Origin of the sequence: Citrobacter sp. RHBSTW-00599, from assembly GCF_013784065.1 — a bacterium.
In the GTDB taxonomy this organism is placed as follows: domain Bacteria; phylum Pseudomonadota; class Gammaproteobacteria; order Enterobacterales; family Enterobacteriaceae; genus Citrobacter; species Citrobacter braakii.
The window spans coordinates 1,207,105-1,668,477 of record NZ_CP056717.1 but is presented as its reverse complement, the minus strand read 5'-3'; the positions used below and the strand labels follow the sequence as shown (position 1 = coordinate 1,668,477).

The 461,373-nt window shown below is 52.1% G+C and carries 431 protein-coding genes, 9 tRNA genes, 3 rRNA genes, 1 other RNA gene, 5 pseudogenes and 1 other annotated feature (2 of these 450 cut by a window edge); of the genes and pseudogenes, 167 read left to right on the top strand and 282 right to left on the bottom strand.

Translation table 11 applies throughout. The features are described 5' to 3' along the window. From menF to HV243_RS08025, 3 genes are all read right to left on the bottom strand, one after another. On the bottom strand, nt 1-1,225 hold the 5' portion of the coding sequence (menF, locus tag HV243_RS08035) for an isochorismate synthase MenF (RefSeq protein WP_053389243.1). 74 nt of this gene lie to the left of the window's left edge; only the first 1,225 of its 1,299 coding nucleotides appear in the window; it begins with the start codon at nt 1,223-1,225; the stop codon falls past the left edge of the window. Between the two features lie 104 nt (nt 1,226-1,329). Beyond that, nucleotides 1,330-1,635: a stress response protein ElaB gene (gene elaB / locus HV243_RS08030; RefSeq protein WP_003027683.1), complete on the bottom strand. Its 306-nt coding sequence runs from the start codon at nt 1,633-1,635 to the stop codon at nt 1,330-1,332. A gap of 63 nt (nt 1,636-1,698) precedes the next feature. After that, nucleotides 1,699-2,160, bottom strand: a complete 462-nt coding sequence (locus HV243_RS08025) for a GNAT family N-acetyltransferase (RefSeq protein ID WP_016153827.1) — start codon at nt 2,158-2,160, stop codon at nt 1,699-1,701. A 67-nt stretch (nt 2,161-2,227) separates the two neighbouring features. Here HV243_RS08025 and rbn point away from each other — a divergent pair, with 67 nt between their 5' ends. Continuing rightward, nucleotides 2,228-3,145 (top strand): ribonuclease BN, encoded by a 918-nt coding sequence (rbn, locus tag HV243_RS08020; RefSeq protein ID WP_053389244.1) that lies wholly within the window; start codon nt 2,228-2,230, stop codon nt 3,143-3,145. 64 nt (nt 3,146-3,209) lie between these two features. Continuing rightward, complete coding sequence (locus tag HV243_RS08015) at nt 3,210-4,214, top strand: chemotaxis protein (protein ID WP_016157041.1); 1,005 nt, start codon at nt 3,210-3,212, stop codon at nt 4,212-4,214. 92 nt (nt 4,215-4,306) lie between these two features. Here the strand turns inward: HV243_RS08015 and nuoN are convergent, their stop codons facing one another. The 14 genes from nuoN to lrhA form a co-directional block, all read right to left on the bottom strand. Continuing rightward, on the bottom strand, nt 4,307-5,764 hold the full coding sequence (gene nuoN, locus HV243_RS08010) for an NADH-quinone oxidoreductase subunit NuoN (RefSeq protein ID WP_016153830.1): 1,458 nt from the start codon (nt 5,762-5,764) through the stop codon (nt 4,307-4,309). 6 nt (nt 5,765-5,770) lie between these two features. Then, a complete protein-coding gene (nuoM, locus tag HV243_RS08005) occupies nt 5,771-7,300 on the bottom strand; it encodes an NADH-quinone oxidoreductase subunit M (protein ID WP_016153831.1) in 1,530 nt (509 codons plus the stop codon). 76 nt (nt 7,301-7,376) lie between these two features. Then, nucleotides 7,377-9,218 (bottom strand): NADH-quinone oxidoreductase subunit L, encoded by a 1,842-nt coding sequence (gene nuoL / locus HV243_RS08000; RefSeq protein WP_016153832.1) that lies wholly within the window; start codon nt 9,216-9,218, stop codon nt 7,377-7,379. Continuing rightward, nucleotides 9,215-9,517, bottom strand: a complete 303-nt coding sequence (gene nuoK / locus HV243_RS07995) for an NADH-quinone oxidoreductase subunit NuoK (protein ID WP_006683663.1) — start codon at nt 9,515-9,517, stop codon at nt 9,215-9,217. Before nuoK ends, nuoL begins: the two co-directional genes overlap by 4 nt. After that, a complete protein-coding gene (gene nuoJ / locus HV243_RS07990; RefSeq protein WP_016153833.1) occupies nt 9,514-10,068 on the bottom strand; it encodes an NADH-quinone oxidoreductase subunit J in 555 nt (184 codons plus the stop codon). The genes nuoK and nuoJ overlap by 4 nt, the downstream gene beginning before the upstream one ends. Before the next feature lie 11 nt (nt 10,069-10,079). Next, nucleotides 10,080-10,622: an NADH-quinone oxidoreductase subunit NuoI gene (nuoI, locus tag HV243_RS07985; protein ID WP_005129470.1), complete on the bottom strand. Its 543-nt coding sequence runs from the start codon at nt 10,620-10,622 to the stop codon at nt 10,080-10,082. Nucleotides 10,623-10,636: 14 nt separating this feature from the next. After that, the gene (nuoH, locus tag HV243_RS07980; protein WP_016153834.1) at nt 10,637-11,614 is read right to left on the bottom strand and encodes an NADH-quinone oxidoreductase subunit NuoH; all 978 of its coding nucleotides are present in this window, start codon (nt 11,612-11,614) and stop codon (nt 10,637-10,639) included. Beyond that, entirely contained in the window at nt 11,611-14,337 is a 2,727-nt protein-coding gene (nuoG, locus tag HV243_RS07975) for an NADH-quinone oxidoreductase subunit NuoG (RefSeq protein ID WP_131351081.1), read from the bottom strand. Before nuoG ends, nuoH begins: the two co-directional genes overlap by 4 nt. Before the next feature lie 80 nt (nt 14,338-14,417). Continuing rightward, nucleotides 14,418-15,755, bottom strand: a complete 1,338-nt coding sequence (nuoF, locus tag HV243_RS07970) for an NADH-quinone oxidoreductase subunit NuoF (RefSeq protein WP_016153836.1) — start codon at nt 15,753-15,755, stop codon at nt 14,418-14,420. Beyond that, the gene (nuoE, locus tag HV243_RS07965) at nt 15,752-16,252 is read right to left on the bottom strand and encodes an NADH-quinone oxidoreductase subunit NuoE (protein WP_003028069.1); all 501 of its coding nucleotides are present in this window, start codon (nt 16,250-16,252) and stop codon (nt 15,752-15,754) included. Before nuoE ends, nuoF begins: the two co-directional genes overlap by 4 nt. Nucleotides 16,253-16,254: 2 nt before the next feature. After that, nucleotides 16,255-18,057, bottom strand: a complete 1,803-nt coding sequence (gene nuoC, locus HV243_RS07960) for an NADH-quinone oxidoreductase subunit C/D (protein WP_016153837.1) — start codon at nt 18,055-18,057, stop codon at nt 16,255-16,257. A gap of 85 nt (nt 18,058-18,142) precedes the next feature. Further along, a complete protein-coding gene (gene nuoB, locus HV243_RS07955; RefSeq protein WP_003028075.1) occupies nt 18,143-18,805 on the bottom strand; it encodes an NADH-quinone oxidoreductase subunit NuoB in 663 nt (220 codons plus the stop codon). A gap of 15 nt (nt 18,806-18,820) precedes the next feature. After that, the gene (nuoA, locus tag HV243_RS07950) at nt 18,821-19,264 is read right to left on the bottom strand and encodes an NADH-quinone oxidoreductase subunit NuoA (RefSeq protein ID WP_003028077.1); all 444 of its coding nucleotides are present in this window, start codon (nt 19,262-19,264) and stop codon (nt 18,821-18,823) included. Nucleotides 19,265-19,890: 626 nt separating this feature from the next. Further along, on the bottom strand, nt 19,891-20,829 hold the full coding sequence (gene lrhA / locus HV243_RS07945; RefSeq protein WP_016153838.1) for a transcriptional regulator LrhA: 939 nt from the start codon (nt 20,827-20,829) through the stop codon (nt 19,891-19,893). Between the two features lie 928 nt (nt 20,830-21,757). Here lrhA and alaA point away from each other — a divergent pair. Both alaA and yfbR read left to right on the top strand, forming a co-directional pair. Continuing rightward, complete coding sequence (gene alaA, locus HV243_RS07940; RefSeq protein ID WP_005129483.1) at nt 21,758-22,975, top strand: alanine transaminase AlaA; 1,218 nt, start codon at nt 21,758-21,760, stop codon at nt 22,973-22,975. A 95-nt stretch (nt 22,976-23,070) separates the two neighbouring features. Further along, the gene (yfbR, locus tag HV243_RS07935) at nt 23,071-23,670 is read left to right on the top strand and encodes a 5'-deoxynucleotidase (RefSeq protein WP_003028083.1); all 600 of its coding nucleotides are present in this window, start codon (nt 23,071-23,073) and stop codon (nt 23,668-23,670) included. 52 nt (nt 23,671-23,722) lie between these two features. Here yfbR and HV243_RS07930 read toward each other — a convergent pair whose 3' ends face one another. The 4 genes from HV243_RS07930 to yfbV form a co-directional block, all read right to left on the bottom strand. After that, nucleotides 23,723-25,555, bottom strand: a complete 1,833-nt coding sequence (locus tag HV243_RS07930; RefSeq protein ID WP_053389245.1) for an SLC13 family permease — start codon at nt 25,553-25,555, stop codon at nt 23,723-23,725. Between the two features lie 77 nt (nt 25,556-25,632). Beyond that, complete coding sequence (locus HV243_RS07925) at nt 25,633-26,310, bottom strand: sugar phosphatase (RefSeq protein ID WP_100250059.1); 678 nt, start codon at nt 26,308-26,310, stop codon at nt 25,633-25,635. Beyond that, nucleotides 26,303-26,797: a YfbU family protein gene (locus tag HV243_RS07920; RefSeq protein ID WP_016153841.1), complete on the bottom strand. Its 495-nt coding sequence runs from the start codon at nt 26,795-26,797 to the stop codon at nt 26,303-26,305. Before HV243_RS07920 ends, HV243_RS07925 begins: the two co-directional genes overlap by 8 nt. Before the next feature lie 83 nt (nt 26,798-26,880). Next, nucleotides 26,881-27,336 carry a terminus macrodomain insulation protein YfbV gene (yfbV, locus tag HV243_RS07915; protein WP_016153842.1) on the bottom strand — a complete coding sequence of 152 codons (456 nt, stop codon included), beginning with the start codon at nt 27,334-27,336 and terminating at the stop codon, nt 26,881-26,883. 339 nt (nt 27,337-27,675) lie between these two features. On the opposite strand from yfbV, the gene ackA reads away from it, so the two are divergent. The 3 genes from ackA (at nt 27,676) to yfcC (ending at nt 32,819) form a co-directional block, all read left to right on the top strand. Then, the gene (gene ackA / locus HV243_RS07910) at nt 27,676-28,878 is read left to right on the top strand and encodes an acetate kinase (RefSeq protein WP_016153843.1); all 1,203 of its coding nucleotides are present in this window, start codon (nt 27,676-27,678) and stop codon (nt 28,876-28,878) included. A gap of 75 nt (nt 28,879-28,953) precedes the next feature. Continuing rightward, the gene (gene pta, locus HV243_RS07905; RefSeq protein ID WP_016153844.1) at nt 28,954-31,098 is read left to right on the top strand and encodes a phosphate acetyltransferase; all 2,145 of its coding nucleotides are present in this window, start codon (nt 28,954-28,956) and stop codon (nt 31,096-31,098) included. A 200-nt stretch (nt 31,099-31,298) separates the two neighbouring features. Then, nucleotides 31,299-32,819, top strand: a complete 1,521-nt coding sequence (gene yfcC / locus HV243_RS07900) for a putative basic amino acid antiporter YfcC (RefSeq protein WP_016157044.1) — start codon at nt 31,299-31,301, stop codon at nt 32,817-32,819. Between the two features lie 56 nt (nt 32,820-32,875). Here yfcC and yfcD read toward each other — a convergent pair whose 3' ends face one another. The 3 genes from yfcD to yfcF are packed head-to-tail and all read right to left on the bottom strand — an operon-like array spanning nt 32,876 to nt 34,738. After that, complete coding sequence (yfcD, locus tag HV243_RS07895; protein WP_006683645.1) at nt 32,876-33,430, bottom strand: NUDIX hydrolase YfcD; 555 nt, start codon at nt 33,428-33,430, stop codon at nt 32,876-32,878. Nucleotides 33,431-33,486: 56 nt separating this feature from the next. Continuing rightward, complete coding sequence (gene yfcE / locus HV243_RS07890; protein WP_016153846.1) at nt 33,487-34,038, bottom strand: phosphodiesterase; 552 nt, start codon at nt 34,036-34,038, stop codon at nt 33,487-33,489. Nucleotides 34,039-34,093: 55 nt separating this feature from the next. Beyond that, nucleotides 34,094-34,738, bottom strand: a complete 645-nt coding sequence (yfcF, locus tag HV243_RS07885) for a glutathione transferase (RefSeq protein WP_016153847.1) — start codon at nt 34,736-34,738, stop codon at nt 34,094-34,096. Nucleotides 34,739-34,872: 134 nt separating this feature from the next. Here yfcF and yfcG point away from each other — a divergent pair, with 134 nt between their 5' ends. The 4 genes from yfcG to HV243_RS07865 all read left to right on the top strand — a co-directional run bounded on the left by yfcG (nt 34,873) and on the right by HV243_RS07865 (nt 37,441). Then, the gene (gene yfcG / locus HV243_RS07880; RefSeq protein ID WP_016153848.1) at nt 34,873-35,508 is read left to right on the top strand and encodes a GSH-dependent disulfide bond oxidoreductase; all 636 of its coding nucleotides are present in this window, start codon (nt 34,873-34,875) and stop codon (nt 35,506-35,508) included. A gap of 54 nt (nt 35,509-35,562) precedes the next feature. Next, nucleotides 35,563-35,925 carry a dihydroneopterin triphosphate 2'-epimerase gene (gene folX, locus HV243_RS07875; protein ID WP_016153849.1) on the top strand — a complete coding sequence of 121 codons (363 nt, stop codon included), beginning with the start codon at nt 35,563-35,565 and terminating at the stop codon, nt 35,923-35,925. Nucleotides 35,926-35,945: 20 nt separating this feature from the next. After that, the gene (locus tag HV243_RS07870; RefSeq protein WP_016153850.1) at nt 35,946-36,839 is read left to right on the top strand and encodes a TIGR01777 family oxidoreductase; all 894 of its coding nucleotides are present in this window, start codon (nt 35,946-35,948) and stop codon (nt 36,837-36,839) included. A 71-nt stretch (nt 36,840-36,910) separates the two neighbouring features. Continuing rightward, nucleotides 36,911-37,441: a GNAT family N-acetyltransferase gene (locus tag HV243_RS07865; protein WP_072161057.1), complete on the top strand. Its 531-nt coding sequence runs from the start codon at nt 36,911-36,913 to the stop codon at nt 37,439-37,441. 18 nt (nt 37,442-37,459) lie between these two features. On the opposite strand, the gene hisP is transcribed toward HV243_RS07865, so the two are convergent. The 15 genes from hisP to pdxB form a co-directional block, all read right to left on the bottom strand. Further along, the gene (gene hisP, locus HV243_RS07860; protein WP_043017062.1) at nt 37,460-38,233 is read right to left on the bottom strand and encodes a histidine ABC transporter ATP-binding protein HisP; all 774 of its coding nucleotides are present in this window, start codon (nt 38,231-38,233) and stop codon (nt 37,460-37,462) included. 13 nt (nt 38,234-38,246) lie between these two features. Next, the gene (gene hisM, locus HV243_RS07855) at nt 38,247-38,954 is read right to left on the bottom strand and encodes a histidine ABC transporter permease HisM (protein ID WP_003028116.1); all 708 of its coding nucleotides are present in this window, start codon (nt 38,952-38,954) and stop codon (nt 38,247-38,249) included. After that, on the bottom strand, nt 38,951-39,637 hold the full coding sequence (locus HV243_RS07850) for a histidine ABC transporter permease HisQ (protein WP_053389549.1): 687 nt from the start codon (nt 39,635-39,637) through the stop codon (nt 38,951-38,953). Before HV243_RS07850 ends, hisM begins: the two co-directional genes overlap by 4 nt. A 186-nt stretch (nt 39,638-39,823) precedes the next feature. Continuing rightward, complete coding sequence (gene hisJ / locus HV243_RS07845) at nt 39,824-40,606, bottom strand: histidine ABC transporter substrate-binding protein HisJ (protein WP_003028120.1); 783 nt, start codon at nt 40,604-40,606, stop codon at nt 39,824-39,826. A 247-nt stretch (nt 40,607-40,853) separates the two neighbouring features. Further along, nucleotides 40,854-41,636 (bottom strand): lysine/arginine/ornithine ABC transporter substrate-binding protein ArgT, encoded by a 783-nt coding sequence (argT, locus tag HV243_RS07840; protein ID WP_006683634.1) that lies wholly within the window; start codon nt 41,634-41,636, stop codon nt 40,854-40,856. A 288-nt stretch (nt 41,637-41,924) separates the two neighbouring features. Next, nucleotides 41,925-42,494: a UbiX family flavin prenyltransferase gene (locus tag HV243_RS07835; protein ID WP_019077299.1), complete on the bottom strand. Its 570-nt coding sequence runs from the start codon at nt 42,492-42,494 to the stop codon at nt 41,925-41,927. Nucleotides 42,495-42,589: 95 nt separating this feature from the next. Then, nucleotides 42,590-44,107, bottom strand: coding sequence for an amidophosphoribosyltransferase (gene purF, locus HV243_RS07830; RefSeq protein WP_005129677.1), 1,518 nt, complete (start codon nt 44,105-44,107; stop codon nt 42,590-42,592). A 33-nt stretch (nt 44,108-44,140) separates the two neighbouring features. Further along, the gene (gene cvpA, locus HV243_RS07825; protein ID WP_005129678.1) at nt 44,141-44,629 is read right to left on the bottom strand and encodes a colicin V production protein; all 489 of its coding nucleotides are present in this window, start codon (nt 44,627-44,629) and stop codon (nt 44,141-44,143) included. Nucleotides 44,630-44,850: 221 nt separating this feature from the next. Then, on the bottom strand, nt 44,851-45,513 hold the full coding sequence (dedD, locus tag HV243_RS07820) for a cell division protein DedD (RefSeq protein ID WP_053389550.1): 663 nt from the start codon (nt 45,511-45,513) through the stop codon (nt 44,851-44,853). Next, nucleotides 45,503-46,771, bottom strand: a complete 1,269-nt coding sequence (gene folC, locus HV243_RS07815) for a bifunctional tetrahydrofolate synthase/dihydrofolate synthase (protein ID WP_032931705.1) — start codon at nt 46,769-46,771, stop codon at nt 45,503-45,505. The genes dedD and folC overlap by 11 nt, the downstream gene beginning before the upstream one ends. Before the next feature lie 192 nt (nt 46,772-46,963). Beyond that, nucleotides 46,964-47,878: an acetyl-CoA carboxylase, carboxyltransferase subunit beta gene (accD, locus tag HV243_RS07810; protein ID WP_016153859.1), complete on the bottom strand. Its 915-nt coding sequence runs from the start codon at nt 47,876-47,878 to the stop codon at nt 46,964-46,966. Between the two features lie 149 nt (nt 47,879-48,027). Next, nucleotides 48,028-48,687 carry a DedA family protein gene (locus tag HV243_RS07805; RefSeq protein ID WP_016153860.1) on the bottom strand — a complete coding sequence of 220 codons (660 nt, stop codon included), beginning with the start codon at nt 48,685-48,687 and terminating at the stop codon, nt 48,028-48,030. A gap of 24 nt (nt 48,688-48,711) precedes the next feature. After that, complete coding sequence (gene truA / locus HV243_RS07800; protein ID WP_016157050.1) at nt 48,712-49,524, bottom strand: tRNA pseudouridine(38-40) synthase TruA; 813 nt, start codon at nt 49,522-49,524, stop codon at nt 48,712-48,714. Continuing rightward, a complete protein-coding gene (locus tag HV243_RS07795; RefSeq protein ID WP_016157051.1) occupies nt 49,524-50,537 on the bottom strand; it encodes an aspartate-semialdehyde dehydrogenase in 1,014 nt (337 codons plus the stop codon). Before HV243_RS07795 ends, truA begins: the two co-directional genes overlap by 1 nt. A gap of 67 nt (nt 50,538-50,604) precedes the next feature. Then, complete coding sequence (gene pdxB / locus HV243_RS07790) at nt 50,605-51,741, bottom strand: 4-phosphoerythronate dehydrogenase PdxB (RefSeq protein ID WP_016153863.1); 1,137 nt, start codon at nt 51,739-51,741, stop codon at nt 50,605-50,607. A gap of 108 nt (nt 51,742-51,849) precedes the next feature. Between pdxB and flk the strand changes: the two genes are divergently transcribed. Beyond that, nucleotides 51,850-52,851 (top strand): flagella biosynthesis regulator Flk, encoded by a 1,002-nt coding sequence (gene flk / locus HV243_RS07785; RefSeq protein ID WP_053389555.1) that lies wholly within the window; start codon nt 51,850-51,852, stop codon nt 52,849-52,851. Here the strand turns inward: flk and HV243_RS07780 are convergent. Continuing rightward, nucleotides 52,848-54,026, bottom strand: a complete 1,179-nt coding sequence (locus HV243_RS07780; RefSeq protein WP_016153865.1) for an MFS transporter — start codon at nt 54,024-54,026, stop codon at nt 52,848-52,850. The two genes, flk and HV243_RS07780, sit on opposite strands and share 4 nt — an antisense overlap. A gap of 179 nt (nt 54,027-54,205) precedes the next feature. Continuing rightward, on the bottom strand, nt 54,206-54,583 hold the full coding sequence (locus HV243_RS07775; protein ID WP_016157053.1) for a hypothetical protein: 378 nt from the start codon (nt 54,581-54,583) through the stop codon (nt 54,206-54,208). Nucleotides 54,584-54,756: 173 nt separating this feature from the next. Here HV243_RS07775 and HV243_RS07770 point away from each other — a divergent pair, with 173 nt between their 5' ends. From HV243_RS07770 to HV243_RS07760, 3 genes are all read left to right on the top strand, one after another. Then, nucleotides 54,757-55,008, top strand: a complete 252-nt coding sequence (locus tag HV243_RS07770) for a helix-turn-helix domain-containing protein (protein WP_016153867.1) — start codon at nt 54,757-54,759, stop codon at nt 55,006-55,008. Nucleotides 55,009-55,163: 155 nt separating this feature from the next. Beyond that, nucleotides 55,164-55,532: an NlpC/P60 family protein gene (locus HV243_RS07765; RefSeq protein ID WP_016153868.1), complete on the top strand. Its 369-nt coding sequence runs from the start codon at nt 55,164-55,166 to the stop codon at nt 55,530-55,532. Beyond that, a complete protein-coding gene (locus HV243_RS07760; RefSeq protein ID WP_047358791.1) occupies nt 55,532-56,056 on the top strand; it encodes a YbjP/YqhG family protein in 525 nt (174 codons plus the stop codon). Before HV243_RS07765 ends, HV243_RS07760 begins: the two co-directional genes overlap by 1 nt. A gap of 53 nt (nt 56,057-56,109) precedes the next feature. Here HV243_RS07760 and fabB read toward each other — a convergent pair whose 3' ends face one another. After that, a complete protein-coding gene (fabB, locus tag HV243_RS07755; protein WP_016157055.1) occupies nt 56,110-57,330 on the bottom strand; it encodes a beta-ketoacyl-ACP synthase I in 1,221 nt (406 codons plus the stop codon). 159 nt (nt 57,331-57,489) lie between these two features. Here fabB and mnmC point away from each other — a divergent pair, with 159 nt between their 5' ends. Further along, nucleotides 57,490-59,490, top strand: coding sequence for a bifunctional tRNA (5-methylaminomethyl-2-thiouridine)(34)-methyltransferase MnmD/FAD-dependent 5-carboxymethylaminomethyl-2-thiouridine(34) oxidoreductase MnmC (mnmC, locus tag HV243_RS07750; protein WP_047358770.1), 2,001 nt, complete (start codon nt 57,490-57,492; stop codon nt 59,488-59,490). Nucleotides 59,491-59,610: 120 nt separating this feature from the next. Here the strand turns inward: mnmC and HV243_RS07745 are convergent, their stop codons facing one another. The 6 genes from HV243_RS07745 to prmB are packed head-to-tail and all read right to left on the bottom strand — an operon-like array spanning nt 59,611 to nt 64,164. Then, a complete protein-coding gene (locus tag HV243_RS07745; RefSeq protein WP_016157057.1) occupies nt 59,611-59,889 on the bottom strand; it encodes a YfcL family protein in 279 nt (92 codons plus the stop codon). Between the two features lie 32 nt (nt 59,890-59,921). Further along, nucleotides 59,922-60,470, bottom strand: a complete 549-nt coding sequence (locus HV243_RS07740; RefSeq protein ID WP_016153873.1) for an elongation factor P hydroxylase — start codon at nt 60,468-60,470, stop codon at nt 59,922-59,924. Beyond that, a complete protein-coding gene (locus tag HV243_RS07735; protein WP_016153874.1) occupies nt 60,470-61,279 on the bottom strand; it encodes a sulfite exporter TauE/SafE family protein in 810 nt (269 codons plus the stop codon). Before HV243_RS07735 ends, HV243_RS07740 begins: the two co-directional genes overlap by 1 nt. Beyond that, nucleotides 61,279-62,103: a penicillin-insensitive murein endopeptidase gene (gene mepA, locus HV243_RS07730; protein WP_053389551.1), complete on the bottom strand. Its 825-nt coding sequence runs from the start codon at nt 62,101-62,103 to the stop codon at nt 61,279-61,281. The genes HV243_RS07735 and mepA overlap by 1 nt, the downstream gene beginning before the upstream one ends. A gap of 3 nt (nt 62,104-62,106) precedes the next feature. Continuing rightward, a complete protein-coding gene (gene aroC / locus HV243_RS07725) occupies nt 62,107-63,192 on the bottom strand; it encodes a chorismate synthase (protein ID WP_003028170.1) in 1,086 nt (361 codons plus the stop codon). Nucleotides 63,193-63,231: 39 nt separating this feature from the next. Continuing rightward, complete coding sequence (gene prmB, locus HV243_RS07720; RefSeq protein WP_016157058.1) at nt 63,232-64,164, bottom strand: 50S ribosomal protein L3 N(5)-glutamine methyltransferase; 933 nt, start codon at nt 64,162-64,164, stop codon at nt 63,232-63,234. 166 nt (nt 64,165-64,330) lie between these two features. Between prmB and smrB the strand changes: the two genes are divergently transcribed. After that, complete coding sequence (gene smrB, locus HV243_RS07715; RefSeq protein WP_016153877.1) at nt 64,331-64,882, top strand: endonuclease SmrB; 552 nt, start codon at nt 64,331-64,333, stop codon at nt 64,880-64,882. A gap of 80 nt (nt 64,883-64,962) precedes the next feature. On the opposite strand, the gene sixA is transcribed toward smrB, so the two are convergent. The 4 genes from sixA to HV243_RS07695 form a co-directional block, all read right to left on the bottom strand. Next, on the bottom strand, nt 64,963-65,448 hold the full coding sequence (gene sixA, locus HV243_RS07710; protein WP_003028179.1) for a phosphohistidine phosphatase SixA: 486 nt from the start codon (nt 65,446-65,448) through the stop codon (nt 64,963-64,965). A gap of 208 nt (nt 65,449-65,656) precedes the next feature. Beyond that, the gene (gene fadJ / locus HV243_RS07705; protein ID WP_053389552.1) at nt 65,657-67,804 is read right to left on the bottom strand and encodes a fatty acid oxidation complex subunit alpha FadJ; all 2,148 of its coding nucleotides are present in this window, start codon (nt 67,802-67,804) and stop codon (nt 65,657-65,659) included. After that, nucleotides 67,804-69,114 carry an acetyl-CoA C-acyltransferase FadI gene (gene fadI, locus HV243_RS07700; RefSeq protein WP_016153879.1) on the bottom strand — a complete coding sequence of 437 codons (1,311 nt, stop codon included), beginning with the start codon at nt 69,112-69,114 and terminating at the stop codon, nt 67,804-67,806. The genes fadJ and fadI overlap by 1 nt, the downstream gene beginning before the upstream one ends. A 176-nt stretch (nt 69,115-69,290) precedes the next feature. Continuing rightward, nucleotides 69,291-69,575 (bottom strand): YfcZ/YiiS family protein, encoded by a 285-nt coding sequence (locus HV243_RS07695; RefSeq protein WP_003834838.1) that lies wholly within the window; start codon nt 69,573-69,575, stop codon nt 69,291-69,293. Nucleotides 69,576-69,946: 371 nt separating this feature from the next. Between HV243_RS07695 and fadL the strand changes: the two genes are divergently transcribed. Beyond that, nucleotides 69,947-71,227 (top strand): long-chain fatty acid transporter FadL, encoded by a 1,281-nt coding sequence (gene fadL / locus HV243_RS07690; protein ID WP_053389553.1) that lies wholly within the window; start codon nt 69,947-69,949, stop codon nt 71,225-71,227. Between the two features lie 59 nt (nt 71,228-71,286). Here the strand turns inward: fadL and mlaA are convergent, their stop codons facing one another. After that, on the bottom strand, nt 71,287-72,042 hold the full coding sequence (mlaA, locus tag HV243_RS07685; RefSeq protein ID WP_003028190.1) for a phospholipid-binding lipoprotein MlaA: 756 nt from the start codon (nt 72,040-72,042) through the stop codon (nt 71,287-71,289). 288 nt (nt 72,043-72,330) lie between these two features. Between mlaA and HV243_RS07680 the strand changes: the two genes are divergently transcribed. The 6 genes and pseudogenes from HV243_RS07680 to HV243_RS07655 all read left to right on the top strand — a co-directional run bounded on the left by HV243_RS07680 (nt 72,331) and on the right by HV243_RS07655 (nt 77,651). Further along, nucleotides 72,331-73,272, top strand: coding sequence for a formate/nitrite transporter family protein (locus HV243_RS07680; protein WP_047416338.1), 942 nt, complete (start codon nt 72,331-72,333; stop codon nt 73,270-73,272). 75 nt (nt 73,273-73,347) lie between these two features. Beyond that, nucleotides 73,348-73,422, top strand: a tRNA-Arg gene (locus tag HV243_RS07675). Between the two features lie 163 nt (nt 73,423-73,585). Continuing rightward, the gene (locus tag HV243_RS07670) at nt 73,586-74,755 is read left to right on the top strand and encodes a tyrosine-type recombinase/integrase (protein ID WP_181603980.1); all 1,170 of its coding nucleotides are present in this window, start codon (nt 73,586-73,588) and stop codon (nt 74,753-74,755) included. A gap of 137 nt (nt 74,756-74,892) precedes the next feature. Beyond that, a pseudogene (locus tag HV243_RS07665) lies at nt 74,893-75,254 on the top strand (GtrA family protein). Beyond that, on the top strand, nt 75,251-76,171 hold the full coding sequence (locus tag HV243_RS07660) for a glycosyltransferase family 2 protein (protein WP_181603979.1): 921 nt from the start codon (nt 75,251-75,253) through the stop codon (nt 76,169-76,171). The pseudogene HV243_RS07665 and the gene HV243_RS07660 overlap by 4 nt, the downstream one beginning before the upstream one ends. A gap of 22 nt (nt 76,172-76,193) precedes the next feature. Further along, nucleotides 76,194-77,651, top strand: a complete 1,458-nt coding sequence (locus tag HV243_RS07655) for a glucosyltransferase domain-containing protein (protein WP_137397952.1) — start codon at nt 76,194-76,196, stop codon at nt 77,649-77,651. Between the two features lie 12 nt (nt 77,652-77,663). Here the strand turns inward: HV243_RS07655 and HV243_RS25510 are convergent, their stop codons facing one another. The 25 genes from HV243_RS25510 to HV243_RS07530 form a co-directional block, all read right to left on the bottom strand. Beyond that, complete coding sequence (locus HV243_RS25510) at nt 77,664-79,601, bottom strand: hypothetical protein (RefSeq protein WP_249415227.1); 1,938 nt, start codon at nt 79,599-79,601, stop codon at nt 77,664-77,666. Between the two features lie 57 nt (nt 79,602-79,658). After that, a complete protein-coding gene (locus HV243_RS07645; RefSeq protein WP_181603978.1) occupies nt 79,659-82,136 on the bottom strand; it encodes a host specificity factor TipJ family phage tail protein in 2,478 nt (825 codons plus the stop codon). Further along, the gene (locus HV243_RS07640) at nt 82,123-82,539 is read right to left on the bottom strand and encodes an NlpC/P60 family protein (protein ID WP_142417426.1); all 417 of its coding nucleotides are present in this window, start codon (nt 82,537-82,539) and stop codon (nt 82,123-82,125) included. The genes HV243_RS07645 and HV243_RS07640 overlap by 14 nt, the downstream gene beginning before the upstream one ends. Continuing rightward, entirely contained in the window at nt 82,502-82,972 is a 471-nt protein-coding gene (locus tag HV243_RS07635) for a hypothetical protein (protein ID WP_181603977.1), read from the bottom strand. The genes HV243_RS07640 and HV243_RS07635 overlap by 38 nt, the downstream gene beginning before the upstream one ends. Further along, on the bottom strand, nt 82,972-83,469 hold the full coding sequence (locus HV243_RS07630; protein WP_181603976.1) for a hypothetical protein: 498 nt from the start codon (nt 83,467-83,469) through the stop codon (nt 82,972-82,974). The genes HV243_RS07635 and HV243_RS07630 overlap by 1 nt, the downstream gene beginning before the upstream one ends. A gap of 37 nt (nt 83,470-83,506) precedes the next feature. After that, on the bottom strand, nt 83,507-83,737 hold the full coding sequence (locus HV243_RS07625) for a hypothetical protein (RefSeq protein WP_097759335.1): 231 nt from the start codon (nt 83,735-83,737) through the stop codon (nt 83,507-83,509). 8 nt (nt 83,738-83,745) lie between these two features. Then, nucleotides 83,746-86,676: a tail protein (tape measure) gene (locus tag HV243_RS07620; RefSeq protein ID WP_181603975.1), complete on the bottom strand. Its 2,931-nt coding sequence runs from the start codon at nt 86,674-86,676 to the stop codon at nt 83,746-83,748. Between the two features lie 12 nt (nt 86,677-86,688). Further along, on the bottom strand, nt 86,689-87,360 hold the full coding sequence (locus HV243_RS07615; RefSeq protein WP_181603974.1) for a DUF6246 family protein: 672 nt from the start codon (nt 87,358-87,360) through the stop codon (nt 86,689-86,691). Between the two features lie 57 nt (nt 87,361-87,417). Continuing rightward, nucleotides 87,418-88,161: an Ig-like domain-containing protein gene (locus tag HV243_RS07610; RefSeq protein WP_181603973.1), complete on the bottom strand. Its 744-nt coding sequence runs from the start codon at nt 88,159-88,161 to the stop codon at nt 87,418-87,420. Between the two features lie 62 nt (nt 88,162-88,223). Then, complete coding sequence (locus HV243_RS07605; RefSeq protein ID WP_181603972.1) at nt 88,224-88,607, bottom strand: hypothetical protein; 384 nt, start codon at nt 88,605-88,607, stop codon at nt 88,224-88,226. After that, entirely contained in the window at nt 88,604-89,068 is a 465-nt protein-coding gene (locus tag HV243_RS07600) for an HK97 gp10 family phage protein (protein WP_181603971.1), read from the bottom strand. The genes HV243_RS07605 and HV243_RS07600 overlap by 4 nt, the downstream gene beginning before the upstream one ends. Nucleotides 89,069-89,070: 2 nt before the next feature. Further along, nucleotides 89,071-89,421 (bottom strand): hypothetical protein, encoded by a 351-nt coding sequence (locus tag HV243_RS07595; RefSeq protein ID WP_181603970.1) that lies wholly within the window; start codon nt 89,419-89,421, stop codon nt 89,071-89,073. Beyond that, entirely contained in the window at nt 89,421-89,594 is a 174-nt protein-coding gene (locus HV243_RS07590) for a hypothetical protein (RefSeq protein WP_057060243.1), read from the bottom strand. Before HV243_RS07590 ends, HV243_RS07595 begins: the two co-directional genes overlap by 1 nt. Continuing rightward, a complete protein-coding gene (locus tag HV243_RS07585; protein ID WP_181603969.1) occupies nt 89,594-89,995 on the bottom strand; it encodes a hypothetical protein in 402 nt (133 codons plus the stop codon). Before HV243_RS07585 ends, HV243_RS07590 begins: the two co-directional genes overlap by 1 nt. Nucleotides 89,996-90,053: 58 nt before the next feature. Continuing rightward, complete coding sequence (locus tag HV243_RS07580; protein WP_023296439.1) at nt 90,054-90,347, bottom strand: hypothetical protein; 294 nt, start codon at nt 90,345-90,347, stop codon at nt 90,054-90,056. Nucleotides 90,348-90,356: 9 nt separating this feature from the next. Beyond that, nucleotides 90,357-91,433 carry a major capsid protein gene (locus HV243_RS07575; RefSeq protein ID WP_181603968.1) on the bottom strand — a complete coding sequence of 359 codons (1,077 nt, stop codon included), beginning with the start codon at nt 91,431-91,433 and terminating at the stop codon, nt 90,357-90,359. 17 nt (nt 91,434-91,450) lie between these two features. Then, on the bottom strand, nt 91,451-91,900 hold the full coding sequence (locus HV243_RS07570) for a hypothetical protein (RefSeq protein ID WP_032669780.1): 450 nt from the start codon (nt 91,898-91,900) through the stop codon (nt 91,451-91,453). Between the two features lie 12 nt (nt 91,901-91,912). Then, the gene (locus HV243_RS07565; RefSeq protein ID WP_249415226.1) at nt 91,913-93,235 is read right to left on the bottom strand and encodes a hypothetical protein; all 1,323 of its coding nucleotides are present in this window, start codon (nt 93,233-93,235) and stop codon (nt 91,913-91,915) included. Nucleotides 93,236-93,238: 3 nt separating this feature from the next. Next, complete coding sequence (locus HV243_RS07560) at nt 93,239-94,165, bottom strand: phage minor head protein (RefSeq protein WP_016245429.1); 927 nt, start codon at nt 94,163-94,165, stop codon at nt 93,239-93,241. Continuing rightward, nucleotides 94,125-95,474: a phage portal protein gene (locus HV243_RS07555; RefSeq protein ID WP_181603967.1), complete on the bottom strand. Its 1,350-nt coding sequence runs from the start codon at nt 95,472-95,474 to the stop codon at nt 94,125-94,127. Before HV243_RS07555 ends, HV243_RS07560 begins: the two co-directional genes overlap by 41 nt. 257 nt (nt 95,475-95,731) lie before the next feature. Continuing rightward, nucleotides 95,732-95,887, bottom strand: a complete 156-nt coding sequence (locus HV243_RS07550) for a hypothetical protein (protein WP_154816550.1) — start codon at nt 95,885-95,887, stop codon at nt 95,732-95,734. Between the two features lie 9 nt (nt 95,888-95,896). Then, nucleotides 95,897-96,100, bottom strand: coding sequence for a hypothetical protein (locus HV243_RS07545; protein WP_049134535.1), 204 nt, complete (start codon nt 96,098-96,100; stop codon nt 95,897-95,899). 93 nt (nt 96,101-96,193) lie between these two features. Further along, on the bottom strand, nt 96,194-97,447 hold the full coding sequence (locus HV243_RS07540) for a phage terminase large subunit (protein WP_181603966.1): 1,254 nt from the start codon (nt 97,445-97,447) through the stop codon (nt 96,194-96,196). Further along, nucleotides 97,444-97,899, bottom strand: a complete 456-nt coding sequence (locus tag HV243_RS07535) for a DUF2280 domain-containing protein (RefSeq protein ID WP_181603965.1) — start codon at nt 97,897-97,899, stop codon at nt 97,444-97,446. Before HV243_RS07535 ends, HV243_RS07540 begins: the two co-directional genes overlap by 4 nt. 32 nt (nt 97,900-97,931) lie before the next feature. Beyond that, nucleotides 97,932-98,570 (bottom strand): putative metallopeptidase, encoded by a 639-nt coding sequence (locus tag HV243_RS07530; protein WP_181603964.1) that lies wholly within the window; start codon nt 98,568-98,570, stop codon nt 97,932-97,934. A 118-nt stretch (nt 98,571-98,688) separates the two neighbouring features. Here HV243_RS07530 and HV243_RS07525 point away from each other — a divergent pair, with 118 nt between their 5' ends. Further along, nucleotides 98,689-99,027: a hypothetical protein gene (locus HV243_RS07525; protein WP_044865783.1), complete on the top strand. Its 339-nt coding sequence runs from the start codon at nt 98,689-98,691 to the stop codon at nt 99,025-99,027. 55 nt (nt 99,028-99,082) lie between these two features. Here HV243_RS07525 and HV243_RS07520 read toward each other — a convergent pair whose 3' ends face one another. The 24 genes from HV243_RS07520 to HV243_RS07395 all read right to left on the bottom strand — a co-directional run bounded on the left by HV243_RS07520 (nt 99,083) and on the right by HV243_RS07395 (nt 110,476). Next, a complete protein-coding gene (locus HV243_RS07520) occupies nt 99,083-99,292 on the bottom strand; it encodes a hypothetical protein (protein ID WP_181603963.1) in 210 nt (69 codons plus the stop codon). Between the two features lie 115 nt (nt 99,293-99,407). Next, nucleotides 99,408-99,815: a hypothetical protein gene (locus tag HV243_RS07515; protein WP_181603962.1), complete on the bottom strand. Its 408-nt coding sequence runs from the start codon at nt 99,813-99,815 to the stop codon at nt 99,408-99,410. A gap of 63 nt (nt 99,816-99,878) precedes the next feature. Further along, on the bottom strand, nt 99,879-100,361 hold the full coding sequence (locus HV243_RS07510) for a lysis protein (RefSeq protein ID WP_275943335.1): 483 nt from the start codon (nt 100,359-100,361) through the stop codon (nt 99,879-99,881). Continuing rightward, nucleotides 100,358-100,807, bottom strand: coding sequence for a lysozyme (locus HV243_RS07505; protein WP_181603961.1), 450 nt, complete (start codon nt 100,805-100,807; stop codon nt 100,358-100,360). The genes HV243_RS07510 and HV243_RS07505 overlap by 4 nt, the downstream gene beginning before the upstream one ends. Then, complete coding sequence (locus tag HV243_RS07500; protein WP_122008274.1) at nt 100,794-101,099, bottom strand: phage holin family protein; 306 nt, start codon at nt 101,097-101,099, stop codon at nt 100,794-100,796. Before HV243_RS07500 ends, HV243_RS07505 begins: the two co-directional genes overlap by 14 nt. A 187-nt stretch (nt 101,100-101,286) precedes the next feature. After that, nucleotides 101,287-101,359 (bottom strand) — tRNA-Gln (locus tag HV243_RS07495). A 145-nt stretch (nt 101,360-101,504) separates the two neighbouring features. Beyond that, a complete protein-coding gene (locus HV243_RS07490; protein WP_181603960.1) occupies nt 101,505-102,023 on the bottom strand; it encodes an antiterminator Q family protein in 519 nt (172 codons plus the stop codon). Between the two features lie 124 nt (nt 102,024-102,147). After that, a complete protein-coding gene (locus tag HV243_RS07480; RefSeq protein WP_181603825.1) occupies nt 102,148-102,759 on the bottom strand; it encodes a recombination protein NinG in 612 nt (203 codons plus the stop codon). Beyond that, the gene (locus HV243_RS07475) at nt 102,752-103,420 is read right to left on the bottom strand and encodes a metallophosphoesterase (RefSeq protein ID WP_181603826.1); all 669 of its coding nucleotides are present in this window, start codon (nt 103,418-103,420) and stop codon (nt 102,752-102,754) included. Before HV243_RS07475 ends, HV243_RS07480 begins: the two co-directional genes overlap by 8 nt. Then, complete coding sequence (locus HV243_RS07470) at nt 103,417-103,596, bottom strand: NinE family protein (protein ID WP_149330424.1); 180 nt, start codon at nt 103,594-103,596, stop codon at nt 103,417-103,419. The genes HV243_RS07475 and HV243_RS07470 overlap by 4 nt, the downstream gene beginning before the upstream one ends. Next, nucleotides 103,593-104,015 (bottom strand): hypothetical protein, encoded by a 423-nt coding sequence (locus HV243_RS07465; RefSeq protein WP_149330423.1) that lies wholly within the window; start codon nt 104,013-104,015, stop codon nt 103,593-103,595. The genes HV243_RS07470 and HV243_RS07465 overlap by 4 nt, the downstream gene beginning before the upstream one ends. 45 nt (nt 104,016-104,060) lie before the next feature. Next, nucleotides 104,061-104,456 (bottom strand): hypothetical protein, encoded by a 396-nt coding sequence (locus HV243_RS07460; protein WP_129252502.1) that lies wholly within the window; start codon nt 104,454-104,456, stop codon nt 104,061-104,063. Next, the gene (locus HV243_RS07455) at nt 104,456-105,103 is read right to left on the bottom strand and encodes a hypothetical protein (RefSeq protein ID WP_181603959.1); all 648 of its coding nucleotides are present in this window, start codon (nt 105,101-105,103) and stop codon (nt 104,456-104,458) included. The genes HV243_RS07460 and HV243_RS07455 overlap by 1 nt, the downstream gene beginning before the upstream one ends. 3 nt (nt 105,104-105,106) lie before the next feature. Continuing rightward, nucleotides 105,107-105,472 carry a hypothetical protein gene (locus tag HV243_RS07450; protein ID WP_053389143.1) on the bottom strand — a complete coding sequence of 122 codons (366 nt, stop codon included), beginning with the start codon at nt 105,470-105,472 and terminating at the stop codon, nt 105,107-105,109. Nucleotides 105,473-105,474: 2 nt separating this feature from the next. Next, nucleotides 105,475-105,993, bottom strand: a complete 519-nt coding sequence (locus HV243_RS07445; protein WP_072161041.1) for an ead/Ea22-like family protein — start codon at nt 105,991-105,993, stop codon at nt 105,475-105,477. A 217-nt stretch (nt 105,994-106,210) separates the two neighbouring features. Then, entirely contained in the window at nt 106,211-106,675 is a 465-nt protein-coding gene (locus HV243_RS07435) for a hypothetical protein (protein ID WP_181603958.1), read from the bottom strand. Between the two features lie 38 nt (nt 106,676-106,713). Next, nucleotides 106,714-106,884 carry a hypothetical protein gene (locus HV243_RS07430; RefSeq protein WP_181603957.1) on the bottom strand — a complete coding sequence of 57 codons (171 nt, stop codon included), beginning with the start codon at nt 106,882-106,884 and terminating at the stop codon, nt 106,714-106,716. 78 nt (nt 106,885-106,962) lie between these two features. Beyond that, on the bottom strand, nt 106,963-107,220 hold the full coding sequence (locus HV243_RS07425) for a hypothetical protein (RefSeq protein ID WP_181603829.1): 258 nt from the start codon (nt 107,218-107,220) through the stop codon (nt 106,963-106,965). Further along, nucleotides 107,217-107,522 (bottom strand): hypothetical protein, encoded by a 306-nt coding sequence (locus HV243_RS07420; RefSeq protein ID WP_181603956.1) that lies wholly within the window; start codon nt 107,520-107,522, stop codon nt 107,217-107,219. The genes HV243_RS07425 and HV243_RS07420 overlap by 4 nt, the downstream gene beginning before the upstream one ends. Further along, nucleotides 107,519-108,886 carry a replicative DNA helicase gene (locus tag HV243_RS07415; RefSeq protein ID WP_181603955.1) on the bottom strand — a complete coding sequence of 456 codons (1,368 nt, stop codon included), beginning with the start codon at nt 108,884-108,886 and terminating at the stop codon, nt 107,519-107,521. The genes HV243_RS07420 and HV243_RS07415 overlap by 4 nt, the downstream gene beginning before the upstream one ends. Next, the gene (locus HV243_RS07410; RefSeq protein ID WP_149330415.1) at nt 108,883-109,695 is read right to left on the bottom strand and encodes a replication protein; all 813 of its coding nucleotides are present in this window, start codon (nt 109,693-109,695) and stop codon (nt 108,883-108,885) included. The genes HV243_RS07415 and HV243_RS07410 overlap by 4 nt, the downstream gene beginning before the upstream one ends. Further along, nucleotides 109,688-109,834 carry a DUF2740 family protein gene (locus HV243_RS07405; RefSeq protein ID WP_108451101.1) on the bottom strand — a complete coding sequence of 49 codons (147 nt, stop codon included), beginning with the start codon at nt 109,832-109,834 and terminating at the stop codon, nt 109,688-109,690. Before HV243_RS07405 ends, HV243_RS07410 begins: the two co-directional genes overlap by 8 nt. Nucleotides 109,835-109,923: 89 nt before the next feature. After that, nucleotides 109,924-110,148, bottom strand: a complete 225-nt coding sequence (locus tag HV243_RS07400; RefSeq protein ID WP_149330414.1) for a CII family transcriptional regulator — start codon at nt 110,146-110,148, stop codon at nt 109,924-109,926. A 109-nt stretch (nt 110,149-110,257) separates the two neighbouring features. Beyond that, on the bottom strand, nt 110,258-110,476 hold the full coding sequence (locus tag HV243_RS07395) for a helix-turn-helix domain-containing protein (protein ID WP_071685406.1): 219 nt from the start codon (nt 110,474-110,476) through the stop codon (nt 110,258-110,260). A gap of 119 nt (nt 110,477-110,595) precedes the next feature. Here HV243_RS07395 and HV243_RS07390 point away from each other — a divergent pair, with 119 nt between their 5' ends. Beyond that, the gene (locus tag HV243_RS07390; RefSeq protein WP_149330413.1) at nt 110,596-111,306 is read left to right on the top strand and encodes a S24 family peptidase; all 711 of its coding nucleotides are present in this window, start codon (nt 110,596-110,598) and stop codon (nt 111,304-111,306) included. A 95-nt stretch (nt 111,307-111,401) separates the two neighbouring features. Continuing rightward, nucleotides 111,402-111,782, top strand: a complete 381-nt coding sequence (locus HV243_RS07385; protein WP_249360727.1) for a hypothetical protein — start codon at nt 111,402-111,404, stop codon at nt 111,780-111,782. Between the two features lie 175 nt (nt 111,783-111,957). On the opposite strand, the gene HV243_RS07380 is transcribed toward HV243_RS07385, so the two are convergent. Then, nucleotides 111,958-112,161: a hypothetical protein gene (locus tag HV243_RS07380; protein WP_149330412.1), complete on the bottom strand. Its 204-nt coding sequence runs from the start codon at nt 112,159-112,161 to the stop codon at nt 111,958-111,960. Between the two features lie 342 nt (nt 112,162-112,503). On the opposite strand from HV243_RS07380, the gene HV243_RS07375 reads away from it, so the two are divergent. The 21 genes from HV243_RS07375 (at nt 112,504) to HV243_RS07280 (ending at nt 121,345) form a co-directional block, all read left to right on the top strand. Continuing rightward, the gene (locus tag HV243_RS07375; protein ID WP_149330411.1) at nt 112,504-112,734 is read left to right on the top strand and encodes a hypothetical protein; all 231 of its coding nucleotides are present in this window, start codon (nt 112,504-112,506) and stop codon (nt 112,732-112,734) included. Nucleotides 112,735-112,763: 29 nt separating this feature from the next. Further along, nucleotides 112,764-112,961 (top strand): hypothetical protein, encoded by a 198-nt coding sequence (locus HV243_RS07370; protein ID WP_181603954.1) that lies wholly within the window; start codon nt 112,764-112,766, stop codon nt 112,959-112,961. Nucleotides 112,962-113,024: 63 nt separating this feature from the next. After that, the gene (locus HV243_RS07365) at nt 113,025-113,270 is read left to right on the top strand and encodes a hypothetical protein (RefSeq protein ID WP_181603953.1); all 246 of its coding nucleotides are present in this window, start codon (nt 113,025-113,027) and stop codon (nt 113,268-113,270) included. Nucleotides 113,271-113,356: 86 nt separating this feature from the next. Continuing rightward, on the top strand, nt 113,357-113,587 hold the full coding sequence (locus HV243_RS07360; protein WP_146037511.1) for a hypothetical protein: 231 nt from the start codon (nt 113,357-113,359) through the stop codon (nt 113,585-113,587). Further along, nucleotides 113,584-113,742, top strand: coding sequence for a hypothetical protein (locus HV243_RS07355; RefSeq protein WP_181603836.1), 159 nt, complete (start codon nt 113,584-113,586; stop codon nt 113,740-113,742). The genes HV243_RS07360 and HV243_RS07355 overlap by 4 nt, the downstream gene beginning before the upstream one ends. Then, the gene (locus tag HV243_RS25505) at nt 113,739-113,945 is read left to right on the top strand and encodes a phage encoded cell division inhibitor protein (RefSeq protein WP_047500189.1); all 207 of its coding nucleotides are present in this window, start codon (nt 113,739-113,741) and stop codon (nt 113,943-113,945) included. Before HV243_RS07355 ends, HV243_RS25505 begins: the two co-directional genes overlap by 4 nt. Before the next feature lie 21 nt (nt 113,946-113,966). Continuing rightward, nucleotides 113,967-114,230, top strand: a complete 264-nt coding sequence (locus HV243_RS07350; RefSeq protein ID WP_249415218.1) for a hypothetical protein — start codon at nt 113,967-113,969, stop codon at nt 114,228-114,230. Nucleotides 114,231-114,306: 76 nt separating this feature from the next. Next, nucleotides 114,307-115,278 carry a hypothetical protein gene (locus tag HV243_RS07345; protein WP_053389158.1) on the top strand — a complete coding sequence of 324 codons (972 nt, stop codon included), beginning with the start codon at nt 114,307-114,309 and terminating at the stop codon, nt 115,276-115,278. A gap of 7 nt (nt 115,279-115,285) precedes the next feature. Beyond that, entirely contained in the window at nt 115,286-115,483 is a 198-nt protein-coding gene (locus HV243_RS07340) for a hypothetical protein (RefSeq protein WP_048211027.1), read from the top strand. Continuing rightward, entirely contained in the window at nt 115,480-115,638 is a 159-nt protein-coding gene (locus HV243_RS07335) for a hypothetical protein (protein ID WP_181603952.1), read from the top strand. Before HV243_RS07340 ends, HV243_RS07335 begins: the two co-directional genes overlap by 4 nt. Continuing rightward, on the top strand, nt 115,635-116,360 hold the full coding sequence (locus HV243_RS07330) for a Rad52/Rad22 family DNA repair protein (RefSeq protein ID WP_053389159.1): 726 nt from the start codon (nt 115,635-115,637) through the stop codon (nt 116,358-116,360). The genes HV243_RS07335 and HV243_RS07330 overlap by 4 nt, the downstream gene beginning before the upstream one ends. 372 nt (nt 116,361-116,732) lie before the next feature. Continuing rightward, complete coding sequence (locus tag HV243_RS25500) at nt 116,733-117,134, top strand: hypothetical protein (RefSeq protein WP_249415236.1); 402 nt, start codon at nt 116,733-116,735, stop codon at nt 117,132-117,134. After that, nucleotides 117,131-118,255 carry a site-specific DNA-methyltransferase gene (locus HV243_RS07320; RefSeq protein WP_053389162.1) on the top strand — a complete coding sequence of 375 codons (1,125 nt, stop codon included), beginning with the start codon at nt 117,131-117,133 and terminating at the stop codon, nt 118,253-118,255. The genes HV243_RS25500 and HV243_RS07320 overlap by 4 nt, the downstream gene beginning before the upstream one ends. After that, entirely contained in the window at nt 118,252-118,470 is a 219-nt protein-coding gene (locus tag HV243_RS07315) for a hypothetical protein (RefSeq protein ID WP_181603951.1), read from the top strand. Before HV243_RS07320 ends, HV243_RS07315 begins: the two co-directional genes overlap by 4 nt. Before the next feature lie 2 nt (nt 118,471-118,472). Next, on the top strand, nt 118,473-119,078 hold the full coding sequence (locus HV243_RS07310) for a hypothetical protein (RefSeq protein WP_249415225.1): 606 nt from the start codon (nt 118,473-118,475) through the stop codon (nt 119,076-119,078). A gap of 267 nt (nt 119,079-119,345) precedes the next feature. Continuing rightward, the gene (locus HV243_RS07305; protein WP_181603949.1) at nt 119,346-119,561 is read left to right on the top strand and encodes a TraR/DksA family transcriptional regulator; all 216 of its coding nucleotides are present in this window, start codon (nt 119,346-119,348) and stop codon (nt 119,559-119,561) included. Then, a complete protein-coding gene (locus HV243_RS07300) occupies nt 119,561-119,818 on the top strand; it encodes a hypothetical protein (protein ID WP_181603948.1) in 258 nt (85 codons plus the stop codon). The genes HV243_RS07305 and HV243_RS07300 overlap by 1 nt, the downstream gene beginning before the upstream one ends. Before the next feature lie 4 nt (nt 119,819-119,822). After that, nucleotides 119,823-120,176, top strand: coding sequence for a phage protein NinX family protein (locus HV243_RS07295; protein WP_181603947.1), 354 nt, complete (start codon nt 119,823-119,825; stop codon nt 120,174-120,176). Then, on the top strand, nt 120,139-120,378 hold the full coding sequence (locus tag HV243_RS07290) for a DUF4222 domain-containing protein (RefSeq protein ID WP_181603946.1): 240 nt from the start codon (nt 120,139-120,141) through the stop codon (nt 120,376-120,378). The genes HV243_RS07295 and HV243_RS07290 overlap by 38 nt, the downstream gene beginning before the upstream one ends. 9 nt (nt 120,379-120,387) lie before the next feature. Continuing rightward, the gene (locus tag HV243_RS07285; RefSeq protein WP_181603945.1) at nt 120,388-121,005 is read left to right on the top strand and encodes an Eac protein; all 618 of its coding nucleotides are present in this window, start codon (nt 120,388-120,390) and stop codon (nt 121,003-121,005) included. Nucleotides 121,006-121,141: 136 nt separating this feature from the next. After that, nucleotides 121,142-121,345, top strand: coding sequence for a hypothetical protein (locus tag HV243_RS07280; protein ID WP_058106386.1), 204 nt, complete (start codon nt 121,142-121,144; stop codon nt 121,343-121,345). Nucleotides 121,346-121,500: 155 nt separating this feature from the next. Here HV243_RS07280 and HV243_RS07275 read toward each other — a convergent pair whose 3' ends face one another. Then, the gene (locus HV243_RS07275; protein WP_181603944.1) at nt 121,501-122,127 is read right to left on the bottom strand and encodes a DNA-binding protein; all 627 of its coding nucleotides are present in this window, start codon (nt 122,125-122,127) and stop codon (nt 121,501-121,503) included. A gap of 560 nt (nt 122,128-122,687) precedes the next feature. Here HV243_RS07275 and HV243_RS07265 point away from each other — a divergent pair. Continuing rightward, on the top strand, nt 122,688-123,296 hold the full coding sequence (locus HV243_RS07265; RefSeq protein ID WP_016157065.1) for a DUF1062 domain-containing protein: 609 nt from the start codon (nt 122,688-122,690) through the stop codon (nt 123,294-123,296). A 76-nt stretch (nt 123,297-123,372) separates the two neighbouring features. Here HV243_RS07265 and HV243_RS07260 read toward each other — a convergent pair whose 3' ends face one another. Then, entirely contained in the window at nt 123,373-125,271 is a 1,899-nt protein-coding gene (locus HV243_RS07260) for a methyl-accepting chemotaxis protein (protein WP_016153885.1), read from the bottom strand. Nucleotides 125,272-125,645: 374 nt separating this feature from the next. Here HV243_RS07260 and HV243_RS07255 point away from each other — a divergent pair, with 374 nt between their 5' ends. Further along, entirely contained in the window at nt 125,646-126,185 is a 540-nt protein-coding gene (locus HV243_RS07255) for a DUF2058 domain-containing protein (protein ID WP_016157066.1), read from the top strand. A gap of 103 nt (nt 126,186-126,288) precedes the next feature. On the opposite strand, the gene pgtA is transcribed toward HV243_RS07255, so the two are convergent. From pgtA to pgtC, 3 genes are read right to left on the bottom strand one after another with little or no spacing between them, the layout of a single operon-like run. Continuing rightward, a complete protein-coding gene (pgtA, locus tag HV243_RS07250) occupies nt 126,289-127,536 on the bottom strand; it encodes a two-component system response regulator PgtA (protein WP_016153887.1) in 1,248 nt (415 codons plus the stop codon). After that, entirely contained in the window at nt 127,526-129,520 is a 1,995-nt protein-coding gene (gene pgtB, locus HV243_RS07245) for a two-component system sensor histidine kinase PgtB (RefSeq protein WP_170973721.1), read from the bottom strand. Before pgtB ends, pgtA begins: the two co-directional genes overlap by 11 nt. 11 nt (nt 129,521-129,531) lie before the next feature. Beyond that, nucleotides 129,532-130,731 carry a phosphoglycerate transport regulator PgtC gene (gene pgtC, locus HV243_RS07240; RefSeq protein ID WP_104009828.1) on the bottom strand — a complete coding sequence of 400 codons (1,200 nt, stop codon included), beginning with the start codon at nt 130,729-130,731 and terminating at the stop codon, nt 129,532-129,534. Nucleotides 130,732-131,146: 415 nt separating this feature from the next. Here pgtC and pgtP point away from each other — a divergent pair, with 415 nt between their 5' ends. After that, nucleotides 131,147-132,538 carry a phosphoglycerate transporter PgtP gene (pgtP, locus tag HV243_RS07235; RefSeq protein ID WP_053389661.1) on the top strand — a complete coding sequence of 464 codons (1,392 nt, stop codon included), beginning with the start codon at nt 131,147-131,149 and terminating at the stop codon, nt 132,536-132,538. A gap of 83 nt (nt 132,539-132,621) precedes the next feature. Here pgtP and HV243_RS07230 read toward each other — a convergent pair whose 3' ends face one another. Beyond that, complete coding sequence (locus HV243_RS07230) at nt 132,622-132,864, bottom strand: DUF2545 family protein (RefSeq protein WP_016153891.1); 243 nt, start codon at nt 132,862-132,864, stop codon at nt 132,622-132,624. Nucleotides 132,865-133,306: 442 nt separating this feature from the next. On the opposite strand from HV243_RS07230, the gene lpxP reads away from it, so the two are divergent. After that, nucleotides 133,307-134,227 carry a kdo(2)-lipid IV(A) palmitoleoyltransferase gene (gene lpxP, locus HV243_RS07225; RefSeq protein WP_047358777.1) on the top strand — a complete coding sequence of 307 codons (921 nt, stop codon included), beginning with the start codon at nt 133,307-133,309 and terminating at the stop codon, nt 134,225-134,227. 41 nt (nt 134,228-134,268) lie between these two features. Here the strand turns inward: lpxP and HV243_RS07220 are convergent, their stop codons facing one another. Next, nucleotides 134,269-134,883 carry a lysozyme inhibitor LprI family protein gene (locus HV243_RS07220; RefSeq protein ID WP_053389662.1) on the bottom strand — a complete coding sequence of 205 codons (615 nt, stop codon included), beginning with the start codon at nt 134,881-134,883 and terminating at the stop codon, nt 134,269-134,271. A gap of 343 nt (nt 134,884-135,226) precedes the next feature. Between HV243_RS07220 and ypdK the strand changes: the two genes are divergently transcribed. Then, nucleotides 135,227-135,298 carry a membrane protein YpdK gene (ypdK, locus tag HV243_RS07215; protein WP_010723117.1) on the top strand — a complete coding sequence of 24 codons (72 nt, stop codon included), beginning with the start codon at nt 135,227-135,229 and terminating at the stop codon, nt 135,296-135,298. A 65-nt stretch (nt 135,299-135,363) separates the two neighbouring features. On the opposite strand, the gene alaC is transcribed toward ypdK, so the two are convergent. Further along, nucleotides 135,364-136,602 carry an alanine transaminase gene (alaC, locus tag HV243_RS07210; RefSeq protein WP_016153894.1) on the bottom strand — a complete coding sequence of 413 codons (1,239 nt, stop codon included), beginning with the start codon at nt 136,600-136,602 and terminating at the stop codon, nt 135,364-135,366. Between the two features lie 387 nt (nt 136,603-136,989). Between alaC and HV243_RS07205 the strand changes: the two genes are divergently transcribed. From HV243_RS07205 to HV243_RS07190, 4 genes are all read left to right on the top strand, one after another. Beyond that, a complete protein-coding gene (locus tag HV243_RS07205) occupies nt 136,990-138,687 on the top strand; it encodes a sensor histidine kinase (RefSeq protein ID WP_029139619.1) in 1,698 nt (565 codons plus the stop codon). A gap of 14 nt (nt 138,688-138,701) precedes the next feature. Continuing rightward, complete coding sequence (gene ypdB, locus HV243_RS07200) at nt 138,702-139,436, top strand: two-component system response regulator YpdB (protein WP_016153896.1); 735 nt, start codon at nt 138,702-138,704, stop codon at nt 139,434-139,436. A gap of 15 nt (nt 139,437-139,451) precedes the next feature. Further along, nucleotides 139,452-140,315, top strand: coding sequence for an AraC family transcriptional regulator (locus tag HV243_RS07195; protein ID WP_053389663.1), 864 nt, complete (start codon nt 139,452-139,454; stop codon nt 140,313-140,315). Between the two features lie 99 nt (nt 140,316-140,414). Continuing rightward, entirely contained in the window at nt 140,415-140,603 is a 189-nt protein-coding gene (locus HV243_RS07190; RefSeq protein WP_032931709.1) for a hypothetical protein, read from the top strand. 77 nt (nt 140,604-140,680) lie between these two features. On the opposite strand, the gene ptsP is transcribed toward HV243_RS07190, so the two are convergent. The 6 genes from ptsP to glk form a co-directional block, all read right to left on the bottom strand. After that, nucleotides 140,681-143,176: a phosphoenolpyruvate--protein phosphotransferase gene (ptsP, locus tag HV243_RS07185; protein ID WP_053389664.1), complete on the bottom strand. Its 2,496-nt coding sequence runs from the start codon at nt 143,174-143,176 to the stop codon at nt 140,681-140,683. Between the two features lie 23 nt (nt 143,177-143,199). Beyond that, entirely contained in the window at nt 143,200-144,240 is a 1,041-nt protein-coding gene (ypdE, locus tag HV243_RS07180; RefSeq protein ID WP_016153899.1) for an aminopeptidase, read from the bottom strand. Then, a complete protein-coding gene (gene ypdF / locus HV243_RS07175) occupies nt 144,240-145,325 on the bottom strand; it encodes an aminopeptidase (protein WP_053389665.1) in 1,086 nt (361 codons plus the stop codon). Before ypdF ends, ypdE begins: the two co-directional genes overlap by 1 nt. 17 nt (nt 145,326-145,342) lie before the next feature. Then, a complete protein-coding gene (locus HV243_RS07170; RefSeq protein ID WP_047416349.1) occupies nt 145,343-146,590 on the bottom strand; it encodes a PTS fructose transporter subunit IIC in 1,248 nt (415 codons plus the stop codon). Nucleotides 146,591-146,610: 20 nt separating this feature from the next. After that, nucleotides 146,611-146,937 (bottom strand): fructose PTS transporter subunit IIB, encoded by a 327-nt coding sequence (locus HV243_RS07165; protein ID WP_003028254.1) that lies wholly within the window; start codon nt 146,935-146,937, stop codon nt 146,611-146,613. A 221-nt stretch (nt 146,938-147,158) separates the two neighbouring features. After that, a complete protein-coding gene (gene glk, locus HV243_RS07160; protein WP_016153902.1) occupies nt 147,159-148,124 on the bottom strand; it encodes a glucokinase in 966 nt (321 codons plus the stop codon). 204 nt (nt 148,125-148,328) lie between these two features. On the opposite strand from glk, the gene HV243_RS07155 reads away from it, so the two are divergent. Then, nucleotides 148,329-149,564 carry an ion channel protein gene (locus HV243_RS07155; RefSeq protein ID WP_053389666.1) on the top strand — a complete coding sequence of 412 codons (1,236 nt, stop codon included), beginning with the start codon at nt 148,329-148,331 and terminating at the stop codon, nt 149,562-149,564. Here the strand turns inward: HV243_RS07155 and HV243_RS07150 are convergent, their stop codons facing one another. Continuing rightward, the gene (locus tag HV243_RS07150) at nt 149,565-151,217 is read right to left on the bottom strand and encodes a thiamine pyrophosphate-binding protein (protein ID WP_053389667.1); all 1,653 of its coding nucleotides are present in this window, start codon (nt 151,215-151,217) and stop codon (nt 149,565-149,567) included. It abuts the gene before it with no gap. Nucleotides 151,218-151,399: 182 nt separating this feature from the next. Here HV243_RS07150 and mgrA point away from each other — a divergent pair, with 182 nt between their 5' ends. From mgrA to HV243_RS07125, 5 genes are all read left to right on the top strand, one after another. After that, nucleotides 151,400-152,398, top strand: coding sequence for an L-glyceraldehyde 3-phosphate reductase (mgrA, locus tag HV243_RS07145; protein ID WP_016153905.1), 999 nt, complete (start codon nt 151,400-151,402; stop codon nt 152,396-152,398). A gap of 128 nt (nt 152,399-152,526) precedes the next feature. After that, nucleotides 152,527-152,856 carry a DUF2502 domain-containing protein YpeC gene (gene ypeC, locus HV243_RS07140; RefSeq protein WP_047416356.1) on the top strand — a complete coding sequence of 110 codons (330 nt, stop codon included), beginning with the start codon at nt 152,527-152,529 and terminating at the stop codon, nt 152,854-152,856. Nucleotides 152,857-153,258: 402 nt separating this feature from the next. Beyond that, complete coding sequence (locus HV243_RS07135; RefSeq protein WP_019077337.1) at nt 153,259-154,818, top strand: PTS transporter subunit EIIC; 1,560 nt, start codon at nt 153,259-153,261, stop codon at nt 154,816-154,818. Between the two features lie 16 nt (nt 154,819-154,834). Beyond that, nucleotides 154,835-156,187, top strand: a complete 1,353-nt coding sequence (locus tag HV243_RS07130) for an adenylosuccinate lyase family protein (RefSeq protein WP_049281513.1) — start codon at nt 154,835-154,837, stop codon at nt 156,185-156,187. After that, the gene (locus HV243_RS07125) at nt 156,180-157,391 is read left to right on the top strand and encodes an amidohydrolase family protein (RefSeq protein WP_053389668.1); all 1,212 of its coding nucleotides are present in this window, start codon (nt 156,180-156,182) and stop codon (nt 157,389-157,391) included. The genes HV243_RS07130 and HV243_RS07125 overlap by 8 nt, the downstream gene beginning before the upstream one ends. On the opposite strand, the gene HV243_RS07120 is transcribed toward HV243_RS07125, so the two are convergent. Then, entirely contained in the window at nt 157,384-158,931 is a 1,548-nt protein-coding gene (locus tag HV243_RS07120) for a hypothetical protein (RefSeq protein WP_053389669.1), read from the bottom strand. The genes HV243_RS07125 and HV243_RS07120 overlap by 8 nt on opposite strands. 83 nt (nt 158,932-159,014) lie before the next feature. Continuing rightward, a complete protein-coding gene (locus tag HV243_RS07115) occupies nt 159,015-160,253 on the bottom strand; it encodes an Nramp family divalent metal transporter (RefSeq protein WP_016153911.1) in 1,239 nt (412 codons plus the stop codon). A gap of 344 nt (nt 160,254-160,597) precedes the next feature. Between HV243_RS07115 and nupC the strand changes: the two genes are divergently transcribed. Beyond that, complete coding sequence (gene nupC / locus HV243_RS07110; protein WP_016153912.1) at nt 160,598-161,800, top strand: nucleoside permease NupC; 1,203 nt, start codon at nt 160,598-160,600, stop codon at nt 161,798-161,800. A 153-nt stretch (nt 161,801-161,953) separates the two neighbouring features. Here the strand turns inward: nupC and HV243_RS07105 are convergent. Together HV243_RS07105 and HV243_RS07100 are read right to left on the bottom strand one after the other, a co-directional pair. Then, nucleotides 161,954-162,029: transfer RNA gene (locus HV243_RS07105), tRNA-Ala, on the bottom strand. A gap of 42 nt (nt 162,030-162,071) precedes the next feature. Beyond that, a tRNA-Ala gene (locus tag HV243_RS07100) sits at nt 162,072-162,147 on the bottom strand. 221 nt (nt 162,148-162,368) lie between these two features. Here HV243_RS07100 and HV243_RS07095 point away from each other — a divergent pair. Beyond that, a complete protein-coding gene (locus HV243_RS07095) occupies nt 162,369-162,731 on the top strand; it encodes a YfeC-like transcriptional regulator (protein WP_016153913.1) in 363 nt (120 codons plus the stop codon). A gap of 1 nt (nt 162,732) precedes the next feature. Next, nucleotides 162,733-163,125: a YfeC-like transcriptional regulator gene (locus HV243_RS07090; RefSeq protein WP_016153914.1), complete on the top strand. Its 393-nt coding sequence runs from the start codon at nt 162,733-162,735 to the stop codon at nt 163,123-163,125. Between the two features lie 56 nt (nt 163,126-163,181). Here the strand turns inward: HV243_RS07090 and gltX are convergent, their stop codons facing one another. Further along, nucleotides 163,182-164,597, bottom strand: a complete 1,416-nt coding sequence (gene gltX / locus HV243_RS07085) for a glutamate--tRNA ligase (protein ID WP_005130009.1) — start codon at nt 164,595-164,597, stop codon at nt 163,182-163,184. Between the two features lie 258 nt (nt 164,598-164,855). Between gltX and HV243_RS07080 the strand changes: the two genes are divergently transcribed. From HV243_RS07080 to HV243_RS07065, 4 genes are all read left to right on the top strand, one after another. Further along, nucleotides 164,856-164,931, top strand: a tRNA-Val gene (locus tag HV243_RS07080). Between the two features lie 46 nt (nt 164,932-164,977). Continuing rightward, a tRNA-Val gene (locus HV243_RS07075) sits at nt 164,978-165,053 on the top strand. Nucleotides 165,054-165,099: 46 nt separating this feature from the next. Continuing rightward, nucleotides 165,100-165,175, top strand: a tRNA-Val gene (locus HV243_RS07070). Between the two features lie 4 nt (nt 165,176-165,179). Further along, a tRNA-Lys gene (locus tag HV243_RS07065) sits at nt 165,180-165,255 on the top strand. A gap of 234 nt (nt 165,256-165,489) precedes the next feature. On the opposite strand, the gene HV243_RS07060 is transcribed toward HV243_RS07065, so the two are convergent. Further along, nucleotides 165,490-166,416 (bottom strand): LysR family transcriptional regulator, encoded by a 927-nt coding sequence (locus HV243_RS07060; protein ID WP_016153919.1) that lies wholly within the window; start codon nt 166,414-166,416, stop codon nt 165,490-165,492. A gap of 89 nt (nt 166,417-166,505) precedes the next feature. Here HV243_RS07060 and HV243_RS07055 point away from each other — a divergent pair, with 89 nt between their 5' ends. Beyond that, on the top strand, nt 166,506-167,504 hold the full coding sequence (locus tag HV243_RS07055; RefSeq protein WP_053388611.1) for a bile acid:sodium symporter family protein: 999 nt from the start codon (nt 166,506-166,508) through the stop codon (nt 167,502-167,504). Here HV243_RS07055 and HV243_RS07050 read toward each other — a convergent pair. The 3 genes from HV243_RS07050 to zipA all read right to left on the bottom strand — a co-directional run bounded on the left by HV243_RS07050 (nt 167,501) and on the right by zipA (nt 170,803). Next, nucleotides 167,501-167,719 (bottom strand): DUF3820 family protein, encoded by a 219-nt coding sequence (locus HV243_RS07050; RefSeq protein WP_016153921.1) that lies wholly within the window; start codon nt 167,717-167,719, stop codon nt 167,501-167,503. The genes HV243_RS07055 and HV243_RS07050 overlap by 4 nt on opposite strands. Before the next feature lies 1 nt (nt 167,720). Beyond that, complete coding sequence (gene ligA / locus HV243_RS07045; RefSeq protein ID WP_049282268.1) at nt 167,721-169,736, bottom strand: NAD-dependent DNA ligase LigA; 2,016 nt, start codon at nt 169,734-169,736, stop codon at nt 167,721-167,723. Nucleotides 169,737-169,807: 71 nt separating this feature from the next. Beyond that, nucleotides 169,808-170,803: a cell division protein ZipA gene (gene zipA / locus HV243_RS07040; protein WP_047358215.1), complete on the bottom strand. Its 996-nt coding sequence runs from the start codon at nt 170,801-170,803 to the stop codon at nt 169,808-169,810. Between the two features lie 230 nt (nt 170,804-171,033). On the opposite strand from zipA, the gene cysZ reads away from it, so the two are divergent. The 5 genes from cysZ (at nt 171,034) to crr (ending at nt 175,894) form a co-directional block, all read left to right on the top strand. After that, nucleotides 171,034-171,795 (top strand): sulfate transporter CysZ, encoded by a 762-nt coding sequence (gene cysZ, locus HV243_RS07035; RefSeq protein ID WP_181603943.1) that lies wholly within the window; start codon nt 171,034-171,036, stop codon nt 171,793-171,795. Nucleotides 171,796-171,958: 163 nt separating this feature from the next. Then, nucleotides 171,959-172,930 carry a cysteine synthase A gene (gene cysK / locus HV243_RS07030; protein WP_005121957.1) on the top strand — a complete coding sequence of 324 codons (972 nt, stop codon included), beginning with the start codon at nt 171,959-171,961 and terminating at the stop codon, nt 172,928-172,930. A gap of 383 nt (nt 172,931-173,313) precedes the next feature. Next, entirely contained in the window at nt 173,314-173,571 is a 258-nt protein-coding gene (ptsH, locus tag HV243_RS07025) for a phosphocarrier protein Hpr (RefSeq protein WP_002913505.1), read from the top strand. A 45-nt stretch (nt 173,572-173,616) separates the two neighbouring features. Further along, nucleotides 173,617-175,344, top strand: a complete 1,728-nt coding sequence (gene ptsI / locus HV243_RS07020; protein ID WP_016153925.1) for a phosphoenolpyruvate-protein phosphotransferase PtsI — start codon at nt 173,617-173,619, stop codon at nt 175,342-175,344. Between the two features lie 40 nt (nt 175,345-175,384). After that, the gene (gene crr, locus HV243_RS07015) at nt 175,385-175,894 is read left to right on the top strand and encodes a PTS glucose transporter subunit IIA (RefSeq protein ID WP_000522253.1); all 510 of its coding nucleotides are present in this window, start codon (nt 175,385-175,387) and stop codon (nt 175,892-175,894) included. Between the two features lie 76 nt (nt 175,895-175,970). Here crr and HV243_RS07010 read toward each other — a convergent pair whose 3' ends face one another. Then, nucleotides 175,971-176,210 carry a hypothetical protein gene (locus tag HV243_RS07010; RefSeq protein WP_016153926.1) on the bottom strand — a complete coding sequence of 80 codons (240 nt, stop codon included), beginning with the start codon at nt 176,208-176,210 and terminating at the stop codon, nt 175,971-175,973. Beyond that, complete coding sequence (gene pdxK / locus HV243_RS07005) at nt 176,207-177,073, bottom strand: pyridoxine/pyridoxal/pyridoxamine kinase (protein WP_053388612.1); 867 nt, start codon at nt 177,071-177,073, stop codon at nt 176,207-176,209. The genes HV243_RS07010 and pdxK overlap by 4 nt, the downstream gene beginning before the upstream one ends. 82 nt (nt 177,074-177,155) lie before the next feature. Here pdxK and ptsJ point away from each other — a divergent pair, with 82 nt between their 5' ends. Then, entirely contained in the window at nt 177,156-178,448 is a 1,293-nt protein-coding gene (gene ptsJ, locus HV243_RS07000) for a transcriptional regulator PtsJ (RefSeq protein ID WP_019077349.1), read from the top strand. A 13-nt stretch (nt 178,449-178,461) separates the two neighbouring features. After that, a pseudogene (locus HV243_RS06995) lies at nt 178,462-179,157 on the top strand (type 1 glutamine amidotransferase); the annotation flags it as partial. Between the two features lie 108 nt (nt 179,158-179,265). Here HV243_RS06995 and cysM read toward each other — a convergent pair. The 7 genes from cysM to HV243_RS06960 all read right to left on the bottom strand — a co-directional run bounded on the left by cysM (nt 179,266) and on the right by HV243_RS06960 (nt 185,887). Beyond that, nucleotides 179,266-180,177, bottom strand: a complete 912-nt coding sequence (cysM, locus tag HV243_RS06990) for a cysteine synthase CysM (RefSeq protein WP_016153930.1) — start codon at nt 180,175-180,177, stop codon at nt 179,266-179,268. Nucleotides 180,178-180,295: 118 nt separating this feature from the next. Beyond that, on the bottom strand, nt 180,296-181,393 hold the full coding sequence (gene cysA, locus HV243_RS06985) for a sulfate/thiosulfate ABC transporter ATP-binding protein CysA (RefSeq protein WP_053388613.1): 1,098 nt from the start codon (nt 181,391-181,393) through the stop codon (nt 180,296-180,298). Then, nucleotides 181,383-182,258 (bottom strand): sulfate/thiosulfate ABC transporter permease CysW, encoded by an 876-nt coding sequence (gene cysW, locus HV243_RS06980; RefSeq protein ID WP_053388614.1) that lies wholly within the window; start codon nt 182,256-182,258, stop codon nt 181,383-181,385. Before cysW ends, cysA begins: the two co-directional genes overlap by 11 nt. Further along, nucleotides 182,258-183,091 (bottom strand): sulfate/thiosulfate ABC transporter permease CysT, encoded by an 834-nt coding sequence (cysT, locus tag HV243_RS06975; RefSeq protein ID WP_003038061.1) that lies wholly within the window; start codon nt 183,089-183,091, stop codon nt 182,258-182,260. Before cysT ends, cysW begins: the two co-directional genes overlap by 1 nt. Beyond that, on the bottom strand, nt 183,092-184,108 hold the full coding sequence (locus tag HV243_RS06970; protein ID WP_016153933.1) for a sulfate ABC transporter substrate-binding protein: 1,017 nt from the start codon (nt 184,106-184,108) through the stop codon (nt 183,092-183,094). 156 nt (nt 184,109-184,264) lie between these two features. Continuing rightward, nucleotides 184,265-185,056 carry an SDR family oxidoreductase UcpA gene (gene ucpA, locus HV243_RS06965; protein WP_016153934.1) on the bottom strand — a complete coding sequence of 264 codons (792 nt, stop codon included), beginning with the start codon at nt 185,054-185,056 and terminating at the stop codon, nt 184,265-184,267. Nucleotides 185,057-185,230: 174 nt separating this feature from the next. Next, complete coding sequence (locus HV243_RS06960; RefSeq protein WP_016153935.1) at nt 185,231-185,887, bottom strand: FCD domain-containing protein; 657 nt, start codon at nt 185,885-185,887, stop codon at nt 185,231-185,233. Nucleotides 185,888-186,031: 144 nt separating this feature from the next. Between HV243_RS06960 and HV243_RS06955 the strand changes: the two genes are divergently transcribed. After that, a complete protein-coding gene (locus HV243_RS06955) occupies nt 186,032-187,348 on the top strand; it encodes an anaerobic C4-dicarboxylate transporter family protein (protein ID WP_016153936.1) in 1,317 nt (438 codons plus the stop codon). Nucleotides 187,349-187,469: 121 nt separating this feature from the next. Here HV243_RS06955 and HV243_RS06950 read toward each other — a convergent pair whose 3' ends face one another. From HV243_RS06950 to HV243_RS06925, 6 genes are all read right to left on the bottom strand, one after another. Next, the gene (locus HV243_RS06950; protein WP_016153937.1) at nt 187,470-188,786 is read right to left on the bottom strand and encodes an anaerobic C4-dicarboxylate transporter family protein; all 1,317 of its coding nucleotides are present in this window, start codon (nt 188,784-188,786) and stop codon (nt 187,470-187,472) included. Nucleotides 188,787-188,848: 62 nt separating this feature from the next. Further along, nucleotides 188,849-190,225: an argininosuccinate lyase gene (argH, locus tag HV243_RS06945; protein WP_049041042.1), complete on the bottom strand. Its 1,377-nt coding sequence runs from the start codon at nt 190,223-190,225 to the stop codon at nt 188,849-188,851. Between the two features lie 456 nt (nt 190,226-190,681). Continuing rightward, complete coding sequence (gene yfeX, locus HV243_RS06940; protein ID WP_049041039.1) at nt 190,682-191,581, bottom strand: porphyrinogen peroxidase; 900 nt, start codon at nt 191,579-191,581, stop codon at nt 190,682-190,684. Between the two features lie 94 nt (nt 191,582-191,675). Beyond that, complete coding sequence (locus HV243_RS06935) at nt 191,676-192,251, bottom strand: RpoE-regulated lipoprotein (protein WP_053388615.1); 576 nt, start codon at nt 192,249-192,251, stop codon at nt 191,676-191,678. Nucleotides 192,252-192,310: 59 nt separating this feature from the next. Continuing rightward, nucleotides 192,311-192,760, bottom strand: coding sequence for a DUF2919 domain-containing protein (locus HV243_RS06930; protein WP_016157098.1), 450 nt, complete (start codon nt 192,758-192,760; stop codon nt 192,311-192,313). Then, nucleotides 192,747-193,172: a GNAT family acetyltransferase gene (locus tag HV243_RS06925; RefSeq protein ID WP_003038048.1), complete on the bottom strand. Its 426-nt coding sequence runs from the start codon at nt 193,170-193,172 to the stop codon at nt 192,747-192,749. Before HV243_RS06925 ends, HV243_RS06930 begins: the two co-directional genes overlap by 14 nt. A 211-nt stretch (nt 193,173-193,383) precedes the next feature. Here HV243_RS06925 and amiA point away from each other — a divergent pair, with 211 nt between their 5' ends. Beyond that, nucleotides 193,384-194,253, top strand: coding sequence for an N-acetylmuramoyl-L-alanine amidase AmiA (gene amiA / locus HV243_RS06920; protein WP_053388616.1), 870 nt, complete (start codon nt 193,384-193,386; stop codon nt 194,251-194,253). A gap of 2 nt (nt 194,254-194,255) precedes the next feature. Further along, complete coding sequence (hemF, locus tag HV243_RS06915) at nt 194,256-195,155, top strand: oxygen-dependent coproporphyrinogen oxidase (protein WP_181603942.1); 900 nt, start codon at nt 194,256-194,258, stop codon at nt 195,153-195,155. Nucleotides 195,156-195,222: 67 nt separating this feature from the next. Here hemF and eutR read toward each other — a convergent pair whose 3' ends face one another. The 18 genes from eutR to maeB all read right to left on the bottom strand — a co-directional run bounded on the left by eutR (nt 195,223) and on the right by maeB (nt 212,433). Then, nucleotides 195,223-196,275 (bottom strand): HTH-type transcriptional regulator EutR, encoded by a 1,053-nt coding sequence (eutR, locus tag HV243_RS06910; protein WP_019077354.1) that lies wholly within the window; start codon nt 196,273-196,275, stop codon nt 195,223-195,225. Nucleotides 196,276-196,323: 48 nt separating this feature from the next. Further along, complete coding sequence (gene eutK, locus HV243_RS06905) at nt 196,324-196,854, bottom strand: ethanolamine utilization microcompartment protein EutK (protein ID WP_016157100.1); 531 nt, start codon at nt 196,852-196,854, stop codon at nt 196,324-196,326. An 11-nt stretch (nt 196,855-196,865) separates the two neighbouring features. Next, nucleotides 196,866-197,525, bottom strand: coding sequence for an ethanolamine utilization microcompartment protein EutL (eutL, locus tag HV243_RS06900; RefSeq protein WP_016153946.1), 660 nt, complete (start codon nt 197,523-197,525; stop codon nt 196,866-196,868). Between the two features lie 9 nt (nt 197,526-197,534). Beyond that, nucleotides 197,535-198,431 carry an ethanolamine ammonia-lyase subunit EutC gene (gene eutC, locus HV243_RS06895; RefSeq protein ID WP_016153947.1) on the bottom strand — a complete coding sequence of 299 codons (897 nt, stop codon included), beginning with the start codon at nt 198,429-198,431 and terminating at the stop codon, nt 197,535-197,537. 20 nt (nt 198,432-198,451) lie between these two features. After that, a complete protein-coding gene (gene eutB, locus HV243_RS06890) occupies nt 198,452-199,813 on the bottom strand; it encodes an ethanolamine ammonia-lyase subunit alpha (RefSeq protein WP_003038029.1) in 1,362 nt (453 codons plus the stop codon). 11 nt (nt 199,814-199,824) lie between these two features. Continuing rightward, entirely contained in the window at nt 199,825-201,228 is a 1,404-nt protein-coding gene (gene eutA / locus HV243_RS06885; protein ID WP_053388618.1) for an ethanolamine ammonia-lyase reactivating factor EutA, read from the bottom strand. Continuing rightward, nucleotides 201,225-202,457, bottom strand: a complete 1,233-nt coding sequence (eutH, locus tag HV243_RS06880; protein WP_016153950.1) for an ethanolamine utilization protein EutH — start codon at nt 202,455-202,457, stop codon at nt 201,225-201,227. Before eutH ends, eutA begins: the two co-directional genes overlap by 4 nt. A gap of 27 nt (nt 202,458-202,484) precedes the next feature. Continuing rightward, entirely contained in the window at nt 202,485-203,672 is a 1,188-nt protein-coding gene (gene eutG, locus HV243_RS06875; protein WP_053388619.1) for an ethanolamine utilization ethanol dehydrogenase EutG, read from the bottom strand. Further along, nucleotides 203,662-204,501: an ethanolamine utilization protein EutJ gene (gene eutJ / locus HV243_RS06870; protein ID WP_016153952.1), complete on the bottom strand. Its 840-nt coding sequence runs from the start codon at nt 204,499-204,501 to the stop codon at nt 203,662-203,664. Before eutJ ends, eutG begins: the two co-directional genes overlap by 11 nt. 12 nt (nt 204,502-204,513) lie before the next feature. After that, nucleotides 204,514-205,917: an aldehyde dehydrogenase family protein gene (locus tag HV243_RS06865; protein WP_016153953.1), complete on the bottom strand. Its 1,404-nt coding sequence runs from the start codon at nt 205,915-205,917 to the stop codon at nt 204,514-204,516. Between the two features lie 11 nt (nt 205,918-205,928). After that, nucleotides 205,929-206,216 (bottom strand): ethanolamine utilization microcompartment protein EutN, encoded by a 288-nt coding sequence (gene eutN, locus HV243_RS06860; RefSeq protein WP_016153954.1) that lies wholly within the window; start codon nt 206,214-206,216, stop codon nt 205,929-205,931. 114 nt (nt 206,217-206,330) lie between these two features. Then, entirely contained in the window at nt 206,331-206,624 is a 294-nt protein-coding gene (gene eutM / locus HV243_RS06855; RefSeq protein WP_003835054.1) for an ethanolamine utilization microcompartment protein EutM, read from the bottom strand. Nucleotides 206,625-206,660: 36 nt separating this feature from the next. Continuing rightward, nucleotides 206,661-207,677: a phosphate acetyltransferase gene (pta, locus tag HV243_RS06850; RefSeq protein ID WP_053388620.1), complete on the bottom strand. Its 1,017-nt coding sequence runs from the start codon at nt 207,675-207,677 to the stop codon at nt 206,661-206,663. Further along, the gene (gene eutT / locus HV243_RS06845; RefSeq protein WP_019077358.1) at nt 207,674-208,477 is read right to left on the bottom strand and encodes an ethanolamine utilization cob(I)yrinic acid a,c-diamide adenosyltransferase EutT; all 804 of its coding nucleotides are present in this window, start codon (nt 208,475-208,477) and stop codon (nt 207,674-207,676) included. Before eutT ends, pta (HV243_RS06850) begins: the two co-directional genes overlap by 4 nt. 9 nt (nt 208,478-208,486) lie before the next feature. After that, entirely contained in the window at nt 208,487-209,188 is a 702-nt protein-coding gene (eutQ, locus tag HV243_RS06840; RefSeq protein WP_053388621.1) for an ethanolamine utilization acetate kinase EutQ, read from the bottom strand. After that, nucleotides 209,166-209,645, bottom strand: coding sequence for an ethanolamine utilization acetate kinase EutP (eutP, locus tag HV243_RS06835; RefSeq protein WP_016153958.1), 480 nt, complete (start codon nt 209,643-209,645; stop codon nt 209,166-209,168). Before eutP ends, eutQ begins: the two co-directional genes overlap by 23 nt. A 12-nt stretch (nt 209,646-209,657) precedes the next feature. After that, a complete protein-coding gene (gene eutS, locus HV243_RS06830; RefSeq protein ID WP_003037995.1) occupies nt 209,658-209,993 on the bottom strand; it encodes an ethanolamine utilization microcompartment protein EutS in 336 nt (111 codons plus the stop codon). Between the two features lie 160 nt (nt 209,994-210,153). Beyond that, nucleotides 210,154-212,433: an NADP-dependent oxaloacetate-decarboxylating malate dehydrogenase gene (maeB, locus tag HV243_RS06825; RefSeq protein ID WP_016153959.1), complete on the bottom strand. Its 2,280-nt coding sequence runs from the start codon at nt 212,431-212,433 to the stop codon at nt 210,154-210,156. A 280-nt stretch (nt 212,434-212,713) separates the two neighbouring features. Here maeB and tkt point away from each other — a divergent pair, with 280 nt between their 5' ends. Then, nucleotides 212,714-214,708 carry a transketolase gene (tkt, locus tag HV243_RS06820; RefSeq protein ID WP_016157105.1) on the top strand — a complete coding sequence of 665 codons (1,995 nt, stop codon included), beginning with the start codon at nt 212,714-212,716 and terminating at the stop codon, nt 214,706-214,708. On the opposite strand, the gene HV243_RS06815 is transcribed toward tkt, so the two are convergent. The 3 genes from HV243_RS06815 to aegA form a co-directional block, all read right to left on the bottom strand. After that, nucleotides 214,698-215,741, bottom strand: coding sequence for a DUF1176 domain-containing protein (locus HV243_RS06815; protein WP_016153961.1), 1,044 nt, complete (start codon nt 215,739-215,741; stop codon nt 214,698-214,700). The two genes, tkt and HV243_RS06815, sit on opposite strands and share 11 nt — an antisense overlap. 123 nt (nt 215,742-215,864) lie before the next feature. Further along, on the bottom strand, nt 215,865-216,440 hold the full coding sequence (nudK, locus tag HV243_RS06810; protein ID WP_016157107.1) for a GDP-mannose pyrophosphatase NudK: 576 nt from the start codon (nt 216,438-216,440) through the stop codon (nt 215,865-215,867). A gap of 157 nt (nt 216,441-216,597) precedes the next feature. Beyond that, nucleotides 216,598-218,577, bottom strand: coding sequence for a formate-dependent uric acid utilization protein AegA (gene aegA / locus HV243_RS06805; RefSeq protein ID WP_053388622.1), 1,980 nt, complete (start codon nt 218,575-218,577; stop codon nt 216,598-216,600). A gap of 263 nt (nt 218,578-218,840) precedes the next feature. Between aegA and narQ the strand changes: the two genes are divergently transcribed. Both narQ and acrD read left to right on the top strand, forming a co-directional pair. Further along, nucleotides 218,841-220,538 carry a nitrate/nitrite two-component system sensor histidine kinase NarQ gene (gene narQ / locus HV243_RS06800; protein ID WP_016157109.1) on the top strand — a complete coding sequence of 566 codons (1,698 nt, stop codon included), beginning with the start codon at nt 218,841-218,843 and terminating at the stop codon, nt 220,536-220,538. Nucleotides 220,539-220,722: 184 nt separating this feature from the next. Further along, entirely contained in the window at nt 220,723-223,836 is a 3,114-nt protein-coding gene (gene acrD / locus HV243_RS06795; RefSeq protein ID WP_016153965.1) for a multidrug efflux RND transporter permease AcrD, read from the top strand. A gap of 75 nt (nt 223,837-223,911) precedes the next feature. Here the strand turns inward: acrD and ypfM are convergent, their stop codons facing one another. Then, nucleotides 223,912-223,971: a protein YpfM gene (gene ypfM, locus HV243_RS06790; protein ID WP_001386977.1), complete on the bottom strand. Its 60-nt coding sequence runs from the start codon at nt 223,969-223,971 to the stop codon at nt 223,912-223,914. A 389-nt stretch (nt 223,972-224,360) separates the two neighbouring features. On the opposite strand from ypfM, the gene HV243_RS06785 reads away from it, so the two are divergent. The 3 genes from HV243_RS06785 to HV243_RS06775 are packed head-to-tail and all read left to right on the top strand — an operon-like array spanning nt 224,361 to nt 226,076. Continuing rightward, nucleotides 224,361-224,717, top strand: coding sequence for an ArsC family reductase (locus HV243_RS06785; protein ID WP_016153966.1), 357 nt, complete (start codon nt 224,361-224,363; stop codon nt 224,715-224,717). Between the two features lie 3 nt (nt 224,718-224,720). Beyond that, nucleotides 224,721-225,848, top strand: coding sequence for a succinyl-diaminopimelate desuccinylase (gene dapE / locus HV243_RS06780; RefSeq protein ID WP_016153967.1), 1,128 nt, complete (start codon nt 224,721-224,723; stop codon nt 225,846-225,848). A gap of 27 nt (nt 225,849-225,875) precedes the next feature. Further along, on the top strand, nt 225,876-226,076 hold the full coding sequence (locus HV243_RS06775; RefSeq protein ID WP_003835080.1) for a YpfN family protein: 201 nt from the start codon (nt 225,876-225,878) through the stop codon (nt 226,074-226,076). Nucleotides 226,077-226,124: 48 nt separating this feature from the next. Here the strand turns inward: HV243_RS06775 and ypfH are convergent, their stop codons facing one another. The 6 genes from ypfH to dapA form a co-directional block, all read right to left on the bottom strand. Then, nucleotides 226,125-226,823: an esterase gene (gene ypfH, locus HV243_RS06770; RefSeq protein WP_016153968.1), complete on the bottom strand. Its 699-nt coding sequence runs from the start codon at nt 226,821-226,823 to the stop codon at nt 226,125-226,127. Nucleotides 226,824-226,896: 73 nt separating this feature from the next. Continuing rightward, nucleotides 226,897-228,912, bottom strand: coding sequence for a GNAT family N-acetyltransferase (locus tag HV243_RS06765; RefSeq protein WP_053388623.1), 2,016 nt, complete (start codon nt 228,910-228,912; stop codon nt 226,897-226,899). 15 nt (nt 228,913-228,927) lie between these two features. Next, nucleotides 228,928-229,794: a neutral zinc metallopeptidase gene (locus HV243_RS06760; RefSeq protein ID WP_016153970.1), complete on the bottom strand. Its 867-nt coding sequence runs from the start codon at nt 229,792-229,794 to the stop codon at nt 228,928-228,930. A gap of 128 nt (nt 229,795-229,922) precedes the next feature. After that, the gene (purC, locus tag HV243_RS06755; protein ID WP_003835086.1) at nt 229,923-230,636 is read right to left on the bottom strand and encodes a phosphoribosylaminoimidazolesuccinocarboxamide synthase; all 714 of its coding nucleotides are present in this window, start codon (nt 230,634-230,636) and stop codon (nt 229,923-229,925) included. Between the two features lie 111 nt (nt 230,637-230,747). Further along, nucleotides 230,748-231,782 carry an outer membrane protein assembly factor BamC gene (gene bamC, locus HV243_RS06750; RefSeq protein ID WP_016153971.1) on the bottom strand — a complete coding sequence of 345 codons (1,035 nt, stop codon included), beginning with the start codon at nt 231,780-231,782 and terminating at the stop codon, nt 230,748-230,750. 16 nt (nt 231,783-231,798) lie between these two features. Further along, nucleotides 231,799-232,677, bottom strand: coding sequence for a 4-hydroxy-tetrahydrodipicolinate synthase (gene dapA / locus HV243_RS06745; protein WP_016153972.1), 879 nt, complete (start codon nt 232,675-232,677; stop codon nt 231,799-231,801). 145 nt (nt 232,678-232,822) lie between these two features. Between dapA and HV243_RS06740 the strand changes: the two genes are divergently transcribed. Further along, nucleotides 232,823-233,395, top strand: a complete 573-nt coding sequence (locus HV243_RS06740) for a glycine cleavage system transcriptional repressor (protein WP_019077363.1) — start codon at nt 232,823-232,825, stop codon at nt 233,393-233,395. Beyond that, nucleotides 233,395-233,865 carry a thioredoxin-dependent thiol peroxidase gene (gene bcp, locus HV243_RS06735; RefSeq protein WP_003835095.1) on the top strand — a complete coding sequence of 157 codons (471 nt, stop codon included), beginning with the start codon at nt 233,395-233,397 and terminating at the stop codon, nt 233,863-233,865. The genes HV243_RS06740 and bcp overlap by 1 nt, the downstream gene beginning before the upstream one ends. A gap of 115 nt (nt 233,866-233,980) precedes the next feature. On the opposite strand, the gene iadA is transcribed toward bcp, so the two are convergent. From iadA to HV243_RS06715, 4 genes are all read right to left on the bottom strand, one after another. Then, nucleotides 233,981-235,144, bottom strand: coding sequence for a beta-aspartyl-peptidase (gene iadA, locus HV243_RS06730; protein ID WP_053388624.1), 1,164 nt, complete (start codon nt 235,142-235,144; stop codon nt 233,981-233,983). 11 nt (nt 235,145-235,155) lie between these two features. After that, the gene (locus tag HV243_RS06725) at nt 235,156-235,617 is read right to left on the bottom strand and encodes a YjiG family protein (protein WP_003037948.1); all 462 of its coding nucleotides are present in this window, start codon (nt 235,615-235,617) and stop codon (nt 235,156-235,158) included. Nucleotide 235,618: 1 nt separating this feature from the next. Then, a complete protein-coding gene (locus HV243_RS06720; RefSeq protein WP_016153974.1) occupies nt 235,619-236,278 on the bottom strand; it encodes a nucleoside recognition domain-containing protein in 660 nt (219 codons plus the stop codon). Nucleotides 236,279-236,444: 166 nt separating this feature from the next. After that, complete coding sequence (locus tag HV243_RS06715; protein ID WP_016153975.1) at nt 236,445-237,509, bottom strand: AI-2E family transporter; 1,065 nt, start codon at nt 237,507-237,509, stop codon at nt 236,445-236,447. A 226-nt stretch (nt 237,510-237,735) separates the two neighbouring features. Here HV243_RS06715 and bepA point away from each other — a divergent pair, with 226 nt between their 5' ends. Together bepA and arsC are read left to right on the top strand one after the other, a co-directional pair. Continuing rightward, nucleotides 237,736-239,199 carry a beta-barrel assembly-enhancing protease gene (gene bepA / locus HV243_RS06710; protein WP_016157117.1) on the top strand — a complete coding sequence of 488 codons (1,464 nt, stop codon included), beginning with the start codon at nt 237,736-237,738 and terminating at the stop codon, nt 239,197-239,199. 86 nt (nt 239,200-239,285) lie between these two features. Further along, the gene (gene arsC, locus HV243_RS06705; protein ID WP_046275209.1) at nt 239,286-239,645 is read left to right on the top strand and encodes an arsenate reductase (glutaredoxin); all 360 of its coding nucleotides are present in this window, start codon (nt 239,286-239,288) and stop codon (nt 239,643-239,645) included. A 35-nt stretch (nt 239,646-239,680) separates the two neighbouring features. Here the strand turns inward: arsC and HV243_RS06700 are convergent, their stop codons facing one another. The 4 genes from HV243_RS06700 to HV243_RS06685 all read right to left on the bottom strand — a co-directional run bounded on the left by HV243_RS06700 (nt 239,681) and on the right by HV243_RS06685 (nt 244,103). Further along, a complete protein-coding gene (locus HV243_RS06700; protein WP_200049399.1) occupies nt 239,681-240,382 on the bottom strand; it encodes a DnaA inactivator Hda in 702 nt (233 codons plus the stop codon). A 95-nt stretch (nt 240,383-240,477) separates the two neighbouring features. Continuing rightward, nucleotides 240,478-241,767, bottom strand: coding sequence for a uracil permease (gene uraA, locus HV243_RS06695; protein WP_053388625.1), 1,290 nt, complete (start codon nt 241,765-241,767; stop codon nt 240,478-240,480). 95 nt (nt 241,768-241,862) lie between these two features. Beyond that, nucleotides 241,863-242,489 (bottom strand): uracil phosphoribosyltransferase, encoded by a 627-nt coding sequence (gene upp, locus HV243_RS06690; protein ID WP_003835110.1) that lies wholly within the window; start codon nt 242,487-242,489, stop codon nt 241,863-241,865. A 183-nt stretch (nt 242,490-242,672) separates the two neighbouring features. Next, entirely contained in the window at nt 242,673-244,103 is a 1,431-nt protein-coding gene (locus tag HV243_RS06685) for a 6-phospho-beta-glucosidase (protein WP_053388626.1), read from the bottom strand. Between the two features lie 295 nt (nt 244,104-244,398). Here HV243_RS06685 and purM point away from each other — a divergent pair, with 295 nt between their 5' ends. From purM to ppx, 4 genes are all read left to right on the top strand, one after another. After that, entirely contained in the window at nt 244,399-245,436 is a 1,038-nt protein-coding gene (gene purM / locus HV243_RS06680) for a phosphoribosylformylglycinamidine cyclo-ligase (RefSeq protein WP_019077369.1), read from the top strand. Continuing rightward, entirely contained in the window at nt 245,433-246,077 is a 645-nt protein-coding gene (gene purN, locus HV243_RS06675) for a phosphoribosylglycinamide formyltransferase (RefSeq protein WP_053388627.1), read from the top strand. Before purM ends, purN begins: the two co-directional genes overlap by 4 nt. A gap of 210 nt (nt 246,078-246,287) precedes the next feature. Then, nucleotides 246,288-248,354: a polyphosphate kinase 1 gene (ppk1, locus tag HV243_RS06670; RefSeq protein ID WP_003835119.1), complete on the top strand. Its 2,067-nt coding sequence runs from the start codon at nt 246,288-246,290 to the stop codon at nt 248,352-248,354. 4 nt (nt 248,355-248,358) lie between these two features. Then, the gene (gene ppx / locus HV243_RS06665) at nt 248,359-249,900 is read left to right on the top strand and encodes an exopolyphosphatase (protein ID WP_046275211.1); all 1,542 of its coding nucleotides are present in this window, start codon (nt 248,359-248,361) and stop codon (nt 249,898-249,900) included. Here ppx and HV243_RS06660 read toward each other — a convergent pair. Further along, complete coding sequence (locus tag HV243_RS06660) at nt 249,880-252,150, bottom strand: sensor domain-containing phosphodiesterase (protein WP_053388628.1); 2,271 nt, start codon at nt 252,148-252,150, stop codon at nt 249,880-249,882. The genes ppx and HV243_RS06660 overlap by 21 nt on opposite strands. 350 nt (nt 252,151-252,500) lie before the next feature. Between HV243_RS06660 and HV243_RS06655 the strand changes: the two genes are divergently transcribed. Then, on the top strand, nt 252,501-252,704 hold the full coding sequence (locus HV243_RS06655) for a YfgG family protein (protein WP_049041558.1): 204 nt from the start codon (nt 252,501-252,503) through the stop codon (nt 252,702-252,704). A 556-nt stretch (nt 252,705-253,260) separates the two neighbouring features. Here HV243_RS06655 and guaA read toward each other — a convergent pair. Both guaA and guaB read right to left on the bottom strand, forming a co-directional pair. After that, nucleotides 253,261-254,838 (bottom strand): glutamine-hydrolyzing GMP synthase, encoded by a 1,578-nt coding sequence (guaA, locus tag HV243_RS06650; protein WP_016153990.1) that lies wholly within the window; start codon nt 254,836-254,838, stop codon nt 253,261-253,263. A gap of 63 nt (nt 254,839-254,901) precedes the next feature. Then, nucleotides 254,902-256,368 (bottom strand): IMP dehydrogenase, encoded by a 1,467-nt coding sequence (gene guaB / locus HV243_RS06645; RefSeq protein ID WP_053388666.1) that lies wholly within the window; start codon nt 256,366-256,368, stop codon nt 254,902-254,904. Nucleotides 256,369-256,528: 160 nt separating this feature from the next. On the opposite strand from guaB, the gene xseA reads away from it, so the two are divergent. Next, nucleotides 256,529-257,902, top strand: a complete 1,374-nt coding sequence (gene xseA, locus HV243_RS06640) for an exodeoxyribonuclease VII large subunit (RefSeq protein WP_053388667.1) — start codon at nt 256,529-256,531, stop codon at nt 257,900-257,902. Here xseA and HV243_RS06635 read toward each other — a convergent pair. From HV243_RS06635 to HV243_RS06575, 13 genes are all read right to left on the bottom strand, one after another. Continuing rightward, nucleotides 257,899-258,114, bottom strand: coding sequence for a zinc ribbon domain-containing protein (locus HV243_RS06635; protein WP_016157125.1), 216 nt, complete (start codon nt 258,112-258,114; stop codon nt 257,899-257,901). The genes xseA and HV243_RS06635 overlap by 4 nt on opposite strands. Before the next feature lie 51 nt (nt 258,115-258,165). After that, nucleotides 258,166-259,248, bottom strand: a complete 1,083-nt coding sequence (locus tag HV243_RS06630; protein ID WP_053388668.1) for a Gfo/Idh/MocA family oxidoreductase — start codon at nt 259,246-259,248, stop codon at nt 258,166-258,168. 63 nt (nt 259,249-259,311) lie between these two features. Beyond that, nucleotides 259,312-260,853: a peptide MFS transporter gene (locus HV243_RS06625; RefSeq protein ID WP_047358235.1), complete on the bottom strand. Its 1,542-nt coding sequence runs from the start codon at nt 260,851-260,853 to the stop codon at nt 259,312-259,314. A 300-nt stretch (nt 260,854-261,153) separates the two neighbouring features. Continuing rightward, nucleotides 261,154-262,626: a ribosome biogenesis GTPase Der gene (gene der / locus HV243_RS06620; protein ID WP_016153996.1), complete on the bottom strand. Its 1,473-nt coding sequence runs from the start codon at nt 262,624-262,626 to the stop codon at nt 261,154-261,156. A 118-nt stretch (nt 262,627-262,744) separates the two neighbouring features. Further along, nucleotides 262,745-263,923 carry an outer membrane protein assembly factor BamB gene (gene bamB / locus HV243_RS06615; RefSeq protein ID WP_016153997.1) on the bottom strand — a complete coding sequence of 393 codons (1,179 nt, stop codon included), beginning with the start codon at nt 263,921-263,923 and terminating at the stop codon, nt 262,745-262,747. A gap of 10 nt (nt 263,924-263,933) precedes the next feature. After that, nucleotides 263,934-264,554, bottom strand: coding sequence for a YfgM family protein (locus tag HV243_RS06610; protein WP_016157128.1), 621 nt, complete (start codon nt 264,552-264,554; stop codon nt 263,934-263,936). 13 nt (nt 264,555-264,567) lie between these two features. Further along, nucleotides 264,568-265,842, bottom strand: coding sequence for a histidine--tRNA ligase (hisS, locus tag HV243_RS06605; RefSeq protein WP_019077380.1), 1,275 nt, complete (start codon nt 265,840-265,842; stop codon nt 264,568-264,570). Nucleotides 265,843-265,952: 110 nt separating this feature from the next. Then, nucleotides 265,953-267,071, bottom strand: coding sequence for a flavodoxin-dependent (E)-4-hydroxy-3-methylbut-2-enyl-diphosphate synthase (ispG, locus tag HV243_RS06600; protein WP_053388670.1), 1,119 nt, complete (start codon nt 267,069-267,071; stop codon nt 265,953-265,955). A 26-nt stretch (nt 267,072-267,097) separates the two neighbouring features. Continuing rightward, complete coding sequence (gene rodZ / locus HV243_RS06595) at nt 267,098-268,087, bottom strand: cytoskeleton protein RodZ (protein ID WP_016154001.1); 990 nt, start codon at nt 268,085-268,087, stop codon at nt 267,098-267,100. Between the two features lie 284 nt (nt 268,088-268,371). Continuing rightward, nucleotides 268,372-269,538: a bifunctional tRNA (adenosine(37)-C2)-methyltransferase TrmG/ribosomal RNA large subunit methyltransferase RlmN gene (locus tag HV243_RS06590; RefSeq protein ID WP_016154002.1), complete on the bottom strand. Its 1,167-nt coding sequence runs from the start codon at nt 269,536-269,538 to the stop codon at nt 268,372-268,374. Nucleotides 269,539-269,794: 256 nt separating this feature from the next. After that, entirely contained in the window at nt 269,795-270,226 is a 432-nt protein-coding gene (gene ndk, locus HV243_RS06585; protein WP_053388671.1) for a nucleoside-diphosphate kinase, read from the bottom strand. A 136-nt stretch (nt 270,227-270,362) separates the two neighbouring features. Beyond that, nucleotides 270,363-272,675: a peptidoglycan glycosyltransferase PbpC gene (pbpC, locus tag HV243_RS06580; RefSeq protein WP_053388672.1), complete on the bottom strand. Its 2,313-nt coding sequence runs from the start codon at nt 272,673-272,675 to the stop codon at nt 270,363-270,365. Continuing rightward, entirely contained in the window at nt 272,676-277,610 is a 4,935-nt protein-coding gene (locus tag HV243_RS06575; protein ID WP_053388673.1) for an alpha-2-macroglobulin, read from the bottom strand. It abuts the gene before it with no gap. A gap of 207 nt (nt 277,611-277,817) precedes the next feature. Here HV243_RS06575 and sseA point away from each other — a divergent pair, with 207 nt between their 5' ends. Beyond that, the gene (gene sseA, locus HV243_RS06570) at nt 277,818-278,669 is read left to right on the top strand and encodes a 3-mercaptopyruvate sulfurtransferase (RefSeq protein ID WP_016154005.1); all 852 of its coding nucleotides are present in this window, start codon (nt 277,818-277,820) and stop codon (nt 278,667-278,669) included. Between the two features lie 221 nt (nt 278,670-278,890). Here sseA and sseB read toward each other — a convergent pair whose 3' ends face one another. From sseB to trmJ, 11 genes are all read right to left on the bottom strand, one after another. Continuing rightward, nucleotides 278,891-279,667, bottom strand: a complete 777-nt coding sequence (gene sseB, locus HV243_RS06565; RefSeq protein ID WP_016157136.1) for an enhanced serine sensitivity protein SseB — start codon at nt 279,665-279,667, stop codon at nt 278,891-278,893. Nucleotides 279,668-279,737: 70 nt separating this feature from the next. Beyond that, the gene (pepB, locus tag HV243_RS06560) at nt 279,738-281,021 is read right to left on the bottom strand and encodes an aminopeptidase PepB (RefSeq protein ID WP_016157137.1); all 1,284 of its coding nucleotides are present in this window, start codon (nt 281,019-281,021) and stop codon (nt 279,738-279,740) included. Between the two features lie 60 nt (nt 281,022-281,081). Further along, the gene (gene iscX / locus HV243_RS06555) at nt 281,082-281,282 is read right to left on the bottom strand and encodes a Fe-S cluster assembly protein IscX (RefSeq protein WP_003037694.1); all 201 of its coding nucleotides are present in this window, start codon (nt 281,280-281,282) and stop codon (nt 281,082-281,084) included. An 11-nt stretch (nt 281,283-281,293) separates the two neighbouring features. Continuing rightward, nucleotides 281,294-281,629 (bottom strand): ISC system 2Fe-2S type ferredoxin, encoded by a 336-nt coding sequence (gene fdx, locus HV243_RS06550; RefSeq protein ID WP_003037690.1) that lies wholly within the window; start codon nt 281,627-281,629, stop codon nt 281,294-281,296. 1 nt (nt 281,630) lies between these two features. Continuing rightward, on the bottom strand, nt 281,631-283,481 hold the full coding sequence (hscA, locus tag HV243_RS06545) for a Fe-S protein assembly chaperone HscA (protein ID WP_016157138.1): 1,851 nt from the start codon (nt 283,479-283,481) through the stop codon (nt 281,631-281,633). A gap of 15 nt (nt 283,482-283,496) precedes the next feature. Then, nucleotides 283,497-284,012 (bottom strand): co-chaperone HscB, encoded by a 516-nt coding sequence (hscB, locus tag HV243_RS06540; protein WP_016154008.1) that lies wholly within the window; start codon nt 284,010-284,012, stop codon nt 283,497-283,499. A 108-nt stretch (nt 284,013-284,120) separates the two neighbouring features. Next, complete coding sequence (gene iscA, locus HV243_RS06535; protein ID WP_003835203.1) at nt 284,121-284,444, bottom strand: iron-sulfur cluster assembly protein IscA; 324 nt, start codon at nt 284,442-284,444, stop codon at nt 284,121-284,123. A 20-nt stretch (nt 284,445-284,464) separates the two neighbouring features. Next, nucleotides 284,465-284,851: a Fe-S cluster assembly scaffold IscU gene (gene iscU, locus HV243_RS06530; RefSeq protein WP_002913991.1), complete on the bottom strand. Its 387-nt coding sequence runs from the start codon at nt 284,849-284,851 to the stop codon at nt 284,465-284,467. Between the two features lie 26 nt (nt 284,852-284,877). Then, nucleotides 284,878-286,092, bottom strand: coding sequence for a cysteine desulfurase (iscS, locus tag HV243_RS06525; protein ID WP_016154009.1), 1,215 nt, complete (start codon nt 286,090-286,092; stop codon nt 284,878-284,880). Between the two features lie 168 nt (nt 286,093-286,260). Further along, the gene (iscR, locus tag HV243_RS06520; RefSeq protein ID WP_005120405.1) at nt 286,261-286,752 is read right to left on the bottom strand and encodes a Fe-S cluster assembly transcriptional regulator IscR; all 492 of its coding nucleotides are present in this window, start codon (nt 286,750-286,752) and stop codon (nt 286,261-286,263) included. A 217-nt stretch (nt 286,753-286,969) separates the two neighbouring features. Next, entirely contained in the window at nt 286,970-287,701 is a 732-nt protein-coding gene (gene trmJ, locus HV243_RS06515; protein WP_016157139.1) for a tRNA (cytosine(32)/uridine(32)-2'-O)-methyltransferase TrmJ, read from the bottom strand. 118 nt (nt 287,702-287,819) lie between these two features. On the opposite strand from trmJ, the gene suhB reads away from it, so the two are divergent. Next, entirely contained in the window at nt 287,820-288,623 is an 804-nt protein-coding gene (gene suhB, locus HV243_RS06510) for an inositol-1-monophosphatase (RefSeq protein ID WP_046275219.1), read from the top strand. A gap of 84 nt (nt 288,624-288,707) precedes the next feature. Here suhB and HV243_RS06505 read toward each other — a convergent pair whose 3' ends face one another. Together HV243_RS06505 and HV243_RS06500 are read right to left on the bottom strand one after the other, a co-directional pair. After that, on the bottom strand, nt 288,708-289,688 hold the full coding sequence (locus HV243_RS06505) for a nickel/cobalt transporter (protein ID WP_053388674.1): 981 nt from the start codon (nt 289,686-289,688) through the stop codon (nt 288,708-288,710). Continuing rightward, nucleotides 289,679-290,317 (bottom strand): DUF1007 family protein, encoded by a 639-nt coding sequence (locus tag HV243_RS06500; RefSeq protein WP_053388675.1) that lies wholly within the window; start codon nt 290,315-290,317, stop codon nt 289,679-289,681. The genes HV243_RS06505 and HV243_RS06500 overlap by 10 nt, the downstream gene beginning before the upstream one ends. Before the next feature lie 420 nt (nt 290,318-290,737). Between HV243_RS06500 and HV243_RS06495 the strand changes: the two genes are divergently transcribed. The 7 genes from HV243_RS06495 (at nt 290,738) to csiE (ending at nt 299,046) form a co-directional block, all read left to right on the top strand. Continuing rightward, nucleotides 290,738-291,721, top strand: coding sequence for an autoinducer 2 ABC transporter substrate-binding protein (locus tag HV243_RS06495; RefSeq protein ID WP_003037665.1), 984 nt, complete (start codon nt 290,738-290,740; stop codon nt 291,719-291,721). A 103-nt stretch (nt 291,722-291,824) separates the two neighbouring features. Then, nucleotides 291,825-293,333 carry a sugar ABC transporter ATP-binding protein gene (locus HV243_RS06490; protein WP_016154014.1) on the top strand — a complete coding sequence of 503 codons (1,509 nt, stop codon included), beginning with the start codon at nt 291,825-291,827 and terminating at the stop codon, nt 293,331-293,333. Next, nucleotides 293,326-294,315, top strand: a complete 990-nt coding sequence (locus tag HV243_RS06485; protein ID WP_053388676.1) for an ABC transporter permease — start codon at nt 293,326-293,328, stop codon at nt 294,313-294,315. Before HV243_RS06490 ends, HV243_RS06485 begins: the two co-directional genes overlap by 8 nt. Nucleotide 294,316: 1 nt before the next feature. Continuing rightward, nucleotides 294,317-295,270, top strand: a complete 954-nt coding sequence (locus HV243_RS06480; protein ID WP_053388677.1) for an ABC transporter permease — start codon at nt 294,317-294,319, stop codon at nt 295,268-295,270. 17 nt (nt 295,271-295,287) lie between these two features. Next, nucleotides 295,288-296,925, top strand: coding sequence for an FGGY-family carbohydrate kinase (locus tag HV243_RS06475; protein WP_053388678.1), 1,638 nt, complete (start codon nt 295,288-295,290; stop codon nt 296,923-296,925). Next, nucleotides 296,922-297,521 carry an SIS domain-containing protein gene (locus HV243_RS06470; RefSeq protein ID WP_047416447.1) on the top strand — a complete coding sequence of 200 codons (600 nt, stop codon included), beginning with the start codon at nt 296,922-296,924 and terminating at the stop codon, nt 297,519-297,521. Before HV243_RS06475 ends, HV243_RS06470 begins: the two co-directional genes overlap by 4 nt. 247 nt (nt 297,522-297,768) lie before the next feature. After that, nucleotides 297,769-299,046, top strand: a complete 1,278-nt coding sequence (csiE, locus tag HV243_RS06465; RefSeq protein ID WP_149330692.1) for a stationary phase inducible protein CsiE — start codon at nt 297,769-297,771, stop codon at nt 299,044-299,046. On the opposite strand, the gene HV243_RS06460 is transcribed toward csiE, so the two are convergent. The 4 genes from HV243_RS06460 to HV243_RS06445 form a co-directional block, all read right to left on the bottom strand. Continuing rightward, nucleotides 299,041-300,189: a 3-phenylpropionate MFS transporter gene (locus HV243_RS06460; protein WP_019077391.1), complete on the bottom strand. Its 1,149-nt coding sequence runs from the start codon at nt 300,187-300,189 to the stop codon at nt 299,041-299,043. The genes csiE and HV243_RS06460 overlap by 6 nt on opposite strands. An 88-nt stretch (nt 300,190-300,277) precedes the next feature. After that, complete coding sequence (locus tag HV243_RS06455) at nt 300,278-301,120, bottom strand: aldose 1-epimerase (protein ID WP_053388680.1); 843 nt, start codon at nt 301,118-301,120, stop codon at nt 300,278-300,280. After that, nucleotides 301,120-302,559 carry a sugar porter family MFS transporter gene (locus HV243_RS06450; RefSeq protein WP_053388681.1) on the bottom strand — a complete coding sequence of 480 codons (1,440 nt, stop codon included), beginning with the start codon at nt 302,557-302,559 and terminating at the stop codon, nt 301,120-301,122. Before HV243_RS06450 ends, HV243_RS06455 begins: the two co-directional genes overlap by 1 nt. Before the next feature lie 72 nt (nt 302,560-302,631). Next, nucleotides 302,632-305,898, bottom strand: coding sequence for a DUF5107 domain-containing protein (locus HV243_RS06445; protein WP_053388682.1), 3,267 nt, complete (start codon nt 305,896-305,898; stop codon nt 302,632-302,634). Between the two features lie 114 nt (nt 305,899-306,012). Between HV243_RS06445 and HV243_RS06440 the strand changes: the two genes are divergently transcribed. After that, nucleotides 306,013-307,206, top strand: a complete 1,194-nt coding sequence (locus HV243_RS06440; RefSeq protein ID WP_046275227.1) for an ROK family transcriptional regulator — start codon at nt 306,013-306,015, stop codon at nt 307,204-307,206. A 3-nt stretch (nt 307,207-307,209) separates the two neighbouring features. Here the strand turns inward: HV243_RS06440 and hcaR are convergent, their stop codons facing one another. Next, nucleotides 307,210-308,103 (bottom strand): DNA-binding transcriptional regulator HcaR, encoded by an 894-nt coding sequence (gene hcaR / locus HV243_RS06435; RefSeq protein WP_046275228.1) that lies wholly within the window; start codon nt 308,101-308,103, stop codon nt 307,210-307,212. A 135-nt stretch (nt 308,104-308,238) separates the two neighbouring features. Here hcaR and hcaE point away from each other — a divergent pair, with 135 nt between their 5' ends. The 5 genes from hcaE to hcaD are packed head-to-tail and all read left to right on the top strand — an operon-like array spanning nt 308,239 to nt 312,456. Beyond that, on the top strand, nt 308,239-309,600 hold the full coding sequence (gene hcaE / locus HV243_RS06430; protein WP_053388683.1) for a 3-phenylpropionate/cinnamic acid dioxygenase subunit alpha: 1,362 nt from the start codon (nt 308,239-308,241) through the stop codon (nt 309,598-309,600). Continuing rightward, the gene (hcaF, locus tag HV243_RS06425) at nt 309,597-310,115 is read left to right on the top strand and encodes a 3-phenylpropionate/cinnamic acid dioxygenase subunit beta (protein WP_016154024.1); all 519 of its coding nucleotides are present in this window, start codon (nt 309,597-309,599) and stop codon (nt 310,113-310,115) included. The genes hcaE and hcaF overlap by 4 nt, the downstream gene beginning before the upstream one ends. Next, on the top strand, nt 310,115-310,435 hold the full coding sequence (gene hcaC, locus HV243_RS06420) for a 3-phenylpropionate/cinnamic acid dioxygenase ferredoxin subunit (protein ID WP_016154025.1): 321 nt from the start codon (nt 310,115-310,117) through the stop codon (nt 310,433-310,435). The genes hcaF and hcaC overlap by 1 nt, the downstream gene beginning before the upstream one ends. Continuing rightward, nucleotides 310,432-311,244, top strand: coding sequence for a 3-phenylpropionate-dihydrodiol/cinnamic acid-dihydrodiol dehydrogenase (hcaB, locus tag HV243_RS06415; protein WP_019077395.1), 813 nt, complete (start codon nt 310,432-310,434; stop codon nt 311,242-311,244). The genes hcaC and hcaB overlap by 4 nt, the downstream gene beginning before the upstream one ends. A gap of 9 nt (nt 311,245-311,253) precedes the next feature. After that, entirely contained in the window at nt 311,254-312,456 is a 1,203-nt protein-coding gene (gene hcaD, locus HV243_RS06410) for a phenylpropionate dioxygenase ferredoxin reductase subunit (RefSeq protein ID WP_131351139.1), read from the top strand. Between the two features lie 78 nt (nt 312,457-312,534). Here the strand turns inward: hcaD and glyA are convergent, their stop codons facing one another. Then, entirely contained in the window at nt 312,535-313,788 is a 1,254-nt protein-coding gene (gene glyA / locus HV243_RS06405; RefSeq protein WP_003835277.1) for a serine hydroxymethyltransferase, read from the bottom strand. 326 nt (nt 313,789-314,114) lie between these two features. Between glyA and hmpA the strand changes: the two genes are divergently transcribed. After that, nucleotides 314,115-315,305 carry an NO-inducible flavohemoprotein gene (hmpA, locus tag HV243_RS06400; protein WP_053389595.1) on the top strand — a complete coding sequence of 397 codons (1,191 nt, stop codon included), beginning with the start codon at nt 314,115-314,117 and terminating at the stop codon, nt 315,303-315,305. A 95-nt stretch (nt 315,306-315,400) separates the two neighbouring features. On the opposite strand, the gene glnB is transcribed toward hmpA, so the two are convergent. The 5 genes from glnB to purL form a co-directional block, all read right to left on the bottom strand. After that, a complete protein-coding gene (glnB, locus tag HV243_RS06395; RefSeq protein WP_002914032.1) occupies nt 315,401-315,739 on the bottom strand; it encodes a nitrogen regulatory protein P-II in 339 nt (112 codons plus the stop codon). A gap of 60 nt (nt 315,740-315,799) precedes the next feature. Then, on the bottom strand, nt 315,800-317,134 hold the full coding sequence (gene glrR, locus HV243_RS06390; protein WP_304412487.1) for a two-component system response regulator GlrR: 1,335 nt from the start codon (nt 317,132-317,134) through the stop codon (nt 315,800-315,802). Further along, on the bottom strand, nt 317,134-317,877 hold the full coding sequence (gene qseG, locus HV243_RS06385) for a two-component system QseEF-associated lipoprotein QseG (RefSeq protein ID WP_053389594.1): 744 nt from the start codon (nt 317,875-317,877) through the stop codon (nt 317,134-317,136). The genes glrR and qseG overlap by 1 nt, the downstream gene beginning before the upstream one ends. Before the next feature lie 22 nt (nt 317,878-317,899). Beyond that, nucleotides 317,900-319,330, bottom strand: a complete 1,431-nt coding sequence (gene qseE / locus HV243_RS06380; RefSeq protein WP_049282310.1) for a two component system sensor histidine kinase QseE/GlrK — start codon at nt 319,328-319,330, stop codon at nt 317,900-317,902. 560 nt (nt 319,331-319,890) lie between these two features. Beyond that, nucleotides 319,891-323,778, bottom strand: a complete 3,888-nt coding sequence (gene purL / locus HV243_RS06375; protein WP_053389593.1) for a phosphoribosylformylglycinamidine synthase — start codon at nt 323,776-323,778, stop codon at nt 319,891-319,893. Nucleotides 323,779-324,035: 257 nt separating this feature from the next. Here purL and mltF point away from each other — a divergent pair, with 257 nt between their 5' ends. Continuing rightward, nucleotides 324,036-325,586 carry a membrane-bound lytic murein transglycosylase MltF gene (gene mltF, locus HV243_RS06370; RefSeq protein ID WP_016154040.1) on the top strand — a complete coding sequence of 517 codons (1,551 nt, stop codon included), beginning with the start codon at nt 324,036-324,038 and terminating at the stop codon, nt 325,584-325,586. A 48-nt stretch (nt 325,587-325,634) separates the two neighbouring features. On the opposite strand, the gene tadA is transcribed toward mltF, so the two are convergent. From tadA to murQ, 4 genes are all read right to left on the bottom strand, one after another. Beyond that, nucleotides 325,635-326,099, bottom strand: coding sequence for a tRNA adenosine(34) deaminase TadA (gene tadA / locus HV243_RS06365; RefSeq protein ID WP_230675888.1), 465 nt, complete (start codon nt 326,097-326,099; stop codon nt 325,635-325,637). Nucleotides 326,100-326,189: 90 nt separating this feature from the next. After that, complete coding sequence (gene yfhb, locus HV243_RS06360) at nt 326,190-326,825, bottom strand: phosphatidylglycerophosphatase C (RefSeq protein WP_016157167.1); 636 nt, start codon at nt 326,823-326,825, stop codon at nt 326,190-326,192. Between the two features lie 3 nt (nt 326,826-326,828). Next, nucleotides 326,829-328,193, bottom strand: coding sequence for a PTS transporter subunit EIIC (locus tag HV243_RS06355; RefSeq protein WP_053389592.1), 1,365 nt, complete (start codon nt 328,191-328,193; stop codon nt 326,829-326,831). A gap of 9 nt (nt 328,194-328,202) precedes the next feature. After that, complete coding sequence (gene murQ, locus HV243_RS06350) at nt 328,203-329,096, bottom strand: N-acetylmuramic acid 6-phosphate etherase (RefSeq protein ID WP_019077406.1); 894 nt, start codon at nt 329,094-329,096, stop codon at nt 328,203-328,205. 117 nt (nt 329,097-329,213) lie between these two features. Between murQ and HV243_RS06345 the strand changes: the two genes are divergently transcribed. Together HV243_RS06345 and HV243_RS06340 are read left to right on the top strand one after the other, a co-directional pair. Then, nucleotides 329,214-330,062, top strand: coding sequence for a MurR/RpiR family transcriptional regulator (locus HV243_RS06345; RefSeq protein ID WP_016154045.1), 849 nt, complete (start codon nt 329,214-329,216; stop codon nt 330,060-330,062). 55 nt (nt 330,063-330,117) lie between these two features. Then, nucleotides 330,118-330,378, top strand: a complete 261-nt coding sequence (locus HV243_RS06340; protein WP_003037590.1) for a YfhL family 4Fe-4S dicluster ferredoxin — start codon at nt 330,118-330,120, stop codon at nt 330,376-330,378. A gap of 40 nt (nt 330,379-330,418) precedes the next feature. Here HV243_RS06340 and acpS read toward each other — a convergent pair whose 3' ends face one another. The 12 genes from acpS to rseD all read right to left on the bottom strand — a co-directional run bounded on the left by acpS (nt 330,419) and on the right by rseD (nt 340,057). Continuing rightward, nucleotides 330,419-330,799 (bottom strand): holo-ACP synthase, encoded by a 381-nt coding sequence (acpS, locus tag HV243_RS06335; protein WP_003037588.1) that lies wholly within the window; start codon nt 330,797-330,799, stop codon nt 330,419-330,421. After that, nucleotides 330,799-331,530 (bottom strand): pyridoxine 5'-phosphate synthase, encoded by a 732-nt coding sequence (pdxJ, locus tag HV243_RS06330; RefSeq protein ID WP_016157172.1) that lies wholly within the window; start codon nt 331,528-331,530, stop codon nt 330,799-330,801. The genes acpS and pdxJ overlap by 1 nt, the downstream gene beginning before the upstream one ends. A 15-nt stretch (nt 331,531-331,545) precedes the next feature. Next, nucleotides 331,546-332,274, bottom strand: coding sequence for a DNA repair protein RecO (recO, locus tag HV243_RS06325; RefSeq protein WP_016154047.1), 729 nt, complete (start codon nt 332,272-332,274; stop codon nt 331,546-331,548). Between the two features lie 132 nt (nt 332,275-332,406). Continuing rightward, the gene (era, locus tag HV243_RS06320) at nt 332,407-333,312 is read right to left on the bottom strand and encodes a GTPase Era (protein ID WP_003037581.1); all 906 of its coding nucleotides are present in this window, start codon (nt 333,310-333,312) and stop codon (nt 332,407-332,409) included. After that, nucleotides 333,309-333,989 carry a ribonuclease III gene (gene rnc, locus HV243_RS06315; RefSeq protein WP_003037579.1) on the bottom strand — a complete coding sequence of 227 codons (681 nt, stop codon included), beginning with the start codon at nt 333,987-333,989 and terminating at the stop codon, nt 333,309-333,311. The genes era and rnc overlap by 4 nt, the downstream gene beginning before the upstream one ends. 269 nt (nt 333,990-334,258) lie before the next feature. Then, a complete protein-coding gene (lepB, locus tag HV243_RS06310) occupies nt 334,259-335,233 on the bottom strand; it encodes a signal peptidase I (protein WP_016154048.1) in 975 nt (324 codons plus the stop codon). Nucleotides 335,234-335,248: 15 nt separating this feature from the next. Continuing rightward, the gene (lepA, locus tag HV243_RS06305) at nt 335,249-337,048 is read right to left on the bottom strand and encodes a translation elongation factor 4 (protein WP_003037577.1); all 1,800 of its coding nucleotides are present in this window, start codon (nt 337,046-337,048) and stop codon (nt 335,249-335,251) included. A 215-nt stretch (nt 337,049-337,263) separates the two neighbouring features. Next, on the bottom strand, nt 337,264-337,728 hold the full coding sequence (gene rseC / locus HV243_RS06300; protein WP_053389591.1) for a SoxR-reducing system protein RseC: 465 nt from the start codon (nt 337,726-337,728) through the stop codon (nt 337,264-337,266). Next, the gene (gene rseB / locus HV243_RS06295) at nt 337,725-338,681 is read right to left on the bottom strand and encodes a sigma-E factor regulatory protein RseB (protein ID WP_016154050.1); all 957 of its coding nucleotides are present in this window, start codon (nt 338,679-338,681) and stop codon (nt 337,725-337,727) included. Before rseB ends, rseC begins: the two co-directional genes overlap by 4 nt. Then, complete coding sequence (rseA, locus tag HV243_RS06290; RefSeq protein ID WP_019077408.1) at nt 338,681-339,331, bottom strand: anti-sigma-E factor RseA; 651 nt, start codon at nt 339,329-339,331, stop codon at nt 338,681-338,683. The genes rseB and rseA overlap by 1 nt, the downstream gene beginning before the upstream one ends. A 31-nt stretch (nt 339,332-339,362) precedes the next feature. Continuing rightward, nucleotides 339,363-339,938, bottom strand: a complete 576-nt coding sequence (gene rpoE, locus HV243_RS06285) for an RNA polymerase sigma factor RpoE (RefSeq protein WP_003037573.1) — start codon at nt 339,936-339,938, stop codon at nt 339,363-339,365. After that, on the bottom strand, nt 339,935-340,057 hold the full coding sequence (rseD, locus tag HV243_RS06280) for a rpoE leader peptide RseD (protein ID WP_223306697.1): 123 nt from the start codon (nt 340,055-340,057) through the stop codon (nt 339,935-339,937). The genes rpoE and rseD overlap by 4 nt, the downstream gene beginning before the upstream one ends. Before the next feature lie 305 nt (nt 340,058-340,362). Here rseD and nadB point away from each other — a divergent pair, with 305 nt between their 5' ends. Continuing rightward, a complete protein-coding gene (gene nadB, locus HV243_RS06275; RefSeq protein WP_047358259.1) occupies nt 340,363-341,985 on the top strand; it encodes an L-aspartate oxidase in 1,623 nt (540 codons plus the stop codon). Here nadB and trmN read toward each other — a convergent pair. Beyond that, a complete protein-coding gene (gene trmN, locus HV243_RS06270) occupies nt 341,970-342,707 on the bottom strand; it encodes a tRNA(1)(Val) (adenine(37)-N(6))-methyltransferase TrmN (RefSeq protein ID WP_016154053.1) in 738 nt (245 codons plus the stop codon). The genes nadB and trmN overlap by 16 nt on opposite strands. Nucleotides 342,708-342,837: 130 nt before the next feature. On the opposite strand from trmN, the gene srmB reads away from it, so the two are divergent. Continuing rightward, nucleotides 342,838-344,166 (top strand): ATP-dependent RNA helicase SrmB, encoded by a 1,329-nt coding sequence (gene srmB / locus HV243_RS06265; RefSeq protein WP_016157176.1) that lies wholly within the window; start codon nt 342,838-342,840, stop codon nt 344,164-344,166. Nucleotides 344,167-344,278: 112 nt separating this feature from the next. Here the strand turns inward: srmB and grcA are convergent, their stop codons facing one another. Then, a complete protein-coding gene (gene grcA, locus HV243_RS06260) occupies nt 344,279-344,662 on the bottom strand; it encodes an autonomous glycyl radical cofactor GrcA (protein WP_003037563.1) in 384 nt (127 codons plus the stop codon). A gap of 317 nt (nt 344,663-344,979) precedes the next feature. Between grcA and ung the strand changes: the two genes are divergently transcribed. Beyond that, nucleotides 344,980-345,669: a uracil-DNA glycosylase gene (ung, locus tag HV243_RS06255; RefSeq protein WP_016154055.1), complete on the top strand. Its 690-nt coding sequence runs from the start codon at nt 344,980-344,982 to the stop codon at nt 345,667-345,669. A 33-nt stretch (nt 345,670-345,702) separates the two neighbouring features. Here the strand turns inward: ung and HV243_RS06250 are convergent, their stop codons facing one another. Then, nucleotides 345,703-346,782 (bottom strand): tRNA/rRNA methyltransferase, encoded by a 1,080-nt coding sequence (locus tag HV243_RS06250; protein WP_046275240.1) that lies wholly within the window; start codon nt 346,780-346,782, stop codon nt 345,703-345,705. 207 nt (nt 346,783-346,989) lie between these two features. Between HV243_RS06250 and trxC the strand changes: the two genes are divergently transcribed. The 5 genes from trxC to HV243_RS06225 all read left to right on the top strand — a co-directional run bounded on the left by trxC (nt 346,990) and on the right by HV243_RS06225 (nt 352,712). Then, entirely contained in the window at nt 346,990-347,409 is a 420-nt protein-coding gene (gene trxC / locus HV243_RS06245; protein WP_003037559.1) for a thioredoxin TrxC, read from the top strand. Between the two features lie 69 nt (nt 347,410-347,478). Beyond that, nucleotides 347,479-348,177, top strand: coding sequence for a tRNA-uridine aminocarboxypropyltransferase (tapT, locus tag HV243_RS06240; RefSeq protein WP_016154057.1), 699 nt, complete (start codon nt 347,479-347,481; stop codon nt 348,175-348,177). A gap of 36 nt (nt 348,178-348,213) precedes the next feature. Further along, complete coding sequence (pat, locus tag HV243_RS06235; RefSeq protein ID WP_016157179.1) at nt 348,214-350,874, top strand: protein lysine acetyltransferase; 2,661 nt, start codon at nt 348,214-348,216, stop codon at nt 350,872-350,874. Nucleotides 350,875-350,988: 114 nt separating this feature from the next. After that, nucleotides 350,989-352,344, top strand: coding sequence for a CDP-diacylglycerol--serine O-phosphatidyltransferase (gene pssA, locus HV243_RS06230; protein ID WP_003835350.1), 1,356 nt, complete (start codon nt 350,989-350,991; stop codon nt 352,342-352,344). A 44-nt stretch (nt 352,345-352,388) separates the two neighbouring features. After that, nucleotides 352,389-352,712: a YfiM family lipoprotein gene (locus tag HV243_RS06225; RefSeq protein WP_016157180.1), complete on the top strand. Its 324-nt coding sequence runs from the start codon at nt 352,389-352,391 to the stop codon at nt 352,710-352,712. Here the strand turns inward: HV243_RS06225 and HV243_RS06220 are convergent. The 8 genes from HV243_RS06220 to rluD form a co-directional block, all read right to left on the bottom strand. Beyond that, nucleotides 352,709-354,007 carry an MFS transporter gene (locus tag HV243_RS06220; protein ID WP_016154060.1) on the bottom strand — a complete coding sequence of 433 codons (1,299 nt, stop codon included), beginning with the start codon at nt 354,005-354,007 and terminating at the stop codon, nt 352,709-352,711. The two genes, HV243_RS06225 and HV243_RS06220, sit on opposite strands and share 4 nt — an antisense overlap. Before the next feature lie 284 nt (nt 354,008-354,291). Beyond that, a 5S ribosomal RNA gene (rrf, locus tag HV243_RS06215) occupies nt 354,292-354,407 on the bottom strand. Between the two features lie 96 nt (nt 354,408-354,503). After that, nucleotides 354,504-357,410, bottom strand: a 23S ribosomal RNA gene (locus tag HV243_RS06210). Nucleotides 357,411-357,630: 220 nt separating this feature from the next. After that, a tRNA-Glu gene (locus HV243_RS06205) sits at nt 357,631-357,706 on the bottom strand. Between the two features lie 84 nt (nt 357,707-357,790). Beyond that, nucleotides 357,791-359,332, bottom strand: a 16S ribosomal RNA gene (locus HV243_RS06200). The 16S, 23S and 5S rRNA genes sit together here with 1 tRNA gene alongside, the layout of an rRNA operon. A 416-nt stretch (nt 359,333-359,748) precedes the next feature. Further along, a complete protein-coding gene (gene clpB / locus HV243_RS06195) occupies nt 359,749-362,322 on the bottom strand; it encodes an ATP-dependent chaperone ClpB (protein WP_016154061.1) in 2,574 nt (857 codons plus the stop codon). Nucleotides 362,323-362,451: 129 nt separating this feature from the next. Beyond that, nucleotides 362,452-363,183 carry a purine nucleoside phosphorylase YfiH gene (gene yfiH / locus HV243_RS06190; RefSeq protein ID WP_016154062.1) on the bottom strand — a complete coding sequence of 244 codons (732 nt, stop codon included), beginning with the start codon at nt 363,181-363,183 and terminating at the stop codon, nt 362,452-362,454. Continuing rightward, nucleotides 363,180-364,160 carry a 23S rRNA pseudouridine(1911/1915/1917) synthase RluD gene (gene rluD, locus HV243_RS06185; RefSeq protein ID WP_016154063.1) on the bottom strand — a complete coding sequence of 327 codons (981 nt, stop codon included), beginning with the start codon at nt 364,158-364,160 and terminating at the stop codon, nt 363,180-363,182. Before rluD ends, yfiH begins: the two co-directional genes overlap by 4 nt. A gap of 131 nt (nt 364,161-364,291) precedes the next feature. On the opposite strand from rluD, the gene bamD reads away from it, so the two are divergent. The 4 genes from bamD to pheA all read left to right on the top strand — a co-directional run bounded on the left by bamD (nt 364,292) and on the right by pheA (nt 367,047). Further along, entirely contained in the window at nt 364,292-365,029 is a 738-nt protein-coding gene (bamD, locus tag HV243_RS06180; RefSeq protein ID WP_016154064.1) for an outer membrane protein assembly factor BamD, read from the top strand. A 268-nt stretch (nt 365,030-365,297) separates the two neighbouring features. After that, nucleotides 365,298-365,636, top strand: a complete 339-nt coding sequence (gene raiA / locus HV243_RS06175; protein ID WP_003031244.1) for a ribosome-associated translation inhibitor RaiA — start codon at nt 365,298-365,300, stop codon at nt 365,634-365,636. Between the two features lie 102 nt (nt 365,637-365,738). Further along, nucleotides 365,739-365,864 (top strand) — a sequence feature (Phe leader region). Further along, nucleotides 365,740-365,787 (top strand): pheA operon leader peptide PheL, encoded by a 48-nt coding sequence (gene pheL, locus HV243_RS06170; RefSeq protein ID WP_100250063.1) that lies wholly within the window; start codon nt 365,740-365,742, stop codon nt 365,785-365,787. Its footprint overlaps the feature before it by 48 nt. Nucleotides 365,865-365,886: 22 nt before the next feature. Then, a complete protein-coding gene (gene pheA, locus HV243_RS06165) occupies nt 365,887-367,047 on the top strand; it encodes a bifunctional chorismate mutase/prephenate dehydratase (protein ID WP_016154065.1) in 1,161 nt (386 codons plus the stop codon). 101 nt (nt 367,048-367,148) lie between these two features. On the opposite strand, the gene tyrA is transcribed toward pheA, so the two are convergent. Together tyrA and aroF are read right to left on the bottom strand one after the other, a co-directional pair. Beyond that, nucleotides 367,149-368,270 carry a bifunctional chorismate mutase/prephenate dehydrogenase gene (gene tyrA / locus HV243_RS06160; protein WP_181603941.1) on the bottom strand — a complete coding sequence of 374 codons (1,122 nt, stop codon included), beginning with the start codon at nt 368,268-368,270 and terminating at the stop codon, nt 367,149-367,151. A gap of 10 nt (nt 368,271-368,280) precedes the next feature. Continuing rightward, nucleotides 368,281-369,351, bottom strand: a complete 1,071-nt coding sequence (gene aroF / locus HV243_RS06155) for a 3-deoxy-7-phosphoheptulonate synthase AroF (protein ID WP_016154067.1) — start codon at nt 369,349-369,351, stop codon at nt 368,281-368,283. Between the two features lie 215 nt (nt 369,352-369,566). On the opposite strand from aroF, the gene HV243_RS06150 reads away from it, so the two are divergent. The 4 genes from HV243_RS06150 (at nt 369,567) to HV243_RS06135 (ending at nt 372,330) form a co-directional block, all read left to right on the top strand. Further along, complete coding sequence (locus HV243_RS06150) at nt 369,567-369,941, top strand: DUF2799 domain-containing protein (RefSeq protein ID WP_053389387.1); 375 nt, start codon at nt 369,567-369,569, stop codon at nt 369,939-369,941. A gap of 158 nt (nt 369,942-370,099) precedes the next feature. Further along, nucleotides 370,100-370,618 (top strand): YfiR family protein, encoded by a 519-nt coding sequence (locus tag HV243_RS06145; RefSeq protein WP_016157185.1) that lies wholly within the window; start codon nt 370,100-370,102, stop codon nt 370,616-370,618. Further along, nucleotides 370,611-371,837 carry a diguanylate cyclase DgcN gene (gene dgcN, locus HV243_RS06140; protein ID WP_047414892.1) on the top strand — a complete coding sequence of 409 codons (1,227 nt, stop codon included), beginning with the start codon at nt 370,611-370,613 and terminating at the stop codon, nt 371,835-371,837. Before HV243_RS06145 ends, dgcN begins: the two co-directional genes overlap by 8 nt. A gap of 10 nt (nt 371,838-371,847) precedes the next feature. Further along, nucleotides 371,848-372,330 (top strand): OmpA family protein, encoded by a 483-nt coding sequence (locus HV243_RS06135; protein WP_016154071.1) that lies wholly within the window; start codon nt 371,848-371,850, stop codon nt 372,328-372,330. Between the two features lie 127 nt (nt 372,331-372,457). Here the strand turns inward: HV243_RS06135 and rplS are convergent, their stop codons facing one another. The 5 genes from rplS to ffh form a co-directional block, all read right to left on the bottom strand. Continuing rightward, nucleotides 372,458-372,805: a 50S ribosomal protein L19 gene (gene rplS, locus HV243_RS06130; protein ID WP_002914145.1), complete on the bottom strand. Its 348-nt coding sequence runs from the start codon at nt 372,803-372,805 to the stop codon at nt 372,458-372,460. Nucleotides 372,806-372,846: 41 nt separating this feature from the next. Continuing rightward, nucleotides 372,847-373,614 (bottom strand): tRNA (guanosine(37)-N1)-methyltransferase TrmD, encoded by a 768-nt coding sequence (trmD, locus tag HV243_RS06125; protein WP_016157187.1) that lies wholly within the window; start codon nt 373,612-373,614, stop codon nt 372,847-372,849. 44 nt (nt 373,615-373,658) lie between these two features. Then, a complete protein-coding gene (gene rimM, locus HV243_RS06120; RefSeq protein ID WP_003031230.1) occupies nt 373,659-374,207 on the bottom strand; it encodes a ribosome maturation factor RimM in 549 nt (182 codons plus the stop codon). An 18-nt stretch (nt 374,208-374,225) separates the two neighbouring features. Next, on the bottom strand, nt 374,226-374,474 hold the full coding sequence (gene rpsP, locus HV243_RS06115; RefSeq protein ID WP_003031228.1) for a 30S ribosomal protein S16: 249 nt from the start codon (nt 374,472-374,474) through the stop codon (nt 374,226-374,228). 253 nt (nt 374,475-374,727) lie between these two features. Beyond that, nucleotides 374,728-376,089 (bottom strand): signal recognition particle protein, encoded by a 1,362-nt coding sequence (gene ffh, locus HV243_RS06110; protein ID WP_003031226.1) that lies wholly within the window; start codon nt 376,087-376,089, stop codon nt 374,728-374,730. Nucleotides 376,090-376,254: 165 nt separating this feature from the next. On the opposite strand from ffh, the gene HV243_RS06105 reads away from it, so the two are divergent. Next, entirely contained in the window at nt 376,255-377,046 is a 792-nt protein-coding gene (locus tag HV243_RS06105; RefSeq protein WP_003031224.1) for an inner membrane protein YpjD, read from the top strand. Nucleotides 377,047-377,064: 18 nt separating this feature from the next. Continuing rightward, nucleotides 377,065-378,354: an HlyC/CorC family transporter gene (locus HV243_RS06100; protein WP_008324538.1), complete on the top strand. Its 1,290-nt coding sequence runs from the start codon at nt 377,065-377,067 to the stop codon at nt 378,352-378,354. A 50-nt stretch (nt 378,355-378,404) separates the two neighbouring features. Here the strand turns inward: HV243_RS06100 and grpE are convergent, their stop codons facing one another. Continuing rightward, nucleotides 378,405-378,998 carry a nucleotide exchange factor GrpE gene (grpE, locus tag HV243_RS06095; protein WP_003031221.1) on the bottom strand — a complete coding sequence of 198 codons (594 nt, stop codon included), beginning with the start codon at nt 378,996-378,998 and terminating at the stop codon, nt 378,405-378,407. Between the two features lie 122 nt (nt 378,999-379,120). Between grpE and nadK the strand changes: the two genes are divergently transcribed. The 3 genes from nadK (at nt 379,121) to bamE (ending at nt 382,240) form a co-directional block, all read left to right on the top strand. After that, the gene (nadK, locus tag HV243_RS06090; RefSeq protein WP_016154073.1) at nt 379,121-379,999 is read left to right on the top strand and encodes an NAD(+) kinase; all 879 of its coding nucleotides are present in this window, start codon (nt 379,121-379,123) and stop codon (nt 379,997-379,999) included. 85 nt (nt 380,000-380,084) lie between these two features. After that, the gene (gene recN / locus HV243_RS06085; RefSeq protein ID WP_053389388.1) at nt 380,085-381,746 is read left to right on the top strand and encodes a DNA repair protein RecN; all 1,662 of its coding nucleotides are present in this window, start codon (nt 380,085-380,087) and stop codon (nt 381,744-381,746) included. A gap of 149 nt (nt 381,747-381,895) precedes the next feature. Then, nucleotides 381,896-382,240, top strand: coding sequence for an outer membrane protein assembly factor BamE (bamE, locus tag HV243_RS06080; protein WP_003826401.1), 345 nt, complete (start codon nt 381,896-381,898; stop codon nt 382,238-382,240). Between the two features lie 50 nt (nt 382,241-382,290). Here the strand turns inward: bamE and HV243_RS06075 are convergent, their stop codons facing one another. Together HV243_RS06075 and ratA are read right to left on the bottom strand one after the other, a co-directional pair. Continuing rightward, on the bottom strand, nt 382,291-382,587 hold the full coding sequence (locus HV243_RS06075; protein WP_003839823.1) for an RnfH family protein: 297 nt from the start codon (nt 382,585-382,587) through the stop codon (nt 382,291-382,293). Continuing rightward, complete coding sequence (ratA, locus tag HV243_RS06070) at nt 382,571-383,014, bottom strand: type II toxin-antitoxin system toxin RatA (RefSeq protein ID WP_003031213.1); 444 nt, start codon at nt 383,012-383,014, stop codon at nt 382,571-382,573. Before ratA ends, HV243_RS06075 begins: the two co-directional genes overlap by 17 nt. A gap of 154 nt (nt 383,015-383,168) precedes the next feature. Between ratA and smpB the strand changes: the two genes are divergently transcribed. From smpB to HV243_RS06035, 7 genes and pseudogenes are all read left to right on the top strand, one after another. Further along, nucleotides 383,169-383,651: an SsrA-binding protein SmpB gene (gene smpB, locus HV243_RS06065; RefSeq protein ID WP_003031211.1), complete on the top strand. Its 483-nt coding sequence runs from the start codon at nt 383,169-383,171 to the stop codon at nt 383,649-383,651. 580 nt (nt 383,652-384,231) lie between these two features. Continuing rightward, complete coding sequence (locus HV243_RS06060; protein ID WP_149330687.1) at nt 384,232-395,505, top strand: BapA/Bap/LapF family large adhesin; 11,274 nt, start codon at nt 384,232-384,234, stop codon at nt 395,503-395,505. A gap of 100 nt (nt 395,506-395,605) precedes the next feature. Further along, entirely contained in the window at nt 395,606-397,015 is a 1,410-nt protein-coding gene (locus HV243_RS06055) for a TolC family outer membrane protein (protein ID WP_181603940.1), read from the top strand. Further along, nucleotides 397,012-399,198: a type I secretion system permease/ATPase gene (locus HV243_RS06050; protein WP_053389391.1), complete on the top strand. Its 2,187-nt coding sequence runs from the start codon at nt 397,012-397,014 to the stop codon at nt 399,196-399,198. Before HV243_RS06055 ends, HV243_RS06050 begins: the two co-directional genes overlap by 4 nt. A gap of 7 nt (nt 399,199-399,205) precedes the next feature. Beyond that, nucleotides 399,206-400,369: an HlyD family efflux transporter periplasmic adaptor subunit gene (locus HV243_RS06045; protein ID WP_085951071.1), complete on the top strand. Its 1,164-nt coding sequence runs from the start codon at nt 399,206-399,208 to the stop codon at nt 400,367-400,369. Between the two features lie 72 nt (nt 400,370-400,441). Further along, nucleotides 400,442-400,805, top strand: a transfer-messenger RNA (tmRNA) gene (gene ssrA, locus HV243_RS06040). Between the two features lie 203 nt (nt 400,806-401,008). Then, nucleotides 401,009-402,250, top strand: a pseudogene (locus HV243_RS06035) (integrase). 287 nt (nt 402,251-402,537) lie between these two features. On the opposite strand, the gene HV243_RS06030 reads toward HV243_RS06035, so the two are convergent. After that, nucleotides 402,538-403,107, bottom strand: a complete 570-nt coding sequence (locus HV243_RS06030; RefSeq protein ID WP_131351259.1) for a hypothetical protein — start codon at nt 403,105-403,107, stop codon at nt 402,538-402,540. Nucleotides 403,108-403,496: 389 nt separating this feature from the next. Between HV243_RS06030 and HV243_RS06025 the strand changes: the two genes are divergently transcribed. After that, entirely contained in the window at nt 403,497-404,117 is a 621-nt protein-coding gene (locus HV243_RS06025; RefSeq protein ID WP_053389393.1) for a hypothetical protein, read from the top strand. A 450-nt stretch (nt 404,118-404,567) separates the two neighbouring features. Then, the gene (locus HV243_RS06020) at nt 404,568-404,843 is read left to right on the top strand and encodes a hypothetical protein (protein WP_131351262.1); all 276 of its coding nucleotides are present in this window, start codon (nt 404,568-404,570) and stop codon (nt 404,841-404,843) included. Nucleotides 404,844-405,043: 200 nt separating this feature from the next. Here HV243_RS06020 and HV243_RS06015 read toward each other — a convergent pair whose 3' ends face one another. The 3 genes and pseudogenes from HV243_RS06015 to HV243_RS06005 form a co-directional block, all read right to left on the bottom strand. Then, the gene (locus HV243_RS06015; protein WP_053389395.1) at nt 405,044-405,724 is read right to left on the bottom strand and encodes an inovirus Gp2 family protein; all 681 of its coding nucleotides are present in this window, start codon (nt 405,722-405,724) and stop codon (nt 405,044-405,046) included. Nucleotides 405,725-406,021: 297 nt separating this feature from the next. After that, on the bottom strand, nt 406,022-407,530 hold the full coding sequence (locus HV243_RS06010; protein WP_053389396.1) for a DUF3987 domain-containing protein: 1,509 nt from the start codon (nt 407,528-407,530) through the stop codon (nt 406,022-406,024). Between the two features lie 48 nt (nt 407,531-407,578). Continuing rightward, a pseudogene (locus HV243_RS06005) lies at nt 407,579-407,782 on the bottom strand (AlpA family phage regulatory protein); the annotation flags it as partial. Nucleotides 407,783-407,880: 98 nt separating this feature from the next. Between HV243_RS06005 and HV243_RS06000 the strand changes: the two are divergent. The 3 genes from HV243_RS06000 (at nt 407,881) to HV243_RS05990 (ending at nt 409,926) form a co-directional block, all read left to right on the top strand. After that, nucleotides 407,881-409,077: a hypothetical protein gene (locus tag HV243_RS06000; RefSeq protein ID WP_149330688.1), complete on the top strand. Its 1,197-nt coding sequence runs from the start codon at nt 407,881-407,883 to the stop codon at nt 409,075-409,077. A gap of 35 nt (nt 409,078-409,112) precedes the next feature. Then, a complete protein-coding gene (locus HV243_RS05995) occupies nt 409,113-409,631 on the top strand; it encodes a hypothetical protein (protein WP_146037516.1) in 519 nt (172 codons plus the stop codon). A gap of 127 nt (nt 409,632-409,758) precedes the next feature. Next, nucleotides 409,759-409,926: an inovirus Gp2 family protein gene (locus HV243_RS05990; protein WP_242672047.1), complete on the top strand. Its 168-nt coding sequence runs from the start codon at nt 409,759-409,761 to the stop codon at nt 409,924-409,926. Between the two features lie 358 nt (nt 409,927-410,284). On the opposite strand, the gene HV243_RS05985 is transcribed toward HV243_RS05990, so the two are convergent. The 4 genes and pseudogenes from HV243_RS05985 to HV243_RS05970 form a co-directional block, all read right to left on the bottom strand. Beyond that, nucleotides 410,285-411,163, bottom strand: a complete 879-nt coding sequence (locus HV243_RS05985; RefSeq protein ID WP_053389399.1) for a hypothetical protein — start codon at nt 411,161-411,163, stop codon at nt 410,285-410,287. Between the two features lie 243 nt (nt 411,164-411,406). Further along, nucleotides 411,407-413,173, bottom strand: coding sequence for an ATP-binding protein (locus tag HV243_RS05980; RefSeq protein WP_053389400.1), 1,767 nt, complete (start codon nt 413,171-413,173; stop codon nt 411,407-411,409). Next, a complete protein-coding gene (locus HV243_RS05975) occupies nt 413,163-414,341 on the bottom strand; it encodes a hypothetical protein (RefSeq protein WP_053389401.1) in 1,179 nt (392 codons plus the stop codon). The genes HV243_RS05980 and HV243_RS05975 overlap by 11 nt, the downstream gene beginning before the upstream one ends. 348 nt (nt 414,342-414,689) lie before the next feature. Then, nucleotides 414,690-415,801: pseudogene (locus HV243_RS05970) on the bottom strand (IS3 family transposase). Nucleotides 415,802-416,104: 303 nt separating this feature from the next. Between HV243_RS05970 and HV243_RS05965 the strand changes: the two are divergent. The 4 genes from HV243_RS05965 (at nt 416,105) to HV243_RS05950 (ending at nt 421,923) form a co-directional block, all read left to right on the top strand. Further along, a complete protein-coding gene (locus tag HV243_RS05965; protein WP_053389404.1) occupies nt 416,105-416,461 on the top strand; it encodes a hypothetical protein in 357 nt (118 codons plus the stop codon). A 314-nt stretch (nt 416,462-416,775) separates the two neighbouring features. Next, nucleotides 416,776-417,342, top strand: coding sequence for a Slp family lipoprotein (locus HV243_RS05960; protein WP_149330689.1), 567 nt, complete (start codon nt 416,776-416,778; stop codon nt 417,340-417,342). Nucleotides 417,343-417,620: 278 nt separating this feature from the next. Continuing rightward, nucleotides 417,621-418,778 carry an efflux RND transporter periplasmic adaptor subunit gene (locus HV243_RS05955; protein WP_016157251.1) on the top strand — a complete coding sequence of 386 codons (1,158 nt, stop codon included), beginning with the start codon at nt 417,621-417,623 and terminating at the stop codon, nt 418,776-418,778. 28 nt (nt 418,779-418,806) lie between these two features. After that, the gene (locus HV243_RS05950; protein WP_049040330.1) at nt 418,807-421,923 is read left to right on the top strand and encodes an efflux RND transporter permease subunit; all 3,117 of its coding nucleotides are present in this window, start codon (nt 418,807-418,809) and stop codon (nt 421,921-421,923) included. Nucleotides 421,924-422,284: 361 nt separating this feature from the next. Here the strand turns inward: HV243_RS05950 and HV243_RS05945 are convergent, their stop codons facing one another. Together HV243_RS05945 and HV243_RS05940 are read right to left on the bottom strand one after the other, a co-directional pair. Next, on the bottom strand, nt 422,285-422,575 hold the full coding sequence (locus HV243_RS05945; protein ID WP_233592848.1) for an HdeA/HdeB family chaperone: 291 nt from the start codon (nt 422,573-422,575) through the stop codon (nt 422,285-422,287). 56 nt (nt 422,576-422,631) lie between these two features. Beyond that, the gene (locus HV243_RS05940; protein WP_049040331.1) at nt 422,632-423,228 is read right to left on the bottom strand and encodes a DUF308 domain-containing protein; all 597 of its coding nucleotides are present in this window, start codon (nt 423,226-423,228) and stop codon (nt 422,632-422,634) included. A 280-nt stretch (nt 423,229-423,508) separates the two neighbouring features. Here HV243_RS05940 and HV243_RS05935 point away from each other — a divergent pair, with 280 nt between their 5' ends. Continuing rightward, complete coding sequence (locus HV243_RS05935; protein ID WP_016154099.1) at nt 423,509-424,135, top strand: YfdX family protein; 627 nt, start codon at nt 423,509-423,511, stop codon at nt 424,133-424,135. 74 nt (nt 424,136-424,209) lie between these two features. Here the strand turns inward: HV243_RS05935 and HV243_RS05930 are convergent, their stop codons facing one another. From HV243_RS05930 to HV243_RS05920, 3 genes are all read right to left on the bottom strand, one after another. Next, nucleotides 424,210-427,452 (bottom strand): transporter substrate-binding domain-containing protein, encoded by a 3,243-nt coding sequence (locus HV243_RS05930; RefSeq protein ID WP_053390166.1) that lies wholly within the window; start codon nt 427,450-427,452, stop codon nt 424,210-424,212. Nucleotides 427,453-427,456: 4 nt separating this feature from the next. Next, nucleotides 427,457-428,071 carry an acid-sensing system DNA-binding response regulator EvgA gene (gene evgA / locus HV243_RS05925; RefSeq protein WP_016157256.1) on the bottom strand — a complete coding sequence of 205 codons (615 nt, stop codon included), beginning with the start codon at nt 428,069-428,071 and terminating at the stop codon, nt 427,457-427,459. Between the two features lie 799 nt (nt 428,072-428,870). Continuing rightward, nucleotides 428,871-429,371, bottom strand: coding sequence for an anti-virulence regulator CigR family protein (locus HV243_RS05920; RefSeq protein ID WP_053389479.1), 501 nt, complete (start codon nt 429,369-429,371; stop codon nt 428,871-428,873). Between the two features lie 309 nt (nt 429,372-429,680). Here HV243_RS05920 and melR point away from each other — a divergent pair, with 309 nt between their 5' ends. The 6 genes from melR to galE all read left to right on the top strand — a co-directional run bounded on the left by melR (nt 429,681) and on the right by galE (nt 436,642). After that, nucleotides 429,681-430,619: a transcriptional regulator MelR gene (gene melR, locus HV243_RS05915; protein ID WP_053389478.1), complete on the top strand. Its 939-nt coding sequence runs from the start codon at nt 429,681-429,683 to the stop codon at nt 430,617-430,619. 193 nt (nt 430,620-430,812) lie between these two features. Then, on the top strand, nt 430,813-432,273 hold the full coding sequence (gene nhaC, locus HV243_RS05910) for a Na+/H+ antiporter NhaC (protein ID WP_046275107.1): 1,461 nt from the start codon (nt 430,813-430,815) through the stop codon (nt 432,271-432,273). A 124-nt stretch (nt 432,274-432,397) separates the two neighbouring features. Then, nucleotides 432,398-433,570, top strand: coding sequence for a PatB family C-S lyase (locus HV243_RS05905; RefSeq protein WP_046274870.1), 1,173 nt, complete (start codon nt 432,398-432,400; stop codon nt 433,568-433,570). A gap of 154 nt (nt 433,571-433,724) precedes the next feature. Continuing rightward, on the top strand, nt 433,725-434,360 hold the full coding sequence (locus HV243_RS05900; protein ID WP_016154107.1) for a carbonic anhydrase: 636 nt from the start codon (nt 433,725-433,727) through the stop codon (nt 434,358-434,360). Nucleotides 434,361-434,619: 259 nt separating this feature from the next. Further along, nucleotides 434,620-435,558, top strand: a complete 939-nt coding sequence (locus HV243_RS05895) for a hypothetical protein (protein ID WP_053389477.1) — start codon at nt 434,620-434,622, stop codon at nt 435,556-435,558. Between the two features lie 67 nt (nt 435,559-435,625). Continuing rightward, entirely contained in the window at nt 435,626-436,642 is a 1,017-nt protein-coding gene (gene galE, locus HV243_RS05890) for a UDP-glucose 4-epimerase GalE (protein ID WP_016154109.1), read from the top strand. A gap of 46 nt (nt 436,643-436,688) precedes the next feature. On the opposite strand, the gene HV243_RS05885 is transcribed toward galE, so the two are convergent. From HV243_RS05885 to HV243_RS05835, 11 genes are read right to left on the bottom strand one after another with little or no spacing between them, the layout of a single operon-like run. Continuing rightward, nucleotides 436,689-438,080: a DUF4832 domain-containing protein gene (locus HV243_RS05885; RefSeq protein ID WP_053389476.1), complete on the bottom strand. Its 1,392-nt coding sequence runs from the start codon at nt 438,078-438,080 to the stop codon at nt 436,689-436,691. A 31-nt stretch (nt 438,081-438,111) separates the two neighbouring features. Further along, nucleotides 438,112-438,519: a hypothetical protein gene (locus HV243_RS05880; protein WP_016154111.1), complete on the bottom strand. Its 408-nt coding sequence runs from the start codon at nt 438,517-438,519 to the stop codon at nt 438,112-438,114. A gap of 2 nt (nt 438,520-438,521) precedes the next feature. Beyond that, nucleotides 438,522-439,634 carry a glycosyltransferase family 4 protein gene (locus HV243_RS05875; protein WP_053389475.1) on the bottom strand — a complete coding sequence of 371 codons (1,113 nt, stop codon included), beginning with the start codon at nt 439,632-439,634 and terminating at the stop codon, nt 438,522-438,524. 1 nt (nt 439,635) lies between these two features. Continuing rightward, on the bottom strand, nt 439,636-440,847 hold the full coding sequence (locus tag HV243_RS05870; protein ID WP_053389474.1) for a glycosyltransferase family 4 protein: 1,212 nt from the start codon (nt 440,845-440,847) through the stop codon (nt 439,636-439,638). 14 nt (nt 440,848-440,861) lie between these two features. Beyond that, nucleotides 440,862-441,851 (bottom strand): glycosyltransferase, encoded by a 990-nt coding sequence (locus tag HV243_RS05865; protein WP_053389473.1) that lies wholly within the window; start codon nt 441,849-441,851, stop codon nt 440,862-440,864. A gap of 4 nt (nt 441,852-441,855) precedes the next feature. Continuing rightward, nucleotides 441,856-443,226 (bottom strand): hypothetical protein, encoded by a 1,371-nt coding sequence (locus HV243_RS05860; protein WP_053389472.1) that lies wholly within the window; start codon nt 443,224-443,226, stop codon nt 441,856-441,858. Next, nucleotides 443,223-444,434, bottom strand: a complete 1,212-nt coding sequence (locus tag HV243_RS05855; RefSeq protein ID WP_016157271.1) for an oligosaccharide flippase family protein — start codon at nt 444,432-444,434, stop codon at nt 443,223-443,225. Before HV243_RS05855 ends, HV243_RS05860 begins: the two co-directional genes overlap by 4 nt. Further along, nucleotides 444,431-446,560 carry a tyrosine-protein kinase domain-containing protein gene (locus HV243_RS05850; protein WP_053389471.1) on the bottom strand — a complete coding sequence of 710 codons (2,130 nt, stop codon included), beginning with the start codon at nt 446,558-446,560 and terminating at the stop codon, nt 444,431-444,433. The genes HV243_RS05855 and HV243_RS05850 overlap by 4 nt, the downstream gene beginning before the upstream one ends. A gap of 2 nt (nt 446,561-446,562) precedes the next feature. Next, entirely contained in the window at nt 446,563-447,120 is a 558-nt protein-coding gene (locus HV243_RS05845) for a polysaccharide biosynthesis/export family protein (RefSeq protein WP_016154118.1), read from the bottom strand. A gap of 1 nt (nt 447,121) precedes the next feature. Beyond that, nucleotides 447,122-448,408, bottom strand: a complete 1,287-nt coding sequence (locus HV243_RS05840) for an outer membrane beta-barrel protein (protein WP_053389470.1) — start codon at nt 448,406-448,408, stop codon at nt 447,122-447,124. After that, nucleotides 448,398-449,813, bottom strand: a complete 1,416-nt coding sequence (locus HV243_RS05835; protein WP_181603939.1) for an undecaprenyl-phosphate glucose phosphotransferase — start codon at nt 449,811-449,813, stop codon at nt 448,398-448,400. The genes HV243_RS05840 and HV243_RS05835 overlap by 11 nt, the downstream gene beginning before the upstream one ends. A gap of 1,048 nt (nt 449,814-450,861) precedes the next feature. On the opposite strand from HV243_RS05835, the gene HV243_RS05830 reads away from it, so the two are divergent. Genes HV243_RS05830 through HV243_RS05815 form a run of 4 tightly spaced genes read left to right on the top strand, consistent with a single transcriptional unit; the run spans nt 450,862 to nt 455,819 of the window. After that, entirely contained in the window at nt 450,862-451,434 is a 573-nt protein-coding gene (locus tag HV243_RS05830; protein WP_053389469.1) for a fimbrial protein, read from the top strand. A 54-nt stretch (nt 451,435-451,488) separates the two neighbouring features. Beyond that, nucleotides 451,489-452,160, top strand: a complete 672-nt coding sequence (locus HV243_RS05825) for a molecular chaperone (RefSeq protein WP_016157277.1) — start codon at nt 451,489-451,491, stop codon at nt 452,158-452,160. Between the two features lie 13 nt (nt 452,161-452,173). After that, nucleotides 452,174-454,726, top strand: coding sequence for a fimbria/pilus outer membrane usher protein (locus HV243_RS05820; RefSeq protein ID WP_053389468.1), 2,553 nt, complete (start codon nt 452,174-452,176; stop codon nt 454,724-454,726). A 10-nt stretch (nt 454,727-454,736) separates the two neighbouring features. Continuing rightward, a complete protein-coding gene (locus HV243_RS05815; RefSeq protein WP_053389467.1) occupies nt 454,737-455,819 on the top strand; it encodes a fimbrial protein in 1,083 nt (360 codons plus the stop codon). Here HV243_RS05815 and HV243_RS05810 read toward each other — a convergent pair. Beyond that, a complete protein-coding gene (locus tag HV243_RS05810) occupies nt 455,812-457,263 on the bottom strand; it encodes a sensor histidine kinase (RefSeq protein WP_053389466.1) in 1,452 nt (483 codons plus the stop codon). The genes HV243_RS05815 and HV243_RS05810 overlap by 8 nt on opposite strands. Next, the gene (gene tctD, locus HV243_RS05805; protein ID WP_053389465.1) at nt 457,250-457,924 is read right to left on the bottom strand and encodes a transcriptional regulator TctD; all 675 of its coding nucleotides are present in this window, start codon (nt 457,922-457,924) and stop codon (nt 457,250-457,252) included. Before tctD ends, HV243_RS05810 begins: the two co-directional genes overlap by 14 nt. Before the next feature lie 153 nt (nt 457,925-458,077). On the opposite strand from tctD, the gene HV243_RS05800 reads away from it, so the two are divergent. Genes HV243_RS05800 through HV243_RS05790 form a run of 3 tightly spaced genes read left to right on the top strand, consistent with a single transcriptional unit; the run spans nt 458,078 to nt 461,029 of the window. Then, nucleotides 458,078-459,055: a tripartite tricarboxylate transporter substrate binding protein gene (locus HV243_RS05800; RefSeq protein WP_053389464.1), complete on the top strand. Its 978-nt coding sequence runs from the start codon at nt 458,078-458,080 to the stop codon at nt 459,053-459,055. Nucleotides 459,056-459,069: 14 nt separating this feature from the next. Beyond that, nucleotides 459,070-459,504: a tripartite tricarboxylate transporter TctB family protein gene (locus HV243_RS05795; protein ID WP_016154128.1), complete on the top strand. Its 435-nt coding sequence runs from the start codon at nt 459,070-459,072 to the stop codon at nt 459,502-459,504. Nucleotides 459,505-459,514: 10 nt separating this feature from the next. Further along, entirely contained in the window at nt 459,515-461,029 is a 1,515-nt protein-coding gene (locus HV243_RS05790) for a tripartite tricarboxylate transporter permease (RefSeq protein WP_016154129.1), read from the top strand. 43 nt (nt 461,030-461,072) lie between these two features. On the opposite strand, the gene HV243_RS05785 is transcribed toward HV243_RS05790, so the two are convergent. Then, nucleotides 461,073-461,373, bottom strand: partial view of a LysR family transcriptional regulator gene (locus HV243_RS05785; RefSeq protein WP_016157283.1) — the 3' end only. 590 nt of this gene lie beyond the right edge of the window; the window shows 301 of its 891 coding nt (coding positions 591-891); its start codon lies off the right edge, out of view; the stop codon is at nt 461,073-461,075.

Sequence of the window (461,373 nt, the reverse complement as noted above, 5' to 3'; positions counted from 1 at the left end):
CTGAACCACGCACGATCCCTGCCCCGGCATACAGGCGTATCACATTTTCACTAATTTTCGCCGACCGTAATGACACGCAAAACTCGCTTTGGCGCAGAGAAAGGTAACCCGCAGAACCGGCATACCATTCGCGTTCAAACGGTTCATTTTGTTGGATAAATTCACGCGCCAGCTCACGCGGAATACCTGCGACTGCCGCCGTGGGCTGGAGTTGCATCAGACAAAGCGTATCATCAGCCTGATTCAGTTCCGTCCAGATACAGCGGCGCAGGTGCTGCACTTTGCGCAGTCTGAGCACCTGCGGCGGCAGCACATCAAGAGTTTGCGTACAGCCTTGCAGACGCTGGCAAATATCTTCGACCACCAGCATATTCTCGCGCTGGTTTTTATCATCTTTCATTAGCCATTCCCCCAACTGCCAGGCCCGATGATCCTCAGGGTGGTTGGCAACGGTTCCCGCCAGCGCCTCGGTGCGCAGCGCCGTGTCACGCCGCCGATACAGACGTTCAGGGGAAGAACCAAGAAACGCACACTTTGCGGAGAACGCCATAAAGAAATGGTAGCAGTTCAGGTTTAGACGACGACTGGAAGCCATCACGGCCGCGGCGTTAACCGACTGAGAAAACTGTAAATCGGTCGCCCGCGCCAGCACGACCTTATCGAGTTGTTCCCCATTGATCGTTTGCGTGGCGAGTTTTATCAGGTCTGTCCAGCCAGTTTTATCCGGCCAGTTCTGTTCTCCCGTCAAACGCAGACGCAATGCGGGCAGCGGCTTTACGTTAGCGAGCGATGAGATAAACGCCAGCGCCTGCGCGGCGTCTTCACGCAGCGACACGTCGCTAAAGAGATGTAAGCGTAAGCTCGCCACCCCGGCGCAACGTCGCCACTCCAGCCGTGGCAATAACAAATGGCCGCGCTGAGGCTCAAAGGCATTCAGGCCCCAGATACGCAGGTCAGGATTATCATCATGCTGGTGTAAAAAATGCTGGGCTAATTCGAGCGAGGAAAATGTAGCAACAGCGCCCAGTACGGCGGCTTCTTCATCGCCATTACGCTGTTGCCAGTAAAACTGGGGCCAGACAGGTTGACTGGCCAGCCATCCTAAAGCGTCAAACGCATCATTCAGTGGGAAAGGGATATCGTAAATACGAATTCCAGGTGCTGCTGGTATCTCTTGCGACAAATGACGCATCAGACTTTCCAGCGCAGTAGTGATTGAATGCACGCGGACCTCTCCCTGTTAAAAACCTCACATTATACGGGGTACTGAGCAGAAAAAGCAGTACCCCCAGTTAGGGAGTACGTACAAATGCGCTGACGGAATGGAATTTATCGCCGTGCTAACAATAATCCCATCACTAAACCGACCGTGGCGCCAACGCCGATTCCGCGCCAGGGTTTTTCATGCACATAATCATCCGCCCGGCAAACGGCTTTCTTTGCGCGGTAATAGTAGCTGTCAGAGGCGTGGCTGACACGATTTCTCACCTCTTCTAACGCCCGCTCTGCCCGCGCTTTTAACTCAAGGTATTTTTGATCGGCTGGATCGCCGGAAGAACGCAGCACCTCCTCCAGCGTTTCACTCAATAATTCCAGATCGTCATCGATACGTGATTCATAAGAATGAAAAGACATTTTATTCTCCCTTTCTATTGACGTACCCGCTAACTATAGACAATCAGGCGTGTTTGCGCCTGTTTACGCCTGATGTGCTTCCCGCGCCATTCCGACGTGTGGAATACCGTCTTCGTCATAGATATCCGTGACCGGCACAAAGCCAAAGCGCGCATAGAATGATTGCAAATGTGCCTGCGCCCCCAGATACAGCGCCTTGTGCGGCCAATGCTGCGTACAGGAGGCCAGCGTCTGAGTCATTAGCTGTTGCCCCAATTTTTCACCCCGCAGCGCTTCGCTTACGATCACCCGCCCAATGACGACCGGCTCAAGCTCATCATCGCTTTTCAGAATCCTCGCATACGCCACCAGTTCATCGTTATGCCAACCCAGAATGTGCCGATTTTCACCACTCAGGTCATCACCATCCACATCCTGATACGGACACCGTTGCTCAACAACAAATACCGCACAGCGAAGCTCAAGAATGGCGTACAGCTGCTGTGTATTGAGCTTTGCATGGTGGAGATCTTGCCAGTGAATCATAGTCTGCCCCTTTGTTGTGATAACCTGAACACCCTGCCTTATTGATGGCGAAAAGTGTAACGCGAAGATGGAATTACTATTTTTAGGCACGTCTGCGGGAGTCCCCACGCGCTCACGCAATGTAACGGCAATTTTACTGAATCTGCAACACCCGACTCAGGCGGGGCTGTGGCTTTTCGATTGTGGTGAAGGAACGCAGCATCAGATGCTGACCACGCCATTTAACCCAGGAAAACTCGAACGTATTTTTATCAGCCATCTACACGGCGATCACCTGTTTGGTTTACCGGGGCTGCTGTGCAGTCGCTCAATGGCCGGGAACGTCCAGCCACTGACGCTTTACGGACCAAAGGGATTGCGAGAGTTTACCGAAACGGCTTTGCGTTTGAGCGGCTCCTGGACCGATTATCCGCTGGATATTGTCGAAATCACCGCGGGTGAAATTGTTGATGACGGCCTGCGTAAAGTAACGGCGTACCCGCTGGAGCATCCGCTGGAGTGCTACGGTTTTCGTGTTGAAGAACACGACAAACCGGGGGCACTTGACGCCAGCGCCTTGAAGGCGGCTGGTGTTAAAGCGGGCCCGTGGTTCCAGGATTTGAAAGCCGGGAAAACCATCGTGCTGGAGGATGGTCGAGCGATTAACGGTGCCGATTTTCTCGCCCCTGCCACCAGAGGAAAATCTGTGGCTATTTTCGGCGACACAGGACCTTGCGCGTCCGCCATTGAACTGGCACGCGGTGTGGATGTGATGGTACATGAAACCACACTGGACTCCTCAATGGAGGAAAAAGCCAACAGCCGCGGTCACAGCTCGACCCGACAAGCCGCCCATTTGGCGCTTGAGGCCGGAGTGGGACGCCTGATCATGACCCACGTTAGTTCACGCTACGATGAAAAAGGCTGTCAGCGGTTACTCGAAGAGTGCAAAGCAATATTTCCAGACACTGAACTGGCTCACGATTTCGCCATTTTCACCGTTTAATGCTCCATTTTTCCGCCTCAGTGCCGATAACAGTGGAAAGGCTGGCTTTCACACTGAGGACAGGATGAACAATTTCCAGAAAGATATTGATGACAGGACAAACCTAACCCTGTCTAACCGTTTTGAACTGCTGCTGTTTCGCCTTGGCAAATCCGTCGAGGAGCAGAAATCAGAACTGTTTGGCATCAACGTATTCAAACTGCGTGAAATCGTACCGATGCCGACCTTTACGCGTCCCGCAGGTATGAAAGCCCCGTTGCTGGGTATGGTTAACATTCGCGATCAGGTGATCCCGGTGATTGATCTGCCTGCCGTCGCGGGCTGTAAGCCAGAGACCGGACTCAACATCCTGTTGATCACGGAATATGCCCGCAGCGTTCAGGCGTTTGCGGTGGAGTCGGTAGAAAACATTATGCGTCTGGACTGGCAACAGGTGCATACCGCCGAGAAAGCCGTCAATGGTCGCTACATTACCAGTATCGCCTGTCTGGACGACAACAAAGAGACTAACAATCTGGCGCTGGTGCTCGATGTCGAACAGATCCTGTACGACATCGTACCGTCGAACCACGACCTGCGCGCAACAGAGCTGAAAACCAATAAGTTCAACATTACGCCGGGTGCGGTGGCGATTGTGGCTGATGATTCCAAAGTGGCTCGCGCGATGCTGGAAAAAGGGCTTAACGCCATGGAGATCCCACACTTGATGCATGTGACGGGCCAGGATGCGTGGGAAAAGATACAACAGCTATCTGAAGAAGCAGAAGCGGAAGGTAAACCAATCAGCGAGAAGATTGCGCTGGTGCTCACCGATCTGGAAATGCCGGAGATGGACGGTTTTACGCTTACCCGTAAGATAAAAACCGACGAACGCCTGAAGAAGATCCCGGTCGTTATCCACTCCTCACTTTCCGGTAGCGCCAATGAAGATCACGTACGCCGAGTGAAAGCAGATGGTTACGTGGCCAAATTCGAAGTCAATGAGCTGTCTTCAGTAATTCAGGAAGTGATGGATCGCACAGCGAAAGGCATCAGCGGCCCGCTGGTGAGCCGTCAACTTTCGGCCTGACGCCCCAGCAACTTGAAGTATGACGAGTATAGACAGGTAAAAAAAAGAGTCTGGACATTGTCCAGACTCTTTTTCGATCACAGCATGATGAATTACATCAGCGGAGCCGCTAACTGCACGATGCTGATCAACGGTTGCGGGTAGATACCCAGCACCAGTACCAGCAGGGCAGAAATCAGCACCACAATACCGCCCGCGCTGTACTGCCAGTTGGACGGCGCATCGCGATTCAGCTGCTGCGGTGCGCTCAGGTACAGGCTCACGGCAACGCGCAGGTAGTAGTACAAACCAATCGCGGAACCCACCACCACGGCGGCAACCAACCACCACAGATTAGCCTGCACACCCACCGCCAGTACGTAGAACTTACCGATAAAGCCCAGCGTCATCGGAATACCCGCCAGAGACAGCATCATCACCGTCATCACCGCCGCGAGGATCGGACGATGCCAGAACAGACCACGGTAGGAGAACAGAGAGTCTGCATCCGGACCGCGGTACGGGCTGGACATCAGGCTGACCACACCGAATGCGCCGAGGCTGCTGAACAGATAACCGGCCAGGTAAACGCCAACCGCTTCCATCGACATCTCGCCGCTCTGCAGGGCAATCAGCGCCACCAGCAGGTAACCGAGGTGAGAGATAGAAGAGTAACCAAGCAGACGTTTGATGTTGGTCTGGCTCAGCGCCATCAGGTTACCGAAGATAATAGAAGCAAAGGCAATCACACCCAGCACGATACGTACCGCTTCGCTATCACCTACCGGTGCGTACAGGAACAGACGCATCACCACGCCGAAGATAGCGATTTTGCTCGCCGTCGCCAGGAAGGTGGAAACCGGAGCCGGAGCGCCCTGGTATACGTCTGGCGTCCACAGGTGGAATGGAACCAGTGAGAGTTTAAAGCCGAGGCCAACAATCATCAGACCGAAGCCCGCCAGCAGCAGCGGTTCTTGCAGCATACCGTCGCCGAGGCTCTTACCGAGCGCGACAAACGACAGGTTGCCAGACTGCGCGTACACCAGCGCCATACCAAACAGCAGGAAGGAAGACGCTGCGGCAGACAGAATGGTGTATTTGATACTGGCTTCCAGCGAACGTTTCTGACGGAACGCATAGCCAACCAGACCAAACAGCGGCAGAGAGATAAGCTCAATACCAAGGAACAGCGCCGCCAGATGGTTAGCGTTAGCCAGCAGAATACCGCCGAGCGCGGCAATCAGCACCAGCAGATAGAACTCTTCCCGGTTGTCGTCGTAGCCTTCCAGCCACGGGTAAGCGAAGGTACAGGTGGCAAGACTCGCCAGCAGCACCAGCCCGGTGTAGAGCATGGCGAAACCGTCAACCCGCATCAGCGGGGTGACGTCCATAGCGCCCGCCTGGCCAACAAACCAGAGCGAAACCAGTGCGGCGTTAAGCCCAATGACCGACAGCGTGGCATTGAGGAAGTGATTGCGTCGCCACGCAATGGAGAGCATCACAACCACCACCGTCAAGCCGACGATCAGCAGCGGTAGCAGCGCAATCAGGTGTTGTGGAGTTATTGTCATGGCGATTTACGGCCTTGTAGTAGTAACGGAATTAACAAACCACTGCTGGATGTTGCTCATCGCAGAATGCGAGGTATCCAGAATCGGCTGCGGATAGAAGCCAAGCAGTACCAGAAGCACGACCAGCAACAGGATGATAAACAGCTCACGCAGCGACATCCCTGGCAGTTCAACACTGGCAATCTGGCTCTTCGCCTTACCAAAGTAAGCGCGATGCAGCATCGCCAGCGAGTAAACAGAAGCAAACACCAGACCAAATGTCGAGATCACGGTAATAACCGGAACCACCTGGTAGCTGCCGAACAGAATCATAAATTCGCCAACGAAGTTACCTGTACCCGGCATACCCAGCGTACACACTGCAAAGAACATTGACAGTGCAGGCAACCATTTCATTTTGCCCCACAGGCCGCCCATCATACGCATATCACGCGTGTGCAGACGTTCGTACAGCTGACCACACAGGATGAACAGACCGGCTGCGGACAGGCCGTGCGCGATCATCTGAATCACCGCACCCTGGTATGCCAGCTGGCTGCCGGTGTAGATAGCAATCAGTACGAAGCCCATGTGGGATACGGAGGTGTAAGCAATCAGACGTTTGATGTCGTACTGATTAAAGGCCATCCACGCGCCGTAGAAGATGCCGATGACGCCAAGCCACATTGCGATAGGTGCAAACTCCGCTGACGCATTCGGGAACAGCGGCAGGGAGAAGCGCAGCAGACCGTAGGCTGCGGTTTTCAGCAAGATACCAGCCAGGTCAACGGAACCTGCGGTCGGTGCCTGGGAGTGAGCATCCGGCAACCAGCCGTGCAGCGGAACCACCGGCATTTTCACCGCGAAAGCGATGAAGAAGCCCAGCATCAGCAGGTATTCCACGCCGTGGGACATCGGAGTATTCAGCAATTCTTCATAGTTGAAAGTCCACACGCCGGTCGCTTTGTAGTGCACAAACACCAGCGCCAGGATGGCAATCAACATCACCAGACCACTCGCCTGGGTATAAATGAAGAACTTGGTTGCTGCCGTGATACGCGTTTTACCGTCAGAGGCTTTATGCCCCCATAGCGCGATCAGGAAGTACATCGGCACCAGCATCATTTCCCAGAAGAAGAAGAACAGGAACATGTCGATGGCAAGGAACACGCCGATTACGCCGCCTAAGATCCACATCAGGTTCAGGTGGAAAAAGCCCTGGTATTTTTCGATTTCATTCCAGGAGCAAAGTACCGCCAGAACACCGAGCAGGCCGGTCAGCACCACCATCAGCAGCGACAGACCGTCGATAGCAAGATGAATCGAGATGCCAAAGCGTGGGATCCACGGCAGGACAAACTCAGACTGCCACTGCGGAATGCCAGTGGATTGCGTCAGTGAATAGCCGCCCTGCAACCAAAGTTGCAGGCCAAGCGCCAGCGTCAGTCCCATGGTAATCAGCGCGATCCAACGCGGCACCTTCACGCCAAAGCGTTCGGTCTGCCAGCACAGGAAGCCACCGATAAAGGGAATCAATATTAGCCAGGGTAGTAACATGGCGATTTTTATTCCTTTTTAAGGCCCCTAATAGAGGCCTGATTTTCAACGAATTTGGATAAAATTCACTTTACGATCAACGCAGTACCATCAACAGAGCCAGCACAACGACGGCACCGATGCTCATTGATGCTACATACCAACGCAGATAACCGTTCTCGCTTAACAACAGGCCTTTACCTGCAAAGCGGGAAAGGATCGCCGGAATGTTCATCATTGCGTTCAGCGGATCGCGTTTCAGCAGCCATGCAACGCCCAGGAACGGCTTGACGAACACTTTGTCGTACAGCCAGTCGAAGCCCCAGGCGTTATACCACCAGGTACCCAGCAGACGGCCTGGCGCACTGTTGGCAATCGACGTCACCAGAGTACGTTTACCCAGCCACAGCCATGCAGCGATCAGAATGCCTGCAATCGCGACGATACCGGAGGTAATTTCCAGGGTCATCACGCGACCATGCTCAAGCTCGGTCGTCGCAGGCAGTACACCCTGCAGCGGTGGCACAATCAGTGCGCCAACGAAGGTGGACAGGATCATCAGCACAATCAGCGGCAGATGATGTGTAATCCCCTTCCCTGCGTGAGCGTGAATTTGCTCTTTACCGTGGAACACGATGAAAATCATACGGAAGGTGTACAGAGAGGTCATGAACGCACCGACCAGACCTGCAACCATCAGATTAATATGACCGTTCGCCATCGCACCGGCCAGAATCTCATCCTTACTGAAGAAGCCTGCGGTAATCAGCGGCAGAGCCGACAGCGCCGCGCCACCGATCAGGAAGCAGAGATACACCAGCGGAATAGACTTACGCAGACCGCCCATCTTGAAGATGTTCTGTTCGTGGTGACAGGCCAGGATAACCGAGCCGGATGCCAGGAACAGCAGCGCTTTAAAGAAGGCGTGCGTCATCAGGTGGAAAATCGCCGCGTCCCACGCCTGAACCCCGAGAGCCAGGAACATATAACCAATCTGGCTCATGGTGGAGTATGCGAGAACGCGTTTGATGTCGGTCTGTACCAGCGCGGCGAAACCAGCCAGTACCAGAGTGATAGCCCCGATAATCCCCACCAGATGCAGGATTTCCGGCGTCATCAGGAACAGGCCGTGAGTACGTGCAATCAGGTAGACACCGGCGGTAACCATCGTCGCGGCGTGGATCAGCGCGGAGACAGGCGTCGGACCTGCCATCGCGTCAGCAAGCCATGTCTGCAACGGCAGCTGCGCGGATTTACCCACCGCACCGCCCAGCAGCATCAGGGTTGCCCACATCAGCATGTTGTTACCATCTGCAAAGTGAGCAGGTGCCAGTTCCACCATTTCGCGGAAGTTCAGCGTGCCCAGCTCGTTGTAGAGGATAAACAATGCGAAGGCGAGGAACACGTCACCCACACGGGTCACCACGAAGGCTTTCATTGCCGCAGCGCCATTCTTCGGATCGGTGTAATAGAAACCGATCAGCAGATAGGAGCACAGGCCCACGCCTTCCCAGCCGAGGTACATCAGCAGCAGGTTATCCGCCAGTACCAGAACCACCATGCTGGCGATAAACAGGTTGGTGTAGGCGAAGAAACGGGAGTATCCCTCTTCACCGCGCATATACCAGGAGGCGAACATGTGGATCAGGAAACCCACACCGGTCACCACACTGAGCATGGTCAGCGACAGGCCGTCCAGCACCAGGTTAAAACCGATATTGAAGTCACCGACAGACATCCACGTCCACAGCGGCTGGCTGTAGGCCTGTTGACCATTAGCAAAGAAGTCAACGCCAACAAACGCGGTCACCAGCGCCGCCAGGCCAATCGACCCGACGCCCACGGTCGCGGACAGATTTTCTGACCAACGACCACGAGAGAACGCCAGTAATACAAAGCCAATAAATGGCAGAATAATGGTTAAGGCAAGCATGTTCATCCACGCATCTCACTTACTGAATCGATGTTCAGGTTCTGGCGACGGCGATGAAGTTGCAGCAACAGCGCAAGTCCAATGCTCGCTTCCGCAGCCGCAAGGCTGATGGCGAGAATATACATCACCTGACCATCGGTCTGGCCCCAGTAGCTTCCGGCGACCACGAAGGCCAGCGCGGAGGCGTTAATCATGATTTCCAGCCCGATCAGCATAAACAGCAGATTGCGGCGGATAACCAGACCGGTTAAGCCCAGTACGAATAAGACAGCCGCGAGGATCAGTCCATGTTGTAAGGGGATCATGCGTGCTCCTCCGTTTTTCTTTTCGCGCGGTCATCGGTGCGATTGCTCAGCACTTCACCAGAACGCTCTTCGCGCCCTACGTGGAAGGCTACAACCAGACCTGCCAGCAGCAGCATCGAAGCCAGCTCGACCGCCAGTACATACGGTCCGAACAGGGAAATACCGACAGCTTTCGCGCTAATTGGCGTCCCGTCGATGCCCTGATCGTTAACACCCAGAATGGCATAAACAATAACCGCCAGCATGATGGCCGACAGAATCGCCGGTCCAATCCACACCTGCGGTTTCAGCCACTGGCGTTCCTGTTCAATTTCAGAACCACCGAGGTTGAGCATCATGACCACGAACACGAACAACACCATGATGGCGCCCGCGTAGACGATTATTTCCAGCGCCCCCGCGAAGTAAGCACCTAACGAGAAGAACACCCCGGAAATCGCCAGCAGCGAAATAATCAGGTACAGCAGTGCGTGTACCGGATTGGTGTGGGTGATCACCCGCAAGGTTGCGAGAATGGCTATCAGGCCACAGATATAAAAAGCGAACTCCATTGCCCCTCTCCTTACGGTAACAGGCTCTTGACGTCGATAGGCTTGGCTTCGTTCTCTGCTTCGCCCTTATCTTTGCCGTCGATTGCCATACCTGCCATCCGGTAGAAGTTATATTCCGGGTATTTACCCGGACCGGAGATCAGCAGATCCTCTTTCTCGTAAACCAGGTCCTGGCGCTTGTACTCACCCAGCTCGAAATCTGGAGTCAGCTGAATAGCCGTTGTCGGACAGGCTTCTTCGCACAGGCCGCAGAAAATGCAGCGTGAGAAGTTAATGCGGAAAAACTCCGGATACCAGCGGCCGTCTTTGGTCTCTGCTTTTTGCAAAGAGATACAGCCTACCGGACACGCTACCGCACACAGGTTACAGGCAACGCAGCGCTCTTCGCCGTCCGGGTCACGGGTCAGAACGATACGACCACGAAAACGGGGCGGTAGATAGACCGGCTCTTCCGGGTACATCTGCGTTTCGCGTTTCGCGAACGCATGCAGGCCGATCATCCAGATACTGCGTACCTGGGTGCCGAAACCTACTAACAATTCTTTTAAGGTCATGGTCTTTGTGTCCCTTATTGCGCCTGCCAGAGAATGACAGCCGCCGTTACCAGCAAGTTGACGAGCGTCAGCGGCAGACAGACTTTCCAGCCGAAGGACATTACCTGGTCATAACGAGGACGCGGTAACGACGCACGAATCAAAATGAACATCATCATGAAGAACGCGGTTTTCAGCGCGAACCAGACGAATGGCGGTAAGAACGGACCATGCCAGCCACCAAAGAACAGGGTAACCATCAGTGCAGAAATGGTGACGATGCCGATGTACTCACCCACGAAGAACAGACCGAATTTCATACCGGAGTATTCAATGTGGTAACCGTCGGCCAGTTCCTGCTCGGCTTCTGGCTGGTCAAACGGGTGACGGTGACACACCGCCACGCCCGCGATGGCAAAGGTGACAAAACCAAAGAACTGCGGAATAACGTTCCAGATATCAGCCTGGTTGTTGACGATGTCGGTCATGTTAAATGAACCGGCCTGCGCCACCACGCCCATCAGGGAAAGTCCGAGGAATACTTCGTAGCTCAGCGTCTGCGCAGACGCACGCATCGCACCGAGCAGCGAGTATTTGTTGTTACTGGACCAGCCTGCGAACAGCACCGCGTATACCGCGAGGCCTGCCATCATCAGGAAGAACAGGATCCCGATGTTCAGGTCAGCAACCACCCAGTTCGGGCTCACCGGCACGATGGCGAAAGCCAGCAGCAGCGAGGTGAAGGCGATCATCGGTGCCAGGGTAAAGATGACGCGATCCGAGAATTTCGGGATCCAGTCTTCTTTAAAGAACATCTTGATCATGTCCGCAACCAGCTGGAGCGAACCGCCCCAGCCAACACGGTTCGGTCCGTAACGGTTCTGGAACAGACCGAGCAGACGACGTTCGCCAAAGCTCATGAATGCCCCGCAGGTGACCACCACCAGCAGAATCACGACCGCTTTGAGAACGCTCAGCAGGATCTCAATCAGATCGGGTGTAATCCAACTCATTGTTGTGCCTCCTGCAGATCCTCAAGACGTGCACCAGCCAGAACCGGCGCGATGCCAGGCATACCCATTGGCAAACCAACCTGCCCTGCCGTTAATCCTTCAGCGATTTCAACCGGCAGCGTAACCGTGTTGCCATCGTAGCTAAAAGATACGCGCGTACCGGCATTCACACCCAACTTCGCGGCATCAGCCGGGTTGAGTTTGATGTACGGTTGCGGCATACGGGTCTGGAAGACAGGCGCACGCTGGGACATTTCGTCACTACCAAACAGATGATAGTAAGGCGCGACACGCCACTGACCATCCTGAGCCTGGAAGCTCGCCGGAACGGTTGTGAAGTAATCCAGACCATCTGCAGAAGCTTCGATCAGACGCACGCCCGGATCGCCATGACGCAGTTTACCGCCCACTTCATCCTGGAACTTGTTCCACGCCTGTGGGGAGTTCCAGCCCGGAGCCCAGGCAAACGGAATTTGTGAACGCGGCGCAGACGGCTGGTTGTTCCCTTCCATGGAGAAAGCGAACATGGTGTCTTTGTCCTGCGGCTGACGCGGTTCGTGGACGCTGATGTTGGCGCGCATTGCGGTACGGCCACTGTAGCGGTGCGGTTCACGTGCCAGTTTCTGTCCACGGATACGGAAGCTTGCATCCGGCGCGGCATCTTTAATACCCGCCAACTGCGGTAACTTCTCAACGACCGCGTCGATAACATGGTCGAGCTGCGTCCAGTCCACTTCACGACTCTGCACGGTACTGTGCAGCGAGTGCAGCCAGCGCCAGCTTTCCAGCATTACGGTGTTGCTGTCGTAGTAGGATGGGTCATAGACCTGGAAGAAACGCTGGGCGCGCCCTTCGTTGTTAATTACCGTACCATCGCTTTCAGCGAAGCTAGCGGCGGAAAGCACCAGATGGGCGTTTTCCATAATAGCCGTGCGCTGATGGTCAACGACCAGTACCAGCGGCGCTTTCGCCAGCGCGGCGTTCACACGCGTTGCTGAAGCATGGCGATGCAGGTCATTTTCCAACACCACAACGGCGTCAGCACGACCTGTTTCCAGTTCGGTCAGCGCGTCGTCGAGGGAACCACCGCCAATCATACCCAGCCCCATACTGTTGACAGAGCGAGCAATCATGGTGATCCCGACGTCTGCGCCACGGCCTTTCAGCGCCTTCGCCACGTTGGCAGCAGCCTGAATCACGTCGGCGCTACCGGCGTTGGTACCGGAAATAATCAGTGGTTTCTTCGCCCCGGCCAGAGCCTGAACGATGACGTCAATTTTGTTCTGCAGGTCACGGTCGATACCGTCAACCGCCGGTGCGTTGTTATCCAGCGCATGGGCGATCGCGAAACCTAAACGCGCCTGATCTTCAACCGGCGCACGGTAGGTCCATGCCGCGATATCATCCAGACGGGTGTTATCGACGTTGGTAACGAACAGCGGATGCTTGGCGCGCTGGCCAATGTTGAGGATTGCCGCAATCTGCCAGTCGGCCACTTTCTGCGCCGCCGCCATTTCACGCGCTTTACCTTTCACCGCCTGACGCACTGCCAGCGCAACGCGCGCGCCGGTTTGGGTGACATCTTCGCCCAGGACCAGAACCGCATCGAATGACTCGATTTCGCGCAGTGCCGGGGTATGAATACCGCCGTCACGCAGCACGCTCAGAGCCAGTTGCAGACGTTCCTGCTCGCCCTGGGCAATACCGGTATAGAAGTTATCCGCACCGACCAGTTCACGCAGCGCGAAGTTACTTTCAACGCTGGCACGCGGGGAGCCGATACCAATCACTTTCTTCGACTGACGCAGAATATCTGCCGCGCCCTGCATCGCCTGTTCGGCGTTCAGCGTGATCAGGTCATCGCCACGACGCTGTACCGGCTGACGCGGACGGTCTTTCAGGTTCACGTAACCATAGCCAAAACGACCACGGTCGCAGAGGAAGTAGTGGTTAACGGTACCGTTGTAGCGGTTTTCGATACGACGCAGTTCACCGTAGCGCTCGCCCGGGCTGATGTTACAACCGATAGAACACTGCTGGCAGATGCTCGGCGCAAACTGCATGTCCCATTTACGGTTATAACGCTCGGAGTGCGTTTTATCGGTGAAGACGCCGGTCGGGCAAATTTCCACCAGGTTACCGGAGAATTCGCTTTCGAGCGTACCGTCTTCCGGACGACCAAAGTAGACGTTGTCATGTGCGCCATAGACGCCCAGATCCGCACCATCGGCGTAATCTTTGTAGTAACGTACGCAGCGATAGCAGGCGATGCAGCGGTTCATTTCGTGAGAGATGAACGGCCCCAGATCCTGGTTGCGGTGAGTACGCTTCGTGAAGCGGTAGCGACGGAAGCTATGACCGGTCATGACGGTCATATCCTGAAGGTGGCAGTTACCGCCCTCTTCACAGACCGGACAGTCGTGCGGGTGGTTAGTCATCAACCACTCCACTACGCTTTCGCGAAACTGCTTCGCTTCTTCGTCATCAATTGAAATAAAGGTGCCTTCGGTGGCCGGTGTCATACAAGACATCACCAGGCGACCACGCGTGTCTTCCGCGTTTTGATATTGCTTCACCGCACACTGGCGGCAAGCACCGACGCTTCCCAGCGCCGGGTGCCAGCAAAAGTACGGAATATCAAGGCCGAGAGACAGACAAGCTTCCAGCAGGTTGTCCGCTCCGTTGACCTCATATTCTTTGCCGTCTACATGAATCGTAGCCATAGTCAGCATGCTTCCAGTTGGCTCGGTCTAAAACCGAGCGTTAATCGAATTTCTGATCGCGATTCAGGGTTACCCTGCTATTACCAGCGCTCTTTCAGCAGGTTCGGCTGAATACCACCAATCTGATGGGTATTGCTGAAGGACTGCTTGATGCCAGCTTCGAATTCTTCGCGGAAATATTTAATGGCGCTCTGCAGCGGCTCCACCGCACCCGGTGCGTGTGCACAGAAGGTTTTACCCGGGCCGAGGAAACGACACAGTTGCTCAAGCGTCTCGATATCCCCAGGCTGGCCTTCGCCACGCTCCAGCGCGCGCAGAATTTTCACACTCCACGGCAGACCGTCACGGCACGGCGTACACCAGCCGCAGGACTCGCGGGCAAAGAACTCTTCCAGGTTACGCACCAGAGGAACCATGCCAATCTCGTGATCGACGGCCATTGCCAGCGCGGTGCCCAAACGGCTACCGGCTTTACCAATGCTTTCGAATTCCATCGGCAGATCGAGGTGCGCTTCAGTCAGGAAGTCAGTACCCGCGCCGCCCGGCTGCCAGGCTTTGAATTTCAGGCCATCACGCATGCCGCCCGCGTAATCTTCGAGGATCTCGCGCGCGGTAGTACCGAAAGGCAGTTCCCACAGGCCAGGGTTCTTCACGCGACCTGAGAAGCCCATCAGCTTGGTGCCCGCGTCTTTGCTCTGCGAAATGTTCTGGTACCACTCCACGCCGTTCGCGAGGATAGCTGGTACGTTACACAGGGTTTCGACGTTGTTAACGCAGGTCGGCTTACCCCAAGCGCCAGAGCTTGCCGGGAACGGCGGCTTGGAACGTGGGTTAGCACGACGACCTTCAAGGGAGTTAATTAGCGCCGTCTCTTCACCGCAGATATAGCGCCCTGCCCCGGTGTGGACAAACAGTTCGAAGTCGAAACCGGTGCCCATGATGTTTTTGCCAAGCAAGCCGGCTTCGGTTGCTTCGGCAATCGCGCGACGCAGATGCACAGCCGCTTCGATATATTCACCACGCAGGAAGATGTAACCACGGTACGCTTTCAGCGCAAACGCGGAGATCAGCATGCCTTCTACCAGCAGGTGCGGCAGCTGTTCCATCAGCAGACGGTCTTTATAGGTACCCGGCTCCATTTCATCGGCGTTACACAGCAGGTAACGGATGTTCATGGATTCGTCTTTCGGCATCAGGCTCCACTTCAGACCGGTGGAAAAGCCCGCACCGCCGCGCCCTTTCAGGCCAGCGTCTTTTACCTGATTAACGATTTCGTCCGGTGACAGCCCGGTCAGGGCCTTACGCGCACCTTCGTAGCCGTTCTTGCTACGGTATTCGTCCAGCCAGACCGGCTGTTTGTCATCACGCAGACGCCAGGTCAGCGGATGCGTTTCGGGAGTACGGATAATGTCTTTCATTTATACCGCTCCAGCAGTTCGGGAATGCCTTCCGGGGTCAGGTGAGCATGAGTATCCTCATCGATCATCATGTTCGGCCCTTTATCGCAGTTCCCCAGGCAACAGGTCGGGAGCAGCGTAAAACGACCGTCAAAGGTCGTCTGCCCCGGCTTGATGTTGAGTTTTTTCTCAAGCGCAGCCTGGATCCCCTGATAGCCGTTGATATGGCACACCACGCTGTCGCAGTAGCGGATCACGTGGCGACCTACCGGCTGGCGGAAGATCTGGCTATAGAACGTGGCAACACCTTCTACGTCGCTTGCCGGGATCCCCAGCACATCAGCGATCGCATAGATCGCCCCATCCGGCACCCAGCCACGCTGTTTCTGAACAATTTTCAGCGCTTCAATGGACGCCGCACGCGGGTCTTCGTAGTGGTGCTTCTCGTGCTCAATCGCTTCACGCTCAGCCGCACTCAGCTCAAAAGCCTCGGTTTGTGGTTGTTGATTCTCGTGCATAATTAGCGGTCCACATCTGACATAACAAAATCGATACTACCCAGGTGGACGATAAGGTCGGACACCAGGCTGCCACGTACCGCTACCGGGATCTGCTGCAGGTGCGCATAGCTCGGGGTACGGATACGGGTACGGTAACTCATGGTGCTGCCATCGCTGGTCAGGTAGTAACTGTTAATACCCTTGGTCGCTTCCACCATCTGGAAGGACTCGTTTGCCGGCATAACCGGTCCCCACGAAACTTGCAGGAAGTGGGTGATCAGGGTTTCGATATGTTGCAACGTGCGCTCTTTCGGCGGCGGCGTAGTCAGCGGGTGATCCGCTTTGAACGGGCCTTCCGGCATGTTGTTGAGGCACTGCTCAAGGATGCGCAGACTCTGGCGCAGCTCTTCAACTTTCAGCATCACGCGGGTATAGCAGTCGGACACGCCGCCGCCAACCGGGACTTCAAAGTCAAAGTTTTCGTAGCCAGAGTATGGACGCGCTTTACGCACGTCAAAATCAATACCGGTCGCACGCAGCGCAGCACCGGTACAACCCCAGTCCAGCGCTTCTTTCTTACCGTAAGCGGCAACGCCTTGCGAACGGCCTTTCAGGATGGTGTTACGCAGTGCGGCTTTCTCGTAGGAATCCAGACGTTTTGGCATCCAGTCGAGGAAGTCACGCAGCAGTTTGTCCCAACCGCGCGGCAGATCGTGTGCCACACCGCCGATACGGAACCAGGCCGGGTGCATACGGAAACCGGTGATCGCTTCCACTACGTCATAGATTTTCTGACGGTCGGTAAAGGCGAAGAAGACCGGCGTCATCGCGCCGACGTCCTGGATGAACGTGGAGATGTACAGCAGGTGGCTGTTGATACGGAACAGTTCAGACAACATAACGCGAATCACGTTGACGCGATCCGGCGTGGTGATGCCAGCCAGTTTCTCAACGGCCAGTACGTAAGGCATTTCGTTAACACAGCCGCCGAGGTACTCGATACGGTCGGTGTACGGAATGTAGCTGTGCCAGGACTGACGTTCACCCATCTTTTCAGCGCCACGGTGGTGGTAGCCGATGTCAGGCACGCAGTCGACGATTTCTTCGCCATCAAGCTGCAGCACAATACGGAACGCACCGTGAGAAGACGGGTGGTTAGGACCGAGGTTGAGGAACATGAAGTCCTCGTTTTCGGAACTACGCTTCATGCCCCATTCTTCTGGTTTGAAGGTCAGTGATTCCATTTCCAGATCCTGTTTGGCTTTAGTCAGCTCAAACGGATCGAATTCGGTCGCACGCGCCGGGTAGTCTTTACGCAGCGGATGACCTTCCCAGGTATGCGGCATCAGCAGACGCGTCAGGTGCGGGTGACCTTCGATGTCGATGCCAAACATTTCCCAGGTTTCACGCTCATACCAGTTGGCGTTCGGAAACAGTTTGGTGAACGTCGGTACACGCAGGTCGTTTTCAGACAATGCCACCTTGAGCATGATATCGCGATTGCGTTCAATGGAGATCAGGTGATAGAAAACGGAAAAATCCGCGGCAGGTAACCCTTCGCGGTGCGTACGCAGACGTTCGTCCATGCCGTGTAAGTCAAACAGCATGACGTAAGGTTTCGGCAGTCTCTTTAAGAAATCGCCAACTTCCAGTAATTGTTCACGCTTGACCCAAACAACAGGTACCCCGGTGCGAGTCGCCTGAACGGTAAAGGCATCCGGCCCAAAACGGTTGCGCAGTTCGCCAATGACCGGGTCATCAAGGTGATCCCGTGTTTGCCATACAGCGTCTTGCGCGGTTAAGTCGGTCATATTGTTCACCATTGCAAATGGTCCGTGGTGGTCGGCAGTGCTTCGCGCTATTTATGTAGTGATAAGCGAAGGAAGTGCTGCTGCCGACAGGCGCAAATTAAATCTCGTCTGGTGTACGAAGATTCGTTACAGCAATACGTTCGCCGCGTTTACGCTCGCGTTCTGACTGCATATTGGCGCGATAAACGCCCTGATCGCCAACCACCCAGGAGAGCGGACGGCGTTCTTTGCCAATGGAATCTTGCAGCAGCATCAGAGCCTGCATATACGCTTCCGGACGCGGCGGGCATCCCGGGATGTACACATCGACCGGAATAAATTTATCAACGCCCTGCACCACAGAATAGATGTCGTACATACCGCCGGAGTTGGCGCATGCGCCCATGGAAATAACCCATTTCGGTTCCAGCATCTGATCGTAGAGGCGCTGAATAACCGGCGCCATTTTAGTAAAGCAGGTTCCGGCTACGACCATCAAGTCAGCCTGACGCGGCGATGCACGCAGTACTTCCGCACCAAAACGGGCCACATCGTGCACGGCGGTAAACGAGGTCACCATCTCAACGTAGCAGCAGGAAAGGCCAAAGTTATATGGCCAAATTGAGTTTTTACGGCCCCAGTTAACCATGTCATGCAGCTTGCCCATGAACACGTTTTTGTTAACTTCTTGCTCCAGGGGGTCGGTTACGATCTCCTGTTTTTGCAGGGGGTAACGGTCGTTCTCACCGTTAGGATCTATGCGGGTGAGCGTATAATCCATCTTAATGCCTCGCGGTTAGCGTTGACGATTAGCGATACTGTTCGTTTCCGGGTTCATACGCTCGCGGCGTGAACGCGCGGGCGTCCAGTCCAGCGCGCCAATACGCACCAGATAAACCAGACCTGCCAGTAACACAAAAATAAAAATTGCAGCTTCCACAAAGCCAATCCAGCCGCTTTCACGGATAGAAGTTGACCATGCGAACAGATACAGCGCTTCAACGTCGAAGATAACGAAGAACATGGCTACCAGATAAAACTTGGCAGACAGGCGCAAGCGGGCGGTGCCGACCGAGTCGATACCTGATTCAAACGGCACGTTTTTAGATCTCGCGCGCGCGCGACCACCTAAAAACCAGCCGCCGACGAGCATCAGGCAGCACAGGCCAATGGCAACAATAAGAAAGATAGCGAATGCCCAGTGATGAGCGATGATTTCAGTGGATGTTGACATACTCATTGCTTACTCATCAAAAGTAGCGCCAAATTCTCTGCTCTTTTCGGCAGATGAACGCCACATCGATTCATGGGGAGGAATAAAAAAAACCTTACAATCACTGTGAAAAACCATTTTATACAGCTAATTGATGGGGTTTTTTACTCCTTTCTATAACCTTTTGTCAACTTTAACAAAAGTTTCCTCACATTATTTTACACCGCTCCAACTTCATTAACATAAAGTGCTATTTAGACCAATTTCGATCGCATCATCGGTCATTTTTAATGTTGTTGAATCGTGTCCGTAGTGAAGTAAAAAAGATAATACTCACCTATTTTGACAGGAATTCACCCAGATGCCTCCCCCTAAATGGGAGTATTTTCTTGATCTGTGACACGCTTTTGTTAATTCACCATAAAAAACAGCAACAATTTCTCTAGTTTTTTAACATGGAAACAATTAGTAACGCTGCTGCTTATTTTTCAGCCAGGTGTCAGGCCGTTTTTTTACCTTCTGATTTTGTTAAGTTTTAGTATAGCAAATGACATAAAGCGGCAATATTTACATAAAAAAGAGCCGCTGGATGTTTTTTCATCACCAGAGGCTCTTTTTTACACTAACATTTTAAAACGATTTTTTGTGACGGATTACTCAAAGTCGCCTTCAACAATCAGCGAGTCATCTCCCCCTTCCGGGGTAAACTGATTGTATTGCCAAGGATTTTGATACGTTTGCATCGACTTAAAGATAACTTCTGCCAACTCATTTTGCGTGGACGGATCGCAGCACAACAGATACTCAGTATCAGGCAATGGCGGTAATCCGTCGGCGGCACCCAGTACGCGTAAATCCGGACTCATCATTTCAACAGGTCGCGCAGTGACGCCGAGCCCTGCTTTTACCGCCGCGCGAACCGCAGGTAATGTTGAAGCGACATAAGCCAGACGCCACGGGATCTGAGCAGCATTTAATGTCGCCAGCACGATATCGCGAAACGGGCTCGGATCGTCCAGCAGAACCAACGGTACCGGCTCACCTTTTTGCAGAATATATTCGGCAGCACAGTACCAATGCGTTGGCGAGGTACGCAGATTCAGACATTCAAAATCGCCAGGACGGTTGGTAGTCACAACCAAGTCCACTTCTTGCGACTTCAGCATATCCACCATGTAGGCGTTACGCTTGACCCTCACATCCAGCGCAAGCTTCGGATAAACCGAACTTATCCGGTTGAGCAGGAAAGGCAGTATGGTATCGGCTGATTCATCAGAAGCACCGATAGTTAACACTCCCTGAAGATTATTAAACATTAATGATGAGCATGCCTCATCATTAAAGCGCAGTATTTTTCTGGCGTAACCCAACAGTTGTATACCATGTTCGGTCAGTAGTTTGTTGCGTCCATGGCGCGCGAACAACTCTTTCCCCACGAGTTGCTCAAGACGCTGCATTTGCTGACTCACCGCAGACTGAGTTCGACATACCGCAGCTGCCGCAGCCGCAAAGGTATTCAGGTCGGCAACAGCAACGAAGGTTCTCAGCAGATCGAGGTCGAGGTTAATTATCGGACGATTTGCATTTATCATAGTTTTTCACTTACTCGCGGGTCATACCGGGTTAATGCTGTGCATTTGGAATCAAACAACTCCATTTGTAATGTGCCTCCCTCGCAGTTTCGCTTAGTGTAACCAAGTGAAAATAAGGATGTATTTGGTTTAACAAACGAAACAATTCTCTTTCCTGGCTATTTTAATTCCCGTGATATTCATCGGAATATAGCAACGAGAAAGAGCCGAATTTTTAGCTGCTGGATGATTCTGACTTAGGGAAAACATGTAAATTTTGTAAATTTAAAAAAAAGTTAACGAACAATAATTTACACATTAAAAACTAACTTTTCAGTGTGTTAGGAACAACCAACAAACATTTGAATTATCTTAAAATTCAGACTACTTACCATTTCATGAGACTTATCTTAACCTAAAACCACTATATTTATAAGTGTTATCGTGAATAATTCCAGGCTACCAGGTGTTATGTCAGAGCAGCGGTTTTGCTATTATTGGCCCATTCAATTTAATGTCGTTTAAATATTAAATAATAATTAATTAAGAATTCTTCAATTCATTAATTATGCTTAACAATGAATTCACACCGTATCATGTACGGATCAGGCCGATAACAGGCCCCGCAGTTAAAACCTCAGTATTTTCGAATTACCTCATCCAGCTTAGACACCCGTGACATTTCGCTTTACAGGCTTAACTTTTTTTGACCAAACAATTCACCACAACCAAACCAATAAAACAAAATATACTACCAACAAAACACATATAGATAGATTATTATCTCATAATATTTACATTATTTAGTTGTTAACAGTTAATTATCACTTCATAGCTTTTCAAAATCTTCTACTAAAGACCCTTCAAAACTCACCGCCGTGGGAGTACATTGTGCTGGGCTGACTTCCATGGCAGGGAGTGGCATTCACAGCTAAAAAGGTCAACGTTCATGTCCCCCATTGAAAAATCCAGCAAATTAGAAAACGTCTGTTATGACATTCGCGGCCCGGTTCTGAAGGAAGCAAAGCGCCTGGAAGAAGAAGGCAATAAGGTTCTGAAACTGAACATCGGCAACCCGGCGCCATTCGGGTTTGAAGCGCCAGATGAAATACTGGTGGATGTGATCCGCAATTTGCCAACAGCGCAAGGATATTGCGACTCCAAAGGCCTTTATTCCGCCCGGAAAGCGATTATGCAGCATTACCAGGCCCGTGGTATGCGCGACGTAACCGTGGAAGATATTTATATCGGCAACGGCGTTTCTGAATTAATTGTGCAGGCTATGCAGGCATTGCTGAACAGTGGGGACGAAATGCTGGTTCCTGCTCCTGATTATCCGCTGTGGACGGCGGCGGTATCGCTCTCCGGCGGTAATGCCGTGCACTACCTGTGTGACGAATCATCAGACTGGTTCCCGGACCTGGATGATATCCGCGCCAAAATCACGCCGCGTACGCGTGGGATCGTCATCATCAACCCAAACAACCCAACCGGCGCTGTTTACTCCAAAGAGCTGCTGATGGAGATTGTTGAGATTGCTCGCCAGAACAACCTCATCATCTTTGCGGATGAGATTTACGACAAAATTCTCTACGACGACGCTGAACACCACTCCATTGCTGCAATGGCGCCGGATCTGCTGACCATCACCTTCAATGGCCTGTCAAAAACCTATCGCGTTGCCGGTTTCCGTCAGGGCTGGATGGTGCTGAACGGGCCGAAGAAACATGCTAAAGGATATATTGAAGGTCTTGAGATGCTGGCCTCTATGCGCCTGTGTGCCAACGTTCCGGCGCAACATGCCATTCAGACCGCACTGGGCGGATACCAGAGCATCAGCGAATTTATCATGCCTGGTGGGCGTCTGTATGAACAACGCAACCGCGCCTGGGAACTGCTCAATGACATTCCTGGTGTCTCCTGCGTAAAACCACGCGGCGCGCTGTATATGTTCCCGAAAATTGACGCTAAACGCTTCAACATTCATGACGACCAGAAGATGGTGCTCGACTTCCTGCTGCAGGAAAAAGTACTGCTGGTTCAGGGAACAGCGTTCAACTGGCCGTGGCCGGATCATTTCCGCATCGTCACGCTGCCGCGTATTGACGATATTGAAATGTCGCTGAGTAAATTTGAGCGTTTCCTGTCAGGGTATCACCAGCTGTAATTAAACAAAGGCTGTCGGATGGATGACGAGTATTTGCATCTGACAGCCTTCTCTGCGCAAAATGACTCTTAGGTTGCCATCATATAAGGGTCGTTATGAAGCAGAGCCATTTTTTTGCCCACCTCTCCCGTCTGAAGCTCATTAATCGCTGGCCGCTGATGCGCAACGTGCGCACCGAAAACGTGTCTGAACACAGTCTGCAAGTTGCCATGGTTGCCCATGCGCTGGCCGCGATCAAAAACCGCAAATTTGGTGGTCAGGTTAATGCTGAGCGTATTGCTCTGTTGGCGATGTATCACGATGCGTCAGAAGTGCTGACCGGTGATCTCCCTACCCCGGTGAAATATTTCAACTCGCAGATTGCGCAGGAATATAAAGCGATAGAGAAAATTGCCCAGCAAAAACTGGTCGATATGGTACCTGATGAACTGCGCGATATTTTTGCGCCGCTCATTGATGAACATGCCTTAAGTGAAGAAGAGAGATCGATTGTTAAACAGGCCGATGCCCTGTGCGCGTATCTGAAGTGTCTGGAGGAACTCTCTGCCGGTAACAACGAATTTCTGCTTGCCAAGACGCGTCTGGAAAAAACGCTCGAGTCGCGACGCAGCGAAGAGATGGACTACTTTATGGACGTGTTTGTCCCGAGTTTTCACCTCTCATTAGATGAAATCAGCCAGGATTCTCCGCTATAAACGCATGACCCGGTGGCGGCGAAGACATCCCCGTCGCCATCAGACAACAACATCAAAACGGAAACAGCATCGGGATCATCACCACGCACACCGCCATCACAATGATGGTAAACGGTACGCCAATCTTCACGAAATCGCTAAAGCTGTAGTTGCCAGGTCCGAGCACCAGAGTGTTTACCGGGGAAGAGACAGGTGTCATAAAGGCTGCGGATGCCGCCATCGCAATCCCCATCGCAAAAGGATACGGTGAAACGCCCATCGACTTTGCAGCCGCCAGCGCGATTGGCGCCATCAGCACCGCCGTCGCGGTGTTGGAGATAAATAACCCGATAGTCGCACACAGCACGAACAGGCAGCCCAACATCATATACGGGCCATACCCGCCGCCGACATCCATCAGCCCTTTCACCACCAAATCGACACCGCCGGTTTTTTGTAAAGCCAGCGCGAAGGGCATCATCCCGACAATCAAAATAATGCTTGGCCAGTGAATCGCTTTATAGGCACTTTCGGCATCAATACAGCGAAATTTCCCCATCAGCAGACAGGCGATGATCGCAGCCACCGTATTGGGAATTTCATCAGTGAGCATCAGAGCGACCATCAGCACCAGACAGAAAATCGCATGCGGTGCCTGGCTGTGCGCCGGAGAAGCTTCACTGACTTCCTCGGGCATATTCAGCACGACAAAATCACGCCCTTTTTGTCCCAACAGTGTGATGAGCTTCCAGTTGCCCACCACTAATATGATATCGCCCATCAGCAATGGCTCATCCACCACCGCTCCAGCCAGAGCCGTGCCATCGCGCTTCAGCCCAACGACATTCAGCCCGTAGCGGGTACGAAAAGCGATTTCCCGTACCGTTTTGCCGATCAATTCCGATTCAGGGATCAGAGAGATCTCGGCCATCCCCACATCAAGCGCCTGCTCGGAGAAGTATTCGCCGCGCAGTACCATTGGTTCCAGAAACTGTTCACTGCAAAATTCACGCAGGTCAACATCGGCCGCGGACATATCAATCAGCAATACGTCACGGGCGCGAAACTCAGAAACCCCGTTAACGTCGACTATTACGCGACGAAAGCGACGCCAGCGTTCCACGCCAATCACGTTTGCTCCGTAGCGCTCACGCAGCTTCAGATCATCCAGACGCTGGCCAATCATAGGAGAACCGGGACGAATCGCCAGCCGACGCGCGCGCCCGGTCAGGCGATATTCTTTAATCAGATCGCGAAAGGTCCGGCGTTTCCAGCCGTCTCCCGGCTGTCTGGAATCTTCTCCCTTGAGCATAAAGCGCATCAGCAGCATATAAATTATGCCGAGAACCAGAACCACCAGCCCCAGCGGGGTAACGCTAAAAAAGCTGAACCCGTTAAGTCCTTCACGTAACAGTTCACTGTTGACAACCAGGTTAGGCGGCGTCGCCACCAGCGTCATCATGCCGCTTATCAGGCCGGCAAAGCTCAGCGGCATCATCAGGCGTGAAGGGGAAATTTCCATGCGCATGGAAACGCTTAAGACCACCGGGATAAAGATGGCGACCACGCCGGTCGAACTCATAAACGCCCCGAGCCCGGCAACGGTAATCATCAGCAACACCAGCATTTTGACTTCACTGCTGCCAGCCACCTTCACCAGCCAGGCACCCATTACCGTCGCCACCCCGGTACGCACCAGGCCGTCGCCGATAATGAATAATGCCGCTATCAAAATAACGTTAGGATCGCTGAATCCGGAAAAGGCTTCTGTGATGCTCAATGTTCCGCTCAGAACAAAGGCAATGATGACCAGCAAAGCGACCGCGTCCATACGCACTCTGCCAGTAACAAACAAGACGACGGCAATCGCCAGCAATGAGAGAACCCATATCAATTCACCGTTCACAACATATCCTTGTTAAATGAGAGGGATGGATCGATTCTGCCATAAAAAAGCCCCAACAATCTGGGGCTAAATCATGTTCAGGTATTTCTTATTACGACCACATTTCCGTTAGGCTGTTTGGTCACAGAAATATGTTCCAGACTGGTCAGCGAAAAATCGACCTCATCCAGACGCGGCGTGTCCACAGGCGCGTTGACCGCTATCACATGACACCCTGCCGCCAGTCCTGAAAGCACCCCAGCGGGCGCATCTTCCACCACCGCGCATTCCTGTGGCGCAAGACCCAGAAGCTGGGCGCCTAACAGATAGGCGTCAGGCTCGGGCTTGCCTCTTTTTACCCGCTCGGCGGTGACAAACACTTCAGGAGCAGGCAGCCCCGCGACACGATGACGCGCTCGTGCGACCGGCATGGACCCGGAGGTCACAATCGCCCATGGAATACCCGCTTTATTGAGGTGGTTGAGCAAATCAACCGCTCCCGGCAGCGCAGTGATCCCCGCGGTTTCCGTCGCTTCGATCTGCTCCAGGCGGGTGAATTCCGCGGCGATCTCAGCCTCAGATTTGCCCACCATAAAGTGTCGCAGGGAGGTAATGGCCTGCTTGCCATGAATAAAGCCGAGCACCTCGGCGTGATCGAGGCCAAAACGATCGGCCCAGTTGCACCACGCGCGTTCTACTGCGGGTAAGGAATCGACCAGCGTTCCATCCAGATCAAACAGAAAACCTTTGCACTGCACGCTCGCCCCCTCAGGCATTAATGATTTGGTTAATTTCATTCGCACTCAGGTGATACTGGCGCGGGCAAGAGTGCCAGACATTTAGCATACGCTGATATTTTTCCCACATCGGGGTCTGGGCGTTGAAGCCATGCGTACCCGCATCAAAGTGGGTATAACGACCTTCGACATTAACCATAAAACGTACGTACCCGAGGTAACGGGCTTCCGTTGCGGCGTCAAAGCCAAGGAAGGTCACGCGGCGCTCATCAATAGCCTGCGCGTCCTTAAGATTAGTCCAGGACACATGTAATGCGTGATACATCTCCATAATATCGATAATCGTACGACAGGTTTCTTCCGTCAGCTCACCGAACTCACGATCCAGCTCGCGCATCTGCAAGCCGTAACCGCGTTCAATAATCGTCTGCAAACGACGATAACGCTCGGCGTTAGTGGGATCGAGCATAGTCATCATTTTGTACTGATTAGACAAAATCAGACGTTGAGCGTTGGTCATTTCCATTTGTGACTCCTGTATCACTACTACTGCGATGAAAAAAAAGAAGGCATCTTGTGCCTTCTTTTATATGCGTAATCAGGGGTCAATTACAAATCATCAAGGAAAGTTTTATCCAGTTGTTTGAAGGCGCGCTTAAGCGTGTCAGCCAGCGCCTGATAATCAGGCTTTCCTTCTACCGGAGTGAGCGCCTGCCCGGCTTCTTGCAATTTACCCCGAACTTCGTAGAACCAGTTGAGTATTGAAGGCGGCAGCGGCGTTACAGAACGTTTACCCAGCCACCACATGCCCTGCATCGGCAGGCTGAGCGCAAACAGCGCAGTCGCCACGGCCGGTCCCAACTGCCCCCCTAACGCAATTTGCCAGCATAAGGTGAAGACGGCGATAGGCGGCATAAAACGGATCGCGTAACGCGTCATGCGGATCACGCGGTTCTCTACAAACACAGGCGCGAGGCGCTTTTCCATTGGCCACGTCTTCGCATAGTGCTGCCCCCGGCGAAACAAGCTAAAAAAATTGACGGAACGATTATCCGGTGTCGACATGGCGGTTACCTCAACTTCACATATAAAAATTAAAAAATTTGTGCAAAACAACAACTACAAAGGACATCGTTCAAAACATTTTGTCTTTAATACCCACATTCAGGTATCCTGTGCCGGCCTGTAAGGCCTTTAGTCCAAAATCATTGAGTCGTCAAATTGACACATAGTATGCCATTGGCTGAAAAATACGCAAAATGACATAGACTCAAAGGTATTTATTCCATCGTGCCCAAAAAGACTATGGCGCATGATGTTAATCATAAACGTCGGTGTCATCATGCGCTACGCTCTATGACTTCCTGACGTTTTTTTAGCCACGTATCATAAATAGGTACTTCCATGTCGAGTAAGTTAGTACTGGTTCTGAACTGCGGTAGCTCCTCACTGAAATTTGCCATCATCGATGCAGTAAACGGTGAAGAATACCTCTCTGGTTTAGCCGAATGTTTCCATCTCCCAGAAGCACGTATCAAGTGGAAAATGGACGGCGGTAAACAAGAAGCGGCTTTAGGTGCAGGCGCCGCTCACAGTGAAGCGCTGAATTTTATCGTTAATACTATTCTGGCACAAAAACCAGAACTGTCTGCTCAGCTGACTGCGATTGGTCACCGTGTTGTTCACGGCGGCGAGAAATACACCGGCTCTGTGGTTATCGACGATTCCGTTATTCAGGGTATCAAAGACGCAGCATCTTTTGCACCGCTGCATAACCCTGCACACCTGATCGGTATCGCAGAAGCGCTGAAATCCTTCCCGAATCTGAAAGACAAAAACGTGGCTGTGTTCGACACCGCGTTCCATCAGACCATGCCGGAAGAGTCTTACCTCTATGCTCTGCCATACAGCCTGTACAAAGAACACGGTGTTCGTCGTTACGGCGCGCACGGTACCAGCCACTTCTTCGTGACTCAGGAAGCGGCAAAAATTCTGAACAAACCGGTTGATGAGTTGAACATCATCACTTGCCACCTGGGCAACGGCGGTTCTGTTTCTGCTATCCGTAACGGTAAATGTGTTGATACCTCCATGGGTCTGACCCCGCTGGAAGGTCTGGTGATGGGTACGCGTTCCGGTGACATCGACCCGGCGATCATCTTCCACCTGCACGACACCCTGGGCATGAGCGTTGACCAGATCAACAAAATGCTGACCAAAGAGTCCGGCCTGCTGGGTCTGACCGAAGTCACCAGCGACTGCCGTTATGTTGAAGATAACTACGCGACTAAAGAAGACGCTAAACGTGCAATGGACGTTTACTGTCACCGTCTGGCGAAATACATCGGTTCTTACACTGCGCTGATGGATGGTCGTCTGGATGCAGTTGTCTTCACCGGTGGTATCGGTGAAAACGCAGCGATGGTTCGTGAACTGTCTCTGGGCAAACTGGGCGTTCTGGGCTTTGAAGTTGACCACGAACGTAACCTGGCCGCACGTTTCGGCAAATCTGGTTTCATCAACAAAGAAGGTACCCGTCCTGCGGTGGTTATCCCAACCAACGAAGAACTGGTTATCGCGCAAGACGCGAGCCGTCTGACTGCCTGATTTCACACCGCCAGCCTAGCTGGCGGTGCTGTTTTGTAACCCGTCTACATCGACGGTAACGAAAGAGGATAAACCGTGTCCCGTATTATTATGCTGATCCCTACCGGAACCAGCGTCGGTCTGACCAGCGTCAGCCTTGGCGTAATCCGCGCAATGGAACGCAAAGGCGTTCGTCTGAGCGTCTTCAAGCCGATCTCTCAACCGCGTGCCGGTGGCGATGCGCCAGACCAGACTACCAGCATCGTCCGTGCTAACTCTTCTCTGCCAGCCGCTGAGCCGCTGAAGATGAGCCACGTTGAATCTCTGTTGTCCAGCAATCAGAAAGATGTGCTGATGGAAGAGATCATCGCGAACTACCACGCGAACACTAAAGACGCTGAAGTTGTACTGGTTGAAGGCCTGGTCCCAACCCGTAAACATCAGTTCGCGCAGTCTCTGAACTACGAAATCGCGAAAACGCTGAACGCAGAAATCGTCTTCGTAATGTCTCAGGGTACCGATACCCCGGAACAGCTGAACGAGCGTATTGAACTGACTCGCAGCAGCTTCGGCGGCGCGAAAAACACCAACATCACCGGCGTAATCGTTAACAAACTGAACGCACCGGTTGATGAGCAGGGCCGTACTCGCCCGGATCTGTCCGAGATTTTCGACGACTCTTCCAAAGCGAAAGTGATCAAAGTTGATCCGGCTAAACTGCAAGAATCCAGCCCGCTGCCGGTTCTGGGCGCGGTGCCATGGAGCTTCGATCTGATCGCAACGCGTGCAATCGATATGGCGCGTCATCTGAACGCCACTATCGTTAACGAAGGTGATATCAATACCCGTCGCGTGAAGTCTGTGACTTTCTGCGCACGCAGCATTCCGCACATGCTGGAGCACTTCCGTGCCGGTTCTCTGCTGGTGACTTCCGCCGATCGTCCTGACGTGCTGGTTGCAGCATGCCTGGCAGCCATGAACGGCGTGGAAATCGGTGCCCTGCTGCTGACTGGCGGCTACGAAATGGACGCGCGTATCACTAAACTGTGCGAACGTGCATTTGAAACCGGCCTGCCGGTATTCATGGTGAACACCAACACCTGGCAGACCTCTCTGAGCCTGCAGAGCTTCAACCTGGAAGTTCCGGTTGACGATCACGAACGTATTGAGAAAGTTCAGGAATACGTTGCTAACTACATCAACGCTGACTGGATTGAATCCCTGACCGCGACCTCTGAGCGCAGCCGTCGTCTGTCTCCGCCAGCGTTCCGTTATCAGCTGACCGAGCTGGCACGTAAAGCCGGCAAGCGCGTTGTTCTGCCGGAAGGTGACGAGCCGCGTACCGTTAAAGCGGCAGCTATCTGTGCTGAACGCGGTATCGCAACCTGCGTACTGCTGGGCAACCCGGATGAGATCACCCGCGTTGCGGCCTCTCAGGGCGTTGAGCTGGGCGCTGGCGTAGAAATCGTTGATCCAGATGTGGTTCGCGAAAGCTACGTTGCTCGCCTGGTCGAACTGCGTAAAAACAAAGGTATGACCGAAACCGTTGCCCGCGAACAGCTGGAAGACAACGTGGTTCTCGGTACCCTGATGCTGGAACAGGACGACGTTGACGGTCTGGTTTCTGGTGCAGTTCATACCACCGCGAACACCATCCGTCCGCCGCTGCAGCTGATTAAAACTGCACCGGGTAGTTCCCTGGTGTCTTCCGTGTTCTTCATGCTGCTGCCGGATCAGGTTTACGTATACGGCGACTGCGCGATCAACCCGGATCCGACTGCAGAGCAACTGGCAGAAATCGCGATTCAGTCCGCTGAATCCGCCATTGCCTTCGGTATCGAACCGCGCGTAGCAATGCTCTCCTACTCCACCGGTACTTCTGGTGCAGGTAGCGACGTAGAAAAAGTTCGTGAAGCCACGCGTCTGGCGCAGGAAAAACGTCCTGACCTGATGATCGACGGTCCGCTGCAGTATGACGCCGCCGTTATGGCTGACGTAGCAAAATCCAAAGCGCCGAACTCTCCGGTTGCAGGTCGCGCTACCGTGTTCATCTTCCCGGATCTGAACACCGGTAACACCACCTACAAAGCGGTACAGCGTTCTGCCGACCTGATCTCCATCGGGCCAATGCTGCAGGGTATGCGCAAGCCTGTGAACGACCTGTCTCGTGGCGCGCTGGTTGACGACATCGTCTACACCATCGCTCTGACCGCGATCCAGTCTTCCCAACAGCAGCAGTAATCTGTCGAGTGTGCCGGATGTCTTATCCGGCAACACTTCTGCTTATTAAACCGGAAATAGCTTATATTTCCGGTTTTTTTATACCTGTTTTTCCCGTTGGCATATTCTGAAACATTTGCCAGGATGCGCTGCATCAATGAATAACTATTCTCCTGTTTGCATACTTATCCTCTTTTGCATTGCAACAGGGATAGTCTTTCATGTCAGCAGTAACAGAAACACAGCCAGCTAAAAAATGGGCGATGCCCGATACGTTGGTGATTATTTTTTTCGTTGCCATTTTAACCAGTCTGGCGACATGGGTTGTTCCCGTCGGGATGTTCGACAGTCAGGAAGTGCAGTATCAGGTTGATGGACAAACCAAAACCCGTAAGGTGGTCGACCCCCATTCTTTTCGAATTCTGACCAACGACGCGGGCGAAGAGCAGTATCACCGGGTGCAGTTTTTCACCACCGGTGATGAGCGCCCGGGCCTGATGAATTTTCCGTTTGAAGGGTTAACCTCCGGCTCTAAATTCGGCACTGCCGTCGGCATTATTATGTTTATGCTGGTGATTGGCGGCGCATTCGGCATCGTTATGCGTACCGGTACCATCGATAACGGCATCCTGGCGCTCATCCGCCATACACGAGGAAACGAAGTCCTGTTTATCCCGGTGCTGTTTGTTCTCTTCTCATTAGGCGGCGCGGTGTTTGGCATGGGGGAAGAGGCGGTCGCCTTTGCCATTATCATCGCACCGTTAATGGTACGGTTAGGTTACGACAGTATCACCACCGTTCTGGTCACCTATATTGCGACTCAAATTGGATTCGCCAGCTCATGGATGAACCCGTTCTGCGTGGTCGTCGCGCAGGGGATTGCGGGCGTGCCGGTGCTCTCTGGTTCCGGTCTGCGTATCATTGTGTGGGTGGTTGCGACCCTGATAGGTCTGACCTTCACGCTGGCCTATGCGGCGCGCATCAAAAAGAATCCGCTTTTGTCCCGGGTACATGAATCCGACCGTTTCTTTCGCGAACAGCAGGACGACGTTGTGGAACGACGCTTCACGCTGGGCGACTGGCTGGTGCTGCTGGTGCTGACTGCGGTAATGATTTGGGTTGTCTGGGGCGTGATCGTCAACGCGTGGTTTATTCCTGAGATCGCCAGTCAGTTCTTCACCATGGGCCTGGTAATTGGCATCATCGGCGTGGTCTTTCGTCTCAACGGCATGACGGTCAACATCATGGCCTCCTCATTCACTGAAGGCGCGCGAATGATGATTGCCCCTGCCCTGCTGGTCGGTTTTGCCAAAGGCATATTACTGCTGGTCGGTAATGGAGAGGCGGGTGAAGCCAGCGTGTTGAACACGCTGCTGCACAGCATTGCCAACGGCATCAGCGGGCTGGATAACGCCATCGCGGCGTGGTTTATGCTGCTGTTCCAGGCGGTGTTTAATTTCTTCGTTACTTCCGGCTCTGGTCAGGCTGCATTGACCATGCCGTTATTAGCACCCTTAGGCGATCTGGTTGGCGTAAACCGTCAGGTCACCGTACTGGCCTTCCAGTTTGGCGACGGATTCAGTCATATTATCTATCCTACGTCTGCATCGCTGATGGCAACGTTAGGCGTGTGTCGGGTGGATTTTCGTAACTGGCTGAAGGTAGGCGCCACGCTGTTGGGACTGCTGTTTATTATGTCCAGCGTGGTGGTAATTGGCGCGCAGATAATGGGTTACCATTAAAAAACGATTGCCCGGCCTACACGATTTCTCGACGCTGTAGGCCGGATGAGCAGATTTTACTCAGCCTCTTCCTGCTTTTCGGCTTTCGCCCCTTCATTCTTAGCGTTGCGGGTCATCCACAGCGCCAGGGCTTTCAGTGAGTCCGGCGTAAATTCGTCGCAGCGCGCGGTAATTTCTTCCGGCGTCAGCCAGCAAACTTCACTAACCTCTTCTTCCTGAAGCGCAAACGGTCCGTGGGAAACACAGCTAAACAGCCCACCCCATACGCGACAGTTCTGGTCTTCAAAATAAAACTGCCCATGCTCGGCAAACGGCACGCCCGCAATCCCCAGTTCCTCTTCCGCTTCACGGCGCGCTGAGTCCAGTAGTTGCTCGTCAGCCTGCACAACACCGCCAGCGGTGGCATCCAGCATGCCGGGCAAAAAATCTTTTGTCTCAGTACGACGCTGAACCAGAATTTTGCCCATACCATCATGCACGACGATATACGTTGCACGATGGCGTAAGCGTTGCGCCCGCATTTGTTCCCGGCTGGATTGTGCAATGACTTCGTTGTCTTCATTCACAATATCCACCCATTCCGTACTTGCCAAACGACGCTGTTCCACCATCAGGAAACCTTCTTTTTTCTTGCGCTCTTACGGCGCGTTTATGTTTGTGGGGTAAATTACGGATTAATCTCGACCTGTGCAATAACACTTTGATCATTGAGTGCCATTACGCTGAGAACATTATCATCCAGAATCCCGTAACTTGCCGCAAAGCCCCCTTTCGGGATGCTTACCGAGCCGGGATTGAAGTGGTAAACATCCCCTTGACGCTCAGCGACGGGCAAATGTGTATGCCCATAAACCAGCACATCTCCAACGTTGAGTGCCGGCATATTTTGCGGACCAAAAAGATGCCCGTGCGTCAAAAAGAGTCGCTGGTTTTCTGTCAGAATTTGCTGCCACGGCGCGGTCATCGGAAAATGCAGGAGCATCTGATCCACTTCGCTGTCACAATTGCCACGCACCGCGATAATGCGCGCAGCGAGGGCATTCAACCGCTCAGCAACCTGCGCAGGCGCATAGCCTTCCGGGAGCGCATTACGCGGTCCGTGGTTTAAAACATCACCCAATATCACCAGCCATTGCGCACCGCTTGCGGCAAACCGTTCAAGTACGCGTTCCGTGGCTGGCAACGAACCATGAATGTCCGATGCGAACATCAGTTTCATCACTCACTCCTCGTTGAAAAGTACCTTGTAATGATACTGGATTACGCCCCGTTTTTCAGCAGGAACGCTTCGCTGAAAGCGCGATAAAACGCTGGACTGAAGCGCGCTGCCACTGGAAGGCGGCATATTCTGCAAGCGCTTCGGGAACCTCATCGCCGTTAAGGACCAGACGATTCAGCATTAGCGCTAAATCGCAGTCGGCAATACACCATTCGCCAAATAAATTCTGCTTCCCGTGGCTCAATAAATGGCTCGCAGTGGCGAACAATTTCTCCGCACTGACTTTTCCCGCTTCGCTTAACGGACCTTTCTTCACGCCAGCAAAAACTACGTCCGTTGAGCGTTCTTCACGGATAGGCATCAGATCGCTGCGGATCCACGCCTGAACCTGGCGCGCCCGCGCGCGCTTTTGCACATCGTGTGGGTAGATTCGCTCCCACTGCGGCGGCGCAAAACTCTCTTCCAGGAACTCAGTAATCGCTGATGATTCGCTCAGCTCGAAACCGTCGATTTCAAGCACCGGCACGCGCCGCGTTAACGCATACCCTTGCCATGAAGGTTGCAAGTGTTCGCCGCTGTTGAGATCAACGGTTTTCAGCGTAAAAGGCAGTCCTTTCTCTTGCAGAGCGACATAAACAGACAGCACGTAAGGGGAGAAAAAATTGGCATCTGACCACAGCGTAATTGCAGATTTGCTCATAATGTCCTCTGAAATGTATTGGCTTGCCTTCAAAATATAGAGTCTTTCTCTCACTGTCACTTGATGAAAACTCACGCACGCCAACAGGCTCTATACTTGTTATGACCCGGTTCATGACAAAACGGACGCTGAAAATGATCGATCTCTATTACACTCCATCGCCAAACGGTCACAAAATCACGCTGTTTCTTGAAGAGGCGCAGCTGCAATACCGTCTGATTCATGTCGATATCAGCAAAGGTAGCCAGTTTCACCCTGATTTTCTGCAAATCTCACCAAACAATAAAATCCCGGCCATTATCGACAGTGCCCCGGTAGACGGCGGAAAGCCCATCAGCCTGTTTGAGTCCGGAGAAATTTTACTCTATCTGGCAGAAAAGAGCGGTAAGCTGCTGAGCGGTGAGTTACGTGAACGCCACACTACGCTGCAGTGGTTGTTCTGGCAGGTCAGCGGCCTCGGACCCATGCTGGGTCAGAATCATCATTTTAGCCACTACGCCCCACAAACGATTCCCTACGCCATTGAAAGATACCAGGTTGAAACCCAGCGCCTGTACAACGTGATGAATAAACGTCTGGAAACGTCCCCCTGGCTGGGAGGCGATCACTACAGCATTGCCGACATTGCCTGCTGGCCGTGGATCCACGCCCATCAGCGTCAGCGCATCGACCTCGACAACTACCCGGCGGTCAATAACTGGCATGAACGCATCCGTACGCGTCCCGCAACGGAACGCGCCATGCAACAAGCACAAAGTGAGAAGCGGTGACGCGATTCGGTTCTCGTGTATCATGCAAAGGTTCATACATGGAGGAAACCTGCAATGTCACAACCTGACGCAATTATTCGTATAAAAAACCTTCGTCTGCGCACTTTTATCGGCATCAAAGAAGAGGAGATCCTTAACCGCCAGGATATCGTCATCAACATTGCCATTCACTATCCGGCAGACAAAGCCCGTACCAGCGAAGATATCAACGACGCGCTGAATTATCGCACTATCACCAAGAGCATCATTGCCCACGTGGAGGGTAACCGCTTCTCATTGTTAGAAAAATTAACTCAAGATGTGCTCGATATCGCACGCGAACATCACTGGGTCACTTATGCTCAAGTAGAGATAGATAAACTTCACGCATTACGTTACGCCGACTCAGTCTCTATGACGCTGAGCTGGCAGCGCTAAAACATAACCCGGGAGGCGACATGCAGATTCTGATTACCGGCGGTACTGGCCTGATTGGACGTCATCTGATCCCCCGCTTGCTGGAGCTGGGGCATCAGATAACCGTAGTGACCCGTTCTCCTGATAAGGCCCGTCAGATTCTCGACTCCCGGGTTACGCTGTCCAAAGGGCTGGAAGAGCGGCAAAATCTCAATGACATTGATGCCGTCATTAACCTTGCCGGAGAGCCGATTGCGGACAAGCGCTGGAGTGCCCAGCAAAAGGAACGCCTGTGTCAGAGCCGCTGGGTCATCACGCAGAAGCTGGTCGATTTAATCAATGCCAGCGAGACACCGCCCGCAGTGCTAATCTCCGGTTCCGCTACCGGTTACTACGGCGATTTAGGCGAAGTGGTGGTCACAGAAGAAGAGCCGCCGCATAACGAATTTACCCATAAGCTGTGCGCCCGCTGGGAGCAAATTGCCAGCACTGCGCAAAGCGATAAAACCCGCGTGTGTATGCTGCGCACCGGCGTGGTACTGGCCTCTGCTGGCGGCATTCTGGCGAAAATGGTTCCGCCGTTTCGTCTTGGCTTAGGCGGACCAATTGGCAACGGACGCCAGTATATGGCCTGGATCCATATTGATGATATGGTCAACGGAATTCTCTGGCTGCTGGATAACGATCTGCGCGGTCCCTTCAATATGGTTTCACCGTACCCGGTGCACAATGAGCAGTTTGCCCACGCGCTGGGCCACGCCCTGAACCGTCCTGCCATTCTGCGCGTTCCCGCCACCGCAATGCGGTTGCTGATGGGCGAATCTTCAGTGCTGGTTCTCGGCGGGCAGCGAGCGTTGCCAAAACGCCTGGAAGCGTCCGGTTTCGCGTTTCGCTGGTACGATTTAGAAGAAGCGCTGGCGGATGTCATCCGATAACCCCTAAGCGCTATTCACGGTCGCCGTTGTGGTGGTAAGGTTATAGGCCAGATTTCTGCAATGGCGACGTTATGGCGATAATTTCGACTCCCCGACTTACCCTCTCTTTGTTTCAGTTTTCTGACTGGTCATTTTTCCAGAAACTACGTGAATGTCCTGAAGTCATGCGCTATATGGGCAACATCGCCCCGGTGAAAGATACGCGTCTGTTATTCGCCAGACGCCTTGCCGCACAGCACACTTTTGTCATCCGCGAGCACAACAACCCGACGCCGCTCGGCGATATTGGTCTACAAATCAGCCATCTCTACCCGCACGAAGCCGACCTCGGCTACGCCATCATGCCACAGGCGCAGGGGAAAGGTATTGCCAGCGAAGCCGTACGCGCGGTGTGCCAGTACGCCTTCGAGCACGCGGCGGTCACGGCGATAAATGCTTACGTACTGGCGGATAATAAGGGCTCAATACGGATTCTGGAAAAAACGGGGTTCGTGCGTACGCAGGTGCTGGAAAAGGCGTATGAGATTGATGGTATCGCCTACGACGACTGGGTTTATCGTCTGGAGTGCGACGCGCTAAAATCCCAGGCCCGGAAAGCGTAGCGCCTCCGGGCAGGTGACTTACTTCAACGAACCTTTGAGGAACTGCTGCAAACGCGGACTTTGCGGATTACCAAATACCTGCTCCGGATCGCCCTCTTCTTCAATCTTCCCCTGATGCAGGAAAATCACGTGCGTGGAGACATGACGGGCAAACCCCATTTCGTGGGTCACGACCACCATGGTTTTTCCCTCTTCGGCCAGTTGTTGCATAATGCGCAGCACTTCGCCCACCAGCTCCGGGTCAAGCGCCGACGTGGGTTCATCAAACAGCAACACTTCTGGTTCCATCGCCAGCGCACGAGCAATGGAGACACGCTGCTGCTGACCACCGGACAGATGCACCGGATATTTGCCCTGAGCGCGCTCATCAATACCCACTTTCGCCAGATACTTCACCGCACGTTCGCGAGCTTCCTGCTTGCTCAGCCCCAACACCTGGATCGGCGCTTCCATCACGTTTTCCAGCACCGTCATGTGGCTCCACAGATTAAAGTGCTGAAAGACCATCGTCAGTCGCGTGCGCAGCAAGCGCAGCTGATTTTTGTCTGCAACCTTAAGCTGGCCGTCTTTGTCGCGTACCAGACCAATGTTCTGACCACTGACGACAATCGACCCGGCGCTCGGTTTCTCGAGAAAGTTAATGCAGCGCAGGAAGGTACTTTTACCGGAACCTGACGAGCCAATAATACTGATAACATCACCCGCATTGGCCTGCAGCGATACCCCTTTCAGCACTTCATGTTCACCGTAGTGCTTATGTAAATCGATAACGTTTAATTTATTTTCAGACATCGTGTTACTCGAATCATTTAGAGGATACATGCTGCAACCAGCGTTTTTCCGCTTTACGGAACAGACTGATCAGGACATACGAAATAATCAAATACAGAACAGCGGCAATACCGAAGGCGGTAAACGGCTGATACGTTGCCGAGTTGATATCGCGGGCGATTTTCAACAAATCAGGCACCGTTGCGGTAAATGCCAGCGCCGTGGAGTGCAGCATTAAAATAACTTCATTGCTGTAAGCCGGCAGCGCAATACGCAGCGCGGAAGGCAAAATAATGCAGCGATACAGTTTAAACGACGAGAAACCGTAAGCGCGCGCGGCTTCAATCTCACCATGGGGTACGGAACGAATAGCCCCGGCGAAAATCTCCGTGGTATAGGCGCAGGTATTCAGCGTCAGCGCCAGCACGGTGCAATTTAGCCCACTGCGGAAAAACGCGTTGAGGAAGTCCGTGCCTTTGACTATCTCCAGCGTATACATCCCGGAATAAAACACCAGCAACTGGACGTACAGCGGCGTCCCACGAAAAATATAGGTGAACAGCCAGATAGGAAACTGGATAAATTTATTACTGGAAACACGACCAATTGCCAAAAACAGCGCCAGTATCCCGCCCATCACCACCGACGAAATCAGAAGCCACAGGGTGATAGCCACGCCGGTGTAGCGATATCCGTCGGTCCACAGCAGGGACTTCCAGTATTCCTGAATAATCTCAATCACAGGTCAGCCCTCTTCACACCCGCAGAATAGCGGCGCTCAAGGTACAGCAGCACACCATTAGAAACAGTGGTAAACACCAGATAGATGACCCCGCACACTACGGCAAAATAGAACGGCTCCCAGGTACTTTTTCCGGCAAGCTGAGTGGCTTTCACCACGTCTTCCAGGCCGAGCAACGATACCAGCGCCGTGGCCTTAAGAATGACCTGCCAGTTGTTGCCAATTCCCGGTAAGGCATAGCGCATCATCGCCGGGAACATAATGCGGCGAAATATTTGTGAACTGGTAAAACCGAATGCCGTCGCGGCTTCAATATGGCCTTTTGGCACGGCCATAAATGCGCCACGAAATGTTTCGGTAAAATAGGCTCCGTAGATAAACCCGAGCGTAATAATACCCGCGACCATCGGATCGATATCAATCTGGCTGATACCAATTGCATCGGTAAGGGTATTCAGCGCGATTTGTAATCCGTAAAAGATGAGCAGCATTAAGACCAGATCGGGCACGCCGCGGATAAGCGTTGTGTACCCTTCGAAAATAAGCGCCAGCGCCCGGCTTTGCGACAGCTTTGCTGCCGCGCCGACAAGGCCTATCAGAACCGCCAGTACCACCGAGCTAAGTGCCAGCTCCAGCGTAACAATTGCGCCCTGTAAAATAACACCTGAAAAGCCATACAACATGCTGCCTGTCCTGTCGTGTGTGGTGGAGTAATAAGCCTCTTTTGATTTCAGACAAACTGTTAAATGCGGGATGGCGGCTTTGCCTTATCCGGCCTACAAAATCACTGTAGACCGGATACGCGCAGCGCCATCAGGCATAAATTCAACACGTCAAAAATCTACGGGCTTTATCAGCACCTGCGGTGATTAACCGCCATAAACATCAAAATCGAAGTACTTTTTCGCCAGCTTCTCGTAAGTACCGTCAGCTCGCATCTCGGCAAAGGCTTTGTTCAGTGCTTCGCGCAGTTCGTTATCATCTTTGCGCAGCCCCATACCGGTACCCACGCCGAATAACTTCTCATCTTTTACAGATGGGCCGCCGAATTTGTAATCTTTACCGACCGGCTGTTTCAGGAAGCCTTCGCTGGCCGCGACTTCATCCTGGAAAGCAGCATCAATACGCCCGGCAGTCAGGTCAGAATAGATATTGTCTTGCCCCTGATAAGAGACAATTTCAATGCCTTTTGGCGCCCAGTGCTCGTTGCCGAAGGTTTCCTGAGTCGTGCCCTGCAGCACGCCAACACGTTTACCTTTCAGCGACTCAATGGTTGGCTGAATAGCAGAATCTTTAGCGACAACCAGACGCGAGTCGGCTGCATAAAGCTTGTCGGTAAAGGCGATTTCCTGCTGACGTTTTTCAGTGATGGAAAGCGAGGACATAATCGCATCGATTTTCTTCGCTTTTAACGAAGGGATAAGCGCGTCCAGCGGGTTTTCCACGAAGGTACATTGTGTATTGATACGTTTGCACAGCTCTTTAGCCAGATCGATATCAAAACCGACTAATTCACCCTGTGCATTTTTCGATTCGAACGGCGCATAAGTAGGATCGGTACCGATACGAATTTTTTGCGGAATGGCTGCAAATGCTGCGGTAGCACTGGAGAAAGCCAGGACCAGAGAAAGAGACAACACCAGTTTTTTCATAACTATCCTCAACAGACTGTCTTTTATAGGGGATCTTTACAGGACCAGGTGCAGTTATCGTGCCATTAATCGGGCCGACAAGGCAAAGCATTCTACCCTGTCGACGGTATTTATTTGCATGAAAAGCGCTTAAGTATGCACTCATGCTTATTAAGACAGCGACAAAAGCACCAAAACAGTGCACTGAATTTATTATGCACCGTAATGGTTACCCGCAATGGTGCAGTCCATTCCCCGTTGCGGCGTATTAATCGCCGTAGACATTGAAGTTAAAATACTTGCTCGCCATTTTGTCGTAGGTGCCGTCTTTGCGCAGTTCGCCCAGCGCTTTATCGAAAGCAGCTTTCAGCTCTGCATCATCTTTGCGCAAGCCAATCCCGGTGCCGTCACCAAAGTATTTTTTATCTTTCACCGATGGACCAGCAAAAGCGTAGTCCTTACCGGCAGGCTGCTTCAGGAAGCCTTCGCTGGCCGCGACTTCATCCTGCAACGCCGCGTCCAGACGACCCGCTGTCAGGTCAGAATAGATAAGGTCCTGGTTCGCATAGGCCACCACATCTACGCCTTTGCTGCGCCAGTTGTCATTAGCATAGGCTTCCTGAGTCGAGCCTTGCAGTACGCCAACATGTTTACCTTTGAGGGAATCCAGAGTTGGTTGAATTGGGGAACCTTTCGCGGCGATCAGACGTGAGTCTGCTGCGTAAAGCTTGTCTGAGAACGCAATCTCTTGCTGACGCTTCTCAGTGATTGAAAGCGAGGAGATGATGGCATCAATCTTTTTCGCTTTCAGCGACGGGATCAGCGCGTCAAAGTCGCTGGCTACCCAGGTACATTTGATCTGCATGCGCTTACACATCTCATTTCCCAGATCGATATCAAAGCCGACAAAGTCGCCTTTGGCATCTTTAGAGGAAAAAGGTGCGTACGTTGTATCTGTACCAATACGAACCGTCTGCGGAAGTGCTGCGTAGCTGGCCGCGGTGGCGGAGAGTCCTACCAGCAAAGACAAAGCAAGAACCGTCTTCTTCATACATAACCCTCAAGTGGCGTAATTTTATTATGTTTTACGTTGTGTTGTGTGTTTGCAGACTTTTTCATGCAGGTCTTATGCCATTTTCGCGTCGATGAGGATATTCGACGTTAAATATGTTAATAAAACGTTGCAATAATGTCCTGATTTTGAAGATAGCAGGTCTGACGGTTGAACCGCAGCGTTTCGTTGAGTTTTAACGAATTAAATGTTGAGGATATGATCGCGGTTACAAAATTGCCCTGAAACAGGGCAACGGATGTTTCTTTGCACGCTGATGGAACGGTTTTACGCCCCTTGCCAGCGGGTGAACAGATCCTGTGGAAGGGAGATATCAAACTGGTCGAGTACGCGGTTAACTGTTTGATTAATCACATCATCTAGCGTTTGCGGGCGATGATAGAATGCCGGGACTGGCGGCATAATCACCGCGCCAATTTCTGCCGCCTGCGTCATCAGCCGCAGATGCCCCAGATGCAGGGGCGTTTCACGCACGCACAGCACCAGCGGGCGGCGTTCTTTCAACACCACGTCTGCCGCACGGGTAAGCAGCCCATCGGTGTAACTGTGGACGATGCCTGAAAGCGTTTTGATTGAACAAGGTAATATTACCATTCCGGCGGTCTGAAAAGAGCCGGAAGAGATACTGGCGGCGATATCGCGCGTATCGTGATTTACATTCGCCAGTGCCTGCACGTCGCGTACAGAGAGGTCAGTTTCCAGCGCCAGCGTCTGTCGGGCAGCAGCACTCATCACCAGATGGGTTTCCACATCAGTAACGTCACGCAAAACCTGCAGCAGGCGCACGCCATAAATCGCGCCACTGGCACCGCTAATCCCTACAATGAGTCGTTTCATTTTTTCGCCCTTACTTGCTTCAGGGCTGACTTTGCAGGTTTTTATGCGCAGTTGCAAGTCAGTCCACTCTATGTGTCCTGACCTGCAACAGAACATTACCCTTCGTTATGCATCTCGAGGTTTTCCGCTTCGTTCTGACGCAAAATTGCTTTGGCATCGTCATTACGCAGGGAGTCAAGGAAATCGAGATATTGCTGGTCGACGTCTTTGGTGACGTACACGCCGTTAAACACTGAACATTCAAACTGCTGAATATCCGGGTTCTCAGCGCGGACCGCTTCAATCAGATCGTTTAAATCCTGGAAGATAAGACCGTCTGCACCGATTATCTGGCGAATCTCGTCCACTTCGCGACCATGAGCAATCAGCTCCGTCGCCGTAGGCATATCGATACCATAAACGTTCGGGAAGCGAATTTCCGGGGCCGCAGAGGCCAGATACACTTTCTTCGCTCCGGCTTCACGCGCCATCTCGATAATCTGTTCCGAGGTGGTACCGCGCACGATGGAGTCATCCACCAGCAGCACGTTTTTATCACGGAATTCCGCACGGTTGGCGTTCAGCTTACGGCGCACGGATTTACGGCGCAGCTGCTGGCCGGGCATGATAAAGGTACGGCCCACGTAGCGGTTTTTCACAAAACCCTGACGGTACGGCTTACCGAGAATACGGGCAATTTCCAGCGCGATATCGCAGGAGGTTTCCGGAATCGGAATCACCACGTCAATGTCCAGATCTTCCCACTCGCGAGCAATTTTTTCGCCAAGCTTGGTCCCCATATTTACACGGGCGCTGTAAACGGAAATCTTGTCGATAAAGGAGTCAGGACGTGCGAAGTAAACGTATTCAAACAGGCACGGATTGCTAACCGGGTTATCGGCACACTGGCGAGTAAACAGCTGACCTTTTTCGGTGATATACACCGCTTCGCCAGGTGCCACATCGCGCAGGAATTCAAAGCCCAGCGTATCCAGCGCCACGCTCTCGGAGGCCACCATATACTCGGTACGACCATCCCCGATATCGCGTTTACCCAGTACCAGCGGACGGATACCGTTAGGATCGCGGAAGGCAACCATACCGTGGCCAATAATCATCGCCACGCAGGCATAGGCGCCGCGGATCTGGCGGTTGGTTGCCGCAATAGCAGCAAAAATATTATCGGCTTCCAGCGGATAATGTCGGAAGTTATCCAGCTCGCTGGCGAAAATATTCAGCAAAATTTCAGAGTCTGAAGTGGTATTGATGTGGCGGCGCTTTTCTTCAAACAGCTTTTTACGCAGCTCATGCGCATTGGTCAGGTTGCCATTATGGGCAAGCGTGATGCCATACGGTGAGTTGACGTAAAAAGGTTGAGCTTCGGAGGCGCTGGAGCTGCCAGCCGTTGGGTAACGCACATGACCGATGCCCATATTGCCCTGCAAACGCTGCATATGGCGCGCTTCAAAAATATCGCTCACCATTCCGTTTGCTTTACGCAAGCGGAAGCAGTTGTTGGCATCAATGGTGATGATGCCTGCGGCATCCTGACCACGATGCTGGAGCACCGTTAACGCGTCATAAATCGACTGGTTTACCGGCATAACACCGGCGATACCGACAATACCGCACATACGTCTTTTCCTCGTTCAGCAACAACCCAAAGTTTATACTTTGGGCAAGAAACTTGACGAGCTTTGCAGATAGTCAAAGAACCATCTGATGATGAAACTGAACTGCGGGATCAGCTGCGACTTGCTCCAGTCTTCACTTTTCGACAGACCGGTAAAGGTATCGAGAAAGAACAGTATGGCGGCGACGATCAGCGCTCCTCGCAGAGCACCAAAGCAGATCCCCAACACCCTGTCAGTACCCGACAGGCCTGTTTTCTCTACCAGTTGGCCTATCACAAAGTTAACGATAGCGCCGACGATAAGTGTCGCGATAAACAGTATCGCGATAGCAATCCCATTTCGAACGAGTTCGTCTTCAAAGCCCGTAAACCAGACAGACAGGTAAGTGTAGTAATGGCTGGCGACAAAGAAAGCACAACCCCAAGTCACCAACGATAATGCTTCACGAACAAAGCCACGGATCAGGCTAACCAGACAGGAAAAACCAATCACCGCGATAATGGCGTAATCAATCCAGACCATAAGTGTCCCACGATTTAACGCCCTGTCGTCCTGTTCGGGGCGCATTCTAACAGAAAAAGAAAACGTTTGCGTAGGGATTTCCTTTCCACGCGTAAATAAAAATGGCGCTGAAAAAATCTTCAACGCCATACCGTTTTATGCCTCTTCGGGCACTGCCGGATAGCGGTAAAAACGCCCTATCCGGCCTGAATTAAGAGCAGCGCCGTGAACAGCGCAATCCCTTAATTAGGGGTGTACCCCATCACTACGCCACTCAGACCGGAGATCTTCTGCAGCTCGCCCAGCGAGCTCTTCAGCTTATCTTTGGAGGCATCAGGTCCTACGAGAATACGGGTTATTTTACCCTGCACCGGCGTTGACGGGGAAGTATATACCCGAAAGCCCGCGCCACGAAGTTTACCCACGATCTCATTGACCTTATCCGCATTTTTCAGCGCACCGAGCTGTACAACGTACGCTTTGCCGGTTGGAGCTGGCGGTTCCACCGCGGCCGGTTTCGGCGCTGGAGCCGGTGCTGGCGTCGGAGCGACGGCAACCGGCTGCGGCTTCGGTTTGGGTTTCGGCTGTTCTACAGGCGCGGGGACAGGATCTAACTCCGCGCTGTTTGCCGTCGTCAAACGTGACGGATCCAACGATGGCGCGGCAGCATCGCCCGCGCGCACCTCTTCAGCCGCCCCTTCCGGTGGCTGCGTCGGCAGCGCCTGCGTGGCTGCAGGCATCATGTCTGGTTCATCGCGATCGCCGGGTTTCGGCACCAGCGGGATCGCCGCAAACTCATCCTGATAATGCTTTTTCTGCCCGTCAAGCAGCCCGGGGAGCACAATCACCCCCAGCGCGACCAGCACAATTGTGCCGACTAATCGATTCTGAAACTTACTCGCCACCGCTTCTCCCCACGTCTATCACTTCCATGACATGTGCGACAGTGTGAAACGATCCACACACCAACACGGTATCTTCTGGCTTCGCCTCAGCTAGCGCCGCAGACCATGCCTGCGCCACGCTGTCATAGGCGTAGCCTTTACCCAGATGCTCCAGCAGTTGTTCTGCAGTAGCACCACGCGGCCCTTCCAGGGGCGCACAGTACCAGGCGTCAACCACGCTTTTTAACCAGGCTAACGTACCGGCAATATCTTTATCATGTAGCATACCGATAACCGCAAGTACACGCCCGCTTTTCACTAATTTTTTCAGACGGCCGGTCAGATACTCCGCCGCATGCGGGTTATGGGCAACATCAAAAATCACCCGCGGCGACTCGCTCACAATCTGGAAGCGCCCCGGTAAAATCGCCTGTTCAATACCGTCACGAATGGCCTGCTCGCTGACGTTCAGCCCGCTTGCGCGCAGTGCTGCCAGTGCGGTCGCGGCGTTAGGTTGTGGGACCTGCGGCAACGGCAGGTGCGCCAACGTGCCGTGATCGTCCGTAAAGGACCAGTCGTTCTCCGTGACCACATAGCGCCAGTCCACGCCGCAGCGTTGCAAAATCGCCCCGCTCTCTTGCGCAACATCGGCGATGGTGTAAGGCATTTCCGGTTCACCGACGATAGCCGGTTTCTCTGCACGGAAAATTCCCGCCTTCTCACGACCAATGCTTTCGCGATCCGGGCCCAGCCAGTCAGTATGGTCAAGCGCAATGCTGGTGACCACCGCAACATCGGCATCCACGATATTGGTCGCGTCAAGGCGACCGCCTAACCCAACTTCCAGGATGACGACATCCAGTTGGGCCTGTTTAAACAGCCAGAGTGCCGATAACGTGCCGTATTCAAAGTAAGTCAGGGAAATGTCGCCACGCGCGTCTTCAATCTCAGCAAACGAGGCGGTATGCGCTGATTCCGGCAGTTCACGTCCCTGCACGCGTACGCGTTCCGTGTAGCGCACCAGATGCGGCGAACTGTAAACGCCAACTTTATAACCTGCTGCGGTCAGCACAGATTCCAGCGTACGGCAGGTTGTGCCTTTCCCGTTGGTTCCCGCGACCGTAAAAACAAATGGCGCGGGTTTCAACACACCCAGTTTGCGCGCCACCTGACTTACGCGTTCCAGGCCGAGATCGATGGTTTTACTGTGCAGGTTTTCCAGATAAGAAAGCCACGATGCCAGGGGCGACGCGGCTTGAGGAATACGTTTATTGTCCATGATGGCTGTAGATTCTTTACGTTGAGAAAAGCAAAAGGGCAGCACCAACCGGCCTGCCCTTTTTTACACGTTGTTTTTCACGTTGCAGATGCGTTGGCTGTGCTCGCTCACCCGAATCACTTACCTGTGTAAGCTCATCGGGATCAACTCTCTTATCGCCTGCCTGCAACCCGAAACCCATAGAGTAAACTATCAGGCCTCTGATTCCTGATCGGGAACCGGAGGTACCACCTCGCCTTCACGCGGCTCATCCGGATTCGGCGTAGGAAGATTCATCAGCTTCGCCAGAATGCTTGCCAGTTTCAGGCGCATTTCCGGACGACGAACGATCATATCGATAGCGCCTTTTTCAATCAGGAACTCGCTACGCTGGAATCCCGGCGGCAGTTTCTCACGTACGGTTTGCTCGATAACACGCGGACCAGCAAAGCCGATCAGTGCTTTCGGTTCTGCAATGTTGAGATCGCCCAGCATCGCGAAGCTAGCAGAAACACCGCCCATTGTTGGGTCGGTCAGTACAGAAATATACGGTAAACCGCGTTCCTGCATTTTCGCCAGCGCAGCAGAGGTTTTCGCCATCTGCATCAGAGACATCAGCGCTTCCTGCATACGCGCCCCGCCAGAGGCGGAGAAACAGATCAGCGGACAGTTATCTTCCAGCGCCTGCTCAACGGCACGGACAAAACGCGCGCCGACCACAGAGCCCATGGAGCCGCCCATAAACGCGAACTCGAATGCAGCAGCAACGACCGGCATACCGTGCAGCGTGCCTTTCATTACCACCAGCGCATCTTTCTCGCCAGTTTCTTTCTGCGCAGAAGCCAGTCTGTCTTTGTACTTTTTGGAGTCACGAAACTTCAGCACATCTTTCGGCTCAAGCTCGCTACCCAGTTCCACAAGAGAACCTTCATCTAACAGGCTATGCAGGCGATTGCGCGCCGACATGCGCATATGATGGTCACACTTCGGACAGACCTCAAGATTACGTTCCAGCTCAGCACGGTATAAAACCTGACCGCAGCTATCACACTTGGTCCACACCCCTTCAGGAATGCTTGCCTTGCGGGTGGGAGTAATGTTGCTTTTAATTCGTTCAATCCAGCTCATTGGTGACCTTTCTGCCTGAACCCTAGTCAGCTTTGTTATAAGGGGCGCATAATGCCATTTTTGCCCCTAACAGACCATGAATGTTGCACATTAAAACATAACAGCCCGAAACTTTGGATAAAAAAGTGGTCGAACCGCTGAGTTACTTTCTATTTTGCAGCCCGTGACGCAGCGCGTTTATGGCGAATCACTTCAATTATGCCCGGCAATACGGAAAGGACGATGATCGCCACAATCAGTAATTTCAGGTTTTCCTGAACGATCGGCAGATCGCCGAACAGATAGCCTGCATAGGTGAACAGCAATACCCACAGCAGCGCGCCTGCGACGTTATACATCGCAAAGTGACGGTAGGACATGTGCCCCATACCGGCAACAAACGGTGCAAATGTACGCACAATAGGTACGAAACGCGCGAGGATAATCGTTTTGCCGCCATGACGCTCGTAGAACGCATGGGTTTTATCCAGGTAACTGCGACGGAAAATTTTAGAGTTCGGGTTACTGAAGAGTTTTTCACCGAACAAACGGCCAATCGTGTAGTTCACCGCATCGCCGATAATCGCCGCCACAATCATCAACATCACCATCAGATGAACATTGAGATCGTTAGTTGGCAGCGCAGAAAGCGCGCCAGCGACAAACAGCAGCGAGTCTCCCGGCAGGAACGGCGTCACCACCAGCCCGGTTTCGCAGAACAGGATCAGAAACAGAATCGCGTATACCCAGATACCGTATTCCGCAACCAGCTCCGCCAGATGCACATCAATGTGCAGGATAAAATCGATAAGAAAGTAAATCAGGTCCATAGTTTTGCCTTTATACGACTCAAATTAGTCCGCCAGAAATAGCGGGCCCATAGGCGGTTTTGGCAGGTCGAACCGTTCCGGGTAATCTACTGCAACCAGATACAGTCCTTCCGCTTTCGCCGTTGCCGCTGCCAGCGTTCTGTCCTTCGCCGCTAGCAGTTCTGCTATCCAGCTCTCCGGCTGGTTGTTGGCGCCTACTTCCATCAGGCTGCCGACAATATTCCTGACCATATGATGTACAAAGGCATTCGCTTTAATATCCACCACCACATATGCACCAAAACGTTCAACGTTAATGTGCATCACGTTACGCCACGGTGTGCGCGACTGACACTGCACCGCCCGAAACGAAGTAAAATCATTTTCGCCAATCAAACACTGGGCCGCACGATGCATACGCTCAGCGTCCAGCGGTTCATAGTAATGGGTTACCCCTTTACCTAAAACCGCAGGGCGCAACCGATGATTGTAGATGATGTAGCGATAACGGCGAGCCGTAGCGCTAAATCGGGCATGGAAATCATCGGGTACAGCTTTCACCCAGCGCACAGCAATGTCACCAGGTAAATTCGCATTTACCCCCAGTGTCCAGGCTGCATCTTTACGCTGGGCAGTCGTTTCAAAGTGCACGACCTGCCCTGTGCCATGAACGCCCGCATCCGTGCGTCCCGCACAAAAGACAGTGATGCGTTCATTCGCCACCTGAGAGAGCGCTTTTTCCAGTTTTTCCTGAACGCTACGCACTTCGTTCTGGCGCTGCCAGCCATAATATTTGCTGCCGTCATACTCAATGCCCAGCGCAATTTTATGGGTTGACGGCTGTTGCAGGTCAGACATTAGTACAGGTACTCCTGCACCAGTTTTTCCGCAATTTTTACCGCCATCAACGCACCGCCAAAGCGTACGTTGTCTGCCACAGACCAGAACTGAACCTGTTCCGGCATCCCATAATCGTTATGCACACAGCCAACTGAAAGGTGCGGAGTACCTGACGCATCGCCAACCTGCGTCGGGATATAGGTCTCTTCTGACAACACTACGTCCTCACCGCGTGAAAACGCATCGCGTGCTTCTTCCGCCGCCAACGGACGCAGAGCTTCAAAATTCACCATCTGTGCGTGGCCATAAAATACCGGCGACTGCACGATGCTGGCGGAGATAAGTAGCCCGTCGTCCTGCATAATTTTGCGCACTTCATCGACGATACGGCGCTCTTCGCGCACGCTACCTTCGCGATCCGGCAGCAGCGGCAGCATGTTGAACGCCAGCTGACGGCCAAAGAAATCGTCATCGTCAATCGGGATGCCGTTCAGTAGTTTCGCGCTCTGTCCGGCAAGCGCATCTACGGCTTTTTTACCGTGAGCGGAAGCGGAAATAATATTGGTCACCGTAATACGTGACAGCCCGCCGTCATCAATTAGCGGCTTCAGCGCAGACAGCAGTTGGCTGGTCAGGCTGGAAGGGACCGCAATCACATTGCGGTTGCGGTAATCCGCCAGTACGAACGGGTTAACGTCCGGAACCACCAGCGGAACGTCCGGCTCAAGCGCGAACAGGCCACTGCTGTCGATAACCAGGCAACCGGCATTGGTCGCTTCTTCCACCCATGCGGCGGTGGCTTCAGCGCCCGCAACAAAAAATGCCAGTTGCGCCTGCGTCCAGTCAAAGTCTACAACGTCCTGAACAAGGACCGATTTACCGTTAAAACGCAGATGCTCACCTGCGCTTTCATTACGCGCCAGCGCATAAATTTCACCGACCGGGAACTGGCGTTCAGCCAGCGTATCGAGCAGGGCTTCGCCTACGGCGCCCGTTGCGCCCAGAATGGCAATATTCCAGCCTTCAGACATGGTGATTTACTCCAGAAATACGTAAGCGTCCCTGTCGCATTATTCGACAGGGAGCATTAAGAAGACATTAATGTGCCGGGTGATAAACAGCGTTAAAACCCAGCTTACACAGCAAGGCAGCAGCCGTTGCGTCGTCACACATCACGTATAAAGACGACCATTCACGGCGCTCAAGATAATTTTTACGCAGCTTATCAAACTCACCCGGAATTCCAGCGACTTTACGCAGCGGCGCATCATCGCGGCGCACATCATACACTAAATGCACCAGCCTTTTCAGCGTTGGCTGATCTAACGGGCCATGCAGAGTGATACGACCAAATTCCGGCGCAGGTAACAGGGTATTGAGCGCAACGTGTTGTTCGCGACCAATAAACTTGCTAAAAGCCTCAAAGACCTGCGTGGTGCCGCGCGCTTTTCCTTCCAGGGTATACCCGGCAATGTGCGCCGTGCCGATATCGGCTTTCTCCAGCAATGCCACATTGAGATCCGGCTCCCCTTCCCAGACATCCAGCACGACGCTCAGCGACTGCCCGGCATTCAATCGGTTCAGCAATGCCGTATTGTCGATGACCGGCCCGCGGCAGGCGTTGATCACAATGGTGCCCGGCTTCAGCCGGCTAATCAGCGCATCATCTGCCAGGTGCAGCGTTTTGTACGGTCCGTCTTTAAACAGCGGCGTATGGAAAGTCAACACATCGGCTTGCTCTACCAGTTCGTCGAGCGAGCGGAAATCTCCCTCGTCACCGCGATCGGCTCGCGGCGGATCGCACAGCAGCGTGCGGATCCCCAGTGCTTCCAGACGTGCCTGCAAACGTCCGCCCACATTGCCCACGCCTACGATGCCTACAGTACGATCGCGTAACGCAAACCCGTCGCGCTCCGCCAGCATCAGCAACGCTGAAAAAACATATTCTACGACCGCAATCGCGTTACAGCCGGGCGCTGCGGAAAAGCCGATCTTCGACTGCGCAAGCCAGGCTTCATCCACATGGTCCGTGCCTGCGGTTGCCGTGCCGACAAATTGAACCGGTTTTCCGCTAAGCAGTGATTCATTTACTTTCGTCACCGAGCGCACCATTAAGGCATCCGCATCATCCAGTTCGGCAACGGGAATCGGGCGACCGGGAACCGCTTTGACCTCCCCCAAACGACTGAACAGTTCGCGGGCATAGGGCATATTTTCATCAACGAGGATTTTCACGTCTTTCGCACCTGTTTGAGAACGAGAGTTAACCGGGCAAGTGTGCCATAATCTCGCCGCCAGGCATACTGCGAGACCTGGTCAGCACAGATTTAAGGAACAGAGATGATGCAGCCCATTTCAGGTACACCCGCACGCCCTCCCGGCGAAGGCCAAAATGCCCCTTCTGCTGCGGGTGAACAACCGTTATCCACACAACAACGTACCGTGCTGGAACGACTGATTACCCGTCTGATTTCACTCACCCAACAGCAAAGCGCCGAGGTGTGGGCCGGAATGAAGCACGATCTGGGCGTCAAAAGTGATACGCCGCTGCAATCACGTCACTTTCCTGCCGCGGAGCAAAACCTGAATCAGCGGCTGGGTGTTGCTCAGCAAAATCATGCTAATCGTCAGGTTCTCTCACAGCTCACTGAATTACTGAGTCAGGGAAATAACCGCCAGGCGGTAAGTGATTTTATCCGTCAGCAGTATGGGCAAACGGCGCTCAGCCAGCTCACGCCTGAGCAGTTGAAGAACGTGCTCACGCTGCTGCAACAAGGGCAGCTTTCTATACCGCAACCGCAACAGCGCCCGGCCACCGATCGTCCGTTATTACCCGCAGAGCACAATACGCTGAACCAGTTGGTTACCAAACTGGCGGCGGCTACGGGAGAGTCAGGTAAGATGATCTGGCAGTCAATGTTAGAGCTGTCTGGCGTAAAAAGCGGTGAGCTGATCCCCGCCAAACAGTTTACTCATCTGGTCACCTGGCTGCAGGCGCGCCAGACGCTCAGCCTGCAAAGCGCCCCGACGCTACAAACGCTCCAGGCGGCCCTGAAGCTGCCATTAGAGCCGAATGAGCTGACGGCAATAAAAGAGTACGCGCAGCAGACGTATCAGATCCAACCGCAAACGATTCTGACCACAGTGCAAGTGCAGGACTTGCTGAATCAAATCTTCCTGCGCCGCGTAGAACGGGAACGCGAGCTTAACGATCCGCGCCATCTTCAGCCTATTTACAGCCCGTTCGCGCCGATGATTGAAACGGTAAAATCTCTGTCGGCACGACCGGGACTGCTGTTTGTCGCGTTAATGATCGCATTAGCCATTTTCTGGCTGGCCGCTTAACCTTTGCGCAGCGTAAGCAGCGTCACGACAATCCCCACCACGGCGGATATCGCTCCGGCAAGGAATACCGAGGGATAACCGTACGCGGTGGCCAGCACCCCGGCGACCGGGCCGCTTATGCCGTAGGAGATATCCTGAAACGCGGCGTAACCGCCCAGCGCCGTACCGCGAACCTGCGCGGGCACTCGCTTCACAACCTCTACGCCCAATGCCGGGAAGATAAGCGAACACCCTGCCCCGGTTAGTGCCGCCCCGAGCAGCGCAATCCATGCTGATGGGGCCTGCCACAGCAGAATCAGTCCCGCGGTTTCAACCAGTAAGGAGACAACGGCTACCTTCACGCCTCCGAACCGATCCGGCATCCAGCCAAACAGAATGCGCATCAACACAAACGCCCCGCCAAACGCGGTCAGGGTGAACCCCGCCATCGTCCAGCCGTTGCTGACAAAATAGAGTGAAATAAACGTACCGATCACCGCAAAGCCAACGCCCTGCAGCGCCAGGCCCAGGCCCGGTTTCCAGATAAGCCCTACCACGCTCCATAACGAAGGGCGTTCTCCTGCATGAGCAGGCACTTTGCGAACGGTGCCGTTGAATGCCCATGCCAGCAGCGGTAATACCATTGTCGTTCCCGCCAGCGCCGCGAAGCCAAAGTGGCTATGGATCAGCAAGCCCAGCGGCGCACCGGCGGCCAGCGCACCGTAAATCGCCATCCCGTTCCACGACATCACCTTACCCGAGCGTGTTGGACCGACCAGCCCAAGCCCCCAGGTCAGCGTTCCGGTGAGCAGTTGGCTTTCGCCAAAACCAAGGATCAAACGCCCGACGATTAACAATGCAAATTTTACAGGGACAGAAACAGGCAATAGCGCGGCTAACAGCCACGCCGCGCCCGCCAACCCACAGGCAAACATCCCCTGTAGCGCCGAACGTTTGGCGCCATATTGATCGGCTAAGCGCCCAGCGTAGCCGCGCGTTAATACCGTTGCCAGAAACTGTACGCCTACGGCGATACCAACCATGGTGTTGCCATAGCCCAGCTCCTGATGCACAAACAGAGGAATAACGGGCAAAGGTAGACCGACCGTCATATAGGTCAGGAAAACTGCAAAAGCGATACGAAACAGCGAAAAGTTCGCCGAAGGTGTTTTTTCTTGTTGGGTTACAGCTGTCATGCGTTACTCCAAAATGCAGAGTAAGGCGAGGAATGTCCACGCCCCCTCTACCTGACTTTCAGGATTAAGGTGCGTTGGATAACGTTAAACGCTTACGCATTATCAGATAGATAATGTTGAGTGCGAAGTCTGCCTGTGAGCCACTAAATTTGTCAACCCTGAAATCTCACCAGGTTGGTTCATGGTAAAGACGACTTTTCGTCGAATAAAAAAGGAAATACCGCATCAATTCCTTTTGTGCCAAACAGTCCGGTCACCTGCTTGCGCTGCCCCGGCGTCAGCAGTCTGAACATCATATCCCAGATCTCTTTCGGTTCCGCTTCCTGTACGGAACGGCTCTCTAAGGCCAGCACCTTTTCAGTTTCTTTCAGGTAAGGACGGAGATACAAAGGGAAAATGGAGATATGAAACTCCTCAGCCTTTGATTTAACACGTTTGCGCTTCACGCCCTCTTTGCCTTCACTGTACATGTTTAAACGGGAACGAACCGCAGGCGCGCTTCCTGGAAACCCCGGCAATTCAAGACATTCCTTTACCGTGAACCACTCTTTTGCCATTAGTTTCTTTCCTTTCTGCCTGTGGAATAAAAAATATTTTTTCTTTTGCGCGAAATTTCAGTTTTATTCTGGCAATATTCCAGTGACCAAAAAGAAAGTTACATTCTTTTGTTTCTCTGGTTTATACCCTGAAAAATATCGGCGCCGATAACACATTTCCTTAGGATTACAGAATGGAACACAAAAGCCAAGACTGGCATCGTGCAGATATTAAAAGTGCACTGGAAAAAAAAGGAATCACGCTCAGAGATCTTTCTCGTGCGGCTGGATTATCGCCCGATTCACTGCGCAATGTATTTACCCGAAGCTGGCCCAGAGCGGAGCAGATCATTGCGCAGGCGCTCGAAACCTCGCCAGACGTGATTTGGCCGTCACGCTATCCACGCCAGCAGCCAGAGGATAAAACAAGTAATACTGAATATTAAATAGATCACTCGTAATTTATCGAGCATATAAATTAATAAATATCCCAGCTTAATATATTGAGAATATTAATAGCACTATTTGCCATTTCCAATTGCGTAAATACTGTTAAAGCATCACGTAATTGCTATTACGTATGTTATTAACAGGAGTCGTTATGAGTTGGGATAAAAAGGTGGCGGTCAATTACGCCAAATCGCACGCGAGTTCACATTCACAAGGGCGCTGTGCGGAATATACCCGCAAAGCTGTTCAGGCAGGCGGCGTTACTCTTGGGCGCACTTACCATGCTAAAGATTATGGTCCGATGCTGAAAAACGCCGGTTTCAGCGCCATTGGCGCGCTTGAAGAGCCGCGCGAAGGGGATGTCATCATCATTCAACCTTATGCTAATGGAAACCCGAGCGGTCACATGGCGATATATGACGGTCATGACTGGTATTCCGACTTCAAACAGCGAGACATGTGGGCCGGTCCGGGTTATCGGACCGCAAAGCCGTCATACACCATTTACAGGAAGAAGTAATGAAAGCCTTTCCACTGATTGTTCTCATCCTGCTGATTTGTGGCTGTACCCCTTCTCACCGTGACAGCACGCAGGATGTGAAACAGTTCTATCTTTCGTGGATGAAGAACTACACTCAGGATCCGGATGCGCCCCGCGAAACATCAGCATTACTGCAACGCTATGTCGCCAAAGAGGTTATCGGGCGTCTGGCGCTGATTGATACGCTTTATGAGCAGGAGATCGTGCAAGCGGACTACTTTATGTATGTGCAGGATTACGCACCTGCATGGATCCCGCTGTTGCGGGTTGGACAGGCGCAGCCATTCCTCGGCGGTGAAAAACTGAACCTGCAGTTAGGCACTGAGTCAGCCCCTATTCAACTGGAGGTATATACCCGTTGGGAGGAAGGACGGTGGAAAATTTATCGTGTCCGGGACGCGGGTCGTCATTACGAGCAGCCCATTTACAATGCCGGAGAGATTACGCGAGCCAGAGCATGGTCCGCTGAGATCGCGCCGGAATACGAAAAAATGCCGAAGTAAACACAGTAAAAAGGGAGCCTGTTAGCTCCCTTTTTTCGTATTCAAGCTGAGACTTACGCCTTCAGCTTACGCATAACCAGCGTAGCGTTGGTGCCGCCAAAGCCGAAGCTGTTGGACATCACGGTGGTCAGCGCCTGCTCGGTCGGTTTGGTCACGATGTTCAGACCTGCCGCCTGCTCATCCAGCTCTTCAATGTTGATGCTTGGCGCGATAAAGCCATGTTCCAGCATCAGCAGAGAGTAGATAGCTTCCTGCACGCCAGCCGCGCCCAGTGAGTGACCAGTCATCGCTTTGGTTGCGGAGATTGCCGGGCTGTTGTTGCCAAACACTTCGCGGATTGCGCCCAGTTCTTTCACGTCACCAACCGGAGTCGAGGTACCGTGAGAGTTCAGGTAGTCGATCGGCGTGTCTACACCGTGCATCGCCATCTGCATGCAACGTACTGCGCCTTCGCCAGACGGAGCAACCATGTCTGCGCCATCGGACGTTGCGCCGTAACCGACGATTTCCGCATAGATGTGCGCGCCACGCGCCAGAGCGTGCTCCAGTTCTTCAACCACGACCATACCGCCGCCGCCAGCAATAACGAAACCGTCGCGGTTTGCGTCATAGGTACGGGAAGCTTTTGACGGATCGTCGTTGTATTTGGTAGACAGCGCGCCCATTGCATCGAATTCACACGCCATTTCCCAGCACAGCTCTTCGCCGCCGCCAGCAAAAACGATGTCCTGTTTGCCCAGCTGAATTTGTTCTACCGCGTTGCCGATGCAGTGCGCAGATGTCGCACAGGCAGAACTGATGGAGTAGTTTACGCCGTGGATTTTGAACGGCGTTGCGAGGCAGGCAGAAACGCCGGACGCCATCGCTTTGGTGACCACATACGGGCCAACCGCTTTCAGACCACGTGGGCTACGCATTGCGTCAGCGCCGAACACCTGAAAACGTGGGGAGCCGCCGCCAGAACCTGCAATCAGGCCAACGCGCGGGTTGTTCTGGTAATCTTCTGCAGCCAGGCCGGCATCAGCCACTGCCTGCTCCATTGATAGGAATGCATAGATGGATGCGTCGCTCATGAAGCGCACTACTTTGCGGTCAATGAGGCCAGTGGTATCCAGTTTTACGTTGCCCCAAACGTGGCTACGCATGCCGGAGTCCTTCAGCTCCTGAGAGAAAGTGATCCCTGAACGTCCTTCACGCAGAGATGCCAGGACTTCCTGCTGGTTATTACCGATGCTGGAAACGATGCCCAAGCCAGTAATCACTGCACGTTTCATTCAATACCTCTGTAAGTCGCACTATTTTAAAGTTTCGAGTGGCACAATAGCGTACACTTGTACGCCGAACAAGTCCGATCAGCCATTTTATGTGGAAATTTGCGCAGCCAGGCACTCATCGCTAAGATCGGGGCACAGCCTGTCAGACGAGTAACTTACGTGAAACAATACGCTATACAACCTGCCAACCTTGAATTCAACGCTGAGGGTACACCTGTTTCCCGAGATTTTGACGATGTCTATTTTTCTAATGATAACGGGCTGGAAGAGACACGTTACGTCTTTCTCGGCGGTAACCATCTCGCACAACGATTCCCTGCGCATTCACGTCCTCTCTTCGTGGTGGCAGAAAGCGGGTTTGGCACCGGACTTAACTTCCTCACGCTCTGGCAGGCATTTGCCGATTTTCGCGATACCCACCCAGAAGCTACCCTGGAAAGATTACATTTCATCAGCTTTGAAAAATATCCGCTGACGCGTGAAGATCTCACCTTAGCCCACCAGCACTGGCCAGAACTTGCCCCGTGGGCCACGGCACTGCAAGAACAATGGCCGCTGCCGCTGGCGGGATGTCATCGCCTGCTGCTTGATGATGGGCGCGTCACGCTGGATCTGTGGTTTGGCGATATTAACGAACTGACCAGTACGCTGGATGACTCTCTGAATCAAAAGGTGGACGCCTGGTTCCTGGACGGTTTCGCACCGGCAAAAAACCCGGATATGTGGACGCCAACGCTGTTTAACGCGATGGCCCGACTGGCTCGTCCCGGCGGGACGCTGGCAACCTTTACATCGGCAGGCTTTGTACGTCGGGGGTTGCAGGAAGCCGGATTTACAATGCAAAAATGCAAAGGCTTTGGGCGCAAACGCGAAATGCTCTGTGGCGTGATGGAACAGACTCAGGCGCTCACGTCCTCGGCGCCATGGTTTGCGCGTACGGGAACAGATAAGCGCGAAGCCGCCATTATTGGTGGAGGAATTGCCAGCGCATTGCTGTCACTGGCGTTATTGCGCCGCGGCTGGCAGGTCACGCTGTATTGCGCCGACGATAAACCTGCCGGGGGCGCATCCGGTAATCGCCAGGGGGCGCTCTACCCCCTACTTAGCAAACATGACGCAGCCATTAATCTCTTTTTCCCCACTGCGTTTACCTTCGCCCGACGACTGTATGACGCCCTCCCCGTTGAGTTCGCGCATGACTGGTGCGGCGTGACGCAACTCGCGTGGGATGAGAAAAGCCAGCAAAAAATCACCCAGATGCTGTCCCTTGAACTGCCCACTGCGCTCGCCGTCGGGGTTGACGCACAGCAGGTTTTACAAACGACAGGGGTGGAAACCGGATGCGGCGGGATTCAGTATCCGGCCGGAGGATGGCTGTACCCGGCGCAGTTAACCGCCGCGGTACTGGAGTATGCAACAACCCTGGGATTACGCACCCGCTACCAACATACGCTGGCCTCACTGACTCGCCAGACAGCAAGCTGGCAATTGCAGTTTTCCAGTGGAGAAACCGCCTCTCACGCAGCAGTCGTTCTGGCTAACGGTCATCGCATTAGCGGCTTTGAGCAAACGCAGCCGCTACCGGTGTACTCCGTGGGCGGTCAGGTGAGTCATATTCCCACCACACCTGCACTTTCAGCGCTGCGTCAGGTGCTGTGCTATGACGGCTACCTCACGCCGCACAACCCGCAAAATCAGCAGCACTGCATTGGCGCCAGCTATCATCGAGGGAGTGAAGAGACAGCGTATCGCGAGGACGATCAGCAACAAAACCGTCAACGCTTAATCGACTGCTTCCCGAACGCTGTGTGGGCAAAAGAGGTAGACGTTAGTGACAATGCCGCCCGCTGTGGAGTGCGCTGCGCCACGCGCGATCACATGCCAATGGTCGGCAACGTCGCGGACTATGACGCCACGCTCAGCCAGTACACCACACTTGCTGCAGACAAAGAACACGCCGTAAGCGCGCCGGTTTATTCCGATTTATTTATGCTGGGCGCGCTGGGATCGCGCGGGCTGTGTACTGCCCCGCTGTGTGCAGAAATTCTGGCTTCGCAAATGAGCAATGAACCGATTCCCATGGATGCCAGCACGCTGGCGGCACTAAATCCAAATCGTCTGTGGGTCAGGAAGTTATTGAAGGGTAAAGCGGTGAAATAAAAGGATGGAGTGCCCTCTCGTCATGGCCTGATGACGCTACGCTTATCAGGCCTACAACCCCCCAACAAGGTAGGCCGGATAAGACACCAGAGCGTCGCCATCCGGCACAATTTACCGCAATTATTGTGCAGTAGCCTTCTGGAACAGAGTGTCCCACATTTCTTTCACTAACGCCTGGTCACGCGGCGATAGTTCGCCTGCGCTGATGGCTTTTTCCAGGCTGCTGGTCACATTGGCGTACAATGCCTCAGCGGAATGGTCCTCGCCAGCGTCCAGTTCGGCCACGGCCAGCGTCAGGTGTCCACGCAAATAGCCACTGGCAAACAACTCATCATCGCTGGCGTGCTCTACCATATCGTCGATTAATGCCAGAATGCGTGATTCAAACTCCGCGATCATCTTCTTTCCTCATTGTAAACGTGGCAGCGACTTCAGTTGAGCGCCTCGGGCCACGGGAATTGTTCCGCCTTAAGTTCAGGCGTGTGATAATAATTCTGTAACGCGTTAATGAAGCGCGCCGGACGTTCAGGGATCCCCTTTTCCAGGTACTCCATCACCTGAGCATGGACACGGCGCTGGAATACCACGCGATCCGGTTCAAAGTCCCCTTCAAGGTTGTCGCAACTGACGTTAAACGGGTAGCCCGCCGCCATGCAAAACAGCCAGTCAAACGCCTGCGGCTTCACTTCCACATCTTCAAACTGGCATTGCGTCTTCGCGTCGCGTCCGTCCGGACAGTACCAGTAACCGAAGTCGACCAGTTCACGCCGCGCCTTACCGGCGATGCACCAGTGTGAAATTTCGTGTAACGCGCTGGCATAATAGCCATGCGCAAAAACGATACGGTGATATGGTAATTCCGCATCCGCAGGAAGATAGATCGGTTCGTCATCGCCTTTAATCAGACGGGTATTAAATTCATCGGCAAAGCAGCCGTTAAAAATCTCAATTAACTGTTCGTAGTGATGGGTATTATTCATTAGTTCATCCCCAGCCAGTGGAGAATCTCCTGTCCATGATTATCATAAAGTAGCTTGGCGCTCATCACGGCGGAGACAATGACGATCATTGGCCGAATGAGTTTTTGTCCTTTACTGAGCACCAGCCGTGAGCCCATCCGTGCGCCAATAAACTGGCCAATGAGCATCACAAATCCGGTCGCCCAAATCACTTTGCCGCCGAGGGCAAACAGCAACAGCCCGCCGATATTCGATGTGGCATTTAATACTTTGGCGTGGGCCGTCGATTTCGCCAGGTTGTAGCCGCACAGCATGACAAAAGCCAGCGCGTAGAACGACCCCGCAGCCGGACCAAAAAAGCCATCGTAAAAGCCGACGCAGCCCCCGGCCACCAGCGCGAAAGGCAACCCATGCAACCGACGCTGTCGGTCCTCCTCCCCCACTTTCGGCATCAACAGAAAGTAAAGGCCAATACAGATAACCAGAACCGGCAGGATCTGGCGCAGAATATCTGACTGCACGTGCTGAACCAACAGCGCGCCGCTCATTGAGCCGATAAAAGTCATGAAGATATTGAGCTTCTGATCCGCCAGATTAACCACGCCCCGGCGAATAAAATAGAGGGAGGAAGAGATAGATCCTCCGCAGGCCTGTAGCTTATTGGTGGCCAGCGCTTGCGCGGGTGGCATCCCGGCCGCCATCAATGCCGGGATAGTGAGTAAACCACCGCCTCCGGCCAGAGAATCAATAAAACCTGCCAGCATCGCCACGAAAAAAAGCACCCCTAACAGCAGTGGCGACACCATAAACAGAGAGGCAAAATGATCCATTAGAGTACATGCTCGTCCAGTAGCGCCTGGCAGGAAGGCGGCAACGGCGGCGGTGTCTTCTTCTCAGGCTTGGTGGTTCCAGGTTTCGGAGGTTCGAACCAGCTTTGCAGCTCCGCGCCGCAGCCGTCACCCGGTGGTGGTAACGGTTGATCTTCGCACTCAAGACTGTCGGCAGGACAACGCAACCGTACGTGCATATGCGCACGATGCTGGAACCATGGCCGCACTTTACGCAACCAGTCCCTGTCGGTCCCTGCATCCAGACAAAGTTGCTGCTTAATCGCCGGATTCACGAAAATACGCGTGACTTCATTATCTTTTGCCGCCAGCCTGATCAGGCTGAAAATCTCCGGCTTCCAGAGTGACGGCACGACACGTTTGCCATCCTGTGAGACCAGATCTAACGCCTGCGGCCGCAGCAGTTGCGACTGGGTCCAGCGGGTTTTCGGCAATTGCAGGAAAATATCTACATCCAGTCCCGTCTGGTGGCTGGCGTGACCGCCATTGAATCGCCCACCGGCCGGCATGCCCATATCGCCGATTAACACCGTACCCAGCCCCAGATTGTTGGCCTGATTACTCAGACGCTGGATAAACATCACCAGATCCGGATGGCCAAAGTAACGGCGCTGATCGGTGCGCATCACCTGATAGTGTTCTGACTGTACAGGCAGCGTATCTGCGCCAACAATACAGCCATTGGAGAACGCGCCGATAGACTGCGCGCTGCCTGCAACCGGATGGGTAATTTTCTGCCAGGGCGTCGCCGCCAGACAGGCGGTGCTGACAAACAGAGCCAGCGCCGCAAGTGCCGTTTTTTTCATCTCTTACCAGCGTGGAATATCGGTCTTCACGTCCGCATTTTGCGCCCGCTGACGCAGCAGGTGATCCATCAACACGATCGCCAGCATCGCTTCGGCGATTGGCACGGCGCGGATCCCAACACACGGATCGTGACGACCTTTGGTGATCATTTCGACTTCTTCACCAAAGCGATTAATAGTGCGCCCTGGAACGGTAATACTCGAGGTCGGTTTCAGCGCCATATGAGCAATGATTTGTTGCCCACTGCTGATCCCACCAAGAATGCCGCCCGCATGATTACTCTGGAAACCTTCTTTGGTGATTTCATCACGGTTCTGGCTGCCGCGCAGTGCAACAACGTCAAAACCGTCGCCAATCTCAACGCCTTTAACGGCGTTAATGCTCATCAGCGCGTGAGCGATATCAGCATCCAGGCGGTCAAATACAGGTTCGCCGAGACCCGCTGGTACGCCGCTTGCAACTACGGTCACCTTCGCCCCGATGGAGTCGCCCTCTTTCTTCAGCCCACGCATCAGTTCGTCCAGCGCCTCGAGTTTATCCGGATCTGGACAAAAGAACGGGTTAAGTTCCACCTGGGACCAGTCTTTGATCTCCAGCGGAATATCACCCATCTGCGTCAGACAGCCGCGAATTTCAACGCCGAACTTTTCCGCCAGATATTTTTTGGCAATCGCTCCGGCCGCAACGCGCATCGCCGTTTCACGTGCGGATGAGCGTCCGCCGCCACGGTAGTCACGCAGGCCATATTTCTGCTCATAGGTATAGTCGGCGTGTCCTGGACGAAAAACGTCCTTAATCGCGCCGTAATCCTGTGAACGCTGATCGGTATTTTCGATCAACAGGCCAATACTGGTGCCGGTGGTAACGCCCTCGAACACACCGGAGAGGATTTTCACCTGATCCGGCTCACGACGCTGCGTAGTGTAGCGCGATGTGCCCGGACGGCGTCTGTCGAGATCGTGCTGCAGGTCAGCTTCTGTCAGAGAAATGCCCGGCGGAACACCATCGACAATACAACCGAGCGCCAGCCCGTGTGATTCACCGAAAGTGGTTACGCGAAAGAGTTGCCCAATTGTGTTTCCTGCCATCACGGCTCCGTTATGAGTGTTGTGTATGTGCGCGTGTATTTAGTCTTTATAAATGCTGAAGTGCTCGCGAGCAGCAACTAACTGCTCTTTGGTCAGCATGAATACACCTTCACCGCCGTTGTCGAACTCCAGCCAGGTGAACGGTACATCCGGGTATTGCTCTATCAGATGTACCATGCTGTTTCCGACTTCACAAATCAGAATACCGTTATCCGACAGGTAGTCCGGAGCGTTACCCAGAATGCGGCGGGTAAGTTTTAGTCCATCGCTGCCGGACGCCAGACCCAGCTCAGGTTCATGACGATATTCGTTTGGCAGATCGGACATATCTTCCGCATCGACATACGGCGGATTGGTCACAATCAGGTCATACTGGACTTTCAGCAGATCGCGGAACAGATCGGAACGGATCGGCGTAACATGATGGATCAGGCCGTGCTCTTCAATATTGTGTTCGGTCACCGCCAGCGCGTCGGTGGAAATATCCACCGCATCCACTTCAGCCTCCGGGAAAGCATAGGCGCAGGCAATGGCAATACAGCCGCTGCCGGTACACATATCCAGGATATGCTGCGGCTGCTCATTAATAAGGCCCGCAAAGCGGTTATTAATAAGCTCGCCAATCGGCGAACGTGGTACCAACACGCGCTCATCAACATAAAACTCATGCCCGCAGAACCAGGCTTTGTTGGTCAAATAAGCGACCGGAATGCGCTCGTTGACGCGGCGAATCACGCGTTCAACAATGCGATGGCGCTCGCTGGAAGTCAGACGCGCGGTACGCATATCTTCTGGAATATCCAGCGGCAGATAAAGTGACGGCAGCACCAGTTGTACGGCCTCGTCCCATGGGTTATCCGTGCCATGGCCATACCAGATGTTCGCCGCGCTAAAACGGCTGACCGCCCAACGCAACATGTCCTGAATGGTATGCAGTTCACTCACTGCTTCATCGACGAAAATTTTATCCACGTATTCCTCCAGGGCATGCTCGTATTAATTTCGGCGGCTAGTTTGCCACGAAGACGGCGATAAATCAGCATTCACACAGGGCCTGAGCGCGAAAATTGCGTTTTAAGCGATCGGATGCCCGCCGAGTCGGGTTAAACTAACGAAAAATAAAAGATGAGACTCTCGAATGAAAAAGAAAACATCGCTCAGCGAGGAGGATCAGACGCTGTTTCGCCAGCTGATGACCGGCACGCGTAAAATGAAACAGGACACCATTGTTCACCGACCGCTACGTAAAAAAATTACCGAGGTTCCGGTTAAAAGGCTGCTGCAGGAACAAGCTGATGCCAGTCACTATTTCTCGGACGAGTTTCAGCCGCTGCTGAATACGGACGGCCCGGTAAGATATCTGCGTGCCGACGTCAGCCATTTCGAACTGAAGAAAATGCGCCGTGGCGATTACTCCCCGGAGCTGTTTCTCGATCTGCACGGGCTGACCCAGCAGCAGGCCAAACAGGAGTTAGGCGCGCTGATTGCCGCCTGTCGTCGTGAGCATGTGTTTTGCGCCTGCGTAATGCATGGTCACGGAAAACATATTCTTAAGCAGCAAACGCCGCTCTGGCTGGCGCAGCATCCGCACGTGATGGCCTTTCATCAAGCGCCAAAAGAGTACGGTGGCGACGCCGCGCTGCTGCTGCTGATTGAAGTGGAAGAGTGGCAACCGCCCGAACTTCCCTGATCCAGAAAAACAGAAAGAGCCGCATTTGCGGCCCTTTGATTTTCCGGATGACGGCTGTGCCTTATCCGATTCCAGGCTTTTTAAATCGCTTTTGCCATTTTTAGGTTACACGGGCTCATCTGCCAGTTAAAAGTACCCTTCCCGCTCTCATCAAGCGTTACGCTGGCAATCGCTGATGTGGTAAACATCGGCGGTGTTTCGCCTGGGCAAAGTTCAGACACCAGATACCCCACTAAAGGTAAGTGAGAGATGACCAGCGCCGTGGCGATACCTTCATTGGCCAGAGCCTGTAAATAGGCGCTGACCAGACCGACATCGCCGCAGGGAGTCAACTCCGGCAAAACATCCACACCGGTTGGCAGGTTCATACACTCCCCCACCACATCCAGCGTTTGTTCGGCTCGTAGGAACGGGCTCACCAGAACACGTTCGATATCCACTTTTTGACCTTTCAGCCAGTTCGCCATCAGGCGAGATTCGTCACAACCACAGGAGGTTAAGGGACGAACCGAATCACTGGCGGCATCGAGGGCTGCGTCGCCGTGACGCATGATAAAAACTTGCATATTGCACCGCTTTTGTTAACCAGAATCACCGACACCTTTATCCACAGCCCCTATTGACCGTGGTAACGATGTGGTGGCCGGCATTGTGCCTTATCCATTCACCGAATGAAACGCTGTTTTTTACCTCAACGGCGTAAGTATAGTCAATCTCTGTTTACATTTTGAGCGCGACCCATACATTCAGTGCGGATTCATCCTACCTTTGACCTCATGAATTCAGGTCAGTTTCCCCATTACTCCAGAATCTTTCACCGCGTTCCGCCATCTGCAATAACTGCTCACACGGCGTAAACCGCGAGCCGTATTGCGTGGTCAGTCGTTGCAGAGCAGCAACCACTTCACCCGCGCCGAGCGAATCCATATACCGGAACGGGCCGCCGAGGAAGGGCGGAAAACCAATACCAAATACAGCGCCGATATCGCCATCACGCGCGCTGCGGATAATCTTCTCATCGAAACAGCGTGCTGCTTCATTGAGCATTAACATGACGCACCGCTCGGCGATCTGCGCGGCGGTGAGTCGGCCCTGACCCTGGACGCCAATAAGCGTATAAATTGCAGGGTCGACCTGTTTTTTGCTTTTACGCCCTTTCGCTCCATAAAGATAGAAACCCCGACCATTTTTTCTACCTTTGCGATCGTCATTCAAAATTGAAGCAACAACATTTGCAGGCGCGCTAAAACGTTCTCCATATGCAGCCTCAAGCACTGGTATAATTTTAGTGCCCGTGTCAATTCCGACCTCATCCAAAAGTTGGATTGGCCCGACCGGAAAACCAAACTTAACCAGCGCGGCGTCAATGGCTTCAACCCGCTCGCCTTCGGTCAGCATACGAATAGCTTCGTTAATGTATGGCGCTAAAATGCGGTTAACATAAAATCCGGCCTTATCTCTGACCACTATCGGCGTTTTGCCCTGCTTTTTCGCCAGTTTAACGGTTGTGGCAATTGTCTGCTCAGAGGTCGTGGCATGCGGGATAACCTCGACCAGCGGCATTTTTTCCACCGGGCTAAAGAAGTGCAAACCAATTACTTGTTGAGGCCTGGCAGCTTTCGCCGCAATATCGCCAATTGGCAAAGATGAGGTGTTAGAGGCAAAAATGGTATGAGATGCGCAATTTTGCTCAACTTCTGCCACCATCTGTTGTTTTAACGCCAGATCTTCAAATACGGCTTCAATAACCAGATCGCGATGAGCGAAGCCACGGTAATCGGTTGATCCCGAAATCAGCGCCAGCTGTTTATCACGCTCGCTGGCTTTGATATGACGGCGGCGAACCTTCGTTTCAAGCTGATCCCAGCTGTACTTCAGCGCGTGGTTGATTCCCTTGGCATTTATATCTTTGATACGCACTGGCAAGCCGCCTTTACAGGCCGTCACATAGGCAATACCGCCCCCCATCAGACCGCCGCCCAAAATGCCTACACTGTTTAGCGGGCCGGGCTTCACATCACTTCCGGGATCCTTTTTCACATCGGTATTGGCAAAAAAGATGTGCCGCAGCGCCTGAGACTGAGATGTCATCGCCAGTTCGCCAAACGCGCGGGCTTCGGCGTCGTAACCGCTGCTGCTGCCTTGCGCCAGGCCGGTTTCGATGACCTCAAGGATACGTTCTGTTGCAGGGTAGTTGCCCTGCGTTTTTTGCGCCGTCTTTTTACTGGCCATGCGGAATAACAGCGCCCGCCCCAGCGGCCCCGCTAGCACACGCTCTCGCACCGGCAGAGTACGGTGTGCGGGACTATCCTTTTTGGCCAGTTCTACGGCCGCTTCCAGCAAAATGGTATGCGGTACAACTTCATCCACTAAACCCACTTTCAGCGCCTGTTTTGCGCGTAGTTGTTTTCCGGTGAGGATCATATCCAGCGCGGTACTGACGCCAATCAGACGGGGCAACCGCTGGGTACCGCCAGAGCCGGGCAGCAGACCAAGCTGCACTTCCGGTAAACCCAGTACGGTTTTAGCATCATCGGTACAAATACGATTGTGGCACGCCAGCGCCATCTCCAGGCCACCGCCGAGACAGGCGCCATGAATTGCGGCGATAACGGGGATCGGCAAGGCATTAATTTCCGCCATAATCTGCTGCCCCTGGCGTGCCAGCGTTTCAGCTTCCTGCGCGCTGCGACAGCGACCAATCATGTTGATATCCGCCCCGGCAATGAAGTTATCGGGTTTCGCCGAAATGAACACCACGCCGCGTAATGCTTTGTTATCGCGAATTTGTTTCAGAATGACCCGAACCTGAGAGGCAAATTCCGCCTTCAGGGTATTCATTTTCTCTCCGGGCACATCAATGGTAACAACAGCGACGTTATCCAGACGTACGTTTAGCGTAAAAGCCGATGTCATTTCCATTATTCCGCCTCCAGAACCATTGCCGCACCCAGACCACCTGCTGCACAGGCTGTCACTAAACCAAAACCACCACCACGACGTCGTAACTCATGGAGAGTTTGGGTGATCATGCGAGCACCGGTGGCGGCGAAGGGGTGTCCATAGGCAATCGATCCGCCCAGCACGTTAAATTTACTGTCATCAACCTCGCCCGTGGCATGCGCCCTGCCGAGCACTTCGCGGGCAAAACGTTCGCTACCCAGCAGTTGAAGATTCGCCAGCGTTTGTGCGGCAAATGCTTCATGCATATCGATCAGGGTTAAATCAGCCATGGTCAGACCCGCTCTCTCCAGGGCAAGCGGCGTTGACCACGCCGGCCCCAACAGCATGTCCTGCCAGACATCGATGGCGGTAAAGGCAAAACTACGCAGGTATCCCAGCGGCACCAGCCCCAACTCTTTCGCACGCGATTCCGTCATCATAATCACGGCGGCTGCGCCGTCCGTTAGCGGGGTACTGTTCGCCGCGGTAACGGTGCCGTGCTTTCGGTCAAAGGCCGGACGCAGTTTGGCGTAATCGGCCAGCGTAGAGTTACCGCGAATATTGTTATCTTCTGAAAAAGGATCTTTGAAAGGTGGCGCGTAGGTGGTCATCACCTCATCTGCCAGTTTTCCTTCAGACCACGCCTGAGCGGCGCGCTGATGAGAACGGTGCGCCAGGGCATCCTGTTGCTCTCGCGTAATCCCATAAGTTTTGGCCATTTGCTCGGCCGTATCCCCCATGCGTAAACCGGTGGAATACTCGGCGACGGCTGGCGGTACGGGCATCAGGTCACGTAAGCGCAGTCGGGAGAAAAGCTTAAGACGCTGACCGGTGGTCCGGGCCTTATTGACATCCACCAGCACCCGCGCCAGCTTTTTGCTAACGCCAATAGGCAGAACTGACGAGGAGTCCGCACCGCCGGCAATTCCTGCGCGGATAGTCCCCGCCATCAGGCTTTCCGCAACATTCGCCACCGCCTGGAAGCTGGTGGCGCAGGCTCGGCTTACGCTGTAGGCATCGGTGTGCACATTCATCCCGGTTCCCAGCACGATTTCACGAGCAATATTTGGGGCTTCGGGCATTTGCACCACCTGGCCAAAGACCAGTTGCTCAATGACATCAGCAGAAATTTCGCTGCGCGCCAGCAGCTCGCCAACGACCATTTTCCCCAAATCTACGGCGGGAATGCCATGAAACGCGGTTGCCTGGCGGGCAAATGGCGTACGCAATCCGCTTACGATGGCGATGCGATCGCCCTGGCGGGTAACCAGCGGTAAAGCCTGACTCATAACACTCCCCTGTAAAAAATAAAAATAAGTGGTCTGACCTGATCACAGTCTTAACCAATTTTTTACATTTAGCCAAGCAGGGAGAAAAGAAAGTGGGAGCTAAGACACAGTGAATAATCACTGACAGTGACGAAAAAGCCCTTGCTACCGGGTAACAAGGGCTTTTAAAGAAGGGATTAACGCAGACCCAGTTGGAAGATCAGCGTTTCAGCTTCACAGGCAAAAACAAAGTCGATATCCAGACGCACACCTTCAGACTCTTCAGTAAAGGTCGAGGTGATTTGGCAAGGCTCAGATTCCACGCCACGCGCCTTCTCAGTCAGAGCAGCCAGCGTTTCTTCTGCCTCTGCACGATTCGCGAACACACGGCTGTATGACGCGGTGCAATCGGAGTTGTCCATGATGGTGCCAACATCCATACAGCAGCAAACCGGGGTTTCATCAGCACTGCATTTACTCATTGTAGATTTCCTCTGTATTCGCACCTGTGGTGCCAGATAAACGATGGGGATATTTTACGCTCCCATTATTCGCCTCTCCAGTCGTTAATTGTATGAAATGGGATAAGTGACCGAAATCACACTTAAAAATGATCTAAAACAAAAATCACCCAAACAGGTGAGTGTGCATACCCGCAATTTTGCCAGCTGGATCGCGTTTCCGAGATCAGAATTGAAAATATTTATAAACATACTTGCAACATTTCAGCTGGTCAGACCTATACTCTCGGCACTGGTCTGATTTCTAAGTTGTACCTCAGACCCTACACTTCGCGCTCCTGTTACGGTATGTAACATTGTTTGTATAAAAATAAATCAATGAGGTTATGGTCATGAGCCAGAAAACCCTGTTTACAAAGTCTGCTCTCGCAGTCGCAGTGGCAATTATCTCCACACAGGCCTGGTCTGCAGGCTTTCAGTTAAACGAATTTTCTTCCTCTGGCCTTGGCCGGGCATATTCGGGTGAAGGCGCTATTGCAGATGATGCAGGTAACGCCAGTCGTAACCCGGCGCTGATTATGATGTTTGACCGCCCTACTTTTTCAGCGGGTGCGGTGTATATCGATCCAGACGTGAATATTTCCGGTAAATCGCCATATACAGGACGCAGCACCGATGCGGACAACATCGCGCCTACGGCGTGGGTTCCCAATGCTCACTTCGTGATGCCGATCAATGAACAGTTTGGTTGGGGGGCTTCTGTCACGTCAAACTATGGCCTGGCAACCGAATTTAACGACAGCTACATCGTCGGCGAATACGGCGGGAAGACCGATCTTAAAACGGTCAACCTGAACCTGAGCGGTGCCTACCGTCTGAATGATAGCTGGAGCTTTGGCGTTGGTTTTAATGCCGTCTATGCCGATGCAAAAATTGAGCGTTATTCCGGTGAACAAACTGCTGCATTGCCAAAAGTCAGCCAGAAAATTGCCAGCCTGAAAGGTGACGAATGGGGTTACGGCTGGAACGCCGGTATTTTGTACGAGCTGGATAAAAATAACCGCTACGGTTTAACGTATCGGTCTGAAGTCAAAATCGACTTCGATGGCGATTACAAGAGCGGCATCCGCACCCAGGCCAACGCGTTACCTGGCGCAGGCACGGTGTTCCCTTGGGGAACCACCAACGCCACCGTCCCAGGTTCTCTGACGCTTAACCTGCCGGAAATGTGGGAACTGTCGGGTTACAACCGCGTTGCACCACAGTGGGCTATTCACTACAGCATGGCTTACACCAGTTGGAGTCAGTTCCAGGAGCTGAAAGCAACCGGCACCAACGGGCAGACGCTGTTCTATAAAGAAGAAGGGTTCAAAGATTCTTACCGCATCGCGCTGGGTACGACTTATTACATGGATAAAAGCTGGACCTTCCGTACCGGTATCGCCTATGACGATAGCCCGGTTCCTGCGAGCAAGCGTTCCATCTCCATTCCGGACCAGGACCGTCTGTGGCTGAGTGCGGGTACCACTTACGCCTTCAATGATGACGCGTCCATTGACGTAGGCGTTTCTTATATGCACGGCCAGAAAGTGACCGTCAAAGAAGGCCCGTATACTTTCGATTCTGAAGGTAAAGCCTGGCTGTTCGGTACCAACTTCAACTACGCATTCTGATTTTCTTCAGATATAAAAAAGGTGAGCTTTTTAGCTCACCTTTTTATTTTCATCCTTCCTTACTCAGAATCGATCTCTTTTAAATCGTCCTGAATATCTTTCGCGTTCGGGTTTTCTTCTGGTTTGAGTTTCCCACCGTTCGCAATAAAGTCATGACGCTGGAAGTAAGCTTCTCGCACCATGATGTAAGGGTCGGAAGATTGACGCAGCAGACCGTCGGAATCAAGCAGTTGCGCGCGGGTTTCAATCCCTTCAACCGTCCATTTACCTATCGACAACGGCCAGGTCAGCCAGGACAGTACCGGATACAGCGTATCCACCATGTCGCCGCCATCATCACGCAACGTGAAGCTGCCGTAGAATGGAAGCTGCATATACGGTCCGTAACCAACGTCATAGTGGCCTAACGTACTACCAAAACGATGTGGTTCAACGCGCTGTAACTTCGGATTAGCCATACCCGCCACGTCGATAAATCCGCCCATACCTAACAGGGTGTTCAGGAAGAAACGGGTGAAGTGCACCATACCCTGATAGGGGTCGCCTTGCAGGAAGTAGTTGACCATAACGGCCGGCTCTTCAAGGTTGCCGGTAAAATTGCTCAAACCGTTACGCGCCGGCTGCGGGACATAATCACGCCAGGCAACTGCCACCGGTCGAACAACGTATGGATCTAAAACATTAAAGTTGAAGTTGTACATGGTGCGGTTGAACCCTTCAAATGGGTCCGAACGCCCCTGCTGTTCAGTACCAGAGCTCGCACACCCCACCAAAAGTGTGGTTCCCAGCGCAAGCGCCGACAGGCGAAGCTTCATAAGTGTCTCCCTGTGTATTATGGCTATCGCTGATTGCCATCCATGACGGAACGATGACGTATCCGCCTGTTTAGATGTGAGCGATTGTAACAGCACGTCAAATGATGTCTATATACCCTGTGTTACTGATTTGATCATAGCCTGGTAATGCGCACTCCGCGGCGGCTCTATTCTAGCTACCCCAATAAAAACAAACGTTACCATTTTTGCTATCTCAGACTTTCTCCCGCTGATTTTCGGGCAAAAGCCGCTACGCTTTAGCAATACGTGCTAATTCAGGATTCGGCTATGAATGACATTGAGAACGAAAAGATTGATCGGCACAGCGACGAACTTCAGGTCGACAGTGACGAAAAGCTAGAGGGTAAAAAGATTGAGGTCGATGAGGACAGACTCCCCTCCCGCGCCATGGCGATCCATGAACATATCCGCCAGGATGGGGAGAAAGAAATGGAGCGCGACGCGATGGCGCTACTGTGGTCAGCCATCGCTGCGGGACTCTCGATGGGCGCCTCGCTACTGGCTAAAGGAATTTTTCATGTGCAACTGGAAGGTGTGCCTGGGGGATTTTTGCTGGAGAACCTCGGTTATACCTTCGGCTTTATAATTGTCATTATGGCCCGCCAGCAACTGTTTACCGAAAATACCGTCACCGCCGTCCTGCCAGTAATGCAAAACCCTACGCTCGGCAATTTTGGCCTGCTGATGCGCCTGTGGAGCGTGGTTCTGCTGGGTAATATTATTGGCACCGGGGTTGCCGCATGGGCGTTTGAGCATATGCCGATTTTTGATGAAGAAACCCGCGATGCTTTTGTCAAAATCGGCATGGATGTGATGAAAAACACGCCAACGGAGATGTTTTCCAACGCCATCATTTCTGGCTGGTTAATTGCCACAATGGTATGGATGTTTCCCGCCGCCGGGGCAGCAAAAATTGTGGTCATTATTCTGATGACCTGGCTGATTGCGCTGGGCGATACCACGCACATCGTCGTCGGCTCGGTGGAAATTCTCTATCTGGTCTTTAATGGCACGCTGCACTGGAGTGATTTCTTCTGGCCCTTTGCGCTACCAACGCTCGCCGGAAATATCTGTGGCGGAACGTTTATCTTCGCGCTGATGAGCCACGCGCAAATCCGCAATGATATGAGCAATAAACGCAAAGAAGAAGCCAGGTTGCAAGCCAGGCGGGATGAGCAAAAGCAGAAAAACCAGAAAAAACAGGCTTGAATGGTGACGGTTTGAGCAGTTGGGCGGCCTGAGGCTTACCGTTGTGAGTAAAAAACGCTATACTCGTGCCGCTTCGTCCCCTTAGTTAAATGGATATAACGAGCCCCTCCTAAGGGCTAGTTGCAGGTTCGATTCCTGCAGGGGACACCATTTCTTCGTTACCAGCCATTTCCTCTCATTACCAAAAACCCTGATATTCCTGCCACACAAACATTTCGACGTTACCGCACATTACTCAACATGAATTGACTGCGCCAAACTTTTGCGGGCATATTGTGGGCATACTGAAAAATGACCATGGATTTATGCCCACATGCTTACGGTAAAGCAAATCGACGCAGCAAAGCCTGCGGAAAAATCATATCGCCTGGCAGATGCAGGAGGACTTTTCCTGTTCGTTCCGCCATCAGGGAAAAAGGTGTGGCGCATGCGGTACCGGTTCGACGGGAAAGAAAAGACGCTGGTTATCGGCCCGTACCCTCAAATATCTCTCACAGAGGCCAGGTCAAAACAGTCAGAAGCAAAAATGAAGTTGCTGGCAGGTGTTGACCCGGCAGGGCAAAAGCAAGCCATTAAGAAGAAGGAGAAAGAAGCTGTAGCTGATTCTTTCGGTGACATTTTCCATGAATGGCACGCTCATAAATCAAAGGTGTGGTCGAAAGGATATGCTGACGAGATGATGAGCATGTTCACGGATGACATACTTCCGATCATCGGCCATTTACGCATGGAAGAAGTAGAGCCAATGACTCTGCTGAAGGTCATCAGGCTATTCGAGGACAGGGGCGCAATGGAACGCGCTGATAAATCGAGACGCAGATGTGGTGAAGTTTTCAGTTATGCGATAGTAACTGGAAGGGCAAAATACAATCCGTCTCCTGACCTTGCTGGGGCCATGAAAGGATATCGCAAGAATAACTACCCTTTCCTTCCCATGCATCGCATACATGAATTTCAGCGCGCATTGAACGCGTACGGTGGCTGGATAGTAATGAAGATTGCAGCGCAGGTATTGCACTATACAGCCATGAGAACCGTCGAGATGAGATCGCTGGTATGGTCAGGAATAGATTATGAGAACAGGATTATCAGCATAGACCCATCTGTAATGAAAGGCAGGAAGCTTCATATCGTCCCTATGTCAGATCAGGTCGTTGAGTTGTTTAAAGTATTGCAGCATATAACCGGTCAGTATTCGCTTTGCTTCCCAGGAAGAAACGACAGGAAGAAGCCAATCAGCGAGAACGCTGTTCTTGGCGTGATTCGTAGCATTGGCTATGAAGGGCAGACAAGCGGCCACGGGTTCAGGCACCAGTTCAGTACCGTACTAAACGAGAAACACTGGAACAGTGACGCGATAGAGATGCAACTGGCACACGTAAGCGGAGGAACCCGCTCAGTATACAACCACGCAGCTTATCTTGATACGCGCCGGGAAATGATGCAGTGGTGGGCAGACTGGCTTGATGAGAAAGTATCATAGGAAAGCAGCACAAAGCCTTGCAAACTGATGCAAAGCTTTGTGTGCCTCACTTTTGTCTCACCAACCAACATCACTAGTCGATCGATGCACTTTCAAATGCTAAACTTTCGACCTCTAAGAATTCACTGATTTTTATAATGTTAAAGCTATTCGCCAGGTACACAACAATAGGTGTTATCAACACACTCATTCACTGGGAGTGTTCGCCATTTGCATATACGCACTTCATACTGGACAGGCTCTCGGTAACTTTGCAGGATTCGTTGTTGCTGTGTCGTTCAGTTTCTTTGCTAATGCAAAATTCACCTTCAAGGCATCAACATCAACTATGCGCTACATGCTCTACGTCGGATTCATGGGGACGCTGAGCGCAATTGTGGGCTGGGCTGCCGATAAATCAGGAATGGCACCCATCGTCACGCTAATCGTATTCTCTGCCATCAGCCTGATATGCGGATTTATCTATTCAAAATTCATTGTCTTTAGGGATGCGAAATGAAAATTTCTTTAGTCGTTCCGGTCTTTAATGAAGAGGCCACGATATCTATATTTTATAAAACGGTTCGGGAATATGAAGGTCTTCAGCAGCATGAAGTTGAGATAGTATTTATCAATGACGGCAGCAAAGACGCGACAGAATCAATTATTAACTCTCTGGCTGTATCCGATCCGCTTGTGGTTCCGCTGTCATTCACCCGTAATTTCGGCAAAGAGCCAGCACTTTTTGCCGGGCTGGACCATGCAACTGGTGACGCAGTAATTCCAATTGACGTCGACTTGCAGGATCCTATTGAGGTCATCCCCCATTTGATCGAAAAATGGCAGGCTGGTGCTGATATGGTACTTGCAAAGCGCTCTGACCGTTCTACTGATAGCCGACTGAAGAGAAAATCTGCTGAATGGTTCTATAAACTTCACAACAAGATTAGCTCACCTAAAATTGAAGAGAATGTTGGTGACTTTCGCATTATGTCCCGCGATGTCGTTGAGAGCATAAAGCAACTCCCAGAAAGGAACCTATTCATGAAAGGTATCCTTAGTTGGGTTGGCGGAAGAACAGAAGTAGTAGAATATGTTCGAGCTGAGCGTGTCGCAGGTGATTCAAAATTTAATGGCTGGAAGTTATGGAATCTTGCTCTTGAGGGCATTACCAGCTTCTCAACATTTCCTCTTCGCATTTGGACATACATTGGGTTGGGCGTTTCATTATTCGCATTCCTATACGCCGCATGGATGGTTATCGACAAGCTAATCTGGGGTAATCCAGTACCCGGATATCCATCATTGATGGCTGCAATCCTCTTCCTTGGAGGTGTGCAACTTATTGGGATTGGCGTTCTTGGTGAGTACATGGGCCGCATTTACATTGAAACTAAAAATCGCCCTAAGTATATAATAAAATCTGTTAATAAATAGACAAAGCTAGCAGGGACACAAAATGAATTTTCAGTTAAAAAAGAAAGATACAAGATACATAACTTGGTATTGTATATTGTCTTTATTGTTTATATCTCCTTTTATCATCAATGGAGTATATTTTAGGGATGATCTGGATAGGTCCGTCACTGGATTCTATGGCTGGAGCGGACTTGCCAGGCCTTTATCAGATTTAGTCATGTCTTTTTTTTCAGTAAGCGGAGATAAACTCCTAGATTATTACCCGTTCACATTAATATTATCAACCGTATTTATTGGATTATCAGCATATTTGGTGAAGAGATTAATGGATTCTTATAGATGTCAAGGTGCGTTTTTATGCGCATCGTTGATAATGTTTAATCCATTTATGCTCCAAAATATTGCATACAGGTTTGACTCTCTCCCAATGTCACTTGCAGTGTTACTCACTTCTTTGTCATATACATATGATAACAAATTAGAAATTAAATCATTAGCAATAAAAGTTGTTGCTGGAGTAGCTGCTCTTTCCCTTTACCAATCTTCTACAAACCTATTTTTGGGATTGCTTTCAATTGAGTTGATAGCAATTTTCTCAATCAAAAACATTTCTTTAAAAGATACAATATCCATAATATTTAAAAGAATGGTCGTGTACATTCTTAGCTATTCATTATATATGCTAACGATTGTTAAAATTTGGGGTGGCAGTAACAAAAGATCTGAGCTGATAGATTTTAATATTGAAGGCATTGAAAGAATAAAAACATCTTTAAGAATTCTAAATGAAATAATTGGAACATATATTAGAGGAAGTTCTGAGTGGTACTTTATTGCAACTCTCTCTGTTTTTTTAATCTGTGTAATTGTTATCACGTATAAAAACAATAAAGATATCGCAATTAGACTTTCAATTTTGATTCTATCTATTTTTGTATTTTACATGTCTTTATTAGGCCCAACGATTCTACTTAAGCAAACCCCAGTTTATGCAAGGACACTGGTTAGCTTCTCTTGCATATTTGTTATTTTATCGTTAGTTATTTTGCAAGTTAGCAAAAAAATGGCAGTGATAGCTATTCTTCCTGCCGTTGTTGCATTTTCATTCAGCGCGCAATCATCAATCGCCATGAAAGAACAAGCAAAATTCGAAGATAGTATTTTAAACATGGTATCTTATGATCTTTTACATAAAGATGGCATCAATAAAATATTAACAGTTGGTACAATGAAGGTAAGTGAAAGAACTAAATTAATTTTAGAAAATAAACCATCCGTCAAATACCTGGTTATGGGTTCAACTGAATTCCTAATAACATTCCAACTAAAAAACAAGGGGCTGGATGGAGTTGAAAACGGCTATGGAATAGAACGCAGCAATAAAGAACTGCTATCAACTTTCATTAGTGAAGGAATAAGTCCTTTTATTTCAAATGAAATGTATTCTATTTATCTTAAAGATGGAGTAGCGATTATTGCATTTAACGAAGGCCGCTAAGCGGCCTTTTATTCAGCTAACCACATTTATTGCTCCGTATACCCCTCCACCCCTATGCACCCATGCATATGTTGGATCGGATGGGTATGCCGTGGCAGTATTTCTATAAAATATAAACCCTATCGGTGCTCCATTATAATTTGGCATCACATTATGCCTTCCTGATGATTTGCTCCATCCGCAAAATGTTGGTAGTACAGTGGCATTGTATGAACTAAAGTAACTCCCTCCTATCAATCCTGATTTTCCAGCATCGACTGTAATTCGTAAGCGATATGCCTTTGAAATATCAAGTGTTGGAGCTGCTATTTTATAAAGCTTCCAGTTATTTTGCATTGAATAATACTTGGAAGGATCTTGATAGAAAGTGTTGGATTCAAGTCCATCCGTACTTTCTATTGTTATTTCAACAGGAATATCACCTCTAAAAAAAAATGCTCCCCTAATATATCCTGTTAAGGTCCTGGTAAGGTTCACATAAATCCTTGCTCTTGCACTTGCATTAGATACTCCATAGCATCTACCAGAACCAGACGGTTCATTTACATCATTAAACAAAACGAATTCAGAAGGAATTACATTGTTATTACCATAATCAATTGGGAAGCCAGAGTTATTTATAATGCTCCAATCACCGCTAGGGCAAAGATTAACACCTGACATTGATATAAAATCACCGCCCTGCTGATTAGATTTATGTTCTGATCCAACAACTGAGTTCATATGGCTTAAAGTAGATGCCATATTTCCATATTGAACCCTATATGATGATATGTTCCAATTTCCTCTAACCTGTCCATTACCAGTAACTTCACAATGCAAACCAATTACGTTATTCTTCTGATTTAACGTTGTTTGATTATCAAGAATATAATCTGATGTTCCTGCTGTATCTATGTTAATAAATGTATTTTCGTAACATTCAGCACCATCTCTTGACCCAAGAATTTTAACTCCAGCACAACTAGTCTGTATAAAGGTGTTGTGATTAACAGATCCTTCATATATATTTAGCGATACAGAGCCGCCACCTGATGTATTCCCTGATTTAATATTTGAAAATTCATTCCAATATGAACCACCACCCCATGTTGCCAATCCAGGAATGTTCATCGGCGTGGTAGAACCTTTTAGAGTAATATCTCCGGTTGTATCAAGCCTAACAACTATACAATGTTGTATGCCTTGCGCTATAAAGTTTTTGCACGATACCCCACTTACTGTTACCCCTTTAACGTGCAGAAGTGAAAACTCTCCATTTGGTACTCTTCCATCCAATACCATGTCGCATCGAATGATCATCCTTCCAAGCAATGCATGGTTACCTGTAAGATTTGTTGATGAAACAACGTAATCACCTGGTGGTAAATAACCTCGATTACGATATCGACCGTATTGAACTAACTTAGAGTAATCACCATTAACAGCATCAAGCCATGCACACATCTTGGCTGTTACGTCCGTTCCGTCAGGAAACACCCCCCAACCTCGTGCATCTCCATCATCACGCCATCTGGCAACTTGTAATTCTGGATAGTAAACGGAACCGTTTGGGTCAGTAATTTGTGACCTTAATGTCGCATCGCCAACACTTAACCATTTCCTTTGACCTACACCTCCAGATGTTTCTGGCGTTGATCCAGCAGGCACTGTCTTTGGAAAATCACCATCCCAGCGGTAATACTCTCCTGTTGCTTCGTAACGAAGAACCTGATTTGGCAATGTCAACGTATTACCGTCTTCGAAACTATCCATGGTGATATAGCCAAACGCGGCAATGGCCTGTTGAGCCACCCAGCTAATTCCCTCAATTGTATAATGTTCATGACCAAAACGGTCAATATATTGTCGAGCCATGGAGGTTACAAACTCGTCAATTTTTCCAGCGTTAAATTTCAGGTCTTGCGGCTTTTCACTTGGTACTGGCTGATTGGTTGGTGTAGTGCTCATAATTTTTCCATTAAAAAACCCGGCGCGGTGGCCGGGTTGTGGTATTTGGATAAGGTATTATTCGTAGACTGAGTCGCTATACTCTGAGACGGTCAGAGATACCGTGTTATCTGTGTTGGGTTTGATGCTGTTGACTGTCCATAGCTGACTGTCCAGTTCCTCCACAGTGGCTATTAGATATCGCGATGGGAGCTGTACGGTGTCTCCGTTCCATATATTGAGCTGAATGGATGGTATTGTTGCAGTGAAGCCGTATTTCGTGTCGCTGCGTGCCGTTGCTGGGTAGCGTAGGGTCGGGTTACCCAAGCTGTCAGTAACCAGAACATACATAGAACCGGTAAACATGATCGGCTCACTGGTGTCGAAGTCATTACCAGTTCGCCCGGTGATGTAACCCTGCTGTTGGTTACTGTCGTAGATATCCGGCATCTGAATAACACTGCCAACCTGTATGATGCCGTCCTCAAATACTTTGGCATTCATCTTAACCCGCGAGTAAATAAGACGCTTTGTTTCGCGCAGCGCTCTCTCCCGAGCCTGGTACTCGTTACGGAATCCAACTATCTCAAGCTTGCTCGGGTTCTCCGCTTCCTGCTCGACAATAGTTCCGTTCAGCACGCGGTAGTTGATGTACGTCTTGTTATTCGTTGTCGGGTGAACGTAGGAGACCTGAACGCCGTCGTAACCGCCAGGCAGCGTGGCCTCATACGTCATTTTGTACTCATCAGTCTTCATGTTCGCCCGGTTGAACACTGCCGCCGGGTAATCGACTTTCTGATCGCGGGTGAACGTCAGTACACCGTCATCCCAGTACGCCATGACAGACGCCGCATTGCAGATCGCCTGCACTCGGTCACCAAGAGAGTCGTTTTCATCATCGAAGGTGTAATCGAAGTATCCGAGTCGCTCATCAGTCAGGCTCTCAGCGATGGAGTACAGCCCGTACAGGTCAATGCTGTTTTCCGGTTGTTTCCCCATTACAAGCCACGTATGAGCCACAGCATCAGCAAACGACCGCGACGGACGCAATGTGTAATCGACGGTCTGTGTCATCAGGTCGTAACTGATAGTCTGGCGAGTCACCAGAGCATTGTATTTGCGGTCACGGCTTCCTAATGCGTTCTCTGTTGCCCTTACCTTTACGCGAACCAGCGTATCAGTCGGATGAACAACATTGCTTCGGATGTTGACGGCGTGAATTTCCTCTAATTTAAGAATGGACGCATCATTAGAGTTGTTCGTCCGCTGGAAGTTGATGGCGTATTTACCAAACCCTCCTGCTGGAGTTATTTTATCTGTGCGATAAAACACTTCGCTGGTCGATTTATGAGGCGTTCCCTGATGATAGGTGAAGGTCTGTTGTGTGCCTGGGATCTGATTGTAATCGTCATCGATTTTCCAGATTGTCACCGTCCAGTCAGTCAAGTTTCCCCCACCAAGTGATGACTGTGTATGCAGCCACAGCTCAGTTGACTCAACCGGCGAGAAGAAGGGCCCAACAACAAGAGCCTCATTATCATTGAGAATAAATTTCGTCGTGTTAATGGTGGCTGTAGATGGAACGGTGGGCGGCCCCTGTAAATCTGTCATGGTGAACGTGTACCACTGAACAGGGTCTATCAAGGAGCCATCATCACTCTCCACAGCAGAAATCAGTGTGCCTGAAAAAAGCACATCTTCAGTAACGCTGCCTGATGTCGTGTTGTAGGTGACGTTAATAGTGAATGTGACGGAGTGTGGTAACACCAGCCCCATGAAGTAGTCGAATTCAGCCTGCTTGACGATTTTCATCGCTATCTGGCCGCCTGCATAATCCCCGCTGACTACGGTATTGGCCGTCGCAGATTCTACCGGGAAATTGTCGCTTTCGTTGGGACCTGGCATCTCCTGCCCATCGACATCGTCGAACGAATATCCCTCGTTAATAGTCAGTATTACTTCACCCGGCTGATAAAACTGGTACTCAGCACCGGCCATCGATCCAAGACTCGACTCTGAATAACGAAAAGACTCATAGTTATACTTACCGATACCAATACACATCCACTCAGTGACATATTTCAGTCCACCATCGTTCTCACTCTGGCGCACATATTCAAACATCGATTCCTGAATCAAATCAGGAAACGATCTGACCTGACCATAAATGTCAGGCTTCGCTTTGTATACTCTGGCGGTATTTGTCTGACCGGTCAGGCTGTTATTCGGTGAGTCGACGGTGTTGCCACCGTTGTTAGCAATTGCAGGCTTCGGAGCCAGGAAGGAAAACACAGCTCCAACAACTTTGAAGATCGGGCTGAGAATATCGCTGATAATGCCTTTTGGCTGGTCGAAAATCTGGATGTTGTCCAGTTCGCTTAATTCAAACGCCAGCTCATCATCATCACTTAACCTCACGCCGTTGCGGACGATCAGTAGGTCACGATGAAAGGTGGCATCATTTGCCGCAAGCCAGTCATAAAAAAGGGTGCCGTTTGGCACCCTGCAACGCAGCTTAGGCGTTCCTGGAAAATTCGATATCTCAACCAGCGCCATAAGAAAAATACTCCACTTTAGTGAAAGCCCGCTGAATAACCAGTAACGAGTCCATGCGCACGCTGCCGTTCTCGCCTCGCGAGTGCAGCGCCTGCCGATTAAGCACCAGGCCCACGTGCGCCGGTTGAGCGCCGCGGTATCCGACAAATATCCCGCCTTCGACAGGTTTATCGGTCTGGAACCAGAAAACGACGTCACCCTGATAACAGGTGAAGAAGTCCTCACCGGCTTCGTAGTCCGGAGTCTGGTGCAGCTCAATGCCGAGAACGTGACGGTAATACAGCACTACCAAACCCCAGCAATCCACCTTATCGAACGAGCAGGCACGATTAGCCCACTGCACGCCGATCGCCTTGCTGATGAAATCAGAGGTACTGCAGACCGGTGTATTCCTGCGGATCATAAAGTCGACCTATGTTGTTGTTCAGCGGGTTGGTGACAGACAAAGTGACCGACGCGGCGTCGGCATCAATATCGACCGTCTTGACGTATAACTGCCACGACTTAATCGGCACTGACACGTCTCCGCTGTCAAAGATTTGCCGGGTGGCCGTGATGGCCGTCAGCCGGGTCGCGCCCTTCCACTGCTTCATCAGCGTTTTGATATCCGACGACAGGCGCCCTAACTTAACCGTAGCGTCGATCACCGGCGTACCGCTCTGCTGACTCTCTTCAATTTCAAAGCGCGCTGGCGTGTACACCTGGCCGCCGAGCGTCTTCGGGAAGAACTGTTTGTCGACCAGGCGAACATAGCCAAATGATGGATGGTAGAACGTAATGGTGTCGTACAGTCCGCGCGTCGGGCGTTGCTGCTTGTAAGCTCTGAAAGTAGGCATTACGGCACTCTCGGTAATGACTCTGGGTCTCTGTTGTCTGGGTAACCCGTCACCACAATATCCAGCCACGAATCCCACGGCGGCGGCAGTTCAACAATGATGTCGTCGAACTCGTCGTCGGCGTTGTAGAGGTGGTTTGCAATCACGGTTCCAGTCCATGTAACAACGCCATTTGTGATGTTTGTCTGAACAGGCATCTGCGTGAAGTGGAGTTCCTGCAACTGCACCCCACTGCCGCCGAGATTCACCTTCATACGGAACCAATTTAGCCCACGGTTTAGGTAGTTTGGGCTGCGCAGCCACTGCTGGAATGCGCGCTCCTCTGCAGACGTAAAGATCCACGTCAGTGACCAGGTCACTTTCAGGTCGTCGGTTTGATTCTGAAAGATAGCCGGACCGACCGCTGGCTGATCGGTCTGAAACCCGGTATCGAGCGTCATATTTTTGCTGGCCTTCTGCGCCAGCGGCAGCCAGTCGGGATAGTCGATAATTGGCATCTAAACTCCAGGCATTAAAAAACCCGCCGAAGCGGGTTTAATCTATGGCAGTTGGTCGTCTCGGAGCTTCAAAAATTTTAATGTTAAATTCTTGAATAGAGCCGTTACTCTTAAACTCAAGTGTCTCACCAGCAGGAATAACACCGGTAATATAAGTGCCATCTGTCAGCAAAAACTCAAAATTGACAGCCCGGTTAGCTGAGTATTTGACAACCTTCCCGCTTTCAAGTGGCATGCTTTTTGATTCGCCCGGCAAAATACTATCCATGTTCCCTCTCAATTTTGACCACGTGGTGTTCTTTTGGCATTGAAATTACTTGTTATGCCCTGAGAAATTGGACCACCATTATTTAGATCAGCAATGATGGCATCCACGGTTATTGTACCATCTCCACTACTCGTAGCCTGAGCATCAAATGTGGCTCCCGTCATATTCTGAACGTTGATTATGACGTTCACACCGCCCCCTGAGGTCATATCCTTGTTGCTGATCACCTTGCCGTTATCGCCCGGTATCATGTATTGCTTACCGGTACTAGCCTGGTAAATCTCAGGCATACCGCCTTCGCCGACCTGATACATCCCGCCAGCCGATACTGGACCTCCGTTCTTGCGCTTACCAGACAGCGCCAAGATGCCAGCCATAGCGCCGATACCGATCGCCACCGCACCACCGAACGAGGCAATGGAGGACATGATGGCCGCAGGAGTCCATGCCGCCGTGGTAGCTGCTGCCGCTGCCGTAGACGTCGCCGTCGTGGTGGCAATACCAGCAGCCTGCGCCGTGGTGGATGCCGCAACCGCTGCAGTGGTGGCTGTCTGTCCCATGATTGCCGACTTCACCCACTCAACGCCCATCTGGACGAAAGTATTGATGAGGCTGTTCAGGACGGTATTGCCGATCGATCGCAAAGCGTCAGATGCTGACATGCTCCCGGTGATGATACCGGTTAAAGCATTGGACGCATTACCAGCCAGCGCATCAAAAGATGCTGCCAGCGCAGCGTTGCCTGCGCTCTGGTTACGGAAAATCTCCCATTGCGCTGCTATACGTGCCTGCTCATACTCCTTGTCAGCTGTAGCACGCAGCATAAGTGCGTTCTGATGAGTGATAAGCCCCTGCTGTTCGAATGCCTGAATGAGCGCTAACTTGCGGGCATTCTCGTTCGCCAGTTGCTGAACAGGGTCAACGCCACCGACCGCATCCTGCTGTGGTGTTACCGCCTGCTGAGACTGGATTTTTGCGAGGTTAGCCTGATGAGTAGCTGCCAGCCGCTCAGAGGTCTGGTTAAACTGTTCCTGGCTGATCTTCTTCGCAGCCAGAGCAGTATTCAGATCCTCGACATCTTGCTTGTAACTGGCGTTTTCGCGCGCCTCGGGTAGAAGTTTCTCAGCTGCCGCTTGCGCCTTTATGGCGTTGGCTGTATCCCATTTCGCAGCGGCATACTGTCGAGCCTCTGCGATCTGAGACTGAGTGGCTCCCTTTCCAAGAGACTGCTCAGCATTGAGCATCGCTTGTTCACGACTGAGCTTATTCGTTGATTCAGCGGCAAGCTCTGATTGCTGCTTTAGATTAGCCAGTTTCTGAGCGATAGAATCAGCCTGTGATGCGCCTTTCTTATGCTCTGACTGGAGCGTCTTCTGCGCCTGCGTATTTTTGTACGTAGCTGCAGCATCATCTTCCATCTGCTTGGCATGCGGATCATCCTTCGCAAACCCGGCATCTTCGGCAGCGTATTGCGCCTGCAACCGCGCTCGGGCCTCACCCTGTAATTTGGATAAAGCGAGAGTTCGCTCGGACTGTTTGATGAGGTTTTGCTGCCCTGAAGTGAGGTTGTCGGTTGCCTTGGCGAGGCTGTCGACACCTTGTTTTGCATTAAGAGCCTCCACCCATAAATCTTTTAATGACCCGGTCAGTCCTGCAATTGCCCCTTGACCATCTTTTGACGAAGATGTCATGCCTTGCAGGCTTTTGATTACTTCCTCTAGTGCTTCAGGAGAAGGATTGTTACTTAGGTCAGATAATTGCTTGGCCAGTTCAAATGCAGCTTGCTTGCTTATCCCCATACGAGAGGAAAGCGTACTGACCGTCGTGGATAAGGAGCTGACAACACCGGTTGCATACTGCCCTTGGGCGTTTGCCTGCTGAATAGCCTGGTACCAATCAGCAGACGTAGCGCCAAGCCTGGTAAGTTCTTCGTTGAATTTTTTTATGCTTGGCGAAGATCCACCGAAAGCTGCGATGGCCCGATCGCCCAAGGTAATAAAAGAGTCAGAGGCGTCACTAATCGCTTTCGGTATCTTAGCAATGGCCTGGTTGTATTCCAGCAAAGCCTGGTTGCGGAGGATTGTCGCTACGTTCGCGTTTGTACGCGCCAATGCAGCGTATTTATCTGAAAGAGCTGCAACACCCTGGTTGGATATCGTTATTACCTTATCCATCGACTCAGCGGCATCTTTCAACGCATCCATGGCATTCTTTCCGCCGTTTAGCGAGGTTATTAAGGTGCCAGCGATAACTGAACCCAGAGCGATGACGGCACCAATTACAGCGCCGCTGGGTCCAAATGCGCCAGCAAGCTGTGAACCCTGCTGAGCAAACGCCACAAGAGCAGACTGTCCGCCCTGAACCTGAATAATGAAATCCTGAACCTGGTAGCCAGCCTGTTGCATGCTGTTTTTCCAGGATCCTGTTCCTTTTGCTCCGGTCTCCACACCCGTCTTCATGTCATACAGGCGACCAGTCAGATCGCCGATCTTCTGCTTTTCCTCATCGCTCGCTTTTGACCCGGCCCGAAGCTGTGCCGCCAGAACAGCGGCGCTGCGTGCGCCATTCTCCTGCGCTTCGTCCAGCACAGCCAACTGGTTACCCAGCGCCTCGATGATGGATTCTGCACGGCTGAATTCACTGCTAGCGCCCCCGGTACCACTGCGGGCCTCTTCCATAGCGCGGGCAATGCCGCTGACGTTGGTATTCAGCTTACGCAGCTGGTTATCCATAGAGTTGGCATAACCTGCCAGTTCAGTAAACGCGGATCCGGTTTGTGAGGTACTCTGGTCGAGGATATCCATTCCCTTACCGGATTGCTGGGCTGCAGCATCCAGTTTATCCAGAGCATCAATGGCCTGTTTCCCGCCCTGCAGCAGCGGCTCAACGTCGGCGCTGATTTCATAAACGATGCTACCGGCGTTCTTCTCACCTGCCATGTCATTCTCCGGTTATTGCTTTTCTTTTGCCCTGCGTGCGGCCTGTTTAGCCAGGTATTTGTCGGCGATGCTCTCGTACTCATCGCGTGTGAAGCCTTTCTGGTCCTGGTATTTCGCCGCCAGCAGCATCTGAAATTCAGTCATAGTTAACTGGGCGGATTCGGCGCGGTTCATGCCGAAGTGGCTACGTGCAGCGCTGATGTAATCGAAGGCTTTAAACTCTGTTGTGCGCTCGCCAGTCTCATGGCGCTGCAACTGGCGAACCTTTGCCTTTCCGACGACACCGTGCTGCATGAGATGCTGAGCCAGTACGATGATGTCGTTCTTCGGCATCTGGCCCGGGCGGTAGACGACGCAGTGCCGCCACCCTTTCCACTCGCCGATCATTGGTGTCATGTCGTCATCGCAGCACGCCTGAAGTACCAGCATGCACGTTGATAAAAGCTTCTCCGCAGCGCGATTGAATGATGGAGATAGCCATTCAGGAAAACGTCCCAGCGTGCCAGCGCAAACCTCAATCAACTGAGCGACATCATTGCCGTGGATGGTGGCGTAGGCCTTCACAATCTCTTCCGGAGTGCCGATCCTGGCCATGGCCTCGAATGAAGGTCGCAGCAGGTAATCTTTCCCGCCTTCGCGGCTGTCGCTGATAGAGAGTTCGCCAATATCGGTTAAAGCGGTCATAGGCCTTCCAGTAAACGGTCATTATCAAGGGCGGCACGCCGCCCTTTGGAATGTCCGTTATGTAACGGTAACCGTATGCGCGGCCACAAAGTTTCCGTCATCGGTGTTGATGATGATCTGCGCGCTGCCGGTGGCGACGCGGTTCACCGTGACAGTGGTACCGGATGCTGTGGCAGTGGCTTTGGTTGGATCGGTTGATGCGACGGTGAAGTCTTTGTTGGTTGCTCCGGTTGGTGCGATATTCACCGTGAATGTGCTGGTACCTCCCGCCGCGCCAGTACTGGTTGCCGGAGTTACCGTCACGCCAGTCACCGCTACCGCAGTGATTTCGTTCACCTCGATAGTGCTTGCATCGCCGACTTTGAACTCGGTAGAGAACGTGACGATGTCGTTGGTTCCGCCGTCAGAGCTCAGAGCCGTGATGTTCATGTAACCGATGAATTCGACCGGGCCGTAGTCCATACGTACCCAGATACCGGGCTGGCGCTTGGCCTTAAGTTCGTCAGCGAAATACTTGATGAACTTGCCAACACCGTACTGATCCAGTTTGTCCTTCTTGCGCACTTCACCTTCAAAGCTCAGGGTAAAGTCACTGTTAGTGATGATGGTCTCGACATAGCCGCCGCCGTCATCCGCATCAGAGGTAACCGAGTTAGGGTTGAAGTCGAAGCCCTTCGACGTACCAGCGGCCAGCGCCATCCACTCAGACTCAAGTGGCTTGACGTCCGGGCAGCCATCGGCGACTTCCAGCACGACCGCACCGCCGAACAGGCGCTCGTTCGAGTTCTGGCAATTAGCCATGTGAAACTCCTCTTTGACGTATAAAAGAAAACCCGCCGGAGCGGGTTATTTGGTTGAGATGGCTATTCGCCGTAAGTGCAGGCGAACTGGAGTCGGAAGACTATTCGCCCTTCTTCTGTGAGCACAGGCGCGGGGATTGCGCCCATGTTCTGGATGTAACCTACGCACTCGTTAACCATGGGGTTGGCCTGGACATAATCGACAATACGCTGCACGGCGTTGAGTGCGTCTTTGCGCTTATCTTTCGCGCCGACGACGTCGACAAGGACGTGATACTCCGATCCGAGATCGTTTCGGATATTCGAGCCGCCGTTTGGCCTGAACACCATGATCGCCTTCGACTGGTCACCCGGGTCGTCGTACATCAGCTGCTGCACCGTAAATCCGGTCGTTAGCCCGGCGTCACCGAACATGTTGCGCACCCGCTCGTGCATCATGGGTGTCATAGCGAAAGCTCCTTGCGCATCACTGCGGCAACGTTATCACGCTCATCATTCGCGCCTTTGGTCAGGAATTGCGGTTCACCATGCGGATCCCAGTAGTTCCCCGTCCCGCTACCGCCGCCAAATTCTTTCGGTTTCTGCGGGCCGAACTCAGACCGGTTACTGGTCACGCCGAAGTGCGCGCGCGGCTGGCCTTTCAGCTTGCCTGAGGCTTCGTGCACGTATGCGGCATAGTTGGCTGAGTAACCGATGCGCCCGGTGATGAGAACCCCGCCAGTGTCGATTTCTCGGAACTGGCTGTTAATCAGCGTAGAGGTGTCGATCGGGGTGTAATAAGCTGCCCGGGCACCGATAAGAATCATCGCCGACTGCAACGCGCGAATTACCTTGCGGCCCTTAACGTCGTTGATGACATCGTTCAGGTGCTTCTTCGCCTGGCTGATGCCCTTCACTTTGATGCCCATGGCTACACCCCCGTCAGGATGGCGTAATCATCCGCCAGGCGCTCGAACGTGTCGGCGTAGCGGATAACCTGCCGCACCTCGTCGGCACCGGCCACAACAGGGTCCGCTTCGGTCGATACGCCAATCAGCAGATAATCACCAGCGGCCGCGAGAGCGAACTCCGTCCAGACGGTATTCTTCACGACGATTTCGGCGCCCAGGCTGGCTAACTTCTTGCTGAGCCCGCCCTCGTAATCACAGAGGATTTGCTCGGGTTCGGCATAGCCCATCGAGTCGCCGTATTCGTCATTGCCTTCCAGCTTTCGCCAGATGGTCGCCGTCGCGGTATAGCTCCAGTTCGCTACCGATGACATCAGCCCTCCTTCCAGCGCAGCACCTTCGCGCCAGTCGCCCGGATGCGCGGGCAGTTGATGAACCACTCGCCGTCCGATTTAACGTAGCCGGTAGTCTCCCGCCCGGTATCGGTCATCACCCAGACGCGGACGAATGAACGAGGCAGACCGTGCTTTACTGATTTGTAAGTCATCACTTATCCACGCACATGCAGCCGCCCTTCCCGATCCAGATGCCAGCAAAAGCCGGTGTTGCTGTCGGGTCGGCAGGGATCAGGGAGTTAGCACAGCCATACTTATCCAGCCCGCGGAGCAGGTTTAGCGAACCCTTCCAACGATCTGAGAACGACTGAAAGCGGAATGATTCTGACGCCCCGCTCGGCGCGGTGTGACTGGATACGTACTTGTCGCCCTGCCCCAGAGCCATCATGCCCAACAGGTAGGACTGAATCAGTAGCGCTGTAGCTGGTGAGTAGTGCGCATCGAGGCATTCCTGAATGCTGTTGGCCTGCTCTACGAGCGCCTCTAAGATAAAATCAGGCAGAGTGATACCGACTGACTTCAGATATTCTTTGGCCTGGTCTGTGGTAATCATGCGGGCCTCTGATAAGCCCTCCGAAGAGGGCATAAAAAAACCGCCTTAGCGGCGGCTGTTATTCAGCAGGGAAAAGCTTTTCGAGTTCGCCATCTGGCAACAGCTCACTGAGCTTTTCCGCGCCCAGGGTGCCCTTGAACTCAATGCCCAGTTCAGTAAGGCGGTCCTGAATAATCTCTTTGCGAGATTTCTCACCAGTACCGGCATCAGGTGTTGCTGGTTTCAGCTCGCCACCAGCTTCGCCTTTCATCAGCCGAACGTTAGACTTCAACGCCGGATGAAGCTCTTTCAACTCCACCACGTCGCCAACCTTCACGCCGAACCATGGGCGCACAACTTCGTATTTAGCCATGCTGTTTCCTTACGCCAGGTTAGCGCCGTAGACAACGCCAGACAGGCCCTGATCGTCTGCGGTGATTTGCAGACCTTCAGCAGACATGATCTGGAAGTTGTAGTTAACGTTAGGCAGTGGGCGCGGCAGCGGAACAACACCTACGGCCATGCCCACCAGTGGAGAGATCACGTCACGGCGACGAACGTACGCGATAAACTCGTTACCGGTCAGCGCGAAGCTCATGCGGATTTCCTTCACCGGCGCGAACGGCAGAACCGCCTGCAATACAGTGCCGCTTACAACGCCATTCACCACGTACGGCTGCGCCAGGTTTGCCCAGATTTCCGGGGAAACCCACATTACATCGTATGCGGCGACTTTGTTCGTGCGGGCGGTAGTACCGAATGCGCCTTTACCGAAGAACGCAAAGATCGCAGTCATGTCAGCGGTGGTCAGGTCGATGTTCGCGCCACCAGCACCAGATCCGAGGTTAATCTTCTTGGTGTTGCGGTGGTTCTTGATGCCCTGCGCAGGATAGGACTGAACCTGAATTTTTGAATTGCCGTTCAGGTAGTAGTTGACGCGCTTCTGGTTGAACTTGCGCATCTTCGCCATCTGCGAGTCCAGCACCAGGTCGATGCCCACAGAGTTCAGGCCAGCAGCATGACGCCAGTTAACACCGTAACCAGCAGTGAACACCGGAATCGGGTCGCCGTCGCTCGCGTAGTCAGTGTGGTCGAAGGAGAACGGCGCCTGGCCATCGATGCTTACTGACACGTCATCAGCGATATCGCCTACCACGTTATACAGCTTGGCGGTTTTACCTACCGGCAGCACCGTCTGAACTCCGATCAGGTCGTTCACGATTTCCATGCCAACTTCCTGATCCCGAAGTTGCAGCACCTGGTTGTCAATCTCAGCCCAGAAGTCACGGGAGAAACCGCCAACGGCGTTACAGGCCAGCATGTCAGGCGTCATGATTGCGCGGTTAGCTGCAATGATGGAATCGTTCTGTAGGTTCCACATGTTGCGGTTTGCCCACAGCTCACTCCAGTGCCCGCCAAGGCGGGAGTTAGTCGCCAGCGTCTCTTTTGAGAAGTACATATGTTTTTGTCCTTTTGTTACGCGCCAGCAGCGGCGGCAGTGCCAACGCGCATGCGCACGCGGATGAAGTCGGTGGTGCTGGCCGCGATGGTGTATTCATCCTGGCTGTATCCGATCACTGAATCAGTGTCATCGGTTGCCAGGGTAAACTGACCGGCAGTGCCCAGCTTGATCGGGCTGTCTTTTTTATACGCACCAGGCAGGCAACGCAGCGCCAGCTCACGACCTTCTTCGACGTAGTTACCTACTGCCGAATCCCCGGCAGGGATTTCTTCGGTGATTGTCAGGCCCTGGTGGTAACCAACATCGATGATGTACAGGCGGCCGGTTAGCGCAGTAGCCTGAGCGAATTCATCGGATGAGTTGATGGTTGCGGCGGTGCCCGGTAGCAGCGCAGCGGCCGTAGTGCGGGTTTCGGTCTTGTACAGAGACTGACCGTCGATATTAACGCGACGATAACGTGGCATTATTCCGGCTCCTTACTTGAAGTGTTCGTCTGCGGCAGGTGCGCCGGTTTCTTTGTGCTGTTGAGCATTGTTGGTGCCCAGCGGAGCAGCTTCGCCCAGCGACTTGAACATTGCATCCAGCGCATCGCCAGAAAGCGCGTTGGCCACGATGTCGCCATGGACCTTAGCAACCGCATCGCGCTTGGATTTCTCTTCAGCGCGTGAATTGGCGGTCAGGGTGTCAGCGAGTTGCTTCTGGTTGGCCTGTAGCGCATCAACCTTTTCCGCAAGAGGCTTAATAGCCGCTTCAGTATTGGTCGCAACAGCCTGGCCGATCATGCTGCCGATTTGTTCCAGTTCTTCTTTGGTTAAAGGCATGTCGCCCTCCGTTTTGTGGTTTGGCGCAGGCTGTTCCTGCGGTGTGAATAGAGCTTTGAATTTGTTAGCGACGACCGCCACCCACGACTCCTGGCGCGCTACTGCGGTGCCGGTATCGTCGAAGGCGATAACGCCGCCCTCAGACTTGTAGCCAAACACCTCAGCGGTTCCGCCGTTACGGATGATTACCGCTTGCGAGTCAGTGAAGTCAGCTACCCAGGCGTATTCATCCGGTCCCGATGCAAACTTTGCTTTGGCTGCGCGGTCAAGACGCTGTTCGCGCTCACGGTAGGATTCACCCACCAACGCGCCTGAATTAGCCTTGAGCGGTTGGGCCAGATCGGCATTGACCATCAGGCCAACGCCCTGCTCAGGGGTGGCGGCTCCGACTTCGTGCAGCAGGATTGCGTCGTGGTCCATGCTGTGAATCTTCGCCACCCAGTCAGCACCGGTAGCGCGTTGTTGCTCGTTCGGTTCAAGCTGGTCGAGGAATGCGGCAACACTGGTATGAATCGGCGGAACGTCTTCACCGCGCTCAATGGCAGCGACACGCTCAAGAAGCTCCCTTCCACCTTCCGACTCGCTGGCACGGGCCACATCAACCCACTTTTCGAGGTAGATGCGATTACCGGACTTCTTAACGTTGCGGTTCCACGCGCCGATATGGCCCGCGTTAATCCCCTCCGGGGAGAAAGCAGACACGAACTGACCGTTAACCTGAGGGTGCCCAAGCGGTGCCAGGGTACCCTCCAGCCCCTTATAGTGGGCGTCGATTTGCTCTTGCGTGTACAAGCCGCCATTCATGACGACGTTCGCCGGCAGCGTGTAGCTCGGCAGCACCAGATGCTCACGCCCGTTGTATGTTTCGCGCCGGATAGACTGGCTGTTCACCTTCGTGGTGATATTGACCTGAATATGCTCACCATGTTTCGGCGCCGGGATTGGACGCTTTGCTTCGTGGTTTACCTGGAATTTCATGAGTTATTTCTCCGCCCAGGCGTAACCGCGCGCCTGCATCGATTTATATTCCTGTTTGAGTTTCGTGATAGTGTCCGGGTACTCTGGTTTACCGTCCGCATCCACCAGCACCGATTGCTGGCTGCATTTGCAGTTGATGGAGTTGCCATCTTTGCTGTACCAGTCACGCACTTCTTCATTGGTGTAGAGGTGGGCATGGCGCACTGCATGCGTATGCCGGGTTGTCGGTGAAAGCGCCGAGATATGGACCAGTAACGTTTTCAGGCCGAAGAGGTCATTCGCCTCCTGGTCCTCATCCCACTTAGCCCGGCGCAGAGCTGTAGTAACTTCAGTTCGCGCTATACGGTTAGCCCGGCGTTTCTCGATGCCGGTCTGGTCAGTCAGGTTGCGGGCAATATCCAGCGGATTAAGCCCGCGCCCCACTCCATCTGTCAGCACTCGGGCCATGTCTCGCTTAACGTCAGCCGTCAGCCCCTTCATTTCCTCAAATACACGCGCATGCACCAGCGCCATTCGTTGCTGATATGGGTCGCTTGCGAGGATGGACGCTAACGACTCACGACCAGCAGCGTACACCGGCGACTGCTGGCTGAGGTTGTAGAACGACTGCCCGGTCCCTTTCTCCGAAGCCAGATCGATATACTCGTAAAACCACAGGTCGTAATCGCCACCTTCAAGCAGCACCTGATCAACCAGGTAACTGGCATCGTTCAGGATGATGGAAAGTAGCGTTGGGTTTAGCTGGTATTCGTATCTGGCGTTTACTGCGAGGGAGGAAGGTATTTTGTCGAGTGCTGATTTGTACGCTTTGCCAATCTTATTCATCCGCCTGGCGAAATCTTTCATTGCCCGGCGTTCCAGCGCATCGGCCCCTGTCGGATCCTGATAATTACGCGGCAGAATCGGTGGCTTCGTCTTCTTCGTCGCCATCCTCTTCTCCTAAAGGCTCTTCGTCATCATTGTCATAGCCCGCAGCCGTGCGAATCTCTTCACGGGTGAACGCGGGTTCATCGCCGCTGCCCTGCATGGTCTGGTTAATCTCGCCCATGGCCTTGGCGTTAGTGAGCTTCTCAGTACCGGTCTGTTCGTTAAGGTCATCCCAGATAACTGCTTTCTGGCTGACGGCGTCGATGATTTGCAGGTCAATAAGCTTGTCGCAGAAGTCCTCTATCTCGAAAGCGAGGTCTATGCGGCGCGACTGACAACGAGCATTAAAGTATTTCTGGTCTTCGGTGCTGGAGCGTTCGGCCTGCTGGTTACCAACCAGGATGCGCGTGGGGATATCAACACCGGCGGCAGCGGTTTGCAGGTTGACGTTATAGGTCGCTGAAGGATCAGCTACAGCAGTCACCAGCGGTGTGACCGTGGCCCCTTGGGTTGTCATCAAAACATCGTTGCCACGGTTCATTTCCCCGGCAACTTCGTTAAACTTATCCTGCAACTCGTCAATGCTCACGCCATAAAGTGACGCAAGATTTTTGAAGTCGATTTCCTTCTCAAAGTTGACATTAAGCTGGCGAGCGGCGTTCTTCAGGAATGACTCACCAGACCCGCCCTCTACCTTCTCCAGGCTCACAAAGGCGTTATAAGCTGGCTCAAGGAAGCCAATAGCATCGTCTGAGTAATCACCAAGGATGAAAACGCGATCGGGGTGGATATTGACGCGGCGACTTGAACCATTCGGCAAGCGTTCGGCGTACTGCCACATTTTCGGCTGACCGTAAGTCTTCGAGTTCAGCCCAGTGTCCCACTCGCTCACCGTTAGCGATCCGGCCCACGCCACGGAAACCTTCTGCAACCCTCGCCCTTTGGTAACCGGAAGGTTCCAGTCTTTTTCATCGCGGACGTGCAGGAGGATGCCTGCATAACGACCGACAAGGCGACGGCGATCCGCCTCAGCGAATGAGCGCCAGAACCGGTTGGTGAATACCTGTTTGGACTTCTTCTCCCAAGCTGTCTCATCCTTGCTCTCGTCGGCATCGTCACCCTCGATGATTTCCGGGTTATTCTGCCAGCATTTGCCCACCAGCTTCTCAACGGCACCGTGAGCGATACCACCGCGACGGTACAGGGCATAAAGGTTTTCGTAGGTTACCTGCTCAGGGAAGCCATACTCGCACCATGCAGAATGGCGCTTATTGTCCAGCCCCATTGTTGGTGCCATCAGCCCCATTCGGGCGCGCGCCATCCGCGCATCGTTCAACGCATGGTTGACGGCGAGAGTTAATTGGTCAGTCATGGTTTGTCCGTTAGCGATTTTTAGGTGGCGGCAATACTTTTCCTGATTTGGCTGTTCGTGTTGGCTGATATCCGCTCAAAGGTTTAGGCTTGCGCCTGGGAGGAATAGGAGCAGCATGACCTGTCCAGCTCATCACAATCACAAACGCCACTATAAGAAGCGCAACGAGCGACGCTATTAAGGTCATGTTGCATCCTTTACTTGGATTTATGGCAATAAAAAAGGCCGCCTAGGCGACCTATCTTTGTTTGGTTTTGTTATTCGACCTCACACTCTTCCATGTATGCGTAGTTGAGAGAGTCATTCTTGAGCGTTGAAAGCTTTTCTTCTGCTTTTTCTTCAGAGGAGTAGACACCTTCGATAGCTTCCGACGATTCGTACGGAGTGCCTGAGATTACAACCCATACTTTCATGTGAAGATCCTACTTTCCAAAGCAGTCCATCATCACAGCAGCTTCGTGAAACTTTTGCGCCTCAGTCTGCGCAACGTCAGGAAGAACAGGGAAACTCGCCTGCTTAATTTTCTCAAACGGCAGAAAGTAATCGCGATTTAAAGTTTCTTCACCATTTTCATCAATCACGGTGAATGAGATGCGAACAGTATTGTTAATCTTTGCTTTGCTCATACACAACCTCGTCTTAGTTGCTCGTCAATGTAGGAGTGGCAGGCGGTGACGATGCCGCTCTTCGGGAGCTACCCTAGCCACCTATTACTCAGTTTAACGCCCTTGCAGGCGCTTTGGAATCATCATCCCTGCCATCTTGCCCTTGCGCTTAATGTGACCGTCGAGGCTGTAGCGGATACCGTCCCAGCAGTGCTCATAGCCATCGGCTAGCTTAGGTAACACCTCGCCGGTGATGCGGTCCGTTTTGTACGACCACATGCGAGCCTCACGCGCCACGTTCTTGCAACGCGGGTGGATAATGATTTCGTCGAAACCGCGAAGATGGGCGATACCGTCCTCAACGCTCCCCTGCCATTTCTCGGCAGCTGAGATGTTGAATCCCTGCCGCTTGAGATAGCTAATCGTCTCGGGTCGAGCGGAGTCAGCCTTGATGGGCCAGTCACGCGATCCGGGAATTGTGTCGTATAGCTCTGGCATGTGGTCGAGCTCTGTCTGCTGACCGTATGCCTCGTATTCGATGTACAGCCGGTTGTGCAGGATGAACGAACGCACCAGTGCGTTAGGGTCTTTGGCGAAACCGAAGTCAGCACCGAAGAACAATCGTTCGGCCTCTTTCCATAGTTGGTCCGAGAACTCAGCGATCCGGTATTTACCGGCCAACACCTGCTTATCAGAGTTTTCGAGGTAAGCGCCTTCCCACACCCACGCGTATGTTGCCGGGTCAAGACGGCGCTGATCGTTCTGTCGCTCACCTTCCAGCACGTCAGGGAACCACGGATTATCCGTATAGTTCATCTCAACGGTGATGCAGTCGTCGCCAACTTCTTTGCGGAAACGCTTGTCCGTGGCGCTACCGTCGCGCTCCGGGTTCCACGTTACCCAAATCTCTGATCCTTCTTCACGAACGGTCGGGTTCAGCTTCTGCCAGGCTATTTCGCTGACTGATTCAGCCTCGTCCACCCAGCAGAGTAGGATGCGCGCTTTCGATTTGATGCTGTCGAGGTTATGCCGCAGACCGCAAAAGACATAGTTAACGCTCTTGTCAATGGTGCGGATGTATTTCTCGCCGATGTCAAAGTTGGAAGCCAGCCATGGAACAGACAGGATCGCCTGCTTCACTTCCTGCATGCTCGACTCTTCCAGCGAGTTCATGAACTCACGTGCGCAGAGCACTACGCCGCTCTCACCGTTCATCATCGACTGATACGCCTTTACGGCAGTCATCAGTGCGAAGGTGCGCGTCTTGGCGCTGCCACGTCCACCGTGCGAGCACCGGTAACGCTTATTCACGGCAGTGAACAATGGCGCAAGCTTAGCGGGGATCGGCAGTTGAACGGCTTCACTCATGCTTTCGGCTCAACGGGGAGTAGCTGGATGATGGTCGGCTTCGGAGTCATTGTCCCGTCCGGGCTGGTGTGCTCGACCTTCTGTTTGTTGCTGTACGCATCCCCGCACTCTTTGGCGGCCTGCTCCATAATGGAGGCCGCCAGCGCCATGTTTCGCATGCTCTCGGCTTTGGTCATCATCCGGTCAAGCGCACGGAGACGATAGGCTTTGTTGGCGATCGGGATGTCGCTTAATTCGGTCTGAAAGCGCTTACGGGTTTCGTGAAATAACTCAACCCACTTCTGAGCCAGCCCCCTGCCGTTCGCTTTCGTCGGGTCGTGGGATTCGACCTGCTGACGAGTGATGCTCAGGCCAAATTCTTTTTTGACCGACTCAACCACCTGGGATGGAGTATCGAAGCAGGCAAGAGACTGAACGATGAAGGCTTTGACCTCACCTTTCAGTGTCGCCATAGATTACCTGCCTGTCATAATCAGTCATATTGTTAGGCCAGCTTTAACATGCATGTACCGCATGACCTGGCTATATCGATGTGAGCCACTTCTGCAGGCGCATTGGCCGCATCAACGAGCTCCTGTACTTCTTTGCTGGCACCGTATCGACGTACGACACCAGTGAATTCTTCGACGTCGTGGCCGCGCAGTGTTAGCACTGGTTGACCGGTCTCTTTGTTGAATTTAGGCGCGCCGAAGTCATCTGTGGCCTGGGCAATATGGTAAAGCTCATGCTCTACCAGAGCGCAGAATTCGAGGTCACTGCATTGTGAGCAGTAATCGGCTGCCAGCGTAATGATGAACTTCGGGATGCGCCCGAACCATTCATACATCTGTTGTTCCATTCTGGCTTTCTGCCAACCACCGGCGCGGAGCATTACCTGTTCGGCCTGACCGAGAACGTAGCGCCCCTTCTTAGCGAACGAGTCAGATGCCCACATGAAGCAGAGATCAGCATCAAGAAGGTGTCCATGGTCGGGGTTATGGATGCTGCCGGTATCGCTTAGGATTTGCAGGTTTATCCACTCGTGAACCTCATTGGCGGGGATAAGCCTGGTGTATGGCTGCCAGTTTTCGGAGTCGATGAAGTTAACTGGCGGATATGGCCTGCGATCGTCATCATTAGCCATGTGCAACTCCGTTTATTCGAACACTATTTAATGTGATTTACTCCTCATGATTTGCTCAAAATCACTAAATAATTCCTACTTTTAGTCGATTATTAAAGAGTTTTCATAAGGAGGATCCATGGGTATTGAAGAGAATTTGCTCGAGACACTGTTAAAGAATGATGTTTTCCATAACGAGGACGGAAAAGTATCAGGCATTGCCAAGCTTGCTATCGACAAAGGATATGCAACTTTATCACCGGCACAAAAGAGAGTATTACAACCGTTTATGAGTCATGGTTGTGAGGGTTATACCGATCCTGGTGGACATCACAACGGTTGCGGAAAAGTTCTGGAAGGTGCAGAGCTTGATGAGGCTTATGAACACACATGGGAGCATGGCGGCTTACTCTGCGAAGACTGTCGCGAACAAAGTGGTTATGACGATTACCGTCGTGAGAAATTTATGAAAGACTAAGATTTCGGCCTATCTCACGGTAGGCCTTTTAACTTCTTGCCGTTCTTTACTCATTTTATTCTTCTAATGACTGTTCGGCCTGCTCTGCCGGTACTGGCGTGAACTGCACGCGCTTCACATCGGCAGGTGCGAAATACAGCCACTCTCCCGTCTCGGTCGCCAGCGGCATAAAACCATTCACCAGCTCAGGCTGACGTCGTGACATCTTGCCCGTGAAGGTTTCGCCTGTTTGGGTGGTTAACGTGATTTGGTAGATGTCGGACATTGAGGGCCTCTTTATCCGCTCTTGAGGATATTTGGTTGATTATCCGTTGCAGGGGATATTGCCATTACGATGAGTCTGCCCATGGTAATGGTAACAAAAAACCGCCCTTAGGCGGTTAATCTGAAAGACCAAATTTCTTTTTTGCGTAGGATTTTAGAAGCTCGACACCTACTTCCTTCATGACAGCAAGCGGTTCGTTACTTATCTCTTTCAATCGTGCAAAAACATCTTTACTGTCAAGCGCTGTAGCAAAATCTTGACCGTCTGTAGTTAGTCTAATGTCCACGTCAATCGCTGCCATACCACCTAAGTGATACATGTACCCCAAACGTCTAGGATCACGTGTTTCCATATTCCTGTTGCTTATAAAACCCTGCTCAATCAATTGCATGTAGTGAAACATCCCCTTCTCAGAACCAATGTCATATCCAGCTTCGTTAAGCTGAATGGTGGTAATGAATGTGCTTTCTGAGTTGAGGAATACAGAGAGCATTCCTTTTAAGTATTCAAGATCTGTTCGCATTATTATCTCCTTATCCGAAAATAATAATGTACTAAACTTTGAGAAGATTTTATGGCGATCATATCAATTTAATGGATATGTCATACATTGCGTCTTGAGGTAGTCCTGCAAATAGCCGACCTGCTTCGTCACTGTGACGATTCGCTCTCTGAGGGTGAAATAATCCCGTTGAGCGGCGTCTGTAAGTCGGGGGCCGGAAGCATCGCCCAGGCTGCCGGTGCTGGCCGTTCCGTTCGCGGGACATCTGGCGTTGACGCGCAACCCACACTTGCCATCACTAACGCAACGCTGCAAATCATCAAGCTGCTTTTTCGCATCAGCTAAGTCCTGAGTGTATTTGGCATCCAGTGCTGCGACATCACGCTGGCGGGTCTGCATGTCTTTGATGGTGGATTTCGCTAGGCTGAGCTGCTCAGTGGCTTTATCGCGTTGGTCTTTATAGGTAATGGCGTTGTCGCGATAGTGGTTCATAAAGAACGCCAACACGCTGATTACCGCCACCACAAGCAGTTGCAACCAGTAACTCCTTACCAGTGTGCCAATCACGATAGAAACAGAGCGCGCTCCGCCTCACGCCGACGGGTAAGCCCATTCAGGACTTTTCCACCAGCTTTATTCCAGCGCAGAAATTCATCTGCAGCTCCCTTCATATCTCCATCATTCAGCTTTCTCAGAAGAGTAGATGTTGATAGTGCTCGTGACCCGACGTTATAAGCGAATGAAACCAGGGCATCGAACTGTCCCTGAGTTAATTTAACCTTTGTCATTTTGAGAACGTCATTCTCATAGCTCACCAGGCCAGTTTTTAACAGACGATCAGCAGTTTCCTGCTTAATAGTCATTCCAGGCTTAATTGGCTTTCCATCTACATGATGAGTCCACCCATAGCCAATGGTCCATGGAGCACCACCAGTTCCAGGATCTGGATATGCAGTAAGACTGCACCCCTCGAAATCCTTAATATTTTTTATTCCTTTCTCACTGGTTTGCATTTTTCATCCCCGTCAGACGTTCCCAGAAGTACGTCAGTGCAACGGAGCCCATTGCCCCGCTAATTCCTGACGTAACCAGAATCATGTAAAGGCTAAGCCCGCTTTCAACGCTGATCAGGCCACCAATGAGACCGGTAAAGCCGGATACTGCGATTTGCGCCAGCGCGTTGATCCAGCTCCAGGTGGCTTTGTTCTGCTTCACGTCAATAAGGTATCGGACCAGTCCGCCCCAGCATGACAGAGCAAGGACAATCAGCCATGACACTCCGGCAATGCTTTCTTTATCTTGCATACGTTTAGCCATATCACCTCCGAAGTAACGGGGTGCTGTGTGTTTGTAGGAAAAAGGCCGTCAGACTCTGATAGCTACGTGGCATCTGAAAGTGATATCTGCGACCTGCAATAAAAAAGCCAGCGGCGCGGCTGGCAAGATGAGGGTAGTGCGTTGAGCTTTCGCTCTTATGGTCCTGGTAGGAATTTGGCGGCAGATGACGGAATTGAACCAACAAACTAGAGCCCCAGAAGCACTAGCCACCACCTGGTGAATCTGCCAAACGGAAAGAGCACTCCCAGCTTAAGGGTGAATTCAAGAGCGGCTGCGCAACCACTTGGAATGCTCTTACCTGTTATGCAGATACAAAAAAAGCCACCGTAGCAACTTAAGAGTCACTAACGGCAGCTTACCTACTAATTATGGCTAAATGGATAATGCAATGTCAAGACTTTTAAATGCAATATGTTTAACTTTATCTACACGTTTGCGGTTTTTAAAAGCATCTTGCATTGGCTGATACAGAACAAAGAGCGATGCACGGAGGATTTCATCAATCTCATTTCTGCAAGTTGACAGAGACGGACGACGCCAACTTTCCCCGCTTCTGCCAGCCATTTTGCGAGGCTTTGCGGTAGCGTGATAGTAAGATGCAATGGCTCTCTTGGACGACCCGTGAGAGTAGTAGCTAAGCAGAATGCCAAAGGCCTTTGTGTCGATGCGCATAACGGAATCTACGACCTGAGAAATCAACATTCCGTCATCGTCATTACACATTGGCCTGGTCATTACCCGAGATGGTTCGACTCTTTCCATGAATTGAGCTATTACGCTGCTCATTCGCTTTTCCAGTCGGCCTGAATATACCCATGCCCCCCACAATTCAAGATGCCCATTAAGCCAGTCATGCTGATCCTTGGTTAAATTCAGCTCTCTTACTGCCATTCTGGCCTCCTGTATAACCGGTAAAATTGACGAAGAATGATGTAGTTGTCTGGAAAGGTTCTGCCGCGCGGTAATAGCTGAAGTCGAACCCACCTGATGCGGAGCGCTTCGATGATTTCCTGCTTCATGCCGCTTCACCTCTTACTCTCTGCAGGTCTTTCAGCTTATGCTGATATTCAGACTTGATCGCCTTGCACTCTTCTACAGTCCAGCGATGGCGATGATGGTCAGACTCGATTTCATCTACATCCGCCTGCCCTATACGGTCGATGAGCGTCACGCGATAAGGAACGAGGTTCCCGCTCTTGTGCTGATTGCACACGACACATTGTTTATGGATATTGCGTTCATCAAATCGGAGTTGAGGTGCCGCAGCAGTCGTCCGGTAGTGACCGGCATCCCACTGAGCAGACGTGAACGTTCCGCACGAGATACAGGGTAAGTCGCGGTCTCTTTCTCTGATGAAGGCGTTTACTGCTTGTTGGGCTTGTTTAATCCAGTAACTGCGGGGCTTTAAGGCGAGCTTTCGAATCTTGAGTTTGTCTTTCTGCTGTTGTTCCTCTCGTCGTCGTTTCTTGTCTGCGGTTTTCTCTGCTTTTTCACGCTCTTTGCTTCGTCGTTCGAGCGCTATCTTCGTTCCACAATCTGCGCAGCACCACCACTGATTGGCAAATGCTGGATGGAACCACTCACGGCACTCTTCGTTTTTGCACCGTCGCCTCGGTTGCTTAGCCATTTTCTTCTCCCTGAACCTGTACCAGCGTTAGGTTTCCGCAGAACACTGCGCCAGTGTCGATGTACATCTGGTTGGCGTATTTCAGTGGCTGGCGGGCTGGAGTGTGACCGAAGATAAACAGATCGGCGCCGGTTATTTCGTGGTGATTCCCATCCTGAGAACTGGAGATCCGCTCCCTGTTCCAGATTACCTGATGAGCATCAATATCCTTGCCGAACTCATAAACTCCGGAAGGATAGTCTGCATGGCAGACAACCACCTTCTTATCACCGGTAATCAGTTCGATTACGAGTGGCAACTCTGCGGCTTTATGTACCAGAGCTTTCGCCAGCACCTCCTTGTCATAGTCAAGGTTGAAGAACCAACCACCACCATTCATCAGCCAGTGATTGACGTTGCCAAACTCAGACAGGCCGTCGATCATCATCTGCTCGTGATTGCCACGTACAGCGCGGAACCATGGCATCATGATCAACTCAAGGCATTCGACGTTTTCAGCTCCGCGGTCGACCAGGTCACCAACGGAGATCAGCAGGTCTTTCGCCGTGTCGAATTTCAGCTCATCAAGCCGGTTCATCAGATTGGTGTAGCAACCATGCAGATCGCCAGCTACCCATATGTTTCGCCAGTTTGAACCGTCTATTTTTTCATAAACATTCACGCAGTTCTCCTCCTCGCCTTAACGCGTAACCAGCGCTTGGCTATAAGTGGATAGGTCGGGTCGTAGCTTTTTACTTCGGATGCCGTGGGGATCGGCTTGGGTTTGTTTCGACTTCGTTTGGTGGGAGTGAATATCAGATTATCCAGTGCAATTTGAGTTGTGCTTTTTAGCTTCACTCGTTCTGCCTCCGTTGTAATTCCCGGTACTCGCAACTTTCAGGGATGGTCAGTCGCAATCCCTTCTGGTTAGCCCACTGGTCAATGTCGGTTAGGTATTTGTGCATCTCTCCGATATCCAGTCTCCGGGTTGATTTAACGTACCTGGTCATTCCTGAAATGGTTACCGGCTTAGCTGGGCAATACATATCCTTGAGCCACTCGTGAACCTCCTCATCGGAAAAGCGCTCTGAGCCGACAGCAGTTAGTTGCTCTGCTATTTCAGAGTTCCATTTCCAGAGGAGGCTATTTTGTGATAGTGAACGACGTTCGCGATACTCAGATATTTTTATGCGCCAGCGTTTGCCGGTAGAGAGGATTTCTTTGAGAAGTGACCAGAGTTGAGCTTTATTTGTTTCGTGCAGGATAAACTCTTGCACTCATTACCTCCTGCGCGGCTTTGCGTTCTGCTGCGGATTTAGGCATTACTGTTTAACTCCCTGCTCAGTATTCTTCAGGTCGTTTTCGGCAAAGAGGATTGACGTTCTGGCGGAGCGTAACCGAGCTTTGGCGTTCTTCTCTTCGCGCTCGAGATTGGCTACGGACTCGCGCAACTCATCGCGCTTTGCGTAGAGTGATTTAATCTCAAATACAATGTTTTCAGCGTTCCGCGCGCGGTCAAGAATCACCTCGAACGGATCAAGCATTGACCCGCACTGGCGGCAAACAAGCGTGCGATTGGCTTCAGATATTTGCGTCTGGCTATGTTTGCAGTATTTCTGACCGGTACTTTTTCTATCAGTCACAACGACGTTTAGAAGTTTTTCCTCTTCCGATTTTGGTTGTACCAGTTGGATGACGTTATCGCTGTTATCGTCCATCATTCCTCCTGCTGCGGTGCTGCTGGATATGCGCTACCAATCTGTCCTGGCTCGTTACTTCCTGTGCAAACATTCCTGTGGTCATTGGCGCGAGGGCAGCGTTTGTTTCCACAGTCAGGGCAAACGACAAATCGCATGTCACTCATCGTTACGGGGCGGCAAGTGCGACACCAACCATCCGGAGTTGCCGGAGAGTTGCCAGCCTGAAGCATGGCGGCGCGGCATGCGTTCCATCCTCCTCGATAAGTGTCATCGAAGTTGTCTTCCATCATGAATCTACGCCTGTACTCTTCTCGGGTTAGTTCGGCTGGAATAAATCTAGGCGCTGGCTGTGCGGTGTAGAGTGGCTGTCGTTCAAAACAATCAGACGGGTTACACTCATCCTCGCTATCGAAAAGTTTCCACTCTGTGGTGAATGGATAGCCATTTTCTTCTGTCTTTGGCGTATGCACATAACGATAACGCCACGCCACAGGCTCAGCACTAAACGCTGCAATCGCCCCATTAATCACCTTCACAGCGTCAGCCATTGCGTAGCCGAGATTACCGCCGTCGCTTTGTGCTGCTGCTTTGCTGAGTATTTCGCTTATCTGGTGCAGGCGATCGAGTGATACATGACCGTGCGCCGGGTGGTTGTTAGTTGTCATGGGTTAGTCCTCAAGATTACGCGGTGCTCCGCGATATTGTGGTGCTGGAGTATGCTTCGGAACAGCAATGGCATGCTTCATAAGTTCTTTCCAGGTCTCTGCGTTATTGCGAAGCCATCTACCATCGTTATCGTCAAAGAATCCTTTAGCGACAGAGTGAGATAATGGCTCTGCGACATCACACGGAACCGCCATCGTCTGTACGCCATTGTTGTAGTATCCGAGGTTAGATAGCACATGACTTTCAGCGTAACGACCTGCCGTGTGGCAACGGCACCGGTATCCGCTATCGTCTGCTGCCCACAGCGTGATATACGGGTCACCGCGCTGGGTGTGTACTGTGCTTAGAATGAAATATTCACGCTCCATGCTCACTCCCCCTTCACGCCAATGCCAGCGGTGCTTGCTGATTCTTCATATGCGCGTTTAGCAGCGTTAAGTATTGCTGCCAGTGGCGTATATCCGCCGTCCATTCGAATTGTGTTGTGGATGGCGGCTATCGTGTCACGCAGTTTGCTGTGGCTCGCAGAAAGTTCATCTATGCGCTTCTCTGCGGCCTCCAGTGCTTTCTCTGCTCTGTCTGCACGCTCGCCTTCCGATTCAGCTAATCCGTGGTAATGCCACTTTTCAGCCTCGTATGTGCTGGCGTAACCTTTTTCTTTCTCCAGATCATCCAGCAGCTCCAGCACGGTGGCAGGATTTGCCACCTGCACAAACTCTCTGTTTTCCTTCGCGTCTGGACCTTCAAAGTGCGCGATGATAAATCCGGCGTTAGCCTGGTCGTCAGAACTGCAAATAGCCTCCCAACCATCACCAGACTCTTTAATCCATTCGCCTGCGCTTGCTGACCGCGCCTTACTCCGCAACGCCTGCTTGTTGAGTGCTGTCATTGGGCTGCTCCTTTTACTCGTTGATTCCACTCATCCCTAACCTCTGAATAAAAAATATGACAGTCATTACCAGGCCCGGCATATTTGCTACCGGATTGAGCGCGGCATGAACCGCAGCGGACGAAATAGAATCGACCGCCAGAGCCATATTCTGGATGATCTGCTTCACTGGCTACATGCGCTACGCCGCCACAAAATGGGCATGGGAGTAGATTGCTCATAGCGCGGCTCCTTTGCGAATGCATTCTTGTAAATATTTGACATGGTTTAGCCAGTAACCTCCGGCATCATTCCAGCCGTTGCAGTATTGAGTCGCACTTGCACCGGGATTTCCTGAGAAGTCATATGGTAAATATTGCGGAACCGGCCTTCCCCACGCATCAAGTGAGTTAGGGATAAAAGCACCTGGAGATGTGTCAACATGGCATGACGTTGACTTAATTTTTTCCAGGATATTTTTGCATTCGTTTAACTCACTCACTTCAGACGCCAGCTCCCTGCACTTGCTCTCGGCGTTAGCGAGCTGTACTTCAATGTCTGTTTCTGCTGCTTGCCATGCCCACCATGCAACCTGCATATCCCAGGCCATGTACTCGCCGTCAGAGTTTTTGCATACCCGGTAATCAATCAAGTCGCCGAAGCGAGCCTTAATGGCTTGCTCAAATTTTTCTCTGCTAGTCATAATCCTACCCTCATAAAAAAGGCCCGCATTCGGGCCTGTTAAATTAATCTGCATTCATACGGGTAAATTTCCAGAATGGAGTCACCCCATGCACACTCGTAATACTCAACTTCACCATCTGAATAAACGATATCGCTCACTTCAAGCTGAGCACCTTTTTGTGGGTGATCTCTTCTGTCGCTGAAATCATCGGTCATCTCTACTTTCACAATTTCCTCCAGCCATAAAAAAGGCCGACTATCACGGCCACGCTTGCAGATAGCTCTGCTATGTAAGGTTCAGTCATGTCATGCTTTCCCTAACTTTTCCCATGTCTTCAAGGCGTCACCGGATTCTCCATTAATCAACGCTATGATTTCCTCCGGATTCTCCTTCACCTGAATTCGCTCACCAGATCGCATTTTCACGTAAGTTATTCCTGCTGGAGTAAGGCTTTCGATGTGCTCTACAAAAATGTAAATGGGCTCATAAACAGTTTCTGGCTCCCATCCATACTTGCCTTGCTTCTCTATCGTGCACTGCTGGCTTAATTTGATGATGTTCATGCTCGCTTCACTCCGAATGTCTTAACCAATGCCGACTCCATGCGACCTACACAGGAGCGTATACGGGCTATCTCTGTCTCTGGAAACATGCTGGAGGCCATCTGTTCAAGTGCGCCTTTAAGTGGCTTGCTATCAACCTTTTCGATACGCGCCAGAGCAAAGGCTTTGAGCGACTGCTTGATGCTGCGACCGTCTACGCGAGCACATGCCCGCCATAATTCGGCGTGGAGAATGGTTTCAGGGAATTCCGGATATTCAGCTTCGATGATTTCCCGGGTATTACGTGCTTCTTTGAAGCTCATACGTCTGCTCCTTTGGCATAACGTTTTCCAGTTGAAGGCTTGCTGGTTGAAATCATGCGAGCCTCATCCTGATCACATGGCATGAAGTGACCGTTAACGAATCGCTGGTAAACAGTACCAAGCGAACCAAACCGGTTTTTGGTAACGATGATTTCTGCAAATTTCGCCGCGGGGCTGTGCTCGTCATACACCGCTTCTCGATAGAGCATGATGATGCTGTCTGCGTCCTGCTCAATGCTGCCGGAGTCGCGCAGGTCAGCGTTGGTTGGACGCTTGTTTGGGCGCTTCTCAACGTCACGTGACAGCTGGCTCAATGAGATGACCGGGCTCTTCAAATCCTTCGCCATGGCTTTCAGGCTGCCGGAGATATGCGCGATCGCCAGGTCGTTACGGTCTGCTTTCGGCTTGGATATCAGGCCGAGGTAGTCAACCAGGATAAGCGACAGTGACGGGTGCTCCTGCTTGTGGCGTTCGGCGATGCTGCGGATCTCTTCGACGGTCAACTTCGACGCATCAACCATCCACACATCCAGGTCTTTCAAGTGGCAAATAGCGCTGAACACCCGCGCCCAACCCTCGTCGTCCATGTTGGCCGGATTACGCAGAACGCTGACGGACATGTTTTCTCGACCGGCAATGCTGCGCTCGGCGATTTGGAGGTTGCTCATCTCCATGCTGAAAATCAGCACACCGCGCAAGCTGTCAGTGCCGGGCATTGGTCGACTGGCCACACCCTCTGCAATCTTCAACGCCAGCTCTGTCTTGCCCATACCAGGCCGCGCCGCGATAATCACCAGGTCTTCCGCGTTCATGCCGCCGGTAATGGCGTCCAGTTCGTCGATACCGGTCTTCATGGTGTCTGACTCGTCGCCATTTTTAAGCCGGCTCTCCAGCGTATCGGCGTAATCATTCAGCACTTCGCCGAGCCTTACCGGGCGAACTTCTGTTTTTGGCTTCCTGATGGTACTCAGGCGACGCATTAGCTCGTCCATTGCTGATGCTGCACCGTCCAGAGTTCCGTTGCTCACGTCGCCGCGTAGCTCGTCTATGGCATGCAGGAACAATCGTCGCTGATACTGGTCAGCAAGCATATCGGCGTAACCAGAGAGGTTTGCAGCGCTTGGGCATGCTCTGGCGGTCATCATCACATCGGTAGCATGTTCATCGCCGCACTCCTCAGCGACCATCAGAGCGTCAATCAGGTTGCGATTTCTGGCTTGTTTGCGGATCACCTCAAAGGCTTTCCGGTAGAGCGGGATGGTGAATGCGTCAGCTTCCATCCGGGCTAGAACGTCACTTGCCGCCGGGGTCAGTCCGCCGAGAAGTAAACCGCCAATCACGCTGGCCTCGATATCCTGTCTCATAGTGTTCCCTCACGAATTGCCACCAGAACTTTCGGGCGTAGCAGGTAATCAAAATTTGCTACCCAGTCACGATCGTTATCACCGAAATGGAATGGTCTGGCAGCTGCCATGAACGCTTTCACATAGGCGCGGAATCCGTCGATGTTTTTGGTAGCAAGAGAGTTAACCAGTTTGCGAATTTTTCGCTTCCGCTCTTCGTTGGCTTCCACTGCGTGAGGCAATCTCTCCCCTGCAATCTCGTTGTAGGCGGACAGGTATTCGTCGTAATCGAAATTAACTGGTTTTCGCTTTTCAGGTTTAACCGGTCCGCGGTCATCGCAAGATGACTGTGTGTTTTCTTTCTTTTCTTTCTTTTGAATAGTTTCTTTTGTGTTTAGCTGAGTTGGCTTATGGGCATTAGCTAAGTTGGCTAATGTTTTATTAGCTGTTTTGGCTAATGATTCGCTAACTTGGCTAATCTCAAAATTCCACTCAGAAATCACCTTATTTACGCCAATTGCCTGACCGTTTGTCACGATGATGTTCATGGCGATCATCTCGTTCTTGGCCTTACAAACATGCGTGTGGTGAATGCCGGTCATCATCGCTATCTGAGTATTGGTAATGCGGTCGAACTTTTTACCGAACCCGTAAGTTTTTCGAATCACCGCCAGAACAACCTTCAGCTGGCGAGCCGTTAAATCGGCAGCCATTACCGCTTCCAGCAGCTCATTAGCGATGCGGGTATACCCATCATCGAGATCTGCCACCTGACGCTCCACGGCCGCCAGAATCGGCCTGATTGGTGTAACTGTTGCTAGGTTACTCATGACCGTTCTCCTTACGCTTTAATTCTTCCAGAATGGCTCTCAGCTTTACGCCGACAGCCGGGTTACATGATTTGATGAACCGGTCACGAGTAATATTTTTGTGTACTGACACCTGGTAAAAACGAGTTTTCTTAGGCATAATTACTCCTGTGAATTGATCCAGTTAATTCCAATTGAAGGCCGCTTCTGTTCCAGCAGAGCGGCTTTCGTCATTTTTAAATGACATCATCACGCCTCCAGGTATTCGCCTTTAGCTTCCATCCGGCGCTTAAACACGATGGCGAGCAGAATTGACATGTTCGGCAGCAAGTTTTCACGCCAGCGGCTTACCGTTGATTTGTTAACTCCAGCTTCATGAGCAATATCGGTGATACCAATATCTGCCATCTCTCTCTGTAGCCACGACTCTATGCGTCGGGCTTCTACATTGTTGCGTGCTGTTAAGGTTTCCATTTGGTAAATTCCTTTGGTGTTGAAATAGTTAAATACGTGCGCACCATGCGATGCGCTTTTGTAGTTTTCCTCAGCTTCTGAGGGGCTGATTTTTAAAGAGCGGTGATCCTTAGGCAGTAAAAATGCCCGGGTACAGCACTTCCTTTGACAGACCGGTTACTTCTTCATACTTACGCATTTTGGTAACCGGGAGGCTTCCGCCTCGCTTTTTAAGCATGTTGATGGCCTGAGGAGTGACCCCCACCTTTTCGGCGAGGATTTTCTGGGAACCACCTACAGCACTGATAGCCATGTCAAGAGGAGTAACAGTCTTCGCTTTGTTGATCATGTCTTACTCCAGTTAACGTTAATCAACACCATGTTAATTCATGTCGTGGATTAAATCAACATCATGGTGATGGAAAAAATACACATCATGTTTACCATGGGGAGTAAGCGGAGGTTTTTATGAGTGGCATAGCAGAAAGAATCAGGTATTTACTTACCAGAGAAGGAATGAAACAAAAGGATTTGGCTGAGCAGCTTTCTGCGAGTGCGCAGACTGTTAACAACTGGATTAAGCGCGACTCAATTAGCCGTGAGGCTGCTCAGCAAATTTCAGAAAAGTATGGATATTCTTTGGATTGGCTTCTAAATGGTAAAGGCGCTCCAAAAATATCTGATGATCCCGGGATTCCGCCTGAGTCTGAATGGGGAACCGTGGATGCATGGGACAAGAACACGCCACTACCAGATGATGAGGTCGAAGTGCCGTTCCTTAAGGATATCGAGTTTGCATGTGGTGATGGGCGTGTACATAGCGAAGATCACAACGGGTTTAAGCTGAGATTTTCAAAAGCGACATTGCGTCGCGTTGGAGCCAATAGTGATGGTTCTGGCGTCTTATGCTTCCCAGCAACGGGTGACAGCATGGAACCAGTGATACCAGATGGTACTACCGTTGCTGTAGACACAAACAACAAACGCATAGTTGATGGAAAGTTGTATGCTATCGCTCAGCCAGGCGGCGGAGACGACAAGTTGAAGCGCATAAAACAGCTATATCGCAATCCCGGCGGCATGTTAACTATACGCAGCTTTAACCGTGAAGATGAGACGGCGAACGAGGCCGATGTGGAAATCATTGGTCGCGTGTTTTGGTACTCGGTGTTGCTGTAGTGTCCTGATGAGATGTTTTGGGGATTCCAGAAAATATCAAAATGCGAGCTTAAGCCTTTACTATTTTTGTAAATTAAACACAGCAAGGATGTTCCATGAAAAAAATATTAGCAATATTCCTCGTTTCCATCGGCTTATCAGGGTGCGCTCAGAAGGTTGACCCACAAATTGCAGCTCAAGCGCAGCAACCAGTTTACTGCCAGGGCAAAGATCAGTGCGACGCATACTGGTCAAGAGCAAAAGCATGGATAGCCATGAACTCTGGGTGGAAAATTCAAATGGCTGACGAAACGGTTATCTCAACATATAGCCCAGTCGGTAACAGTGCAGTCCTCGGCTATCAGGTAGTTAAGACACCACTTGGTGGTGATAAAAGCGAAATAGTAGTTCAAACGGCATGTGCGAATATGTTTGGGTGCATCCCGGGCGCAGCTGAGCAGACAGCAAAACTGAAGAACTACATTAAAGCGCAATAGCTCCTGGCATCTACAAGTCAGAAAAAAATTATATTTTATCCGGCCATAGAGCCGGGTTTTTATTGACTGCCGATCCCCATGATCACCACCATACCATCAAGTGCAACTTACTGATTATTATAGTAACGCGTTATTGGCGCGACCATTTGCCAGCCAGATGGTCACCACCCGATCCCTACTCCTTCGGTAGACTCAGAACATCAATAGCCAGCTCTACAGCAAGGTCCACATTCTCCTCCTGCCATAGCACCTGAATCATTTCGATCAGCGCCTCTCTGGTTGGCTCACGCTGCTCAACCAGCACCTGCATCACCGCTATACCCAGCACCTCAACCACCTGTGGGTGTAGTTCAGCAAAAAACTCATCCTGTTTTTTCATGCCCACCTCGCTGATGTTTTTTCTAACTTACTCCTCATTTGATAAAAAATAAATCAACATAAAAATCAACAGAAAGGAATAAAATACACAGAAATAATCCACACGGTGTTGACTAACAAATCCACATGATGTTTAATTAACCCATCGAAACGAAACATCGATGCGGCAACAAGAGTTACTCGCCGCGCCAGACAGGAAGTCAGGCTGCTCATTAAAAATTTAGTCCTCAGAATCTGAGGCCAAAGAGAGTTCTTTGGGGTGTGGTGAAGTGCAGTCCATCGAGACAAGTCGAAGATAAGCATCGACCGCCACAACACCAAAGAACTCACAAGGGGAACCATCATGAACAGAAATCAGGCGCGTCGCCTTGCGGCGTTCAATGCAAAGAAAGCAGCTGAGAAACATTTCGCTAATCGCATTGGTGAAATTCTTAGCGGATGTCCTTCACGAGTAGACCGCGCCACTTCGCTCGGTAGTCTGCGTGACAGCAATACAGGCGGATCTGCATGTTTGCCAGATGTGGCTTTGTACGCAGCGGGTCATCGTAAATCCGGGCAGATTACAGCGCGGTAAATCTACTCCACTTATTTAGAGGTGAGGCAATGGCTATTAAAGAAGCTAGGACTATCGAATGGCTGGATTGCGCTCGGTGTGGCACTTCGCCGGTTAATGTGACAACTTCCGCTCCGGTTGGAATGATTCACTTTAACGACGCGGCAGAATGTCCAGCATGCGGACTTAAAGGTCACGCCGAGGTTGACGGTCCTGAAGAAGCTTATGTTGTTTGGGATGATTTTTAATCATGTTCAGAAATCAGACGGGTCGCTTAGGCGGCCTTTTTATTAGCTCAAGAGGGTAAGGCGATGGAAACTAAGCAGGTTCAGCTATCTGGTAAATGTGTTCTGAAGATAGACACCATCAAAGGCAGCAGCTCTATCGAAATACCAAAAGTTAATCTCAGCGGCGTAAACAACGCCGACGCTTTGCTTAACGAAGTGTTCCATTTCGGAATCATGCGGCATGGCAAAAACAAGCTCCGAGAGATGTTTGAAGAGAAGCTCGATGGCTACGGTGAAGAATACGAAAACCAAGGCCTCACCTACGAATAGACCCGCTCCGGCGGGTTTTCATATCTCTCCGCATTCAATGAGTGTGGGTAGATATGAAAGCAGTATTTAACGTTCTGGAGATGATTATGAGCAACAAAGAATGTGAATCAGCCTTCCCGACAAGTGAAGAGAATCACGAAAAATTATGGTCGTCACCCGGCATGACGTTGCGTGACTACTTCGCTGCGAAAGCGATGCAGGCAATGATTAGTAATTCGTCGATTATCGATAATGATTCTGATGGTGCTGTTAATTATGCAGCAAGCGCTGCATATAAGTTTGCAGACGAAATGCTCCGCGCCCGGGAGGAATCATGACAGTCACCCATAACGGCAAGCAGTACCACGCATCAAAACTCAACGACAACGAGTGGCAACTCTCATCCGTCGATAAACCTCGCGAGAAAATCACAATGACCCGCTGGCAGATGCACATTGCCGGGTTATTGCAGCAGGTGGAGGGTAAATCATGAGCCTACATCATTACGGAACACAGGAAGTTAACCGTGGCGCTGTTCAGCCCGGAATGCTGGTTAAGCACAAAGATGCGACGTGGACAGCATCAGCACATAAGCGCGGGAAGCTGTACCTTCACCGCGGCTGTGAGCGCACTTATACGAAAGAATTGCTCGTTGAGGTTTACCTTAGCGGGCTCGGTGGTGGATTGAGTCACTGAGGGATAGGTATGTGTAATTGCATGAAAGATATTGGTGAAAAACTTCATGAAAGGTTAATGGAAAAGGTTCCTGACGGATCTGAGGTGAGCAAGGGATTTGACACCGGATGGGAGAATTCATGGCTTAACTTTTTATCTGGGAAAGTGGTTGTGATGATGAAATATAAATTGGCTTATCGCATTAAAAAGAAAAACGGAGAAATGGCTAAAAACCTAACCCGCAGTGAAGCCGCAATTTCCATGAATTTCTGCCCTTTCTGCGGCGAAAAGCAAGACTCCAAATAACCACTCTAACACTCACTACCCATACTCGTCCGGCTATCGCAGACGGACAGCGCACAACCAAATTTCAGGAGAGACCATGAGCGAAGTAACGGATTTAGTCGTTATCGAAAAATCGAGCGCAATGGCTGTATTCACCAATAACGAGCAGCTCGATCCCATCATTGAAAAAATTGAGAAAGAAGCTCGCAGCCTGGTTCCGGATGTATCAACCAAGAAAGGTCGTGATGCTATCGCGTCAATGGCTCACAAGGTCGCGCGTTCAAAAACATACATCGACAACGCCGGTAAGGACCTTGTAGCAGAGCTGAAAGCACTGCCAAAGCAGATTGATGAGAGTCGCCGCATTGTTCGTGAGCGTCTGGACGCGCTGAAAGATGAAGTACGCCGTCCACTAACAGAGTGGGAGGCAGAACAGGAACGAATTAAGGCAGAGGAAGCCGCCAAGATTAAAGCTGAGGAAGACCGGAAGAAATTGGAATCCGATCATGAAATTGCTTTGCTGATGAACGACGCATTCGACCGTGAATTGGCAGAGAAGAAAGCGGAAGAAGAGCGCCAGCGAATTGCTCATGAAGAAGAGTTAAAGCGTCAGGCAGCAGAACAGGCCAAGCGCGAAGCCGAAGAGAAAGCTGCGGCTGAACTGGCGGCAGCGAAGAAACGCGAAGAGGATGCGATTGCAGCAAAAGCTCAGGCTGAATTACTGGCTAAGCAAGCACAAGAACGCGCAGAGCAGGAAGCTAAAGACGCCGCGGCGAAAGCTGAAGCAGAGAAGAAAGCCGCCATCGCTGCCGAACAGCGCAAAGCTCAGGAAGAAGCTGATCGCATTAAGCGTGAAGCTGAGCAGAAAGAAGCGGCGCGACTGGCTGAAGAGAAACGCATCGCTGATGAGAAGGCAGCGCGTGAAGCAGATGTTAAGCACCGCAAGGCCGTTGGCACTGAAATCGTTAACGCACTCACCGCTAACACCAGTATCTCACGCGACCAGTCTATCGAAGTCCTGAAGGCGCTTATGGATGGCCTGGTACCGAGAACACAAATTAACTACTGAGGTGCATATGAAACTGAAACTTAAATATGACCACGCTCATGGATATCTAGACAGCCAGCGCAATCAGGTATTGGAGCTTGATGGTGTGACGCTTGATGGGACAGTAGACACACGAGAAGTTCTCCCACAACTGGACGGCGCTGTGGTACTCGAATGGCTTACTGAGCAGGGTTATGTAATCACACATCAGGAGCAAGCGGCATGAGCGTTGCAGAGCGATGGGATGATGATGCTTTCATCCGGCTGATGGCTGATGTGATCGGCGACGTGGAATCAGAAGACGACGAGCCGGTCAACCTGGATGCTGAGCGACAGAATCCGATTATCAGCATGCCAGAATTTGCGGGGGATTTTACATGAATCTGGATCAGTTAGATGCGCCATTTGCCAGTGAAGATATTGAATGGCGCATTCAGCAGGCGGGGAAAAATAATAACGGAATCTGGGCAAAAGTGCTGGCCTACGTAACCAACAGAGCAATCATGAAGCGCCTGGATGAGGTGTGTGGGAAGGCTGGCTGGCGTAACGAGTATCGCGATATTCCAAACAATGGCGGAGTTGAGTGCGGTATTTCCATCAAAGTTGATGGCGAGTGGATCACCAAGTGGGACGCAGCCGAAAACACGCAGGTAGAAGCAGTTAAGGGTGGGCGCTCAGGAGCTATGAAGCGGGCAGCTGTCCAGTGGGGTATCGGGCGTTACCTCTACAACCTGGAGGAAGGCTTCGCTATTGTATCGGCACAGCGGGCACCAGGATTCCATTACGCCAAGTCAAAAGAGGATGGCGTGTTTTACTGGAAACCGCCTGCCCTTCCAGCCTGGGCATTACCTGACGGATCAGTTGTTCATCAGCCAGAACCGCAGTCACCAGAGCAAATCAACGAGTCAGAACCACCTCAAGACGTGGATGCTGACAAGGTGCTCGCCGATTTCTCCCAATATGCCAGCAAAGAAAACGACGGCGTGAAATTGAAAGCTCGTTATGAAGAAACGTGGAAGTTGTTAAGCGGATTTGCTGAGCATCAGGCTAAATGCAAAGACGTTACCGGCATTCGAATCAGAGAACTAAAACAGGCGGCATAACCGCCTCTCCTATCTAACAGCGGGCGGCATCGCCGTTATCGATATGACTCCTGAAACTATCCTCAGCATTCTGCGCAAGGACGCGCGGAACAATATCACTGCGTTCCACAGATGGCAGACAGCAAAAGGCGCTCTTGGTCATACGGCGGGAATCACCCTCAATTACCACGAGCCATATTACGAGGGGTGGGCTCCTAACTTAGAGATGCAACAAACATTTATCTCTGGTCCAGCGCTGGCACAAATACAGCAACACCTGAGCGCTGAGGAATGGGGAAACGGAACGATCGGCGGCTGTGTGTATCGCCTTAAGGAGAACCAATGAGCGAACTTTGGCAACCTTTTGAAAACCTGTTCCTACATGAAGTTGGGATGAAGATGTCCCGATCAGAAATAGCAGAAAAGCTTGAGCGTTCCGAATCGGCAGTCACTCGCCAGGCATCACGTATCGGCGCGCCACTTATCAGCAGGATGACCGGCAAGACATGGACGGCAGCTGAGCTATATCTGTTCGGTCGATTCTCAGTGGAAGAGATAGCAACGGCAACCGGTCGTTCCATTTACTCAGTCAGAAGCAAGCGTAACTCACTGGCCCGCTCCGGAGGATTAACTATGCGTGAATGGACTGCATGTGAACTGGCAGCACTCATGCGCTACACCAACGTAGAAGTCGCAGAGATTACCGGTCGGAGTATCGAAGAGGTCGGAGATAAGCGGCTGGCTGTGAATATTGAGCGGAATGGATGGGATAAGCATAAACCGGAGGACGCATGACCTATCAACTTCACGTCGGGCGTTGTGAGGACGTTCTGAAAACTCTGCCTGATAACTCCGTTGACGCCATCGTGACGGATCCGCCGTACGGGCTGAGCTTCATGAACCATAAGTGGGATTACGACGTTCCCACCGTTGAGCAGTGGCAGGAATGCCTACGCGTCCTTAAGCCAGGCGGTCATCTTCTGGCATTTGGCGGTTCACGCACTTATCACCGCCTTGTTGTTAATGCAGAGGATGCCGGTTTCGAAATCCGTGACCAAATTCTCTGGATTTACGGAAGCGGTTTTCCGAAGTCGCATAACCTCGATGGCGATTTTGATGGATGGGGTACCGCATTGAAACCAGCCCATGAGCCAATCGTCATGGCTCGAAAGCCATTCAAAAAGACGGTGTCAGCCAACATGACCGAGCATGGTACCGGCGCAATCAATATCGACGCCTGCAGGATAACAACTGATGAGTCGCTTAGCGGTGGCGCTGGATTCCTGCTTTCACATCAACGTGACGGAACCGAGCCGGTTAGTGATTACGAACAGGCACCAGAGGGACGTTGGCCAGCAAACATCATTCATGACGGTAGCGAAGTAGTCGTGTCGGCATTTCCGGATGCGAAAGGACAGCAAGGGGATTTAAAGGAAACCGGACGCGCACGACCATCACAGGGTCGATATGGTGATATGGCAGCGCCAAAGGCACATGCTGCCAGAGTGGAAAGTGAAAAAAGCGCCGCCCGATTCTTCTACTGCGCTAAGGTCAAACCGAAGGAGCGAGACGAAGGCCTAGAGCGATTCATAGCGACATCAGCCTGCGACATGACCGGCGGACGTAAAGAGGGCAGCGTCGGCATTAATGACCCGCGCGCCGGTGCTGGTCGCACCAATGGCGCGAAGAACAATCATCCTACCGTTAAGCCGATCGCTCTAATGAGCTATCTCTGCAGGTTGATTACTCCGCCTGGCGGTACCGTGCTTGATCCGTGGATGGGGAGCGGGAGCACTGGTCGGGCAGCTATCGAGGAAGGATTTAACTTCATCGGCATCGACCTGAACCCGGATTACGTAACCATTGCTTCTGCGCGAATTGCTCACTCCTTCAAAAAGACGACGGAGGCCGCATGACGCCAGAAACTGACAACACCATCCGCTCCGCCTGCCGCCGATGCACCGAGGAAATCCAGCAGGCCATGCGCAAAAAGCCAAAGCCTAACTGGAACGAAACGGTGCCTCCCATCATCAACAAGCATCACAAGAAAATTGAAGCTCTGGGAGTTAGCCTCCTGAAGTTCGTCGTATACACAGGGCGGCTTAATCGCCGCTTCGGAGCAGAACAATGAATATGAAAACTGAAAAAATCGTGATGATGGATAGCGATGAAGCGGCCAGCATCCAGACTGTAACTGGTTGGGTAGACCGCCAAGGTCGTTTCTGGGGCGGTGACGAGCACCAGGCGCGTTGGTGCGGCGCCACTCATCGTAAGTGCAAAAACAAACCTGAAGAGCACCCCATTCATAGCACTAATGGCTATTGCGAAGTATGCCACCGCGAAAGCCGCCAGGCTAAGCTCGCCACCTTTGAGCGCGTGGTATGGGCGGGAGAGCCGCTCGTTATCTTTGATGATGACCAGTACTTTTTCGACGCTGAATCGCTGGCTGATTATTGCTGTGAGCACTCCCTGCTGCCTAGCGAGTTGCAGTTGATGATTTGCGAACCTAATTACCCTCCGGAGTTCGACCTGGAACAGCACTGCGAAGAGATAATGCCTGATGGTGATGACTATTACTGCTTGCCGCAAGCTGTGCGTGATGCCGCCGAGGCGCTGAATAAGGCGCTGAAAGAAAGCGCTCCAGTATCGTGGAGCGCCAGCAACAGAGTGGCGATCGTCTCAGACGACATGCTCAACGACGAGCAAAAGGCCGAAATTATGGCGAAGCGCGCCGCATGATGGCACTAATCACCAGGTCGCTAAAGCGGCCTTTTTTATTGCTGGCGTTCACCTTCAACCGAATTAACCGACAGTTACTGGAGCATTGATGAAGCATTTATCAACCGTAATAGCATTGATTGGCGATTCCATGCCATCAATTAAATCATGGAGTTTCGCTGAAATATCACCTGCTTTACGCATGGATGCCAGTTATCCAGTTGGTGGCGGGAAAACGGGCATTGCCGCAGCGCGCCGAGCAGCCCAAAAGCGTAGGAGAAGTCGCAAATGACATCAGAAATCATCGACCAAGCCAGCGCTCTCGAAGAGATGATGCGCGAAAACGCTATTCAGGCTCACAGACTCAACCACTCAGCAGTATCATCAACGCACTGTGAGGAATGCGGAGATCCGCTAATTCCTGAGCGTCGAGATGCGTTTCCTGGCTGCAAGAAGTGCGTGAGCTGTCAGCAGGATGAAGAAAAGCGGAATCGGAGGATGTGATGGGAAAAATGACTTTTGTTGTCGAGTTTGAGGATGGAAAGGAACCACCATTCCAGTTCACTGATGACTTTATGGGGATAGGCGGGAAACTCTGCTCGGTAGCAGCATTTGATTATAAAGACGACCTTTTAACTGGAGATGAAGTTTCCGCTGTTATTGGTCTCTTTAATGAGCATCGAAGGGATTTCGAAGTGTGGTGTGATGAGTTCGGTGTCGATGCTGAAGATATTGAGCGAAAAATTAACCTGATGGAGTGATGTGATGGATTACAGCAAGCTGAGTGACCACGAAATAAACGTAAAAGTTGGAACAGTTATAGGATTCGTAGCCAAATTGATGGCAGTGAACAAGCAGACTGACTACTGCAACAACCCAGTAGACGCGTGGCCGATTATCGTTGGTAAGAAGTTGAGCATCATTAACGCCGATAATAAATGGCTTTGCGTTCCAGAAGATGAACCAGTTAATGGTGTAACTGGAGATGCTGTCCACATGATTTATTCCGGAGATGGTGTTGAGCATGAAAACCCGCTCCGAGCCGCGATGATTGTATTCCTCATGATGCAGGACTCAGCCAATGTTCCAGCTAATTCAACTGGGTCAGATTTACGCTGACCATTCAGGTTGGCCCGTCATAATCCACGGTTGCACATCACAGATAGTCCGCTACTGGCGACAGGGCCGGATCGACACCGCTTCAATCGACCGATTTAATTCAGACTTCGAGCCTTTAGACCATCAAGAGGCGGCACAGATACGCGCCGAACTTGAAACAGCAGAGCACTTAAAACGCCTCCGCGCTATGCGGGCGGCATGAGGAATAGCAATGTCAGATCAAAGCAAATTTTACGATTACTACATGGTGGAAGGTGATGATGTTAAATCGCTGATTGATGGATATGAGGAAATCAGCAAACAAAGAAACTCAATTCTTCCGGATGCTGTAGCAAAAGTTGGAGCAATTGCCTGGACCACATCAAGCGGCTGGGGAGGTGGAGGTGGCTTGCTTAGTGGGTTTGCTTGGGAAAATGGATATGAATTCCCATGCCCAATGACTATTAAGCGAGAAGAAATGTTTGATGGGAAGGGAGTGGTACTTGGAAGGGGGAAAGGAAATACAAAGGAAGGCCGAGCTTACAATAAAGTTCTCGATGCTGTGAAAGAAGAAGCAAACAAAAAGCTGAAATCACTGCCTGAGTGGAATGACTACATCGTTAACCACTACGGCATCATGCGAACCGGCATTGGTGGTCAGTCTGGCCGTGGATTCGGATTCGCAATGCTTTCGACGTATGGAGGCAAGCACCCTGGGCGTGATGACTGCTTGGTATTCGCCATCCCTAACAACAAAGAAGAACGCCACGGGGAGATAGTAATTCCAGATAGCTTCAAGAAGATTACCTACGGTCAATTCTACGACATCGTTAATCAGCCGCAAGAATGACGCAACTGATAGCCAGTTATGAGCTGGCTATTGGGTGCGAATGCACTGCCACGTTATCCCCCATTTGCCCGGCCAATAGTGCCGGGTTCTTTTTACCTGGCTTCCAGGTTCGATTTCCAAACCGGAGATGAAACCTATGCGCGAACTACGCGACGACTCTCTTATTGACATGAAGTTCATGATCGAAGATGCTGGCTATACGGCGAAGTACTTCTATTCGCAGATTAATGCCGGAAAACTCCCCAAGCCAATCAAACTTGGTCGCACATCACGATGGATGTACAGCGACTACCAGAACTGGAAACGCAGCTTCCTCTCCCCTTTGAAAAATGCATCATGATTTTCCTTTGTGGGCATAAATGCGGGCATAAAATTCTTCACTTCTACAAATCCTCTTATTTCCCCTGTGGTTACGTCTATTATGTGATGTCTGCAGGGGACACTTTTAATTAAATGCATCCGGCTAAATCCTTTCATTTACCTGTCAGTTCATCCCTAAGCCAGGCGATAAAACGACACATTCCTCACCGTTGCAGTAAGATTGTCGGACACCATTGTCTGCTCAGTAGCTATCCGCATCCCTGATTTTCTCAGCCTCAGTACGTCAGCAGCAATACGTTGACTGCCAAACCAGAAAAGCCCGTCCAAAGCAGTGACATCAAGGCCTGATTCCAGTGCCAGCTTCAGACGCTCACGCGGTGCTTTCACCGTTTTAGCAATTTGCTGATATGGCGCTTCGCTTGAACCTGCACGATTAATGCGTCGAATACGATGCGACAGGCGGTACTGAAATTCATCCGGTATCCCGCCGAGACTCGCTTTCAGGCTGTAAACACAACCAAAGCGTTTGCCGTTAAAGATTACGTTTTTCTGACTAAGCTGTAGCTCTTCACGAACGCTGGCAATCAGTTGCGGGGTACGGAGTAATAACAAACGGAAAGGCAGCTCAAAGCTGGTCACATAGTCCACATTCAATAAAGCAATACGCAGACGCTCTTCCGGACCCGCCTTCATTTCCCGACATTCAGCAATAACATCAGCCCACTGGCCAGCCAGACGGGAACTTTCAGTCGCCTCAGTAAAGCTGTATTTTTCAGTCTGATAATCAATACGTTCGGTCACTCGGAATTCCCTTCTGGCCACATCTCGGTATTGGTTGCTCACTTTACCAGCGACAGACTGCAACCGGAAGCCCGCAGGTATAGGCAGTGGAATTATCGCTACTTTGCCCCTTAGTAACTTACTGACTGCTCTTGCATGGTGAGAGACGCGGCCGTCGATAGGGCTGGTGATCCAGGGTAACGCAGAAATTATGCCAACAATGAAACCGTGGCGGTATACGCAACCGGCTCCGGAGAAATGTTTACCCGCACGCTGACCGCATACAACATTATCTTATCAACAAGCATCCCTCTAAAAATACCTGCTGGTAGAAGTCACCAGGGGGCCCGGCATCCGCAGTTACTTCAACCTTGGCAACATAATGAATATTGATTGAACTCATATACTTGAAGGCTTCCACACTGATAATCTCGCAAGATTCATTTGTTGGCAGACAGGATCACTGTGTTAGAAATCTTTTCTTAACCCGCTGAAAAATATCTAACAAATATTTTTCTCACATAAAAACGATGGTTCGTTCAAAACGGATCCGAATTTATTTGGGTTAAAAAAGGTACAGTATGAAAGTCACATGGACTGTCACCCCTGTCGGTTACCAGCGCATTGCTAAGCGCTGCCCATCATGTAATGTAAAACGCGAATTCGCACCTTCCGGCGCATTCAGAGTCAATTCGCAAAAGAAAGTGCTCGATATCTGGAGCATTTATAAATGCACCCACTGCGAATATACATGGAATATCTCGCTGTATTCACGACTTCACATCAGCAAAATAAATCGCGAGCTGTATCATCGATTTATCACCAACGATGCCAGTACGGTTCACTATTTTGCCAATGATAAAGCCACCCTGAGCCGTAACAAGGCTGAACTTGCAGGTAAACCTGATTTTCGTATTCAGGAGCAGTGGCAGGTCAGCATCAAAACCGGCCAGAACGTCACCGTAAGCATCAGACTTTCCCATTCTTTTCAGATTAGTGTGCTATCGATCTTGAAGCGCCAGCTTTTCCTCAGCACCGCGGAGATAAAGAAACTGATAGATGAAGGCCATATTAGTGGTATTACGATGAAAGAACTCAAATCCCGAAAACTAATGACAGGATATTTGGATTTTCAGCTGTCAGCAGTCACATTATATGCTCGGCGAAAAGTTGTTATGACCCAACGTTAACAGTATGAAGCTCACGATAAGATGGTGAGGCTTAACCGACCCGGTATGTTGTCCGGGTCGGTTAAACGGCGTCAGGTCAGACAACAAAACGATTGACCAGATCCTTCATGGTGACTGACAGATTGTCCAGGCGCTGGCTGTCGCTCGCGGCCTGAGAAACCAACGCCGCGTTTTGCTGCGTGACCTGCTCCATAGGTCGCAGTGCCAGGTTAATCTGAGTTACCCCTTGCGATTGTTCCGTCGCTACACGAGCGATATCCGCAATATATTGCTTCATGCTGGTGGTATTGTCCGCCGCGGCTTCTAGCGCGGTAGCGGACGCCGTAACCCGCTCAACACCCTCACTAATTTTTACCATATTCTGCGCGACCAGCTCGCGGATCTGATTAGCTTCTTTGGCACAACGCTGCGAAAGATTCCGCACTTCACTGGCGACAACCGCAAACCCCCTGCCCATCTCTCCTGCCCGTGCAGCTTCCACTGCCGCATTCAGCGCCAGCAAGTTAGTCTGAAACGAAATATCGTCTATCGAGGTCACAATATTCGAGATTTTCTCACTGGAAGAGCGAATATCCCCCATGCTTTGATTTGCCGCACTGGCGACGTTACTGGCCTGGCGGACCTCTTTTTCCAGCCTGATTGTCAGATGCTCCGCTTCGCGGGCATTGTCCGCCGTTTGCGTAATCGTCGTGGAGAGCTGTTCCATACTGGCCACAGCTTGTACTATTGATGCTGCCTGTTCATCCGTGCGTTGGGCCAGGTCCTGATTACCCGCCGTAATGCTGCTGCTGGCATCGGATAAAACCACGGAGCCTTGTTTAATCTCCTGGACGATATGCTGAATACTTTCCAGCATCGTGTTATAGGCGCGATTAAGTGAGGAAAGCTCATCTTTCCCCGGGGTCGCCAATCGTTGAGTCAGATCGCCGTTCATACCCGCAATCTTGCGGAGCGTGTCGCTAAATTGACGATGCATATTGATAGCGATTGCCCCTGCGAACGCCAATGATGCCAGGAGCGCTAACAAGCTGACAATCATATATATTTGCCAGTTTTTTCGTGCATCCTGCGCGAGTTTTTCCGCATTCGCTAACAGAAGATTCGCCGTCACATCTTCTATCTGCCGCATCACTTCAATACGCTGGGTTTGAACCTTGAACCAGACAGTAGGATCGACATCAAATCCACCGTTCGCGGCATGACTAAACGCGGTTTCGCGTAATGAGAGGGCTTTTGACGCTTCTGTGGACTGTAAGCGGCTTTCCAGCATGGCCGCCTGTTCCGGTGGGCTCAGACGCAACGATTGTGCCAGCCAAACGTTCTGTTTACTGACGACATCACTGAGTTGATGTAACTGCCCCTCGGCGAAATGACCGGAGGAAAAGATATTTGACAGCAGCGCGCGTTCAATACCTGCTTGTTCTTTCAAATTCAGCAAGTTGTAGTAGGCGGCGAATGCGTTCGCCATCTCGCCTGAATCCGTCAACTGTCCCAACCTGCCCACAAAACTCAGCACATCAGCAATGACATTAGTATAAAACTTAACGACATCAGAGGCCGGAAGCCCCAATCGCGTGACGTTTTCCCGGATGGTGGCAAGCGACAGAATGTTTTTCTTGAACGTGGTGACAGAATTGGCGGCATCCCCTTCTGGCAATGCAGTATCGGACAGTGAACGCACAAAGACCTCGATCTCGCGATCGGTTAAAGCCCGCTGTGCGGTTAACTCATCTTTGAACGTCTTCCCTTCAGCCCCCAGAAATCCGACGCTCATTCCCCGTTCTTTTTGCAGCTCATGCACCACATTTCCGGCACTACGCGCGAGCGCTGTCAGTTGAGCAATATTTTCCATCTGCCGTTCTGTCTCAATGCGCGTCAATATTCCTGAACCAGCAAACCAACATAACGCCAATAATAGTGGTTGTAGCGCGATTATTAACTTCATTTTCATCGGCATTCGATAAACCCACCACATGCCACTTCCCTCCATTGTCCATATTTTCATTATGGTTATCGGCGCAATGAGGTTGCACTTTAAATTTGATCAAGAGACAACTGATTGTTTTTTAGATTAAATACCTGCCAAAATAACTCTATTTGATTATGAAAATCAGGATAAATCACTGGAATATTTATATTTATGATATCTATTATCAAGTTAGTTAAATTATTCAGCATATTATTTCTTATTAAAAAACGAGTTAACTATCAACACGATTCGGAAAGGGAGTAAGACACAGAACAGTGACGCCTACTGGAGATAACCGTCGTGGCACGGCCATTTTCTGGCATCCCGTCGAACGTTAAGGTTATAATCCTGACAACGATTTTATTGGATTAGAAGCGACGATGACAAAACTTACCCTACAAGAACAGATGCTTAAGGCAGGTCTGGTCAGCAGCAAAAAAGTGGCCAAAGTGCAAAGAACGGCGAAGAAATCGCGCGTTCAGGCTCGCGAAGCCAGAGAAGCGGTTGAAGAGAATAAAAAAGCGCAAATTGAGCGCGACAAGCAGCTCAGCGAACAGCAGAAACAGGCCGCGCTGTCTAAAGAATATAAAGCCCAGATCAAGCAACTGATTGAAATGAATAAAATCACCATTACCCGTGGCGATATTGGTTACAACTTTACTGATAATAACCTGATCAAAAAAGTCTATGTTGATAAGGTGACTCAGTCTCAGTTGATCAAGGGCCGTCTGGCCATTGCCCGACTCACGGCTGAAAGCGGCAACGATAGCGAATACGCCATTATCCCGGCTGTCGTCGCCGACAAGATTGCGCAGCGCGATGCAAGTTATATTGTTTTAAATTGCGAGCTGAGCCAGGAAGCGAAGGACGAAGACGATCCGTATGCTGATTTTGTCATCCCTGATGATTTGATGTGGTAAGAAAAACAACCAGATAATCACCCGGACTTCCGTTGCCTATTTCGGTGAACGCCAACGCCGCCACCGAAATACTTCGACGTCCCTTCGCCCCCAATTCTGTCGACTAAAACTTATAGTGTTCTTTGCTCAGCCCGTATTTTCTCATGCGTAAATACAATTTTTTACGCGGGATTTGTAAATACTCCGCCACTTCATTAATGCGCCCCTGATGAATATTTAGCGCTTCAGTAATGATCTGTCGCTCGTACTCTTCAACCCGCCGATCGAGCGGTGTTGGTTCAGGCAGATGCAGCTGCGGATTCGCGGTTTCAGCCAGCGGGAGTAGCCCAACGGCAAAAAGCTCGGCGGCATTCGCCAGTTCCCGGACATTACTTAACCACACGCGACGCCGCATGCCTTTCAGTAACTCCCCTTCAACCTCGGGCACGGGATGGTTCAGGCGCAGACAGGCTTTCTGCAGGTAATGACGAAACAGCGGCTCAATATCATCCGGACGCTGTGACAACGGCTGGCAACCGATTTGCGTCATCGCAAAACAGTAGTAGAGTTCAGCCACAATCTGGTTGGTTGCCGCCAGTTCCACTAACGATGTGTCACCAATGCCTATCAGACGAAACGGACGCCGCTCCTGGCTTTGCAGATGCACCAGATGGTGCTGCTGTTCACGTGTCAGGCACTCAATATGGCTCAGGACCAGCGTTCCTCCTTGCGCCTGTGCAATAAGGTCATTGAGTAGTCCCGCGTTCCCGGGCGTTAGTTCACCGCGGATAAACGGCCCATCAGCGCTGCGCCCAAGCTGATGCAAATACCGGGCTCCGGTCATACGTCCTGTCCCCGGCTCGCCATAAAACCAGACGGCAATATCCGTTTCCGCCAGGTGTTGCAGACGTTGACGATACTGATTGACCCAGTCACTGTAGCCGAGCAGTTCAACCTGAAGCTTTTGCTGGCAATAATGGCGACGGGCAATCACGGATTGTCTCTGACGCAGCGCATCCTCTACCAGCGACAGCAGTTTGCCGGGGTCGACCGGTTTTTGCAGAAAGTCCCATGCGCCTTTCTTTACTGCCTCCACAGCCATCGGGACATCGCCATGCCCGGTGATAAGCAGAATAGGGAGCTGATTATCATCCTGATGAAACAACGTCATCAGGTCTATTCCATTGCAGCCAGGCATACACACATCGCTCAGAACAATCCCCGGCCAGTCGGCTTGCAGCCAGTTTCGGGCATCAAAAGGGTTATTGCATGCATAGACACGGTACCCCTCTTGTTCAAGCAACAGAGTGTAAGCGTCGAGAACATCGGCATCATCATCAATCAGCAGAACAGAATAGTCATCACACAACATCGTTTACATCCGTCAGATTAAATTGCAGAACGACGCAGGCATTACGCCCCGGTGTCGACGCCAGGCGCAGCTCGCCGTTCATTTGCCCCATTAACGATACACAAATCGATAAGCCAATACCGAGCCCCACATCCTTACTGGTGGTAAACGGCTTTAATAGTGATGGCAATAACGCCTCAGGCCAGCCGGGGCCGTTATCGCAGACAAAGACGCACAATCGGCTGCCCTCAGCCTGCCAGTGAACCTCTATTTGCGCGCCAGTCGGACTGGCATCCAGCGCATTTGCCAGTACGTTTACCAGCACCTGCTGAATACGCACTTCATCACCTGTCACCCATACACTCTGGGCTGGAAGCGTCAGCGTACCCTGCTGTGGCTTATGCCGCATGGCCAACAGTTCCCAGGCGGCGCTGAATGTTTGTCGCAGATCGACCGGATGCAAAGGCGCGCCCGGCTCAGCCCGACGTGCAAACTGACGCAGCGAACGGATAATGGCATCAATACGGGTAATCAGCCCCTCCGCTTTGGTTAACGTACTTCTGGCCTGAGCGGATTGTCCTTGTTCAATTGCCCTTCCCGCCGTAAACAGGTACATCGACAACGCATTCAGCGGTTGGTTAATCTCGTGCGCCAGCGTGGTCATGGTCTGTCCAACCACTGCCAGTTTTGCCGTCTGGATCAGTTCATCCTGCGTTGCCCGGAGATCGGACTCTATCTCCTTGCGCTCTGTCACTTCCTGCTCCAGCTGATTTTTTTGCGCACTCAACTGGCCCAGAGTATGGCGCAGCAATCCTGCGATGCGCCCGAGCTCATCGCGCCCATAAACCGGGATGGTGGCATCCGTTCTGCCAAGACCAATTTGCACCACGGCCTGGTTGAGTGCGGTAAAACGCTTCACCAGACGCGAACGAATAAAGTAATGGTTGAGCCCCCAGGCGAGAAGTAGCGCCAGCAGCGTCGCCAGCAGAATAAGTCCACCGCTGACGCGAACAATTTGTTCCAGCCGCTGGTTAAACATCTGCATTTGCTGATGGCTACTCCCCAACTGCGCCTCAAGTAGTGTTCGAAAGCGCCCGAGCGTTGCCTCTCTGGCATGGTTGGCATCAACGAGCGCTTTTTGCGCGGCGACATAATCGCGCATGGTATCGGGCATTTTATTTTTCATCATCCCGATTTCCAGTAACTCATCAATGGTTTGCCGCAGGGTGATAGTACTGGGCCAGTCATCGAGGGTACGGATATTTTCATCCGCCGTTTTCTTCAGATTCTCCAGATAGCGGATATGATTCTCCACCAGCATTCCGTCGTCGCTACCCGACTTCAGTTCATTGAGCCTGTCGCGTAAATCATCCACGATCTGATTTTCAATTCTTGCCAGGGTGTAAACCTGCTGCTGCTCGTTTTGTACCTCTCTGGCACGTTTGAGATACTGCGCCGCATCGCCGTTTTTGGCCTCAATTTGATCCAGCAACGTCCCCTGCTGCCAGGTAAAATCCTGCACCAGCGAATTCAGCTCGGTTGTAAAATCATCATGTAGCCAGTCGATGCGCGCGGAGAGTTCACTCACCTTTTCGCGCACGAGGAACATGTTGTAGAGCACCCGGTCCAGCTCCGCCATCAGCGCCCGGCTGTCTTGCAAAATCACCGCCAACTGCTGTTGTTCTGCCGATTGTAATCCCCGGCTAAGCACCTCAATTTTGTCCAGATGAGAAATAATCTGATTGCGCAGTTGCAGCCTTACCGTGGTGTTGGGGGCCAACAGGAATTCATTAAGCTGATCCACAACCAGGTTGAGATTTCCTTCTATCAAAAAAGCGGAATGTACGCGCGGGAAGTAATCATCAAGTGAATAGCGTATCTGCGAGCTCTGCTCATGCCAGGAGTACAAACTGACGCAGCTTACGCTCAACGTCAGTAATGCGCCCGTCAGAAACGCTCCCCGCAGGCTGCTGCTGATGCTGAGCTGGCGCAGGCGTTGCAGTATCGAACCACCTTTCATTTTAACTCTTCCAGTTTGGATATCGCCTGACGCTGATTTTTAAGAAACCAGAGCTGCCACTCCATCATCTGCTGTTCGGCTACGCTTTTATTCTCAAATTGCGCAAGCCAGGCCTCATCTTCACTACTTCTGGCGTCTATCGGGACGCTGGTCAGTAATGCTCTGATTTCGGGTAGCGGGCGTTTCAGGCGCGCTTCCGCACTGTATAGCGCCCGCCAGGCATCTTTCAGCTGCGCGAGTCGAAAACTGATGGCGGTATCAAACATCCGCTGCACCAGCTGTTGCCGCTTAAGGATCAGTCGATAATTAAGCGCGGGCTGGCTCATCAAAATAGCCTGCTGAGCGGCGCGCGGGTTATCAGGCGCGAGCTGCGTGACCGGATATTTCCCCGTGTTCGCATCCGCAAGGATCCGCTGTCCTTCCGGGCTTAACAGATAGCGGATAAAGCGACGCGCTTCGTTGGGGTGCTGGCTATTCTTGAGTACGGCAACATAGGTGGGTGACACCGCCGAGCGAGGGAAATAGGTAAAAGTAAGGTGCGGATCGTTAAGCAACAGGTTGGCATAGTTATCAATAACCGGCCCCGCCACGCCCAGACCGCTCTTAATTTTGTCGGCCACGCCAAAACTGCGTGATGAAATCGTTACCAGATTACCGGCGCTGGCCAACAGCGTCGCCCAGCCCTCTTCCCACCCTTTCTGTTGCAGCAGCGACTCAACCATCAGGTGGTTGGTATCGGAACGCGACGGGCTACTCATCAACAGCGCGTTCTGATATTTAGGCTGCGTTAAATCCCCCCAGTCGTCAGGCGGCGGAAGATGCCGCGCCGCCAGCGCAGAACGATTAATCAACAGGCCAAACCCTGATATCGCCACAGCCACGGAGGTCGAGCGAATCGAGTCTGGCACCAGCCGCTGGCTTTCAGGCAGCGCATTATCGAAAGGCGCCAGCTTCTGGTGCTCCTGAAGATGCTGCAACAGCATGGGTGATGAGGTCAAAATCAGATCGACGTTTTCTGCATTCGCAGTATCCAGCAACTGTTCCAGCGAACCGCTGGTCCGGTTTAACGTGCGAATCATCACTGACCCTGGCTCCGTCTGCCAGCGCTGGATAATCCAGGCCGTGGCCCCTGGGGAAAAGGTGGTCGCCATCACCAGCTCTTTACCCAGGACCTGGCAGCTCACCGACAGCGACATAAAACAGAGCAAGAATGCCCAAAAACGCCCCCGGCCCAACAGTCTGTTTGTGATCCCGTTCATAAATACCAACATGTACTAAAAATAATATTGAGACAAAACTTACCCGTTTATCACCGCTGGGGGGAAGAATAAGGTTATTCGTAGAATAACCAAACGGAAAGTGACGACATCAGTAAAGAATACCCGAAAATGCAGCCTGAATTTGTTAATACCCGCACACGCCGATGATAAAAATTCCCGTGAAAGAATAGAATTGAAAATCCATTATTAAAAAAGAGTCAAAATCTGCCACGCCGCCCGCAAATTGAGTCAATAGTGACACATTTCATCAACTTGAGTTTCTTCGCCGTCTATTTCACTCTTCACTGCGAAAAATCCTGATATTCACATCAATAAAAAATTAGGTGATGATATGTTATCAATATTTAAGGCAGGACCAGCGGCGAATAAAGTCCCGGCGGAGAAAGTCCAGGCAACTTATGGCCGATACCGCATTCAGGCATTACTCAGCGTATTTCTTGGCTATCTTGCGTACTATATTGTGCGCAATAACTTCACGCTTTCGACTCCATACCTGAAGGAGCATCTGGATCTCAGCGCTACGCAGATTGGTTTACTCAGCAGCTGCATGCTTATTGCCTATGGGATCAGTAAAGGCATTATGAGCAGTCTGGCAGACAAGGCCAGCCCGAAAGTCTTCATGGCATGCGGCCTGATCCTGTGCGCTATCGTCAACGTAGGCCTAGGGTTCAGTACCGGATTCTGGATATTTGCCGCGCTGGTCGTTTTCAACGGTTTGTTTCAGGGGATGGGCGTTGGCCCTTCATTTATTACCATCGCTAACTGGTTTCCACGTAAAGAACGTGGACGCGTTGGCGCATTCTGGAATATCTCACACAACGTTGGCGGTGGTATTGTCGCCCCGATTGTTGGCGCCGCTTTTGCCATTTTGGGGAGCGAACACTGGCAAAGCGCCAGCTATATTGTTCCGGCCTGTGTTGCCGTACTGTTTGCTTTTATTGTGCTGATGCTGGGGAAAGGTTCACCGCGTCAGGAGGGCTTACCGGCTCTGGAACAAATGATGCCGGAAGAAAAAGTCGTATTAAATTCCCGACACGCTGTCCAGGCGCCAGAAAATATGAGTGCCTTCAAGATCTTCTGCACCTATGTATTGCGTAATAAGAATGCCTGGTATGTTTCACTGGTAGACGTCTTTGTCTATATGGTGCGTTTTGGTATGATTAGCTGGCTGCCAATTTATTTATTAACCGAAAAACATTTCTCGAAAGAGCAAATGAGCATAGCTTTTCTGTTTTTTGAATGGGCGGCAATTCCTTCCACATTACTGGCGGGTTGGCTCACCGATAAACTGTTTAAAGGCCGTCGCATGCCGCTGGCCATGATCTGTATGGCGCTGATTTTCGTCTGCCTGATCGGTTACTGGAAAAGTGAATCGCTGCTGATGGTCACTATTTTTGCCGCCATCGTGGGCTGCCTGATTTATGTTCCGCAGTTCCTGGCCTCCGTTCAGACCATGGAAATCGTCCCCAGCTTCGCAGTAGGTTCTGCGGTAGGGTTACGCGGATTCATGAGCTACATTTTTGGCGCATCGCTGGGAACCAGCCTGTTTGGCGTGATGGTCGATAAAATGGGATGGCATGGCGGCTTCTATCTGTTGATGGGTGGGATTGTCTGCTGCATCCTGTTCTGCTACCTCTCCCATCGCGGCGCGCTGGAACTCGAACAACAACGGAAAAACGCTCAGCAAGAGGAAGCGTCACTCCAGTTGGCTGATGCCCGGTAACCGATTTGAGTCTCGCAAAAAGTGCCAGCGATGCTGGCACTTCAATACATTCAGATAAAGAATAAATAGCTCAACGTGATAATTTATTGCTTACCGTAACCCACCATAAAGCGGATGATCAAACCGCATGCTGGGGCAAGAAAAAGGAATAATCCGGTAACCATCTCGTTACCATTGGTCAACTGCATAGTAAAAACGTAAATTAATGCCGTGAGTATGGCCATGCCGATAAAAGCACTTATTGACGCCGCAGCCCCCATAACCTGCCAGATATAGCAACTGACGCTCAGAATGCTCAACGCGAGAAAGATCCAAAAATAGAACATAGCGATACCTCCTGTTTGCCGTAAAAATTTACGTAAGTCCTTACACTTCCTTGAGTTTATATTCTAAGACAATTCCCAATAGTTCGCAATTTAAGCAACATTTTCGTTACAAAAATCACTCAATCGCTGACTAATAATTTATTCGACTGCCGTTTATTTAATCGTCATAAAAACAACGCATTATATATCGACTCATTTTTGACCTTAATCGCCGTAAAAACATTTACGCATCTTGAGTAATTATTTCTGGCTGACATTAATATTCGGGTGTACATTGAGCGTCCGATCATTCATGCCCCTTCCTGGTTTTGTCCTGACTCAGTTTTACACTCTTTACAGGAACCAATGTCGTTCATGGCGGCCTAACGATCAGTACAGACTGTAAAGCGGCAGACTAAAGAATCTTCGCGATACACCTATTTCGTATCAACAACAGGTGCTTATGTTCCCCCAATGTAAATTTTCACGCGCGTTTTTGCATCCGCGCTACTGGCTCACATGGTTTGGCGTCGGTGTGCTCTGGTTACTGGTACAGCTTCCCTATCCGGTATTGTGTTTTCTTGGTACCCGTACAGGAACGCTGGCTCGTCCATTTTTAAAGCGCCGTGAATCTATTGCTCATAAAAATCTCGAACTCTGTTTCCCAAATCTGTCGCAAGAAGAAAGAGACAAACTGGTCGATGAGAACTTCCGTTCACTCGGCATGGCCCTGCTTGAAACGGGTATGGCCTGGTTCTGGCCGGATCGCCGGGTACGCAAATGGTTTGATGTAGAAGGGCTGGACAACCTGCAACGCGCACAGATGCAAAACCGTGGCGTGATGGTGGTAGGCGTACACTTTATGTCACTCGAGTTGGGTGGTCGCGTAATGGGACTTTGCCAACCGATGATGGCAACCTATCGCCCGCACAACAATAAGTTGATGGAGTGGATCCAAACCCGCGGTCGTATGCGCTCCAACAAGGCCATGATCGGCAGAAATAATCTGCGCGGTATTGTCGGCGCCCTGAAAAAAGGGGAAGCGGTATGGTTTGCCCCCGATCAGGACTACGGTCGTAAAGGGAGTTCATTCGCCCCCTTCTTTGCAGTCAAAAACGTCGCGACCACCAACGGTACTTACGTGCTGTCACGCTTATCGGGCGCAGCGATGCTGACCGTAACCATGGTGAGAAAAGCAGATAACTCTGGTTACCGCCTGTACATCACGCCAGAAATGGAAGGTTATCCAACAGATGAAAGCCAGGCAGCGGCGTATATGAACAAAATTATCGAAAAAGAGATCATGCGCGCACCCGAGCAGTATCTCTGGATCCACCGTCGCTTCAAAACTCGCCCGATGGGTGAAGCCTCGTTGTACATCTAAAAAGAAAGGCCGAAAGGCCTTTCTTTTTTTCTGCGCCTGAATTACTTCACGCCCCACTTGTTCTGTAATTCAGCCATTCGCTCATTGTAGTTACGGGCTATACACGCTGGCTTATCCTGATCTTTCCAGCATTCGTTACGCCCTTTCACCCAGCCGCGTTGCTCTGCTTTGAGCGTCGGGTTATTACTCGATTTTACCAGCGCCTGCTTGTAGGCCCCGTTCAATGCCAAATCCATGGCTGAGAGCGCAGGACTTTGACAGATAACCTCTTCGATACTGCCCTTTGCTACCGCAGAACAGGAAAAAGAAGGCCCGTTGCTGGTCGATTTCTTTGCCCCTGAAAAGTCGATATTGTCTTCAGGCAGGCAAATCCCGTGCTTACGATTAGGCCCGGTCCAGGAAACGTCCGGATTCCCGTCATCTTTACGGGAGATAGACACGGTATTGTTACCGCTTTTTGCTTCCCAGTAATTTTCATTGAAGGCCTTTACCGTCGCCTTAGTGCCATCAATCCAGATATTGCCTTTACCATCACTATTCACACCACCAATACTTGCGCAGCTGAAATTGAATGCCATCGGCGAGGCCGCCATCGACGTCACTGGCGTAAGAACGAGTGCTAACATCATTAATCTGGTCATTTTTAACCTTTTCATAATCTCATTCCGCGAAAAATTAACCGCATTAACATCATGGAGATGTGAGAATTCTCCGAGTAAACATTTCGTCGCTCAATAGCAATTTATTACCGACAGAAATTAAACTGTCGCCGAATCACGACACTTGTAAGTTATTAAAATTAAATAAAAAAATGCCTCTTGTTTCACCTCATTTTTAGGCGTACATTAGCGCCGTCTGGAGCATAAAAGCTCAGAATTCTGAGGTGATGCAGACAAGCAAACGAAGGGAATTCTCCATTTCGTTTACGCGTGCATCAGCTCTCTGTCAGGTTAGCATATGTTCATTTAGACGTACCTCAGGTACGCGGAGAGATGAAAAGTGAAATATTTCTTTATGGGCATTTCTTTTATGGTCATCGTTTGGGCCGGTACTTTCGCCCTGATGATCTAAATTAAAAGACGCAGCAAAAAAACAGGAGCCTGATGGCTCCTGTTTGCTTTTGGGGAAACGTGTTGTTAGTCGGTACTTTCAGTGGCCGATTTTGCACTGGCAGGCAGTAAGCCATCGGCGCGGAACATTGCTTTGATGCCACGGATCGCCTGGCGGGTACGGTCGCGGTTTTCAATTAACGCAAAGCGCACGTGCGTATCGCCATAATCACCAAAACCAATCCCCGGCGAAACGCATACCTTCGCCTCGTTCAGCAGTTTCTTGGCAAATTCAAGTGAGCCCATCGCGGCGTATTGCTCTGGGATTTTCGCCCAAACGTACATCGAGGCCTTGGGCATCTCGACCATCCACCCGGCTTCATGCAGCCCCTTAACCAGCACATCTCGACGACGTTTATATTGCTCAGCAATATCCCGCACGCACTGCTGATCGCCTTCCAGCGCGGCGATTGCTGCAACCTGCAACGGAGTAAAGGTTCCGTAATCGTGATAGCTCTTAATTCGAGCCAGCGCGTTCACTAGCGTTTTGTTACCTACCATAAAACCGATACGCCAGCCCGCCATGTTGTAGCTTTTCGATAGGGTGAAAAACTCCACCGCGACATCACGAGCGCCCGGTACCTCCATAATCGACGGCGCTTTCCAGCCATCGTAGACGATATCGGCATAGGCCAGGTCATGAACCACCAGCACGTCATAGCGTTTAGCCAGGGCCACAACTTTTTCGAAGAACTCCAGCTCGACGCACTGCGCAGTCGGGTTGGAGGGAAAACCTAAGATCATCATCTTCGGTTTCGGGTAGCTTTCGCGAATCGCGCGCTCCAGCTCATTAAAGAAATCAACGCCTTCGACCAGCGGCACTGAACGTACCTGCGCGCCGGCAATCACCGCGCCATAAATATGGATCGGATAGCTCGGGTTCGGTACGAGGACCGTATCGCCGTGATCCAGCGTGGCCAGCATCAGGTGCGCCAATCCTTCTTTCGAGCCAATCGTCACAATCGCTTCGGATTCCGGATCGATCTCAACGTCATAGCGTTCCTGGTACCAACGGGAAATCGCCCGACGCAGACGCGGAATGCCGCGCGAGGTGGAGTAACCGTGCGTATCCGGGCGCTGCGCCACGGTACAGAGTTTTTCGACAATGTGAGGAGGCGTGGCCCCATCCGGGTTCCCCATGCTGAAATCGATAATATCTTCGCCGCGCCGACGCGCAGCCATCTTCAGTTCAGCAGTAATGTTAAAAACGTAAGGGGGAAGACGATCAATACGCGTAAAGCGACGTTCAGGGCGGGAGTCAGCCATAATATCCTCAGATTAACGTTAGCGCCCGGACCGTCCGAGCGACGCTGCCACGATGGTGGCACGTTTAGAAAATAGCCTGAATAATTTCCTTCTGTCGAGAGGCAAAACAAAATATTTTTTATTGAGATAAAAGAGGAATAGCCAGAAAAAATGAGGAAATAAAATTTTTCACACCCCGCTTAAAATTACCACTATTTAACATTTTATTTTTAAACATATTACTTTGCGCGCTCCGTTGACAGGACAGGCATTGTAAATACAACAATCATGCAACAATCCCCTTTTAATATTAAGGTTTTTCCCCATTAGCTACAGGCTGCGGGTGTGCTGGTCATCCAGCCTCAGGTTACCTATCATAGAGGTTTAACCCTTGCGCAAGAGTCACCCGTGCACGAAATATTCAATATGCTGCTGGCGGTATTCGACCGGGCAGCACTGATGCTGTTCTGTCTGTTTTTCCTGATTCGTATCCGCCTGTTTCGCGAACTGTTGCACAAGTCAGCCCACTCCCCGAAAGAGCTGCTCGCCGTTACCGCGATTTTCTCAATGTTTGCCCTGTTCAGTACCTGGTCCGGCGTACCGGTTGAAGGCTCACTGGTTAACGTACGTATTATCGCCGTCATGTCAGGGGGAATTCTGTTCGGTCCCTGGGTCGGTATCATTACAGGCCTGATCGCGGGCACCCACCGCTACCTGATCGACATCGGCGGCGTAACCGCCCTGCCCTGCTTTATCACCAGCATTCTGGCAGGCTGCATTGCCGGCTGGATCAACCGTAGGATCCCCAAAGCGCAGCACTGGCGTGCGGGTATTTTAGGCGGAATGCTGTGCGAATCTCTGACCATGATCCTCGTCGTCGCCTGGGCGCCCACCACCGAACTGGGGCTGGATATCGTCTCGAAGATCGGCATCCCAATGATTCTTGGTAGTGTCTGCATTGGTTTTATCGTCATGCTGGTGCAAAGCGTGGAAGGCGAGAAAGAAGCCAGCGCCGCGAAGCAGGCTAAGCTGGCTCTGGATATCGCCAACAAAACTCTGCCGCTTTTTCGCCAGGTCAATAGCGAATCGCTTCGCCAGGTGTGCGAAATTATTCGCCATGATATCCATGCTGATGCCGTCGCTATTACCAACACCCAGCACGTGCTGGCCTACGTTGGCGTGGGTGAACTTAACTACCGCGATAATGATGATTTCGTCAGTCCGACTACGCAACAGGCGATCAATTACGGAAAAATCATCATTAAAAACAATGATGAAGCGCACCGTACGCCGGAAATACACTCCATGCTGGTGATTCCGCTTTGGGAGAAAGGTGTTGTCACCGGTACGCTAAAAATCTACTACTGTCACGCCCATCAGATAACCTCCTCACTACAAGAAATGGCCATCGGCCTGTCGCAAATTATCTCGACTCAGCTGGAAGTCTCCCGGGCGGAGCAGCTACGCGAAATGGCAAATAAGGCAGAGCTGCGTGCGCTACAAAGTAAAATAAATCCCCATTTCCTGTTTAACGCCCTGAACGCAATTTCATCGTCGGTGCGACTGAATCCAGACACAGCGCGCCAGCTGATTTTTAATTTATCGCGCTATCTTCGCTATAATATTGAATTAAAAGACGATGAGCAGATCGACATCAAAAAAGAGCTGTATCAAATCAAGGATTACATCGCCATCGAACAGGCCCGTTTTGGCGACAAGCTGACGGTTATTTATGATATCGATGAAGAGGTAAGCTGTTATATTCCCAGCCTGCTGATTCAGCCGCTGGTAGAGAACGCTATCGTCCATGGGATTCAGCCCTGCAAAGGAAAAGGGGTGGTCACCATCAGCGTTGCGGAGTGCGGTAATCGGGTACGGATTGCCGTGCGGGATACGGGCCACGGTATCGATCCAAAAGTGATTGAACGGGTCGAATCCAATGAAATGCCGGGCAATAAAATTGGTCTGTTGAATGTGCATCATCGCGTTAAGCTGCTCTACGGCGAGGGCCTCCATATCCGCCGTCTGGAGCCAGGCACTGAGATTGCCTTTTATGTGCCTAATCAGCACTCGCCCGCAGCCGCACCGGCCACATTGTTGCTTTAACCAGGAGTGAAGTCGTGAAAGTCATCATTGTTGAAGATGAGTTCCTGGCCCAACAGGAACTTAGCTGGCTGATAAAAGAGCACAGCCAGATGGAGATTGTCGGCACATTTGACGACGGTCTGGACGTGCTGAAATACCTCCAGCACAACCGCGTTGACGCCATTTTTCTGGATATCAATATTCCCTCGCTGGATGGCGTCCTGTTGGCGCAAAACATCAGCCAGTTCGCGCACAAGCCCTTTATTGTCTTTATTACCGCGTGGAAAGAGCACGCTGTTGAAGCCTTTGAACTGGAGGCCTTTGACTACATCCTGAAGCCGTATCAGGAATCACGCATCGTCGGCATGCTGCAAAAGCTGGAAGCAGCCTGGCAGCAACAGCAAACGGGAACCTCGCCTGCCAGTCCGGTGACCCGCGAAAACGATACGATCAATCTGATCAAAGATGAGCGGATCATCGTGACCCCGATCAACGACATCTACTACGCAGAAGCCCATGAAAAGATGACGTTTGTCTACACCCGGCGCGAATCGTACGTGATGCCGATGAACATCACTGAATTTTGCAGCAAATTGCCTGCTTCGCATTTCTTCCGCTGCCACCGCTCGTTCTGTGTGAATCTGAATAAAATCCGCGAGATCGAACCCTGGTTTAACAACACCTACATTTTGCGCTTAAAAGATCTGGAATTTGAAATCCCGGTGAGTCGGAGTAAAGTGAAAGAGTTCAGGCAGTTAATGCACTTATAGCGCAGAGAAAGAGCGATGAAAGAGCCAGGCCTCCCCGCAGACCAACAGTTTTTCGCCGATCTGTTCAGCGGCCTGGTATTGAACCCGCAGCGTCTTGGCCGCGTGTGGTTCGCGACCCAGCCCAGCACGTTACCGTCCGGCAGTTTGTGTATTGACCTTCCGCGCCTCGATATCGTGCTGCGTGGCGAATACAGTAATCAACTGGAAAAACAGCAGCATAGTCTGCCTGAAGGCGACATGCTGTTTATCCCGGCGAAAGCGGCGAATTTGCCCGGCAGCGATAAACCCGTGATGCTATTGAGTCTGGTGTTTTCTCCGGCCTGGCTGGGGCTCTCTTTTTACGATAATCGAACGGCATCTCTGTTACGTCCGATCCGCCGTATTGAGTTACCACATCCGCAGCGCGGCGAAGGCGAGGCGATGCTCACCGCATTAACCCATTTAAGCCGCTCTCCTCAGGCCCAGGATATTATTCAGCCGCTGGTGCTTAGCCTGCTGCATCTGTGTCGTAGCGTGGTGAATACCCGCCCTGACACAGAGCGTCCGCGCGCTGAATTTCTCTATCACAGTATGTGTAACTGGGTGCAGGATAACTATGCCCAACCGCTGACCCGGGAAAGCGTAGCGCAGTTTTTTAATATCACGCCCAACCACCTGTCAAAAGTGTTTGCCCAGCACGGCACCATGGGGTTCATCGAGTACCTGCGGTGGGTCAGAATGGCGAAGGCGCGCATCATCTTACAGAAATACCATCTGTCGATTAGCGAAGTCGCACAGCGGTGCGGGTATCAGGACAGTAATTATTTCTGCCGCCTGTTCCGGCGTCAGTTTGGCCTGACGCCGGGAGAGTACAGCGTACGTTTTCAGTCAGCACGTTAAGTGAGACAACACCAACAGGTTAGTAATATCCGTTTGCATCGTTGTAAAATAACGGCATGTAGCTCCCCCTGCAGGCTTACTCAATAAAGTGAATATGCGATGAAAAACAGACGTGCGCTCTCCCTGATGTGTTTTCAGATGCTGGAATCAGGTGCGGATCGTCAGACCGTGAAAAGAGCCCTTACCTCCCGCCGTGTTAAAGCTCGCCAGGCGGTGGTTCTGCTCTGCAAGCAAGAAATGACGCTCTTAAGAGCCGGGAAACTGCCGGTGCCAAACGCGCCGCATTGATGATGTCGCTTTCCGGTCGCGTTCATCCAGCCTGCAACCAGATCGTCGCAGGCTGGAGAGCGCTCTTTCAGTGAAGCTTAAAACGTCAGTTCCGCCTCCAGCAACGCGAGAATACTGTCGGCATTTTCAGCAGCAAACAATGACTGGCGGAACGGCTTGTTCACCAGCTTACGCGCCAGCTGCGAGAAGACCTTCACGTGGTTAATGCCTTCATCAGCCCCCAGCGTCAGCATGATAACCAGTTCCACTTCGCCCATCTCTGACTGCCAGTCAACGGGATGAGCAAGCCGGGCAATACTGATGCTGGAATGGCGGATCCACTGGGACTTAGTGTGCGGAATAGCCACACCAAAACCGACAGCAGTGGTGACTATCTCTTCGCGCTGCCAGATATCTTCCTCCAGCTCAAACGGATGTTCAGTTCGCCCATTAACGCCCAGATTGCCGCACAGAAACTGAATCACCTGCTCTTTGTTACTCAGAGATTCACCAACAAAGATGTTCTCCCGCGCCAGCAGCGGACGCACGTCTTTCTGCGGTGCAAACTGGTTGAGCAGATCTTCTATCTCCTGAGCGCTACGGCACTCACAGGCCCGTATGGCGAGTTCACGGCATGCCTGGCCCTCCAGTTGACGAAGCTGACTTTTCACCGCCGGAATACGTGGACTGCTCATGCTCAGCTCGTCGAGTCCTAAGCCCAGTAGCAGCGGTAAATAGCGTCCTTCGCCCCCCAGTTCACCGCAAATGCCCACCCATTTACCGCGTTCGTGCGCCACACGGACAATCTGCTGCAACATTCGCAGGAACGACGGCGTAATCGGGTTGTACAACGGCGAAACGCGCGGGTTATTACGATCGACGGCGTACAGGTACTGGGTCATGTCGTTTGAACCAATACTGAAGAAATCCACCTCATCGCAGAAATGGTCGATGATGTAACACACCGACGGCACTTCAACCATAATCCCCAATGAAATTGTCGGAGCATGGCGTAAACCGTCGGCTTTCAGTGCCACCAGCGCTTTTTGCAGTTCGCTTTTTACCCACAAAATCTGGTCAAGGCTGTGCACCATTGGGATCATCAGCTGCGCATTGCCGAAGGTTGCCGCACGTAAGATGGCGCGCAGCTGCGTGCGAAACAGTCCGGCAAACTCTGGATAAATTCGCACCGCGCGGTAGCCCAGGAACGGATTCTCTTCCTGCGGAATATTGAGGTAACGGATATTTTTATCCCCCCCAATATCCATGGTGCGAAAGATAACCGGCTTGTCGCCCGCGGCCAATAAGACCTGCTGGTAGGCTTCAAACTGTTCCTGCTCGTCGGGAGCGCTGTCGCGGTCCATAAACAGCATTTCAGTACGAAACAGCCCAATCCCTTCCGCGCCATTGGCAAACGCCCCCGGCGCTTCCAGCGCGGTACCGATATTCGCTGCAACGTCAATACGCTGATTATCTTTGGTCAGCGCGGGCTGGGCGGCATCAAGCGCCTGCCGCCGCTGGCATTCATCGGCCAGCTTCTGCGCAATCGCGTAATAACCGCGAACCGCATCGTCTGGATTGATGGCCAGTACCCCACAGCGGGCATCCAGTACCGCATGCTGCCCTGCATAGCGGCTAATGGCCTCCAGCGGCAAGCCGCTAAGCACCGGTATAGCCGACGCGCGAGCGAGGATCAGGGTATGCGATGTACGCCCTGTTTTCTCCAGGATCATGCCTGACAGATGCTGCAAATTGAGGCTTAAAAACTGGCTGGGCGTCAAATCCTCAGCGACCAGAATCGTCGGCTTATTCAGCACCAGCGCATTGCGCGGACGTCTTTCAGGCCAGGTAATATGCAGCAGTTGTTCGCTGATATCACGGATATCGCTAACGCGCTCGCGCAGGTAATCGCTACCGGAGGCCGACAGCTTGTCGCACACCTGCTCCATATTGGCGATAATCGCCGCCCCTAACCCCAGATGCTGCTCCAGCATTAAGCGACGAATATTCCCGGCAAACTCGTCGTCCTGAATCAGAGACAGATGGGCGCTGAGGATGGTTTTACTCTCACCCTCACGTTCGCGCAGTTGCTGATTGAGCTGTTCGGCAAGCGTCGCCAGACTATGCTCCAGCCGGGTATTGTCTTCCGCACTCGGCGCAATCGCGCGATAGCTTTCCAGATTATCGCTCTGCCAAAGCGTGAGCGAACCCGCCCCTACGCCCCCTGCAAGCACGGTGCCATAAAGAAGGTCTGGGTTGAGGCGAATCAGCGAACGCGGCAACGGATGCGCCGCCAGTTCCGCCGGCGTCGGCTGAACGCTGTCGCTGTCAATAAACCGGTGCAGGAGGTACTCCTCTAGCGCTCGTCGGGCCTGTTCTTCATCGCGACCGGTGATGGTTAAGCTACAACTGTCATTAAACAGCGTCCCGGTGCCAATCAGCGCCAGCGAGCTTTTCGCATCAGCCCTGGCGTTCTGGCGATGGTTAAGAAATATCACCTCACTTTGCCACTGGCTGCACTGCTCTTTCAGCTCCCACGCCGGACGCGCATGCAGGCCATTGGGTAGCGGGCAAAGAAATTGAATCGTTAGCATAACAACTCCTGATTAGCGCGAAATCAGCACCTGAAATCCGTCAGATGAACCACGGTTTCGCACGTAAGATGTGAAAGAAGAGCCGACAACAACTGCTGCGTCTGGATGATGTCACGGCAGTCGGCAATCGACGCCGCGCAGTGTCCATGCCGCGTAGCTGGCCCCATGACAACCGTGGGGATCCCCGTGCCGCTTACGTGCACCGCCCCGCCGTCAGTGCCGCCGTTACTGAACATGTCAAGCTGCAGGGTAATGCCCGCATCGGTGGCCACGCTTTCAACCCACGCCGTCAGCTTTGGCGAGGCAATCAGCGATTTATCGCTTAACACCAGCATCGGGCCATTACCAATCTGTCGATGGTTGGCCGCACCATGATCAAAGTTTTTGGCCCAGCAGGCGGTATCCAGCACGATCGCCACATCCGGGGCGACCGCGCGTGCTGCCGTTTGTCCTCCGCGCAGTCCCACTTCTTCACTGGAACTGGCCACCAGCCAGACCTCGCATGGGAGAATGGCGTTATGCCATTCGCGCAGCAGCGCCACCAGCAAATAACATCCAAGTCGATCATCAAAGGCTTTGCCCATGACTCGCTGGTGCGGCAAAACCTGAAACGTCGTGTCAAAGGTGACGCGATCGCCAGGGCGTACGCCGGCCTGAAGTACCTCGTCATAAGACCGCGCGCCAATGTCCACCTGCAGCGCACTGACGTCATTACCGCTGCGCACTCCGTCGAGCAGACCGGGAATTTTGCTCTCTTCACGGGTAGTGATCCGCACCGGCTGCAATTGCCTGGCCGCCATACGCACATTTCCCACCGGCAATACATCGATCGCTCCTTCGCTGGAAATACTGCGCACGATAAATCCCACTTCATCCATATGCGCGCAGATCATTACCTTCGGACCGGTTGATTCATTCAGACGGATCAGCACCGATCCCAGGCCGTCAAAGCGCACCTCTTTATGCAGACGATCCGCCTCTTCAAGCAGGATCTGCCGCACTTCCTGTTCTGAAGAGGCGATCGCGTCCGCCTCACTCAGCGCCTTCAGTAGCGATAAGTCCATTACGCTTCTCCCGTGTGTAACAATGTCTTCGCCATGGTGTAGAGCACCTCGCCGCCGTCTGGCGTAACCAGCACCACATCCTCAATACGCACGCCTCCCTGCCCCGGCAGATAAATACCCGGCTCAACGGTGAGCAGCATGCCAACCGCCAGAGGCGTCGCGTCGGTGGGGGAAAAACGGGGATTTTCATGCACCTCAATGCCGATAGCGTGTCCGGTATTGTGACCAAACTCATCACCATAGCCCGCCTGCGTAATGACCTGCCTGGCTGCGGCGTCAACCTCATGGCAACGCCGACCTGGTCGAATTGCTGCCACCGCCGCACGCTGCGCCGCCAGAACAATCTGATACACGGAAAACAGCGGGCTTTCTTGCGCTGGCTGGTTTGCGTCTGGGATGCGAAAGGTTCTCGTCATATCCGAACAATAGCCCTGATACTGCGCGCCAAAATCCAGCGTGATGAACTCACCCGCCTCGACACGCTTGTCGCTGGCTTTACCGTGCGGCAGCGCGCCGCGCCAGCCGCTGGCGACAATGGTGTCAAAAGAGGGTTTGTCTGCACCGAGCGTGCGCATGTACCACTCCAGTTCAGCGGCGATTTCGCGCTCACTGAGGCCAGGTTGAATAAAGCGGCGAATATGTTCAGCACTAAGGTCAGCTATCCGGCAGGCTTCGCGAATGCAGGCTATCTCCTGCGCCGTTTTTACCTGCCGGAGCACATCCGGCACGGCACTCACTAGTCGGGCACGCAGTTTGCCCGACCATCCATTCACCGTATTCCAGCTTACCTGCTCGCCTTCAAATCCCACCGTCTGCAGCTTTTCGTCAGCAATAATGTGATTCACCCGTGAATACAGCGTCTGCGCGCCATCAAGTAGATGGATCTGATAGCCCTGAGTACGCGTGGCAACATCGGTGTAGTAACGGGCGTCGACCAGGATATGCGCGCTTTGATGGCTGATAAACACAAACCCTGAACCGCTGGAGATCCCCATATGCGGCTGTTTATTCTGCCGCGATGACAGCAGCATCGCATCGAGATGTTGCGCCGTTAGCCAGTCACGCAGCGAGGCAAGTAAGCTCATGGTCACAATCCTTCTAATCAGAGGCTTTCAATCAGCAATTTGCCTTTGCGGTACATCATGTTGCGCAGGAACACCACCATCAGCGCCGTAATCACCGCACCTAACAGGATCCCCGCCATATAGACGCCGAGGTTAGTGACCAGCGGCCATGCCCAGATAGCCGATTCCGGGAACCACTGCACCGCCCCCAGCCAGACGGCAGCCGTCGATCCGACAATAGCGCCAACCATATAGGATGGAATTGCCGTGATGGGGCTTTCCAGCGCAAACGGGATTGCCCCTTCGCTGATGCCCATAAATGCGAGGAACATTGCCGTTTTCCCTTGCGGGTAGAGCTGTGCGCTGAACAGGCGTTTGCCGGTTAAGCGCCGATCGAGAAGCGTAGCCAACCCGAGGCCAATTGGAGGAATCACGATGGCAATAGAGCGTGCGGTTACCGGCAGAACGTGATCGGTAGTAAAGCTGAAGGCGACAAATCCTGCGGCTTTATTAATCGGACCGCCGAGGTCAATCGCCGTTGCCGCAGAAATCCCCATCGCGTACATCAGCGTGCCTTTCTCTCCAGCCGCCGTCAGCAGAGAACGAATTCCGCCGTTGATCCACCCGCCAAACGGCGTTATCACGTAATACATCGCCAACATGACGAAGATCGCGGAAAGAATGGGCAGTAAAAAGGTGGTTTTGAATGCCAGCAGGAAATCAGGCAACTGGATTTTTTGGTTCATCCACTTCACCAGATACCCGGCGACAATCGAGATAATCAGCGCGCCAATAAAGGTTGACGGGACGGGAGCACTGGTTGCCCATTGCAGCGTCGCTGGGTCAAAATTCAGTATCTGCGTGGGCTGAGTGGACATCAGTCCACCAATGAACCCCGCCGGAAACGCCAGCTTACCGCCGATAGAGTTGGCGACAAACGCGGCAAACATCGGAATAGCAAAACCAAACAGCACGCCGCCAAAAGATTGCGACAGCCAGGCAAACTTCAGTAATGAGAGATTAAAACCGCTGAATTTTCCGCTGTTCAGTGCATCCATGATGCCGGTGTCAGCAGGTATATCGAGCCAGCTATAGGCGATCAGTTGCGAGAAGGCGAGAATTACCCCGCCCATAATTAACGTCGGTACCATGCGCGAAATACCCGACATCACATGCTGCGGAAGTTCGCCCCAGAAGCTATTGCGGGAGGCCGGTGGATTTTTTATTGCCGCTGCCGCACCAGATGCGCCAGGCACAACGGTTGCACTGCGTTTCTTAATGGCCATACGTAATTCCCTGTCGATGATTATTGTTGTTCAGCGGCAACCATCTCTTCGATCTCTTTGATGATGCCAGCTGCATTTTTTATCGCGTCCTGTAACGTAATTTCGTAGACATCACGCGACTCAAAACGCTCGTTATCTTCCGGAGTAACGGCAACAGAATGGATGATCAACGTTGCCTCAGCGATATCCTGCGCCGTCAGGCGATTTTGAATTCCGTCCGCACCCTGGGTTTCAATTTTCACTTCATAACCCGCTTCAACCGCGGCTTCTTCCAGCGCCTGAGCCGCCATAAAGGTATGGGCCAGCCCCATTGGGCACGCGCAAACGGCAATCAGTTTTTTGCTCATAATCATTTCCTCGTAATAGTTAACGAGTGAAATTATGGTCCGGGGAAAGTAACGACCGTTATCAGACAAATAATGCTTTTACTGGACAAATAATCCCGCCATTCGGAAATGTGACGAAGGTCGGAAAGGCGGGCGGCAGGCATAAAAAAACCGCGTAATAAACGCGGTTTTGCGGGATATATGTAAGCCGGATAAGCGCTGTGCACCGTCCGGCATTGGTCTTACAAAATATGGCCCAGCGTCTGGCGCAGATGCGCACCGGAACCAAGCAGGCCCGGGTTATCATGCACGATCAGATATACCGGAATATCCTGTACGTAGGCTTTAAAACGCCCCTTATCCTCAAAACCACCACGGAAACCCGAAGCTTTAAAGAAGTCGAGGAAGCGCGGTACGATGCCGCCAGCGATGTACACACCGCCAAACGTGCCCAGCGTTAACGCCAGATCGCCGCCAAAACGCCCCATGATGACGCAGAACAGCGACAGCGCGCGACGACAGTCGATACAGGAATCAGCCAGCGCACGCCCGGTGATATCCTTCGGCTGCAGATTTTCCGGCAGGCGCCCGTCTGATTTGACGATGGCGCGATACAGATTAACCAGCCCCGGACCTGACAGTACGCGCTCTGCGGAAACGTGACCAATTTCCGCACGCAGGACCTCAAGGATAATCCCTTCTTCTTCGCTGTTAGGCGCAAAATCCACGTGACCGCCTTCACCAGGCAAGCTCACCCAGCGTTTATCTACATGCACCAAATGCGCCACGCCGAGTCCGGTACCTGCGCCATAGACAGCAATCGGTTTACCTTCAACAGGTTCCGCACCGCCAAACTGGATCAAATGCTCTTTCTTCAGCATCGGGATCGCCATCGACACGGCGGTGAAATCATTGATGATTTCCAGATGGCTGAAGCCCAGATTTTTTTTCATCTCAGCAATAGAGAATGCCCAGGTATGGTTGGTCATTGCCACCCAGTCACCGGTTATCGGACAGGCAATGGCAATACAACCATCCTCGACGCTGACGCTATGCTCATCCAGGTATACGCGTACTACCGCCTCGAGGCTTGGGTAATCCAGCCCGGAATAGGTTTTTGCCTGCGAAATCTCGCCGCTGGCAATGTCGCACAGAGCAAGACGCGCGTTGGTGCCGCCAACATCACCTACTAAAGCATATTTTGTCATTCTTCCACTGCTCCGCTAAAGTCAGAATAAATCTTTGCCACACTGTAAATTCATGGGGGCATAACAACAACGCCCTGAAGGCTGATGCCCGTGGAAAATCGATCCAGATCACATAATTACTTTATCGTTTCAGCACCATTTGCAGCGATGCGGTTGCGCAGGCTGTGCAAACTATGTCTATGACTCTGTTTTAAGGAATAGAATATGCTTCATCCACGAGCCAGAACGATGCTCTTGCTATCAACTCCTGCGCTAATTATTGGTATTGCCTCCAGCCTGGTGTTGATCGTTGTGATGAAAGTGGCGTCCGTTTTACAGCAATTTTTGTGGGAACGCCTGCCCGTTAGCATCGGTATTGCCCAGGACTCTCCGCTGTGGATTATCGGCATGCTGACGCTCACGGGGATTATGGTCGGGTTAGTTATTCGCTACAGCCAGGGTCACGCGGGACCGGATCCTGCCTGTGAGCCGTTAATTGGAATGCCGGTCCCCACCTCAGCAATTCCGGGCTTGCTGGCAGCGCTCATCCTCGGCCTGGCGGGTGGCGTCAGTTTGGGTCCGGAACACCCGATCATGACCGTGAATATCGCACTGGCTGTGGCGCTCGGCAGCCGTATGTTTCCCCGCATTGCTAAGCTGGACTGGACCATCCTCGCCTCTGCCGGCACCATCGGCGCGCTATTTGGCACCCCCGTTGCCGCCGCGCTGGTCTTTTCACAAACGCTGAATAGCTCGGACAATGTTCCTTTGTGGGATCGCCTGTTTGCACCGTTAATGGCCGCCGCCGCGGGCTCGCTGACCACCAGTCTGTTTTTTCACCCCCATTTTTCACTGCCCATCGCGCACTACACGCAGATGCACGTGATCGATATCCTCAGCGGTGCGGTCGTTGCCGCCATCGCCATTGCCGCCGGGATGGTGGCTGTCTGGTGTCTGCCGCGTTTACACCATTTAATGCATCGATTGAAACACCCGGTCCTGATTCTTGGGGCTGGCGGCTTAATCCTCGGCATTTTAGGCGTTATCGGCGGACCGCTTACCTTGTTTAAAGGACTGGACGAAATGCAGCAAATGGCATTTAGCCAGACGCTGGGAGCATCGGATTATTTCATGCTCGCCGTGATCAAATTGGCGGCATTAGTGGTTGCAGCTGCGAGTGGTTTTCGCGGCGGGCGAATTTTCCCGGCAGTATTCGTTGGGGTCGCGCTTGGCCTGATGCTGCACGCCCACGTTGAAGCGGTGCCAGCGGCCATTACCGTCTCCTGCGCGATTCTTGGACTGGTGCTGGTCGTCACCCGTGACGCCTGGCTGAGCCTGTTTATGGCAGCAGTGGTGGTGCCAGATTCCACCCTGCTGCCGCTGCTGTGCATCGTCATGCTGCCCGCCTGGCTGCTGCTGGCGGGCAAACCGATGATGATCGCCGAGCGTACCGATAAGTAGTTAGCCTCCGTTACGCGTTTCCAGCGCACGGGTCACCGTGCGCAATAGCTCAGGAAGATCGGCTTTCGGTAGCACCACCTCAATTAACGACAATCGTTGCGGATGGGACAAACGGGCCAGCACTTCTTCCAGTTGTACCGCCTGCTCCACACGCCAGCACTCCGCCTGACATTCACGACGAAACGCCTGCGGCACCTGCGTCCAGTTCCAGGCGGCGATATCGTTATAGCGCTGATTTGCGCCATGTATGGCCCGCTCCACGGTATAGCCGTCATTATTTAGCAGCAAAATAACGGGAGATTGCCCGTCTCTGAGCATAGAGCCCAGTTCCTGAATGGTGAGCTGCGCCGCACCATCGCCAATAATCAGGATCACCCGGCGGTCCGGGCAGGCGGTTTGCGCGCCAAATGCAGCCGGGAGCGCGTAGCCGATAGACCCCCACAGTGGCTGAACCAGCACCTCCGCTCCACCGGGTAGCGTGAGCGCAGCCGCACCAAATGCAGCGGTCCCCTGGTCGACGAGGATAATGTCATTGGGCGCCAGATACTGCTGCACCGTATGCCAGAAATTTTCCTGCGTCAGAGGTCCCTTCTCAACCTGAATACGTCTAACTGGCGGGCGTTCTGGCGGCAGTGAAAAGGACATCTCCAGACACAGTTCCCGCAAGGTGGTTACCGCCTGCTCCATCGGGACGTTAAACCAACGGTTTCCAATCCGTGAGGCATGTGGCTGCACCTCAATCGTGCGCTCCTGTGGTAGCTGTTGCGTAAACCCGGCGGTCAAAGTGTCAACAAATTGTGTGCCAACACACACTATCGTGTCGGCATCTTCTATCGCCTGACGTACATAGTCGCTGCTGGCTCCAGCGCTGTAGGTGCCGACAAACGCCGGATGACGCTCATCGAATAGCCCTTTGCCCATCAACAACGTGGCGTGGGCCATCGGCGTTTCCGCCATCCAGCGTTGCAATACCGGCTGCAGGCCAAAGCGTTGCGCGAGAACGTCTGCCAGAAGCGCTACGCGCGGGCTGTCCAGTAACCGCTCGCGGGCATGGTAGCGAAACGCTTCTGCCACGCTGCTTTCTGGCTCGCTCAGAGGAACAATCAGGATGTCATTCGGCGGCGTGGTGCGCTGTTTTGCCACATCAGTAGGTAACATCAGATAGCCCGGTCTGCGTTCGATGAGCATTGTTCGCAGCACGCGGTCAATTTCATAACAGGCGTTTTGTTCATCCAGCACTGCGCTGGCCGTCGTCACCGCCTGCTGTATACGATAAAAATGCTGAAAATCACCGTCCCCAAGGGTGTGATGCATCAACTCCCCGCGACGTTGGGCACCACGACAGGGCGCGCCAACAATATGCAAAACAGGAACATATTCCGCATAGCTTCCCGCGATACCGTTAATCGCGCTTAACTCACCTACGCCAAACGTGGTGAGCAGCGCCCCCACCCCGGATACCCGGGCATAGCCATCCGCAGCATAAGCCGCATTCAACTCGTTCGCACACCCGACCCAACGTACGCTGGGATGTTCAATCACGTGATCAAGAAACTGCAAATTATAATCGCCAGGCACACCAAAGAGATGGCCAACACCACAGCCTGCCAGCCTGTCCAGCAGATAATCAGCAACGGAATACGGGGTTTGCATGACAGCTTTCCTTCTGACGGTAACCTCATGTTGAGTATCGAAGAACTGTGATGACTGTCCAGGAAAGTCGCTGTGAAGGGGGTGGAAAGCAAGATGTACAGTTTTCATCCCTAAATTTAATTGCAGCTGGCCTTGTGTAAACGTATACACTCAAAGTCACACTTTATCTGACAGGAGGCTATATGGCTTATCAGGCTGCTGAAAATCGTTATCAGACAATGGAGTACCGCCGCTGCGGTCAGAGCGGCCTCAAGCTCCCGATTGTATCACTGGGGTTGTGGCACAATTTTGGTGATACCACGCAGGTCGAGAACAGTCGGGCGCTGTTACAGCGTGCATTCGATCTGGGGATCACCCATTTTGATCTGGCGAATAACTATGGTCCACCGCCGGGTTCAGCGGAGCGAAATTTTGGTCGCATCCTGCAGGAAGATTTTTTACCGTGGCGAGATGAGCTGATCATATCCACCAAAGCGGGTTATACCATGTGGGAAGGCCCTTACGGGGACTGGGGTTCACGCAAATACCTGATTGCCAGCCTCGATCAAAGCCTGAAGCGTCTGGGGCTGGAGTATGTCGATATCTTCTACCACCATCGCCCCGACCCTGAAACACCGCTCAGAGAAACCATGCGTGCACTGGATCATATCGTCCGTCAGGGCAAAGCGCTGTACGTAGGCCTCTCTAACTATCCGGCTGAACTTGCCAGACAAGCGATTGAAATACTCGACGATTTAGGTACGCCATGCCTTATTCATCAGCCCAAATATTCTATGTTTGAGCGTTGGGTCGAAGAGAGCCTGCTGTCACTTTTACAGGAAAAAGGCGTCGGTAGTATCGCCTTCTCACCGCTGGCTGGCGGGCAGTTAACCGACCGCTATCTGAACGGTATTCCGGCGGATTCTCGCGCCGCAAGCACCAGCCGTTTTCTGAATCCGGACCAGATCACCCCACAAAAACTGGAAAAAGTTCGAGCGCTGAACGCACTGGCAGAGCGACGGGGACAAAAGCTTTCTCAGATGGCGCTCGCGTGGGTTCTCCGGGAAGACAAAGTTACGTCTGTGCTGATTGGTGCCAGTAAACCGGCGCAAATTGAAGATGCCGTCGGCATGCTGGCAAACCGTCACTTTACGCCTGAAGAGTGCGCGGAGATTGATGCCATTCTGAGTCGGTTGAAATAAAGACACATTTATTAACAAAAAGTGCTCTCACTTGCGATTTAAGAGTTGTGGCGATGAAACGGGGCTTTACTGCCCCGTAATATTACGTTAACAGGCCGGCTACGGCTCGATCGTGAAGGAGAGAAAACATGTTCAGGTCACTGATTCTGGCGGCAGTCTTAATGGCTTTTACACCGCTGGCCGCGAACGCTGGCGAAATCACCCTGCTGCCATCAATAAAATTGCAAATTGGCGATCGCGATAATTACGGTAACTACTGGGATGGCGGCCGCTGGCGCGACCGGGATTACTGGCACCATAACTATGAGTGGCGCAAAAATCGCTGGTGGCGTCATGACAACGGCTACCATCGTGGCTGGGATAAACGCAAAGCTTATGAACGCGGCTATCGAGAAGGCTGGAATGACCGTGACGACCATCGCGGTCGTGGGCGCGGCGGTCACGGGCATCATCATTAAGAAAAGGAACCTGCGGTAACAGAGAATTTTTAACAATGGCAAAGGGTTCCGTTCATCGTATGATCATTGTTTCTCTGAAACCCTCATTCCCGTAACGGGCAAGGGAGGCTCACCGTCTCCCTTGCCACCCAGACTTCCGGCAGGAAAAATCGTCACTTCGTGATCCATTCGCCTTATGTCGTCTTCCTTCGGATCGCTTCGGTACGCTGACTTTCAGTTCAATCCGTTTCGCTTTAATAAAAAATACCTTTGCAGCTAATCAATCCTTAAGTGACCAGCATTAGCCTGCAGGCTGCTTTTTTATGGTCAAATCCTGCGCTTTTTATTTTTCACTATTTGCCCTTGAGCAAAAATCTCCTGAACGTATCTTATCCTCAAGAGAATTCACGTCAGGATTAACTTATGAATGCTAATTTTAAGAATGAAATTCAGACATTCGGTCGATCGCTATTATTACCGATCGCCGTACTGGCGCCTGTGGGGATGGTCATGGGAATTAGCGCTGCGTTAGGGCAGAGCTATATGATTGATAAACTCCCCTTTCTGGGCAATGAAATTTTCAGAGCAATTCTCTCTTCTCTGGGATTAATCAGCAGCGTCGTTTTTAATAATATTCCTTTACTGTTCGCGATGGGTGTCGCCTACGGTATGTCTAAAAAAGAAAAAGGGATTGCTGTATTTGCGTCCGTCGTGGCTTACCTGACTCTGCTTATCGCCATGCATGTGCATCTTAAGCTGGCGGGTACGCTGGCGAAAGAGGATATGGCTTTGGTCGGACAGGGAATGGTATTAGGTATTCAGACGCTGAAAATCGAAGCGCTGGGCGGCATTATTGCCGGGCTGCTGGCAGCTAAAATAACCGACCGTTTTTACCGGCTGCAATTACCTCTCGCTTTCGCCTTTTTCAGCGGTAAAAAATCCGTCGCGATCTTAGCCATTGCTTTTTCCATTCCCGTCGGCTTGATCATTCCTTTTATCTGGGATCTGTTTACCGCAGGTATGCGCGCCATATCAACCATAATGATGGCGCCCAACATTGGTGCAGGTATTTATATGACGCTCAATCGCCTGCTAATCCCGTTTGGCCTGCATCACGTCCTCAGTTCCACCGTGCGTTTCACCGCGGCAGGTGGTACGTACCTGATTGACGGGCAGACCTATGTTGGTATTTTGCCCGCTATCAATAAAATCCTGTTTGAGCTTGGTCCCACCCATCCGGCCTGGAAAGAGTATATGCCGACGCTCACCAGCTATCTTGCCTCATCACAAATGCTCACGACGCTTTTCCGCGTTCCGGCGATTGGTCTGGCGATGTACCACATGGCCTATTTCAAGAATAAGAAATTTGCCAAAGGGATGATCCTGACCGTGGTGCTGACCGCCATGCTGGGGAATATTACCGAACCGCTGGAGTTCTCCTTCCTGTTTATCGCACCAAAACTCTTTATTGTCTATGCGGTACTCTGTGGCTTATTGACCATTCCACTGCAATTACTGGAAGTCTCCATCGGCTATATTCGCGGCACTATTTTTGATTTTGGTATTTTCGGTTTGATGTATGAACACACCCAATGGATTAATTTAATTATCCTCGGCGTGATTAACTTTGTTGTCTTCTATTTCGTCTTCCGCTTCGCGATCGGTAAATTTGATATTAAGACCCCAGGCCGCGAGAGTGAAATCGCTGACAGCACCTTACTGAACAATAAAGAGTACGACAAAGTCGCCGAACTGGTGATTCAGGGGCTGGGCGGGACAGACAATATCAAGCGCGTTGAAAACTGCGTTTCACGGTTACGTATTGATTTGAAAGATCAGAAAAAAATGGACATGGCCATTCTTAAAGAATCTGGCTCGCTGGGAACCTTTATCCCCTCCAGCAACCATGTTCATGTGGTATTCGGCCCACACGTAGAATTTGTCCGTAACGCGGTAGACGACCGCCTCGTCGGTGCGAAATAAATTCAAGGAGATAGTAATGCGTGCACTGTATGATTCAAAAAGCAAAACGATCGACGATCGAGGAATGAAATCTCTGCTCGCGCAGCCAGCGCGGGTACAGTCATGGCTCGATGTTGAAGCCGCCCTGGCTCAGGCTCAGGCCGGACACGGCATGATCCCCGCCAGCGCCGCAGTCAATATTACCGCTAACTGCCACGTGGATAAGATTGACCTGACGGAAATGGAACGCCTGCTGCGCGAGATTGGTCACGGCTTCGTTCCGGTCATCAAAGTGCTGGTCAAAGCCTGTGACAGTGAAAGCGGAAAATACGTGCATTACGGCGTCACCACGCAGAATATTCAGCAAACAGCACAGCTTTATCTGGCAAAGCAGTTCGATACCATCATGCAGGGTTTTGTGGACGATATTCTGCGTAACCTGGCAAAGATGGCATCTGACCATAAAGCAACGATTATGGCCGGACGTACCCACGGTAAGCACGCGCTACCCATAACCTGGGGCTATAAAGCCGCCGTGTGGATTGATGAGTTACTGAGCGCCCAGCAGCGCATGCGGGAAGCGGAAAAACGCGTCTTTACCGTGATGATGGGGGGAGCCGTGGGCGCCTTCCACGCAACCGGTGAAACCGGCCGCCGGGTTCAGGATAGCGTTGCCCAAAAGCTGGGAATGCATTCAATGGCGATTCCCTCCCGCAACTCGCGCATTTACCGCACTGAATACATCAGTAATTTGTGCCTGCTGGCGACGACGTTACACAAAATAGCCGAAGAGGTTTATCAGACCTCAAGCGAAGAGTTTGCCGAAGTTTCAGAAGCCTTCACTAAAGGCACCGTTGGCAGCAGCACCATGCCGCAAAAAGTGAATCCTAAACTGGCGAAGGGGATCATCGCCAACGCGCAGAAATTGTACTCAGTAATGACCTCCTGCCTGTATGTCAGCCCACGTCCCTTCGAAGCAGACAGCTCCGCTTACTTTATCTTTGACGGTAATATTCAGGAGAGTATGGAGTTAATGGCTGAGATTGTGATGCGAGCCGAAGAGTTGACGCGAACGCTGGTCATCAATCCTGGTCGTATGCGCCAGAATGTGCAGTTAACGCATGGTCTTATTAATAGCGAAAAAATCATGATGCAGCTGGTGGAAAGGCTGGGCAAAGATGCCGCACATGAACGCGTCTACCAACTGGCAATGCGCAGCACGCATGAAGGCATCCCCTACGCTGATGTGCTGCGTGATGACCCTCTTATTCGCCAGCACTTTAGCGACTCAGAAATTAATACGCTGCTGGATCCTGCTCACTACATCGGCCTTTGCGCAGAAATCGCCGAGGAAACGGCCGCTCGCGTATGGGAGAAAGACAATGGCTGATCCCCTGCTTTCTCTGGCAAGTGAACGCATTGTCACCCCGAATGGAATCGAAAGCGGCTATCTGCATATTGAAAGCGGACGTATTTCTGGCCTCGACAGTACACCGCGAGGAAAAATCGTCGATTATCGCGATGCCATGCTGATGCCCGGTTTTGTGGATATTCACGTTCACGGCTGGGGGAGAGGGTCGTTTGCCTGGAGAGGTGAACGCCGTTCTTTGCAGGCGATGAGCCGGGATCTGGTTAACGCCGGGGTTACCGCGTGGCTTGCAACATCAGCCACCCAGTCGGAAACGTTCTTGCTGGAGAGTCTTTCCACCGCCGCAGACTGGATTGCAGACGCAAAAGCGGAAGATGGTGCCGAAGCGGTGGGTATTCATATGGAAGGCCCCTTTATTAACCCTGCATACAGCGGAATGCAGAGCAAGGACGCGATTCAACCACCCGGTATCGAAGGATTCAAACGCTATCAGCACGCCGCGAGGGGAAATATCCGTCTGATGACGCTCGCACCTGAACTGCCGGGCGCCCTGGCGCTAATCCGCTATTTACGCCAGTCTGGCGTCACCGTGTCAGCCGGTCATACCGACGCCACCTTTGATGAAACCACTCTCGCTATTGAAGCCGGTTTAACCCACTTTACCCATGCCTTTAGCGCCATGCGCGGGCTGCATCACCGAGAGCCTGGCGTGGTGGGGGCGCTGATGTACCATCAGAATACGTATGCCGAAGTGGCAAAGCAGAGCGGGATTACGTTGCGACCAGAAGTGTTCGACATTCTTTATCGGTTGAAAAAAGATCGCCGGTTGGTCATGGTCAGCGATTGTCTGGGATATGTGGATTTTCCCGAAGGATCAGAATTCCACCATTACCTGCGCCAGGAGAAGTTTCGTATTCACAATCATTGTCTTGAAATCACCGACCACAGCGGAAAGACCCGAACGGTTTCACCCACGGAGTGGTCCGAAGTGTGCAAACTGGAGATGAGCTTTCTGGACTCCGTGAAAAATGTGGTCGACAGGCTGGAAAACGGCTGGGTTTCAGCCGCGCAGATTGCCTGCCTTAATCCGGCAATCCTGGCTGGTGTTGACGCGAGAAAAGGCAGCCTGACGTCAGGAAAAGATGCCGATATTCTCGTGTTGGGTGCAGAGTTAAACCTGGAAGCCGTCTGGTGTCGCGGCGTTTCGCAACCTCTGGCTAAATAAAAATATCACTGTAATGCGTATCAAGAAAAATTTTTAACGCCTCCTGGCTCATTCCCTGAACCTGCTGAATAAAGTCCTCAGCAGGTATTTTTTTGCGCGCGGAGGGAAGTCCATTTTCGCGTAATAACAGGAGATCGTCCTGCGTGAGCCAGAAATTCACTTTGACATAATCCAGCCCGGCGTAGCGGAGATGACTCGATATCTTGTTTGTAAAGGTAATCAGCAGGTCGAATTCGAGCTGCTGAAGCCGCGCAATCTCATTGATGTTGATGCAGGCGGGGATTTCAATATGGAAGCGGGAGAAAAGCATCTCTTTAAAATAGCCGACCTTACTCTCTGACGAGTTCGTCACAATAATGACCCGCTTTTTCTTATCGCCAACAACCCGATTTTTGAGCGCATACTTTTTGATAATCAGCACCAGGGTTGCCAGGTGAATAGCAGAAAAGGTCGTTTGCCAGTGATGTTCAATCTCTTTCACCGCATACTGGACATGTTCCCATAGCTCAGGATAGCGTCGCTGGACATCATGGAGCTTTTTATCATCGAACCAGAGATGAAATTTATTCTGGATGATGGCGGCATAGATAAAATTATAAATCTCCGCAAACCAGGCGTGCTGATTGTGAATGGTGTTTTCCAGACATCCGGCTAAAGCGTGACAGGTGCGCTTAACGTAAGAGACCAGCCGGGCGTCGTATAATGTGAAGGGGCGATGAGTAAAAGTCAGTGAAGCAATCAGCAGATCCAGACAGATATTTTCATCCGCATCAGGCAATACGCCATAAGGAAAGGTGGTCAAAAACTTAGCCGCCGAACTCTCCGTAATTCTGTGTCCCCTGCGGATACGGTGCAGGGCAAGGCTAAGATAGACCAGTAAGTATTTTCTGCCGTTATATCCCAGGGCGATGACCGGACTGATTTTATCTTCGTAATAGTCTGCCGCATGGTTTATCTCTGCAGCACACTCATGAAGAAACTGTTCGGCAATTGAACGGCCTGTCGGCTCATTGGCCTGGTGGGCGATAAGTCGGTGATCCTCACCAATTTCGACCGTTTTTAGTATCGTCATGCACGCCGCCAGCCGCAGCTGGAACTCATCCCCCGCAAGCCGGGAGCCCTTACGCGGGATACTTTGCACAATCAGATCGCGTTCCTGCACCAGGCTCATCATGACGGGATTATCATTTTTTACCGTTCCCGCACTGACATAAAATTTTTTGTAATAATCATTTTTATTCACCACATCGTGCAAACAGAGCGCCACAAAGAGATCCTTCACCCTCTCTTCTGCCGTAGTGATATAGCGATTAAACTGGACGCGCGCTAAAAACTGTCGGTATTCGCTGTAGCCAATCCGGGTGGTAATAAACTGATTATCCTGATGTAGCTGGACATTTTCTGGCAGAAGTTCATTGAGCTCTTTCATTGTCCGTTTTAGCGTGGAGAGCGTTTTACCGAAACGCTCGACGGCCTCTTCAACGGGGAGCGGACTGTTGTCCTGGAGATATTTCAGGAAAGAGAGATCAAAATGATTCATGAACGCCTGCCAGTTAATTATGCAGGGCACATAATAGAGGAAAACCTCAATTAAAACCGTGACCCGTCGCGAGTCACGGTTGATTATAGCCCCATCGCCGTGCCTGCCAGTAGCCAGAGATTGAGCGCCACGACCAGTATCACAATGACCCAGCCAATCTGTTTAACGCAACGACGATTGACCAGATCCCCCATCAGCTTACTGTCGCTGGTGAAGATCAGCAGCGGCACCAGCGCCAGCGCGATACCAAAACTGAGCAACACCTGACTCATCACCAGAATACGGGTCGGATCCAATCCCATCAGAATCACAATAAATGATGGCATCATGGTGACGGTACGGCGTACCCATAGCGGAATGTGAAAACGGATAAACCCTTGCATCACCACCTGCCCCGCCAGCGTACCGACCACGGTAGAAGAGAGTCCCGCAGCCACCAGGCTTAAACCAAACACCGTCGCTGCAGCGTGACTCAACAACGGTTCAAGGGTCAGATACGCCTGATCGAGATCGGCAATACCGGTATGCCCGCTAAAATGAAATGCGGCGGCAGCCGTCGCCATCATCGCCAGATTGACAAATCCGGCAATCGTCATGGCGATAGCCACATCCCATTTAGTGGCCGCATAGCGCTGTTGGCGTGTTCCGCCGTGCAAATGCTGAGTTAAGGAAGAGTGCAGATAAATGACGTGCGGCATGATAGTCGCACCGAGCACCCCAGCGGCCAGGAACACCGCTTCGGAATTAGGCAGGCTTGGGATCACCATTCCCTTACTAAGCTGCGCGAAGTTCGGTTGGGAAAAAACCAGCTCCACAATGTAAGCCGCGGCCACAAACAGCAGCAGGCCGCCAATCACCTTTTCCAGCGGTTTTTGACCGCGACGCTGCAGCATCAGAATTAAGAACGTCGCGATACCGGTGAGTACGGCCCCTTGCAATAAGGAAACGCCGAGGATCAGTTTGAAGCCAATCGCAGCGCCAATAAATTCAGCAAGGTCTGTTGCCATAGCGATAATTTCTGCCTGCACCCAGTAGAACCACACCACCGGGCGAGGATAATGATCGCGAATTTGCTCCGCCAGGTTTTTCCCCGTAGCAATGCCGAGTTTTGCCGACAGCACCTGAATCAGCATCGCCATCAGGTTTGCCCAGACCACCACCCACAGCAATTGATAACCAAAGCTGGCCCCTGCCTGGATATTGGTGGCGAAGTTACCCGGATCGATATAACCGATCGCCGCGATGAACGCAGGTCCCATTAATGCGAGCTTCAACTTGCGCGCTGCCCGCCCACTGCTACTCTCAACGCGATCGTTAGTCATTTTAATGCCTCAGAAACATAGCCTTTGCTATATTTCAAGCTACGCCTACTGAGAATGATTATCAAATTCATTTTAATGGGTGACGTTGATTTCTCTGATAGCGTTTGTCTATGGATCGATAAGGATTCTGGAAATACCGGCGAGATGTTTAATTATTGTTATGAGAATAGCACAATGACATAACTTTTCACTTCCATACTAAACATAACGGAAGTGTATCACCGATCACTAATTTTGAATCTCGTCACAGGTCCTTATTATAGTGTGTGTTTGATCTCGTTTTCTTTATGGTTGTTACATAGAATGTGCACGAAAACTAAACCTGCCTCATATTTGGAGCAAATATGGACCGCGTTCTTCATTTTGTCCTGGCCCTTGCCGTGGTTGCGGTACTCGCACTGCTGGTAAGCAGTGACCGTAAAAAAATCCGCATTCGTTATGTTATTCAATTGCTTGTTATCGAAGTGTTACTGGCATGGTTCTTCCTGAACTCTGATGTCGGTCTGGGCTTCGTGAGAGGCTTCTCCGAGATGTTTGAGAAACTGCTCGGGTTTGCTAATGAAGGGACTAACTTTGTCTTCGGTAGCATGAACGATAAAGGCCTGGCATTCTTCTTCCTGAAAGTGCTTTGCCCGATCGTCTTCATCTCCGCCCTGATCGGTATTTTGCAGCATATCCGCGTACTGCCGGTAATCATCCGCGCGATTGGTTTCCTGTTATCCAAAGTAAACGGTATGGGCAAACTGGAATCCTTCAACGCCGTCAGCTCTCTGATCCTGGGTCAGTCTGAGAACTTTATCGCCTATAAAGATATTCTCGGCAAAATGTCTCGCAACCGTATGTACACCATGGCAGCAACGGCGATGTCGACCGTTTCCATGTCTATCGTCGGCGCGTACATGACCATGCTTGAGCCGAAATACGTGGTTGCGGCGCTGGTTCTGAACATGTTCAGCACCTTTATCGTGCTGTCGCTGATCAACCCTTACCGCGTTGATGCCAGCGAAGAAAATATCCAGATGTCTAACCTGCACGAAGGCCAGAGTTTCTTCGAAATGCTGGGTGAATACATTCTGGCTGGTTTCAAAGTGGCAATTATCGTTGCGGCGATGCTGATTGGTTTCATCGCGCTGATCGCTGCCCTGAACGCCCTGTTCGCCACCGTGACCGGTTGGTTTGGCTACAGCATCTCCTTCCAGGGCATCCTGGGTTACATCTTCTACCCGGTTGCATGGGTAATGGGTGTGCCGTCCAGCGAAGCGCTGCAGGTGGGCAGTATCATGGCGACTAAACTGGTTTCCAACGAGTTCGTTGCGATGATGGATCTGCAGAAAATCGCCGCTACGCTCTCCCCGCGCGCAGAAGGCATCCTGTCCGTGTTCCTGGTTTCCTTCGCTAACTTCTCTTCCATCGGTATTATCGCCGGTGCGATTAAAGGCCTGAACGAAGAGCAAGGTAACGTGGTTTCTCGCTTTGGTCTGAAGCTGGTGTACGGCTCTACGCTGGTGAGCGTACTGTCCGCATCTATCGCCGCACTGGTGCTGTAAGCGTAAGACAACGTCGCAGTAATAAGACCGGGGAGATTCATATTCTCCCCGGTTTTTTTATGCCTGCGATTCAGCAAACCGAAGAGATAAAGAATAAGAACTGGCAGGATGCAGAAACAAAAAACCCCCGCTTTTCAGCGAGGGTTTAAATTTTGGTGGAGCTAAGCGGGATCGAACCGCTGACCTCTTGCATGCCATGCAAGCGCTCTCCCAGCTGAGCTATAGCCCCACGATGCTTTTACGTACGTACCAAATTCATTGGGATTAAATTTGGTGGAGCTAAGCGGGATCGAACCGCTGACCTCTTGCATGCCATGCAAGCGCTCTCCCAGCTGAGCTATAGCCCCATTACGTAAAGCTTGTCGAGTTGACGGGCGGCATCATATGAATTCCCTTCGCGTGTGTCAACGGCAAAATTAACTCATAGAATTCAATCGCTGAAAAAGCAGTCAAATGAAGAACATTGCGTAACAACTCGCATTCAGTAGTTAAACGCGTCACGGTTTCTACTAAAATGGTGCTATAAAATGAACCACTAATTAACCCCACGACTATTCAGGGAATCGTTATGTTCAAGGAACGGATGACGCCAGAAGAACTTGCTAATCTGACCGGATACAGCCGACAGACCATCAATAAATGGGTGCGCAAAGAAGGTTGGGCGACATCACCAAAACCAGGCGTTCAGGGCGGTAAAGCCCGACTGGTTCACGTCACCGAACAAGTTCGTGAATACATTCGCAGCGCTGAGCGTTCAGCCGAAGGTTTATCAGATAACTTATCGTTATCCGGCGATACCTCTGTTGAAGCGCTGCTGATTAGGCTCGCCAAAGAAATGACACCGACAGAACAGAAAATGTTTACCTCACTGATCCTGCGTGAAGGCATTACGGGTTTATTACAGCGTTTAGGGATCCGCGAAAACAAATAATATGAAAAAATTACGCAGCAAAATGACGACCGAAGAGCTGGCGGAATGTCTCGGGGTTGCCAAACAAACCGTCAATCGTTGGATCAGAGAACAAAACTGGACTACCGAAAAGTTTCCCGGCGTTAAAGGTGGTCGTGCCAGACTGATTCATATTGACTCCAGCGTCCGCGCGTTTCTGCTCAATATTCCCGCTTTTCGCAAAGTTCCTGAAGTTTATCAGGCTGAAGAACCGCTGGCAGAATACACCCACGTAGTACGCAGCCACGCGTGTCGCCAGATAATTAGCGCACTGGACAACATGTCCCCAACGGAACAAGAAAAGCTGGCGATGTATATTTCGCGCGAAGGTATTCGCACTTTTCTTACTCGTTTGGGTATTGATGAGTCTGAATAACAGGCAAAAAAAACGGCAGGATACGCTCCTGCCGTTATTTCATCGGTCAATCAGTCTTATTGCTGGCTTTCACGCTCAGCAATAAACGCCAGCGCTTTATTAATACGCTCAATGCTGCGGGATTTACCAATCGCATGCACCGTAACGTCTAGCGCCGGGGACTGACCCGCGCCGGTAACGGCTACGCGCAGCGGCATCCCGACTTTACCCATACCAACTTCCAGCTCATCAGCCGTTGCCTGAATCGCATGGTGCACGTTTTCTGCCGTCCACTCGCTAATCGCAGCCAGCTTGTCACGAACCACTTCCAGCGGCTGACGCGCAACCGGACGCAGGTGTTTCTTCGCTGCATCAGCGTCGAACTCGGCAAAGTCTTCGTAGAAGTAGCGGCAGCTCTGCGCCATCTCTTTCAGCGTTTTGCAGCGCTCACCGAGCAGTTTAACCAGCTCTGACAGCTGCGGGCCTACGCGAGTATCGATATTTTCCTGCTCAATGTGCCACTGCAGATGGGTTGCTACATATTCCGGCGCCAGCGCATTAATATAGTGATGGTTCAGCCACTGCAGTTTTTCAGTGTTAAACGCACTCGCAGACTTGCTCACCGCACCGAGGGAGAACAGTTTGATCATCTCTTCACGGGTGAAAATTTCCTGATCGCCACTGGACCAACCCAGACGCACCAGATAGTTCAGCAGCGCTTCCGGCAGGTAACCGTCGTCGCGGTATTGCATAACGCTGACCGCACCGTGACGTTTGGAGAGTTTTTTACCATCGTCACCGTTGATCATTGAAACGTGTGCGTAAACTGGCACCGGCGCGTTCAGCGCTTTCAGGATATTGATCTGACGCGGAGTGTTGTTGATATGGTCTTCCCCACGAATAACGTGGGTGATTTCCATATCCCAGTCGTCGACAACAACGCAGAAGTTGTAGGTCGGGGAACCGTCGGTACGGCGAATGATCAAATCATCCAGCTCCTGGTTGCTGAATTCGATCGGCCCACGGATCTGGTCGTCAAAAATAACGGAACCGTCCTGCGGGTTGGCAAAACGTACCACGCAAGGTTCATCAGCAGCATGATGCTCGTGGCCGTGGCGGCATCGGCCGTCGTAACGCGGCTTCTCACCGTTCGCCATCTGCTCTTCGCGCAGCGCGTCCAGACGCTCTTTAGAGCAGTAGCATTTATATGCGGTGCCTGCTTCCAGCATTTCATCAATCACCGCATTGTAGCGATCAAAACGTTTGGTCTGGAAGTACGGGCCTTCATCCCATTCCAGATTCAGCCAGTTCATGCCATCCATAATGGCTTCAATAGCTTCCGGAGTGGAGCGTTCGAGATCGGTGTCTTCAATACGCAGCACAAACTCACCGCCATGGTTGCGTGCAAAAAGCCAGGAATAAAGAGCAGTACGCGCACCGCCGACGTGCAGGTAGCCTGTCGGGCTTGGCGCGAAGCGAGTTTTGATTTTCATGAAATGGCCTTACGTTTATAAAGATGCCGACAACCGGCAAATCCAGGGAAGATTATCAGGCTCGTATTCTATCACCGTGGTCTGATTCCTCAATGTTGTTCAGGTTGGAACATTACGCTTTGCCATTTTCGTATACAAATCATGCCGCACGGATTGTTTTGCGATCGTTTTGTTTAAATTTACGACGAACGAACAATTTCTTTAGAAAATGCGTTGACTCATTTTCAACTCTCCCTATAATGCGACTCCACACAGCGGGGGTGATTAGCTCAGCTGGGAGAGCACCTCCCTTACAAGGAGGGGGTCGGCGGTTCGAACCCGTCATCACCCACCAACTACTTTATGTAGTCTCCGCCGTGTAAAACAAGAAATTGAGAAGTGGGTGATTAGCTCAGCTGGGAGAGCACCTCCCTTACAAGGAGGGGGTCGGCGGTTCGATCCCGTCATCACCCACCACTTTCTCGCCAGCTGGATTTCTTGTTAAAATGTGAAGTACCGAAGTGGGTGATTAGCTCAGCTGGGAGAGCACCTCCCTTACAAGGAGGGGGTCGGCGGTTCGATCCCGTCATCACCCACCACTTCGGGTCGTTAGCTCAGTTGGTAGAGCAGTTGACTTTTAATCAATTGGTCGCAGGTTCGAATCCTGCACGACCCACCAATGTAAAAAGGCGCCCTAAAGGCGCCTTTTTGCTATCTGCAATTTATAAGATTCGAACCTGCAGCAGGTCGAGTCGGACGCAGTGAGACAACGGAGCCGTTTACGGCGACGGCCCGAAGGGCGAGCGAAGCGAGTCATCCTGCACGACCCACCAATGTAAAAAGGCGCCCTAAAGGCGCCTTTTTGCTATGCAGAGAAGAACCATTTCCCCTCTGATAACCATCAGCGTGAGCGTTATAACTGATACAACGGATCGCGGGCGCGGGCTGCGGTTAATTCACTGGCCTGCATACGCACCACATCCCACAGCGCCTGAGCAGCGGTTGATAAAGAGCGGTTTTTACGTCGGGCCAGCATCAGTTGCCGTTCAACAACCGGTGTCAGGCGCTTAACCTGCAAGTGACTGCCCTGCGGTAAGGGGAGCGCCAGCGCGGGCAGCACGCTGATGCCAATCCCCGCCTCAACCATCGGAAACAGCGTGGCGGGATGGCCTATCTCCTGAACGATATTGGCATCAATGGAAAAATGGGCCAGCGCAGCGTCGATCAGCGGTCGACTACCGGAAGCATAATCCTGTAGCACCAGGCGTTCGTGATACAAATCCTGCCAGTTCACCCACTCTCGTTGGGCTAACGGATGATCCTGGCGACACAGCAGCAGGAACGGTTCGGACAGCACGGCTTCACACTGCAAATCGGTGACTGCGCCGGGATCAATCACAATGCCAAAATCCACTTCTCCCTGGCGAATACTCTCCAGCACCCATTGCTGTGGCCGGTCGTGCAGCACAAAATCGATAGCCGGATAAAGCTGATTACTCTGGGCAATACACTGCGGAATAAGATGAGCAGAGATCGTCTGGCTGGCGGCAACCCGCACCGTGCCGGTTAACTGCGTACCTACCTGTCCGGCTTCGCGCAGCGTGCTGTGCAATTCATCCAGAATACGTTCCAGCCGCGCCGCCAACTGGTGTCCGGCCTCCGTCAGCACCACTTCCCGCGTCGTTCTGTCCAATAACCGCACACCTGTCTGCCCTTCCAGCTCTTTGACACTATGGCTGACCGCCGACTGGCTTAAGCCGATGATATCCCCCGCCCGGCTAAAGCTTTTGGCCTGAGCGACGGTGACAAAGATACGCAACTGACGCAAAGAGTAATTCATCTATTCGATTCATATATGGATGCAATAAATCAATTTTATTTCTCAAACGGAAAAAAGCAAAATGTTACTACCGAATTTCAGGAGTCTTTATGAAACTTTTTCGTATTCTTGATCCGTTCACGATAACACTGATTACCGTTGTTTTGCTGGCGTCCTTTTTCCCGGCCGAAGGTAGTTTTGTGCCTTTCTTTGAAGGCTTAACCACCGCCGCCATTGCCCTGCTGTTTTTTATGCACGGAGCGAAACTCTCGCGTGAAGCCATTATTGCCGGTGGTAGCCACTGGCGTTTGCATCTGTGGGTGATGTGCAGCACGTTTGTTGTCTTCCCGGTTCTGGGCGTTCTGTTCGCCTGGTGGGCGCCGGTCAACGTTGACTCGATGCTGTACACCGGTTTCCTGTACCTGTGTATTTTGCCTGCCACTGTGCAGTCAGCCATCGCTTTTACGTCGCTGGCGGGCGGTAACGTTGCCGCCGCCGTTTGTTCTGCTTCGGCCTCCAGTCTGCTGGGTATTTTTCTCTCGCCACTGCTGGTAGGGCTGGTGATGAATATGCACGGCGCAGAAGGCAGCCTGGAGCAGGTGGGAAAAATCATGTTGCAGCTGCTGCTGCCGTTCGTGCTGGGTCACCTTTCACGTCCGTGGATTGGAAACTGGGTTTCTCGACATAAAAAATGGATCGCGAAAACGGATCAATCCTCTATTTTGCTGGTGGTGTACTCCGCCTTCAGTGAAGCCGTCGTTAACGGGATCTGGCACAAAGTGGGGGTGGGTTCACTGCTGTTTATCGTGGTGGTCAGCATCATACTGCTGGCAATCGTGATTGGCATAAATGTCTTTGTTGCGCGCAAATGCGGCTTTAACAAAGCTGATGAAATCACCATTGTATTCTGCGGTTCGAAAAAGAGCTTGGCGAACGGGATCCCAATGGCAAATATTTTGTTCCCGACTTCGGTGATTGGGATGATGGTGCTGCCGTTGATGATCTTCCATCAAATACAGCTAATGGTGTGCGCCGTGCTGGCGCGTCGCTACAAGCAACAGACGGACGCATTGCAGGCGCAACAGAAAAGCCGCGCCGCGAAGGCTTAAAGAGGACGTTTCAGGGGCTGCACCAGTTGCGTCAGCCCCTCAGTTTTAATCAGCAGCGTGATTTGCATCAGCTCACCAAGCTTGCCCGGCGGGAATTCATCCTTACGGGCAAACCACAGCAGATACTCTTCCGGGACATCAATCAACCGACGCCCTTTATATTTGCCAAAGGGCATCACAGTATTAGCGATGTCAACCAGCTGCTCTTTTTCCATCTCAGGCACCCAGTAAGCGGATCATTTCAGCTTCATCGATCACGGCAATACCCAGTTCCTGTGCTTTTGCCAGTTTCGAACCCGCCGCTTCACCGGCAATCACCAGATCGGTTTTCTTCGACACGCTACCGGCCACTTTTGCACCTAACTCGGTCAGTCTCGCTTTGGCGTCATCGCGCGACATCAGGCTCAGGCTCCCGGTCAGCACCACCGTTTTACCTGCGAAGGGGCTGTCGATTTCTTCAGCGTTGATGACCACCGGCGCTGGCCAGTGGATCCCCTGCGCCAGCAGTTGAACAATTACCTCGCGGTTGCTCTCTTCGGCGAAGAAATTAAACACGTGCGTCGCCACCACAATGCCGACATCCGGCACTTTTTGCAGCTCTTCAATAGAAGCGGCTTCCAGCGCGTCGAGCGTGCCAAAATACGCCGCCAGACCTGCAGCCGTGGCTTCGCCGACTTCACGAATACCTAGCGCATAGAGGAAACGGGCAAACGTGGTTTCTTTCGCTTTTTCCAGCGCATTGACCACGTTTTGCGCCGACTTCGGCCCCATACGATCAAGCCCCGTCAGTTTACCGGCGGTCAGGGTGAAAAGATCCGCCGGCGTGTGGACATACTCTTTCTCGACCAGTTGATCGATAATTTTGTCGCCCATGCCGTCGACGTCGAGCGCGCGGCGGGAAACAAAGTGTTTCAGCGATTCCTTCCGCTGTGCCCCGCAGATTAAACCGCCGGTACAACGAGTAACCGCTTCGCCTTCCACACGTTCAACGTCAGAGTTACAAACCGGACAATGCGCTGGAAACACAATTTCGCGGGTATCTTCCGGGCGTTCAGAAAGCACGACGTTCACCACCTGCGGGATGACATCGCCCGCACGGCGAATGACGACTTTATCGCCAATACGCAACCCCAGACGCTCGATTTCATCAGCGTTATGCAGCGTTGCGTTACTGACCAGCACCCCGGCAACCTGGACCGGCTCAAGGCGGGCGACGGGCGTAATCGCCCCGGTACGTCCAACCTGAAACTCAACATCGCGTACGAAAGTCATCTGCTCCTGCGCCGGGAACTTAAAGGCCACAGCCCAGCGCGGCGCGCGGGCAACAAAGCCCAGTTGCTCCTGCAACGCCATAGAGTTGACTTTGATCACCACGCCATCGATATCAAATCCCAGCGTTGGTCGGTCTTCTTCAACCTTGTGATAGTAAGCAAGTACTTCCTCCGGGGAGTCGCAAAGCGCCACTCTGTCGCTTACCGGCAGGCCCCACTCTTTAAATTGCAGCAGGCGGCCCAGGTGGGTATCTGGCAGCACGCCGCCTTCCAACACACCAACGCCATAGCAGAAGAAAGTAAGCGGTCGCTTCGCTGTGATACGCGGATCAAGCTGGCGCAATGAACCGGCCGCCGCGTTACGCGGGTTAGCAAACACTTTGTTGCCAGTGCGGCGGGCCTCTTCGTTAATTTTTTCAAATCCGGCCTGCGGCAGGAACACTTCACCGCGCACTTCCAGACGTGAAGGGATGTTTTCGCCACGCAGTTTTAACGGGATTGCGCGAATGGTGCGCACGTTAGAGGTAATATCCTCACCCGTGGTGCCATCACCACGCGTTGCGGCGCTGACCAGCACACCGTTTTCATACAGGATACTGACTGCCAGGCCGTCCAGTTTCAGTTCACAGCACCAGGTCAGTTTATCGGTACTCTTTAGTCTGTCCTGCACGCGCTTGTTGAAAGCGAGAAAACTCTCTTCATCAAACACGTTATCCAGCGACAGCATCGGCACTTCATGGCGAATCTGGCTGAACGCGGTTAACGGCGCGGCGCCAACGCGTTGGGTTGGCGAGTCGGGGGTAACAAGGTCCGGATGCTGCGCTTCCAGCTCGCGCAGTTCGCGCATCAGGCGATCGTATTCCGCATCGGGAATTTCCGGCGCGTCCATCACATGGTAGAGATACTCATGATGGCGAAGCGTGGTTCGCAGTTCTGTCAGTTGTTGTTCGATTGATTCCATATCGCACCATCAATGATAAAAAACCCCCGACAGGCGGGGGTTTAGAAAGGAAATGTCACGCCAGAGGAAAATCAGGCGCGAGATTCTTTAACTTCGCGGATGCGGTCCTGATACTCGCGCAGTTTCTGCGGCGTCATCATGCGACGTTGATCGTCGAGCACCACACCACCCACTTCATCGGCAATGTGCTGTGCAGACTGCAGCATCAGCTTAAAGTTTTGCAGCTCGTCCCCGTAGGACGGAACCTGCATAAAAATAGTCACGCCAGGGGTGCTGAAGTCGCCCGTCATTTCTGGGTCAAACGTTCCCGGATTAACCATATTAGCGAGGCTGAACAGCGACGGACCGCTGCCATCCGGGCTCAAATGACGATGGAAAATATTCATATCGCCAAATTTGAAACCGGCCTGCTGAATGCTGTTGAGCAGCACTTCCCCGTTGAGCTCGCTACCATGATGAGCCGCAACGTTCATAATGATGACCGCTTCTTTACGCTGCGGTTTTTCAGCAACAGGCGCTTCTTCTACTACCGGCTCGGGCTGCGGTTGATGTTCAACAACAGGCTCTGCTGGCTGGAAGGTCTGCGGCGCAGGTTGCGGTGCTTGCTGAGCAGGTTGCTGAACCTGCGGGGCAACAGGTTGCTGCACAGGTGGCTGCTGAACAGGCTGATGTTGCACCGGCTGCTGCGGTTGTACAGGCTGCTGCTGCTGAACATGCGGCGGCGGTACCGGCGCTTGTGCAGGCTGCTGCGCAGGCTGACGCGGCTGAGCAGACGCATAAGGCGGCTGGTACTGGTGTTGCGGCGACTGAGGAGGAACACCATGTTCCTGTGCATTACCGGGAGCATGATTCACACGATGAACGCGAACTTCACCCACGCCTTCGTCTTCCTCGACGTTGTCGTCGAACGAATCCTCGTCTTCACGTTTAGACTTCATGCGTTTCAGTGGGCGATCGCGGAATATAGAAGACCGCTCTTTACGGCTAGTCCAAAAACCATGTACCAGTAAAGCGATTATGGCGATCGCGCCAACAATGATTAATATCAGACGCAAATCCTGCATCATTATATTCTCTGTTGTTCTAACACCTTGCCACCACGGCAAACATTTACTCACTAAGAGTATTTGTCGATTACGCCAAGTGCAAGTGTACTCTTGGCTTTCACGGCATAAAGATGAACAAAATTGTGCTTTTTGCTGTTTTTTCGAACATTTCCGAACAGCTTAACGCTCAACAACCCGGTAAGATACGCACAGTTTACCAGAGCTTATATAACAAGGAGTACGTCCTGACCATGGTTTCATCATCTGCAGTTGTACCTCGCAGCGGCCTTTATTACTTTTCTCAGGGATGGAAGCTCATCACCCAACCGGGCATTCGTCGTTTTGTTATTCTGCCTTTGCTGGTGAATATCCTGCTGATGGGCGGCGCATTCTGGTGGTTATTTACACAACTCGGTAACTGGGTTCCCGCGCTGATGAGTCACGTCCCTGACTGGCTTCAGTGGCTCAGCTATTTACTGTGGCCGATTGTGACCATTTCCGTGCTGTTGGTGTTCGGCTACCTGTTCTCCACTATCGCCAACTGGATCGCCGCACCGTTTAACGGTCTGCTGGCTGAACAGCTGGAAGCGCGCTTAACGGGCGCAACACCGCCCGACACCGGCATTCTCGGCATTATGAAAGACGTTCCGCGCATTATGAAACGCGAATGGCAAAAGCTGGCGTGGTATCTCCCGCGCGCCTTCGTATTGCTGATTCTCTATTTTATTCCTGGCATTGGGCAGACCGTCGCCCCGGTCCTGTGGTTCCTGTTCAGCGCGTGGATGCTGGCTATTCAGTACTGCGATTATCCTTTTGATAACCATAAGGTCCCTTTTAAGGAGATGCGCGTCGCGCTGCGCACGCGCAAGGTGACCAATATGCAGTTTGGCGCATTGACCAGCCTGTTCACCATGATTCCGGCGCTCAATCTGTTCATCATGCCGGTAGCGGTTTGTGGTGCCACGGCGATGTGGGTAGACTGCTATCGTGCTAAGCATGCGTTATGGAAGTAATGCAAAAATGTGTAAAAGCGGGCTGGCTTATGCCCGCTCTTATTCCATACTGCTACGCATTATTTCTCATCAGCATATAGATATGCGAATTCCTTACTTCCCCATACTTTCTCAACAGGTATGCTGAAGCGGTATCCCAATTTCATACAGTTAAGGACAGGCCATGAGTAAGATTTTTGAAGATAACTCGCTGACTATCGGTCATACGCCGCTGGTTCGACTGAACCGTATCGGTAACGGACGCATTCTGGCGAAGGTGGAATCACGCAACCCAAGCTTTAGCGTCAAATGCCGTATCGGTGCCAATATGATTTGGGATGCCGAAAAACGTGGTGTACTGAAACCGGGCGTTGAGCTGGTAGAACCGACCAGCGGCAACACGGGGATTGCGCTGGCCTACGTTGCCGCCGCCCGTGGTTACAAACTGACTCTGACCATGCCGGAAACCATGAGTATTGAGCGCCGCAAGCTTTTAAAAGCGCTGGGCGCGAACCTGGTGCTGACTGAAGGCGCAAAAGGTATGAAGGGCGCAATTCAGAAAGCGGAAGAAATCGTAGCCAGCGATCCGGAAAAATTCCTGCTGCTGCAGCAGTTCAGCAACCCGGCGAACCCGGAAATTCACGAAAAAACCACCGGCCCGGAAATCTGGGAAGATACCGATGGCCAGGTTGATGTCTTTATTTCCGGTGTCGGCACCGGCGGTACGCTAACTGGCGTGACCCGTTACATTAAAGGCACTAAAGGCAAAACCGATCTGATTACCGTCGCGGTAGAACCTACTGACTCCCCTGTTATCGCCCAGGCATTGGCGGGTGAAGAACTCAAACCTGGCCCGCATAAAATTCAGGGTATTGGCGCGGGCTTCATTCCTGGCAACCTTGATCTGAAGCTTATCGATAAAGTCGTGGCCATCACCAATGATGAAGCTATTTCTACCGCGCGCCGCCTGATGGAAGAAGAAGGTATTCTGGCAGGGATCTCTTCTGGCGCAGCCGTGGCTGCCGCGCTTAAGCTCCAGGAAGATGAATCCTTTACCAACAAGAATATTGTGGTTATCCTACCGTCATCGGGTGAGCGTTATCTGAGCACTGCACTGTTTGCCGATCTCTTCACAGAGAAAGAACTGCAACAGTAATGCCAGCATGTTAAAAACGCGTAAAAAAGCACCCTTTGGGGTGCTTTTTTGTGGCCTGCTTCAAATTTTCAACTCTCCTGGCATTGATTCAACCCGCCGGAACTGGTATTTAACCAAACTAATTATTTTGATGCGCGAAATTAATCGTTACAGGAAAAGCGCTAGCTGAATCGATTTTATGATTTGGTTCAACTCTTCCTTTCGCGGCATAATGTTTAATGACGAACGAAACGTCAGCGGCAAGAAGTTGCCAGCAACGGATTGCACCGAACTCCTTTTGTGTCGCGTCCAGTTTACGCCGATGCTAACAATACAGGCTAAAGTTGAACCGCCAGGCTAGACTTTAGTTCCACAACACTAAACCTATAAGTTGGGGAAATATAATGTTCCAGCAAGAAGTTACCATTACCGCTCCGAACGGTCTGCATACTCGCCCTGCTGCTCAGTTTGTTAAAGAAGCAAAAGGCTTTACTTCTGAAATTACTGTGACTTCCAACGGCAAAAGCGCTAGCGCCAAAAGCCTGTTTAAACTGCAGACTCTGGGCCTGACTCAGGGTACCGTTGTCACCCTGTCCGCAGAAGGTGAAGACGAGCAGAAAGCAGTTGAGCATCTGGTTAAACTGATGGCTGAACTCGAGTAAGTTCAACGAGTTCTTTTAAATATCAGTCACAAGTAAGGTAGGGTTATGATTTCAGGCATTTTAGCATCCCCGGGTATCGCTTTCGGTAAAGCATTGCTGCTGAAAGAAGACGAGATCGTCATTGACCGGAAAAAAATTTCTGCCGACAAGGTTGATCAGGAAGTTGAACGTTTTCTGAGCGGTCGTGCCAAGGCATCTGCGCAACTGGAAGCGATCAAAACCAAAGCTGGTGAAACGTTCGGTGAAGAAAAAGAAGCCATCTTTGAAGGGCATATCATGCTGCTCGAAGATGAGGAGCTGGAGCAGGAAATCATAGCCCTGATTAAAGATAAGCACATGACGGCTGATGCAGCTGCGCATGAAGTTATCGAAGGTCAGGCCACAGCCCTTGAAGAGCTGGATGATGAATACCTGAAAGAACGTGCGGCTGACGTACGTGACATCGGTAAACGCCTGCTGCGTAACATCCTGGGTCTGGCTATTATCGACCTGAGCGCTATTCAGGAAGAAGTTATCCTGGTAGCCGCAGACCTGACCCCGTCAGAAACCGCACAGCTGAACCTGAACAAGGTGCTGGGTTTCATCACCGACGCGGGCGGACGGACTTCCCATACTTCTATCATGGCGCGTTCTCTGGAACTGCCTGCCATCGTAGGTACGGGTAGCGTCACCTCTCAGGTTAAAAACGACGACTATCTGATTCTGGATGCCGTAAACAACCAGGTTTACGTCAATCCGACCAATGAAGTTATTGAGCAACTGCGCGCCGTTCAGGAGCAGGTTGCTACCGAAAAAGCGGAACTCGCTAAGCTGAAAGATCTCCCGGCTATCACGCTGGACGGACATCAGGTAGAAGTTTGCGCCAACATCGGTACCGTTCGTGACGTTGAAGGCGCTGAGCGTAATGGCGCCGAAGGTGTTGGTCTGTACCGCACCGAATTCCTGTTCATGGACCGTGAATCGCTGCCGACTGAAGAAGAACAGTTTGCTGCGTATAAAGCCGTTGCTGAAGCCTGTGGCTCTCAGGCGGTCATCGTCCGTACCATGGACATCGGCGGCGATAAAGAGCTGCCGTACATGAACTTCCCGAAAGAAGAGAACCCGTTCCTGGGCTGGCGTGCCGTACGTATCGCCATGGATCGTAAAGAGATCCTGCGGGATCAGGTTCGCGCAATCCTGCGCGCCTCTGCTTTCGGCAAACTGCGCATCATGTTCCCAATGATCATCTCTGTTGAAGAAGTGCGCGCACTACGCAAAGAGATCGAAATCTACAAACAGGAACTGCGCGACGAAGGTAAAGCATTTGACGAAAGCATTGAGATTGGCGTGATGGTGGAAACACCAGCAGCGGCAACAATTGCGCGTCATTTAGCCAAAGAAGTTGATTTCTTTAGTATCGGCACCAATGATTTAACGCAGTACACCCTGGCAGTTGACCGTGGTAATGATATGATTTCACACCTTTACCAACCGATGTCGCCATCTGTGCTGACGCTGATCAAGCAAGTTATTGATGCTTCTCATGCGGAAGGCAAATGGACTGGCATGTGTGGTGAGCTTGCAGGCGACGAACGTGCTACACTTCTGTTGCTGGGGATGGGTCTGGACGAATTCTCTATGAGCGCCATTTCTATCCCGCGCATTAAGAAGATTATCCGTAACACGAACTTCGAAGATGCGAAGGTGTTAGCAGAGCAGGCTCTTGCTCAACCGACAACGGACGAGTTAATGACGCTGGTTAACAAGTTCATTGAAGAAAAAACAATCTGCTAATCCACGAGATGCGGCCCAATTTACTGCTTAGGAGAAGATCATGGGTTTGTTCGATAAACTGAAATCTCTGGTTTCTGATGATAAGAAAGACACCGGAACTATTGAGATTGTTGCTCCGCTCTCTGGCGAGATCGTCAACATCGAAGACGTGCCGGATGTAGTTTTTGCTGAAAAAATCGTTGGTGATGGCATCGCTATCAAACCAACCGGTAACAAAATGGTCGCCCCTGTTGATGGCACCATCGGCAAAATCTTTGAAACCAACCACGCTTTCTCTATCGAATCCGACAGCGGCATTGAGCTGTTTGTTCACTTCGGTATTGATACCGTTGAACTGAAAGGCGAAGGCTTTAAGCGCATCGCTGAAGAAGGTCAGCGCGTTAAAGTGGGCGACCCGGTTATTGAATTCGATCTGCCGCTGCTGGAAGAAAAAGCCAAGTCTACCCTGACTCCGGTTGTTATCTCCAACATGGACGAAATCAAAGAGCTGATCAAACTGTCCGGTAGCGTGACAGTGGGTGAAACTCCGGTTATCCGCATCAAGAAGTAATTCTTGCTGCAGAGAAGAATGGCGCCTGATGGCGCCATTTTTTTATCTGGCAGACCTCAAAATCTGCCGGATAACGCTAAATTTGTGAGGTGACCGGTCGGTAACACGCCTCGCGCATCAGGATTTTCATCCCTTCCGGCCCGCTTTCCAGCATCCGTCGCTCCGAATCCGCCACTAACAGTTCACAATTGTAGCCACCCGCGATGCCAAACATGGCCCGCGCCACACAGATATCTTCCAGCGCCGTTGCCCCGCTGGTGTCAAAATGTCCAACCATACGCCCATTCTGGCGAACCACCAGCCGGTAACTCTTCATCGCGCCTCCCCTGCCGGTGGCAGAATTAACTCATCACAACCGCACAGATTGGTCCATTTCATCACTTCCAGTACGCGCTGAGCTGCATCGTGCGTCGCGGTTGTCAGCGCTTTACCCAGCACAATACCGCTCACCAGCTCAGCACAAAACAGATCGCCAGTTCCCTTCAGGTCCGTTTTAACCCGTGGATGAGCGAACACCTCAACCGTTTCAGCCGTCACTACCGCCACGTTAATAATATCTTCGCTATCCCCCGGCGCGCTGGTGATCACCACCCATTTCAGCGTTTCGGTAAGCAGCGATTGCGCCGCCGTGATGGCTTCATCAAGCGTACGACACGGCTTTCCGCTCAGCATTTGCAGTTCAAACACGTTCGGCGTCAGTCCCTGAGCCAGCGGCAGCAGGTGCTGACGGTAGGCCTGCGGAATTTCAGCTTTTACATACATACCGCTGTCCGTATCGCCAATCACCGGGTCAACCAAAATGCACACTGTCGGATGCGTAGCCCGCACCGTTTCCAGCCACTGTGCTAACAGAGCGATTTGCTCTGCACTGCCCATATAGCCTGTCGTCACCGCCTTCAGCTCGCGTAAAGCATCACGCTCATTCAAGGCGCGGAGATACCCGCTAAACCAGTCGGCCGGAATAACGCCGCCGTAAAATGTTTCATAATGCGGGGTATTACTGAACAGCACCGTTGGCACTGCCGTCACGCGTAATCCCTGCGCTTTAATGGCCGGAACGGCGATGCTGTTGCCTACGCTGCCATAAACCACCTGTGACTGGACGGCGACGATATCGGTCTGTAACGCCCGATGCTTGTCGTCGAAGAGCACTGACTGAATATCACTCCCCTGCTCCATAAATTTCTCCTCTCGCTGGACAGCGGGCTTACGCCTCACTATTATCGTCATATGCTAAAATTCATTTTGTCATAGGTCAATAATGATCGACGGAAAAACCGCTAACGAAATTTTTGACAGTATTCGTCAACATGTCGCTACAGGCACGTTGGCAGCAGGAGAAACGTTGCCGCCGGTGCGTGAACTGGCAACAGCATTGAACGTTAACCGTAATACTGTCGCGGCGGCTTATAAACGCCTGGTCACCTCCGGGCTGGCACAAAGCCAGGGACGTAACGGCACGGTAATCAAGGGGATTTCAGCCCCCGTTGCGCTGGAAGGCGGCAATCCGGATACCGCGCTTATCGATCTTTCCGGCGGTAATCCAGCCCCCGCGCGTCTTCCCGATCTCAGCCGTTATTTCGCGCAAATAAATAAGAATCCTCGTTTGTACGGTGATGCCGCTGTATCACCCGGCCTTAAGGCGTGGGCCGCGCAATGGATGCAAGATGCGATGCCAGCCAAGGGAGAAATTGATATCACCAGCGGCGCCATTGATGCCATTGAGCGCCTACTGTGCGCCCATTTACTGCCTGGCGACAGCGTTGTGGTAGAAGATCCATGCTTTTTGAGCAGCATCAACATGCTGCGTTATGCCGGATTCTCCGCCAGTCCGGTCAACGTTGACAGCGAAGGCATGCAGCCAGACATGCTGGAAATCGCGCTACAGAAAGGCGCGCGGGCGGTGATTCTGACGCCGCGCGCCCATAACCCGACAGGATGCAGTCTGAGCGCATCCCGCGCGGCGCAATTGCAGGAAATCCTGGCCCGCTATCCGCAGACGCTGGTGATCGTCGACGACCACTTTGCGCTGCTGTCCGCATGCCGTTGGTATCCGGTGATTGCGAAGGAAACAACGCACTGGGCGATTGTCCGCTCAATGTCGAAAACATTAGGCCCGGATTTACGCCTGGCCATCGTCGCCAGCGATCCACTCACTTCCGCGAAACTGCGTTTACGGCTCAACGCCGGCAGTCAGTGGGTCAGCCATCTGCTGCAGGATCTGGCCTGCGCCTGCCTGAGTGACGAGACTTATCAACACACGCTGGCGCAAACTCAGCAGTTTTACGCCGCCCAGCAGCAAAAGCTGGCAGCGGCTCTGCGGCTTCATGGCATTACGCTGCCCGACAGCGACGGTCTTAATCTGTGGCTGCCGCTAGAAGATAACAGCCAGGCGATCGCTTTTGCGCTGGCAAAGTCCGGCTGGCTGGTACGTGAAGGCGAAGTGTTTGGCGTCAATACGCCCGCGCATGGCCTGCGCATTACGCTGTCAACATTAGCAGACAGCGACATTGATAAGCTGGCGACTGATATACATCAGGCGCTAAAGCGCTAACAGGAGAGGAAAAGTGCGAGTTCATTTTGTTATTCATGAGTCTTTCGAATCTGCTGGCGCGTACCTGCCGTGGGCCGAATCACGCGGCTATACCATCAGTTGGTCGCGCGTTTACGCCGGAGAAACTGTTCCCGCTAATGCCGATGGCTTCGATATGCTGGTGGTATTTGGTGGGCCGCAGTCACCCCGCACCACGCTCGCAGAGTGCCCATACTTTGACTCTCAGGCAGAGCAACATCTGATAAACCAGGCGATTGCGGCACGTAAAATCGTGGTGGGGATCTGTTTGGGGTCGCAGTTAATCGGCGAAGCACTGGGCGCGAAGGTGTGCCAAAGCCCGGAAAAAGAGATTGGTCACTATCCGATCGCCCTGACCGAGGCAGGCCAACAGCATCCGTTGTTCAGCCATTTCGGCTCACCGCTCAACGTGGGTCACTGGCACAATGACATGCCGGGATTAACCGACCAGGCGACAATTCTTGCCACAAGCGAGGGATGTCCGCGACAAATAGTGCAATACGGTAATTTCGTCTATGGTTTTCAGTGCCATATGGAGTTTACCGCCGAAGCGGTCGAAGGATTAATTCAGCACTCTGAGCAAGAACTGGCCGAAGCGAAAGGGAAGCGCTTTATTCGTGCTGTTGAAGAGATGCGCACCTGGGATTACCAGCAGATGAATGAGACGCTGTGGCAATTCCTTGATAAGTTGGTAAACGTAACGATTGAACAGTGCGGGCCGGAGAAGACGCTTTGCGTCGTCATCCGGCGATCCTGCCGTACGGTTGCCTGCTAGCGCTACGCTTATCAGGCCGACAAATTAAATACCTAATCCCTGGCTGAAATGCTCTTCGCCAAAGACCCCGGTGGAAAGGTAGCGATCGCCGCGATCGCAGATGATCGCCACCACCACCGCCCCCGGTGTCGCGCGCGCCACGCGTAACGCGCCCGCAACCGCGCCGCCAGAACTCACCCCGCAAAAAATCCCTTCACGAACGGCCAGTTCACGCATGGTGTTTTCCGCATCGTTCTGATGAATATCCAGCACCTCATCCACCAGCGAGGCGTTGAAAATGCCCGGCATATATTCCGCTGGCCAGCGACGAATGCCCGGAATACTACTGCCTTCTTCCGGCTGCAGGCCAACGATGGTGACGGGTTTGTCCTGTTCACGCAGAAAACGCGATACGCCGGTAATGGTGCCTGTCGTCCCCATGCTGGAGACGAAATGGGTAATACGGCCTGACGTCTGCTGCCAGATTTCGGGTCCGGTAGTCGTGTAGTGCGCATACGGGTTATCAGGATTATTAAACTGATCGAGAAGTTTACCTTCTCCGCGCTGCGCCATCTCAAGGGCTAAATCACGCGCCCCTTCCATCCCCTGCTCTTTGGTCACCAGAACCAGTTCAGCCCCGTAAGCACGCATCGCCGCACGTCGTTCCTGGCTCATGTTGTCTGGCATCAGGAGCTTCATGCGGTAGCCTTTCAGCGCGGCAATCATCGCCAGCGCAATACCCGTATTACCGCTGGTAGCCTCAATCAGCACGTCGCCTGGCTGAATTTCCCCGCGCTTTTCCGCTTCAACGATCATCGACAACGCCGCGCGGTCTTTCACTGAACCTGCGGGATTATTGCCTTCCAGCTTGACCCAAATTTCACTGCCGTTATCCGCCGTCAGACGTTGTAATTTCACCAGAGGCGTATTGCCAATTGTTTGTTCTAATGTGTTCACGTTTTCAGCTCAATAAAATGCCGGGTGGCGCTGCGCTTACCCGGCTTACAGGTCATGCACCACCCGTTAAGCCCGGTAAGCGCAGCGCCACCGGATGATAACTATACGAATTAACCTATCAGGCACTTTGCGCCAGGGCAAGTTCCTCTTCACGCGTTTCAATACGCTGGTCGCCATTATACAAACGCGCATTTTGCAGCCCAACAAACAGACGTTCGCCGCGGTTCGGAGAATCATCGCCCTGCATAACCACCGTCAGCGGTTCGTTATACCACCCCAAGGGTTGCACAACTAATTGGGTGTAGTGTCCTTTCGGGCTGGCTTCCAGCACCTGTACTGGCAACGGTGAATCCAGACTGGTACGGCGGCTGACGTCCACTTCCCACGGACGCAGGAACAGATCCACCGGGCCCTGATAGCCAGGCGTATAGCCCAGCGGCCAGCGATGTGCGCCCACGTGGAATTGTCCACCGCGAATCGTCCCTTGCAGGCGGTTAACTTCACCCATAAATTCCAGGACAAAACGGGTAGCCGGTTCGCGCCATACCTGATCGGGCGCATCGGCCTGCTCGATATGACCCTGGCTCATTACCACCACGCGGTCTGCGACTTCCGTCGCTTCTTCCTGATCGTGGGTAACAAACACGCTGGTGAACTTCAGCTCTTCATGCAACTGACGTAGCCAGCGACGCAGTTCTTTACGCACCTGAGCATCGAGCGCGCCAAACGGCTCGTCGAGCAACAAGATCTGCGGCTCTACCGCCAGCGCACGCGCCAACGCCACGCGCTGCTTTTGCCCACCGGAGAGCTGTGCCGGGAAACGGTCCGCCAGATGAGCCAGTTGAACCATCTCCAGCAGTTTGGTCACTTTTGCTTTGATCGTCGCCGCATTCGGGCGCTCACGCCGTGGCAGAACAGTCAGACCAAAAGCGATATTGTCGAAAACGGTCATATGACGAAACAGCGCATAGTGCTGAAACACGAACCCCACCTTACGGTCGCGGGCGTGCAAACGGCTGACGTCAGTGCCGTGGAAACGGATATGCCCGCTGGACTGATGCTCCAGCCCGGCGATGATGCGCAGCAGCGTGGTTTTGCCCGATCCAGAAGGCCCCAACAGGGCGACCATCTGACCTGAAGGAATATCCAGCGAGATATCGTTCAGCACCTGGGTGCGACCAAAAGACTTCTTAATATTGGCAATCTCAATGCTCATGATTTTCCTCCTGCTGCGCGCGTTTCTCCTGGTTTTCCAGGCGCCATTGCAACATGCTCTTCAAAAACAAGGTAATAATCGCCATCAGCGTTAATAGCGCCGCGGCGGTAAAGGAGCCGACTGTGTTGTAGTCCTGCTCCAGTAATTCAATCTGTAGCGGCAAAGACAAGGTTTCACCGCGAATCGAGCCAGAAACCACCGATACCGCGCCGAACTCGCCAATCGCACGGGCGTTGGTCAGCACCACACCGTACAGCAATGCCCAACGGATATTCGGCAGCGTAACGCGACGGAACATTTGCCAGCCGGATGCGCCAAGCAGAACCGCCGCCTCATCTTCATGGCTGCCCTGGCTTAACATCACCGGCACCAGTTCGCGCACCACAAACGGACAGGTCACGAACACCGTCACCAGCACCATTCCCGGCCAGGCAAACATAATTTGCAGGTTGTGTTCATCCAGCCATCCGCCAAGCGGGCCGTTAGAGCCGTAAAACAGCAGATAGACCAGGCCAGCGACCACCGGTGAAACGGCAAATGGAATATCCAGTAATGTGAGCAACAACTGGCGTCCAGGGAAGTTAAAGCGGGTCACCAGCCAGGCCAGTAACACGCCAAACACCAGGTTCACCGGCACCGCAATCAGCGCAATCAGCACCGTCAGCCAGATGGCGTGCAGCATGTCCGGATCAGCCAGGTTCTGTAATACCGGCATCAACCCCTTGCTGAACGCCTGCACGAAGATGTAAACCATCGGCACCAGCAAAATAAAGGCGGATACCAGCATGCCCGTGCCGATCAGAAACCATTTCCCCCAGTTGATGCGGGGTGCGCCATAACGTTTCAATTGGGTAATGTCTGCCATCAGTGACCTACCACGCGTCGACCAAAGCGACTTTGCAGGGTGTTAATTGAAAACAGCAGCAGCAACGAAGCCCCGAGGATCACAGATGCAATCGCGCTGGCGGCCGGGTAGTCAAACTCCTGCAAACGAACAAAAATCATCAGCGAGGTCACTTCCGTTTTCCATGCGATGTTTCCGGCGATAAAGATAACCGCGCCAAACTCACCGAGGCTGCGGGTAAACGAGAGCGCAACGCCCGCGACTAGCGCGGGAGACAGCTCCGGCAGTACCACTTTACGAAAGCTCTGCCAGCGCGTAGCGCCGAGCGTTTCCGCCGCTTCTTCATACTCCGGACCTAACTCTTCCAGCACCGGCTGCACGGTACGCACCACGAATGGAATGCTGGTAAAAGCCATCGCCACCGCAATGCCAAGCCAGGTGTAGGTCACTTTAATATCCAGCTTCGCCAGCCACTCGCCGTAGAAACCGTTGACCGAAAACAGCGATGCCAGCGTCAGACCTGCTACCGCCGTAGGCAGCGCAAACGGCAGATCCATCAGCGCATCCAGCAGCGTACGGCCCGGAAAGCGATAGCGGGTTAAGATCCACGCCATCAGCAAACCAAACACGCCGTTAAAAATCGACGCCACAAACGCCGACAGCAGCGTCACTTTATAAGCCGCCACCACCTGCGGGTTGGTAATCACATCCCAGTATTGCGCCCAGCTCATTTGCGCCAATTGCATCACCAGCGCGCTAAGCGGCAGCAGCAAAATCAGGCAGACAAACAGTAAGCTGGTGCCCAAACTTAAGGTAAAGCCGGGCAGCACGCGTCGGGAAGAAACAGCAAACATTTACTTACGCCCCGCCGCCAACAGTTTGTCCAACTCACCGCCGCTGACAAAGTGCGTTTTCATTACCTCAGGCCACGAGCCAAACCTGTCTTCCACGCGGAAAAGTTCGGTCTGCGGGAATTTATCCTGCAGTTTGTCCATCACCTGCGGGTTATTCACGCGGTAGTAGAAATCGGTAATGATGGTTTGCGCCTGCGGGCTGTACAGCCAGTTCAGGTACGCTTTTGCCGCTTTTTCAGTACCGTTAGCCTGCACATTTTTATCTACCCAGGCCACCGGGAACTCCGCCAGAATGTTGACCTTCGGCACCACCACTTCGAAGCCCTGGTCTTCATACTGTTTACGGATGTTGTTTACTTCTGATTCAAAGGTGATCAGCACATCGCCCAGGCCGCGTTCCACGAATGTGGTGGTTGCCCCGCGACCGCCGGTATCAAACACTTCCACGTTTTTCAGAAACTGGGTCATGAACTGTTCAGTTTTGGCTTTATCCCCACCATCCGCTTTATCTGCCGCACCCCACGCAGCCAGATAGGTATAACGCGCGTTACCGGAGGTTTTCGGATTCGGGAAAATCAGTTTCACGTCCGGGCGAACCAGGTCGTTCCATTCGTGGATATTCTTCGGATTACCCTTACGCACCAAAAACGCCATGGTGGAATAGAATGGCGAACTGTTATTCGGCAGACGGCTTTGCCAGTCGGCCGGGATCAGCTTGCCTTTGTCATGCAGGATCTGCACATCGGTCACCTGGTTATAGGTCACCACATCGGCTTTCAGCCCCTGCAGAATCGCCAGCGCCTGTTTTGATGACCCGGCATGAGATTGTTTAATCGTCAGTTTGTCACCGCCGTTATCCTTCGCCCATTGCTGTTCAAACGGCGGGTTAAGGGCGGCAAACAGCTCGCGAGAGACATCGTATGAACTGTTCAGCAGCTCCGTTGCCTGCGCCTGACCCACCAGCAGCAGCATTGCTGCCAGCGTCAGGGTTCTTTTTTTCAGTAAGTTAACGGCCATTGCGCACCCTTATAAATTTAATGACTTTCTTATGGTCATCATATTTATAACCAGTGCTAAAGGAGTAACGGTTTTATATACCGTTTGATGATTTGAAAGTTGAAAAGAGAATAAGGGTACCTCCTCCCCAGCGCACGGGGAGGAGACCGGCATCAATCAGACGCCGACGCTAACGCTTTCAGGCAGGGTGCTGCCGCCATCAATCACGTTTTGCGTGCCAGTCAAGTAACTGGACTCATCCGACGCCAGGAATGCCGCCAGTTCACCAACCTCAAGTGGGCAGGCCAAGCGGCGCATCGGGATCGCTTTTGCCATTTCGACTAATACGGATTCAGGATCCTCCGGATTAGACTGACGAGCGATATTTTCCGCCATCGGCGTACGAACGTAGCCCGGGCAAATAGCATTAACGCGAATGCCGGACTGCGCGTATTCCACCGCCAGAGATTTGGTCAAACCAATGATTGCGGCTTTCGACAGCGCGTAGGCCGTTTCGCCCGGATCGGCAACCATATCGCCGGTCACAGATGACATCATCACAATGCGCCCGTCTTTGCGCGCAATCATCTCCGGCAGAACGGCTTTCGTCACGTTCCAGACACCTTTAATGTTGATATCAATGTGGAAATCGCGATCTTCATCGCTCATATCAAGGAAGTTGCCGAGGCGACATACGCCCGCATTGTTGACCAGAATATCGATTTTGCCTTCAATCTTCTTCGCGCGTTTTACCGCTTCCGTGACCGACGCAAAATCTCTGACGTCAGCGTGTACGGCGGTGCAACGGTGCCCGCGCCCAGCCAACTCATCCGCCAGTTTTTCAATCTCATCGGAGATATCCAGCAGGATTAGGTTCGCGCCATGGCGGGCAAATGTTCTGGCGATCCCTTCGCCAATACCCTGAGATGCGCCCGTAATCAATGCTGTTTTGCCCGTGAGTTTTCCCATTTCAATATTCTCCTTTTGAATATGAAGCATTCGCTTCATTCACGCAGAAGATACAGCAATAACAAATAAGTGCTGAGGAATAGCTCACTAAATCAGGTTAATCTCAGGTAAAAAAAATCCCCGGCGTTGCGGGGACCCAACAGTAAACATACTCTGACCTGGTTAACAGAAGACTTACAGCCGTTTTTCCAGCAAATGTGCTCTCATCAACTCCGATGCCATCTGCGCATCCCCTTTTTTAATATGAAGCAGTATTTCCCTCTGTTTTGCCGCCGTATCAAGAAAATACTGACGATCGTTCGCAGGTAACGACTCCCTTGTTTTCTCAAAATAAGTAATGAGGACATCAGAGAAAACCTGCAGCACCCGGTTGCCACTCGCCTGTAGCAAGAGCAAATGAAAATCTCTATCGTGACGATCGGCCACCTGGGGGTTATCCGCATTCTCTTCAATAAGCCTTAGCTCATTTTCAAGTTTGGAGAGCATCGCCGGAAAAATTCTACGCGTTGCCAGAGGGATAATCGCGCACTCAATCAGGATCCTTGCCTCTGTAAATTCCGTGATATCAAACCCAGACAAATCAAACTGCATTAACAACTGGTGATTTATGTTGTGCTGTTCCAAATTCTTCAAGACGCTGCCACGACGAGGAGATCGTTCCAACATTCCCATCTGTACCAGTGTGCTGAGCGCCTGACGAACTTTATATCTTGATGTATTAAAACGAACGGCAAGCTCAGTTTCAGTTTCAATGCGACCATCAGCATTGCGGTTAGCATCATCAAGCAGATAATTTTTAATACTTTCAAACAGTTCGTTTTTGTTATCCATAAACACTCTCGGATTAAAGTGCTGCAAAACTGATGAGTATAAATAATCTAATAAGTTAGATTGCTTAATATACTGTTATGGTAAGATTATAGCCCCTATTATTCAAATTATACCAAGCCATTTGTTAATAAAAAGGAATTAATTATGGTGTTATTCGTAACTCAGTTTGCGATAGTACTTATATGTATCGGTATAGGTGGGCGTTTTGGTGGGATTGGCCTGGGGGCTGCTGGCGGGTTAGGACTCGCTATCCTGACTTTTGGTTTTGGACTCCCTCCCGACTCACCTCCTTTCACTGTTATTTCTATTATCCTTGCGGTTATCACTTGCATCACAATCCTCCAGGCGGCTGGCGGGCTTGATTTATTCGTTACGATGGCAGAACGGATCCTCAGAAAGTGGCCGGGCGCGATCACTTTCCTCGGCCCCGCAGTCGCTTACCTTTTTACTGCTATCTGCGGAACAGGATATGTTGCCTTTTCGGTTTATCCAGTCATTGCTGAAATTGCAGCAGATGCCAGGGTACGGCCAGAGAGAGCCATGTCGATGTCAGTAATCGCTGCCAATTTTGGGCTTATTGCCAGCCCGGTCAGTGCGGTCGTAACAGGGACAATTGCTGTCCTTGCTGGATTACATGTCTCTGCTTTAGATATCTTGTTAGTCACCGTTCCCGGAACGTTCCTTGGCTGCGTTGTCGGCTGCCTGTTCGTCTTTAAAAGAGGTCATGAGCTTAAAAATGATCCGGAATTCCAACGCAGGGTTGCTGAAGGTGAGTTTGAATCAGTAAAAGCTGAAGAGCGAACAGCCAATATAGTGACAAAAGAGGCGAAGAGAGGATTGCTGATTTTCCTTACCGGTATCATTCTGGTCGTTCTTATGGGTTCAATTCCTGAATTACGTCCTGAGTGGAATAACGGTACCGGAATGGAACGTATGAGTATCCCTACCACGCTGCAAATAGTTATGCTGACAACAGCATGTATTATTATGATGGTATGTCGAATTTCTCCGTCAAAACTCGATTCAGGTTCTGTCTTTAAAGCAGGTCTTGTGGGTGTTGTCGCCATATTTGGTCTGTCATGGATGATGAACTCCTTTTTTGAGGCATGGCACGAATTATTTAACACGGCTTTCCACGGTTTCCAGAATCCAGTCTTGTTCGGCATTATTGTTTTTGGTCTTTCAGCCGTAATTTATAGCCCCGCAGCGACTGCTGTAGCGCTACTCCCCGCTGGCGTGTTAATGGGATATCCGGCAGAAACCCTGGTCGCCCTGCTCCCGCTGACTTGTGGATCATTCATTATTCCAGGGGGGGCACAGATTGGCTGTGTGGCGTTTGATCGTACCGGGACAACTCGAATTGGCAAGTATGTGGTTAATCACAGCTACATGCTACCTGGTCTTGTCACCGTTGTAGCATCAACCCTTTTTTGCTTCCTTTTTTCCAAAATGCTGATGTAGTGAGAGAGCAATTTAATTGTGGTAAACCTTTTCTTTATGGCATCCCCCCTGAATGAATTCAGAGAGGATGCCTGGTACTCACTTCTGAATAGCACCACTGCAATTTTCCATAGAATGTACTTTACAGAACAACCTGAGCAATGAGATAAGCAAAAATTACCTGAGAGATAACCATCACAAAGCCCGGACGAATGTAGCTATGGTTGACAACAAAGCGTCCAATCTTTGTGGTACCTGTTCGATCAAATGCAACACAGCCGATTTGATTTGCTCCAGGTATAATAAAGTCACCACAGGTACAAGCAAAAATAGCGATAAGAAACGGGGCGGGAATACCTAAGGTAACACCGAGTGGCATGATGGCAGCTACCGTCGCCGCCGGGCTCATAATGACCAGCGAGAACAAGAATACAACCACACCAAATAGCATTGGTGCATCATTGACAATGCCACCAAAAACCTTAATCAGTTCTGGCTGATAGGCATCAAAAAACGTCGCCGTCATCCATGAAACACCGAGTATTGCTACCACTCCCATCAAACCTGCACGGAAGACTGAGCCGCTATTCAAGGTACTACTTGGTACTTTACTGACAATCATAATAAACAAAGCGGCTGTCAACATGACCATCTGAATAACCATTGGGGTTGACAGTCTTTTTCCATCCCAGGAAGGGAGTAACTCAGTAAAAGAACCTAAAATAAGTACCAGTACCACACCAATCGCAAAGATAACGACACCTTTTTTAGCGCCAGCTGAAGCAACAAATTCTTTTTTCTGCTCAGTATGCATGAACTCATATTCGCCAGCAGCAACTCTCCTCTGGAATTCCGGATCATCCTCCAGCTCTTTTCCACGTTTATAAACTGAAAAGCTGGTAACAATAGCTGCCATAAAGAATGATGGGAGAGCAATCGTCAGTATTTGCCCAAGGCTAATCCCGGCATATTCATGCAGAATAGCCAGCATCCCCGCGGTTGCCGCACTCATCGGACTGGCAGCAACTGCGACACTGGCCGCAATAACCGTTGCGGACAACGCTCGCTCCGGACGGACCTTTGCTTCAGCAGCTACTTCAGCGACAACCGGATACAAAGAGAAAGCAACGTAAGTAGTCCCACAGAATAACGTAAATATGGAAGTTAATATGGGGGCAACAAAAGTAATTGCCTGTGGTTTTTTACGGAGTAATTTTTCAGCCACGCGCACCAGGTAATCAAGCCCACCAGCGGCCTGTAATACGCTGACAGCGCCAATCACACAAATAATAATTAGCATTGCAGTAATAGATGGTGCGGAGGGTTTTAGTCCAAAACCCAGAACTAATATTGCAACACCAAGTCCTCCACCAGCACCCAGCCCCATTCCTCCATAACGTCCGCCTATACCAATACAGGCGAGTACAATAAATAATTGTATAAAAAATAAAGCATCCATTTTTCACCTCAAAGCGTCTCCCGGATATTGCATCCGGGAGATATTAATTACTATGCTCGGGATTAGTTTAAATATGATTTAGCAATTTCGATCTGTTTTTTAACAGCATCAGTCCCTGTGCCACCATAAGACATTCTTGATTTAATACATGCTTCGAGAGATATACTCTCATATATATCATTTTCGATTTTATCATCAAATGTGTGGAATTCATTCAGAGTAAGCTCTTCCAACATTTTTCTATGTTTTATACAGTAATTAACAGCGCTGCCAACAATATGGTGAGCTTCTCTAAAAGGAATGCCTTTACGAACCAGGTAGTCAGCCATATCGGTTGCGTTTGAAAATCCTCTTGCCGCTGCGCTGCGAGTATTATCTGAAAGAATAACCATTTTTTCGAGCATCGGCGCCATAATTTTCAGACTGGTCTGTAAGGTATCCATAGAGTCATAGACCTGCTCTTTATCCTCACTCATATCAGTATTATAGGCCAGAGGGATACCTTTCATAATGGTCAACATCGCCATTAGATTTCCGTACATACGCCCCCCTTTGCCGCGCATTTTTTCAGCCACGTCGGGGTTTTTCTTCTGTGGCATGATGCTGGAACCGGTACAGAAATCATCTGAAAGCTCAATAAACTTAAAATCCTGACTTGAGAATAAAACCAGTTCTTCTGACAAACGGGTAAGATGCATAAAGCACATAGCAGCGGCGGCAGTGAATTCAACCATATGGTCACGATCGCTGACAGAATCAATACTGTTTTCAGTCGGTTTGTCAAAGCCAAGCTCTTTAGCCGTGAAATCACGATCAATGGGGAAAGTAGTACCGGCAAGGGCTGCTGAACCTAAAGGGCATTCCCCCATGCGTTGATAAAGGTCTGCAAAACGAGTCCAGTCACGGCGTAACATCCAATAATATGCCATTATCCAGTGCGACAGCAGAATAGGCTGACCGGTCTGTAAATGAGTATAGCCAGGCATGATCGCATTAATGTTATTTTCAGCCTTGCTGATAATAACTTTTTGTAGATGAACGATATCCTGCTGAATTTCACGAATAGTCGATCTCATGTGCATTTTCGAATCGACAGTCGTCTGGTCATTACGACTGCGGCCGGTATGTAGCTTCCCGCCTACAGGACCAATTATTTCTGTCATACGTCTTTCTATCGCCATATGAATATCTTCATCAACGGTATCAAAAACGAATTGCCCTTCCTCAATCTCTTTATTGACCTGCCTTAACCCGCCAATAATCGCATTCGCTTCATCCTGCGTGATAATCCCCTGACGGCCCAGCATAGTGGCGTGAGCAATACTCCCCTGAATATCAAAAGGGCAGAGACGTTGTTCCAGCATAATGGTCGCATTATAAGATTCGACCAGTTTATTTGTAGGCATATCAAAACGCCCACCCCATAATTTTGTAGACATAAAACCTCCAATGACCCTTTGTTGCAAAATAGTTAAATATGAATTCCGTTATTTTTCGGTCATTTTCAGATTACAAGACAGTCATTTTAATTGTCAACAAATGAAGGCATTAAATCAATTTATAGCGAAATTAATTACACTTATTATTTATTTTGTTTTCATAAATTGCATTAAAAAACCTGATCTTCCTCACATTTAAATTGTGATTTAATTCAGATATATTCAGAATTTTTAAAGTAATAAATTGGTATTAATAGTTTATTAATTCTAAATAATTCCATTTAATACCGTTGTCATAACCGAGAAACTGGCAGGTAAATAATAATGAACGTGGGAGGTGATTTTTCAGGATAAGCGTCAACGCGAGTGCATTATCAGCATAGCGGACGTTGGGTGATTCGGGGGAGAGCTATATTGTGCCAGATGGCGGCATCAGCGCCATCTGGCATAAAAAAATTACAGGGCCAGCAAACGATCCAGCGATGGCGCGAAATAATAGCCGCCGGTCACCGGTTTAGTGAAGCGCAGCATCGCATCGCGCTTGCCGTCAGTGTCGCCAAACATGCTCAGCAGTTGCTGCTCGATGTTGTGCAAACGGGCGCAATAGGCACAGAAATAGAGGCCGTGTGTACCGCTGGCGGTACCGTATGGCAGGCTCTGGCGCACAATTTTCAGTCCTTTACCGTCTTCTTTGAGATCGACGCGGCTCAGGTGAGAAGTAACCGGACGGTCATCACCGTCGATCTCTTCGTTGGCTTCCTTGGTACGCCCAATCATCATTTCCTGGTCATGAATGCTCATGCGGTTAAGCTGCTTCAGGTTATGTTCCCAACGCTGCACAAACACATAGCTGCCACCAGCATCCACGCCATCTTTAATAACCGCGACTTCACGGCGCGTTTCAACGCCTGCCGGGTTTTCCGTTCCGTCAACAAAGCCGCTGAGATCGCGCTCTTCAACCCAACGGAAACCGTGGATCTCTTCTTTGACTTCAATACTGTCGCCAAAGGCTTCCATTGCCGCCTGTGCAACGGAGAAATTCACGTCATGACGCAAAGAGAGAATATGAATCAGCACATCATACTGGGTGGCTGGCGCAAGACCTTTACCGTAAGGGATAAAGTCTTTTAACTCTTCTGCGCCAACGCCGCCGCTCAGTGTACGCCAGGTGTTGTTGCCAAAAGCAACAACCGCGCCCAGATGCGCATCCGGGAACTTCGCTTCAAAGGTCGCCAGCTTATCGGCGAAGGTTTTGCTGGCCCCACGCAGGGCCTCAACGTCGCCTTTAACATTGGCTTCAATCCAAATCGCCGCACGGCAATGTTCTGGCAAAATGCCACTCTGAACCTGAGACATTGTTCCTCCTGAAAAAAAAGATGCCACGACATCGTGGCATTGATGGGCGCTATTCTACCTGTTTTTTTAACAAGCCGATTTGTTCAGACGCAAATTAACGCCGCCAGATAATTTTGCTTACTTTCCATGCTTTCAACGTATCGTCAGACGGCATTAAGCCCTCAGGCCCGCTCCACTCACCGGAAAAGATGTAGCTAATATGTTGACTTCCCTCAGCTTTGCATTCAACGCCCGCGCTGTCATCGCCAGTCGCCTTCTGACAATTACCAAAGGCTTTAGTGTAAAGGTCGCTAAACGGTGTACCGATTTCGACACCCGCAGAAGAGGGAATATCGCTGTCGACTACATCAATACGGCTAATCGTTCCCTGATTGCCATTGATAACCATCGCCAGCTTGTCATCTTTCATCGCTTCATAAAAGCGCACCACATTACCGTTATCGGTCTTCATCCCGCTACGCAGGCGGTAATCACCGTCCAGCGCATCAGCAATGGTTTTTTCATCCAGCGGGGTTGCGCCAGTTAACGCTCCGACGCCCTGCTCAGTGACCTGCGTTGAAGAACCAAACCAGTTCCACGGATTGGCGGCAGACCAGTTCACCGATGACAACGTTGAACACCCGGTCAATAGCAGCGGCATCGCGCATAAAGTCAAACGCAGTGATTTCATTTCACTTCCTTCCTTATTTATCAACGTTGCTTGGAGTCCGGTTTCGCCAAAAAGTGCCGTTATTCTTTCTCGAGGGAAAAACAGGCGCGCAGACGTTGATTAGTTAACAGCCAGATCAGCGCAACGACATCCGCCACCAGCAGCGCCAGCCCGACACCGTTGACCGGATCGCCTGCCAGCCACATCACCGGCTGCCAGCACAGTAGCACCAGTTGAGCGAGGATCAGTAATCCTCGCAGCCAGCGCCATACCACCGGAAACGCAAAGCGTCGCCCGCTGAGTAAAAATGCCAATACCGCGGGAACGCCTGGAAGCAAACCCAGCCAGAAAGCGTCGTGATCGGGATAAAACAGATTCAGCAGCGTGTTGCCCTGCTCGCGGGAAGAACCGGCAATCACAAACAGAACCCAAGTGCGCGCCTGCAGCAGCAGCACGCACCAGAAGAGAAAAGGCAGGCGCAGACGCCCATGAGCGTCATAGTCGGCCGGATGAAACTCAGTACTCTTCATCTTCGATCAAACGCTTGCCCAGATTGAGTACATCCGCATGTTCATAACCCAGACGTTCATACATACCCTGTACGACGTCATTATCGTCACGCACCATGATTTGAATCTTCGGACAACCGCGGGCAATGAGCTTTTTCTCCAGCCGGTTGAGCAGCGCATTGGCAATGCCGCGACCGCGAAACTCAGGATGCACGCCCAGGTAATAGGCCGAGCCGCGATGCCCGTCATATCCGCCCATCACCGTACCGACCACCTCGCCATTCACTTCAGCGACCAGGAACAAGCTGACGTCATGATTGACTTTACGCTCAATGTCCATTTCAGGGTCGTTCCATGGACGCAGCAAATCACAGCGCTCCCAGAGGGTGATCACCTCTTCGAAATCTTCCTGGCGAAAAACGCGTATTTCCATGGTATTGGTTACCTTTTCAGGACGTTAAAAAGCGATTATGGCGCGAACGGCTGATTTAGCCAATATCTGACGCGAAGCGGCGGAAAAAATGGCATAATACGGAATTGTCACGTATTGAAATGAAAAGTAAAACAATTCTTATCCCGATCCGTCGCAACGGACAACGCGATACGATATAACGTTTAGAACCTTTTTTTACAACTCAGGCCGTATGAGCACTTTTAAACCACTAAAAACACTCACATCGCGCCGCCAGGTGTTGAAAGCCGGGCTGGCCGCCCTAACGCTGTCAGGCATGTCGCAAGCCATCGCTAAAGAAGAAGCGCTTAAGACCAGCAATGGGCACAGCAAACCGAAAGCGAAAAAAGCCGGCACTAAGCGCGTTGTTGTCCTTGATCCGGGTCACGGAGGGATTGATACCGGCGCAATTGGTCGCAATGGGTCGAAGGAAAAGCACGTGGTACTGGCGATTGCCAAAAACGTGCGCTCGATTCTACGCAACCAGGGGATTGATGCGCGCCTGACGCGCTCCGGCGATACATTTATTCCGCTTTACGATCGCGTCGAGATCGCACATAAGCATGGCGCCGACCTGTTCATGTCGATCCACGCCGACGGTTTTACCAATCCGAGCGCTGCAGGTGCGTCGGTCTTTGCGTTATCCAATCGCGGTGCCAGTAGCGCCATGGCGAAGTATCTGTCCGATCGTGAAAACCGGGCCGATGAAGTGGCCGGGAAGAAGACCACCGATAAAGACCATTTGCTGCAGCAGGTGCTGTTCGATCTGGTGCAAACGGATACCATTAAAAACAGCCTGACGTTAGGCTCGCATATTCTCAAGAAGATCAAGCCGGTACACCGTCTTCACAGTCGCAGCACGGAACAAGCCGCCTTCGTGGTGCTAAAATCACCATCAATTCCATCGGTACTGGTCGAAACCTCGTTCATTACCAACCCGGAAGAAGAACGGCTGCTGGGCACGGCGGCATTTCGCCAGAAAATCGCCACCGCTATAGCCAATGGCATCATCAGCTATTTCCACTGGTTTGATAACCAGAAAGCACACTCGAAGAAACGTTAACCATGAAGCCCGATGCACAGCGCGTAAAACAGTTCCTGCTCAGCCTGCAAGATGATATTTGCCAGCAGTTATCCGCCGTAGACGGCGTCGAGTTTGTTGAGGATAACTGGCAACGTGAAGCAGGCGGTGGCGGGCGCAGCCGGGTGCTGCGTAACGGCGGTATTTTCGAGCAAGCGGGCGTCAACTTCTCCCACGTTCACGGCGAGGCAATGCCGGCCTCGGCAACCGCACATCGCCCGGAGCTTGCGGGACGCAGCTTTGAGGCCATGGGCGTCTCGCTGGTGGTACATCCGCAGAATCCCTACATTCCGACCAGTCATGCCAACGTGCGATTTTTTATTGCGGAAAAACCGGGCACTGACCCGGTCTGGTGGTTTGGCGGCGGCTTTGACTTAACGCCCTACTACGGCTTTGATGAGGATGCGATTCACTGGCACCGCACGGCGCAAGATCTGTGCCAGCCGTTCGGCGAAGACGTTTATCCCCGTTACAAAAAGTGGTGCGATGACTACTTCTTCCTCAAGCATCGCAACGAAAAGCGCGGCATTGGCGGGCTGTTTTTCGATGATTTGAATACGCCGGATTTCGACCACAGCTTCGCCTTTATGCAGGCGGTAGGTCAAGGCTATACCGAAGCGTATCTGCCCATCGTTGAGCGCCGCAAAGCAATGAGCTGGGGCGAACGTGAACGCAATTTTCAGCTTTACCGTCGCGGACGCTATGTGGAATTTAACCTGGTGTGGGATCGCGGCACGTTATTCGGTCTGCAGACCGGCGGCCGTACGGAATCGATTCTGATGTCGATGCCGCCGCTGGTGCGCTGGGAGTATGACTGGCAGCCGGAAGCGAACAGCCCGGAAGCCGCCCTTAGCGCGTTTATTCAGGTTCGCGACTGGGTGTAACCCCAGACAATACCAGCCCCCAGGCCGGATAAAACGCCTTTGCGTCGCATCCGGCACATTCATCGCATCATGCCCACTGGCGCATGCGCTGATGCAGCGTCAATGAAGGTTTTTCCGCAAACAGCTGCTGGTAGTCGGTGGCAAATTGCCCTAAATGCCAGAATCCCCACTGCATGGCGGCGTCTTTCACCGTCGTACTCTGCGACCACGGGCTTATCAGCTCGCGACGTACAGCGTTCAGGCGAATGCGTTTTAACCAGGCATTCGGACCGATACCAAGGATCGCGTGAAAGGCGTTTTGCAACGTCCGACGGCTGACGTGCAGTTGATTACACAGATCGAGCACGGTCAGCGGTTCTGACATATTTTCCAGCACATATTCCCGCGCACGCGACAGCAGGCGACGATAGCTCTGATGGCTGATGCTCTCAGCCGTGATAATCGGCTGCGCTTCTTCCAGCATAGTGCCCATCGCCAGCAGCAGGTTATCGCCCAGCACTTTGCGTACCGCAGGTTGATGGAGGTTTTCCGGATTTTCGCTAAACGTCGCCAGCGCCTGCTGCACAAAGCCCCATAACGCGGCTTTGTGTTGTTCTTTCACTTCCAGCGCCGACTGGTTGCGCAGCATATGCAGCACTCTTTCCGGGTTATGCAGGAAGTTGGCCTGACGGGCAATCGCCTCTTCCGAAATGACGACACCCAGAATGGTGTAATCATCCGGCGTACTCAGTTCAAACTCTGTCCCGCCAGGGCGGGTGGCAATTTCAGCGTTCCCCAGACACTGGGTGCCAATAAATCCCTGTTCGCCGCGCGTGGCCGGAATACCAAACCAGAAAGAGTTCGGCCAGACAAGACACGACTGACGCAACGCCAGTCCGGTGTATTCACGGAACACCTGAATATCATCGAGCAGGATTTCCGTGAACTCGCCATGAAATTTTCCCGGATGTAACTGGTCGTAGATCTGCTGCCATGCGGTAATCGTCAGCGCATGCTCATACACATCCGTTGTTCGCCGCTGGTGAACGTTGTCCACCTCCACTTTCGGCGTAAGTTTAACGTCTTCGGGTAATGCTTCATGATAAAGATGGTGCAGGTTTGCAGTACGGTTCTTTTTCATGATCTTTTAAGCCGGAAGCTTCAACGAAGCCCCCGGCCCTCCGACAGGTTAATTTTTTAAGCGATAGCGACTACTGCGTTTACGCAACGCTCCGTCAGAAAAGAGCTGTTCCAGCGCCTTTCTGGCTTCATCAAGTGACCAGCCAAAGTGGGCAGCCACTTCCCCTGCCGTCATTCCTTGACGGACCGATGCCAACAGCGTCAGAAGTTGATCAGAGGATTCAGGCGTCAACGGGGCGTCCTGCGTCTTCTGCGTTTTTACATCTGTTTTCACTTCTGGCTTCTGTTCTGGTTTCTTCGGCTGGCGCTTAAAACCGCCGATCAGCCACTGGGTATCATCGTCCGGTCGGCCGATTTCCTTACGGCTGATAACACGGCCTGTACGCGCAGCAGCGGCGCTGCCGGCATCCAGCGCTGCGCGGCACGCCGCCAGATCGCCTTCCACCACCAGCGTCAACCGGCCAGGATCGAGCACTTCGTGGCTAAGCAGGCGTACGTTCGCGGCTTTCAGCATGGCATCCGCCGCATCCACGGCAGCGACCATGCCATCCACTTCCAGTAATCCCAGTGCATTGATCATCACAACCTCTCTTACGCGCGCTGGATTGGGTTACGGGCAATATCCAGAACGGCATCGGCAAAGGCGTTACATGCAGCTTTACAAGCGGCCTGGCTACCGGTCATAAACGCAGCCGAATAGTTGGTTTCTGACGGCGGCGGAACGTAAGTCACCAGTTGTACATCAGCCGATTTCAGCGCAGCATCAATACCAAATGTCGCTTCCAGCGGCGGCGCCACCAGATACGCCATCGGATCGCCAAGCCGGCATCCTGCGGTCGCCGAGAGATACGAGCCGGTACGCGAAACCACATGCGCCAGGAAGGCGGTATCTTCTGCGTCATTCGCCCACTGAAACGCCGCGCCGCTTTCAATATTGGCTACCATCGCGTCCAGACCTGCGCGAACTTCTGCCGGGTTGGGTCCACCGAGCATAATCAGCACTTCACCCGAGGTTGGAGAGGGACTGTGCGCCGCGCCGGCATACAGCGAGCGGCCATAAACCACTTCCACCATTGCCTGTTTTGTCGCTTCGTCTGCGGCAATATACGCCACGTCATCAGAATCTGCTGTGATGAGTCCGAGGCTACGTATATGTGGCGGTAATTTAAGTTCACGGGCAAAACCGTCATTTACCGAGGCAATCACGCGCATTGCGGTGACTGAAGGTCTAATCAAATCTAATGCTGGCATGATGCCTCCTTAACGGGTCATATTGATGCCGGATGCTTTTTGCTCCAGCATGCGCTTGGCCAAATCCACAATGACCGCCGCCGCTTCAACCGGTGGCGTACCGCCCTGGTGAATGTTCGAGATACAGGTACGGTCAGCTTCAACGGTCGTCGCCACACGCGGCGAATAGACGGCGTAGCAAGAAAGGCTTTCCGACTGGCCCAGGCCCGGACGTTCCCCAACCAGCAGAATCACCGCTTTCGCGCCCAGCAGTTCGCCGATCTGATCTTCGATTTTCACGCGACCATAGCGAACAAAGAACGGCGTCCCAACCTTCAATCCGGCCTGTTTTAAGCCAGACAACAGCGGCGGCAGGATCTCTTCGTAGTTAGCGGTGATAGCGTCCGTAGACAGGCCATCAGAGATAATCACCTGCACATCCGGGTTCATTACACACTGTGATTTCAGCGCTTCAATGGCTTCAGCACTCAGACGACGCCCCAGATCCGGACGCGTCAGATACAGGTTTTTGTCACTGATTTCCGAGCGCACTTCCAGCAGCCCCTGGGCTTTTACCCACTCTTCCGGCACTTCTTTCAATACCGTATCTTTCGAACGCGAGTGGTCGGCCAGGAAGCGCAGCAGCGCCTGGGTACGCGGACGTGGACCGGCTCGACCGGTACATACACGCGCCGCAGTGCTACGACGCAGTTCAGTCAACACCTCTGCGCGGTGCGGATTCTCAACACCAATCCACGCTTTAGCCTCGGCTGAGCCTAAATCCATCGCACAGCTTTCACCGGTCGGCGCGGCGCACTGGGTGGTGCTGCATTGCGCTTGTACTGCCGGCGCTTGCGCCTGCGGCTGCGACTCACCCATTGACGCCATCACGCTGCGTACAATTTCTTCAATCTGTTTTTGATCCATCGTGTGTCATCCCCGCGTCATCAGAAGAACAGTGACGGATCGCCCGCCCGTTTGGTCAGGCGACCGTTTGCCATAATGCCCATGGTTTCCAGCCAGCGTTCAAACTCCGGCGACGGACGCAGGTTCAGCAACTGGCGCACGGTCGCGGTGTCGTGGAAGGCGGTGGTCTGATAGTTGAGCATGATGTCGTCACCGAGCGGCATGCCCATGATGTAGTTGCAGCCAGCGGTGGCGAGCAGAATCATCAGGTTTTCGTTGAGGTTCTGGTCAGCATCAGCATGGTTGGTATAGCAGCAGTCGCAGCCCATTGAGATGCCGCTCAGCTTGCCCATAAAGTGATCTTCCAGACCCGCGCGAATAATCTGACGGTCGTTGTAGAGATACTCCGGCCCGATAAAGCCGACAACGGTGTTCACCAGGAACGGATCGTAGTGACGCGCCAGACCGTAGTTACGTGCTTCCATCGTCACCTGATCGGCGCCGAAGTTAGCGCCAGCAGAAAGCGCAGACCCTTGTCCAGTTTCGAAGTACAGGCAGTTTTCCCCAGCGATACGGTTAAACTCAGCGCCCACTGCACGCGCTTCATCCAGCATGGCCAGCTCAACGCCAAACTCTTTTAAGCCTTTCTCGCTGCCGCAGATACTCTGGAAAATCAGCCCGCCCGGCGCGCCGCGACGAATGGCTTCGATCTGGGTAGTAACGTGCGCCAGGACGCAGCCCTGGGTCGGGATATTGAATTTGTCGATGACGCCGTACACGGTATCAAGTACGCGGCTTAAGTTTTCCACATCATCTGTTACCGGGTTAACGCCAATCACCGCATCGCCCGCCCCGAAGGACAGCCCTTCGTAGATTTGTGCCGCAATACTCTGCACGTCATCACGGGTGTCGTTCGGCTGTAAACGACAGCTGAAGGTGCCCGGCAGACCAATGGTGGTGTTGGCCTTTTTGATCACCGGCATTTTCTTACCGCCGTAGATCAGGTCCGCGTTAGAGCAGATTTTTGCAACCGCTGCGACCACTTCCGACGTTAATCCTTTGCGCGTAAACGCAATGTCATCAACGGAGGTTTCATCGCTCAGCACGTACTCGCGCAGCTCGCTGATACTCCAGTTTTTGATGCGGTTATAAGCCGTTTCGTTGACGTCGTCCTGAATCAGACGCGTCACGCAGTCCTCTTCATAGGAAATCACCGGGTTGTTGCGGATATCCGCTACCGTCATTTCCGACAGCACCTGTTTGGCCGCCACTCGCTCTTGCGAACTGGTTGCAGCTACCCCTGCCAGCACATCCCCCGAACGCAGTTCGTTGGCTTTTGCCAGCACCTCTTTAACATCCTTAAACTGATAAACATTGCCGAACAATGTGGTCTTTAGTTTCATAAGTCGTTCCCTCAGGAAGGAAATGCGAGTGATTTCACCGTCACCGGCACAACCGATCCGCCAAAAAGAGGCGTACCAATGTCGATATAGTCCCCCGCCCGGACAACCACCTCATCGATGACTGCCAGCGGGTGTTGCTGTAACTGTGGGCGTAACAGCATGCCCAGGGCTTTACCAAAATCCTGCTCGGCTACCACCAGCAGGGGATGCGGATTCGGATGGCGCGCGACAAAGGCCAGTAGCGCATCAATAACCGTTAACAGCGCGGCGTAGCGCACCGGCAGCGAACCGGGCAGCGCCAGCACGTAAGCGTCTGTTTGCGGGTCCAGATCGAGCTGCATCAGCGCTTGTTGCCAGGCGGCCACCAAATCAGCCTCATCAACCGGAATCGCCACCGGCAGATTGCGCAGCGGAAGCGCCACACCTTCCAGCCAGATGGTGCTGCCCGAAAGCGACAGCGTATGCGCACCAGCGCCAATCACTGTGGCACGCACGGTTTGCGCCGGGAACTGCACGTTCATCTCACGCAGGCGCGGATGTTCATGCAGCGCCGTCGCTAACAGCGGCCCAATATCGGAAAAACAGAATGGATCGGCAGGCTGGTTGCGGTAGCACTCGCCCACCCCGCCGGACAACGTAATCACTTCCGGCTTCACACCCGTCGGCAACAGACCGGTTTGCATCAGCGCCTGCGCCAGCGGTGACAGCGTGCCGTCAATCACCTCTACGATCAGCGCCGCCATCCGTCGGGCCACCTGAACAAGCTGCGCCGCATTAAGGGTTCGGGCGTCGGTGCCAGGGCCAAATACGTCATCAACAACCATCTGTCCTGGCTGATGCGCATGCACCACCCGCCCCTGACCGTCCGTTTCCAGCAGCCGTCCGCCGACGTTCAGGCAGGCCGAACCGCTGACTTTTCCGGCATCGAACAGGACGTAGTTCGACGTCCCGCCACCGATGTCGATATTCAGTACGCGGCACAACTTCTGCTCTGACAGGGTTTGAGCCCCTGCGCCGTGACCGGCAATCACTGATTCCAGATGCGGGCCGGCGCTGGCAACCACAAAGTCTCCCAGCGACTGAGAGAGCGTCATCACCGCTGGTCGCGCGTTGCGGGTTTTGGCACTTTCTCCGGTAATGATGATCGCGCCGGAATCGACGGTCTCAGGCGCAATCCCCGCCGCCTGATACTGGGCGAGGATCAGCGCCTTAAGTTCGGCCTCTTTCAGCCCGCCCTGCTTATCAACGGGGGTAAAGAACACCGGGCTTTGCCAGCTAATTTCGCGTTTGATGAATTCGTAACGCGGCACCTGCGACACTGCCGCACGGTTGACCAGCTCAAGGCGTGAGAAGATCACCTGAGTGGTGGTGGTGCCGATATCGATACCGACGCTGAGTAGCTGGCGAGTATTCACGATTGCGCCTCCGGGTTGGTTTCTGCTGGTGCCGGAACATCTTCGTCTTTCGGTACCAACAGCATAGCCACACCAATCGCCGTCACGCCGCCAATCAGCTTGCCGACAATCATTGGGAAGATCATCGCGTTCATGTTGGCCGCGGCGAAACCTAAGTGGTCACCCAGAGCGAAGGCTGCGGAGACCGCAAAAGCGCAGTTGATCACTTTGCCGCGGGTATCCATATTCTTCATCATGCCGAACATTGGGATGTTGTTCGCCAGCGTCGCCACCATGCCCGCAGCCGCAATATTATTGATTTTTAACAGGTTACCAACGCTCATCAGCGGCTTTTCAAACCAGCGGGTCAGCAGCAGTACCATTGGGTACGCACCCAGCAGCACGCAGGAGATAGAACCGATAACTTCGATGGCGCGCATCACTTCACCCGGCTTGTCACCTGGTGCCATGAAGATAGGATCAAGACCCGGAATCAGTTCCCAGCCGAGCAGAAATTTGATCACCGCTGCCGCCAGACCGATGGTGATCAGCGCCACCAGGAATTTCGCGAAGATCTGGAAGCCGTTGATCATTTTTTCCGGGATGAATTTCAGTCCCAGCGCCACCAGCACGGCAACGATCAGCACCGGGATCATGTTCATCAGGATCAGCGCGAAGGTGAACTCCACCGGCTGCCCGTTGATTTCGACACCGGAGTACATCGCGATCAAACCACCCGCAATACAGCCAATCGGAATGGTGACGATCCCAGCCAGCACGCCCAGCGCCAGATAACGACGGTCGGACGGCTCAATAATCCCCAGCGCAACCGGAATAGAGAAGACCAGCGTCGGCCCCATCATCGCCCCGAGGATCAGGCCGGAGTACAGCCACGCCGCAACGTCGCCGCCCGCCAGTTCTTTCGCCAGGAAGAAGCCGCCCATATCGCACGCCAGCAGCGTTCCGGCAAACATCGACGGGTTCGCGCCCAACATTTCGTACAGTGGAATAATCACCGGCCCGAGCACATGCGCCAGTACCGGTGCCAGCGCGGTCATACCAACCATCGCCAGACCCAGCGCGCCCATCGCCATAAAACCTTCTTCAAACTGGCCGCCCGATCCCTCAATACTCTTCCCGAACTTACCGAGGAAGCGTGCCGAACCGCCGAACTGCGACAGGATCCTGTCCACGGCGGCAATCAGCATAAAGAACATCATGATGTACATGATGATTTCGTTAATTCCCATAACCTTCACTCCCTGTCATATGTGTATTTATTGTGCCGCCGCATACAACGCGATAATGTCGGCCTGCGTGGCGGTGCGTGGGTTACTGCGAATACAAATATCCTCCAGCGCGGCGTGAGCCCATGCGCTGTAATGCTCGGGCTTTGCCCCAACCTCAGAGAGTCGTTTGGTCTGGCCCACTTCGCTAATCAGCTCGCTGACGGCGTTGATGGCATCGCGATCGTCCGACTTCTTGTTGGTTAGCGCCCGTCCGATATGGCTGAAACGCTCACGACACACCATGCGGTTGAAACCCATTACTGTGGGCAGCAGCATGGCGTTAGCCTGTCCATGTGGAATGTGCAGCGTCGCACCCGGCTGGTGCGCCATCGCGTGACACAGGCCCAGTCCCGCGCTGGAAAACGCCATCCCGGCCATACAGGAGGCCAGTAGCATGCTTTCTCGCGCCGCCAGATCCTGACCATAGCCAACGGCCTTCGGCAGCGATTTACCTATCATCGCAATCGCGCCAATCGCCAGACTGTCGGTAAACGGCGTCGCGTTCAGAGCGCTATACGCTTCAACGGCGTGCGTCAGCGCATCGATCCCGGTCATCGCCGTTACGTGTGCGGGCACACCTTCCGTCAGCGCGGCGTCAAGAATCGCCACATCCGGCATCAGGGTTGCGTGGGCCAGCACTTTTTTAAGCCCGGTCGCGGCGTCGATAATCACCGTGACATTAGTGGTTTCTGAACCCGTTCCGGCGGTAGTCGGTACGGCAATCAACGGCAGACGCGGGCGTAACGCGCTGCTCTCGTCCATGTCTGCCAGCGTCTGGGTGGGATTGGTCACCAGCAACGCCACAGCCTTTGCGGCATCCAATACGGAACCGCCACCAAAGGCCACTACGCCATCGCACTTCGATTCACGCAGTTGCGCGACCGCCGCGCAGACGTCCGTAATGCACGGTTCGCCCACCGGACATGGCCACAGCGTCATCGCCACGCCTTTCATCGCCAGGCTGCGTTCCAGTGCGGCGGTCATCCCCGCCTGGTGCAGGAAACTGTCGACCATGACGAACATATGCGTCAGGCCGCGCGTTTGTGCTTCCTGTCCGCAGGTACTGAGCGCTCCCAGTCCACACAACGTAACCGGTGGAACGCTAAACGTTTTTACGCGTTGCAGATTCAGGGTATCGAATGCCTGAAAGAGCGCGGTCTGCAATTCAGCTTGCATAGATTCCTTCCGCTTTTTCTTTTCCGCTATTTGCAATCGCCAGCGGGGTCATAAACAGGCTGTGCTGGGGTAAATGCACCTGCAGTTCCGGGAAACGCTTACGAAACAGTTCATCAACGCCCGGCTGCATACAGGAACCACCGGCCAGCCATAAATCTGCCACGCCCTGTCCGGCAATATGGTGAGCCACAATTTCCGCCATTTTTTCGTAGACCGGCTTAACCACCGGCCAAATTTCTTTACCGTTGCTGCGTTTGTACTGCTCCGCCTCTTCCAACTGGATGCGACGGTTCCCGGCAAGCGTCAGAGAAATGTGGTGCCCGCCGGTCGCTTCATCGGCGGAGTAAGTCACTTTGCCTCGCTTCACAATCGCAATCCCGGTGGTACCGCCACCGATATCCACCACGCCAGCGTTATCAAGCTGCAACAGGTCCGCCACCGCGGTCGGTTCGTCGAGCACATGACTGACTTCAAGCCCGGCAGATTCCAGCACGTTGATCGAGATCCGTGGGTCAGTTCCCGGTGGAAACGAGGTTGCCGCGTGGGTAAAGCGGCAACCCAACTGTTGTTCGAGCGTATCGAGATGGCGACGAACGATAGTCACCGCACCGAAGAAATCCCAGACGATGCCATCGCGCACGACGTCGGCCCAGTCCAGGCAAACCGCAACCGGCTGTCCGTCACTGTCGACAACCATCGACACCACATCACACGTCCCCAAATCCACGCCCAGCCACAGCGGTGAATCGCTCTTTACGGGCGTCTGGTTACATAGCGTTGCCGCTTTTAGCAATCTGGGTGTCAGCCAACGTTGTTCGTCGTGCGCCATGTCGTTTACTCCTTATACAATTCTGAACGCGTCCACCAACACACAGCGACGCAGACGCACAAACGTGCGTGCGCTGGTCACCCCTTCCCCGGTTGGCGTGGTAATGGTCATCGTGGTCCAGCCTTCGCCGCCGAGTCCAAGACCGGCAATGCACGGTCCGTTCTTAACGAAAATGCTGGTATCAATGGCGTTTGCCATGCGGTTCATGTTGTCGATATTGCGCGAGTGCATCGCCGCCGTATGGTGACAGCCGCCTTCAAGCTTGACCGCCAGTTCAATGGCCTCATCGACGTTGGCGACCCGCACGACCGGCAGAACCGGCATCATCAGTTCGGTTACGGCAAACGGGTGAGTCGCAGAGGTTTCGACGAACAACAGCCGGGTTTGCTCCGGTACGTTCAGACCAATCGCCGCAGCGATTTTTCCTGCGTCGCGGCCTACCCAGTCACGACTGACCGTACCTTTACCGCGTTCATCGACATTTTTCAGCAGCACCGGTTGCAGCTGTTCGGCCTGAGCTGTGGTCAGCTTGACTGCATGCTGGCTTTCCATCAGACGCATCAGCTCATCAGCGACGCTATCGACCACGATCAGCACTTTTTCGTCGGCGCAGATAATGTTGTTGTCAAACGAAGCGCCTTTGACGATCGACTGCGCTGCGCGTGCCAGATCAGCCGTTTCATCAACCACCACCGGCGGATTTCCCGCACCGGCGGCAATCAGACGTTTGTTGGTGTGCTTACGCGCGGCGTCCACTACGGCTTCACCGCCGGTCACCACCAGCAGGCCGATGCCTGGGTACTTAAACAGACGCTGGGCGGTTTCGATATCCGGATTGGCCACGGTAACCAGCAGGTTTGCCGGTCCGCCTGCAGCAACTACCGCCTGGTTAAGCAGAGTGATAGCGCGCTGAGACACGCCCTTGGCAGCCGGATGCGGTGCGAAAACCACGCTGTTGCCAGCCGCAATCAGGCTGATGGCGTTGTTAATAACGGTCGCAGCCGGGTTGGTGGACGGTGTCACCGAGGCCACCACGCCCCACGGCGCGTTTTCAATCAGCGTCAGGCCGTTATCACCGGTCAGAACCTGTGGAGACAGGCATTCCACGCCCGGCGTGGCGCGTGCCTGCGCCACATTTTTGGCAAATTTATCTTCAACGCGTCCCATGCCGGTTTCTGTGACGGCAAGTTCCGCTAATTCTCGGGCATGTTTTTCGCCCGCCTCACGTAGAGCCGTGATAGCCAGTTGGCGCATGGCAACGCTTTTCAGCCCTTGCTGGGCCAGTTTTGCTGCCGCCACTGCGTCATCCAGGGAGGCAAAAACGCCCATTTCTTGAACGGCACTGACGGGTTGGCTGCTGTCTTTCATTTTCAGCAGCACCGCTTTCACGACCTGTTCAATATCCTGTTGATTCATGATTTTCTGCCTTATTTATGGAAGATCACCTGACCACCTGCCACCACTTCATCAACAATGCCAATCACGCACAGATCGACAGGTGATGATTCGTTACGGTGCGCCTGACGGGCTGAGCTTCCGCTGACCAGCAGCACCCACTCTCCGGTTCCCGCCCCAATGCTGTCGATAGCAACAGCACATTGCCCGTCGGGATTTCCGCAGGCATCAATCATTTCCACCATCAGCAACTTGTCGTGCGCGAGCCCCTGATGGCGTACGGTACAAACAATTTGTCCTGTGACGATTGCCAGTTTCATACGCGCCTCCGTGGCATATTTCAGGTAAAACCTCCCCCTACCCTCCGCAGAAGGTAATGTGAAAAGGAGAGAGGGTGACGCCAGCAATGAAGTTTGTGGCGTCACATGGACGACTTACATGTCGTTGCTGTCGCCTTTAAAGCTGATCGGGAACACTTCTTCCAGATCGCCATGCGGACGCGGGATCACGTGTACGGAAACCAGCTCACCAATACGCTGTGCAGCCGCAGCACCAGCATCCGTTGCGGCTTTACATGCCGCTACGTCGCCACGGACCATTGCAGTAACCAGACCGCCGCCGATCTGCTTCACGCCGACCAGTTTCACGCGTGCCGCTTTAACCATTGCGTCAGAAGCCTCAATCAGTGCAACCAGGCCCCGGGTTTCAATCATTCCTAATGCTTCCATTGTGTTTTCCTCTCATTAAGGGGTCCAGAACGGGACCTAAACAACCAGTGTGTGTGAGGCGTTTTCACGACTCATGTCAGTCTGACGCGGCACTGCTGCCACCAACGCCAGTTCAATAATTTCCTGTACGCTACAGCCGCGAGAGAGGTCATGAAGCGGTGCGGCAAGCCCTTGGATCAACGGACCTACGGCACGATACCCTCCCAGACGCTGGGCGATTTTGTAGCCAATATTGCCTGCCTCCAGCGATGGGAAGACCATCACATTGGCATTGCCCTTTAACGGACTGGCGGGCGCTTTTTGCGCGGCGACATCCGGAACAAAGGCGGCATCAAATTGCAGTTCCCCATCCACGGTAAGCTGCGGGGCACGCTCACGAACGATCTCCGTAGCCTGCTGCACGTTAGCGACGTTGGGATGACGAGCGCTGCCTTGACTTGAAAACGACAGCATGGCCACGCGCGGTTCTTCACCGGTGATCGCCTGCCATGTCTGCGCGCTGGCAATCGCAATATCCGCCAGCTGTGCGGCTGTGGGCTGCGGCACGACGCTGCAATCGGCAAACCCTAATGCCGGCCCGAGGTACTGCGGCAGCATCAGGAAAATTGACGACAACGTTTTACAGCCTGGCTGTAGCCCAATAATGCGTAACCCAGCGCGCAGCACGTTTGATGTCGACGACAAATTGCCCGCAATACAGACGTCAGCTTTACCCGCGCTAACCATGGCGGCGGCGAACATCAGCGGATCGTTGAGTTTTTCCAGCGCATCTGCAGGCGTTTTATCTCCCGCGCGGGCCAGCCAGCGCAGCGCAAACTCTTCACGCATGGACTGGTTGCTTTGCGGGTCGATAACCTGAATGCCATCCATCGCCACCCGATGGCTGAGGGCAAACTGGCGCAGCGCAAACGGACTGGCGACGAGAACAGGATGTGCCAGACCGTGCTGATGCAGGTAATTTGCCGCTTTCAACACCCGAACATCCAGCGCATCCGGGAACACCACCCGTGCAGGTGAGCGCTGGGCGAGTTGACGAGCACGTTCAATGATCATTGCTTCTCCCCCAGTCGCTGTTGAATTTGGCTAACCGTCAGTGGATGCTTCGCTACGCTCAGAATCATCATCACGTAAACCGTACTGGAAAGGCGATTGAGCGCCTGCATGATGTCCGGTCGCATTACGTCAAAACTACGGGTGATGAATACCTGGGCCGCCACCGTCTCCGTTTCACGAACTTTGGTACGCAGCAGATTAAGCAACGCGCAATCACGGCCATGACTGGCTTCAGGCACCAGATGGTCGTGGTCCAGATAGCGCAGCGGCTGATGCGAAAGCCGGTGTAAATCTTCGTCGCTTAAACCGACGATAGCTTGTGCTGCCAGCGGCTCGTCGATAGCGTCGGCGCGCATAATGTTGCCCAGACGCGAACGGATATCCGCCAGCCACGGCTGCCACGGTTCCGCCAGCTCTATCTGCAACCACACGGCCAGGGCGATGGTGCTGTCCAGCGCGGCGCGAAATCCCAGGCGCGGGTCACTTTTAGCGACCATCTTGTCCGCTGTCAGATGCGTCAGCGTGTCTGCTTTCTTCACCACCGGTTGATGACACAGTTCGCAACTGGCCTGTGGATGCGTATCGCTGCTGGTTAAACCATGCACCTGCTGCGGCTGCTGTTCTTCGTCATCAATAAACAGGCTGCCCTGCTCGTCGATATACTTAATGCGCAGATGTCGGCTTTCCAGTAATTCCCGGGCAGATGGCGTCAGGCGAGCATCAGCGGGGAGATGAATTTCAGCCCCTTCGCTGAGCGTATGATTCGCTCTGAGCCATGCTTCGGTAATGAAATCCTTCATACATCCGCCTTAGCAGGACTGCCAGTTCGCAGGCCAGGCCACATACAGAAATTTCACCGTCGATGGCGTACCAAATTCGATGCTGGAGCCTTTCGGGATAAACATCACGTCCCCGGCTTTAGCAATCATGGTTTCACCTTCGTGGCGAACGTGCAGCTCGCCTTCCAGAATCATGTCGATTTCGTCGTAGTTCAGCGTCCATGGGAAAAAAGCGTTATCCCACTGCATGAACCCGGCGGCCATGCTGCTACCGTCCTGGTCGGTCACCAGATCGGTTAAACCCACGCAGTGCGGTTGTGCGCCGTCAAAACGACCAAACTTCACGCTGCTGCCGTCGATGACTTTGACGCCGCCTTTGCCGGTCACCGAGTTAAAGCTCGGCTGCATTCCGCCCTGCTCCAGCGACTGTTTCTCCTTCATGACTTTGTCCATCAGTTGGGCGACCAGGCTTTCGGTAAACTGCCCTTCCGGTAACTGCGCAATGATGGTTTCGCGAATGCGCTGGCTTTCCGTTTTGCCATCATCCACCGCAACCGGTGCAGCAGCAGCGGTTGGCGCGGATTCATCGCATTCACTGATGGTGACGCCCAGCAGCTCCGCAACTTCGCGCGCCTCCGGGGTGATGATGCTGGCGCGCAGAACAACCGACACTTCCTGTTCGCCGCGTGCGTGGGCCGCACGAATATCGTTAGCTGTGATGAGTTTTTTCACCTGCCCTTTCCTCCTTTTGGCTGAGCTCAGTCAGATAATCCACCAGGTGCTGCACGCTGCGCGGGTCATGGCTGTTGAGTTCGAAAATCGGCTCCTGGAACCCTATCCCGCGAAGTAGTTGTCGCGTTGCGGCGACGTCGGCATCCGGCATGTCCGTTTTGCTGATAACGGCGATTTGTCGTTTACTGGCGCCGATATCCAACAGCCCGGCAGGTAAGCGACTTTCTTTATCATTTGCCGCGTGTATATAAATCAACGTATCAACATCCTGCAGCGTGGTAATTAAGGCGTGATACCAGCGCGGATGGCTAAAATATTCTCCTGGCGTGTCGATATCGCCATTTTCATTAAACTCCACGGCCTGTGTTTTTCTGGCGAGGGAATAATTTCCCTGTAGCGCATTAAAGAGCGTTGTTTTCCCCGCCCCCACCGTACCGACAAACGCAATACGTTTCATCGCCGCCTCTGATTAACTTTTTGTCAGGTTGCACAAAGTGAAATTTAATAACCGACCCAGACCGCTTACCGTCTGTAATAACGCTTCTTCTACCGCGCCTACCGAGCCGTAGATGACCAGCGCACCGCTGAATCGATCGAGAAAGCCGATATGTACATCTGCCGCCTTCATAGCTAAGTCACCGGCAATCATCGCGGTTTCGCCTGGCGTCAGCGTCATGATGCCGATGGCGCCCGCTTCGGGAACGCCGATCTTTTTCGCCAGTTCCTCACCAGGGTGCGCAATGAGATGCGCCAGCGTAACCTGTTTCCCCGGCACAAATTCCTGAATAATGCGTTCTTTTTCCATTGCTCACCGCCTCCGCTAAAACTGCCCTCATCGTGGCAATTTTTTGTCAGAGTAAATAACAAAATTCGGCAACCATGTTTAAAAGGTGAAGTGGATCACTAAGAAAGGGGAAATAAAAAGGCGCGGGAGAAACCCGCGCCGGAAATAAATTAAAGTGAAATTACAGCGGCTGAGTTTGGGCTTCTACGACCGCCAGCGCCACCATATTAACGATACGACGAACAGATGCGATCGGCGTTAATACGTGAACCGGTTTCGCAACCCCCATCAGCACCGGGCCGACCGTTACGCCTTCAGAGCTGGAAACACGTAGTAAGTTGTAACTAATACGGGCAGCTTCCATATTCGGCATCACCAGAATATTCGCTGAGCCTTTCAGCGGACTGTCCGGCATGCGGTCATGACGGATGCTTTCCACCAGCGCGGCATCGCCGTGCATTTCGCCATCAATCATCAATTCTGGCGCACGCGCCTTAATCAGCTCCAGCGCTTCGCGCATTTTGCTGGCCGACGGACAGTTAGATGAGCCAAAGTTGGAGTGCGACAGCAGCGCTACCTTCGGTTCGATACCAAAGCGACGCACGGTTTCTGCCGCCATCACGGCGATTTCCGCCAGTTGCTCCGGCGTAGGATCGTCGTTAACGTAGGTATCGGCGATAAAGGTGTTACCGCTTGGCAGCAGCAAGGCGTTCATCGCCCCGGCAGTATGCACGCCATCGCGGTGACCAAACACCTCTTTCACCACGCTGAAGTGCTCATGGTAGTCGCCAATCGTACCGCAGATCATTGCATCCGCTTCGCCGCGCTGCACCATGATCGCGCCGATCACCGTGGTGTTGGCAATTACCGCACGCTGCGCCTGCTCCTGGGTAATACCACGACGTTTCATAATCTGGTAGTACTCGCTCCAGTACTCTTTAAAGCGCGGATCTGACTCATTGTTGACGATCTCAAAATCGACGCCCGCTTTGATCTGCAGACCCAGTTTCTGGATACGCATTTCGATAACGCTCGGACGACCGATCAGGATCGGTTTCGCCAGACCTAAAGTGATCAGCTCCTGCGTGGCATGCAGTACACGCGCCTCTTCCCCTTCAGTCAGCACCACGCGCTTCGGCGCTTTGCGTGCCAGAGAGAAAATCGGCTTCATGAACAGGTTGGTTTTGTAGACGAATTCGGTCAGCTTATCGATGTAAGCGTCAAAGTCGGCAATTGGACGCGTTGCCACACCGGAATCCATCGCCGCCTTCGCCACCGCAGGGGCGATTTTGACGATCAGACGCGGGTCGAACGGTTTCGGAATAATGTATTCCGGCCCGAAGCTCAGGTCCTGGTCGCCATAGGCGGAGGCCACCACTTCGCTCTGCTCGGCGTGCGCCAGCTCAGCAATGGCGTGTACCGCGGCCAGTTTCATCTCTTCGTTGATGGCAGTAGCGCCAACGTCCAGCGCGCCGCGGAAGATGAACGGGAAGCACAGGACGTTATTAACCTGGTTCGGGTAGTCGGAACGGCCGGTGCAAATGATGGCGTCGGAACGCACCTCTTTCGCCAGCGGCGGCAGGATTTCCGGTTCCGGGTTGGCGAGGGCCAGGATCATTGGCGCACGCGCCATCTTCTTAACCATTTCCTGCGTCAGCACTTTCGGGCCAGAGCAACCGAGGAAAATGTCTGCGCCGTCAATGACATCATCCAGCGTACGTTTACCGTCATCCACCACTGCGTAAGCCGCTTTGGTTTCCGCCATGTTTGGTTCACGATCTTTGTAAATCACCCCTTTGGAGTCGCAGACCACAATGTTGTGTTTCTGCATACCCAGCGCCACCAGCAGGTTCATACAGGCAATCGCCGCCGCACCTGCGCCTGACACCACCATGCGCACATCAGAGATATTTTTCTCAACCACCCGCAGACCGTTAAGGATTGCGGCAGTACTGATGATTGCCGTACCGTGCTGGTCATCGTGGAATACCGGAATATTCATGCGCTCACGGAGTTTTTGCTCAATGTAGAAGCACTCCGGCGCTTTGATATCTTCGAGGTTAATGCCGCCAAACGTTGGTTCAAGCGCCGCTACCACGTTGATAAATTTATCCGGATCGAGTTCATCAACTTCGATGTCGAACACGTCAATCCCGGCGAATTTCTTAAACAGAACGCCTTTACCTTCCATCACTGGTTTACCGGCCAGCGCGCCAATATTACCCAGGCCCAGAACCGCAGTACCGTTGGAAATAACCGCAACCAGGTTGCCGCGTGCGGTGTATTTGTAGGCTGCCAGCGGGTCCTTTTCAATTTCAAGACACGGTGCAGCCACGCCAGGCGAGTAGGCCAGCGCGAGGTCGCGCTGGGTTGCCAGAGGCTTGGTCGGAGAAACCTGGATTTTACCGGGTACCGGAAATTCGTGGAAATCGAGGGCGCTTTGTTTTAACTGGTCATCCATCTTGTTGTTCCTTTCACGTATCTATCAAAAAAGTGGCGCGGGTAACCATTCTACTGAGCCGCACATTATCACCTCAGTCAACGGCACAAACTTTGAAGGTCCCCATACTCTCACCATTCAAAGAAAGAATTTGTTATCAATTTATAACATCTATGTTACCTGCTTAAGCCAGCAATACCATGCTTGTCTGCTATGCTTTTTGCTGACAACGCCCGCAATTATCTCAAAAGTGTGAATCACAACACGCATCTAACACTTTACTTTTCAAGGAGTATTTCCTATGACCCGTAAAGAGCTTGCCAATGCCATTCGTGCGCTAAGTATGGATGCCGTCCAAAAAGCTAACTCTGGCCACCCTGGCGCACCAATGGGGATGGCCGATATCGCCGAAGTACTGTGGAACGATTTCCTGCGCCATAACCCGTCCGATCCCACCTGGTACGATCGTGACCGGTTTATTTTATCCAATGGCCACGCCTCAATGCTGCTTTACAGCCTGCTGCATCTTTCCGGCTACAACCTGCCGCTCGAAGAGTTAAAGAACTTCCGCCAGCTCCATTCGAAGACGCCAGGACACCCGGAAATTGGCTATACGCCGGGCGTGGAAACCACCACCGGACCGTTGGGTCAGGGTTTAGCCAACGCTGTCGGAATGGCGATTGCAGAACGCACGCTGGCCGCGCAGTTTAACCAGCCAGACCACGAGATTGTTAATCACTATACCTGGGTCTTTATGGGCGACGGCTGTCTGATGGAGGGCATTTCTCACGAAGTGTGCTCGCTGGCGGGCACCCTGGGACTTGGCAAACTCATCGGCTTTTACGATCACAACGGCATCTCAATTGATGGCGAAACCGACGGCTGGTTTACCGACGATACCGCGAAACGCTTTGAGGCCTATCACTGGCATGTAGTGCACGAGATTGACGGTCATGACCCTGAGGCGGTGAAAAAAGCGATTCAGGAAGCACAGGCCGTTACCGATAAACCGTCGCTGATTATCTGCCGCACGGTGATTGGTTTTGGTTCACCGAATAAAGCCGGGAAAGAGGAAGCGCACGGCGCTGCGCTGGGTGAAGAAGAAGTGGCGCTGACCCGGCAGAAGTTGGGGTGGCATCATCCTGCCTTTGAAATCCCCAAAGAGATTTACCGGGCGTGGGACGCTCGTGAAAAAGGCGAGAAAGCCCAACAGAGCTGGAATGAGAAATTTGCCGCTTATCGACATGCGCATCCGGACCTGGCGGCAGAGTTTACCCGCAGGATGAGCGGTGGACTGCCGGAAGAGTGGGAAGAAACGACCCAGAAATATATCACCGAGCTGCAGGCCAATCCGGCCAAAATCGCCACCCGTAAGGCCTCGCAAAATACCCTGAACGCCTACGGGCCGATACTGCCTGAGCTGCTTGGCGGTTCGGCGGATCTGGCGCCCAGCAACCTGACCATCTGGAAAGGCTCCACTTCTCTTAAAGAGGATCATGCAGGAAACTACATCCACTACGGCGTGCGGGAATTTGGCATGACCGCGATTGCCAACGGTATCGCTCACCACGGGGGCTTCGTACCGTACACCGCAACGTTCCTGATGTTTGTCGAATATGCCCGTAATGCCGCACGCATGGCGGCGCTGATGAAAGCCCGACAAATCATGGTTTATACCCACGACTCGATTGGCCTTGGGGAAGATGGTCCCACGCACCAGGCCGTCGAACAGCTCGCCAGCCTGCGTCTGACGCCTAATTTCAGCACCTGGCGACCCTGCGATCAGGTTGAAGCGGCGGTAGGCTGGAAGCTGGCGGTCGAACGCCATGACGGGCCAACGGCGCTGATCCTCTCGCGGCAAAATCTGGCGCAGGTTGAGCGGACGCCTGAGCAAGTGCAGCAGATTGCCCGCGGCGGCTATGTGCTGAAGGATGGCGGCGGTAAGCCGGATGTTATCCTGATTGCTACCGGTTCAGAAATGGAAATCACGCTGCTGGCGGCGGAAAAACTGACCGGTGAAGGTCGTAACGTGCGAGTGGTTTCTCTGCCCTCAACCGATATTTTCGACGCCCAGGATGAGGCGTATAGGGAATCGGTCCTCCCCTCAAACGTCAGCGCGCGCGTGGCGGTAGAAGCAGGAATTGCCGACTACTGGTACAAATATGTTGGGCTGAAAGGGGCGATTGTCGGTATGACGGGTTATGGGGAGTCGGCTCCGGCAGACAAGCTGTTCCCGTTCTTCGGCTTTACGGTGGATAACATTGTCGACAAAGCGCATAAGGTGCTTAACGTGTGATCCACAGCGTGGGCCAGGCATCTGGCCCATGCCAGTTATCGCAGCTTGGCTCTTGGGCATAGCGCACCAGACGAAAACGCTGGCCGTCGTAGCGCCAGCGGGTCTGGATACCGCAATCTGCCAACCCTCGTCCTTTAGCGAGGGTTACCAGCTCGCGCGACTTCTCATCAAACGTGGCGTTGGTCAGCTCCATATCGCGACTTTCCGCATCCGTTTTAAAAGGCAGGCTTAGCCGTACCGCCCGTGACGTCAACGGGGTAGTACGTGAAACCACCCACGCCAGATCGATGGTGTTATATGCCCCGGCTTCACAGCCGATCATCAGCAGCGCTTTATCATCCGTTAAGGCCGTGACGCGCATCTCGCGACGCAGCGGATCGATCGAACAGCGAATACCGTTGATCCGCCAGTTACCGTAATCCAGCAATTCACTGCGCTCTTGTTGCGTGAGAGGCGTTGGCGTTGGGTTAATCACAGCCACGCCTTTTAAAGCGGGAGCGGGAGGCACGCTGAGCGGAGGCTCGTCGCCTTTTTCGATCCATGCGGTTTCGCTGCCGACCCGTTTTTGCTGGGCGTCGATAAAAAGCAGCGCGGCTTTTAGCCCGACCAGGGACAGGTTTTGCGCCCCTTTTTGCAGGGTTATCGCCTTCGCGTCCTGTACGGTTGTTAAAAATGCGCTGATGGTGGCCGGATCATCGGTCATCAGTTGCCAGGGGGTAATACGCCAGTGTTCACCGCGAAGCGGGAGCGGCGCGCCATCCAGTAGCAGACGTGGCGCAATATCGCTCTCTTTGGCTGTGGGCGATTCCAGCCCACCCAGTTCAATACGCAACACGGCGTCGGTATGTGCCCCGGCACTGCGGCTCAAGGTCATGACCAGGCCGTGATGTTCTCCGGTATTGCGCGCCACGCAAAAGTTTTGGTTATTGCACGTCACCTGCCAGTCAGAAAACGTCTGTTGCGCGGGCGCGGCCCACAGCAAACGGACGGGTAACAACCCGAGCAGGAAAAGTAAAATAACGCGATAGCGCATGGACGGTACAACCCCGAAGTCAAAACACACAGCCTAAGCGGTATCTTCCTTGCGCGACTGATGTGGCTCAATAAGAATCGTCGGATTGGCCGAAAATTTGTAAAGAAATATAAATCCCGCGCATTAGTCCATGAGATGCGACGACTGCAAATAGTTCAGCAATAGCACCGTCTTACCGTCACGGATTTCACCTGTTTTAATCATTTCCAGCGCCTGGGTGAACGGCAGCTCCAGAACCTCAATATCTTCATCTTCCACCCCTCCGCCGGCATTTGCCCGCTGGCTGTCGCTGTATTGCGCAATAAAGAAATGAATTATCTCCGTCACGCCGCCCGGCGACATATAGAGTTCAAACAGCTTACGCACTTCACCCACTTCAAAGCCGGTCTCTTCAATGGCCTCTTTCCGAATGCACGCTTCCGGTTCGTCGTTATCCAGCAGCCCGGCGCAGGTTTCAATCAGTTGACCGCTTTCATTACCATTGACCCAGGTGGCGACGCGAAACTGGCGGATGAGCACCACCGTTTTCTTCTCCGGGTTATACAGCAGGATAGTGGCGCCGTTGCCGCGATCGTAAACCTCGCGTTTGTGGCGAATCACCTCACCATTGCTACGGGTCAGGTCATAGGTAATATTGCGCAGGATGAAGTAGTTATCGGAAAGGACTTTATCTTTGATGAGGGTAATTTTTTGCGACATACCGGCTCCACAGCAAGAAGTGAGAAATAATACTACGCCGTGAAACCGGGTTTGTCTTGGTGCAATGTCTGCCTGATAAGCGAAGCACCATCAGGCAATTATGCGGCACAGAGCCGGATAGCAACGCTAACGCGCCTTATCCGGCCTTCTTAGCGACTTAGTGAGATTTGACTGATTTTACGCCCAGCCAGTCGACGATCCCCTGGGCGGCATGCCGTCCTTCCGCCATGGCCGTAACCACCAGATCCGCACCGCGTACCGCATCACCACCGGCGAAGATTTTCGGGTTACTGGTTTGATAACGGTATGCGCTTTCAACATTGGCGGCTATGCGCCCCCAGTTATCGACCTTAACCCCATGCGTCTCCAGCCACGGCATGCCATGTGGGTGAAAACCAAACGCCATGATCACCGCATCTGCGGGCATGACAAACTCACTCCCGGCGAGGGGAACCGGGCGACGACGCCCCTGCGCGTCCGGCTCGCCAAGCTGGGTACGTAAAAAACGCACGCCGCTGACTCGCCCATCATCATGTAACACCAGCTCAACCGGCTGGACGTTAAACTCGAAGTTCGCCCCCTCTTCCCGGGCGTTCTTCACCTCTTTTTTCGAACCGGGCATGTTGGCTTCATCACGACGATAAGCGCAGGTCACCTGGCGTGCGCCATGACGCAGCGCGGTACGCACGCAGTCCATTGCCGTATCGCCTCCGCCCAGTACAACCACGTTCAGTCCGGCGGTATCGATGAACGACTCTTCAGGCAGTTCATCCAGCCCCATCACCTGCTTGGTGTTGGCAATCAGGAACGGTAACGCGTCATAAACGCCAGGCGCGTCTTCATTCGGCAGATCCGCCTTCATGGAACGATAGGTTCCTACGCCCACGAACACGGCATCGTAATCCTCCAGCAGCGCCGACAGCGCCACATCCTTACCCACTTCACAGTTAAGTTCGAAATGAATACCCATGGCGCTGAAGATTTCACGGCGGCGGGCCAGCAGCGATTTGTCCAGCTTGAAGGCCGGAATGCCGAACGTCAGCAAACCGCCGATTTCAGGGTGGCGATCGTATACGGTGGTGCTGACTCCGCTGCGCGCCAGCACATCCGCGCAGGCCAGACCCGCCGGACCCGCGCCGATGATAGCAACGCGCTTATCCACTTTCTGCACGTGGCTTAAGTCCGGTCGCCATCCTTTGCTCAGGGCCCGATCAGAGATGTAACGCTCAATATTTCCGATAGTGACCGCCCCATGCTCGCTACGCACCGTACATGCCCCTTCGCAAAGTCGGTCCTGCGGACATACGCGCCCGGTCACTTCCGGCAGGCAGTTGGTCTGGTGAGAAAGCTCAACCGCCGCGTCGATATTCCCGGCTTTGACCAGTTCAATCCACTGCGGAATATGGTTATGCAATGGGCAGGTCCATTCGCAAATACTGTGGTCGCCGCATTTCAGGCAGCGGGACGCTTCCCGTTCCGCTTGCGCCGTACGAAACGGCAGATAGATCTCCTCAAAGCTGGTTTTACGGGCCTCAATTGCCAGCTTATCCGGCTCACCACGCGCAGGCGTCGCCTGCATTTGCTCACGTTTGGTAATTGCATGCGAAACGAAATCGGTGGCGTTGGCGTGCCAGGGCTGGCTTTCCAGACTGGCGGTGCGTAGCCTGCGCGCTTTTGACAGACCAGTAAGCGAATTTTCCGTCACCAGTTGTAACGCTTGCGCCGGACAGTTCTCTACGCAGGCAGGTCCCTGTTCGCGTCCCTGACACAAATCGCATTTGTGCGCAGTGGCTTTCACCTTCCCTTTAGCGACTGGAGTGAGTACGATCTGCATCGTGCCGAAAGGACAAGCAACGACGCACGATTTACAGCCAATACACTTTTTCGGGTTCACCTGAACGCTGTCGTTATCATGGCTGATTGCCCCGTTCGGGCAACTTCTGGCGCAGGGCGCATCTTCACAGTGATGGCAGGTTACCGCACTGCGCTGCTGCTGATGCTTGATGACGGTAATTCGGGGCTGGAAATGCCGTTGACTCAGGACATGCTGCTCGCCATTGTGAGCCATGACGCAGGCGACCTCACAGGCATGGCATCCCAGGCACTGCTGGCTATTAACCATAATAAAACGATTCATGGCTTCCTTCTTTTTTGGTTGCAAAAACCTTATTCTTTATATGAGTGTTGTTATTAACCGACACGGAAGGAAGCGGCAATGTTCATTTGCCCAGGAAGCACAACTATTTATCCAGAACCTGTGGCAGATCAATTTATTTCATCGCATATGAAATTGCGTTTCAGTTACCATCCAGTTTCATGGCGTTTTATTAACATTTATCAAATACACCGCATCGTTCGGGCTGTTTTAAGGCGCGACGTGTATTGTGTGAGGATGCACAAGTGACGGTAAAGCGTCCGGTCTCGGCCAGTCTGGCTAAAGCTTTTTTCTACATAGTGCTGTTGTCGATTCTCTCAACGGGTATTGCTCTGCTCACGCTGACCAGCAGCTTACGAGATGCCGAAGCCATCAACGTGGCTGGCTCATTGCGCATGCAAAGTTACCGTCTGGGTTACGATCTGCAAAGCCAAAGTCCGCAGCTTAACGCTCACCGCCAGCTTTTCCAGCAGGCGCTAAACTCGCCAGCACTACAGAACCTGAACGCGTGGTATGTGCCTCAAGCGGTAAAAAGTCGCTATGGACGTCTACATGCAAACTGGCTGGAAATGAACGCCCGTCTGATCGATGGCGATTTAAATTGGTACCAGAGCAATATCAATAACTATGTCGATCAAATCGATCTCTTCGTGCTGGCGCTGCAACATTATGCCGAACGCAAAGTGATGCTGGTTTTTGGTATTTCACTGGCGGGCGGGATCGGCATATTCACCCTCGTTTTCTTTACCTTGCGGCGTATTCGCCAGCAGGTGGTGCGTCCGCTGAATAAGCTGGTGGTGGCCAGCCAGCACATTGAACACGGTCAGTTTGATATCCCGTCGCTGGATACTGATTTGCCCAACGAACTCGGGTTGTTGGGCAAGACCTTCAGCCAGATGTCGAGTGAATTACACAAGCTGTACCGCTCGCTGGAAGCGTCTGTCGCTGAGAAGACCCACGATCTCCACGAAGCTAATCGTCGTCTGGAAGTGTTGTATCAGTGCTCTCAGGCGTTAAATACCAGTCAGATTGATGTGTACTGCTTCCGCCATATTTTACAGATCGTCCGCGAGCATGACGCCGCCTATTTCCTGGAACTCACCGTCGGAGATAACTGGCGAATTAGCGAAGGCGCAAAAAGCCCCGAGCTGCCGATGCAGATCCTGCCGGTCACCATGCAGGAAACCGTCTACGGTGAACTGCACTGGCAAAGCCCGAACGTCAATGCTTCTACCCCGCTGCTTAACAGCGTCTCCTCGATGCTGGGTCGCGGGTTGTACTTCAACCAGGCGCAAAAACATTTTCAGCAGCTGTTGTTAATGGAGGAACGGGCGACGATTGCGCGCGAGCTGCACGACTCGCTGGCGCAAGTGCTCTCTTATTTACGCATTCAGCTCACGCTGCTGAAGCGTTCGATTCCCGAAGATAACGCCCCAGCGCAAAGCATTATGGCGGATTTCTCTCAGGCGCTGAACGATGCCTACCGCCAGCTACGCGAACTGCTCACCACCTTCCGCCTGACTTTACAGCAGGCCGATCTCCCCTCCGCCCTGCATGAAATGCTGGAAACGCTGCAAAATCAGACATCGGCTAAACTGACGCTTGATTGCCGGTTACCGACGCTGGCGCTGGACGCGCAAATGCAGGTGCATCTGCTGCAGATCGTCCGTGAAGCAGTGCTGAACGCGATTAAACATGCCAGCGCAACCGAAATTGCCGTCAGTTGCGTGACCGCGCCGGATGGTAATCACACGGTTTATATTCGCGATAACGGCATCGGCATTGGCGAGCCGCATGAGCCTTCGGGGCACTATGGGTTAAATATTATGCGCGAGCGGGCGGAAAGGCTGAGCGGCACGCTGACTTTCTCTCAACCCTCCGGAGGGGGAACGCTGGTGAGTATCAGTTTTCGTTCGGCAGAATCCGACGGAGAGCTAACGTAAAGAACCGCAAAGCGCCGTCGGTTCTCGATCCAGGCCTGACGGCGTTGGCACGAAAGGTATGCTGTAAACGGGCATGATAATTTACATTATCTTCTTTTTTTCTCCACGTTTGCCCCGTACCTTGCCGCTAAAGTGAAGCAATTCACACCCATAACGATACGCAGAAACACGAGGTCCCCTTTTAATGGCGAATTTTTTCATCGATCGCCCCATTTTTGCCTGGGTGTTAGCAATCCTGTTGTGCCTGACAGGAGCCCTGGCTATTTTTTCGCTGCCCGTTGAGCAATATCCCGATCTGGCACCGCCAAACGTGCGGGTAACCGCGAACTACCCTGGCGCGTCCGCACAAACCCTGGAAAATACCGTCACCCAGGTTATCGAGCAGAACATGACCGGTCTCGATAATCTGATGTACATGTCGTCGCAGAGCAGCGGGACAGGCCAGGCGTCGGTTACGCTGAGCTTCCTCGCGGGAACCGATCCTGATGAGGCCGTCCAGCAGGTGCAAAACCAGCTGCAATCGGCAATGCGTAAGCTGCCGCAGGCGGTACAGAATCAAGGGGTCACGGTGCGAAAGACCGGGGACACCAATATTCTGACCATCGCCTTCGTCTCCACCGATGGCTCAATGGATAAGCAGGACATCGCCGACTACGTCGCCAGTAATATCCAGGATCCGCTCAGTCGTATAAACGGCGTGGGCGATATTGACGCCTACGGTTCACAATATTCCATGCGTATCTGGCTCGACCCGGTCAAACTTAACAGCTTCCAGATGACTGCCAAAGATGTGACCGATGCTATCGAATCACAGAATGCGCAGATTGCCGTCGGGCAACTTGGCGGCACGCCTTCGGTAGACAAACAAGCGCTGAATGCGACAATCAACGCCCAGTCGCTGCTGCAGACTCCGGATGAATTCCGCGCGATTACGCTACGCGTCAACCAGGACGGCTCAGAAGTTAAACTGGGTGATGTGGCGACGGTCGAAATGGGTGCGGAAAAGTACGACTATCTCAGCCGCTTCAACGGCCACCCGGCTTCCGGTCTGGGGGTAAAACTGGCCTCCGGTGCTAATGAAATGGCAACTGCGGAGCTGGTTATCGACCGTCTGAATGAGCTCTCACAGTATTTTCCGCATGGGCTGGAATACAAGGTGGCGTATGAAACTACCTCCTTTGTCAAAGCCTCAATTATCGACGTGGTGAAAACGCTGCTGGAAGCGATCGCGCTGGTATTTCTTGTGATGTACCTGTTCCTGCAAAACTTCCGCGCCACGCTGATCCCTACAATCGCCGTTCCCGTCGTCCTGATGGGTACTTTTTCCGTGCTCTACGCCTTTGGCTACAGCGTTAACACCCTGACGATGTTTGCGATGGTGCTGGCGATCGGCCTGCTGGTCGATGATGCTATTGTGGTGGTGGAAAACGTCGAGCGAATTATGAGTGAGGAAGGCCTCTCGCCGCGGGAAGCGACGCGGAAATCGATGGGGCAAATCCAGGGCGCGCTGGTCGGTATCGCCATGGTGCTGTCGGCGGTGTTTATCCCGATGGCCTTCTTCGGCGGCACTACCGGGGCTATCTACCGCCAGTTCTCGATTACCATCGTCTCCGCAATGGTTCTTTCAGTTCTGGTGGCGATGATCCTCACCCCTGCCCTGTGCGCCACTCTGCTCAAACCGCTACATAAAGGCGAGCATCACGGGCAAACCGGTTTCTTTGGCTGGTTTAACCGGATGTTTAACCGCAACGCCGAACGCTATGAAAAAGGCGTCGCCAGGATCCTGCACCGCAGCCTGCGCTGGATACTGATTTACGGCCTGCTGCTCGGTGGTATGGTTTTCCTGTTCCTGCGCCTGCCAACCTCCTTCCTGCCGCTCGAAGACCGCGGCATGTTTACCACCTCGATACAGTTGCCCAGCGGCTCGACCCAGCAGCAAACATTGAAAGTAGTTGAGGAAGTGGAGAAGTATTACTTCACTCATGAGAAAGACAACATTACGTCGGTCTTTTCCACGGTCGGTTCCGGCCCTGGCGGGAACGGTCAAAACGTGGCGCGGATGTTTGTCCGCTTAAAAGACTGGGATGATCGCGACACCACCACCGGAACCTCTTTCGCCATCATCGAACGCGCGACCAAAGCCTTTAATAAGATTAAGGAAGCCCGCGTCTTCGCCAGCAGCCCTCCGGCGATTAGCGGTCTCGGGAGCTCTGCCGGTTTCGATATGGAGCTGCAAGATCACGCCGGTGCGGGCCATGATGCGTTAATGGCCGCGCGCGACAAGCTGATTGAGCTGGCCGGGAAAGACGCGTCTCTGACACGTGTTCGTCATAATGGTCTGGACGACAGCCCGCAGTTGCAAATTGATATCGATCAGCGCAAAGCCCAGGCACTGGGCGTTTCCATTGATGACATCAACGACACCTTGCAAACGGCCTGGGGCTCCAGCTACGTCAATGACTTTATGGACCGGGGTCGCGTGAAGAAGGTTTACGTGCAGGCGGCGGCAAAATATCGCATGCTCCCGGACGACATCAATCTGTGGTACGTCCGCAATAATAGCGGCGGCATGGTGCCTTTCTCGGCCTTTGCCACGTCGCGCTGGGAAACGGGTTCACCGCGTCTGGAACGCTATAACGGCTACTCCGCCGTCGAGATTGTTGGCGAAGCCGCCCCAGGCGTCAGTACCGGTACGGCGATGGACATTATGGAATCGCTGGTCCACCAGTTGCCGACCGGATTCGGCCTCGAATGGACCGCAATGTCTTACCAGGAACGGCTGTCGGGCTCTCAGGCGCCAGCCCTGTACGCCATTTCTTTGCTGGTGGTGTTCCTGTGTCTGGCGGCTCTGTACGAAAGCTGGTCGGTTCCCTTCTCCGTCATGCTGGTTGTACCGCTGGGGGTCATTGGCGCGCTGCTCGCTACCTGGATGCGCGGCCTGGAAAACGACGTGTACTTTCAGGTCGGGTTACTCACCGTTATCGGGCTTTCGGCGAAGAACGCAATATTGATTGTTGAATTCGCCAATGAGATGAACGAGAAAGGTCACGACTTGCTCGACGCCACGCTGCATGCCTGTCGCCAACGCTTACGCCCAATTCTGATGACGTCACTGGCGTTTATCTTTGGGGTGTTGCCGATGACCATCAGCAGTGGCGCAGGTTCCGGCGGTCAGCATGCGGTGGGGACTGGTGTAATGGGCGGGATGATTTCAGCCACTGTCCTGGCGATTTACTTCGTTCCTCTGTTCTTTGTGCTGGTACGCAGACGTTTCCCGTTGAAGCCACGCCCAGAATAATCGGACACAAAAAAGGCGACTTACGTTGAGTCGCCTTTTATTATCCTTTGCAGGATATGAATTTCTTCCAGAAAATTATTTACGAAGCATCACTTCGATAAAGTCTTTCCAGTTCCCCAGTTCACGTTCAATCATAACAACCTCTCTTATTATTATGGGCATTCTACGAAATCATCATCATAAAAAGAAGATCATTTAACCAATGGTTGCGATTACATCCTCCAGTGTTCGGGGGTATATGTAATCACTATGCGCTAACCCCATAAATTTTATGTGACTTACTGCAATATTTTGAAATATTCATACATCATCTACGACTTTGGCAATTCTGATGGAAAAACAGGCTGATGCAAACAGGCAAAATCTGATTTTCAGTTCCCCGTGAATTTTGGAACTTTCAGGAATCATTATTCACCATTCAACAACAATGTTATATTTTTCTATAACGGTTCGATGACAATATGTATTATTCATGTTTATAGAACACGAGAATAAATATTCAAATTACGTCAATAAGGATTCAAATGATCACCCTCTACGGCATTAAGAATTGCGATACGATTAAAAAAGCCAGACGCTGGCTGGAAGACAATGGGGTCGACTACCGCTTCCATGATTATCGCGTCGACGGCCTGGACAACGCGTTATTACACGCCTTTATCAGCGAATTAGGTTGGGAGGCGCTGCTCAATACACGTGGAACCACCTGGCGCAAACTGGATGAAGCCACACGTAACCAAATCACCGATGCGTCCTCTGCTGCTGCATTGATGATTGAAATGCCTGCAATTATCAAACGCCCATTGCTCTGCGCGCCGGGTAAGCCTATGCTGCTTGGCTTTAGTGAATCCAGTTATACGCAGTTTTTTAATGAGGTATAGTCTATGTCGTGCCCGGTTATTGAGCTGACACAGCAGCTTATTCGCCGTCCTTCCCTGAGCCCGGATGATGCCGGGTGCCAGGCGTTAATGATTGAACGCCTGCGCGCGGTAGGTTTTACCGTTGAGCGTATGGATTTTGGTGACACACAGAATTTTTGGGCATGGCGCGGCAAAGGTGAGACTCTGGCATTTGCCGGTCACACTGACGTAGTGCCTGTCGGCGATGTCGATCGTTGGATTAATCCACCGTTCGAACCGACCATTCGCGATGGCATGTTGTTCGGGCGTGGCGCAGCCGATATGAAAGGCTCACTGGCGGCAATGGTCGTGGCCGCAGAACGTTTTGTCGCCCAGCATCCGAACCATCAGGGTCGTCTGGCGTTTTTGATAACCTCTGACGAAGAGGCCAGCGCCCAAAACGGCACCGTAAAAGTGGTTGAAGCACTTATGGCGCGCAATGAACGACTGGATTATTGTCTGGTTGGCGAGCCGTCCAGCACGGAAATCGTTGGCGACGTGGTGAAAAATGGGCGTCGTGGTTCACTGACCTGCAATCTGACCATTCACGGCGTGCAGGGCCACGTAGCCTACCCGCATCTGGCCGATAACCCGGTACACCGCGCAGCGCCAATGCTCAATGAACTGGTGGCGATTGAGTGGGATCAGGGCAACGAATTCTTCCCGGCGACCAGCATGCAGATTGCCAATATTCAGGCAGGAACCGGCAGCAACAATGTTATTCCCGGCGAACTGTTTATCCAGTTCAACTTCCGTTTCAGCACCGAATTAAACGATGAAATGATTAAGTCCCGGGTGCTGGAGCTGCTGGAGAAACATCAGCTGCGTTATACCGTCGACTGGTGGCTTTCCGGTCAGCCGTTCCTGACCGCACGCGGTAAACTGGTGGATGCGGTGGTGAACGCCATTGAGCACTATAATGAGATTAAACCGCAGTTACTGACTACAGGCGGGACGTCCGACGGGCGTTTTATTGCCCGCATGGGGGCACAGGTAGTAGAACTTGGGCCGGTCAACGCCACCATTCATAAAATTAATGAATGTGTTAATGCCGCCGACCTGCAACTGCTTGCCCGTATGTATCAACGTATCATGGAGCAACTCGTCGCCTGATGAGTGTTCCTGTAAGAGGAAATGAGCATGGACTGGCTGGCAAAATACTGGTGGATTCTGGTGTTGGTGTTTCTGGTAGGCGTATTGCTGAACGTGATTAAAGATCTCAAGCGCGTCGACCACAAGAAATTTCTTGCCAATAAGCCGGAGCTTCCCCCGCATCGTGATTTTAACGATAAATGGGATGACGACGACGATTGGCCAAACAAGGATCAACCGAAGAAATAAGCCAACGTAGGCCGAATGGCGGTTACACATCGCCATCCGGCCTGCGGGTTAAATCATCTCAATCACATCATCATCGTGAGGCTTACCACCGCTCAGCGCTTCATCAAAGTAGTGCTTCGGTACGGTAAAACGCAAGTGGTCGAGCGCAAACTGCATACTGCGTTCATCAATAGCGTGCCCCAGATTTTCGACGATATCCAGCGTCACATCCCCACCGGCGCGAATTAACGCCTCCTGCGCGGCAACGGCATGAGATAACTCAATCACCCGGTCTTCACCGCCGTGAATCAAATGCACCGTCGTCGCGGTAGTTGCAACCTCCGGCAACGTGGCATAACGACCATTAAAGGCGATGACCCGCGACGCCAGCCCTGGCTCGGCTTTAATACTCTCAAGCGACATAATCGAGCCCTGAGAAAAACCAATCAGCGCGGTCGCCTGAGGCGAAACGCCGCTTTGCTTCTGCCAGTAGCGAACGGTTTCGATAAAGACCGGCATAATCGCGTCAATACGCGCCTGGCGGTTCTCTTCCGTTACCCCCTGTACCGAAAACCACTGACGCCCGGAAGTCGTACCATAAGGCTCTGCCCCGCCAATGCTGACGATTAGCGCATCCGGAAACAGCGGCGCAAACCAGGAGCCAATTTCGCCCATGGCAACCGGGTTATCGCCGACGCCATGAAACAGCAACAAGAGCTGTTGAGCGGGTTTATCGGGACTTTGAACAACAAAATGGTCATGTTTCATGGCGATCTCCTTAACTGATGAGAATCATTCTACGCCGCTTAACCGCAATGACCATGCCAGGAAATTGAAGAAGTTAGTGAAAAAATTGCCATTGCATAATGCGATTATGTAGCCGTTGTTCACGTTCAGCATCCAGCTGTTTTAAGGCCTGCGCCGCCTCGGCGCGCTGAACTGCCAACAGCGCTTTGCGACCCGATATTTTCAGCTGTTGGCACAATTCAGCATCGCTGCGTTGAGCCTGTATACGCCCGCGTAATGCCGGAAGAGGCAACTCGCTGTGCTCAAGCAAACGACTCAGACAGCCTAATGATGTCAGTAATGGTCGATGCGCGAAGGCAAACCCAGCCAGCTCACCCCAGTCATCCTCATTAAGCGTAGTCTCTTTCAGTGGTACCAGCGGAATGCGCTCTGCGTTCCACTGAGCAAGAATCTCCGCATCCCGTCGCAGGCGCTGGTGCGCCCGCCAGGCAAGGCGTTTTCCTGCTTCGCTGATGGGCAGCACCGCCATAGCGGTATAACAGCCGCTGCTGGCTTCCCGATGATTGCCCATTCGTACCAGGACAAAACCGCAACGCTGCCAGAAACGCCATAATTCAGCCGTATAACCAAAGCTGACGGACAGATAGTCGCACTGTGTGCAATAGTGCCGGGCCTGCAGAATCAGCTGTTGCCCAATACCTTCCCTTTGACGCGCGGGATGAACCGCAATTCGACTGACCCGCCGCCCGACGAGCGTCGCTGCCAATGGGTCTCCGCCGTGCGCCGCCAGTGACTGCGCAACCAAATTTCCTCTTGGTCGGCGATATCCGGCCCAGACGGCCTGGCTTAATTCTGCGGATAATCCCCCCTCGTCGACCAGCCAGACGGCGCCCGCCACCGAGTCAGCAGCCGAAGCCTGAAGAAAATGCTGACCCGGCGCGTCCATCATTCGCCGCAGATCCAGTGGCGAGGTGCGATAATGCGCGCCGGAAAGCAGCTGATATACCGCTAACGGCAGCGCCGGGTTTGTCTGCCATGAGAGTTGCTCAAATGCCGAGAAGCTAAGCTCCCCCAAGGGGGCATGCGCAAAGGTTTCGTCGTCAAACACCAGCGCATCGCTGACGATTTTCTCCAGCGGACATCCCTGCGCCCAGCGTACGGGTTGTTGCAACTCATAGCGTCGAAGATGGGGAAAGCGGGCGCAGAATTTCAGCAAAAAGCCTCTGCCGGTTCCCTCGTAGCCCTGTACGGTGGTGGTTAACAGCGTACGAGGGAAACGCGCAACCAGTTGGTGTAGCAGCGGCGCGGGGATCGCGGCGGCTTCATCCACAATCAGCCAGTCTGCGGTTGCAGAGCTGCTTAACAGCGCATCCGGGGCCATAAAGCGGTATCGCTCTGCGGCAAATTGCGCCAGCACATCCGTTGCCGCTTTAGCAGGCGCGGTGACAATCGCGGTCCCGTTGATACGTGCTATCAGTTGCCCTGCCAGAGCCGATTTACCCCGGCCACGTGCAGCTGTGACCGCAGCCACGCCGGGAGGCATATCCAGCAACTGGGTTAAAATCATCGCCTGTTCAGGCTGAGGATCACCGGTTGCCGCGTGCCAGACTGCACGAACAGGAAAACGCGGGCTGGAAACTGCGTGATGCTGCTGCCAGTGCAGAGCCTGTCCGTCACGGGAAATCACCCGTTTGACATGTTCAACAAAGTGCGGCGTTGGGATAGGTTCAGCACAGTCGCTCCAGCGCAGTGAATCCACGTCCGGATGCGTGTGCCAGGTATGCCAGGGGGGAGTCAGCAAAACCAGCCAGCTCCCGGCGATCAGCGTTCCGCTTAAGGCGGCAAATGCCGCAGCGTCAAATCCCTGCCCGGCGTCAAAAACCGCATGACGAAACTCGCGGCCTAATAATGTTTGCAGCGCCTGTGGCGTACAGTTCGGCTCAGCAGGGGCTTGTGCGCCCACCCATAACCAGTCGCCGGGTAACGTGTCGCGTAGCGCTAAAGCCCGCTCCTGACACCAGTTCCCCTCACCACTGATAATCAGCAGACGACGGATCCCTTCGCGGGCCATCTGTTCGGTTAACGCGCTCAACGCCGTATTATCAGACATCCCTGCCTCAGTAGCTTAAATGCCTTTACCAAAAGTATTACATTGTCCCGGATCGCCGCTGTCAAAACCGCGTTTGAACCAGCTAAGCCGCTGCTCAGAAGTGCCGTGGGTAAAGCTGTCCGGCACAACGCGTCCTTGTCCCTGCTGCTGCAGGCGATCGTCGCCAATAGCCTGAGCGGCGTTCAGCGCTTCAGCCAGGTCGCCGGACTCCAGCACGCCCTGCTGCTGCATACTGTTGCCCCAGACGCCGGCAAAGCAGTCCGCCTGCAGTTCCATACGTACGGAAAGACGGTTCACCTCAGCCTGTGAGGCATTCTGCTGCATCTGGCGAACTTTCGGTTCAATACCCAGCAGTTTCTGCACGTGGTGGCCCACTTCATGGGCGATAACATAGCCCTGAGCAAAATCACCATCGGCGCCCAGCTTGTTTTTCATGTCATCATAAAATGAGAGGTCGATATACACCGTACCATCCGCCGGGCAGTAAAACGGCCCCATCACGGACTGACCCGCGCCACAGCCGGTACGCGTCGCTCCGCGATACATTACCAGCTTCGGCTGTTGGTAGGTCCGGCCCATTTTTTCAAACTGCTGCCCCCAGGTATCTTCCGTGGTGGCCAGAATCACCGAGGTAAATTTTGCTGCTTCATCATCATTTGGGCTGATGGAGTGTGATGATTGCTGTTGGGAAACTGGCTGGCCGGTCATTAATCCGGTGAGATCCACGCCATAATATCCCGCCACCAGCACCACAATCAGCAGGATGATGCCGCCTTTACCACTGGGCAAACGAAAACCAGGGCCGCCTATAGAAGGGCCGCCACCGGAGCTATTTCGTCTGTCTTCCACATTGTCACTTTCACGACGCCCTTGCCAGCGCATAATCACCTCAACTTTTTATTCATTATGATGATGATCGTAGGCGGTTCGGAACAGGATTACCATAAGAAACAGTAATCAAAATCGGCGGGATTGATGAGCCGGAGAGCGATCGCCGGCTCAGGGGAGGATTAGTCTAACTTCACACCCAGACGATGCGCGACGGCTTCATAGGCTTCGATCAGGCCACCCAGGCTCTGGCGGAAGCGATCTTTGTCCATTTTATCCAGCGTTTCTTTGTCCCACAGACGGCTACCGTCCGGTGAGAACTCATCGCCCAGGACCACTTCACCTTTATACAAACCAAACTCAAGTTTGAAGTCGACCAGAATCAGACCGGCATCATCAAACATCTTTTTCAGCACGTCGTTGGCTTTGTAGGTCAGCTCTTTCATACGCGCCAGATTCTCTTTGCTCACCCAACCAAAAGTTTCACAATAGGAATCGTTAATCATTGGATCGTGCATAGCATCGTTTTTCAGGAACAGATCAAACAGCGGCGGATTCAGTTCAATACCTTCCTCAACGCCTAAACGCTTAACCAGGGAGCCTGCTGCGCGGTTACGAACCACACATTCAACCGGTACCATCTCCAGTTTTTTCACCAGACATTCAGTATCGGAAAGCAGTCGCTCCATCTGGGTAGGAATGCCCGCTTCTTGCAGTTTAGTCATAATGAAATGGTTGAACTTGTTGTTCACCATGCCTTTACGATCAAACTGTTCAATGCGCGCGCCATCCCCTGCTGACGTATCATTGCGGAATTCGAGCACCAACAGGTCCGGGTTTTCCGTGCTGTATACGGTCTTCGCTTTACCACGATACAACTCAGCTTGCTTTTGCATCTTTATTACTCCTGGGTGTGAATTAACGATAAATATTGCGTTTTTCTGCCGACGCACACGTTTGCGTATCATATCAGAAAAAAAGGGCTGGAGTTATCCAGCCCTTTATTTTTACTTACTGAACGCTGCCTGGAAGACGGCGACCAGCGCGTCGTTCTGGCTTTGCGTCAGGGTATGCCCCTTCGGATCGATAAACTGCAAGCTACTGCGGTTGTCTAAATCACCGACCTGCAGTTTATAGTCGCCGGATACCAGACCCGGATCGCTTGCGCCCAGCTCCTGCCAGTTGCTATCAGACAGTGGTTTGTAGGTCACGGCGATGCTGCCCTGAGAACGGGTGCTGTCGGTCACTTTCATCCCCACTTTCTCAAGCGCTGCCGGCAGACGCTGCCATACCACGTTGAACGGTCCACGTACCACCAGCATCGGTAAACCGGTGTCATCGGCAGCACTCTGAACATCCATGGTGGCGGCAGAGCGGTTCTGCGCGGCATTCGCGGCATCAGTGGCGTTCTTATCCAGACCTGCGGAGATAACGTTCATCATCTCAGCGCTGTAACGCTGCATTGATGCTGGATCAGCTACGGGTTTACCCGCCTGCTCGAGGTTAATCAGTTTCACCGTTACCGCTTGCTGATAACCCTGCGGTTTAACCGAGATTTGATAACGTCCACGGTACTGCTCGTCTTCATCCAGACGGTTCCAGTTAACCCAGTCGGTGGTCAACGTCTGGCTGGCATCATCACGTTTGGTGATCGTGTAGTTTTTAGACTGAATGACGCTAACGACCTGTGGCCACAGCGTGTTGCCACGACCATTTTCCACCAGCAATGTCGACGTATCACCCGCGATCTGAGTGCGAGCGCCGGTGACTAATGCTAACGGCTGAGCCGGCGGGCGAATGTCCAGCGCTTTACCAACGGCACCGCTGCCGTTGGTGACCGGGATATTATAGTCACCCGACATAACCGGCAGAATCATCCCAGCTGGAGCGTGAAGCTCAGCAAGCGGTGCGGCCTCCAGATAGGATTCATCACCGCTCACCTGGCGCTTATAACGCGAGTCAGAACTACAGGCCGCGAGCAACATAACAAGCGAAACACCCGCAACCTTGGCCAGGCGCGACTTTTGTACTGAGTAAGCCATCAAATCTCCCTAAACTTTACAGCAAACCGGCATGCTTAAGCGCCGCTTTGACGATTTCACGAGCATTATCCGTGATTGGCGTCATCGGCAGACGTAGCGTATCGGTCGCCACAAGTCCCAACTCCTTACACGCCCATTTCACTGGGATAGGATTGGGTTCGACAAATAGTTTGTTGTGTAACGGCATCAGACGCTGGTTAATCACCCGCGCCTCGGCAAAGTTCCCGGCTGCCGCCAGTTTGCACATTTCGGCCATATCGCGTGCCGCAACGTTAGACGTCACGGAAATCACGCCATGACCACCGAGCTGCATAAAATCCAGTCCGGTCGCGTCATCACCGCTGAGCAGAATAAAGTCGTCTGAAACCAGCTCTTTGATCTGGTGAACGCGACTTAAGTTCCCCGTGGCCTCTTTAATAGCGATAATATTTTTTACTTTCGCCAGGCGACCAACGGTTTCCGGCAACATATCGCAGCCGGTACGGGACGGTACATTATACAGAATTTGCGGCAGGTCAGTATGTTCAGCGATGGCTTTGAAATGCTGGAACAAACCTTCCTGGGTTGGGCGGTTGTAGTAAGGCGTCACCGTCAGGCAGCCGACAACACCACTGTCGTTGAAACGCTGCGTCAGACTAATGGCTTCCGCGGTCGCATTAGCGCCGGTTCCGGCAATCACCGGAATACGCCCGTCGGCCAGCTCCAGGGTCATCATCACCACATCGCCATGCTCATCATGACTCAGGGTGGCAGACTCACCGGTGGTGCCAACCGAAACGATCGCCGAGGTGCCGCTGGCGACATGATAATCAATCAGTTTTTTCAGGCTCGACCGGCAGACTTTACCTTTCTCATCCATCGGCGTAACAAGCGCGACAATACTTCCCGTGAACATGGGCCATCCTCTGTGCAAACAAGTGTCTCAATGGTACGTTTGGTACGACAATAAAAGCAAGCGACCAGAGCCGTTCTGATTGTTGTATGCATGTTTTTTTTATGCTTTCCTTATGATTACCTCACCGCTCAAAGGAAGAACAGGTTTGACATCGTCATCGCAACACTATCTGGTCATTACTGCGCTGGGTGCTGACCGCCCGGGAATTGTGAACACCATCACACGTCATGTCAGCAGTTGCGGCTGTAATATCGAAGACAGCCGACTGGCCATGCTGGGTGACGAGTTCACGTTTATCATGTTGCTGTCGGGCACCTGGAATGCCATAACCCTAATTGAATCAACCTTGCCGTTGAAAGGTGCAGAGCTGGATTTACTGATTGTGATGAAGCGCACGACCGCACGCCCCCGTCCGGCGATGCCCGCTACGGTATGGGTGCAGGTCGATGTTCCTGATTCTCCGCATTTGATTGAACGCTTTACCGCCCTGTTTGACAGCCACCAAATGAATATTGCGGAACTGGTTTCACGCACGCAACCGGCTGAGAACGAAAAGGCGGCACAGCTGTTTATTCAAATTACCGCACATAGTCCTGCGTCACATGATTCGGCAAATATTGAAGATGCGTTTAAAGCACTCTGTACAGAACTCAATGCGCAAGGCAGTATTAACGTCGTCAATTACTCACAGCATGATGAACAGGATGGAGTTAAGTAATGAACCCACTGAAAGCCGGTGATATCGCACCGAAATTTAGCTTGCCGGATCAAGACGGAGAACAAGTAAATTTAACCGACTTCCAGGGACAGCGTGTTCTGGTTTATTTTTACCCGAAAGCCATGACACCCGGCTGTACCGTACAGGCCTGCGGCCTGCGCGATAACATGGATGAGTTAAAAAAAGCAGGTGTTGAAGTGCTGGGAATCAGCACCGATAAACCAGAGAAGCTTTCCCGATTCGCGGAGAAAGAAGTCCTTAACTTCACGCTCCTGTCCGACGAAGATCACCAGGTTTGCGAGCAGTTCGGCGTCTGGGGTGAGAAGTCATTTATGGGCAAAACCTATGATGGCATCCACCGCATCAGCTTCCTGATTGATGCTGAAGGGAAAATTGAGCATGTGTTTGATGACTTCAAAACCAGCAACCACCACGACGTGGTAATGAACTGGCTGAAAGAGAACGCCTGATTTACATTTTGCCGGATAGCGCCTGATGGTGACGCCACGCGTCTTATCAGGCCACCATCCGCATAATTCCGTAGCCGGATAAGGCGTTTACGCCGCCATCCGGCATCAACGTCGTTTATTCAAATGTCCCTTTTATACAGGCTTTTTTCTCTCTGACGACAGCTTTGCCCTTCGCCCACAGGTGATGAACTTCAAGCGCATCATTGAGCACCAGAATGTCGGCATCGCATCCCACCGCCAGACGCCCTTTATGTTCCAGTCCCAAAAATTCTGCGACCGTTCGCGTCAGCGGACACAGCGCCAGTTCCAGCGGTATGGCATGAACCTTCACCAACTGGCGCACTGTTTCAGCCAGTGATTCAAACCCTGCGACACCGATGCCGGTAAGATTACCGTAGTCATCAAATTCCGGCTGACTACCGTTGCCATCTGAACTCAAGGTAATACGCGACAGCGGCACGTTCTGGCGTAGCGCCGTGGCGATAGCCGTGGCCGGGTCGACGGGTTCATCAATGCTGCTGGTAATGTCGATATAACCGCCTTTGCGGGCATACTCCAGCGCCGACTGAAACAACGGTTCCGCACGATTGACGTGTGTGGGCAGCAGCTTGGTAATCGGTACATCGCAGCTGTCGAGGATCTGGTACAACGGCTCCAGCATGCGCGGGCTGTCGCCCATATGGAAGACGCTAATCCCCGGCTTGCGCCCTAACAATCCGCCAACGCGCGACTGCGCCGCCATGTTTGCCAGCGCCGAGGTGTCCGGGGCTGAAGAACGATGGTCCGAAACAGCACATTTCACGCCAATGATTTTATCGATCAGCGCCACATCGCGATCGATACTGCCGGTGATGGTCGGGGAAGGCAGAGAATACGCCCCGGTCAGCATCCATGCGCTGATGCCTTCAAATTCCAGCGCGCGGGTTTTCGCCAGCAGCGATTCAGGGTGACGGGTAATACCATCTGTCCCCAGCAATCCCACCACCGAGGTGACGCCAGCTTCAACCAGCCGCGACAAGCGCACTTCCGGCGTGCGGGTGTGCGGCCCCGCTTCTCCGCCGCCGCCAATCAGATGGACGTGTTGATCGATAAATCCTGGGCACACAATCGCACCGTCAAGATTGATACACTCGCAGCCAGGAAAATCGTCAGGGGAAATCGACGGCGCGATGGCAACAATTTTGCTGTCAGACACCAGTATATCCTGGCGTCCTAAGTCTTCCGGCGCGTACACGTGTCCCTGCTGGAACAACGTCAAATTAAGAATGGAACAGTTCATAACCTTCCTTGTCAGGCAATAACCTGCATAACCCAAATAGAGAGCAGCGCATTAATTACGCATACCGCAATAATAAGCGGGTAATAACGGGGATGGACCCCCGCGGTACCCAGACAGCGTCCCACATTTTGCACCGGATTGCCCATCAGGTAGATAGCCGGTAACAGCACCGTAGCATCATGTCCCGAAAGCGTACCGGCGACAACCAGGCTGGCGCAAACACCGACGCCGCCTCCCATACTCATCACCGCCGCCAGCAGTACGGTAGCAGATTCCCCCGGCAGTCCCCACAGAGCCATTACCGGCTCACATACCCGCCCGACAATCTCGAGCAGTCCCGTCACCTTCAGCGCCTGAATAATCACAAACGCCATTACCACGTTAGGCAACAGGCTGGTTGTTGCAATAGTGAATCCGCGCCGTGCGCCATCGATAAACATATCCATGACGTTTTTACGTACTTGCGTTGTCATCTCACGCCTCCTGCTGCGTACGGCGATTTTCCAGCTGCGCAATCCACAAACGCAGCAGGTTCGCACCCACAAATTTGAAGACAAGGATCACCGCCAGCGGCGTAATCACCGGAACGGTAACCATCGTAAACAACGCGGCACCCGAGGAAAAATAGTTGGTAATACACGCACTGCCGCTGGTTTGCCAGCAGGCAAAAATGGCACGTTCCTGTTCAGTGATAATGCCCTCTTCCGCCATTTCTTTAGTCATCCCTGCCGCAGCATCGGTATTTTGCAAATTCGCAATCAGCGCCAGCGAGCAAATACCCGGAATACCGAGTAACGGGCGCAGGACTGGCGTCATCAGTTGCTGTGCCGCACGCAACCCTCCCAGCCCTTCGGTGACGGAAATTATCCCGAGTGAAAGAATGACGGAAGGCGCCAGCTCAAGCGCGAATAAGAAGCCGTCTTTTGCGCCCATACCGCCCGTGCCGCGAAAAGAGACCGCCGTGTCCCCCGCCGCATTAATCTGCCCAAACGCACCGTTGAGAACGGTGAAATCAAAGACTCGCCACCATTCGGTACTTTTCGCAAACATGCCGGAAAAAAGAATAATCGTAATAAAAAAAGCGAGATAACCGCCCCATCCCACCTTCTGCTGCGTGTGTGTGTTGTGACCCATTTTGTTCTCCTGTTGGCCTTATTCCTTGCGTGACTTAAAGACATCACGCGGGTCAAGTTAAAGACAAACGCAGAGAAAAACGACACCAGAAGAGATTATTCAGAATGTGTGGATAGAGGTCAGACAAGTTCGGCTCCGGCGACATTGCATCGCCGGAGCAAACAGATTAGGGTTCATCAACGACCTGACCATCCGGCCAGGCATGCATTACCGCTTTGATTAACGTCGCCAGAGGAATCGCAAAGAATACGCCCCAGAATCCCCACAGGCCGCCGAATATCACCACTGAGAGAATAATCACCAGCGGATGCAGATTTACCGCCTCGGAGAACAGCACCGGCACCAGCAAATTACCGTCCAGCGCCTGGATTATCAGGTATACGGCAAAACAGCTCCAGAACTCGGTGCCAAGCCCGAACTGGAACAATGCCACACCGACCACCGGAATAGTGACCACGAAAGCGCCGATATACGGGATCAGCACGGAGAAGCCTACCAGCACCGCCAGCAGCAGCGAATAGTTGAGGCCAAACAGCAGGAAGCCGAGCCAGGTCGCCACGCCAACCACCACCATTTCCAGCACCTTGCCGCGGATATAGTTGGTGATTTGCTGGTTCATCTCTTTCCACACCTGCCCCGCCAGTCCGCGATTACGCGGCAGCACCCGACGCACTGCGTTCAGCATTTGTCCTTTATCTTTGATCAGGAAGAACACCATCAACGGGACGAGAATCAGATACACCGCCAGCGTCAGCAATCCGACCAGTGAAGCCAGCGAATATTTCACCACCGAATCGCCCATGGTGAGCATTCGCGAGCGCATATTCTCCGCCATCGCATCAATAATGCCCGCATCCATCAGCGCCGGATAACGCCGCGGTAAGGTGGCGGCAAAATCAGACAATTTATTGAGCATGCCGGGCATATCGCGGATCAGGTAGATCCCCTGTTGCCATGCAACGGGCATTACCACAAACGCCATCAGCAGCAAAATACCGACAAACACCACCAACACAATCGATGTCGCCCAACGCCGTGAACAACCAATATGTTCCAGCCGTACTGTCGGCCATTCGAGCAGGTACGCCAGCACAATGGCGACCAGCAGCGGCGCCAGAAGACCGCTAAAAAAGAACAGGATGCCAAAACCGGCAACCAGAATAATCAGCAAGGCGATGGCTTCGGGGTCGCTAAAGCGGCGGCGATACCATTGCATCAACATTTCGAGCATAAAACCCTTCCATGAATCCAATAGCGGGATTGCGATCCCGAATTGTATCGAAATGTCACAAAAAAGACTTCGCTTTTTATAGCGGATTACGCAAAGTGAAAAGACATTTTTCCTGGGTGTTCATCGTCAGGTTTCGCAGTTACACTCCCTAAGCTTGCGGAGTGTGAACGATACTTCACGGCATTGGTCAAATGGCTATCTCAAAAAAGAATACAGGACAGAGGTTATGTTCAGGCAGTTGAAAAAAAACCTGGTTGCTACCCTCATTGCTGCACTGACCATCGGTCAGGTTGCGCCCGCATTTGCAGAAACCGCGGACACCCTGCCTGATATGGGAACCTCGGCAGGGAGTACGCTTTCCATAGGACAGGAAATGCAGATGGGCGATTATTATGTACGCCAACTGCGCGGCAGTGCGCCATTAATTAACGATCCGTTGCTGACGCAATACATTAATGCGCTGGGGATGCGTCTGGTCTCGCACGCCGACTCGGTAAAAACGCCCTTCACCTTCTTTTTGATTAACAACGATGAAATCAACGCCTTTGCTTTCTTTGGCGGCAACGTTGTTTTGCACTCCGCACTGTTCCGCTATTCCGATAACGAAAGCCAACTGGCATCGGTTATGGCGCACGAAATTTCCCACGTTACGCAGCGTCACCTGGCGCGCGCAATGGAAGACCAGAAACGCAGCGCGCCGCTAACGTGGGTGGGTGCGTTAGGGTCAATTTTATTGGCGATGGCCAGCCCGCAAGCAGGTATGGCGGCGCTGACCGGTACGCTGGCGGGTACACGTCAGGGGATGATTAGCTTTACGCAACAAAACGAACAGGAAGCAGACCGCATCGGTATTCAGGTACTGCAACGCTCGGGATTCGATCCCCAGGCTATGCCGACGTTTCTGGAAAAATTGCTCGATCAGGCCCGTTACTCTTCGCGTCCACCAGAAATTTTGCTGACTCACCCCCTGCCAGAAAGCCGTCTGTCGGATGCCCGTAACCGCGCCAACCAAATGCGTCCGGCTGTCGTCCAGTCTTCAGAAGATTTTTATCTGGCCAAGGCACGCACCTTAGGCATGTACAACTCTGGTCGCAACCAGCTGACCGATGACCTGCTGAGTAACTGGTCGAAAGGCAACATACGTGAGCAACGTGCGGCGCAGTATGGCCGGGCATTGCAGGCAATGGAGGCCAGTAAATATGACGAGGCACGTAAAGCACTGCAACCGCTGCTGGCGGCAGATGCTAACAATGCCTGGTATCTCGACCTGGCAACGGATATCGATCTCGGCCAGAAGAAAACCAGCGATGCCATTAATCGGTTGAAAAACGCCCGCGACCTGCGCACCAACCCGGTACTGCAGCTCAACCTGGCAAATGCGTATTTACAGGCCGGGCAAGCCAAAGAGGCAGCGACCATCCTGAATCGCTATACGTTTAACCATAAGGACGACCCTAACGGCTGGGATCTGTTAGCGCAAACGGAAGCCAACCTGAACAACCGTGATCAGGAACTGGCAGCCCGCGCGGAAGGGTATGCCCTCGCAGGACGTCTGGATCAGGCGATTTCGATGCTCAGCAGCGCAAGCTCACAGGTCAAGCTGGGTAGCCAGCAGCAGGCCAGATACGATGCCCGTATCGACCAGCTACGCCAACTGCAAGAGCGCTTTAAACCATATACGAAAATGTAATTATCGAACCCTTGCCGGATGGCGATATACAGGCCGGATAAGGCCTTTGGTCGCCATCCGGCAGGATTGTTATGCAAGGAGAAGTCATGTCAGACGCGATTAAAATCTACCATAACCCACGCTGCTCCAAGAGCCGTGAAACGCTGGAGTTACTGAAGTCCAACGGCGTGGACCCGGAAGTGGTGTTGTATCTGGAAACCCCGGCTGACGCCACAACCCTGCGTGAATTGTTGCAGATGCTGGGCATGTCCAGCGCGCGCGAGCTGATGCGCCAGAAAGAAGATCTCTATAAGTCACTTAATCTGGCGGACGTAAATCTGAGTGAAGATGCGCTGATTCAGGCAATGGTGGAAAACCCGAAATTGATGGAGCGCCCGATTGTGGTTGCCAAAGGCCAGGCGAGAATTGGACGCCCGCCGGAGCAGGTACTGGAAATCATCGGTTAACCTGAAACCTGCCGCAGTTTTTTCGGCTGCGGCGCTTACAGCTTCAGTATCTCTTTTACGAATGGAATGGTCAGCTTACGCTGGGCGGTGATCGATGCGTGATCAAGCTGATCCAACGTCATAAACAGCGTACGCATTTCTCGATCCAGACGCTTGAGCAGGAAGCGTCCCACATCTTCCGGCAGTTCAAACCCACGAAGTCTGGCGCGTAATTGCAACGCCTGCAGCTTATCTTCATCGGAAAGCGGCTGCAGCTTGTAGATTTGTCCCCAGTCCAGGCGCGAGGCGAGATCCGGCAACCCCAGATTCAGCTGTCTTGGCGGGCGATCGCCGGTGATCAGCAGACGCGTTTTCCCCGACTCCAGGATGCGGTTGTAGAGATCAAAGATCGCCATTTCCCACAGCGAATCCCCGGCCACACATTCGATGTTATCGATGCATACCAGCGATAAATGCTCCATACCGTCGAGCACCTCGGGGACGAACCAGGTACGCTTGTCGAGCGGCACATAGCCTACCGCATCGCCGCGCGCGGACAGTTCCGCACAGGCTGCATGCAGCAAATGACTACGGCCAGCGCCTTCACGCGACCAGAGATAAATATACCCGCTATGGTCCTGACGCAGCACGTTTTGCAGTGCAGCCAGTAAAGAGGAGTTATCCCCCGGCCAGAAACTTGCGAAAGTTTCGTCGTCAGGAAGATAAAGTGGCAAAGAGAGCTGTGCCGGTGTGTTCAGAGATACCTCAACCCAGGATTTCATAAAATCGCGTTGAGTTTAACACAGAAATACGTCGTGATAGAACCGGGCAGCATCGCCGCCCGGTAAGAGATTTACTGTTGCGGACTGTCGGCATCTTCCGCGTCAAGCACGACTTCTTCCGGACGCAGCAGGCTGATAACTTTGAAAATCAGGCTCAGACAAACGCCAACAATGGTCGCCAGCGCCATGCCTTTCAGCTCAGCGGCGCCAATGTGAACTTTCGCGCCACTCACGCCGATGATCAAAATAACCGAGGTCAGGATCAGGTTTTGCGCTTTGTTGTAGTCAACTTTTGACTCGATCAGTACGCGAATACCGGAAGCACCAATCACGCCGTACAGCAGCAGCGATACGCCACCCATGACCGGCAGTGGAATGATTTGGATCGCCGCCGCCAGCTTGCCCACACAGGAGAGCAGAATGGCAAAAATTGCCGCGCCGCCGATAACCCAGGTACTGTAAACACGAGTAATCGCCATTACGCCAATATTTTCACCGTACGTGGTGTTCGGCGTAGAGCCGAAGAAACCAGAGATAACCGTAGACAGGCCGTTGGCAAACATTGAACGATGCAGGCCAGGATCGCGAATCAAATCTTTTTTCACGATATTCGCCGTTACCACCAGGTGTCCAACGTGTTCAGCGATGACCACCAGCGCCGCCGGCAGAATGGTCAGAATGGCAACCCATTCAAAGCGCGGCGTGTAGAACGTTGGCAGAGCAAACCAGTGGGCCTGCGCAATCGGCGTGGTGTCCACGACCCCCATCACGAAGGAGAGCGCGTAGCCGGCCAGCACCCCAATCAGAATCGGGATAATCGCCATAAAACCGCGGAACAGTACAGAGCCAAATACCGTAACCGCCAGCGTCATCATTGAGATGATGATGGTTTTTGAATCCGGTAATTGTCCCTCTGCTGGCAGTAACCCCGCCATGCCCGCAGCGACGCCAGCCAGCTCCAGACCGATGACGGCAACGATTGCGCCCATCGCCGCAGGAGGGAACATGACATCCAGCCAGCCGGTTCCTGCTTTCTTAACGATGAAAGAAACCAGGCAGAACAGAACGCCGCACATAATGAAACCACCCAGCGCCACTTCATACCCTAACGGCAGCAACAGCAGTACTGGGGAAATAAATGCGAAGCTGGAACCCAGATACGCAGGAATTTTACCTTTACAGATAAAGAGATACAGCAACGTACCAATGCCGTTAAACAGCAGAACGGTAGCCGGGTTGATGTGGAACAGGACTGGCACCAGTACCGTTGCGCCAAACATGGCGAACAGGTGCTGCAAACTAAGCGGGATTGTCTGTAAAAGCGGCGGTCTTTCACTCACCCCGATAGCACGGCGCGTCATAGTGTTTTCCTCTGAGTGTTGTTTGTTATTAGCCTTGGGTTGTTATATTCAAAAAAAAGCCGACTCTTAAAGTCGGCTTCTTTTCACTTATTCGTTTACTTGGTACCAAAAATCTTATCGCCGGCATCGCCGAGTCCCGGAATAATGTATCCGTGCTCGTTCAACCCCTGATCGATGGAGGCCGTGTACAGCTCAACATCCGGGTGCGCTTTTTCCAGTGCCGCGATACCTTCCGGTGCCGCAACCAGGACCAGCACTTTAATGCTGGTGCAGCCTGCATTTTTCAGCAGGTCGATGGTGGCGATAACGGAACCGCCGGTTGCCAGCATCGGGTCAACGATCAGCGCCATACGCTCATCGATGTTAGATACCAGCTTCTGGAAGTACGGAACCGGCTCCAGCGTTTCTTCGTTACGGTACATACCAACCACGCTGATACGCGCGCTCGGAACGTTTTCCAGTACGCCTTCCATCATGCCCAGGCCCGCACGCAGGATTGGCACAACGGTGATTTTTTTACCTTTGATTTGGTCAACTTCAACCGGACCATTCCAGCCTTCAATGGTCACCTTTTCGGTTTCCAGACCAGCGGTTGCTTCATAAGTCAGCAGGCTGCCAACTTCCGAGGCGAGTTCACGAAAGCGTTTAGTGCTGATGTCGTTTTCACGCATCAGTCCCAGCTTGTGTTTGACGAGTGGGTGTTTGACTTCCACGATCTTCATACTCTTCTCCTTTCCTCAGACGAGTGGCAACCACAAAAAAAATCGCCGGATTATACCGCTTTTCGTCTCTGGCGCAACACTGGATACGCTTGATATGGATCAACCAAAGTCGTTTGCGTCTGGATGATGAGTATAAAACAAGCCCCGCATTATTGGCGGGGCTGGCTGTCAATGCTATGAATTTTATAGATATTCAGCATTGGTCTGGATAACGTTTTGATACCATGAAAAAGATTTCTTCGGCGAGCGTGCTAACGTTCCGCTTCCGTCATTATTTTTATCAACATAGATAAAGCCGTAGCGTTTTTTCATCTCCCCCGTCCCGGCTGAGACTAAGTCAATACAACCCCACGGGGTATAACCCATCAGGTCCACACCATCTTCCACTACCGCTTTTTTCATTTCACTGATATGTGCGGCCATATAGTCAATACGATAGGAATCATCTACCGATCCGTCGGCCTGCTGCACGTCAATCGCACCAAAGCCGTTTTCGACGATAAACAGCGGCAGTTGGTAATGATCCCAGAACCAGTTCAGCGAATAGCGCAGACCGACGGGATCAATCTGCCAGCCCCAGTCCGATTTCTGCACGTACGGGTTGGAAACCAGACTTTTCGACTCGTCATAATCCAGCTGTGGGTTGTCTGCCGTGGCCTGCGTTGCGAAAGACATATAGTAGCTAAAGCCGATGTAATCGACACAACCCTCAGTCAGCGCCTGACGGTCTTCCTCGGTGATATCAAGAGCAAAGCCACGCCGGGCAAAGTAGTTGAGAAGATGCTGCGGGTATTTGCCGCGCACATGGACATCGGTAAACCAGTAACGCCGGTGCATGGCGTTCATCGCCATCATCATATCGTCCGGCGCGCAGGTCAGTGGATAGATAGGACACATGGCAATCATGCACCCTATCTGCAATGCCGGGTTAATCTCACGCGCAGCCTTTACCGCCAGCGCGCTTGCCACCAGTTCATAGTGCGCCGCCTGGTACATAACCGGCTCGCGGTCTTCACCGGGCTGATATTTCAGGCCAGAGTTAGTAAAAGGCGCGAAGTCTTCGTGATAATTTGCCTGGTTGTTAATTTCATTAAACGTCATCCAGTACTTCACTTTGTGCTGGTAACGGGTAAAAACCACTGCGGCAAAACGGACAAAGAAATCGATAAGTTTGCGGTTGCGCCAGCCGCCATATTCCGTCACCAGATGGTATGGCATCTCGAAATGCGACAACGTAATCACCGGTTCAATGCCATATTTCAGGCATTCGTCAAACAGGTCATCATAGAACTGCAGGCCAGCCTCATTGGGTTGCGCTTCGTCGCCTAAGGGGAAAATACGCGTCCAGGCAATCGAAGTGCGAAAACATTTAAACCCCATTTCGGCAAACAGTTTAATGTCGTCTTTATAGCGGTGATAAAAATCGATGGCGTCGTGGTTAGGGTAGTTTTTACCGGCAATCACACCGTCAGTGATTTCACGCGCCACGCCATGCGCCCCCGCCGTCATGACATCGGCAACGCTAATTCCTTTTCCACCTTCCTGCCAGCCACCTTCCAGTTGATGAGCGGCTACGGCACCACCCCACATGAAATCTGCTTTAAATCCTGACATACCCTTCCCCTATCGTGATTACTCTGCGCAAAACGCTGTTGATGAGGTCCGCAACAGAAAACAGAAACCGGTTTCAGTATGATACTGTGTATTCAGCAGGCAGGTTTCAAGCACAAGACTGTACCCGGTTTCATTTTCGTGGCGCAGTTCAAACAAATAGATAAATGATTGTAAAATGCTGAAAAAATCAGCACATAAAACTTGATGCAGAGCAGGCTCGCAAACGTTTGCTTTCCCTGTTAGAATTGCGCCGAATTTAACTTTTACTGCAAGTAAACATGTGGGGAAGCAGGCAGTGACCGATAAAACCTCTCTTAGCTACAAAGATGCCGGTGTTGATATTGATGCAGGTAATGCTCTGGTTGATCGAATCAAAGGCGTAGTAAAGAAAACTCGTCGTCCGGAAGTTATGGGTGGTCTGGGTGGCTTCGGTGCGCTGTGCGCATTGCCGCAAAAATATCGTGAACCGGTACTGGTTTCCGGCACTGATGGCGTCGGCACAAAACTGCGTCTGGCGATGGATCTGAAACGCCACGACACTATCGGCATTGACCTCGTCGCAATGTGCGTCAACGACCTCGTGGTTCAGGGCGCTGAGCCGCTGTTTTTCCTCGACTACTATGCTACCGGCAAACTGGATGTGGATACCGCAGCCAGCGTCATTAACGGTATTGCCGAAGGCTGTCTGCAGTCTGGCTGTGCGCTTGTCGGCGGTGAAACGGCTGAAATGCCGGGGATGTACCACGGCGAAGATTACGACGTGGCAGGCTTCTGCGTTGGCGTCGTCGAAAAATCTGAGATCATCGACGGTTCAAAAGTGGCTGACGGCGACGTACTGATTGCACTCGGCTCCAGCGGTCCGCACTCCAACGGCTACTCTCTGGTGCGCAAAATTGTTGAAGTCAGCGGTTGTGACCCGGAAACCACCGAGCTTGAAGGCAAGCCGCTGGCCGATCACTTACTGGCCCCGACCCGCATTTATGTCAAATCCATTCTGGAACTGATTGAGAAGGTTGATGTGCATGCCATTGCCCACCTGACCGGCGGTGGCTTCTGGGAAAATATTCCACGCGTTCTGCCAGACAACACGCAGGCTGTGATCGACGAATCTTCATGGCAGTGGCCAGCCGTCTTCAACTGGCTGCAAACGGCGGGTAACGTCAGCCAGCATGAGATGTATCGCACCTTTAACTGCGGCGTAGGCATGGTTATCGCCCTGCCAGCTTCTGAAGTGGACAAAGCCCTTGCTTTGCTCAATGAGAAAGGTGAAAACGCATGGAAAATCGGTATCATCAAAGCTTCTGATTCCGAACAGCGTGTGGTCATTGAATGAAAAACATTGTGGTGCTCATTTCCGGCAACGGAAGCAATTTGCAGGCGATAATCGATGCCTGCGAACAGAATAAAATCAATGGCACCATACGTGCAGTATTCAGTAACAAGGCCGATGCGTTCGGCCTTGAGCGCGCACGCGAAGCGAATATTCCTGCACACTCGCTGGAAGCCGCCCAGTTTGCCAGTCGCGAAGCATTCGACCAGCAACTGATACAAGAGATCGACGCTTATGCCCCCGATGTCGTGGTGCTGGCCGGTTATATGCGCATTCTAAGTCCGACGTTTGTTGCTCACTATTCTGAACGATTGCTGAATATCCACCCGTCATTATTGCCGAAGTATCCTGGCCTGCACACGCACCGTCAGGTTCTGGAAAACGGCGATGAAGAGCATGGCACCTCCGTCCATTTCGTCACCGATGAACTGGACGGCGGACCGGTTATTCTCCAGGCCAAGGTTCCGGTATTTGAAGGCGACAGCGAAGATGATGTCACGGCACGAGTCCAGGCCCAGGAACATACCATTTACCCGCTGGTGGTAAGCTGGTTTACTGATGGTCGCCTGAAAATGCGTGATAACGCAGCATGGCTGGACGGCGTTCGTCTGCCGCCACAAGGCTACGCCGCCGACGAAGAATAAAATCAACCTGTAAACCGGATCTCATCATCCGGTTTACAGGCATAAATACCTTTTCCGGTTAACATCTCCGGTATTCATCTACGCTCCCCCTTTCTCTTTGCTATCAGACGGTTTATTGTCATATTTTTCTGGCACTGTTGGACATCTGAGAGCAATGCTCGCCATAATAAATCGGTAGTGTCCCGTGAATGAAACGGAGTAAAAGTGGTAATGGGTCAGGAAAAGCTATACATCGAGAAAGAACTCAGCTGGTTAGCGTTCAACGAACGTGTACTCCAGGAAGCTGCTGATAAGTCAAACCCGTTGATCGAACGGATGCGTTTCTTAGGCATCTATTCCAATAATCTCGACGAGTTTTATAAGGTTCGTTTCGCCGAACTGAAGCGCCGAATCATTATTAGCGAAGAACAGGGTTCAAACTCTCACTCCCGCCATCTGTTAGGTAAAATCCAGGCCCGCGTATTAAAAGCCGATCAGGAATTTGACGGCCTGTACAACGAGTTGCTGCTGGAGATGGCGCGCAACCAGATTTTCCTTATCAATGAACGTCAGTTGTCGGTCAATCAACAGAGCTGGTTACGCCACTACTTCAAACAATATCTTCGCCAGCACATTACACCGATCCTGATCAACCGCGAGACGGATTTAGTTCAGTTTCTGAAAGATGACTACACCTATCTGGCGGTGGAAATTATCCGCGGCGATACGATCCGCTACGCGCTGCTGGAAATCCCTTCCGACAAGGTTCCCCGTTTTGTGAATCTACCGCCGGAAACCCCGCGCCGTCGCAAACCGATGATCCTGCTGGACAACATCTTACGCTACTGCCTTGACGACATTTTCAAAGGGTTCTTTGATTACGATGCGCTGAACGCCTATTCGATGAAAATGACTCGCGACGCCGAATACGATTTGGTGCACGAGATGGAATCGAGCCTGATGGAGCTGATGTCGTCCAGTCTGAAACAGCGTCTGACCGCAGAGCCTGTACGTTTTGTCTATCAGCGCGACATGCCCAATGCGCTGGTCGAGGTACTGCGTGAAAAGCTGACGATTTCTCGCTACGACTCGATTGTTCCCGGTGGGCGTTACCATAACTTCAAAGACTTTATTAATTTCCCCAACGTTGGCAAAGCTAACCTGGTGAACAAACCGCTGCCGCGTTTGCGCCATATCTGGTTCGATAACGAGAAGTTTCGTAACGGCTTTGACGCCGTTCGCGAACGCGACGTGCTGCTATATTATCCGTATCACACTTTTGAGCACGTTCTTGAACTGTTGCGCCAGGCCTCTTTCGACCCGAGCGTGCTGGCGATTAAAATCAACATCTACCGTGTGGCCAAAGACTCGCGCATCATTGATTCGATGATCCATGCCGCGCACAACGGTAAGAAAGTCACCGTGGTGGTGGAGTTGCAGGCTCGCTTTGATGAAGAAGCCAACATTCATTGGGCCAAGCGTCTTACCGAGGCTGGCGTTCACGTCATCTTCTCCGCGCCGGGCCTGAAAATTCACGCCAAATTGTTCCTTATCTCGCGTAAAGAAGGTGATGAAGTTGTGCGCTATGCGCATATCGGGACGGGGAACTTCAACGAAAAAACGGCGCGTCTCTATACCGACTACTCGTTACTTACCGCCGACTCACGCATTACCAACGAGGTTCGTCGGGTGTTCAACTTCATCGAGAACCCGTATCGTCCGGTGACGTTCGATTATCTGCTGGTTTCTCCGCAGAACTCGCGCCGTTTGCTGTACGCGATGATTGACAAAGAAATCGCCAACGCGCAGCAAGGACAGCCTTCCGGTATCACCCTAAAACTGAATAACCTGGTCGATAAAGGCCTGGTTGATCGTCTCTATGCGGCCTCAAGCTCAGGCGTGCCAGTCAATTTATTGATTCGCGGTATGTGCTCTTTGATTCCGAATCTGGAAGGCATTAGCGACAATATTCGCGTGATAAGCATAGTTGACCGCTACCTTGAACACGACCGGGTTTATATCTTCGAAAACGGTGGCGACAAGCAGGTATACCTCTCCTCCGCAGACTGGATGACCAGGAATATCGACTATCGCATCGAAGTCGCCACACCGCTGCTGGACCCGCGTCTTAAGCAACGGGTGCTGGATATTATCGATATCCTGTTCAGCGACACGGTGAAGGCTCGCTTCATCGATAAAGAACTCAGTAATCGCTACGTACCACGCGGAAACCGCCGTAAGGTTCAGTCACAATTGGCGATATACGACTACATCAAATCACTCGAGCAACCTGACTAACGCTATGCCAATACACGACAAGACTCCACGACCGCAGGAATTTGCTGCGGTCGACCTTGGTTCAAACAGTTTCCATATGGTCATTGCCCGCGTGGTTGATGGCGCAATGCAGATTATCGGGCGACTGAAACAGCGCGTTCATCTGGCGGATGGCCTCGGCGAAGATAACAAGCTGAGCGAAGAGGCAATGGAGCGCGGATTAAGCTGCCTGTCGCTGTTCGCCGAACGTCTGCAGGGCTTTCCCCCATCAAGCGTATGCATCGTGGGAACCCATACTTTGCGTCAGGCGCTAAATGCGACCGAGTTTCTCAAGCGAGCAGAAAAAGTTATCCCCTACCCGATTGAGATTATTTCCGGTAATGAAGAAGCCCGACTGATTTTTATGGGCGTGGAGCACACCCAGCCGGAAAAGGGTCGTAAGCTGGTTATTGATATCGGCGGTGGTTCAACAGAACTGGTGATCGGCGAAGATTTCGAGCCCAAATTGGTGGAAAGTCGTCGTATGGGCTGCGTCAGTTTTGCTCAGATGTATTTCCCGGGCGGCGCTATTAGTCGGGAAAACTTCCAGCGTGCGCGCATGGCGGCAGCGCAAAAGCTTGAAACCTTAACCTGGCAGTTTCGCATTCAGGGCTGGAACGTTGCGCTGGGCGCGTCGGGCACGATTAAAGCGGCACACGAAGTGCTGCTGGAGATGGGTGAGAAAGATGGTTTTATCACCCCCGAACGCCTGGACAAACTGCGAACCGAAGTGCTGAAGCATGCGTCATTCGATGCGCTCAGCCTGCCGGGGCTGTCTGAAGAACGAAAAGCGGTGTTTGTGCCGGGACTCGCGATTCTGTGCGGCGTTTTTGACGCACTGGCTATCCGCGAACTCCGCCTTTCTGATGGTGCACTACGCGAAGGCGTGCTGTATGAGATGGAAGGTCGTTTTCGCCACCAGGACGTTCGCAGCCGTACTGCGAGCAGCCTGGCGAACCAGTACAACATCGACAGCGAACAGGCCCGGCGCGTACTGGAAACGACGATGCAAATGTACGATCAGTGGCATACGCAGCAGCCAAAGCTGGCCAATCCACAACTGGAAGCGTTGCTGCGCTGGGCGGCGATGCTGCATGAGGTTGGGCTGAACATCAACCACAGCGGTTTACATCGCCACTCGGCGTATATCCTCCAAAACAGCGATTTACCGGGTTTCAATCAGGAACAACAGCTGATGATGGCAACCCTGGTTCGATATCATCGCAAAGCGGTGAAACTGGATGATTTGCCCCGCTTTACGCTGTTCAAGAAAAAACAGTTTTTGCCGTTAATTCAGCTGTTGCGCCTGGGCGTGCTGCTGAATAATCAGCGACAGGCGACCACCACGCCACCGACGCTGACCCTAATTACCGACGACAACCACTGGACCTTACGCTTTCCGCATGACTGGTTTAGCCAGAATGCGCTGGTGCTGCTCGATCTGGAAAAAGAGCAGCAATACTGGGAAGCCGTTACCGGCTGGCGTCTCAAAATTGAAGAAGAGAGTTCACCCGATATCGCCGCATAAGCTCTCAGCAGGTGCCAGTTCTTCTGGCACCTGTTCTTCCAGCATTTCATGCAACGGCTGCGGTTTACCAATCAGATACCCCTGCATGTAATCAATCCCCAGCGAAATTACCGCACTGCGTATTTCTTCGCTTTCGACGTACTCCGCGACCACCAGCATTCTTTTCATCCGCGCCAGATGGCAAATAGAGGCCACGATTTGATAGTCGAGGCTATTCGAAACGATGTTGCGAATAAAGCTGCCATCAATTTTCAGGATATCGGCATTCACATTCTTCAGCCGCGCATAGCTGGCATATCCGGTACCAAAATCATCAATCGCAATCTGACAGCCCAATGATTGCAGCTGCAGTAACGTTGCCTGCGCCTGTTCCGCATTGGTTAAGGCATTACTTTCCGTTACTTCAAAAATCAGCTGCCACGGTTCAACTTTGTACTTAATCAGTAGCTGGTTGATGTCATGCGGAAGCCGGGCCCGGCATACCGATGTGGGAGATAAGTTAATAGCAAACCGACGGGCGGGCATTTTTTCCCGATTCTGCGCCATAAACTTCATCGTATTTTCAATCACCCACAGATCGATGCTGGATGACAATCCAAACTCATGCGCTACCGGTAAGAAGCTGTCAGGACCGATGGTTTTACCATCATCTCCCTCTAGCCGCAGCAGAATTTCGTGATAAACATCGCCGCGCACACCTGAAATCGGCTGCGCCATCAGGAAAAAGCGATTGTGCTCCAGCGCCAGTTGCAGACGATTCATCATCGCAACCTTATCTTTCAGGTCACGTTGCAGGTGCATCACGCCTCGGCGCTGCAAATTCTCTGGCGCATTGGTCGCCAGAGAAAGCTCGGCGATGGTGCTTAACTCCCCCAGTAACAAGTAGATGTGATTAACCGGAGAACGGACATAGCAAAAACTAATCCCCACCTGCGGCTGTAAAGGCATGCCATCCCAGATAAAACGAAACTGCTTGATATGCCTGTCCAGCGCTTCAATACGCTCCTGATGCGACTCGGTGTTAAAACGCAGAACTAAATCATTACCCGATAACTGATAGACATGCTCATCTTGTTTCAGCAATGGCTTTACCCACTGGGCAAGTTTTTGCTTGTACTGGATACGCAGCATAATGCCGTAATTTTTCACCAGCAGTTCCATACCCGGAACACTCAAAAAGCAAAGCACTGACCATGGCGCCTTTCTCAAATCCCGGTTCAAAGCGCGCAAATTCGGAATATGCACCATGGGGTCAAAGAAGGCCAGACGATGAGAATGTCTGGCGACAATTCTCTGGCGCGTTGCCAGTACGGCAATAAAATTCACGATGAAGGAGAAAACCAGGTAACTCGATGAGGTAATGGCAAGTTGCACATCGTAACCCGAATACCAAGGCATATAGCGTTGATAATAATGAATTGCTGTAATGAGTACGAGCATCCATATTAACGAAATAAATTTATAACCGTAACGCATAGCTCCCCATAGCATGACGGGCAGCATCAGTGACAAGGTATAATTCGTGCTAAATATCGAGCTTTTCTCATCTAGCGGCATACACAACAATGTCATTAGTATGGTCAATATAATCAACCAGACCGCAAACTCTGTTTTGGTAACTTTGGTATCAAACTGCTGCTTTAACTGAGATAAATAACCTCTGATATACAAAGGATTACGAATCGTGCGAATTATTAAGTAGCACAGTGGAACCCCAACCAGATTCCCGGCCAGCATGGCCTGATAGTTGATCAACGTGCCGGTATTAAGGGGCATAACGCCCACCATGCCGGATTTGCTCTCATAGACGCCCACAAACGCGGCGAAATGGAAGAATAGCAGAAACAGCGTTGCCGGGCAGAAAACCTGCCAAAACATGTGCTGAAACATCAGGTGGGAGTCACCGTAAGAAACGTTATTCCGCCGGGGAGCAAAAACTTTATACCCTCCCCAACTGAGCACTATCGTAACTATAAAGTGCGAAATTATTGAGAGCATTTCAAATAACCCAACCTGCGGATATTTGTACCAGATGATGGAAATGATAATTCCTGGTAATGCCGCCCAGCCAAAAAACAACATCAGGCTAATCATCAGCGCTAAAGGCAGGTAGAAAAGAATTACGTTCCCGGTACTAATATGGGCATAAGTGTTAGCAGTGCTCAATATAGGCAACAGCAAGGAAGGCAAGATGAGAGGTAACGCCCACCATCTATCTCTAATACCAATATAATTTTTATTGAGTTTCATAGATGCTCAGTAGAATCCCGCACATCCTGCAGGGGGTATTCGGACAGGCATCCCACCTGACGTTAAAACGATAAAGTTAAATACATTAAAATGACTCATCAATTTTAGTTGTCAGCAAAGGGTGATGCTTGATACACATCAATAAATAAGTCCCTCATTAATCAATTATTACTCTTTTCATGGTTTTTTATCGTTATCTCATTATTAATGCAAATAATAATATTAATTTCCATAACATAAATAGATAAAACAACTGAAGCAATTTTACATAACGAAAAATTGACCATTCCCTCACAGTATGCCTTAATGTGACTATCGCCCTCAGTTGGGTACACTACAAGGAACCTTTTGTGAGCCAGGTTACCAGCCTACGCAAACGACACCGATTTAACAGTCGCATGATCCGGATCGTACTGCTTATCAGCTTTCTTTTCTTCTTCGGACGCTTCGTCTACTCCGCCATAGGTGCGTGGCACCACCACCAGAACAAAAAAGAAACTCAGCAGATCACCCTGCCGCAACAGGCATCTCCTGCACAAACTGACGTACGCTGATCGCTCGCGCCGAGGATACCCCCAGCATTAAGATTCCTTACCGGATGGCTAATCGCCTGACATTTAACCATCCGGTAAGGGATTTGAGTGATGAAACTTCACGTAGTCTTGCCCGCCCACACGTGCTGATATATCGGATAATCAACCGTGTTTTTCGCACAAATACACCATCTTTTAATCCCACTTCACCGCGCCATTCGCGCTGATTTTTTTACGTTCCAGTGTACTGGATATAAAAAAGATACACTGCGCTCAAATAGACGCTAATTAATATCGCTAGAAAATATCACTGACCAAAACATTCATATTTAGCATGAAATTAAATGCTTATCTGAATTGTTACCATTATTAAATTCCACAGGGTAATACCATGAGTACTTTTCATTATTTCCGTAAATAAGAAGCGGTGTTGAATGGATCGCAGACGTTAAGTGTGTGATTAACCCTACTATCGAGCAGGACTGTCGCATCGATAAAATTCGCGCAATAAAAAGCCCTCTGTAAACAGAGGGCTTTTACATACTACCGGTTCAGAAACCGCTAAACGGGAGAAATATTATTCCCACTCAATCGTAGCTGGCGGCTTACCGCTGATGTCATACACCACGCGGGAAATACCGTTAACTTCGTTGATAATGCGGTTAGAGACGCGGCCTAAGAAGTCATACGGCAGGTGCGCCCAGTGCGCGGTCATAAAGTCGATGGTTTCAACAGCACGCAGGGAAACAACCCAGTCGTACTTACGGCCATCGCCCATGACGCCAACGGAACGTACGGGCAGGAACACGGTGAACGCCTGGCTCACTTTGTTGTACAGGTCAGCGTTGTGCAGTTCCTCAATGAAGATAGCATCCGCACGGCGCAGCAGGTCGCAGTACTCTTTCTTCACTTCGCCCAGGACGCGTACGCCCAGACCCGGCCCCGGGAATGGGTGACGGTACAGCATGTCGTACGGCAGACCAAGCTCCAGACCAATCTTACGCACTTCGTCTTTGAACAGCTCACGCAGCGGTTCAACCAGACCCATCTTCATCTCTTTCGGCAAACCGCCCACGTTGTGGTGAGATTTGATGACGTGCGCTTTACCGGTGGCAGAAGCCGCGGATTCGATCACGTCCGGATAGATGGTTCCCTGCGCCAGCCACTTAACGTCTTCCAGCTTCAGCGCTTCTTCGTCGAAGACTTCCACGAACACGCGGCCAATGATTTTACGTTTAGCTTCCGGATCGTTCTCGCCTTTCAGCGCGTCCAGGAAACGCTTTTCACCTTCAACATGAATGATGTTCAGGCCGAAATGGTCGCCGAACATATCCATCACCTGCTGAGCTTCGTTGAGACGCAGCAGACCGTTGTCGACGAACACACAGGTCAGGTTTTTGCCAATCGCACGGTGCAGTAGCATCGCGGTGACGGAGGAGTCAACGCCGCCGGAGAGGCCGAGGATCACTTTATCAGTGCCAACCTGCTCACGAATGCGGGCAACGGCGTCATCGATAATTTTTGCCGGGGTCCACAGCGCTTCACACTGGCAGATGTCGCGCACAAAACGCTCCAGCATGCGCATCCCCTGACGGGTGTGGGTAACTTCCGGATGGAACTGCACACCGTAGAAACGTTTTTCCTCGTGCGCCATGATGGCAAACGGGCAGTTGTCGGTGCTGGCAACGGTCACGAAACCTTCCGGAATAGCGGTCACTTTGTCGCCGTGGCTCATCCACACGTCCAGCAGTGGTTTGCCGTCTGCGGTCAGAGAGTCTTCAATACCGCGGATCAGCGCGCTGTCGGTCTGAACTTCAACCTGCGCATAGCCGAATTCACGTTCGTTAGAACCTTCAACATGACCACCGAGCTGCATTGCCATAGTCTGCATGCCGTAGCACACGCCGAACACAGGCACGCCCGCAGTGAAAACGTATTCCGGCGCACGCGGGCTGTTTTCTTCAGTGGTGCTTTCCGGACCACCGGAAAGAATGATACCGCTTGGGTTGAATTCGCGAATTTGTGCTTCCGTAACATCCCACGCCCACAGTTCACAATAGACGCCCAGTTCACGTACGCGACGAGCAACCAGCTGAGTGTACTGAGATCCGAAATCAAGGATGAGAATGCGATGTTTATGAATATTGTCTGTCATTGACGCTAATTCCGAGGCAAGTGAAACAAATTCGCCCGGCATATAGCCGGGCGCGGAAACTTATCAGGAGCCCATGCGATAGTTAGGGGACTCTTTGGTGATGGTCACATCGTGAACGTGACTTTCCTGAATACCCGCACCGCTGATACGTACAAACTCTGCTTTTGTTCGCAGCGCGTCGATAGTACCACAGCCGGTCAGACCCATACAGGAGCGCAGGCCCCCCATCTGCTGGTGAATGATCTCTTTCAGGCGACCTTTATACGCAACGCGACCTTCAATACCTTCCGGGACCAGTTTGTCAGCGGCGTTATCGCTTTGGAAATAACGGTCGGAAGAACCTTTGGACATCGCGCCCAAAGAGCCCATACCACGGTATGATTTGTAAGAACGGCCCTGATACAGTTCGATTTCGCCCGGAGATTCTTCAGTCCCCGCCAGCATAGAGCCAACCATCACTGCAGAAGCACCCGCAGCGATCGCTTTTGCGATGTCGCCGGAAAAACGAATACCGCCATCGGCAATAACCGGAATACCTGTGCCTTCCAGCGCTTCAACGGCGTCAGAAACGGCGGTGATCTGCGGTACACCGACGCCGGTAACGATACGGGTAGTACAGATGGAGCCTGGGCCGATACCGACTTTAACAGCGCTGCAGCCGGCTTCCGCCAGCGCGCGAGCGCCTGCACCAGTCGCAACGTTCCCCCCGATGATCTGCAGATCCGGGTATTTAGCACGAGTTTCACGGATACGCTGCAGTACGCCTTCTGAGTGACCGTGAGAGGAGTCAATCAGCAGAACATCCACGCCAGCGGCAACCAGCGCGTCAACACGCTCTTCGTTACCCGCACCTGCGCCTACAGCAGCCCCAACGCGCAGACGACCATGCTCGTCTTTACAAGCGTTAGGTTTACGTTCCGCTTTCTGGAAATCTTTCACGGTGATCATGCCGAGCAGATGGAAGCTGTCGTCAACAACCAGCGCTTTTTCGACGCGTTTTTCGTGCATTTTGGAAAAGACAACATCGCGTGCTTCGCCTTCACGAACTGTCACCAGACGCTCTTTCGGCGTCATGTAGACGCTAACCGGCTGATTCAGATCAGTCACAAACCGTACGTCACGACCGGTGATGATGCCGACCAGTTCGTTATCTTCAGTCACTACCGGGTAGCCTGCGAAACCGTTACGCTCGGTCAGTTCTTTTACTTCGCGCAGAGTGGTGGTTGGCAGTACGGTTTGTGGGTCGGTCACGACGCCAGATTCATGTTTCTTCACGCGACGAACTTCTTCCGCCTGGCGCTCAATAGACATGTTTTTGTGGATAAAACCGATGCCGCCTTCCTGAGCCAGGGCAATTGCCAGGCGCGCTTCCGTCACGGTGTCCATTGCTGCGGAGAGCATAGGAATGTTCAGGCGAATGGTTTTCGTCAACTGGGTGCTGAGATCAGCAGTATTCGGCAGAACGGTAGAATGAGCGGGAACGAGGAGGACGTCGTCAAACGTCAGGGCTTCTTTTGCGATACGTAGCATGGGCAATATCTCACCTGGGAGGTTATTAAATATTGCCGCGGCATTATACAGAGCGTAACCGATTGCATCCACACTTTTTTGCAAAAAAACCTTGCGCTCCTCTGTGAGCATGTTACTTTCGACTGAATAACTTGCTGATTTAGAATTTGATCCCGCTCACATGTTATCCTCTCAGACCACCTCAATTTTTACCGTAAGCCGCCTGAATCAGACGGTTCGTTTGCTGCTTGAGCAGGAAATGGGACAAGTGTGGATCAGCGGTGAAATTTCGAATTTCACTCAGCCGTCCTCCGGTCACTGGTATTTCACGCTCAAAGATGACACCGCTCAGGTACGCTGCGCGATGTTTCGCAACAGCAATCGCCGGGTAACGTTCCGACCACAGCACGGTCAGCAGGTACTGGTACGCGCCAACATTACATTGTACGAGCCGCGCGGCGACTATCAGATAATTGTTGAGAGCATGCAGCCAGCGGGCGAAGGTTTGCTGCAGCAAAAATATGAACAACTCAAGGCCAAACTGAAGGCTGAAGGGCTATTCGATCAGCAGTTCAAAAAAACGCTGCCTTCACCGGCCCACTGCGTCGGGGTAATCACCTCTAAAACCGGCGCCGCGCTGCACGATATTCTCCACGTCCTGAAGCGTCGCGACCCTTCCCTGCCCGTTATTATCTACCCGACCGCAGTCCAGGGCGATGATGCGCCAGGGCAGATCGTTCGGGCCATTGAACTGGCGAACGCGCGGGGCGAGTGCGATGTGCTGCTCGTCGGGCGCGGCGGCGGCTCGCTGGAAGATTTGTGGAGCTTTAACGACGAACGTGTAGCACGGGCGATCTTTGCCAGCCGCATTCCAGTCGTCAGCGCCGTCGGCCATGAAACCGATGTCACTATTGCCGATTTTATTGCAGATTTACGGGCACCTACGCCGTCGGCGGCAGCAGAAATTGTCAGCCGTAATCAGCTTGAACTGCTGCGTCAAATACAGCATGGTCAGCAGCGTCTGGAGATGGCGATGGACTACTACCTCGCCAATCGTACTCGTCGGTTTACCCAGCTTCATCACCGCTTGCAACAGCAGCATCCGCAACTGCGTCTGGCCCGTCAGCAGACCGTGCTGGAACGACTGCGTCAGAGAATGAACTTCGCACTTGAGAATAAGATTAAACAGGCAAATCAGCGTCAGCAGCGCATGCTGCAGCGTCTGAATCAGCAAAACCCGCAGCCGCGTATTTACCGTGCGCAAACACGCATTCAGCAGCTGGAATACCGCCTGGCGGAAAATATCCGTGCGCGTTTAAGCGAACAGCGCGAGCGTTTTGGCAACGCGGTTACCCATCTTGAGGCAGTCAGCCCACTGGCTACACTGGCGCGCGGTTATAGCGTGACGACCGCAAAAGAGGGTGAAGTGCTGAAACAGACTAAACAGGTTACAGCAGGTGATGTGCTCACCACCCGCCTGTCTGACGGATGGGTGGAAAGCGAAGTGAGAGCTGTCACGAAGACAAAGAAAACACGCAGGAAAAAACAGGATTAAAGCGGCACAAACGCCACGCGTTTCTTCGAGATAAGGCCATGACCGTTCTGGCAGAAATAATCCACCGCACCACAGGCTTTAAGCACCTGCAGCGGCTGATTGCACTCCGGGCAGTGCGCTTCTAACTGAATATCTTTATTACAGTTATCACAGTGCGCCATACCGTTTTGCGGCTCCAGCTCTGCATGACAATCCGGGCAAATAATAGACATAGCGACTCCAGTACAGGGATCCATTACTGCGCTGAGTTTAACACGATGCGTTTAATGCCGCCCGCGTAACTGCTGCTGTAACGTTAACAGGCACTCCACTTCCTCCAGCCTGCGCTGCGTCGTGCGGCTCACTTCCTGTGGACTGCGTTCAAACAGACTTTGCGCGCCCAGAATATGCTCCGCCAGACAATGGGCATATACACTACCAGGCAGACTCCAGCGTTGTACAACATCACCGTCAATCAATTCGAGCACATCCTCGACACCACGGCGATCATGGCTAATGACACGACCATCGCGCAGACAAAGGCGCAAGCCTTTTTGTCCGCCAGCCGGCCCCGCGTATTTATTCAGCCAGATGTCCAGCGGAATGCCGCTAATCTGTCCCTGCAGATGCGCCTCTCCTTCTGCTGTGGTCAGGTCGCCCTCTACAATATTACGTCCCAGACGGTCTTTAGAGCTTTTCACCTGCAAGGTCATACTGTCATTACCGCCCAGGTAACGCACTGTTTCACGCAGCATTGCCAGTACATGTGTGCCAATGTCCAGAATCACACCGTCCGGATGACGAAGCTCACGGGTATCCGGCTCACCGGTGGCAAAGTTTAGCGCAATAGGTTCTCCAACAGCATTAAACCCGCTCGGTTCCTGCAAAAAACCGTCGATTTTAGCAATGTGTGAAAAGTGAGAGACAAGTGCCTGTTGTGGAATATCGCCCTGCCACTGCGCTCCGAGTTTGCCCAACGCCAGCTGCATTGCACCATTGCGTGCCATCCAATGGTCGAGTGCCAGCACGCGGTTGGCAGCATCCGGTTGAGTCAGCAGCGTTTTCAGTTTTTCAATTTGGGAAAGCGTGGCGACAATAGGCTTTTCGACCACAATACGAGCGATGGGAGCCGCCAGCGCCTGTTCAAGCACATCGAGGTGATGCAGGGATGCGGTGGTAATAAACAGGGTATCAAGCGGCATTGCAAGAAGTTCAGCGAGCGACGCACAGCGTGTCACGTCTGCGGGCTGCTTTGCGGATTGAACATCAAATCCCACACAGCGTAGTGCATCACCGAACATATTACGTAATGCGGGCAAGTATGCCGTTTCAACGACTGCACCAAGCCCAACAAATCCTAACAGCATGCTCTTACCTCGTTAATTGAATAGCCGGGACATAACGTCTGCCCCGGCACAATCGAGGTGTTATCAGGCGCTAGTTGCCGGTTTAGTTTGCGTATTCTCCAGCATGCGACGAATCGGAACAATGAGGATGATCAGTACCGCAGCGCAGATCAGCAGCGCAATCGAGCAGCGTGCGAAGAGATCCGGCAGCATATCCAGTTGGTCAGCCTTCACATGACCGCCAATCAAACCTGCGGCCAGGTTGCCCAGCGCACTGGCGCAGAACCACAGGCCCATCATCTGCCCGCGCATTCTTTCCGGCGCCAGCAGCGTCATTGTCGCCAGACCGATCGGACTCAGGCACAGCTCGCCAAGCGTCAGCATCAGGATACTGCCCACCAGCCAGAATGGAGAAACGCCTGCCCCGCCGTTACTGAGAACGTTTTGCGCCGCCATCATCATCAGACCGAAGCCTGCCGCCGCAAAGAGGATACCGATAACAAACTTGGTGATGCTACTCGGGCGAATATTCATGCTTGCCAGCTTCGGCCATGCCCAACTGAATACCGGTGCCAGCAGGATAATAAACAGCGCGTTTATCGACTGGAACCAGACCGCCGGGATTTCAAAATCACCGATCATACGGTTAGTGTAGTCGTTGGCGAACAGGTTGAATGAGGTTGGCTTCTGCTCAAACGCGGACCAGAAGAACGCGGCGGAAACCAGCAGGATAAAGCAGACCAGCAGTCTGGCGCGCTCTTTACGGTTCAGACCGGCAAAGATGAACAGGTAGATAAAGTAGAGCGCAACGGAGGCTGCAATCACGTACACCAGCATGCTGGCAACCGCGACCGGATTAATTACAATCACGCCTTGCGCTATCAGCGTAACGATAACCGCCGCACCGACAGCCAGCGCCAACAGCCACGCGCCCACGCCGTTACGTTTCACTACCGGGCTATTCCAGGTGGAGTCGAGCCCCACTTCGCTGTCGTAGCGTTTCATTGATGGAACGGCAAATACACGGAAAATGATCAACGCCACCAACATCCCGATACCACCGATGCCAAAGCCCCAGTGCCAGCCATGGGTTTTAATCAGCCAGCCGGAAATCAGCGGCGCGATAAACGACCCCATGTTGATGCCCATGTAGAACAGCGAGAAACCGCCGTCGCGACGCGCATCGCCTTTTTTATACAGCGTGCCAACCATGACCGAAATACAGGTCTTAAACAGACCGGAGCCGAGCACGATAAACATCAGACCAATAAAGAACAGGTTGTTCCCCATAATGGCGGAGAGCGCAATTGACAGATGGCCGAGGGCAATCAGGATGGAACCGTACCACACCGCTTTCTGTTGGCCGAGCCAGTTATCAGCCAGCCAGCCACCCGGCAGCGCAGCGAGGTACATCGTACCGGCAAAGATACCCACAATCGCCGAGGCATTTTCACGTGCCAGCCCCATGCCGCCGTCATAAACGGTAGCAGCCATAAACAGGATCAGTAACGGGCGAATGCCATAAAACGAGAAGCGCTCCCACATCTCTGTGAAGAACAGCGAGCCGAGCGGATAAGGATGGCCGAAGAAAGTTCGGCTTTCTTTTTGATTAACAGAGGATTGCATAATTCTCCCGAAAGTTATGTCGTCGTGTGTGTAAACACCGCGATGTACGCCAGCCAGTTACGTATCTGACCGATTTTTTACATGCGGCGAAAATTTATTTAACCATTTGATAACCTAAGGCTAGTTTTGTCTAGTACCAGCCCCCGGACTTTAAGACGAAAACTCGACAAATGTCTACTTTCTTAGATTTAAACTTGGTAAAAAATGAATAGTGATTGACATCGCACGGGCTGAGGCTGGCGATGAAACTTCGAAAAAAAACCCGCGACAAGCACGGGTTTTTATCAGCATCAGCAACGGTTACTTGCTTTTTTTGATGTGTTTTATCAAACGCTTACGTTTGCGCATCTGCGTCGGCGTCAGCGTATTACGCTTGTTCGCAAACGGGTTTTCCCCTTCTTTGAACTGAATGCGGATCGGCGTCCCCATTACATCCAAAGACTTACGGAAATAGTTCATCAGATAGCGCTTGTAGGAATCCGGCAGGTCTTTGACCTGGTTGCCGTGAATCACCACGATTGGTGGGTTATAACCACCGGCGTGGGCATATTTCAGCTTCACACGACGACCACGCACCAGCGGCGGCTGATGATCTTCTGCCGCCATAGTCATAATGCGCGTCAGCATCGCGGTGCTAACGCGACGGGTAGAGCTGTCATACGCTTCGCGGACCGATTCAAACAGATTACCCACGCCGCTGCCGTGCAGCGCAGAGATGAAGTGTACACGCGCAAAATCAATAAAGCCCAGACGGAAGTCCAAAGTCTCTTTGACCTGCTCTTTCACTTCCTGCGTCAGGCCATCCCACTTGTTGACCACAATTACAAGTGAACGCCCACTATTGAGGATAAAGCCCAGCAGCGACAGGTCCTGATCGGAAATACCTTCGCGCGCATCAATCACCAGCATCACCACGTTGGCATCTTCAATCGCCTGCAGCGTTTTGATAACTGAGAATTTTTCTACTGCTTCGGTAATTTTGCCGCGCTTACGCACGCCCGCGGTATCGATGAGCACATATTCGCGCTCATCGCGTTGCATCGGGATATAAATACTGTCACGCGTGGTCCCCGGCATGTCGTAAACCACTACGCGGTCTTCGCCGAGAATACGGTTAGTAAGCGTGGACTTACCTACGTTCGGGCGACCAACAATCGCCAGTTTGATCGGCAGGTCCTGCGGATTGAAGTCGTCTTCAGGCTCCTCTTCACCGTTCTCTTCGGCTTCCAGTTGCGCCCAATATTCTGCATCTTCATCCACTTCTTCCTGAGGAGCAACGTCATCCATCCACGGCAGCAGAACATGCTCCAGCAGGCTGAGAACACCACGACCATGGGATGCCGCGATCGGATAAATTTCACCCAGACCCAGCGAGTAGAAATCGACGACCGCCTGATCAGGATCGAGTCCGTCAGTTTTGTTGGCTACCAGGAACGTCGGTTTCTGGCGCGAACGCAGATGTTTCGCAATGGCTTCATCCGCAGGCATCAGGCCAGCACGCGCATCTACCATGAACAGCACAACGTCCGCTTCTTCGATCGCCAACAGCGACTGTTCCGCCATGCGGGTTTCTACACCGTCTTCGGTGCCATCAATACCGCCGGTATCAATACAGATAAACTCGCGGCCTTCAATTTCCGCACGACCGTACTTACGGTCACGAGTCAGACCCGGGAAATCCGCAACCAGCGCATCTCGGGTGCGAGTTAGACGGTTAAATAACGTGGATTTGCCAACGTTAGGGCGCCCGACAAGCGCGACCACAGGTACCATGTTTAAAGCCTCATTTAATAAATCATCAGACAACGGGCACATTTTTTGCGCCGTTGTTAAAAACAGTAAAACGGCCCCTGCACCAGGAGCCGTTTTTCAAAGCGAGCGGCCGGGACGATTAACGCGTAATAGAGTACAGCGTACCGTCTTTCGCCTGGATCAGCAGTTTACCATCAGCAGAGACCGGCTCGGTCAGGAAACCAGAGCTGTCAACTTTCTGCTGGGCGACAAAGCGGCCATCGTCAACGTTAATCCAGTGCAGGTAGCCTTCGCTATCACCCACGACCAGATTGCCGTTATACAATACCGGGGACGTCAGCAGACGGTGCAGCAGATCGCTTTGCGTCCACAGCGTCACACCGCCGTCGGTGGTCAGCGCCAGTACACGGTCGTTCTGGTCAACCAGGTAGATACGGTTACCGTCGACGATGAAATCATTCACTGAGCCCAGTTCACGTTTCCACATGATCTGACCGCTGCGCAGATCCAGCGCCGTCAGGTTACCATTATAAGCCAGCGCGTAGACAACGCCATTGACGATAACCGGCGTGGTATCAACGTCGCTCAGACGATCGATTTCCGTTGGACCTGTCGCCTGAGAAATACGCTGCTGCCAAATCATCTGGCCCTGCTGCATCAGCACGGCGCTTACGCGGCCGTTATCACCGCCAACGATAGCTGCGCCAAAGGCGGTCGCTGGGGCAGATTCGCCGCGCAGAGACAGAGAAGGCATGTCGAGGTTAACGGTCCATTTGATAGCGCCGTCAGCTTCGTTCAAGGCCTGCAACTGACCGTTACTGGTGTGGATTAATACCACGCCATCGCTCACAACAGGACGAGACAGCGCTTCACCGGCAACTTTCGTCTGCCATGCGGTGGTACCATCGCTGGTGTTCAGCGCATAAACCTGCGCTTTTTCGCTGCCAATGTAAACATGGCCACCGGACACGGTTACACCGCCAGAAAGCTGTGCAGATGCGCGGGAGAACCAGCCGTCTTTCTCACCCAGATTAACAGACCAGACTTCTTTGCCGTCGTCCGCATTTAACGCCTTAACGACGCCGGCGCGATCGGCTGCATAGACAACGTTATCCGCCAGCGCAGGATGAAGATTGGAATAGAAATCACCAATACCGTTACCTACAGAGGTGCTCCAGTCCGTAGACGGAGTAAACTGGTTTTCAACCACCGGTAATGGGGACATCTTAACGACATCTTCTTCGCCACTAAACAGTGAACAGCCGCTCAATAGGGTAACGGAAAGCAGCCCTGGCAGAAGTAATTTACGCAATTGCATCGGGTCCCTCTCAGATGGACAAATTATTGATTTTCATCTGCATCATTTCGCTCAGAGCAGGAGAGGCATCGCTTTTCACGCCCGCTTCCCATGCGCTACGCGCACCTTGTTTATCGCCTTTGCTCAGCAATGCTTCACCGCGCAGGTCGGCAACAATGGCCGTCCACCCTTCACCTTTAATGGTGTCGAGTGTTTTCAGCGCGGTATCAGCCTGTTTAAGCTGAACCTGAACACGAGCCAGACGCAGGTTAATCACCGCTTTGAGATTCTCATCGCTGGTCGCTGCTAAGCCTTGTTGCAGCTGGCTTGCGGCTTTCTCAAGTTCATTTTGGTCAACAAACTGCTGCGCCAGTTCCAGTGAAGCTAACGCGCCGTAGGTATTTTTGTTTTCTGCGGCAAATTTCTCTGCAGCAGGAAGACTATCCGGTTTACCCGCGCTAACCGCAGTCACCGTATTTTGATATGCCAGAGAAGCAGAGCGTGCGGACTCCGTCTGATGGCTGGTCCAGTAACGCCAGCCAACCAGCGCGCCAACCCCTAAAATGACCCCAACAGCCAGCGCTTTGCCGTTTTCAGCAAAGAAGCGTTTTACTGCATCAATCTGGTCGTTTTCGTTCTCGTAAATTTCCACGCTGTCCTTCTCCTTAGCCCAGTAGAGTGCGCAAATGCGCGGCAACGCTATCCTGCGCTACTGCCGTTTGCTCACCAGAGCGCAAATCCTTCACTACAACAGTACCGTCAGCCACTTCGGACTCGCCCAGTACCAGTGCAACGCGGGCGCCCCACTTGTCGGCGCGGGCGAACTGTTTCTTAAAGTTGCCGCCACCGTGGTTTGTCATCAGTTTCACACCAGGAACTTCATCGCGCAGACGTTCTGCAAGCCGCATTGCCGCCGACTGCGTATCCGCCCCCGAAGCGACCAGGTATATATCGACAACAGGATCTGCGTTAAATTCCGGATTAACTGCCTGAACCAACAAAACAAGTCGTTCCAGACCCATGGCAAAGCCTACGGCCGGCGTTGCGCGACCGCCAAGTTGCTCTACCAGACCGTCGTAACGCCCACCGGCACACACTGTACCCTGAGAGCCCAGGCTGCTGGTGACCCACTCAAATACGGTGCGGTTGTAATAATCAAGACCACGAACCAGACGCTGATTGACGGTGTAGGCAATACCTGCGGATTCCAGCAGTTTGCACAGGCCCGCAAAGTGCTCGCGAGAGTCGTCATCAAGATAGTCGCCCAGCGCAGGTGCGTCGTTGAGCAGCGCCTGTACTTCCGGGTTTTTGGAGTCGAGAACGCGCAGCGGGTTAGTGTACATACGGCGCTTGCAGTCTTCGTCCAGTTTCTCTTTGTGCTGTTCCAGGTAGGCGACCAGCGCATCACGGTAGTTAGCGCGGGCTTCAAGCGAACCAATTGAGTTCAGCTCAAGGCTGACATGCTGAGAAATACCCAGCGCGCGCCACCAGCGAGCGGTCAGCATAATCAGTTCAGCATCGATGTCCGGGCCTTGCAGGCCAAACACTTCAACACCCAGCTGATGGAATTGACGATAGCGCCCTTTTTGCGGACGTTCGTGGCGGAACATCGGCCCGATATACCACAGACGCTGTTCCTGATTGTACAGGAGACCATGTTCGATGCCGGCGCGTACGCAGCCCGCAGTCCCTTCAGGACGCAACGTCAGGCTGTCGCCATTACGGTCTTCAAAGGTATACATCTCTTTTTCAACCACGTCGGTGACTTCACCGATCGCGCGTTTGAATAACGGGGTCTGCTCTACAATCGGCAAGCGGATTTCACTGTAACCGTAGCTACCGAGCACGTTTTTGAGAGTGCCTTCAATGCGCTGCCAGATGGCGGTTTCGCCAGGCAGATAATCGTTCATGCCGCGAATGGCTTGAATGTTTTTTGCCACGTTTATTCTCTTTATGAATATAAAAATGAACCCTCAGCGCTAACCCGAACAATGCGGGCGCCATGCGGGTTCAATCATACACGGGAAGCACGCCGCTTCCCATCACGTTGTTATTTTTCAAGCTGCTGCACGTCGATACGACGCGCTTCGTCCAGGATACTCGCTTTGGCGCGAATGCGGGCTTCAAGCTGCGTAATCATATCGTCGTTATCGAGTCGATCCTTACGCACGCCGTCTTCATACAGACCGCTTTTCTTGTTACCACCCGTCACGCCCAGCGTAGAAACCAGCGCTTCGCCAGGACCGTTCACCACGCAGCCGATGATCGAAACATCCATTGGCGTAATGATATCTTCCAGACGTTGTTCCAGCGCGTTAACCGTACCGATAACGTCGAACTCCTGACGCGAGCAGGTTGGGCAGGCGATAAAGTTGATCCCGCGCGCACGAATGCGCAGCGATTTCAGTATATCGAAGCCAACCTTGATCTCTTCCACCGGATCCGCTGCCAGAGAGACACGCAGCGTATCGCCGATCCCTTCGGACAACAGCAATCCTAAACCGATCGCTGATTTTACCGCCCCACTGCGTGCACCACCGGCTTCGGTGATCCCCAAATGCAGCGGTTGATCGATCTGTTTCGCCAGCAGGCGATAGGATTCTACGGCGAGGAAAACGTCAGACGCTTTAACGCTGACTTTGAATTGATCGAAGTTCAGACGATCGAGGTGATCCACATGGCGCATAGCGGATTCCAGCAGCGCCTGCGGCGTCGGTTCACCGTATTTTTCCTGCAGATCTTTTTCCAGCGATCCGGCGTTGACGCCGATACGGATAGGAATATTTTTATCACGAGCGCAGTCCACTACCATGCGGATACGCTCTTCATTACCGATATTGCCTGGGTTGATACGCAGGCAATCGACGCCGTATTCCGCCACCTTCAGCGCGATACGATAGTCGAAGTGAATATCGGCAACCAGCGGGACATTAACCTGCTGTTTGATAAGCTTGAACGCTTCTGCGGCATCCATTGTCGGTACAGAGACACGAACAATATCTGCGCCGACGCGTTCCAGCGCTTTGATCTGATTAACCGTCGCATCCACATCTGTGGTACGCGTATTGGTCATAGACTGTACGGCGATGGGCGCGCCATCGCCGATCGGCACGTTCCCAACGTAAATGCGTGTCGATTTTCTACGTTGAATTGGAGCCTGGTTATGCATTAAAAAATCTCCCGCATTGCCGTCTGTTACTGAGCCGGTGATTGTTCGGCATTAACGGTCAGACGCGCAACCTGGTTAGTTCTGATAAAACGACTCAGATCGACAGGTTTACCCTGGAACTGAATCTGCACTGCCGCCGGAGCGCCAATTTTCAGTTTGTACGGCGCCTGACCCGTCAGATTCAGATTGCCGTCCTTACGCTGCATACCACTGAACAGTTTTTTTCCGGTCGCATCGGTCACTTCCAGCCAGCAATCGGCGGTAAAGTTCATTACCAGTGCGTTAGGATCGGCGGCTGGGGTAGTGACACCCGCCTGGTCAGTCGGCAGCGGCGCCGCGGTAGCTGGCGCAGCAGTTGCTGTATCGACGTTAGCCTGAGAAGGTGCCACAACGGCATTCTGCTGCGCATCAGCGGCAGGTGCCGGGGTCGCAGCAACATCTGGCGTAGGCGCTGCGTCCGCCACCGCGCCATCGTCTGGAGCCGGGGTAGTATCCTGGCCCGCTGCGGCGCTGGTATCTAACGGTACGTTCTGCGCACCATCTTTACCGGCATTCAGCTCAGCGGAGGATTGATCGGCCATGGTGGTGATCTCTTCCTGCTGCGCTTTATGGTTCTGCCACCACCAGGCTCCCGTCAGTCCGACAACGACAAACAGCACCAGCCAGGTAAAGGTCATTAACCAGCCGTCGCGTTTTTTACGACGCTTACCGAGCGAGAAGCTCTGCATCGGTGCGACTTTGGCTGGGCGAATCGGAGCCTGTTTTTCCAGCCCTGGCAACAGTTCTTCTTCAGGAATATGCACCAGACGCGCATAAGAACGGATATAACCGCGCAGGAATGTTGAAGCGAGATCGGCTGGTGCCTTATCTTCTTCAATATCACGTACCGTGGAGACCTTCAGGCAAAGTCGCTCCGCGACTGCCTGCTGGCTGAATCCGAGTTGTTCACGGGCATTGCGCAGACGAACGCCGGTGGATAGTGCTTCATTTTTGTCGTGCGTGGCTTCAGTATTCATTCGCTACAGCTGCGTAAATTTGGGTTCTGATGCCGGCGAGCCACAATGCTCACCCACACCGCGAAACATCTGGTCAGTTAACCTTCGTCAGACAGTATAAAACGGTCAGACTATCAAAGACAAAACAACGTAAACCTGAGGGCTAAAGGCTTGTTGCGCCGTTACATACTGCCTTAAAGTCGACAAAAACGCACCGTTATTATTGACCTCACGAAAACAACAAAGAACCTCATTTGGCTTACGTTGCACTACGGTACATGAATTATACCGTAGTGCACTCAACATCAAACGGTCTTGATATCGATAGCGTCGCCCTGCATACGCTTACGCAGAGTACGCTTGGTACGGTCGATAACGTCACCCGCCAGCTGACCGCAGGCTGCATCGATGTCATCTCCACGTGTTTTACGCACGATGGTAGTGAAACCATAGCTCATCAACACTTTGGAGAAACGATCGATACGGCTGTTAGAGCTACGGCCATATGGCGCGCCTGGGAACGGGTTCCACGGGATCAGGTTAATCTTACACGGCGTATCTTTCAGCAGCTCTGCCAACTGATGCGCGTGTTCAGTACCATCATTGATGTGATCTAACATCACATACTCAATGGTCACACGACCCTGGTTAGCGTTGGACTTCTCCAGATAACGACGAACCGCGCCAAGGAATGTTTCGATATTGTACTTTTTGTTGATAGGTACAATTTCGTCACGAATTTCATCGTTCGGCGCATGCAGAGAAATCGCCAGCGCGACATCAATCATATCGCCCAGCTTATCCAGCGCAGGGACAACGCCTGAGGTGGAGAGCGTGACGCGACGCTTGGACAGCCCAAAACCGAAGTCATCCAGCATGATTTCCATCGCTGGCACCACGTTGGTCAGGTTGAGCAGCGGCTCGCCCATCCCCATCATCACCACGTTAGTGATAGGACGCACGCCCGTTGCTTTCACCGCACCGACGATTTTCGCCGCACGCCAGACCTGACCAATGATTTCCGACACCCGCAGGTTACGGTTAAAGCCCTGTTGCGCCGTAGAGCAGAATTTACACTCTAATGCGCAACCGACCTGTGAAGAAACACACAGGGTCGCGCGATCGTCTTCCGGGATATACACGGTTTCTACGCGCTGATCGCCAACCGCGATGGCCCATTTGATCGTACCGTCAGAGGAACGCTGCTCTTCCACCACTTCCGGGGCGCGAATTTCAGCCACTTCTTTCAGCTTGTTACGCAGCACTTTATTGATGTCAGTCATGTCATCAAAGTTGTCGCTGCAATAGTGGTACATCCACTTCATGACCTGATCGGCACGAAACGGTTTTTCACCCATATCTTTGAAGAATTCGCGCATTTGCTGACGGTTCAGATCCAGCAGGTTAATTTTTCCATTTTTATTTGGAACCGCAGGAATGACGACTTCAGAGGTGTTAACTAATTCAGACATAATTTTTTCCGGCCTCGTTGTTACACGTTGTGGCCCGTGGAGGGTTAAAAAGAAACGCCCCGGCAAGCGTTCTGCTCTTCCGGGGCGTTGCATTGTACAAAGTCTGGCGCAGGGATGCCACGTTTGCACGAAGCATTAGCGAAAATAATATGTAAATCGCTAATTCCTCTCCAAAGGATTTCGCATCGCAGGAAAGCTACACGTTCGAGCCTCCCCGAAAGCATAGAAAACGATGCGATGTGAAAGACGCAGGAGATTAGCGCCTGCGCGGGCAAACCTCGCCTTCACCGAAGAAATAGGCGATTTCACGCGCGGCAGATTCAACGGAGTCGGAACCGTGAGTACCGTTCTCAGTGAAGCTATCAGCGTAGTCTGCACGCAGAGTACCCGCCAGCGCATTCGCCGGGTTGGTTGCACCCAGCAGATCACGGTGACGCTGTACGGCATTTTCGCTTTCCAGAACAGAAACAACGATTGGACCGGAGGTCATGAATTCAACCAGACCGTCAAAGAACGGCTTACCATCATGCTCAGCATAGAAGCCACGCGCCTGCTCAACGGTCAGGTGCAGCATTTTAGTACCGACAATTTTGAACCCTGCTGCTTCAAAGCGCGCAAAGATGCTCCCAATAACGTTTTTTGCCACCGCGTTTGGTTTGATGATGGAAAAAGTACGTTCAATAGCCATGATTACCTCTGAAAAAGATGTTTTGTTGTTGTTTACCTGGCGCGGATTATAAAGAGCATCCCGGCAATTGACTATTGACGAAGATAACATTTCTTTAAAATAAGATGAATTTTAGCAACAAAAGTCACCTGGTGGTCTACTGCAACGAAAATCTCACCGTCGCCACCTGTCCGGCGTCATCCATCACCAGCAGTTGATAATCCCCTTTGGTCGCCAGCCGTAGCGTAAGACGGCGTCCGCGTTCATCCAGCCGTTCACCGTTAAGAAACCACCAGCGATCGCCAGTCCCACCGCTGGTTTGTACCGGCAATGAGGCCAGCGCAGAACCGGGTAAACGCTTCACAATCGCGCCATCACGAACCCCTGTCAACTGCAACGGCAGCGAAGCATCCTGCCCCAGCGGCGGACACGTGGCAGAAACCGGCGGTAATCTCGCCCCACGGCGCTCTGACTCCGGCAGCCATGGCTCCAGCGGTAAAGGCCAGACGATTAACGTTTGTTCGCGCGCCTGCGGGCAATCCGCCGCCACACGTTTGCCTTCATCATCCAGCCAGACGGGGAAACGAATGCCACTCACCCCCTCCTGTTCGGGCAATAACAACGTGGGCGGCTGGCTGCCCTCCAGCAGCCAGGTTGCCAGACGGCGTCGACAGTTGCTGTCTCCCGGAGCAAGTGACTGCCCGCCCGGCCAGCACACTACGCCGCGGCTAACAGATTCAGGGCGCGGATCCTCCGGCTGATTTGTCCCGCGAGAGAGCAAAAGATTGTTGACCTGATTGAGCAGCGGCACGGCGCTGGCAAAACCAAACTGGCCCACCACCGGCGTACCGTCGGGTCTGCCGGTCCAGATCCCCATCACATAACGGGCGTTAACGCCAATCGCCCACGCATCGCGATAGCCATAACTGGTACCCGTTTTCCACGCCAGCGGAACCACTCTGCTCAGCGCGTTATCCGGCAGCGGTTGCGCTTCGTCAGCCATAATGCGGCGAATAATCCACGCCGCGCCTACCGACATCAACGGACGCTCCAGCAGTGGATCGTCTGGCTGCAGGCGCAGTTTTCCCGCTTTTCCCTGACGGGCAAAGGCACTGTACGCCGCCGCCATGTCTTCCAGTCTGGCCCCTGCCCCGCCCAAAATCAGCGACAGATTCGGTGCGGCACCTGCGGGCAGATACAGCGGTAAGCCAACGTTACGTAACGATGCGGCAAAACGCTTCGGGCCATAGGCTTCAAGTACCTGCACGGCGGGTAAATTTAGCGAGCGCACCAGCGCTTCGCTCATACTCACCGGACCATGAAAACCACTGTCAAAATTCCCTGGTCGATAATCTCCGGTTCGACGCGGCACATCCTGCAACAATGAAGCAGGATGAATTAATCCGTCATCCAGCGCCAGACCATAGATAAACGGCTTCAGCACCGAGCCCGGCGAGCGGATCGCATTCACCATATCCACATGGCCAAAGCGGGAGTCGTCATTCATATCTACCGACCCCACCCAGCCACGCACGCTCATATCAGTGTGATCGACCACAATCATCGCCAGCGAACTGCGCGCAGGTAAGCGGCCCTTCCAGTTTTGCGCCAGCTCTTCCAGTTGGCGCTGCAATCCGGCGTCAAGGGTGGTCACGATTTTATCGCTCCGGCTTTTTCCCAGCATCATGCGCGAGAATAACGGCGCTAACTGCGGCATTTGTCTGGGCGCCAGCCAGACCGGTTCTTCGCATGACTCCTGCACCTGTCTGGCAGGCCAAACGCCCTGCGTCGCCATGCGCTCAAGCACTTTATTGCGCGCCGCTTCAGCGCGGTCCGGCCAGCGGTCCGGGCGCAGACGGCTCGGTGCCTGCGGCAACACGGCCAGCAGCGCGGCATCGGAATAACTCAACTGTGTGGGAGATTTACCAAGGTAGGCCCAGCTCGCAGCACCCACGCCCTGCAGCGTGCCGCCAAACGGCGCACGGTTAAGATATAGCGTCAGGATGTCGCGCTTAGAAAGATGCCATTCCAGCTGCAATGCGCGCCAGAGCTGGCGGAACTTGCCGCCGAAAGTTCGCGGGTGGGGATCGAGCAATCGTGCGACCTGCATGGTGAGCGTACTGCCGCCTGAAACGACGCGACCTGAGGAGAGGTCCTGCCATGCCGCGCGCAGCACTGAAAACGGATTGACGCCGGGATGTTTCCAGAACCAGCGGTCTTCGTAGTTGATTAACGCCTCAAGGTAACGGGGGGACACCTCATCAATAGTCACCGGATAACGCCAGATGCCGTCCGCGTCGGCGAAGCGCCATAGCGGCGTACCATCGTAAGCCACCACGACACGTGCCGGATCGACTTCGTGAAGCGGCAGCGGCCAGATTTTATCTGCCGCCCAAACCCACGCTACCAGCAATAGCGCAACGGCTGCCAGCCAGAGCCAGCAGCCGCGTTTCCCCAACCCGCGCATCATTTACGGTCTGACAATCAAAAGCCCCTCTGTCGCACCGGTCGCGCGCCACTGCGGAACATACATTGACTCCACCTGCGGCACAGGAACCTGATAGGTCCCCGGCGTTACCGCCCGCGCCAGATAGACCAGCGTCACCGGCTGCCCTTCGTTGACCGCTACCGCGGCGACAAAGCGATCGTCACGGAACTCAACGTGCTGGATATCCGCCTGCTGCATCTGATTGAGCAAATTCGCTACCTCGCTGCCGCTGTCCTGCAGGCTGGCGCTGCCGTTGGCCAGATTCTGGTTTTCCAGCTCCAGGCCGGCTGGCAGTAAGTCAACCACCAGCGCATCCGGTACGTTCTGGCTGGCTTTCACCTCCAGCCAGACCAGTACCAGCTCGCCGCTGCGCAGAGAATCCAGCGCTTTGCTGTTCCCGTCGAGCCCCAGGATCTGACGCTCGATGTGCAGGACGTTGCTGGCAGGCGTCGGCGAGGTTTGCGGGTAACCGCTCACATCCAGACGCAGCCACAGCGGCAGATTACCGGTATTGGTGACGTTCAGCGTAGACAGCGCGTCAGCATCCAGATTACGCGTTTGTGATTTCTCCCCGGCTAGCGGCTGTTCAGAGAGTGACGTTTGCGCCTGCCACGAGCCAGGCAAGTCCTGCAACGTACGCGCGGCAAGGAACAGCGCATTGTTTTCCTGAGTAGAGAGCCAGCGCTGCCCAAAGGCCTGTTCTGACAAGGTGTTCAGCAGCGTATTCTGCACTTCAGGTTTAAGCTTGTTCTCTTCCAACAATGCCAGCATCAGCGCGTTGTCACGTAGCTGACTGCCGTAATCCGCCATCCACTGCTGCGCATCGCGACGTGGCGTATTCAGCGCCAGCGTCAACGCTTGTTCACTGCGGTTGGCGTCGCCCATGTTTTTCAGCGCTATCCCCAGTTGCATCAGCGGTAAACCGGAAGCCGCCTGTGCACGACGCTCCCAGATCTCACGCAGCGCGCCGAGCGGGGCTTTCTGCTGACGAGCCAGCACCAGCGCGGCGTAGGCCTGTACGGCAAACCGGCTTGCTGATGCGTCGTCGGTATAGCGAATCGACATCATGCCCGGATCCTGCAAATAGCGCAGCAGCCGCTCGTTACCCCGGTTAATCACCTCTGCCGGAACGCTATAGCCCTGTTCATTCGCGCGAACGAGGAAATCCATCACATACGCGGTCAGCCAGTACTCTTCCGACCCGTTCTTATCCCACAGCGCAAAACCGCCGTTATCACGCTGCATTTGCAGTAAACGAGAGATGCCAATCTCTACTGCCGCACGGCGTTTTTCATCGCTGTCGCCCGCGATACCTAACGCCTTCAACTGCGCGGCATTGGTGTATAAGGATGGGAACAACCCGCTCGCCGTTTGCTCGAGGCAACCGTAAGGGTAAGCTTTCAGTTCACGGATATAGCGCGCCAGATTCAGCGGTGGTTTACCGCTGAACAGCAGTTGTCCCTGCATCGTCACAGGAGAGAAATTCGTCAGTTCTTCGCCCGGAAGCTGCCAGGTTGCGCCCGGCTGAAGTGCGACGCCGTAATTAACAGTTTGCGCCGGGAACGCCGGTCGCACGCCAATTTTCCACTGTTTATGCTGAACAGGCAGCGTTTCACCCGGTAGATTCAGACCGCTAATTTGCGCCTGAATTTCGCCATCGCCAAAGCCCTCCCGCGCACGCACCGGAATAAACAGCGTAGTCCGTACGCCTGGCGCCAGATTCACCGGGGCGGGATCTTGCCCCATCAGCTCCAGTAAACCGCTGGCCGCGAGATTAATAATCAGCGTTTGCGGTTTGTCAGTCAGGTTGGTCACGTCCAGCGTCAGGCGCGAGGTATCGCCCCCCGCCAGAAAGCGCGGCATGTTCAGTTCAGTAATTACCGGCGCGGCGACAATCACTTTGCTTTCGCTACTGCCAAAGTCATCCGCCGTCCAGGCTTGCGCCATTACCCGCAGCTCGCCGTTGAAATCACCAATTGGTAACGTCACCGTACCTTCGCCCTGCTCGTTAAGCGTCACCGGCAGCGCCTGTTGCGCCACGATATTGACGTGATTAACCGGTGGCTTGCCGCCGCGTTTTAACTCATCGCCATCACCACCAAAGCGCAGCGCCGCCAGACGTCCTTGCCCTTCGATCACCTGGCCGTAAATATCATAAATATCCGCGCCATAGCGTTTTTGCCCGAAAAACGCCTGCCACGGATCCGGCGTGGCGTAATCGGTAATGTTCAACACCCCGCTGTCAACGGCTGAGACCAGCACGTTAACCTGTTTTGGCACGTCGCCATTTTTAACGCTGGCTTTAATCTTGACGGTCAACGGCTGATTTGGACGCATTTTCGCCGGGCTTTCCAGCGCCAGCGCCAGACGACGGTTTTCATCGCCTAACGGCAAATGCAGTAAGCCGACTGCCCGCTTTGGCGTTGCCGAACGAGACTTGTCGCCAGGACGAACCACCAGCGCGCTGAGATACAAGTCATGGCGATTCCAGGTTTTATCGACCGGGATGGAGATATCAAGACCATCCGTCGGTACGTCTATCTCTTGCCACCACAGCGGGCCTTCGCTGGACTCCACCATCGCGTAACCTTTGCCTGCAGCGGGTGCGGCAATGTGTAGCTTCATGGTATCGCCGGGACGATAGCCGGGTTTATCCAGTTTCAGGGTCACGCGATCGGGACGCACTGCCCCGCTGCCGTCGCTGTTATCCTGCCAGCTATAACCAGCCCAGAAGCGCACGCTGCTCACCGCATCATTCGGAGCTTTCACTTCCAGGCGATAGGCACCCCACTCGACAGGGAAGCTGACTTTACCGGTCTCATCGGCCTTAAGATCCAGGGTCTGCTCACCCTCAACCAGATCTTTTTGATCGAACTGCGATTGCCAGCCCTCGCCTTCAGACCAGTTCCAGTAATAATCACGGCGTTCACGAATCAAACGCACCTGTAAACCGGACACCGCTTTTTTCTCGCCTTGCGCATCGGCATACACAATATCAAAAGCAGCATTGCTGTTTTCATCAACGCCAGGCTGATTGACGGTGGTATCGGTGCGGTAGTCATAAACGGCTTTCGCCGCAAACTGCGGACGAATACCTGGCAGCGTATCCGCAGGCCAGATGGCTTGTTCAACCCGACGCGTCACCGGACGGCCACCCGACTCCAGCAGGCTGGCTTGCAGAATCACCTGTAACGGAGAATGCGTCTCCTGCCATTGGCTGTTGGTAGTCACTTCGCCGCGACCGTGGTCATCCAGCGTCAACTGAACCTCATCGAGGCTGCGAGAAAGATTTTCTTCGGCAATATTACCAAACTGGAACCCCGGTAATGCCTGCACCGCTTCCCGCAGCGGGCGCAGGAAAAGCTGCCCTTGCAGAGCATTGCCGTTGGCGGGCGCGCCGTACAGGTAGTAGCCCACCACCGAGAACTTCACTTCATCAGTTGGAGCCACCGGCATTTTATTGGCGGTGAGATTGAGCGCCATCCGCTCAGGCATGAAATCTTCGACGTGGAAATCCCACATCCGCGACTGGTTGTCGCCAGTATTGGCACGAATATGCCACATGCCGGTTGACGCGCTGCTGTCCAGCGGCCAGCTAAAGCGATACAGACCGTTTTCCGGCTGGCTCACTACCGAGCGTAACACCTGTCCGTCGGGCTTAACGACCTCCAGCTTCACCGGCTGGTCAGGCAGCGTTTTGCCGTCGCTATCTCGCAGTAATCCGTTGAGGATCACCGTTTCGCCAGGGCGATAGAGGTCACGGGGGCCAAACATAAAGAACTGCTTGCTGTATCCCGGCGCGCCGGCAATATCAAATTCAGCCAGATCCAACGCCGGGATCTTCAGGTCCAGCAGCGTGGTTTGCCCGTCTTTGCGGGCCAGCAATAAGGCCGCGTCTTTATCGGTTTCCAGCTTGACGTGACCCTGCGCGTCGCTGGTAGCCTGCGCCAGCGTCTGCCCTTTTTCGTTGAGTAACGTGACCTCAATACCCTGCTGCGCAGCGCCGTTTTCCAGACTCTGCGTAAAGACATCCAGTTGATTGTGGTAACGGTGCGCAGAGACACCAATGTCACTGAGCGTAAACAGCGTAGCAGCATTGCTGTAGTTATAGTGTCCGGCCTGATTCATCACCGCAATGTAAACGCCTGCTTGCTGCAACGGCTTGATATCGCTCAGTGGCAGTAGCAGCCTCTCTCGGGTGTTACGCTCAGGATTAAGGTCAAAGCGTCCGGTATAAACCAGCTCCGCCATTTTCAGCAGATTGTCTGACTCCCAGTTTGACAACGAATTACGGTATTCCCACTGGCTGACAAACGCACCGAGCGACTCAGGCTTTACGCGAAAGAAGTTCACATCCACGCTATTAACGTTAAGGGCCATCACAGGTAACCCTTCAATCACTTTTCCCGGCAGCAGCGAGCCGCGACTAGCGAACCCTACGCTTGGCTGGACGTCGCGGGTGGTAATGTTTTTTTCATAATCGATAGCGAACGTCGCTTTATTCAGCGCCAGCAAATCACGCTCAATGGTAACCACCAGTTCCCGGTTAGGTTCGAGATGGCGTAAGCGTAGCTCTTTTAGATTTGGCGCCAGCTCCCAGGCACCATCCACTTTGCCGCTTTTTTTATCAACAACGTGCACTACGCGAGAAAAATCTTGTTCCGGATCGAGGGGAATGGAAAAGGTCAAAACGAGCGTTGCCGCGCCGTCGAGTTGGACCTCGGAGGCATCAAGCAGCGTCAGCGACTTACCCTGACTTTGCTGAATCAGCTTTTGTAATTGGGCCTTATCTTTTGCTGGCGCAGTCTGCGGTGCAGGCGCATCAGGCTTCGCAGCCGTCGGTGATTTTTCGTTATTATTATCGCACCCAACCAGTGCCAGCATCAGCATACAGGCCGCTACGCGTAAATGTTTCATTTTTCATCCCTGGCCGTAGTGGCCCGTTAGCTACGTAGAACAACTATTATGCGTCAGATTTTCGGCTGTGGAAGCCAGTAACTGTTCCAGGTTGTCCTATTTTTTCGTGATTAATGTGGATTCGCCTGACAAATCAGCCTCTTTTACTTGTCGCATTGCACTAAACATCCGACAATTTGCCAAAACCTGGTAAAAATGGAGATGCCTATGACCACCGCCTTTTTTGTCGCTGCCGACTGGCTTGCCGAACACATTGACGACCCGGAAATACAAATTCTTGATGCCCGGATGGCACCTCCAGGACAGGAAGATCGCGATGTTGGCGAGGAGTATCGCGCGGGCCATATTCCTGGCGCAGTCTTTTTTGATATTGAAGCGCTTTCCGACCATACGTCACCGCTACCGCATATGATGCCGCGACCGGAAGCCTTTGCCGTAGCGATGCGCGAATTGGGCGTTCATCAGGATAAACACCTGGTTGTCTACGATGACGGCAATCTGTTTTCCGCGCCACGCGCATGGTGGATGCTGCGGACATTTGGTGTCGAGAATGTCTCCATTCTGGCGGGCGGTCTGGCTGGCTGGCAGCGCGATGAGCTAATGCTCAAAGAAGGAAATGAGGATTTACCGGAAGGTGAATTTAACGTGGCATTTACGCCTGAAGCGGTTGTGCGCGTTACCGACGTACTGCTGGCCAGTCATGAAAAAACGGCGCAGATCGTCGATGCCCGACCGGCTGCACGTTTTAATGCCGAAGTTGACGAGCCGCGTCCGGGCCTCAAGCGTGGCCATGTGCCTGGTGCGCTTAACGTACCGTGGACAGAACTGGTTCGTGACGGTGAACTGAAAACTACCGACGAACTGGATGCTATTTTCTTCAGCCATGGCGTAAGCTTTGACCGCCCCATTATCGCCAGCTGCGGCTCAGGCGTCACGGCAGCGGTGGTTGTGCTGGCGCTTGCCACGCTGGGCGTTTCTAACGTCGCATTGTATGACGGCGCATGGAGCGAATGGGGCGCGCGTAACGATTTACCGGTAGAACCGGCTGAGACTCAATAAAATCTGATTTACTCATCTTTTTCACCCACAAAAAAACCGCTCAATGAGCGGTTTTTTGTGCCAGTCCGGTTCGCGGCCTTTCCAGCAGGCTGTGCTGCTTTAGCAACGCAGGCTCATCGTAGCGAACTAATACTCCCTTTTGAGGGAGAAAAAGCCAACTGAGTTAGCGGCAAAATTATTCAGTGCGCGAGGTATTATCCTTCGTGGCGGCTTTCCTTCACTCAGATAATCCGGTTCTGTTTGAAATCGCGCAGGAAACCGCCCCAGCGGCGTTCGTAGAACGGTGCGATGTGCTCAGTGATAAAGTGACTCACGCCCTTCTCACCTTTCTTCACCTGGCAGATATCAATGGGTTCATCACCCGGCAACGTATCGGTCGCGACGCTACCCGCAGCATGGATGATCTCTTCAATATCACCTTCAGCTTCAATACCAATCAGCAGATTCGGCTGGGCTTCCGCACTTTCTTTGATTGAGCAGAGAAATGCGCGTTTTACCGGCTTAATGGTTTTAAACAGCGTGGTCAGTGAGTCAATCATCTGCGCCGGAGGTTCGGCGACTTCAGAAAGGATCAGCGATTCACCACCTTCCAGTACTTCCTGGGTGCTTAGCGGATTACCCTCTTCCCCCATCAGCAGGCTGATTTCACGCGGCATAAACTCTTTGCCGGTCGGCAGTTTAGCGTTGAGAAAGAGCGTTTCGCCAAGCGTCATTTCAAATAGCGTACGCACCGGCATAACGACAAATGCTTGCTCATCTTCAACCGCCTGTTGCAGGGCTTCCAGGGAGGTGAAGAACGGGATCACGGTCGTGCCGTCTTCTTTTTCCCAGTGTTGAAGGTCGAGGGCACTGTCTTCTACTACCGCCTCGCCTTCTGCGGCAGTACCCGGCACCCAGACGGTGGATTCCAGTAAAGTACGGAAAAATGCCGGACGATGCGCAGGCTCTGTCGCTGCTTGCTCCAGCAACGTTTCTAATTCATTTTTTGTTTCGGACATAAGTATCACAAATTGGATGAATACATGTAAGCCGGATAAGCTTAGCGCCATCCGGCAATACAGTCGTGAATTATGCGGTCAGCAGATTCGCGATGGTGCGCACACCCAGACCGGTTGCGCCCGCAGACCACTGCTCAACCGGCGCTTTGCGATAGGTTGCAGAGCAATCGATGTGCAGCCAGCCTTGCTGGTAATTTTCCACGAAATGGGACAGGAAGCCCGCCGCGGTGCTTGCACCCGCTGGGTAGGCCGCACTGCCGGTATTATTCAGCTCAGCAAAATTTGACGGCAGTTGGCTACGGTGGAACTCTGCCAACGGCAAACGCCAGAACGGCTCGTTTTCTTGCGCCGCACTTGCCAACAAACGCGCGGCCAGTTGGTCATCAAAGCTAAACAGCGCGTGGTAATCGTTGCCCAGTGCGGTTTTCGCCGCGCCGGTCAGCGTGGCAGCATCAATGATCAATTCAGGTTTTTGCGCGCTGGCATCGATCAGGCCATCGGCCAGCACCAGACGCCCTTCAGCATCGGTATTCATCACTTCAACTTTTTTACCGTTGCGATAGTGAATGATATCGCCAAGCTTAAAGGCGTTGCCGCTGATCAGGTTATCCGCGCAGCACAGATACAGCTTCACACGCTTGTTCAGGCCACGGGTGATGGCAAACGCCAGCGCGCCGGTGACCGTTGCCGCACCGCCCATATCGGACTTCATTGAGTCCATAAATGCGCTTTGCTTGATGCTGTATCCGCCGGAGTCAAAGGTAATTCCCTTGCCAACCAGGCAGGCATAAACTGGAGCTTCTTTGTCGCCAGTCGGGTTGTAATCCAGCGCCAGCAGCACCGGCGGACGTTCAGAGCCTCGACCCACGGTATGCAGCCCCATGTAGTTCTGCTCGCGCAGATCTTCACCTTTGGTGATACGGTACGAGACGTTGTCGCAGGCCACGCCACACAGCAGGTCTACCGCGCGTTGCGCCAGCTGTTCCGGGCCCAGCTCTTCTGCAGGTGCGTTAATGGTATCGCGCACCCAGTCAATAATCTTCAGACGGTTATCCAGCTCTTTGCGCTGCGCCTCGTCCAGAGCGGCCCACTCAACTTTGCGGGTGCCTTTTGGTCCTTTGTAACCCTGCCAGAACGCCCAGCTACGTTCGGTATCCCAGCCTTCACCATCCAGTTGGACATGTTTAATACCCAGGCCGTCAATTTTACGCGCGGCGCGTTGGATAAGGCTGAGATCATCTTTTCCGTTCAGGTGCAGGGTAATACCGTCATTATTAATGCTGTATGTCGCCTTTTCACCCCAGCGAGCGTCAGCGGGTTGCGTGGAAAGCGTAATTTTCATGGCTTCTGTCATTTTATTTATCCTTATTTCGCGCATACAGGAAAACGGGCCACCCGTGGGCAGCCCGTTGACTTATTCGGCTTCGTCCAGCCAGACCAGTAAAATGGCCTCAAGGATTTTTTCGTTCGATGCCTGTGGATCATCATCGAACTCTTCCAGGTCACAGATCCATTGGTGCAGATCGGTGAAACGAACGGTCTTGGGATCGAGATCGGGGAACGCGTCGTACAACGCCTCGCCGATTTCGCGGCTATCGGTCCACTTCAGTCCCATACTACCCTCTGTTAATGCTCACGTGCATGATTGATTGTGTAACGTGGGATTTCGACCACTAAATCGTCCTCGGTTACCCGTGCCTGACAGCTTAAACGGCTCTCCGGCTCCAGTCCCCAGGCTTTATCCAGCATGTCGTCTTCTTCTTCTGTGCTTTCCGGCAAAGAATCAAAACCTTCACGTACGATGCAGTGGCAGGTCGTGCAGGCACAGGATTTTTCACAGGCGTGTTCAATCTCGATACCGTTACGCAGGGCAACGTCGAGAATGGTTTCGCCGGTCTCAGCTTCCAGAACTGCGCCATCGGGACAGAGATCCTGATGAGGCAAAATAACAATCTTTGGCATATTAAACCTCGTCCACGGAATGGCCTTTCAGCGCGCTACGGACGGATTTGTCCATACGGCGAGCGGCGAATTCCTGGGTTTGTTTGTCTACGTTTTTAATGGCTTGTTCTATCGCGTCAACATCGTCACCCTGTGCTACCTCGCTCAAGTGCGCGGCGGCGGTGTCGATAGCCTGACGTTCTGCGGCGCTTAACAGCGCGGCATCAGCGTTCAGCGCACCGGATAAACTCTCCAGTACGCGTGCCGCTTCGACTTTCTGTTCTGCCAGCATACGAGCTTTAACGTCCTGCTCGGCAAAACTCATCGAATCCTGAATCATGGAGGCGATTTCACTGTCGGTCAGACCGTAGGACGGTTTGACCTGAATCGAGGACTCAACGCCGGTGGATTTCTCCATAGCGGTGACGCTCAGCAGCCCATCAGCATCGACCTGGAAGGTCACGCGGATATGCGCGCCGCCTGCCGGCAACGCCGGGATACCGCGCAGCGCAAAACGCGCCAGTGAACGACAGTCCTGCACCAGCTCACGCTCGCCTTGCATCACGTGAATGGACATCGCGGTTTGGCCATCTTTAAACGTGGTGAAGTCCTGCGCACGCGCCACCGGGATAGTGGTGTTACGCGGGATCACTTTCTCCACCAGACCGCCCATGGTTTCCAGTCCCAGAGACAGCGGGATAACGTCCAGCAGCAGCATTTCGCTGTCCGGTTTATTCCCGACTAGAATATCCGCCTGGATTGCCGCACCGATAGCGACCACTTTGTCCGGGTCGATAGAGGTCAGCGGCGTACGGCCAAAGAATTCACCGACGCGTTCACGTACCAGCGGCACGCGCGTCGAACCACCGACCATTACCACTTCCAGCACATCCTGCGGCTCAACGCCCGCATCTTTCAGCGCACGGCGGCAGGCCAGCAGCGTACGTTTAACCAGTGCGGAAATGAGTTCATTAAAGGTTTCACGGGTGATTTCACCCTGCCATCCAGCCACGTTAACTGTCACAGAATCGGCGTCGCTGAGTGCGATTTTCGCTGCAATCGCGGCATCCAGCAGTTCGCGCTGTACGCGGTTATCGCTGCGATCGGCAACACCCGCCTGCTCGCGAATGTAATCGGCCAGCAGATGGTCAAAATCGTCGCCGCCGAGCGCGGAATCACCGCCGGTCGCCAGCACTTCAAACACGCCGCGACTCAGGCGCAGAATAGAAATATCAAAAGTACCGCCGCCAAGGTCATAGACCGCGATCACGCCTTCCTGACCGGAATCCAGGCCATAAGCGATCGCCGCAGCGGTCGGTTCGTTCAGCAGACGCAATACGTGCAGGCCCGCCAGACGCGCGGCGTCTTTCGTCCCCTGACGCTGTGCATCGTCAAAGTAAGCCGGAACGGTGATCACTACGCCATCCAGTTCGCCGGACAACGATTCGGTTGCCCGCGCGGCCAGCGCTTTCAGAATGTCAGCGGATACGCGCACCGGATTAAGCAAACCGGCAGCGGTTTCAATCATCGGCAGGCCGTTTTCGCTCGCCTGGAATGAATAAGGCAGATGTGGGTAACGCGCCTGGATATCCGCCAGAGAGCGGCCCATCATGCGTTTTACCGAGCTGACGGTGTTTGCCGTATCCAGCGCAGCATTGGCGCGGGCATCGTAACCGACCGAGTAGCCCTGTTGCTGATAGTGAACCACTGACGGCAACAGGTGGCGACCTTCATGATCTGCCAGCGTTTCGGCCTGGCCGCTGCGTACGGTCGCAACCAGGGAGTTGGTGGTGCCTAAATCGATACCGACCGCCAGACGACGCTGGTGCGGCGCGGCGCTCAGACCAGGCTCACTAATTTGTAATAAGGCCATTTTCGCTTCCGGAAATTAAAAATCGAGCAGTTTTTCTTCGAGTTGTTCTGCACTGCTTCGCAGTTTATCGAGAAAACGCAGCTTACGCACGGTATCTGCCGCTGCGTCCCACGTCTCGCTATCCAGCTGTTCCACCATCAGTTGATGGCGAACGTTGTACATTTCGCTGACGCGTTGCATAAACGCATCCAGCCGTTGATTGTCTTTTGCCTGTTCAATCTCGTCCAGCTCTTCGCGCAGCTCCAGCTGTTCCATCAGAAACGCGGTATCGCGCACCGTGTGCTGCTCGCTGCGGATATCAAAGCCGTGTAAAGACAACAAGTATTCGGCGCGCATCAAAGGATGACGCAGCGTTTGCCAGGCCTGGTTGATAGTGGCGGACTGCGAAACCGCAGCAAGTTGTTCCGCCTGAGAACCGCTGGCGAATTTATCAGGATGATACTGACGTTGCAGATCCTGAAAACGTAGGCTCAGCGCCTGAGTATCGAGCTGATAACGGGCCGGTAAGCCAAAGAGGGTGAAGTAGTCCATAACATTCTCAGGGCATCGATTCTCTGTTGTTCGATGAGGCAAAACCAGAGAGTCAGGTAAAACAAACCCCACGCGCAGGCGACCACGGTGGGGTTATCAGTAAGCGCGTTACACGTGGAAGCTTTCGCCGCATCCACATTCGTCTTTCACGTTCGGGTTAGTGAACTTAAACCCTTCGTTCAGACCTTCTTTGACGAAGTCTAACTGCGTACCGTCGAGGAATTGCAGGCTCTTACCGTCGATCACGACTTTTACGCCTTTGTCTTCAAACACGGTATCTTCAGCCGCCGGCTCGTCAACAAATTCCAGTACATAAGCCATACCTGAGCAGCCGGAGGTTCTCACGCCCAGACGCAGACCAAACCCTTTACCGCGGTTTGCCAGGAAGGTATTTACACGCGCTGCTGCACTGTCGCTTAAGGTAATCGACATAATAAAACCTCAACTCTTAATTATTTTGCTTCACGTTTGCTTTTGTAATCCGCAATCGCGGCTTTAATCGCGTCTTCAGCCAGAATAGAGCAGTGAATTTTCACCGGTGGCAGTTCAAGCTCGTCGGCGATATCGGTATTTTTGATCGCCTGTGCTTCGTCCAGAGATTTCCCTTTTACCCATTCGGTAACCAGAGAGCTGGAGGCAATAGCGGAACCGCAGCCGTAAGTCTTGAAACGCGCGTCTTCAATGATACCCTCATTGTTGACTTTGATCTGCAACTTCATCACGTCGCCACAGGCCGGTGCACCCACCATGCCGCTGCCCACGTTCTCGTCGCTGTTGTCAAAAGAGCCCACGTTACGTGGATTCTCATAATGATCGATTACTTTTTCGCTGTAAGCCATGTTGAATTCTCCTTATGTGCGCCGAATTAGTGATGAGACCATTCAATACTGTTCAAATCCACGCCCTGTTTGAACATTTCCCACAGCGGGGAAAGGTCGCGCAGGCGGCCAATGGAGTTGCGAACCAGATTGATGGCGTAGTCAATCTCTTCTTCGGTAGTAAAACGACCTAAAGAGAAACGAATTGAGCTATGTGCCAGCTCGTCGGTCATCCCCAGCGCACGCAGCACGTAGGATGGCTCCAGGCTTGCAGAGGTACATGCAGAACCGGAGGACACAGCCAGGTCTTTCAGCGCCATAATCAGCGACTCGCCTTCAACAAAGTTGAAGCTAACGTTGAGAATGTTCGGTGCGCCCTGCTCGAGGTCACCATTGAGGTACACCTCTTCCATATCTTTCACGCCGTTCCACAGACGGTTACGCAGAGTGCGCAGGCGCGCCATCTCGGTTTCCATCTCTTCTTTGGCGATACGGTAAGCTTCACCCATCCCGACTATCTGGTGCACAGGCAGCGTACCGGAACGCATACCGCGCTCGTGACCGCCGCCGTGCATCTGCGCTTCAATACGAATACGCGGTTTACGACGAACGTACAGCGCGCCGATACCTTTCGGGCCATAAATTTTGTGGCCGGAGAAGGACATCAGGTCAACTTTCAGTTGGCTCAGATCGATAGGCAGTTTGCCCACGCTCTGAGTCGCATCAACGTGATAGATGATACCGCGGGCACGGCACATTTCGCCGATGGTTGCGATATCCTGTACCACGCCGATTTCGTTGTTAACGTGCATGATGGAGACCAGAATGGTGTCGTCACGCATTGCGGCTTCGAGTTCTTTCAGGTCGATAATGCCGTTACGCTGCGGGGCGAGGTAGGTCACTTCAAACCCTTCGCGCTCCAGCTGACGGCAGGTGTCCAGCACGGCTTTGTGTTCGGTTTTGCTGGTGATGATGTGCTTGCCTTTTTTCTGATAAAAGTTGGCTGCACCTTTAATCGCCAGGTTATCGGATTCCGTCGCACCGGAAGTAAAGACGATTTCACGCGGGTCAGCGCCCACGAGGTCGGCAATCTGGTTACGGGCGATATCTACCGCCTCTTCAGCTTGCCAGCCGAAACGGTGTGAACGGGAAGCTGGGTTACCAAAGTTTCCGTCCAGGGTCAGACACTGCATCATTTTCTCGGCAACACGCGGGTCCACCGGCGTGGTTGCGGAGTAGTCGAGATAGATCGGTAATTTCATTGCTCTATAAACTCCGTACATCGCTTCAATGCAAGGAACCAGGCAACCGGCTGGATGTACGACCGAGTTAACGGGGCGTCTGGCACCCCGGCCTGATTCTGAAATAATTTTTTACGCTTCATCTTTCTGGCTGCCTTGATGCAACCAGAAGATATTGCGTAATTTTTATTAGGCACGCAGTTTGACGTCGATAGCGTCTTGCGTGCGAGTGCTGCGTGGAGCGTCATGTGTGTGCTGGCGACCAGACACATCCAGGACTTCCTGATTATTCACCAGTTCGCCCAACGTAATGTTGTTGAGGAAACCGGTCAGACGATCGCTCAGATCGCGCCACAGCGCGTGGGTCAGGCATTTATCGCCGCCCTGACAACCGCCTTTGCCCTGGCAACGGGTCGCGTCTACAGACTCGTCAACAGCGCTAATCACTTCACCTACTGCGATGCTGCCGGCATCTTTACCCAGCAGATACCCGCCGCCTGGTCCACGTACGCTGGAAACCAGACCGTTTTTACGCAAACGGGAAAACAGCTGCTCCAGATATGACAGGGAAATTCCCTGACGTTCAGAAATATCAGCCAACGGTACCGGGCCCGTTTCGGAGTTGAGCGCAACGTCCAACATTGCGGTCACGGCATAACGCCCTTTTGATGTCAGTCTCATGTCTTACTTAGCCTCAAACTCGCCCCTGCCCGGGGTTTTTTATTGTAAAATGGGGGTATTGCATAGCAGGGGCAAGTCTGACATTCCCGACTAAATCAGTCAACTATTTACTTGACTAATTTAGTCAGGTATTTAACCTTCAGTGCCATTTTCATTTACCGGATGGCGCTTCGCTAATCCGGCCTGGAAATCGTGCAGCCATCCGGCATCAAGACGCTTACTTGCCTTTATTCTGCTGCTCTATAGAAGCTAAAATTCCGCGCAAAATGTTCAGCTCCTGGCTCTCAGGACGCGCACGAGTGAACAGACGGCGCAGCTTGTTCATCACCTGCCCCGGATGTCCTTCGCGGATAAACCCGGTCGACAGCAGCGTTTGTTCCAGATGACCGTAAAAACGCTCTAAATCATCAACCAGCGGATACTCAGCTTCTTCGTATTCTGCGGTCTTGTCGCTTTCCTGCGTTGCCAGCCAGGCCATGCGAACTTCATAAGAGATGACCTGCACCGCCATCGCCAGGTTGAGCGAGCTGTATTCTGGGTTTGCGGCAATGGCGACGTGATAATGGCACTTCTGCAGCTCTTCGTTGGTCAGGCCAACGCGTTCACGTCCAAACACCAGCGCCACCGGCGAGTTCGTTGCTTCAGAGACGCTTTTTAAACCGCATTCACGCGGATCCAGCATCGGCCACGGCAGCGTACGGGAGCGCGCGCTGGTACCCACCACCAGGCTGCAACCCGCCAGCGCTTCATCGAGAGTATCGACGATCTGCGCGCTGCCGATCACATCGCTGGCACCAGCCGCCAGGGCGATGGCCTGGGAGTCCGGTTTGACCAGTGGATTTACCAGCCACAGATTAGTTAAACCCATGGTTTTCATTGCGCGGGCCACAGAGCCCATGTTGCCAGTGTGAGAGGTTTCCACCAGCACGATTCGAATATTTTGCAGCATTGTATTTCTTCGGCTAAAGATTATTCGGGCATATTATCATAAAACGAAGACATATTCCGAACTCGCTGCTATACTCTGCGCCGTTTTCCCGTTCTTTAACATCCAGTGAGAGAGACCGATGCATCCGATGCTGACCATCGCCGTGCGCGCAGCGCGCAAGGCGGGTAATGTAATTGCCAAACACTACGAAACGCCAGACTCTGTAGAAACCAGCCAGAAAGGCAGCAATGATTTCGTGACTAACGTCGATAAAGCCGCCGAAGCGATTATTATCGAAACAATTCGCAAATCTTACCCACAGCACACAATCATCACCGAAGAAAGCGGTGAGCATGTTGGTGAAGATCAGGATGTTCAATGGGTTATCGATCCACTGGATGGCACCACCAACTTCGTAAAACGTCTGCCGCACTTCGCGGTTTCCATCGCAGTACGCATTAAAGGCCGTACTGAAGTCGCCGTTGTTTACGATCCAATGCGTAACGAACTGTTCACCGCAACCCGCGGCCAGGGCGCACAGCTGAACGGCTACCGTCTGCGTGGCAGCACCGCACGCGATCTGGACGGCACCATCATCGCCACCGGTTTCCCGTTCAAAGCGAAACAGCACGCCGCGTCTTACATGAAAATTCTTGGCAAGATGTTTACCGAGTGCGCTGACTTCCGCCGCACAGGTTCTGCTGCGCTGGATCTGGCTTACGTTGCCGCTGCACGTGTTGACGGTTACTTCGAAATCGGTCTGAAACCATGGGATTTCGCCGCAGGTGAGCTGATTGCTCGTGAAGCAGGCGCACTGGTTTGCGACTTCACCGGCGGTCATAACTATATGGCGACTGGCAACATCGTTGCAGGTAATCCGCGCGTAGTGAAAGCCATGCTGGCTAACATGCGTGACGAACTGAGCGACGCGTTGAAGCGTTAATTCAGTACAGCCCGGTGGTGTCATGCTTACCGGGCTTACGTGTTGATACAGGCCGGATAAGGCGAAGCCGCCATCCGGCTTTGATTAAAACGGTCTAATCCCTCGCCCCACCGGCACCGCGCTCACCCACATCACTACCGCAGCAGCAATCAGCACCGCACCACCGGCTAATGCCAGCGTCGTCCAGCCAATCTGTCGCCACAGCACCGGCGCTTTATGTCCGCTAAGTCTCACCGCCAGCGAGCGGAAACTGTGTACCAGCAAAGCCAGTGACGTAATCGTCAAAGAGGTTCCGGCCGCCATCGCCAGCGCCGACGCCATGCCCCAGCTAAAAACGCCAACCACTTTGCTAAACAGTAAAACCATAATTGCCCCGGAGCATGGCCGCATTCCCATAGACAAAACGATCATCAGCCGGGCGCGCCAGTCATCACCGCTTTGCAGCTGTTCAGGATCAGGCAAATGCTGATGCCCACAGCCACATCCCTCGTGATGCACATGGTGCGGCGTGAAGGCGATAAATTTCGGGCGACGCAGTAACTGGCGCAATTTCTTCAGCGCACGGACGCACAATAAAACGCCCAACACGCCAACCAGCGCATAACTCCCTTTCTCCAGCCAGAAACTACTCATATGTAGCTGTCGTGCAGGCAACTGCAAAATGGTGAGCACCACAACCACCAGCCCAATGGCGACCAGTCCCTGTAATAAAGATGAGGCCAGCGTCAGGCCAATACTCGACCTCAGCTTCGAGGGATGCGTTGCCAGCCAGGTGGTAATGACGACTTTTCCATGTCCTGGTCCCAACGCATGCAGCACGCCATAGAGAAAACTAAACAGCAGCAGCGATCCCCCGGCCTGGGCCGGATTGGCGGCAACGGCTTTCAGCAAACCGCTCATCTGCTGGTTAACGTCACGTTGCCAGACGACACTCTTCATCATCACCTGCGGCCAGGCCTGCCATAGCCACAGTATGCCGGCTGCAGCCAGCAGTAAAAACACCGCCAGCGGCCATAGCGTGAGCCAGCGGCGTCTGGCGGCGCGTTGTTGATAAACTACGGACATTGCAGCGTCACCGTCTGTGCAAACTGTTTACCCAATTCCATATCCTCCGGCGGTGCGTCTTCTTTATCCAGCGACTGCGCAAAGCTCAGCATTTGTTCATTCGGCGTCGGCGTATGTACTGAAATACGGCATTGCTGACTTATGGCCTGCGCCAGCCAGGCATCGCTGTCTTTGTCATAGCTCATATCAACGTAGTAGGTGGGGTCGAAGGTTGAAATGGTATATTTTTGACCGCTCAGCGGCTGAGCTTCCGCCAGCGGCAACACGAACGTCAGCACTGCCTGATGTTCTTCACGCTCCATGCCATATTCCGTCGGCCTGTTTTTAAACTTTACCTTTTTCCCGTCGTGCCACACTTCGGTGAAATAGTGCTGCCCGAGGACGTTGGCCATCACTTCTGCCGCCAGTTTTTTCCAGGTCTCATCACCAGGCTTGGCATTTCCCGCATCGTAAAGCAGATCTGCCGAGGTGATTTCATCCATCGTCCAGCGCATTTTTAGCGCGACGAACTGGTCATTCTCGCTCACTATCTCGGTTTTCAAATGGATAAAGCTGTGGGGATGCGCACCTGCGCCAAAGGACAGGATCGCGAGAAACAACGTCATAATGATACGTTTAACGCCTTGCATGAGTTCTCCACGAGAAAAATCTACACCGCCACAAATAATGATGCCGTGTTTGGCGAAAGTGTGCTGAGGATACCATTGAACGAAAAAATGTTGAGCCCCCTTTTCCGGTATCGATTCAGTTCTCAATTTCAACAATTTCTTCTTCAGCAACATCCTCCCAAATACCTTTTCGTCGCCACAACTTAAGTAAAATGATAACAATTTGTTAATTTATGGTTTCATTTTAATGTTTTGTTAACACTGAATTTAAATCCCTGAGTGTATTTCCGTGCAAATTTAACTAATATTTAACCGTTTATTTTCCATAAAATTACAATAATGGGCATAGATCACATTCACCAAACTTGTGATTCATTCCCTCTTCCATTCGTTGTTAACTTCACGCCGTGACATGTCCTGCCCCCTACGAAAGGTACAACTATGAAATTCAAACTCGCATTACTCAGTGCAACCCTGGTTTCTGCATGCATGTTGTCCGGCACGTCCTTTGCGGCGGAAAAATATGAAATTGCTGTGGTTGCCAAAGTCACCGGGATTCCGTGGTTTAACCGGATGGAAACCGGTGTTAATGAAGCAGCAAAAAAACTGGATGTGAATGCTTACCAGACCGGGCCTTCCACGCCGGATCCGGCACAGCAGGTCAAAGTGATTGAGGATCTGATCGCCAAAAACGTCAACGCCATCATCGTGGTACCGAATGATGCCAAGGTCCTTGAGCCAGTACTGAAAAAAGCGCGCGATAAAGGCATTGTCGTTCTGACGCACGAATCCCCGGATGAGCAAATTGGCCAATGGGATATCGAAACCATCGATAGTGAAAAATACGCGCAGGCCAACGTCGATGAGTTAGCAAAAAACATGGGCGGCAAAGGGGGTTACGCCATCTATGTCGGTTCACTGACGGTGCCGCTGCATAACGCGTGGGCGGATTATGCAATTAAGTACCAGAAAGAAAAATATCCGGAAATGTTTGAGGTCACTTCACGTCTGCCGGTCGCGGAAAGCATCGATAAATCCTACGCCACGACGCTGGACCTGATGAAAACCTATCCACAGATGAAGGGCATTATCGGTTTCGGCTCGCTGGGTCCAATCGGGGCGGGTCAGGCTGTGCAGAAAAAACGCGCCAAAGATAAAATCGCCGTTGTCGGGATTGCAATGCCAGCACAGGCTGCACCTTACCTGATGCGCGGTGATATCAAAAAAGCGCTGCTGTGGGATCCAAAAGACGCGGGCTACGCGCTGGTAACGGTTGCCGATCAGCTGTTGCAGGGCAAAGAAGTTAACGCCGACCTGAGTATCGATGGTTTAGGGAAAGCCGATATCGACACGGAGAAGAAAGTGATCCGCTTTAACAAGATCCTCGAAGTCACCAAAGACAACGCACAATCACTTGGTTTCTAAGGCTTTAGCCAACACCAGGGAACCTTAACGCCGGCCGTCTGGCCGGCGCTATCAACCAAACTAACACTCAGCGTCCATCCGGGCGCTCGCAGGGGTATTGTCCATGGCAGACACCACCGCATTTATCACTCTTGAGAATATCAGCAAACAATTCCCGGGCGTGCTGGCGCTGGATAACGTGAATCTGACGCTGAGAAAAGGCGAAGTTCACTGTCTGGCGGGTCAAAACGGCTGTGGTAAAAGTACCATTATTAAAGTGATCTCCGGAGTTTATCATCCGGAAAAAGGCGCGCAGATTTTACTCGATGGCAAATTGTTCCATCACCTGACGCCGCAGCTCTCTTCCCATTATGGCATTCAGGTTATTTATCAGGACCTGTCGTTGTTCCCTAACTTTAGCGTCGCGGAGAATATCGCGGTCAACCGCTATCTGCCCGGTGGCGATATCTGGGTACGTCGTGGCGCCATGAAGCAGCAGGCGCTGGCAGCCATGAAGCGCATCGGTGTGAACATCGATCCCGATAAAAAGGTTGAAAAACTCTCGATTGCCGACCGACAACTGGTCGCCATTTGCCGGGCGATTGCCGCCGATGCGCGTCTGGTGATTATGGACGAGCCCACCGCCTCACTAACCCGTCAGGAGGTTAATGGCCTGCTACGGGTCGTTAACGAACTAAAAGCTGCCGGAATTTGTGTAGTGTTTGTCAGCCACCGTCTGGATGAAGTGATGGAAGTGGCTGACCGCATCAGCGTGATGCGCGACGGCAAACTGGTGGGCACTTATCCTGCCAGCGAACTCGACAGCCACGAGCTGGCTTTCCTGATGACCGGACAACGCTTCCACTATAGCCCGCTGCCGGAAAGACCCGCTATTGAGCAAGAGCCCCTGCTGGAGCTGCGCAACCTCAGCCGCAGAGGCAAATACCAAAACATTAATCTGTCGCTGCACGGCGGCGAGATTGTCTCCATTGTGGGCCTGCTGGGCGCCGGACGCACCGAACTTTGTCTGAGCCTGTTTGGCATGACGCACCCAGAAAGCGGTGAGATTCGCATTAACGGCCAGCCGGTCACTCTTCGCAATAACCATGATGCCATCAAACATGGGATCGGCTACGTCTCAGAAGATCGCCTGACGCAGGGGCTGATCATGGAGCAGTCGATCTACGACAACACCATCGTCACGGTGTTTGATCAACTGCATACCGGCAGCGGCCTGCTCGATCACCGTAAAGCGCAAAAGCTGGTCGCCGACTTGATCCGCGAGCTGAATATCAAAGTGTCCGATCCACACCTGCCGGTTAAAACCCTTTCCGGCGGTAATGCCCAGCGTATCGCCATTGCCAAATGGGTGGCGACTAATCCCCGCATCCTGATCCTCGACTCCCCTACCGTGGGCGTAGATATCGCCAACAAAGAGGGTATTTACCAGATAGCCCGCGATCTGGCGGAACAGGGTATGGCGGTGCTGATGATTTGCGATGAAATCCCGGAAGCGTATTACAACAGCCACCGCGTGCTGGTGATGCGTCGCGGCAGGCTGGTGGCGGAATTTAATCCTCATCAGTGCCGTGAAGAGGAGATTGCTGAAGTGGTCGAGGTAATCAATGAATAAGATGCATCTCTCCCGTTTAATCGGGCAACATGAGTTTTGGCTGGGCCTGCTGGTTGTGGCCCTTGCCGTTGGGCTGAGCATCAGCACCGATGAGTTCTTGTCTTTGGGGAACCTGACGGATGTGGCTACCAGCTATGCGATTCTCGGCATCCTTGCCTGCGGGCTGTTTGTGGTGCTGATTTCCGGTGGGATCGACATCTCATTTCCGGCGATGACCGCGATAGCCCAGTATGCGATGGCCAGTTGGGTTATTGGCCACGGCGGCAACTTCGCGCTGGCGTTAATCATCGCGATTGCGGTGGGTCTGCTGCTGGGACTTATTAATGGCTTCCTGGTCTACTGGCTGCGCGTTCCGGCCATCATCATTACCATCGCCACGTTGAACGTTTACTACGGTCTGCTGGTGTACGCCACCAAAGGCACCTGGCTGTACGGCTTTCCGGACTGGTTTATGAACGGCATCAATTGGTTCTCGTTCACCGCGGCGGATGGCTACGACTACGGCTTGACACTGCCTCTGCTGTGCCTGGCGGCTGTGATCATCTTTACCGCCGTGCTGATGAACTATACCCGTCTTGGCCGTCAGGTTTACGCCATGGGCGGTAATCGTGATGCGGCTTCGCGCCTGGGGCTGAATCTGCTGAAGCTGCATTTCTACGTGTATGGCTACATGGGCATTCTGGCAGGCGTTGCCGCCGTGGTTCAGGCGCAAATCACCCAGTCAGTTGCGCCCAATTCGCTGCTCGGCTTTGAGTTGACGGTACTGGCGGCGGTCGTGCTCGGCGGAACCAGCATGAGCGGCGGACGCGGCACATTAACCGGAACCCTGCTCGGCGTGGTCCTGCTGGCCTTCTTACAAAATGGCCTGACGCTGCTCAGCGTCTCCTCTTACTGGCACACCGTGTTCAGCGGCGCCATTATCCTGGTCAGCATTAGCGCCACGGCCTGGAACGAAAAACGCAAACTGTCAAGGGAGCTTTGAGATGAAAACAATCGCCAGATTTTTACCCGGTGATGCCATCATTCGTCTGCAATGCGTCATTATTGTGGTCGTCGCCCTGGTCTTCTCGGCCCTGCTCGGCAGCCGTTTTTTCAGCGTCGCTAACTTCCAGTCGATTGGCTCGCAGCTGCCGATCCTTGGCATGCTGGCCCTCGGGATGGGCATGACCATGCTGACCGGCGGCATAAACCTGTCGATAATTGCAGGAGCGAATTCCTGCTCGCTGGTAATGGCGGCGATTATCGTCACCCATCCGGATAACCCGCTGTTTCTGGTGCTGGCGCTGCTGGCAGGCGCTGCCGTGGCGGTCGCAATCGGTACGCTCAACGGCGCGCTGATTGCCTGGGTCGGGGTTTCGCCGATTCTCGCCACGCTCGGCACGATGACGCTTATCTCCGGGCTGAATATTCTGCTTTCCAATGGGACAGTGATTTCCGGTTTCCCGACCGCCATTCAATATCTTGGTAACGCCACGATTGCCGGTATTCCGGTAGCGCTGCTGCTCTTTTTCCTGGTGGCAATCCTGCTGTGGGTACTGCTGGAGCACACCACGCTTGGGCGCAGTCTGTATCTCGTTGGTTCCAATGAACAGGCTACCCGCTACAGCGGCGTAAATACCGTCCGGGTACAAATTTCCGTGTACGTGATTTCTGCCCTGCTCGGCTGGGTCGCCGCCATTCTGATGATGGCGAAATTCAACTCGGCAAAAGCCGGATACGGTGAGTCCTACCTGCTGGTCACCATCCTTGCCTCCGTCCTCGGCGGCATCAACCCGGATGGCGGTTTCGGGCGCATTATCGGCCTGGTACTGGCGCTGATTGTGCTGCAAATGCTGGAAAGCGGCCTTAACTTGCTGGGGGTCAGCAGCTATCTGACGATGGCGCTGTGGGGCGCGGTGCTGATCCTCTTTATCGCATTACAGAATCGTAAAGCCTGATTTCAGGAGAAAAAATTATGGCAAGTTACTTTATTGGTGTGGATGTCGGAACCGGAAGCGCCCGTGCTGGCGTGTTTGATCTCAACGGCAGAATGGTCGGCCAGGCCAGTCGGGCTATCGAGATTTACCGCCCGCAGGCCGATTTTGTTGAGCAGTCTTCCGATAACATCTGGCAGGCGGTGTGTAACGCGGTTCGCGATGCGATTAACCAGTCAGATATCAACCCAATCCAGGTGAAAGGTCTGGGCTTTGACGCTACCTGCTCACTGGTGGTGCTGGATAAAGAAGGTAAACCGCTGACCATCAGCCCGTCCGGGCGCAGCGAACAGAACATCATTGTGTGGATGGATCACCGCGCCATTACCCAGGCTGAACGCATTAACGCCCTGCATCATCGGATGCTGGACTACGTTGGCGGCATTATCTCCCCGGAAATGCAAACGCCAAAGCTGCTGTGGCTGAAGCAGCATATGCCCAATACCTGGGCCAATGCGGGTTACTACTTTGACCTGCCCGATTTTCTGACCTGGCGCGCAACAGGCGATGACACACGCTCATTGTGTTCGACAGTGTGTAAATGGACCTATATGGGCCATGAAGACAAATGGGATGCCAGCTACTTCCGCCAGATTGGTCTGGAAGACCTGCTGGAACATGATGCTGCCAAAATTGGTCGCTACGTGAAAACCATGGGCGAACCACTCGGTCACGGGCTGTCCGCGCGCGCCGCCAGCGAAATGGGACTGATTCCGGGGACCGCGGTCAGCGTCTCGATAATCGATGCCCACGCCGGCACACTCGGTACGCTCGGCGCAAGCGGAGTTTCCGGCGAGGTGGCGGATTTTGACCGTCGTGTCGCGCTAATTGGTGGCACCTCCACCGGACACATGGCGATTTCCAAAGAGCCGCGTTTTATCGGCGGCGTCTGGGGCCCTTACTACTCAGCCGTACTGCCGGAATACTGGCTCAATGAAGGCGGGCAGTCAGCAACCGGGGCGTTAATCGACCACGTTATTCAGTCGCACCCGTGTTACGAAACCCTGCTGACGCAGGCTAAGTCTCAGGGGCAAACCATTTATGAAGTGCTGAATGCGCTACTGCGCAAAATGGCTGGTGAGCCGGAAGATATCGCCTTTTTGACCCGTGACATGCACATCCTGCCCTATTTCCACGGCAACCGCTCGCCGCGCGCTAACCCCACGCTCACGGGAGCAATCACCGGACTGAAGCTGTCCCGCACGCCGGAAGATATGGCGCTCCAGTACCTCGCAACCATCCAGGCCATTGCGCTGGGAACGCGCCATATCATTGAAACGATGAACCAAAGCGGCTACACCATCGATACAATCATGGCCAGCGGCGGCGGGACGAAAAACCCGATCTTCGTTCAGGAGCATGCCAACGCCACCGGTTGCGCCATGCTGCTGCCTGAAGAGAGCGAAGCCATGCTGCTGGGCGGCGCGATGATGGGGACTATCGCCGCAGGCGTGTTCGACACGTTCCCGGAAGCGATGTCGGCGATGAGCCGGATTGGTAAAACGGTCACCCCGCAGACCAATCGCATTAAGCAGTACTACGATCGCAAATATCGGGTATTCCACGAGATGTATCAGGATCATATGAAATACCGCCAACTGATGCAGGAGGACGCATGAGTAACTCCTGGTCTCAGGCCATCGGCGTATTTCAGCTCTATAGCGATGCCCTCGCAGGTCTGGGACAGCATCTGACTGAACCGGTCTGGCAGTCGCTAATGGCGGAGCTGCGCGGTTGCCAGGGGAAAATCGTCGTCACTGGCGTCGGTACATCCGGTATTGCGGCGCGTAAAGTCGCGCACATGCTCGCCTGCGTGGAACGTCCGGCGATTTACCTCAACGCGACGGATGCGGCGCATGGCGATCTCGGTTTTTTACGCGCCGACGACCTGGTCATTATGCTATCACGCGGGGGAAATTCGGATGAACTCACCCGACTGCTGCCCGGACTGGCTGCGAGAAATGTGCCCATCCTGAGCGTGACTGAAAACGCCGACTCAGCCATTGCTAAAGCGTCAAGGCTGGTGATTTCCACCGGCGTCCAGCGTGAGGCCGACCCGTTGAACATGTTGGCCACCACCTCAATTTTACTGGTCCTGGCTATCTTTGACGCCGCCTGCGCCTGTCTGATGAGCGAAAGCGGTTACTCAAAAGAGACGCTATTGTCTGTACATCCTGGCGGTGATGTGGGATTAACGCTGAGCCGCGAGCAGTAACACCAGACCGCGCATTTCCACTCATCTTCTCAACCCGTCACCCTCAGGCGGGTTTTTTTATGTCTCAATAGAAGATAAAACAGTGAAAAAGCCAGTTAACGCGCTGCGTTCCACTCCCGCTATCTGTTCCGCACGTTAAAAATTCTGTGACGCTCTCCAGCATTCCTGGTGGAAAGCATTCCATTCTCCAAATCTATGAGCAAACTTTAGCTATTCTTATCAAACATACTTACGGGAGATCCTACAGATGATGTCAACGCTTGCTCCACCATCTGTACTTTCCGCTCCCCAGCGCCGTTGCCAGGTGCTGCTGACGCTTTTCCTGCCAGGGCAAATCGCTACAGCTCAAACCTTCAGTCGCCTCAATGGCGTTGATGATGCCACTGTTGAGGAAGATATTATTGGCGCAGGACTCGAAATCCAGCGCTATCACCGGCTCGCGATTACCACCGCGCTGAATGGCGGCTATACGATCGAAGGGACCCCGCTAAATCAGCGCCTGTGTCTGTTGCAGTGGCTGCGCCGCGGTCTGCGGATCTGCCCGACTTTCATCGCCCAGCATTTCACACCCGCATTAAAAATGTCGCTGAAACAACAAGGTATCGCGCGTACGCTGTATGACGACACCAATCTGCATGCGCTCATTAATCTGTGCTCCCGGCGCTTGCAGAAACCGTTTGAGTACCGTGACATCCAGTTCCTGCGCCTGTATTTACAGTATTGTCTGCTACAGCATCACGCGGGAATCACCCCGGAATTTAATCCGCTCCAGCAACGCTGGGCGCAATCCTGCGCAGAGTATCCGCTCGCGGAGGAAATTGGCCGCCACTGGCAGCGCCACGTCATGCAGAGTGCGCCGCCGGGCGAATCGCTGTTTATGGCGTTGCTGTTCTCAATGCTCCGTATCCCCGACCCAGTGCGCGATAACCACCAGCAGGATCGTCGCCTGCGCCTTGCTATTGCACGGCTGGTGCTGCGTTTTCGCGAGTATGGCAATGTGCGCTTCAGCGATGAGCAAGGACTGAACGATCAGCTGTATATTCACCTTGCCCAGGCGCTTAACCGCAGCGTGTTTGCCATTGGCATAGATAACACGCTGCCGGAGGAGTTCAGCCGACTTTATCCCCGTCTGGTTCGTACTACCCGCGAGGCGATACATGGCTTCGAAGCGGAGTACGATGTGCAGTTTTCAGAAGAAGAGATCGGGCTGGTCGCCGTTATTTTCGGTGCCTGGCTGATGCAGGAGAAGGATTTGCACGAGAAGCAGATTATCCTGCTGACCGGCAACAATGAACAACTTGAAACGCATATTGAGCAACAGCTGCGCGAACTGACGCTGCTGCCGCTCAACGTAAAACATATGCCGATGCAGGACTTTCAAAAACAGGGTACGCCGCGCGGAGTCACGTTGATTATTACGCCGTATACCACGCCGCTGCCGCTGTTTTCACCGCCGTTGATTCATGCGGATCTGGCACTTACGCCGCATCAGCAGCAGCAGATCCGCAAAATCCTCGAATCATAACGTTGCAGGCTGCGCCACCACCTTCGGGCGCAGAAAGATTGCCGGTAGCGCCACCAGCGCCATCACCCAGAATACGCCGTTGCCCAGATTCTGGTACAGGTAGCCTGCGAATACGGTCATGATGGCGATGCTGCCGCCCATCGCCACCGCAGAATATACCGCCTGCAGACGTATCACTTCGCTGCCCTGGCGCGTCGCGATATAGCGCATTGCCGCCAGGTGGCAGACGGTAAAGGTTCCGCAATGGAGGATTTGCACCACGATCAGCCACGGTAGCTCAGTGCTCCAGCCCATCAACCCCCAACGTGCCACGCCGCAAACAGCGGAAAGCAGCAGCAAATCGCGCGCGCTAAAGCGGCGGAATAGCTTGTGACTGAGCGCAAAAATAATCACTTCCGCCACCACGCCTAATGACCACAAATAGCCCACCGCCGAAGCGGAATATCCGGCAGACTGCCAGTAGATGGCGCTGAACCCGTAATAAGCGGCATGCGCACCTTGCAACAAACTCACACAGGCCAGAAAACGCCAGCTTTGGGTTATCAACGCACGCCAGGCGGGCCATCCCGCGCTCTCCTGTTGACGGTTTTCCCCCGCTGGCTGCACGCTCGGGCGGATCATCATCCCCAATAGCATCGACGCAACGCCAAGCGACAGCAGGACCAGGATCACCCGATAGTCAAACAGGCTCACCAGCTTGCCGGTCAGCGCGGAGCCAATCACAAAGGCAACGGATCCCCATAGTCTTACCCGACCGTAGTCCATGGTTATCTGTTTTTGCCAGGTGTTGGCCAGCGCGTCGGTCAACGGCACCAGCGGCGAGAAAAACAGGTTAAAGCCGACCATCACCACCATCAGCCACGCCACGTTGGTGCCCGCCCAGAAGGCCAGCGCAAACACCAGCGTCAACAAGGCCAGAATACGTAAAGCGGAGATCAGACGAGAGGGATCGCTTACGCGCGGCGCAATCAGCAAACTGCCGAGAAAACGGGCAATCAGCCCCGCGCCCAGCAGTAAACCGATGGTTTCCGGCGTCAGCCCCAGCCCTTCGAGCCAGACGCTCCAGAAAGGCAGAAAAATACCGTAGCTAAAGAAGTAGGTGAAATAACCGAGCGCCAGCCAGCGCGTGGAATGCAAAGCCATGAATCCCTCCCGTTTGGAGGCGATAGTCTGGCGACAAACGCAGGCTGGCGCAAGAGAGCATTAACAGGCAGATAACATGATTTTTGCCCTATTCGACGCAAATCTGCATCGCAAAATGGCAGCGTTCTCCCTGCGCTAAAACCTGCAATCCCGGCTGCCCCTGCATGTGGTGGGCATTCACCGGATGCGTTTGCGGCTCCAGGCACAAGAACTCCTCACCCGACATTCTGAACAGCATCAACCATGGAGTTTGCGCTAAAATCGTGACTTTCATCACATCTCGCTGAATAACGGCCCGCCCGCTCCAGCCAGAATATCCAACGTTCAGCCAGCTATCCTCGCCATATTGCGCGTACATGAAATCCGCCGCTGGAGGGATTTCACGTTGCCATTCCAGCGGCAGATGCTGCTCCCCCTCCGGCCAGTAGCCGCTGGTGGTGAATTGCGCCGTGCTGTGCTTATCAAAAGCGAAAAACGGATGGAACCCACAGCCATAAATCATCGGCTGTTCACCGCAATGGGTGAGCGTCAACGAGACGTGCAGGCTTGAGGTTTCCAGTTGATAGCAAAGTTGCGCCGTATAGTCATAGCCACAGGGATGCCAACTGCGCAACTGCAGCAAACAACCGCTTTGGGTCACGGTGATAACCTGCCAGCGTTGCAGCCAGCCGTCACCGTGCAGGAAAAAGGTGTCATCTGCGCCATGTTGAGGTAACACCACCTCTTCACCGCGCAGCATAAAACGATTTCCCGCCACCCGATTCGCGACCGGCAGCATCGGGAACAGGCCGCAATCACCGGGCTGCTGACCATGACCTTCGCGTAAAATTGCCTGTTGATGTTGTAACGAAACCAGACTTAATAGCGAACCGCCCTGCGGATCTACGCACATCCGCAGATGTGCGTTTTGTAGCATCAGCAGACCATCCATTAGCGAGCGCTTCGTTGTTGGGCTGATGCGCCAACTTTCGTATGCTGCGCCGCCAGCTGCTCTTCCAGCGCTTCCAGCGTCACGCCTTTGGTTTCCGGAACATTACGCAGAACATACATGAATCCCATCGCGCAAATCACACCGTACAACAGGAAGCTTCCCGACGCGCCCAGACTCGCATTGAGCAGCGGGAAAGTATAGGTCAGCAGGAAGCAGGCAATCCACAGCGCTAGCGTACCGAGCGACATCGCCAGCCCGCGGACGCGGTTAGGGAAAATTTCAGACAGCAGCACCCAGGTCACCGGGGCCAGCGTCAGGGCATAAATAGCGATCGCCGCCAGCACCAGAACCAGAACCGGCCAGCCCATAATGCCCAACCCGTACGCCCCGGCAATCAGCATATAGATAACCGTTAATCCTGACGCCCCGAACAACATCAGTTTACGGCGACCAATTTTGTCTACTAACGGCAGAGCGGCAAGGGTAAAGACCAGATTGATGATCCCTGTCGCCACGATCGATTTTAACGTACCGTTGATGTCGAATCCGGCAGAGGCGAAGATCTCCTGCGCATAGTTGAAAATAACGTTGATCCCACACCACTGCTGGAACACTGCCAGCACCATTCCAATAATCACGATCGGTTTGATCTGCGGTTGTAACAGCGTTGACCACGCGACCTTGTGATTATCTTTTTGCAACGTATGTTCAATCTCTTTCAGCGTTTGACCAGCATATTCCGCCGAACCAATGCGCTGCAGCATGGTACGCGCACGATCGGCTTTGCCTGCTTTCATCAGCCAGCGCGGCGATTCAGGTACAAAGAACATCAGCACCAGGAAAATTATCGCGGGCACTAATTCAGCGCCAAACATCCAACGCCAGCCCGTCTGACCGTTCCAGCTTTCCACAATCGCCTGCTGCGTAGCGTCTGAGGCTACAGGTTCGGCAATCATCAGGTTGATAAGCTGCGCCGCCAGTACGCCAATCACGATAGTGAGCTGGTTAACGGCAACAAAGCGCCCACGCTTTTCAGCCGGGCTAACCTCGGCGATATACAACGGGCTTAGCGCAGACGCCAGACCAATCCCCACGCCTCCAACGATGCGATAAACAATAAACATGTCGAAATTACTGGCGACGGCAGTTCCCCAGGCGGAAGCGCTAAAGAGGATCGCCGAGAGAATCAGCGGCATCTTTCGGCCAAACTTATCGGCGCACCATCCGGAAATCAGCGCGCCAAAGATACAACCGACCAAAGCCGAACTCATCGCCCAGCCGGATTGCGCCGGATCGGTAATCGAGAAATAGGCTTCATAGAAGGGTTTTGCCCCACCGATCACCACCCAGTCATAGCCAAACAGTAAACCACCGCAGGCCGCAACCAGGCAGATAGTCCAGACGTAACCAATCTTTAAATGTGTCTGCGCGTTATTCATTATGATTCCTCTTTCAGGGAAACGCAGGGGACAGTAGGTTTCGGGTGAGGTTGCCCCCACCCATTTCGGGTGTTACTGGAAAAGCCTTACGTTAATGGCGTGACGTAGCAGTAATGCCTTGTCATGCGCCGGATTGAGTTGCAGGAGTGCGTCAAGATCGCGCTGGCAAGCAGCACTATTTCCCAACCCCAGATGCCCGAGCACACTGATAAACAGGCAGTGTTGCTGGTGTTTTGCTTGTGCTGAGGTATCCAGCACCACCAGATCGGGTAGCGATACGGCAAAGAAATCGACATCCGGGACATTGTCGCGATGCGATTCAACCCATTGCAGGAAGCTATTAAACAGAGCGTTCGCCTGAGCATCATCGCCAAGTTTTCTCTGCGCCATACCCTGCCAGAAGAGATAATCCACAGGCTGGTCGTTGTAGTAACGGCCGGCATCCAGTGTGCTACCGCCGCGCGTCGCACGGGAGAAGTAACGCTGGGATTCATCAAAACACCCCTGCTGCTGCGCGCAATGTCCCAGTAAATACCAGATATCGTTATCCGTTTGTCCGGGTAAACGCCCCTCCCCGAGGTTTTGCGGGTAGTGCAACGCCTGTTGCAACTGCGCGATGGCGGTTTGCGGGTCGCCGGACTGAATGGCAGCCAGCGCACGATGCATCTGATTCAGCAGATATTGCCCGGTGGCTTTGCCTTCACCACCTTCCCACGGATGGAACACGCGCTCACGTAATACTGCTGCGGCATCGTCGTAACGCCCTAATCCATTCCACAGACTGAGCAGTTCCACCGTCAGATCGTCACGATGGAAGACAATCTCTTTGCTGGCTTCCAGTCGCTGCAGGCGCAGTTCAGCCGGTTGCGCCATCAGCTTCTTGAGATAGTCGAGTTCAAACAGGAAACGGGCATTTTGCGGCTCCAGTGCCACGGCCTGCGACAGATACTGCATCGCCTGCTGCGCATCATGCAGTTTGTTCCAGGCATAGATCCCCAGTAAGCGGTGTACAGGAGCGAAATCCGCTTCCTGCGCAAGGGTAAACTGCCAGCAGGATACCGCTTCGGCATAACGCCGTTTGCTGTACCAGAAACAGCCAAGTAAATAGCGGGCAAAAGCGCTCTGTTCGAGGGTTTGCAGCATCTGCACTTCATCCAGCGTATTGGGGAAACGAACGCGGTTTTGCAGACATTCGCGGGCACGTTCGATGAAGGGTTGTGGATTGTCACTTAGCGAGGCGCGCCACAGCATAGGCAGCGTTTCCTGGCTGTCGAGCAGTTCCAGCACGCCACGGGCAGCATCCTTTTGCCCCAATGAGATCAACCAGCCTGCCAGTTCACACGCGTTGGTACCGCGCCGCCCGGTAATCGAGATCAGCGCTTGCGCCGTCGCCTCGTCCTGACAGATGGCCCAGCGCGCATAGTGCAGGGTGTAGCTCAGAGGATAATCAACCAGCTGTTGGCGAATGTAGTCCAGGGCTTGCGGAATGCGATCAAGTTTTGCCAGCGCCAGCGCTTTCAGTCCCATCGCCAGGTTATTACTGCCGTTAAAGCGCAGGCTCTGCTCGACCTTTTCCAACGCGCCAACGTAGTCCTGACGCTTCATCGCCAGACGCGCTAACGACCAGAAAGCCGCATCCCGACAGTTGCCGCTCCAACTGGCCTTATAATAATTATCCCAAGCACTGTCATCGTCGCCCTGACGTTCCTGTGCGGCGGCCAGCAGCATGCTCGCCTCGCCATCACGCGGATTTTTATTGAGCTTATGCGCCCGTTCCAGCGCCTTACTCGCACAATGCGCCGTCAGCGCCCAGTCCGCGCGGTTTAGCGCCAGCGTCCCCAGGGCCACATTATTGCGGTAATCCAGCGGATCAACATCCAGCGCGCGGCGATAATAATCTTCAGCATAGCGGCTGGCATGGTTGTACTGCTCCAGATGCTGACCAATAAAATAGAGTTCATCGGTATTAGAGAGTGCTTCTGGCTGTGCTGGCGCGACGGCCGCCGAAGGCAGCGGTAACTCTTGCGCGATGTGCTCTTCGTACTGCAAAAGCGTAGCGCCATCGGCATTAGTGACGGTCATTGTCACCCGGGTATGGCCATTGTCTGACACATCAGTCAGCCAGCTCTGTCCCGGCTCCAGAGTGAGTGTATTTTCATAGAATGGCTGCCCGTGTGCGGCAAGCGTAACCTGAACATCGCGTAACGGCGCAATCGCATAAATGCCCACAGAAAGCTGGCGACTCTCACGCACCAGACGAAGCGCCAACTGCGTGCTGGCGTTTTGCACCATACCCAGTTCGCTGTAAGGCAGGAAGTTTTGCACGAAGACTTTCTCTTCGTACGGCGCAAGCCAGGTGAAATCCGGCTGGTTATCGGTAAAGACCCCGGTCATAAGTTCGATATACGGACCGTTGTCATCAGTGAGATTACGATCCCAGGCAACGCCAAAGTCGCCATAACCCCAAGTCCACTGTTTTTTCCCTGGCGAAACGTGGTGATCGGCCACATGCAGCAACCCCCCGCGCTCGCCGTGATGCCAGGCACCAACAAAATCATAATCAGATTTTTCAGCCATATAGGAGGTCGGCACTGGTACGTTTTTGTAGCGCGAGATATCCACGCCAGCCGAATAGTCCACTTTGTAGTATGTGCCGGTGGCGATGGGAAACGCAGAGACATCGCGCTTACCGTGGTCGAATACCGCCGTCACATCCGGTGGAAACACGCTTTGGTGATCGTCGCCGCCCTTCACCGCCGGATTCGCCCACCATAAGAAGTGGCGCGGGGTAGCGTTACCGTTAAAAACCTTCCCGGTTATCTCGATCAACGCGCGATCCGGATACAGCGTGAATCCGGTCATGACCTGTAAACCACGCATGGGCTCTACTTCGCCCATCCAGACGGTGTATTCGCCCTGCTCACCCTGCTGTTGCGTAAAATCCACCGGCATAAAGGTGGTCGGGCGATGATGTTGCGGCCAGTTAAACTCAATGCCGCCAGAGATCCACGGCCCAAGCAGACCGACCAGCGCAGGTTTTACCACTTCGTTGTAGTAGACGAAGTCGCGCTGCTGCACTTTGTCATACGCTCGATGAATGCGTCCGCCCAACTCCGGCAGCAGCATGATGCGAATGAAGTCATTCTCCATCCATACCGCCTGATAGTCGCGCATTTCACGTTTGCCGGTCAGCGTATCAATCACGCCATAGGGATAAACCGCTCCTGAAGACCCCTGATAAACTCGCTTTTCCAGAAACATTGGGTTGGCGTCTTCTTCACCCGCTGTCCACGTGGGGAGGGTGATCGTTTCCTGCCAAACTTTTACTGAACCGTACATGCCGCGCTCCACTTAATAAACAAAAGTAAAAATTCAACTTGATGCTATTCTGCGGCAGTTAAGTGGCGTTAAAATGCGCAATGCTCACGCAATATAGTTAAGGGAGTTAAGTGAATGCAGCGTTCGGGGTTCAACAACGCCAGGGTACGTCAGGCGAATAAACAGATTTTTTTGTCACATCTGTGGCGAGAAAAGCAGCTCAGCAAGTCACAGCTGGCGCAGCTCACCAGCCTGTCGATCCCGGCGGTTAGCAATATCCTCGAAGAACTGATGGATGAAGGAAGAATCAGCCATTCGCGAGAAACTTTAAGCCAGCGCGGTTTGAGCAGTGGCAGCTATCATTTGCCAGAAAAAGGTGCCTGGACGCTGTGTATCAACGTCACCCCCACCAGCATCACCAGTCAACTGGCGGATGCTCGGCTGGTTGCCGTCGGCGACTGGCAGCATGAAGTCATCAACCCCGAATCGCCAAAAGCGCTGCTGACAGCATTGGCGGCGCACTGGCGGGAATACCGTCGACAATTTCCCGAGGTCACAATTAATCTGGCGCTTGGCGTTCACGGTCAGGTTGATCCGATAACCGGCGCATCAAAAACCATGCCTCAGGCGCCGTGGAAAACACCGGTGGAAATAAAATATCTGCTGGAGGAGATGCTCGGCGTACAGGTCCGGCTGGATAATGACTGCGTGATGCTGGCGCTGGCGGAAAAATGGCAAAACCCGGCGGCTAACGGTGATTTTTGCGTGATTAACGTTGATTACGGTATTGGCTCATCGTTTGTGATTAACGATAACATCTGGCGCGGGAGTCTGTATGGCAGCGGTCAGATTGGACATACCATCATTCATCCCGATGGGATCGCCTGTGACTGTGGCCGTTATGGCTGTCTGGAAACAGTGGCGTCATTGAGCGCGTTGAAAAAGCAGGCCCGCGTGTGGATGAAATCGCAGCCGACATCCCTTTACGACCCGGAAACGCTCACCACCGACCAACTTATTACTGCCTGGCAACACGGAGATGTTCGCATTCAGGCCTGGGCCGAACATGCCGCCAGCGCCATCGGCCTGAGTCTTTATAATTTTTTGAATATACTGAACATTAATCAAATATGGTTGTATGGTCGTAGCTGTGCATTTGGCGATAGCTGGCTCAATACGCTGGTACAGCAAACCGGGTTTAATCCGTTCGATCACGGCGATAACCCGCGTGCCAGAGCAACTCAGATAAGTTTCGGTCAGCTTAATCGCCCTCAGCAACTCATGGGAATTGGCTATCTTTATGTCGAATCACAGCTTAGTGAGCTGTAGTCATTACTCCGCCAGGCTCACGGCTAAACGTTCATGCACAGTGGCGATAAAATCGGTCAATGCCGGTTTGATTGGCCCTTTTTTCCACGCCATCAGCAGGGCAATGGTCGGAACATCGCCAACAATAGGCCGAAAAACCACCTGCCCGGTATTAAAATTATTCATATAACCGGGTATCAAAGTCACCCCCAGCCCCATGCCGACCAGATTCATGGTCACCAGAATATTGGTCGCTACCTGCACAATATTGGGCTGGCTTTCCTGCTGCTGAAACCAGTTTTTGACAATCATCGCTAGCGCCCCGGAATAAGCGGGATCGGTACTGACAAAATTTACGCCGTGTAACTGTTCTGCGGAGATCGCTTGCTCATTGGCTAACGGATGATTCACCGGTAACACCACGACCAGCGGCTCATGAATCAGCTCCAGATAATCCAGCTCCGGGCTGTACACCGGGTGACGCATTAAGCCCACGTCCAGTTCTCCGTTGAGGATCCTTTCTTCCTGTTCGGTGGTTATCAGGCTTACCAGCTCAATGTGCGTATCCGGTTGTTTTAAACGAAATAAGGGTAGCACCTTCGGGAGCAAATTCACCTCAGCGGAAGGGACAAAACCAATAGCGAAATGATTATCTTCCTGCCCCGTTTTACGGGCGCGAACTTTGGCATTTTCCGCCTGCTCAAGGATCGCCAGCGCGTCCTGTAAAAAGCACTCCCCCGCCGCCGTCAGCGCAACTTTTCGCTTGTCCCGCACCAGTAACGGAACGCCCACGCAGGTTTCCAGATCGCGGATCTGGCTGCTTAACGACGGCTGAGAGGTATGCAGCTTTTCTGCCGCCCGGGTGAAATTCAGCGCCTGCGCCACCGCCACAAAATAGCGTAAGTGCCTCAGTTCCATGCCCTTCTCCTTGTTATCGAAAAAATGTCTCAACTGGTAGAAATTTACTATTTCACAGATTGATAACTAACCAGCAACATCCTTATGGCACAAAAATAGAAGGTCAATACATCTTATCTTTCAGGATTAAAAAATATGACCACACCCTCAAATTTAGACATCTACCAACTGATCGACACGCAAAACGGTCGTGTAACCCCACGGATTTATACTGACCCAGAAATTTACCAACTGGAGCTGGAACGCATCTTCGGGCGCTGCTGGCTATTTCTCGCCCACGAAAGCCAAATCCCCAAAGCCGGTGATTTTTTTAACACCTACATGGGCGAGGATGCAGTCGTGGTGGTTCGCCAGAAAGACGGCAGCATCAAAGCGTTTCTCAACCAGTGCCGCCACCGGGCGATGCGCGTCAGCTACGCCGACTGCGGGAACACTCGCGCCTTTACCTGCCCGTATCACGGCTGGTCGTACGGTATCAATGGCGAGCTGATCGACGTCCCGCTGGAGCCTCGCGCTTACCCGCAAGGGCTATGCAAATCGCACTGGGGACTGAACGAAGTTCCTGGCGTAGAGAGCTATAAAGGGCTGATTTTCGGCAACTGGGACACCACCGCGCCCACGCTACGCGATTATCTCGGCGACATTGCGTGGTATCTCGACGGCGTGCTTGACCGCCGCGAAGGCGGCACAGAAATCGTCGGCGGCATACAGAAGTGGACCATCGACTGTAACTGGAAATTCCCCGCCGAACAGTTTGCCAGCGATCAGTATCACGCATTGTTCAGCCATGCCTCCGCTGTGCAGGTGTTGGGGGCAAAAGACGACGGTAGCGATAAACGCCTCGGTGACGGACAAACCGCTCGCCCGGTGTGGGAAACCGCCAAAGATGCACTACAGTTCGGCCAGGACGGGCACGGCAGCGGCTTCTTCTTTACCGAAAAGCCGGATGCCAACGTGTGGGTCGACGGCGAAGTCTCCAGCTACTACCGCGACACCTACGCGGAAGCTGAACAGCGTCTGGGTAAGGTTCGTGCCCTGCGTCTGGCCGGTCACAACAACATTTTTCCAACGCTTTCCTGGCTCAACGGTACCGCTACGTTGCGCGTCTGGCATCCGCGCGGTCCTGATCAGGTTGAAGTGTGGGCGTTCTGTATTACCGATAAAGCCGCCTCTGATGAAGTGAAAGCCGCATTTGAAAACAGCGCTACGCGCGCTTTTGGCCCCGCCGGATTCCTTGAGCAGGACGACTCGGAAAACTGGTGTGAAATTCAAAAACTGCTGAAGGGGCATCGGGCGCGTAATAGCAAACTGTGCTTGGAAATGGGGTTAGGTCAGGAGAGACGTCGTGAAGACGGCATTCCGGGGATCACCAACTACATCTTCTCAGAAACCGCCGCCCGTGGCATGTATCAGCGCTGGGCTGATTTACTCAGCAGCGAAAGCTGGCAGGAAGTGCAGGAAAAAACCGCCGCTTACCAGCAGGAGGTGATGAAATGAGTGCTTTAGTTTCCCTGGAACTGCATCACCGCATTACGCAGTTTCTCTACCATGAAGCCAGCCTGCTGGATGACTGGCAGTTTCGCGACTGGCTGGCACAGCTGGATGACGACATTCGCTATACCATGCGCACAACAGTCAATGCCCAGACGCGCGACCGTCGCAAAGGCGTGCAGCCGCCAACCACCTGGATTTTTAACGACAACAAAGATCAGCTTGAACGCCGTATTGCGCGACTGGAAACCGGAATGGCCTGGGCAGAGGAGCCGCCGTCGCGTACCCGGCACCTGATCAGCAACTGTCAGGTCAGTGAAACCGAAGTGCCGGATGTGTTCGCCGTGCGCCTTAACTATCTGCTGTATCGCGCGCAAAAAGAGCGCGATGAAACCTTTTACGTCGGCATGCGCATGGACAAAGTGCGCCGTTTACCGGGCGATGAGTGGCGCTTACTGGAGCGTGAGATCGTGCTGGATCAAGCGGTGATCACCTCCCATAACCTGAGTGTATTGTTCTGATGAGTCGTATTTATGCCTGCCCCGTAGGGGATTTGCCGGAGGGTGAAGCGCTCCGGCTCGACACCTCGCCCGTCATCGCGCTGTTCAACGTTGGCGGCGAGTTTTATGCCATTAACGATCGCTGTAGCCACGGTAATGCCTCGATGTCGGAAGGTTATCTGGAAGACGATGCGACGGTGGAATGCCCGCTACATGCCGCCAGTTTCTGCCTGAAAACCGGTAAGGCGTTGTGTTTACCTGCCACCGATCCGCTGACCACCTACGCGGTGTACGTGGAAGGTAGTGATGTGTTCGTTGATATTCCAGAGGACGCGAGATGAGCGATTTACGCGATAACGTGGTCTTTATCACCGGCGGCGGCTCCGGTCTTGGCCTGGCGCTGGTCGAGCGTTTCATTGAGGAAGGCGCGCGGGTCGCCACGCTGGAACTTTCGCCAGCCAAAGTCGCCAGCCTGCGCCAACGTTTTGGCGAACATGTGCTGGCAGTAGAAGGCAACGTCACCTGCTACGCCGACTATCAGCGCGCGGTGGATCAAATTCTGGCGCGCTACGGCACGCTGGACTGTTTGATCGGCAATGCCGGGATATGGGATCACAACGCCTCGCTGGTCAATACGCCAGCAGACGCGCTGGAGAGCGGCTTTCATGAGCTGTTTAACGTCAACGTGCTGGGTTATCTGCTGGGCGCAAAAGCCTGCGCCCCTGCGCTTATCGCCAGCGAAGGCAACATCATCTTTACCCTTTCCAACGCGGCGTGGTATCCCGGCGGCGGCGGTCCGTTGTATACCGCCTCTAAACATGCCGCCACCGGGTTGATTCGCCAGTTAGCCTACGAGCTGGCGCCAAAGGTGCGCGTCAACGGCGTCGGTCCGTGCGGCATGGCGACCGATCTGCGCGGCCCACAGGCGCTGGGCCAGGGCGATACGTCGATTATGCAGTCGCTGACGCCGGAAAAAATCGCCGCCATTTTGCCGTTGCAGTTTTTTCCTGAGCCAGCGGATTTTACCGGCCCGTATGTGATGCTGGCGTCAAAGCGCAACAATCGCACATTGAGTGGCGTGATGATCAATGCCGATGCCGGTTTGGGTATTCGCGGTATTCGTCACGTTGCCGCCGGACTGGATCTCTGAGGAGGTGTTATGAGCCATAAAATTATCGCTATCGTCGGCGGTGGTCAGGCTGCGGCAATGGCCGCCGTCGCACTGCGTCAGCAAGGATTTAACGGCGAATTGCATCTGTTTTCCGATGAGCCGTATCTGCCCTATGAACGCCCTCCGCTCTCCAAAGCGATGCTGCTGGACGAAAATCCACAGCGACAGCCGATCCTGAACGCTGACTGGTGGCGGGAGAACAACGTACAGCTGCATCTCGGCGTCACGCTGCATCAGATTGACCGCACCTCGCGCATGCTGATGCTCGCCGATGGTCAGTCATACCGCTGGTCGCAGTTGCTGTTGGCGACCGGGGCCGCCGCCAGACCGCTGCCGCTGCTGGATAAACTGGGCGAACGTTGCTTTACCCTGCGTCACGCCACAGATGCCGAGCGTCTGCGCGGTACCTTGCTGCCGGGCAAGTCGATTGTGATTGTCGGTGCGGGCACCATTGGCCTGGAATTAGCGGCCAGCGCAATCCTACGCGGCTGTCGGGTGACGTTAGTGGAGCTGGCCTCAACGGTAATGGGCCGCAACGCCCCTGCTCCGGTGCGCGACTATCTGCTAAACCGCCACCGACAGGCAGGGGTGCGGGTGCTGCTCAACAGCGCCATTGAGCACGCTGAAGCGGGAGAGTTTCTCTCGCTTACCCTGCAAAACGGCGAGACGCTACAGGCCGATGCGCTGGTTTATGGCATCGGCATCGTGGCGAATGATGCGCTGGCTCGCGAAGCGGGGCTGGAGACGGCTAACGGTATTATCGTTGACTCCGCCTGCATCACCTCCGAACCCGCGATTTTTGCCGCTGGTGATGTGGCGATAACGCGCCAGCCCGACGGTTCGTTAGAACGGGTAGAAAGTTGGGAAAATGCCAATAACCAGGCACAGATTGCCGCTGCCGCAATGCTCAACCTGCCGTTGCCGGAGAAGACGCCAGGCTGGTTCTGGACTGACCAATTTAATGACAATCTGCAATTTGTTGGCGATATGCAAGGGCAAACATGGTTATGTCGTGGCAATCCGGATGACGGCAAGGCTATCTGGTTCCAACTGCATGATGGGAAGCTAATTGGCGCAGTAGCGCTCAACAATGGACGCGAAGTGCGCGCACTGCGTAAGTTAATTCATTCAGGACGAGTGGTAAGCGAGGAAGCGCTATGCGATGAAAGCGTGCCGCTGAAGTCGTTGTGATAGCAGCCTGATAAGCGCAGCGCTATCAGGCATTAAAAAAGGCCGCATCAGCGGCCTTTCGTTTTGCGTTAAGCAGAATTACGCGTAAACCGGGAAGCGTGCGCAGATATCCAGAACTTTACCTTTGACGCGCTCGATAACGGCTTCGTCATTGATGTTGTCCAGAACGTCACACATCCAGCCAGCCAGCTCTTTCACTTCCGCTTCTTTAAAGCCACGGCGAGTTACAGCCGGAGAACCGATACGGATACCGGAAGTCACAAACGGGCTCTTCGGATCGTTCGGCACGCTGTTTTTGTTAACAGTGATGTTAGCGCGGCCCAGTGCGGCGTCAGCTTCTTTACCGGTCAGGTTTTTATCAACCAGATCCAGCAGGAACAGGTGGTTTTCAGTACCGCCAGAAACCACTTTGTAGCCACGGTTCAGGAACACTTCCACCATCGCTTTGGCGTTTTTGGCAACCTGCTGCTGGTAAACCTTAAACTCAGGCTCCATCGCTTCTTTCAGCGCCACGGCTTTCGCCGCGATCACGTGCATCAGCGGGCCGCCCTGTGCGCTTGGGAACACCGCGGAGTTCAGCTTTTTGTACAGCTCTTCGTCACCGCCTTTCGCCAGGATCAGGCCGCCGCGCGGACCCGCCAGGGTTTTGTGGGTGGTGGTGGTCACTACGTGTGCGTGTGGAACCGGGTTCGGGTAAACGCCTGCGGCGATCAGGCCCGCAACGTGCGCCATGTCAACGAACAGGTATGCGCCAATGCTGTCGGCGATTTCACGCATTTTTGCCCAGTCAACAACGCCGGAGTAAGCAGAGAAGCCGCCGATGATCATCTTCGGCTTGTGCTCTTTGGCCTGCTTAGCCATATCTTCGTAGTCAATTTTACCGGACTCATCAATACCGTAAGGGATGATGTTGTACAGCTTGCCAGAGAAGTTAACCGGGGAACCGTGAGTCAGGTGGCCGCCTTGCGCCAGGTTCATACCCAGAACGGTATCACCCGGTTGCAGCAGAGCGGTGTAAACAGCGAAGTTAGCCTGAGAGCCGGAGTGCGGCTGTACGTTAGCGTAGTCAGCGCCAAACAGCTCTTTTGCACGATCGATAGCCAATTGCTCAACGATATCAACGTACTCACAACCGCCGTAGTAGCGCTTGCCCGGATAACCTTCAGCGTATTTGTTGGTCAGCTGAGAACCCTGCGCCTGCATAACACGCGGGCTGGTGTAGTTTTCGGAGGCGATCAGTTCGATGTGCTCTTCCTGACGTACTTTTTCCTGCTCCATAGCCTGCCACAGTTCGGCATCATAATCGGCAATGTTCATTTCACGCTTTAACATCCGCATCTCCTGACTCAGCTAACAATAGAATTTCGGCCTAAAAAGGCAGTCCCGTTGGACGACGGCGAACAGTATAACCGAATCATTCTTCGATAACAGGTCTTGACAAAGGATTTTACGCAAACGATTACCTTCACGGCACGCAAGGCTTTGGAGAACAAAGGTCTGCTGAATTTCAACGGATTTCTTTTCAGGTTTGTGATGCAGATTTTTCACGATGTAACCTTTACAACGCAAAGTGACAAAGAACCATTTACAATGCAGGGGTATTTTTTATAAGATGCATTTGACATACATCATTAAAATTTCAGATAAAGGAAGACCGTATGCTTGACGCACAAACCATCGCTACAGTGAAAGCCACCATTCCCCTGCTGGTTGAAACAGGCCCGAAGCTGACCGCCCATTTCTACGATCGCATGTTTACGCATAACCCAGAGTTGAAAGAAATCTTCAACATGAGTAACCAGCGTAATGGCGATCAGCGGGAAGCGCTGTTTAACGCTATTGCCGCGTATGCCAGCAATATCGAGAACCTGGCGGCGCTGTTGCCTGCCGTTGAGAAAATCGCGCAGAAGCATACCAGCTTCCAGATTAAACCGGAGCAGTACAACATCGTAGGTGGCCATTTGCTGGCAACGCTGGACGAAATGTTCAGTCCGGGCCAGGAAGTTCTGGATGCTTGGGGCAAAGCATACGGCGTGCTGGCGAACGTTTTCATCAACCGTGAAGCGCAGATCTACAGCGAAAATGCCAATAAAAATGGCGGCTGGGAAGGTACCCGTCCTTTCCGCATCGTGGCAAAAACCCCACGCAGTGCGCTTATCACCAGCTTTGAATTTGAACCTGTCGACGGTGGCGCAGTGGCTGAATATCATCCGGGGCAATACCTGGGCGTCTGGCTGAAGCCGGAAGGTTTCCCGCATCAGGAAATTCGTCAGTACTCACTGACCCGTAAACCCGATGGCAAAGGCTACCGTATTGCTGTGAAGCGTGAAGACGGTGGTCAGGTTTCCACCTGGCTGCACAACCATGCGAATGTTGGCGACATCGTTCACTTAGCCGCACCTGCGGGCGATTTCTTTATGGACGTCGCGACCGATACCCCAGTGTCTCTGATTTCAGCAGGCGTGGGTCAAACCCCGATGCTGGCGATGCTGGATACGCTGGCAAAAGCGAATCATACGGCGCAGGTTAACTGGTTCCACGCGGCAGAAAATGGCGATGTACATGCCTTTGCCGATGAAGTGAATGAACTGGGCAAAACGCTGCCACGCTTTAGCGCACACACCTGGTATCGTGAGCCAACCGAAGCCGATCGCGCGAAAGGTGCGTTTGATAGCGTTGGTCTGATGGATTTGAACAAACTGGAAGGCGCAATCAGCGATCCGGCGATGCAGTTTTATCTGTGCGGTCCGGTTGGCTTTATGCAGTTTGCCGCGAAGCAGCTGGTCGATCTGGGCGTGAAAAACGAGAACATTCATTACGAATGCTTCGGCCCGCATAAAGTCTTGTAATTACTCATGCCGGATGGCGCTGCGCTTATCAGGCCTACGGGATATTGTAGGCCTGATAAGGTGTTTACACCGCCATCCGGCAAGCACGGCGCGGCTTAGATTGCCGCGTCGTCTTCTTCACCGGTGCGAATACGAATCACGCGTGCCACGTCGAAGACAAAAATCTTACCGTCACCGATTTTACCGGTCTGGGCAGTACGAATAATGGTGTCGACGCAGGTATCGACGATGTCGTCGGTGACCACAATTTCAATTTTTACCTTCGGCAGAAAATCCACCATATATTCCGCACCACGGTACAGCTCAGTATGGCCTTTCTGACGGCCAAACCCTTTCACTTCTGTTACAGTCATACCGGTAATGCCGACTTCAGCCAGCGCTTCGCGGACGTCGTCCAGCTTGAAGGGTTTAATAATCGCATCAATCTTTTTCATGCTATTCCTTGAAAAGGTCGCCTGTCTTTTGATCGAATAAAACTAACATAATCCGCAGATTTATTCTTTGAAATCGTTTGCATCCAGCTCATGGCGAGAGAGCAACTTGTAGAATTCGGTGCGGTTGCGCCCCGCCATTCGCGCCGCATGGGTCACATTGCCCTTGGTGATTTGCAACAGCTTACGCAAGTAGTTGAGTTCAAACTGGTTACGCGCTTCAACAAAGGTCGGCAGCGCGGTGTTCTCCCCTTCCAGCGCCTGCTCCACCAGCGCGTCGCTGATCACCGGCGAAGAGGTCAACGCCACGCACTGCTCAATCACGTTAACCAATTGACGCACGTTACCAGGCCAACTGGCGGTCATTAACCGTTTCATGGCATCGGTCGAAAAGGCGCGCACGAACGGTTTGTGTCGTTCAGCAGACTGGCGCAGCAGATGGTTTGCCAGCAGCGGAATATCTTCCGTACGCTCGGCCAGCGCCGGGATCTTCAGGCTCACCACGTTGAGGCGATAGTACAAATCTTCGCGAAATTCCCCCCGAGCCATCGCTTTGGGTAAATCACGGTGGGTCGCGGAAACGATCCGCACATCAATATCGATATCGCGGTTACTACCCAGCGGCCTGACTTTTCGCTCCTGCAATACACGTAGCAATTTAACCTGCAACGGCGCGGGCATATCGCCAATCTCATCGAGAAACAGCGTCCCGCCTTCCGCGGCCTGAAATAGCCCTTCACGATTGCTCACCGCGCCGGTAAAGGCGCCGCGCGCATGACCAAACAGCTCAGACTCCAGCAGTTGTTCCGGCAATGCGCCACAGTTAATGGCAATAAAAGGCTTGTGGCTGCGCGGGCTGGCGTTGTGAATGGCCTGGGCAAAAACTTCTTTCCCGGTTCCGCTTTGGCCGTTGATCAATACGCTTACGTCCGATTGCGCCACCATGCGCGCCTGTTCCAGCAGGCGCAGCATCAGTGGGCTGCGGGTGACGATGGACTCACGCCAGCTGTCATCAGCGGCAGGTGCAGACTGTTCCAACGCCCCGTCGATCGCATGGTATAACGCGTCTTTATCGACTGGCTTAGTGAGAAAGCTGAACACCCCTTGCTGGGTCGCCGCAACGGCGTCGGGGATGGAACCGTGAGCGGTGAGGATAATAACCGGCATTCCCGGCTGCACTTTCTGGATTTCAGTAAACAGCTGCATGCCGTCCATTTCATCCATGCGCAGATCGCTAATAACCAGATCCACTTTTTCACGGTTCAGCACTCGTAGCCCTTCCTGCCCGCTTTCTGCGGTTACGACGCTGTAGCCTTCGCTGGTCAGGCGCATTCCAAGTAATTTCAACAGGCCGGGATCGTCATCCACCAGCAGCAGATGCGCGGGCTTACGGCTTATCATGGCGTGACCTCATCGGCAGACGGCGCTGCGCCTTCCTCGTTATCAGGTGGGGTGAGTTTATCGTTCCCGTGCGGCGCATCAGGGTTGTAACTACCGGCAGGTTTGCGCGTAGAAAGCTGGCGTTCAATATCGGTTAGATTCTCCAGCTTGCGGGTCGTAAGATCGAGCTGAGACTGCAAATGTTGCTGCTGCTGACGTAGCGTATCAAGATCGCTGTCTGACGTCTGCTGAAGCTTGCTGTAGCGCATACGCTCTTCGGCCAGTTGCAACTGCAACGTCTGACTGCTGCGCCAGACCTGATACAGCGGGCGTACCTGTGGCGGAATTTGCGGGCTTAATGCGTCGAGGCGCGTAACCGTCTCCCGCCTTTCAGGCGGCGTAATGTTGGCGTTATCAAGCAGGATCCCGCGCCTGAAAGCCCCCTGCCAGGTATCAGGCATCATCGTGCTGGCTTCACTACGCGCCTGTACCGGCATCAGGCGATTGGCGCAATCCATCGCCCGCAGCCAGTACAGCGGATTGGTCTCTGTGGGCTGACCAGACAGCGACCAGATATCGCTACAGTCGGTTGCAAGGTAGTCCGCCAGTTGATGAGGCGGAATTTTCTCCTGCGAGGGGTCGCCGATAATATGATTCACCGCGTTCGGGACGCAGCCTACCAGCGCCAGACACGGCAGGCTTGCGAGGATGACGCGACGGAAAAAATGTCGTTTAAGCATTCGGACAACAACGTATGGCATACTCACCAGACTTAGGTTTATTTTAGTGATTTTTCGCTGCAGATAGCGGCAGTTCTATGCGAAAACAAACGTTTTGCGCATGCTCATCAACCAGATACAGTTTGCCCCGCATACGGCGGATGCAATCTCTGGCAATGCTCAGCCCCAACCCGCTTCCTTTTACCGCCCCTTTTCGCTGATGGCTACCCTGGAAAAAAGGCTCGAAGATCATGGTCTGTTCTGCTTCTGGAATCGGTGTGCCGGTATTCATTACATCAATGTATACCATTGAGCCATGCAAACTGCTGCGGATCCAAATGTTACCGGATTCAGCGCCATAGTGCACCGCATTGGAATAAAGATTGTCCAGCACGCTCATCAATAGCATCGGTTCTGCCAGGCAGGCGTTCACCGCAAGCGCAACATCAGTATGTATCATTTTGGCGCGAGCCGGCAGGCTATGTGCAGAAACAACGCTTTCCACCAACGGCGCGATTTCCACACGTTCAAGCTCAACCTCGTCATCCGCCAGCTTGCGGTTGTAATCGAGCAGTTGCTCAATCAGTTTTTGCAGGTTGCGGCTACTGTCATCGAGAATTCCGACCACCTCTTTTTGCTCTGGCGTTAACGGCCCAACGACCTGATCGGCTAACAGCTCGGTACCTTCGCGCATACTCGCCAGAGGCGTTTTCAGCTCATGAGACAGATGGCGTAAAAACTGATGTCGTTGTGACTCCAGCCAGGAGAGACGTTCGCTCAGCCAGATAATGCGCTGGCCCACGGACCGCAGCTCCCGGGGTCCCGTAAATAATACGCTATCGCCCAGCGAGCGCCCTTCCCCCAGACGATTGATCATTTTTTCTATGCCCTTCACCGGACCGATTATCATGCGGGTAAACAGCAACACCATCGCCAGGCTGACAAGAAACAGCACCAGCGCCTGCCAGCCAAAGAACTGCCCACGTTCGGCTATTTCCTGCTGTAGCTGCTGCCCGCGAGAAAAGACGACCGTGCGCGTCGCTTGTACCATTTCAGTATTGGCACTGGCGAAAGCGTCCAGCCGCGCCGCCGCCACGCTATCAGGACCACTGTTGGTGCACTGTAACTGCGCGAGATCGTTGAGGTCCTGACGCAGTGCCTGATAAAGCTTGGTATCCGGCAACACGCCCGCATGCGCATCCAGCATGTCGCTGTAGCGTTTACGTTGGCTCTGGTAAACCTTAGCCAGCGTTGGGTCATCAAGCACACAGTATTGCCGGTAGCTACGCTCCATCTCCAGCGCGGCATTGGTCATCGCTTCGCTGCGTCTGGCGTCAATCAGCGTGGTTTGGTTCGTCAGCGCCGCCTGCGCGCTCAGGGCATTCAGACTTTGCCACGCCTGCCAGGCCAAAACTAACAACGGCAGCAGGATAAGCAAAAATGCCAACGTAACCAATTGACGTAAAGATCGGGGGAAAACAGACCAGCGCTTCAAGGCGTTACTCTCAATGGACAGGAATAGGTTGATGCTAACTGAGGGGAACGTCAGATACAACAAAGCCGGGATTAACCCGGCTTTGTTGTGGAATAAGGCGGTGCCTAACTCGACGTTTCGCCCGAAGGTTGATATGAGCGATGCTAATATCAGATGTTGGACGGCAGGCACCTTGTTGTGCGTCATTCGAAGTTTATGTAGCACGTCCCGAAGGGGCTGACATAAGAAGGTGAATGAGCCACTGGGTTATATTATGCAGCATCTGTGCCAATATTCAAAACACTTTATTAACACAATGATAAATATAGAAAATGTTCTTATTCATATGAAAAATGATTTTGGCTATTTTTCACCCTTACCGTCTCCAATCAGCAACACTTGCAGCACTTAAAAATAAAGTCATTGCAAATCATATGATTAAGTGTCTCTTTTTGACGACAACGTCACCCCACCTATGTCGGGATTTCCCGACACTTAAACGCATTGTCGGATAGCGGCATACAAAATGACAGACAAAAAAAAGCCCCTCACGCAGAGGGGCTTAAAGGTTATCGAGCTGATTACCCGAGCTGTTTACGCGCGTTGCGGAAGATACGCATCCACGGGCTGTCCTCGCCCCAGTTTTCCGGGTGCCAGGAGTTGCTCACGGTACGGAATACGCGTTCCGGGTGCGGCATCATAATGGTGACGCGACCATTTTCAGTAGTAACGGCAGTAATTCCGTTCGGCGAACCGTTCGGGTTAGCCGGGTAGGTCTCGGTCACCTTACCGAAGTTATCAACGTAGCGCAGCGCCACCAGTCCCTTACTCTCCAGCGCGGCCAGATGCGCGCCGTCACGCACTTCCACACGGCCTTCACCGTGAGAAACGGCAATCGGCATCATCGAACCAACCATATCGGCAAGCAGTAAAGACGGGCTTTGCGTCACTTCGACCAGGCTGAAGCGGGCTTCAAAACGATCGGAGTGGTTACGCACAAAGCGTGGCCACAGCTCGCTTCCCGGGATCAGTTCACGCAGGTTAGACATCATCTGGCAACCGTTACACACCCCGAGCGCCAGCGTTTGCGGGCGATGGAAGAAGGTTTCGAACTCATCACGGACGCGGTTGTTGAACAGAATCGACTTCGCCCAGCCTTCCCCTGCGCCGAGCACATCGCCGTAAGAGAAACCGCCACAGGCTACCAGCGCCTGGAAGTTACCCAGACCGATGCGTCCGCCCAGCAGGTCGCTCATATGCACATCGATGGCGTCAAAGCCCGCACGGTGGAAGGCAGCCGCCATTTCGACGTGGGAGTTCACGCCCTGCTCGCGCAGCACGGCCACTTTTGGACGCGCGCCGGTAGCGATGTACGGGGCGGCAACATCTTCGTTGATATCAAACGACAGTTTAACGTTGAGGCCAGGATCGGCATCGTTGGTTTTCGCGTCGTGTTCCTGATCGGCACACTCCGGGTTGTCGCGCAGACGCTGCATCTGCCAGGTGGTTTCCGCCCACCACATGCGCAGCGTGGTGCGGCTTTCGCTGAACACCGGCTGACCGTTGGCGCTCAGGGTGAAACGGTCACCCGTTACCGCCTGGCCGAGATAGTGCACGCAATCTGCCAGGCCATGTTGTGCCAGCAACACCTCAACCGCTTCACGGTCAGCAGCGCGAACCTGGATCACTGCGCCCAGCTCTTCATTAAACAGCGCCGCCAGACGATCGTCACCCAGAGAGTGGATATCAGCGTCAATACCGCAGTGACCGGTGAAGGCCATTTCCGCCAGCGTAACCAGCAGTCCGCCGTCGGAACGGTCATGGTAGGCCAGCAGCTTACGCTGCGCGACCAGCGCCTGAATGGCGTCGTAGAAGCCTTTCAGTTGCTCAACGTTACGCACGTCGGCAGGCTTATCGCCCAGTTGACGATAAACCTGTGCCAGCGCCGTCGCGCCCAGCGCGTTGTGACCAAGACCGAGGTCAATCAGCAGCAGGGCGTTGTCTTCAGTAGAGAGCTGTGGGGTTATCGTGTGGCGCACGTCTTCCACGCGGGCAAAGGCGGTGATCACCAGTGACAGCGGCGAAGTCATTTCACGCTGCTCATTACCTTCCTGCCAGCGGGTTTTCATCGACATAGAGTCTTTGCCCACCGGAATAGTCAGGCCAAGCGCCGGACATAATTCTTCCCCAACGGCTTTTACCGCTTCGTACAGCCCGGCATCTTCACCGGGGTGACCCGCAGCCGCCATCCAGTTAGCCGACAGTTTAATGCGTTTGATATCGCCAATCTGCGTTGCCGCAATGTTAGTCAGCGCTTCACCTACCGCCAGACGCGCAGAGGCCGAGAAATCCAGTAGCGCAACTGGCGCACGCTCACCGATAGACATCGCTTCACCGTAGTAGCTATCCAGGCTTGCGGTGGTGACCGCGCAGTTGGCTACCGGGATCTGCCACGGACCAACCATCTGGTCACGCGCCACCATGCCGGTAACGGTACGGTCGCCGATCGTCACGAGGAACGTTTTCTCAGCGACAGTCGGCAGATGCAGCACGCGGTTAACCGCATCTGCAATCGAGATTTCGCCACGATTCAGGGCGTCGCCTTTGGCTTTCAGCGTCTGCACATCGCGGGTCATTTTCGGGGTTTTACCCAGCAGCACATCCAGCGGCATGTCGATCGGCTGGTTATCGAAGTGGCTGTCGCTCAGTGTGAGATGCTGTTCTTCAGTGGCCTCACCGATCACCGCATACGGCGCGCGCTCGCGCTTACACAGTTCGTCAAACAGCGGTAGCTGGTCAGCGGCAACCGCCAGCACATAGCGCTCCTGGGATTCGTTACACCAGATTTCCAGCGGGCTCATACCCGGCTCGTCGCTAAGAATATCGCGCAGCTGGAACTTACCGCCGCGACCGCCATCGCTTACCAACTCCGGCATGGCGTTAGACAGACCGCCCGCGCCAACGTCATGGATAAACAGGATCGGGTTCGCATCGCCCATCTGCCAGCAGCGGTCGATAACTTCCTGGCAACGACGTTCCATTTCCGGGTTGTCGCGCTGTACCGAAGCGAAATCAAGATCGGCATCAGACTGGCCGGAAGCCATAGAGGAGGCCGCCCCGCCGCCAAGCCCGATGTTCATCGCCGGGCCGCCGAGGACGATCAGCTTGGCGCCAACGACGATCTCACCTTTTTGCACGTGATCGGCACGGATGTTACCGATCCCGCCCGCCAGCATGATCGGTTTATGGTAACCGCGTAGCTCTTCGCCGTTGTGGCTGTTGACCTTTTCTTCGTAGGTGCGGAAGTAGCCGGTCAGCGCCGGACGACCGAATTCGTTGTTAAATGCCGCGCCGCCCAACGGACCTTCGGTCATGATATCGAGCGCAGTAACAATACGGTCCGGCTTACCAAAGTCTTCTTCCCACGGCTGTTCAAAGCCAGGAATACGCAGGTTGGAAACGGAGAAGCCCACCAGCCCGGCTTTCGGTTTTGCACCGCGACCGGTTGCACCCTCGTCGCGGATTTCGCCGCCGGAGCCGGTAGCCGCGCCCGGCCACGGAGAGATAGCCGTCGGGTGGTTGTGGGTTTCAACCTTCATCAGAATGTGGGCTGGCTCCTGATGGAAATCGTAGCGGCCGGTTTTGTGGTCGGCAAAGTAGCGGCCCACTTCAGAACCTTCCATGACCGCGGCGTTGTCTTTATAGGCAGACAGCACGTGGTCCGGCGTGGTTTCGAAAGTGTTTTTGATCATCTTGAACAGCGACTTCGGCTGCTGTTTACCGTCGATAACCCAGTCAGCGTTAAAAATTTTGTGGCGGCAGTGCTCGGAGTTAGCCTGCGCAAACATGTACAGTTCAATGTCGTTCGGGTTGCGTCCCAGTTTGGTAAACGCATCCTGCAGATAGTCGATTTCGTCTTCCGCCAGCGCCAGACCGAGACGCAGGTTAGCGTCGATCAGCGCCTGGCGTCCCTCACCAAGCAGATCAACACTGGAGACCGGCGCAGGCTGGTGATGGACAAACAGTTTTTCGGCATCGTTCAGCGCAGAGAAAACCGTTTCCATCATGCGGTCGTGCAGTTCGTCGGCAACCATCTGCCACTGCTCAGCGGTCAGCGTAGAGGCTTCTACATACCAGGCAATGCCACGTTCCAGACGGCTAATCTGTTGCAGGCCGCAGTTGTGGGCAATATCAGTCGCTTTAGAAGACCACGGGGAGATGGTGCCAGGGCGAGGCGTAACCAGCAGCAGTTTGCCTTCAGGGGCATGGCTGTGAAGAGCAGGACCATATTTCAGCAGGCGTACAAGCTGGGCGTGCCCATCCTCATTCAACGGTGCATTCAGATCGGCAAAATGGACGTACTCGGCGTAAATATTGTGGACCTGGAGGTTGGCAGCCTGAAAACGTGCCAGCAGTTTGTTAATACGGAATGCAGACAGTGCAGGTGAACCACGCAGAATTTCCATCATAAGTCTCTCGTCTTCTAAGCTTTCGGTGTGCCCAAGTGGGGGAAACGGGCGTCATTATAAAGAATCTACCGCGCCGACGAAACCGTTTGCGTCGAAATAAAATCACGACCTTCTCTTATCATCAAATGCGGTCTGGTTTCTGAATAAGTTGCCAACTGACGCAAGTTTAAGCAAAATGCCGCTCATTAATGACGACTTCACTTCTTAATCATCACCACAGCAGGCAGAGACAACGTACGGTTCAGAGAATTAACTAATTGAAAAAATTAAAGATTAATTATCTGTTCATCGGCATATTAACGCTGTTGTTGGCAGCGGCCCTCTGGCCATCTATTCCCTGGTTCGGTAAAGCCGAAAATCGTATCGCCGCCATTCAGTCGCGGGGAGAACTGCGCGTCAGTACCCTCGACTCGCCGTTAACTTACGCGACCCTCAACGGCAAGAAATTCGGCCTGGATTATGAACTGACTCAGGCGTTCGCCAACTACCTGGGCGTGAAGTTAAAAGTCACCGTGCGCCAGAACATCAGCCAGCTCTTTGACGACCTGGATAACGGCCATGCCGATCTGTTAGCCGCAGGCCTGGTATATAACAGCGAGCGGGTGAAAAATTACCAGCCCGGCCCAACCTACTATTCGGTTTCACAACAGTTGGTGTATCGGGTTGGGCAATACCGCCCGCGCACTCTTGCCACTGTGAACGAAAATCAGCTGACCATCGCCCCGGGACACGTGGTGGTTAACGATCTCCAGTTACTTAAAGAGAATAAATTTCCCGATCTGAGCTGGAAGGTGGATGACAAAAAGGGCACCACTGAACTGCTTGATGATGTTATCGCCGGGAAGCTGGATTACACCATTGCCGATTCCGTCGCCATCAGCTTATACCAACGCGTACATCCTGAGCTGGCCGTAGCGCTGGACGTATCTGACGAACAGCCGGTGACCTGGTTTAGTCGCCTGGACGATGACAACACGCTGTCTGCCGCCCTGTTGGATTTTTTTAACACCATGAATGAAGACGGCTCTCTGGCGCGACTAGAAGAAAAGTATCTCGGACATGGCGATGATTTTGACTATGTTGATACCCGCACCTTTTTACGCGCCGTAGACAGCGTATTGCCGGACCTTAAGCCGCTGTTTGAGAAATATGCTCAGGAGATAGACTGGCGACTGCTCGCCGCAATCTCTTATCAGGAGTCACACTGGGACGCGCAGGCCACTTCCCCGACCGGCGTACGCGGGTTGATGATGCTGACCAAAAATACCGCTCAAAGTCTCGGACTTACCGACCGTACCGATGCCGAACAAAGCATCAGCGGCGGCGCGCGGTATTTGCAGGATATGATGAGTAAAGTGCCCGATACCGTCCCCGAAGGGGAACGCATCTGGTTTGCGCTCGCAGCCTACAACATGGGTTATGCGCACATGCTGGATGCACGGGCGCTGACCGTGAAAACCAAAGGCAATCCGAACAGCTGGTCCGACGTAAAACAGCGTCTGCCACTGCTCAGCCAAAAGCCGTATTACAACAAGCTGACCTATGGTTATGCGCGAGGCCACGAAGCCTACGCTTATGTAGAAAATATCCGTAAGTACCAGATTAGTCTGGTGGGGTATCTGCAGGAGAAAGAAAAACGGGCGCTTGAAACGCAGCAACTGGCGCAGGATTACCCGGCGGTGACGCCGGCAGAGCTAATAGGTAAAGATGAATTGCCGCTTTCGGCGTTTTTGTCTCAGACGTCGTCAAATTACCTGTCGCACTCCCCTTCCCTGCTGTTTTCACCGCAGAAAAAAGAGGGCAAGTAGCCTCGTAGGCCTGATAAGCGCAGCGTCATCAGGCAATCAGACCGGCATTTACAAATTGGCGTTTTTTTTCAGCGCTTTGATTTCCTGACGACGCATGCGGAAGAAATCACTGAGCAACGTGGCGCATTCATCCCGTAGCACCCCTTCGGTCACCTCCACCCGATGATTCATTCCAGGGTGATGCAGTACATCCATTAATGACCCGGCAGCCCCCGTTTTCGCATCGCGCGCGCCAAAAACGACATGGCCGATACGGCTGTGCACCATCGCGCCTGCGCACATCACGCACGGCTCCAGAGTGACATACAGCGTGGTATCCAACAGACGGTAGTTTTGCAGCACCAGGCCGCCCTGACGCAGCGCCATAATTTCAGCGTGGGCAGTCGGATCATGGTGACCAATCGGACGGTTCCAGCCTTCTCCAATCACGCGGTTGTTATGTACCAATACCGCGCCCACCGGGACTTCACGCTCATCCCAGGCGCGCTTAGCCAGCGTTAAAGCATGACGCATCCAGTATTCGTGGCTAAATTCAACTTCAGACAAAGGGGGTAACTCCAGTAATCAAAGCGGGCGCATTATACACAGACGCTATCGTTTACTCTATTCGAGTTGTTGCAGCTCTCCGCGCGGCGTGACGCGCCAGCGATGCTGGCAAAAAGAGAGCAGAGGATTGTCCTGATTACTGTCGCTGTAGCCACTATAAAGCTGAAGCGGCGCACCAATGTGGCGTTCCAGTTGCGTCACTTTCTCATGGCCCAAACAGCGCAGAGGCAGCACCCACCCGCCGAATCCCCGCGCCATTTTACTGGCGATCAGATTGACACGCGGTAGCCACGGCGTGTCGAAGTACACCTGCTCGACCAGCGACTGCGGGGAGCCAGTGATAAGCCAGATTTCGGCGTCAGAGCTTAACAGGTAGGTTGTCAGCCGCTGCTGCACGAGCGGAAAGGCCGTCACGTTACTGCGAAACCAGCGCACAAAGTCTGCCTGATGCCCTTTCAGACGCGCCTCGCTACGACCAAAAGTGCATCCCCATAACAGCAGGCTCATTGGCCAGCGGGCGGCGCGCCCTTGTATCAGCAGCGCCAGCGCAATCACCGGTAGCAGAGGCAGCACAAGCAACGCATTCAGCGGCTGGCGACGCAGCAGATAACGTATAAAGCTACCGAACATATCCTGCTGATGTAACGTGCCATCCAAATCAAAAAAAACAACGCGGCGCTGGTGATTGGTCAAACCTTATTCCTCTGGATCGTTGAACCCCAATAGCCAGGTAAACAGGAACCCGGCGATAACTGCTACCAGATAGCCTAACAGATAGAACATCACTTTTCCGGCAACAATCGTCAGTGCCAGCGGCAAACCGGAGATGCCAAAGGTGATAACCGTCGCCACCTTCCAGTAGCTAATCAGCGCCCCGCCTACCGCTCCGCCAAGACAGGCACCGATAAACGGTTTACCCAACGGCAGCGTGACGCCAAAAATAAGCGGCTCGCCAATACCCAGCAGCCCGACCGGCAGCGCTCCTTTGATCACTTTCTTAAGCCGCGCATTGCGGGTTTTCATCAACACCGCTATCGCAGCCCCTACTTGTCCAACGCCTGCCATCGCCAGGATAGGAAAGAGCGCGTTATAACCGTGTGCCTGTACCAGCTCAACGTGGATGGGCACCAACCCTTGATGAAGTCCGGTGAGCACCAATGGCAGGAAAGTTCCCGCCAGTATCGCACCAACCAGGAACCCGCCGCGGTCGATAGCCCAGGATGCGCCGTGAGCGATAGATTCAGAAATCCAGCCTCCAAGCGGTTGTAGCGCCACAATCGCGATGGCCCCGGTAATGATGGTGGTCAGCAGCGGGTTAAGAATAAGCTCCAGCGATTCCGGCAACAGCTCGCGGAATTTGCGCTCGATCCAACACATCAGCGCAACCACCAGCAGCACTGCGATCACCCCGCCGCGCCCCGGCTGCAACGCTTCGCCAAACAGGGTAATCTGCGCCAGCTGCGGACTGGAGAGGATCCCCGCCATCACCCCGCCCATCGCCAGAGAGCCGCCGAAGACTTTGGCGGTATTCACCCCAACCAGAATATTCATGATGGCAAACACGGCACTACCAAATATGCCCATCAGCCCCAGCATATTCGGATAATGGGTCGCAAAATCCCCCACGATATCCGGTCGCTTAAGGATGTTAATAATGCCGGTGATCAAACCGGAGGCGATAAACGCCGGAATAAGAGGGATAAAGACGTTCGCCAGCTTGCGCAGCGCATCGCTCATTGGCGCTTTGTACTTCGCTTTGGCCTCTGATTTGGTGCGCTCGATATTATTCACATCTGCACGCTCGCCGCCACTGGCAATCAGGGAGCGCATGGCATCCACCACCTTGGCAGCTTTACCGGGGCCGACGATTATCTGATGCTGCGCGCCCTGCTTCACGTAACCGCTAACACCGGGCAGTTGCCTGAGACGGGGAATATCAATCTGATCGTCATCCTGAACTTCCACCCTGACGCGGGTCATACAGTTTTCCAGGCGCAGAATATTTTGCTCTCCGCCTACGCCCAGCAGAATGTCGCTGGCCAGCACCGCCGTCTTATCCATATACACCTCTTAGTGTTCTAACGCCGCGCGTAAAAAACCCTGGTGAGCGGCAAGCTTTTCACGGGCGGTAGCGGCATCCAGGCCGGTGAGCGCCATTAAAATCGCTGGCTTAACGTCAAAATCAGTCTGCTTTAACAGCGCTTGCGCCTGTTCACGCGCAATGCCGGTGGCTTCAACCACCATACGGCACGCTCGATCGACCAGTTTGACGTTGGTTGCCTGCATATCCACCATCAGGTTCTGGTACACCTTGCCAAATTTCACCATCGCACCGGTGGAGATCATATTGAGCACCAATTTTTGCGCGGTGCCGGATTTCAGCCGTGTTGACCCGGTCAACGCCTCCGGTCCCACCACCGGGGAGATCGCAATATCCGCTTCATGCGCGACAGGAGAATCCGGATTGCAGGAAATAGCCGCCGTCGTACAACCCACCGAACGCGCATATTTCAGCCCGCCAATCACATACGGCGTGCGACCTGAAGCCGCCAGACCAACCACCAGATCCTGTGCGGTAAGGTTGAGTGCGCGCAGATCATCCTCGCCTAACTGCGGGTTATCTTCCGCGCCTTCTACCGCCTTGAGCAGCGCGCCCGGCCCCCCGGCAATCAGCCCAACCACCAGACCATGCGGTACACCGAAGGTCGGTGGGCACTCAGACGCGTCCAGCACTCCAAGACGTCCGCTGGTACCTGCGCCCATGTAAATAATGCGTCCACCGGCTTTTAACGCGTTAGCTGCCGCATCGACCGCGCACGCAACTTGAGGCAGAGTTGCTTTTACTGCTTCCGCTACCAGCGTATCCTGTTGATTAAATCGATGAACCAACTCCAACGTTGAGAGCGCATCCAGATCCATGGTCTGTGGATTGCGGGTTTCTGAAACTAATGCACCGAGATTCATTTTTTGTTCCTTAGGAATTTTTAATTCATAATAATCTGTCATAATGGAATATTATATTCATCCAGGCGAGTGAAATTTTGTTTTGCAATCGCCATCACGTTTTCGCCAGGAGACAGCATGAACTGTTTAATTCGCATTCGTCAGCGTTACCCGGACCTCGCGCAAAGCGATAAAAAACTTGCGGATTATCTTCTTGCTCAGCCGGATACCGCGCGTCATCTCAGCTCACAGCAGCTGGCCTTTGAAGCAGGCGTCAGCCAGTCCAGCGTGGTGAAGTTCGCGCAAAAGATGGGCTTTAAAGGGTTTCCGGCGCTGAAACTGGCGATTAGCGAAGCGTTGGCCAGCAATCCCAACCCTCATTCCATTCCGGTGCATAATCAGATTCGCGGTGACGACCCCATGCGTATGGTGGGCGAAAAGCTGATTAAAGAGAACGTGGCGGCGATGCATGCGACGCTGGACGTCAACAGCGAAGAGAAACTGATAGAGAGCGTCACAATGCTGCGCTCAGCCCGGCGCATTATCCTGACCGGGATTGGCGCATCGGGTCTGGTAGCGCAGAATTTTGCCTGGAAACTGCTAAAGATTGGTTTTAACGCGGTGGTTGAACGCGATATGCACGCCCTGCTGGCGGCGGTGCAGGCGCTTTCACCCAACGATCTGCTGCTGGCCATTTCGTATACCGGAGAACGCCGCGAACTCAACCTGGCTGCGGATGAAACGTTGCGCGCCGGAGCCAAAATTCTCGCCATCACCGGATTTACCCCTAACGCCCTGCAACAGCGCGCAACTCATTGTCTGTACACGATTGCTGAAGAACAGGCCACGCGCAGCGCAGCGATTTCCTCTACCCATGCGCAAATGATGCTCACTGATTTACTGTTTATGGCGCTGGTGCAGCAAGATCTGGAGCATGCTCCGGAACGCATTCGCCACAGCGAAGCACTGGTAAAAAAACTGGTCTGAGCAAAGAATGCGCGTATAATGCCCGCCCGATTTGTGATGTTTTGAGAGTTTCCTGATGGCCCTGTTAATCACTAAAAAGTGTATCAATTGCGATATGTGCGAGCCCGAATGCCCGAATGAGGCGATTTCGATGGGTGACAGCATTTACGAGATTAACAGCGACAAGTGTACGGAATGCGTAGGCCATTACGACACACCAACCTGTCAGAAGGTGTGCCCGATCCCCAATACTATTTTGAAAGATCCGGCACATGTCGAAACGGAAGAGCAGCTATGGGATAAGTTTGTACTGATGCACCACGCCGATAAGCTGTAACGTTGCCTGATGACGCTATGCTTATCAGGCCGATGAAACGTTAGCTCTCGATAATCACCGTGGCGCAGGCGTAGTGACGCTCATCGGCCAGCGTCACATGCATATGTGCGACACCGAGTTTTTCCGCCAGTTTTAACGCCTCCCCCCATAACCGCAGACGCGGCTTACCGAGTTCGTCGTTAAAGACTTCAAACTGATTAAACGCCAGACCGTTGCGAATACCGGTACCAAAGGCTTTTGCTGCCGCCTCTTTGACCGCAAAACGCTTCGCCAGAAAGCGCACCGGTTGCTGATGCGTCTCCCAGATTGCCCATTCGTTGTCGCTGAGCACGCGTCTTGCCAGACGGTCGCCGGAACGGGAGATCACCGCTTCGATGCGGGCAATCTCCACGATATCCGTACCTAATCCCAGAATCGCCATTAGCCACGCGCTTCCAGCATCAGGCGCTTCATTTCGACTACTGCATCTTTCAGACCGCTCATCACCGCGCGGCCGATAATGGCATGGCCAATGTTCAACTCGTGCATTTCCGGGATCCGCGCGATGGCTTTAACGTTATGGTACGTCAGGCCGTGACCCGCATTAACCTTCAGGCCAAGGCTGGCAGCAAAGGTCGCCGCTTTGGCGATACGCGCCAGTTCGCTGGCCTGTTCAGCGTCGGTTTTCGCATCGGCGTAACAGCCGGTGTGAATTTCGATGTACGGCGCGCCGACTTCAGCAGCGGCCTTAATCTGTTCGTCATCAGCATCGATAAACAGCGAAACCAGAATGCCTGCATCCGCCAGGCGTTTGCAGGCATCACGCATCTTGTCACGCTGACCAGCGACATCCAGGCCACCTTCAGTCGTCACTTCCTGACGTTTTTCCGGCACCAGGCAGCAAAAATGCGGCTTAGTCTCAACGGCAATCGCCAGCATCTCTTCGGTTACCGCCATTTCCAGATTCATACGCGTATCCAGCGTCTGGCGCAAAATGCGCACGTCGCGATCGGTAATATGGCGACGGTCTTCACGCAGGTGTACGGTAATGCCGTCTGCGCCCGCCTGCTCAACGATAAACGCCGCCTGAACCGGGTCAGGGTATGCGGTGCCGCGTGCATTACGTAAAGTGGCAATGTGGTCAATGTTGACGCCTAACAGTAATTCGGCCATGGCAATCCATCCTCGTTAATCATTTTTTGTTTTTACTGCGCGTTTTGGCATAAATTGCCGGAACAGTTCCCGGCTTTTTAACGGCTTACCACCAAGATACGGCTTTAACGCCATGCGGGTAAAGCGTTTCGCGGCGCGAAGCGTATCAGCATCCGGAAATTCACGCGATTCGAGTGCTTTCAGATGGCGTCCGGTAAAGGTAGCGTTATCAATCACTACGCTTGCGATAAACCCTTTTTCTTCCCGGTAACGATAGGTCATGGTGTCGTCCACCGGCTCGCCACTACCCGCACAGTGGGTAAAATCGACGCCGTACCCCAGATGTCCAAGTAAGGCCAGCTCAAAGCGACGCAGCGCAGGCTCTGGCGAACCCGTCGCGCCAGCCAGCGCCTGAATACAGTTGAGGTAGTCGAAAAAGAGTTCAGAAAAGCGGGTCTCATACTCAAGTACGCGAGAGATAAGCTCGTTGATATACAAGCCGCTGTACAGTGTGATACCGCTAAGGGGGAGAGCCAGAGAAACGGCTTCGGCACTGCGTAAGGTTTTGACCTCACCACGTCCACCAAAGCGAAGCAACAACGGAGTAAAAGGCTGGAGCGCGCCTTTGAGATTAGAACGTTTGGAGCGCGCGCCTTTAGCCACCAGGCGCACACGACCCGATTCTTCCGTGAAGACGTCCAGCACGAGACTGGTTTCGCTCCACGGGCGGCTATGCAGGACAAAAGCGCGTTGCCATCCTTCCATCATACCCGCCGCCTTTCAAGCTGCAGGTGTGTTGGCTGCGCCCACTCACCCCAGTCACTCACTTGAGTAAGCTCCCGAGGATCTGCGGTCTTGCCGCCTTCCTGCACCTCGAAAGCCATAACCTATGAAAAATTAGACGTCGTCGCCGTAACCGAGGCTACGCAGCGCGCGCTCGTCATCGGCCCAGCCGGATTTCACTTTCACCCACAGCTCGAGGTGAACGGGCGCTTCGAACATCTCCTGCATGTCTTTACGCGCTTCGATGCCGATGGTTTTAATTTTGGCCCCTTTGTTGCCAATAACCATCTTCTTCTGCCCTTCACGTTCAACGAGGATCAGCCCGTTAATATCGTAACCACCGCGTTCGTTAGAGATAAAACGTTCAATCTCCACGGTAACGGAGTACGGCAGTTCAGCCCCCAGAAAACGCATCAGCTTTTCACGGATGATTTCAGACGCCATAAAGCGCTGAGAACGGTCGGTGATGTAATCTTCCGGGAAGTGATGAATGGCTTCCGGCAGGTGCTTACGCACGATGCCCGCAACGGTATCAACATTCAGGCCGGTTTCGGCAGAAATCGGGACAATATCAAGGAAGTTCATCTGGCTTGCCAGAAACTGCAGGTGCGGCAGTAAATCGGCTTTTTCCTGAACGTTGTCAACTTTGTTCACAGCCAGAATAACCGGGGCTTTACCGTCGCGCAGCTTGTTGAGCACCATTTCGTCGTCCGGCGTCCAGCGGGTGCCTTCCACAACGAAAATAACCAGTTCAACATCACCAATCGAGCTGCTTGCCGCTTTGTTCATCAGGCGGTTGATCGCCCGTTTTTCTTCCATATGCAGGCCCGGGGTATCAACATAAATCGCCTGATACGCACCTTCGGTATGGATGCCAACAATACGGTGACGTGTTGTCTGAGCCTTACGTGAGGTAATGGAAATCTTCTGCCCAAGCAGATTATTCAACAGGGTGGATTTGCCGACGTTCGGGCGACCGACGATGGCAATAAATCCGCAGTAAGTTTTCTCTTCGCTCATTCCAGCTCCAGTTTTTTCAACGCCTGTTCGGCGGCAGCCTGCTCAGCCTTACGACGGCTCGAACCTGTGCCAACCACCGGTTCACTCAGGCCGCTGACCTGGCAGTGGATAGTAAATTCTTGATCGTGTGCTTCACCACGAACCTGCACCACCAGATAGGACGGTAGCGGCAGGTGGCGACCCTGCAAATATTCCTGCAGGCGCGTTTTCGGATCTTTTTGTTTATCGCCTGGGCTAATTTCATCCAGACGAGTCTGATACCAGTTCAGGATCAGTTGTTCAACAGTTTGAATATCGCTGTCGAGGAAGACGCCGCCGATCAAAGCTTCAACGGTATCTGCCAGGATCGATTCACGACGGAAACCGCCGCTTTTCAGCTCGCCTGGCCCCAAACGTAAACATTCACCGAGGTCAAACTCACGGGCTAATTCAGCCAGCGTATTGCCGCGAACCAGCGTCGCGCGCATGCGACTCATATCACCTTCATCCACACGCGGAAAACGGTGATACAGCGCATTAGCGATAACAAAGCTCAGAATAGAGTCGCCTAAAAATTCTAAACGCTCGTTATGTTTGCTGCTGGCGCTACGGTGAGTTAATGCCTGCTGCAACAGCTCCTGATGATTAAAAGTGTAGCCCAGCTTCCGTTGAAGCCGATTAATTACGATGGGGTTCATGCGATACCAATAAATGAATGCGTCAACAATTCAGCACACGAAACAGACCTGATATACGCATTTCGCTTAGCTATCCCGCTTCGGCTGAATGCATTTATACACAAACCAACGCTGTTTCGTGTGCCGTGGCAACCTGTCGGTGCCAACCTCAAACTTCGGGGGAATATTCTATACACAACGACAAGGGATGTCGTTAGTCTGCGGGAATTTATCCGAGAAATAATTCACGCTGTCGCCATAATGACGACAACGTGAACGATTATCAGCGATTAGTGAATGCCACCAATACGGCTTAAGCGCACACCGGTCGGCCATTCGCCTTCTTGCTTATCGAAACTCATCCAGATAGCGGTTGCTTTACCAACCAGATTCGCTTCCGGCACAAATCCCCAGTAACGGCTGTCCGCGCTGTTGTCACGGTTATCACCCATCATGAAGTAGTGTCCCGGCGGGACGATCCAGGTTGCCAACTGCTGGCCTGGCTGGCGGTAATACATCCCCACCTGATCCTGCGCGATTGGCACGGTCAGAATGCGGTGCGTTACCTCACCCAGCGTTTCTTTACGCTCGGAGAGGCGAATACCGTTATCTTTCGTTTCATTCAGCGGAACCTCAAAGAAGCCGCTGGTCGCTTCACCGCCGTTACGACGCGCAAATGTCTGCACAAAATCACTTGGCTGAACATCAGAGTACGTTACCGGCAGCGCGTTTTCACACGCCTGACCAGAACTGCATCCTGGCTGAATAGTTACCTCTTTCGCCACCGGATCGTACGTCACTTTGTCTCCCGGTAAACCGACAGCACGTTTGATGTAGTCCAGACGCGGATCTTCCGGGTATTTAAACACCACGATATCACCACGTTTCGGATGGCCGGTTTCGATCAGCGTTTTCTGGTAAATCGGATCTTTAATCCCGTAGGCAAATTTCTCCACCAGGATAAAGTCACCGATAAGCAGTGTCGGCATCATCGAACCAGACGGGATCTGGAACGGCTCATAAATAAATGAACGCACCACCAGCACAATAGCTAAAACCGGGAAAACGGATGCCCCGGTTTCCAGCCAGCCTGGCTTAGGGGCCACTTTTTTCAGCGTTGCTTTATCCAGTGAATCACCTGCAGCAGCTTGCGCTGCTGCCTGACGCTCCCGGCGTTTAGGCGCGAAGATGAATTTATCTACGCACCATAAAATGCCCGTCACCAGTGTGGCAATCACCAGAATCAGGGCAAACATGTTCGCCATGCCAACTCCTTAAGATTATTTGCTGTCTTTACCGACATGCAGAATGGCGAGGAAGGCTTCCTGTGGCAGTTCGACGTTACCGATCTGCTTCATGCGCTTTTTACCCTCTTTCTGTTTTTGCAGCAGCTTTTTCTTACGGCTGATATCGCCACCGTAGCATTTCGCCAGAACGTTTTTACGCAGCTGCTTAACCGTTGAACGCGCGATGATGTGCGTACCAATGGCCGCCTGGATCGCGATATCAAACTGCTGGCGAGGGATCAGATCTTTCATCTTCTCGACCAGTTCACGACCACGGCTCTGGGAGTTGTCGCGGTGGGTAATCAGCGCCAGCGCATCGACACGTTCGTTGTTGATGAGAACATCAACGCGCACCATGTCAGACGCCTGGAAACGTTTGAAGTTATAGTCCAGCGACGCATAGCCGCGAGAAGTTGACTTCAGACGGTCGAAGAAGTCGAGTACCACTTCCGCCATCGGAATTTCATAGGTCAGCGCCACCTGGTTACCGTGGTAAACCATGTTGGTCTGTACGCCGCGCTTCTCGATACACAGCGTGATGACGTTACCGAGGTAAGCCTGCGGCAGCAGCATGTGACACTCAGCAATCGGCTCACGCAGTTCGTAAATGTTGTTCAACGGCGGCAGCTTGGACGGGCTATCGACGTAGATCGTCTCTTTCGCCGTGGTTTCGACTTCGTAGACTACGGTCGGCGCGGTAGTGATCAGATCCAGATCGTATTCACGTTCCAGACGTTCCTGAATGATCTCCATGTGCAGCAGACCGAGGAAGCCACAGCGGAAGCCGAAGCCCAGCGCGGTTGAGCTTTCCGGTTCATAGAACAGGGAGGCATCGTTGAGGCTCAGCTTGCCGAGCGCGTCACGGAAGTTTTCGTAGTCGTCAGAGCTCACCGGGAACAGACCGGCGTAAACCTGCGGCTTCACTTTTTTAAAGCCTGGCAGCGGCTTGTCCGCCGGGTTACGCGCCTGCGTCAGGGTATCGCCAACCGGTGCGCCCAGGATGTCTTTAATCGCACAAACCAACCAACCCACCTCGCCGCATTTCAGCTCGGTACGGTCAACCTGTTTTGGCGTGAAGATACCCAGACGGTCAGCGTTATAGACCTGACCGGTGCTCATCACTTTAATTTTGTCGCCTTTACGCATGGTGCCGTTTTTAATACGCACCAGTGACACGACGCCCAGGTAGTTATCGAACCAGGAGTCGATGATTAGCGCCTGTAACGGACCTTCCGGGTCGCCTTCCGGCGGCGGGATGTCGCGCACCAGACGTTCAAGAACGTCAGTGACGCCTACGCCGGTTTTCGCCGAACAGCGAACGGCATCCGTCGCATCAATACCGACGATATCTTCGATCTCTTCCGCCACACGCTCAGGATCGGCGGCTGGCAGGTCAATTTTGTTCAGTACCGGCACCACTTCCAGATCCATTTCCATGGCGGTATAGCAGTTAGCCAGGGTCTGTGCTTCGACGCCCTGTCCGGCATCAACCACCAGCAGTGCGCCTTCACAGGCAGCAAGCGAGCGGGAAACTTCATACGAGAAGTCAACGTGGCCCGGGGTGTCGATAAAGTTAAGCTGATAGGTTTCACCATCAGATGCTTTGAAATCGAGCGTCACGCTCTGCGCTTTGATAGTAATACCGCGCTCACGCTCAAGATCCATCGAGTCGAGAACCTGCGCTTCCATTTCACGGTCAGACAGGCCACCGCAGATCTGGATAATACGGTCAGACAGCGTCGATTTACCGTGGTCGATGTGAGCTATGATTGAAAAGTTACGTATGTTCTTCATATAGTGTAATTATTGTGCCTTACGCCCGCCTGAGCAGGCTCTGAGAAGTCGCTGATCTGAGCTTAACGTCTGTTTAAGTGAAACGCCGCATTCTACACTACAACGCTGAGGCGAGGAAATGTTCATAGAGCAAGGATAGCGGGAACTGGAAACAACTTTGCAAAGTCGGTGAAACTTTTGCCGGATGGCGACACAAGCGCCATCAGGCAAAGCTATCACTGTGGGGTTTCGACGCGAATGAGATCGGGTGGGAGAGCAACGTTCAGAATGACCGGCTGCCAGGCTTCGCGCTCAGCAAGCTTACGAGAGTATCCACGGGCAATCAGGAATCCGCCCACGCCCCCCAGCACGGCACCACTTAATGCCGCAAGGTCGGAACCAAACAGCACCTGGAATAGCGCCGCGAAGAGAAAGAGCCCCGCCAACGGAGACATGTAGACCAACATCGCTGAACCCAGCAGGCTACCCTCGGCAATACCCAGTTCAACTTTTTGACCGGGCGCTAAGGGTTCGTCGCTGGGCACCACGATGATATGCGTGGTCTGCGGCCCAAGTTTGTTCAGCACGCGGCTCCCGCATCCGGCCCGCGAAGCACAGCTGCTACATGATGCTTTAACATCACAGCTGACCGTCGCCAGACCATTTTGCCAGGAGACGACTGTCGCCCACTCTTTAATCATTGTGCAGCCCTGAACTTAATATTGTCCGCGATACGCTTCGCCGTTTGCGGTGGAAGCTCGCCCACAATCGTAATTTCTGCGTTATCACGCACGCTGGTGCTAACCGTTCTACGCCCGGTTCGCAACAGCTGATCGGCGCTGTTTTGCATCGCACGGTTTACGTTCACGGAGAAACTGAACAGGCCATCAGAATATAGGCGCGATTCGATCGGCATGTTATCCATCGTCGGCAGCGGACGTCGACTGCTGGAAACTTCGCTGAAGCCTTGCGGCAACCACGACGGACTCCAGTTGAAGTTGGTTTTCTCACCCGCAGGAACTGACAGCAACGGCGGTAGATTGGCTTTCGCCAGCGCCTGCATGCTATCGCTAACGCCGTTGTTTACGGTAAACGCGATAACACGGAACTGTTCCAGCGTCTCACCATCACGGTCGAGAAGATCGACGCGCATCGGCAGCTTAGTCTCCGTGTCCATCCAGACGATATAGCTGTAACGCGTACCGTCACGGGCGACTACGCGGATCACTTCACAGAGCCGATCGGCAATGCGGGTGCGACCTACTGAGATAAAGTCATAGTAGGGAGCAAGACGTTTGAAGTCGGTGTAAATCAGAGAGGGCAGAGAGTCAACGATATAGTCGCCGTTCAGCGTGAACGGTTCGAGACCAGGCTCAAAATAGCTAATTTCATTGCCACGCTGCACCACTTCCCGGCGCGGTCCATCCATTTGCAACAGTTGCGCTAGCGGACGGTTATCCAAGCGGGCATGGCGATAACGTAGGGATTCAACACCCTGCTTATTGATGCTGACAAATGACAGCTCATAGGTTAGCGACTGGCTGGCCAGATTCATCTGCTGCAACAACGCCCCGGACGCAGGATTGGCCGAGGCGTTTACAGAGAAAAACAGGCTACCAGCCACAAGTGACATGGCAAACCAAAGTTGCTTCATTACTGCGATTGCGTTCCTAAAGTTTGAATTCCTGGCACCTGCACAGCGGCTTGCTGTGTTTGGGCCTGCTCAAACTGAAGCTGTTCAGAGTGCAGTCGACGTTGCAGTTCGTAGTCCTGCAACATGGCATTAATACGACGACGCTGCTCCTGTACCTGCTGTTGCTGACCGCCGCTGGCCGTCGCGTCAGAGGGTACACCCAAGCTTACCGGACTGGCTTTACCCATCATCGGTAATGTATTAAATACCGGCGTTTCGGGCTGCTGGGACGTTTCAGATTGCCCATTATAGTGCTGGACGCCAACAATAACTGCAAGTGATACACACGCGGCCACACCCATTTGGGTAAGCTGCGCGGCCCATGGACGCATTTTTTTCCAGAATGGCATTTTCTGCCACTGGTGCGGTGCTGGCTGGGCCTCAGGAATCAATGGCACCGTCTGACGTACTGGCTCATCCTGGATGGCAGCCATTACGCGGGCGGAAATATCGAAATGGAGAACGTCGGCGGTATCACCTCGCATGGAATCGCGAATCAGGTGATAACTCTCCCAGGTTTTTTGCATTTCCGGGTCCTGAGTCAGCTCTTTGAGTAACTCAGTATCCAGCGTTTCGCCATCCATTAAAGCGGAAAGTTTTTCTTTCTGCATGCCTAATACCTTTTCCAGTATCCCGCTATCGTCAACGCCTGATAAGCGGTTGAACTTTATTATCAATAGCTTCCCTCGCTCGGAAGATACGTGAACGCACCGTACCTACCGGACAATCCATGATAGCGGCTATCTCTTCATAGCTCAGGCCATCCAGCTCCCGCAAGGTTATTGCCATGCGTAAATCTTCCGGGAGGGACTCAATAGTCCGGAAAACTATCTGTCTCAGTTCTTCTGACAACATTAAGTTCTCAGGGTTCGAAATTTCTTTCAGCGCACCGCCACTTTCGTAATTTTCTGCTTCAATCGCATCAATATCACTGGAAGGTGGACGACGCCCCTGAGCGACCAGGTAATTCTTCGCTGTATTGACTGCAATACGATACAGCCAGGTATAAAAAGCACTATCTCCCCGGAACGAGTCCAGCGCACGATAGGCCTTGATAAATGCTTCTTGTACTACATCGGGTACATCGCCCGACGGTACATAGCGAGAAACCAGACTCGCCACCTTATGCTGATAGCGCACTACCAGTAGGTTAAAGGCTTTCTGATCTCCCTTCTGGACCCGTTCTACCAGGACCTGGTCCGTTAACTGCTCGCTCATCCGAGGTAAAGTCTCCCCAAACCAAATTTCCACGCGCCTTCGAAACGCCACTCCATCAGCTTCACTATGAGCAAGCAAATGCTTAGAGTGCTCAAGTTTCGTAAAGTTCCGTTACGCATTGTTTTTTGTTTGTCATGTTGTAGACAGGTCTTATCTCTCATTATAAGTCTACATAATCCGATCGACGCACTATCTGTTTAGAAATGCCCATTTCACCGCTTGCAGAGTAACCCAACGGCCACTTAATTTCATCACATAATCTGGTGCTAACGGCCTGCTTCACAAAATATTTTTGCTCATTTCGTCCTCGTCATGCTTTTTTTTCATGTTTAGTCACTGCAACACATTTAAAAATAAAACGTGCAGTATCGCGCAATGTGGTGCTATGGTGACCAAACAATGTTTAGTAAATTAAACAAAAATCATGAATACGACTCCTGAATTATCCTGTGACGTGCTGATCATTGGCAGCGGGGCTGCCGGACTCTCACTGGCGCTGCGCCTGGCCGAAAAACATCAGGTTATTGTCCTGAGCAAAGGTCCGGTAAGCGAAGGCTCGACATTTTATGCCCAGGGCGGTATTGCCGCGGTGTTTGATGAAACCGACAGCATCGACTCCCACGTTGAAGATACTCTGATTGCCGGGGCCGGCCTGTGCGATCGCCATGCGGTTGAATTTGTCGCCAGCAATGCCCGCACCTGCGTTCAGTGGCTTATCGATCAGGGTGTCTTATTTGATACGCAGGTTCAGCCCAACGGTGAGGAGAGCTATCACCTGACCCGTGAAGGTGGTCATAGCCATCGACGCATTCTGCACTCTGCGGATGCCACCGGTAAAGAAGTCGAAACCACCCTCGTCAGCCAGGCACAAAATCACCCCAACATACGGGTTCTTGAGCGCAGTAATGCCGTCGATCTGATTGTCTCCGATAAAATCGGTCTGCCGGGAACGCGTCGGGTTGTCGGAGCCTGGATCTGGAACCGTAATAAAGAAGCCGTAGAAACCTGCCATGCCAAGTCAGTAGTGTTGGCCACCGGCGGCGCGTCAAAGGTGTACCAATACACCACCAATCCAGATATTTCCTCGGGTGATGGGATTGCGATGGCCTGGCGCGCGGGATGCCGTGTCGCCAATCTGGAATTTAACCAGTTTCACCCGACGGCGCTGTATCATCCGCAGGCGCGCAACTTTCTGCTAACCGAGGCGCTGCGTGGCGAAGGCGCACATCTGAAGCGCCCGGACGGTTCGCGCTTTATGCCCGATTTTGACGAGCGTGGCGAACTGGCTCCCCGCGATATTGTTGCCCGCGCCATTGACCACGAAATGAAGCGCCTGGGCGCTGACTGCATGTTTCTCGACATCAGCCATAAACCGGAAGAATTTGTTCGTCAGCATTTCCCGATGATTTATGAAAAATTGCTGGGACTGGGCATCGATTTGACCAAAGAGCCGGTTCCCATCGTTCCTGCCGCGCACTATACCTGCGGCGGCGTGATGGTGGATGACTTTGGCCGTACGGATGTCGACGGGCTGTATGCGATCGGCGAAGTGAGTTACACCGGCCTGCATGGAGCCAACCGGATGGCGTCAAACTCATTACTGGAGTGCCTGGTTTACGGCTGGTCCGCGGCTGAAGATATCGACAGGCGAATGCCTTATGCTCGCAGCGTCAGCACCCTCCCGGATTGGGATGAAAGCCGGGTAGAAAACCCGGATGAACTGGTTGTGATTCAGCATAACTGGCATGAGCTGCGGCTATTTATGTGGGATTACGTCGGTATCGTGCGCACAACTAAACGTCTGGAGCGCGCCCTACGCCGTATCACCATGTTGCAACAGGAAATCGACGAGTATTACGCTCATTTCCGCGTGTCGAACAACTTGCTGGAACTGCGCAATCTGGTGCAGGTTGCTGAGCTGATTGTCCGCTGCGCGATGATGCGTAAAGAGAGTCGGGGCCTGCACTATACGCTGGATTATCCTGAACAGCTTCCAGAGGCAGGCCCGTCCATTCTCTCGCCGCTAAGTCATCACATGAACAGATAAAACGCCTGGGTCAGCGCCGTGTAACCTTCAGAGTAACGTTGGTCTGGCCCACGGATCACCAGCCTGTCACTAAAGCACTCCCCGGCCTGCGGGGAGAATGCCAGCAGTACCCGATTCGGTAGTCGGGCCTCGGTTTCTGCTACATCCGTGCGCAATCGCAGATGCCAGCCCATGCCCAGTGCCTGCTGGGAAAATGCGTTACCAATCTGTTCGGGCAGCACCACACAGAAAAAACCTTCTTCCGTAATGCTGTCTGCCGCCAGCGTCAGCAATACTTGATGATCGAGCGTGGTGGTGTAGCGAGCCTGCTCGCGCTGCGGCGTGGCACATTCCACTCCCTGTTCATAATAGGGAGGGTTGCTGATGATCAAATCAAAGCGCACGGTCTGGCGCGGTACCCACTGCTGCACATCTTCCGTATGAACGTTCACGCGATGCATCCACGGGGATTGCGCGATGTTCTCCTGCGCCTGCTGCGCGGCATCAACATCAAGCTCCACAGCGTCAATGATGACGTTTTCATCTGTGCGCTGGGCCAGCATCAGCGCCAACAGGCCGCTCCCGGTACCAATATCCAGGATCCGCTTTACGCCAGCAACAGGGGCCCAGGCCCCCAATAAAATGCCGTCCGTTCCGACTTTCATTGCACAACGATCGTGTGCCACAAAAAACTGCTTAAAAGTAAATCCATTACGTCTAAGTACGGATGTAGACTGGGGCATGAAGAACAACCTTCCTGGAAAAAAAACGATAACATAGGATAAAAACAATACCTGAGAAGGTATATCCATACAAACAGATGAAGATTGCAGCCGTAACGTCTATAATCAGCGCCCCACTCAGAGGTAGAACATGACTGTAACGACTTTTTCCGAACTTGAACTCGATGAAAGCCTTCTGGATGCCCTCCAGGAAAAAGGTTTCACTCGCCCGACCGCCATTCAGGCTGCCGCCATTCCGCCTGCGCTCGATGGCCGTGATGTACTCGGTTCTGCGCCGACAGGCACCGGTAAAACGGCGGCATATTTGCTGCCAGCGTTGCAGCACCTGCTCGACTTCCCGCGCAAGAAATCTGGCCCGCCGCGCATTTTGATTTTGACACCGACGCGCGAACTGGCGATGCAGGTTGCCGAACACGCCCGTGAACTGGCGAAGAATACGCATCTGGATATCGCCACGATTACCGGCGGCGTGGCTTACATGAACCACATGGAAGTCTTTAGCGAAAACCAGGACATCGTGGTCGCCACTACCGGTCGTCTGCTGCAGTACATTAAAGAAGAAAACTTCGACTGTCATGCGGTTGAGACACTAATCCTCGATGAAGCAGACCGCATGTTGGACATGGGCTTTGCCCAGGACATCGAGCATATCGCTGGAGAAACCCGCTGGCGTAAGCAAACTATGCTGTTCTCCGCCACGCTGGAAGGCGATGCGATCAAAGATTTTGCTGAGCGTCTGCTGGAGGATCCGGTCGAAGTTTCGGCGGATCCGTCTACCCGCGAACGCAAGAAGATTCATCAGTTTTACTACCGTGCCGATGACATCGAGCACAAAACTGCCCTGCTGATCCATTTGTTAAAACAGCCGGAAGCGACCCGCTCGATTGTCTTCGTACGTAAACGCGAGCGTGTGCACGAGCTGGCAGGCTGGCTGCGCCAGGCGGGCATTAATAACTGCTATCTCGAAGGCGAGATGGTGCAGAACAAACGTAATGAAGCGATCAAACGCCTGACCGATGGTCGTGTGAACGTACTGGTAGCAACCGACGTTGCCGCTCGTGGGATCGATATTCCTGACGTCAGCCACGTGTTTAACTTCGACATGCCGCGCAGTGGCGATGCCTATCTGCACCGCATTGGCCGTACCGGTCGTGCAGGCCGTAAAGGTACTGCGATCTCTTTGGTTGAAGCCCACGACCATCTGCTGCTCGGCAAAGCGAGCCGCTATATTGACGAGCCACTGAAAGCACGCGTCATCGACGAACTGCGTCCAACCACGCGCGCGCCAAGTGAGAAATCTAACGGTAAGCCATCCAAGAAAGTGCTGGCGAAGCGCGCCGAGCAAAAAGCAAAAGAGAAAGAGAAACCGCGGGTGAAAAAACGTCACCGCGACGCCAAAAATGTCGGCAAACGCCGTAAGCCGAGCGGAGCTGCTACCCAGCAGTCCGACAAAGAGTAAACCGAATGCCGGGCCGTTTAGCCCGGCATTTTTTGTGCACAAAAAAGCGGAAGATACGTTGGCATCTTCCGCTTTCAGATTCTCTGCCAGACGGGGTTATTCCCCGTGAACCTTACAGGCTCTCAGTAAAGGTACGAGCAATAACGTCGCGCTGCTGTTCTGGCGTCAGAGAGTTGAAACGCACGGCATAACCAGAAACACGGATGGTCAGCTGCGGATATTTTTCCGGATGCTTAACCGCATCTTCCAGAGTTTCGCGGCGCAGAACGTTCACGTTCAGGTGCTGACCACCTTCCACACGGACTTCCGGCTGTACGTCTACCGGTACTTCACGGTATTCGATTTCACCCAGTTTGCTGACAGCAACGACTTCATCAGCATTGAAACCTGCTTTCGCAACGATGCAGCGTGCTTCGCCTTTTTCGCTGTCCAGCAGCCAGAAAGAGTTCAGCAGGTCGTCATTTGCAGCTTTAGTAATCTGGATACCTGTAATCATTTGATGCCTCCCCGGCAAAATTATTTGATCTCGGTTGGCCGTCATCCGGCCAATTGGTAAAACCATTGTTGCTTGAGTGTATATATACCCCTCACACACCCTTGAATCTTTGATTTAAATCAATAAAAACCACACACGAAAAGTGGTGATAGGTGGATTTTATTGTTTTACATCAACTTACGCCACATGCACAGCTAAACTTTTTACATAAATTTTCAACTATCTTTAAGGGATAGACCCTTGAGAAACGTTCAGAATTTTGCGACGCCGAAAGAAGCAGTTAAGCTAGGGGGATTGAAAATTCGCAGGAGAGCGAGATGGCCACCGAATTAACCTGGCACGATGTGCTGGCAGAAGAGAAACAGCAGCCTTATTTTGTTAACACGCTGCATACTGTGGCGGGCGAGCGTCAGTCAGGTATGACAATTTATCCGCCACAAAAAGATGTATTCAACGCTTTTCGCTTTACCGAACTTGGCGACGTGAAAGTCGTCATCCTGGGGCAGGATCCATACCACGGTCCGGGCCAGGCACACGGTCTCGCGTTTTCTGTCCGCCCCGGTATTGCCACCCCGCCCTCGTTGCTGAACATGTACAAAGAGCTGGAAGCAACGATTCCAGGCTTCACACGCCCAACGCACGGATATCTGGAAAGCTGGGCACGCCAGGGTGTGCTGTTACTCAACACCGTGCTTACCGTCCGTGCCGGGCAGGCACATTCGCACGCCAGTCTGGGATGGGAAACATTTACCGATAAAGTCATCAGCCTGATTAACCAACATCGGGAAGGCGTGGTATTCCTGCTCTGGGGTTCACACGCACAAAAGAAAGGTGCGATTATTGATGCGCAGCGTCACCATGTATTGAAAGCGCCGCACCCATCACCGCTCTCTGCGCATCGCGGTTTCTTTGGCTGCAATCATTTTGTACTGGCTAATGAGTGGCTGGAACAGCGAGGTGAAAAGCCGATTGACTGGACGCCGGTATTACCAGCAGAAAGCGAGTAAAAAAATGCCAGCGAATCGCTGGCATTTTTATTATCAGGCTTTGTTCTGACGCCACCACTCCGCGAGCAGCACGCCGGTCGCGACAGAAACGTTGAGCGTTTCTACGTTGCCCGTACCGTCTATCGCCACGCACAGGTCGTCGGCTGAGCATGCTGCTTCTGGCAGAGCCTCACGCTCACGCCCTAATACCAGCACCATTTTTTCCGGCAACGTGGTAGTAAACAGCGGCTTGCCTTTCACGCTTGAGGTCATCACTACCGTGTAACCCGCATTACGGAAGTCGTCCAGCACATCGACAATACTGTCACCGGTGATCGGCTGAACGTGCTCAGCTCCGCCTTCAGCGGTGCGGATAGCCGCACCTGATTCCAACAGCGCCGCATCCTGTACCACCACGCCTTTCACACCGAAGTGCGCGCAGCTACGCATCATGCCGCCCAGATTGTGCGGGTTAGCAATGTCTTCCAGGGCCAGCACGCAATCCTGCGCCCCGGCCTGACCAACCCACTGCTTAACAGTGGTACCGTTACGTTTTTTGATCAGGAAACAAACGCCGCCATGGTGTTCAGTGCCGGAGGCTTTCGCCAGCTCGGCTTCGTCAACCACGTGGTAGGCTTTGCGGTTCGCCGCCATCCAGCGTAATGCTTCTTTAAAGCGCGGGGTTACGCTCTGAACAAACCAGGCGCGAACAATAGCGTCCGGACGACTCTGGAACAGAGCCTGACAGGCATTCTCACCGTAAACGCGGGTTTCTTCCGCGCGCTGACGACGTAATACTTCAGGATCGATAAAGCTTTTGCCGCTGATACCACCGTGATCGGCTTTGTCTGCTGCATCATCATTCGGTGCGCGGGACACGGTACGCCATGGTGAATCTTCACGTCCACGGTCGCGTTCTACATCGCGGCCACGACCACGTTCGCGACCACGTTCGCTGTTCGGACCCTTTCTGTCATCACGGGCAGGGCGACGACCGCCTTCGGCTCGGGAAGTACCGGGGCGACCGCCGCCTTTACCAGTACGTGGATTTTGGGTGCGTTTATCCGAGTCATCGTCACTGCGGACGTACATCACTTTGACCTTGCCGTTTTTATTCTTCAGTTCGTCGCTCATGTTTTTCTCCACCTGCTCTGCGCGAAGCGCGAAGATTACCCGATGTGCACGTCGTTAGCCATTATTTCATTTAAAAGCTAAGGACTATTGTACTCATTGAATAAAACGCATTGTTGTTTAGAACAGACTCCCCGATAATATGTAACATAATAGAAACATACTGGCGTTACTGCCGTGAAGTCCACTCCACTCATCCAGAGGTTAGTTATGAATACCGTTTGTACCAGCTGCCAGGCTATCAACCGCATCCCCGACGATCGTGTCCAGGAAGCGGCTAAATGCGGACGCTGTGGTCACGACCTGTTTGATGGGGAGGTGATCAATGCGACCGGTGAAACACTGGATAAACTGTTAAAAGACGATCTCCCGGTGGTGGTTGATTTTTGGGCCCCCTGGTGTGGTCCATGCCGTAACTTCGCCCCGATTTTTGAAGATGTCGCGGAAGAGCGTAGCGGTAAAGTGCGTTTTGTTAAAGTGAATACAGAAGCCGAGCGTGAACTCAGCGCCCGTTTCGGTATCCGCAGCATCCCGACCATTATGATCTTCAGAAAAGGTGAAATCGTCGACATGCTTAATGGCGCTGTACCTAAAGCCCCGTTTGATAGCTGGCTTAACGAATCATTATAATCTCTACGGGGCGCATCTTGTGCCCCGTTTTCACCTCTGCGACAATAGCGTTTTTCAACGTGTTCTCCCATGACCGATAACGCTGTTCTTCAGTTACGCGCTGAGCGCCTCGCGCGCGCCACGCGCCCTTTCCTTGCCCGAGGTAATCGCATTCGCCGCTGTCAGCGCTGCCTGCTGCCACTGAAGCTCTGCTTGTGCGCAACGCTGGTGCCGTCTGAGGCCAAAAGCCGCTTTTGTCTGGTGATGTTTGATACCGAGCCGATGAAGCCCAGCAATACGGGACGTTTGATTGCCGATATTTTGCCCGATACCACGGCTTTTCAGTGGTCACGCACCGAACCGCCGCAGGCGTTGCTCGAACTGGTGAAAAATCCGGATTACCAGCCGATGGTTGTATTCCCGGCATCCTATGCGGGCGAAGAGCGTGAAGTGATTTTCGCTCCACCAGCCGGTAAACCGCCGTTGTTTATCATGCTTGATGGTACCTGGCCTGAAGCGCGTAAAATGTTCCGCAAAAGCCCGTACCTTGATAACCTGCCGGTGATCTCCGTTGATTTATCGCGACTTTCCGCTTACCACCTGCGTGGCATTCACGCCGAAGGGCAATACTGTACTGCCGAAGTGGCCATCGCGTTGTTGGATCTGGCGGGCGATACGCAAGCCGCGGAGGGATTGAGCGAACATTTCACTCGCTTTAAAACCCGCTACCTGGCAGGAAAAACTCAACATCAGGGAAGCGTCACAGCAGACTCGCCAGAAAGCGTTTAAAATCATTCGGTCACTGGTGTCATTAAGGAAGCCGATATGAGTCAGCGTGGTCTGGAAGCACTACTGCGACCGAAATCCATTGCGGTGATTGGGGCGTCAATGAAGCCTAATCGCGCAGGTTACCTGATGATGCGTAACCTGCTTGCCGGCGGTTTCAATGGACCTGTTTTACCAGTGACGCCAGCATGGAAAGCGGTGTTGGGCGTCCTGGCCTGGCCCAATATCAACAGCCTGCCTTTTAGCCCAGACCTTGCCGTGTTGTGCACCAATGCCAGCCGCAACCTGGCATTACTCGAAGCGCTTGGCGAGAAAGGCTGTAAAACCTGCATTATTCTTTCAGCTCCCGCATCGCAGCACCTGGAATTGTTGGCCTGCGCCGCACGCTACAACATACGTCTCCTCGGCCCCAACAGCCTGGGACTTCTCGCGCCCTGGCAGGGGCTTAACGCCAGCTTTTCCCCCGTCCCCATCAAGCGCGGTAAGTTGGCATTTATTTCCCAGTCAGCGGCGATTTCCAACACCATTCTGGACTGGGCGCAGCAGCGCGACATGGGTTTTTCCTGGTTTATCGCGCTGGGCGACAGCCTGGATATCGACGTTGATGAACTACTGGATTACCTGGCGCGCGACAGTAAAACCAGCGCGATATTACTGTATCTCGAACATTTAAGTGATGCCCGGCGCTTTGTCTCCGCCGCCCGTAGCGCCTCGCGCAATAAACCCATTCTGGTGATTAAGAGCGGTCGCAGCCCGGCGGCGCAGCGTTTATTGCATACCAGCGCAGGGATGGACCCAGCGTGGGACGCGGCTATCCAGCGCGCCGGTTTATTACGCGTACAAGACACTCACGAGCTGTTCTCTGCGGTAGAAACCCTGAGCCACATGCGTCCACTGCGCGGCGACAGGCTGATGATCATCAGCAATGGGGCCGCGCCTGCCGCACTGGCATTAGATGAGCTGTGGTCAAAAAATGGCAAGTTGGCGACATTGAGTGAAGATACCTGCCAGAAATTACGCGATGCGTTACCTGAACATATTGATATCGCCAACCCGCTGGATCTGCGTGACGACGCCAGCAGCGAACACTACGTTAAGACGCTGGATATCTTGCTCGCCAGCCAGGATTTCGACGCCCTGATGGTGATTCACTCACCCAGCGCAGCCGCCCCGGGAACAGAAAGCGCACAAGCGTTAATCGAGGCGGTAAAACGTCATCCCCGCGGTAAGTTCGTCTCGTTGCTGACCAACTGGTGCGGAGAGTTTTCCTCCCAGGAAGCCCGTAGACTGTTTAGCGAAGCCGGATTACCTACCTACCGCACGCCAGAAGGCACCATCACCGCGTTTATGCATATGGTGGAGTACCGGCGTAACCAGAAGCAACTGCGGGAAACCCCTGCGCTGCCCGATTACCTGACCACCAACACCGCCGAGGCGCATAATCTGTTACAGCAGGCGATTGCTGAAGGAGCAACGTCGCTGGATACCCATGAAGTGCAGCCGATTTTACAAGCCTATGGCTTACACACGCTGCCGACGTGGATCGCCAGCGACAGCGCTGAAGCCGTACACATCGCGGAGCAAATCGGTTACCCGGTGGCGCTAAAGCTGCGTTCTCCTGATATCCCGCATAAATCAGAAGTTCAGGGGGTAATGCTCTACCTGCGAACGGCAACAGAGGTGCAGCAGGCAGCCAATGCGATTTTTGATCGGGTAAAAATGGCCTGGCCGCAGGCGCGCATTCACGGTTTATTAGTACAAAGTATGGCGAATCGCGCTGGCGCTCAGGAGCTGCGCGTCGTCGTTGAACATGACCCGGTATTTGGCCCGTTGATTATGCTTGGTGAAGGCGGAGTTGAGTGGCGACCAGAAGAGCAGGCCGTGGTGGCGTTGCCGCCATTGAACATGAATCTGGCGCGTTATCTGGTGATCCAGGGGATCAAAAATAAAAAGATCCGCGCTCGCAGCGCATTACGCCCATTGGATATCGCCGGGTTAAGTCAGCTTCTGGTGCAGGTCTCCAATCTGATCGTCGATTGCCCGGAAATTCAGCGTCTGGATATTCATCCGCTGTTGGCCTCCGCCGGTGAATTTACCGCGCTGGATGTCACGCTGGACATTGCCCCTTTCACGGGCGATAACGAAAGCAGACTGGCTATACGTCCCTACCCCCATCAGCTTGAAGAATGGGTGGAGTTGAAGAACGGCGAGCGTTGCTTGTTCCGCCCTATTTTGCCCGAGGATGAACCTCATCTACAGCAGTTCATTTCTCAGGTAACAAAAGAAGATCTTTATTATCGCTATTTCAGTGAGATCAACGAATTTACCCACGAAGATTTAGCCAATATGACGCAGATCGACTACGATCGGGAAATGGCCTTTGTTGCGGTACGCTGTAAAAACAATCAGCAAGAGATCCTCGGCGTAACGCGAGCAATCTCGGATCCTGATAACATTGACGCCGAGTTCGCCGTGCTGGTTCGTTCAGATCTCAAAGGGCTTGGACTGGGTCGCCGGTTGATGGAAAAATTAATTGCATATACCCGAGATCACGGACTTAGACGTTTGAATGGTATTACGATGCCAAACAATCGTGGGATGGTCGCCCTGGCCCGGAAACTCGGGTTCGCTGTTGACGTCCAACTCGAAGAGGGAATTGTTGGGCTAACGCTTAATCTGGCCCAATTTGAGGAATCGTGAGTAAGGTACTGGAAATGTTGACCACATTAATAGGTACTGGTGGTATCATTACCCGCTTATGTCGTCTGCATAGCACAGAGGACCCTTCAATGAACAGAGAAGAAATGCACTGTGATGTTGTCAAAATTTAAGCGTAATAAACATCAACAACACCTTGCCCAACTACCCAAGATTTCTCAGTCAGTTGATGATGTAGATTTCTTTTATGCTCCCGCTAATTTCAGGGAGACTCTGCTGGAAAAAATAGCCAGCGCGACGCGACGGATCTGCATTATTGCGCTGTACCTGGAACAGGATGACGGTGGCAAAGGCATACTCGACGCGCTCTATGCGGCAAAACGGCAGCGTCCTGAACTGGATGTCCGGGTGCTTGTCGACTGGCACCGAGCCCAGCGCGGACGTATTGGTGCTGCGGCATCGAATACCAACGCTGACTGGTATTGCCGAATGGCACAAGAAAACCCAGGTATTGATATTCCTGTCTACGGTGTTCCGATTAACACCCGAGAAGCGCTTGGCGTCCTGCATTTTAAAGGCTTTATCATCGATGACAGCGTCCTGTATAGCGGGGCCAGCCTGAATGATGTTTATCTGCATCAGCATGATAAATATCGCTATGACCGTTATCAGTTGATTCGCAACGCGCAAATGGCCGATATTATGTTCGATTGGGTCACGCAGAACCTGATGAACGGTCGCGGCGTTAATCGCCTTGATGATATTAATCGCCCTAAAAGCCCGGAAATTAAAAACGACATCCGCCTGTACCGTCAGGAACTGCGCGATGCGTCATTCCATTTTCAGGGTGATGCGGATAATGAACAGCTTTCGGTAACGCCTCTGGTAGGCCTTGGAAAATCCAGTCTGTTAAATAAGACCATTTTCCACCTTATGCCCTGCGCGGAGCACAAGCTCACAATCTGTACCCCTTATTTCAACCTGCCCGCTATACTGGTGCGCAATATCATTCAGCTGCTGCGTGAAGGCAAAAAGGTCGAGATCATTGTCGGTGATAAAACCGCCAACGACTTTTTCATTCCAGAAGATGAGCCATTTAAAATCATCGGCGCGCTGCCCTACCTGTATGAAATTAACCTGCGCCGTTTCCTGAGCAGACTGCAATATTACGTGAATACCGACCAACTGGTCGTGCGCTTATGGAAAGATGATGACAACACCTATCATCTGAAAGGCATGTGGGTTGATGATAAATGGATGCTGCTCACCGGCAACAACCTTAACCCTCGCGCCTGGCGTCTGGATCTGGAAAACGCCATCCTTATCCACGATCCGAAGCAAGAGCTGACTCCCCAGCGCGATAAAGAACTGGAGCTTATTCGCACGCATACCACCGTCGTTAAGCACTATCGCGACCTGCAAAGCATTGCCGACTATCCAGTCAAAGTGCGTAAGCTCATCCGTCGACTACGCCGTATCCGTATCGACAGACTAATTAGCCGTATTCTGTAACCAAGACCCCGTCAACTGACGGGGTTTTTCCTATGGAGGCAACGGTGCGCTTGTTTATTCTTTTCAGTATCCTGGCTATTTCTGGCTGCAGCCACATGGCAAACGACCGCTGGAGCGGACAAGACAAGGCTCAACACTTTATCGCCTCCGCTATGCTCTCCGCAGCTGGAAACGAATATGCTCAACATCAGGGCAACAGCCGCGATCGCAGCGCGGCTATCGGCCTGATGTTCTCTGTCAGCCTGGGCGCATCAAAAGAGTTATGGGACAGCCGTCCCGCTGGGAGCGGCTGGAGCTGGAAAGACTTCGCCTGGGATGTTGCAGGTGCGTCTACCGGCTATGCGGTCTGGCAACTGGCACATCACTAGAGGCGCAGACCTTTCCCCTTCCCATGCAGCATCAGCGATACCAAAAATGCGACTATTGCCAGTGCTGTAACGTACCAGAAGAATGTTGTTTCCATACCGACAGACTTCAGGGATAACGCAACATATTCGGCTGAGCCACCAAACAGAGCATTGGCCACCGCATAAGATAATCCAACCCCCAGAGCGCGCACCTGTGCCGGGAACATCTCGGCCTTCAGAATACCGCTGATTGACGTATAGAAACTCACAATTAGCAAGGCACACATCACCAGAGCAAACGCCATATACGGAGACGTCACGCTTTGCAACGCTGTCAGAATGGGGACGGTGAAAATCGCGGCCAACGCGCCAAAACACAGCATTGAAGTACGTCGGCCAATTTTATCTGACAAGGCACCGAACAACGGTTGCACCAGCATAAACACACACAGTGCCGCCGTCATAATCCCACTGGCTACGTTGGCATGCATACCGGCAGTGTTAACCAGGTATTTCTGCATGTAAGTTGTGAACGTGTAAAAACACAGCGAGCCAGCAGCGGTAAAGCCAAGCACCATGATGAAGGCTTTGCGATTACGCCACAGACCTTTCAGAGAGCCAGCTTCTTTCAGCGCACGAACGTCCTGTTTCGAGGTTTCATCCAACTGTCGACGCAGCCATAACGCAACAATAGCCAGTACGGCACCCAACGCAAATGGAATACGCCAACCCCACGATCTTAGCGCTGAGTCTTCTAACGTTTGCTGTAATATGACCACAACCAGCAGTGCCAGTAATTGCCCGCCGATTAACGTCACGTACTGGAAGGAAGCATAAAAACCTTTCTTACCTTCAACGGCTACTTCACTCATATAGGTAGCGCTGGTCCCGTATTCACCACCCACAGACAGCCCCTGAAATAACCTAGCCAGCAGCAATAGAGCAGGAGCCCAGGTACCGATGGTTTCATATCCCGGAAGACAAGCGATCACCAGCGATCCCATACACATCATACAAACTGACAGCAGCATCGACTTTTTACGCCCGTGCTTATCCGCGATGCGACCAAACAGCCAGCCGCCAATCGGTCGCATCAGAAAGCCTGCAGCAAAAACTCCGGCTGTTTGTAAGAGTTGCGTGGTGGTGTTTCCTGATGGAAAAAAGATATGAGCAAAATAGAGAGAGCAGAAAGAATAGATATAGAAATCAAACCATTCGACCAGATTCCCTGATGATGCTCCGACAATCGCCCATATACGACGCCGAGTATCGCCGTCTGCCAGCGCCCCGTTCTCAGTTACACTGCTATCAGCCATTAGAATTGTACCCCTGCCAACGATTGCATTAATTTATCAATGGTGGTTGTGTCTTTTTTGGTGAAATAAATGTTATATAATTGTTATAACTTATTATGAGAGAAAGATCACGGTTTTCATTAGCAGAGAAAGGATTCAGATATGTTCGAGAAAGAGAAAAATCGGTTTGAAATAGAGTGGGCTTTTATGGGCTGGATAAAATGGTACGCTGCATCCGGCAGTTCTCATTCCCTGCAGACGCAAAAAAGCCCATCCGGCAGGATGGGCTTCTTCACTTGTTTGATGCCTGGCAGTTCCCTACTCTCGCATGGGGAGACCCCACACTACCATCGGCGCTACGGCGTTTCACTTCTGAGTTCGGCATGGGGTCAGGTGGGACCACCGCGCTACAGCCGCCAGGCAAATTCTGTTTATCAACACGCTTTTCGCATGTCGATGTAATCTGTAATCAAGCTGAATTTCGATGTCTCATCCGCCAAAACATCTTCGGCGTTGTAAGGTTAAGCCTCACGGTTCATTAGTATCGGTTAGCTCAACGTATCGCTACGCTTACACACCCGACCTATCAACGTCGTCGTCTTCAACGTTCCTTCAGGACCCTTAAAGGGTCAGGGAGAACTCATCTCGGGGCAAGTTTCGTGCTTAGATGCTTTCAGCACTTATCTCTTCCGCATTTAGCTACCGGGCAATGCCATTGGCATGACAACCCGAACACCAGTGATGCGTCCACTCCGGTCCTCTCGTACTAGGAGCAGCCCCCCTCAATTCTCCAGCGCCCACGGCAGATAGGGACCGAACTGTCTCACGACGTTCTAAACCCAGCTCGCGTACCACTTTAAATGGCGAACAGCCATACCCTTGGGACCTACTTCAGCCCCAGGATGTGATGAGCCGACATCGAGGTGCCAAACACCGCCGTCGATATGAACTCTTGGGCGGTATCAGCCTGTTATCCCCGGAGTACCTTTTATCCGTTGAGCGATGGCCCTTCCATTCAGAACCACCGGATCACTAAGACCTGCTTTCGCACCTGCTCGAGCCGTCACTCTCGCAGTCAAGCTAGCTTATGCCTTTGCACTAACCTCCTGATGTCCGACCAGGATTAGCTAACCTTCGTGCTCCTCCGTTACTCTTTAGGAGGAGACCGCCCCAGTCAAACTACCCACCAGACACTGTCCGCAACCCGGATCACGGGTCTACGTTAGAACACCAGCCATTAAAGGGTGGTATTTCAAGGTTGGCTCCATGCAGACTGGCGTCCACACTTCAAAGCCTCCCACCTATCCTACACATCAAGGACCAGTGTTCAGTGTCAAGCTATAGTAAAGGTTCACGGGGTCTTTCCGTCTTGCCGCGGGTACACTGCATCTTCACAGCGAGTTCAATTTCACTGAGTCTCGGGTGGAGACAGCCTGGCCATCATTACGCCATTCGTGCAGGTCGGAACTTACCCGACAAGGAATTTCGCTACCTTAGGACCGTTATAGTTACGGCCGCCGTTTACCGGGGCTTCGATCAAGAGCTTCTCCTTACGGATAACCCCATCAATTAACCTTCCGGCACCGGGCAGGCGTCACACCGTATACGTCCACTTTCGTGTTTGCACAGTGCTGTGTTTTTAATAAACAGTTGCAGCCAGCTGGTATCTTCGACTGATTTCAGCTCCATGAGTAAATCACTTCACCTACATATCAGCGTGCCTTCTCCCGAAGTTACGGCACCATTTTGCCTAGTTCCTTCACCCGAGTTCTCTCAAGCGCCTTGGTATTCTCTACCTGACCACCTGTGTCGGTTTGGGGTACGATTTTGTGTTACCTGATGCTTAGAGGCTTTTCCTGGAAGCAGGGCATTTGTTACTTCAGCACCGTAGTGCCTCGTCATCACACCTCAGCGTTAACAAGACTCCGGATTTACCTGGAATCTCCGCCTACATGCTTAAACCGGGACAACCGTCGCCCGGCTAACATAGCCTTCTCCGTCCCCCCCTCGCAGTAACACCAAGTACAGGAATATTAACCTGTTTCCCATCGACTACGCCTTTCGGCCTCGCCTTAGGGGTCGACTCACCCTGCCCCGATTAACGTTGGACAGGAACCCTTGGTCTTCCGGCGTGCGGGTTTTTCACCCGCATTATCGTTACTTATGTCAGCATTCGCACTTCTGATACCTCCAGCATGCCTCACAGCACACCTTCAACGGCTTACAGAACGCTCCCCTACCCAACAACACATAGTGTCGCTGCCGCAGCTTCGGTGCATGGTTTAGCCCCGTTACATCTTCCGCGCAGGCCGACTCGACCAGTGAGCTATTACGCTTTCTTTAAATGATGGCTGCTTCTAAGCCAACATCCTGGCTGTCTGTGCCTTCCCACATCGTTTCCCACTTAACCATGACTTTGGGACCTTAGCTGGCGGTCTGGGTTGTTTCCCTCTTCACGACGGACGTTAGCACCCGCCGTGTGTCTCCCGTGATAACATTCTTCGGTATTCGCAGTTTGCATCGGGTTGGTAAGTCGGGATGACCCCCTAGCCGAAACAGTGCTCTACCCCCGAAGATGAGTTCACGAGGCGCTACCTAAATAGCTTTCGGGGAGAACCAGCTATCTCCCGGTTTGATTGGCCTTTCACCCCCAGCCACAAGTCATCCGCTAATTTTTCAACATTAGTCGGTTCGGTCCTCCAGTTAGTGTTACCCAACCTTCAACCTGCCCATGGCTAGATCACCGGGTTTCGGGTCTATACCCTGCAACTTAACGCCCAGTTAAGACTCGGTTTCCCTTCGGCTCCCCTATTCGGTTAACCTTGCTACAGAATATAAGTCGCTGACCCATTATACAAAAGGTACGCAGTCACCCCATAAAGAGGCTCCCACTGCTTGTACGTACACGGTTTCAGGTTCTTTTTCACTCCCCTCGCCGGGGTTCTTTTCGCCTTTCCCTCACGGTACTGGTTCACTATCGGTCAGTCAGGAGTATTTAGCCTTGGAGGATGGTCCCCCCATATTCAGACAGGATACCACGTGTCCCGCCCTACTCTTCGAGTTCACAACACATGCACTTTTGTGTACGGGGCTATCACCCTGTATCGCCGGACTTTCCAGACCGTTCCACTACCACACATGCTGATTCAGACTCTGGGCTGCTCCCCGTTCGCTCGCCGCTACTGGGGGAATCTCGGTTGATTTCTTTTCCTCGGGGTACTTAGATGTTTCAGTTCCCCCGGTTCGCTTCATTACGCTATGTATTCACGTAATGATAGTGTGACGAATCACACTGGGTTTCCCCATTCGGAAATCGCCGGTTATAACGGTTCATATCACCTTACCGACGCTTATCGCAGATTAGCACGTCCTTCATCGCCTCTGACTGCCAGGGCATCCACCGTGTACGCTTAGTCGCTTAACCTCACAACCCGAAGATGTTTCGTAAAACATTTCAGTGTTGCGAAAATTTGAGAGACTCGAACACACCGCTTTTCATTTCTTGTTTACGGAGAAATGAAACAGTGTGTCGTTTCAATTTTCAGCTTGATCCAGATTTTTAAAGAGCAAATATCTCAAACGAGACTCGAAAGTCTGTTTTGAGATACTTCGGTCGGCGACTTTCACTCACACATACCAGCAAGTGGCGTCCCCTAGGGGATTCGAACCCCTGTTACCGCCGTGAAAGGGCGGTGTCCTGGGCCTCTAGACGAAGGGGACACTGAAGTCTCAACGCAAGACGCCTTGCTATTTACTTTTCATCAGACAATCTGTGTGAGCACTACAAAGAACGTTTCTTTAAGGTAAGGAGGTGATCCAACCGCAGGTTCCCCTACGGTTACCTTGTTACGACTTCACCCCAGTCATGAATCACAAAGTGGTAAGCGCCCTCCCGAAGGTTAAGCTACCTACTTCTTTTGCAACCCACTCCCATGGTGTGACGGGCGGTGTGTACAAGGCCCGGGAACGTATTCACCGTGGCATTCTGATCCACGATTACTAGCGATTCCGACTTCATGGAGTCGAGTTGCAGACTCCAATCCGGACTACGACATACTTTATGAGGTCCGCTTGCTCTCGCGAGGTCGCTTCTCTTTGTATATGCCATTGTAGCACGTGTGTAGCCCTACTCGTAAGGGCCATGATGACTTGACGTCATCCCCACCTTCCTCCAGTTTATCACTGGCAGTCTCCTTTGAGTTCCCGGCCGGACCGCTGGCAACAAAGGATAAGGGTTGCGCTCGTTGCGGGACTTAACCCAACATTTCACAACACGAGCTGACGACAGCCATGCAGCACCTGTCTCACGGTTCCCGAAGGCACCAAGGCATCTCTGCCAAGTTCCGTGGATGTCAAGAGTAGGTAAGGTTCTTCGCGTTGCATCGAATTAAACCACATGCTCCACCGCTTGTGCGGGCCCCCGTCAATTCATTTGAGTTTTAACCTTGCGGCCGTACTCCCCAGGCGGTCGACTTAACGCGTTAGCTCCGGAAGCCACGCCTCAAGGGCACAACCTCCAAGTCGACATCGTTTACGGCGTGGACTACCAGGGTATCTAATCCTGTTTGCTCCCCACGCTTTCGCACCTGAGCGTCAGTCTTTGTCCAGGGGGCCGCCTTCGCCACCGGTATTCCTCCAGATCTCTACGCATTTCACCGCTACACCTGGAATTCTACCCCCCTCTACAAGACTCTAGCCTGCCAGTTTCGGATGCAGTTCCCAGGTTGAGCCCGGGGATTTCACATCCGACTTGACAGACCGCCTGCGTGCGCTTTACGCCCAGTAATTCCGATTAACGCTTGCACCCTCCGTATTACCGCGGCTGCTGGCACGGAGTTAGCCGGTGCTTCTTCTGCGAGTAACGTCAATTGCTGCGGTTATTAACCACAACACCTTCCTCCTCGCTGAAAGTACTTTACAACCCGAAGGCCTTCTTCATACACGCGGCATGGCTGCATCAGGCTTGCGCCCATTGTGCAATATTCCCCACTGCTGCCTCCCGTAGGAGTCTGGACCGTGTCTCAGTTCCAGTGTGGCTGGTCATCCTCTCAGACCAGCTAGGGATCGTCGCCTAGGTGAGCCGTTACCCCACCTACTAGCTAATCCCATCTGGGCACATCCGATGGCAAGAGGCCCGAAGGTCCCCCTCTTTGGTCTTGCGACGTTATGCGGTATTAGCTACCGTTTCCAGTAGTTATCCCCCTCCATCGGGCAGTTTCCCAGACATTACTCACCCGTCCGCCACTCGTCACCCAAGGAGCAAGCTCCTCTGTGCTACCGTTCGACTTGCATGTGTTAGGCCTGCCGCCAGCGTTCAATCTGAGCCATGATCAAACTCTTCAATTTAAGTTTGATGCTCGTGAATTAAACTTCGTAATGAATTACGTGTTCACTCAGAGACTTGGTATTCATTTTTCGTCTTGCGACGTTAAGAATCCGTATCTTCGAGTGCCCACACAGATTGTCTGATAAATTGTTAAAGAGCAGTGCCGCTTCGCTTTTTCTCAGCGGCGCGGGGTGTGCATATTACGCCATCCCGCTACAGAGTCAAGCGTTTATTTTCGCTTTTCTCCGCTGACCCGGCGGTTTGTAATCCGTTGTTCCGTGTCAGTGGAGGCGCATTATAGGGAGTTATTTCAGGCTGACAAGTTAAAAATACAAAAAACTTATCAAGCGACTACTTTTCAACCATTACATTGATTTTTGCTTTGTTTTTAAACAAAAACGAGCCCCGCAGGGCTCGTTTATTGTCGTTTTGTGACTTACTGCACTGCCACAATGCGATCGTCATTCACTTCCAGCCGAATCGTTTTGCCAGGAATCAGCTCACCAGACAGAATTTGCTGCGCCAGCGGGTTTTCGATCTGTTGCTGGATAGCACGTTTGAGTGGACGTGCGCCATACACCGGATCGTAACCATTCGCACTCAGCAGTTTAAGCGCCTCGTCAGAGATATGGATTTCATAGCCACGCTCTTCCAGACGTTTATACAGACGTTGCAGTTGGATCTGTGCAATAGAAGCAATGTGCTGCTCACCCAACGGATGGAATACAACAACTTCATCTATACGATTGATGAATTCCGGGCGGAAATTATGGCTCACGACGCCCAGGACCATATCCTTCATGTGGCCGTAGTCCAGCTCACCGAAGCGTTCCTGAATCAGATCGGACCCCAGGTTCGAGGTCATGATGACAACCGTATTACGGAAGTCGACCGTTCTCCCCTGCCCGTCAGTCAGACGACCATCGTCAAGCACCTGCAACAGAATATTGAACACATCCGGGTGCGCTTTCTCCACTTCATCCAGCAGGATGACAGAGTAAGGACGACGACGTACCGCTTCTGTCAGATATCCACCTTCCTCATAGCCGACATATCCCGGAGGCGCCCCGACCAGACGAGACACCGAGTGTTTCTCCATAAACTCGGACATATCGATACGCACCATGGCATCATCACTGTCGAACATAAAGTTTGCCAGCGCTTTGCACAGTTCAGTTTTACCGACACCGGTTGGGCCGAGGAACAAGAACGAACCAATCGGGCGATTTGGATCGGACAAGCCAGCACGGCTACGACGGATGGCGTTAGAAACGGCTTCCACCGCTTCGTTCTGGCCAATCACGCGGCTGTGCAACTGCTGCTCCATACGCAACAGTTTTTCCCGTTCGCCTTCCAGCATGCGAGCAACCGGGATCCCGGTCCAGCGCGCCAGCACTTCTGCAATTTCTGCATCCGTGACTTTATTACGCAGCAGACGCATGGTTTTGCCTTCAGACTGGGTGGCTGCTTCCAGCTGTTTTTCCAGTTCAGGAATTTTGCCGTACTGCAGTTCAGACATCCGCGCCAGGTCGCCGACACGACGCGCCTGTTCGATGGCGATTTTCGCCTGCTCCAGCTCAGCCTTGATAGTTTGCGTTCCCGAAAGGGATGCTTTTTCAGCTTTCCACTCTTCTTCTAATTCAGAATACTGGCGCTCTTTATCGTCCAGCTCTTCGTTGAGCATATCGAGACGTTTTTTACTCGCCTCATCAGACTCTTTCATTAATGCCTGCTGTTCCAGTTTGAGCTGGATAATACGGCGGTCGAGTCTGTCGAGTTCCTCCGGCTTGGAGTCAATCTGCATACGAATGCTGGATGCCGCCTCATCGATAAGGTCGATAGCTTTGTCCGGCAACTGACGATCGGCAATATAGCGGTGAGACAGCGTAGCTGCCGCAACAATCGCCGGGTCAGTGATCTGCACATGGTGGTGCAGCTCATAACGTTCTTTCAGGCCACGCAGAATCGCGATGGTGTCTTCTACTGAAGGTTCGGCTACAAATACTTTCTGGAAACGACGTTCCAGTGCCGCATCTTTTTCGATGTACTGGCGATATTCATCAAGCGTTGTTGCGCCTACACAGTGCAGTTCCCCGCGTGCCAGCGCAGGTTTCAGCATGTTCCCGGCGTCCATTGCGCCATCGGCTTTACCCGCCCCAACCATGGTATGCAGCTCATCAATAAACAGGATGACATTGCCTTCCTGTTTCGAGAGATCGTTCAGCACGCCTTTTAAGCGTTCTTCAAACTCACCACGATATTTGGCCCCAGCCACCAGCGCGCCCATATCCAGCGCCAGCACACGGCGACCTTTTAAGCCTTCCGGCACTTCACCATTGATAATTCGTTGGGCCAGCCCTTCAACGATGGCCGTTTTACCAACACCTGGTTCGCCGATTAACACCGGGTTATTTTTAGTACGACGCTGCAGTACCTGAATGGTACGGCGAATTTCTTCATCACGCCCGATAACCGGATCGAGTTTGCCCTGCTCGGCACGTTCGGTCAGGTCGACGGTATATTTTTTCAAGGCCTGACGTTGGTCTTCTGCCCCCTGGTCATTCACGCTTTCACCTCCACGCATTTGTTCAATTGCCTGAGTGATATTCGCGGTCGTCGCACCTGCTGATTTTAGTAAATCGGTCAGCGTACCGCGTGACTCAAGCGCCGCCAGTACGAACAGTTCTGACGAAATAAAGTTGTCCCCACGTTTTTGCGCCAGCTTGTCGCAAAGATTCAGTACACGCACCAGATCCTGAGAAGGTTGCACATCACCGCCGGTACCTTCTACCTGCGGCAACCGGCTCAACGCCTGGTCAATGGCTGTACGTAACTGGCCAGCATTAATGCCAGCAGACGTTAATAAAGGACGTACCGATCCCCCTTCCTGATTCAGCAAGGCGCTCATTAGATGAAGTGGTTCGATGAATTGATTGTCGTGCCCCAATGCGAGTGACTGGGCATCGGCAAGAGCAAGCTGGAATTTATTAGTAAGACGATCCAGACGCATAACTCCTCCCATAACAGGTCAAAATTGCTACTGGAGATTAAATGAGGTCATCCCTCAATTATTCAAGGTGAATGACCTGAATTATGTGAAAAGAAAATTACACGTACCGGATCGTCTTGATTCTTTAGGTTATATCAGCCAAATAAAACTTGCCATACGACCCGTGGTATTGTCGCGACGATAAGAGAAGAACGTCTCACTTTCGCTGAAGGTGCAACGGTCGCCACCGTAGATGTTCTCTACTCCGATATTTGCCAGACGCTGACGCGCAAGCTGGTAAATATTCGCCAGATATTTATCACCATGCGGTACAAATGCGAGGTCCGCTTGCGGATCTTTCGCCATGAACGCTGCGCGAACTTCTGCTCCCACTTCAAACGCGTTCGGGCCAATCGCCGGGCCTAGCCAGGCAATAATGTTTTCAGGTTTGTCGGCAAAACACGCCACCGTCTCTTCCAGCACGCCGGCGCATAATCCGCGCCAACCCGCATGTGCCGCCGCGACTTCCGTTCCTGCGCGATTGCAAAACAGCACCGGCAGACAGTCGGCCGTCATCACTGCACACACGGTGCCCGGCGTGTTGCTGTAAGAAGCATCCGCACGTTTGGAGGCGTAAGGCTCGCCGGTCAGTTTCAGGACATCCTTACCGTGGACCTGCTCCAGCCAGACTGGCTTTGACGGCAGATTGCCCGCAGCAAACAGCCGCTTGCGGTTCTCTTCAACATGCTCCGGGTTGTCGCCGCAATGGGCGCCCAGATTCAGCGAATCATAAGGCGGCATGCTAACACCGCCAATACGGGTAGAACTACACGCCACAACACCTTGCGGTATCGGCCACTGCGGGACAATTAGCTTACTCATAGCCAGGCAATATCATCCTTATGTTCTTCGAAATCAGCGCGCATCACTTCAATCAATTGCACCATATCTTGTGGAATCGGTGCGTGCCATTCCATTTCGATACCTGAAATTGGGTGATATAAACGCAGCATAGTCGCGTGAAGCGCCTGACGATCGAACTTACGCAGAACGGAGATAAATTCGTCAGAAGCGCCTTTCGGTGGACGCGGACGACCGCCGTAGACCTGATCGCCCACCAGCGGATGGGTGATATGCGCCATGTGCACGCGGATCTGGTGCGTACGTCCGGTTTCCAGACGCAGCCGCAGACGCGTGTGCACACGGAAGTGTTCCATAATGCGATAGTGCGTCACCGCCGGTTTCCCCATCGGGTGTACCGCCATGTGCGTACGCTTGGTCGGGTGGCGGCTAATCGGTTCCTCAACGGTTCCGCCTGCCGTCATATGACCAATCGCCACGGCTTCGTACTCACGGGTAATTTCACGCAGCTGCAGCGACTCCACCAGACGCGTTTGCGCCGGAACGGTTTTTGCCACCACCATTAATCCGGTCGTGTCTTTATCCAGACGGTGCACGATACCAGCACGTGGAACATCCGCGATTGGCGGGTAGTAATGCAGTAATGCATTCAATACCGTGCCATCAGGATTACCGGCCCCCGGATGCACTACGAGGTCACGGGGTTTGTTGATGACAAGAATATCGTCATCTTCATAAACGATATCCAGTGGGATATCCTGAGGTTCAAAACGAACCTCTTCATCAATTTCTGCAGTGATGGAGACGCGCTCTCCACCCAACACTTTTTCTTTCGGTTTATCGCAAAGATTGCCATTTACCAGTACGCGCTGGTCAAGGATCCATTCTTTTATGCGCGATCGCGAATAATCAGGGAACAATTCGGCCAAAGCCTGATCTAAGCGTTGACCGAGCTGATTTTCGGAGACTGTTGCGGTGAGTTCTACTCGTTGTGCCATAAACTGCTTCTTCGTTTAACGTTGGGTTTTACGGCTTTGCCGTTTAATATAGTGTGCTATTGTAGCTGGTCTTAACCGGGAGCAGGAACAGAGAATCTCCCGTAAAACATTTTGAGGAAAGTCAAAACGTCATGACGCGCATGAAATATCTGGTGGCAGCAGCCACGTTGAGCCTGTTTTTGGCGGGTTGCTCTGGTTCAAAGGAAGAGGTGCCCGATAATCCGCCAAATGAAATCTACGCGACTGCTCAGCAAAAGCTGCAGGACGGTAACTGGAAACAGGCAATAACGCAATTAGAAGCGTTGGATAACCGTTATCCATTTGGACCGTATTCTCAGCAGGTGCAATTAGATCTCATCTACGCCTACTACAAAAACGCCGATCTGCCACTTGCTCAGGCTGCCATCGATCGTTTTATTCGTCTTAACCCGACACACCCTAACATTGATTATGTCATGTATATGCGTGGCCTGACCAATATGGCGTTGGATGATAGCGCACTGCAAGGATTCTTTGGTGTTGATCGCAGCGATCGCGATCCGCAACATGCCCGAGCTGCGTTTAATGACTTTTCCAAACTGGTACGTGGCTATCCGAACAGCCAGTACACCACTGACGCCACCAAACGTCTGGTATTCCTGAAAGACCGTCTGGCGAAGTATGAATATTCCGTTGTGGAATACTACACTGCCCGCGGTGCATGGGTTGCCGTGGTAAACCGTGTAGAAGGCATGCTGCGCGACTTCCCGGATACTCAGGCAACACGCAATGCCCTGCCGTTGATGGAAAATGCTTATCGCCAGATGCAGATGAATGCGCAGGCAGAAAAAGTAGCGAAAATCATTGCCGCCAACAGCAGCAATACCTGATTTATCTCAGAATGCAAACGGCAGCCCAAAGGCTGCCGTTTTTTTATCCGTAAACGCCACAACTGAAGCGGTTTAGCTGCAACGCATCTCATCAAATATGGCCTGCTTTCAGGTATTCCTCAAGTAAAAAATCGCTTGTTCCTGCGGTGCCTCACAAAAAGGTTTTCTTGACAAAAAGCGACAAAAAAATGTGATTAACATCACACATTTTGACATTAGGAACGGTATGCTGGAATCACCAAGACGGGAAAGACAAGAGGTAAAATTTATGACAATGAACATTACCAGTAAACAAATGGAAATTACTCCGGCAATTCGCCAGCATGTCGCAGACCGTCTCGCCAAACTCGAAAAATGGCAAACTCATCTGATTAATCCACATATCATTCTGTCTAAGGAGCCGCAGGGTTTCATTGCTGATGCCACCATCAATACACCGAACGGACATCTGGTCGCCAGCGCAAAACACGAGGATATGTACACCGCAATTAACGATTTGATCAACAAGCTGGAACGGCAGCTCAATAAAGTGCAGCACAAAGGCGAAGCCCGTCGTGCAACAACTTCAGTCAAAGACGCCAACTTCGTCGAAGCAGAAGAAGAGTAGTCCCTTACATTGAGTGTATCGCCAACGCGCCTCCGGGCGCGTTTTTTGTTGACAGGGTGAAAACAGTACGGGTACTTTACTGACGTAGCCAAAGGAAAATTACATGAAACTTGTCCCGTTCTTCTTCGCATTCTTTTTTACCTTCCCCTGAATGGGAGGCGTTTCGTCGTGTGATAAAGAATGCGAAGACGAACAATAAGGCCTCCCACAACGGGGGGCCTTTTTTATTGATAACAAGAAAGGCAACACTATGACATCGGAAAACCCATTGCTGGCGCTGCGCGATAAGATCAGCACGCTGGATGAAAAATTACTGGCCCTGCTGGCTGAGCGACGTGGACTGGCCGTAGAAGTTGGCAAAGCTAAGCTCCTTTCACATCGTCCAGTTCGTGATATCGACCGTGAGCGCGATCTGTTGGACCGACTGATTCAGCTTGGCAAAGCACATCATCTTGATGCTCACTACATCACTCGCCTGTTCCAGCTCATAATCGAAGACTCCGTCCTGACTCAGCAGGCACTGCTCCAGCAGCATCTGAACAAAATTAACCCGCACTCAGCACGCGTTGCTTTCCTTGGGCCAAAAGGGTCATATTCTCATCTTGCCGCACGTCAGTATGCTGCCCGCCATTTTGAACAATTTATAGAAAGCGGCTGCGCGAAATTTGCCGATATCTTTAATCAGGTCGAAACCGGACAAGCTGACTACGCAGTGGTTCCGATTGAAAACACCAGTTCCGGTGGGATTAACGACGTTTACGACCTGCTACAGCACACCAGCCTGTCTATCGTTGGCGAGATGACTATCACGATTGACCACTGCCTACTGGTGTCCGGCACGACAGATCTCGAGACCATTGAAACGGTATATAGCCATCCGCAGCCATTCCAGCAGTGCAGCAAATTCCTGAGTCGTTACCCGCACTGGAAGATTGAGTACACCGAAAGCACCTCGGCGGCAATGGAAAAAGTTGCGCAGGCTAACTCACCGCGCGTGGCGGCTCTGGGGAGCGAAGCCGGAGGCGTACTATACGGTTTGCAGGTTCTCGAGCATATCGAAGCTAATCAGACGCAAAACATCACCCGCTTCGTGGTACTGGCGCGCAAGGCAATCAATGTTTCCGATCAGGTGCCAGCAAAAACCACGTTGCTGATGGCGACAGGACAACAAGCCGGTGCGCTGGTAGAAGCCCTGCTGGTACTGCGCAACCATAATCTGATTATGACTAAACTGGAGTCACGCCCGATTCACGGCAATCCCTGGGAGGAAATGTTTTATCTTGATATCCAGGCCAACCTGGAATCACCCCAGATGCAAAAAGCATTGAAGGAGTTAGGTGAGATTACGCGCTCGATGAAAGTACTTGGCTGCTATCCAAGTGAGAATGTGGTGCCGGTCGATCCAAGCTAACGTTTGACAATGCCGGATGGCGCTACGCTTATCCGGCATTCTATTTAGCCGATCCTTGTATGACTGATACAACGCATCAGCGTTGCCATCAAGCATCGTATTTATTGGCGACTATCGTTAGCCTGGCGCAACAAAGTACGGCTTTCGTTCTGGAAGCGTTTCGCATAATCACCAAACCAGTGCTCCACCTTACGGAAGCTGTCGATGAACGCTTGCTTATCGCCCTGCTCCAGTAAACCGATCGCCTCACCAAAACGTTGGTAGTAGCGTTTGATCAGCGCAAGGTTACTCTCAGACGACATAATGATATCGGCATAGAGCTGCGGATCCTGGGCAAACAGACGTCCGACCATCGCCAGTTCAAGGCGATAAATTGGCGAAGAGAGTGCCAGTAACTGCTCCAGTTGAACATTCTCTTCCGCTAAATGCAGACCGTAAGCAAAGGTCGCAAAGTGACGCAATGCCTGAATAAATGCCATGTTCTGGTCGTGCTCAGCAGCACTGATCCGATGCAGTCGCGCACCCCACACCTGAATTTGTTCCAGAAACCACTGATAAGCTTCCGGCTGACGTCCGTCACACCAGACGACGACCTGCTTTGCCAGACTGCCGCTGTCCGGGCCAAACATGGGGTGTAATCCCACCACCGGGCCGTCGTGCGCCGCCAGCATCGCCTGCAAAGGACCATTTTTCACCGAAGCCAGATCCACCAGGATGCAGTCGGACGGCAGACGCGGTAATTTGGCGATCACCTGCTCAGTGACGTGGATCGGCACGCTGACGATCACCATGCCCGCATCAGAGACGATCTCCGGCGCACGATCCCAGTCCTGCTGTTCCAGGATCCGTACCTGATAACCTGACAGGGTGAGCATTTTTTCGAAAAGACGTCCCATCTGACCGCCGCCGCCGACAATCACCACCGGTCGCAGAGAAGGACAAAGCGTTTTAAATCCTTTGTCGTTCTCACTGGAGTAAGACTCGCGCATAACCCGGCGCAGCACATCTTCAATCAGGTCCGGCGGCACGCCAAGGGCTTCCGCTTCCGCCCGGCGGGAGGCCAGCATAGAGGCTTCCCGTTCCGGCACGTAGATAGGCAGCCCAAAGCGGCTTTTTACTTCACCGACTTCGGCCACCAGCTCCAGGCGACGTGCCAGTAAACCCAGCAGTGCCTTGTCGACTTCATCAATTTGATCGCGTAATACGGTCAATTCAGCAACCATAACCAACCTCTTATGCTACACGCGCCGACAGCTGGCCGTTTAAATCCTGGCTAATTTCACGCAGTAGCGCATCCGTCATTTCCCAGCTAATGCAGGCATCAGTTACAGACACGCCGTATTTCATTTCGCTACGCGGCTGTTCAGAAGACTGGTTGCCTTCGTGAATATTACTTTCAATCATCAAGCCAATGATCGAGCGATTGCCATCTTTGATTTGTGCAATCACGGATTCAGCCACGGCAGGCTGGCGGCGGTAATCTTTATTGGAGTTACCATGACTGCAATCTACCATCAGAGAAGGTCGTAGTCCCGCCTGCTCCATTTCTTTTTCGCACTGGGCGACATCCGCCGGGCTGTAGTTCGGCGCTTTACCACCGCGCAGGATCACGTGACCGTCCGGGTTACCCTGAGTTTGCAGCAGTGCAACCTGTCCAGCCTGGTTAATACCAACAAAGCGGTGCGACTGTGCCGCCGCGCGCATCGCGTTAATGGCGGTCGCCAGGCTACCGTCAGTACCGTTCTTAAAGCCGACCGGCATCGAAAGACCGGAAGCCATTTCGCGGTGAGTCTGCGATTCCGTGGTACGCGCACCGATTGCAGACCAGCTAAACAGATCGCCCAGGTATTGCGGGCTATTGGGATCCAGCGCTTCAGTTGCCAGCGGAAGTCCCATATTCACCAGTTCAAGCAGCAGCTGACGCGCAATTTTCAGGCCGGCTTCAACATCAAAAGAGCCATCCATATGAGGATCGTTAATTAACCCTTTCCAGCCGACGGTGGTACGGGGTTTTTCAAAATAGACGCGCATCACCAGGTAGAGGCTATCGCTGACCTCTGCAGCAAGGGCTTTAAACCGACGAGCGTACTCAATAGCCATTTCAGGATCGTGAATGGAACACGGGCCACATACCACCAGCAGGCGCGGATCGCGACCAGAGATAATATCTGAAATGGTTTTACGCGACTGGGAGATTTGCGCTTCTTGCGCCTGGCTCAGCGGGAATTCAGCTTTCAGCTGCTCCGGAGTCATCAGAACCTGTTCGTCGGTAATATGTACGTTGTTCAGCGCGTCTTTTTGCATGGTGGTGATCCTGTTTAGCTCGTTTGCGATAGTTGATCCTCAGCGAGGAGGAGATAACGATAACACAACAGGTAAAGATTTCAATCCACAAACCGTAAATTTTAATTTACAACATGCACTTTAATGACAGAATACGCCCTCCACTGCGTACATTAAAATTTACACCATCCGGTATTAAGATCCACTATGCTTAAAAAAACGAGGGAGTACAGGCAATGAAGCAACTCATCAGCACCCTATTTCTATTACTTCTTAGCGGATGTCAGATAGATCCTTATACCCACGCCCCCACATGGACGGGAACCGCCTGGTACGACGCCGGAATACAAGATGCCATTTCGGGGTATGCCGTTAAAGATAATGAAACTCTTGCCGACAACTACAATGACCCCGAAGTCGATCGTACGGAATATCTTAAGGGTTATGCCGAGGGACAACGTAAAATCTGCCAGCCGGATTTTGTTTACGCCAGAGGTTTGACCGGGAAAACCTTTCCCTCAAGTTGTGATACGGTCGAAAATATTGACCAGTTACACAGTGCCTGGAAAAAAGGAGCAAACGAAGGTGCCACCTCAATAAGATTAAATTAAACAATAGCTTATATTTTATAAATTACTAAGATTTAACTTAAATCACTAATAGCTTTCCACCTGGCATAATGACGGCTTAGGAAAATAATGTTATTTTGTCCTAAATAATCTTGAATGTATTTCGACGTTTTACGGCAAACGCTGGTAGGTAACTATTCATGAGCTATTCTTACCGACTCATACTTCTACTGGCACTGCTCCTGACCGGATTACCGCTGTACGCCCAAAGCGTTACGGAAGAAGCAAAATCTGTACGCGCTATGGTTTCCGGCATCGTCAGTTATACGCGCTGGCCTGCACTGTCCGGGCCCCCCAAACTGTGTATTTTCTCTTCATCGCGTTTTTCCAGTGTCCTGGGAGATACCAGTGCCGGAGCATTACCCTATCTTCCCGTCATCATTCGTACGGAACAAGAAATATTAGTTTCGCAGTGTGACGGTTTTTATTTTGGAAAAGAATCCCCTACTTATCAGGTGGAATTAAAGAATAAATATCCGTCTAAGGCATTGCTATTAATTGCCGAACAGAACCCCGAATGCGTTATTGGCAGCGCCTTTTGCCTCATAATTAAAGATGAAGATGTGAGATTTTCCGTAAATATGGATTCCCTTTCACGAAGTGGCGTAAGGGTCAGTCCGGACGTATTAATGCTTGCACGGAATCAGAAGCATGGATAAGGGCCATTCTCCCATAACACGCCCGACGTTTAAGCGGACATTACGGCGTATCAGCATAATCAGCGTTCTGGTAACTATGACGCTGATCTGGCTGCTGCTCAGCATTTCTTCGGTGCTGGCATTGAGACAGTATGCGCAAAAGAACCTGGATCTGACCGCTGCAACCATGACCCGCACGCTTGAAGCAGCATTAGTTTTTTCTGATGGCGTCGCAGCAACTGAAACGCTGGCAGCACTGGGCCAGCAGGGGCAATTTTCCGTTGCAGAAGTTCGTAATAAAAACCAGAAGGTGATCGCCACCTGGCGCTATAACGCGCAGGATACCACTGAAAAAATCAGCGGACTTATCAGCCACTGGCTGTTCCCACAACCAGTCACTCAACCTATTTTGCATAATGGCAACGTCATCGGCGAAGTGCGATTGACTGCGCGCGATAGCGTTATCAGCCATTTCATCTATTTGTCGCTGGCCGTCCTTACCGGGTGCATTCTGTTGGCCTCTGGCATTGCATTAATGCTCACTCGTTATTTACATAATGGCGTCGTGGAAGCCCTGCAAAATATAACCGAGGTGGTACATGATGTTCGTACCAACCGTAACTTTTCACGGCGCGTTTCAGAAGAGCGCATTGAAGAGTTTCACCTTTTTGCCCAGGATTTTAATAGTCTGCTGGACGAGATGGAGGAGTGGCAACTTAAACTGCAGGCAAAGAACGCCCAGCTTTTGCGTACGGCGCTACACGATCCGCTGACCGGCCTGGCGAATCGCGCCGCATTTCGCAGCAGCATTAACGCCCTGATGAATGACCATGCCGCCCACAGCAGCTCCGCACTGTTATTCCTTGATGGTGATAATTTTAAATTTATTAATGATACCTGGGGCCACGCAGCGGGGGATCGGGTCCTGATTGAAGTTGCAAACAGGCTGTCCGAGTTTGGTGGTAATCGACATCACCCCTACAGACTTGGCGGCGATGAGTTCGCTATGGTGCTGTACAGCGTTCACTCTGAATACGAAGTTCAGCGGATCTGCGCGGCACTGTCACACGAGTTTAACCGACCTTTTGACCTGCATAACGGTCATCAGGCAAGCATGACACTCAGCATTGGTTTTGCGCTGACGTGGGAACATGCCTCTGCCGAGAAATTACAAGAACTTGCCGATAAAAATATGTATCAGGCCAAAAATTTGCGTTCTGAACGCATTATTAAAAAATAAGGACTTACACATGCTAAAACGTCTATCATCCCCGTTTCTTCTGCTTTTACTGATTTTGGCAGGCTGTCAGGCACCTCAGGGAAAATTTACCCCGGAGCAAATTGCAGCCATGAAATCGTACGGATTTACCGAAGCTTCCGGAGACTGGTCTCTTGGTCTGTCTGACAACATTCTGTTTGACAAAAATGACTATAAGCTCCGCCCTGAAAGTGAAAAGCAGATCCAGGAAATGGCATCCAAACTGGCAGCTACCGGGTTAAACCATGCGCGTATGGATGGTCATACCGATAACTACGGCGAAGACAGCTACAACGAAGCGCTGTCGCTCAAACGCGCGAATGTGGTCGCCGATGCGTGGGCACAGGGCGCCAACATTCCCCGCACTAATCTGACAACGCAGGGACTCGGGAAGAAATACCCGATCGCCAGTAATCAGACGTCAAAAGGTCGTGCTGAAAACCGCCGGGTTGCAGTCGTGATCGCTACGCCGTAAAAGTCCTCAACTGGCTGCGCGCCGCGCAGCCATCCAATTGCAATAAAACAAAAGAGTAAGGTCGGAATAAAAAAAGGGCCAGCCTTTCGGCCAGCCCTTTTCTAACAGGATGTCGCTTGCGCGAATCTTAGTTAAGACGCTCTTTGATACGAGCAGACTTACCAGTGCGCTCACGCAGGTAGTACAGTTTAGCTTTACGAACAGCACCACGACGTTTAACAGCAATGCTGTCAACTACCGGAGAGTGAGTCTGGAAGACACGCTCAACGCCTTCGCCGTTGGAAATTTTACGAACAGTGAATGCAGAGTGCAGACCGCGGTTACGAATAGCGATAACCACGCCCTCGAATGCCTGCAGACGTTTTTTGGAACCTTCAACAACCCATACTTTCACTTCCACGGTATCACCCGGACGGAAGGAAGGTACGTCCTGCTTCATCTGCTCTTGTTCAAGTTGCTTAATAATGTTGCTCATAATTTAATCTCTTATCCTGGGTAAACTGATATTTGGGGGTCTCAGACCAGCCCATCATGTTTATGCTGCTGTTGTGCGTGTTCCGTTTTGAACTCCGCCAGCAACCTTGCTTGCTCTTCAGTCAGAGCCAGGTTTTCCAGAAGTTCAGGTCTTCTAAGCCAGGTCCGGCCCAGCGACTGTTTTAAACGCCAGCGACGTATCTCAGCGTGGTTCCCCGACAGTAACACTGCCGGTACTTCCATCTGTTCTAACACTTCAGGTCGGGTATAGTGCGGACAATCCAGCAACCCATCAGCAAACGAATCTTCGATTGCCGAAGCTTCATGACCCAGAACTCCCGGAATAAACCGAGAAACGGAGTCGATCAGCGTCATTGCCGGTAACTCACCACCGCTGAGAACGTAATCGCCGATTGACCATTCTTCGTCAATTTCGGTTTGAATCACGCGCTCATCTATTCCTTCATAGCGACCACACACCAGAATCAGCTTTTGATTCGTGGCCAGTTCGCTAACGCCCGCTTGATCAAGCTTGCGTCCCTGAGGTGACAGATAAATCACCTTTGCGCCTTCACCAGCCGCAGCTTTTGCAGCATGAATGGCGTCCCGTAAAGGTTGCACCATCATTAACATCCCCGGTCCGCCGCCGTAAGGACGATCGTCCACGGTACGGTGCCGGTCATGAGTAAAGTCACGAGGACTCCAGCTCTGGATGTTCAGCAGGCCATTTTTTACTGCCCGGCCAGTTACCCCGTAATCGGTAATTGCGCGGAACATTTCTGGAAACAGGCTAACGATACCTATAAACACAAGCCAATCCCCATAACGCCGACTTTTACCGTTTATCCGGTGGTTTAAAAACCAGGATCCCAATCTACTTCGATAGTACGAGTAGCGAGATCGACTTTCTTGATAACCTGCCCATCGAGGAACGGTACAAGACGTTCCTTGATACCAAACGCATCTTTCAGGTTTGCCTTAATGACAATGACGTCATTCGAACCGGTTTCCATCATATCGACGACTTTACCGAGATCGTAACCTTCAGTGGTCACTACCTGGCAGCCCATAAGGTCTTTCCAGTAGTAGGAACCATCTTCCAGCGCTGGCAACTGCGAGGAATCCACGACAATTTCGCAATTAGTCAGTAGATTCGCCGAATCACGATCGTCAACGCCTTTCAGCTTGATGATCAGATCCTGATTGTGGTGCTTCCAGCTTTCCAGCTGTACTTGCTGCCACTGACCCGCCTTCTGGATAAACCAGGGCTGATAGTCAAAAATGCTTTCGGCGTCTTCAGTGGAAGAAAACACTCTGAGCCAACCACGGATACCGTAAGAAGACCCCATTTTCCCCAAAACGATGGGTTCCACAGGAGCCTGCGCGGCGAGTTGCTTGCTCATCATGACCACCGTGACAGATTAAGCTGCTTTGTTTGCTGCTTTGATCAGCGTAGCTACGCGATCAGAAATAGTCGCGCCCTGGCCAACCCAGTGAGCGATGCGATCCAGATCCAGGCGAGTGCCTTCTTCTTTTTCGCTAGCGATTGGGTTAAAGAAGCCAACGCGCTCGATGAAGCGACCGTTGCGTGCATTACGGCTGTCGGTAACAACAACCTGGTAGAACGGACGCTTTTTAGCGCCGTGACGAGCTAAACGAATAGTAACCATAACATCCTCTTGTGTGAATAAAACACCCAGGCCCCATCGAGGAACGGAGCCCGGGTGTCATATTAAAAGCCCGAAAATTTTACTGATTTCTGGGAAAAAAGCAATCAACATGTGATGAGGCTTTATACCAGGGCGTTACCATTGCAGCCAGTTTGGCGTCGGCGTGCGCGCAGAAAGCGGAACGTACATGCAGTACGTGAGCATTTCGAGCCCACCCCGACGTCAAAAAGGCAAATTAGGTAGCCCGATATATTTATCTACCAGGGAAGCCTGGCGGCATCATACCCTTCATGCCACGCATCATCTTCGCCATACCGCCTTTCTTCATTTTCTTCATCATGCGCTGCATGTCGTCGAACTGTTTCAGAAGGCGGTTTACGTCCTGTACCTGCATACCGCAGCCGGCAGCAATACGGCGTTTACGGGAACCTTTGATGATTTCCGGCTTAGCGCGTTCTTTCATCGTCATCGAGTTGATGATGGCTTCCATACGCACCAGCACTTTATCGTCCATCTGCGATTTCACGTTGTCTGGGATCTGCCCCATGCCCGGCAGCTTGCCCATCAGGCTTGCCATGCCGCCCATGTTTTTCATCTGGTTGAGCTGCTCAAGGAAATCGTTGAGATCGAAGCCGTCGCCTTTTTTCAGCTTGCTGGCTAATTTCTCTGCCTGCGCGCGGTCGACCTTGCTTTCGATATCTTCGATCAGCGACAGCACGTCACCCATGCCGAGAATACGCGAAGCAATACGATCCGGGTGGAACGGCTCCAGCGCTTCGGTTTTCTCGCCAACGCCGAGGAATTTAATCGGCTTGCCGGTGATATGACGAATAGAGAGCGCCGCACCACCACGAGCATCACCATCAACTTTGGTCAGCACGACACCGGTTAACGGCAGCGCTTCGTTGAAGGCTTTTGCGGTATTCGCGGCATCCTGACCGGTCATGGCATCGACCACAAACAGCGTTTCAACCGGCTTAATAGAAGCGTGGACCTGTTTGATTTCGTCCATCATCGCTTCATCAACGTGCAGGCGACCGGCGGTATCCACCAGCAGCACGTCGTAGAATTTGAGTTTGGCTTCTTTCAGCGCGGCGTTAACGATATCGACCGGCTTCTGGCCGACATCCGACGGGAAGAAGTCCACACCGACCTGCTCGGCCAGCGTTTCCAGCTGTTTTATCGCCGCCGGGCGATAAACGTCCGCGGAGACCACCAGCACTTTCTTCTTGTGCTTCTCACGCAGGAATTTCCCCAGCTTACCGACGCTGGTCGTTTTACCCGCCCCCTGCAGACCAGCCATCAGCACAACGGCTGGCGGCTGTGCAGCCAGATTCAGGGTCTGGTTTTCTTCGCCCATTGCCGCAACCAGTTCGTTACGGACAATCTTGACGAACTCCTGACCCGGCGTCAGGCTTTTGTTAACTTCATGACCAACCGCTTTCTCTTTTACGCGATTGATAAACTCACGCACTACCGGCAGCGCTACGTCAGCCTCCAGCAGCGCCATGCGCACTTCGCGCAGCGTCTCTTTAACGTTGTCTTCAGTAAGGCGTCCACGGCCACTGATATTGCGCAGCGTGCGCGACAAACGATCGGTTAAATTATCAAACATTGTCTCTCGCCTGGGGTGGAAACGGTCGGTCGCGACAGCGACACATCAACAGAAATTTGTCGCAGTATAACATGAAGCCGCCTTTGTTGTTATGCAACGGTTGGAGCAGCGGTCACGTAACGCTATACTGCTTTTCTTTATCACTGGCCAACTGTCGACACCTATATGCCCGTTTTTGCTCTGCTCGCCCTTGTCGCCTACTCAGTCAGCCTTGCGCTGATTATTCCCGCTCTGCTGCAAAAAAACAGCGGCTGGCGGCGTATGGCTATTCTCTCTGCGGTCGTCGCGCTGGTAAGTCATGCTATCGCCCTGGAAGCGCGAATTCTGCCCGGCGGTGAAAGCGGACAAAACCTGAGTCTGTTGAACGTCGGCTCACTGGTTAGCCTGATGATCTGTACGGTAATGACTATCGTCGCTTCCCGCAATCGTGGCTGGCTATTGCTGCCCATTGTCTACGCCTTTGCGCTAATCAACCTGGCCTTCGCCACGTTTATGCCGAACGAGTTCATCACCCATCTCGAAGCTACGCCGGGCATGATGATTCACATCGGGCTATCGCTATTCGCTTACGCCACGCTGATTATCGCCGCACTGTATGCGCTGCAACTGGCATGGATCGACTACCAGCTGAAAAACAAAAAACTGGCCTTCAGCAATGAGATGCCGCCGCTAATGAGTATTGAGCGGAAAATGTTTCATATCACCCAAATTGGCGTGGTTCTGCTGACGCTCACCCTGTGCACTGGCCTGTTTTACATGCATAACCTGTTCAGTACCGAGAACATTGATAAAGCCGTTCTCTCTATCGTGGCATGGTTTGTCTATATCGTTCTGTTGTGGGGGCATTACCATGAAGGCTGGCGCGGACGTCGCGTCGTATGGTTTAACGTCGCAGGCGCAGGCATTCTAACGCTGGCCTATTTCGGCAGTCGTATCCTGCAGCAGTTCGTGAGTTAAATCTTTAAGGAACCCTACGTGGAACACATCTCCACCACCACGCTCATTGTCACACTTCTCATCATGGTGGTCATTTCCGCCTATTTTTCCGGTTCTGAAACCGGAATGATGACCCTGAATCGCTATCGTCTACGTCATCGGGCCAAGCAGGGGAATCGTCAGGCAAAACGCGTTGAAAAGCTACTTCGTAAGCCGGACCGCCTGATAAGCCTGGTGCTCATCGGTAATAATCTGGTGAATATTCTGGCCTCCGCGCTCGGCACCATTGTCGGTATGCGCCTGTATGGCGATGCGGGTGTCGCTATTGCCACTGGGGTACTGACGTTTGTCGTGCTGGTTTTTGCCGAAGTACTGCCCAAGACTATTGCCGCGCTGTATCCAGAAAAAGTCGCCTATCCGAGCAGTGTACTGCTGGCTCCACTGCAGATTCTGATGATGCCGTTGGTGTGGCTACTCAACACCATCACGCGGCTACTTATGCGCATGATGGGCATCAAAACGGATATCGTGGTGAGCGGTTCGCTGAGTAAAGATGAACTGCGAACGCTGGTGAATGAATCGCGCTCGCAAATTTCACGCCGTAACCAGGATATGCTTCTGTCAGTGCTGGATCTGGAAAAAGTCAGCGTCGATGACATCATGATCCCGCGTAACGAAATCATCGGCATTGATATTAACGATGACTGGAAGTCAATCGTGCGTCAGCTTTCGCACTCTCCACACGGCCGTATTGTGCTGTACCGCGACTCGCTGGACGACGCCATCAGTATGCTGCGCGTACGTGAAGCCTGGCGATTGATGGCAGAGAAAAAAGAGTTCACCAAAGAGACCATGTTACGTGCCGCCGACGAAATTTATTACGTCCCGGAAGGTACACCTCTCAGCACCCAGCTCATTAAGTTTCAGCGAAACAAGAAGAAAGTGGGTCTGGTTGTTAATGAATATGGCGATATTCAGGGGCTGGTCACGGTCGAAGATATTCTGGAAGAGATTGTCGGCGACTTCACCACTTCAATGTCACCCACGCTTGCCGAAGAGGTAACGCCGCAGAATGATGGCTCGGTGATCATTGACGGCAGCGCCAACGTTCGTGAAATCAATAAGGCGTTTAACTGGCACCTGCCGGAAGATGACGCACGTACCGTGAATGGTATTATTCTTGAAGCGCTGGAAGAGATCCCGGTTGCCGGCACGCGTGTGCGCATTGGACAGTACGATATCGATATTCTCGACGTGCAGGACAATATGATTAAACAGGTGCAGGTATTGCCGGTCAAACCGCTACGGGAAAGCGTGTCGGACCAGTGAGAGTAATTCAGGCCGGGTAGCGCGTGAGCATTACCCGGCCTGAAGGCTGATTAGCCTTTGGCTTTCGCCACAGAGACCATCGCGGCGCGGATGGTACGTCCGTTCAGGGTATAGCCTTTTTGCATTACCATCAGCACATTACCGGCAGCAACGTCGTCGGACTCTACCATTGCAATTGCCTGGTGCACGTTCGGGTCCATCGGCACATCGATATCCGCAACCACCTGTACACCAAACTTCGCCACGACATCCAGCATTGACTTACGGGTCAGCTCAATACCTTCAACCATCGCCGCCATAGCGTCATTATCTTTGTCCGCCACTTCCAGCGCGCGGTCCAGGCTATCCAGCACCGGCAGCAGTTCGTTGACGAATTTTTCCAGCGCAAACTTATGCGCTTTTTCTACGTCCAGTTCGGTACGACGACGCAGGTTTTCCATTTCCGCTTTGATACGCAACACGCTGTCGCGCTCGCGAGTTTCGGCTTCAGCAAGCTGAGCTTCCAGATTCGCAATTTTTTCATCGCGCGGATCCACCTGCTCAGCAGAAGCGTCTGATTCAACCGCCTCAACTTCTTCGTGCTGATCCATGATAATTTCTTCCGGGGCTTGCCCCTCAGGCGTTTTCTGTTCTTTACTACTCATGAATTTCTCCGCGTTTTTTTCGCATTCATCTCGCTAACTTGGCTTATTATGGGGATCAGATTCAGGGATTCAAGGGAAGTACTCACATTGTCACTAATCTTCGTTACAAGGACCTCGAGAAAATGAACAAACATTTCAAGTGTATTGGCATTGTGGGGCATCCACGTCACCCCACTGCACTGACCACACATGAAATGCTCTACCGTTGGCTGTGCACCAAAGGTTATGAGGTTATCGTTGAGCAACAAATCGCCCACGAACTGCAGCTGAAAAATGTGAAAACCGGCACGCTCGCAGAAATTGGCCAACAGGCAGACCTCGCCGTGGTAGTCGGCGGCGACGGCAATATGCTGGGCGCCGCACGCACCCTGGCACGTTATGACATCAAGGTTATTGGCATTAACCGCGGCAACCTCGGTTTTTTGACCGACCTTGACCCAGACAATGCCCAGCAACAGTTAGCTGACGTGCTGGAAGGCCACTACATCAGCGAAAAGCGCTTTTTACTCGAAGCTCAGGTGTGTCAACAGGATTGCCAGAAGCGCATTAGCACTGCCATCAATGAAGTTGTGCTGCACCCCGGGAAAGTGGCGCACATGATTGAATTTGAAGTCTATATCGATGAAATTTTTGCCTTCTCCCAACGTTCAGATGGGCTGATTATCTCGACGCCGACCGGCTCTACCGCCTACTCGCTCTCTGCCGGAGGCCCAATTCTGACGCCTTCTCTGGATGCCATTACGCTGGTCCCCATGTTTCCGCATACGCTTTCCGCGCGGCCGCTGGTGATCAACAGTAGCAGCACCATTCGCCTGCGCTTTTCTCATCGCCGTAACGATCTGGAGATCAGCTGTGACAGCCAAATCGCCCTGCCTATACAGGAAGGTGAAGACGTATTGATTCGCCGCTGTGATTATCATCTGAACCTGATACATCCAAAAGATTACAGCTATTTCAACACATTAAGCACTAAGCTTGGTTGGTCAAAAAAATTATTCTAATTTAACGCGAACCTCTTTACTGTATAAAAAACCAGTTTATACTGTATGAAATCACAGTTATGGTTTTTCATACAGGAAAACAGCTATGTTGGCACAACTGACCATCAGCAATTTTGCTATCGTTCGTGAACTTGAGATCGATTTCCAGAACGGAATGACCGTTATCACCGGTGAGACCGGTGCGGGTAAGTCCATTGCCATTGATGCTCTCGGTTTGTGTCTGGGCGGACGCGCAGACGCAGACATGGTGCGTGCAGGTGCCATGCGAGCCGACCTCTGCGCCCGTTTTGCCTTAAAAGATACCCCCGCAGCCCTGCGCTGGCTGGAAGAGAACCAGCTTGAGGAAGGCCGTGAGTGTTTGCTGCGTCGCGTTATCAGCAGCGATGGCCGCTCCCGTGGGTTTATTAACGGAACCGCCGTTCCGTTATCGCAGTTGCGCGAGCTGGGTCAGTTACTTATTCAAATCCATGGCCAGCATGCGCATCAGCTCCTGACAAAATCAGAACACCAAAAATCCCTGCTTGATGGTTACGCCAATGAAGCGTCCCTGACCCAGGAAATGGCTGCGCGCTACCAACTATGGCACCAAAGTTGCCGTGACCTGGCGCATCATCAGCAACAAAGCCTGGAACGCGCAGCCTGGGCGGAATTGTTGCAATACCAGTTAAAGGAACTGAACGAATTCAATCCGCAGCCGGGTGAGTTTGAGCAAATTGATGAAGAGTACAAGCGCCTGGCTAACAGTGGGCAATTACTCACCACCAGCCAACAGGCGCTGGCTATCCTGGCAGATGGTGAAGACATCAATCTGCAAAGCCAACTGTACACCGCAAAACACCTGGTCACTGAACTGGCAGGCATGGACGGCAAACTTTCAGGTATTCTGGATATGCTGGAAGAGGCCACCATCCAGCTCAGCGAAGCCAGCGACGAGCTGCGCCACTATTGCGATCGTCTGGATTTAGACCCTAACCGCTTGTTCGAACTCGAACAGCGTATCTCCAGGCAAATCTCGTTGGCACGTAAGCATCATGTTGCCCCTGAAGTGCTGCCACAGTTCTATCAGTCGTTGCTGGATGAACAACAGCAACTGGACGATCAGGCCGACTCGCTCGAAACCTTAACCCTGGCGGTGAACAATCACCACCAGCAGGCGCTGGAAACGGCAAAAATGCTGCACCAACAGCGTCAGCATTATGCGCAGGAACTGGGGCAACTTATTACAGAGAGCATGCATGCTCTCTCGATGCCGCACGGTGTCTTTTGCATTGATGTGAAATTTGAGGAGCATCATCTGAGCGCAGACGGTGCCGATCGCGTGGAGTTTAAAGTAACCACTAACCCAGGTCAGCCGTTACAACCAATTGCGAAAGTCGCTTCCGGCGGGGAACTGTCACGTATTGCGCTGGCTATTCAGGTCATTACAGCACGTAAGATGGAAACGCCTGCGCTAATTTTCGATGAGGTGGATGTTGGTATCAGCGGCCCGACGGCTGCGGTAGTGGGTAAAATGTTGCGACAGTTGGGCGAGTCAACGCAGGTAATGTGTGTTACTCACCTGCCGCAGGTTGCGGGCTGTGGTCATCAACATTTCTATGTCAGCAAAGAAACAGATGGCGCGATGACGGAAACACACATGCAGCCGCTTGATAAACGCGCTCGCCTGCAGGAATTAGCCCGTCTACTTGGCGGTAGCGAAGTGACGCGCAATACCCTCGCAAATGCAAAAGAACTGCTGGCGGCATAAACTTTTTTACCTTGTGAAGGTCTGAGTTCAACATAAAATCGCCGACCGACCCGACAGCAAAAGGTTTTAAAGTGGTGAAAGGTCTATTATCATCGGCATATTACATATGAGCCGCGTACTGCTCGGGCCCGAAAAGGAATCAAATCACTATGCGCTGTAAAACGCTGACTGCTGCTGCAGCAGTACTACTGATGTTGACTGCAGGCTGTTCCACTCTGGAGCGAGTGGTTTACCGCCCTGACATCAACCAGGGAAATTATCTGACACCTACCGATGTCGCTAAAGTGCGCACGGGTATGACGCAACAGCAGGTTGCTTATGCTCTGGGTACACCAATGATGTCCGATCCTTTTGGCACTAATACCTGGTTTTATGTGTTCCGTCAGCAACCTGGACATGAAGGCGTAACCCAGCAAACGCTGACGCTGACCTTTAACAGCAGCGGCGTATTGACCAACATTGATAACAAACCCGCTTTGACCGATAACAAGTAGGTTTGAGAGATCAAAAAAAGGTGCTCAATGAGCACCTTTTTTATTGTCTGTTACTTTTTAGCGGATTTCTCTGCTCGCTGTCTGCGCAGCTCTTTTGGGTCAGCAATCAGTGGCCGGTAAATTTCCACCCGATCGCCGTCATGCAGAACATCAGCAAGCTTTACCGGACGGCTGTAGATACCCACTTTATTTTTACTGAGATCGATATCGGTACGTAATTCCAGCAGCCCGGAAGCGCGGATAGCCTCTTCCACCGTTGCGCCCTGCTGCAGCGTTACGCGCTGTAAATACTGTTTCTCGGGTAGCGCGTACGCCACTTCAACGACAATTTTAGCCGACGCTGACACTGTAAACCTCTTTCGCGCGAACCGTGAAGGCCTGCACCATATTTGAAGCCAGTTCTTTAAAGATACGGCCAAACGCCAGCTCGATTAACTTATTGGTGAACTCAAAATCGAGGTGAAATTCAATACGACACGCTTCATGACTCAGTGGCGTAAACTTCCAGCCGCCAATCAGCTTCTTGAACGGCCCATCGACCAGATGCATCAGAATGCTCTGATTACTGGTCAGTTGATTGCGCGTGGTGAACGTTTTACTGATCCCTGCTTTCGAGACATCCACAGCGGCCGTCATTTGTCCCGGAGTCGACTCCAGTACGCGGCTACCGGTGCAACCCGGCAAAAACTGAGGATAGGACTTAACGTCATTCACTAGCTGATACATCTGTTCCGCACTGTAGGGTACTAAAGCGGTCCGGCTAATCTGAGGCATAACAATTCCCATCAATATCAATCACACAAATAATACCATTTATCACCCGCTAAAAAAAACGCTATAGCCTAACTCGTGCTAAGATAGCGCCTTGCGCCCCGCTGGATGAAATGGGGTGTTTTTCGATTCCAGATTACCTATACTGAGCGGCATTATGACGAAGAAAAAAGCACACAAACCTGGCTCAGCCACAATCGCGCTAAACAAGCGCGCACGACACGAATACTTTATTGAAGAAGAGTTCGAAGCAGGACTCGCCCTGCAAGGTTGGGAAGTCAAATCCCTGCGCGCGGGTAAAGCCAACATCGGCGACAGCTATGTCATACTCAAAGACGGCGAAGCGTTCCTGTTTGGCGCCAACTTCACGCCGATGGCGGTGGCCTCAACACACGTGGTATGCGACCCCACCCGAACCCGTAAACTGTTGTTAAACCAGCGTGAACTCGACTCCCTGTATGGTCGTATGAATCGTGATGGTTATACCGTCGTTGCGCTTTCGTTGTACTGGAAGAATGCCTGGTGCAAAGTGAAAATTGGCGTTGCGAAAGGTAAGAAACAGCACGACAAGCGCTCTGATGTGAAAGAACGCGAATGGCAGTTAGATAAAGCGCGTATCATGAAAAATGCTGGCCGCTAAATGCTACTCCCCTGTGACCAGTCTCTCCTCCTGAGACTGGTTCTTATTTTTTAGTTATCGAAACCCACAAAATACATTCACCGAGTTTATAGTTTATTTATGCTGAATCGTTCAGATATGAAATAAACCCCCTGTCATTACCGTTGCGGTCTATAGTCCAATAATATAAAAGTTCAAGACCATAGCATTCATATTTCCATTTATTTAATAACACTATTATTACTATTGTTTATTATATTGACATTCATTTCAATAAAAACAAAATCATTTAAATACAATTAGTTGCCATGAAAACAACCGTTAAAAGCAAACTGGAAAGTATCCTTTTCAAATGACTAATTACTTTTTTAATATGGATAAGTTGCAGAATACTTTCTTTCTGACTATATCATCTAATACGAAAGAACTATTCAGCCGAAAGGGCCAGACGTATTTAATCAATAAACTAACATCTATGTGACCTAATCAATGAAATTACATGTGTAAATTCATCTTTATGATGAACGGAGCCCCTGTCTGCTCATTTTCCCAACGCGCTGTTGCGGATTAATACTCCCGGCATGCCATCAGGAGTGAACATATGCGTCTACTCGCCGTTGTATCAAAATTAACTGGCGTTTCCACAAATGTTGAAGCCTCTGAAGTTACGCTCAGTTCACCTTCTATCGTGAAACTGTCTGTGTCGCGTGAGGAGGTGAGTCAACTCACGCGCGTTAATCAGGATCTGGTTGTCACACTCCGCTCAGGTGAAACCATCACCATTAAAAATTTCTACCTCGGAAAAGGCGAAGCGCAAAACCAACTTGTTCTGGAGGACAGTAATGGCGCACTGTGGTGGGTTCAGGATACTGACGGAGCATTCCATTTCCAGCACCTGGACGATCTCACACCGCTGATGACGGCCGAAGGCAGTCATGAAGGCGGCGCCGTCTGGCCGTGGGTTCTTGGCGGGATCGCTGTCGCTGGCGGGATTGGCCTCGCTGCGGGTGGTGGTGGCGGCGGTGGCGGTGGCGGTGGGAGTGATAATAACGCTGGAAACGGTAATACCGGGAACGGCAATGGTAGCGGCGGCAATGGCAACGGCGAAGGTAACGGTAACGGTAACGGTAATGGCGACGGTGACGGTGACGGTGACGGTGACGGTGACGGTGATGGCGGCACACCGCCAACAACAACTCCTAACAGGCCAGACGTCCCCGTTATCACCAGCATAATCGATAACCAGGACCTGATTACTGGCCCTGTCAATCAGCAGGAATCCACCAACGATAATACGCCGACACTCCAGGGCACCGGCCCCGCGAATGCCACATTACATATTTTTGATAACGGCGTCGAAATAGGCCAGGCCACAATCGATGCCAACGGCAACTGGTCGTTTACGCCATCCTCTCCTCTGGCGGACGGCACACACCAGTTTACCGTCAGCGCTTCAAACGGTGCTGGCAGCAGCGGCATGTCGGACAGTTGGGAAATTATTGTCGATTCGCTTGCCCCCGACGCCCCCGTGGTCACTCAGGAAACCGACAATGTCGGTTCCATTACCGGCTTTATCGCCAATAACGGCGTAACCGACGATGCCACGCCGACGCTCACTGGCACAGGCGAAGTAGGTAGTACCATCAACATCTATGACAATGGCATCCTGATTGGTATGCAAACTGTAGATAGCAATGGTAACTGGACATTTACACCGGACATTCCGCTCAGCGATGGTGTTCACAATCTGACGCTGACGCAAACTGACGCCACAGGTAACGTGAGCGCGGAAACGCGCGTGCCGACATTCACCGTTGATACCACCCCGCCTGCAGCCGCAGTCATTTCCTCCGTTAATCCGGAAGGTACAACGGTAACCGGTAGCGCTGAGGCGGGAAGCCTGGTCATTATCATCGGCAGTAATAATCAGGTTTTAGGTTCAACAACGGTCGGTCAAACCGGCAATTTCGTCATCGCGATTTCGCCCTCACAGACGCACGGTGAAGCGCTGATCGCGAAAATTCAGGACCAGGCAGGCAACATCGGGCCAGATACCTCTTTCAATGCCACCAACTCTGGCTACCCGGGCGTGCCTGTTATCGTCAGCATAATGGATGATTTTGCCCCCTCAACCGGACCATTGAGCAATAATCAGGCCACCAACGATAATACCCCCACGCTCTCTGGCACTGCCGACGCCAACAGCACGGTGACTATTTACGACAACGGCACAATTATCGACAGCGTACTGGCTGACGGTAACGGTAACTGGACATGGACTTCCAGCTCCCCGTTATCAGATGAGCTACACGCCTTCACCGCCACCGCGACAAACCAGTCAGGTACAGGAGGCATGTCACCAGCGTTCAATATCAGCATCGACACCCAGCCACCGTCGCCACCTGATGATCTCAACGTATCTGCGGATGGGACTGTCGTCACCGGAACGACCGATCCAGGTAATACCGTGGTTATCACCGGCAGTGGCGGAACTCAGATCGGCAGCGGCGTCGCCGGAACGGACGGCTCATTTACCATCACCATTAACCCACCACAGACCAATGGCGAAACCATTGAAGCCATCGCAACCGATCCGGCAGGAAACCCAAGCCTGCCTGAAACAGCGCTTGCACCAGACATTACCGCGCCACAGCCCCCAACAAACCTGCTAGTTAATGGCACTGGCGACCAGGTCACCGGCAAGGCCGAACCCAACAGTACGGTCAATATTCTGGATCCAGATGGCAATATCATTGGTACGGCAACTGCCGATACGGATGGGGATTTCACCGCAACGCTGGTTCCGCCGCAAACCAACGGCGAGCCCCTTACGGCAAATGCGACCGACACCGCAGGTAACAAGGGCGACAACGCCTCTGTCACCGCACCGGACACCACCGCACCTGATGCGCCAACCGGCGTCACCGTCGCCGGAGACGGCGGTTCTGTAAGCGGACATGCTGAAGCGGGAAGCACCGTCACCGTTAAAGACAGCAACGGTAACCCGATTGGCATAGGCCAGGCTGACAGCGGCGGCAATTTCACCGTGTCTATAGCGCCGTCGCAAAAGAACGGCGAAACGGTAAAAGTCACCGCAACGGACAGCAGCAATAACGAGAGTCAGCCTACCTCCGCGTTGGCTCCGGATATCACTGCACCAAACCAGCCAGTTATTATTGCCGTTACTGATGATGTTGACGATTTCACTGGCCCCATCAATAACAATGGGTTAACCAACGACGATAAACCGAAAATTGAAGGCATCGCCGAAGCAGGTTCGCGGGTCAAAATTTATGATAATGGCACCCTGCTTGCGACCGTTAACGCTGATAACAACGGTAACTGGAACTATACGCCCACCGCAGCACTAAGCCAGGGCGCGCACGTATTTACGGTGACGTCAACAGACGCTGCCAACAACACCAGCAGCGCCGCCAGTTGGAAAATTATTGTCGATAGCATCGCCCCAACCGTTCCAGTAATAACGTTGGTTAACGATGATGTTGGCAGCATTACGGGCAACGTTGCAAATAACGGTTGGGTCACCAACGATAACACGCCAACCCTCTCGGGTACCGGTGAACCAGGTTCACTGGTGAGCCTGTACGATGGCAGTCTGTTGATGACGGTTATTCTTGTCGACAGTTCAGGCACCTGGAGCTATACCGTTCCGGGAAATCAGGTGCTCAGCGATCGCACTCATCAGTTTACGGTATCGGCAACCGATGCCGCCGGTAATGTCATCACCTCACCCACTGTGGTCAGCGTTACCGTAGATACTCAACCGCCAGGCGATCCTGTCATTTTGGCTGCCACCGACGACGTTGGGAATGCGCCGATCGATCTGCTTTCCGGAAGCCGTTCAAACGATACCTTACCAGAGCTGAAAGGAACCGGAATAGCCGGTTCTACAATCACCCTCTATGAGGGTTCCACGCCAATTGGCAGCACAACGGTTTTACCCGCCGGCACCTGGAGTATTCAACTCAGCCAACCGCTCAGTGAAGGCGCACACAATTTATCCGCTATCGCCACGGACGCTGCAGGCAACGCCAGCAATGCCGGGAACTTTACGCTGACGATTGATACCACCCCACCAGTTGCCCCGGTTATCAGCTCTGCAGAAGGTCTGATTGGGACAAATCTACAAACGCTGAATAACGGCAGCAGTACCAAGAGCTCGAATCCCGAACTCTCCGGAATCGGCGAGCCCGGCGCGAAGATTACGATTTATGATAATGGCGGTTCTATTGGCACCGTCACCGTACAGCCAGACGGCACCTGGACATTTACCCCAACCTCACTCGCCGACGGACCGCATAAATTTACCGCCACGGCGACTGACGTCGCGGGCAACACGGGGATCCCATCGGCAAGCTTTACTCTGACAGTAGACAATACGCCTCCCGCACAACCAGCCGCGCCAATCATTACCGACGATGTGGCTCCGGTAACGGGTGTGGTCACTAATGGCAACACCAATGACACCACGCCAACCTTTAGCGGCACGGGGAACGTCGGGGATCTGATTACCCTCTATCTTGCTGGTACTCCCCCATTGCAGGGAACAGCAACAGTAGGTGCAGACGGTACCTGGAGCTTCACTCCGTCAGCACCGGTTGCTCCTGGTAGTTATCAGGTAACTCTCACCGCAACCGATCCAGCAGGCAACGTCAGCCTGCCATCTAACGCCATAACACTGAACATCGACACGACGCCGTCTGCACCTCCGGTGATTAGCGCCGCCAACGATAATGTCGGTGACGCCACGGGCGACCTTGCGCCAGATGCCGTGACTGATGACACCACGCCAACCATTCGCGGTACTGGCACAGACGGGGATACCATCACCCTGTATAACGGGGGGACGGTAATCGGTACTACAACGGTGGCTGGCGGAACCTGGAGTATTACGCCAGGGACTGCGCTGGCGAACGGAAGCTACACGTTAAGCGCTACCGCAACCGATCCGGCAGGTAACATCAGCAGCAATTCAAACAGTATTTCGTTTACGGTTAACAACACGAAGCTGACGTTACCGCAGGTAACGGATATCCAGGATAACGTTGGAATCTTTACCGGTTCGCTAACCAGTGGCAGCGTCACGGACGATACCTCCCCGACCATTAGCGGGACCGGCACACCTGGCAGTACCGTGCTTATTTATGAGGGTAGTAATCCTGTTGCTACTGCCACCGTGGCCGCGAACGGCACCTGGAGTGTGGATGTTCCCCTCACGCCGAACGTCACTCACACACTGACGTTCGGCGCAGTGGATGCCGCAGGTAACTCACTGGCTGCAGATAACCCGCTGACGTTGATTGTCGATACCCAGCCGCCTGCAACGCCTACGGTTACCAGCGTAGATCCTAACGGGACGCTGGTAAGCGGTACGGCCGATGCCGGCAGCACCGTGATTATTCGCAGCGGTAACACCATTCTCGGCCAGGGGGTGGCAGACGGTTCTGGTAACTTCTCTGTCACCATTTCGCCAGCGCAAACAACCGGTCAGGCGCTCAACGCCATCGCTCAGGATACCGCCGGAAATCAAAGCGATCCGACAACGTTTAACGCCGCTACCTCCAGCGTTCCGCATCCACCGACTCTTGAGATCGTTGATGACATCGCGCCCATCATGGGGGTGATTGGCAACGGTAAAACCACCAACGACACCTTACCGCTGCTGCAAGGGACGGCCACTGCTGGGGCATCGGTGACTATCTATCAAAATGGCGCATTCATCGCCACGGTAACCGCCGATGCCGTGTCTGGCGCATGGAGTTATCAGCTACCCACTGCGCTGACTAACGGCATTACCTATAACTTCACGGTTTCACAAACGGTGGACGGTACCCCAAGTGGTCTGTCGCCCAACTACGCAATCACCATCGACACCACGCCCCCGCAGGTGCCAACTATCACCAGCATTATTGACGATATTGCCCCCGGCACCGGATCGTTGGATAAAGGGCAAATTACCAACGATTCACGCCCGACGTTTAACGGAACCGGCGAAGCGGGGGCAACCATCACCCTTTACGATAATGGCATCGCTTATGCCACTACCACGGTAAACAGCAACGGATTCTGGAGTTTTACCCCGACCGCTCCGCTGGGAGAAGGCGACCATATCTTTACCGCTCGCGCAACAGATGCCGCAGGCAACCAGGGAGATCCATCCGGTGATTTCCAGATCATTGTCGATACCCTGGTGCCGAATGCCCCCTCTATTGTGACAGTCACAGACAACGTTGGTACAACCCAAATCCTAACCTCCGGGCAGTTGACCAACGATAATACCCCAACGCTTGCTGGCGTTACCGAGGCGGATTCGCTTGTTACCATCCGCGATAACGGGGCGGTCATCGGCACAACCATCAGCGATGAAAACGGCAACTGGAGCTTTACGCCTGCGCCTGCTCTCGGTGAAGGCAGCCACTCGCTGACTGCCACCGTCACAGATGGCGCGGGCAATATCAGCCCGGCAACGCCGCCGTTTGTGGTTGTCGTCGACACGCTGTCGCCAGCGGCACCGACCATTACCTCCGTAATTGACGATCAGCCTGGCAATACAGCGCTGACCAACGGACAACTGACAAACGATGCGCAGCCTACGCTGAACGGCAAAGGCGAGATCGGTACCATCATCACGATCCGTGATAATGGCGTCGCCATCGGTACAGCGCAGGTGGACGAGTCAGGCAACTGGCGCTTCACACCGGATGCACCGCTGGGACAGGGACAACATATATTCACCACCTTTGCCACTGATCGGGCAGGTAACTCCGGCGGAGTATCATCATCGTTTACTATTGAGCTGGACTCAGTTGCCCCGTCAATCCCAGTCATCAGCTCAGTTCAGGACAGCACCGCACCGACAACAGGCCCGATAACCAACGGGCAGACCACGAATGAATCCCGTCCGGCCCTGAGCGGCACCGGTGAAATTGGCGCGACCATAACCGTCCTGAGCGATGGTCAGCCCATCGGCACCACCACCGTTGGGGCTAACGGCACCTGGAGCTTAACCCCAACGGATGCACTCAGTAACGGCTCGCATACGCTGACCGTCACCGCCACCGACAGCGCCGGTAATACCAGCCAGCCATCCAATGGCTTCGCGCTTATCGTGGATACCGTGTTGCCTGGTACGCCAGCGATTACTCAGGTTGCAGATGATGTCGGCCCGCTGATCGGTAATCTGAACAACGGTCAGGCCACGAACGACCCACTCCCGACGCTTAGCGGCACGGCTGAAGCCAATTCCACGGTAAGAGTTTACGATAACGGATCGTTTATCGGCTTTACCTCAGCGGATGGCACGGGCGCCTGGAGCTTCACGCCAGGAACCGAGCTCGGCAACGGTAACCACGCGCTGACGGTGACAGCCACCGACGCTGCCGGAAACGTCAGCCTCACGTCCGCTGGATTTAACATCGTTGTTGATACCGTCGCCCCGCTTGCGCCAACGATTATCCAGGCTTTTGATGACGTGCTACCGGGAACCGGAACGCTGTCGAGCGGGGCCTTTACCAACGACACCCGTCCCGTACTCAACGGCTCGGCGGAAGCCGGTGCCCGGGTAGCCATCTACGATAATGGCACGCTGCTGGCAACGGTAACTGCGGCGATAGACGGCACCTGGGAATATCTGCCTGCCGCGCTGGGTAACGGTCAGCATGTGTTTACCGCTATCGCCACCGATGCCGCCGGAAACGTAAGTCCCACCTCCGGCGGGTTTATTATTAATGTCGACACCATTGCGCCATCCGCCCCGCTGCTGGTCTCAGTGGTGGATGATATCGCAGGCGGCGTGTTCAATGCGGCGCTCAACAACGGACAACTGACCAACGATGCGCGCCCGACGCTGAACGGTACCGCCGAGGCAGGCAGCACCGTCAGCATCTATGATGGAAGCACCCTGCTGGGTACGGCGCTGGTGCAAAGTAATAACAGTTGGTCGTTTACCCCAACTACGCCGCTGACGAATGGATCGCACACCTTCACCGTCACCGTGACTGATGCGGCGGGCAACACCAGCAGTGCGACGGCAGGCTTTAGCGTGGTGGTCGACACCACGGCGCCGACGCAGCCTTCAATCAGCAGCATTATTGACGACGTCGGGCCAAACACCGGGGCGATTGGCGCTAATCAGCCAACCAACGATGCACGCCCAACGTTAAACGGCACCACAGAAGCCAACGCGCGGGTCGATATTTACGATAACGGCAGCTTTGTCATCAGCGTGACGGCGGACGGCAGCGGTAACTGGAGTTACACCCCAACCACCGCGCTGGCACAAGGTACCCACTCCTTTACCATCACCGCAACGGACAGTGCGGGTAATACCAGTGGCATATCGTCTGCGGCAGCGATCGTGGTCGATACCGTCGCCCCGGGCATTCCTACAGGGCTGGCGGTAAACGCCAACGGTACCACGCTCACCGGCGTTGCCGAGCCAAACAGCACGGTCATTATTACCTCCAGCGGTGGAACGGTGCTCGGCACGGCAACCGCCAACGCCTCCGGTAATTTCACCTTCACGCTGAACCCACCGCAAATCAGTGGGCAAACGCTGCAGGTCAGCGCCCAGGATGCCGCAGGCAACATCGGCACGGCGGGTAATGTTCTGGCACCGTTTACTGGCGTACCGCCTGCGCCGGTTATTGCCAGCGTTCTCGATGACGTCGGTACGATCACGGGGTCCGTCGCCCCCGGTAAAACCACCAATGATACGCTGCCAACGCTCAGCGGAACGGCGCAGGCTAACGCCATCGTCAGCCTGTACAACAACGGCGTGCTAATGGGCACCACGACCGCAGACGGTAACGGGATCTGGAGCTTTACCCCATCCGGGGCGCTCAGCGAAGGTAACCACGCGTTTACCGCCACTGCAACAAACGCCAACGGCGCAAGCGGGTTGTCCAGTTCGTTCAGCGTGATTGTGGACACCACGCCACCGACCGCGCCAACGATACTGATCAGCGCCGATGGCGCCACCGTCAGCGGCGTCGCCGAAGCGGGAAGCACGGTCACTATCTCCTTGCCCGGCGGCACCAGCGTGACGGCAATCGCCAACAGCAGCGGTGTCTACAGCGTCAACCTGCCGGTTCGCCAAATTGAAGGCCAGTCGCTGTCCGCCACGGCGACCGATGCGGCGGGCAATACCTCATCGCCGACAAGCGCTATCGCACCGGTATTGCCACTGCTGGCTGAAGACAACGTCACCAGCCTGCCGCTGCAAACCGATGTTATCGTCAGCACCGAGCATCAAAGCGATTATGGTTTCCTGCTGGTTAATGCGTTGGGGAATGTCGCCAACGTGCTGGGGAACGATACGGCAAGCGTTAATTTCAGCATCGCTTCTGGCGACAGCGGGTCCATTACGATCAATGCCGCCGCGACCGGCGTGGTGCTGTCGCTGTTAAACACGCTTGAAGTCGTTATCCAGCGCTTTGACACCGGGCTGAATGCCTGGGTAACGGTGGTGGATACCGGGAAACCAGACTTCGCCAGCCTGCTCACCCTGGGTGCCTCGGGCGTAACGCTCAATTACAGCGGGCTGACTGGTGGTGATTACCGCGTGGTCAGCTACAACACCAACCTGCTGGCGACCGGCGCATACACCAGCCTTGATGTCTCGGTGGTGAAAGCCAGCGCAGGGACCATCATCGGCGGTACCACGGAATCCGGGAACATCATTACGGATACCGATCCCGCCAACGGGCAGGATAATGCGCCTTCCGGCACGTTGGTCACCTCCATCACCGACGGTAACGGCAACGTCGTGAATATCCCGGCGGGCGGCATTGATGTGCAGGGGAAATACGGCATCCTGCATATCAATCAGAACGGTAGCTACACCTATACCCTGACCAATACGTCAATCTCGGTGTATGGGCGCTCCGAAAGCTTCACCTACACGCTGACGCATGGCAGCGATCACTCCTCGGCAAAACTGGTGGTAACGCTCGGTCAGGCCCCAACCACCAGCACGGTAACCGCGGCAGACGATGCAGCAGTGCTGACTTACGGAACGCAGGTCATCGCGGTTGACCACTTGCCTTCACAACAAACCGGCTTCACGCTCGCCAGCGTCGGACTCGGCAATGTGCTGGACGTCAATCTGGTCAACGGTCTGACTGACCCGATTAAGTTCAACGTTGACGATGGCGCAACCCGCACGCTGACCGTACAGGCGAATGTTCTCGGCGTGACGCTTGGCGGCTTCGATCTCTATGTTTATCGCTTCAACGAGTCAATTCAGCAGTATGAGCAGTACCGGGTACAGCCAAACTGGGTCACCGCCCTACTGGGCGGAAGTTCGTCAGCGTATACCATTACGCTACCGGGTGGCGATTATCTGTTCTTGCTTAACGCTTCCGGCGGCCTGACGCTGCTGACCAGCTATACCCTGAATATTCAGGCCGATCACACCTACGCCGTCGACAGCCTGAGTGCGACAACCAATGGCAATCTGCTGGTCAACGACTCGGCTCCGACCAATACCGTTATCACCGAAGTAAACGGTATTGTCGTTAACGGGACGGGCACTACCACTATTAATGGGCTGTACGGCACGCTGACTATCGATGCGAAGGGGAACTACACCTACACGCTAAGAAGCGGACTGGGTGCAGACGGTATCAACACCCCGGACAGCTTCGTGTATAAGGTCAGAGCACCAAACGGCGATACCGGCAGCGCCTCGCTGAATATCAAACCAACGCCGCAGCCGCTGGACGCCGTAAATGACATCAGTAGCACGATGGCGGTCACCACGCAGGCGGACACCTCCAGATTGTTTGCTGACAACAGCGTCGGGAACGCCAGTTGGAACGCCCAACTCCTTTCTCCCACCTCACAAAATGGCACTGGCGTCATTGAGGTCGCGACGGGAACGGCGGTGCAAAACGCCATACTGCATTTTAACGTTGCTTCAGGTCTGACGCTGGGCGGACTGACCGTCACCTGGGCGCTGTATGACAGCAACAACGTCAAGGTTGCCAGTAACTCATTCAACGGTGGATTGCTTATTGGCGGCAATATCGATATTGCCCTGGGGATCATGTTGCACCCCGGTAACTATCGACTCGACTACACCGGCAGCGTCGGGGCTTTAGGGCTGGGGAATATCACCATCACCCCTAGCGTGAAAGGCACGATAATCGACCTGCAGAACGTCGAAACGTCCGCGGCAAACAGCGTCGCCGGCAACATTTATGACGGGGACCATATTGCCAGCGTGCATACCTTGCTGACGGTGAGCGGCACGGGCGGTAGCACCGCCACGCTGGATCCGCTGAGCAGCACGACCAGCGCCATCATTAACGGGCTGTACGGCAAACTGACCATTGGCATTGATGGTCATTACACCTACGCCCTCAACAGCGATGTCTCACTTTCCACCATCCTCACCAAAGAGACATTTACTTACACCCTAAACGATCAGAATGGGCATACCGATACCGCTACGTTGACCATCAACATGAATCCGCAGGTTGTAAGCACCGTAGATGCCGATCGTTTTACCGGCAGTATCTACGGCGATACGCTGATTTATCACCTGCTCAACGCCAACGACGCTACCGGTGGTAACGTTGGCAATGTTGGCGTTGGACCTACCGATACCTGGACCAACTTCTCGCTGGCCCAGGGCGACAAAATCGATATCGGCGACCTGCTGGTGGGCTGGAACGGGCAGAACGCTACGCTCGGCAACTACCTCACCGTGACCACCAACGGTAACAACACGGTGATTGCTATCGACCGCGACGGTACGGGCAACACTTATCACTCAACCAATCTCATAACGCTGGAGAACGTACACACCACGCTCGATGAGCTGGTGCAACAAAATCACATTGTGCCCTGAAGCTAACGCATAACGTTAAAGCGCCATAACTACAGCCCCGGATGCCATGACGTCCGGGGCAATAACAGTCGTCGCTGCCGTATTTTGTAAGGGATAAACTATGAGAAATGTCGCGCCTGTTGCCTTACTGCTGGCATTAACGCTCTGTACCCTGCGGGTGAATGCCGAAGATGAACCGCAAATTATTACGCCGGAAGGCCTGGCCACCAGCCAGATGCTGCCCTCGCTGGACGGCGCGGTTGCCGATCTGCCGCTGAGCGCCGCCGCCCCCGGCAGCCTGACGCTCAACGACGCAGTGAGTCGCGCCGTGAGCTGGCATCCTTCTATTCGTGAATCCATCGGCAAACTGCTCTCACAAAATGAGCAGATCGACGTGGCGAAATCAAAATATTACCCGCAGGTTTCTGCCGGGATGAACAACGGTTACAGCAATACTTACACCGATCACGGCTTTAGCCCGGCCCTGGTTATTTCAGTGTCGCAAATGCTGTACGACTTCGGCAAAGTGGCAAGCCAGGTCCGTGCTGAAACCGCCGGATCCGCACAACAGCAGGCGAATGTATTACTCAGTATTGATACCATCGCCCATGCAACTGCCAACGCGATAGTCCAGGTGCAGACGTGGCAGCAAATGGTGGACGCCGCCGAAGAGCAGCTCAGCGCCTTGAACGGTATTGGTCGGCTGATCCGTCAACGCAATGATGAAGGGGCAACTTCGCTATCCGACGTGGTGCAAACCGATGCGCGTATCGAGTCTGCACGTTCTCAGTTGGCGCAGTATCAGGCCAATCTCGACAGCAGCAAGGCAACGCTGATGAGCTTCCTCGGCTGGAACGCGCTTAACGGCATCAGCAACGAATTTCCGGTCAAACTGGACAGCAGTTGTGATGTGGTCAAACCGGACGATAAGCTGGTTCCCGCGGTGCTGGCGGCATGGGCGCAGGCGAATGTGGCACAGGCAAATCTCGATTACGCCAACGCGCAGATGACGCCCACTATCTCCCTGGAGCCGTCGGTTCAGCACTATCTCAACGACAAATACCCCAGCCATGAGGTGCTCGACAAAACCCAGTACTCCACGTGGGTAAAAGTCGAGATGCCGCTGTATCAGGGGGGCGGACTCACCGCCAGACGCAACGCCGCCAGTCACGCGGTAGAGTCTGCACAGTACTCCATCCAGCGTACCCGACTTGAAGTGCGGCAGAAATTACTGGAATCCCGCAGCCAGGCGATGAGCCTCGCCACTGCCCTGCAGATCCTGCGTCGCCAGCAACGGCTGAGTGAACAAACGCGCGAGCTTTATCAACAGCAGTATCTGGACCTCGGGTCACGCCCACTGCTCGATGTGCTTAACGCCGAGCAGGAAGTATATCAGGCCCGTTTTGCTGAACTCCAGACTCAAAACCAGCTGCGCCAGCTCCAGTTGAACTGCCTCTATAACACCGGATCGCTTCGCCAGGCGTTCGCCTTAAATAACCGCAGTATTCAATCGGTGGAGATAAAGCTATGAGCGACGTCGATACACATGCGGAAGATGCGATTGGCGAACACGCCCTGAGCCAGTGGGCGCTGGCGATGACGCATATTGCCAGCCACTATCGCGTTACCTGTTCGCCCGGCGCAATCCAGGCCAACGCCCCGTGGTTTGCGGGAAAAAGCCGAGTCATGGCCCTGTCGCAGCTGGCGCGTCAGGCAGGGCTGTCATTTCATGCGCTGGATACCGCCACGCAGGCGTTCGGCCAGTGGCGTCTGCCGGTGGTGGCGGAACTGCTCGACGGCCAACTGATGGTGATAGAACATTTCAACGGTGAAGATGCGTTGGATGTTTTTATCATCGCCGAAGAGGGCCAGCGTAACCGACTCACAGTTGCAGAACTACTGCCGGAGATCGTGAGCATTACCGCGCTGCGCCCGCTGTCGGCGCTGAAGGACAGTCGGGTAGACCGCTATATTTCGCGCTTCAAGCCCGACTGGATGCGCGAACTGGTATTACAGGACATCCGCCCTTACCTGCCGGTCATGATTGCCGCCTTTCTGATTAACGTCCTGTCGCTCGCCGGGATTATCTTTTCGATGCAGGTCTATGATCGGGTGATCCCCGCCCAGTCTTATCCAACGCTGTATGTTCTCTCCACCGGCGTTCTGGTGGCGGTGCTGTTTGGCTTTTTGCTGCGCGAAGCGCGTACCCACATAATGGACCTGCTCGGCAAACGCGCTGATATGCGCATTTCCGATCGCGTGTTCAGCCACGCATTGCGGCTGCGCAACAGCGCCGTTCCCCGCTCGACGGGGAGCTTTATTTCTCAACTGCGCGAGCTGGAACAGGTTCGCGAGATGATCACCTCCTCAACCCTGTCGACCCTTGTCGATCTGCCGTTTTTCTTTTTGTTTATCGTGGTGCTGGCCTTTATCGCCCCGCCGCTGGCGTGGATAGCCCCCGTCGCGGCCCTGCTGATGATGCTGCCTGGTTTGCTGTTACAGAAGAAACTGGCGGTGCTCGCCAACCAGGCAGCGCATGAATCCACCCTGCGCAACGCGGTGCTGGTCGAGAGCGTTCAGGGGCTGGAAGATATCAAGCTGATGCAGGCGGAAAACCGCTTTTTACAACAGTGGAACAGCTATATCCGTATTACCGGAGAGTCCGGACTGCGCACGCGCAAGCTGACTCAGGGGCTGATTGGCTGGGGCATGTCGGTACAAAGCCTGGTCTACGCCGCCATCATTATGTTCGGCGCGCCGATGGTCATTGAAGGCACAATGACCACCGGGGCCGTGGTGGCCGCGTCGATGCTCGGTTCCAGAATGATTGCCCCGATGGCGAACCTGTGCGGCGTGCTGGCCCGCTGGCAGCAGGTCAAGGCGGCGAAGATGGGGTTAGACAGCATCATGCAGCTTCCCACCGAAACGCAGTACGATGAAGACCGTGTGCATCAGGAGATTTTTCACGGCCATTATCTGTTTGAAAACGCGCACTTTCGCTACCACAGCGACGATCAACGCGTTCCGCTGCGCATCTCGCGTCTGGAGGTCATGCCCGGCGAACGGGTGGCGATCCTCGGGCGTAACGGCGCCGGGAAATCAACACTGCTACAGGCCATGGCGGGTGGCGTAGAGATTATCCAGGGCGATGTCCGACTCGATAACCTGAGTCTGGCGCAGATCGATATGGCCGATTTACGCCGCAATATCGGTTTTCTCAGTCAGAATGCGCGGCTGTTTTTTGGCACCCTGCGCGAGAACCTGACCCTCGGCGCACCGCATGCCAGTGACGCGCAGATCTTCGAAGCGCTGGAGGTCAGCGGCGCGGCAGCTTTCGTTAAACAACTCGCCAAAGGGCTGGCGCACCCCATTATGGAGGGCGGCAACGGTCTGTCCGGTGGACAACGGCAGTCGATCCTGCTGGCAAGAATGCTGCTGCGATCGCCCAATATCGTGCTGCTCGACGAACCCAGCGCCTCGCTGGATGAACATACCGAACGAGAGTTTATTCAGCGCCTGAACCAGTGGCTGGGCAACCGAACATTGATTGTCGCCACCCATCGCGTGCCGGTTCTGGAGCTGGTCGAGCGCGTAGTGGTGTTAAAAGAAGGTCAACTGGTCATGGATGCCCCGAAAGCGCAGGCGCTGAATGCGAGCCGGGCACCAGCCCCTACTCACGGTCGGGAGTGGAAAAATGAAAACCAATCCGCATGACGCTGCCATGGACGACCTCGATATCCGCCGCGAGCACCGTTTCTCCGGGGCCAGCCGCATTATTCTGCTCAGCACGCTGCTGTTTGCCGTCCTGGGTATCTGGGCGTATTTCGGCAAGCTGGATGAAGTCTCGACCGGCAGCGGGAAGGTAATCCCCAGCTCGCGCGAGCAGGTTTTGCAGTCGCTGGATGGCGGCATTCTCGCCGAGCTCACGGTACGCGAAGGAGATAAAGTACAGGCTAATCAGATTGTCGCGCGCCTCGACCCCACTCGCTCTGAGTCCAACGTTGGGGAGAGCGCCGCCCGCTATCGCGCCTCACTGGCTTCCAGCGCAAGGCTCAATGCCGAAGTTAACGATCTGCCGCTCGTGTTTCCCGCTTCACTACGCGCCTGGCCGGATCTCATCGCCTCCGAAACGCGCTTGTATAAAAGTCGCCGCGCGCAGCTCGCTGATTCTATGGCAGAACTGCAGGATGCGCTGGTCTCGGTAAATAAAGAGCTGGCCATAACCCAACGGCTGGAAAAAAGTGGTGCCGCCAGCCACGTTGAAGTGCTGCGCCTGCAACGACAAAAAAGCGATTTGGGATTAAAAATCACCGATCTGCGCTCACAATACTTCGTGCAGGCGCGGGAAGCGCTGTCAAAAGCCAATGCCGAAGTGGATATGCTGGCGGCTATTTTGAAAGGACGCGAGGATTCCGTCACCCGCCTGACCGTGCGCGCGCCGATGCGCGGTATTGTGAAAAACATCCAGGTCACTACCATTGGCGGCGTTATCCCGCCCAATGGCGAGATGATGGAGATTGTACCGCTGGACGATCATCTGCTGATTGAAACCCGCCTGTCTCCGCGCGATATCGCGTTCATCCACCCCGGCCAACGGGCGCTGGTGAAAATAACCGCTTATGACTACGCGATTTACGGCGGTCTGGAAGGCGTAGTCGAAACTATTTCCCCGGACACTATTCAAGACAAAGTGAAACCGGAAATATTCTACTACCGCGTGTTTATCCGCACCCATCAGGACTTCTTACAGAACAAACTGGGACGCCATTTCTCCATCGTACCGGGAATGATTGCCACAGTGGATATAAAAACAGGTGAAAAAACCATCGTCGACTATTTAATCAAACCGTTTAATCGCGCAAAAGAAGCGCTGCGCGAGCGGTAAATCCTTGAGGATTAGGGGTTGCGGGGGCTGGTCACGCGTGTCACAAGTCTGTTATACTTGCTCTAACACATTGGGGCTGATTCTGGATTCGACGGGATTCGCGAAACCCAAGGTGCATGCCGAGGGGCGGTTGGCCTCGTAAAAAGCCGCAAAAAAATAGTCGCAAACGACGAAAACTACGCTTTAGCAGCTTAATAACCTGCTCTGAGCCCTCTCTCCCTAGCTTCCGCTCTTAAGACGGGGATCAAAGAGAGGTCAAACCCAAAAGAGATCGCGTGGAGGCCCTGCCTGGGGTTGAAGCGTTAAATCTAATCAGGCTAGTCTGGTAGTGGCGTGTCTGTCCGCAGGTGCCAGGCGAATGTAAAGACTGACTAAGCATGTAGTACCGAGGATGTAGGAATTTCGGACGCGGGTTCAACTCCCGCCAGCTCCACCAAAATTCTCCATCGGTGATTACCAGAGTCATCCGATGAAGTCCTAAGAGCCCGCACGGCGCAAGCCCTGCGGGCTTTTTTGTCCCCTCAATTTGTCCCGCTAAGTCCGAAGAGAACTAATTAAATCCGAACCTTTTAGGCCCATTGATAGGCCCAACGAAAAGCTCTATTGTTTTCGTTGGGCCTAAACGCATGGAGACTCCCCATGGCAAGAAAAACCAAGCCGTTAACCGATACGGAAATCAAAGCCGCCAAACCTAAAGATGCCGATTACCAGCTGTATGATGGTGATGGGCTTACTCTGCTAATCAAGTCCAGCGGTAGTAAGCTCTGGCAATTCCGTTACTATCGGCCTCTAACCAAGCAGAGAACCAAACAGAGCTTCGGTGCCTACCCTGCCGTCTCGCTTTCTGATGCACGTAAACTCAGAGCCGAATCTAAAGTTTTATTGGCGAAAGACATTGATCCGCAGGAGCATCAGAAAGAACAGGTCAGAAATTCACAAGAGGCCAAAACCAACACTTTCTTGTTAGTCGCCGAACGTTGGTGGAATGTGAAGAAAGCCAGCGTAACAGAGGACTATGCCGACGATATCTGGCGCTCGCTTGAGAGAGATGTTTTCCCGGAAATCGGTGATATCAGTGTCACTGAGATTAAGGCTCATACTCTGGTTAAAGCAGTTCAGCCGGTTCAGGCAAGAGGTGCATTAGAGACTGTTCGCCGCCTTTGTCAGCGTATTAACGAAGTCATGATTTATGCGCAGAACACAGGCTTGATTGATGCAGTTCCCAGCGTAAACATAGGGAAAGCGTTCGAGAAACCGCAGAAGAAAAACATGCCTAGTATCCGCCCGGATCAACTACCACAACTAATGCAGACTATGCGCACGGCTAGTATCAGCCTGTCCACACGATGCCTGTTCATGTGGCAGCTTCTCACCATTACCCGCCCTGCCGAAGCTGCCGAAGCTCGATGGGATGAGATCGATTTTGATGCTAACGAATGGAAAATTCCAGCAGCTTGAATGAAGATGAATCGGGACCATACAGTTCCATTATCTGATGGAGCTCTCACTATTCTGGAATTGATGAAGTCACTCAGTGGTGGCCGGGAGTTTATCTTTCCCAGTCGCATCAAACCAACCCAGCCGATGAATAGCCAAACAGTGAATGCAGCGCTCAAACGTGCTGGCTTAGGAGGCGTACTCGTATCACACGGTTTACGTTCTATCGCTAGTACGGCACTCAATGAGGAAGGATTTCCGCCTGATGTCATTGAAGCAGCACTGGCTCATGTAGACAAAAATGAGGTACGTCGAGCTTACAACCGCAGTGACTATCTTGAGCAACGGCGACCTATGATGCAGTGGTGGGCTGATTTTGTTAGCAAGGCCGACAGAGGGAGCATTGTTGAAACAGGGAAAACGGGGTTAAAACTTGTGGGCTGAATTTTGAGCTCGACTGGTATTTTCCCGACAAAGGTGCATTGACTCAAACCTGTCCTGGAGGAATCGTAGATAGATCGCAATCGAATCTGACAGTCTGGCTTGGGCCAAAAGCGGACCTTTTAATCTCTACCAATTGTGATCCCCCTCTGAAAAACTGTGACAGTTAAACAACACCCAACTCTGGAAAATCATCATGAATAGTGAGGTTATTCGCGTCTAATGCTCCTCGGTGTTTCAAATTGATGTAAGGATCCAAAAGACTTGGCTGTTATGCCAAGTGTTTATTATCAGCAATCTGTAAAATTCTCAGAACCTGCGCTGTTGAGAATATACTCAATCTCGAAAATATGAGGGCACTGCTGATCAATCGAATTTATTTTCATCAAGGCATATTTATTATGGATATTTTTCAAAATAACCACTCGCTCAACAGGTGTACTATTCATATCAAGATTATTTATTGGAAATGCTCCAGCATCGCCAATCTCATGGAAATTATATATTCCTGAGGCAGGAGCCCCACCCAAAAGATATGTTGAAAATCTTGTTATAACATGAAGGCTTTTGTTTGACGAAGTGGCAAAATAAGGGTCGAATTTGTAATCGCCATCACCAAATAGAACATGGTCCGTGATATTTAAATCAACAGATAATGTATTTCGCATTCGTTTGGATATGTACTTAGGTTTAAATGGCCACCACAAAGAAAAAATTGGTATTGCACTCGAGAGCGAAACTACTAAGGGGCCAAAGCTTTTTATTTCATGCTCAATCAACATAGACAAAAACCAAAGGACTGCCACTACTGCAGTTAAAGTCGCTAGCGTAATGAGCGTAATTCTTTGTTCCTTAGACATATTCTGTGCCATATATCCTCACAATCAACGAAAAGAACAGTATACTTAACCAAGGAAGACTAAGTCATCACAATTTCAGTCTTCGCTCGAATATACAGACGGTTACATCACCTATCCTAAATTTTAGGCACGGGCTTCAGCGGATCTAGCGATCTTGCTTTCCGTCTGCTCCGCGCCAACAGCGGACGATTGTGATTCTGGAAGCACATCTAATGATGTGGCCACTTTATACCAGCCGCGCAGGTGCAGAGAAGAGTGACGACTTTGAACGCCTGCCGGAACTGGTGGAGAAATACCTTCAAGGCTATAGAAAGGGAGCGCGGCCGCATGCTGGTAGCCATGGTCCGCGCCGAGCAAAACGCACAAACGATTAAGAGAGGGGCCGCCTGATGGAAAACGTATTGCCTAATGAGGGGATTATCGCCATCCCGAAAGACAAATTGCCTCCAGAGTTCGTTGAATGGATCCGCACCATGCAAGAAACGGCACACGAGAAGCTGCAAAAGGCTGATAGAACTCTACGCAAGATCCATGGGCTGATTAAAGCTATGCAGACCGCTGTACAGCTGACGTATGACCACCAGCAACTGGGGAAAGTTGAGTTTGAGGCGACCACCGAGTGGTACCTGGAAAACTCATCCAGAACCACGGCTTTTATCGTGACCTATGGGCGACTATTCACCGAGAGCAAGGGCACGTACAAGATTGAACGAAGCAAGGTCCCGGATGAACTGGGCGATATTCATGATGAAGTCATGAGAATGCGTAACAAGCTCTATGCCCACAATGGTGACCACGAATCCATTAACACATATCCGGAGATTGGATTTGATGGTACTGAGTTTGAGATCAGGCTCGGAATGACTATTGATGTGCATGTTGGTGGGAATAATCACTGGGAAGCGCTGGTTAAGTTTGTTAATGAGCACATTAACGACCAGCTTTATAAAAACATAGAGCGTCTCAAGGAGGAAACCGGCACCGTGTGGCGCACTAGTGAAGAGGGGTGAAATTTATGATGAATATTACACCGCCTGCGAACTGTTGCTAATGTAGACAGAAACAGTGTGCTGGTGTGGTCATTCAGACCGCTGGCCAAAGAGAAAAGTGTATACGATGACGACGATTTCACAAAGCCGCCCGAGAAATGCTTTGCACCCCTGAGTAATTCAGAGGTGAGGTCTACATAACCAAAAATGGCACTACAGAGCTGTTTGTTCAGACCGCCGACGAACGTGAAGCTGAACTGGCCGAACGCCATCTGCACATGGAAACCGCAGCCGTGCTGAAGCTGGTGGGTCGTCCCAGCGCGATTATGAGGAAGTCCGTTTTAGTTCTGGTCGTGATACCTTTGCCCGCAGGAAAGCGGCTAGGTAACAGTTGGGCCTAGAGGACAACGTGACGGTCGTATACATCACCAATACAGAAGAGCAAACCCTCGAGTTATTCAAGCGTACTAGGTGGCACGGATGCCGCTGGAAGAGGCTCAGGATTTTACTGATGACCTACTGGAGCGGGCGCTCGATGCGGTTGAAACCAATCCGGCGCGGTACCCGCCCGATCCTGGTGCCCTGCAAATGGGCGTGACACTGCAACGTTGGTTGGTTGTAGATTCGCAGTACCTCTGCCTGTACTGGTATTTTCACAAAGAAGATATAGCGCTACTGGATATTTTCGCCAGTACCCGCCAGAACTTTCTCTCTTTGCTCTACATGGCCCAACTTTCCCGGCAATAAGCGCAGTGACTCCAATTTTGGGGCCGCTATAGACAGCTAAACCGCCTCACGGCGGTTCTTTACCTTCTTACGCTGAATGAGACGACCGCTTTTCGCTCATAGCGACCAATCAGGTCAGGTATATATCATCGGTGCGTCAGATCAAATTTGATTTGAAAACAGAGTTAAAGGGGCAATGAGCCCTTTTCGTTATCAAATAATCAAGCTATAAGCTGACTTGTACCGAAGTTACGATAACCGTCATGGAAATCTTTACTGTACTCTTTTGCCATGTAAGTAACCCGCAGCAGGAAATCATAATAATTAGGGCTTAAAGTTAAGGCATCATCCCGAGTGAACCAAGCGGTATGATTCTTCGGGAAATGCGGGAGATAAGCATATTCAGGATAATCAAGCCCAATGGCGCTGCACCAGGCTTTTTGTATCCTGATTCCCATATTATCAGCATCAGATTCAGTATAATTCCCCAGATAAGCATAAACCTCTTTGTCAAACAGCAGAACCAGATGGTAGTGATGATGTTCCCCGGTAACACGCTCTCTGGCCCAGATATAGCCGAGTGGCGTAGGCTCACCGGCCCTGCCAGAACGCTTGTGCTCTTCACGTAACTGGCTTTTAAGGGATTCTATAGCCCGAGTTATGGCTTTCTCATCATCCTTCTGAAAGCAGAGCGGCAGGTCTGGTTCTCCAGGCACATGGGACTGAGCAAATCTCAGGTCAACGCGTAATGCAAATACCCGGCTATAGTTTTCCAGATAGTTAGATATCACAGCAAGCGATCGACGAAGCATATAGCTTGATATTCTGGAATCATATTTGTTTTCAGCTTCCTGCTGCAGGAACTTAAACTGCTTTTCAGTTAATCTGTAAGGTGATTTCATAATATAAGTTCACTGGATAATGGGTAGCAAGTAGCTACCCAGGTTATTGCGGGGGATGGTTAAGTAATGGTTACGGTGCCCTATTGCAGTAGGATCACATTGGCTCACTGGCATGTATTACTGTGTTTTATATGCTTATTGCTATTTGACATAGATACCTATATAACGCAGACATATATTACATATACCGGACTTTCCAAGTGACTTAGGCAGCTGCTTGATGATGAGAAAAGCCGCAGTATTCCTGGGCAAGAAACACCCCTAACAAACTGATATATAATCAAAATAACTCTGAAGTTATTCTGGTCGAGCTAACTTACTCAGCGTCAGCGCACCAGCCTGGTATATTGGCATATTGTTCTTAGCTGCCAGTTCGACAGGGTTCATTGTTGAACCTATAAATTTCACATAATTGATACCTGCCTCTTCGAATAGCTGCACCATTCCTTTTGATTCAAGCTTTTCCAATGCTGGCATAAGCCGCTCAGAGCATCTTATGGATCTTGGGCCCTTTTTTATAATGTCGTTTCTTCTGAAATCGTAGGAACCATTTTCGACAAGTTGCGATTCCAGCCAGAATAATATTTTTTCTTCATCACTAAGCTCTCTTGTAGAATCAATTTTTGTGATAGCGTGATTGACAAACCAATCCATCAAATTCAAAGCTGATAACAAATTTTCCTTTGATATTATTGTCGAATCGGGTTCACCTGAAACCTGAAAAATACCTGCTATTCTGAGACCCTGCTCGATAATACGGGCACCTACATCATCGTAGGGAAACAAGGAACCTCCAGGTTTCATCTTTTGCTGCAAACTTAACGATGTTGTATCCAATAGTTCCTGGGCATCTGGTGCCAGAGAAAGTTTTATTAGTTCATCATCATTTTCTCTTCGCTTCACACCCGCTTTTATATGCCGCGTTATCACTGAGTACAATTCAGAAAGCACCGCCTCACTATGAGTGTAATCACCGTTGATGATGCATGGTTCTATAATTTGCTCCATATCTATCATCTGTGTACGTGCCTGTAATCCAGTCTCTCTGATGTTTGCTTTTTTCTGTCTGCTGGTATTGTCATAGGGTTGAGGCTGCATCGCTAAAAAATATGAAAACACATAATTTTCAATGACAAAGCTTTCAGTGGCAGCCCTATCTATTGTAACTTTGTCTCCACACCAGTATGTATTGAGTAGCGCGGGATTGTTGAACACACTCCCCTTGTACACTGCGGTTGCCTCGTCATTAAAAAGCGCCTTATTTTGATACCCCAGTCCAATTGATTTTGCGAGTGCTTCGCTTGTCGGATTCGTTGTAATAATGACCTTTCTTACTGGCACTTTCGGCTGTCGGCCAATACATTCTTCGAGTTTCTTACTCGTTTCGGTAGTATCCTCTCCCTTGCTCAGAGTCTTTTTATAAAGTCTTTTTAATACGTTAAACTCTGCCTCCCAAAGAATATTTATTCGCTCATATGCTTTAAGCTCTTCACGATAAACATCTTCAAACTCCCGCTCTTGTTCTGCAAAGGGGGTCCTCAACAATCTGAATATTGTTGATTTTCCACTGCCAGATCTTGAAAGCAGCAACAGGTACAAGGCCAGAAGGGAGCGCTGCTTGTTCTTTAACTGAACACAGTACAAATCCTGACAGGCCAGCCCTAAAAAGGCTAATAACGTAACAACGATTATCTCGATAGCCACTCCAGTTATGTAGTGCAAATGCGAAGCCCAATGCCTGATGTGACGTGGCAGAATATCAAACTTCAGGTTAAGTTCATGATTAATTTTGTTTTTATTGCTCATTGCAACATCCTTTATTTTTTTGCAAAAAAATTAAACGGTTCGGGAAGCGATCCACTCGTCAATAGCAGTAGATCGCCATCCTACGGATGCAGCCCCTAGCCGGACCGGTTTAGGAAACTCGGCATCGTAATATCTGGATTTAGGATTCAGTTTTTCGTAGATGCTTGAGCGGGATATCCCCAGTATCACTGTCAACTCTGCCATGCGCAGGATGCGTAGCGGGTGTGCTTTTTGTTCACTAATGTTCGGCATTTTCACTTCTCCTATTGGACCTCTTTAGCTGGATTCGACTTTCTCACACCATCTGAGATACTGTCCCCGTCAAAAAACGGAAACCAACCGGAGGGAACGTGGGGACTCATGCTTTTGCTGATATGATGTATCGTCTTTACCAGTGTTTTGGCCTGTTTGAAAAAGATGACGAACGGCGTGAAGTGCGTGGAAACGGCAGTTTTTCCTTTCATCAGAATTTTTTCGATCAAGGCTATAACGATTTAATAAGAATAATTGACAGCAATGAAGTCTTCAGCCTCGAAGAAAGACGCGAAGTTTTTTACAAATACGAGCAACTATATAACGCGCTAATGCATATTCCGGTCTTTTCTCACCTAGATAATCGACAAATCACAAAGCGATACCTTCAGGTCGCATTGCCCCCCATAGTTGCATTAGACGTCTATAATTCTTTTCCCCCCGATGATGAAATGCATTTCTATTACCATATTCATCGTTTTTTAATCAGCATACACTGCCCACACGAAAGCGCTGATAAAAGAAAGATTTATTCAGGAGTGAAGGAATATCTTCGAGAATATATTCGCACACTTGAGTTTCACTACACGGATCATCTGGCATCACTAATTAGCTTCATTAATGACATTAAAGCAAGTAGTGGACAGAAGGAAGCGACTATAAAGAGAATAATAAAAGATTGCCGTTTAGAGTATGATGAAAGTTACATCTCTGAAAAGAACATCAAACTCAATTTTCTGAATTTAAATAAAATTGAAAGAGCTTATCTTTCACTTAACGTGTTACTTGCATTTGAACGCAAGACCTCTGCTGTCACAGCAATATCTATGCATTACCGACATACAGTGAGCAATGGCGTTAATTACAACACTAGCTTTGGCATTCTATGTCGATATCTTTATTCCAGAGGGTATGATGAACGACTGTTACACTATATTACACTCCCATTTTATAACGAAGCAGTCCGTCCGATTTCGGTAATGATAGAGGAGAAACCGTATCGCTACGTTCACGAATTAAAATGGCTTATTTTCAACATTAGTGAAGGCAACAAATACTCTAAGTGGGATTTAGCCGAAATGGAATCCAGTCTCAATGCCGCCACTAACTCAGATGTATTAAAGCCTTACTCCCAACTTTTGCAAATCATCACTTTTCTCAGTCAAAATAAAATAGACGAAGCCTTCTGTCTTGTAAACAAAATCCCATTAGATAGCTTACCTATTGGTTACCTGCCTTCAGCCTTTTCAGTTATCAAAATGGCATTAAAAGTAAAACTGGAAAGAAAAAAATAAGAAACAAAACATTACTATCCGCGATAAACAGTACTTTGAGTAATCAAGGCACCATTACTGAGTTTATACCTGTAACCATAGGAGAAACTGATAGTAGTGTTGTACTATCTGCAGATAACATGACGATCATGCGTGCAATAAAAATGTACAACCACATGATAAGAAAGGTAAGTTACTTATCTGAGGATTCACCGTCTGATATCTGTCCGCAATCTATATTCGGGCTTCTTAATGAAATAGAGTTTGCGCTGGGTAAACTAAATGCCCTGGTTTGCGAAACAGGTGATAGTATTGATAGTAATGAACTGGCCGGGTTTATAGTAAAAAATAAAACACTAACAGCTCGCGAATTGAATGAAAACCTGGTTGGCATACTTGATAAATGCACACTTTATAATTTCCTGAGTAGCATCAATGTTTTTATTAGTTATTTGAGATGCCCTGGAGAAGAACTAGGACACATCAGGATATTTGCCGGAGTAACAGAGAAGCCAAAACGTCTTCGGGAAAAGGTATGTGAGGCTTTGAGGATTGTATCAGAAAAACGTAGATAGGGAAAATTAAGGAAAAGGGAAACGTATCCATACGTCAACAGAGAAGTACTGGTTCAGTCAGAAAAAGTAAATAACGCTTTATGTTTCCCCTGCTACAGCTGCTACGTGTAGCAGGGGTCAGAGATAGATGAGTATGTTATTTATTTCAGCTCACGGGTCGATCATATTTCATGCCTACTGGCGTTTCCTGATTCGACTGGCGTATCTGGCGAAAACCAGTACCAAGAATATTTACAGCAGTTACCGTAACTTTGGCACAAGTCAGTGTCCACGCTTAGGTGGATTAGCCTGTTAATAGCACTCTGGGTGGGGTATTTATCCTCACCCTGTCAATTAACATAGTTGACACATTTCTCGGGAAAAATTCGATAATGTATCTCGGTACCCTGCTACAACCTGATACATGTCGCAACTGTAGCAGCCCTCAGAGAGCAGGACATACATTTTTGGGCTAGTAGCTACGGGTATACCATTGTCTGAGAGCTAAGTTCCTTATTGATGATTGCAGCATTTAAGTTGACAAAGTCCCCTCTTGAGTAGGGACAGCGTTGCATCGACCTGTTGAACTCACGGCACGGAGCGGTCTACTGGAAAGTCGAGAGGTCTGCTAAGAGCGAGGAGCGACCATTGAACCTACAATTTACCTGTGTGGCTTAGTCGAACCATTTGTGACGGCCTTTTATACCAATTCCATCAACGTCAATATAAAAATCATCATTTTCTTGATTTTCAATACTCATGTTTTCCATTGATGTCAGCCATTCAGCGCCCATGAATTTTCGCTCTGCTATCCATTTATTTACTAAGAATTGACGGAAGGGAAGAAATGGATGTGATATATTATAAGCATAGTAATCAGGTAATTCGCTCTGCGTCCTTGAATCAGAGATGGTTTCGATGAAGTTTATGGCATCGCGATAATAAAAATATCGCAAACGCGAGTTAAGAACATGATCATATGGTTCATCACTCCCTATAGGATCATAAAACTTAATTTTGGGTTTCTTGTAGAGATTGTATGCAACGCTAGCCACAGAGAAGTTGATAGATAGAGGCCCCGTTCCAGATTGTTTTTTATGTTTTATCATATCAAAATCAGAAACACTTTGAGCAGAATATCCTTTTGCCTCAACTGCAAATTGCGCAGTAAGTGTATCACAATAAAAATCAGGTCTATCTCCTTTTATAGGAAGTTTTTTCAGTGCCATTGCGCATTCATAGCTATGTGTATATTTTGCACCATATATTTTTTTTGAGAAAAAGTCAGCAAACGCCCTGCCTATTCTGTTAGACGTATAGGCAGTTTCTGTTGGATCTTTTTCTAGACCAGGATACTTACGAAAATGATTTGAACCAAAAAAGGATGGGGCGAACTCACAAAAAAAACTTGTGTATCTTAATGGGTGTAGTAGAACATGCGAACTTTCTAATCCAGCAAAGGTTGCATGTTTTATGAAGGCAAGGAAAGAGATATCTCCATGTGAAGTTTTAATTAAACCTTTATTATTCAAATGAATAAGCTCATATTCCACTTTCAATCCTTAAAATTCATATTATTAAAACATAACATTCTTTGTTAAATAAACTCCACTCTTACATCCATAAATTTTCTTTCATAAGTATCAACGTTAATCTAGCAATTTACAATAACTTATGCAGAGCTAACCTAACCACATCCGCTTTAGGCACGAAACTGCCCATCAAGAAGTTAGGTAGGGCAGCTGGCCCTGCCCCCAAATTCTGCTCCATTAAGAAACAGAATTCTGGCATGATATTCACTTCCTCCACCGTTCGATGACCTTTTCGAAAGCCACATCGCGCCATAGCGATTGCCACTCATTATGAACTTTAACGCTTTGGGAGTGAGGTTCTGGCACCGGCAGTGGCATTTTGATAACTGCTGGCAGTAATACCGCATCACCCACTACCACGCACTCACCGGGAGCCAGGTTTGGTAAAATCTCGGTGATACCATTGGAATTGTCAGGAAATAGTCGTCGCACATAGGACTGATCGGCATCATTTGTCAGACGTAGAGAGATGAAGTTGTTGCATTGAGCAAAAATGGTTTCTGAGACCTCTGAGGGACGCTGGCTTACTACCATCAGGCTCAAGCCATATTTTCTGCCTTCTTTTGCTATACGTTCAATAGATTTCCTTGATGCCCGATAAGATGCGTGTCCGTCCCTAGGTACATAGTTGTGTGCCTCTTCACAAACTAACATCACCGGGATGTCATTAAGCTTGCCGATGGCATGCTGCAGCTTTGAATAATGGAAGCAAAAGTCGAAAATCAGGCGAGAGATAAGACTGACTGTAACGCTGAGAACTTCAAATGGCACCCCGCTTAAATCGATAACAGTGACGTTTGATTTATCCAGATAGCCAATGAATTGTTTCATCAACGTCTCAAAGTCGTCTGTAACATGTGCATTTCCGTCAACTTTCTTGGCATTCAACAGAAACCGCAGCCGTTTATCTGTAAGTTTCGACTCCAGCCGCGAAGCAAACCTGTTGAACTCACCACTGAAAGGACCGACGGTTGCCTTAGTTGCTCCCGCAGACGAGGTAGCGATAAAGTCTTGAATTTTTTCAAAATAAATCGTTCTATCAGTGACTAGTTCTCCACTAGCCAGCTTTGGTTTATCTTCCCCCACCAGCCGACCAATCACTTCTCGATTCAGGTTTTCTATGTAGTTGTAGACTTCCTTAATCGAGAAATATACAGGCGTGTCATACGTAACTTCCGTAATGGTCGGATTATGCTTTTCTTTGTTCAATACAACGGCATGCTTGAACTGGCTAACCTGATTATGAGAGTTGTTCTCATTACTTTCGATGAACATGCTTTCAAGTTCTTCAGAGTTCATTAGCCAGTAGGGCAGTTGTAAGGTATCAATATCCAGCCGGGTGAGAGTGAACGATTCCTGTTCTGGCAAATTGAATGCGGCAGAATATTCATCATGAATATCGAAAATCACCACATGCGAGTTATTTTGCCGATCTTTATTGCCGTTTTTACACTCAGCAATTCCAACAATCCTCTGCAAAACGCTCGCAACTGTGCATGACTTACCAGAGCCCGTGGAACCTACGATAGCAATGTGTTTACTGAAGAATCTGTTACCGCTGATCATGAGGTCGGTATCTTTATTCATGGAAAGCTTGCCGAGAGGGAAGTCGTGCTCACTATCAGCTGAAAAGATTTTGTCTAAGGTGTCATTTTCAGCAATGAATGCATGCTCAGTTGGGACCGGCAGCAGCAGACTACTGCGGTCAAAATTTCTATCATCCAGCAGCGTTCCGATAGCCTGGCACTCAATCTGGAAGCTCCAGGCTGGCTTGCCTTCTGGATCAGTGGTGTTAGTACCTTTGATATTACGGATGGTGGCAATTGTAAAATCGTGATTACCTTGGGCAATTTTCAGAAAGCGCCCAACCTGAAGGTTTTCTTTATTTGTTTCAAATGTCTCAAGACAATCTACTGCAACGATTACAGCCTCTGGCGAACACGACAGTACAGCTCCAATTTTAGTAGCCATTGCTGATCCCCATCATATATTTAATTTCATCAAATTTTTCGGCACCCAAAGCTTCAAGATTTACATCCCGAAGATCCAGCTCTGTCACATCTCCATCTCCGATTACAAAAAAATCATCCGCCTTAACTTTGGGATGAAGGTTTTTGTAATCATCCCAGCGAATAAAGCGAAGAACAAATTCTTTTTTATCTCGGGTAACAATAGGCTCACTAAAAAATTTTTTCTCGGAGAAGGCTTTTACATGACGACCGATGTTCGGGATTACATCCTTTTCGTATAAACGCTCTGCAATGTCATCAAAGTGGGACTGAGAGACATCCAATATAAAAATGGGAGTGTGTGTATGAGCTTGTTTAAAATGATACTTATCAATAAATGATTTTATAAATAGGACTATCTGTTTGTCGAACTCTTCAAGGATACACGGGAAAACTAATAAGAAACGTAAGCGGGCGTTTAAACTTAGATTTTCTTTCAATTGCTTTCGTCGGGAATCCAAAACTTTTTTTCGCGTTTTTAATGCAAGTGTCCATTGTGAAACAGCTGTAGATCTAATACGACGCAATTCTTCAAGAAACAACTTTCTAGTGATTTTTCTAGATTTTTCGTCATGTTTGATGCTTCTGTCACCGATTATCTGAATAGCATTCGGATAAAATAACGTTTCGACCTCGCTCTCACTGAACCCCAGACCAACAAGGAGTTTTGTGTTCTCTTCCATCAAATCGTCATACTTTGGTGTAATCGTGATGGAGAATACGTCAAGAAACTTTTTAATATCAACACCTTTTGCATCAGCTATAAGTGTTTTTAAGTTTTGATTACTTGAATTCAGAGCACTTTTAAGCTCAACATTGGTTATAGTCACAGTGGGGTTGTTTGGGAAGTGCGCGAAGAGATGATATTTTATTTTTGCAGTTGGATTTGACTTAAAGTGTTTCATCATCTGAAGCAAAGGATCATAAAGTATGCTTATGGAATACTTAGACTGCGCCTCATGGTATTTACATTGTATGGCTTTAGTACCTGAAAATGTAGCCACCTCAATATCTTCCACAATTCCTTCAATTGTAATTTCCGCCTCGTCTGCCGCTTTAAGCAGTTCAGAGAGCGTCATATTGAACTGATACAGAAACCCTTGGATGGTGTAATCGGCCGAACGTCCCATTTTGACCTCAGTATGTAACAACGTCAGATGCTGGCTGCACTTTCACATTGCGTAACACTATAATCTGACAACTCAGATTACGCTAGATTGACTTTAAGAATATCCATGAACTGTCAGATCTGGTGCTCTGAGTAATGGGAACTTCAGCACTGTCGTTTAAGACTCCATCGTCCTCAGGGCCTGCCACAGCGGGTACCACCATAGCAATAGATAAAGACAAGCTTCAGCGCGACTGCTCCCAGTTAATCAAAAAAGTTGATGTCAGCAGCGTCTGCTACTGGCACAAAACTGCCCTAACGCAGGGCTTAAAGGGCAACTATGAGCGAAGAGCGTGTAAATAGACCCGTTTTAGTTCCATGCATTTTTTGAGTTCCCGGCCAAATAATAGTGCTGTCGGTATTCCTCCGGCGTCATATTGTCCAGTGATTCATGCGGGCGTTCACAGTTATATTCTGACAACCATTTTTCCGTGATTTCCCGCACTTCATTCAGCGTTCTGAACAGATAAAAATCGAGTATTTCTGTACGGTATGTCCGGTTAAAGCGCTCAATGAAAGCGTTCTGCGTCGGCTTACCTGGCTGGATAAACTCCAGTTTTACTGCATGTTTCTCTGCCCATTCGGCCAGTGCCAGAGAGATAAATTCCGGACCATTATCCATGCGCAGCATGACCGGATACCCGCGATTTGCCGCGATCCTGTCGAGTACACGGACCACTCGCTGAGCTGGCAGATTCAGATCGATTTCAATCGACAACGCCTCACGGTTAAAGTCATCAACGACATTGAACGTGCGAAAACGACGGCCACAGACCAGGGCATCAAGCATAAAATCGACAGACCAGCTCTGGTTCAGCGCTTAAGGCGTGGCCAGTGGCGAAGGATTACGCACCGGCAACCGCTGTTTGCCCTTACGGCGAAAATTCAGTTTCAGCAGACAGTAAATACGGTGGATCCTTTTGTGATTCCACGGGTATCCCTGCCGCCGCAAAACCTGAAAAAGTTTCGGAAAACCGTATCGTGGGTATCGCTCGGCCACTGCCTGCAACGCGACAATAACGGGTTCGTCACGCGTGGTATCCGGACGGTAATGGTAAACCGTTCTGCTCAGGTTCAGACTCCGGCAGGCCTGACGGATACTGAGTCCAAATGTCGTTATCAGATGAGTGACCAGCTCACGCTTAAAGGCTGGTTTTAAAGCTTTTTTTCGATAACGTCTTTCAGCGCCCGGTTCTCAAGGCTCAGGTCGGCAAACATCTGTTTGAGACGCCGATTCTCGTCCTCAAGATCCTTGATCTTTTTAATATCAGAAGCCTCCATGCCGCCGTATCTGGACTTCCAGTTATAGTAGGTGGCTTCAGAGATACCGGCCTCCCGGCAGACATCTTTAACGGTTCGTCCAGCTTCAACCGACTTAATCACAGCGATGATCTGATGCTCAGTAAAACGGGCTTTACGCATAGCGATCTCCTTCGTTGGCAGATTGATTATGCCGGATGATCTCTAAATGTGAATGGCACGATTATGCGGGATACTTACATATACTTAATATATCCATGCTTAATAACGACAACTAATTATTATTTAACCTAACACTGAATGCGGCTTTTTGACCCACAACAAAATTACCGTATTGATCGCTCACAGCTGCACAAAATGGATAAATACCGTCATCAGCACTTACAGTTTTTTCCTAAAGCCAGCGCTTCGTTCGTGTGCCATGCTTAATCACGCTAATAACTTATAACGCTAAGCGAGGATATTATGAAAAAGACAATTATCGCATTATCTGCAATTCTGCTGGCTTCTCCCGTTATTGCCGCGACGACACACGCAACTGATAATGATGTAGCTGCCGCACACGAAAATGCTAATACCGCAAAAGAAAAACTGCATCAGGCGCAGAATCAGGGCGAAGAGCAAAAGTTAAAAGCAAAACATGCTGCTGAAGGTAAACAAGATGACCTGAGCAGTAAAGTGAGTGAAAGCTCACAAAAAGCCTGGAATACAACCAAAGAAGGTACTGAAAAAGGTTGGAATGCAACAAAAGAAGGTACCGAGAAAGGCTGGAATAAGACCAGAGAAGGTGCTGCCTCCGTTGAGAAAAAAGTCAGCGAGTAATCTTCCAGCCATTCAATAATAAAAAGCCGCTTTCGCGGTTTTTTTTATAAGTAATAAGCCGTAATCCAGGATTGCCTACCCGCCTGGCTAAACCAGGGCACGGTAACGCATTGGACCTGACTCCACGTGTGGCGACAGTAAATCGCTTTCCCTGTCGCCACACACTTTCGCCCTATCCAGCGACCAGATAAAATACAGCCTGTTATTACCATAAGCTACAATAATATTAATTTTAGATAATCAACGGCACGTTTGCTGACAATAATGAGCAAAGGGTTACTATAGGCCTGTCTTTTTTTTAGCAGGAAAGTAAAATGAAAAAAACAAAAGGGTTGATAATTGTTGCCCTTGCTTTCACCCTAGCGTCATGTGCTTCAATTCCTGAGAATATCAAAGGTAATAATCAACCAGATATACAAAAAAACTTTATCTCCGTGCATAACCAACCGGGATTATATACCGGTCAGCAGGCCCGCTTTGGGGGTAAAGTCATCAATGTGATTAACACCAAAACGGATACATTACTGGAAATCGCCGTTCTGCCACTGAACAACTATGCTAAACCGCAAATAGACGCGAGCTATCAGGGGCGTATTCTTGCCCAGCAGAAAGGTTTTCTCGATCCGGTAAACTACAGAAACCATTTCGTTACTATTTTGGGGTCAATTCAAGGAGATGAACCAGGATTCATCAACAAAGTCCCGTACAACTTTGTTAAAGTTGATTTACAAGGTATTCAGGTTTGGCATTTAACGGAGTCAGTCAACACCACCTATAATATGTGGGATTACGGCTATGGCGCGTTCTGGCCTGAACCCATGTGGGGTGCCCCCTACTACGCTAATACAGTAACTCAGGTAACTCCGGTGCTAGTGAAATAATCTCTGTAGTAAGATGGCGCGAATATATTCCGGAGTCGGGTACTGACAAACGCCCAGCACATCACCCCGCGTTGACCTTATTGCGCCATCCTGCTTTATGAGATCCTTCGCTTAGCACGCATTCTTCCTGTTACATATAATTTTACCCGCTAACACTTGAGCGAAAAAATGGGCTTTAGCCATCTCATGCCTGAGCATCTTTTGTTATTTACCGATAACTCTTCCACCCTGCCTGTAATAAAAGAACATTGGTGTTTACGATTTATTCAGGGATTACTATGAACAGAAAATGCTTACTGTTGATACCATTATTTTTTAGTAGCGTCATCATCACCGCCTGCGATAATAAACCTGCAGTAAAAACCACCGCGATGGAGCCCGAGGTCGGCGTTGTTACCTTAGCGCCCTCTTCAGTGAATATTAAAAGTGAACTTCCAGGTCGCGCGGTTTCATTCGAGATCGCCGAAATCCGCCCTCAGGTTGGTGGGATCATCATAAAACGCAACTTTATTGAAGGTGATAAAGTCAGCAAAGGAGAGTCACTGTATCAAATTGATCCAGCCCCGCTGCAGGCACGACTGGATTCAGCCAAAGGCGCGCTGGCAAAGGCACTGGCGACGGCCAATAATGTGCGTCTGACATTAAATCGGCAGTCAGCGTTAATAAAATCCAATTACGTCAGCCGCCAGGACTACGACACGACACGCTCACAGCTTAATGAAGCAGAAGCCAATGTCGCCGTCGCCAAAGCGGATCTTGAGCAGGCCACCATCAACCTTCGTTACGCTAATGTCACCTCACCGATTGATGGCATCAGCGGTAAATCCTCCGTAACCGTGGGTGCCCTGGTCACCGCAAATCAGGAAAACGCGCTGGTCACCGTTCAGCGGCTGGATCCGATTTATGTTGATTTAACACAGTCAGTACAAGATTTCTTACGCCTGAAAGAAGAGAAAGCCAACGGCAAAATTGCCCAGCAACAAGGCAAAATTCCTGTTGAGCTGATGCTGGAAAACGGCAAACCCTATCGCCATACCGGTACGCTTGAGTTTTCCGATCCCGCCGTCGATGAGACCACCGGATCGGTGACTTTGCGCGCCGTGTTCCCCAATCCTGAAGGTGAAATTTTACCCGGCATGTATGTCACGGCGTTGCTGGACGAAGGCAGCCAGCAGAACGTTTTGATGGTCCCCCAACAAGGGATTACGCATAACGAACAAGGAAAAGCCACCGCGCTGATCCTTGACCAGCAAAACGTGGTGCAACTGCGCGAAATAAACGCCGTGAAGGCCGTTGGCAATCAATGGCTGGTGACCGCAGGATTACGCCCCGGCGATCGGGTCATTGTGTCCGGATTACAAAGAATTCGTCCGGGAATCAAAGCCCGGGTCCTCCCTTCAAAACTGACCACTCCTGACGCGGGAACTGAACAGTAATATTTCAGGTATTAAGGACACTTTCTTCATGGCCAACTTTTTTATTGAGCGCCCGGTTTTCGCCTGGGTGCTCGCCATTATCATGATGTTTACGGGCGGTATCGCGATAATGAACCTGCCGATCGCCCAGTATCCACAAATTGCTCCCCCAACCATTACCATCAGCGCTGCCTACCCAGGGGCAGACGCAAAGACCGTTGAAGACTCCGTGACTCAGGTGATTGAACAGAACATGAATGGTCTTGATGGCCTGATGTATATGTCATCCACCAGCGATGCGGCAGGTAATGCGTCGATTATCCTGACTTTCAAAACGGGCACGTCACCCGATATTGCGCAGGTTCAGGTACAGAATAAACTGCAGCTGGCAATGCCTTCTTTACCGCAGGAAGTACAGCAGCAAGGGATCAGTGTTGATAAATCCAGCAGCAATATTTTGATGGTCGCCGGCTTTATCTCTGATAATAACAGCCTGAGCCAATATGATATTGCCGACTATGTGGCTTCAAACATCAAAGACCCAATAAGCCGCACTGCCGGGGTGGGGAGCGTACAGTTATTCGGTTCGCAATACGCCATGCGTATCTGGCTGGATCCGCAAAAGCTCGACAAGTATAACCTCACACCTCAGGACGTCATTACCCAGCTCAAAGTTCAGAACAATCAGATATCGGGTGGGCAGTTGGGAGGCATGCCTCAGTCAGCCGATCAGCAGCTAAATGCGTCGATAATCGTCCAGACGCGCCTGCAAACTACCGATGAATTTGGCAAGATCTTCCTTAAAGTTCAGCAAGATGGTTCCCAGGTTCTGCTGCGCGATGTCGCGCGAATTGAGCTGGGTGCGGAAAATTATGCAACGGTTGCACGCTACAACGGAAAACCCGCCGCCGGGATTGCAATTAAACTTGCCGCTGGCGCGAATGCCCTGGAAACATCCCAGGCAGTCAAACAGGAGCTGAACAGATTATCGGCCTGGTTTCCGGCCAGCATGAAAACCGTTTATCCCTATGACACCACTCCGTTTATCGAAATTTCGATTCAGGGGGTTTTTCATACTTTGATCGAGGCAATCATTCTGGTATTCCTCGTCATGTATCTGTTTTTGCAAAGTTTCCGCGCAACGCTTATTCCCACAATCGCCGTTCCGGTAGTGATCCTTGGCACCTTTGCGATACTCGACATCGCGGGTTTTTCGATTAATACGCTCACGATGTTTGGCATGGTGCTGGCGATAGGGTTGCTAGTCGATGATGCCATTGTGGTGGTTGAGAACGTAGAACGCATTATTGCCGAAGAACATTTGTCACCAAAAGCGGCGACCCACAAAGCGATGGGCCAGTTGCAGAGAGCGCTGGTCGGTATTGCCGTTGTGTTATCCGCCGTATTTATGCCTATGGCATTTATGAGTGGAGCAACCGGTGAAATTTTCCGTCAATTTTCTATCACTTTAATCTCCTCCATGCTGCTGTCGGTGTTTGTGGCGATGAGCCTGACGCCAGCACTCTGCGCCATGCTGTTGAAATCCCACGAGGGAGAAAAAGCAAACACACATTTTCTGTTTACCCGTTTCAATCACTTCATGGAGAAATGTACTCAGCACTACACGGACAGCACCCGTAAACTGCTACGTTGCACAGGCCGTTATATGGTCGTGTACTTAGTGATTGGCGCGGGCATGATTGTGCTGTTTCTACGTACCCCGACCTCCTTTTTGCCTGAAGAAGACCAGGGGGTATTCATGACCACCGCGCAATTGCCTTCGGGCTCAACGATGGTGAACACCAGCAAAGTGCTCGGGGAAATAACGGATTACTACCTGACGAAAGAACAGAAAAATGTCGCTTCGGTTTTCACCGTAGGCGGATTTGGTTTCAGCGGCCAGGGGCAAAACAACGGTCTGGCGTTTATCAGCCTGAAACCGTGGTCAGAACGCGTTGGTGAAGAAAACTCAGTTACCGCCATTATTCGACGGGCGATGATGGCCTTAAGCACCATCAATAATGCCGTCGTTTATCCGTTTAATTTACCCGCTGTTGCAGAACTGGGAACGGCTTCAGGTTTTGACATGGAGCTGCTGGATAACGGTAACCTTGGGCATGAAAAAATGATGCAGGCCCGAAACGAGCTTCTGGCGCTGGCCAACCAGTCGTCCGGTGAGGTCGACGGGGTGCGCCCGAATGGTCTGGAAGATACACCGATGTTCCGCATTCATGTTAACGCCACGAAGGCGGAAGCCATGGGCGTTGCATTATCGGATATCAATCAGACCATCTCCACGGCGTTCGGTAGTCGCTATGTCAATGATTTCCTGAATCAGGGACGCGTTAAAAAAGTGTATGTCCAGGCCGATACGCCGTTCCGTATGTTGCCGGATAATATCAATCACTGGTACGTACGTAATGCCTCCGGCGCCATGACGCCGCTTTCGGCCTACTCATCCACCGAGTGGACCTACGGTTCTCCCCGCCTTGAACGCTACAACGGTCAGCCTGCAATGGAAATTCTGGGCCAGCCGGTCGAAGGGAAAAGCAGCGGCGATGCGATGAAATTTATGGCATCGCTGATAAATAAACTGCCCGCGGGCGTCGGCTATGCCTGGACCGGTCTGTCTTATCAGGAGGCGCTGTCCACAAACCAGGCACCAATGCTGTACGGCATTTCGCTGATCGTCGTATTTCTGGCACTGGCGGCACTGTATGAAAGCTGGTCGATACCGTTCTCGGTAATGCTGGTTGTGCCAATCGGGGTGGTCGGCGCTTTGCTGGCGACCGACTTGCGCGGCCTGAGCAATGATGTTTACTTCCAGGTAGGCCTGCTCACCACCATGGGGCTCTCGGCTAAAAACGCCATTCTGATCGTCGAGTTCGCTGTCGAGATCATGCAAAAGGAAGGAAAAACGCCGCTTGAAGCCGCAGTAGAGGCCGCGCAAATGCGCTTACGCCCTATTTTGATGACGTCACTGGCCTTTATCTTAGGGGTTATCCCTCTGGCAATAAGCAACGGCGCGGGCTCTGGCGCGCAAAATGCCGTCGGTACGGGTGTTATTGGTGGGATGCTGGCCGCAACAGTGCTGGCGATCTACTTTGTTCCGCTGTTCTTTGTTCTCGTAGAAAACATGCTGGCGCGATTCAAAACACGGCGCTGATTCCCTGCCCTCGTACGTGATTATCCCTGGGATAAGTTTATTAAATCCCAGGGATTCTCAATGCTCTCTCAGAGAAAGGGTTCCGTTCACCTTTAGTTCTTCATTTCATTACAGCGACGATACTGTGACTACGTTAAGAGTGGCATTCTCCACCACACTTGAGTCCCTCTGCTCTGCGGGTAATCAATGCCCGGTGGCGCTTCGCTTATCAGGTCTACGGTTGTTAGCGGGCCCTGTTATCCAGCGAATTTCTCGTGGATAGCAGGGTAAACATTACGGGGATTTTTTCTTGTAGGGTAACAACTAAGGTAGGTACAGAGGTTGTCAATTCTGACTCATGCCAGGTTATCAAAACGGGTAATCAATAGTGCAGACCGGAACCCTTCAGATTTACGGCCAGCTCGCCCAATTTAGTATCAGGGTGTCGATGACACATTTTAATCATCTTCGGTACAGCGACAGTTTCCACCTCATGCAGGGGAACATAATCATCGCCTTTAAAGTCCGAATTTTTATTAACAATCACAAAGGCAATTGCTGTCATGTATTGCCGACTCATATCAACGAATTCTTTACAGGTCATATCTTGTGGCGCCGCTTCCGTTGCCTGTGTAGCAAAAGCACGACTCATCGGCGCCATAACAGAGGTCATAAGAATAGCTGTAGAGACAATCAATTTAATATTCACAATGCGCTCCAGAAGTAGCATTAATTTTTATCGGCGAGTTTTTCAGTTTGTACCAACGACGCATTTCTGCGCAGGCTGATAAAAGCCAAAGAGCTAAAAATCATCTCAACGCCTATAAAGATGGAGGTAAACACATAAGAACGGTCGGGATCCATATTCAGCCATACGGCTGCAATAAGCAGGTCAAAAATACCGATAAAAATATTCCATCCATAGCCCGGACTGCGGAACATTTTGACGCCGGAAGCAACACGAAAAATCCCGCCAAGAATAAACAGGCAGCAAAAAACCATTGCCAATGAATTCATACCTATCACAGGATTTTCGAGGAAACAGTATCCCAGCAGCAACCATGCGATAGCAAAAAAGGCATAGGTAAATTTGGCTTTCAACTGCTTTTTACCCGAGGAAAACAGGCTGTAAATAGAATAGAAGCCGCACACCAGGAACATAAAACCTGTTGCATAGCTTAAGTAAACACCTGCAGCGATTGGATAGATTAAGCAGCAGATGCCGCAAACCAACAACAGCACGGCCATGATTGTGGCGTGTCTTTTATAATGAAATAGTGTTTTTTCATTAAATGCTTTCAGGCTTTGCTGATTAAAAACAAACATACATCCTCCGTTACATAGAAACGCAATGTAACCTACTAATAAAAGAGTAATATTCACTTAACACATATCACTTACAATGGAATGATAAGACTTTCCCTCCAAATTCGTATATAAGAATAAAGGAATGTCATTATCCGTATAATCCTACACGCGTCAGACGTCTGACACCTGTAAGATTAAACGCTCATTATTCTATCCTGGCTCTGATTCCACTCTTCGAAGTTATTTAATATGCTTATTTCGTTTGGTGAGATATACCAAATTTATTCAGGAGAAAGTAATGAAAAAGATTATTCTTGCAGGTCTACTTGCAACCATGATGGGCTCAGCCCCGGTACTGGCAGCAACCACTACCACACCGGCACAAACTGCTACCGCCAATGTACAAAAAGAAGCTGCCGATATTATGCAGGTCGCAGTACAAGGTGCAAACGCGATGCGTGATATTCAGCTTGCCCGTCTGGCCCTGTTTCATGGACAGCCTGACAGTGCTAAAAAATTAACCGATGACGCCGCTTCCCTGCTTGCAGGTGACAGCCACGACTGGGCGAAATTTGTAAAAGCTGCGCCTAAAGCCAAGATGATTGACGATCAGTACGTGATTATTAACGCTACGATTGCGCTGTCAGAAGACTATATTGCCACCCCAGCTAAAGAATCTGCTATCAATACAGCGAATGGCAAAATGGCTAAAGGCGACTGGAAAGGTGCTGTGGATACCTTGCAACTGGCGGGTATCAGCGTGCTTCAGACCCAATACCTGATGCCCCTGAATCAGACGCGTAAAGCCGTTGCCAGCGCTCAAAAACTGCTGTCTTCAGGTAAATACTATGAAGCAAACCTTGTGTTAAAGGGTGCTGAAGAAGGCATTGTGATCGATAGCGAGATGCTGGGCGCAGGCCAGTAATACTCAGCACTACGGAGTGTTGAACCAGGACTTTCTCTCCTGATCGGGTTGCTACGGCAACCCGATCAGGGGGGTTAATGGCTAATCAGACTGTTAATCTCAATCTCAATTTCCCGCATGACGGCAACAATCTTCTGTAATGCTTCCTGGCGTACTGCCAGAGGAAGATCGTCATGTCGCATCGATTCAAAAGGTTCGCATAGCGTCTGAAGAGCAGTAATGCCCAGAATTTGCGCCGAACCATGCAACCGGTGAAGGGCTCGCAAAAACAGCTGGGGTTCGTCTTGCTCAACGGCTTTCTCGGCTGCCTGTAAATCGCTAAACGTTGCCTCGCGGAATGTTTCGAGTATCTCGTTCATTAATGCGCGATCGCCGCCAGTATTTTCCGTCAAGACATTGAATTTGAGATGCCGAATTGCACAAGGAGACGAATAACCGGTTTCGATTTTGCTTAATTCATGCGTCAGTGTCTGAATCGACACGGGCTTAAACAGACACAAATTCATGCCGTTTTGCAGACACCTGTCACGTGACTGTGGGAGCGCGCTGGCCGTCAGTCCCCATATTTGTAAATGAGGCTGCTGACGACGTAACGAAGCCGCAAGATCAAACCCGTCCTTCTTCGGCATATTCACATCGGTTATCAACAGGTCGTATGATTTTTTAGCCAGTTTGGCTTCGGCTTCCTCACCATCACACGCTTCATCCACGCTGTAACCAATGGCGTTCAACTGTCGCTTAAGCAGCAGGCGATTGGTCGGGTTGTCATCTGCTATCAAAATAGACAGACACGGCAGCGGCAACAGCGCCCCCGGCGTGTTGCTATCCGGTACAATTGACTGGCGAGCAGTCTCAACCGGCAGCGTTATGGTAAACGTGGTTCCTTGCGCCGGGACGCTCATCAACTCCAGCGTACCACCCATCAGCGTCACCAGCTCTTTGCAGATAAATAATCCCAGACCAGACCCCGTTTGTTGACGCCCACAGCGCCCCTGAGCGTAGCGACGAAACAGCCCGGCCTGCTCCTCTTCGCTAATCCCGCAACCGGTATCGCTAATGGCGATGGTCAGGGTACCGTGATTCTCCCCGTCAGGTGTTAAACGGGCTGTCACATGAATGCTACCCTGCTCGGTAAACTTGAGCGCATTGCCCACCAGGTTGGTGAGAATTTGCCGCAAAGCTTGTTGATCGACAAACACCCGCTCGTTTGCCGGCAACTGGCTTACGCAAGCAAGCGTAACGCCTTTCTGTCTGGCTAAGGCATCAAAAGAGTGACACTGCAATTCAATGAGCTGCGAGAGATCCGTCCATTGAGGAACAACCTGATATTTACCAGACTCAATCTTATCAACGTCCAGAATCTTACCGATCAGCCCAAGCAGTGACTGGGCTGTCGCTGCGGTAAGAGCAATCGCCTCTTTTCGTTGTGCCGGGCTGAGTTCTGAGCTCGACAGTAATTCCAGAAAGCCCACAATCGAGCTGACAGGGGTACGTAATTCATGGCTCATGCTCGCAAGAAAGCGACTTTTGGCCTTGGTTGCTTCAATCGCTTTATTTTTTTCGGTTTCCAGTTCTTGAGATAATGCCTCTTTGAGATGAAGCTGCTCTTCCAGCTGCCGCTGCGATTGTTTTCTTTTATTGACCTCACGGGAGAGTGAGATCCCCCAGATCAGGCTAATTGCTATCAGCAACAGCGCAAACACCACCAGTTGATAGAACTGTTTGCTATACCGACTCCAGAGATCGACCTGCGTATTAGAAATTTTCGACCACTTCTCCGTCATCTGCAAAATCTCACGCGGCGGTATCGCCTGCAGCGCTTTATCCATTACTGACTTCAACATGGGCTCGTGGGGAGAAACCGCAAAGCTCACCGACGCGCCAGGCATATCCGGTAGCCTAAAAAAGTGCATGTTTTTCTGGTAGTCATGATCGACCATGAACCTTGCCGACAATTCGGTAGCAATTGCCGCGTCAACCTTGCCATCCCTGAGCATAGTCATCGCGACGCTGCCAGTATCAGCATCCACCCAGGTGGCCTGCGGGTAGCGTTGTTTCAGATCACTTTCCAAAACATGTCCGGCGGGCAACGCAATACGGATCGGCGTATTCAGTAACGAGTCGGCCGTTTCATCGCGGGAAGTGATAATCACAAATGCCACATTCATCAGCGGATCGCTAAAGGTCGAATTGTGCTGATTTTGATTTGTCAGGGTGATAGTGGGATACATATCCCATCGTTCGCCGCTTATTTGTTTGGTCTGTTCACTTTTGGTGTTGGCCAAAACCGGCTCAAAATCAATCCCCGTTTGCAGATGAATAATATTCAGCAAATCGCCAAGAATTCCACGTAACTCACCGCTGCGATCGACAAGCGTGTAAGGCGGATAATCTGGATTGATAAGAATGCGAATAGTATGTTTCTTCTTCAGCCACGCTTTTTCCTGATCGGTAAAAGGAATAGGCGCATTCAGAAAAGCAAGGTTACCGCGGTTCAGCCAGTTCTGCATGACCTGCATATGAATTTCATTACTGATTGACGTAATGAAACCATCAAGAATATTTCTTAATACCGGCTGGTCGTCCTTCACCACAAAATAATTATATTGCTCTTGTTTATCAAAGTAGTGCGTAATAACCAGTGATTGCGAAAAATATCGGGATACACAATGACTGCTGGTGATGTTGTTCCCAATATAATATTGGTTATCACCGTTCACTACCGATGCCATGGCCTGATACTCGTCGTCGTAAAATGAGACTTTAGCTTCAGGAAAAGCATCCTGGATAACATCAAGAAAAGGACAATCTCGCACACACGCGACGCTAACCGGATGCTCCGAGGTCAGCGGCAGCATAGTGTTTTTTAGCGAGGTCACAAGCGTCGGCCACGTCGTCAGTAATGCCGAAGTGCGCAATAAATGGCCGCCGACATCTTGTCGCCGGAACAGCTGAGTTATCAATGTATCTACATCGTTACTAGCAAGTGCGTTCAGCGCTTCATGCTCATTATCATACTGCTTTATAACAATTTTTACATTGAGATTCTTTTGCATTAGCGCAAGATAATCCGCGTTGACGCCCCGATAATATTCACCGCTATTTTGATAAACAATGGGGGAGACTTCCGGTAACCAGGTGCCAACAACCAAGGTTTTTTTATGCGCTAACCAGTTTGTTTCTTCCCTGTTCAAGCCGATATGTTGTACTGAGGTATTATAGTTACTTTTTAGCTCAACTTGCCGGGCTGAGCTTACACCCGTAGAAAACCCGATGGTAAATATGACCATCAAAAAAATAAACAAGCGTTCCAGCATTACTCTATCCTATTTTATTTCTTTGCGCATAATCATAAATTTCCATTAATGACGAGCAATCTAACTTCTCCATCAAACGGCTTTTATAGGTGCTTACCGTTTTATTACTGATGTTCATTTTGCTGGCAATAGTGCTGTAATCCATACCGTTAAGAATATAACGCAACACTCTCATTTCCTGAGTCGACAACGTATCAAGCTTATCCTGTTCGCTGACAGATGAGCCAGTAAAATGCTCAAGGGAAAAGGGAAAATAGCTATACCCATTTTTTGCAGCTTCGATTGCGGCAAGAATATTATTCATACCCTCTTTTTTACTCACAAATCCGTTGGCACCGTATTCGGCGCTACGTTTGCCGTAAAAAAATTCATTTTTGGCTGAAATGATAATAATTACACCAGCATAGTGCCGCTTTCGCAGTTGCTCCAGCACTTCGATGCCGCTGATGCCCGGAATATCCACATCAATAATCAGTAGCTCCGGCTTAGTTTTTTCAACGGTTTGGACCACATGCTCTCCGCTGTCGAGCTCGGTGGTTACGGTAATACCATTAGTATCGAGTAAGTTGCGGATGGCTATGCGAGCTAATGGGTGATCATCAACGATTATCGCGTTCATTGCGTATAAGAATCCCGATAAATAAAGAGAGGCGATGGCTATCGAGCAGGTGAGCCTTAAGCATTATAATTTATAAAAATAAGGCGTTATCAGGTAAATCCTAACACATTCACACGTATATTTATTAGTTTTTTATAAAAACGAAGAATAAGGCATAAATGCAACACTGTATTTTACAAATTTTAAACCTTGAGCCTATCTAAATATCAAACCATTAACACAACCAAAAGGAATATTCCTACATGCGTAGGATAAATCCCTCATTTATTATGATTCATTCTTAATGGCCGGGGTCATATAACCAGGGGGAGTTTTCATCACAACGGCAAAGGTGTATATGCAGAATAGCTATCTAAGAATCATTTTTATACCAGGTCAAATCTGGAGAAAAAGATAATAAACCTGCTGATTTGATAGTAAAACGCCCTGTGGCTCAGGAAACAGCAGAGCCACAGGAGTCAGTCATGAATCAGGCTTTACTGGGCAACGCCCCAATAGCATGGGAGCTTTTCACGGTCAGCGTAACGACGGCAGAACATAACAGCGCGGCAATCATAAAGATAGATGAGTCCGGTAGAGTACCGGACTCTGACAGAGTAACAATGAAATTACAGTGTCCAGGTATAGGGGTTCAGTGCACGGTGAGCCTCTCTTGCACGTTCACGGGTATCTGAGCCTCAGAGAATTGATATCGCTGAGGTGAACGGAACCCTGAGCCGGAATCACATGTTCTCCATACATGCTTAACTGAACGGTATTGCGCGTAGCGCGGGCTTGTGGTGGTTAAGTACGGAGATACTTAATCAAACACACCATTGATAACCGCGGTGACAATTGCCGTGCTCAGTGCAATCAACACCAGATTGTCGCCAACAACCTGCCATTCATAACCCGGGTAATATGGCAGTTGATTCAGCATCGAGGATGGGACACTTTTCTTAGCGATCCCCGGAGGAAGTGGTTTTCCTCGCGCCAGATTTTTGGCGATGCCCGGAGGCAGTGACTTATATCCCGTCAAACCATATCTGACGGCATACTGCCTGGCCATGTTATAGCTAATATCACTATCAACATGGTCCGGCTTGCCATAATTTTTACGCTGTTCCGATTGCGAGTTGTTTTTTGGGCCTGGGTTTCCTTTCTGGCTATGACTGCTATTACCCTTATTCCCACTATTACCATGGTTGCCGCTATTACCATTTCCGTTGCCATTACCGGGGTTAGCCGAAACGGGGATAGCGCACATCGACATCGCGGCAACGGCAACTAAAGCCGTTGCTAAAGTACGGAGCCTGGACATGATGATTCCTTAAGATATGGATACATACAAAATGTATGGTATTGCGTGAATATTGGCTATCGCTATGAATCCGATTTATTGGCAGAAAAACGCTGTCGCTTTGCAAAGTGAGCAGCTTTGATTGACCGTTTTTAAAATTAAAAACCGCCATTCCCGTTAACTCAGATCGGCAAGCGACAGGCACAGGATCTGAGTTTTTGGGAATAACTTCGCGAAAATGGAGAGAAAACGGCGTTTTTTTTCGGTTAAGCTATGTTCATGCTTTGGCGCTACCCATGGTCAGATTCACTATTCAGGAACCCACCCATAATGGCAAAAAGTACCCCGCAGCTGCCGCTCGACCCACATATGTGTCGCAGCTATGAAAAAAAGTCGCGAAGTCCGCTGGCGCTCTACTCAGAGTATCAGCGGATGGACGTCGAGCTGCGGGCTCCGCTGGCCATGACCTACAGCCACTGGCACGGTCAGGTTGAAGTGAATGTGCCGTTTGATGGCGATGTGGAGTACCTTTTCAATGACGAAGTGGTGAAAAGCAAACAGGGCTTTATCACGCTGTTCTGGGCCTGCACACCCCATCAGCTGACGGATGCCGGGCACTGTAAACAGATGGCCATCTTCAACTTACCGATGCATCTGTTTTTGTCCTGGCCGCTGGACAGGGAACTGATTAACCACGTGACGCATGGGATGGTGATTACGTCGCTTGCCTCGCAGCAGTTGAGCGCTTTTGAAGTGCAGCGTTGGCAGATTGAACTCAACAGCGACAATGAGCAAATTCGTCAATTAGCCATTGATGAGATTGCCCTGATGCTCAAGCGATTTAGCCTCGCTGGCTGGCGGCCAGTGCTGGGTAACAAAACATCGCGCACCCAGAAAAACAGTATTTCACGGCATTCACAGTTTTACGTCAGCCAGATGCTGGAGTTTATTGCCGCAAACTGCGACAAACAGCTTACGGTCGATGCTATTGCCGAACACGTTAAGCTCAACCCAAATTATGCGATGGGCATTTTTCATCGCGTGATGCAACTAACCATGAAACAGTATATTACCGCAATGCGCATCAACCATGTGCGGGCTTTGCTCAGCGATACGGATAAAACAATTCTGGATATCGCTACAATTGCAGGTTTCCGATCCAGCAGCCGTTTTTATAGCTCATTTCATAAATACGTCGGCATGCCGCCGCAGCAGTATCGCAAACTGAGCCAACAGCGCCGAAATCATTCACCTTATGCCGAGGGGTAATTTATTCGTCAAACTCACTCTTACCTTACAACCAAAATATAAGCATCAGAATAGCAGGTCAAAATAGATAATTTGCAGCAGTTAATAAAATAGGGTTCAGACATGAACTCTGGCAACTATGTTACTCAGTTATGGGTGACCTGTAGCAGGTATTTATTTGACGTGTTCAACCATTAACGATTGGGATGTAATTATGGAATTAAATAGCTGCACCGCCAACAACAGAAAGCCATTGTCTTTCTTTTGGTCAGTTTTACCCATGATAGTCATGCTGGGTGGCATTAGCATCGGATATTTTATCTTCAATATTCGAGCTGAACCCATGATCCTCGTGGGAACCGCAACCGCCTCGTTTATCGCCATCGCTCACGGCTACACATGGGATGACATTCTACAATCTATTTGCAATAAAATATCTGAAGCGCTTCCTGTCATATTAATCGTCGCCAGTATCGGTTTCTTAATTGGCGCATGGATGGTGTCAGGCACTATTCCAATGATGATTTATTATGGTCTGAAGTGGATTAACCCGCAGTATTTCTATATTTCAGCATTTATGCTGGGAGCGCTGATCTCAGTCTGTACCGGCACCTCCTGGGGATCCATCGGAACCGTCGGGATCGCCATGATTGGCGTAGCGATTGGTCTGAATGTTTCGCTGCCCATTGCTGCTGGCGCTATTGTCTCCGGCTGCTGGTTTGGTGATAAGCTTTCTCCGGTTTCTGACTCAACCAACATGGCGGCGCTGGCTGCCGGTGTAAACCTGTACTCGCATATCGGCCATCTGCTGTGGACCACCGGCCCGGGATTTATTATTTGCTGCGTCGTATACAGCTATATGGGCATGGGCATTGATGCCTCATCCAGCGCGCCTGCCAATATCACCAACTTGATGAACGCTATCGGCCAGATTTATCACTTTAACATTCTTCTACTGTTGCCACCGATCATCGTTTTGTATGGCTCACTGTCAAAAAGACCGCCAATCCCGATGCTCTTTTTATCCACAATAGTCTCGATGATTCTGGCATTAGCCTTTCAGCAATTTACCGCATCATCGGTTGGCGAATCCGTGGTTAGCGGTTTTAAGCTCGCGATGCTCACCGGAGATAACCTGCCAACACTGTCATCAGATGTTTCCCGCTTACTGGAACGAGGCGGCGCCATTTCAATGTTTAGCAGCTTCGTCACCGTCTTCAGCGCCTTCAGCTTTGCCGGCGCAATGAGTGCGACAGGCTCTTTGCACACCGTCATAAACGCGCTCACGAAAGGCGTTAAATCCACATTCCGCCTGGTGGCCACCACGATTGTGACGACGTTTACCATCTGTGCCTGTACGGCAAATGGAACCTTGCCACTGCTGCTGTGCGGCGATGCCTTTAAAGAAGAATATAAAAAACGAGGGCTTGCGACAAAGAACCTCTCGCGTACTACCGAAGATGCCGGAACCGTTGTCGAACCGATTATCCCCTGGTCTGCCTCAGGCGTTTATTGCGCCACGATGCTGGGCGTGGCGACGCTTGATTATTTGCCATGGGCAATCCTCTGCTACAGCGGCATCATCTTTGCCCTGCTGTGGGCGGCCACCGGTATTGGTATTGCTAAATATGAACCAAATGAAGCTACAGAGCATATGGTTGAGCAAAAATCATAGGCTAATAAATAGCTAAATATTGGCTACCACCAGGGTAAATTTAATATATCAATTAGATATACAGAAATATTCTTCACTGTTGCGTTGCTTAAACTATTTTTCAGAGACTGTCCAGGAGTCAGCAATGTCTTTGTTTGATGATATTGTCATAAGGGATGTTAATTGCCGTAAATACGGTCAATTACAACAGATGTACGGCACCACCGATGTATTACCGCTGTGGATTGCAGATATGGATTTTGTGACGCCAGAGCCAATCATGAGCACACTGCGTTCAGTGGTGTCGCAGCCGGTACAAGGCTACAACCTGGATTATCCGCAATGGAAAGAGTCCGTTATTCATTGGTATGCGCAACAGTATGATGTCGACATAAAGCCACACTGGTTGCATTTTATTCCCGGCGTCATAAAAACTATCGTGCTCTCTCTGATGGTGTTTACCCGACCAGGTGATAATATTTTAACCTGTACGCCAATATATGACCCCTACCCTAATCTGGTAAATACCAGCGGCAGGAATTTGATTCAAACGCGCCTCATTGAGAAAGATGGTCATTACGAATTTGACTGGCATGATTTCAGCGAAAAACTCAAGCAGTGCAAAATGTTTCTTTTCCCTTCGCCGCATAATCCGGGCGGTATGGTGTGGTCGCGGGAAACGCTGGAAAAAGTAAGTCACTATTGTCAGCAAGCTGGCGTCATTATTCTCTCCGATGAAGTGCATAGTGATTTAACCCTGCCAGGCAAGCGCCATCTGCCGTTTTTTACTTTAGACGAAGCGACAGGGAGTCAGTCAATCGTGCTGACCTCAATCAGTAAAACCTTCAATACGGCGGCGATCCAGGGCGGAATTGCCATTATTAAAAATGATGAATTACGCCATCAGTTCTATGGTTTCCTGGATAACTGCTACCTGGCCGAGACACATTCATTACAGCAGGCGGCCATTTACAGCGCCTTTACCCATTGTGGCGACTGGCACCAAAAATTATTAGCCTACCTGGCCGACAATGTGGCGTTTGTTAAAAGTGAAATTGAAAAGCACTGTCCCTTAATCTCCATTGTGTATGGCGGCGCATCGTATCTTCTGTTCCTGAACGCGGAAAAAATGAATCTTAGCGATGAACAGCTAAGCGCATTTTTTGTGCAGGAAGCAAAACTGGGTCTGTCACCAGGCGCACAATATGGCCCCGGCGGAGAGGGTCACATGAGACTCAACGTTGGGTGCCCGCGCTCGGTACTGGTAGAAGCGATGAACCGACTGAAAGCGGCGTACCAAAAACGACAGAACGCGTAGCGCGCATCACACTCTTTGCCCCGCCACGGTGGGGCAAAACTATACAAAGATGTTGCAGAACTGCTATAAAGTTTTTCCGTTCTGTCGGCTGGTGTTAAACTGGAAAGTGTGATCTTCATCATAACCTGCTTAAACAGAGAAAAGAGACACTGCTATGCAACATATCATTGAGGGCTTCCTCAACTTCCAAAAAGAGATTTTCCCTCAACGTAAGGAACTCTTTCGCAGCCTGGCATCCAGCCAGAATCCCAAAGCGCTTTTCATCTCCTGTTCCGATAGCCGCCTGGTGCCAGAACTCGTTACTCAGCAAGAGCCCGGACAGCTTTTCGTTATCCGCAACGCCGGTAATATCGTTCCGTCTTTTGGACCGGAACCCGGTGGCGTATCTGCTACGATTGAATACGCGGTTGTCGCACTTGGTGTGACGGATATCGTCATCTGCGGACACTCCAACTGCGGCGCGATGAAAGCCATTGCTGATAGCCAGCCTCTGGATCCGATGCCCGCTGTGGCTCACTGGTTGCACTATGCCGATGCCGCGAAAGCCGTGGTTGAGAAGAAAACCTGGGATAACCCAATCGATAAAGTTAACGCCATGGTGGAAGAAAACGTTATCGCACAGCTCAATAATATTAAAACGCATCCTTGCGTCGCGGTTGGGCTGCGAAATAATGCGCTTCGTCTGCACGGCTGGGTATATGACATCGAAAGCGGTGAAATCCGTACCCTTGATAAAAACAGCAAAACCTATGTTTCCCTTGCAGATAACCCGCAGGTGCATTTCGAGTAAATTTTCCCCTGGAGCAAGGATGCTCTGGAGAGCTTTTACCTACTTTTGTGCTATAGACAAAAAACGCACTTGCAGCTAGTTTTTTAAATAGCCGTTGATGTTTTGCTTTTGCATTGGCCTTAGCTCATCCATTCAGTATTGCAACAGATTGCATGTATTTAGAGTTAAAACAGCTGTTCACCTGAGTGTTTTATCAAAATTATCTAGCAGCGATATCAATTCTGATAATGGTGCAGGCGATAAAAAGGAGCTGACGCAAATGCTAGCGAAATTAAAACGAATAATAAATATGTTATTCTATCATGAATCATGGGATATCATGATTATTAAGGATCATGGTACACACCAATTCCCAGATAACACACTGGATATATTAAATAAATCCGCTGCACAGCAGTTAAAAAAGGAATATACGTTTCAAGCCGATCCTTTTCTTATTGAAAAAGATGATAAACTGTATGTTTTTTATGAAGCTTTTAGCTTTCGCAACTCGAAAGGCACGCTCCGATGCCGTATTCTTGATCGTGAACTGGTTGAAATTGATGACGTGAAACTTGAAGGTTTTGACGACCTGATGTGTCATTTGTCATTTCCGTTCCTGATTAATATTAACGATCAGCTCTTCATGATTCCTGAATCATCAGAAAGAAAAGAAGTGATACTGTTTCAGTCAGTAGAGTTTCCTACACGCTGGAAGAAAATTAAAGTTCTAATCTCTGACACCGAAGTGACAGATAACATTTTTCTTTCAATGAATGAGACCTGCTATCTTATGTCGACCACCATGGATAATAAAATAATTATTCATTCGGCAGAGCATCTTCACGGACAGTGGCAGAGAATTACTCCTGCATTGAAGGTGAGCAATCATCATCATCGGGGAGCGGGTGCGCCTTATCTTGTCGATAACAAAATGTATTTCTTAACCCAGGAATGCACACCTGAAACATATGGAAAATCTATCTACATCAAAGAATTAGTCACACTGAATGACGCTACTTTTGATGAGAATCTGATCGAACAAATCAATTCGTCGATCAACCACAGTGACGGCGTTCACACGCTAAATTTTTCAAGTAACTATATTGCCTATGATACAAAAATAAATAAGTTCAGTCTGTTGGCAATCTTTAAAAAAATATCCTATAAGTGTATGATAAAATATAGAAACGTATACCTTTCCCGGCAAAATAACTGATCCCCTGGATCCTTGGGTGGTATTGGTGGAAAATCGCTCGGGTTTTTAGCATTTTTCTGGAGTCCATATGGCTATTCTTGTCACTGGTGGTGCAGGTTATATTGGTTCACATACTGTTTTAACGCTACTGGAAAGAGGCGATGATGTCGTTGTCATCGATAATCTGGCAAACGCCAGCCGAATCTCGCTGGACAGGGTCGCGGAACTCACAGGAAGGGAACCCATTGTCTATATCGCTGATGTTCTCGACAGGCAGGCATTAAAAAACATTTTCGCCAACCATAACATCACCGATGTCATTCATTTTGCGGGCCTCAAATCGGTTTCCGAGTCGATAAAAGAACCCCTTGCTTACTACGAAAACAACGTCACTGGAACGCTGGTTTTACTGGATGAGATGCTGGCCGCAGGCGTTAATCGATTCATTTTTAGCTCATCAGCTACGGTATACGGTAATCCGGAAAGCGTGCCGCTGAGCGAGCAATCGCGTACGGGGGGAACCACCAATCCGTACGGTACCTCTAAATTAATGGTCGAACAGATTCTGGCCGATTTCTCCCGCGCGCAGCCCGACTTCCGCATTACCTGCCTGCGCTATTTCAACCCGGTAGGCGCCCATCCATCGGGTCGGATTGGTGAGGATCCCAACGGTATCCCCAATAACCTGGTGCCGTACATCTCCCAGGTTGCGATTGGTAAGCTGAAAACCGTGTCGGTGTACGGTAATGACTATCCAACCCCCGACGGCACCGGCGTTCGTGATTATATCCACGTCATGGATTTGGCGACCGGCCATTTAGCCGCGCTGGATAGCCAGAATAAAGGCGCTGCCTATAAGGTGATTAATCTCGGTACCGGGGTCGGTTATTCTGTGATTAATCTGATTGAGGCGTTTGAAAAAGCGGCGCAGAAAAAAATAAGCTATCAGTTTGTCGACAGAAGGCCCGGCGACATTGCCGAATGTTGGTCTGACCCGTCACTGGCATACAAAGAGTTAGGTTGGAAGGCCATCTACAACCTTGATGAAATGATGCGTGACACCTGGAACTGGCAAAAAAACAACCCGAATGGTTATAACATCTGATGTACCCGGCAACGAGCCTTAGCCTCAGGCTCGTTGCCATGACGGGTTAGCGTGCCGTTATCGTTGATACGCGATACCAGCCGCTGCTCTGCTTTCCTTCGTTGGCAAAGTTAATTCTTGCCGCCCCGGATTTATCCAGCATCGAAACCTCAATGGCGTATTGCCCTTTCGCCAGTCGGCCCGGCATGGGCAATGCGTAGCTAACCTGATAAACGCCCGGGAGCCAACGTCGTATATCATCCGCCGCATTCCCCTGCGCCACCACCTTATTGGCGCTATCCACCACACGAAATGCCAGCGTGTAGGGCAGATAAATCGGTGCGATACCTTCGTTATACCAGGTACTGTTCAACCTCAACGTTTGTCCGCCGTCCCACACAGACTCATGGCTCAGAGACGCTAAGCGAAACCGATAGCCCAGTTTGGTCAGCGCATCATCAACAATCGGTCGATAATCGCTGGGTATCGCTCTCGATTTCAGGTTGATCGTGCTGGCGTGCTGCTTGACCGCCCAGTCAAAAATGCCCTGCACTTCGGCACGCGTATAGTGGAAGGTGTTCTTCCAGTCCTGCATATATGAACAGATTTCCAGACTGACCGGCGCACGTTTCCAGGCATCGTTAAACCCCGAATAGCTCTGCTGTGCTGCCAGTAATCGCTGCGGGTAATCATCGGCCATATGGCTCCAGGAGTCCGAAAATACGCGCAGGTCACCCCAGCAATCCGCCCGCCATCCAGCCCCTCGCGCCACCGCATTCGCCAGACTTTGCCCACCGCTCATCAACATTATTTTCGGCGTCGAAGGGAAGGCAGAAAAGTGCATTGCGACGTAGCGGTCTAACTGCGCGGTGGAGTACTGCTCCAACAGTGGTTTCAGCTCAGGGAAATTGCTGTTATGCCATTCCCCCCAGGCCCCCACCATGCCGATATCCACAAAAGCGAGATTCGCATTACCGTCGTAGCGTTTTCCGAATGCGTTCAGCAGACGCTGGCTGTACTCAATAAACAGCGGGTCGCTTAAATCCGGAATAAATGTTTTATTATCGGGCGTCCAGCGGCCTTTCACGCCTTTTTTAATCAGCCAATCGGGAATTTTGGTGCCATCCCCCGGATCGGCAAGCACCATAAACCGCAGCCCGACATTCATCGCGGGACGATGCGCTGCCGCGTATTTGAAGGCATCATCCACCAGCGCAAAATTATACTGACTTTCAACAGGCTCCAGCTCTCGCCAGTAAAATCGCTCGTATTCAAATCCGGTATTGGGATAATCCGCCAGACCCAGCGTTTCACCGTACCCCTGATGAAAACTTGCCACGCCAATCCCCGGATTGGTTAGCGGGCCCGTTAATGCTTTGGGGGTTACGGTCGTTAATGCGGACATAACCGCCAACGGAAAAGACATCAACAACAGCGCAGAAACCCATTTACACTTCATCGCAGTGACGCCCTCCACAGGTTTGTTTACGCTAGCGGTTTTTCAGACTTAACCACCAGTCCCATATACCCACATGAAAATTTTGGAACACATCAATACCTAATGCTGATTTGATCATATACAGCGTCAGCAATACGCAGCAGGTAACGAACAACACGGCTATCAGCAGCAAAAAAGTGAGCAATATTCTCGACAGGGTCGATTCCTGACGATGCTGCCGACGCAAATCTCTGCCAAACAAAAAAACCAGATAATAGCGTTTACTGAAAAAGGGAAAGCTTCGGCGAATATCGATCTGATGCCGCGAAGTCAGAGTCGAGGCCAGGATCGCTTTTTCCACCCCTTCTTTTTGTTCAGGGGTCAACCCTTGCGCAATCGGCTCGTCAAGATGAGCATAAAATCGTTCGATGACGGGAGGACGATTTTGAGGACTGGTCAAAATTAACCTATATCTTTATCAATTGAGTGATAGACGTTAATCGTCTTTTTGGCGATTTCATGCCAGTTATAGTTTTGCAAATATACACGATAGTCCACGCTATTGGTTGCCGCCCACTCGGTTAGTTTTTCGGCCAGGCTGGTCACATCCCCCACCTTAAAATAGGCCTCGGACGGCAGTTGAACTTCGAGGTTAGCCGGAATATCACTGACGACGGCAGGAAGAGAAAATGACATCGCTTCCAGCAGCGCAATGGGCAATCCTTCATGGTATGAAGGCATCACAAACAGCTGGGCCTGCGAAAACACCGCCTGAAGCTCATCACCACGCAAGAACCCCGTCATCACAACGCCAGGCGTGTCCGCGGCAAGCTTTTTGAGGCAAATGCTGTATTCGGTCGGATGATCCGCATCGCCAATTAACACTAACGGCATAGTTAAACCGCTGCGCTGATAGGCGGCGATGGCATCATGCATCCCTTTTTCTTCCACAAATCGCCCAACCACCACGAGGTAGTTTTTCGGCTGCAGCCCAAAGCGGGAGAGCGTATTGTCGATGGTCAGCGCAGATAACGACCGCGGCTCGTTGACGCCATTGTGAATTAAATGCGCATCATAGCGAGCGTGTTTTTTCTGGATCAGTTGATTAATAACCTCAGAAATCACAATCACTTCGTTGGCATATCTCACTGCCCAACGCTCACCCAGCAGCAATATTTTTTTAGCAACAAATCCCCATTTTTGACGATCGTAATCAGGTCCATGGTGGGTGAACACCACCTTCTTCCCTAACATGCGTAATAATGGGATCACAAGCCCAGGCCCGATAGCATGGACATGCACAATATCTGAATGGTCGATACTTGTCCTAAATGCCGCTAAAACGGAATGGACAATCGCTTCCAGCGAGCGCTTTTTGGGTGCCCACAGCGCGTAGGTTTCAACTTTCTTATATAACGATCGTTTGTAATTTACATACGGCGAGCGTGCAATCACGCAAATATCAACGTCCAACTGCTGCTTAATGGCAGGATATAGATTCTGACAGTGTGTCTCCACCCCGCCCAATACATCGGGAATACCACGCGTACCAAAAACCGTTATTTTTTTACTCATACTATGGCCTGCTCAGCAGTTCTTTATAGAGCGCCAGTAGAGTATCCATATGTTTACTCAGCGCATATTTTTCACTCAATCGCGCACGACCCTGTAAGCCCATGACCCGCGCCTTCTCTGGCGAGTCGGCCAGTGCATCCATCGCATTTGCTAACTCCTGCGCATTGCCAGGTTCGAATAAAATCCCTTCGATGCCGTCACGAATTTGTTCCGGGATGCCACCGATGCGCGATCCGATCACCGGCTTGCCTAAGGACATCGCCTCTAATATCGCCATAGAACAGTTTTCATAGCATTCTGAAGGAAGGATCACTGCCCGCGCATGCTTAATAAGGTTATCGAGAGCTTCCCCTTGTTGCACATAACCTAAAAACTCAACGCCCGGGTATTGGGCGACTAATTCATCGTGCAGTGGACCGTGCCCTACAATTTTCAGCGGCGCTTTGTTCTGCATTTTCTCATGCGCCGCCAATAACGTTGCCACACCCTTTTCACGGCTCAGGCGACCGAAGTACAGCATATAGCCCGCATCGCTTACCTCACCCAGAGGACGGCTGTCATCAACGCCATTGACGATGACATCAATGCGCGAATTCGGCAGCGTACGCAACAATACGCCACGTAAAAAGACGCTCGGCGAAACGATCACATCCAGCGCCTGGTAATTTTGCGCAATATATTGCCAGGTCGCCTCTAAAGAGAGCAGGAGGCTTTTTGAAGCAGAGCCTTCCTGGCAACGATACCTGAAGGCATTGAAAACCGTCCCGGTAATACAGGAATCACACACTTTACCGTCGCGCAGCATGGAATAGGCAGGACAGACGATTTTATAGTCATGCGCGGTCAACACCGTTTTGCAGCCAAAATTGCGGGCCACTTTAATCAACGCCGGCGTCAACTGATGGTAAATGTTATGGAAGTGGACGATATCCGGACGCTCTTTTTGTAGTAGCGCCAGCATCTTTTTGCAGGCCTGCGAATTATGAATAAAGTTAACCGCCGTTTTGAGCCCGCCCAGCAGATTGCTCTCCTGGTGGTAGTCCACATTGCTGACGAAATAATCCGCATAGTCCGAAGGGAAATTGTTCTCATGCTGCATCGAGAAATCAATAACCTGTACTCCGGCCTGTTTCAGCATCTCGCGCTCTTGAAAATAAACGGTTTCCGCGCCGCCCTTAATGAAAAAAAACTTATTCACTAATAAAACTTTCATTGCGCCAGCCTTAGTTATTCATGAATGATTTTACTGTCAGGCGGAGTCAACGGATCGCGTACTGGTTTAGTCAACCCTTTAACAAGTCCCGCAGAAAGCACGGCCAGGTTCATTACGCTCTGCAATCCGTTCAATAACGATCGATTCTGCACGGTTTTCAAGATAATAAAGGCAAGCAAGGGTAGAAATGCAATATCGAAAAGTTCGAGATTGAAGGTCACCGCCGCAATAAACAAGGCAATCAGATACACAGAAAAAATCGCCTCGTTCTTAACCATTTTTAACGCTTTGCCGAAATAAGGTTTTCCCCACGCACAACGTAAAAGCTCGCCCGGTGCCTGATAGTATCCACTTTTCCAGCGGTGCTTCAGCATCTGAAAGGTCGGCATGGTATGCGAAGTATGAATAAAATACGGAATATTCAGACGGCGTAGTTTATAACCCGCATCGAGCAAACGCAGGCCAAGTTCAGCTTCTTCATAAGCGTGCAAATTACGGTTGGTGAGATAACCAATTTTCTCAATCGCAGAGCGGCGATATAACCCACCACCGCCTAAATGGTCGCTATCTCCAAGCGGATAGATTTTACTAATACGCTGCTTACGCGATTTAAATTCATAGTTAACGGCATCGTCCATTTCAACGGTTCCCGCGACACCTGCATATTCCGGCTCAGCCTGCAAAAAAGCGACAGCCTGATCCACAAAGCCCTCTTCCAGCTCCATGTCGCCGTCCATCAGCAACAGATATTCCCCTTCACTATACAGATAACCTAACTGATGCCCGACGCCGCAGCAGCGATCGCCTGGGTCAGTTAAAGAGATCACGGTCACCCCTTTATCGATCGCAAGCTGTTGGGTGTTATCCGTTGACAGGCTATCTGCCACTATAATTTTATGTGGATAATCAACAAGCTGCCTGCGGATACTGTCTATCGTTTTCTCAATACATTCAGATTCATTGAGTGTTTTAATACTCACTGAAATAAACGGTTTTTGGTCCATACAATTACCCTACACAGCGAAGGACGGTTCGACGAATCACTAAACTTGATCCTAGTGATAAATAGAACAGGAATTGTAACATCGGTGTAATCATCAGTATCTGGCTGTAAGGTAAGCTAATTAAGCAACTGATAGCAAAAGCGTTAAACGCCGGTGCAAAGCTCAGCAACTGAAGATCCTGCTGGTCCAGTTGTTCAAGCGTCAGTAATGGCTTTGGCTGACAAACTTTCAGGATATAAATGAATAAGCTAATAAAAAGTAACGTGCCGATCACCCCGACTTCCCACAGCAGCATACTCAGGGAAGTCGAGTCGAGAATTAAGTTATAAATGATATTCAAAAAGCCCGGCGACACCGTACTCCCGCTGTTTGTGGCGTTGAGCCCATAACCAAATAACGTTCCTGAAAGCCCCCACAGATCGTTATTTTTCAACCAGAACAGGAACGTCGTAAAGCGCCCTAACTCCCCGGTAGACATGATGTAGTTCGGGTCAAAGATATAGCTTAAGGAGTCGATGAAAATGCTTAACGAGCTTTTCGACGGATCGCCGCCAAACGCGGAAGAATAATAGTACGCGAGGATCACTATCGACAGGCTAATAAGCAGCAGCATGCCCGCCACAATAACCAACAGCGTCTTCAGATTAACCTTACTGACGTCTTTGACGTAGCTCGGTGAGATCCACACCCACGCGAGGAACAGAGGTGACAGCAGAATGACGAACTTCACTTCACCAATAATACATAGCCCGATCCCAAGAACAATGTGCAACGCCATGGACTTGAACGTGGTCAACCCGTGCTTATACTCAGAGACTTTTAACAACATAATCAACAAGCAAAACAGGCCCATTGCAGCAGTGTTACCGCCCCCCATGGGGTCACCGCCAAACGTACCAACCACGGAGTCCCATTTCTCATCTTCGCCACGCACTGCAACGCGCTGGGGAACGACCAGCAAAACCTGATAAATCATTACCGGGATTTGCGCGTAAAACACCCAGTACAGATAGCGCGTTGCACGGTAAATCTGCGACTCCCGGCAAAATCCCAGCAGCAAACAGATCATCACCAGTGACAATGCGATTTCATTTTTAAATGCCACAATCGCGACGGTGATCCCACCCTGAATCAGCGTCGATGTTCCGGCCAGTATCAGGAACGAAAAATACAATGCCAGGACAATCGTCTCCTGCGCATCCAGCTGCAGCGAGCCATCACGCGTCTGCATCACCAATAATCCCACCATCAACAGGGTCAGGAAAAAGGGGATCCAGAGCACCGACTGCATGCCGGTAAAGTATTGCACCAGGCCACACAGGATCAGCGTGACAAAGCTAAAAACCTGTAAATAGTATCCGCTATTCAGCGTCATAGTATCACCGGCTTATCTTTCAGAAGATTGGCTCGCTTATTCATTTTCAGATAAATGAAGGCGTAGCGAATAAATGTCAGTGAAGAAAACAGGATAACCGACGTGGCATAATCTTTATGAAAATAGGGAATGACGACAAATGCGAATAACACAATCGCCAGCTGTTCCAGTTGGATACGCAGAAAATAGCGGTGGGAACCAAAAATAAGCTCAATCACCGTCAGAGGGCTTATCGCCAGCGCCGGGAATAAATAGGGCAACATGTAGCGCGACGTTTCAATGGAGTTAATCCAGTCTTCGCTAAAGCCCAGACGCATCACTATTGGATAGAAAATAAACACCCCGAGAGTACAGATAACCCCCAGAACCAACAGTAGCATCCGTACCCTGGTATATTCATGAAAATTAAAGGTATTATTTCTGAAGTCGATAGACCACTTGGAAAAAATAGTATTGCGCACTGCGTTGCCGATGATCACCACCGGCGCCAGGCAAAAGCGGCTAACCACGGAAAAATAACCTGCCGTCAGCGCCGAGAACCAAAAGTTAATCAACATAATCGGCAAATTGCTGCTGGCCATCGCCAGCACTTCCGCACTACCGACTTTGGTAATGTGATGGATATTTTGTTTGAAAAAATGCCAGTTACTGGCAGGTCGCAAATGTCTGGCCGCCACGGAACGAATATCAAACGAATGCAAAATACAGCTTATGGTCAGCACCATCGTCGCGCAGGCCCATGACCAATAAAACAGTTGCACCTGATGCGTAACCAGAACCGAAAGTAATACCACCACAGAGACAGAGATGCGCTGGAAAATCAGAAAACGAAAATTGGCCGTGCGCAGCGACAGGTTTTCCGAGATTAAAACCCACGCCGTCGCCAGCGTCAGCAAATAGAGGAACAGGATGTTCTGGTGAAACAGCCACGCTGTCAGTACGGCGTACGGTAAGGCAATGATCGTGCTTTGGATCAGGCAAAATACGACGTTCTGTACCAGTTCGTCGTCGTGCTGTTTTGGAATTAAAAGCTGCGATGCAAAGGTACACACCTGCGCGCCCACCACGGCGATGCTGTAATTGAGCGCGTAAAGCCCCACCTCAGCCATATCATACTTGTGCGAAATCAACCAGATAGACAGCGCACCAATCAACTGCGAGATGACTGATGAACCGGCTATCGTGGAAGCGCTCTTCAGTAGACTCATACCCGGCCTGGCGTCGTCATCAGTTGATCGGTACTGAAGTTAAGTGAACGCAGACCCTCCTGGGTTTCAAGATCTTTTTCTTCAACCGCATTGAGTACCGCGCCAATCACCACGCCGTTATTTTCCTCAATCTTATCCAGTGCGCTGGCGATGTGTACCGCCGACCCCACCCCGGCTTTCACAATGAAAACAACCCCATCGACGGCACGTTTGATCAGTTGAACATCCTGACTCTGATTCACAGCAGCAACATCAATAATGATGCGCTGATAATGCGATTTCAGTTCGCGCATTAAGGGTTCAACGTGCTCCGACGACAACATCAGTAAAGAAGAGATGGTGCTCTTGCCGTGCGCAATAAAGTCGAGATTATCACTGAGCGTGATCCGCGCATGTTCAAGCTGAGTCTCTCCGCGCAGCAGCTCAGCCAGGCCTACGGATGTAGCTGATGCCAGTTCAGAAGAAAGCCCGCCCGTATTAAAGAAATCTGCATCAATAAGCAGCGTTTTCTGGTCAAAACTAAAGGAGTTCGCTAACAGATTCGCCAACAAAGAACGCCCATCACCGTGTTCCGTCGATGCCACGGCGAGCGTCTGTAATGGACGATTATCCAGCATAATCCGGGTACGGATACCGTGCACAATATCGGCATTCAGCGGGTTCTTCAGGATCATGTCCCGCACTTGCGCACGCCCTGAGGTTCCACTAAAACGACGGATTTCGCCCAGCGGGGTAACGTTGAGGCGCTTTTTCATGCGACTCAGGCTAGCGATTGAGTTATCCATCGCCGCTTTGACAATGAAATACATGATGCTGAACACAACCACCAGCATGACCACCATCACCAACAGCAGTGATTTATTCGGCTTCGCCGGTTTTAATGCAGGAACTGCGGGATCGTATAACACCGCATCGGCATTCACGCCGGACAGCGACAACTCCTGAGTACGCTGATAGAGCGATTTATACAGGTCTTCCATTTTATCTAACGACAGTTTTTGGCCGTTCCAGGCATCCCGTTTTGACGCCATTTTCTGGAAGATCTCTTTCTGCTGTTCCACCTGTTGCTGATAGTTCTTTTCATCCGCCAGCGCCGCCAGATATTGCTGACGTAAGCCGACTTTCAGCTCACCCAACACCCGTCCGGTTTGGCTTTGGATCGACTGAACATCGGCCTCTGCTTTTAAAATGGCGGGGTTTTTTGGCCCATAAACTTTGCGCAGTTCAGACAACGTACGCTGCGCCTGAATCAACGCAATGCGCAGATCCTGAATCTGAGCATGGTTAGAGACCGAAGGCAGCGAGATAACGCTCTCGGCGGACTTCCCTGCTCCATTCACCTCGTTATAAACGGATTCAGCGGCAACACGACGTTGGGTCGCGTCGGCCAGACGATTGGTCACGATACTTAACTGCTCGGTTTCAAAACCATCGATACCGCGAAAGGTCAACAACCCGGCATTTTTCAGATAGCTTTCCATCTCTTCTTTTTGCTTCGCTATCGACTTCTGAATCTCTTCCATTTTTTCATAATTCAGTTCGCGGGCTTTCTCTATTTTCTGACGCTTTTGCTCCAGCGTATAGTTGATGAAAGCCTGCGCGACGCCGTTGGCGATATCAGCCGCAACCTGGGGCGAAGTCGATTCATAGGTAATAGAGGCGAGGTTCGTTGTCCGAATACCGATGACATTCAGGTTTTTCGACAACGTTTTCAGCGCCAGCTCCATTCTCAGTTGCCGACTTTCACTGCTATCAGCGCCCTGAGCATCGGCTTTTTCCCCGGTAAATGCCGGATTTTCATCCAGCTTCATATCGCGAACGGCTTGCTCGAGCACAATTCGTGAATGCATCAACGCATATTGCGTTTCGTAGTAACCACTGCGCGTTGAATCGAAACCATCAACCTGTGGGAACGGAGAAATGTTATCGGCCTGCGCCTTAATCAGCACCGTCGCCGTTGATACATACTTTGAGGACATCATGCTTATTAACGGATAAGCCACGACCCCGGCAACGATACCGGCCAGCGCGATTTTCCAGGCGTTCTTTTTCAGCGCTTTGGCAAAGCGGGAGAATTCAACAGTGCTTTCTCGTTTTTTGCCGTTTTCCACTATTGATAGTTTCATCGTCAGAAGAACCCCATGCCAATAATCACGACATCCCCAGGATGAACAGAGTGCGTTAAATCAACATTCTCAAGCAGCTGATTGCTACCTGACAGGCGAATGTTGATATCTTGACGGTCAGCACGATCTGTAAATCCCCCCGCCTGCGCAATAGATTTCTCGACGGTAAGTCCTGGCTCATAAGCGAATCCATTCGGACTTTTCACCTCGCCAGAAACATAGTATTTACGGAACTCGGCAATACTCACCGTCACCATCGGAGTAGTAAAATAATCTCCGGTCAGGCGTTGAGTTAATTCGTTAGTCACCTGTTCAACAGTTTTATCTTTTAATATAAGAGCACCAACAAACGGGAAATTAATCTCCCCACTCTTATCCAAAATAAACCGCATCGTCATATCGGGTTGACCATGAACAGCGATATTGACAGTATCCCCTGCCCCAAGTCGGTAATCCTGCTGAACAGTAGCAGGATCGTCCATTAATCTCGGGCTGGACGTTGTGCATCCGACCATCAGGATACTGAATAGCAAAACCGCGCACAGTTCTATTATTTTCATTTTAGATCTGAACCTTAGCTTTAAGCATAATCATAGAATTATCATAACCCAACGTTCTGATGACTTCCTGATTGTCGTTGGGACCGATATAAAACGAATCAGTATCCTTATTCGAATTCAACGTATCTATTTGATATTTAATCTCAAAATTGACCGACGGTGTGTAGTCATAGCTCATGGTTACGCTAAATACCCCATCTTTATCATGCCGATCTTTATTCTGTTTTTTATAGTCTTCTGAAGTGTATGAGTAATCCAGCAAGGTAGAGAAACGGTTGCCTAACCAGAAGTGCTGGTAAGAAAGACCATACTGGGTGACTAAAATATATCCCCCAACTTCCGATGGGTCTTTAATGCTTTGCGCTGAGTGCACCGTGAAAACAGACTGTTGTAACGGCTTCCACTCCCCTTTTACATCCCAGTTTAGACCATTAAAATCATGCGAGTTTGCGTTGTTTTCAAATGTCTTGTACAACCATGAAATATTCATGTCGACATTGGTTTTTCCCGTCAACTGCGACTTCAGGCCATACAGCAAATAATACTCATTAGTGTCTTTTTCTGAGTTGTTATCATAGTGACGCTGGTTAGTAATAAAGCTATAGCGAAAACGCGTTCTGGATGTGTATTGGTCAAAAATTTCTGCCACCAGGCTATTTTCGTGCCATTCCTGTTCCTGAATATAATTGTAGAAATCTTCACTACTCTCCTGGGCGTCGGACGTATTGCCGAACGTCAGTTTTTTGTATAACAACGCCAGTTCCGCTTTCCCGCGCCCATCCGGCGCGCCATAGCTATAGCGCAATTCACTGTTAATAAAATTCGTCGTCAGCGGAGATTTAATCCCATACTGCTCGAATTGACCCGGTAGAAACCCCTCAGTGATCCCTCGACCGCGGGATTCGTGCCCAAGCGTATCCTCCAGATTGAGTGTTAAGCCGTGCTTGAGCCCATAGCGCCAGGCACCGTTAAAACGGAAAAAATGATCGTTATAGTTATCAGCGGAATCGCTTGAGTAGTTACGATAATCACCGGAGTACATCAGTAAATACTTATCCTGACCGCGCTCTCCGATCATACTCAAAACGGGCGCTGCGCTCTGAAACGAGGAACCGATAGCATCTCTGCTATGTGGCTGATAAGACACGTTATCATTATAACCATAGTCCACAGCGACCTTGCCCTGGAAGTCGATCCCCGCAAAGCCAATGTGTGATTTCGGTGTTAAATCAGCCCATACGGGCTGCGATATCACGATTCCGGTAATAACGAGTAATTTAGTATGCATTCTTACCGATAAATCCTTTAAAAATAGTTTTAATAATAATTTTTATATCCAGCCATAAAGACCAGTTTTGAATGTACTCAATATCGTACTGAACCCTTTTTTCCATCTTATAAAGCGCATCGATTTCCCCGCGGAAACCGTTGATTTGCGCAAGCCCGGTGATCCCAGGCTTAACTTTATGGCGGATCATGTAATTTTCGACCTGTTTACGGTACTGCTCATTATGCGTAACCGCATGAGGTCTGGGACCGACAATCGACATACTTCCCTGCAATACATTGATAAATTGCGGTAGTTCATCCAGTGAGGTGCGGCGTAAGAAACTACCGAATTTGGTTACCCGCGGATCGTTTTTAGTGGCCTGAATAACCGTATCGGCGTTCTCCATAACGCGCATCGAGCGAAACTTCCAGACCTTAATTTTTTGCCCGCTAAGACCATACCGATCTTGTTTGAAAAAGACTGGCCCGCGGGAAGTGAGTTTGATTCCAATGGCAATGGCCAACATCAGCGAAGAAATCATCACCATAATGATGCTACCAAGTACCAAATCTTCCGCCCGCTTGATAAACGACCCCGCCCCTTCAAACGGCGAACTAAAAATTCCAATAGTTTGCAGGTTGTGAATGGAGCGTAGCTTGGACATGTTGTTACTGTAGGTGTAGAAGTCAGGAACAATATACGTATCTACGGTGGTGTCTGACATCATCGCCAAAAAATGACGAATGCGTTGTAAAGCTACCATCGGTAAAGCGATGTAGATTTCGTCTATATTTCCCTGCCGGGCTTCCTCAACCAGATTGATCACCGGCCCACGAAAGGGGCTTTTTACCTTATCGACGATATCGCCACAGCGGGATAAGGCGCGCTCATCATAAAAAGCCAGATCTAATGTGATATTAGCGTATTCATCCATTAACGCGTTTTCTGCAGCCAGACCATTGTCGGTCAGACCAATAATCGCCACGCGCATACTCTTTTTCGTTGAATATTTAAAAATGAAAAAGCGAATGTAATAAAGAAAAGGTAATGGGATGAAGTACCAGTAAATAATCGCTGAATAAAAGGGGGAAGGCAGTTTGTCTAAGTAGCCGAGAGACTCGGGTTCAGCCACCGTCATGCTGACCAGTTCGTTAAAAAAAATCGCCAGTAGCGTACAAAAAACCAACCGTTTTTGATTACGTAAACCGATCGTCTTAATCTTTTGTTGATACATTTTAATGTATTCAGCAAACAGTAAGAAAAAGACTGAGAAGAGAATACTCAGAATGGCAATGGTGTTAAATGGTGCCAGACCTAACAGATGGGCGCTAAAAATTAACGTCGGATTGATTACAATGAAATCGACCAGCTTTAAAAAGACTGGATATCCGTGGCTGCTAATCTTTAGCGATTTTTTAAGCATATCTCAGCCCATTATTTATTGATTTTTAATTGTTTTTTTCCTCATTTATGTTGCTAATTATATCACAAGTCTTAAAAACGCAATGGCACACAGTCATTAAATGTAAAAAACAATGTAATACAATGTGATGGGTTTCGCACCATACAAATGCAACCCAATGATTTAGATGATTATTTATTGGTAATATTTTTTAATTTCATCCTTAAAAAACATGATTAATTGCAACATAAACGTCATTGACAGTTCACAATTCATAAGCTACCACGGGTAGAATCACATGATGATCGCCTGACAACGCGTTAACCTTACAAAAAGCAATACTTTGTCCAAACCTCGTTGCGCTATGGTCAGTGATGAGAGTCCTGGAGAGCGACAAGAAGAAATCAATAAGTCTATTTATAATTCCCACCATAAAAATAACTTAGTAACACATTTACAAAGCAATGATTAGCAACCTTATTATAAATAAGGTATTTTACGAAGAGTCTGCGATTGCTTTCATTTTCACGCTCAAAATTCAAAAAAAAACGAATAGTAAAAAAATTTAGTTTAAATAATTGTAGCAACTCCGATGAGTAGAAGTGGCAAGCATGGCTTAAATTAAAACGATAGCCAATCATTGAGAAAATGCGTGTTACATATTACTAATGTCAACATTCTGCATGAACACACCTTTAACATCAGAATTTTCAGCGCTTACCAACACATCGATTTAAAATAAAGAGAAGAGAATAAATGACAGCATTAAAATTTTGTTAAAAGCAGCGTAAATCGCCCCAACGAATTATTGATAACAATGTATACACTTTTGTTAAGATATATATAAAAACACCTTCCAAAGCCATTCAATCATGCCAAAAAATTTTGTTTACTTATTTTTCGCAAATAAATAATATCCGCACCGGATTACTTGTTGAGCAATTTACGCACGTTAATCATTTCTTTCAAATGAAGTCCTACATCATTTTTTGACGTTGATGAACTCCAGCTGAATCTGTGCCTCTGACAAGTACTTTTCTGGGTAAATAATAAATTTAACGGAGTTATGATGATGAAAACTGCACTTACCAGCAGTGTACTGGTCGCTTTGTTTGCCGCTAATGCTGGCGCAGCAGCGAATTACGTTACCACTGCCGCAACAGGTTCTAAAGCCACCGCGACGGTCCATTTTACCGGTGAAATTGTTGCCAGTACCTGCGTGGTGAGCACAGCAAACCAGCCAGGTAAAACAGTGGCATTGCCACAAGTTACCAACCAGCTATTTAGCGGCGCGGGCTCTAGCACCGGTGATACTCCGTTTACGTTGCAATTTAGCGGCTGTAGTGGGGTAACTGGAGGAAGCGGCTATGTGGTGGTCTTTACTGGTAAAACCCCTGGCAGTAACACAGCACTTCTGGAAGCGAAACGTGGCTCGGCTTCTGCCACCGATGTTGGCATCGAAGTGGATCAAGCGGGTCATGCCCTCGATTTCGCTTCCGGTAGTAATGAGGTGAGCTTAACAGCAGATCAAAATGGCGATGCACAAATCGATCTGGTCGCCAAATATCAGCAAATTGGCGCAACGCTGCCTGCAGCTGGCACGATCACTGCGGATATGAATTACACCGTCATTTATAAATAACGGACGTTGATTGCTATGGATGGCACTCTTCCCTGAACCTGGAAAGTGCACCTGATGAATAAAATATTCTTTTACCTGTTGCTGTGTGTGGTTAGCACCGCTCACAGCGCAATTAATTTGGGTCAAACGCGCGTTATTTATAATGAGAACGATAAAGCGGCGATGTTTGACGTCAACAATAATACAGACAAGCCATATATGGTACAGACGTGGCTGGATAATGGTAATCCGGATGAGACACCAGCCAATCTGCCAATGTTAATTACGCCCCCGATCCTGAAACTTGATGGCCATAAATCAGCCGTGTTGCGAGCTATTTATCAGGGCAATGGCTTTCCTGAGGATGTTGAATCTGTAGTGTGGATTAATGTGCAGGAAATCCCCACCATCGAGAATGAAGAAAATACCTTACAGCTGGCGCAGCGTATTCGCATCAAACTATTTTATCGCCCTGTTGGGCTGAATATGACGCTACCTGAAGCCGTTGAGAAATTACAGTGGCAGTGCCACGGTCATACTCTGCGGGCAGTCAATGCGACGCCGTTACATATCTCCCTGACGCAATTACATATTAACGGCCAAAACATCGATGCCGACATGGTTAATCCGCATGGCGAACGCACGTTTGCGTTGTCACAGCAAAAAGTCAGCCATATCGGTTTTAGCTGGGTAGATGATTACGGCGGCACTAACGCGGTTAATAACGTCCCGGTATCTTGCAATTAAGTTAGGGTTGCACATGATGAAAAAAAATAAGCAGCCGCAACGGTACACCCTCTTTACGCTGTCAACGCTGGCCGTGTGCATACCTGCATACGCCAGCAGCACGCCGCAGTTTAATACCCGTTTTGTACATGGTACGCAAAATATTACCTCCGTAGTGCAAATAGCCCGTAATGACGGACTTAGCGAAGGCACGTTTGAATACGATATATATCTAGACCATAGCTTCGTCGAAACGCGCAATGTTGACTTTAAAAGACGTCAACCACAAGGCAAGCCGCAACCTTGCCTGAGCGCGGACGATCTGCGCAAATACGGGATTAAAATCCCTGAAGGTAACGCCGATACCTGCGTGGAGCTCACGGCTCTGATCGCAAACAGTCGCCTGACGGCAGATGCAAACTACCAGCGCATTGATATTTCAGTACCAGAAGCGTTTCTGCTTTCGACTGCGCATGACGCCGTGCCTGAATCGGCCTATGACGATGGGATTAATGCCGCTTTTGTCGGCTACAACGCCAATACGACGCACCTGATTGAACAGGGTCAGGATCATGACTCTGTTTTTGCCAGTTTTGCCAACGGTATAAACCTGGCGGGATGGCATTTTCGCAACCAGTCTACTTTCAACTATGCCAGCGGTTCAGGCCGTCAATGGCAGGCGGTTTCCACGTGGGTGGAACGTAATATTATTGCGCTGCGTAGCCGCTTGCGCTTCGGGCAAACCTATACGGACGACGATGTGTTTGACAGCATCCAGTTTACCGGGGCACAGCTCACCAGCGATGAAAACATGTTGCCTGATAGCCAACGCGATTTTGCGCCAGTCGTTCGCGGCGTCGCCAATAGCAATGCCACAATAGAAATCCGTCAAAATGGCTATCTGATTTACAGTAAAAACGTCGCGCCAGGCGCGTTTGACATTGACGATATCAACCCCAGCAACCAAAGCGGCGACCTGAACGTCAGCGTTATTGAAGCCGATGGCAGTCGGCGTAATTTCAGTGTGCCTTATTCAGCGGTCCCGAACATGCTGCGTGCAGGTAACAACCGCTTTCAGTTTACGGCAGGGGAATACCGCGACGGTTACAGCGGCGGCTGGCGGCCCCGCTTTGTTCAAGGCACATTGAGTTATGGTCTCAGCTTTGGCTCCACGTTGTACGGTGGTTTCCTGACCGCAGAAAGCTATAATGCGATTGCCACCGGGATCGCTCAGGATCTGCACCAGTTCGGCGCGATCTCTTTCGATATCACTACCGCCAGAGCGCAGCTTGCCAGTGGAGATGCGTCCACAGGACAAAGTTACCGTTTCTTATACTCCAAATCGCTGAACCAGTACGGTACGGATTTCCGTCTGGTAGGCTACCGCTACAATACCTCCGGTTATTACAGCTTTAGCGACACCATTAACGAGCATAACAGCTGGTCCTCGGGCTATTACGACATCGCCTATGACGACCCGAATCAACAACTGCGTTTTCCTGGCGAAGAGCACAACAAAAAGCATTACTACACCACTAACTACAATAATCGCCGCCAACGTTTTGAGGTCTCTGTTAACCAGCGTTTGTGGGATAACGCCTCTCTTTATGTCAGCGCCAGCCAGCAAAACTACTGGCACAACGGGAGTCACGACCGCACGATACAGCTGGGTTACAACGATACACTGGGGAAAATCAACTGGAGCGTTTATGTACAGGATACCCGTAACCAGTACGACTACCAGGACCGCAGTATCAACCTGACGCTTTCCATTCCATTCGATTTCATGGATAGCCGCGGCTTTGTCTCCACCAACATCATGCATAGCCAGCAGAATGGCGACAGCTACTCCACCAGCTACAGCAATACAGCATTTGACGATCGTCTGAGCTGGGGCGTTCAGGGCAGTACCACCGATCGACAGGATTCCTCTGCCGGGGTTAACGCCGCCTGGCAAGGCGACAAGATGAATGTTCAGGGGGGCTACAGCGCAGGACGCAACTACCAGAATATGAATATGGGCATCAGCGGCGGGGCAATGCTGCACGCAGGCGGCGTGACGCTCATGCACTCTCCTGGCGATACCATGGTGTTGGTCGAGGCCAAAAATGCCGACGGTGTCCATATCCAGCAACAAAATGGCGTGGCAATTGACGGTAACGGCTATGCGGTCCTTACCGCCGCAGACGCATGGCATTACAACGTGGTGAGTCTGAATACCGCTGATATTGGTGCCGGGCTGGATATTCCGCAGGCACAGAAAAAAATTGTTCCAACAGAGAAAGCCATCGGCAAAGTGGTGTTTGAAACCTTCAGCGGCCGCAACTATCTGGTCAATGCCGTCATGCCCGGCAATATTGCCCCCCCGGTCGGCGCGAACGTACGAGATACCAAAGGTCGTAGCCACGGTCTGGTCGGTATGCATGGCGCACTGTATGCCAGCGGTGTGGAAGACAATTCTCGCCTGGAAGTGCGCTGGGGCTCCCATGCAAATGAACACTGCTTTATTCAAATGCCGGATAACCATAACCAGCCGGTGAAGAAAATCGGATATACACAAATTACCGCCCAGTGCGTCGGCTCGTAAGGTGCAATCAATGAATCCGTTAAAAATAGTTAAACTTGTGGTGCTACTTTGTTTGCCGATATTCAGTAGTGCAAGCTATGCGGTTACCTGTACAGCAAACAGCGTCTCCGTACACGTTGATCCCATTAAAATCAGCCACAGTACCACCGCTGGGGACACCGTTTGGGTGTCCAATCCGCAAACCGTTAGCGTCACTTGCCGCGACACAGACTATATGCCCCACGGCGAAGCCGCCAGAATCTACATCGACCCTGATCATGAATTTGCGCATTTTCTGCAGGGAACCAATATGAAACTGGTGGTGAGCATTGATGGTCGCCCCTACGATCAAAGCGCCCAGGCCGTCACCACCCAATATAAGGCAACGTTGCCCCGAACAGGTTCAGACAACTACTGCAGGAGTAATAACCACAGCCATACCAGTGACTGCCAGGCGCGCCCACAAACATTTTCTTTCACCTTTAACCTCAGTCTGGTCGCTACCGGAAAACTCCCGGATCCTTTGCCTGCGCTGGCCGGTCGCACCATCAACAAAGTTTTCGTCGTCGACGGTATTGGCAGCATTAACGCCTGCGGTTCGCATTGCTCCACCAGCAATCCGGCAAAAAACTTTGGCCCCGCGCTTAATGGCCTGAATAACATCAGTTATATCAACTGCGAACCGATCGTCTCTATCAGCTCTGACAAAGGAACGGATACCGTCGAGTTTGGCAGGATCAGCATTACCGAAGCAAAAGTGGGAAAAGATAACAGCCACAGTAAACAGTTTGCCGTTATTGCCGCAGAAGCCGCCGGGAAGCATGAATGTCGCGGCATCAACTACGCGGTAACGTTTACCGGCACCACGAGCAACAGCGGCGCAGTTTTTACCGGTCAGGGGACGCCAGATATCGGCGTTACGCTCCAGGATGCTGCACACCCCGGCTCCGGGGACATTATCAGCGGCAACCGTATCGATTTTGCCAGCAGCGCATTTACCAACCAGAGCGACAGCCGACGCAAAGAGTTCATGGCAACCCTGTTCTGGCTGAAGAATCCTCCCCAACCCGGCACATTTAGTATTCCTGTCAATGCGACGGTGACCTTTAAATAACAGGCGCAGGACGATGCTGATCGTCCTGCGCGTCTCGCACCAGGCATAAAAACCGCAGTCGTACGCTCAACCCGCCTAATGTTTCACTCCGTGATAGCTGAGGGTGCGTGCGGTGCAGACGAGCAATGTCGTTGACCAGCGCCAGGCCTATCCCGGCGCCAGGGACATTACCGACGTTATCAAGGCGATGAAACGGTAGCAGCGCCTGGTGCACCATCTGCTCATCGATACCCGGCCCGCTATCTTCAACCACCAGCACCACTGCCTCTCCGTTTCGCAGCAGACGGGCGGTTACCACACCATGCGGCGGCGTGTATTTCAGTGCGTTATCCAGCAGATTCCCGCACAGTTCGCCAAGCAGGACTTCATCGCCCTCAATCCACACCGCATCCTGTTCCCCTTCATAGCCCAGATCGATCCCTTTACTGCGCGCCTGCGCCAGTCGCGTGAAACAACTGCTTTGCACCACCTCATACAAATTAACCGGCGAGAAGTGCCTTTCTCCTTGCTCTTTGCGCTTCACAGCCGACAACTGTAACAGCCTTTCCGTCAGTTGAATGGTGTTGTCCAGCGTGGAGCTCATGGCTTGCAGACTCTCATACCATTGCTGCGGCTGCTGGCTGGCGAGGGCCACCGCCGCCTGAGTTTTTAGCACCGCCAGCGGCGTTTTAAGCTGATGAGAAGCATCCGCGCTGAAGCGTTCCTGGCGAGAGATCAGGCCGCGAAGTCTGTCCAGATAACGGTTGAATGCCACAATCAACAGACGGGTTTCCGACCACGGCAGCAGCTCCGGCAGCGGCGTCAGCAGCCCAGGCTCGCGACGCACCATCAGCGATGACAGCTGGCGCATCGGGCGTAACACCCGACGCAGCAGCCAGCCGACCAGCACCAGCGTGAGCAGCACCAGCAGCCCTTGCGAAACCCACGAGGAAAACAGCAGCTGTCGCGCTAGGTAACGTCGCGATTGCAGCGTTTCGGCGACATAAATCTCGGCCATGCCGATAATGCCGCCCTCGTTGACGGGCTGCAGCAGACGCGCCACGCGAATTGCCTCCCCGCGATATTCAGTGTGATAAAACCACGCCAGCGCCGGATAAAGCCGCGTACGCGATGTCGCAGGCGGCATCGCAGGTAAATCGTCATAACCTGAGATAACCTTCCCCGCCGGATCGACCACCTTGTAATACAACCTGTCGTTCATATTCAGCTCAAAGCTGTCCAGCACCACCCACGGCACATTCACTTCCAGCTGTTTGTTGTGCACCACCAGTCGCTCGGAGACGGTTCTGGCAGACGAGAGCAGCGTCCGGTCATACGCCTGCGTCGCCGCCTGTAGCGCGCTGACATAGCTGTTAAATGCCGACAGCCCCCACAACAACATGAGCGGCAAACCCAGAAACATCAGCAGTTGCAGGTACAACGATTGGGGTTTAACCCACTTCATCGCTACGCTCCAGCACATAGCCCAGCCCGCGTAGCGTGGCGATGCGCACATCGCTTCCCTGTAGCTTTTTACGCAGACGATGGATGTACAATTCAATGCTTTCGGGGCTGACCTCATCGTTTAGACTGAAGACCTGTTCAAACAACTGCTGACGCGAAACCGGTCGCAATCGACGGTACATCAGCACCGTCAGCAATGCCTGTTCGCGCGGCGTGAGCGCCAGCGGCTGCCCCTGCAACAGAAAATAGCCCTCATCGTGAAACGCCAGTTCGCCCAGTTGCTGTATGCCCTGCACCTGCCCCGCGCTGCGGCGTAGCAAAGCCCTCAGCCGGGCATCCAGCTCCTCGATTTCAAACGGTTTTGCCAGATAATCATCGGCCCCGACGTTCAATCCTTTCACCCGATCGGCCACCGCGCTGCGCGCCGTCAGCAGCAGCACAGGAAGCGCCTGCCCGCGTTTGCGCAGGCGCTGAACGACGTCAAGACCATCCAGTCCCGGCATATTGATGTCCAGCACCGCCAGCGCGTACGTTTCGCTCTGTAAAAGATGGTCGGCCGCCAGGCCATCAAAAACGCAGTCGACGGCAAAACCGTTTTGCACCAGCGCTTTCTCCAGCCAGTGAGCTAACTCACGGTTATCTTCCGCTAATAAGAGACGCATATCACATCCTGTAAAGTTTCTGCCGCATTGAAAGGGAATTGAAAGGTTAATGTTTTAACAATCATGCAACCGAACTGCTACACATCGGCTCACATAATCACAAAAATCTTCTTCCGTACCCGAAAATCCGGTTTTCCGGCGTGAGGATAAACAATGAAAAAACAGTTACTTCGTACCCTTACTGCAAGCATTTTACTGATGAGTACCTCTGTTCTGGCGGAACAAGCGCCATCGCGCACAGAATGTATCGCCCCTGCTAAACCTGGCGGTGGTTTCGATCTCACCTGTAAGTTGATTCAAGTGAGCATGATGGAAACCGGCGCTATCGAAAAACCAATGCGCGTAACCTACATGCCCGGTGGCGTTGGCGCCGTGGCCTATAACGCGATCGTCGCGCAACGTCCGGCTGAAGCGGGTACCGTAGTGGCATTCTCCGGCGGCTCGCTGCTGAACCTGTCACAAGGGAAGTTTGGTCGCTACGGCGTTGATGATGTCCGCTGGCTGGCAAGCGTGGGCACTGACTACGGCATGATTGCCGTACGCCAGGACTCACCATGGAAAACGCTGAAAGATCTGCTGACGGCTATGGAGAAAGATCCTAACAGCGTGGTCATTGGCGCAGGCGCCTCTATCGGTAGTCAGGACTGGATGAAGTCGGCGCTGCTGGCGCAAAAAGCCAACGTCGATCCACACAAGATGCGCTATGTGGCCTTTGAGGGCGGCGGCGAACCGGTCACCGCGCTGATGGGGAATCACGTCCAGGTGGTTTCCGGCGATCTCAGCGAGATGGTGCCTTATCTTAGCGGCGACAAAATCCGCGTGCTCGCCGTGTTCTCTGATGAACGTCTGCCAGGCCAGTTAGCTAACGTGCCAACCGCCAAAGAGCAGGGTTATGACCTCGTGTGGCCCATCATTCGTGGCTTCTACGTTGGACCAAAAGTCAGCGACGCCGAGTATCAGTGGTGGGTTGATGCCTTTAACAAACTCCAGCAGACCGATGAGTTTAAAAAGCAGCGCGATCTGCGCGGCCTGTTTGAATTCAACATGAGCGGTAAGCAGCTCGACGAATACGTGAAAAAGCAGGTCATGGATTACCGTGAGCAGGCGAAAGCCTTCGGTCTGGCGAAATAAGCGCAGAGGCAAAGATGATGAGCGATCGTATTTTTGCAGGTATCTGGCTGTTGCTCTGTATAGCCGGGCTGTTCGTGGCCTGGCAAATCACCAGCGAATACAGCTATGAGCCGGTTGGGCCGCGTCCCTTTCCACTTGGCATTATCAGCCTGATGCTGGTATGCGCCGTGGCGCTGCTGTTGCGCCATCCCGACACCATCAGTTGGCCCCGCCGTCACGTTCTGCAAAAGCTGCTGACGATGGTGATTGTTCTGTTGATGTACGCCTGGGGTTTCGAATGGCTCGGTTTTCCCATCTCCACCGCCATTCTCACCGTGGTGATTGGCATGCTGTTCGGCGCAACCATTCCGGCTGCGGGTATTTCCGGCGCGGTACTCGGCATTCTGCTGTGGTATGCCTTTGACCGACTGCTTGACGTCACCTTACCACTCGGCGCCTGGCTGGGTTAACGGAGAAACGATGGATACCTGGATTTATCTTTCTCAGGGTTTCGCGGTGGCCATGACGCCGGAAAACCTGGTCATCGCCCTGATTGGCTGTTTTGTCGGTACCATTGTCGGGCTGTTGCCTGGTCTTGGACCCATTAACGGCGTGGCGATCCTCCTGCCTCTGGCTTTCGCTTTGCATCTGCCTGCAGAATCTGCGCTGATCCTGCTGGCTACGGTCTACATAGGTTGTGAATACGGCGGACGTATCTCCTCCATCCTGCTGAATGTTCCCGGCGATGCGGCGGCGATTATGACCGCGCTGGATGGCTACCCGATGGCGCAGCAAGGCCGTGGTGGCGTTGCGCTCTCTATCTCGGCGGTCAGCTCTTTCATTGGTTCGCTTATCGCTATCGGCGGCATCATTCTGTTTGCCCCGGCGTTAGCCCAATGGTCGCTGGCCTTCGGTCCGGCGGAATACTTTGCCTTAATGGTTTTCGCCATTGCCTGCCTCGGCAGCATGATGGCGCAAAACCCGCTGAAATCATTTCTGGCAGCGCTTATCGGTCTCGGCCTTGCGACCGTCGGCGTTGACGCCAATACCGGGGTTTATCGCTTTACCTTTGACAGCGTTCATCTCTCCGACGGTGTGCAGTTTATCGTGGTAGTGATTGGGCTGTTCTCAGTCTCTGAAATACTGTTAATGCTGGAACATACCAGCAGTGGCCAGACGCTGGTGCGTAAAACGGGCCGCATGTTATTTAACGCCAAAGAAGGTGCGCAGTGCGTTGGCGCAACCCTGCGTTCATCGGTGATTGGCTTTTTCGTCGGCGTCCTGCCCGGCGCGGGCGCAACCATTGCCAGCGCTATCACCTATATGACCGAGAAAAAGCTCAGCGGCAATAGCGACAGCTTCGGCAAAGGGGATATACGCGGCGTGGCGGCCCCCGAAGCCGCCAACAACGCCTCGGCCTGTGGCTCCTTTATCCCGATGCTGACGCTCGGCGTACCGGGCTCCGGCACCACGGCGGTGATGATGGGCGCGCTGACGCTGTACAATATCACCCCGGGTCCGGCCATGTTCACCGAACAGCCGGACATCGTCTGGGGGCTGATTGCGGCGCTGCTGATTGCTAACGTAATGCTGCTGGTGATGAACATCCCGTTGATCGGCCTGTTTACCCGTATGCTGACCATCCCCTTGTGGTTTTTGGTACCGGCTATCGCGGCAGTCTCCGCGGTGGGCGTGTATGCCGTCCACAGTACCACTTTCGATCTGGTGCTGATGGTTGCCCTCGGCGTGCTGGGCTACATATTGCGCAAAATGCACTTCCCGATGTCGCCGTTGATTTTAGGCTTCGTTCTCGGGGAAATGCTGGAGCAGAACCTGCGTCGGGCGCTGTCTATCAGTAACGGTAATATGGATATTCTGTGGGCCAGCGGCGTGGCGAAAGTGCTGCTGGTGATGGCGGTACTGGTTATCGTCGTCCCACCAGTGCTACGCCTGATTCGTAAACGTAACAGCAAACCGCAGGTGGATATCAGCTAATAATATGCCGGATAGCGGCGCTGACGCGTCTTATCCGGCATTTTCATCTTAATTCCTGAACGGCACTGAGTACGTGCTCAACAAACCGCGTCAGCTTGGGCAGCGGACGCAAATCTTGTCGCCACAGTAGATGAATCGGCCGCGGCTGCGGCGTAAACTTCTCCAGTATCCGAATCAGTTTCCCGGTAGCCAACTCTTGCGCCAGCAGCACCTCCGGTTGCAATAACAGTCCGGCCCCCGCTACCGCCGCCATACGCAGGCCATGACCATCGTTACAGCGCAGGATCGCATCACGCTTCCATCTGACTTCGCCCGTCACGCCAGGCAGTATCCATTCGTTGCGA

Bases quoted from the DNA above. Each gene is read 5' to 3' on its own strand.
- eutK (WP_016157100.1), bottom strand. From the start codon at position 196,854: ATGATCAATGCACTGGGATTACTGGAAGTGGATGGCATGGTCGCTGCC.
- HV243_RS07760 (WP_047358791.1), top strand. From the start codon at position 55,532: ATGAAAGCCTTTCCACTGATTGTTCTCATCCTGCTGATTTGTGGCTGT.
- pat (WP_016157179.1), top strand. From the start codon at position 348,214: ATGAGTCAGCGTGGTCTGGAAGCACTACTGCGACCGAAATCCATTGCG.
- der (WP_016153996.1), bottom strand. From the start codon at position 262,626: ATGGTACCTGTGGTCGCGCTTGTCGGGCGCCCTAACGTTGGCAAATCC.
- rimM (WP_003031230.1), bottom strand. From the start codon at position 374,207: ATGAGCAAGCAACTCGCCGCGCAGGCTCCTGTGGAACCCATCGTTTTG.
- nuoC (WP_016153837.1), bottom strand. From the start codon at position 18,057: ATGGTGAACAATATGACCGACTTAACCGCGCAAGACGCTGTATGGCAA.
- HV243_RS07775 (WP_016157053.1), bottom strand. From the start codon at position 54,583: ATGGCAAAAGAGTGGTTCACGGTAAAGGAATGTCTTGAATTGCCGGGG.
- HV243_RS06925 (WP_003038048.1), bottom strand. From the start codon at position 193,172: ATGGAAATACGCGTTTTTCGCCAGGAAGATTTCGAAGAGGTGATCACC.
- srmB (WP_016157176.1), top strand. From the start codon at position 342,838: ATGACTGTAACGACTTTTTCCGAACTTGAACTCGATGAAAGCCTTCTG.
- ppx (WP_046275211.1), top strand. From the start codon at position 248,359: ATGCCAATACACGACAAGACTCCACGACCGCAGGAATTTGCTGCGGTC.
- HV243_RS07370 (WP_181603954.1), top strand. From the start codon at position 112,764: ATGGCTATTAAAGAAGCTAGGACTATCGAATGGCTGGATTGCGCTCGG.
- HV243_RS05920 (WP_053389479.1), bottom strand. From the start codon at position 429,371: ATGTCCAGGCTCCGTACTTTAGCAACGGCTTTAGTTGCCGTTGCCGCG.
- HV243_RS06630 (WP_053388668.1), bottom strand. From the start codon at position 259,248: ATGCTGTTAGGATTTGTTGGGCTTGGTGCAGTCGTTGAAACGGCATAC.
- iscX (WP_003037694.1), bottom strand. From the start codon at position 281,282: ATGGGACTGAAGTGGACCGATAGCCGCGAAATCGGCGAGGCGTTGTAC.
- HV243_RS07530 (WP_181603964.1), bottom strand. From the start codon at position 98,570: ATGGCTAATGATGACGATCGCAGGCCATATCCGCCAGTTAACTTCATC.
- nuoB (WP_003028075.1), bottom strand. From the start codon at position 18,805: ATGGATTATACGCTCACCCGCATAGATCCTAACGGTGAGAACGACCGT.
- HV243_RS06150 (WP_053389387.1), top strand. From the start codon at position 369,567: ATGAAGCAACTCATCAGCACCCTATTTCTATTACTTCTTAGCGGATGT.
- zipA (WP_047358215.1), bottom strand. From the start codon at position 170,803: ATGATGCAGGATTTGCGTCTGATATTAATCATTGTTGGCGCGATCGCC.
- HV243_RS07865 (WP_072161057.1), top strand. From the start codon at position 36,911: ATGGCGATAATTTCGACTCCCCGACTTACCCTCTCTTTGTTTCAGTTT.
- maeB (WP_016153959.1), bottom strand. From the start codon at position 212,433: ATGGATGACCAGTTAAAACAAAGCGCCCTCGATTTCCACGAATTTCCG.
- bamD (WP_016154064.1), top strand. From the start codon at position 364,292: ATGACGCGCATGAAATATCTGGTGGCAGCAGCCACGTTGAGCCTGTTT.
- HV243_RS06725 (WP_003037948.1), bottom strand. From the start codon at position 235,617: ATGACAACGCAAGTACGTAAAAACGTCATGGATATGTTTATCGATGGC.
- HV243_RS07600 (WP_181603971.1), bottom strand. From the start codon at position 89,068: ATGGGCATCAAAGTGAAGGGCATCAGCCAGGCGAAGAAGCACCTGAAC.
- ypdF (WP_053389665.1), bottom strand. From the start codon at position 145,325: ATGAGCTTACTTGCCTCGCTGCGTGACTGGCTAACGGCGCAACATCTC.
- evgA (WP_016157256.1), bottom strand. From the start codon at position 428,071: ATGAACGCGATAATCGTTGATGATCACCCATTAGCTCGCATAGCCATC.
- HV243_RS07285 (WP_181603945.1), top strand. From the start codon at position 120,388: ATGTCAGATCAAAGCAAATTTTACGATTACTACATGGTGGAAGGTGAT.
- smrB (WP_016153877.1), top strand. From the start codon at position 64,331: ATGAAAAAGAAAACATCGCTCAGCGAGGAGGATCAGACGCTGTTTCGC.
- rseB (WP_016154050.1), bottom strand. From the start codon at position 338,681: ATGAAGCAACTTTGGTTTGCCATGTCACTTGTGGCTGGTAGCCTGTTT.
- eutC (WP_016153947.1), bottom strand. From the start codon at position 198,431: ATGGATCAAAAACAGATTGAAGAAATTGTACGCAGCGTGATGGCGTCA.
- fadI (WP_016153879.1), bottom strand. From the start codon at position 69,114: ATGAGTCAGGCTTTACCGCTGGTTACCCGCCAGGGCGATCGCATCGCC.
- eutG (WP_053388619.1), bottom strand. From the start codon at position 203,672: ATGCAAGCTGAATTGCAGACCGCGCTCTTTCAGGCATTCGATACCCTG.
- HV243_RS07170 (WP_047416349.1), bottom strand. From the start codon at position 146,590: ATGGCCATTAAGAAACGCAGTGCAACCGTTGTGCCTGGCGCATCTGGT.
- ffh (WP_003031226.1), bottom strand. From the start codon at position 376,089: ATGTTTGATAATTTAACCGATCGTTTGTCGCGCACGCTGCGCAATATC.
- HV243_RS06495 (WP_003037665.1), top strand. From the start codon at position 290,738: ATGAAATTCAAACTCGCATTACTCAGTGCAACCCTGGTTTCTGCATGC.
- HV243_RS06590 (WP_016154002.1), bottom strand. From the start codon at position 269,538: ATGTCTGAATTAGTTAACACCTCTGAAGTCGTCATTCCTGCGGTTCCA.
- HV243_RS07610 (WP_181603973.1), bottom strand. From the start codon at position 88,161: ATGGCTAATTGCCAGAACTCGAACGAGCGCCTGTTCGGCGGTGCGGTC.
- bepA (WP_016157117.1), top strand. From the start codon at position 237,736: ATGTTCAGGCAGTTGAAAAAAAACCTGGTTGCTACCCTCATTGCTGCA.
- HV243_RS07095 (WP_016153913.1), top strand. From the start codon at position 162,369: ATGTTCAAGGAACGGATGACGCCAGAAGAACTTGCTAATCTGACCGGA.
- nadB (WP_047358259.1), top strand. From the start codon at position 340,363: ATGAATACGACTCCTGAATTATCCTGTGACGTGCTGATCATTGGCAGC.
- HV243_RS06355 (WP_053389592.1), bottom strand. From the start codon at position 328,193: ATGGATAAGACGGCGGTGCTGGCCAGCGACATTCTGCTGGGCGTAGGC.
- rpsP (WP_003031228.1), bottom strand. From the start codon at position 374,474: ATGGTTACTATTCGTTTAGCTCGTCACGGCGCTAAAAAGCGTCCGTTC.
- HV243_RS07400 (WP_149330414.1), bottom strand. From the start codon at position 110,148: ATGGAAACCTTAACAGCACGCAACAATGTAGAAGCCCGACGCATAGAG.
- nuoF (WP_016153836.1), bottom strand. From the start codon at position 15,755: ATGAAAGACATTATCCGTACTCCCGAAACGCATCCGCTGACCTGGCGT.
- HV243_RS07795 (WP_016157051.1), bottom strand. From the start codon at position 50,537: ATGTCTGAAGGCTGGAATATTGCCATTCTGGGCGCAACGGGCGCCGTA.
- hcaF (WP_016154024.1), top strand. From the start codon at position 309,597: ATGAGTGCTTTAGTTTCCCTGGAACTGCATCACCGCATTACGCAGTTT.
- HV243_RS07520 (WP_181603963.1), bottom strand. From the start codon at position 99,292: ATGTCCGACATCTACCAAATCACGTTAACCACCCAAACAGGCGAAACC.
- ackA (WP_016153843.1), top strand. From the start codon at position 27,676: ATGTCGAGTAAGTTAGTACTGGTTCTGAACTGCGGTAGCTCCTCACTG.
- HV243_RS07455 (WP_181603959.1), bottom strand. From the start codon at position 105,103: ATGACAACTAACAACCACCCGGCGCACGGTCATGTATCACTCGATCGC.
- nuoJ (WP_016153833.1), bottom strand. From the start codon at position 10,068: ATGGAGTTCGCTTTTTATATCTGTGGCCTGATAGCCATTCTCGCAACC.
- HV243_RS07290 (WP_181603946.1), top strand. From the start codon at position 120,139: ATGTTCCAGCTAATTCAACTGGGTCAGATTTACGCTGACCATTCAGGT.
- HV243_RS07535 (WP_181603965.1), bottom strand. From the start codon at position 97,899: ATGGCGACACTGAAAGGTGAGGTCAAAGCCTTCATCGTTCAGTCTCTT.
- HV243_RS07315 (WP_181603951.1), top strand. From the start codon at position 118,252: ATGACGCCAGAAACTGACAACACCATCCGCTCCGCCTGCCGCCGATGC.
- acrD (WP_016153965.1), top strand. From the start codon at position 220,723: ATGGCGAATTTTTTCATCGATCGCCCCATTTTTGCCTGGGTGTTAGCA.
- HV243_RS06815 (WP_016153961.1), bottom strand. From the start codon at position 215,741: ATGCGCTATCGCGTTATTTTACTTTTCCTGCTCGGGTTGTTACCCGTC.
- HV243_RS07115 (WP_016153911.1), bottom strand. From the start codon at position 160,253: ATGACTAACGATCGCGTTGAGAGTAGCAGTGGGCGGGCAGCGCGCAAG.
- rnc (WP_003037579.1), bottom strand. From the start codon at position 333,989: ATGAACCCCATCGTAATTAATCGGCTTCAACGGAAGCTGGGCTACACT.
- HV243_RS05860 (WP_053389472.1), bottom strand. From the start codon at position 443,226: ATGACGCTGAATAGCGGATACTATTTACAGGTTTTTAGCTTTGTCACG.
- cvpA (WP_005129678.1), bottom strand. From the start codon at position 44,629: ATGGTCTGGATTGATTACGCCATTATCGCGGTGATTGGTTTTTCCTGT.
- arsC (WP_046275209.1), top strand. From the start codon at position 239,286: ATGTCAGACGCGATTAAAATCTACCATAACCCACGCTGCTCCAAGAGC.
- nhaC (WP_046275107.1), top strand. From the start codon at position 430,813: ATGGAATTAAATAGCTGCACCGCCAACAACAGAAAGCCATTGTCTTTC.
- HV243_RS06765 (WP_053388623.1), bottom strand. From the start codon at position 228,912: ATGTCTGATAATACGGCGTTGAGCGCGTTAACCGAACAGATGGCCCGC.
- HV243_RS07395 (WP_071685406.1), bottom strand. From the start codon at position 110,476: ATGATCAACAAAGCGAAGACTGTTACTCCTCTTGACATGGCTATCAGT.
- HV243_RS06045 (WP_085951071.1), top strand. From the start codon at position 399,206: ATGGACGACCTCGATATCCGCCGCGAGCACCGTTTCTCCGGGGCCAGC.
- lrhA (WP_016153838.1), bottom strand. From the start codon at position 20,829: ATGATAAATGCAAATCGTCCGATAATTAACCTCGACCTCGATCTGCTG.
- ppk1 (WP_003835119.1), top strand. From the start codon at position 246,288: ATGGGTCAGGAAAAGCTATACATCGAGAAAGAACTCAGCTGGTTAGCG.
- HV243_RS07305 (WP_181603949.1), top strand. From the start codon at position 119,346: ATGACATCAGAAATCATCGACCAAGCCAGCGCTCTCGAAGAGATGATG.
- eutM (WP_003835054.1), bottom strand. From the start codon at position 206,624: ATGGAAGCATTAGGAATGATTGAAACCCGGGGCCTGGTTGCACTGATT.
- pdxK (WP_053388612.1), bottom strand. From the start codon at position 177,073: ATGGAGCAGGGGAGTGATATTCAGTCAGTGCTCTTCGACGACAAGCAT.
- HV243_RS07195 (WP_053389663.1), top strand. From the start codon at position 139,452: ATGAAAGAGCCAGGCCTCCCCGCAGACCAACAGTTTTTCGCCGATCTG.
- murQ (WP_019077406.1), bottom strand. From the start codon at position 329,096: ATGAATCTCGGTGCATTAGTTTCAGAAACCCGCAATCCACAGACCATG.
- HV243_RS06660 (WP_053388628.1), bottom strand. From the start codon at position 252,150: ATGAAACTCAATAAAAATTATATTGGTATTAGAGATAGATGGTGGGCG.
- HV243_RS06250 (WP_046275240.1), bottom strand. From the start codon at position 346,782: ATGAGCGACGAACTGAAGAATAAAAACGGCAAGGTCAAAGTGATGTAC.
- mepA (WP_053389551.1), bottom strand. From the start codon at position 62,103: ATGAAAAAAACGGCACTTGCGGCGCTGGCTCTGTTTGTCAGCACCGCC.
- HV243_RS06935 (WP_053388615.1), bottom strand. From the start codon at position 192,251: ATGAAATCACTGCGTTTGACTTTATGCGCGATGCCGCTGCTATTGACC.
- pheA (WP_016154065.1), top strand. From the start codon at position 365,887: ATGACATCGGAAAACCCATTGCTGGCGCTGCGCGATAAGATCAGCACG.
- HV243_RS05930 (WP_053390166.1), bottom strand. From the start codon at position 427,452: ATGCTGGAACGCTTGTTTATTTTTTTGATGGTCATATTTACCATCGGG.
- rseC (WP_053389591.1), bottom strand. From the start codon at position 337,728: ATGATTAAAGAGTGGGCGACAGTCGTCTCCTGGCAAAATGGTCTGGCG.
- yfeX (WP_049041039.1), bottom strand. From the start codon at position 191,581: ATGTCTCAGGTTCAGAGTGGCATTTTGCCAGAACATTGCCGTGCGGCG.
- HV243_RS07515 (WP_181603962.1), bottom strand. From the start codon at position 99,815: ATGCGAACAGATCTTGAATACTTAAAAGGAATGCTCTCTGTATTCCTC.
- nuoL (WP_016153832.1), bottom strand. From the start codon at position 9,218: ATGAACATGCTTGCCTTAACCATTATTCTGCCATTTATTGGCTTTGTA.
- HV243_RS06760 (WP_016153970.1), bottom strand. From the start codon at position 229,794: ATGCGCTGGCAAGGGCGTCGTGAAAGTGACAATGTGGAAGACAGACGA.
- sixA (WP_003028179.1), bottom strand. From the start codon at position 65,448: ATGCAAGTTTTTATCATGCGTCACGGCGACGCAGCCCTCGATGCCGCC.
- recO (WP_016154047.1), bottom strand. From the start codon at position 332,274: ATGGAAGGATGGCAACGCGCTTTTGTCCTGCATAGCCGCCCGTGGAGC.
- yfbV (WP_016153842.1), bottom strand. From the start codon at position 27,336: ATGTCGACACCGGATAATCGTTCCGTCAATTTTTTTAGCTTGTTTCGC.
- HV243_RS05950 (WP_049040330.1), top strand. From the start codon at position 418,807: ATGGCCAACTTTTTTATTGAGCGCCCGGTTTTCGCCTGGGTGCTCGCC.
- pgtP (WP_053389661.1), top strand. From the start codon at position 131,147: ATGTTATCAATATTTAAGGCAGGACCAGCGGCGAATAAAGTCCCGGCG.
- xseA (WP_053388667.1), top strand. From the start codon at position 256,529: ATGTTATCCTCTCAGACCACCTCAATTTTTACCGTAAGCCGCCTGAAT.
- yfcG (WP_016153848.1), top strand. From the start codon at position 34,873: ATGATCGATCTCTATTACACTCCATCGCCAAACGGTCACAAAATCACG.
- HV243_RS07585 (WP_181603969.1), bottom strand. From the start codon at position 89,995: ATGATTACCACAGACCAGGCCAAAGAATATCTGAAGTCAGTCGGTATC.
- recN (WP_053389388.1), top strand. From the start codon at position 380,085: ATGTTGGCACAACTGACCATCAGCAATTTTGCTATCGTTCGTGAACTT.
- HV243_RS07120 (WP_053389669.1), bottom strand. From the start codon at position 158,931: ATGAATCATTTTGATCTCTCTTTCCTGAAATATCTCCAGGACAACAGT.
- HV243_RS07640 (WP_142417426.1), bottom strand. From the start codon at position 82,539: ATGATCCGCAGGAATACACCGGTCTGCAGTACCTCTGATTTCATCAGC.
- HV243_RS05820 (WP_053389468.1), top strand. From the start codon at position 452,174: ATGATGAAAAAAAATAAGCAGCCGCAACGGTACACCCTCTTTACGCTG.
- HV243_RS06865 (WP_016153953.1), bottom strand. From the start codon at position 205,917: ATGAATCAACAGGATATTGAACAGGTCGTGAAAGCGGTGCTGCTGAAA.
- sseB (WP_016157136.1), bottom strand. From the start codon at position 279,667: ATGTCCGAAACAAAAAATGAATTAGAAACGTTGCTGGAGCAAGCAGCG.
- hcaB (WP_019077395.1), top strand. From the start codon at position 310,432: ATGAGCGATTTACGCGATAACGTGGTCTTTATCACCGGCGGCGGCTCC.
- HV243_RS07490 (WP_181603960.1), bottom strand. From the start codon at position 102,023: ATGGCAGTAAGAGAGCTGAATTTAACCAAGGATCAGCATGACTGGCTT.
- eutN (WP_016153954.1), bottom strand. From the start codon at position 206,216: ATGAAACTGGCAATCGTCACAGGACAAATTGTTTGTACCGTACGCCAT.
- nuoK (WP_006683663.1), bottom strand. From the start codon at position 9,517: ATGATCCCCTTACAACATGGACTGATCCTCGCGGCTGTCTTATTCGTA.
- rseA (WP_019077408.1), bottom strand. From the start codon at position 339,331: ATGCAGAAAGAAAAACTTTCCGCTTTAATGGATGGCGAAACGCTGGAT.
- raiA (WP_003031244.1), top strand. From the start codon at position 365,298: ATGACAATGAACATTACCAGTAAACAAATGGAAATTACTCCGGCAATT.
- HV243_RS06575 (WP_053388673.1), bottom strand. From the start codon at position 277,610: ATGAAACATTTACGCGTAGCGGCCTGTATGCTGATGCTGGCACTGGTT.
- ispG (WP_053388670.1), bottom strand. From the start codon at position 267,071: ATGCATAACCAGGCTCCAATTCAACGTAGAAAATCGACACGCATTTAC.
- HV243_RS07680 (WP_047416338.1), top strand. From the start codon at position 72,331: ATGAATGACATTGAGAACGAAAAGATTGATCGGCACAGCGACGAACTT.
- HV243_RS06025 (WP_053389393.1), top strand. From the start codon at position 403,497: ATGGAAAACGTATTGCCTAATGAGGGGATTATCGCCATCCCGAAAGAC.
- nadK (WP_016154073.1), top strand. From the start codon at position 379,121: ATGAACAAACATTTCAAGTGTATTGGCATTGTGGGGCATCCACGTCAC.
- nupC (WP_016153912.1), top strand. From the start codon at position 160,598: ATGGACCGCGTTCTTCATTTTGTCCTGGCCCTTGCCGTGGTTGCGGTA.
- HV243_RS06340 (WP_003037590.1), top strand. From the start codon at position 330,118: ATGGCCCTGTTAATCACTAAAAAGTGTATCAATTGCGATATGTGCGAG.
- HV243_RS06050 (WP_053389391.1), top strand. From the start codon at position 397,012: ATGAGCGACGTCGATACACATGCGGAAGATGCGATTGGCGAACACGCC.
- HV243_RS05900 (WP_016154107.1), top strand. From the start codon at position 433,725: ATGCAACATATCATTGAGGGCTTCCTCAACTTCCAAAAAGAGATTTTC.
- HV243_RS07010 (WP_016153926.1), bottom strand. From the start codon at position 176,210: ATGAAGAGTTACCGGCTGGTGGTTCGCCAGAATGGGCGTATGGTTGGA.
- HV243_RS05965 (WP_053389404.1), top strand. From the start codon at position 416,105: ATGAAAAAGACAATTATCGCATTATCTGCAATTCTGCTGGCTTCTCCC.
- glyA (WP_003835277.1), bottom strand. From the start codon at position 313,788: ATGTTAAAGCGTGAAATGAACATTGCCGATTATGATGCCGAACTGTGG.
- bamC (WP_016153971.1), bottom strand. From the start codon at position 231,782: ATGGCTTACTCAGTACAAAAGTCGCGCCTGGCCAAGGTTGCGGGTGTT.
- glnB (WP_002914032.1), bottom strand. From the start codon at position 315,739: ATGAAAAAGATTGATGCGATTATTAAACCCTTCAAGCTGGACGACGTC.
- HV243_RS07595 (WP_181603970.1), bottom strand. From the start codon at position 89,421: ATGTCATCGGTAGCGAACTGGAGCTATACCGCGACGGCGACCATCTGG.
- HV243_RS07765 (WP_016153868.1), top strand. From the start codon at position 55,164: ATGAGTTGGGATAAAAAGGTGGCGGTCAATTACGCCAAATCGCACGCG.
- HV243_RS06720 (WP_016153974.1), bottom strand. From the start codon at position 236,278: ATGGGTCACAACACACACACGCAGCAGAAGGTGGGATGGGGCGGTTAT.
- HV243_RS06785 (WP_016153966.1), top strand. From the start codon at position 224,361: ATGATCACCCTCTACGGCATTAAGAATTGCGATACGATTAAAAAAGCC.
- HV243_RS07770 (WP_016153867.1), top strand. From the start codon at position 54,757: ATGGAACACAAAAGCCAAGACTGGCATCGTGCAGATATTAAAAGTGCA.
- pssA (WP_003835350.1), top strand. From the start codon at position 350,989: ATGTTGTCAAAATTTAAGCGTAATAAACATCAACAACACCTTGCCCAA.
- HV243_RS06475 (WP_053388678.1), top strand. From the start codon at position 295,288: ATGGCAAGTTACTTTATTGGTGTGGATGTCGGAACCGGAAGCGCCCGT.
- HV243_RS06450 (WP_053388681.1), bottom strand. From the start codon at position 302,559: ATGAATAACGCGCAGACACATTTAAAGATTGGTTACGTCTGGACTATC.
- HV243_RS07805 (WP_016153860.1), bottom strand. From the start codon at position 48,687: ATGGACCTGATTTACTTTCTTATCGATTTTATCCTGCACATTGATGTG.
- HV243_RS07555 (WP_181603967.1), bottom strand. From the start codon at position 95,474: ATGACTGACCAATTAACTCTCGCCGTCAACCATGCGTTGAACGATGCG.
- iscA (WP_003835203.1), bottom strand. From the start codon at position 284,444: ATGTCGATTACCTTAAGCGACAGTGCAGCAGCGCGTGTAAATACCTTC.
- eutP (WP_016153958.1), bottom strand. From the start codon at position 209,645: ATGAAACGTATTGCGTTTGTCGGTACGGTGGGGGCGGGGAAAACAACG.
- HV243_RS07390 (WP_149330413.1), top strand. From the start codon at position 110,596: ATGAGTGGCATAGCAGAAAGAATCAGGTATTTACTTACCAGAGAAGGA.
- HV243_RS05790 (WP_016154129.1), top strand. From the start codon at position 459,515: ATGGATACCTGGATTTATCTTTCTCAGGGTTTCGCGGTGGCCATGACG.
- HV243_RS06955 (WP_016153936.1), top strand. From the start codon at position 186,032: ATGGTGTTATTCGTAACTCAGTTTGCGATAGTACTTATATGTATCGGT.
- HV243_RS07295 (WP_181603947.1), top strand. From the start codon at position 119,823: ATGGATTACAGCAAGCTGAGTGACCACGAAATAAACGTAAAAGTTGGA.
- folC (WP_032931705.1), bottom strand. From the start codon at position 46,771: ATGGACAATAAACGTATTCCTCAAGCCGCGTCGCCCCTGGCATCGTGG.
- HV243_RS06930 (WP_016157098.1), bottom strand. From the start codon at position 192,760: ATGAAGAGTACTGAGTTTCATCCGGCCGACTATGACGCTCATGGGCGT.
- HV243_RS07360 (WP_146037511.1), top strand. From the start codon at position 113,357: ATGAGCAACAAAGAATGTGAATCAGCCTTCCCGACAAGTGAAGAGAAT.
- eutT (WP_019077358.1), bottom strand. From the start codon at position 208,477: ATGAAGGATTTCATTACCGAAGCATGGCTCAGAGCGAATCATACGCTC.
- HV243_RS07635 (WP_181603977.1), bottom strand. From the start codon at position 82,972: ATGCCTACTTTCAGAGCTTACAAGCAGCAACGCCCGACGCGCGGACTG.
- argT (WP_006683634.1), bottom strand. From the start codon at position 41,636: ATGAAGAAGACGGTTCTTGCTTTGTCTTTGCTGGTAGGACTCTCCGCC.
- HV243_RS06105 (WP_003031224.1), top strand. From the start codon at position 376,255: ATGCCCGTTTTTGCTCTGCTCGCCCTTGTCGCCTACTCAGTCAGCCTT.
- HV243_RS05885 (WP_053389476.1), bottom strand. From the start codon at position 438,080: ATGAAGTGTAAATGGGTTTCTGCGCTGTTGTTGATGTCTTTTCCGTTG.
- HV243_RS06055 (WP_181603940.1), top strand. From the start codon at position 395,606: ATGAGAAATGTCGCGCCTGTTGCCTTACTGCTGGCATTAACGCTCTGT.
- uraA (WP_053388625.1), bottom strand. From the start codon at position 241,767: ATGACGCGCCGTGCTATCGGGGTGAGTGAAAGACCGCCGCTTTTACAG.
- rodZ (WP_016154001.1), bottom strand. From the start codon at position 268,087: ATGAATACTGAAGCCACGCACGACAAAAATGAAGCACTATCCACCGGC.
- sseA (WP_016154005.1), top strand. From the start codon at position 277,818: ATGACCACCGCCTTTTTTGTCGCTGCCGACTGGCTTGCCGAACACATT.
- tyrA (WP_181603941.1), bottom strand. From the start codon at position 368,270: ATGGTTGCTGAATTGACCGTATTACGCGATCAAATTGATGAAGTCGAC.
- grcA (WP_003037563.1), bottom strand. From the start codon at position 344,662: ATGATTACAGGTATCCAGATTACTAAAGCTGCAAATGACGACCTGCTG.
- rpoE (WP_003037573.1), bottom strand. From the start codon at position 339,938: ATGAGCGAGCAGTTAACGGACCAGGTCCTGGTAGAACGGGTCCAGAAG.
- eutJ (WP_016153952.1), bottom strand. From the start codon at position 204,501: ATGGCGCACGACGAACAACGTTGGCTGACACCCAGATTGCTAAAAGCG.
- HV243_RS05870 (WP_053389474.1), bottom strand. From the start codon at position 440,847: ATGAAAGTTTTATTAGTGAATAAGTTTTTTTTCATTAAGGGCGGCGCG.
- HV243_RS07460 (WP_129252502.1), bottom strand. From the start codon at position 104,456: ATGGACGATAACAGCGATAACGTCATCCAACTGGTACAACCAAAATCG.
- HV243_RS07590 (WP_057060243.1), bottom strand. From the start codon at position 89,594: ATGACTTACAAATCAGTAAAGCACGGTCTGCCTCGTTCATTCGTCCGC.
- gltX (WP_005130009.1), bottom strand. From the start codon at position 164,597: ATGAAAATCAAAACTCGCTTCGCGCCAAGCCCGACAGGCTACCTGCAC.
- HV243_RS07660 (WP_181603979.1), top strand. From the start codon at position 75,251: ATGAAAATTTCTTTAGTCGTTCCGGTCTTTAATGAAGAGGCCACGATA.
- rbn (WP_053389244.1), top strand. From the start codon at position 2,228: ATGGAATTACTATTTTTAGGCACGTCTGCGGGAGTCCCCACGCGCTCA.
- yfiH (WP_016154062.1), bottom strand. From the start codon at position 363,183: ATGAGTAAGCTAATTGTCCCGCAGTGGCCGATACCGCAAGGTGTTGTG.
- HV243_RS05945 (WP_233592848.1), bottom strand. From the start codon at position 422,575: ATGACCTCTGTTATGGCGCCGATGAGTCGTGCTTTTGCTACACAGGCA.
- rluD (WP_016154063.1), bottom strand. From the start codon at position 364,160: ATGGCACAACGAGTAGAACTCACCGCAACAGTCTCCGAAAATCAGCTC.
- HV243_RS07260 (WP_016153885.1), bottom strand. From the start codon at position 125,271: ATGTGGTGGGTTTATCGAATGCCGATGAAAATGAAGTTAATAATCGCG.
- eutB (WP_003038029.1), bottom strand. From the start codon at position 199,813: ATGAAACTAAAGACCACATTGTTCGGCAATGTTTATCAGTTTAAGGAT.
- HV243_RS07550 (WP_154816550.1), bottom strand. From the start codon at position 95,887: ATGAAAGTATGGGTTGTAATCTCAGGCACTCCGTACGAATCGTCGGAA.
- tadA (WP_230675888.1), bottom strand. From the start codon at position 326,099: ATGCGTCATGCTTTAACGCTGGCTAAGCGCGCCTGGGATGAGCGTGAA.
- HV243_RS05830 (WP_053389469.1), top strand. From the start codon at position 450,862: ATGATGAAAACTGCACTTACCAGCAGTGTACTGGTCGCTTTGTTTGCC.
- fadL (WP_053389553.1), top strand. From the start codon at position 69,947: ATGAGCCAGAAAACCCTGTTTACAAAGTCTGCTCTCGCAGTCGCAGTG.
- HV243_RS07155 (WP_053389666.1), top strand. From the start codon at position 148,329: ATGCTTCATCCACGAGCCAGAACGATGCTCTTGCTATCAACTCCTGCG.
- era (WP_003037581.1), bottom strand. From the start codon at position 333,312: ATGAGCGAAGAGAAAACTTACTGCGGATTTATTGCCATCGTCGGTCGC.
- HV243_RS06715 (WP_016153975.1), bottom strand. From the start codon at position 237,509: ATGCTCGAAATGTTGATGCAATGGTATCGCCGCCGCTTTAGCGACCCC.
- HV243_RS07340 (WP_048211027.1), top strand. From the start codon at position 115,286: ATGAAACTGAAACTTAAATATGACCACGCTCATGGATATCTAGACAGC.
- HV243_RS05935 (WP_016154099.1), top strand. From the start codon at position 423,509: ATGAAAAAGATTATTCTTGCAGGTCTACTTGCAACCATGATGGGCTCA.
- HV243_RS07135 (WP_019077337.1), top strand. From the start codon at position 153,259: ATGAATGCTAATTTTAAGAATGAAATTCAGACATTCGGTCGATCGCTA.
- nuoH (WP_016153834.1), bottom strand. From the start codon at position 11,614: ATGAGTTGGATTACACCCGATCTGATTGAGATCCTGCTGAGCGTTCTC.
- hcaR (WP_046275228.1), bottom strand. From the start codon at position 308,103: ATGGAACTGAGGCACTTACGCTATTTTGTGGCGGTGGCGCAGGCGCTG.
- iscU (WP_002913991.1), bottom strand. From the start codon at position 284,851: ATGGCTTACAGCGAAAAAGTAATCGATCATTATGAGAATCCACGTAAC.
- HV243_RS07920 (WP_016153841.1), bottom strand. From the start codon at position 26,797: ATGGAAATGACCAACGCTCAACGTCTGATTTTGTCTAATCAGTACAAA.
- HV243_RS07630 (WP_181603976.1), bottom strand. From the start codon at position 83,469: ATGCCAATTATCGACTATCCCGACTGGCTGCCGCTGGCGCAGAAGGCC.
- HV243_RS05905 (WP_046274870.1), top strand. From the start codon at position 432,398: ATGTCTTTGTTTGATGATATTGTCATAAGGGATGTTAATTGCCGTAAA.
- HV243_RS05835 (WP_181603939.1), bottom strand. From the start codon at position 449,813: ATGCTTAAAAAATCGCTAAAGATTAGCAGCCACGGATATCCAGTCTTT.
- HV243_RS07165 (WP_003028254.1), bottom strand. From the start codon at position 146,937: ATGAGCAAAAAACTGATTGCCGTTTGCGCGTGCCCAATGGGGCTGGCC.
- HV243_RS07565 (WP_249415226.1), bottom strand. From the start codon at position 93,235: ATGAAATTCCAGGTAAACCACGAAGCAAAGCGTCCAATCCCGGCGCCG.
- HV243_RS06135 (WP_016154071.1), top strand. From the start codon at position 371,848: ATGCTAAAACGTCTATCATCCCCGTTTCTTCTGCTTTTACTGATTTTG.
- HV243_RS06685 (WP_053388626.1), bottom strand. From the start codon at position 244,103: ATGTCAGGATTTAAAGCAGATTTCATGTGGGGTGGTGCCGTAGCCGCT.
- HV243_RS05875 (WP_053389475.1), bottom strand. From the start codon at position 439,634: ATGAGTAAAAAAATAACGGTTTTTGGTACGCGTGGTATTCCCGATGTA.
- HV243_RS07870 (WP_016153850.1), top strand. From the start codon at position 35,946: ATGCAGATTCTGATTACCGGCGGTACTGGCCTGATTGGACGTCATCTG.
- fadJ (WP_053389552.1), bottom strand. From the start codon at position 67,804: ATGGAAATGACATCGGCTTTTACGCTAAACGTACGTCTGGATAACGTC.
- rplS (WP_002914145.1), bottom strand. From the start codon at position 372,805: ATGAGCAACATTATTAAGCAACTTGAACAAGAGCAGATGAAGCAGGAC.
- HV243_RS06635 (WP_016157125.1), bottom strand. From the start codon at position 258,114: ATGTCTATTATTTGCCCGGATTGTCATGCAGAGCTGGAGCCGCAAAAC.
- nuoA (WP_003028077.1), bottom strand. From the start codon at position 19,264: ATGAGTATGTCAACATCCACTGAAATCATCGCTCATCACTGGGCATTC.
- HV243_RS25510 (WP_249415227.1), bottom strand. From the start codon at position 79,601: ATGAGCACTACACCAACCAATCAGCCAGTACCAAGTGAAAAGCCGCAA.
- HV243_RS07735 (WP_016153874.1), bottom strand. From the start codon at position 61,279: ATGGATCATTTTGCCTCTCTGTTTATGGTGTCGCCACTGCTGTTAGGG.
- HV243_RS06455 (WP_053388680.1), bottom strand. From the start codon at position 301,120: ATGGATGGTCTGCTGATGCTACAAAACGCACATCTGCGGATGTGCGTA.
- argH (WP_049041042.1), bottom strand. From the start codon at position 190,225: ATGTCTACAAAATTATGGGGTGGGCGTTTTGATATGCCTACAAATAAA.
- HV243_RS06440 (WP_046275227.1), top strand. From the start codon at position 306,013: ATGCAGCGTTCGGGGTTCAACAACGCCAGGGTACGTCAGGCGAATAAA.
- HV243_RS07605 (WP_181603972.1), bottom strand. From the start codon at position 88,607: ATGACACCCATGATGCACGAGCGGGTGCGCAACATGTTCGGTGACGCC.
- HV243_RS07545 (WP_049134535.1), bottom strand. From the start codon at position 96,100: ATGAGCAAAGCAAAGATTAACAATACTGTTCGCATCTCATTCACCGTG.
- yfcF (WP_016153847.1), bottom strand. From the start codon at position 34,738: ATGAGCAAATCTGCAATTACGCTGTGGTCAGATGCCAATTTTTTCTCC.
- hmpA (WP_053389595.1), top strand. From the start codon at position 314,115: ATGCTTGACGCACAAACCATCGCTACAGTGAAAGCCACCATTCCCCTG.
- suhB (WP_046275219.1), top strand. From the start codon at position 287,820: ATGCATCCGATGCTGACCATCGCCGTGCGCGCAGCGCGCAAGGCGGGT.
- accD (WP_016153859.1), bottom strand. From the start codon at position 47,878: ATGAGCTGGATTGAACGAATTAAAAGCAACATTACTCCCACCCGCAAG.
- truA (WP_016157050.1), bottom strand. From the start codon at position 49,524: ATGTCTGACCTGCAACAGCCGTCAACCCATAAAATTGCGCTGGGCATT.
- HV243_RS06460 (WP_019077391.1), bottom strand. From the start codon at position 300,189: ATGGCTTTGCATTCCACGCGCTGGCTGGCGCTCGGTTATTTCACCTAC.
- HV243_RS07255 (WP_016157066.1), top strand. From the start codon at position 125,646: ATGACAAAACTTACCCTACAAGAACAGATGCTTAAGGCAGGTCTGGTC.
- guaB (WP_053388666.1), bottom strand. From the start codon at position 256,368: ATGCTACGTATCGCAAAAGAAGCCCTGACGTTTGACGACGTCCTCCTC.
- tapT (WP_016154057.1), top strand. From the start codon at position 347,479: ATGACCGATAACGCTGTTCTTCAGTTACGCGCTGAGCGCCTCGCGCGC.
- HV243_RS06960 (WP_016153935.1), bottom strand. From the start codon at position 185,887: ATGGATAACAAAAACGAACTGTTTGAAAGTATTAAAAATTATCTGCTT.
- HV243_RS06015 (WP_053389395.1), bottom strand. From the start codon at position 405,724: ATGAAATCACCTTACAGATTAACTGAAAAGCAGTTTAAGTTCCTGCAG.
- yfcD (WP_006683645.1), bottom strand. From the start codon at position 33,430: ATGGTGGAACAGCGTCGTTTGGCAAGTACGGAATGGGTGGATATTGTG.
- HV243_RS07265 (WP_016157065.1), top strand. From the start codon at position 122,688: ATGAAAGTCACATGGACTGTCACCCCTGTCGGTTACCAGCGCATTGCT.
- HV243_RS07505 (WP_181603961.1), bottom strand. From the start codon at position 100,807: ATGCAAACCAGTGAGAAAGGAATAAAAAATATTAAGGATTTCGAGGGG.
- hisJ (WP_003028120.1), bottom strand. From the start codon at position 40,606: ATGAAAAAACTGGTGTTGTCTCTTTCTCTGGTCCTGGCTTTCTCCAGT.
- HV243_RS05865 (WP_053389473.1), bottom strand. From the start codon at position 441,851: ATGGACCAAAAACCGTTTATTTCAGTGAGTATTAAAACACTCAATGAA.
- HV243_RS07355 (WP_181603836.1), top strand. From the start codon at position 113,584: ATGACAGTCACCCATAACGGCAAGCAGTACCACGCATCAAAACTCAAC.
- aegA (WP_053388622.1), bottom strand. From the start codon at position 218,577: ATGAATCGTTTTATTATGGTTAATAGCCAGCAGTGCCTGGGATGCCAT.
- HV243_RS06500 (WP_053388675.1), bottom strand. From the start codon at position 290,317: ATGCAAGGCGTTAAACGTATCATTATGACGTTGTTTCTCGCGATCCTG.
- lepB (WP_016154048.1), bottom strand. From the start codon at position 335,233: ATGGCGAACATGTTTGCCCTGATTCTGGTGATTGCCACACTGGTGACG.
- HV243_RS06970 (WP_016153933.1), bottom strand. From the start codon at position 184,108: ATGGCCGTTAACTTACTGAAAAAAAGAACCCTGACGCTGGCAGCAATG.
- HV243_RS07300 (WP_181603948.1), top strand. From the start codon at position 119,561: ATGGGAAAAATGACTTTTGTTGTCGAGTTTGAGGATGGAAAGGAACCA.
- nuoI (WP_005129470.1), bottom strand. From the start codon at position 10,622: ATGACCTTAAAAGAATTGTTAGTAGGTTTCGGCACCCAGGTACGCAGT.
- HV243_RS07575 (WP_181603968.1), bottom strand. From the start codon at position 91,433: ATGTACTTCTCAAAAGAGACGCTGGCGACTAACTCCCGCCTTGGCGGG.
- ypdE (WP_016153899.1), bottom strand. From the start codon at position 144,240: ATGGACTTATCGCTACTGAAGGCGCTGAGTGAGGCGGACGCGATCGCC.
- HV243_RS07090 (WP_016153914.1), top strand. From the start codon at position 162,733: ATGAAAAAATTACGCAGCAAAATGACGACCGAAGAGCTGGCGGAATGT.
- HV243_RS06470 (WP_047416447.1), top strand. From the start codon at position 296,922: ATGAGTAACTCCTGGTCTCAGGCCATCGGCGTATTTCAGCTCTATAGC.
- pgtC (WP_104009828.1), bottom strand. From the start codon at position 130,731: ATGTCGCTGTCGGTGAGCTGCCAGGTCCTGGGTAAAGAGCTGGTGATG.
- HV243_RS07365 (WP_181603953.1), top strand. From the start codon at position 113,025: ATGGAAACTAAGCAGGTTCAGCTATCTGGTAAATGTGTTCTGAAGATA.
- HV243_RS07220 (WP_053389662.1), bottom strand. From the start codon at position 134,883: ATGAAAAGGTTAAAAATGACCAGATTAATGATGTTAGCACTCGTTCTT.
- HV243_RS05855 (WP_016157271.1), bottom strand. From the start codon at position 444,434: ATGAGTCTACTGAAGAGCGCTTCCACGATAGCCGGTTCATCAGTCATC.
- HV243_RS07620 (WP_181603975.1), bottom strand. From the start codon at position 86,676: ATGGCAGGTGAGAAGAACGCCGGTAGCATCGTTTATGAAATCAGCGCC.
- HV243_RS07435 (WP_181603958.1), bottom strand. From the start codon at position 106,675: ATGACTAGCAGAGAAAAATTTGAGCAAGCCATTAAGGCTCGCTTCGGC.
- pdxJ (WP_016157172.1), bottom strand. From the start codon at position 331,530: ATGGCCGAATTACTGTTAGGCGTCAACATTGACCACATTGCCACTTTA.
- HV243_RS05800 (WP_053389464.1), top strand. From the start codon at position 458,078: ATGAAAAAACAGTTACTTCGTACCCTTACTGCAAGCATTTTACTGATG.
- HV243_RS05840 (WP_053389470.1), bottom strand. From the start codon at position 448,408: ATGCATACTAAATTACTCGTTATTACCGGAATCGTGATATCGCAGCCC.
- cysW (WP_053388614.1), bottom strand. From the start codon at position 182,258: ATGGCAGACATTACCCAATTGAAACGTTATGGCGCACCCCGCATCAAC.
- HV243_RS07925 (WP_100250059.1), bottom strand. From the start codon at position 26,310: ATGCCTGAGGGGGCGAGCGTGCAGTGCAAAGGTTTTCTGTTTGATCTG.
- ptsP (WP_053389664.1), bottom strand. From the start codon at position 143,176: ATGCTAACGATTCAATTTCTTTGCCCGCTACCCAATGGCCTGCATGCG.
- crr (WP_000522253.1), top strand. From the start codon at position 175,385: ATGGGTTTGTTCGATAAACTGAAATCTCTGGTTTCTGATGATAAGAAA.
- hscA (WP_016157138.1), bottom strand. From the start codon at position 283,481: ATGGCCTTATTACAAATTAGTGAGCCTGGTCTGAGCGCCGCGCCGCAC.
- ptsH (WP_002913505.1), top strand. From the start codon at position 173,314: ATGTTCCAGCAAGAAGTTACCATTACCGCTCCGAACGGTCTGCATACT.
- mlaA (WP_003028190.1), bottom strand. From the start codon at position 72,042: ATGAAGCTTCGCCTGTCGGCGCTTGCGCTGGGAACCACACTTTTGGTG.
- HV243_RS07060 (WP_016153919.1), bottom strand. From the start codon at position 166,416: ATGAATTACTCTTTGCGTCAGTTGCGTATCTTTGTCACCGTCGCTCAG.
- trxC (WP_003037559.1), top strand. From the start codon at position 346,990: ATGAATACCGTTTGTACCAGCTGCCAGGCTATCAACCGCATCCCCGAC.
- HV243_RS07780 (WP_016153865.1), bottom strand. From the start codon at position 54,026: ATGACAGCTGTAACCCAACAAGAAAAAACACCTTCGGCGAACTTTTCG.
- iscR (WP_005120405.1), bottom strand. From the start codon at position 286,752: ATGAGACTGACATCAAAAGGGCGTTATGCCGTGACCGCAATGTTGGAC.
- eutR (WP_019077354.1), bottom strand. From the start codon at position 196,275: ATGAAAAAGAACCGTACTGCAAACCTGCACCATCTTTATCATGAAGCA.
- mgrA (WP_016153905.1), top strand. From the start codon at position 151,400: ATGGCTTATCAGGCTGCTGAAAATCGTTATCAGACAATGGAGTACCGC.
- purL (WP_053389593.1), bottom strand. From the start codon at position 323,778: ATGATGGAAATTCTGCGTGGTTCACCTGCACTGTCTGCATTCCGTATT.
- HV243_RS07310 (WP_249415225.1), top strand. From the start codon at position 118,473: ATGAAAACTGAAAAAATCGTGATGATGGATAGCGATGAAGCGGCCAGC.
- HV243_RS06480 (WP_053388677.1), top strand. From the start codon at position 294,317: ATGAAAACAATCGCCAGATTTTTACCCGGTGATGCCATCATTCGTCTG.
- HV243_RS07410 (WP_149330415.1), bottom strand. From the start codon at position 109,695: ATGAGTAACCTAGCAACAGTTACACCAATCAGGCCGATTCTGGCGGCC.
- HV243_RS05850 (WP_053389471.1), bottom strand. From the start codon at position 446,560: ATGAAACTATCAATAGTGGAAAACGGCAAAAAACGAGAAAGCACTGTT.
- bamB (WP_016153997.1), bottom strand. From the start codon at position 263,923: ATGCAATTGCGTAAATTACTTCTGCCAGGGCTGCTTTCCGTTACCCTA.
- yfcE (WP_016153846.1), bottom strand. From the start codon at position 34,038: ATGAAACTGATGTTCGCATCGGACATTCATGGTTCGTTGCCAGCCACG.
- trmJ (WP_016157139.1), bottom strand. From the start codon at position 287,701: ATGCTGCAAAATATTCGAATCGTGCTGGTGGAAACCTCTCACACTGGC.
- HV243_RS07320 (WP_053389162.1), top strand. From the start codon at position 117,131: ATGACCTATCAACTTCACGTCGGGCGTTGTGAGGACGTTCTGAAAACT.
- HV243_RS07280 (WP_058106386.1), top strand. From the start codon at position 121,142: ATGCGCGAACTACGCGACGACTCTCTTATTGACATGAAGTTCATGATC.
- HV243_RS07695 (WP_003834838.1), bottom strand. From the start codon at position 69,575: ATGAGTAAATGCAGTGCTGATGAAACCCCGGTTTGCTGCTGTATGGAT.
- HV243_RS06345 (WP_016154045.1), top strand. From the start codon at position 329,214: ATGAACTGTTTAATTCGCATTCGTCAGCGTTACCCGGACCTCGCGCAA.
- HV243_RS07335 (WP_181603952.1), top strand. From the start codon at position 115,480: ATGAGCGTTGCAGAGCGATGGGATGATGATGCTTTCATCCGGCTGATG.
- HV243_RS07500 (WP_122008274.1), bottom strand. From the start codon at position 101,099: ATGCAAGATAAAGAAAGCATTGCCGGAGTGTCATGGCTGATTGTCCTT.
- HV243_RS07055 (WP_053388611.1), top strand. From the start codon at position 166,506: ATGAAACTTTTTCGTATTCTTGATCCGTTCACGATAACACTGATTACC.
- HV243_RS05825 (WP_016157277.1), top strand. From the start codon at position 451,489: ATGAATAAAATATTCTTTTACCTGTTGCTGTGTGTGGTTAGCACCGCT.
- HV243_RS25500 (WP_249415236.1), top strand. From the start codon at position 116,733: ATGAAGATGTCCCGATCAGAAATAGCAGAAAAGCTTGAGCGTTCCGAA.
- HV243_RS07740 (WP_016153873.1), bottom strand. From the start codon at position 60,470: ATGAATAATACCCATCACTACGAACAGTTAATTGAGATTTTTAACGGC.
- trmN (WP_016154053.1), bottom strand. From the start codon at position 342,707: ATGCCCCAGTCTACATCCGTACTTAGACGTAATGGATTTACTTTTAAG.
- HV243_RS07420 (WP_181603956.1), bottom strand. From the start codon at position 107,522: ATGAGCTTCAAAGAAGCACGTAATACCCGGGAAATCATCGAAGCTGAA.
- tkt (WP_016157105.1), top strand. From the start codon at position 212,714: ATGACCCGTAAAGAGCTTGCCAATGCCATTCGTGCGCTAAGTATGGAT.
- bcp (WP_003835095.1), top strand. From the start codon at position 233,395: ATGAACCCACTGAAAGCCGGTGATATCGCACCGAAATTTAGCTTGCCG.
- pbpC (WP_053388672.1), bottom strand. From the start codon at position 272,675: ATGATGCGCGGGTTGGGGAAACGCGGCTGCTGGCTCTGGCTGGCAGCC.
- purC (WP_003835086.1), bottom strand. From the start codon at position 230,636: ATGCAAAAGCAAGCTGAGTTGTATCGTGGTAAAGCGAAGACCGTATAC.
- HV243_RS06490 (WP_016154014.1), top strand. From the start codon at position 291,825: ATGGCAGACACCACCGCATTTATCACTCTTGAGAATATCAGCAAACAA.
- HV243_RS06950 (WP_016153937.1), bottom strand. From the start codon at position 188,786: ATGGATGCTTTATTTTTTATACAATTATTTATTGTACTCGCCTGTATT.
- flk (WP_053389555.1), top strand. From the start codon at position 51,850: ATGCAGCCCATTTCAGGTACACCCGCACGCCCTCCCGGCGAAGGCCAA.
- HV243_RS07345 (WP_053389158.1), top strand. From the start codon at position 114,307: ATGAGCGAAGTAACGGATTTAGTCGTTATCGAAAAATCGAGCGCAATG.
- HV243_RS07580 (WP_023296439.1), bottom strand. From the start codon at position 90,347: ATGGCTAAATACGAAGTTGTGCGCCCATGGTTCGGCGTGAAGGTTGGC.
- HV243_RS07375 (WP_149330411.1), top strand. From the start codon at position 112,504: ATGAACAGAAATCAGGCGCGTCGCCTTGCGGCGTTCAATGCAAAGAAA.
- alaC (WP_016153894.1), bottom strand. From the start codon at position 136,602: ATGGCTGACTCCCGCCCTGAACGTCGCTTTACGCGTATTGATCGTCTT.
- HV243_RS05980 (WP_053389400.1), bottom strand. From the start codon at position 413,173: ATGGCTACTAAAATTGGAGCTGTACTGTCGTGTTCGCCAGAGGCTGTA.
- HV243_RS05960 (WP_149330689.1), top strand. From the start codon at position 416,776: ATGAAAAAAACAAAAGGGTTGATAATTGTTGCCCTTGCTTTCACCCTA.
- cysK (WP_005121957.1), top strand. From the start codon at position 171,959: ATGAGTAAGATTTTTGAAGATAACTCGCTGACTATCGGTCATACGCCG.
- ung (WP_016154055.1), top strand. From the start codon at position 344,980: ATGGCCACCGAATTAACCTGGCACGATGTGCTGGCAGAAGAGAAACAG.
- smpB (WP_003031211.1), top strand. From the start codon at position 383,169: ATGACGAAGAAAAAAGCACACAAACCTGGCTCAGCCACAATCGCGCTA.
- HV243_RS06625 (WP_047358235.1), bottom strand. From the start codon at position 260,853: ATGCAATCCTCTGTTAATCAAAAAGAAAGCCGAACTTTCTTCGGCCAT.
- pta (WP_053388620.1), bottom strand. From the start codon at position 207,677: ATGATCATTGAACGTGCTCGTCAACTCGCCCAGCGCTCACCTGCACGG.
- ypfH (WP_016153968.1), bottom strand. From the start codon at position 226,823: ATGAAACATGACCATTTTGTTGTTCAAAGTCCCGATAAACCCGCTCAA.
- HV243_RS07560 (WP_016245429.1), bottom strand. From the start codon at position 94,165: ATGGCGACGAAGAAGACGAAGCCACCGATTCTGCCGCGTAATTATCAG.
- yfcC (WP_016157044.1), top strand. From the start codon at position 31,299: ATGTCAGCAGTAACAGAAACACAGCCAGCTAAAAAATGGGCGATGCCC.
- csiE (WP_149330692.1), top strand. From the start codon at position 297,769: ATGATGTCAACGCTTGCTCCACCATCTGTACTTTCCGCTCCCCAGCGC.
- grpE (WP_003031221.1), bottom strand. From the start codon at position 378,998: ATGAGTAGTAAAGAACAGAAAACGCCTGAGGGGCAAGCCCCGGAAGAA.
- aroF (WP_016154067.1), bottom strand. From the start codon at position 369,351: ATGCAAAAAGACGCGCTGAACAACGTACATATTACCGACGAACAGGTT.
- aroC (WP_003028170.1), bottom strand. From the start codon at position 63,192: ATGGCAGGAAACACAATTGGGCAACTCTTTCGCGTAACCACTTTCGGT.
- eutL (WP_016153946.1), bottom strand. From the start codon at position 197,525: ATGCCAGCATTAGATTTGATTAGACCTTCAGTCACCGCAATGCGCGTG.
- nuoN (WP_016153830.1), bottom strand. From the start codon at position 5,764: ATGACAATAACTCCACAACACCTGATTGCGCTGCTACCGCTGCTGATC.
- HV243_RS08015 (WP_016157041.1), top strand. From the start codon at position 3,210: ATGAACAATTTCCAGAAAGATATTGATGACAGGACAAACCTAACCCTG.
- amiA (WP_053388616.1), top strand. From the start codon at position 193,384: ATGAGCACTTTTAAACCACTAAAAACACTCACATCGCGCCGCCAGGTG.
- HV243_RS07480 (WP_181603825.1), bottom strand. From the start codon at position 102,759: ATGGCTAAGCAACCGAGGCGACGGTGCAAAAACGAAGAGTGCCGTGAG.
- HV243_RS06445 (WP_053388682.1), bottom strand. From the start codon at position 305,898: ATGTACGGTTCAGTAAAAGTTTGGCAGGAAACGATCACCCTCCCCACG.
- ptsI (WP_016153925.1), top strand. From the start codon at position 173,617: ATGATTTCAGGCATTTTAGCATCCCCGGGTATCGCTTTCGGTAAAGCA.
- clpB (WP_016154061.1), bottom strand. From the start codon at position 362,322: ATGCGTCTGGATCGTCTTACTAATAAATTCCAGCTTGCTCTTGCCGAT.
- tctD (WP_053389465.1), bottom strand. From the start codon at position 457,924: ATGCGTCTCTTATTAGCGGAAGATAACCGTGAGTTAGCTCACTGGCTG.
- pepB (WP_016157137.1), bottom strand. From the start codon at position 281,021: ATGACAGAAGCCATGAAAATTACGCTTTCCACGCAACCCGCTGACGCT.
- HV243_RS07385 (WP_249360727.1), top strand. From the start codon at position 111,402: ATGAAAAAAATATTAGCAATATTCCTCGTTTCCATCGGCTTATCAGGG.
- purF (WP_005129677.1), bottom strand. From the start codon at position 44,107: ATGTGCGGTATTGTCGGTATCGCCGGTGTTATGCCGGTAAACCAGTCG.
- ypeC (WP_047416356.1), top strand. From the start codon at position 152,527: ATGTTCAGGTCACTGATTCTGGCGGCAGTCTTAATGGCTTTTACACCG.
- rseD (WP_223306697.1), bottom strand. From the start codon at position 340,057: ATGCGTAACGGAACTTTACGAAACTTGAGCACTCTAAGCATTTGCTTG.
- HV243_RS06220 (WP_016154060.1), bottom strand. From the start codon at position 354,007: ATGGCTGATAGCAGTGTAACTGAGAACGGGGCGCTGGCAGACGGCGAT.
- HV243_RS07450 (WP_053389143.1), bottom strand. From the start codon at position 105,472: ATGGAGCGTGAATATTTCATTCTAAGCACAGTACACACCCAGCGCGGT.
- iscS (WP_016154009.1), bottom strand. From the start codon at position 286,092: ATGAAATTACCGATCTATCTCGACTACTCCGCAACCACGCCGGTGGAC.
- HV243_RS05845 (WP_016154118.1), bottom strand. From the start codon at position 447,120: ATGAAAATAATAGAACTGTGCGCGGTTTTGCTATTCAGTATCCTGATG.
- HV243_RS07050 (WP_016153921.1), bottom strand. From the start codon at position 167,719: ATGGAAAAAGAGCAGCTGGTTGACATCGCTAATACTGTGATGCCCTTT.
- HV243_RS07130 (WP_049281513.1), top strand. From the start codon at position 154,835: ATGCGTGCACTGTATGATTCAAAAAGCAAAACGATCGACGATCGAGGA.
- fabB (WP_016157055.1), bottom strand. From the start codon at position 57,330: ATGAAACGTGCAGTGATTACTGGCTTGGGCATCGTTTCCAGCATCGGT.
- acpS (WP_003037588.1), bottom strand. From the start codon at position 330,799: ATGGCGATTCTGGGATTAGGTACGGATATCGTGGAGATTGCCCGCATC.
- HV243_RS05895 (WP_053389477.1), top strand. From the start codon at position 434,620: ATGCTAGCGAAATTAAAACGAATAATAAATATGTTATTCTATCATGAA.
- purN (WP_053388627.1), top strand. From the start codon at position 245,433: ATGAAAAACATTGTGGTGCTCATTTCCGGCAACGGAAGCAATTTGCAG.
- eutH (WP_016153950.1), bottom strand. From the start codon at position 202,457: ATGGGAATTAACGAAATCATCATGTACATCATGATGTTCTTTATGCTG.
- HV243_RS05990 (WP_242672047.1), top strand. From the start codon at position 409,759: ATGAGTATGTTATTTATTTCAGCTCACGGGTCGATCATATTTCATGCC.
- fdx (WP_003037690.1), bottom strand. From the start codon at position 281,629: ATGCCAAAGATTGTTATTTTGCCTCATCAGGATCTCTGTCCCGATGGC.
- ucpA (WP_016153934.1), bottom strand. From the start codon at position 185,056: ATGGGAAAACTCACGGGCAAAACAGCATTGATTACGGGCGCATCTCAG.
- elaB (WP_003027683.1), bottom strand. From the start codon at position 1,635: ATGTCTTTTCATTCTTATGAATCACGTATCGATGACGATCTGGAATTA.
- yfbR (WP_003028083.1), top strand. From the start codon at position 23,071: ATGAAGCAGAGCCATTTTTTTGCCCACCTCTCCCGTCTGAAGCTCATT.
- HV243_RS06505 (WP_053388674.1), bottom strand. From the start codon at position 289,688: ATGTCCGTAGTTTATCAACAACGCGCCGCCAGACGCCGCTGGCTCACG.
- qseG (WP_053389594.1), bottom strand. From the start codon at position 317,877: ATGCCATACGTTGTTGTCCGAATGCTTAAACGACATTTTTTCCGTCGC.
- HV243_RS05940 (WP_049040331.1), bottom strand. From the start codon at position 423,228: ATGTTTGTTTTTAATCAGCAAAGCCTGAAAGCATTTAATGAAAAAACA.
- alaA (WP_005129483.1), top strand. From the start codon at position 21,758: ATGTCCCCCATTGAAAAATCCAGCAAATTAGAAAACGTCTGTTATGAC.
- upp (WP_003835110.1), bottom strand. From the start codon at position 242,489: ATGAAGATCGTGGAAGTCAAACACCCACTCGTCAAACACAAGCTGGGA.
- HV243_RS07645 (WP_181603978.1), bottom strand. From the start codon at position 82,136: ATGGCGCTGGTTGAGATATCGAATTTTCCAGGAACGCCTAAGCTGCGT.
- HV243_RS05955 (WP_016157251.1), top strand. From the start codon at position 417,621: ATGAACAGAAAATGCTTACTGTTGATACCATTATTTTTTAGTAGCGTC.
- HV243_RS07425 (WP_181603829.1), bottom strand. From the start codon at position 107,220: ATGAACATCATCAAATTAAGCCAGCAGTGCACGATAGAGAAGCAAGGC.
- HV243_RS07150 (WP_053389667.1), bottom strand. From the start codon at position 151,217: ATGCAAACCCCGTATTCCGTTGCTGATTATCTGCTGGACAGGCTGGCA.
- melR (WP_053389478.1), top strand. From the start codon at position 429,681: ATGGCAAAAAGTACCCCGCAGCTGCCGCTCGACCCACATATGTGTCGC.
- glk (WP_016153902.1), bottom strand. From the start codon at position 148,124: ATGACAAAATATGCTTTAGTAGGTGATGTTGGCGGCACCAACGCGCGT.
- HV243_RS05975 (WP_053389401.1), bottom strand. From the start codon at position 414,341: ATGGGACGTTCGGCCGATTACACCATCCAAGGGTTTCTGTATCAGTTC.
- iadA (WP_053388624.1), bottom strand. From the start codon at position 235,144: ATGAACTGTTCCATTCTTAATTTGACGTTGTTCCAGCAGGGACACGTG.
- hscB (WP_016154008.1), bottom strand. From the start codon at position 284,012: ATGGACTACTTCACCCTCTTTGGCTTACCGGCCCGTTATCAGCTCGAT.
- HV243_RS07350 (WP_249415218.1), top strand. From the start codon at position 113,967: ATGAAAGATATTGGTGAAAAACTTCATGAAAGGTTAATGGAAAAGGTT.
- HV243_RS06010 (WP_053389396.1), bottom strand. From the start codon at position 407,530: ATGAGCAATAAAAACAAAATTAATCATGAACTTAACCTGAAGTTTGAT.
- cysZ (WP_181603943.1), top strand. From the start codon at position 171,034: ATGGTTTCATCATCTGCAGTTGTACCTCGCAGCGGCCTTTATTACTTT.
- lepA (WP_003037577.1), bottom strand. From the start codon at position 337,048: ATGAAGAACATACGTAACTTTTCAATCATAGCTCACATCGACCACGGT.
- hemF (WP_181603942.1), top strand. From the start codon at position 194,256: ATGAAGCCCGATGCACAGCGCGTAAAACAGTTCCTGCTCAGCCTGCAA.
- bamE (WP_003826401.1), top strand. From the start codon at position 381,896: ATGCGCTGTAAAACGCTGACTGCTGCTGCAGCAGTACTACTGATGTTG.
- ndk (WP_053388671.1), bottom strand. From the start codon at position 270,226: ATGGCTATTGAACGTACTTTTTCCATCATCAAACCAAACGCGGTGGCA.
- HV243_RS07850 (WP_053389549.1), bottom strand. From the start codon at position 39,637: ATGTTGTATGGCTTTTCAGGTGTTATTTTACAGGGCGCAATTGTTACG.
- HV243_RS25505 (WP_047500189.1), top strand. From the start codon at position 113,739: ATGAGCCTACATCATTACGGAACACAGGAAGTTAACCGTGGCGCTGTT.
- dapE (WP_016153967.1), top strand. From the start codon at position 224,721: ATGTCGTGCCCGGTTATTGAGCTGACACAGCAGCTTATTCGCCGTCCT.
- guaA (WP_016153990.1), bottom strand. From the start codon at position 254,838: ATGACAGACAATATTCATAAACATCGCATTCTCATCCTTGATTTCGGA.
- hcaD (WP_131351139.1), top strand. From the start codon at position 311,254: ATGAGCCATAAAATTATCGCTATCGTCGGCGGTGGTCAGGCTGCGGCA.
- ptsJ (WP_019077349.1), top strand. From the start codon at position 177,156: ATGATCGACGGAAAAACCGCTAACGAAATTTTTGACAGTATTCGTCAA.
- HV243_RS05810 (WP_053389466.1), bottom strand. From the start codon at position 457,263: ATGAAGTGGGTTAAACCCCAATCGTTGTACCTGCAACTGCTGATGTTT.
- HV243_RS06060 (WP_149330687.1), top strand. From the start codon at position 384,232: ATGCGTCTACTCGCCGTTGTATCAAAATTAACTGGCGTTTCCACAAAT.
- lpxP (WP_047358777.1), top strand. From the start codon at position 133,307: ATGTTCCCCCAATGTAAATTTTCACGCGCGTTTTTGCATCCGCGCTAC.
- galE (WP_016154109.1), top strand. From the start codon at position 435,626: ATGGCTATTCTTGTCACTGGTGGTGCAGGTTATATTGGTTCACATACT.
- pgtA (WP_016153887.1), bottom strand. From the start codon at position 127,536: ATGTTGTGTGATGACTATTCTGTTCTGCTGATTGATGATGATGCCGAT.
- HV243_RS07670 (WP_181603980.1), top strand. From the start codon at position 73,586: ATGCTTACGGTAAAGCAAATCGACGCAGCAAAGCCTGCGGAAAAATCA.
- nudK (WP_016157107.1), bottom strand. From the start codon at position 216,440: ATGTCGCAAAAAATTACCCTCATCAAAGATAAAGTCCTTTCCGATAAC.
- HV243_RS07230 (WP_016153891.1), bottom strand. From the start codon at position 132,864: ATGTTCTATTTTTGGATCTTTCTCGCGTTGAGCATTCTGAGCGTCAGT.
- HV243_RS05815 (WP_053389467.1), top strand. From the start codon at position 454,737: ATGAATCCGTTAAAAATAGTTAAACTTGTGGTGCTACTTTGTTTGCCG.
- dgcN (WP_047414892.1), top strand. From the start codon at position 370,611: ATGGATAAGGGCCATTCTCCCATAACACGCCCGACGTTTAAGCGGACA.
- HV243_RS07525 (WP_044865783.1), top strand. From the start codon at position 98,689: ATGGGTATTGAAGAGAATTTGCTCGAGACACTGTTAAAGAATGATGTT.
- HV243_RS06775 (WP_003835080.1), top strand. From the start codon at position 225,876: ATGGACTGGCTGGCAAAATACTGGTGGATTCTGGTGTTGGTGTTTCTG.
- cysA (WP_053388613.1), bottom strand. From the start codon at position 181,393: ATGAGCATTGAGATTGCCAATATTAAGAAGTCTTTTGGTCGCACCCAG.
- hcaE (WP_053388683.1), top strand. From the start codon at position 308,239: ATGACCACACCCTCAAATTTAGACATCTACCAACTGATCGACACGCAA.
- nuoE (WP_003028069.1), bottom strand. From the start codon at position 16,252: ATGCACGAGAATCAACAACCACAAACCGAGGCTTTTGAGCTGAGTGCG.
- HV243_RS07540 (WP_181603966.1), bottom strand. From the start codon at position 97,447: ATGAGTGAAGCCGTTCAACTGCCGATCCCCGCTAAGCTTGCGCCATTG.
- HV243_RS07445 (WP_072161041.1), bottom strand. From the start codon at position 105,993: ATGACAGCACTCAACAAGCAGGCGTTGCGGAGTAAGGCGCGGTCAGCA.
- cysT (WP_003038061.1), bottom strand. From the start codon at position 183,091: ATGTTTGCTGTTTCTTCCCGACGCGTGCTGCCCGGCTTTACCTTAAGT.
- nuoM (WP_016153831.1), bottom strand. From the start codon at position 7,300: ATGTTACTACCCTGGCTAATATTGATTCCCTTTATCGGTGGCTTCCTG.
- HV243_RS07655 (WP_137397952.1), top strand. From the start codon at position 76,194: ATGAATTTTCAGTTAAAAAAGAAAGATACAAGATACATAACTTGGTAT.
- HV243_RS07330 (WP_053389159.1), top strand. From the start codon at position 115,635: ATGAATCTGGATCAGTTAGATGCGCCATTTGCCAGTGAAGATATTGAA.
- HV243_RS07745 (WP_016157057.1), bottom strand. From the start codon at position 59,889: ATGATCGCGGAGTTTGAATCACGCATTCTGGCATTAATCGACGATATG.
- hisP (WP_043017062.1), bottom strand. From the start codon at position 38,233: ATGTCTGAAAATAAATTAAACGTTATCGATTTACATAAGCACTACGGT.
- HV243_RS07570 (WP_032669780.1), bottom strand. From the start codon at position 91,900: ATGCCACGTTATCGTCGCGTTAATATCGACGGTCAGTCTCTGTACAAG.
- HV243_RS06485 (WP_053388676.1), top strand. From the start codon at position 293,326: ATGAATAAGATGCATCTCTCCCGTTTAATCGGGCAACATGAGTTTTGG.
- HV243_RS07190 (WP_032931709.1), top strand. From the start codon at position 140,415: ATGAAAAACAGACGTGCGCTCTCCCTGATGTGTTTTCAGATGCTGGAA.
- HV243_RS07125 (WP_053389668.1), top strand. From the start codon at position 156,180: ATGGCTGATCCCCTGCTTTCTCTGGCAAGTGAACGCATTGTCACCCCG.
- HV243_RS05795 (WP_016154128.1), top strand. From the start codon at position 459,070: ATGATGAGCGATCGTATTTTTGCAGGTATCTGGCTGTTGCTCTGTATA.
- HV243_RS06145 (WP_016157185.1), top strand. From the start codon at position 370,100: ATGAGCTATTCTTACCGACTCATACTTCTACTGGCACTGCTCCTGACC.
- HV243_RS07835 (WP_019077299.1), bottom strand. From the start codon at position 42,494: ATGAAACGACTCATTGTAGGGATTAGCGGTGCCAGTGGCGCGATTTAT.
- HV243_RS07405 (WP_108451101.1), bottom strand. From the start codon at position 109,834: ATGCCTAAGAAAACTCGTTTTTACCAGGTGTCAGTACACAAAAATATT.
- eutS (WP_003037995.1), bottom strand. From the start codon at position 209,993: ATGGAAAAAGAACGCATTATTCAGGAATTTGTGCCGGGGAAACAGGTT.
- HV243_RS07615 (WP_181603974.1), bottom strand. From the start codon at position 87,360: ATGACCGCTTTAACCGATATTGGCGAACTCTCTATCAGCGACAGCCGC.
- HV243_RS07625 (WP_097759335.1), bottom strand. From the start codon at position 83,737: ATGGATAGTATTTTGCCGGGCGAATCAAAAAGCATGCCACTTGAAAGC.
- HV243_RS07380 (WP_149330412.1), bottom strand. From the start codon at position 112,161: ATGAAAAAACAGGATGAGTTTTTTGCTGAACTACACCCACAGGTGGTT.
- folX (WP_016153849.1), top strand. From the start codon at position 35,563: ATGTCACAACCTGACGCAATTATTCGTATAAAAAACCTTCGTCTGCGC.
- HV243_RS08025 (WP_016153827.1), bottom strand. From the start codon at position 2,160: ATGATTCACTGGCAAGATCTCCACCATGCAAAGCTCAATACACAGCAG.
- nuoG (WP_131351081.1), bottom strand. From the start codon at position 14,337: ATGGCTACGATTCATGTAGACGGCAAAGAATATGAGGTCAACGGAGCG.
- HV243_RS06030 (WP_131351259.1), bottom strand. From the start codon at position 403,107: ATGTCTAAGGAACAAAGAATTACGCTCATTACGCTAGCGACTTTAACT.
- hcaC (WP_016154025.1), top strand. From the start codon at position 310,115: ATGAGTCGTATTTATGCCTGCCCCGTAGGGGATTTGCCGGAGGGTGAA.
- HV243_RS07415 (WP_181603955.1), bottom strand. From the start codon at position 108,886: ATGAGACAGGATATCGAGGCCAGCGTGATTGGCGGTTTACTTCTCGGC.
- ligA (WP_049282268.1), bottom strand. From the start codon at position 169,736: ATGGAATCAATCGAACAACAACTGACAGAACTGCGAACCACGCTTCGC.
- ratA (WP_003031213.1), bottom strand. From the start codon at position 383,014: ATGCCTCAGATTAGCCGGACCGCTTTAGTACCCTACAGTGCGGAACAG.
- dapA (WP_016153972.1), bottom strand. From the start codon at position 232,677: ATGTTCACGGGAAGTATTGTCGCGCTTGTTACGCCGATGGATGAGAAA.